The organism is Frondihabitans sucicola (genome assembly GCF_030296615.1).
GTDB lineage: Bacteria > Actinomycetota > Actinomycetes > Actinomycetales > Microbacteriaceae > Frondihabitans > Frondihabitans sucicola.
Map to the genome: position 1 here is coordinate 2,945,338 of NZ_AP027732.1, position 455,167 is coordinate 3,400,504.

The 455,167-nt window shown below is 69.1% G+C and carries 411 protein-coding genes, 2 tRNA genes, 1 other RNA gene and 66 pseudogenes (2 of these 480 running past the window's edge); 187 read left to right on the top strand and 293 right to left on the bottom strand.

Annotated features, from left to right (window positions below; translation table 11 throughout):
• Together dnaJ and hrcA are read right to left on the bottom strand one after the other, a co-directional pair.
• Positions 1 to 918 carry the 5' portion of a molecular chaperone DnaJ gene (dnaJ, locus tag QUE79_RS15180; protein WP_286343814.1) on the bottom strand. It extends 189 nt beyond the left edge of the window, so the window shows 918 of its 1,107 coding nt (coding positions 1-918); its start codon is at positions 916 to 918; the stop codon falls past the left edge of the window.
• Positions 919 to 1,007: 89 nt separating this feature from the next.
• A pseudogene (gene hrcA / locus QUE79_RS15185) lies at positions 1,008 to 2,029 on the bottom strand (heat-inducible transcriptional repressor HrcA).
• 200 nt (positions 2,030 to 2,229) lie between these two features.
• Between hrcA and QUE79_RS15190 the strand changes: the two are divergent.
• Positions 2,230 to 2,700 carry a DUF4870 domain-containing protein gene (locus QUE79_RS15190; protein ID WP_350271554.1) on the top strand — a complete coding sequence of 157 codons (471 nt, stop codon included), beginning with the start codon at positions 2,230 to 2,232 and terminating at the stop codon, positions 2,698 to 2,700.
• 135 nt (positions 2,701 to 2,835) lie between these two features.
• Here the strand turns inward: QUE79_RS15190 and hemW are convergent, their stop codons facing one another.
• From hemW to QUE79_RS15220, 6 genes are all read right to left on the bottom strand, one after another.
• Entirely contained in the window at positions 2,836 to 4,062 is a 1,227-nt protein-coding gene (gene hemW, locus QUE79_RS15195) for a radical SAM family heme chaperone HemW (protein WP_286343815.1), read from the bottom strand.
• Between the two features lie 3 nt (positions 4,063 to 4,065).
• Entirely contained in the window at positions 4,066 to 4,311 is a 246-nt protein-coding gene (locus QUE79_RS25645; RefSeq protein WP_350271555.1) for a DUF1990 domain-containing protein, read from the bottom strand.
• A complete protein-coding gene (locus QUE79_RS25650; protein ID WP_350271556.1) occupies positions 4,215 to 4,715 on the bottom strand; it encodes a DUF1990 family protein in 501 nt (166 codons plus the stop codon). The genes QUE79_RS25645 and QUE79_RS25650 overlap by 97 nt, the downstream gene beginning before the upstream one ends.
• Positions 4,716 to 4,759: 44 nt before the next feature.
• A complete protein-coding gene (locus tag QUE79_RS15210; RefSeq protein ID WP_286343817.1) occupies positions 4,760 to 4,918 on the bottom strand; it encodes a hypothetical protein in 159 nt (52 codons plus the stop codon).
• A gap of 51 nt (positions 4,919 to 4,969) precedes the next feature.
• A complete protein-coding gene (gene lepA, locus QUE79_RS15215) occupies positions 4,970 to 6,820 on the bottom strand; it encodes a translation elongation factor 4 (protein WP_286343818.1) in 1,851 nt (616 codons plus the stop codon).
• Between the two features lie 117 nt (positions 6,821 to 6,937).
• Positions 6,938 to 8,089 carry a pyridoxal phosphate-dependent aminotransferase gene (locus QUE79_RS15220; RefSeq protein ID WP_286343819.1) on the bottom strand — a complete coding sequence of 384 codons (1,152 nt, stop codon included), beginning with the start codon at positions 8,087 to 8,089 and terminating at the stop codon, positions 6,938 to 6,940.
• 242 nt (positions 8,090 to 8,331) lie between these two features.
• Between QUE79_RS15220 and rpsT the strand changes: the two genes are divergently transcribed.
• Positions 8,332 to 8,592, top strand: a complete 261-nt coding sequence (gene rpsT / locus QUE79_RS15225; RefSeq protein WP_286343820.1) for a 30S ribosomal protein S20 — start codon at positions 8,332 to 8,334, stop codon at positions 8,590 to 8,592.
• 214 nt (positions 8,593 to 8,806) lie between these two features.
• Here the strand turns inward: rpsT and holA are convergent, their stop codons facing one another.
• The 6 genes and pseudogenes from holA to QUE79_RS15260 all read right to left on the bottom strand — a co-directional run bounded on the left by holA (position 8,807) and on the right by QUE79_RS15260 (position 17,144).
• Entirely contained in the window at positions 8,807 to 9,835 is a 1,029-nt protein-coding gene (holA, locus tag QUE79_RS15230) for a DNA polymerase III subunit delta (protein ID WP_286343821.1), read from the bottom strand.
• 542 nt (positions 9,836 to 10,377) lie between these two features.
• Positions 10,378 to 11,514: pseudogene (locus tag QUE79_RS15235) on the bottom strand (ComEC/Rec2 family competence protein); the annotation flags it as partial.
• Positions 11,511 to 12,209 (bottom strand): hypothetical protein, encoded by a 699-nt coding sequence (locus QUE79_RS15240; protein WP_286343822.1) that lies wholly within the window; start codon positions 12,207 to 12,209, stop codon positions 11,511 to 11,513. The gene QUE79_RS15240 and the pseudogene QUE79_RS15235, both read right to left, overlap by 4 nt.
• Positions 12,206 to 12,910, bottom strand: coding sequence for an SLBB domain-containing protein (locus QUE79_RS26205; RefSeq protein WP_434011009.1), 705 nt, complete (start codon positions 12,908 to 12,910; stop codon positions 12,206 to 12,208). The genes QUE79_RS15240 and QUE79_RS26205 overlap by 4 nt, the downstream gene beginning before the upstream one ends.
• A gap of 91 nt (positions 12,911 to 13,001) precedes the next feature.
• Positions 13,002 to 15,583 (bottom strand): annotated as a pseudogene (leuS, locus tag QUE79_RS15255) (leucine--tRNA ligase).
• 76 nt (positions 15,584 to 15,659) lie between these two features.
• Entirely contained in the window at positions 15,660 to 17,144 is a 1,485-nt protein-coding gene (locus tag QUE79_RS15260; RefSeq protein WP_286343823.1) for an anthranilate synthase component I family protein, read from the bottom strand.
• Between the two features lie 586 nt (positions 17,145 to 17,730).
• Here QUE79_RS15260 and QUE79_RS15265 point away from each other — a divergent pair.
• Entirely contained in the window at positions 17,731 to 17,940 is a 210-nt protein-coding gene (locus QUE79_RS15265; RefSeq protein ID WP_286343824.1) for a hypothetical protein, read from the top strand.
• Positions 17,941 to 18,151: 211 nt separating this feature from the next.
• On the opposite strand, the pseudogene QUE79_RS25660 reads toward QUE79_RS15265, so the two are convergent.
• From QUE79_RS25660 to QUE79_RS15290, 6 genes and pseudogenes are all read right to left on the bottom strand, one after another.
• A pseudogene (locus QUE79_RS25660) lies at positions 18,152 to 18,238 on the bottom strand (hypothetical protein); the annotation flags it as partial.
• Between the two features lie 8 nt (positions 18,239 to 18,246).
• A pseudogene (cydC, locus tag QUE79_RS15270) lies at positions 18,247 to 19,656 on the bottom strand (thiol reductant ABC exporter subunit CydC); the annotation flags it as partial.
• Complete coding sequence (gene cydD, locus QUE79_RS15275; RefSeq protein ID WP_286343826.1) at positions 19,653 to 21,326, bottom strand: thiol reductant ABC exporter subunit CydD; 1,674 nt, start codon at positions 21,324 to 21,326, stop codon at positions 19,653 to 19,655. The pseudogene cydC and the gene cydD, both read right to left, overlap by 4 nt.
• Before the next feature lie 14 nt (positions 21,327 to 21,340).
• Positions 21,341 to 22,345: a cytochrome d ubiquinol oxidase subunit II gene (cydB, locus tag QUE79_RS15280; RefSeq protein WP_286343827.1), complete on the bottom strand. Its 1,005-nt coding sequence runs from the start codon at positions 22,343 to 22,345 to the stop codon at positions 21,341 to 21,343.
• Positions 22,345 to 23,756: pseudogene (locus tag QUE79_RS15285) on the bottom strand (cytochrome ubiquinol oxidase subunit I). Before QUE79_RS15285 ends, cydB begins: the two are co-directional and overlap by 1 nt.
• 265 nt (positions 23,757 to 24,021) lie before the next feature.
• Positions 24,022 to 24,948, bottom strand: a complete 927-nt coding sequence (locus tag QUE79_RS15290) for an ABC transporter substrate-binding protein (RefSeq protein ID WP_286346744.1) — start codon at positions 24,946 to 24,948, stop codon at positions 24,022 to 24,024.
• A 77-nt stretch (positions 24,949 to 25,025) separates the two neighbouring features.
• On the opposite strand from QUE79_RS15290, the gene QUE79_RS15295 reads away from it, so the two are divergent.
• Complete coding sequence (locus QUE79_RS15295; RefSeq protein ID WP_286346871.1) at positions 25,026 to 25,289, top strand: hypothetical protein; 264 nt, start codon at positions 25,026 to 25,028, stop codon at positions 25,287 to 25,289.
• 25 nt (positions 25,290 to 25,314) lie between these two features.
• Here the strand turns inward: QUE79_RS15295 and QUE79_RS15300 are convergent.
• The 4 genes and pseudogenes from QUE79_RS15300 to QUE79_RS15315 all read right to left on the bottom strand — a co-directional run.
• Positions 25,315 to 25,695, bottom strand: a pseudogene (locus QUE79_RS15300) (ABC transporter permease); the annotation flags it as partial.
• Positions 25,692 to 26,369, bottom strand: coding sequence for an ABC transporter permease (locus tag QUE79_RS15305; protein WP_286343828.1), 678 nt, complete (start codon positions 26,367 to 26,369; stop codon positions 25,692 to 25,694). The gene QUE79_RS15305 and the pseudogene QUE79_RS15300, both read right to left, overlap by 4 nt.
• A gap of 55 nt (positions 26,370 to 26,424) precedes the next feature.
• Complete coding sequence (locus QUE79_RS15310) at positions 26,425 to 27,228, bottom strand: ABC transporter ATP-binding protein (protein WP_286343829.1); 804 nt, start codon at positions 27,226 to 27,228, stop codon at positions 26,425 to 26,427.
• 127 nt (positions 27,229 to 27,355) lie between these two features.
• Positions 27,356 to 28,036, bottom strand: a complete 681-nt coding sequence (locus tag QUE79_RS15315) for a TetR/AcrR family transcriptional regulator (protein ID WP_286343830.1) — start codon at positions 28,034 to 28,036, stop codon at positions 27,356 to 27,358.
• Positions 28,037 to 28,102: 66 nt separating this feature from the next.
• Between QUE79_RS15315 and QUE79_RS15320 the strand changes: the two genes are divergently transcribed.
• The 5 genes from QUE79_RS15320 to QUE79_RS15340 all read left to right on the top strand — a co-directional run bounded on the left by QUE79_RS15320 (position 28,103) and on the right by QUE79_RS15340 (position 31,571).
• Positions 28,103 to 28,795: an SOS response-associated peptidase gene (locus QUE79_RS15320; protein ID WP_286343831.1), complete on the top strand. Its 693-nt coding sequence runs from the start codon at positions 28,103 to 28,105 to the stop codon at positions 28,793 to 28,795.
• Between the two features lie 311 nt (positions 28,796 to 29,106).
• Entirely contained in the window at positions 29,107 to 29,883 is a 777-nt protein-coding gene (locus tag QUE79_RS15325; RefSeq protein ID WP_350271557.1) for a phosphatase domain-containing protein, read from the top strand.
• Positions 29,884 to 30,025: 142 nt separating this feature from the next.
• Positions 30,026 to 30,286, top strand: a complete 261-nt coding sequence (locus QUE79_RS15330) for a helix-turn-helix transcriptional regulator (protein WP_286343832.1) — start codon at positions 30,026 to 30,028, stop codon at positions 30,284 to 30,286.
• Positions 30,286 to 31,374, top strand: coding sequence for a type II toxin-antitoxin system HipA family toxin (locus QUE79_RS15335; protein ID WP_286343833.1), 1,089 nt, complete (start codon positions 30,286 to 30,288; stop codon positions 31,372 to 31,374). The genes QUE79_RS15330 and QUE79_RS15335 overlap by 1 nt, the downstream gene beginning before the upstream one ends.
• Positions 31,374 to 31,571: a hypothetical protein gene (locus QUE79_RS15340; protein WP_286343834.1), complete on the top strand. Its 198-nt coding sequence runs from the start codon at positions 31,374 to 31,376 to the stop codon at positions 31,569 to 31,571. Before QUE79_RS15335 ends, QUE79_RS15340 begins: the two co-directional genes overlap by 1 nt.
• Before the next feature lie 61 nt (positions 31,572 to 31,632).
• Here QUE79_RS15340 and QUE79_RS15345 read toward each other — a convergent pair whose 3' ends face one another.
• Positions 31,633 to 32,388 (bottom strand): SDR family oxidoreductase, encoded by a 756-nt coding sequence (locus QUE79_RS15345; RefSeq protein ID WP_286343835.1) that lies wholly within the window; start codon positions 32,386 to 32,388, stop codon positions 31,633 to 31,635.
• Positions 32,389 to 32,629: 241 nt separating this feature from the next.
• On the opposite strand from QUE79_RS15345, the gene QUE79_RS15350 reads away from it, so the two are divergent.
• Together QUE79_RS15350 and QUE79_RS15355 are read left to right on the top strand one after the other, a co-directional pair.
• Positions 32,630 to 32,851, top strand: coding sequence for a hypothetical protein (locus QUE79_RS15350; protein WP_286343836.1), 222 nt, complete (start codon positions 32,630 to 32,632; stop codon positions 32,849 to 32,851).
• A 54-nt stretch (positions 32,852 to 32,905) separates the two neighbouring features.
• Positions 32,906 to 34,893, top strand: a pseudogene (locus tag QUE79_RS15355) (glycoside hydrolase family 15 protein).
• A gap of 99 nt (positions 34,894 to 34,992) precedes the next feature.
• Here the strand turns inward: QUE79_RS15355 and QUE79_RS15360 are convergent.
• Positions 34,993 to 36,369: a glucose-6-phosphate dehydrogenase gene (locus QUE79_RS15360; RefSeq protein ID WP_286343837.1), complete on the bottom strand. Its 1,377-nt coding sequence runs from the start codon at positions 36,367 to 36,369 to the stop codon at positions 34,993 to 34,995.
• A 136-nt stretch (positions 36,370 to 36,505) separates the two neighbouring features.
• On the bottom strand, positions 36,506 to 37,642 hold the full coding sequence (locus tag QUE79_RS15365; RefSeq protein WP_286343838.1) for an FUSC family protein: 1,137 nt from the start codon (positions 37,640 to 37,642) through the stop codon (positions 36,506 to 36,508).
• 98 nt (positions 37,643 to 37,740) lie between these two features.
• Here QUE79_RS15365 and QUE79_RS15370 point away from each other — a divergent pair, with 98 nt between their 5' ends.
• The 9 genes from QUE79_RS15370 to QUE79_RS15410 all read left to right on the top strand — a co-directional run bounded on the left by QUE79_RS15370 (position 37,741) and on the right by QUE79_RS15410 (position 48,080).
• Entirely contained in the window at positions 37,741 to 38,094 is a 354-nt protein-coding gene (locus QUE79_RS15370; RefSeq protein WP_286343839.1) for a PHP domain-containing protein, read from the top strand.
• Positions 38,091 to 41,165 carry a DNA polymerase III subunit alpha gene (dnaE, locus tag QUE79_RS15375; RefSeq protein ID WP_286343840.1) on the top strand — a complete coding sequence of 1,025 codons (3,075 nt, stop codon included), beginning with the start codon at positions 38,091 to 38,093 and terminating at the stop codon, positions 41,163 to 41,165. Before QUE79_RS15370 ends, dnaE begins: the two co-directional genes overlap by 4 nt.
• Before the next feature lie 39 nt (positions 41,166 to 41,204).
• Positions 41,205 to 42,248 (top strand): LacI family DNA-binding transcriptional regulator, encoded by a 1,044-nt coding sequence (locus tag QUE79_RS15380; RefSeq protein WP_286343841.1) that lies wholly within the window; start codon positions 41,205 to 41,207, stop codon positions 42,246 to 42,248.
• A gap of 136 nt (positions 42,249 to 42,384) precedes the next feature.
• Positions 42,385 to 43,704, top strand: a complete 1,320-nt coding sequence (locus tag QUE79_RS15385; protein WP_286343842.1) for an ABC transporter substrate-binding protein — start codon at positions 42,385 to 42,387, stop codon at positions 43,702 to 43,704.
• Positions 43,701 to 45,659 (top strand): GMC family oxidoreductase N-terminal domain-containing protein, encoded by a 1,959-nt coding sequence (locus QUE79_RS15390; RefSeq protein ID WP_286343843.1) that lies wholly within the window; start codon positions 43,701 to 43,703, stop codon positions 45,657 to 45,659. The genes QUE79_RS15385 and QUE79_RS15390 overlap by 4 nt, the downstream gene beginning before the upstream one ends.
• The gene (locus QUE79_RS15395) at positions 45,566 to 45,778 is read left to right on the top strand and encodes a GMC oxidoreductase (protein ID WP_286343844.1); all 213 of its coding nucleotides are present in this window, start codon (positions 45,566 to 45,568) and stop codon (positions 45,776 to 45,778) included. Before QUE79_RS15390 ends, QUE79_RS15395 begins: the two co-directional genes overlap by 94 nt.
• A gap of 20 nt (positions 45,779 to 45,798) precedes the next feature.
• Positions 45,799 to 46,566 carry a carbohydrate ABC transporter permease gene (locus QUE79_RS15400; protein WP_286343845.1) on the top strand — a complete coding sequence of 256 codons (768 nt, stop codon included), beginning with the start codon at positions 45,799 to 45,801 and terminating at the stop codon, positions 46,564 to 46,566.
• Between the two features lie 114 nt (positions 46,567 to 46,680).
• Entirely contained in the window at positions 46,681 to 47,718 is a 1,038-nt protein-coding gene (locus QUE79_RS15405; RefSeq protein ID WP_286343846.1) for a glutathione S-transferase family protein, read from the top strand.
• Entirely contained in the window at positions 47,715 to 48,080 is a 366-nt protein-coding gene (locus tag QUE79_RS15410) for a TraR/DksA family transcriptional regulator (protein ID WP_286343847.1), read from the top strand. Before QUE79_RS15405 ends, QUE79_RS15410 begins: the two co-directional genes overlap by 4 nt.
• Positions 48,081 to 48,084: 4 nt before the next feature.
• Here the strand turns inward: QUE79_RS15410 and QUE79_RS15415 are convergent, their stop codons facing one another.
• The 7 genes from QUE79_RS15415 to QUE79_RS15435 form a co-directional block, all read right to left on the bottom strand.
• Positions 48,085 to 48,498 (bottom strand): Dabb family protein, encoded by a 414-nt coding sequence (locus QUE79_RS15415; RefSeq protein ID WP_286343848.1) that lies wholly within the window; start codon positions 48,496 to 48,498, stop codon positions 48,085 to 48,087.
• Positions 48,499 to 48,611: 113 nt separating this feature from the next.
• Positions 48,612 to 48,734 (bottom strand): hypothetical protein, encoded by a 123-nt coding sequence (locus QUE79_RS25665; protein ID WP_350271558.1) that lies wholly within the window; start codon positions 48,732 to 48,734, stop codon positions 48,612 to 48,614.
• Positions 48,731 to 49,114, bottom strand: coding sequence for a DeoR/GlpR family DNA-binding transcription regulator (locus tag QUE79_RS25670; protein WP_350271559.1), 384 nt, complete (start codon positions 49,112 to 49,114; stop codon positions 48,731 to 48,733). The genes QUE79_RS25665 and QUE79_RS25670 overlap by 4 nt, the downstream gene beginning before the upstream one ends.
• Before the next feature lie 95 nt (positions 49,115 to 49,209).
• Positions 49,210 to 49,425 (bottom strand): DeoR family transcriptional regulator, encoded by a 216-nt coding sequence (locus QUE79_RS25675; RefSeq protein WP_350271560.1) that lies wholly within the window; start codon positions 49,423 to 49,425, stop codon positions 49,210 to 49,212.
• Positions 49,422 to 50,333, bottom strand: a complete 912-nt coding sequence (locus tag QUE79_RS15425) for a carbohydrate ABC transporter permease (protein ID WP_286343849.1) — start codon at positions 50,331 to 50,333, stop codon at positions 49,422 to 49,424. The genes QUE79_RS25675 and QUE79_RS15425 overlap by 4 nt, the downstream gene beginning before the upstream one ends.
• Positions 50,330 to 51,292 carry a carbohydrate ABC transporter permease gene (locus tag QUE79_RS15430; protein ID WP_286343850.1) on the bottom strand — a complete coding sequence of 321 codons (963 nt, stop codon included), beginning with the start codon at positions 51,290 to 51,292 and terminating at the stop codon, positions 50,330 to 50,332. The genes QUE79_RS15425 and QUE79_RS15430 overlap by 4 nt, the downstream gene beginning before the upstream one ends.
• A gap of 4 nt (positions 51,293 to 51,296) precedes the next feature.
• Entirely contained in the window at positions 51,297 to 52,610 is a 1,314-nt protein-coding gene (locus tag QUE79_RS15435; RefSeq protein ID WP_286343851.1) for an ABC transporter substrate-binding protein, read from the bottom strand.
• A 258-nt stretch (positions 52,611 to 52,868) separates the two neighbouring features.
• Here QUE79_RS15435 and QUE79_RS15440 point away from each other — a divergent pair, with 258 nt between their 5' ends.
• The 3 genes and pseudogenes from QUE79_RS15440 to QUE79_RS15450 all read left to right on the top strand — a co-directional run bounded on the left by QUE79_RS15440 (position 52,869) and on the right by QUE79_RS15450 (position 56,209).
• Positions 52,869 to 54,152 carry a GAF domain-containing protein gene (locus QUE79_RS15440; RefSeq protein WP_286343852.1) on the top strand — a complete coding sequence of 428 codons (1,284 nt, stop codon included), beginning with the start codon at positions 52,869 to 52,871 and terminating at the stop codon, positions 54,150 to 54,152.
• 106 nt (positions 54,153 to 54,258) lie between these two features.
• Positions 54,259 to 55,800 (top strand): acetaldehyde dehydrogenase ExaC, encoded by a 1,542-nt coding sequence (gene exaC, locus QUE79_RS15445; RefSeq protein ID WP_286343853.1) that lies wholly within the window; start codon positions 54,259 to 54,261, stop codon positions 55,798 to 55,800.
• Positions 55,800 to 56,209: pseudogene (locus QUE79_RS15450) on the top strand (DUF779 domain-containing protein). Before exaC ends, QUE79_RS15450 begins: the two are co-directional and overlap by 1 nt.
• A 72-nt stretch (positions 56,210 to 56,281) precedes the next feature.
• Here QUE79_RS15450 and QUE79_RS15455 read toward each other — a convergent pair.
• Complete coding sequence (locus QUE79_RS15455) at positions 56,282 to 56,455, bottom strand: type IV toxin-antitoxin system AbiEi family antitoxin domain-containing protein (RefSeq protein ID WP_286343854.1); 174 nt, start codon at positions 56,453 to 56,455, stop codon at positions 56,282 to 56,284.
• A 497-nt stretch (positions 56,456 to 56,952) separates the two neighbouring features.
• On the opposite strand from QUE79_RS15455, the gene rplU reads away from it, so the two are divergent.
• The 3 genes from rplU (at position 56,953) to QUE79_RS15470 (ending at position 58,797) form a co-directional block, all read left to right on the top strand.
• Positions 56,953 to 57,264 (top strand): 50S ribosomal protein L21, encoded by a 312-nt coding sequence (gene rplU, locus QUE79_RS15460; protein ID WP_286343154.1) that lies wholly within the window; start codon positions 56,953 to 56,955, stop codon positions 57,262 to 57,264.
• A 15-nt stretch (positions 57,265 to 57,279) separates the two neighbouring features.
• The gene (gene rpmA, locus QUE79_RS15465) at positions 57,280 to 57,537 is read left to right on the top strand and encodes a 50S ribosomal protein L27 (protein ID WP_286343155.1); all 258 of its coding nucleotides are present in this window, start codon (positions 57,280 to 57,282) and stop codon (positions 57,535 to 57,537) included.
• 291 nt (positions 57,538 to 57,828) lie between these two features.
• Complete coding sequence (locus tag QUE79_RS15470) at positions 57,829 to 58,797, top strand: phosphodiesterase (protein WP_286343855.1); 969 nt, start codon at positions 57,829 to 57,831, stop codon at positions 58,795 to 58,797.
• Positions 58,798 to 58,962: 165 nt separating this feature from the next.
• Here the strand turns inward: QUE79_RS15470 and QUE79_RS15475 are convergent, their stop codons facing one another.
• Positions 58,963 to 60,423: a stealth conserved region 3 domain-containing protein gene (locus QUE79_RS15475; RefSeq protein ID WP_350271561.1), complete on the bottom strand. Its 1,461-nt coding sequence runs from the start codon at positions 60,421 to 60,423 to the stop codon at positions 58,963 to 58,965.
• Between the two features lie 222 nt (positions 60,424 to 60,645).
• On the opposite strand from QUE79_RS15475, the gene mmuM reads away from it, so the two are divergent.
• Positions 60,646 to 61,527 carry a homocysteine S-methyltransferase gene (gene mmuM, locus QUE79_RS15480; RefSeq protein ID WP_286343856.1) on the top strand — a complete coding sequence of 294 codons (882 nt, stop codon included), beginning with the start codon at positions 60,646 to 60,648 and terminating at the stop codon, positions 61,525 to 61,527.
• A 23-nt stretch (positions 61,528 to 61,550) separates the two neighbouring features.
• On the opposite strand, the gene QUE79_RS15485 is transcribed toward mmuM, so the two are convergent.
• From QUE79_RS15485 to QUE79_RS15520, 8 genes are all read right to left on the bottom strand, one after another.
• Complete coding sequence (locus QUE79_RS15485) at positions 61,551 to 61,925, bottom strand: DUF6804 family protein (protein WP_286343857.1); 375 nt, start codon at positions 61,923 to 61,925, stop codon at positions 61,551 to 61,553.
• Between the two features lie 57 nt (positions 61,926 to 61,982).
• A complete protein-coding gene (locus QUE79_RS15490; RefSeq protein WP_286343858.1) occupies positions 61,983 to 62,456 on the bottom strand; it encodes a GDSL-type esterase/lipase family protein in 474 nt (157 codons plus the stop codon).
• An 82-nt stretch (positions 62,457 to 62,538) separates the two neighbouring features.
• Positions 62,539 to 64,020, bottom strand: coding sequence for an SDR family oxidoreductase (locus QUE79_RS15495; protein WP_286343859.1), 1,482 nt, complete (start codon positions 64,018 to 64,020; stop codon positions 62,539 to 62,541).
• A gap of 73 nt (positions 64,021 to 64,093) precedes the next feature.
• On the bottom strand, positions 64,094 to 65,035 hold the full coding sequence (locus QUE79_RS15500) for a bifunctional riboflavin kinase/FAD synthetase (RefSeq protein WP_286343860.1): 942 nt from the start codon (positions 65,033 to 65,035) through the stop codon (positions 64,094 to 64,096).
• Between the two features lie 5 nt (positions 65,036 to 65,040).
• Positions 65,041 to 65,565, bottom strand: a complete 525-nt coding sequence (locus tag QUE79_RS15505) for a hypothetical protein (RefSeq protein ID WP_286343861.1) — start codon at positions 65,563 to 65,565, stop codon at positions 65,041 to 65,043.
• 48 nt (positions 65,566 to 65,613) lie between these two features.
• Positions 65,614 to 65,982, bottom strand: coding sequence for a hypothetical protein (locus QUE79_RS15510; protein WP_286343862.1), 369 nt, complete (start codon positions 65,980 to 65,982; stop codon positions 65,614 to 65,616).
• On the bottom strand, positions 65,979 to 66,884 hold the full coding sequence (truB, locus tag QUE79_RS15515) for a tRNA pseudouridine(55) synthase TruB (protein ID WP_286346745.1): 906 nt from the start codon (positions 66,882 to 66,884) through the stop codon (positions 65,979 to 65,981). The genes QUE79_RS15510 and truB overlap by 4 nt, the downstream gene beginning before the upstream one ends.
• A 71-nt stretch (positions 66,885 to 66,955) precedes the next feature.
• Entirely contained in the window at positions 66,956 to 67,516 is a 561-nt protein-coding gene (locus tag QUE79_RS15520) for a nucleoside/nucleotide kinase family protein (protein ID WP_286343863.1), read from the bottom strand.
• Here QUE79_RS15520 and QUE79_RS15525 point away from each other — a divergent pair.
• Positions 67,515 to 68,408, top strand: coding sequence for an HhH-GPD family protein (locus tag QUE79_RS15525; RefSeq protein WP_286343864.1), 894 nt, complete (start codon positions 67,515 to 67,517; stop codon positions 68,406 to 68,408). The genes QUE79_RS15520 and QUE79_RS15525 overlap by 2 nt on opposite strands.
• 3 nt (positions 68,409 to 68,411) lie before the next feature.
• On the opposite strand, the gene rbfA is transcribed toward QUE79_RS15525, so the two are convergent.
• From rbfA to QUE79_RS15610, 17 genes and pseudogenes are all read right to left on the bottom strand, one after another.
• A complete protein-coding gene (gene rbfA / locus QUE79_RS15530) occupies positions 68,412 to 68,912 on the bottom strand; it encodes a 30S ribosome-binding factor RbfA (RefSeq protein ID WP_286343865.1) in 501 nt (166 codons plus the stop codon).
• 71 nt (positions 68,913 to 68,983) lie between these two features.
• Positions 68,984 to 71,772, bottom strand: a pseudogene (gene infB / locus QUE79_RS15535) (translation initiation factor IF-2).
• Between the two features lie 158 nt (positions 71,773 to 71,930).
• Positions 71,931 to 72,194, bottom strand: a complete 264-nt coding sequence (locus QUE79_RS15540) for a YlxR family protein (RefSeq protein WP_286343866.1) — start codon at positions 72,192 to 72,194, stop codon at positions 71,931 to 71,933.
• Between the two features lie 83 nt (positions 72,195 to 72,277).
• Positions 72,278 to 73,273 carry a transcription termination factor NusA gene (gene nusA, locus QUE79_RS15545; RefSeq protein ID WP_286343867.1) on the bottom strand — a complete coding sequence of 332 codons (996 nt, stop codon included), beginning with the start codon at positions 73,271 to 73,273 and terminating at the stop codon, positions 72,278 to 72,280.
• A 134-nt stretch (positions 73,274 to 73,407) separates the two neighbouring features.
• Positions 73,408 to 75,161, bottom strand: a pseudogene (locus QUE79_RS15550) (proline--tRNA ligase).
• A 35-nt stretch (positions 75,162 to 75,196) separates the two neighbouring features.
• Positions 75,197 to 76,120 carry a hypothetical protein gene (locus tag QUE79_RS15555; RefSeq protein ID WP_286343868.1) on the bottom strand — a complete coding sequence of 308 codons (924 nt, stop codon included), beginning with the start codon at positions 76,118 to 76,120 and terminating at the stop codon, positions 75,197 to 75,199.
• Complete coding sequence (locus tag QUE79_RS15560) at positions 76,117 to 77,166, bottom strand: vWA domain-containing protein (protein WP_286343869.1); 1,050 nt, start codon at positions 77,164 to 77,166, stop codon at positions 76,117 to 76,119. Before QUE79_RS15560 ends, QUE79_RS15555 begins: the two co-directional genes overlap by 4 nt.
• The gene (locus QUE79_RS15565; protein ID WP_286343870.1) at positions 77,163 to 78,164 is read right to left on the bottom strand and encodes a vWA domain-containing protein; all 1,002 of its coding nucleotides are present in this window, start codon (positions 78,162 to 78,164) and stop codon (positions 77,163 to 77,165) included. Before QUE79_RS15565 ends, QUE79_RS15560 begins: the two co-directional genes overlap by 4 nt.
• Positions 78,155 to 78,628 (bottom strand): hypothetical protein, encoded by a 474-nt coding sequence (locus tag QUE79_RS15570; protein WP_286343871.1) that lies wholly within the window; start codon positions 78,626 to 78,628, stop codon positions 78,155 to 78,157. Before QUE79_RS15570 ends, QUE79_RS15565 begins: the two co-directional genes overlap by 10 nt.
• Positions 78,615 to 79,469, bottom strand: coding sequence for a DUF58 domain-containing protein (locus QUE79_RS15575; RefSeq protein WP_286343872.1), 855 nt, complete (start codon positions 79,467 to 79,469; stop codon positions 78,615 to 78,617). The genes QUE79_RS15570 and QUE79_RS15575 overlap by 14 nt, the downstream gene beginning before the upstream one ends.
• Positions 79,470 to 79,507: 38 nt before the next feature.
• Positions 79,508 to 80,544 (bottom strand): annotated as a pseudogene (locus QUE79_RS15580) (AAA family ATPase).
• A gap of 55 nt (positions 80,545 to 80,599) precedes the next feature.
• Positions 80,600 to 81,748: a flavodoxin-dependent (E)-4-hydroxy-3-methylbut-2-enyl-diphosphate synthase gene (gene ispG, locus QUE79_RS15585; RefSeq protein WP_286343873.1), complete on the bottom strand. Its 1,149-nt coding sequence runs from the start codon at positions 81,746 to 81,748 to the stop codon at positions 80,600 to 80,602.
• Between the two features lie 127 nt (positions 81,749 to 81,875).
• Positions 81,876 to 83,227 (bottom strand): annotated as a pseudogene (locus tag QUE79_RS15590) (M50 family metallopeptidase).
• Between the two features lie 388 nt (positions 83,228 to 83,615).
• Positions 83,616 to 84,707 (bottom strand): 1-deoxy-D-xylulose-5-phosphate reductoisomerase, encoded by a 1,092-nt coding sequence (gene dxr / locus QUE79_RS15595; protein WP_286343874.1) that lies wholly within the window; start codon positions 84,705 to 84,707, stop codon positions 83,616 to 83,618.
• Between the two features lie 29 nt (positions 84,708 to 84,736).
• A complete protein-coding gene (locus QUE79_RS15600; RefSeq protein WP_286343875.1) occupies positions 84,737 to 85,114 on the bottom strand; it encodes an FKBP-type peptidyl-prolyl cis-trans isomerase in 378 nt (125 codons plus the stop codon).
• Entirely contained in the window at positions 85,111 to 85,716 is a 606-nt protein-coding gene (locus tag QUE79_RS15605) for an FKBP-type peptidyl-prolyl cis-trans isomerase (protein WP_286343876.1), read from the bottom strand. Before QUE79_RS15605 ends, QUE79_RS15600 begins: the two co-directional genes overlap by 4 nt.
• 105 nt (positions 85,717 to 85,821) lie before the next feature.
• The gene (locus QUE79_RS15610) at positions 85,822 to 86,310 is read right to left on the bottom strand and encodes an OsmC family protein (protein WP_286343877.1); all 489 of its coding nucleotides are present in this window, start codon (positions 86,308 to 86,310) and stop codon (positions 85,822 to 85,824) included.
• Positions 86,311 to 86,354: 44 nt separating this feature from the next.
• Here QUE79_RS15610 and QUE79_RS15615 point away from each other — a divergent pair, with 44 nt between their 5' ends.
• On the top strand, positions 86,355 to 87,371 hold the full coding sequence (locus QUE79_RS15615) for an asparaginase (RefSeq protein WP_434011010.1): 1,017 nt from the start codon (positions 86,355 to 86,357) through the stop codon (positions 87,369 to 87,371).
• 138 nt (positions 87,372 to 87,509) lie between these two features.
• Here QUE79_RS15615 and QUE79_RS15620 read toward each other — a convergent pair whose 3' ends face one another.
• The 16 genes from QUE79_RS15620 to QUE79_RS15705 all read right to left on the bottom strand — a co-directional run bounded on the left by QUE79_RS15620 (position 87,510) and on the right by QUE79_RS15705 (position 104,260).
• Entirely contained in the window at positions 87,510 to 88,331 is an 822-nt protein-coding gene (locus tag QUE79_RS15620; protein WP_286343878.1) for a hypothetical protein, read from the bottom strand.
• An 88-nt stretch (positions 88,332 to 88,419) separates the two neighbouring features.
• Positions 88,420 to 89,463: an FHA domain-containing protein gene (locus QUE79_RS15625; RefSeq protein ID WP_286343879.1), complete on the bottom strand. Its 1,044-nt coding sequence runs from the start codon at positions 89,461 to 89,463 to the stop codon at positions 88,420 to 88,422.
• A gap of 553 nt (positions 89,464 to 90,016) precedes the next feature.
• Entirely contained in the window at positions 90,017 to 90,568 is a 552-nt protein-coding gene (locus QUE79_RS15630) for a zinc ribbon domain-containing protein (protein WP_286343880.1), read from the bottom strand.
• Between the two features lie 16 nt (positions 90,569 to 90,584).
• The gene (locus QUE79_RS15635) at positions 90,585 to 92,225 is read right to left on the bottom strand and encodes a transglutaminase TgpA family protein (protein WP_286343881.1); all 1,641 of its coding nucleotides are present in this window, start codon (positions 92,223 to 92,225) and stop codon (positions 90,585 to 90,587) included.
• Positions 92,192 to 92,971, bottom strand: a complete 780-nt coding sequence (locus QUE79_RS15640) for a hypothetical protein (protein WP_286343882.1) — start codon at positions 92,969 to 92,971, stop codon at positions 92,192 to 92,194. The genes QUE79_RS15635 and QUE79_RS15640 overlap by 34 nt, the downstream gene beginning before the upstream one ends.
• Entirely contained in the window at positions 92,968 to 93,348 is a 381-nt protein-coding gene (locus tag QUE79_RS15645; RefSeq protein WP_286343883.1) for a hypothetical protein, read from the bottom strand. The genes QUE79_RS15640 and QUE79_RS15645 overlap by 4 nt, the downstream gene beginning before the upstream one ends.
• Before the next feature lie 295 nt (positions 93,349 to 93,643).
• The gene (locus QUE79_RS15660; RefSeq protein ID WP_286343884.1) at positions 93,644 to 94,528 is read right to left on the bottom strand and encodes a hypothetical protein; all 885 of its coding nucleotides are present in this window, start codon (positions 94,526 to 94,528) and stop codon (positions 93,644 to 93,646) included.
• 63 nt (positions 94,529 to 94,591) lie between these two features.
• The gene (locus tag QUE79_RS15665) at positions 94,592 to 95,563 is read right to left on the bottom strand and encodes an AAA family ATPase (protein ID WP_286343885.1); all 972 of its coding nucleotides are present in this window, start codon (positions 95,561 to 95,563) and stop codon (positions 94,592 to 94,594) included.
• A gap of 41 nt (positions 95,564 to 95,604) precedes the next feature.
• Positions 95,605 to 96,717 carry a fibronectin type III domain-containing protein gene (locus tag QUE79_RS15670; protein WP_286343886.1) on the bottom strand — a complete coding sequence of 371 codons (1,113 nt, stop codon included), beginning with the start codon at positions 96,715 to 96,717 and terminating at the stop codon, positions 95,605 to 95,607.
• Positions 96,714 to 98,510 (bottom strand): fibronectin type III domain-containing protein, encoded by a 1,797-nt coding sequence (locus tag QUE79_RS15675; protein ID WP_434011062.1) that lies wholly within the window; start codon positions 98,508 to 98,510, stop codon positions 96,714 to 96,716. The genes QUE79_RS15670 and QUE79_RS15675 overlap by 4 nt, the downstream gene beginning before the upstream one ends.
• Positions 98,453 to 99,595 (bottom strand): Ig-like domain-containing protein, encoded by a 1,143-nt coding sequence (locus tag QUE79_RS15680; RefSeq protein ID WP_286343888.1) that lies wholly within the window; start codon positions 99,593 to 99,595, stop codon positions 98,453 to 98,455. The genes QUE79_RS15675 and QUE79_RS15680 overlap by 58 nt, the downstream gene beginning before the upstream one ends.
• On the bottom strand, positions 99,592 to 101,463 hold the full coding sequence (locus QUE79_RS15685) for an Ig-like domain-containing protein (RefSeq protein ID WP_286343889.1): 1,872 nt from the start codon (positions 101,461 to 101,463) through the stop codon (positions 99,592 to 99,594). Before QUE79_RS15685 ends, QUE79_RS15680 begins: the two co-directional genes overlap by 4 nt.
• A complete protein-coding gene (locus QUE79_RS15690; RefSeq protein WP_286343890.1) occupies positions 101,460 to 101,774 on the bottom strand; it encodes a hypothetical protein in 315 nt (104 codons plus the stop codon). The genes QUE79_RS15685 and QUE79_RS15690 overlap by 4 nt, the downstream gene beginning before the upstream one ends.
• Entirely contained in the window at positions 101,702 to 102,892 is a 1,191-nt protein-coding gene (locus QUE79_RS15695) for a serine/threonine-protein kinase (protein ID WP_286343891.1), read from the bottom strand. Before QUE79_RS15695 ends, QUE79_RS15690 begins: the two co-directional genes overlap by 73 nt.
• A 154-nt stretch (positions 102,893 to 103,046) precedes the next feature.
• On the bottom strand, positions 103,047 to 103,877 hold the full coding sequence (locus QUE79_RS15700) for a PP2C family protein-serine/threonine phosphatase (protein WP_286343892.1): 831 nt from the start codon (positions 103,875 to 103,877) through the stop codon (positions 103,047 to 103,049).
• Positions 103,874 to 104,260: an FHA domain-containing protein gene (locus QUE79_RS15705; protein ID WP_286343893.1), complete on the bottom strand. Its 387-nt coding sequence runs from the start codon at positions 104,258 to 104,260 to the stop codon at positions 103,874 to 103,876. Before QUE79_RS15705 ends, QUE79_RS15700 begins: the two co-directional genes overlap by 4 nt.
• Before the next feature lie 160 nt (positions 104,261 to 104,420).
• On the opposite strand from QUE79_RS15705, the gene QUE79_RS15710 reads away from it, so the two are divergent.
• Entirely contained in the window at positions 104,421 to 104,972 is a 552-nt protein-coding gene (locus QUE79_RS15710) for a methylated-DNA--[protein]-cysteine S-methyltransferase (RefSeq protein ID WP_286343894.1), read from the top strand.
• Between the two features lie 101 nt (positions 104,973 to 105,073).
• Here QUE79_RS15710 and QUE79_RS15715 read toward each other — a convergent pair whose 3' ends face one another.
• The 21 genes and pseudogenes from QUE79_RS15715 to argS all read right to left on the bottom strand — a co-directional run bounded on the left by QUE79_RS15715 (position 105,074) and on the right by argS (position 127,447).
• Complete coding sequence (locus tag QUE79_RS15715; RefSeq protein WP_286343895.1) at positions 105,074 to 105,826, bottom strand: YaaA family protein; 753 nt, start codon at positions 105,824 to 105,826, stop codon at positions 105,074 to 105,076.
• Between the two features lie 90 nt (positions 105,827 to 105,916).
• Positions 105,917 to 106,177, bottom strand: a complete 261-nt coding sequence (locus QUE79_RS15720; RefSeq protein ID WP_286343896.1) for a F0F1 ATP synthase subunit epsilon — start codon at positions 106,175 to 106,177, stop codon at positions 105,917 to 105,919.
• A gap of 2 nt (positions 106,178 to 106,179) precedes the next feature.
• Complete coding sequence (atpD, locus tag QUE79_RS15725) at positions 106,180 to 107,640, bottom strand: F0F1 ATP synthase subunit beta (protein WP_286343897.1); 1,461 nt, start codon at positions 107,638 to 107,640, stop codon at positions 106,180 to 106,182.
• A gap of 20 nt (positions 107,641 to 107,660) precedes the next feature.
• Positions 107,661 to 108,561 (bottom strand): annotated as a pseudogene (locus QUE79_RS15730) (F0F1 ATP synthase subunit gamma).
• 44 nt (positions 108,562 to 108,605) lie between these two features.
• Positions 108,606 to 110,243: a F0F1 ATP synthase subunit alpha gene (gene atpA / locus QUE79_RS15735; protein WP_286343898.1), complete on the bottom strand. Its 1,638-nt coding sequence runs from the start codon at positions 110,241 to 110,243 to the stop codon at positions 108,606 to 108,608.
• Between the two features lie 89 nt (positions 110,244 to 110,332).
• A pseudogene (locus QUE79_RS15740) lies at positions 110,333 to 111,126 on the bottom strand (F0F1 ATP synthase subunit delta).
• 2 nt (positions 111,127 to 111,128) lie between these two features.
• Positions 111,129 to 111,686 carry a F0F1 ATP synthase subunit B gene (locus QUE79_RS15745; protein WP_286343900.1) on the bottom strand — a complete coding sequence of 186 codons (558 nt, stop codon included), beginning with the start codon at positions 111,684 to 111,686 and terminating at the stop codon, positions 111,129 to 111,131.
• Between the two features lie 9 nt (positions 111,687 to 111,695).
• The gene (atpE, locus tag QUE79_RS15750) at positions 111,696 to 111,935 is read right to left on the bottom strand and encodes an ATP synthase F0 subunit C (protein ID WP_286343901.1); all 240 of its coding nucleotides are present in this window, start codon (positions 111,933 to 111,935) and stop codon (positions 111,696 to 111,698) included.
• 48 nt (positions 111,936 to 111,983) lie between these two features.
• The gene (atpB, locus tag QUE79_RS15755) at positions 111,984 to 112,781 is read right to left on the bottom strand and encodes a F0F1 ATP synthase subunit A (RefSeq protein WP_434011011.1); all 798 of its coding nucleotides are present in this window, start codon (positions 112,779 to 112,781) and stop codon (positions 111,984 to 111,986) included.
• Positions 112,782 to 113,021: 240 nt separating this feature from the next.
• Positions 113,022 to 113,474 (bottom strand): Cg1360 family ATP-synthase-associated protein, encoded by a 453-nt coding sequence (locus QUE79_RS15760; protein ID WP_286343902.1) that lies wholly within the window; start codon positions 113,472 to 113,474, stop codon positions 113,022 to 113,024.
• A complete protein-coding gene (locus QUE79_RS15765; RefSeq protein WP_286343903.1) occupies positions 113,471 to 114,838 on the bottom strand; it encodes an MraY family glycosyltransferase in 1,368 nt (455 codons plus the stop codon). Before QUE79_RS15765 ends, QUE79_RS15760 begins: the two co-directional genes overlap by 4 nt.
• A gap of 28 nt (positions 114,839 to 114,866) precedes the next feature.
• The gene (locus QUE79_RS15770) at positions 114,867 to 115,538 is read right to left on the bottom strand and encodes an L-threonylcarbamoyladenylate synthase (RefSeq protein WP_286343904.1); all 672 of its coding nucleotides are present in this window, start codon (positions 115,536 to 115,538) and stop codon (positions 114,867 to 114,869) included.
• 75 nt (positions 115,539 to 115,613) lie between these two features.
• The gene (gene prmC / locus QUE79_RS15775; protein WP_286346748.1) at positions 115,614 to 116,450 is read right to left on the bottom strand and encodes a peptide chain release factor N(5)-glutamine methyltransferase; all 837 of its coding nucleotides are present in this window, start codon (positions 116,448 to 116,450) and stop codon (positions 115,614 to 115,616) included.
• 17 nt (positions 116,451 to 116,467) lie between these two features.
• On the bottom strand, positions 116,468 to 117,550 hold the full coding sequence (prfA, locus tag QUE79_RS15780) for a peptide chain release factor 1 (RefSeq protein WP_286343905.1): 1,083 nt from the start codon (positions 117,548 to 117,550) through the stop codon (positions 116,468 to 116,470).
• A gap of 2 nt (positions 117,551 to 117,552) precedes the next feature.
• Positions 117,553 to 119,946 carry a transcription termination factor Rho gene (rho, locus tag QUE79_RS15785; RefSeq protein WP_286343906.1) on the bottom strand — a complete coding sequence of 798 codons (2,394 nt, stop codon included), beginning with the start codon at positions 119,944 to 119,946 and terminating at the stop codon, positions 117,553 to 117,555.
• 166 nt (positions 119,947 to 120,112) lie between these two features.
• Positions 120,113 to 121,069, bottom strand: a complete 957-nt coding sequence (thrB, locus tag QUE79_RS15790; RefSeq protein ID WP_286343907.1) for a homoserine kinase — start codon at positions 121,067 to 121,069, stop codon at positions 120,113 to 120,115.
• Positions 121,066 to 122,146, bottom strand: a pseudogene (gene thrC / locus QUE79_RS15795) (threonine synthase). The gene thrB and the pseudogene thrC overlap by 4 nt, the downstream one beginning before the upstream one ends.
• Positions 122,146 to 123,482 (bottom strand): annotated as a pseudogene (locus QUE79_RS15800) (homoserine dehydrogenase). Before QUE79_RS15800 ends, thrC begins: the two co-directional pseudogenes overlap by 1 nt.
• Positions 123,483 to 123,538: 56 nt before the next feature.
• Positions 123,539 to 124,947, bottom strand: a pseudogene (gene lysA / locus QUE79_RS15805) (diaminopimelate decarboxylase).
• Positions 124,947 to 125,768: an LmeA family phospholipid-binding protein gene (locus QUE79_RS15810; protein ID WP_286343908.1), complete on the bottom strand. Its 822-nt coding sequence runs from the start codon at positions 125,766 to 125,768 to the stop codon at positions 124,947 to 124,949. The pseudogene lysA and the gene QUE79_RS15810 overlap by 1 nt, the downstream one beginning before the upstream one ends.
• 2 nt (positions 125,769 to 125,770) lie before the next feature.
• Positions 125,771 to 127,447 (bottom strand): arginine--tRNA ligase, encoded by a 1,677-nt coding sequence (gene argS, locus QUE79_RS15815; RefSeq protein ID WP_286343909.1) that lies wholly within the window; start codon positions 127,445 to 127,447, stop codon positions 125,771 to 125,773.
• Between the two features lie 66 nt (positions 127,448 to 127,513).
• On the opposite strand from argS, the gene QUE79_RS15820 reads away from it, so the two are divergent.
• Positions 127,514 to 128,161: a hypothetical protein gene (locus QUE79_RS15820; RefSeq protein ID WP_286343910.1), complete on the top strand. Its 648-nt coding sequence runs from the start codon at positions 127,514 to 127,516 to the stop codon at positions 128,159 to 128,161.
• Between the two features lie 16 nt (positions 128,162 to 128,177).
• Here QUE79_RS15820 and QUE79_RS15825 read toward each other — a convergent pair whose 3' ends face one another.
• A complete protein-coding gene (locus QUE79_RS15825; protein ID WP_286343911.1) occupies positions 128,178 to 128,921 on the bottom strand; it encodes a gamma-glutamyl-gamma-aminobutyrate hydrolase family protein in 744 nt (247 codons plus the stop codon).
• Positions 128,922 to 129,006: 85 nt separating this feature from the next.
• A complete protein-coding gene (locus tag QUE79_RS15830; protein WP_286343912.1) occupies positions 129,007 to 129,672 on the bottom strand; it encodes a pyridoxine/pyridoxamine 5'-phosphate oxidase in 666 nt (221 codons plus the stop codon).
• A 106-nt stretch (positions 129,673 to 129,778) separates the two neighbouring features.
• Here QUE79_RS15830 and QUE79_RS15835 point away from each other — a divergent pair.
• The 3 genes from QUE79_RS15835 to QUE79_RS15845 all read left to right on the top strand — a co-directional run bounded on the left by QUE79_RS15835 (position 129,779) and on the right by QUE79_RS15845 (position 131,785).
• Positions 129,779 to 129,853 (top strand) — tRNA-Arg (locus QUE79_RS15835).
• 85 nt (positions 129,854 to 129,938) lie between these two features.
• Positions 129,939 to 130,979, top strand: a complete 1,041-nt coding sequence (locus QUE79_RS15840; protein ID WP_286343913.1) for a hypothetical protein — start codon at positions 129,939 to 129,941, stop codon at positions 130,977 to 130,979.
• On the top strand, positions 130,979 to 131,785 hold the full coding sequence (locus QUE79_RS15845; RefSeq protein WP_286343914.1) for a glycoside hydrolase family 25 domain-containing protein: 807 nt from the start codon (positions 130,979 to 130,981) through the stop codon (positions 131,783 to 131,785). The genes QUE79_RS15840 and QUE79_RS15845 overlap by 1 nt, the downstream gene beginning before the upstream one ends.
• Positions 131,786 to 131,885: 100 nt before the next feature.
• Here the strand turns inward: QUE79_RS15845 and QUE79_RS15850 are convergent, their stop codons facing one another.
• Together QUE79_RS15850 and QUE79_RS15855 are read right to left on the bottom strand one after the other, a co-directional pair.
• The gene (locus tag QUE79_RS15850; protein WP_286343915.1) at positions 131,886 to 132,101 is read right to left on the bottom strand and encodes a hypothetical protein; all 216 of its coding nucleotides are present in this window, start codon (positions 132,099 to 132,101) and stop codon (positions 131,886 to 131,888) included.
• A gap of 163 nt (positions 132,102 to 132,264) precedes the next feature.
• Positions 132,265 to 133,032, bottom strand: a complete 768-nt coding sequence (locus tag QUE79_RS15855) for an EamA family transporter (RefSeq protein ID WP_286343916.1) — start codon at positions 133,030 to 133,032, stop codon at positions 132,265 to 132,267.
• 286 nt (positions 133,033 to 133,318) lie between these two features.
• Here QUE79_RS15855 and QUE79_RS15860 point away from each other — a divergent pair, with 286 nt between their 5' ends.
• From QUE79_RS15860 to QUE79_RS15880, 5 genes are all read left to right on the top strand, one after another.
• Positions 133,319 to 133,576: a TPM domain-containing protein gene (locus tag QUE79_RS15860; protein ID WP_286343917.1), complete on the top strand. Its 258-nt coding sequence runs from the start codon at positions 133,319 to 133,321 to the stop codon at positions 133,574 to 133,576.
• A complete protein-coding gene (locus tag QUE79_RS15865; RefSeq protein ID WP_286343918.1) occupies positions 133,552 to 135,291 on the top strand; it encodes a TPM domain-containing protein in 1,740 nt (579 codons plus the stop codon). The genes QUE79_RS15860 and QUE79_RS15865 overlap by 25 nt, the downstream gene beginning before the upstream one ends.
• 91 nt (positions 135,292 to 135,382) lie before the next feature.
• Positions 135,383 to 136,141, top strand: coding sequence for a PspA/IM30 family protein (locus QUE79_RS15870; RefSeq protein WP_286343919.1), 759 nt, complete (start codon positions 135,383 to 135,385; stop codon positions 136,139 to 136,141).
• A gap of 125 nt (positions 136,142 to 136,266) precedes the next feature.
• Positions 136,267 to 137,043, top strand: a complete 777-nt coding sequence (locus QUE79_RS15875) for an arginase family protein (protein WP_286343920.1) — start codon at positions 136,267 to 136,269, stop codon at positions 137,041 to 137,043.
• Positions 137,044 to 137,087: 44 nt separating this feature from the next.
• Positions 137,088 to 137,906: a crotonase/enoyl-CoA hydratase family protein gene (locus QUE79_RS15880; RefSeq protein WP_286343921.1), complete on the top strand. Its 819-nt coding sequence runs from the start codon at positions 137,088 to 137,090 to the stop codon at positions 137,904 to 137,906.
• A gap of 71 nt (positions 137,907 to 137,977) precedes the next feature.
• On the opposite strand, the gene QUE79_RS15885 is transcribed toward QUE79_RS15880, so the two are convergent.
• Entirely contained in the window at positions 137,978 to 138,151 is a 174-nt protein-coding gene (locus QUE79_RS15885) for a CsbD family protein (protein WP_286343922.1), read from the bottom strand.
• Between the two features lie 134 nt (positions 138,152 to 138,285).
• Here QUE79_RS15885 and QUE79_RS15890 point away from each other — a divergent pair, with 134 nt between their 5' ends.
• The 9 genes and pseudogenes from QUE79_RS15890 to QUE79_RS15930 all read left to right on the top strand — a co-directional run bounded on the left by QUE79_RS15890 (position 138,286) and on the right by QUE79_RS15930 (position 145,811).
• On the top strand, positions 138,286 to 139,686 hold the full coding sequence (locus QUE79_RS15890) for a dihydrolipoyl dehydrogenase family protein (RefSeq protein WP_286343923.1): 1,401 nt from the start codon (positions 138,286 to 138,288) through the stop codon (positions 139,684 to 139,686).
• Positions 139,683 to 140,038: pseudogene (locus tag QUE79_RS15895) on the top strand (Fe-S oxidoreductase). Before QUE79_RS15890 ends, QUE79_RS15895 begins: the two are co-directional and overlap by 4 nt.
• Positions 140,035 to 140,862 carry an SDR family NAD(P)-dependent oxidoreductase gene (locus QUE79_RS15900; protein WP_286343924.1) on the top strand — a complete coding sequence of 276 codons (828 nt, stop codon included), beginning with the start codon at positions 140,035 to 140,037 and terminating at the stop codon, positions 140,860 to 140,862. Before QUE79_RS15895 ends, QUE79_RS15900 begins: the two are co-directional and overlap by 4 nt.
• Positions 140,863 to 140,945: 83 nt before the next feature.
• A complete protein-coding gene (locus tag QUE79_RS15905) occupies positions 140,946 to 141,809 on the top strand; it encodes a siderophore-interacting protein (protein ID WP_286343925.1) in 864 nt (287 codons plus the stop codon).
• A 48-nt stretch (positions 141,810 to 141,857) separates the two neighbouring features.
• Positions 141,858 to 142,238, top strand: a complete 381-nt coding sequence (locus QUE79_RS15910) for a hypothetical protein (protein WP_286343926.1) — start codon at positions 141,858 to 141,860, stop codon at positions 142,236 to 142,238.
• Entirely contained in the window at positions 142,187 to 142,897 is a 711-nt protein-coding gene (locus QUE79_RS15915; protein ID WP_286343927.1) for an ABC transporter substrate-binding protein, read from the top strand. Before QUE79_RS15910 ends, QUE79_RS15915 begins: the two co-directional genes overlap by 52 nt.
• Positions 142,890 to 143,951 carry a FecCD family ABC transporter permease gene (locus QUE79_RS15920; RefSeq protein WP_286343928.1) on the top strand — a complete coding sequence of 354 codons (1,062 nt, stop codon included), beginning with the start codon at positions 142,890 to 142,892 and terminating at the stop codon, positions 143,949 to 143,951. The genes QUE79_RS15915 and QUE79_RS15920 overlap by 8 nt, the downstream gene beginning before the upstream one ends.
• Positions 143,948 to 145,027 (top strand): FecCD family ABC transporter permease, encoded by a 1,080-nt coding sequence (locus QUE79_RS15925; protein WP_286343929.1) that lies wholly within the window; start codon positions 143,948 to 143,950, stop codon positions 145,025 to 145,027. The genes QUE79_RS15920 and QUE79_RS15925 overlap by 4 nt, the downstream gene beginning before the upstream one ends.
• A pseudogene (locus QUE79_RS15930) lies at positions 145,027 to 145,811 on the top strand (ABC transporter ATP-binding protein). Before QUE79_RS15925 ends, QUE79_RS15930 begins: the two are co-directional and overlap by 1 nt.
• An 8-nt stretch (positions 145,812 to 145,819) precedes the next feature.
• Here QUE79_RS15930 and QUE79_RS15935 read toward each other — a convergent pair.
• On the bottom strand, positions 145,820 to 146,245 hold the full coding sequence (locus tag QUE79_RS15935) for an SIP domain-containing protein (protein ID WP_286343930.1): 426 nt from the start codon (positions 146,243 to 146,245) through the stop codon (positions 145,820 to 145,822).
• Positions 146,246 to 146,613: 368 nt separating this feature from the next.
• On the opposite strand from QUE79_RS15935, the gene QUE79_RS15940 reads away from it, so the two are divergent.
• The 5 genes from QUE79_RS15940 to QUE79_RS15960 are packed head-to-tail and all read left to right on the top strand — an operon-like array spanning position 146,614 to position 151,624.
• On the top strand, positions 146,614 to 148,089 hold the full coding sequence (locus QUE79_RS15940) for an ABC transporter substrate-binding protein (protein WP_286343931.1): 1,476 nt from the start codon (positions 146,614 to 146,616) through the stop codon (positions 148,087 to 148,089).
• Entirely contained in the window at positions 148,089 to 149,042 is a 954-nt protein-coding gene (locus QUE79_RS15945) for an ABC transporter permease (RefSeq protein ID WP_286343932.1), read from the top strand. Before QUE79_RS15940 ends, QUE79_RS15945 begins: the two co-directional genes overlap by 1 nt.
• A complete protein-coding gene (locus QUE79_RS15950) occupies positions 149,039 to 150,007 on the top strand; it encodes an ABC transporter permease (RefSeq protein ID WP_286343933.1) in 969 nt (322 codons plus the stop codon). The genes QUE79_RS15945 and QUE79_RS15950 overlap by 4 nt, the downstream gene beginning before the upstream one ends.
• Entirely contained in the window at positions 150,004 to 150,783 is a 780-nt protein-coding gene (locus QUE79_RS15955) for an ABC transporter ATP-binding protein (protein ID WP_286343934.1), read from the top strand. The genes QUE79_RS15950 and QUE79_RS15955 overlap by 4 nt, the downstream gene beginning before the upstream one ends.
• A 16-nt stretch (positions 150,784 to 150,799) precedes the next feature.
• The gene (locus QUE79_RS15960) at positions 150,800 to 151,624 is read left to right on the top strand and encodes an ATP-binding cassette domain-containing protein (protein ID WP_286343935.1); all 825 of its coding nucleotides are present in this window, start codon (positions 150,800 to 150,802) and stop codon (positions 151,622 to 151,624) included.
• Between the two features lie 112 nt (positions 151,625 to 151,736).
• Here the strand turns inward: QUE79_RS15960 and QUE79_RS15965 are convergent.
• A pseudogene (locus QUE79_RS15965) lies at positions 151,737 to 153,157 on the bottom strand (amidase).
• Between the two features lie 738 nt (positions 153,158 to 153,895).
• Between QUE79_RS15965 and QUE79_RS15970 the strand changes: the two are divergent.
• From QUE79_RS15970 to QUE79_RS15985, 4 genes are all read left to right on the top strand, one after another.
• On the top strand, positions 153,896 to 154,759 hold the full coding sequence (locus QUE79_RS15970; RefSeq protein WP_286343936.1) for a TrbL/VirB6 family protein: 864 nt from the start codon (positions 153,896 to 153,898) through the stop codon (positions 154,757 to 154,759).
• A 225-nt stretch (positions 154,760 to 154,984) separates the two neighbouring features.
• The gene (locus tag QUE79_RS15975) at positions 154,985 to 157,204 is read left to right on the top strand and encodes an LAVTG motif-containing sortase-dependent surface protein (protein ID WP_286343937.1); all 2,220 of its coding nucleotides are present in this window, start codon (positions 154,985 to 154,987) and stop codon (positions 157,202 to 157,204) included.
• Between the two features lie 118 nt (positions 157,205 to 157,322).
• Entirely contained in the window at positions 157,323 to 157,811 is a 489-nt protein-coding gene (locus QUE79_RS15980; protein ID WP_286343938.1) for a DinB family protein, read from the top strand.
• A gap of 5 nt (positions 157,812 to 157,816) precedes the next feature.
• Positions 157,817 to 158,155 (top strand): DMT family transporter, encoded by a 339-nt coding sequence (locus tag QUE79_RS15985; RefSeq protein ID WP_286343939.1) that lies wholly within the window; start codon positions 157,817 to 157,819, stop codon positions 158,153 to 158,155.
• Positions 158,156 to 158,223: 68 nt separating this feature from the next.
• Here QUE79_RS15985 and QUE79_RS15990 read toward each other — a convergent pair whose 3' ends face one another.
• The 7 genes and pseudogenes from QUE79_RS15990 to QUE79_RS25685 form a co-directional block, all read right to left on the bottom strand.
• Positions 158,224 to 158,823 (bottom strand): GNAT family N-acetyltransferase, encoded by a 600-nt coding sequence (locus tag QUE79_RS15990; RefSeq protein WP_286343940.1) that lies wholly within the window; start codon positions 158,821 to 158,823, stop codon positions 158,224 to 158,226.
• 86 nt (positions 158,824 to 158,909) lie between these two features.
• Complete coding sequence (locus QUE79_RS15995) at positions 158,910 to 159,629, bottom strand: uracil-DNA glycosylase (protein ID WP_286343941.1); 720 nt, start codon at positions 159,627 to 159,629, stop codon at positions 158,910 to 158,912.
• Entirely contained in the window at positions 159,626 to 160,372 is a 747-nt protein-coding gene (locus QUE79_RS16000; RefSeq protein WP_286343942.1) for a Type 1 glutamine amidotransferase-like domain-containing protein, read from the bottom strand. The genes QUE79_RS15995 and QUE79_RS16000 overlap by 4 nt, the downstream gene beginning before the upstream one ends.
• Complete coding sequence (locus tag QUE79_RS16005; protein WP_286343943.1) at positions 160,369 to 160,923, bottom strand: phosphoribosyltransferase; 555 nt, start codon at positions 160,921 to 160,923, stop codon at positions 160,369 to 160,371. Before QUE79_RS16005 ends, QUE79_RS16000 begins: the two co-directional genes overlap by 4 nt.
• A 72-nt stretch (positions 160,924 to 160,995) precedes the next feature.
• Positions 160,996 to 161,634, bottom strand: coding sequence for an alpha-ketoglutarate-dependent dioxygenase AlkB (locus tag QUE79_RS16010; RefSeq protein WP_286343944.1), 639 nt, complete (start codon positions 161,632 to 161,634; stop codon positions 160,996 to 160,998).
• A 47-nt stretch (positions 161,635 to 161,681) separates the two neighbouring features.
• A complete protein-coding gene (locus QUE79_RS16015; protein ID WP_350271712.1) occupies positions 161,682 to 162,491 on the bottom strand; it encodes a BBE domain-containing protein in 810 nt (269 codons plus the stop codon).
• Between the two features lie 135 nt (positions 162,492 to 162,626).
• Positions 162,627 to 162,975 (bottom strand): annotated as a pseudogene (locus QUE79_RS25685) (FAD-binding protein); the annotation flags it as partial.
• On the opposite strand from QUE79_RS25685, the gene QUE79_RS16020 reads away from it, so the two are divergent.
• The 3 genes from QUE79_RS16020 (at position 162,887) to QUE79_RS16030 (ending at position 165,704) form a co-directional block, all read left to right on the top strand.
• Positions 162,887 to 163,111 (top strand): hypothetical protein, encoded by a 225-nt coding sequence (locus tag QUE79_RS16020; protein ID WP_286343946.1) that lies wholly within the window; start codon positions 162,887 to 162,889, stop codon positions 163,109 to 163,111. The pseudogene QUE79_RS25685 and the gene QUE79_RS16020 sit on opposite strands and share 89 nt — an antisense overlap.
• A gap of 297 nt (positions 163,112 to 163,408) precedes the next feature.
• Entirely contained in the window at positions 163,409 to 164,917 is a 1,509-nt protein-coding gene (locus QUE79_RS16025) for an outer membrane protein assembly factor BamB family protein (protein ID WP_286343947.1), read from the top strand.
• 118 nt (positions 164,918 to 165,035) lie between these two features.
• On the top strand, positions 165,036 to 165,704 hold the full coding sequence (locus tag QUE79_RS16030; protein ID WP_286343948.1) for a transglutaminase-like domain-containing protein: 669 nt from the start codon (positions 165,036 to 165,038) through the stop codon (positions 165,702 to 165,704).
• 26 nt (positions 165,705 to 165,730) lie between these two features.
• Here the strand turns inward: QUE79_RS16030 and QUE79_RS16035 are convergent, their stop codons facing one another.
• Both QUE79_RS16035 and QUE79_RS16040 read right to left on the bottom strand, forming a co-directional pair.
• A complete protein-coding gene (locus QUE79_RS16035) occupies positions 165,731 to 166,498 on the bottom strand; it encodes an SDR family oxidoreductase (protein ID WP_286343949.1) in 768 nt (255 codons plus the stop codon).
• 82 nt (positions 166,499 to 166,580) lie between these two features.
• Positions 166,581 to 167,402: an aldo/keto reductase gene (locus QUE79_RS16040; RefSeq protein WP_286343950.1), complete on the bottom strand. Its 822-nt coding sequence runs from the start codon at positions 167,400 to 167,402 to the stop codon at positions 166,581 to 166,583.
• Positions 167,403 to 167,545: 143 nt separating this feature from the next.
• Between QUE79_RS16040 and QUE79_RS16045 the strand changes: the two genes are divergently transcribed.
• From QUE79_RS16045 to QUE79_RS16065, 5 genes and pseudogenes are all read left to right on the top strand, one after another.
• The gene (locus QUE79_RS16045) at positions 167,546 to 168,877 is read left to right on the top strand and encodes a bifunctional o-acetylhomoserine/o-acetylserine sulfhydrylase (RefSeq protein ID WP_286343951.1); all 1,332 of its coding nucleotides are present in this window, start codon (positions 167,546 to 167,548) and stop codon (positions 168,875 to 168,877) included.
• An 83-nt stretch (positions 168,878 to 168,960) separates the two neighbouring features.
• Positions 168,961 to 170,165 (top strand): annotated as a pseudogene (gene metX / locus QUE79_RS16050) (homoserine O-acetyltransferase MetX).
• A gap of 107 nt (positions 170,166 to 170,272) precedes the next feature.
• Positions 170,273 to 171,424 carry a sensor histidine kinase gene (locus QUE79_RS16055; protein WP_286343952.1) on the top strand — a complete coding sequence of 384 codons (1,152 nt, stop codon included), beginning with the start codon at positions 170,273 to 170,275 and terminating at the stop codon, positions 171,422 to 171,424.
• Positions 171,425 to 171,449: 25 nt separating this feature from the next.
• Complete coding sequence (locus QUE79_RS16060) at positions 171,450 to 172,880, top strand: hypothetical protein (RefSeq protein WP_286343953.1); 1,431 nt, start codon at positions 171,450 to 171,452, stop codon at positions 172,878 to 172,880.
• Complete coding sequence (locus tag QUE79_RS16065) at positions 172,790 to 173,416, top strand: response regulator transcription factor (RefSeq protein ID WP_286343954.1); 627 nt, start codon at positions 172,790 to 172,792, stop codon at positions 173,414 to 173,416. Before QUE79_RS16060 ends, QUE79_RS16065 begins: the two co-directional genes overlap by 91 nt.
• A gap of 115 nt (positions 173,417 to 173,531) precedes the next feature.
• On the opposite strand, the gene QUE79_RS16070 is transcribed toward QUE79_RS16065, so the two are convergent.
• The 3 genes from QUE79_RS16070 to QUE79_RS16080 form a co-directional block, all read right to left on the bottom strand.
• The gene (locus QUE79_RS16070) at positions 173,532 to 174,821 is read right to left on the bottom strand and encodes an MFS transporter (protein ID WP_286343955.1); all 1,290 of its coding nucleotides are present in this window, start codon (positions 174,819 to 174,821) and stop codon (positions 173,532 to 173,534) included.
• 150 nt (positions 174,822 to 174,971) lie between these two features.
• Complete coding sequence (locus tag QUE79_RS16075) at positions 174,972 to 175,286, bottom strand: thiamine-binding protein (RefSeq protein ID WP_286343956.1); 315 nt, start codon at positions 175,284 to 175,286, stop codon at positions 174,972 to 174,974.
• Positions 175,283 to 176,638: a glycosyltransferase 87 family protein gene (locus QUE79_RS16080; RefSeq protein ID WP_286343957.1), complete on the bottom strand. Its 1,356-nt coding sequence runs from the start codon at positions 176,636 to 176,638 to the stop codon at positions 175,283 to 175,285. The genes QUE79_RS16075 and QUE79_RS16080 overlap by 4 nt, the downstream gene beginning before the upstream one ends.
• A gap of 91 nt (positions 176,639 to 176,729) precedes the next feature.
• Here QUE79_RS16080 and QUE79_RS16085 point away from each other — a divergent pair, with 91 nt between their 5' ends.
• Entirely contained in the window at positions 176,730 to 177,419 is a 690-nt protein-coding gene (locus QUE79_RS16085) for a YceI family protein (RefSeq protein WP_286343958.1), read from the top strand.
• Positions 177,420 to 177,484: 65 nt separating this feature from the next.
• On the opposite strand, the gene QUE79_RS16090 is transcribed toward QUE79_RS16085, so the two are convergent.
• Entirely contained in the window at positions 177,485 to 178,276 is a 792-nt protein-coding gene (locus QUE79_RS16090) for an ADP-dependent NAD(P)H-hydrate dehydratase (protein WP_286343959.1), read from the bottom strand.
• 38 nt (positions 178,277 to 178,314) lie between these two features.
• Between QUE79_RS16090 and QUE79_RS16095 the strand changes: the two genes are divergently transcribed.
• Complete coding sequence (locus tag QUE79_RS16095; protein ID WP_286343960.1) at positions 178,315 to 178,935, top strand: HAD family hydrolase; 621 nt, start codon at positions 178,315 to 178,317, stop codon at positions 178,933 to 178,935.
• Positions 178,936 to 178,962: 27 nt separating this feature from the next.
• Positions 178,963 to 180,060 (top strand): NADH:flavin oxidoreductase/NADH oxidase, encoded by a 1,098-nt coding sequence (locus QUE79_RS16100; protein WP_286343961.1) that lies wholly within the window; start codon positions 178,963 to 178,965, stop codon positions 180,058 to 180,060.
• A gap of 101 nt (positions 180,061 to 180,161) precedes the next feature.
• On the opposite strand, the pseudogene QUE79_RS16105 reads toward QUE79_RS16100, so the two are convergent.
• The 3 genes and pseudogenes from QUE79_RS16105 to guaB1 all read right to left on the bottom strand — a co-directional run bounded on the left by QUE79_RS16105 (position 180,162) and on the right by guaB1 (position 184,168).
• Positions 180,162 to 181,198, bottom strand: a pseudogene (locus tag QUE79_RS16105) (hemolysin family protein).
• Positions 181,195 to 182,591: pseudogene (locus QUE79_RS16110) on the bottom strand (hemolysin family protein). The pseudogenes QUE79_RS16105 and QUE79_RS16110 overlap by 4 nt, the downstream one beginning before the upstream one ends.
• Before the next feature lie 137 nt (positions 182,592 to 182,728).
• The gene (guaB1, locus tag QUE79_RS16115) at positions 182,729 to 184,168 is read right to left on the bottom strand and encodes a GMP reductase (protein WP_286343962.1); all 1,440 of its coding nucleotides are present in this window, start codon (positions 184,166 to 184,168) and stop codon (positions 182,729 to 182,731) included.
• A 139-nt stretch (positions 184,169 to 184,307) separates the two neighbouring features.
• Between guaB1 and QUE79_RS16120 the strand changes: the two are divergent.
• A pseudogene (locus QUE79_RS16120) lies at positions 184,308 to 188,053 on the top strand (multifunctional oxoglutarate decarboxylase/oxoglutarate dehydrogenase thiamine pyrophosphate-binding subunit/dihydrolipoyllysine-residue succinyltransferase subunit).
• Between the two features lie 391 nt (positions 188,054 to 188,444).
• Here the strand turns inward: QUE79_RS16120 and QUE79_RS16125 are convergent.
• From QUE79_RS16125 to QUE79_RS16135, 3 genes are read right to left on the bottom strand one after another with little or no spacing between them, the layout of a single operon-like run.
• Entirely contained in the window at positions 188,445 to 188,885 is a 441-nt protein-coding gene (locus QUE79_RS16125; RefSeq protein ID WP_286343963.1) for a GNAT family N-acetyltransferase, read from the bottom strand.
• Positions 188,886 to 188,915: 30 nt separating this feature from the next.
• Positions 188,916 to 189,167, bottom strand: coding sequence for an anti-sigma factor family protein (locus QUE79_RS16130; RefSeq protein ID WP_286343964.1), 252 nt, complete (start codon positions 189,165 to 189,167; stop codon positions 188,916 to 188,918).
• The gene (locus QUE79_RS16135; RefSeq protein ID WP_286343965.1) at positions 189,164 to 189,823 is read right to left on the bottom strand and encodes a sigma-70 family RNA polymerase sigma factor; all 660 of its coding nucleotides are present in this window, start codon (positions 189,821 to 189,823) and stop codon (positions 189,164 to 189,166) included. The genes QUE79_RS16130 and QUE79_RS16135 overlap by 4 nt, the downstream gene beginning before the upstream one ends.
• 96 nt (positions 189,824 to 189,919) lie before the next feature.
• Between QUE79_RS16135 and aroA (QUE79_RS16140) the strand changes: the two genes are divergently transcribed.
• The 9 genes from aroA (QUE79_RS16140) (at position 189,920) to QUE79_RS16175 (ending at position 196,582) form a co-directional block, all read left to right on the top strand.
• Complete coding sequence (gene aroA / locus QUE79_RS16140; protein WP_286343966.1) at positions 189,920 to 191,335, top strand: 3-phosphoshikimate 1-carboxyvinyltransferase; 1,416 nt, start codon at positions 189,920 to 189,922, stop codon at positions 191,333 to 191,335.
• Between the two features lie 8 nt (positions 191,336 to 191,343).
• The gene (gene rsgA, locus QUE79_RS16145) at positions 191,344 to 192,420 is read left to right on the top strand and encodes a ribosome small subunit-dependent GTPase A (RefSeq protein WP_286343967.1); all 1,077 of its coding nucleotides are present in this window, start codon (positions 191,344 to 191,346) and stop codon (positions 192,418 to 192,420) included.
• A 120-nt stretch (positions 192,421 to 192,540) separates the two neighbouring features.
• On the top strand, positions 192,541 to 193,305 hold the full coding sequence (locus QUE79_RS16150; protein WP_286343968.1) for an inositol monophosphatase family protein: 765 nt from the start codon (positions 192,541 to 192,543) through the stop codon (positions 193,303 to 193,305).
• Positions 193,306 to 193,407: 102 nt separating this feature from the next.
• The gene (locus QUE79_RS16155; protein ID WP_286343969.1) at positions 193,408 to 194,121 is read left to right on the top strand and encodes a phosphatase PAP2 family protein; all 714 of its coding nucleotides are present in this window, start codon (positions 193,408 to 193,410) and stop codon (positions 194,119 to 194,121) included.
• Positions 194,122 to 194,130: 9 nt separating this feature from the next.
• A complete protein-coding gene (locus tag QUE79_RS16160; RefSeq protein ID WP_286343970.1) occupies positions 194,131 to 194,799 on the top strand; it encodes a response regulator transcription factor in 669 nt (222 codons plus the stop codon).
• Positions 194,796 to 195,068, top strand: a complete 273-nt coding sequence (locus QUE79_RS16165; protein ID WP_286343971.1) for a hypothetical protein — start codon at positions 194,796 to 194,798, stop codon at positions 195,066 to 195,068. Before QUE79_RS16160 ends, QUE79_RS16165 begins: the two co-directional genes overlap by 4 nt.
• The gene (locus QUE79_RS16170; RefSeq protein WP_286343972.1) at positions 195,065 to 195,604 is read left to right on the top strand and encodes a sensor histidine kinase; all 540 of its coding nucleotides are present in this window, start codon (positions 195,065 to 195,067) and stop codon (positions 195,602 to 195,604) included. The genes QUE79_RS16165 and QUE79_RS16170 overlap by 4 nt, the downstream gene beginning before the upstream one ends.
• On the top strand, positions 195,508 to 195,834 hold the full coding sequence (locus QUE79_RS25690; RefSeq protein WP_350271562.1) for a sensor histidine kinase: 327 nt from the start codon (positions 195,508 to 195,510) through the stop codon (positions 195,832 to 195,834). Before QUE79_RS16170 ends, QUE79_RS25690 begins: the two co-directional genes overlap by 97 nt.
• 1 nt (position 195,835) lies before the next feature.
• Complete coding sequence (locus QUE79_RS16175; protein ID WP_286343973.1) at positions 195,836 to 196,582, top strand: ABC transporter permease; 747 nt, start codon at positions 195,836 to 195,838, stop codon at positions 196,580 to 196,582.
• Positions 196,583 to 196,594: 12 nt separating this feature from the next.
• On the opposite strand, the gene QUE79_RS16180 is transcribed toward QUE79_RS16175, so the two are convergent.
• The 7 genes and pseudogenes from QUE79_RS16180 to QUE79_RS16210 all read right to left on the bottom strand — a co-directional run bounded on the left by QUE79_RS16180 (position 196,595) and on the right by QUE79_RS16210 (position 202,515).
• Positions 196,595 to 197,236, bottom strand: coding sequence for a DedA family protein (locus QUE79_RS16180; RefSeq protein WP_286343974.1), 642 nt, complete (start codon positions 197,234 to 197,236; stop codon positions 196,595 to 196,597).
• Positions 197,237 to 197,320: 84 nt separating this feature from the next.
• Positions 197,321 to 197,696: a transfer-messenger RNA gene (gene ssrA / locus QUE79_RS16185) on the bottom strand.
• A gap of 70 nt (positions 197,697 to 197,766) precedes the next feature.
• On the bottom strand, positions 197,767 to 198,243 hold the full coding sequence (gene smpB / locus QUE79_RS16190; protein ID WP_286343975.1) for an SsrA-binding protein SmpB: 477 nt from the start codon (positions 198,241 to 198,243) through the stop codon (positions 197,767 to 197,769).
• 79 nt (positions 198,244 to 198,322) lie between these two features.
• Positions 198,323 to 199,237: a permease-like cell division protein FtsX gene (gene ftsX, locus QUE79_RS16195; protein WP_286343976.1), complete on the bottom strand. Its 915-nt coding sequence runs from the start codon at positions 199,235 to 199,237 to the stop codon at positions 198,323 to 198,325.
• Positions 199,234 to 200,058 (bottom strand): cell division ATP-binding protein FtsE, encoded by an 825-nt coding sequence (gene ftsE / locus QUE79_RS16200; protein WP_286343977.1) that lies wholly within the window; start codon positions 200,056 to 200,058, stop codon positions 199,234 to 199,236. The genes ftsX and ftsE overlap by 4 nt, the downstream gene beginning before the upstream one ends.
• 116 nt (positions 200,059 to 200,174) lie before the next feature.
• A complete protein-coding gene (gene prfB, locus QUE79_RS16205; protein ID WP_286343978.1) occupies positions 200,175 to 201,284 on the bottom strand; it encodes a peptide chain release factor 2 in 1,110 nt (369 codons plus the stop codon).
• Between the two features lie 68 nt (positions 201,285 to 201,352).
• A pseudogene (locus QUE79_RS16210) lies at positions 201,353 to 202,515 on the bottom strand (cysteine desulfurase family protein).
• A 71-nt stretch (positions 202,516 to 202,586) separates the two neighbouring features.
• On the opposite strand from QUE79_RS16210, the gene QUE79_RS16215 reads away from it, so the two are divergent.
• The 6 genes and pseudogenes from QUE79_RS16215 to glgB all read left to right on the top strand — a co-directional run bounded on the left by QUE79_RS16215 (position 202,587) and on the right by glgB (position 210,157).
• The gene (locus QUE79_RS16215) at positions 202,587 to 203,468 is read left to right on the top strand and encodes an alpha-amylase family glycosyl hydrolase (RefSeq protein ID WP_286343979.1); all 882 of its coding nucleotides are present in this window, start codon (positions 202,587 to 202,589) and stop codon (positions 203,466 to 203,468) included.
• The gene (locus QUE79_RS16220) at positions 203,453 to 204,649 is read left to right on the top strand and encodes an alpha-amylase family protein (protein ID WP_286343980.1); all 1,197 of its coding nucleotides are present in this window, start codon (positions 203,453 to 203,455) and stop codon (positions 204,647 to 204,649) included. The genes QUE79_RS16215 and QUE79_RS16220 overlap by 16 nt, the downstream gene beginning before the upstream one ends.
• Positions 204,634 to 205,125: a Cys-tRNA(Pro) deacylase gene (gene ybaK / locus QUE79_RS16225; RefSeq protein WP_286343981.1), complete on the top strand. Its 492-nt coding sequence runs from the start codon at positions 204,634 to 204,636 to the stop codon at positions 205,123 to 205,125. Before QUE79_RS16220 ends, ybaK begins: the two co-directional genes overlap by 16 nt.
• Positions 205,126 to 205,200: 75 nt before the next feature.
• The gene (locus QUE79_RS16230) at positions 205,201 to 205,485 is read left to right on the top strand and encodes a DUF3072 domain-containing protein (RefSeq protein ID WP_286343982.1); all 285 of its coding nucleotides are present in this window, start codon (positions 205,201 to 205,203) and stop codon (positions 205,483 to 205,485) included.
• 526 nt (positions 205,486 to 206,011) lie between these two features.
• Positions 206,012 to 207,978 (top strand): annotated as a pseudogene (locus tag QUE79_RS16235) (alpha-1,4-glucan--maltose-1-phosphate maltosyltransferase).
• Between the two features lie 10 nt (positions 207,979 to 207,988).
• Positions 207,989 to 210,157 carry a 1,4-alpha-glucan branching protein GlgB gene (gene glgB, locus QUE79_RS16240; protein WP_286343983.1) on the top strand — a complete coding sequence of 723 codons (2,169 nt, stop codon included), beginning with the start codon at positions 207,989 to 207,991 and terminating at the stop codon, positions 210,155 to 210,157.
• A gap of 221 nt (positions 210,158 to 210,378) precedes the next feature.
• Here glgB and QUE79_RS16245 read toward each other — a convergent pair whose 3' ends face one another.
• Both QUE79_RS16245 and QUE79_RS16250 read right to left on the bottom strand, forming a co-directional pair.
• Positions 210,379 to 211,371, bottom strand: a complete 993-nt coding sequence (locus tag QUE79_RS16245; protein ID WP_286343984.1) for a tetratricopeptide repeat protein — start codon at positions 211,369 to 211,371, stop codon at positions 210,379 to 210,381.
• Entirely contained in the window at positions 211,368 to 213,143 is a 1,776-nt protein-coding gene (locus tag QUE79_RS16250) for a DUF8094 domain-containing protein (protein ID WP_286343985.1), read from the bottom strand. The genes QUE79_RS16245 and QUE79_RS16250 overlap by 4 nt, the downstream gene beginning before the upstream one ends.
• Before the next feature lie 221 nt (positions 213,144 to 213,364).
• On the opposite strand from QUE79_RS16250, the pseudogene QUE79_RS25695 reads away from it, so the two are divergent.
• From QUE79_RS25695 to QUE79_RS16265, 3 genes and pseudogenes are all read left to right on the top strand, one after another.
• Positions 213,365 to 213,700 (top strand): annotated as a pseudogene (locus tag QUE79_RS25695) (DivIVA domain-containing protein); the annotation flags it as partial.
• Positions 213,701 to 213,789: 89 nt separating this feature from the next.
• A complete protein-coding gene (locus QUE79_RS16260; protein WP_286343987.1) occupies positions 213,790 to 215,115 on the top strand; it encodes a coiled-coil domain-containing protein in 1,326 nt (441 codons plus the stop codon).
• Positions 215,112 to 216,170: an AI-2E family transporter gene (locus QUE79_RS16265; RefSeq protein WP_286343988.1), complete on the top strand. Its 1,059-nt coding sequence runs from the start codon at positions 215,112 to 215,114 to the stop codon at positions 216,168 to 216,170. The genes QUE79_RS16260 and QUE79_RS16265 overlap by 4 nt, the downstream gene beginning before the upstream one ends.
• Here QUE79_RS16265 and QUE79_RS16270 read toward each other — a convergent pair.
• The 10 genes and pseudogenes from QUE79_RS16270 to QUE79_RS16315 all read right to left on the bottom strand — a co-directional run bounded on the left by QUE79_RS16270 (position 216,167) and on the right by QUE79_RS16315 (position 224,921).
• A complete protein-coding gene (locus tag QUE79_RS16270) occupies positions 216,167 to 216,889 on the bottom strand; it encodes an alpha/beta hydrolase (protein WP_286346749.1) in 723 nt (240 codons plus the stop codon). The two genes, QUE79_RS16265 and QUE79_RS16270, sit on opposite strands and share 4 nt — an antisense overlap.
• A 47-nt stretch (positions 216,890 to 216,936) precedes the next feature.
• Positions 216,937 to 217,245, bottom strand: a complete 309-nt coding sequence (locus QUE79_RS16275; RefSeq protein ID WP_286343989.1) for an Rv1322 family protein — start codon at positions 217,243 to 217,245, stop codon at positions 216,937 to 216,939.
• Positions 217,246 to 217,349: 104 nt separating this feature from the next.
• Positions 217,350 to 217,976 carry an aggregation-promoting factor C-terminal-like domain-containing protein gene (locus tag QUE79_RS16280; protein ID WP_286343990.1) on the bottom strand — a complete coding sequence of 209 codons (627 nt, stop codon included), beginning with the start codon at positions 217,974 to 217,976 and terminating at the stop codon, positions 217,350 to 217,352.
• Positions 217,977 to 218,238: 262 nt separating this feature from the next.
• Positions 218,239 to 218,763: a DivIVA domain-containing protein gene (locus tag QUE79_RS16285; RefSeq protein ID WP_286343991.1), complete on the bottom strand. Its 525-nt coding sequence runs from the start codon at positions 218,761 to 218,763 to the stop codon at positions 218,239 to 218,241.
• A gap of 82 nt (positions 218,764 to 218,845) precedes the next feature.
• Positions 218,846 to 219,844, bottom strand: coding sequence for a phosphatidate cytidylyltransferase (locus QUE79_RS16290; RefSeq protein WP_434011012.1), 999 nt, complete (start codon positions 219,842 to 219,844; stop codon positions 218,846 to 218,848).
• On the bottom strand, positions 219,844 to 220,362 hold the full coding sequence (gene frr, locus QUE79_RS16295) for a ribosome recycling factor (RefSeq protein WP_286346751.1): 519 nt from the start codon (positions 220,360 to 220,362) through the stop codon (positions 219,844 to 219,846). The genes QUE79_RS16290 and frr overlap by 1 nt, the downstream gene beginning before the upstream one ends.
• A 111-nt stretch (positions 220,363 to 220,473) precedes the next feature.
• Positions 220,474 to 221,192: pseudogene (pyrH, locus tag QUE79_RS16300) on the bottom strand (UMP kinase).
• Between the two features lie 149 nt (positions 221,193 to 221,341).
• Complete coding sequence (gene tsf / locus QUE79_RS16305; protein ID WP_286343992.1) at positions 221,342 to 222,169, bottom strand: translation elongation factor Ts; 828 nt, start codon at positions 222,167 to 222,169, stop codon at positions 221,342 to 221,344.
• A 50-nt stretch (positions 222,170 to 222,219) separates the two neighbouring features.
• Positions 222,220 to 223,206, bottom strand: coding sequence for a 30S ribosomal protein S2 (gene rpsB, locus QUE79_RS16310; RefSeq protein ID WP_286343993.1), 987 nt, complete (start codon positions 223,204 to 223,206; stop codon positions 222,220 to 222,222).
• Between the two features lie 287 nt (positions 223,207 to 223,493).
• A complete protein-coding gene (locus QUE79_RS16315; protein WP_286343994.1) occupies positions 223,494 to 224,921 on the bottom strand; it encodes a sugar porter family MFS transporter in 1,428 nt (475 codons plus the stop codon).
• Between the two features lie 146 nt (positions 224,922 to 225,067).
• Here QUE79_RS16315 and QUE79_RS16320 point away from each other — a divergent pair, with 146 nt between their 5' ends.
• Positions 225,068 to 225,649, top strand: coding sequence for a M23 family metallopeptidase (locus tag QUE79_RS16320; protein WP_286343995.1), 582 nt, complete (start codon positions 225,068 to 225,070; stop codon positions 225,647 to 225,649).
• Positions 225,650 to 225,665: 16 nt separating this feature from the next.
• Here QUE79_RS16320 and QUE79_RS16325 read toward each other — a convergent pair whose 3' ends face one another.
• The 11 genes and pseudogenes from QUE79_RS16325 to QUE79_RS16375 form a co-directional block, all read right to left on the bottom strand.
• Positions 225,666 to 226,592, bottom strand: coding sequence for a tyrosine recombinase XerC (locus QUE79_RS16325; RefSeq protein ID WP_286343996.1), 927 nt, complete (start codon positions 226,590 to 226,592; stop codon positions 225,666 to 225,668).
• 2 nt (positions 226,593 to 226,594) lie between these two features.
• On the bottom strand, positions 226,595 to 227,518 hold the full coding sequence (locus tag QUE79_RS16330) for a metallophosphoesterase (protein ID WP_286343997.1): 924 nt from the start codon (positions 227,516 to 227,518) through the stop codon (positions 226,595 to 226,597).
• Between the two features lie 51 nt (positions 227,519 to 227,569).
• A complete protein-coding gene (gene dprA / locus QUE79_RS16335) occupies positions 227,570 to 228,553 on the bottom strand; it encodes a DNA-processing protein DprA (RefSeq protein WP_286343998.1) in 984 nt (327 codons plus the stop codon).
• Positions 228,550 to 228,789 carry a hypothetical protein gene (locus tag QUE79_RS16340; protein ID WP_286343999.1) on the bottom strand — a complete coding sequence of 80 codons (240 nt, stop codon included), beginning with the start codon at positions 228,787 to 228,789 and terminating at the stop codon, positions 228,550 to 228,552. The genes dprA and QUE79_RS16340 overlap by 4 nt, the downstream gene beginning before the upstream one ends.
• Positions 228,786 to 230,320: pseudogene (locus QUE79_RS16345) on the bottom strand (YifB family Mg chelatase-like AAA ATPase). The gene QUE79_RS16340 and the pseudogene QUE79_RS16345 overlap by 4 nt, the downstream one beginning before the upstream one ends.
• Positions 230,317 to 230,688, bottom strand: a complete 372-nt coding sequence (locus tag QUE79_RS16350; RefSeq protein ID WP_286344000.1) for a YraN family protein — start codon at positions 230,686 to 230,688, stop codon at positions 230,317 to 230,319. Before QUE79_RS16350 ends, QUE79_RS16345 begins: the two are co-directional and overlap by 4 nt.
• Positions 230,689 to 230,798: 110 nt before the next feature.
• Entirely contained in the window at positions 230,799 to 231,122 is a 324-nt protein-coding gene (locus tag QUE79_RS16355; RefSeq protein ID WP_286344001.1) for a DUF2469 domain-containing protein, read from the bottom strand.
• Positions 231,123 to 231,174: 52 nt separating this feature from the next.
• Positions 231,175 to 231,810 (bottom strand): ribonuclease HII, encoded by a 636-nt coding sequence (gene rnhB, locus QUE79_RS16360; RefSeq protein ID WP_286346752.1) that lies wholly within the window; start codon positions 231,808 to 231,810, stop codon positions 231,175 to 231,177.
• A gap of 22 nt (positions 231,811 to 231,832) precedes the next feature.
• Entirely contained in the window at positions 231,833 to 232,708 is an 876-nt protein-coding gene (lepB, locus tag QUE79_RS16365; RefSeq protein ID WP_350271564.1) for a signal peptidase I, read from the bottom strand.
• An 82-nt stretch (positions 232,709 to 232,790) separates the two neighbouring features.
• On the bottom strand, positions 232,791 to 233,141 hold the full coding sequence (gene rplS, locus QUE79_RS16370) for a 50S ribosomal protein L19 (protein WP_055958791.1): 351 nt from the start codon (positions 233,139 to 233,141) through the stop codon (positions 232,791 to 232,793).
• Positions 233,142 to 233,303: 162 nt separating this feature from the next.
• Complete coding sequence (locus QUE79_RS16375; protein WP_286344002.1) at positions 233,304 to 233,849, bottom strand: hypothetical protein; 546 nt, start codon at positions 233,847 to 233,849, stop codon at positions 233,304 to 233,306.
• A 38-nt stretch (positions 233,850 to 233,887) separates the two neighbouring features.
• On the opposite strand from QUE79_RS16375, the gene map (QUE79_RS16380) reads away from it, so the two are divergent.
• The gene (gene map, locus QUE79_RS16380; RefSeq protein WP_286344003.1) at positions 233,888 to 234,658 is read left to right on the top strand and encodes a type I methionyl aminopeptidase; all 771 of its coding nucleotides are present in this window, start codon (positions 233,888 to 233,890) and stop codon (positions 234,656 to 234,658) included.
• A 58-nt stretch (positions 234,659 to 234,716) separates the two neighbouring features.
• Here map (QUE79_RS16380) and trmD read toward each other — a convergent pair whose 3' ends face one another.
• From trmD to aroA (QUE79_RS16435), 12 genes and pseudogenes are all read right to left on the bottom strand, one after another.
• Positions 234,717 to 235,421, bottom strand: a complete 705-nt coding sequence (trmD, locus tag QUE79_RS16385; protein ID WP_286344004.1) for a tRNA (guanosine(37)-N1)-methyltransferase TrmD — start codon at positions 235,419 to 235,421, stop codon at positions 234,717 to 234,719.
• 10 nt (positions 235,422 to 235,431) lie between these two features.
• Positions 235,432 to 236,081: pseudogene (gene rimM / locus QUE79_RS16390) on the bottom strand (ribosome maturation factor RimM).
• A gap of 4 nt (positions 236,082 to 236,085) precedes the next feature.
• Positions 236,086 to 236,322, bottom strand: a complete 237-nt coding sequence (locus QUE79_RS16395) for an RNA-binding protein (RefSeq protein WP_286344005.1) — start codon at positions 236,320 to 236,322, stop codon at positions 236,086 to 236,088.
• A gap of 3 nt (positions 236,323 to 236,325) precedes the next feature.
• Positions 236,326 to 236,760 (bottom strand): 30S ribosomal protein S16, encoded by a 435-nt coding sequence (rpsP, locus tag QUE79_RS16400; RefSeq protein ID WP_286344006.1) that lies wholly within the window; start codon positions 236,758 to 236,760, stop codon positions 236,326 to 236,328.
• Positions 236,761 to 236,916: 156 nt separating this feature from the next.
• Positions 236,917 to 237,360: an ArsR/SmtB family transcription factor gene (locus QUE79_RS16405; protein ID WP_286344007.1), complete on the bottom strand. Its 444-nt coding sequence runs from the start codon at positions 237,358 to 237,360 to the stop codon at positions 236,917 to 236,919.
• Between the two features lie 566 nt (positions 237,361 to 237,926).
• Positions 237,927 to 239,717: an FAD-dependent oxidoreductase gene (locus tag QUE79_RS16410; RefSeq protein WP_286346754.1), complete on the bottom strand. Its 1,791-nt coding sequence runs from the start codon at positions 239,715 to 239,717 to the stop codon at positions 237,927 to 237,929.
• 17 nt (positions 239,718 to 239,734) lie between these two features.
• Positions 239,735 to 240,115: pseudogene (locus tag QUE79_RS25700) on the bottom strand (oxidoreductase); the annotation flags it as partial.
• Positions 240,027 to 240,827, bottom strand: coding sequence for an SDR family oxidoreductase (locus tag QUE79_RS16415; protein ID WP_350271713.1), 801 nt, complete (start codon positions 240,825 to 240,827; stop codon positions 240,027 to 240,029). The pseudogene QUE79_RS25700 and the gene QUE79_RS16415, both read right to left, overlap by 89 nt.
• 65 nt (positions 240,828 to 240,892) lie before the next feature.
• Positions 240,893 to 242,077: an acyl-CoA dehydrogenase family protein gene (locus QUE79_RS16420; RefSeq protein WP_286344008.1), complete on the bottom strand. Its 1,185-nt coding sequence runs from the start codon at positions 242,075 to 242,077 to the stop codon at positions 240,893 to 240,895.
• Positions 242,078 to 242,079: 2 nt separating this feature from the next.
• On the bottom strand, positions 242,080 to 242,556 hold the full coding sequence (locus QUE79_RS25705; protein ID WP_350271714.1) for an AMP-binding enzyme: 477 nt from the start codon (positions 242,554 to 242,556) through the stop codon (positions 242,080 to 242,082).
• A 42-nt stretch (positions 242,557 to 242,598) separates the two neighbouring features.
• Positions 242,599 to 243,767 (bottom strand): annotated as a pseudogene (locus QUE79_RS25710) (AMP-binding protein); the annotation flags it as partial.
• Complete coding sequence (gene aroA / locus QUE79_RS16435) at positions 243,761 to 245,212, bottom strand: 3-phosphoshikimate 1-carboxyvinyltransferase (protein ID WP_286344011.1); 1,452 nt, start codon at positions 245,210 to 245,212, stop codon at positions 243,761 to 243,763. The pseudogene QUE79_RS25710 and the gene aroA (QUE79_RS16435), both read right to left, overlap by 7 nt.
• Positions 245,213 to 245,450: 238 nt before the next feature.
• On the opposite strand from aroA (QUE79_RS16435), the pseudogene QUE79_RS16440 reads away from it, so the two are divergent.
• Positions 245,451 to 246,604: pseudogene (locus QUE79_RS16440) on the top strand (glutamate--cysteine ligase).
• A gap of 23 nt (positions 246,605 to 246,627) precedes the next feature.
• On the opposite strand, the pseudogene ffh reads toward QUE79_RS16440, so the two are convergent.
• Positions 246,628 to 248,186 (bottom strand): annotated as a pseudogene (gene ffh / locus QUE79_RS16445) (signal recognition particle protein).
• Positions 248,187 to 248,290: 104 nt separating this feature from the next.
• Here ffh and lipB point away from each other — a divergent pair.
• The 3 genes from lipB to lipA are packed head-to-tail and all read left to right on the top strand — an operon-like array spanning position 248,291 to position 249,935.
• The gene (gene lipB / locus QUE79_RS16450; RefSeq protein WP_350271565.1) at positions 248,291 to 248,725 is read left to right on the top strand and encodes a lipoyl(octanoyl) transferase LipB; all 435 of its coding nucleotides are present in this window, start codon (positions 248,291 to 248,293) and stop codon (positions 248,723 to 248,725) included.
• Positions 248,620 to 248,955: a lipoyl protein ligase domain-containing protein gene (locus tag QUE79_RS26210; protein ID WP_434011013.1), complete on the top strand. Its 336-nt coding sequence runs from the start codon at positions 248,620 to 248,622 to the stop codon at positions 248,953 to 248,955. Before lipB ends, QUE79_RS26210 begins: the two co-directional genes overlap by 106 nt.
• Entirely contained in the window at positions 248,952 to 249,935 is a 984-nt protein-coding gene (gene lipA, locus QUE79_RS16455; protein WP_286344012.1) for a lipoyl synthase, read from the top strand. Before QUE79_RS26210 ends, lipA begins: the two co-directional genes overlap by 4 nt.
• A gap of 50 nt (positions 249,936 to 249,985) precedes the next feature.
• Here lipA and QUE79_RS16460 read toward each other — a convergent pair whose 3' ends face one another.
• Both QUE79_RS16460 and ftsY read right to left on the bottom strand, forming a co-directional pair.
• The gene (locus tag QUE79_RS16460; protein ID WP_286344013.1) at positions 249,986 to 250,579 is read right to left on the bottom strand and encodes a DUF1349 domain-containing protein; all 594 of its coding nucleotides are present in this window, start codon (positions 250,577 to 250,579) and stop codon (positions 249,986 to 249,988) included.
• A 91-nt stretch (positions 250,580 to 250,670) separates the two neighbouring features.
• Positions 250,671 to 251,540: a signal recognition particle-docking protein FtsY gene (gene ftsY, locus QUE79_RS16465; RefSeq protein ID WP_286344014.1), complete on the bottom strand. Its 870-nt coding sequence runs from the start codon at positions 251,538 to 251,540 to the stop codon at positions 250,671 to 250,673.
• Positions 251,541 to 251,761: 221 nt separating this feature from the next.
• Here ftsY and QUE79_RS16470 point away from each other — a divergent pair, with 221 nt between their 5' ends.
• Positions 251,762 to 252,754: a TerC family protein gene (locus QUE79_RS16470; RefSeq protein ID WP_286344015.1), complete on the top strand. Its 993-nt coding sequence runs from the start codon at positions 251,762 to 251,764 to the stop codon at positions 252,752 to 252,754.
• A 108-nt stretch (positions 252,755 to 252,862) separates the two neighbouring features.
• A complete protein-coding gene (locus tag QUE79_RS16475) occupies positions 252,863 to 253,441 on the top strand; it encodes a histidine phosphatase family protein (protein WP_286344016.1) in 579 nt (192 codons plus the stop codon).
• Between the two features lie 79 nt (positions 253,442 to 253,520).
• Here the strand turns inward: QUE79_RS16475 and QUE79_RS16480 are convergent, their stop codons facing one another.
• The 11 genes and pseudogenes from QUE79_RS16480 to QUE79_RS16530 all read right to left on the bottom strand — a co-directional run bounded on the left by QUE79_RS16480 (position 253,521) and on the right by QUE79_RS16530 (position 268,482).
• Positions 253,521 to 254,720, bottom strand: coding sequence for a PrsW family glutamic-type intramembrane protease (locus QUE79_RS16480; protein WP_350271567.1), 1,200 nt, complete (start codon positions 254,718 to 254,720; stop codon positions 253,521 to 253,523).
• A gap of 133 nt (positions 254,721 to 254,853) precedes the next feature.
• A pseudogene (gene smc / locus QUE79_RS16485) lies at positions 254,854 to 258,371 on the bottom strand (chromosome segregation protein SMC).
• 197 nt (positions 258,372 to 258,568) lie between these two features.
• A pseudogene (mutM, locus tag QUE79_RS16490) lies at positions 258,569 to 259,533 on the bottom strand (bifunctional DNA-formamidopyrimidine glycosylase/DNA-(apurinic or apyrimidinic site) lyase).
• The gene (rnc, locus tag QUE79_RS16495; RefSeq protein ID WP_286344018.1) at positions 259,534 to 260,253 is read right to left on the bottom strand and encodes a ribonuclease III; all 720 of its coding nucleotides are present in this window, start codon (positions 260,251 to 260,253) and stop codon (positions 259,534 to 259,536) included. It lies immediately after the preceding pseudogene.
• A 14-nt stretch (positions 260,254 to 260,267) separates the two neighbouring features.
• Positions 260,268 to 260,471: a 50S ribosomal protein L32 gene (gene rpmF / locus QUE79_RS16500; RefSeq protein ID WP_286344019.1), complete on the bottom strand. Its 204-nt coding sequence runs from the start codon at positions 260,469 to 260,471 to the stop codon at positions 260,268 to 260,270.
• A gap of 57 nt (positions 260,472 to 260,528) precedes the next feature.
• The gene (locus tag QUE79_RS25720) at positions 260,529 to 260,843 is read right to left on the bottom strand and encodes a YceD family protein (RefSeq protein ID WP_350271715.1); all 315 of its coding nucleotides are present in this window, start codon (positions 260,841 to 260,843) and stop codon (positions 260,529 to 260,531) included.
• Positions 260,844 to 261,099: 256 nt separating this feature from the next.
• On the bottom strand, positions 261,100 to 263,334 hold the full coding sequence (locus QUE79_RS16510) for a transglutaminase TgpA family protein (protein WP_286344020.1): 2,235 nt from the start codon (positions 263,332 to 263,334) through the stop codon (positions 261,100 to 261,102).
• Between the two features lie 43 nt (positions 263,335 to 263,377).
• Positions 263,378 to 264,646, bottom strand: a complete 1,269-nt coding sequence (locus tag QUE79_RS16515) for a DUF58 domain-containing protein (protein WP_286344021.1) — start codon at positions 264,644 to 264,646, stop codon at positions 263,378 to 263,380.
• Positions 264,647 to 264,648: 2 nt separating this feature from the next.
• Entirely contained in the window at positions 264,649 to 265,650 is a 1,002-nt protein-coding gene (locus tag QUE79_RS16520; RefSeq protein WP_434011014.1) for an AAA family ATPase, read from the bottom strand.
• The gene (coaD, locus tag QUE79_RS16525) at positions 265,647 to 266,192 is read right to left on the bottom strand and encodes a pantetheine-phosphate adenylyltransferase (RefSeq protein WP_286344022.1); all 546 of its coding nucleotides are present in this window, start codon (positions 266,190 to 266,192) and stop codon (positions 265,647 to 265,649) included. Before coaD ends, QUE79_RS16520 begins: the two co-directional genes overlap by 4 nt.
• A 70-nt stretch (positions 266,193 to 266,262) precedes the next feature.
• The gene (locus QUE79_RS16530; protein WP_286344023.1) at positions 266,263 to 268,482 is read right to left on the bottom strand and encodes an ATP-dependent DNA helicase RecG; all 2,220 of its coding nucleotides are present in this window, start codon (positions 268,480 to 268,482) and stop codon (positions 266,263 to 266,265) included.
• A 70-nt stretch (positions 268,483 to 268,552) separates the two neighbouring features.
• On the opposite strand from QUE79_RS16530, the pseudogene QUE79_RS25725 reads away from it, so the two are divergent.
• Both QUE79_RS25725 and QUE79_RS25730 read left to right on the top strand, forming a co-directional pair.
• Positions 268,553 to 268,765 (top strand): annotated as a pseudogene (locus QUE79_RS25725) (RsmD family RNA methyltransferase); the annotation flags it as partial.
• A gap of 157 nt (positions 268,766 to 268,922) precedes the next feature.
• Positions 268,923 to 269,117 (top strand): RsmD family RNA methyltransferase, encoded by a 195-nt coding sequence (locus QUE79_RS25730; RefSeq protein ID WP_434011063.1) that lies wholly within the window; start codon positions 268,923 to 268,925, stop codon positions 269,115 to 269,117.
• A gap of 56 nt (positions 269,118 to 269,173) precedes the next feature.
• Here QUE79_RS25730 and thiL read toward each other — a convergent pair whose 3' ends face one another.
• Positions 269,174 to 270,166: a thiamine-phosphate kinase gene (gene thiL, locus QUE79_RS16540; RefSeq protein ID WP_286344024.1), complete on the bottom strand. Its 993-nt coding sequence runs from the start codon at positions 270,164 to 270,166 to the stop codon at positions 269,174 to 269,176.
• A gap of 382 nt (positions 270,167 to 270,548) precedes the next feature.
• Between thiL and QUE79_RS16545 the strand changes: the two genes are divergently transcribed.
• Positions 270,549 to 270,680, top strand: coding sequence for a hypothetical protein (locus QUE79_RS16545; RefSeq protein WP_286344025.1), 132 nt, complete (start codon positions 270,549 to 270,551; stop codon positions 270,678 to 270,680).
• 12 nt (positions 270,681 to 270,692) lie between these two features.
• Here the strand turns inward: QUE79_RS16545 and QUE79_RS25735 are convergent, their stop codons facing one another.
• From QUE79_RS25735 to leuC, 7 genes and pseudogenes are all read right to left on the bottom strand, one after another.
• Positions 270,693 to 271,040 carry a D-alanine--D-alanine ligase gene (locus QUE79_RS25735; RefSeq protein ID WP_350271717.1) on the bottom strand — a complete coding sequence of 116 codons (348 nt, stop codon included), beginning with the start codon at positions 271,038 to 271,040 and terminating at the stop codon, positions 270,693 to 270,695.
• Positions 271,041 to 271,090: 50 nt separating this feature from the next.
• Positions 271,091 to 271,672, bottom strand: a pseudogene (locus tag QUE79_RS25740) (D-alanine--D-alanine ligase); the annotation flags it as partial.
• 159 nt (positions 271,673 to 271,831) lie between these two features.
• Positions 271,832 to 272,815, bottom strand: a complete 984-nt coding sequence (locus QUE79_RS16555) for an NAD(P)H-dependent glycerol-3-phosphate dehydrogenase (RefSeq protein WP_434011064.1) — start codon at positions 272,813 to 272,815, stop codon at positions 271,832 to 271,834.
• 136 nt (positions 272,816 to 272,951) lie between these two features.
• Positions 272,952 to 273,731 (bottom strand): lysophospholipid acyltransferase family protein, encoded by a 780-nt coding sequence (locus QUE79_RS16560; RefSeq protein WP_350271568.1) that lies wholly within the window; start codon positions 273,729 to 273,731, stop codon positions 272,952 to 272,954.
• Positions 273,732 to 273,756: 25 nt separating this feature from the next.
• Positions 273,757 to 275,123 (bottom strand): annotated as a pseudogene (murA, locus tag QUE79_RS16565) (UDP-N-acetylglucosamine 1-carboxyvinyltransferase).
• A complete protein-coding gene (gene leuD / locus QUE79_RS16570; protein ID WP_286344026.1) occupies positions 275,123 to 275,734 on the bottom strand; it encodes a 3-isopropylmalate dehydratase small subunit in 612 nt (203 codons plus the stop codon). The pseudogene murA and the gene leuD overlap by 1 nt, the downstream one beginning before the upstream one ends.
• Positions 275,734 to 277,207: pseudogene (gene leuC, locus QUE79_RS16575) on the bottom strand (3-isopropylmalate dehydratase large subunit). Before leuC ends, leuD begins: the two are co-directional and overlap by 1 nt.
• Before the next feature lie 132 nt (positions 277,208 to 277,339).
• Between leuC and QUE79_RS16580 the strand changes: the two are divergent.
• The 4 genes from QUE79_RS16580 (at position 277,340) to QUE79_RS16595 (ending at position 281,168) form a co-directional block, all read left to right on the top strand.
• Positions 277,340 to 278,914 (top strand): outer membrane protein assembly factor BamB family protein, encoded by a 1,575-nt coding sequence (locus QUE79_RS16580; RefSeq protein WP_286344027.1) that lies wholly within the window; start codon positions 277,340 to 277,342, stop codon positions 278,912 to 278,914.
• A 179-nt stretch (positions 278,915 to 279,093) separates the two neighbouring features.
• A complete protein-coding gene (locus tag QUE79_RS16585; protein WP_286344028.1) occupies positions 279,094 to 280,230 on the top strand; it encodes a hypothetical protein in 1,137 nt (378 codons plus the stop codon).
• Positions 280,215 to 280,688, top strand: a complete 474-nt coding sequence (locus QUE79_RS16590) for an outer membrane protein assembly factor BamB family protein (RefSeq protein ID WP_286344029.1) — start codon at positions 280,215 to 280,217, stop codon at positions 280,686 to 280,688. Before QUE79_RS16585 ends, QUE79_RS16590 begins: the two co-directional genes overlap by 16 nt.
• Before the next feature lie 39 nt (positions 280,689 to 280,727).
• Entirely contained in the window at positions 280,728 to 281,168 is a 441-nt protein-coding gene (locus QUE79_RS16595; RefSeq protein WP_286344030.1) for a hypothetical protein, read from the top strand.
• A 13-nt stretch (positions 281,169 to 281,181) separates the two neighbouring features.
• Here the strand turns inward: QUE79_RS16595 and QUE79_RS16600 are convergent, their stop codons facing one another.
• From QUE79_RS16600 to QUE79_RS16610, 3 genes are all read right to left on the bottom strand, one after another.
• On the bottom strand, positions 281,182 to 282,300 hold the full coding sequence (locus QUE79_RS16600; RefSeq protein WP_286344031.1) for an AAA family ATPase: 1,119 nt from the start codon (positions 282,298 to 282,300) through the stop codon (positions 281,182 to 281,184).
• Positions 282,297 to 282,998 (bottom strand): nicotinamide riboside transporter PnuC, encoded by a 702-nt coding sequence (gene pnuC / locus QUE79_RS16605; RefSeq protein WP_286344032.1) that lies wholly within the window; start codon positions 282,996 to 282,998, stop codon positions 282,297 to 282,299. The genes QUE79_RS16600 and pnuC overlap by 4 nt, the downstream gene beginning before the upstream one ends.
• Before the next feature lie 151 nt (positions 282,999 to 283,149).
• A tRNA-Glu gene (locus tag QUE79_RS16610) sits at positions 283,150 to 283,222 on the bottom strand.
• A 120-nt stretch (positions 283,223 to 283,342) separates the two neighbouring features.
• Here QUE79_RS16610 and QUE79_RS16615 point away from each other — a divergent pair.
• On the top strand, positions 283,343 to 283,984 hold the full coding sequence (locus QUE79_RS16615; RefSeq protein WP_286344033.1) for an MBL fold metallo-hydrolase: 642 nt from the start codon (positions 283,343 to 283,345) through the stop codon (positions 283,982 to 283,984).
• A 64-nt stretch (positions 283,985 to 284,048) separates the two neighbouring features.
• Here QUE79_RS16615 and QUE79_RS16620 read toward each other — a convergent pair.
• From QUE79_RS16620 to QUE79_RS16670, 11 genes and pseudogenes are all read right to left on the bottom strand, one after another.
• Positions 284,049 to 285,153: pseudogene (locus QUE79_RS16620) on the bottom strand (branched-chain amino acid aminotransferase).
• 9 nt (positions 285,154 to 285,162) lie between these two features.
• Positions 285,163 to 286,251, bottom strand: a complete 1,089-nt coding sequence (locus QUE79_RS16625) for a 3-isopropylmalate dehydrogenase (protein WP_286344034.1) — start codon at positions 286,249 to 286,251, stop codon at positions 285,163 to 285,165.
• A gap of 76 nt (positions 286,252 to 286,327) precedes the next feature.
• A pseudogene (gene serA / locus QUE79_RS16630) lies at positions 286,328 to 287,916 on the bottom strand (phosphoglycerate dehydrogenase).
• A gap of 225 nt (positions 287,917 to 288,141) precedes the next feature.
• Positions 288,142 to 288,534 carry a hypothetical protein gene (locus tag QUE79_RS16635; RefSeq protein WP_286344035.1) on the bottom strand — a complete coding sequence of 131 codons (393 nt, stop codon included), beginning with the start codon at positions 288,532 to 288,534 and terminating at the stop codon, positions 288,142 to 288,144.
• The gene (locus tag QUE79_RS16640) at positions 288,531 to 289,001 is read right to left on the bottom strand and encodes a hypothetical protein (RefSeq protein WP_286344036.1); all 471 of its coding nucleotides are present in this window, start codon (positions 288,999 to 289,001) and stop codon (positions 288,531 to 288,533) included. Before QUE79_RS16640 ends, QUE79_RS16635 begins: the two co-directional genes overlap by 4 nt.
• Entirely contained in the window at positions 288,998 to 290,182 is a 1,185-nt protein-coding gene (locus QUE79_RS16645) for a mannitol-1-phosphate 5-dehydrogenase (protein ID WP_286344037.1), read from the bottom strand. Before QUE79_RS16645 ends, QUE79_RS16640 begins: the two co-directional genes overlap by 4 nt.
• A gap of 100 nt (positions 290,183 to 290,282) precedes the next feature.
• Complete coding sequence (ilvC, locus tag QUE79_RS16650; RefSeq protein WP_286344038.1) at positions 290,283 to 291,308, bottom strand: ketol-acid reductoisomerase; 1,026 nt, start codon at positions 291,306 to 291,308, stop codon at positions 290,283 to 290,285.
• Between the two features lie 49 nt (positions 291,309 to 291,357).
• Positions 291,358 to 291,864: an acetolactate synthase small subunit gene (ilvN, locus tag QUE79_RS16655; RefSeq protein ID WP_286344039.1), complete on the bottom strand. Its 507-nt coding sequence runs from the start codon at positions 291,862 to 291,864 to the stop codon at positions 291,358 to 291,360.
• A complete protein-coding gene (locus QUE79_RS16660; protein WP_434011015.1) occupies positions 291,861 to 293,645 on the bottom strand; it encodes an acetolactate synthase large subunit in 1,785 nt (594 codons plus the stop codon). The genes ilvN and QUE79_RS16660 overlap by 4 nt, the downstream gene beginning before the upstream one ends.
• A gap of 116 nt (positions 293,646 to 293,761) precedes the next feature.
• Positions 293,762 to 295,477: a dihydroxy-acid dehydratase gene (gene ilvD, locus QUE79_RS16665; protein WP_286344041.1), complete on the bottom strand. Its 1,716-nt coding sequence runs from the start codon at positions 295,475 to 295,477 to the stop codon at positions 293,762 to 293,764.
• 10 nt (positions 295,478 to 295,487) lie between these two features.
• Entirely contained in the window at positions 295,488 to 296,276 is a 789-nt protein-coding gene (locus QUE79_RS16670; protein WP_286344042.1) for a hypothetical protein, read from the bottom strand.
• Between the two features lie 114 nt (positions 296,277 to 296,390).
• On the opposite strand from QUE79_RS16670, the gene QUE79_RS16675 reads away from it, so the two are divergent.
• Complete coding sequence (locus QUE79_RS16675; RefSeq protein ID WP_286344043.1) at positions 296,391 to 296,975, top strand: DinB family protein; 585 nt, start codon at positions 296,391 to 296,393, stop codon at positions 296,973 to 296,975.
• 46 nt (positions 296,976 to 297,021) lie between these two features.
• Here QUE79_RS16675 and otsB read toward each other — a convergent pair whose 3' ends face one another.
• From otsB to QUE79_RS16690, 3 genes are all read right to left on the bottom strand, one after another.
• Positions 297,022 to 297,870, bottom strand: coding sequence for a trehalose-phosphatase (otsB, locus tag QUE79_RS16680; protein ID WP_286344044.1), 849 nt, complete (start codon positions 297,868 to 297,870; stop codon positions 297,022 to 297,024).
• Positions 297,867 to 299,423, bottom strand: a complete 1,557-nt coding sequence (locus QUE79_RS16685) for an alpha,alpha-trehalose-phosphate synthase (UDP-forming) (protein ID WP_286344045.1) — start codon at positions 299,421 to 299,423, stop codon at positions 297,867 to 297,869. Before QUE79_RS16685 ends, otsB begins: the two co-directional genes overlap by 4 nt.
• Positions 299,424 to 299,501: 78 nt before the next feature.
• Positions 299,502 to 300,248, bottom strand: a complete 747-nt coding sequence (locus QUE79_RS16690; RefSeq protein ID WP_350271718.1) for a fructosamine kinase family protein — start codon at positions 300,246 to 300,248, stop codon at positions 299,502 to 299,504.
• A gap of 68 nt (positions 300,249 to 300,316) precedes the next feature.
• On the opposite strand from QUE79_RS16690, the gene QUE79_RS16695 reads away from it, so the two are divergent.
• The 5 genes and pseudogenes from QUE79_RS16695 (at position 300,317) to QUE79_RS16715 (ending at position 302,977) form a co-directional block, all read left to right on the top strand.
• Positions 300,317 to 300,778 (top strand): CorA family divalent cation transporter, encoded by a 462-nt coding sequence (locus tag QUE79_RS16695; RefSeq protein ID WP_286344046.1) that lies wholly within the window; start codon positions 300,317 to 300,319, stop codon positions 300,776 to 300,778.
• On the top strand, positions 300,733 to 301,284 hold the full coding sequence (locus QUE79_RS16700) for a magnesium transporter CorA family protein (protein WP_286344047.1): 552 nt from the start codon (positions 300,733 to 300,735) through the stop codon (positions 301,282 to 301,284). The genes QUE79_RS16695 and QUE79_RS16700 overlap by 46 nt, the downstream gene beginning before the upstream one ends.
• Positions 301,285 to 301,513: 229 nt before the next feature.
• Positions 301,514 to 301,762, top strand: a pseudogene (locus QUE79_RS16705) (sugar phosphate isomerase/epimerase); the annotation flags it as partial.
• A 53-nt stretch (positions 301,763 to 301,815) separates the two neighbouring features.
• A complete protein-coding gene (locus QUE79_RS16710; RefSeq protein WP_286344048.1) occupies positions 301,816 to 302,241 on the top strand; it encodes a sugar phosphate isomerase/epimerase family protein in 426 nt (141 codons plus the stop codon).
• 28 nt (positions 302,242 to 302,269) lie between these two features.
• Positions 302,270 to 302,977, top strand: coding sequence for an alpha/beta fold hydrolase (locus tag QUE79_RS16715; protein ID WP_286344049.1), 708 nt, complete (start codon positions 302,270 to 302,272; stop codon positions 302,975 to 302,977).
• 45 nt (positions 302,978 to 303,022) lie between these two features.
• On the opposite strand, the pseudogene QUE79_RS16720 reads toward QUE79_RS16715, so the two are convergent.
• Positions 303,023 to 304,169, bottom strand: a pseudogene (locus tag QUE79_RS16720) (SLC13 family permease).
• Between the two features lie 112 nt (positions 304,170 to 304,281).
• Here QUE79_RS16720 and QUE79_RS16730 point away from each other — a divergent pair.
• Positions 304,282 to 304,464, top strand: coding sequence for a hypothetical protein (locus QUE79_RS16730; RefSeq protein ID WP_286344051.1), 183 nt, complete (start codon positions 304,282 to 304,284; stop codon positions 304,462 to 304,464).
• Positions 304,465 to 304,561: 97 nt separating this feature from the next.
• Here the strand turns inward: QUE79_RS16730 and QUE79_RS16735 are convergent, their stop codons facing one another.
• Positions 304,562 to 304,798, bottom strand: a complete 237-nt coding sequence (locus QUE79_RS16735; protein WP_286344052.1) for a hypothetical protein — start codon at positions 304,796 to 304,798, stop codon at positions 304,562 to 304,564.
• 248 nt (positions 304,799 to 305,046) lie between these two features.
• On the opposite strand from QUE79_RS16735, the gene QUE79_RS16740 reads away from it, so the two are divergent.
• Positions 305,047 to 306,489, top strand: a complete 1,443-nt coding sequence (locus QUE79_RS16740) for an amino acid permease (protein ID WP_286346760.1) — start codon at positions 305,047 to 305,049, stop codon at positions 306,487 to 306,489.
• 18 nt (positions 306,490 to 306,507) lie between these two features.
• On the opposite strand, the gene QUE79_RS16745 is transcribed toward QUE79_RS16740, so the two are convergent.
• Entirely contained in the window at positions 306,508 to 307,065 is a 558-nt protein-coding gene (locus tag QUE79_RS16745) for a gamma carbonic anhydrase family protein (RefSeq protein ID WP_286344053.1), read from the bottom strand.
• 65 nt (positions 307,066 to 307,130) lie between these two features.
• On the opposite strand from QUE79_RS16745, the pseudogene QUE79_RS16750 reads away from it, so the two are divergent.
• The 3 genes and pseudogenes from QUE79_RS16750 (at position 307,131) to QUE79_RS16760 (ending at position 310,383) form a co-directional block, all read left to right on the top strand.
• Positions 307,131 to 307,615 (top strand): annotated as a pseudogene (locus QUE79_RS16750) (glutathione peroxidase).
• A 241-nt stretch (positions 307,616 to 307,856) separates the two neighbouring features.
• Positions 307,857 to 308,882: pseudogene (locus QUE79_RS16755) on the top strand (M20/M25/M40 family metallo-hydrolase); the annotation flags it as partial.
• A 70-nt stretch (positions 308,883 to 308,952) separates the two neighbouring features.
• Complete coding sequence (locus tag QUE79_RS16760) at positions 308,953 to 310,383, top strand: MFS transporter (protein ID WP_286344054.1); 1,431 nt, start codon at positions 308,953 to 308,955, stop codon at positions 310,381 to 310,383.
• A gap of 64 nt (positions 310,384 to 310,447) precedes the next feature.
• Here the strand turns inward: QUE79_RS16760 and QUE79_RS16765 are convergent, their stop codons facing one another.
• The 3 genes and pseudogenes from QUE79_RS16765 to QUE79_RS16775 form a co-directional block, all read right to left on the bottom strand.
• A complete protein-coding gene (locus QUE79_RS16765) occupies positions 310,448 to 311,221 on the bottom strand; it encodes a hypothetical protein (RefSeq protein ID WP_286344055.1) in 774 nt (257 codons plus the stop codon).
• Positions 311,218 to 312,129, bottom strand: a complete 912-nt coding sequence (locus QUE79_RS16770) for an ABC transporter ATP-binding protein (protein ID WP_286344056.1) — start codon at positions 312,127 to 312,129, stop codon at positions 311,218 to 311,220. The genes QUE79_RS16765 and QUE79_RS16770 overlap by 4 nt, the downstream gene beginning before the upstream one ends.
• Positions 312,126 to 312,487: pseudogene (locus tag QUE79_RS16775) on the bottom strand (GntR family transcriptional regulator). The gene QUE79_RS16770 and the pseudogene QUE79_RS16775 overlap by 4 nt, the downstream one beginning before the upstream one ends.
• 87 nt (positions 312,488 to 312,574) lie before the next feature.
• On the opposite strand from QUE79_RS16775, the gene QUE79_RS16780 reads away from it, so the two are divergent.
• Positions 312,575 to 313,231: a 4a-hydroxytetrahydrobiopterin dehydratase gene (locus tag QUE79_RS16780; protein ID WP_286344057.1), complete on the top strand. Its 657-nt coding sequence runs from the start codon at positions 312,575 to 312,577 to the stop codon at positions 313,229 to 313,231.
• Between the two features lie 53 nt (positions 313,232 to 313,284).
• Here the strand turns inward: QUE79_RS16780 and nadE are convergent, their stop codons facing one another.
• The 3 genes from nadE to QUE79_RS16795 are packed head-to-tail and all read right to left on the bottom strand — an operon-like array spanning position 313,285 to position 315,609.
• Positions 313,285 to 314,115 (bottom strand): NAD(+) synthase, encoded by an 831-nt coding sequence (gene nadE, locus QUE79_RS16785; protein WP_286344058.1) that lies wholly within the window; start codon positions 314,113 to 314,115, stop codon positions 313,285 to 313,287.
• A gap of 10 nt (positions 314,116 to 314,125) precedes the next feature.
• Positions 314,126 to 314,728 (bottom strand): TMEM175 family protein, encoded by a 603-nt coding sequence (locus QUE79_RS16790; protein WP_286344059.1) that lies wholly within the window; start codon positions 314,726 to 314,728, stop codon positions 314,126 to 314,128.
• 29 nt (positions 314,729 to 314,757) lie between these two features.
• The gene (locus QUE79_RS16795) at positions 314,758 to 315,609 is read right to left on the bottom strand and encodes a methyltransferase domain-containing protein (protein ID WP_286344060.1); all 852 of its coding nucleotides are present in this window, start codon (positions 315,607 to 315,609) and stop codon (positions 314,758 to 314,760) included.
• 32 nt (positions 315,610 to 315,641) lie between these two features.
• Here QUE79_RS16795 and QUE79_RS16800 point away from each other — a divergent pair, with 32 nt between their 5' ends.
• Positions 315,642 to 315,836 (top strand): hypothetical protein, encoded by a 195-nt coding sequence (locus QUE79_RS16800; protein ID WP_286344061.1) that lies wholly within the window; start codon positions 315,642 to 315,644, stop codon positions 315,834 to 315,836.
• A 53-nt stretch (positions 315,837 to 315,889) separates the two neighbouring features.
• Here the strand turns inward: QUE79_RS16800 and QUE79_RS16805 are convergent.
• From QUE79_RS16805 to QUE79_RS16830, 6 genes and pseudogenes are all read right to left on the bottom strand, one after another.
• Positions 315,890 to 316,384, bottom strand: a pseudogene (locus QUE79_RS16805) (L-threonylcarbamoyladenylate synthase); the annotation flags it as partial.
• Complete coding sequence (locus QUE79_RS16810; protein WP_286344062.1) at positions 316,381 to 317,127, bottom strand: GntR family transcriptional regulator; 747 nt, start codon at positions 317,125 to 317,127, stop codon at positions 316,381 to 316,383. The gene QUE79_RS16810 and the pseudogene QUE79_RS16805, both read right to left, overlap by 4 nt.
• 47 nt (positions 317,128 to 317,174) lie before the next feature.
• A complete protein-coding gene (gene mtnN, locus QUE79_RS16815) occupies positions 317,175 to 317,822 on the bottom strand; it encodes a 5'-methylthioadenosine/S-adenosylhomocysteine nucleosidase (RefSeq protein WP_286344063.1) in 648 nt (215 codons plus the stop codon).
• A gap of 368 nt (positions 317,823 to 318,190) precedes the next feature.
• A complete protein-coding gene (locus QUE79_RS16820) occupies positions 318,191 to 320,767 on the bottom strand; it encodes an MMPL family transporter (protein WP_286344064.1) in 2,577 nt (858 codons plus the stop codon).
• Between the two features lie 91 nt (positions 320,768 to 320,858).
• Positions 320,859 to 321,515: a TetR/AcrR family transcriptional regulator gene (locus QUE79_RS16825; RefSeq protein WP_286344065.1), complete on the bottom strand. Its 657-nt coding sequence runs from the start codon at positions 321,513 to 321,515 to the stop codon at positions 320,859 to 320,861.
• Between the two features lie 57 nt (positions 321,516 to 321,572).
• The gene (locus QUE79_RS16830) at positions 321,573 to 322,550 is read right to left on the bottom strand and encodes an NAD-dependent epimerase/dehydratase family protein (protein WP_286344066.1); all 978 of its coding nucleotides are present in this window, start codon (positions 322,548 to 322,550) and stop codon (positions 321,573 to 321,575) included.
• Between the two features lie 143 nt (positions 322,551 to 322,693).
• On the opposite strand from QUE79_RS16830, the gene QUE79_RS16835 reads away from it, so the two are divergent.
• Both QUE79_RS16835 and QUE79_RS16840 read left to right on the top strand, forming a co-directional pair.
• On the top strand, positions 322,694 to 323,284 hold the full coding sequence (locus tag QUE79_RS16835) for a TetR family transcriptional regulator (RefSeq protein ID WP_286344067.1): 591 nt from the start codon (positions 322,694 to 322,696) through the stop codon (positions 323,282 to 323,284).
• A 94-nt stretch (positions 323,285 to 323,378) separates the two neighbouring features.
• Positions 323,379 to 324,179, top strand: coding sequence for an SDR family NAD(P)-dependent oxidoreductase (locus tag QUE79_RS16840; protein ID WP_286344068.1), 801 nt, complete (start codon positions 323,379 to 323,381; stop codon positions 324,177 to 324,179).
• Between the two features lie 13 nt (positions 324,180 to 324,192).
• On the opposite strand, the gene QUE79_RS16845 is transcribed toward QUE79_RS16840, so the two are convergent.
• Positions 324,193 to 325,047, bottom strand: coding sequence for an SMP-30/gluconolactonase/LRE family protein (locus QUE79_RS16845; RefSeq protein ID WP_286344069.1), 855 nt, complete (start codon positions 325,045 to 325,047; stop codon positions 324,193 to 324,195).
• A 39-nt stretch (positions 325,048 to 325,086) separates the two neighbouring features.
• Here QUE79_RS16845 and QUE79_RS25745 point away from each other — a divergent pair, with 39 nt between their 5' ends.
• The 3 genes from QUE79_RS25745 to QUE79_RS16855 all read left to right on the top strand — a co-directional run bounded on the left by QUE79_RS25745 (position 325,087) and on the right by QUE79_RS16855 (position 327,508).
• Positions 325,087 to 325,602: a trehalase-like domain-containing protein gene (locus QUE79_RS25745; RefSeq protein ID WP_350271570.1), complete on the top strand. Its 516-nt coding sequence runs from the start codon at positions 325,087 to 325,089 to the stop codon at positions 325,600 to 325,602.
• The gene (locus tag QUE79_RS16850) at positions 325,488 to 326,942 is read left to right on the top strand and encodes a glycoside hydrolase family 15 protein (protein ID WP_350271571.1); all 1,455 of its coding nucleotides are present in this window, start codon (positions 325,488 to 325,490) and stop codon (positions 326,940 to 326,942) included. The genes QUE79_RS25745 and QUE79_RS16850 overlap by 115 nt, the downstream gene beginning before the upstream one ends.
• A gap of 275 nt (positions 326,943 to 327,217) precedes the next feature.
• The gene (locus QUE79_RS16855; RefSeq protein WP_286344070.1) at positions 327,218 to 327,508 is read left to right on the top strand and encodes a DUF7218 family protein; all 291 of its coding nucleotides are present in this window, start codon (positions 327,218 to 327,220) and stop codon (positions 327,506 to 327,508) included.
• 7 nt (positions 327,509 to 327,515) lie between these two features.
• Here QUE79_RS16855 and ku read toward each other — a convergent pair whose 3' ends face one another.
• On the bottom strand, positions 327,516 to 328,367 hold the full coding sequence (gene ku, locus QUE79_RS16860; protein ID WP_286344071.1) for a non-homologous end joining protein Ku: 852 nt from the start codon (positions 328,365 to 328,367) through the stop codon (positions 327,516 to 327,518).
• 90 nt (positions 328,368 to 328,457) lie between these two features.
• Between ku and QUE79_RS16865 the strand changes: the two genes are divergently transcribed.
• The 8 genes from QUE79_RS16865 (at position 328,458) to QUE79_RS16900 (ending at position 339,381) form a co-directional block, all read left to right on the top strand.
• The gene (locus tag QUE79_RS16865) at positions 328,458 to 329,345 is read left to right on the top strand and encodes an SDR family oxidoreductase (protein ID WP_286344072.1); all 888 of its coding nucleotides are present in this window, start codon (positions 328,458 to 328,460) and stop codon (positions 329,343 to 329,345) included.
• A gap of 85 nt (positions 329,346 to 329,430) precedes the next feature.
• A complete protein-coding gene (locus QUE79_RS16870) occupies positions 329,431 to 331,890 on the top strand; it encodes an ATP-dependent DNA ligase (protein WP_286344073.1) in 2,460 nt (819 codons plus the stop codon).
• A 181-nt stretch (positions 331,891 to 332,071) separates the two neighbouring features.
• On the top strand, positions 332,072 to 334,861 hold the full coding sequence (locus QUE79_RS16875) for a hypothetical protein (protein WP_286344074.1): 2,790 nt from the start codon (positions 332,072 to 332,074) through the stop codon (positions 334,859 to 334,861).
• Entirely contained in the window at positions 334,816 to 335,067 is a 252-nt protein-coding gene (locus QUE79_RS16880; protein ID WP_286344075.1) for a hypothetical protein, read from the top strand. Before QUE79_RS16875 ends, QUE79_RS16880 begins: the two co-directional genes overlap by 46 nt.
• A gap of 363 nt (positions 335,068 to 335,430) precedes the next feature.
• The gene (locus QUE79_RS16885) at positions 335,431 to 336,522 is read left to right on the top strand and encodes a hypothetical protein (protein ID WP_286344076.1); all 1,092 of its coding nucleotides are present in this window, start codon (positions 335,431 to 335,433) and stop codon (positions 336,520 to 336,522) included.
• Positions 336,408 to 337,730 (top strand): FtsX-like permease family protein, encoded by a 1,323-nt coding sequence (locus QUE79_RS16890; protein ID WP_286344077.1) that lies wholly within the window; start codon positions 336,408 to 336,410, stop codon positions 337,728 to 337,730. Before QUE79_RS16885 ends, QUE79_RS16890 begins: the two co-directional genes overlap by 115 nt.
• Before the next feature lie 2 nt (positions 337,731 to 337,732).
• Positions 337,733 to 338,725 (top strand): ABC transporter ATP-binding protein, encoded by a 993-nt coding sequence (locus QUE79_RS16895; protein WP_286344078.1) that lies wholly within the window; start codon positions 337,733 to 337,735, stop codon positions 338,723 to 338,725.
• The gene (locus QUE79_RS16900) at positions 338,722 to 339,381 is read left to right on the top strand and encodes an ABC transporter ATP-binding protein (protein WP_350271572.1); all 660 of its coding nucleotides are present in this window, start codon (positions 338,722 to 338,724) and stop codon (positions 339,379 to 339,381) included. The genes QUE79_RS16895 and QUE79_RS16900 overlap by 4 nt, the downstream gene beginning before the upstream one ends.
• Here the strand turns inward: QUE79_RS16900 and helR are convergent.
• Positions 339,368 to 341,526, bottom strand: a pseudogene (gene helR / locus QUE79_RS26215) (RNA polymerase recycling motor ATPase HelR). The gene QUE79_RS16900 and the pseudogene helR overlap by 14 nt on opposite strands.
• 105 nt (positions 341,527 to 341,631) lie before the next feature.
• On the opposite strand from helR, the gene QUE79_RS25760 reads away from it, so the two are divergent.
• The gene (locus tag QUE79_RS25760; RefSeq protein ID WP_350271719.1) at positions 341,632 to 342,027 is read left to right on the top strand and encodes a DUF2185 domain-containing protein; all 396 of its coding nucleotides are present in this window, start codon (positions 341,632 to 341,634) and stop codon (positions 342,025 to 342,027) included.
• A gap of 780 nt (positions 342,028 to 342,807) precedes the next feature.
• Here QUE79_RS25760 and QUE79_RS25765 read toward each other — a convergent pair.
• Positions 342,808 to 343,209 (bottom strand): annotated as a pseudogene (locus QUE79_RS25765) (SDR family NAD(P)-dependent oxidoreductase); the annotation flags it as partial.
• 31 nt (positions 343,210 to 343,240) lie between these two features.
• Between QUE79_RS25765 and QUE79_RS16915 the strand changes: the two are divergent.
• Both QUE79_RS16915 and QUE79_RS16920 read left to right on the top strand, forming a co-directional pair.
• Positions 343,241 to 343,636, top strand: a pseudogene (locus tag QUE79_RS16915) (DUF2071 domain-containing protein); the annotation flags it as partial.
• Positions 343,637 to 343,734: 98 nt separating this feature from the next.
• On the top strand, positions 343,735 to 343,998 hold the full coding sequence (locus QUE79_RS16920) for a DUF2071 domain-containing protein (protein ID WP_286344080.1): 264 nt from the start codon (positions 343,735 to 343,737) through the stop codon (positions 343,996 to 343,998).
• A gap of 10 nt (positions 343,999 to 344,008) precedes the next feature.
• On the opposite strand, the gene QUE79_RS16925 is transcribed toward QUE79_RS16920, so the two are convergent.
• The 5 genes and pseudogenes from QUE79_RS16925 to QUE79_RS16945 form a co-directional block, all read right to left on the bottom strand.
• Positions 344,009 to 344,818 (bottom strand): family 1 encapsulin nanocompartment shell protein, encoded by an 810-nt coding sequence (locus tag QUE79_RS16925; RefSeq protein ID WP_286344081.1) that lies wholly within the window; start codon positions 344,816 to 344,818, stop codon positions 344,009 to 344,011.
• A gap of 196 nt (positions 344,819 to 345,014) precedes the next feature.
• Positions 345,015 to 345,901: pseudogene (locus QUE79_RS16930) on the bottom strand (Dyp-type peroxidase); the annotation flags it as partial.
• A 33-nt stretch (positions 345,902 to 345,934) separates the two neighbouring features.
• The gene (locus QUE79_RS16935; RefSeq protein WP_286344082.1) at positions 345,935 to 346,879 is read right to left on the bottom strand and encodes a carbohydrate ABC transporter permease; all 945 of its coding nucleotides are present in this window, start codon (positions 346,877 to 346,879) and stop codon (positions 345,935 to 345,937) included.
• On the bottom strand, positions 346,876 to 347,730 hold the full coding sequence (locus QUE79_RS16940) for a carbohydrate ABC transporter permease (protein ID WP_286346762.1): 855 nt from the start codon (positions 347,728 to 347,730) through the stop codon (positions 346,876 to 346,878). Before QUE79_RS16940 ends, QUE79_RS16935 begins: the two co-directional genes overlap by 4 nt.
• A 70-nt stretch (positions 347,731 to 347,800) precedes the next feature.
• Positions 347,801 to 349,140, bottom strand: a pseudogene (locus tag QUE79_RS16945) (extracellular solute-binding protein).
• Between the two features lie 108 nt (positions 349,141 to 349,248).
• Between QUE79_RS16945 and QUE79_RS16950 the strand changes: the two are divergent.
• Positions 349,249 to 349,860 (top strand): TetR/AcrR family transcriptional regulator, encoded by a 612-nt coding sequence (locus QUE79_RS16950; RefSeq protein WP_286344083.1) that lies wholly within the window; start codon positions 349,249 to 349,251, stop codon positions 349,858 to 349,860.
• A 10-nt stretch (positions 349,861 to 349,870) separates the two neighbouring features.
• Here the strand turns inward: QUE79_RS16950 and QUE79_RS16955 are convergent, their stop codons facing one another.
• From QUE79_RS16955 to QUE79_RS16995, 9 genes and pseudogenes are all read right to left on the bottom strand, one after another.
• On the bottom strand, positions 349,871 to 350,995 hold the full coding sequence (locus QUE79_RS16955; RefSeq protein WP_286344084.1) for a bifunctional 2-methylcitrate synthase/citrate synthase: 1,125 nt from the start codon (positions 350,993 to 350,995) through the stop codon (positions 349,871 to 349,873).
• A 39-nt stretch (positions 350,996 to 351,034) separates the two neighbouring features.
• On the bottom strand, positions 351,035 to 351,928 hold the full coding sequence (gene prpB, locus QUE79_RS16960) for a methylisocitrate lyase (protein WP_286344085.1): 894 nt from the start codon (positions 351,926 to 351,928) through the stop codon (positions 351,035 to 351,037).
• Positions 351,928 to 353,456, bottom strand: a pseudogene (locus QUE79_RS16965) (MmgE/PrpD family protein). The gene prpB and the pseudogene QUE79_RS16965 overlap by 1 nt, the downstream one beginning before the upstream one ends.
• Positions 353,453 to 354,184, bottom strand: a complete 732-nt coding sequence (locus tag QUE79_RS16970) for a GntR family transcriptional regulator (protein ID WP_286344086.1) — start codon at positions 354,182 to 354,184, stop codon at positions 353,453 to 353,455. The pseudogene QUE79_RS16965 and the gene QUE79_RS16970 overlap by 4 nt, the downstream one beginning before the upstream one ends.
• 189 nt (positions 354,185 to 354,373) lie before the next feature.
• Complete coding sequence (locus QUE79_RS16975) at positions 354,374 to 355,996, bottom strand: ABC transporter substrate-binding protein (RefSeq protein ID WP_286344087.1); 1,623 nt, start codon at positions 355,994 to 355,996, stop codon at positions 354,374 to 354,376.
• Between the two features lie 45 nt (positions 355,997 to 356,041).
• Positions 356,042 to 357,698, bottom strand: a pseudogene (locus QUE79_RS26220) (dipeptide ABC transporter ATP-binding protein).
• Entirely contained in the window at positions 357,695 to 358,648 is a 954-nt protein-coding gene (locus QUE79_RS16985) for an ABC transporter permease (RefSeq protein ID WP_286344088.1), read from the bottom strand. The pseudogene QUE79_RS26220 and the gene QUE79_RS16985 overlap by 4 nt, the downstream one beginning before the upstream one ends.
• Entirely contained in the window at positions 358,645 to 359,661 is a 1,017-nt protein-coding gene (locus QUE79_RS16990) for an ABC transporter permease (RefSeq protein WP_286344089.1), read from the bottom strand. Before QUE79_RS16990 ends, QUE79_RS16985 begins: the two co-directional genes overlap by 4 nt.
• Positions 359,658 to 359,852 carry a hypothetical protein gene (locus QUE79_RS16995; RefSeq protein WP_286344090.1) on the bottom strand — a complete coding sequence of 65 codons (195 nt, stop codon included), beginning with the start codon at positions 359,850 to 359,852 and terminating at the stop codon, positions 359,658 to 359,660. Before QUE79_RS16995 ends, QUE79_RS16990 begins: the two co-directional genes overlap by 4 nt.
• Before the next feature lie 184 nt (positions 359,853 to 360,036).
• Here QUE79_RS16995 and QUE79_RS17000 point away from each other — a divergent pair, with 184 nt between their 5' ends.
• From QUE79_RS17000 to QUE79_RS17010, 4 genes and pseudogenes are all read left to right on the top strand, one after another.
• The gene (locus tag QUE79_RS17000) at positions 360,037 to 360,621 is read left to right on the top strand and encodes a GNAT family N-acetyltransferase (protein WP_286344091.1); all 585 of its coding nucleotides are present in this window, start codon (positions 360,037 to 360,039) and stop codon (positions 360,619 to 360,621) included.
• Positions 360,618 to 360,728: pseudogene (locus QUE79_RS25780) on the top strand (hypothetical protein); the annotation flags it as partial. The gene QUE79_RS17000 and the pseudogene QUE79_RS25780, both read left to right, overlap by 4 nt.
• Positions 360,729 to 360,844: 116 nt before the next feature.
• Positions 360,845 to 362,008: a pyridoxal-phosphate dependent enzyme gene (locus tag QUE79_RS17005; RefSeq protein WP_434011065.1), complete on the top strand. Its 1,164-nt coding sequence runs from the start codon at positions 360,845 to 360,847 to the stop codon at positions 362,006 to 362,008.
• Between the two features lie 44 nt (positions 362,009 to 362,052).
• The gene (locus tag QUE79_RS17010) at positions 362,053 to 363,192 is read left to right on the top strand and encodes an LLM class flavin-dependent oxidoreductase (protein ID WP_286344092.1); all 1,140 of its coding nucleotides are present in this window, start codon (positions 362,053 to 362,055) and stop codon (positions 363,190 to 363,192) included.
• Between the two features lie 43 nt (positions 363,193 to 363,235).
• On the opposite strand, the gene QUE79_RS17015 is transcribed toward QUE79_RS17010, so the two are convergent.
• The 7 genes and pseudogenes from QUE79_RS17015 to QUE79_RS17045 form a co-directional block, all read right to left on the bottom strand.
• Positions 363,236 to 363,856 (bottom strand): alpha/beta hydrolase, encoded by a 621-nt coding sequence (locus QUE79_RS17015; protein ID WP_286344093.1) that lies wholly within the window; start codon positions 363,854 to 363,856, stop codon positions 363,236 to 363,238.
• Positions 363,857 to 364,077: 221 nt separating this feature from the next.
• Positions 364,078 to 365,259, bottom strand: coding sequence for an acyl-CoA dehydrogenase family protein (locus QUE79_RS17020; RefSeq protein WP_286344094.1), 1,182 nt, complete (start codon positions 365,257 to 365,259; stop codon positions 364,078 to 364,080).
• A 3-nt stretch (positions 365,260 to 365,262) separates the two neighbouring features.
• The gene (locus QUE79_RS17025) at positions 365,263 to 367,191 is read right to left on the bottom strand and encodes an FAD/NAD(P)-binding protein (RefSeq protein ID WP_286344095.1); all 1,929 of its coding nucleotides are present in this window, start codon (positions 367,189 to 367,191) and stop codon (positions 365,263 to 365,265) included.
• Positions 367,184 to 368,514: pseudogene (locus tag QUE79_RS17030) on the bottom strand (LLM class flavin-dependent oxidoreductase). Before QUE79_RS17030 ends, QUE79_RS17025 begins: the two are co-directional and overlap by 8 nt.
• Entirely contained in the window at positions 368,511 to 369,377 is an 867-nt protein-coding gene (locus tag QUE79_RS17035) for an LLM class flavin-dependent oxidoreductase (RefSeq protein ID WP_286344096.1), read from the bottom strand. The pseudogene QUE79_RS17030 and the gene QUE79_RS17035 overlap by 4 nt, the downstream one beginning before the upstream one ends.
• Positions 369,374 to 369,583 (bottom strand): hypothetical protein, encoded by a 210-nt coding sequence (locus QUE79_RS17040; protein WP_286344097.1) that lies wholly within the window; start codon positions 369,581 to 369,583, stop codon positions 369,374 to 369,376. The genes QUE79_RS17035 and QUE79_RS17040 overlap by 4 nt, the downstream gene beginning before the upstream one ends.
• Before the next feature lie 110 nt (positions 369,584 to 369,693).
• A complete protein-coding gene (locus tag QUE79_RS17045) occupies positions 369,694 to 370,521 on the bottom strand; it encodes a DUF427 domain-containing protein (protein WP_286344098.1) in 828 nt (275 codons plus the stop codon).
• Between the two features lie 200 nt (positions 370,522 to 370,721).
• On the opposite strand from QUE79_RS17045, the gene QUE79_RS17050 reads away from it, so the two are divergent.
• From QUE79_RS17050 to QUE79_RS17110, 13 genes and pseudogenes are all read left to right on the top strand, one after another.
• Entirely contained in the window at positions 370,722 to 371,750 is a 1,029-nt protein-coding gene (locus QUE79_RS17050; RefSeq protein WP_286344099.1) for an LLM class flavin-dependent oxidoreductase, read from the top strand.
• Positions 371,747 to 373,090, top strand: coding sequence for an LLM class flavin-dependent oxidoreductase (locus QUE79_RS17055; RefSeq protein ID WP_286344100.1), 1,344 nt, complete (start codon positions 371,747 to 371,749; stop codon positions 373,088 to 373,090). The genes QUE79_RS17050 and QUE79_RS17055 overlap by 4 nt, the downstream gene beginning before the upstream one ends.
• On the top strand, positions 373,087 to 374,406 hold the full coding sequence (locus QUE79_RS17060) for an NtaA/DmoA family FMN-dependent monooxygenase (protein WP_286344101.1): 1,320 nt from the start codon (positions 373,087 to 373,089) through the stop codon (positions 374,404 to 374,406). The genes QUE79_RS17055 and QUE79_RS17060 overlap by 4 nt, the downstream gene beginning before the upstream one ends.
• Before the next feature lie 48 nt (positions 374,407 to 374,454).
• On the top strand, positions 374,455 to 376,020 hold the full coding sequence (locus QUE79_RS17065; protein ID WP_286344102.1) for an ABC transporter substrate-binding protein: 1,566 nt from the start codon (positions 374,455 to 374,457) through the stop codon (positions 376,018 to 376,020).
• A 4-nt stretch (positions 376,021 to 376,024) separates the two neighbouring features.
• Positions 376,025 to 377,017 carry an ABC transporter permease gene (locus tag QUE79_RS17070; protein WP_286344103.1) on the top strand — a complete coding sequence of 331 codons (993 nt, stop codon included), beginning with the start codon at positions 376,025 to 376,027 and terminating at the stop codon, positions 377,015 to 377,017.
• Positions 377,014 to 377,898 carry an ABC transporter permease gene (locus QUE79_RS17075; protein ID WP_286344104.1) on the top strand — a complete coding sequence of 295 codons (885 nt, stop codon included), beginning with the start codon at positions 377,014 to 377,016 and terminating at the stop codon, positions 377,896 to 377,898. The genes QUE79_RS17070 and QUE79_RS17075 overlap by 4 nt, the downstream gene beginning before the upstream one ends.
• Entirely contained in the window at positions 377,895 to 379,457 is a 1,563-nt protein-coding gene (locus tag QUE79_RS17080) for an ATP-binding cassette domain-containing protein (protein WP_286344105.1), read from the top strand. The genes QUE79_RS17075 and QUE79_RS17080 overlap by 4 nt, the downstream gene beginning before the upstream one ends.
• A gap of 129 nt (positions 379,458 to 379,586) precedes the next feature.
• Positions 379,587 to 380,213, top strand: coding sequence for a M15 family metallopeptidase (locus QUE79_RS17085; protein ID WP_286344106.1), 627 nt, complete (start codon positions 379,587 to 379,589; stop codon positions 380,211 to 380,213).
• A pseudogene (gene alr, locus QUE79_RS17090) lies at positions 380,210 to 381,375 on the top strand (alanine racemase). Before QUE79_RS17085 ends, alr begins: the two are co-directional and overlap by 4 nt.
• Positions 381,372 to 382,361 carry a D-alanine--D-alanine ligase family protein gene (locus tag QUE79_RS17095; protein WP_286344107.1) on the top strand — a complete coding sequence of 330 codons (990 nt, stop codon included), beginning with the start codon at positions 381,372 to 381,374 and terminating at the stop codon, positions 382,359 to 382,361. The pseudogene alr and the gene QUE79_RS17095 overlap by 4 nt, the downstream one beginning before the upstream one ends.
• Positions 382,358 to 383,269: a DUF7134 domain-containing protein gene (locus QUE79_RS17100; protein WP_286344108.1), complete on the top strand. Its 912-nt coding sequence runs from the start codon at positions 382,358 to 382,360 to the stop codon at positions 383,267 to 383,269. Before QUE79_RS17095 ends, QUE79_RS17100 begins: the two co-directional genes overlap by 4 nt.
• A complete protein-coding gene (locus tag QUE79_RS17105) occupies positions 383,263 to 383,529 on the top strand; it encodes a sensor histidine kinase (protein ID WP_286344109.1) in 267 nt (88 codons plus the stop codon). The genes QUE79_RS17100 and QUE79_RS17105 overlap by 7 nt, the downstream gene beginning before the upstream one ends.
• Positions 383,526 to 384,182 (top strand): response regulator transcription factor, encoded by a 657-nt coding sequence (locus tag QUE79_RS17110; protein ID WP_286344110.1) that lies wholly within the window; start codon positions 383,526 to 383,528, stop codon positions 384,180 to 384,182. The genes QUE79_RS17105 and QUE79_RS17110 overlap by 4 nt, the downstream gene beginning before the upstream one ends.
• Positions 384,183 to 384,186: 4 nt before the next feature.
• Here the strand turns inward: QUE79_RS17110 and map (QUE79_RS17115) are convergent.
• Positions 384,187 to 384,971: pseudogene (gene map, locus QUE79_RS17115) on the bottom strand (type I methionyl aminopeptidase).
• A gap of 79 nt (positions 384,972 to 385,050) precedes the next feature.
• On the opposite strand from map (QUE79_RS17115), the gene QUE79_RS17120 reads away from it, so the two are divergent.
• A complete protein-coding gene (locus QUE79_RS17120) occupies positions 385,051 to 385,353 on the top strand; it encodes a helix-turn-helix domain-containing protein (protein ID WP_286344111.1) in 303 nt (100 codons plus the stop codon).
• A 24-nt stretch (positions 385,354 to 385,377) separates the two neighbouring features.
• Here QUE79_RS17120 and QUE79_RS17125 read toward each other — a convergent pair whose 3' ends face one another.
• The 9 genes from QUE79_RS17125 to QUE79_RS17165 are packed head-to-tail and all read right to left on the bottom strand — an operon-like array spanning position 385,378 to position 394,341.
• A complete protein-coding gene (locus QUE79_RS17125) occupies positions 385,378 to 386,874 on the bottom strand; it encodes a chlorohydrolase family protein (protein ID WP_286344112.1) in 1,497 nt (498 codons plus the stop codon).
• Positions 386,871 to 387,845, bottom strand: coding sequence for an apurinic/apyrimidinic endonuclease family protein (locus tag QUE79_RS17130; RefSeq protein WP_286344113.1), 975 nt, complete (start codon positions 387,843 to 387,845; stop codon positions 386,871 to 386,873). The genes QUE79_RS17125 and QUE79_RS17130 overlap by 4 nt, the downstream gene beginning before the upstream one ends.
• A gap of 23 nt (positions 387,846 to 387,868) precedes the next feature.
• A complete protein-coding gene (locus QUE79_RS17135) occupies positions 387,869 to 388,975 on the bottom strand; it encodes a sugar phosphate isomerase/epimerase family protein (RefSeq protein WP_286344114.1) in 1,107 nt (368 codons plus the stop codon).
• Positions 388,976 to 388,978: 3 nt separating this feature from the next.
• Positions 388,979 to 389,797, bottom strand: coding sequence for an ATP-binding cassette domain-containing protein (locus tag QUE79_RS17140; protein WP_286344115.1), 819 nt, complete (start codon positions 389,795 to 389,797; stop codon positions 388,979 to 388,981).
• Positions 389,794 to 390,807, bottom strand: coding sequence for an ABC transporter ATP-binding protein (locus QUE79_RS17145; RefSeq protein ID WP_350271720.1), 1,014 nt, complete (start codon positions 390,805 to 390,807; stop codon positions 389,794 to 389,796). The genes QUE79_RS17140 and QUE79_RS17145 overlap by 4 nt, the downstream gene beginning before the upstream one ends.
• On the bottom strand, positions 390,776 to 392,482 hold the full coding sequence (locus tag QUE79_RS17150) for an ABC transporter permease subunit (protein ID WP_286344116.1): 1,707 nt from the start codon (positions 392,480 to 392,482) through the stop codon (positions 390,776 to 390,778). Before QUE79_RS17150 ends, QUE79_RS17145 begins: the two co-directional genes overlap by 32 nt.
• A complete protein-coding gene (locus QUE79_RS17155) occupies positions 392,479 to 392,760 on the bottom strand; it encodes a hypothetical protein (RefSeq protein ID WP_286344117.1) in 282 nt (93 codons plus the stop codon). Before QUE79_RS17155 ends, QUE79_RS17150 begins: the two co-directional genes overlap by 4 nt.
• 22 nt (positions 392,761 to 392,782) lie before the next feature.
• Positions 392,783 to 393,547, bottom strand: a complete 765-nt coding sequence (locus QUE79_RS17160; protein WP_286344118.1) for an ABC transporter substrate-binding protein — start codon at positions 393,545 to 393,547, stop codon at positions 392,783 to 392,785.
• Complete coding sequence (locus tag QUE79_RS17165; protein WP_286344119.1) at positions 393,529 to 394,341, bottom strand: ABC transporter substrate-binding protein; 813 nt, start codon at positions 394,339 to 394,341, stop codon at positions 393,529 to 393,531. Before QUE79_RS17165 ends, QUE79_RS17160 begins: the two co-directional genes overlap by 19 nt.
• Before the next feature lie 540 nt (positions 394,342 to 394,881).
• On the opposite strand from QUE79_RS17165, the gene QUE79_RS17170 reads away from it, so the two are divergent.
• From QUE79_RS17170 to QUE79_RS17205, 8 genes are all read left to right on the top strand, one after another.
• The gene (locus tag QUE79_RS17170; RefSeq protein ID WP_286344120.1) at positions 394,882 to 395,346 is read left to right on the top strand and encodes an aspartate/glutamate racemase family protein; all 465 of its coding nucleotides are present in this window, start codon (positions 394,882 to 394,884) and stop codon (positions 395,344 to 395,346) included.
• On the top strand, positions 395,339 to 397,129 hold the full coding sequence (locus QUE79_RS17175; RefSeq protein WP_286344121.1) for a hydroxymethylglutaryl-CoA lyase-like TIM-barrel protein: 1,791 nt from the start codon (positions 395,339 to 395,341) through the stop codon (positions 397,127 to 397,129). Before QUE79_RS17170 ends, QUE79_RS17175 begins: the two co-directional genes overlap by 8 nt.
• Before the next feature lie 20 nt (positions 397,130 to 397,149).
• Entirely contained in the window at positions 397,150 to 397,842 is a 693-nt protein-coding gene (locus QUE79_RS17180) for a GntR family transcriptional regulator (protein WP_286344122.1), read from the top strand.
• 57 nt (positions 397,843 to 397,899) lie between these two features.
• The gene (locus tag QUE79_RS17185; protein WP_286344123.1) at positions 397,900 to 398,592 is read left to right on the top strand and encodes a FadR/GntR family transcriptional regulator; all 693 of its coding nucleotides are present in this window, start codon (positions 397,900 to 397,902) and stop codon (positions 398,590 to 398,592) included.
• Positions 398,593 to 398,594: 2 nt separating this feature from the next.
• Positions 398,595 to 399,839 (top strand): MFS transporter, encoded by a 1,245-nt coding sequence (locus tag QUE79_RS17190; protein ID WP_286344124.1) that lies wholly within the window; start codon positions 398,595 to 398,597, stop codon positions 399,837 to 399,839.
• A gap of 178 nt (positions 399,840 to 400,017) precedes the next feature.
• Positions 400,018 to 400,866 (top strand): heavy metal-binding domain-containing protein, encoded by an 849-nt coding sequence (locus QUE79_RS17195; protein ID WP_286344125.1) that lies wholly within the window; start codon positions 400,018 to 400,020, stop codon positions 400,864 to 400,866.
• A gap of 47 nt (positions 400,867 to 400,913) precedes the next feature.
• Complete coding sequence (locus QUE79_RS17200; protein ID WP_286344126.1) at positions 400,914 to 401,744, top strand: heavy metal-binding domain-containing protein; 831 nt, start codon at positions 400,914 to 400,916, stop codon at positions 401,742 to 401,744.
• Entirely contained in the window at positions 401,741 to 402,571 is an 831-nt protein-coding gene (locus QUE79_RS17205; RefSeq protein WP_286344127.1) for a hypothetical protein, read from the top strand. The genes QUE79_RS17200 and QUE79_RS17205 overlap by 4 nt, the downstream gene beginning before the upstream one ends.
• A gap of 24 nt (positions 402,572 to 402,595) precedes the next feature.
• Here QUE79_RS17205 and QUE79_RS17210 read toward each other — a convergent pair whose 3' ends face one another.
• Complete coding sequence (locus QUE79_RS17210) at positions 402,596 to 403,834, bottom strand: toxic anion resistance protein (RefSeq protein WP_286344128.1); 1,239 nt, start codon at positions 403,832 to 403,834, stop codon at positions 402,596 to 402,598.
• A 105-nt stretch (positions 403,835 to 403,939) separates the two neighbouring features.
• Here QUE79_RS17210 and QUE79_RS17215 point away from each other — a divergent pair, with 105 nt between their 5' ends.
• A complete protein-coding gene (locus QUE79_RS17215; RefSeq protein WP_286344129.1) occupies positions 403,940 to 404,965 on the top strand; it encodes an Rv3169 family protein in 1,026 nt (341 codons plus the stop codon).
• A 77-nt stretch (positions 404,966 to 405,042) separates the two neighbouring features.
• Here the strand turns inward: QUE79_RS17215 and QUE79_RS17220 are convergent, their stop codons facing one another.
• The 3 genes and pseudogenes from QUE79_RS17220 to QUE79_RS25785 form a co-directional block, all read right to left on the bottom strand.
• Positions 405,043 to 405,993, bottom strand: a complete 951-nt coding sequence (locus QUE79_RS17220; protein ID WP_286344130.1) for a phosphotransferase enzyme family protein — start codon at positions 405,991 to 405,993, stop codon at positions 405,043 to 405,045.
• 29 nt (positions 405,994 to 406,022) lie between these two features.
• Positions 406,023 to 406,187 carry a hypothetical protein gene (locus tag QUE79_RS17225; protein ID WP_286344131.1) on the bottom strand — a complete coding sequence of 55 codons (165 nt, stop codon included), beginning with the start codon at positions 406,185 to 406,187 and terminating at the stop codon, positions 406,023 to 406,025.
• Positions 406,188 to 406,441: 254 nt separating this feature from the next.
• A pseudogene (locus QUE79_RS25785) lies at positions 406,442 to 406,600 on the bottom strand (helix-turn-helix domain-containing protein); the annotation flags it as partial.
• Positions 406,601 to 406,687: 87 nt separating this feature from the next.
• On the opposite strand from QUE79_RS25785, the gene QUE79_RS17230 reads away from it, so the two are divergent.
• Positions 406,688 to 407,569, top strand: coding sequence for an SDR family oxidoreductase (locus QUE79_RS17230; protein WP_286344132.1), 882 nt, complete (start codon positions 406,688 to 406,690; stop codon positions 407,567 to 407,569).
• A gap of 122 nt (positions 407,570 to 407,691) precedes the next feature.
• Here QUE79_RS17230 and QUE79_RS17235 read toward each other — a convergent pair whose 3' ends face one another.
• Together QUE79_RS17235 and QUE79_RS17240 are read right to left on the bottom strand one after the other, a co-directional pair.
• Complete coding sequence (locus tag QUE79_RS17235; RefSeq protein WP_286344133.1) at positions 407,692 to 408,468, bottom strand: hypothetical protein; 777 nt, start codon at positions 408,466 to 408,468, stop codon at positions 407,692 to 407,694.
• 113 nt (positions 408,469 to 408,581) lie between these two features.
• Positions 408,582 to 409,694, bottom strand: a complete 1,113-nt coding sequence (locus tag QUE79_RS17240) for a hypothetical protein (RefSeq protein ID WP_286344134.1) — start codon at positions 409,692 to 409,694, stop codon at positions 408,582 to 408,584.
• 176 nt (positions 409,695 to 409,870) lie between these two features.
• On the opposite strand from QUE79_RS17240, the gene QUE79_RS17245 reads away from it, so the two are divergent.
• The 4 genes from QUE79_RS17245 (at position 409,871) to QUE79_RS17260 (ending at position 413,884) form a co-directional block, all read left to right on the top strand.
• On the top strand, positions 409,871 to 410,131 hold the full coding sequence (locus QUE79_RS17245; protein ID WP_286344135.1) for a hypothetical protein: 261 nt from the start codon (positions 409,871 to 409,873) through the stop codon (positions 410,129 to 410,131).
• Positions 410,128 to 410,817 carry a phosphotransferase gene (locus tag QUE79_RS17250; protein WP_286344136.1) on the top strand — a complete coding sequence of 230 codons (690 nt, stop codon included), beginning with the start codon at positions 410,128 to 410,130 and terminating at the stop codon, positions 410,815 to 410,817. The genes QUE79_RS17245 and QUE79_RS17250 overlap by 4 nt, the downstream gene beginning before the upstream one ends.
• A 135-nt stretch (positions 410,818 to 410,952) precedes the next feature.
• Complete coding sequence (locus QUE79_RS17255; RefSeq protein ID WP_286344137.1) at positions 410,953 to 411,414, top strand: MarR family winged helix-turn-helix transcriptional regulator; 462 nt, start codon at positions 410,953 to 410,955, stop codon at positions 411,412 to 411,414.
• A 109-nt stretch (positions 411,415 to 411,523) separates the two neighbouring features.
• The gene (locus QUE79_RS17260) at positions 411,524 to 413,884 is read left to right on the top strand and encodes an FUSC family protein (protein WP_286344138.1); all 2,361 of its coding nucleotides are present in this window, start codon (positions 411,524 to 411,526) and stop codon (positions 413,882 to 413,884) included.
• An 18-nt stretch (positions 413,885 to 413,902) separates the two neighbouring features.
• Here QUE79_RS17260 and QUE79_RS17265 read toward each other — a convergent pair.
• Positions 413,903 to 414,918 (bottom strand): annotated as a pseudogene (locus tag QUE79_RS17265) (aldo/keto reductase).
• A 29-nt stretch (positions 414,919 to 414,947) separates the two neighbouring features.
• A complete protein-coding gene (locus QUE79_RS17270) occupies positions 414,948 to 415,769 on the bottom strand; it encodes a response regulator transcription factor (RefSeq protein WP_286344139.1) in 822 nt (273 codons plus the stop codon).
• 122 nt (positions 415,770 to 415,891) lie between these two features.
• Between QUE79_RS17270 and QUE79_RS17275 the strand changes: the two genes are divergently transcribed.
• Positions 415,892 to 416,170: a GlsB/YeaQ/YmgE family stress response membrane protein gene (locus QUE79_RS17275; protein WP_286344140.1), complete on the top strand. Its 279-nt coding sequence runs from the start codon at positions 415,892 to 415,894 to the stop codon at positions 416,168 to 416,170.
• A gap of 46 nt (positions 416,171 to 416,216) precedes the next feature.
• Here QUE79_RS17275 and QUE79_RS17280 read toward each other — a convergent pair whose 3' ends face one another.
• The 3 genes from QUE79_RS17280 to QUE79_RS17290 form a co-directional block, all read right to left on the bottom strand.
• Positions 416,217 to 416,624: a hypothetical protein gene (locus tag QUE79_RS17280; protein WP_286344141.1), complete on the bottom strand. Its 408-nt coding sequence runs from the start codon at positions 416,622 to 416,624 to the stop codon at positions 416,217 to 416,219.
• 93 nt (positions 416,625 to 416,717) lie between these two features.
• Positions 416,718 to 416,888, bottom strand: coding sequence for a CsbD family protein (locus QUE79_RS17285; protein WP_286344142.1), 171 nt, complete (start codon positions 416,886 to 416,888; stop codon positions 416,718 to 416,720).
• A 54-nt stretch (positions 416,889 to 416,942) separates the two neighbouring features.
• Complete coding sequence (locus tag QUE79_RS17290; RefSeq protein WP_286344143.1) at positions 416,943 to 417,371, bottom strand: Asp23/Gls24 family envelope stress response protein; 429 nt, start codon at positions 417,369 to 417,371, stop codon at positions 416,943 to 416,945.
• A gap of 231 nt (positions 417,372 to 417,602) precedes the next feature.
• On the opposite strand from QUE79_RS17290, the gene QUE79_RS17295 reads away from it, so the two are divergent.
• Both QUE79_RS17295 and QUE79_RS17300 read left to right on the top strand, forming a co-directional pair.
• Positions 417,603 to 418,169 carry an RNA polymerase sigma factor gene (locus QUE79_RS17295; RefSeq protein WP_286344144.1) on the top strand — a complete coding sequence of 189 codons (567 nt, stop codon included), beginning with the start codon at positions 417,603 to 417,605 and terminating at the stop codon, positions 418,167 to 418,169.
• Positions 418,170 to 418,248: 79 nt separating this feature from the next.
• Positions 418,249 to 418,863, top strand: coding sequence for an Asp23/Gls24 family envelope stress response protein (locus QUE79_RS17300; protein ID WP_286344145.1), 615 nt, complete (start codon positions 418,249 to 418,251; stop codon positions 418,861 to 418,863).
• 1,030 nt (positions 418,864 to 419,893) lie between these two features.
• On the opposite strand, the gene QUE79_RS17305 is transcribed toward QUE79_RS17300, so the two are convergent.
• The 5 genes from QUE79_RS17305 to QUE79_RS17325 form a co-directional block, all read right to left on the bottom strand.
• Positions 419,894 to 420,481, bottom strand: coding sequence for a DUF6286 domain-containing protein (locus QUE79_RS17305; protein WP_286344146.1), 588 nt, complete (start codon positions 420,479 to 420,481; stop codon positions 419,894 to 419,896).
• Positions 420,478 to 420,867 carry a hypothetical protein gene (locus QUE79_RS17310; protein WP_286344147.1) on the bottom strand — a complete coding sequence of 130 codons (390 nt, stop codon included), beginning with the start codon at positions 420,865 to 420,867 and terminating at the stop codon, positions 420,478 to 420,480. The genes QUE79_RS17305 and QUE79_RS17310 overlap by 4 nt, the downstream gene beginning before the upstream one ends.
• Entirely contained in the window at positions 420,864 to 421,103 is a 240-nt protein-coding gene (locus QUE79_RS17315) for a hypothetical protein (protein ID WP_286344148.1), read from the bottom strand. Before QUE79_RS17315 ends, QUE79_RS17310 begins: the two co-directional genes overlap by 4 nt.
• Before the next feature lie 15 nt (positions 421,104 to 421,118).
• The gene (locus QUE79_RS17320; protein ID WP_350271576.1) at positions 421,119 to 421,748 is read right to left on the bottom strand and encodes an Asp23/Gls24 family envelope stress response protein; all 630 of its coding nucleotides are present in this window, start codon (positions 421,746 to 421,748) and stop codon (positions 421,119 to 421,121) included.
• 204 nt (positions 421,749 to 421,952) lie between these two features.
• The gene (locus QUE79_RS17325) at positions 421,953 to 423,080 is read right to left on the bottom strand and encodes a glycosyltransferase (RefSeq protein ID WP_286344149.1); all 1,128 of its coding nucleotides are present in this window, start codon (positions 423,078 to 423,080) and stop codon (positions 421,953 to 421,955) included.
• Positions 423,081 to 423,164: 84 nt separating this feature from the next.
• Here QUE79_RS17325 and QUE79_RS17330 point away from each other — a divergent pair, with 84 nt between their 5' ends.
• The 4 genes from QUE79_RS17330 to QUE79_RS17345 all read left to right on the top strand — a co-directional run bounded on the left by QUE79_RS17330 (position 423,165) and on the right by QUE79_RS17345 (position 426,113).
• The gene (locus QUE79_RS17330) at positions 423,165 to 423,755 is read left to right on the top strand and encodes a TetR-like C-terminal domain-containing protein (RefSeq protein WP_286344150.1); all 591 of its coding nucleotides are present in this window, start codon (positions 423,165 to 423,167) and stop codon (positions 423,753 to 423,755) included.
• 127 nt (positions 423,756 to 423,882) lie between these two features.
• On the top strand, positions 423,883 to 424,899 hold the full coding sequence (locus QUE79_RS17335) for an SGNH/GDSL hydrolase family protein (protein WP_286344151.1): 1,017 nt from the start codon (positions 423,883 to 423,885) through the stop codon (positions 424,897 to 424,899).
• Complete coding sequence (locus tag QUE79_RS17340; protein ID WP_286344152.1) at positions 424,896 to 425,177, top strand: LbetaH domain-containing protein; 282 nt, start codon at positions 424,896 to 424,898, stop codon at positions 425,175 to 425,177. The genes QUE79_RS17335 and QUE79_RS17340 overlap by 4 nt, the downstream gene beginning before the upstream one ends.
• Positions 425,178 to 425,186: 9 nt before the next feature.
• Complete coding sequence (locus QUE79_RS17345) at positions 425,187 to 426,113, top strand: NADP-dependent oxidoreductase (protein WP_286344153.1); 927 nt, start codon at positions 425,187 to 425,189, stop codon at positions 426,111 to 426,113.
• Positions 426,114 to 426,127: 14 nt separating this feature from the next.
• Here QUE79_RS17345 and QUE79_RS17350 read toward each other — a convergent pair whose 3' ends face one another.
• Positions 426,128 to 426,688: a hypothetical protein gene (locus QUE79_RS17350; protein WP_286344154.1), complete on the bottom strand. Its 561-nt coding sequence runs from the start codon at positions 426,686 to 426,688 to the stop codon at positions 426,128 to 426,130.
• Between the two features lie 94 nt (positions 426,689 to 426,782).
• Between QUE79_RS17350 and QUE79_RS17355 the strand changes: the two genes are divergently transcribed.
• Entirely contained in the window at positions 426,783 to 427,199 is a 417-nt protein-coding gene (locus QUE79_RS17355; protein WP_286344155.1) for a GNAT family N-acetyltransferase, read from the top strand.
• Between the two features lie 39 nt (positions 427,200 to 427,238).
• Here the strand turns inward: QUE79_RS17355 and QUE79_RS17360 are convergent, their stop codons facing one another.
• Entirely contained in the window at positions 427,239 to 427,439 is a 201-nt protein-coding gene (locus QUE79_RS17360) for a hypothetical protein (RefSeq protein WP_286344156.1), read from the bottom strand.
• Positions 427,440 to 427,780: 341 nt separating this feature from the next.
• Complete coding sequence (locus QUE79_RS17365) at positions 427,781 to 428,638, bottom strand: pentapeptide repeat-containing protein (RefSeq protein ID WP_286344157.1); 858 nt, start codon at positions 428,636 to 428,638, stop codon at positions 427,781 to 427,783.
• 177 nt (positions 428,639 to 428,815) lie between these two features.
• Between QUE79_RS17365 and QUE79_RS17370 the strand changes: the two genes are divergently transcribed.
• Positions 428,816 to 429,328: a hypothetical protein gene (locus QUE79_RS17370; RefSeq protein WP_286344158.1), complete on the top strand. Its 513-nt coding sequence runs from the start codon at positions 428,816 to 428,818 to the stop codon at positions 429,326 to 429,328.
• Complete coding sequence (locus QUE79_RS17375) at positions 429,325 to 430,266, top strand: zinc-binding dehydrogenase (RefSeq protein ID WP_286344159.1); 942 nt, start codon at positions 429,325 to 429,327, stop codon at positions 430,264 to 430,266. Before QUE79_RS17370 ends, QUE79_RS17375 begins: the two co-directional genes overlap by 4 nt.
• Positions 430,267 to 430,343: 77 nt before the next feature.
• Here the strand turns inward: QUE79_RS17375 and QUE79_RS17380 are convergent, their stop codons facing one another.
• Both QUE79_RS17380 and QUE79_RS17385 read right to left on the bottom strand, forming a co-directional pair.
• A complete protein-coding gene (locus QUE79_RS17380; RefSeq protein WP_286344160.1) occupies positions 430,344 to 430,808 on the bottom strand; it encodes a DUF2809 domain-containing protein in 465 nt (154 codons plus the stop codon).
• A gap of 198 nt (positions 430,809 to 431,006) precedes the next feature.
• The gene (locus tag QUE79_RS17385) at positions 431,007 to 431,930 is read right to left on the bottom strand and encodes an oxidoreductase (RefSeq protein ID WP_286344161.1); all 924 of its coding nucleotides are present in this window, start codon (positions 431,928 to 431,930) and stop codon (positions 431,007 to 431,009) included.
• Positions 431,931 to 432,061: 131 nt separating this feature from the next.
• Here QUE79_RS17385 and QUE79_RS17390 point away from each other — a divergent pair, with 131 nt between their 5' ends.
• From QUE79_RS17390 to QUE79_RS17400, 3 genes and pseudogenes are all read left to right on the top strand, one after another.
• The gene (locus tag QUE79_RS17390) at positions 432,062 to 432,928 is read left to right on the top strand and encodes an aminoglycoside phosphotransferase family protein (RefSeq protein WP_286344162.1); all 867 of its coding nucleotides are present in this window, start codon (positions 432,062 to 432,064) and stop codon (positions 432,926 to 432,928) included.
• Positions 432,929 to 433,306: 378 nt separating this feature from the next.
• A pseudogene (locus QUE79_RS17395) lies at positions 433,307 to 434,025 on the top strand (His/Gly/Thr/Pro-type tRNA ligase C-terminal domain-containing protein); the annotation flags it as partial.
• A 3-nt stretch (positions 434,026 to 434,028) separates the two neighbouring features.
• The gene (locus tag QUE79_RS17400; protein WP_286344164.1) at positions 434,029 to 434,364 is read left to right on the top strand and encodes a hypothetical protein; all 336 of its coding nucleotides are present in this window, start codon (positions 434,029 to 434,031) and stop codon (positions 434,362 to 434,364) included.
• Positions 434,365 to 434,415: 51 nt separating this feature from the next.
• On the opposite strand, the gene QUE79_RS17405 is transcribed toward QUE79_RS17400, so the two are convergent.
• The 9 genes and pseudogenes from QUE79_RS17405 to QUE79_RS17445 form a co-directional block, all read right to left on the bottom strand.
• The gene (locus QUE79_RS17405) at positions 434,416 to 435,348 is read right to left on the bottom strand and encodes a carbohydrate ABC transporter permease (protein WP_286344165.1); all 933 of its coding nucleotides are present in this window, start codon (positions 435,346 to 435,348) and stop codon (positions 434,416 to 434,418) included.
• Positions 435,338 to 436,297, bottom strand: a complete 960-nt coding sequence (locus QUE79_RS17410) for a carbohydrate ABC transporter permease (protein ID WP_286344166.1) — start codon at positions 436,295 to 436,297, stop codon at positions 435,338 to 435,340. Before QUE79_RS17410 ends, QUE79_RS17405 begins: the two co-directional genes overlap by 11 nt.
• A complete protein-coding gene (locus QUE79_RS17415; RefSeq protein WP_286344167.1) occupies positions 436,294 to 437,652 on the bottom strand; it encodes an ABC transporter substrate-binding protein in 1,359 nt (452 codons plus the stop codon). The genes QUE79_RS17410 and QUE79_RS17415 overlap by 4 nt, the downstream gene beginning before the upstream one ends.
• Positions 437,653 to 437,685: 33 nt before the next feature.
• Positions 437,686 to 439,320: a fucose isomerase gene (locus tag QUE79_RS17420; RefSeq protein WP_286344168.1), complete on the bottom strand. Its 1,635-nt coding sequence runs from the start codon at positions 439,318 to 439,320 to the stop codon at positions 437,686 to 437,688.
• Between the two features lie 15 nt (positions 439,321 to 439,335).
• Entirely contained in the window at positions 439,336 to 440,076 is a 741-nt protein-coding gene (locus tag QUE79_RS17425) for an FGGY-family carbohydrate kinase (protein ID WP_350271721.1), read from the bottom strand.
• A 108-nt stretch (positions 440,077 to 440,184) separates the two neighbouring features.
• Positions 440,185 to 440,852, bottom strand: a pseudogene (locus QUE79_RS17430) (FGGY family carbohydrate kinase); the annotation flags it as partial.
• Between the two features lie 91 nt (positions 440,853 to 440,943).
• Positions 440,944 to 441,405: a substrate-binding domain-containing protein gene (locus QUE79_RS17435; protein WP_434011066.1), complete on the bottom strand. Its 462-nt coding sequence runs from the start codon at positions 441,403 to 441,405 to the stop codon at positions 440,944 to 440,946.
• Positions 441,390 to 441,689: pseudogene (locus QUE79_RS26225) on the bottom strand (type 1 periplasmic-binding domain-containing protein); the annotation flags it as partial. The pseudogene QUE79_RS26225 and the gene QUE79_RS17435, both read right to left, overlap by 16 nt.
• A complete protein-coding gene (locus QUE79_RS17445) occupies positions 441,602 to 441,934 on the bottom strand; it encodes a LacI family DNA-binding transcriptional regulator (protein ID WP_286344170.1) in 333 nt (110 codons plus the stop codon). The pseudogene QUE79_RS26225 and the gene QUE79_RS17445, both read right to left, overlap by 88 nt.
• Before the next feature lie 131 nt (positions 441,935 to 442,065).
• On the opposite strand from QUE79_RS17445, the gene QUE79_RS17450 reads away from it, so the two are divergent.
• The 8 genes from QUE79_RS17450 (at position 442,066) to QUE79_RS17485 (ending at position 448,455) form a co-directional block, all read left to right on the top strand.
• Positions 442,066 to 443,199 (top strand): glycoside hydrolase family 172 protein, encoded by a 1,134-nt coding sequence (locus QUE79_RS17450; protein ID WP_286344171.1) that lies wholly within the window; start codon positions 442,066 to 442,068, stop codon positions 443,197 to 443,199.
• A gap of 4 nt (positions 443,200 to 443,203) precedes the next feature.
• On the top strand, positions 443,204 to 444,298 hold the full coding sequence (locus tag QUE79_RS17455; protein ID WP_286344172.1) for a DUF4185 domain-containing protein: 1,095 nt from the start codon (positions 443,204 to 443,206) through the stop codon (positions 444,296 to 444,298).
• 62 nt (positions 444,299 to 444,360) lie between these two features.
• A complete protein-coding gene (locus QUE79_RS17460; protein ID WP_286344173.1) occupies positions 444,361 to 444,978 on the top strand; it encodes a hypothetical protein in 618 nt (205 codons plus the stop codon).
• Between the two features lie 275 nt (positions 444,979 to 445,253).
• The gene (locus QUE79_RS17465; RefSeq protein ID WP_286344174.1) at positions 445,254 to 445,970 is read left to right on the top strand and encodes a GAF and ANTAR domain-containing protein; all 717 of its coding nucleotides are present in this window, start codon (positions 445,254 to 445,256) and stop codon (positions 445,968 to 445,970) included.
• Positions 445,967 to 446,698 (top strand): GAF and ANTAR domain-containing protein, encoded by a 732-nt coding sequence (locus QUE79_RS17470; protein WP_286344175.1) that lies wholly within the window; start codon positions 445,967 to 445,969, stop codon positions 446,696 to 446,698. Before QUE79_RS17465 ends, QUE79_RS17470 begins: the two co-directional genes overlap by 4 nt.
• A gap of 115 nt (positions 446,699 to 446,813) precedes the next feature.
• The gene (locus tag QUE79_RS17475; protein WP_286344176.1) at positions 446,814 to 447,029 is read left to right on the top strand and encodes a hypothetical protein; all 216 of its coding nucleotides are present in this window, start codon (positions 446,814 to 446,816) and stop codon (positions 447,027 to 447,029) included.
• Between the two features lie 158 nt (positions 447,030 to 447,187).
• Positions 447,188 to 447,778 (top strand): hypothetical protein, encoded by a 591-nt coding sequence (locus tag QUE79_RS17480; protein WP_286344177.1) that lies wholly within the window; start codon positions 447,188 to 447,190, stop codon positions 447,776 to 447,778.
• Positions 447,691 to 448,455 carry an MFS transporter gene (locus tag QUE79_RS17485; protein WP_286344178.1) on the top strand — a complete coding sequence of 255 codons (765 nt, stop codon included), beginning with the start codon at positions 447,691 to 447,693 and terminating at the stop codon, positions 448,453 to 448,455. The genes QUE79_RS17480 and QUE79_RS17485 overlap by 88 nt, the downstream gene beginning before the upstream one ends.
• 14 nt (positions 448,456 to 448,469) lie before the next feature.
• On the opposite strand, the gene QUE79_RS17490 is transcribed toward QUE79_RS17485, so the two are convergent.
• Positions 448,470 to 448,940: a DUF4395 domain-containing protein gene (locus QUE79_RS17490; RefSeq protein ID WP_286344179.1), complete on the bottom strand. Its 471-nt coding sequence runs from the start codon at positions 448,938 to 448,940 to the stop codon at positions 448,470 to 448,472.
• A complete protein-coding gene (locus tag QUE79_RS17495) occupies positions 448,927 to 449,376 on the bottom strand; it encodes a TlpA family protein disulfide reductase (RefSeq protein ID WP_286344180.1) in 450 nt (149 codons plus the stop codon). Before QUE79_RS17495 ends, QUE79_RS17490 begins: the two co-directional genes overlap by 14 nt.
• A gap of 76 nt (positions 449,377 to 449,452) precedes the next feature.
• Between QUE79_RS17495 and QUE79_RS17500 the strand changes: the two genes are divergently transcribed.
• Positions 449,453 to 449,869 (top strand): hypothetical protein, encoded by a 417-nt coding sequence (locus tag QUE79_RS17500; protein ID WP_286344181.1) that lies wholly within the window; start codon positions 449,453 to 449,455, stop codon positions 449,867 to 449,869.
• Positions 449,870 to 449,889: 20 nt separating this feature from the next.
• Here QUE79_RS17500 and QUE79_RS17505 read toward each other — a convergent pair whose 3' ends face one another.
• The 6 genes from QUE79_RS17505 to QUE79_RS17530 form a co-directional block, all read right to left on the bottom strand.
• On the bottom strand, positions 449,890 to 450,375 hold the full coding sequence (locus tag QUE79_RS17505) for a GNAT family N-acetyltransferase (protein ID WP_286344182.1): 486 nt from the start codon (positions 450,373 to 450,375) through the stop codon (positions 449,890 to 449,892).
• 35 nt (positions 450,376 to 450,410) lie between these two features.
• Positions 450,411 to 451,196 (bottom strand): SDR family NAD(P)-dependent oxidoreductase, encoded by a 786-nt coding sequence (locus QUE79_RS17510; protein WP_286344183.1) that lies wholly within the window; start codon positions 451,194 to 451,196, stop codon positions 450,411 to 450,413.
• A gap of 76 nt (positions 451,197 to 451,272) precedes the next feature.
• Positions 451,273 to 452,868 (bottom strand): ArnT family glycosyltransferase, encoded by a 1,596-nt coding sequence (locus tag QUE79_RS17515; protein WP_286344184.1) that lies wholly within the window; start codon positions 452,866 to 452,868, stop codon positions 451,273 to 451,275.
• On the bottom strand, positions 452,811 to 453,248 hold the full coding sequence (locus tag QUE79_RS17520) for a hypothetical protein (RefSeq protein ID WP_286344185.1): 438 nt from the start codon (positions 453,246 to 453,248) through the stop codon (positions 452,811 to 452,813). Before QUE79_RS17520 ends, QUE79_RS17515 begins: the two co-directional genes overlap by 58 nt.
• Before the next feature lie 76 nt (positions 453,249 to 453,324).
• Positions 453,325 to 454,656, bottom strand: a complete 1,332-nt coding sequence (locus QUE79_RS17525) for an NtaA/DmoA family FMN-dependent monooxygenase (RefSeq protein ID WP_286344186.1) — start codon at positions 454,654 to 454,656, stop codon at positions 453,325 to 453,327.
• A protein-coding gene (locus QUE79_RS17530) for an ABC transporter substrate-binding protein (RefSeq protein ID WP_350271723.1) crosses the window boundary here: on the bottom strand, positions 454,653 to 455,167 show its 3' portion. Its footprint extends 493 nt past the window's final position; the window shows 515 of its 1,008 coding nt (coding positions 494-1,008); the start codon falls outside the window, past its right edge; it ends in the stop codon at positions 454,653 to 454,655. The genes QUE79_RS17525 and QUE79_RS17530 overlap by 4 nt, the downstream gene beginning before the upstream one ends.

Genomic DNA, 455,167 nt, shown 5'->3' on the forward strand with positions numbered 1-455,167 from the left:
GGTGACACCGCGGTCTTTGATCGTGATGACGTCGGCGCTCTGAGTGCCCGGCTTCACCTCGACCTGGATGTCGCCGTCGAGCGCTGTGACCGTGGTCGACGTTCCGAGGATCGCATCCGCCATCTGCACCTCGAGCGTGGCGAGGAGGTCGTCGCCGTTGCGGCTGTAGACGTCGTGGTGCTTGACCTTGACCTCGAGGTAGAGGTCGCCGTTCGGACCACCGGCGGGGCCGACCTCGCCCTGGCCGGGCATCTGGAGCCGGATGCCGGTGTCGACGCCGGCGGGGATGTCGACGGGGATCGTGCGGCGTGCGCGGACCCGGCCCTGACCCTGGCAGGTCGGGCACGGGTTCGGGATGACGGTGCCGTAGCCGCGGCAGGTGCCGCAGGGGCTGGAGGTCATGACGTTGCCGAGCAGCGATCGGACGGTGCGCTGGATCTGACCCGAACCGCCGCAGATGTCGCACGTCTGGGGGCTGGTGCCCGGGGCGCAGCAGGAGCCGTGGCAGGTGTCGCACAGCACGGCCGTGTCGACCTCGATGTCGCGCTGGACGCCGAACACGATGTCGTCGAGCTCGACTTCGAGGCGGAGCAGGGCGTCTTGACCGCGCTCGCGCCTCGATCGCGGGCCCTGCCGCTGCTGCTGTCCGCCGCCGAAGAACGCGTCGAAGATGTCGCCGAAGCCACCTGCACCGCCACCACCGCCGAAGCCGGCCTGGGGACCGGCGTCGTAGCGCTGCCGCTGCTGCGGGTCGCTGAGGACGTCGTAGGCGTGCGTGACGTCTTTGAACCGCTCGGAGGCCTCCGGGCTCGGGTTGACGTCGGGGTGCAGCTCGCGCGCGAGCTTCCGGTACGCCTTCTTGATCTCTTCGGGCGTCGCCTGCCGGTCGACCCCGAGGACCTCGTAGTGATCTGCCACTTGTCTCCGTCGTGCTTCTTGTGGTGCTGGTGTCATGGATGGGCGCCGTGCGGTGCCCCGGTCTGAAGTTCTGTCTGGGGTGCGGCCCGTCAGTGCTCGCCGAGGAGCCCGGACAGGTAGCGGGCGACCGCGCGGACGGCCGCCATGTTGCTCGAGTAGTCCATCCGGGTGGGGCCCAGGACGCCGAGGCGGGCGATCTCGCCGCCGGACGCCGTGTACCGCGAGGCCAGCACCGAGGTCTGCGCCAGACCGAACGACTCGTTCTCTCGGCCGATGCTCGCGACGACGTCGACGTCGCCGGCCCGCATCTCGCCGAACAGGCGCAGGAGCGTGACCTGCTCCTCGATCGCCTCGAGGACGGGGAAGAGATTGCCCGAGAAGTCGTCCTCGGTGAGGACGAGGTTCGCTGCTCCCGCCATGACGAGCTTCTCCTGGCGGCCGGCCGTCGCTTCGTCGAGGAGGCTCTTGACCACCCCTCGACGAACGGCGTGCGCTCGGGACGGAACTGCGCCGGGAAGTCGACGAGCCTGGAAGCCGCCTCGGTCAGGGAGCGACCGCCGATGAGACCATTGAGCTTTGCGCGCAGCTCGCCGAGGAAGGCCTCGTCGATCTCGCGACCCGTGTCGAGGGTGCGCTGCTCGACGTGACCGGCGTCGGTGATGAGGACCGTCATCACGCGGGTGTCGCTGAGCCGGACCAGCTCGACGTGCCGGACGGCGGCGCTGGAGAAGGTGGGGTACTGGACGAGGGCGACCTGATTGGTGAGCTGCGAGAGCAGCCGGACCGTGCGCGAGAGAACCTCGTCGAGATCGGAGGAGTTGCCGAGGAACGTCTCGATGGCCGTGCGCTGCGCCTGGCTGAGAGGACGGAGATCGGCCATCTGATTGACGAAGAGCCGGTACCCCTTGTCTGTCGGCACGCGGCCGGACGAGGTGTGCGGGGCGGCGATGAGCTCTTCTTCTTCGAGGAGGGCCATGTCGTTGCGGATCGTCGCCGCGGAGACGCCGAACTGGTGACGCTCGACGATCGACTTGGAGCCGACCGGCTCCCGTGACTCGACGTAGTCGTGCACGATCACCCGGAGGACTTCGAGACCTCGCTCGCTGACCACAGCCACCTCCTGCCTCCGCACCACCTGCGCGACGGCGCCCTGCCAGGCGCTGGCACTCCGTCGATAAGACTGCTAATCCTACTCCACGCTCCTGCACACCTCTGGCCTCGGTGGCCCGCGTGCCGATATGCTCGGGGCCGTCCAGGCCTTCCCAGCGATCTCCGGGCGGGCGCAAAGGCGCAGACGATTGGTGAATCGAAATGACCGACACCCCGAATCCGGCCGGCGATCACGAACCGACTCCCCCGCCCGGCTCCTCCGGAAACCCCGGCGGCCAGCAGGGAGCCGCACCCGGTGGCGCGCCGGGTGGCGCGCCGTACGGCGGCAATTACACGCCGCAGCCGATGCGTCCGGAGGACGAGCGGCTGTGGGCGACGCTGATCCACATCGGCGGCATCCCGTTCGGCTTCCTTCCCTCGCTGATCGGCTACCTCGTGCTTCGAGACCGCGGCCCGTTCATCCGGGAGCACACGCGCGCCGCCCTCAACTTCCAGTTGACGATGCTGATCGGTTACGTGATCGGCGCGATCCTGACCATCGTGTTCATCGGCACGCTCATCATCTTCGCGGTCGGCATCGTGATCATCATCTTCTCGATCATCGCCGCGATCGCCGCCAACCGGGGCCAGTACTACAGGTACCCGATCTCGATCGAATTCATCAAGAACTGAGGCGGCCGCTCCCGCACCGCCCCTCGACCCGCTTCGGACACGGCGACGGTCGGCGGACGGGCGCTACTCGCACGCGACGAGGTCCGTGCCCGAGGGCAGTGCCCGAGGGCAGTGCCCCAGCGTCGTCGCCGAGGATCAGTCGCCGAGCAGACGACGCACGACGGCGTCGGCGAGGAGGCGGCCGCGCAGGGTGAGCCGCATCGTCCCGGCGAGGGCGGCTCGTCCGTCGACGAGCCCGTCGGCGATCAGACCCGCCACGGCGGCGCGGCCGGTGGCGTCGAGCTCCGCGGTCGACAGTTCGTCCCGAACCCGGACGGCGAGCAGGATCCGCTCGGTTCGGCGGGTCTCGGAGTCGAGGGTCTCGCGCCCGGCCGCCGGTGACACGCCGGCCAGGATGCGGTCGGCGTAGGCCGCGGGGTGCTTGACGTTCCACCAGCGGACACCACCGACGTGGCTGTGCGCGCCGGGACCCACTCCCCACCAGTCGTGCCCCTGCCAGTAGGCGAGGTTGTGTCTGCTCGCGTGGGCGTCGCCCTTCGCCCAGTTGCTGACCTCGTACCAGTCGTACCCGGCATCGGCGAGGCGCCGATCGGCCAGCTCGTACATGTCGGCGGCGGTGTCGTCGTCCGGCTGGGCGACTTCGCCGCGACGGATCTGACGCGCCAGCTTGGTGCCGTCCTCGACGATCAGCGAGTACGCCGAGAGGTGGTCGGGCTCCTGCAGGAGGGCGGCGTCGAGCGACTGCTCCCAGTCGCCCAGGGTCTCGCCCGGCGTGCCGTAGATGAGATCGAGGCTGACGTCGAGACCGGCGTCGCGCGCCCACCGGACGACGAGCGGAATGCGCGCCGGGTCGTGGGTGCGCTCGAGGGTGGCCAGCACCCGCGGAACGGCCGACTGCATGCCGAAGCTGACCCGTGTGAATCCGGCCGCCTTGAGCTCGCGGAGGTACGCGGCGTCGACGGAGTCGGGATTGGCCTCGGTGGTGACCTCGGCTCCAGCGGCGAGGCTCCAGGTGTCGCGGACCGCGTGCAGCATGGCAGCGAGATCGGTCGACGGCAGCATGGTCGGGGTGCCGCCGCCGAAGAAGACGGTTGCAGCCGGACGGTCGGGAAGATCGGCGTCGTGCAGGATCCTGCCCGCCTTCTCGACCTCGAGGATCGCCTGACCGGCGTAGTCGCTGCGCTTCGCCCCGCGGAGCTCGTCGCCCGTGTACGTGTTGAAGTCGCAGTAGCCGCAGCGCACCCGGCAGAACGGGACGTGCAGGTAGACGCCGAACGCACGGCGATCCGCCCCGTCGCGAACCGTCGGGGGCAGGAGGCCGTCGGCCGGCGCCGGATCAGCGATCGGGAGAGTGCTCGGCACCGGCTAGTCGCCCACCAGCACGCGGAGGTAGCGCTGCGTGAACTTGTTCTGCTGGGCGCGCAGGAACGGGCTCACGAGCCGCCACTTCCAATTCGCAGGACGCGAGAAGGCGCGCACGGTGAGCCAGACGGAACCGTCGTCGGTCTGGTCGATCACCCACGACTCTTCGCCGCTCTCGGGGTGACCCTCGAGGGTTCCGTAGGCGAAGCCCTTGCGGGTCGGCTCGTCGATGACGTAGACGACGCGCACGGGGGCGTGCGTGGTTCGGCCGTAGGCCCTGATCTCGAGCGTGGCCGTGGTGCCGGCGGTGAGGAACGGCTCACCCTCCGGAGAGAAGTGCGATTCGCCGTCGGGCGCGGCGTAGTCGGCAGGATCGAGGGGTTGCCCTCGTCGTCGAAGGTGACGGGCGTGTAAGCGCCCTCGTCGACCGCAGGAATCTCGTCGACCGTGACCTTGATGCCGCTGCGCTCCTGCACCTTCCAGGTCATGATCGCCGCCCACGCGGCCTCGAAGCGCGCGTCTCCGTGGCCGACGCGCGTGCGGTACTCGACCGGGCGGAAGCCGGCGGGCGGATACTGCATCAGGTCGGGGGCCTGCGTCGCCCCGACCTGCCCGTAGGTCGTCTGGGTCTCGGTGTGTGTGGCTCGGCGCATTCGGAAAGTCTAAAGGCCGGGACGGACGCGCGCTGGCAGCCGGATCAGGTGCGGTTGCGGACGCTTCGCAGGATCCAGCCGATCACACCGATGATGAACAGGATGATCCCGACGATGATGAGGAACTTCAGCGCAGCGACGAAGATGCCGAAGCCGAAGATGACGATCGCGGCGATGATGAGAATGATGAAGAGGACAGGCATCAGCCCAGCCAACTCGCTCTGCGGCCGCTGTGCCCGCCTCGTGGCTTCGCGCTATTTCTTGTCTTTCTTCTCCACGTCGCCGGAGAGCGCAGCAATGAAAGCCTCCTGAGGGACGTCCACGCGACCGATGGTCTTCATGCGCTTCTTGCCCTCCTTCTGCTTCTCGAGCAGTTTGCGCTTGCGGGTGATGTCGCCGCCGTAGCACTTGGCGAGCACGTCTTTTCGCATCGCCCGGATCGACTCGCGCGCGATGATCCTGGCGCCGATCGCGGCTTGGATGGGTACCTCGAACTGCTGACGAGGGATGAGCTCCCGGAGGCGGCCCGTCATCAGCACGCCGTAGGCGTACGCCTTGTCGCGGTGCACGATCGTCGAGAACGCGTCGACCTGCTCGCCCTGGAGGAGGATGTCGACCTTGACGAGGTCGGCCTCCTGCTCGCCGCTCGGCTCGTAGTCGAGCGACGCGTAGCCCTGCGTCTTGCTCTTGAGCTGGTCGAAGAAGTCGAAGACGATCTCGCCCAGCGGCATGTTGTAGCGGAGCTCCACCCGGTCTTCACCGAGGTACTCCATGCCCAGGAGGGTGCCGCGGCGCCCCTGGCAGAGCTCCATGATGACGCCCACGTAGTCTTTCGGCGCCAGGATCGCGGCCTTGACGACCGGCTCGGCGACGCTGGTGATCTTGCCGTCGGGGAACTCGGACGGGTTGGTGACCGTGACGGTCTTCTTGTCTTCGGTGGTGACCTCGTAGACCACACTCGGCGCCGTCGTGATCAGGTCGAGATTGAACTCGCGCTCGAGCCGCTCGGTGATGATCTCGAGGTGCAGGAGGCCGAGGAATCCGCAGCGGAAGCCGAAGCCGAGCGCCACCGACGTCTCGGGCTCGTAGACCAGGGCCGCGTCGGAGAGCTTGAGCTTGTCGAGCGCCTCGCGCAGGACGGGGTAGTCGCTGCCGTCGATCGGATACAGCCCGGAGAACACCATCGGCAGCGGCTCGGTGTAGCCGGCCAGAGCCTCGGTCGCCGGCTTGGCCGCGGTCGTGACGGTGTCGCCGACCTTCGACTGCCGCACGTCTTTCACGCCCGTGATGAGGTAGCCGACCTCGCCGACGCTGAGCCCCTTCGAGACGGTGGGCTCCGGCGACGAGACACCGATCTCGAGGATGTCGTGGATGGCCCTGGTCGACATCATCTGGATCTTCTCGCGAGGCGAGAGGGTGCCGTCGATCATTCTGACGTAGGTGATGACACCGCGGTAGCTGTCGTACACGGAGTCGAAGATCATCGCGCGCGCCGGGGCGTCTTTGACTCCCGTGGGCGCGGGGATGCGCTGGACCACGACGTCGAGCAGCTCTTCGACACCCATGCCGGTCTTGCCGCTCACGCGGAGGACGTCTTCTGGCTTGCCGCCGATGAGCTGCGCGAGCTCGGCCGCGTACTTGTCGGGGTCTGCCGCGGGAAGGTCGATCTTGTTGAGAACGGGGATGATCTCGAGGTCGTTCTCGAGCGCCAGGTAGAGGTTGGCGAGCGTCTGGGCCTCGATGCCCTGGGCCGCGTCGACGAGCAGGATCGCGCCCTCGCACGCGGCGAGGGACCTGGACACCTCGTAGCTGAAGTCGACGTGCCCGGGGGTGTCGATCATGTTGAGAGCGTAGGTGGTGCCGTCGACGGCCCACGGCATGCGCACGGCCTGGCTCTTGATCGTGATGCCGCGCTCGCGCTCGATGTCCATGCGATCGAGGTACTGGGCACGCATCGCGCGATCTTCGACGATGCCCGTGATGCCGAGCATTCGGTCGGCGAGCGTCGACTTGCCGTGGTCGATGTGGGCGATGATGCAGAAGTTGCGGATGACCTCGGGCGCGGTCGACGCCGGTTCGAGGGCGGTTGCTGCTTGGGGACTCACGCGTTCCTTCTGGCTGGTGGGGGACGGCGCCCGGCGGTGCCGCCCGGGACGTAGAGTCGATTCTCCCATGCCGGCGAGCGGCGTCGAGCCTGCGCGCCGAGCCCGACGGCAACTCGGTCAGGCGGCAGGTGACGGAGACGGGATCTTGCCGAGGCCCGTCACGAGGTCGTCCGCCGTCGAGGCGAGGCTGATGCGGATCCAGCCCTCTCCGCTGCGCCCGAAGGCGCTCCCCGGCGCCACGGCCACGCGCTCGGTCAAGAGGAAGGTCTCGGCCCAGGTGGCGACGTCGCCGCGAGACGCGTGCGAGACGTCGATCCAGAGGTAGAAGGCCCCGTGGGGCGTCAAATAGCGGAGGCCGCGCTCGTCGAGGATGCCCGTGGCGAGCTCGAGGTTCTCGCGATAGTGCTCGCGGGCATCGGCGACGGGCTGGTTGTCACCGGTGACCGCCGCCAGCGCTGCGAGCTGGTCGGGCTCGGCCACGCAGCTGATCTGAGCCTCCTGCACGGTGCGCATCGTCTCGGCGAGTCCCTTCGGGGTCACCAGATAACCCACGCGGACGCCGGTCATCGCGTACGTCTTGCTGAGCGAGAAGACGCTGAACACGCGGTCGTCGTCGTCGAGCGCGGCCAGGCTGACGTGGGTGGCACCGTAGGTGAAGTACTCGTAGACCTCGTCGCTGATGACCCAGAGATCGTGCCGCTTGGCGAAGGAGAGGAGCTCTCGCAGAACGGCCTCGTCGAAGACGATCCCGAGCGGGTTCGACGGCGAGTTGACGATGATGGCCCGGGTCTCGGCCGTCACGAGACGTTCCAGCTCGTCGAAGTCGGGCTGGAAGCCCTGCGCCGGCAGAAGTGAATACGGAACCGGACGCGCGTCGAACATGTGGGCGTTCATCGTGAACGTCGTGTAGCCGGGATCCGGAACCAGGATCTCGTCGCCGGCCGCCAGGAGGAGGCCCATCGCCTGGTGAAGTCCCTGGGTCGCACCCACGGTCACCCAGACCTGCTCGACGTCGACGACGACACCGTTCTCGCGCGCCAGTTTCGCCACGAGGGCTTCGCGCAGGGGCGTGATCCCGCCGTTGGGCGTGTAGCCGGTGCGGTCTTCGGCCCACGCGCGCCGCGCCGCATCGATGATGTGGTGGGCGACGGGGACGTCCGGCTCGCCCACGACGAGCATCGTCACGTCATCGAGTGTGAGAGCGATCTCGAAGACGCGCCGGATGCCGGAACCGGGCACCGAGGACATGTGCGGGGCGAGCGAGGGCATGCCTCGAGATTACCGGGCAGGATCATCGCGACTCGCGCGGACGCGTCCGTTGAGACCGCGGCCCCACCCTGGTAGTGTTGTGTGTTGGCTTCCGCTGCCGCTTCCCCGCTGCGCAGCGAATCGCAGCCGAGTTCGCTTCGGCGATCGGGTCCGCCCTCTACGGATCAGGTCGGCTGCGTACAAATCATCCGGATCGACGGGTATCCGCCAGGTCCACGTCCAGACAGAGAAGGTTCACCACAGTGGCAAACATCAAGTCGCAGATCAAGCGCATCGGCACCAACAAGAAGGCTCAGGAGCGCAACAAGGCGGTCAAGAGCGGCCTCAAGACCGCGATCCGCTCGACCCACGCCGCAATCGCCACGGGCGACAAGGCCGCCGCGACCGCCGCCCTCACCGTTGCTTCGAAGAAGCTCGACAAGGCCGTCAGCAAGGGCGTCATCCACCAGAACCAGGCCGCCAACCGCAAGTCGGCGATCGCCAAGCAGGTCAGCGCTCTCTGAGCATCTCTCTTCGCTCTCGTCGAAGGCCCCGCACCCCTCCGGGTGGCGGGGCCTTCGTCGTTCGCGGGCGCGACGCGCGGACCGGACTCCGCGTCGGCGCGGCTCCGCCGGAGTGCGGCGAGAGGGCCGAAAAGCCCGCCTCAGCACTCGCAGCCGTACATTTCGGCCCACTCGGCGCACGCGACCGGCGGCGGCCACGCCGGCGCGCGGCGGGTCAGCGCAGAGCGCCTCGGCGGCTGATGACGGTGACCATTCGCTCGAGCGCGTAGACCGGGTCGCGCTCGGCGCCTTTGACGGCCGCGTCGGTCGTGGCAAGGAGGTCGATCGCGTTGCCGAGCCCCTCGTCGCTCCACCCGCTGAGGTCGCGGCGCGCGCGATCGACCTGCCAGGGTGCGAGCCCGAACTGCGACGCCAGTTGACCCGAGCCGCCGCGACCGCCGCTGACCTTGGCCATGGTGCGAAGTTTCATGGCGAACGCCGCCACGATGGGCACCGGGTCGGCACCGGAGGCGAGGGCGTGACGGAGCAGGATCAGCGCCTCGCCCTGCCGACCGGCGATGGCGGAGTCGGCCACCTTGAACGCGTTGGTCTCGACGCGCCCCGAGTAGTACTTCTCGACTGTGGCCTCAGTGATCTCGGCACTGGCATCGGACAGCAGCTGCTGGCAGGCCGAGGCGAGTTCGGCCAGGTCGTCTTGGAACGCCTGGACCAGCGCGCGGAGCGCGCCCGCGGTGACTCGCCGGCCCTCGGCCGAGAATTCGGCGGCTGCGAAGTCGAGCTTCTCCGTGTCTTTCTTGAGCTCTGCGCAGACCACCTCGATCCCGGCGCCCAGGCCGCCCCGGAGCGCATCGAGGAGTTTCTTGCCCCGAACGCCGCCGCCGTGCCGCAGCACGAGGTAGGTGTCGTCGGCCGGCGCCTGGAGGTAGTCGAGCGTCTCGGTGAGGAAGGCGTCGGTGCACTTCTCGACGCTGGAAACCCGGATGAGCCGCGGCTCGGCGAACAGGGACGGGCTCGCCAGCGTGATGAGCTCGCCCGGCCCGTAGTGATCTGCCTCGAGGTCGTTGACTTCGAGACTCGGATCTTCGGCAGCCAACTGGTCTCGGAGCTGGCGGACGGCGCGGTCGGCGAGGAACTGCTCAGGCCCGGAAACCAGGATGACGGGAGCCGGCCGGATTCGATCCCAGGCGACCTGGTCGATCGAGACGGCGCTCTTGGTCGCCTTGCCCGTCGCACGCGCAGCCACGTTCCTCCTCCGGACGCGCGCTGGATATCGCGACCGGAGTCAAGCCTAGGTGAGGCCGCCGACAGTCGCGCCCCCTGCCGCCAGACCGTCACCCGGCCGTCGGAGCCCTGGGCCACCGCCACGCTTCCGTCGGTGTCCGTTCGCTCGATCTCGGCACCCGTCCGCCTCAGCAGGGCCAGGGTCTGCGGAGTCGGATGCCCGTAGCCGTTGTCGGCGCCGACGCCGATCAGCGCGACCTCGGGTGACAGGGCTTCGTAGAGGGTCGCGCTCTGGTCACGCGATCCGTGGTGCGACACCTTCACGACGTCGACCCGGTCCGGCCTCGCGCGGCCCTGGAGCCGAAGCTGCTCGTGCTCGCCCAGGTCGCCGAGGAGGATCGCGGAGAGACACGATCTCTCGCAGTCCTGGCCGGGTCTCACCGCCAGCACGACGCTTGCGCCGTTGCCCGCGACCGTCCGGTCGGGTGGCCACAGGACCTCGGCCGTGAGTTCTCCGAGCCTGAACGTGGTGCCGGGCACGGCCGTGATGACGCGGGATCCGGCGTTCTCCAGCGAGGCGAGCAGCCGACCGGCGGCCTCGTCGTCGACCGGACCGGCGAGGACGGCCGCGGCGCGGCCGGCGAGCGTGTCGGCCGCACCCACGTGGTCGCGGTCGAAGTGGGTCAGGACGAGCAGGTCGAGTCGATCGACGCCGAAGAGGCTCAGGCAGTCGCGCAGGAGGACGTCGTCTTCTCCGGTGTCGACGAGTGCGGTGACGCCCCGAGACCGGATCAGGAGGGCATCGCCCTGGCCGACGTCGCACTGCGCGAACTGCCAGTCGCGCGGAAGGGCCAGCCGGCGCCCGACCTCTCGCCCGGTCGCGAGCGTGCCGAGGGGCACCGCCACGGCCAGCAGGATCGCGACGGCGAGCCTCCTGCCGCGTCGGTGAGGCGTCGTGAGGACGACCGCCGCCGTGAGCACCACGATGCCGGCGGCTGCGACGATCGCTGCCGTGCCGGAGCCCCACGCCAGCCTGCCTCCCGGTGCGTCCGCGAAGAATCGCGCAACGGCTGCGATCCAGGCTGCCGGAGCCCAGGCGCCGACCGCGATGACGAAAGCGCCGGGCTCCCACAGCGGGGCCAGGAGGCAGGCCGCGAGGCCCAGGACCGTGGCGACCGGTGCCGCCGGCCCGGCGAGGAGGTTCGCGACCACGCTGAACACGGGGATGGCTGGATCGAGCGTGAGCAGGAGCGGCTGACAAGCCAGTTGCGCCGCCAGGGGCACGGCGAGCGTGACGGCGAGCGGCTCCGGGACCGCCCGAGTGAGCAGGGTCGTGATCGGCCGGGTCAGGACGACGAGGCCGGCCGTGGCCAGCACGGAGAGGGAGAACGCGTAGCTGCGGGCGAGCCAGGGATCGGCTACGAGGAGAATGACGACCGCGGTCGAGAGCAGCGGGAGCCCGCCGGTCGGGCGGCCGACGCCGTGCAGCAGGAGCGCGATCAGAGCCATGATCGCGGCGCGCAGGACACTCGGTTCGGGGGTCACGATCACCACGAACAGGACGAGTGTGCCGGCGGCGAGGACGAGCCGGAGCCACCTGCGCAGACCCACAGCTCCTCCGGCGAGGAGGACCAGGCCGACGACCACGGCGCAGTTCGCCCCGGACACGGCCGTGAGGTGACTCAGCCCGGTCGCCTTCATCGACGAATCGAGGCCGGAGTCGACGCGGCCCGTGTCGCCGATGCTGAGCCCGGGCAGGAGGGCTCCCCGTCGCCCGGGAGCCTCTGCGTGAGTGTCGCGAATCCCTCGCGGACCGCGCCTGCCCAGCTCTGCAGCCCCGGCTGCGCCCTGGAGACCTCGACCTCGCCCGTCGGGTGCAGGAGGAAGCTGACCTGGTCGCCCGGAGAGGAGTCGGCGAGGCGACCCGAGAGCGCGGCCGTGTCGCCGGCGCGAGGTACCTCGGAGCCGAACGTCGCGCGGACGACGAAGACCGGAAACCTCACGCGCACAGGCTCACGCCGGGTCAGGACCGCTGCGGTCATCCGAAGATGTCCTGTCGCGGGGTCGACCGCCGTCACGACTCCCCGTAGGTGGACCTCGGCCCCCTGGCGCACGGCCTCCACGGCCGCTGCCGGTCGTCTCTCAGCGTCGCGCAGGGCAGCGCTGGTCGTTGCCGCAGCGACGGCGATCAGCACGAGCGCCACCGCGGGCAGGATCGTGCCTCGGCGCCGACGCTGCCTCGAGGAGCGCGCGACCACGAGCCCGCCGGCCACCGCGCCGAGACCCGCTGCTGCCGACGCGGCGGCGATCTGCGGCAACGCCTCCGGAGCGGGGAGCGCGACGACGAGGGCGACCCACGCGGCCGCGGCCGGCACGGCCAGTCGGACGTCGATCACGAGTCGTCAGCCGACCGTGACGGAGTCGCGCATCGCAGCCAGCTTCTTCTCGCCGATGCCGGTGACGTCGAGGAGGTCTTCGACGCTCTCGAAGCGACCGTGTTCGTCCCGCCACGCGAGAATCGCCGCCGCCGTCGCCGGCCCCACACCCGACAGCGTCTCGAGGGTGGCCTGGTCGGCCGAATTGAGGTCGACGCCGCCGGACCCCGCGGCGGCACCGGCACCCGTCGGTCCGGGAGCCGCCGGTGGCGACGGCGGGTTCTCCCCACCCTCGGCACGACGATCTGCTCGCCGTCTGTCACCGGCCGGGCCAGGTTGAGCGCCGATTCATCGGCTTCTGCGGCGAACCCGCCCGCGGCCGTGACGACATCGACCGCACGCGAACCCGCCTCGACCTCGTAGAGGCCGGGGTGCGCGACACGGCCGAGGAGATGGACGAAGACGCTGCGACCAGCAGGAGTGGAGGTGTCGACGGAACCGGTCGCGAAGTCGACGACGCCGGAGGAGCCGCCCGAATCGGTCGTCGACATCGACTCGCGGGCAGACGCGACCGCCGACAGGACGACCCCGACACCGATCAGCACCAGGACGACGATGACCACCGCGCCGAGACCCACCCGCCAGCGAGGGGCCGAACCCGGCTCGCGGAAGTCGGGGGGACGAGATTCGGCGGGGGCTGAGGCGCGAACGGCGGGAGACATGCGTCGACCCTAGGAACGACGACACGGACCCGCCGACGACGAAGGCCGCCCTGTGGAGACGGGGCGGCCTTCGAGCGGATGTGGAGAAGAGCTACTTCACGGCGATGTTCACCAGGCGCGGGGCCCGGACGATCACGGTGACGATCTCTTTCTCTCCCACGGCGCGCTGGACGGCTGCGGAGGCCCTGGCCAGCGCTTCGAGCTCGTCGGAGGACACCTTCGGCGAGACCTCGATGCGGTCGCGCACCTTTCCGTTCACCTGGATCACGGCCGTGATGCTGGTCTCGACGAGAAGGGTCGGATCGGCCTTGCGCCAGCCGAAGGTGGCGACGTCGGAGGTGTAGCCGAGTCGTTCCCACATCTCGGAGGCCGTGTAGGGCGAGAACAGCGACAGCGCGAGCGTCACGGTCTCGGTCGCTTCGCGAACGGCCGGATCGGCAGGGCCGGCTCCGGAGTCGATCACCTTGCGAATGGTGTTGACCAGCTCCATGAGCCGAGCCACGACGACGTTGAACTTGAACGCCTCCGTCAGCCCGGGCGCCTCCGAGAGGAACCGGTGCGTCGCCCGACGAAGAGCCTGGTCGCCGTCCGCCCACACGGCGTCGGGCGCCGAGGTGACGTCGGTGGCGAGGCGGAACGCGCGCGCCAGGAACTTCGCTGCACCCGCGGGCGAGACGTCCTCCCAGTTGATGTCGTCCTCCGGCGGGCCGGCGAACGCCATGGTGAGGCGGATCGCGTCGACGCCGTGCTCGGCGAGCTCGTCTCCGAGGTTGACGCCGCCCTTGCTCTTCGACATCTTCGAGCCGCCGGAGAGCACCATGCCCTGGTTGAGGAGCGCGCTGAACGGCTCGGTGAAGTTCACGTAGCCGAGATCGAACAGCACCTTCGTGATGAAGCGCGCGTAGAGCAGGTGCAGGATGGCGTGCTCGACGCCGCCGACGTACTGATCGACGGGGGCCCACTTGTCGGCCTCCTTCGGATCGAACGCCTGGCTGTCGTCTCGCGGGTTGAGGTACCGGAGGTAGTACCAGGAGCTGTCGACGAAGGTGTCCATCGTGTCGGGGTCGCGGCGCGCGGGTGATCCGTCGCGGGGTCCTCGACGGTGACCCAGTCGGTGGCCGCGCCGAGGGGCGACTGCCCCTTCGGCTTGAGATCGAGCCCATCGGTCGACGGCAGCTCGACGGGGAGCTGATCGAAGGGAACGGGAATCTCGACGCCGTCGGCACCGTGGATGATCGGGATCGGCGTGCCCCAGAACCGCTGCCGGGAGATGAGCCAGTCACGCAGCCGGTAGGTCTTCGCGGCCTTGCCGTCGCCCGACTTCTCGAGCGCTTCGACGATCCGCTTGATGCCGTTCGACTTGCTCAGGCCGGTGAACGGGCCGGAGTTGAGCAGCCGCCCCTCCCCGGTCAGGGCGACGCCCGTCTCGAGGGGATCGACCGGATCGAGATCGTCGGGCAGGATCGCCACGCCGTTCTCGTCGAGTTCGAGCGCGGGGATCACGCCGGTGACGGGTGCGTTCACATCGACGACCACGCGAACGGGCAGGGAGAACTTGCGCGCGAAGTCGAGGTCGCGCTGGTCATGCGCCGGCACGGCCATGACGGCGCCGTGACCGTAGTCGGCAAGCACGTAGTCGGCCGCCCAGATGGGGAGGCGGTCGCCCGTCATCGGATTGACGGCGTAGCGGCCCAGGAACACGCCGGTCTTCGGGCGGTCGGTCGTCATCCGCTCGATCTCGGTCGACTTCTGCACCTCGGTCAGGTAGTCCTGGAACCGGGCGCGGATCACGTCGTCGTCCTGACCGGAGACGAGCTCTGCCGCCAGATCCGACTCGGGGGCGACCACGAGGAAGGTGGCGCCGAACAGCGTGTCGGGCCGTGTCGTGAAGACCGTGATCTTCTCGGAGCGGCCCTCCACGGGGAAGTTCACGTCGGCACCGGTCGAGCGACCGATCCAGTTGCGCTGCATGGCCAGCACCTTCGCCGGCCACGCCCCTTCGAGCTGGTTCAGGTCGTCGAGCAGGCGATCGGCGTAGTCGGTGATCTTGAAGTACCACTGCGTCAGCTTCTTCTTGACGACGACCGCACCCGAGCGGTCGGAGGTTCCGTCGGGGAGCACCTGCTCGTTCGCGAGGACGGTCTGGTCGACGGGATCCCAGTTGACCCAGCTGTCTTTGCGGTAGGCCAGGCCCTTCTCGTACATCTTGAGGAACAGCCACTGGTTCCATTTGTAGTACTCGGGGTCGGACGTGTGGATCTCACGTGTCCAGTCGACGGAGACGCCGTACGCCTTCATCGACTCGCGCTGCTGGTCGATGTTCGCATAGGTCCACTCGCGAGGGTCGGTGCCCCGCTTGATCGCCGCGTTCTCGGCGGGCAGGCCGAAGCTGTCCCAGCCGACCGGGTGCAGCACCTGGAAACCCTGCTGGCGCCAGTAGCGCGCGACGATGTCGCCGAATGCGAACGCCTCGGCGTGACCCATGTGCAGGTCGCCCGACGGGTACGAGAACATGTCCATGATGTACTTGCGCGGGCGTTTGTCGGCGGGGTCGTCGACGGTGAAGGGCTGGCGCTCCTCCCACAGGGCCAGCCACTTCGCCTGGATCGCCTCGAAGTCGTAGTCTCGCGGGCTCGACTCGGCCGTCAGGTTCTGCTCGTGCTCGTATGCCACGGATGATCTCAATTCAGGTCTGGAAGAGGAGCCAGAGGCGCACGCGTCGCTGGGACGGTGCTGGCGGCCCAAGGAACTAGATTAGCGACTCATCCCTCCGAGGATCGCACGGGCGGTCCAGCGAGCCCGAGCGCGGCGATCCCGCGCCGGAATCCGTGACCGGAAGCGGCGTCTCGAGGTCGGGAACGCGGGTATCGGCGCCGACGACGGCGAGGAGCGCGGCGGCCTTCGTGCGGGTCTCCGCGAGCTCCTCGAGGGGCACGGACGACGCGGTGATCCCGCCGCCGACGCCGATCGTGGCGGTCCCGGTCGAGACGTCGAGCACGATCGACCGGATCACGACCGAGAGGTCGACGCTGCCGTCGAGACCGAATCGGCCGACCGCCCCGGAATAGACGCCCCGCGGGGCCGTTTCCCAGGCGGAGAGCAGGCGGACGACACTGTGCTTCGGCGCACCCGTCATCGAACCGGGCGGGAAGGTCGCCCGGACCGCATCGACCCCCGTGAGACCGGGGCGCAGGCGACCGCTGAGGGTCGAGACGAGCTGGTGGACGTGCTCGTAGCTGTGGACCTCGAAGAGCGCGGTGACCTCGACGCCGCCCGGAACGCAGACCCGGCTCAGGTCGTTCCGCATCAGATCGACGATCATCAGGTTCTCGGCGCGCTCCTTGGGGTTGGTTCGGAGCTCCCCGACGCGGCCTGCGTCGACGCGCGGATCGGCGTCGCGCGGCCGGGTCCCCTTGATCGGCGCGCTGGTGACGACCCCCGAGGGGTCGACGGTGAGGAACGTCTCGGGCGAGGAGCCGAGGAGCGACACCCCGCCGAGCCGGAGGAAGCAGGCGCGAGGCGCGGGCGACGACCGGCGAAGCCGACCGTAGAGGACGAGGTCGTCCTCGTCGACGCCTCGGACGCTCACCGACGTGGTGAGGCACATCACGAACGCGTCGCCCTCGTGGATCGCCGCCTGGCAGTTCGCGATCAGGTCGAGATAGCGCTCGTCGCTGTCGGCCCACTCGGCGACGCGAGGCCGCGACGTCCCGGGCGCGGGAGGCATCCCCTCGGAATCGCTCGACCACCACGCGAGAAGCTCCGCCACCCACTCGGTGTGGTCGCCGTCGACGACGAGTTCGACGAGGCCGGCGTCGTGGTCGAAGACCAGCGCCCTGTCGACCGCGAGGAGGGCGAGATCGGGGTGCGCAGGATCACCGAGGGCTTGTGCCCAGGCGCTCTCCCCCGGCGCGAGGAGGTCGGCGCCGGCGCCGTAGCCGACCCAGCCCCACCAGCCGAGCGGCTCGTGATCCTGAGCCCTTTGAGCGGCGTCGTCGGAGACGCGTCGCCAGGCGGCCTCGAGGCTGCCGGGCTCTTTCGCGGAGGCGAGCAGGATCTCGTCGCCCCAGCCGAGGTAGGAGACACGCGGATGGCCGTCGCGCGGGGACGCGAGCCGTGCGTCGCCCTCGACGCCGGCGTCGAACCACACGACGTCGCCTCGATCTCCTAGCCGGGCGAGCACCGTCTCGGCGGGAATCCAGCGACCGAGCGTGACTCGCGTGACGTTCCGCATACCCTTGATGATATGGACGCCATCCGTGAATATCGCTGGGCGGAGGGCGCTCTCGTCGCTGCGTCGCACGAGTCGAGAGCCCCCGTGTCGGTCAGCGACTCCTGGCTCCTCGACGACGGGGCGGCTCTCGCCCTCGACGTCCACCGTTCCCGGTTCATCGCCTCCCTGAAGCTCGTCGCACCGGAGCGTGTCGACGAGGCGAACGCGTTCTGGGACGCGGCACTGCGCGCGCTGCCGCTCGAGGGCAGCTGGTTCCCTCGGCTGGACCTGGCAGCGCCGTCGCCTGGGCGCGAGTCCGCGTTCCGGCTTGCGATCCGCCCTGCCCCCGTCCGCAGATCGTCGCTCTCCCTCGCCACCGCGTCGCACGACCCTCGGCAGCTGCCGCGCGTGAAGGGCCCGACCTGGCCCGGCTCGATGACCTCAGGGCCGAGGCGAACGCTGCAGGATCCGACGAGGCCGTCATCCTGTCGCCCGCCGGTGACGTGGTCGAGGGCAACTACACGTCGCTGGTGTGGTGGCGCGGTGACGCCCTGTGCGTCGTCGACGACGACCTCCCCGCCTGCCGGGCGTCACAGAGCGGTCGCTGGTGACTCTCGCGACGGCGTTGGGCGTCGAGATCCTGCGCGATGTGACGGCTCCCGACGGGCTCGACGGGCTCGAGGTGTGGGCGCTCAACTCGCTGCACGGGGCTCGGATCGCCACGAGCTGGGCGGAGGGCCCCGCCCTGGCCGAGCAGCCCGGTCGACTCCGGCTCTGGCGCACGCGCCTCGACGCCCTTCGGCGGCCCGTGCGCTGACCCGGCCCGCCGGCGGCGGTCACGCGAACAGGATCGTGCGCGTCACGAGTGCGGTCGGCACCGGCACGTGCGAGATGAGCAGCACCGTCGTGCCGGTCTCGGCCGCCGTCAACAGCACGTCGTGAAGCAGTTCGTCTGCCAGGTCGGGGTCGACGCCGGCGGCGGGCTCATCGAGCACGAGCAGCGGGAAGCCGTGCAGGAGAGCCCGCGCCAGCGAGATACGCTGGGCCTGCCCTCCCGACACCAGTGCCCCCGCTCGCCCAGCCGCGCGTCGAGACCACCTCGTTCTCTCAGCCACTCGCCGAGGCCGACGCGCTCGAGGATCTCCTCCAGGTCGGCGTCGGTCGCCGTGTCTCGGGCGAAGAGGAGGTTCTGGCGGACGTTCTCGTCGAACAGGTAGGGCTGCTGCTCGAGGAGGCCGATGGTGGCGCGCACCGACTCCGGGTCGAGCGTGCGCGCCTCGTACCCGGCGACCTCGTAGCTTCCCGAGTAGTCGAGAAAGCGCACCAGGATCGATGCCAGCGTCGACTTGCCGACACCGCTCGGGCCCTGGAGGACGAGTCGCTCTCCGACGCGCAGGTCGAGGTCGACCGCCGAGAGGGCGGGATGCGCGGCCCCCGGCCAGCGCGCGCCGAGCCCGCGGAGTCTCACGGCCAGATCGCCGGGATGGCCGAACTCCAGCGGAGCCGCGGGTCGCCCGGCCGGACTCCCCTGCCGTTCGTCGTCGCGAACGTCCGACTCGTCATGCTCGTCGACCACGATCTCGGCGGCGAGCTCGGCGGGTACCGCGGCCTCGACTCGCGCTCCACTCGCGGCGACCCTGCGCCAGGCGAGGACCGCCACCGGAACCGACCCGACGACCTCGAAGACGGCCAGCGGCACCAGTGCCACCAGGGCGAACTCCGGGCCGGAGAGCCCGTGCCCGATCGCGCTGTGCCCCGCCCACACGGTGCCGATCACGGTGACGCCGGTGAGGAGCGAGACGAGACCCGCGACGAGCCCCGAAGTGGAAGCCCGGCGAAGGGATGCGCGGCGAAGGTCGTCATCGAGCGATCTCACCCTCGCCAGCTGCGCACCGATGGCGTCGAAGGCGACCAGGACGTCGAGATTCTGCAGCGTGTCGAGCACGGCGGCTCCGAGGGCGCCGCGCCTCTGGGCCAGGCTTCGCTCCGTCTGCGTGGCCAGCGCGTTCGCCACGAGGCTGGTGACGAGGAAGGCTACGACGAGCGACACGAGCAGGACGACACCGCCGCTCGGCGACACGATGAACACACCGGCGACCGCCAGGAGCGACGAGAGGGCCGAGATGACCAAGGGCTGCACGACGCGGAGCGGAAGGTCTTGGAGCGCGTCCACGTCGCTGACGACGCTCGTGAGGAGATCGCCTCGGGATGTGCGGGACAGGCCGGCAGGGGCGATCCGGACCAGGCGCCGGTAGAGCCGGGTGCGGACGACGGCGAGCTGGCGGAACGCGGCGTCGTGGCTGGTCAGCCGCTCCAGGTAGCGGAAGAAGGCGCGCGTCAGGGCGAACAGCCGCACCGAGACGATCGCGATGGACAGGTAGAGGATGGGCGGCTGCTCGGCCGCACGGGTGATCAGGTAGGCGCTGGTCGCCAACAGAGCGATGCCGCTCAGAGCACCGAGGGCGCCCGTGGCCAGGCCTCGCCACGAGCGCGACAGCGGTGGTTGCGCCGTACGCAGGATCGACTCGCTCACGCGGTCACCGCCTGTCGGGTCTCGATCGCGGCGGTGGGTTCGAGTCGGTACACGCGGTCGGTTCCCGCGAGCACACCCGGCCGATGCGTCACGACCACGACGGCGACTCCGCGCGCTGCGATCCGCCGCAGCCCCTCGACGAGTTCCTGTTCTGTGACGAGGTCGAGGGCGGAGGTGGGTTCGTCGACCAGGAGGAGTCGCACGGGGCGCCGCGCGAGACGGTAGAGGGCTCTCGCCAGGGCGACGCGCTGCGCCTGACCGCCAGACAACCCCGAGCCTCCTGCCCCCAGCTCGATCCCGGGGTCGAGGTCGCGGCCGCCCGCCGTCGTGAGTGCGTCGACCACCTGATCGAGATCGATGTCGTCTCCGAGCGCCACGTTGCTCGCGATCGTGCCGGAGAGAAGGCCTGGCACCTGCCCTGACCACGCCGTCTCGTCGTGCGACGGAGCCGCGGAGTCGGAGCGCCAGCGCAGGGTTCCGCCGGCCTCCACGGTGCCCAGGACGGCGCCGAGAAGGCTCGATTTGCCGACTCCCGACCTCCCCGCGACGGCGGTCAGGACCCCCGTCTCGAAGTCGAGGTCGACGGGACCGAACACGTGGTCGTCGCCGAAGGAGACGGACAGGTCGCGCAGCTGCAGGACGTCGTGCGCCGGGCGGTTGCGTGCGGCAGCCGGAGCTGGGACGGTCGAGGATCGAGAGACGGAGGTGTCGGCACCCTCCGCCTCGTCGGCCAGCACCTCGAAGACGTCGTCCGCCGCTGCGATGCCGTCGGCGGCCGCATGGTAGTTGGCGCCGACCTGCCGCAGCGGGAGGTACGCCTCCGGCGTCAGCAGCAGGAGGAAGAGGCCGACGGGCAGCTCGAGGGACCCACTGACGAGTCGGACGCCGATGGCGACCGCCACGAGTGCGACCGAAAGCGACGCCGCCATCTCGAGAGCGAAGCCGGAGAGGAAGGAGACCTGCAGCACCTTCATGGTGGAGCTGCGGTAATCGTCGGTGAGTGCACCGATCCTGCGGATCTGCCGTCGCTCCCGCCCGAACACCTTCAGCGTCGAGAGGCCGTTCACCGCGTCGAGGAAGCTCGACGCGAGCCGGGCGAGGCGCTCCCACTGCCGGGCCTGTGCCGAGCGCGTCGTCCAGCCGATCAGGATCATGAAGACCGGAATGAGAGGCAGCGTGACGACCACGATGACGCCCGACAGGACGTCTTGCGTGAAGAGCACGACGACGAGCAGCGGGGTCGCGAGAGCGGTCAGGATCAGCTGCGGGAGGTACTTCGCGAAGTACTCGTCGAGGGCATCGAGACCGGGGCCGATCAGAGTGGCGAGCCGCGCCGAGTTCCGGGTGGCGAGCCACGCGTGCCCTCGGCTCACGACCTTCTCGACGACCCGGCTGCGCAATTGGCTCTTCACTTTCACGGCCGTGCGTGCGGCCAGGGCCTCGAGCGCCCAGCCGAGAAGCGACCGGCACAGGATCGTGACGGCGAGGGCGACCAGATAGCCGGGCAGGCGCTGCGGTTCACGGTCGACGACCACGACCACCGCGCGCGAGACGAGGAAGGCGAAGGCCACCGTGAAGAAGGTCTGCACCGCCCCGAGAGCCGCGCCCGCCGCCAGGAACCCCCGGACGGCCGAGGCGTAGCGCAGCAGGCGCGGATCGAGTGGCTTCATCGTCTCGGCCCCGCTCAGTGGGCGCCGGCGGTGATGATCGCCCGAGTGACGCGCTTGCGGAAGATCCAGTAGGTGAAGCCCTGGTAGGCGAGGATCAGCGGGACGAAGATCAGCGAGATCCAGCTCATCACCTCGAGCGTGTAGTGGCCGCTGGAGGCGTTCGCGATGGTCATCGTGTTCGCCGGATCGTTCGTCGCCGGCAGGACGTTCGGGAACAGCGCCGCGAACAGGCTCGCCACGGCCAGCGCGATCGTCGCCGCCATGAAGCCGAAGGCGATCCCCTCCCGCCCTCGGACATTGGCGATGTACGACACGAGGATGGTCACGACCGCCGCAATCGACAGCACGATCGACAACGGCCTGCCGTGGGCGACGCAGGTCGCCAGGAGGAAGCCTCCGGCGATCACGATCGTGACGGCACCCGATCGCACGGCCAGCTTCCGCGCTCTCACGCGGATCTCGCCGTCGGTCTTGAGCGACACGAAGATCACCCCGTGCGTGAAGAACAGGAGCAGCGTCGCGAGGCCGCCGACGATCGAGTAGGCGTTGAAGAGGTCGGCGAACGAGCCGATGTAGTCGAAGTTCTTGTCGAGGGCCATGCCGCGGACCAGGTTCGCGAACACCAGTCCCCAGAGGAACGCCGGCACGACCGAGCCGATGAAGATCATGCGGTCGAAGGTGCGCTTCCAGCGGTGCTCGGGCCGCTGGTGGCGGTACTCGAACGACACGCCGCGAAGGATCAGGGCCAGCAGGATGAACAGCATCGGCAGGTAGAAACCGCTGAACACCGTCGCATACCACTCGGGGAATGCAGCGAAGAGTGCGGCGCCGGCGACGATCACCCAGGTCTCGTTGAGGTCCCAGACCGGACCGATGGTGTTGATCAGGACGCGGCGATCCGTGTCGTCCTTGGCGAGGAAGGGCAGTGACATGCCGACGCCGAAATCGAAGCCGTCGAGGACGAAGTAGCCGGTGAAGAACAGGCCGATGAGCAGGAACCAGAGGTCGGGAAGACTCATCAGTACACCGTCGCTTCGTGGAGCAGCTCGCCCGTGGTCGCGTCGATCTTGGTCGGCTCGTCCGGACCCTTCTGAGCGGCTTTGAGGATCAGCCGGAACTCGACGACCGCCAGGGTGGCGTAGATCGCCGTGAAGGCGATCAGGGAGATGAGGACTTCGACCCCCGTCGTTCCCGGCGAGACACCGTCGCTCGTCTTCAGCAAGCCGAACACGAGCCAGGGTTGCCGGCCCATCTCGGTGAAGACCCAGCCGATCACCATGGCGGCGAGCGGGAGCGGGAAGCTCCACGTCGCGGCGCGCCAGACCCACTTGTTCTTCGGCATGCGCCCCTTGCGCGTGACCCAGAGGCCGACCACGGAGATCAGGATCGCGATCATGCCGAGGCCCATCATCCAGCGGAACGACCAGTAGGTGATCCAGATGATCGGCGAGTAGTCGCCCGGTCCGTAGGCGGCGCGGTACTGCGCCTGCAGATTGTTGATGCCCTCGACCGTGCCGTCGAAGGTGTGGGTCGACAGGAAGGAGAGCAGGTACGGGACGCGGATGCTGAACAGCTCGTGCACGCCGTCGGGAGTTCCGAGCGTGAAGATCGAGAACGACGCGTTGAAGCCGGTGGACGTGTGATAGAGCGCCTCGGCCGAGGCCATCTTCATCGGCTGCGTCTCGACCATCGCGAGGCCCAGTTGGTCGCCGGAGAGGATCGTGAGAGCCCCGGCCGCGATCATCATCCAGAGACCGAATCGGAGTGCCGGACGCATGGTCTCGAGGTGCTGGTTGCGGTAGAGGTGCCAGGCCGCGACCGAGATGATCACGGCGGCCGACACCATGAAGCAGGCGAAGAGCGTGTGCGGGAACGCGGCGAGAGCGACCTTGTTCGTGAGCACGGCCCAGATGTCGGTGAGCTCGGCGCGGCCCTTGGCGTGGTTGATCACGTAGCCGACCGGATGCTGCATGAACGAATTCGCGCAGATGATGAAGTACGCGGAGGCGATGCTTCCGACGGTGGCGCCCCAGATCGCCGTCAGATGCAGCCCCTTGGGCACGCGATCCCAACCGAAGATCCAGACGCCGAGGAACGTGGCCTCGAGGAAGAACGCCAGGAGCCCCTCGAGGGCGAGTGGTGCTCGAAGACGTCGCCGACGAAGCGCGAGTACTCCGACCAGTTCATGCCGAACTGGAACTCCTGCACGATGCCGGTGACGACGCCCATCGCGAAGTTGATCAGGAAGATCTTGCCGAAGAACTTCGCGAGCTGCAGGTAGTGGGCCCGGCCCGTGCGGTACCAGGCGGTCTGGAAGACGGCGACGGTGAAGCCCATCCCGATGGTGAGCGGGACGAAGAGGAAGTGATAGACGGTGGTCAGCCCGAACTGCCACCTGGACAGGAGGAGAGGGCTCAGGATCTCGTTCATGGGGCGACTGCCGGGTGGTACAAGAGGTGCTTCTTCCTCGGGCGGATGAGGTGGTGGGTCTCGCCTTCGTGACTCCCAGGACAAGAAAAACTCTACGTCTGCGCCGGACGCAGAACGGGCCGTCAAAGCTGCGAAAACCCTGATCACACCGGGGATCGCTCGACCTCAAGATACCGCGCGATCGCGGCGAACGAAAGGGCGGTCGCCCGGGAGCCTCCGGCCCGGGCGACCGCCCTTCAGGGTGTCGCTACGCTACAGGTGTCGTTTACTTGACGATCCCGGCGTCCTTCAGGAACGCCTTCGCGATGACCGCGGCCGACGACTTGTCGTCGACGCTCTTCGTGTTGAGGTCGATGAGCTCCGACTGCGTCAGCTTCGCATTGACGGACTCGATCACCTTGGCGGCTTTCGCGTCCACCTTCTTGTCGACCACGGGGATGACCTGCTGCGGCAGGATCATGTTCTCCGGGTCCTTCAGGCTCACGAAGTCGTTCGCCTTGATGGCAGGACTCGCCGAATAGATGTCGGCCAGCTGCACCTGACCGTTCTTGAGCGCCGCGACGGTGTTGGCTCCGCCGGAGTCGCTGATCGTCTTGAGGGTCGCGGTCGTTCCGTAGACGCTCTTCAGACCTGTGATCCCGTAGGGCCTCGTCTGGAATTCGGCGTTCGCACCGACGACCAGGCTGCCCTTGTAGTCCTTCAGGTCAGCCAAGCTCGTGACGTTGTTCTTGTCGGAGAACTCCTTCGTCACCGTGTACGTGTCCTGGTCCGTCGCCGCGGCGGCCTTGAGGATGCGGAGCCCCGACGGGAGAGCATCCGGCAGGGCCGACTCGATGTCCGACTCCGACTTCGCCGTCGTCTTCGCGTCGTAGTACTGCAGAAGGCTTCCCGAGTAGTCGGGGATCACGTCGATGGTCCCCTTCTGCAGCTCGGGCAGGTAGACGCTGCGCTGACCGATGTTGAACTGGCGGTCGACCTTGAAGCCCGCGTTCTCGAGAGCCTGCGCGTATGCCTCCGCGATGATCTCGTTCGAGTAGTACTGCTGCGAGCCGATGGCGATGGTGTCGCCTGACGCCTTCGCCGTCGAGCCGGACTTGAGCGGGTCGCTCGACGAGCACCCTGCCAGGACGACCATCGCCCCGATCGCGACCGCGCCCATGACGGCGAGTCGGCCTCTCTTCGCTGTGAACATCACTTGTTTCCTTCCTGGAGTGGGGAACCCACCACCGCCCGGGAACGGGTTGCCCCGGTGCGGTCGTCTTCTGATCGTTGCCCGGCGCGGACACCCGCGGGGACGACGAGACGCTGGATGACCGAATAGACGATCTCGAGCGCTATGGCCAGAGCGATCACGAGAATCGCTCCGACGAGGATGGTGACGATGTCGTTGTTGCCGAGGCCGAGGAAGATGAAGATCCCCAGGCCGCCCGCACCGACGTAGTTCGCGAGGGTCGCGGTCGCGACGATCTGAAGCGTCGCGGAGCGCAGCCCGCCGATGATGAGGAAGCCCCAGCGGCATCTCGACCTGTGTGAGGATCTGCCACTCCGTCATGCCCTGTGCCCGGGCGGCGTCGATGACCTTCCTGTCGACCGATTCCAGACCCGAGTAGGCGCCCGCCAGGATCGACGGTATCGCCAGGATGACGAACGAGATCAGTGGAGCCCGCAGCCCGATGCCGAGAAGGACCGCGAGCAGCGTGATGACGCCGAGCGTCGGCAGCGCCCGTGCACCGCCGGAGATCAAGACGGCAGCACTCCGACCTCGACCGGTGTGGCCGATCGCCAGGCCGATGGGCAAAGCGATCACCGCGGCGATCACGAGCGAGAGAACGGTGTACCAGAGGTGCTCTCCGAGACGCTCGCCGATCGGGTTCGGGGCCGTGTGGGCCCAGTTCGCAGAATCGAAGATGAAGCTGAACGCGGAGCCGAAGAAGTTCATGCGGTGGCCAGCACCTTCCGGGCCTGGCGCCGCGACGGCGCCGCAGTGGCTCTGCTCCACGGCATGAGCGCCCGGCCGAGGAGCACGAGCAGCGCGTCGAGGACGAGGGCGAGAACGACGGTGAGGACGATCCCCGCGACGATCTCAGCGATGATGGCCCGCTGCAGCCCATCCGTGAAGAGAAGCCCCAGCCCGTTGATGCCGAGGACACCGCCGACCGTGACGAGGCTCACCGTGCTCACGACGACGACGCGCATCCCGGCGAGGAGCACGGGACCGGCCAGCGGGAAGTCCACCGCGAAGAAACGCCCCCAGGGGCCGTAGCCGATGGCTGTCGCGGACTGTCGGACGTCCGGCTCGACGGCCGCGAGGGCGTCGGCGGTCGAACGGACCATCAGAGCCATGCCGTACAGAGTCAGCGTGATGATGATGTTCGCGTCGCTTCGCAGGCTCCCGAGGAAGGTGCCCAGAACGAGCAGCAGTGGCAGCGACGGGATCGCGTACAGCAGCCCGGCGATGGTCAGCAGCGGACCCCGCACGGGCCGGAACCGGTTCGCCAGCCAGCCGAGCGGCACACTGAGCACGAACGACAGGACGATCGGCGGAATGCTCAACTGCAGATGCGCGAGTGTCGACTGCCCGAGGTAGGGCAGGTTCTGGAGGATCCAGTTCACGACGTGGGCCGCTCGCTCGCCACCTCGGCGGTGCTCTCGACAGGAACGCTGCCCGTCAGCGTGCCGGCGGGGCGCCCTCGTCGTCGACGAGGATCGAGCCGGTGGCTGTCTCCTCGATGTGGAGTGCCCGTTTTCCGCGGTTCGCCCCGACGAAGTTGGCGACGAAGTCGTCGGCGGGGTTCGAGAGGATCTCGCTCGGGGTGCCGACCTGGGCGATGTGACCGCCCTTCTGCAGGATGACGACCTGGTCGCCCAGGTAGAACGCCTCGTCGATGTCGTGGGTGACGAAGACGACGGTCTTGTCGAGATCGCGCTGCAGTCGGATGAGCTCCTCCTGCAGATCGGACCGGACCAGAGGGTCGACCGCGCCGAACGGCTCGTCCATCAGCAGGATGTTCGGGTCGACGGCCAGGCCTCGCGCGACGCCGACGCGCTGCTGCTGGCCACCGGAGAGCTGGCTCGGGTAGCGATCGGCGAAGGCGCGGTCGAGGCCGACCGTGTCCATCAGCTTCAGGGCCTGCTCGCGGGCGTCCTTCTTCTTGACACCTTTGAGCAGTGGCACCGTCGCGATGTTGTCGACGACCTTGCGGTGCGGCAGCAAGCCCGAGTTCTGCATGACGTAGCCGATGCTGCGTCGGAGCCCCACGGGTTCGATGGCGCCGATGTCGTCGCCGTCGATCTGGATGGAGCCGGAAGTCGGGTCGACCATCCGGTTGATCATCCGCAGGATCGTGGTCTTGCCGCAGCCGCTGGAGCCCACGAAAACCGTGGTCTTGCGGGAGGGGATGACGAGGCTGAAGTCTTCGACGGCCCGGGTGCCGTCGGGATATTGTTTGGTCACCGAGCGGAACTCGATCATTGGTGGCTCATTCCTCGTGGGCATCACGAATCGACACTTGCCAGGGGCGTCAACTGAACCACAGTTCGTTCCGACGCGTTACACCGACGCCACAGAGCGTCACAGAATCGTCGGAACCGCCTCCCGGTCAGGCCCGGGTGACGACGGCCCGGTCGAGGTAACCCGCCACCACGACGCGGCATTCCTCGATGAACCGGGGATCACCCTGCGGGTCGCGCGCGAAGGCCCGAGCGATCAAGGCGCTTCCGAGCTCGGTGGCGACGTCGATCGCGAACGTGAACTCGCTCGACGCGACGAGGCCGAATCTGTCGACCAGCAGGGCGGTGAACCGCTCGGCCAGCGAACGGCGGTTCTCGTCGGCCGTCTGCTTCGCGGAGTCGTCTTTGCCGCTTGGCACCTTGTCGGAGTTCTCGACGTCGCCGAAGCGGATCGCCCGGAATCCGGGCTCGGCGCGGTACATGGCGACCTCGGTGTCGATGGCGATCTCGATGGAGTCCCGCCACTCGGTCAGGCCACGCTCGATCACGGCGGCGTCGACGCGCTCGATGAGGCGCTGGACGCTGCGGACGGCAAGGGCTTCGACGACCGCGATGCGGTCGGGGAAGTACCGGTAGACGGTGCCGATCGAGGCCCCCGCGCGCTCGGCGACCATGGCCGTCGTCAGGCGCTCGAAGCCGATCTCGTCGATGATCGCCGCGGCTGCATCGAGGAGTCCTGTCAGCCGGGCCGAGCTCCGCGCCTGGACCGGCTCGTTCCTGAGCAGTGATGATCCCCCGGGCAGTGCTTCATTGACCTCGGTGACGAGCAATGGTTCTCCTTCAAAGCGAGTGGTGCGACGTCACGGAATGTCGGACGGCCCTGCTTGACTGGGACCATGTGTGGAAGATTCGTGATGTCGCGCGCCTCGAGCGACCTGGTGGCACTCTTCGACGTGGACGTGACGGGAGACACTCTTCCAGAGCCTTCCTGGAATATCGCTCCGACTGCTCCGGTGAGTCTGCTGGTCGACGCCGCCCCGCGCGGGGCCGACGCGGGCGGACCGCCCGTCCGGCGGCTCGCGTCGGCGCGCTGGGGTTTGATCCCCTCCTGGGCCGACGACCCGAAGGTCGGCGCGACGGCGTTCAACGCCCGCATCGAGACCGCTGCCGAGAAGCCGACCTTCCGCGATGCCGTCGTGTCGAGGCGCGCCGTCGTTCCGGCGTCCGGCTACTACGAGTGGGTCGTCGGTCCTGACGGCACCAAGGGTCCCGTCTACGTCCACCTTCCCGACGACGAGCTCATGCTCTTCGCGGCACTCTACGAATGGTGGCGTGATCCCCGGGTGGCACCGGACGATCCTGCGCGCTGGGTGCTCTCCACGAGCATCCTGACCAGGCCCTCCGCCGCCTCGCTCACCGCTGTGCACGAGCGCATGCCCGTCTTCGTCGGAGCCGAGCTGATGGAAGACTGGCTCGACCCCGAGACCGAAGGCGACGACGACCTGCTTCAGGGCGTCTCGGGCGAGTCCCTCCAGCACGCCGAGCGGGCCCTGTTCCGCCCGGTGGCCGAGGTCGGCGTGCCAGACTAGGCCAATGCTGGGCTCCCGAAAGTCGACCGCCGAGGGTGCTGTCTCGAACAACGCGGTCGCGAACAGCGTCGCCAACAGCGTCGAGCCGATGCTGCACCGCGCCGCTCGCATGGAGGACGCCCTGCACGCCTTCCGCGAGCGGAACGCGCGACGACGAGGTCTGATCCCGACGATCGTGCCCTACTCGGGCTACGGCGGTCAGGGCTGGATCCGCGTGCTCTGCCGCGTCCTCCTCACGAAGGAGGGCGAACGTCGCTCCACCGAGCACACGCACGTCCGCGGCTGGCGGAGCTTCACCAGCGTCCCGATCGATGCGGTGGTCGTCGAGGCGGTCGTCGACGGGCACACGCACCACGTCACGGCCGACCGGGGCGGAGTCGTCGACGCCCGGATCGAGGTCGACCTCGCGCCGGGCTGGCACACGGTGGTGCTGCGAACGGAGGGCTCCTCGACGCCGAGGCCCCGGTCTTCGTCATCGACCCCGCCGTGCGGTTCGGCATCATCTCCGACATCGACGACACCGTCATGGTCACGGCACTCCCCGTCCTCTGCTGGCGGCCTGGAACACGTTCGTCCTCGACGAGCACGCCAGGCGCCCCGTACCCGGCATGGCCGTCCTGTACGAGCGACTCCGGGCGACCCACCTCGGCTGCCCCGTGATCTACGTCTCGACCGGCGCCTGGAACGTCGCCCCGACGCTCTCGCGCTTTCTCACGCGCAACTTCTACCCACCCGGGCCGCTCCTGCTGACCGACTGGGGCCCCACGCACGACCGCTGGTTCCGGAGCGGCCGACTCCACAAAGAGCAGTCGCTCGGCCGGATCGCTGCCGAGTTCCCTCAGCTCAAGTGGCTGCTCGTCGGCGACGACGGTCAGCACGACGAGGAGCTGTACGGCGATTTCCTCCGCAATCACCCCGACAACGTCGCCGCCGTCGCCATTCGACAGCTCTCGTCGAGCGAGGCCGTGTTCGCCGGAGGCCGGTCCCGAGGGGAAGAACACGAGCGCACGACGAGGGTTCCCTGGCTCTACGCTCCCGACGGAGCGGGACTATGGGATCAACTCGTAGCCAAGGGGCTCGTCGAGTAGCTGGTCGTTAAAAGGTGGAATTCCGACTATTAGAAGGCTAAAGAGCTCTTATAGTTGAAATCATGGCTCTTAACGACCCGAAACTTTCCCCGAAAAACTCGGCGGCACGACCGACGACTGGGAGCGCCGCATCGGCGAACAGATGCGCGCCCTCCGACTCGACCGCGGCTACGACCAGGCCACCCTCGGCGATCTCGCCGATGTGAGCGTCACCTCGATCAAGAATCTCGAGAACGGCCGAGGAAGCTCTCTCCGCACCGTGATCAGGATCCTGCGAGCCCTCGAGGCGACGGCGTGGCTCGACACGCTGGCCCCGACGCCGACGGTGAGTCCGATCGACCTGCTGCGCAGCGCCGAAGCCACCCCGAGACGACGAGTCTCCCGACCGAGGAGCGACGACTGATGGCCTACACGCCCGTCGCAGCCGTCGAGGTCACCGCCTGGGGCCTGCGGGTCGGCGCCGTCGCCCCCGATCCGCGCCTCGGCGCCTACGTGTTCGAGTACTACCCCGACTGGATCGCCCGCGGAATCGAGCTCGCCCCGCTCGAGATGCCGCTGTCGCGGCAGCGCTACGTCTTCCCGGCCCTTCCCGAGAACACGTTCCACCGACTGCCCGCGATGCTGGCCGACGCTCTCCCCGACGACTTCGGAAACGCGATCATCGACGCGTGGCTCGCCAGGCAGGGCATCCGCCGCGGCGAGGTGACACCGCTCGACCGCCTGGCGTACATGTCGAACCGAGCGATGGGCGCCCTCGAGTTCCGGCCGTCGCGGGGGCCGCGGCAGCGGGTCACCAGCGCCGTCCAGATGAGCGACCTCGTCGAGGGTGCCCGCAGCGTGCTCGACGAGCGCTTCGCCGGCGATCGCGAGACCGAGGCGGCCATCCAGAGCCTCATCCAGGTCGGCACGTCCGCGGGCGGAGCGCGGGCCAAGGCGGTCATCGCCTGGAACCGCGAGACGGGCGAGATCCGCTCCGGCCAGCTCCCCGCCGCCGACGGCTTCGAGTTCTGGCTGATCAAGCTCGACGGTGTGGGTCGCGACGCCGAGCTCGGTTCGGGAGGCGAGTACGGCAGGGTCGAGTACGCCTACTCGCTGATGGCCGGTGCCGCCGGGCTCGACATGACCGAGTGCCGCCTCCTCGAAGAGAACGGTCGCGCCCACTTCATGACCAGGCGGTACGACCGAGGCGGACCGGACGGCAAGGTGCACGCGCTCACCCTCTGCGGCCTGACCCAGCTCGACTTCCGGCAGCGCCAGACCCACGACTACAGCCAGTACTTCGACGCGATCGAGCGCCTCGGGCTCGGCCCCGCCGCGAAGGAGCAGGCGTTCCGCCGCATGGTGTTCAACGTGCTCGCCGCCAACTGCGACGACCACTCGAAGAACGAGTCGTTCCTGCTGTCGGGGCCGACGGGATCCTGGGCCCTCTCCCCGCCTACGACGTCACCTTCGCCTACAACCCCACGGGTCAGTGGACCTACCAGCACCTGATGAGCGTCGACGGCCGCTTCCACGACATCGAGCGCGCCGACGTGATGGCCGTGGCCGACCGGCATCTGGTGCCCCGGGCGAGCGCCGTCGTCGACGAGGTGCGCGAGGCGGTGGCCGGCTGGCGGGGGTACGCCGACCGGGCCGGCCTCACGCGCGCGTCGGCCGACCGGATGGCAGAGGCGATGCCGCGCTGGTAGCGAGCCGCTAGGGGTGTCTCCCACGTGGCCGGAGGTCGTGCCGCGAAGTGAGAGACACGCCCTAGTGGCCGGCGCCGGCCAGCATCGCGAGGATCTCGTCGTAGGTGCCGTCGACCTCGGCGTAGCGGAGCATCTTGACGCGCTCGACCATGACCTGCTTCTCGTCCGGGCGGGTGCCGAGGATGCTCATGACCTCGTCGAGGTACTCGTCGACGGGCATGGCGTTGCCGCCCTCGTGCTGGTCCTGACCCATGAGGGTGGTGGCGACCGCCGGCGGGATCAGTTCGAGCACCTCGACGGAGGTGTCGGCGAGCTGCACGCGCAGCGCCTCGGTGAACCCGTGCACGGCCGACTTGGTCGCATCGTAGGTCGGCGTGGCCGCGAGGGGGACGAAGGCGAGTCCCGACGAGACGTTCATGATGACGGCTTCGTTCTTCGCCTGCAGGAACTCCGTGAAGGCGGCGACCATCCGGATGGTTCCGAGCAGGTTCGTCGTGACGGTGGCCTCGGCCGTCGCGAGGAAGCCGTCCGAGTGGAGGTCTTCGGGCTGCATGATGCCCGCCATGTTGATCAGCACGTCGACGTCGGGGAACCTCTCTTCGACGATCTCTCGAGCGCGCAGGATCGACGACGGGTCGGCCACGTCGAGAGCGATCGCCTCGATCCCGGGGTTGTCCCGGACGATCTGGTCGAGCAGATTCCGGCGTCGGCCGGCCACGATGACGCGGTTGCCCGCGGCCTGGAAGCGGAGGGCGAGCCCCAGACCGAGGCCCGAGGTGCCGCCGGTGATGAGGATGGTCTTGTCGGTGGTTTTCATGTGTCCAGCCTCGGTCGCGGAGGCTCGGCCGGGAAGGGAGCGTTCAGCCGGGGACCGGGAGTCCGTGGCTGAGCGCTCGGCCTGGCGGATGTCGGAGGGGTTCGTATGATTCGAACAGGTGTTCGAATGGAGACGACATGCGCATCGACGAGAAAGTACCGGTCGAGACGACCGACGACGGTTCCCCGCTTCGCTTCACGTGGCGACGGGTGGTCTACGGGGTGGTCAGTTCCCCCGAGCTGTGGATGACCAGGCAGTCGTGGTGGCGCTCGGCGACGAGGGCGCCTCGGGGCGAGGGGCAGTTCCTGCTCGAGATGCCGGTCTGGCGGGTCGACGCGCTCCCCTCACCGACGGCGCGCACCGGGTCGACGGCACCTTCGACCTCGCCCGCGATCCGGTCAGCCACGAATGGCTGCTGCTGGGCGTCTTCGACGACCAGATCGACCAGCAGCTGTTCGCGTGACGATTCGACCGAGGCGTTCGCAGAATCCACTGGCGTGTCTGATTTGATGGCCGCATGCCCCTCGCGATCGAAGACTACGCACTGATCGGCGACTGCCACACGGCCGCCCTCGTCGGAACCGACGGCAGTATCGACTGGTTGTGCCTCCCCGGTTCGACTCGGCCTCGATGTTCGCCGGCCTGCTCGGCGACGACGACAGCGGTCGCTGGCTCCTCGCACCGAAAGACGCCGCCGCGACCTCCACTCGCGCCTACGTCGACGACACCTTCGTGCTCGTGACGACGTGGACCACCGAGACCGGTGTCGTCGAGGTCACCGACCTCATGCCCTACGGCGATCGGCGTGCCGACGTGGTGCGCCGGGTCCGCGGCATCAGTGGCACGGTCACGATGACCGAAGACCTCCGCATCCGCTTCGGCTACACCACGGCGATCCCCTGGATCAGGCAGCTGAACGAAGACGGTACCCGCGACGGCGGCCCGGGCGGCAACGCCCCCGACGCCGCCCTCGACGCCGCCACGGCCGCCTCGGGTGAGCCGCACGTCGGCACGCTCATCGCGATCGCGGGGCCCGACGCCGTGATCGTACGGGGCCCGAGGCTCACCGCCGCCGACCACACGCACACCGCCACCTTCGACGTGGCCGCGGGCGAGACGGTCGACATGTCGCTGACCTGGTATCCCTCCCACCGCGTCCCCCCGGCTGCGATCGAAGTCGGCAAGCGCATCGACGAGACCGTCGACTGGTGGCGGGAATGGGCCTCCCACTCCGATGCCCCCAAGGTCTACGGGCCCGAGGTGCACCGTTCCCTCCTCCTGCTCCGCGCGCTCACGCACGAAGACACCAACGGCATCGTGGCGGCGGCCACCACGAGCCTGCCCGAACAGTTCGGCGGGGGCCGCAACTGGGACTACCGGTACGTCTGGCTGCGAGACGCCTCGATGACCCTGCAGTCGCTGATCCTGCACGGCTTCGCCGACGAGGCCACGGGCTGGCGGGACTGGCTGCTGCGGGCCATCGCCGGCGACCCGGCAGACGTGCAGATCATGTACGGCCTGAGCGGCGAACGCTACCTCGCCGAGACCACCATCGACGAGCTGCCCGGCTACCGGGGTGCGGCTCCGGTGCGCGTCGGCAACGGCGCCTACACGCAGTACCAGGGCGACGTCTTCGGCGAGGTGATGGTCGCCCTGCACGATGCCCGCGAGCTCGGCGTCGAAGAGGGGCCCGACTCGTGGGCGCTCCAGAGGGCGCTCATGCAGCACGTCGAGGAGAACTGGGACCGACCCGACAACGGCATCTGGGAGATCCGCGGTCCCGCCCAGCACTTCACCCACTCGCGGGTCATGATCTGGGCCGCCCTCGACCGTGCGGTGCGCGGCGTCCAGCAGTTCCACCTCGACGGTCCGGTCGACCGCTGGATGGCCCTGCGCGAGAAGGTGCGCGACGAGATCGAGACGCACGGCTACGACGCCGAACGGGGCTGCTACGTGCAGTACTACGGCTCGAAGGAGGTCGACGCGTCGCTGCTGCAGCTGGTGCAGGTCGGCTACGTCGACGCCCACGACCCGCGCATGCTCGGCACGGTCAAAGCCATCGAAGAAGACCTGCTGATCGACGGGCTCCTGGTGCGCTACCGCACCGAGTCCGGCGTCGACGGGCTGAGCGGCACCGAGAACCCGTTCCTCACCTGCTCGTTCTGGCTCGCCGAGCAGTACGCGCGAAGCGGCCGGATCGACGACGCCACCGCCCTGATGGACACCCTGGTCGGCTACCGGAACGACGTGGGCATGCTGAGCGAAGAGATCGAGGTCGCGACCGGCCACCACGTCGGCAACACACCGCAGGCCCTGTCGCACCTGGCGCTCGTCCGCGCGGCCGACGCCATCGATGCCGCGATCGACCACTCGCGCGGCAACCGCGGCCGCAGGCTGGCCAGCGCGCCGGGGCCGAAGCACGGCACCGAGCCGTTCGAGACGCCCCCGGCCGAACCCGATCGGTACCCCGACGACCTCGGCGCCGACCGCACCACGAGCGCCTAGGGCGTCTCTCCCACGTGGCCCGCGGTGAAGTGAGCGACACGCCCTGGCTGCGGAACGCCCCGCCCGCGAAAGCGGACGGGGCGTTCACACGCGACGGGGTCACGCCTCCTTGGAGGTCTCCCACTCGACGGGGCCGGACGAACCGGCCGGGTACGTCTCGAGCGGAACCATGTTGCTCTTCCACGCGTCGATGACCGGCTGCACGATGGCCCAGCAGCGCTCGGCCACGTCGCCGCGGATCGACAGCGTCGGGTCGTCGTGGAAGATGCCCGACAGCACCTCGCCGTAGGGCGTCAGCTCCGGCTTGCCGAGGTCGGTCTTGAAGACCGACTTCTCGAGCGAGAAGGGGTTGCCCTTGCCGTTGGTGGTGACGCCGAGCTCGAGGGTCTCGGGGCTGATCTCGATGCGGAGCGAGTCGGGGCTGGATGCCCCCTTCAGACCGGCCGGGAGCACCGGCACCGGCTTGAAGGTGATGAGCACCTCCTTGCGGATCTTGCTCATCCCCTTGCCGGAGCGCAGGACGAACGGCACGCCGGCCCACCGGCGCGTCTTGATCTCGAACTCGACCTCGGCCAGAGTCTCGGTCTGGCGCGCGTCGTCGACGCCGTCCTCGTCGGCGTACGCCGGGACCTCTTTGCCGGAGATGGTGCCCGCCGCGTACTGTCCGCGACGGCTGGCGGTGATCGGGTCGCCGTCCTTCACCCAGGTGGCACGAAGGACGCGGGCGATCTCGCTGCGGAGTTCGACGGCGTCGATGGAGGCCGGGGCGTCCATGGCGATGATCGCGAGGATCTGCAGCAGGTGGCTCTGGATCATGTCGATCAGGGCGCCGGCTTTGTCGTAGTACTGCGCGCGACCCTCGAGCCCGAGGATCTCGTCGTAGAAGATCTCGACCTTGGCGATGTTGTCGCTGTTCCAGACCGGCTCGAAGAGGCGGTTGGCGAAGCGGAGGCCGATGATGTCGAGCACCGTCGAGCGACCGAGGAAGTGGTCGGTGCGGTGGATCCGGTCTTCGGAGACGACCTTGAGCAATTCTTCGTTCAGGTCGCGCGCGCCGGCCTCGTCGCTGCCGAACGGCTTCTCGAGCGCGAGACGCAGGCCCTCGGGGAGCGTGATCTTCTCGAGGGCCTTGATGACCTTGACGGAGATGGCGGGCGGCAGGGCGAAGTACATGACCGGGTCGCCCTCGGACGCCTCGAACAGCTTCTCGAGGTGCGCGGGTGAGGTCGGGTCGCCCTGGATGTACTCGCTCGAGGCGAGGGTGCGCTTGGCCAGGTCGCTGCCGGCGTCGCCGTTGAAGGCCGTCTTGACGACGGCGTCCCACTCTTTCGGCGAGCGCTCGCTGCGGCCGGTGCCGATGAGCTTCACGTCGACGCCGCGATCGCTCTTGAGGAGGCTGGCGAGGCCGGGGAGGAGAAGGCGCTCGGTGAGGTCACCGGAGGCGCCGAGGATGATGAGGGTGCTCGTCTCCGTCATCAGACGGTCTGCTCGGGGCGAGTCGCGGTGTGGGTGTTCATGGACGTCCTTTCCGAAGTCGAACCTTGTGGGCCACCTGGGGTCAACGCGCCGGCGCGGGAACAATTCCCGGCGAGGGTGACCCTGGCAGAACCGGTCAGGTCGGGCAGGGGCGCGAAGAGGCCCCGGTGCCAACGTCAACCGTACTGCTCATGACCGTTGTCGGTGACGCGTCCGGCGACACGGCGGTGACGGCGCGGCCGAGCGACAGCGCGATCGACGACGCGGCGGCCGAGTCGCGGGCGGGCGCCCCCGTGTCGTCGATCTCCCGGAACACTTCGTCGACGAGACGGCGGCAGGATCGCGCCGCGTCCGCTTCGTCGGACGGCGCGGCCGCCAGCAGACTCGCCACGCCGTCGAGCAGGCGGCCGAGCGGTGGGGCCAGGCGCGCGTCGATCCTGCGCTCCTCCGGCTCCGAGTCGCGGCGGGCCAGCCGAGACGTCACCTCGGCGACCTCGCGGAGGTGGAAGGCGACCGTCTCGGAGACCGTCAGATGCCCTCGGTCGGATTCGACGTCGATCCTGCCCAGGGCTCGTCGGGGGTTGAGCCGGCGCGACTCCGCCGAGAGCTCGACCGCCGCACGGACCTTGGCGAGCGTTGTGGGAAGCGTCTCGACGCGCCGCTCCCACTCGGAGTCGTCGACCGGCCACGGGGTGCGGAACACTCCCGCCAGCTCGGCGGCCCGGGCCGAGAGCTCGCGCCGGAGACCGCGCAGCCGGTCGCGGGCCCTGGTCGTGTGCAGCGGCGGGACCACGACGAGGTTGACCACGACGCCGACCCCGATGCCGATGAGCATCTGCACGAGGTATCCCCACGAGTAGTCGGCGCTGTCGCGGCCTCCGATGAGGAGAACGAACAGGGCCACCATCGGCACCCAGTCGCGGCCCCCGCCGAGGAAGGGCAGGCCGGCCACGAGCACGCCGATGCCGATCACGACGGCGACGGTGATCACCGTCGGGTGGCCGAGCGCCACGACTCCGAGGGCGAGCACGATTCCGAGCACGAGCCCGAGGAGCGTCTGCAGGCCCTGGCGGACCGAGGCGTGGATCGTCGGGTACATGCTGACCACCGCGCCGAGCGGTGCGTAGTACGGAAAATCGGCGGCGGCGCCGGGGACGTGGGGCGCGATCCACCAGGCGAGTCCGGCTGCGACGGCCGCCTTGGCGGCGAGAAGGAGCCGGGGCCACGCGAGGACCGCTGCGGCGCGCGGAAGGGCTGTCCGGGAAGAGGGCATCGAGGCAGGATGCCAGATCGAACTGGGTGACCGCGGAGGTTCGCCGTGACCTACACTGTTCGAACACACGTTCGATTCGAGAGCGAGAGGCGGTCGATGTGAGCTTCACGCACCTCCACGTCGCCTCGTCGTTCAGCGCCCACTACGGCACGGCCACCCCGCTCGAGCTCGTCGGCCAGGCCGCTGCGAAAAGGGCCGATGCCGCGGCGATCACCGACCGCGACGGACTCTACGGCGCGATCCGGCACATCGGGGCCTGCCGGGCAGCGGGAATCGATCCGATCGTCGGCGTCGAGCTGGGCGTCGCCTCGACCCCGACGGCGGGCAAGGCGCCGACGGCCGCCGATGCCGACCGCGTCGTGGTCCTCGCGCACGGGCACGTGGGGGTTCCGGCTGGGCGTCCCTGTGCCGCCTCATCAGCGCCGCCCACGGCCGGGCCACGCGTCGGGTGAGCGGCAGCGCCAACAGCGTCGCCACCATCTCCCGCGCCCGCATCCGCGCTTTCCTGATGGGCGACGACGGGGCGACGGGCACCGTTCTGCTCGGTCCCGACTCCGACGTGGGGCGCGCCGTGACAGCGGGCGAACACGCACGGGCCGCGGCTCTCCTCGCCGACTGGAAGACCGAGCTGCCGGGCGGTGTCGTCATCGAAGTGGTCTGCCACTTCACCGAACCGGGCGAGAGCCGCAGTCTGCGTCACGCCGCGCGGATGCTCGAGTTGGCCGACGCTGCCGGGGTTCCCGCGATCCTGACCAATGCCGTTCGCTACCGCGATCCCGACGGCGCCGTCACGGCAGACGTCCTCGATGCCGCCGGGCACCTGGCCGCCCTCGGGTCGTTCGAGCCGCAGCCCAACGCGCAGGCCTGGCTCAAGCCGCCCGACGAGATGCGCGCGGTGGCGCACCGCATCGCGAGCGGCTCCTCGCTCGACCGCCGGGCCGCCGAAGAGATGCTGGCCGCCACCGAGGTCCTCGCCGACCGCTGCCGCCTCGACCCCGACACCGACCTCGGCTGGCGTACGGCAAAGGTGCCCGAGCTCAGCGCGATCGGCGTCGACGGCGACCCGAACCAGGTGCTGCAGCGCCGCGCCGAGGCCGGGGTCACCGAGCGGTTCGGCGACGTCTCGATGGCGCAGCGCGAGAAGATCGAGCGCCGGATGCGAGACGAGCTGCACACGATCACGGGCTTCGGTTTCGCGAGCTACTTCCTCACCGTGGCCGACGTGTCGCAGATGATGCGCGATCTCCGGGTGCGCAATGCCGCCAGGGGCTCCGGCGCCGGGAGCCTGATCACCTACCTGCTGCGCATCTCCAACGTCGACCCGCTCGAACACGACCTCCTGTTCGAGCGCTTCCTCGGCAACAAGCGCGAGACCCTGCCCGACATCGACATCGACGTCGAGTCGGCCCGCCGCCACGAGGTCTATCGGGCGATCTTCGACCGCTACGGCAGCAACCGGGTGACCCTGATGTCGATGCAGTCGACCTATCGGGCGCGCGGGGCCGTGCGAGACGCGGGGCTGGCGCTCGGGCTCGACGACGAGCAGATCGACCTCGTGGCCAACAACGTCTGGCGTTTCAACGCGCGCGACTTCCGGGGCGCCCTCGCCGAGAAGCCCGAGCTGCGCGAGATCGCCGAGCTGGTCCGTTCGAACGACCAGATCGATCTCCTGGTCGACCTCACCGAGCGGCTCGATCGACTCCCCCGTCACATCTCGATGCACCCGTGCGGCGTGATCCTGGGCGATTCCGACCTGCTGAGCATGACCCCCGTGCAACCGAGCGGCATGGGCCTGCCGATGAGCCAGTTCGACAAGCACGACATGAACGATGCGGGGCTGCTCAAACTCGACGTGCTGGGGGTGCGCATGCAGTCGTCGATGGCCTTCGCGCTCGATGAGATCCAGCGGGTCAACGGCACCCGCACCGCGGTCGCCGGCGCGCTCCCGGTCGACGTGCCCTACGTCAACCGGCAGGGGCGCGTCGAGCTCGACGCGATCCCGCACGACGACGAGCCCACCTACGAGGCGATCCGCACCACCCACACGCTCGGCATGTTCCAGATCGAGAGCCCGGGCCAGCGCGAGCTGATCGGCAAGATGCAGCCCGACCAGTACGAAGACCTCATCGCCGACATCTCGCTGTTCCGGCCGGGGCCGATGAAGGGCAACATGATCGCGCCCTTCCTCGACACCAAGCACGGGTTCCAGCAGCCCGACTACCTGCACCCGTCGTTCGCGCCGTTCCTGCAAGACAGCTACGGCGTCGTGATCTACCACGAGCACGTGCTACGCATCCTCAACGCCACCATGGGCGTGAGCCTCGCCGAGGCCGACGAGATCCGGCGCGCGATGGAGAAGCGCACCGACCTCGAAGAGCGCTTCCGGCGCGAGACGGCCGAGAATCGCGACGAGAAGGGTCGGCGGCGCTTCACCGACAAAGAGATCGACCGCATCTGGGGCGTGCTGAAGGGCTTCGGCTCGTTCGGCTTCTGCAAGGCGCACGGCGCGGCGTTCGCACTGCCGACCTACCAGAGCGCCTGGCTGAAGACCCACTACCCGGCCGAGTTCCTGGCCGGCATCCTCACCCACGACCCCGGCATGTACCCGAAGCGCCTGCTGCTGACCGAGGCCAAGCGCATGGGCATCCCGGTGCTGCCCCTCGACGTCAACGCGTCGAGCGAGGTCTACCACGTCGAGCGGATCAAGCCTCCGCGCACCCCGGTGGCGCGCACCTACCCGGGCGAGCTGGGCATCCGGCTGTCGCTCGTCGACGTCCAGGGCATCAACGAGCACGAGCTGACCCGCATCCTCGAGAACCGCCCGTACACGTCGATCGCCGACTTCTATCAGCGGGCGACACCGTCGAGGCGGCTGTTCGAGCGGCTCGGGCAGGTCGGCGCGCTCGATTCGCTCGGCGGCGAGGGGCGCACCCGCGGCGACGTGCTGGCGCGCATCCGGCAGCTCATCGGTCGCGCGTCACGCCCCAAGCCGACCGACGCCGCCAACCAGCTCGACTTCGACGTCGACGAGTCGTCGTCCGTTCCGCTCGGCACCCCCGACGTCTCGGCGCGCGAGCGGATCAGCGACGAGCTCGACATCCTCTCGATGGAGGTCAGCGAGCACGTCATCGAGAGCTACCGCCCGATGCTCGACGACCTCGGCGTGACGAGGGCCGCCGACCTGCTCGACAACTGGAACGGCACCACCGTGCTCGTCGCCGGCATCCGGATCGCCACGCAGACCCCGCCGATGAAGAGCGGCAAGCGGGTGGTGTTCATCAGCCTCGACGACGGTTCGGGATGCTCCGACGCCACCTTCTTCGAGGAGGCCCAGCAGCGTGCGGGCCCGCTTCTGTTCGGCACCAGGCTGATGCTGATCCAGGGGCGCACCCGCCGGACGGGTGAGCGGGGCATCTCGCTGGAGGCCGACAACGCCTGGGATCTCAAGCAGCTGTGGCGCGACTGGCAGGCGCAGCACGCCTCGGGTACGGGCGACGTCGCCGGCGAACTGATCAGCCCCTGAGCCGCTCTGCCCTACGATCGGAGGCGACCCGGAGAAGAGATGACCGTCGAGAAGATCCCAGCGCGCGTCACGATCGTCGACGTCGCGCGCCGCGCCGGAGTGAGCAAAGGGGCTGCCTCGCACGCCCTCAACGGTCGAGCCGGTGTCTCCGAGGAGACGCGCACTCGCGTCAAGTCCGCCGCAGCCGATCTCGGCTGGTCGCCCAACGGCACCGCGCGCGCCCTCTCCGGCGCCCGGGCCGGCGCCATCGGCTGGGCGATCCTGCGCACCCCGAAGTCCTCGACGATCGATCCCTACTTCACCGAGTTGTTCGCCGGCATCGAGCTCGAACTCGCGACGACCGAGCTCGCACTCGTCGTGAAGCTCGTCGCGGATCGGGCCGAAGAAGAGGCGCTCTATCGCCGCTGGGCTTCGGAGCGCCGAGTCGACGGGGTCCTGCTCACCGACATCGACACGCACGAGAAACGGTTCGCGCTCCTCGACGAGCTCCACCTGCCCGTCGCCTCGTTCCGCAGCCGGCAGACCGGCCCGCCGACGGCCGACGAGGTGCCCTCGGTCTGGATGTCCGAGAGCCCCGGCGCCGAGCGCCTTCTCGACGCCGCCTACGACCTGGGGCACCGCAGCATCGGCTGGATCAGCGGCAGCGCGTCGAAGTCGGCCGTCGTCGTCCGCGACCGTGCCGCATCTGCCTGGGGAGCTCGTCGCGGCGCCCGGGTCGTCACCCGCTTCACCGACTACAGCACCGGCGAAGGAACCGCGGCGGCCGCGTCGCTGCTCTCCGAGGCCGACCCGCCCACGTTCATCGTCTTCGACAACGACCTGATGGCCCTGGCGGGTCTCTCGACCTGTCACTCGCTCGGCCTCCAGGTTCCCGACGACGTCTCGATCGCTTCGTTCATCGACTCCGACCTCTGCTCGATCGCGGTTCCTCCGTTGACGGCGCTACGGCACTCGACCATCGAATTCGGGAGGATCCTGACGCGCCGGCTTCTCCAGGTCCTCGACGGCGGAGAGGTCGTCGACGTCGAACTGCCCGGGCTCGAGTTGGTGCTCCGCGGCAGCGTCGGCCCCGTTCGACACTGACACACGAGCACATCGTTGACGCGATCCTGCGGCGATGCTACCTTCTCGTCAGGTAAACCGGTTTATCTCACGTCGGTGGCGATCTGATCCTCGCCACCGGCGTTGCCCGGACCGGCTCAAACGAAGGAGTTTGACCATGAACGACTCATCGATCTTCCGTCGCCCCGTGTCGCGACGCAGCCTCATCGGCGGTGGCCTCGCGGCCGCCGCGACCCTGGGTCTCGCAGCCTGTGCACCCGCAGGCTCCAAAGGCGCCACCGCCGCCGGCGACATCAAATTCTGGGACATGGTCTGGGGTACCGGCAACACCTACACCGCCAAGGCGAAATCGATCGCGAACGGCTACACGCCCAGCGGCAAGAACCGCGGGGTCACCTACCAGTCGGTCCCGTGGGCCAACTGGTACCAGACCTTCACCTCCGCGGCAGCCTCGAAGACGACACCGGCCGTCAGCACCGGAGCGGCCTTCCTCCCGTTCGCGTTCCTCGAACAGGGTGCCGTCGCTCCCGCCGACGGCCTCGTCGACCTCCTCACGAAGAACGGGGCCAACGACTTCCTGCCGGGCCTTCTGCCCGCCATGAAGACGTCACACGGCTATGCCGCGGTCCCATGGTCGCTCGACCTGCGCGTGCTCTGGTACCGCGAATCGCTCCTGGAGAAGGCCGGCGCCGACGTCCCGACCGATTGGGACGGCTTCGTGGCCGCCGGGACCGCGCTCAAGAAGAAGAACATCATCGGGCTCGGCCTCGCCGGCGGCAGCACCACGACCGACGCTCAGCACACGGTCTCGGCGCTGATGATCAACAACGGTGGCGGCCTGTTCGCCGAGGACGAGACCCCGGACGCCGTCACCGACCGCAACATCGAGACGCTCGACTTCTTGAACGAGCTGGTTCGGAAGGGCATCATCGACCCCGGCTCGGCGAGCTACACCTCCACCAACCTCGCCACGAGCTGGACCAACGGAACCGTCGGGATGGGTTTCAACCAGACCGGACTCGACAAGACCTTCCCGAAAGACCAGCAGAAGGATCTCGTCGTCGCCAGCCCGCTGAAGGGGCCGCACGGCGACACGGGCACCGTCTACTACATCAACCCGCTCATGATGTTCAAGACGACGCCGTCGCAAGCCTCGTCGGAGGCCTTCGCGGCCTGGTACCTCGATCAGATCCACGGCTTCTGGACCTCGGGCGTCGAAACGGACCTCCCGGTGAAGAAGAGCATCACGAACCTGCCCGTCATCCAGAACAACCCCAACCTGGTGAAGTCGATCGACGAGTGGCAACCGATCGGCAAGACCATCGGCGCCAAGGCGCCATCCGCGTTCAGTGCCCTCAACGCGGTCGACGGGGGCAGCGCGAGCGCTACATTCGTTCAGCAGATCATTCAGGGCAAGCAGTCGTCGAAGACGATCCTCGAGACCCTGCAGTCCTCACTGGAGAAGACCATCAAATGACACCGCACGACTTCGTCGCCACTCACGCCGATGCACTCCGGCTCCTGCTCGACGAGGTCGTGCCGAGAGACGAGTTCCCGTCGGCCGTCGACAGCGGCGGGTTCGAGTACCTCCGGCGGATGCTCCGGGAACGCCCCGACTGGGAGACCAGGATCGAGAGTCTGATCGCGGATCCCGAGAACGCCGCCTCCCACGAAGACTGGCCCTGGTTCGCCGCCCTCGTCGCCGCCGGCTACTACGCCGACCCGGCCAACGGCGGAAACTCCGACGCCGCGTCGTGGTCGATGATCGGCTGGCGTCGCGCACCGGCGGGCGGCTGGCCCGTCGACGTGCCGGTGGCCGAGGCTCGCCGGACCGTGATCGGACCGGCCGAGCTGCACGACCGCTACGACGCCATCGTCATCGGGTCGGGCGCGGGAGGCGGCGTGGCGGCCTGCGGTCTCGCCGAGCAGGGCCGTCGCGTCCTGGTGGTCGAGTCCGGCCCCTGGCCGTCGATCGCGGAGCTCTCCGCCGACCACATCCGGAACCCCCGATCCGACTGGGGCGTCGCTCCGCTCTCCGGGCCGCCGGACGACGGCAATCCACGCGTCCTCGACGACGGCCGCGTGCGTGTCGAGCTCCGTCCCTCCGACTACCCGTGGAGCAACAACGCCATGACCGCCGGCGGCGGTACCCGCGTGTACGGAGCGCAGGCCTGGCGGTTCGCCCCGCTCGACTTCCGCATGGCCTCGACCTACGGCACTCCCGACGGATCCTCGCTGGCCGATTGGCCGATCTCGTACGACGACCTCGAGCACTACTACTCGCGCGCCGAACGCGAGATCGGAGTGAGCGGAGACAGCGACGGCTCCTGGTCGGGCGGGCGGAGCGAACCGTTCCCGATGCCGCCTCTCCCGTCGGGAACCCAGCGGGCCCGGCTCCAGGGCGCCGCCGACTCGCTAGGCATCTCGACGGTCCACGTGCCGCTGCTGATCAACTCGACGCCGTACCTCGGCCGGCACGCCTGCGCCCAGTGCTCCATGTGCGTCGGATTCGCCTGCCCGGTGGACGCGAAGAACGGCAGCCAGAACACGATGCTGACACGGGCCTTCGCGACCGGGCGCTGCGTGATCCTGCTCGAGTCCCGCGCCGTTCGTCTCCGGACGGACGCGACCGGCAGAGTCGTCGGCGTCACCGTCCGCGGAACCGGGGCCGGAGACTCCTGGGAGCGCGAGGTCGACGCCGCCGAGGTCGTGGTCGCCGCGGGCGCCGTCGAGTCGGCTCGGCTGCTGCTGGCCAGCACCAGCGACCGGGAGCCGAACGGTCTCGGCAACAACGCCGATCAGGTCGGCCGGCACCTGCAGGCGCACGTCTACGGGGGCGCAACGGCGCTGTTCGACGACGTCGTCGAGGAGTTCATCGGCCCGGGGCCGTCCATCGCCACCACCGACTTCCGCCACGGCAACGAGGGCCTCGTCGGAGGCGGCATGATCGCCAACGAGTTCGTGGCGCTGCCGGCCAACGTCTACGGCTACCTCGTCTCCGCAGGGCTCCTGCCGCTCGCCGGTCTCGAGAGCAAGCACGGCATGCGAGACCTCTCCCGGCGCATGCTGCGACTGATGGGGCCGATCCAGGAGGTGACCATGGCGGACTCGCGCGTGCGTGTCGATCCGGCGACCGTCGACGCCACGGGAATGCCCGTCGCCGTGCTGAGCGGGGAAAGCACCGCGAGGACTTCAAGAATCGGACCTTCCTCGCCCAGAAGAGCGCGGAGTGGCTGCGTGCCGCCGGCGCGAGCCGCGTCGTTGCGATGGGCGGTTCGGAGGCGGAGTTCGTGCGCAGCGGACCGAGCGGCGGGCAGCACCAGGCCGGCACCTGCCGGATGGGCGACGATCCGGCGACGAGCGTCGTCGACCCGTTCGGCCGCGTCTGGGGGCACGACAATCTGCGTGTCGCCGACGGTTCCGTTCACGTGACGAACGGAGGGGTCAACCCGGTGCTGACGATCTTCGCGACCGCCCTGCGCACCATCGAGGACATGGCCGGGGGCTGGTCGTCGCCGACCCGCACCGAGCTCGAGGCGGCGCCGGCCTGAGAGCGCCCTAGGCTGATCGCGTGACGGCGAAGCGGGGTGCCTGGGGCCGATTCGCGCTCCTCGTCGTCGTGACGGCCGTGATCCTGGTGCCGATCGGCCACGTCGTCGCGGGTGCCGTCGCCCCGGTCGGCCCGGGCGGTGTCGGGCCGCTCGCCCGCCTCGCCGCCGGCCCGGCACTCCCCTGGTTCCGCAACAGCCTCGCCGTCTCGCTCGCATCGGTGGTCGTGTGCGTGCTGGTCGCCGCGCCCGCGGGTTACGTGCTCGCGCGGGGGCGAGCCCGCGTGGTGAACGGATACGCCCTCGTCGTGTTCGTGCTGCAGGCCTTCCCCGTGGTGACGGCGGTCGTGCCGCTCTTCCTGCTGTTCGCGAAGGTCGGCCTCGTCGACTCGCTCCCCGGTGTCGCCGTCGTGTACATCGGCACGAGCCTGGCCGCGGCCGTGTGGATGATGAGCACGGCCATCGCAGCCGTGCCGGTCGAACTCGAAGAGGCGGCCTGGCTCGACGGGTGCTCCGTCGCCGGAGCCTTCTGGCGCGTGATCCTGCCCGGCGCCCTTCCCGGCATCCTCGCGACGGCGATCTTCACGTTCCTCCTGTCGTGGAACGACTATCTCGTCGCCCTGGTGTTCCTGCGTTCCCAGCAGAATTACACGCTGGCGATCGGCCTGGAGAGCTTCGGGCACTCCCCGCAGCTGGCCCTGCTCATGATGCTGCCGCCGGTGATCCTGTTCGCCGTCTTCCACCGCTCGTTCCGGACGGATGGTTTCAGCGGCTCCTTCTCCGGCCGCTGACCCGCCCTTCTCCTTCCCCGTGATCGTTCGCAACCTGCCGCTCACGTGTCCGATCGACGGTCTTTTGCGCACGACGACGGTGACGACATCAGGAAGAACTCCTAGGGTGGCGGCATGAGCGACGTCGAAGCAGAAGCGACCCCGGGCAGCTACGTGACCCCGGGCCAGGAGTACACGCGCGACACCAACTACATCGAAGACAGGATCACCCGCGACGCGGTCGACGGCTGGCCGGTCGAAGCGGGGCGGTACCGGCTCGTGGCGGCCCGCGCCTGCCCGTGGGCGAACCGCTCCGTCATCTCGAGGCGTCTGCTCGGCCTCGAAGACGCGATCTCGCTCGGGCTCCCGGGCCCGACCCACGACGCTCGCTCGTGGACCTTCGACCTCGACCCCGGCGGAGTCGACCCCGTGCTCGGCATCGAGCGCCTCCAGGAGGCCTTCTTCAAGCGCACCCCCGACTACCCGCGCGGCATCACCGTCCCCGCGATCGTCGACGTCCCGAGCGGGAAGGTCGTCACCAACAACTTCCCGCAGATCACTCTCGACTTCGCCACCGAGTGGGAGGAGTTCTTCCGCGACGGAGCCCCCGACCTCTACCCCGATGCTCTGCGCGACGAGATCGACGACGTCGCGGAGGTGATCTTCCGCGATGTCAACAACGGTGTCTACCGGGCCGGATTCGCAGGATCACAAGGCAGTTACGAACGTGCCTACACCCGCCTGTTCGACCGGCTCGACTGGCTCGAGGAGCGACTCGCCGACCAGCGCTACCTCGTCGGCGACACCATCACGGAAGCGGACATCCGCCTCTTCACGACGCTCGCCCGATTCGACGCCGTCTACCACGGTCACTTCAAGTGCAACCGCAACAAGCTCAGCGAGATGCCGGTGCTCTGGGCGTACGCGCGCGACCTGTTCCAGACCCCCGGCTTCGGCGACACCATCGACTTCGAGCAGATCAAGAAGCACTACTACATCGTGCACAGCGACATCAATCCGACCGGCATCGTCCCGGCAGGGCCCGACCCGCGCGGATGGCTTGCGCCGCACGACCGCGACGAACTCGGCGGCAGACCCTTCGGCGACGGCACCCCGCCCGGCGAGCCCCGCCCCGGCGAAGAGGTACCGTCCCTGACGGCCGCCCGGGTGTGACGACCAGCAGCGCGCGGCCGTCGCCCGACCGGACGATCCGCACCCGCCTGATCGCCATCCGCGACGATGCTCTCGAGCTCGCACGGCGGCTCCAGCTCGACATGACCGCCGTGGCGGAAGCCCGCGAGTCCTCCAACGTCGACGACGAACACGACCCCGAGGGTTCGACCATCGCGTTCGAGCGATCGCAGCTGGAGGCGATCCGCTCCTCGACCCTCGCGCGCGCCGCCGACGCGACCGCCGCGCTCGCGAGACTCGACGCCGGAACGTACGGTGTATGCGCGGACTGCGGCCGCCCGATCCCGTCCGCGAGGCTGGAGGCTCGACCGATGGCGGCGCTGTGCCTCGACTGCGCCTCGTGAGCCGTCAGTCGACGATGTCGTAGACGAGCACGTTCGCGATCAGCGGCCCCACGAACTCCTTGAATGCGGCGTGCGCGGGGTCGAAGAGAGCCGGGTCGGTCTGAACCGGAGCCCCCACGTAGTAGTTCCGGTCGCCCTCCGACGCGAACCGGACGACGAATCCGAGCTCGAAGCCGCCGCCTGCGCCTTCGCCACTGGCCTGCGTGCCTGCTTCGATCGACAGGATGTACGCGCCCCGTTCGGCGTCCGGCTCGCTCTGCAGCCGACGGAACCGATGCTCGACCTCGTCCTTGGCCCGCTGATCCACCTCCGGACGGAATCGGAACAGCACGACGTGCACGACGTTGCCCGGGGCGTACTCCGGTGCGGTGAACCGCGCCACTCCGACGCGGGCGAGTTCGGAGGCCAGATCGCTCATGCTGTCAGTCTGCACCGCCCGACGCCCCTTGCCCACGCTCGCGGCAGACGCCAGGCTGTCGCTGAGGCCGGACGGCGCAGAACACGGTCCGGACCGCGGAGAACACGGGTCGGTCAGGACGCCGAGGCGATGATCAGACGGCCGACACGATCGACCAGGACCGCCTGGGCCTCGCCTCTCAGCCCGGAGTCCGTCACGAGGACGTCGGCGGCAGAGAGCGGACCGATGGTGCTCATCCCGACGACCCCCACTTCGTGTGGTCGGCCAGGACGACGACGCGGTGGGCTGCTTCGACGAGGGCCTGGTCGACCTCGGACTCGCGCAGATTGGGCGTGGTGAACCCGGCTTTCTCGTGCATGCCGTGGACCCCGAGGAACAACAGATCGACGTGCAGCCCGCGGACCGTGGAGACGGCGATCGGCCCCACCAGAGCGCTCGAGAGAGTCGGCTCGCCGCCGGTGAGCAGAACCGTCTGCGAAGAACGCGGGTCGAGCCGCGACGGTTCGAACTGCTCCGCCACCGGAATCGAGTTCGTCACGATGGTCAGATCGGCGATCCGGCGAAGCTCGACCGGGAGGGCGACGGTGGTGGTCCCCGCCGAGATGGCGACCACCATGCCGGGTTCGACGAGCCCTGCGGCCGCTCGCGCGATCGCGCCCTTCTCGTTCGTCTGGCGCGTCCTCTTCGTCTCGAAGGCCGGTTCGTCTCGACTCAGCGTGCCGAGGAGCTGCGCTCCCCGTGCACCTTCTCGATGGCCCCCAGCGCGACGAGAGCCTCGATGTCGCGCCGGATCGTCACGTCGGAGACCCCGAGGGATCGCGCGAGTTCGCGCACCCGCACCGTTCCCTGACGACGGAGCCGGTCGATGATCTCCACCCGCCGTCCGGCGGCGAGCATGACCGGGCCCCCGTCGTCGACCGCGGTCATCCCTTGCTCGCTCCGAGGGTCAGACCGGCGACGAACTGACGCTGCAGGACGAAGTAGATGATCAGGGTCGGGATGACCGTGATCATCGCGCCCGCGGCGATCAGGTTGTAGTTGTTGACGAACTCGCCCTTGAGGTTGTTGATCGCGGTGGTGACCGGGAGCCGGTCGCCCGACTGCACGAGCAGGAGCGCCCAGAAGAAGTCGTTGTAGATCCAGATGACCTCGAGGGTCGCGAGGGCGCCGAGGGCCGGTCGGCACAGCGGCAGGATGATCGACCGGTACTGGCGCCAGACGCTGGCCCCGTCGACCCGGGCCGCCTCGCCCAGTTCGTCGGGCAGCGCCTTCATGTAGTTGCTCAGCACGAAGGTGCAGAAGCCGATCTGGAACGCCACGTTCATGATGATCACGCCGTAGTACGTGTTGAGCAGCGATCCGGAGTCGGAGACGCTCAACGGCAGCGGGATGTTCTTGAAGAGCTGGTAGATCGGCGTGGCCAGGATCTGAGGCGGCAGCAGGTTGCCGGCCGTGAACAGGATGAGGACCACCACGTTGAACCGCCAGGCGAACCGCGAGACGGCGAAGGCCACGCAGGATGCCAGGAAGAGCGTGATGACGACGGCCGGCACGGTGATGATGGCCGAGTTGATCAGGTAGGTGCCGAACCCGCTGTTCCACGCCGTCCCGAAGTTGGAGAACGTGAGCCCTCCGCCGACGGAGAAGTACCCGAGCTTCGTCGTGGCGGCGTTCGGACGCAGGGACGTGTAGAGGGTCCAGACGAGCGGGATCAGCCACAGCACGGCGACGGCGGTCAGGAAGACGTAGATCCACGGGCTGTTGCGTCGCTTGTTCGAGACGACGGTGTTCCGCGTCCCGAGGGGGACGGCCGAGGTGTCCAGGGTTGCGCTCACTCGACACGGTCCTTTCTGAAGGTCCTGCTGAGATAGATGACGATCGGGACCAGGGAGACCACCAGCAGGACCGTCGCGATCGCCGAGCCGACCCCGAGATCCTGCCCTTCGCCCTGAAGGTTCTGGACGACCAGCGAACTCAGCAGCTCGAGGCCGTTCGTCCCGGCGTTGATGATGTAGACGAGGTCGAAGGCCCGGAGAGCCTCGATGATTGTGATCACGATGACGACGGTGTTGATGGGTTTCATCACCGGGAACACGATCCGGGTGAAGGTCTGCCAGGCCGTCGCGCCGTCGAGCGCCGCGGCCTCCTTGAGCGAGGCGTCGACGCCCTTCAGCCCCGCCAGGTAGAGGATCATGACGTAGCCGGCGTGGCGCCAGGTCTGGGCGATCAGGGCGGCCCACAGGTTGATGCTCTTGTCGCCGAAGAAGTCGATCGACTGCGGCTTCCCCGCGATGCCCAGCAGGCTGTCGATCAAGCCGTTGTCACCGGAGTAGATCAGCTGCCAGATGATGCCGATCAGAGCCAGCGACAGCATGACGGGCAGGAAGAAGATGCTCTGGTAGATCCGGCTGAACCGGATCTTGCGGTCGAGGAGCACCGCCAGCAGCACCCCGAGCGGCGTCGCGATCACGGCGAGGAAGATCAGCCAGATCAGGTTGTGCAGCACGGCCGGCCAGAAGGCCGGGTAGTTGGTGAAGATGTAGGTGTAGTTGGCGACCCCGGCGCCCTTGATGTTGGTCGGGCTCCCGATGCCGTCCCACCGACCGAACGAGAGGCCGATCGAGGCCAGCGACGGCAGCCAGATGAGACACGCCTCGATGAGGGTGGGGATGCCGACCATGAGGCCGAGCACCACCTTGTCGGTGGTGCTCAGCGTCTTCAGGCGTCGACGGAGGGAGCGCTGCTGGCGCTGGGGCGGATCCTTCGTCTCGGTGTCCGCTTGGTGCACGGTCATCCGGTCAGTTGCTCGCGTACTTCTGCTTCGCCTGCGACTCCACGCTGGCCATGTCGAAGGTGCCCGAGCTGATGAACGACTGAAGGGCCGGCTCCATCACGTCGGAGGCGAAGGCCGGCAGGGAGTCGCGGTCGAGGAACTGGGAGAGGTCCTTGGCGTCGCCGATGAAGCTCTGCGCTTTCTTCTGCAGGGCCGTGTAGTTGGACGTGTCGGCGTTCTTCGCGGTGGCGATGTCCGCCTTGTTCACGCCGAGGTACGTCTGCTGCGCCTTCGCGGTGCCGAGGTATTCGAGGAACGCGGTGGCCACCTTGTCGTTCGCGCCCTTCTTCGACATCATGAAGCCGTCGATGGGAGCCTCGACCGCGGTCTGCCCGTAGTCGGGGTTGATCTCCGGGAAGGCGAAGAAGTCGAGGTCGTCGTACTGGGCACCGGTCAGCTGCACGCCGATCTGGTCGCTGCCGACGACCATCATGCCGGCCTTCTTCGTGCCGATGGCGTTCGCCGCGTCCTGCCAGATGCGTCCGAGGGCGCCGGTCTGGTGGAACGGCAGGATCTCGTTCCAGTGATCGAACACGTCCTTCACCTTGGCCTGGTTCCAGGACTCCTTGTGCGCCATCAGGTCGACGTGGAACTGATAGCCGTTGATGCGCATGTTGAGGTAGTCGAAAGTGCCGCACGCGGGCCAGAGGTCTTTGTCGGCGAAGGCGATGGGAATGAGCCCGTCCTTCTTCATCTGGGCGGCGAGAGACTTGAAGTCGTCCCATTTGACCGGCACTTCATAGCCCTTGTCGGCGAAGAGGCTCTTCGAGTAGAAGACCGCCCAGGGGTAGGTCACCCACGGCACCAGGTACTTCTTGCCGTCGTCGGCCGTGGAGGCCTTCGCGATCGAGTCGGAGAAGTTCGATCCGATCTTGGACCACACGTCGTCGAGCGGGAGAGTCAGGCCCGACTTGGCGTACGACTTCATGCGGAAGCCGGAGAACCAGGTGAACACGGCGTCGGGGCTGCCCTGGAGGTAGTTGTTGATGTTGTTCTGGAAGTCGTTGTGGCTGACGGTGTTGACCTTCAGCGTGTCGCCGGACGACTTGTCGAAGGCCTTCGTCACGGCGCCGAAAGCCGATTTCACGCCGGGGTCGGAGTAGTTGGATCCGACCGTGGTCGTCTTCGACGACGACGACCCGCCGCCGCCGCCCGAGGTCCCCGTGCAGGCCGCGAGGAGAGAAGCCGAGGCCAGGGCCAGGCCTCCCGCCCCCGCGAATCGGAAGACCTGCCGCCGGTCGTACTCGGCGCTGAACAATGAAGGTTTGGTCGTTGGCATTCCCTACCCCTTTGTAAAGATTTTCGATCAACTCTGAACGATGAATCGAGCATAAGCATTCGTTTCCGTTCGTCAAGCCCTTTCTGCACGGCGTGCAAGGAATCCGCGCATCGGATGCTTCTCGCGCACGACGCGGTCGCGCAGACTTCGCCGGCGGCGACGCTTCCCCGACAGCGACGCGCGCCGTACAGTGAACACATCACGGCGGTGAGCCCGATCATCGGGTGCACCGTCACAATCGACGACGATTGGTGTGGCATGGCACGACCCGACGACGAGCTGGCGGGCGTTCGCGCGCCGAGTCCTTGGCTGGCGATTCCTCGCGACGGCCGTGGCCCCTCGGTCCTGCCTCGGCGCATCGTCGCCGAGTCGTGGGAGCGCGCACGCGACCGCCGCCTCGACCCGGAACGTCTGCTTCCCGAGTTCGAGCTTCCCGAGAGCGACATCGACGACTACCGCCGGAAGCACCCGCTCTCGCTGCTGCTGCCCGTCGTCCGCAGCCTTCTCCTGAACGACATCCAGGGCTCGGGGCTGATCGTCGCGCTCGGAGACGAGAAGGGCCGTCTCCTCTGGGTCGAGGGGGACAGCTCGGCGAAACGCTCTGCGGAGGACATGCGTTTCGTCGAGGGGGCCGGCTGGGCCGAGAGCCGAGTGGGGACCTCGGCTCCCGGCACGGCCCTGGTGCTGGATCACGGCATCCAGATCCGCGGTGAAGAGCACTTCAACGTGATGGTGCAGAACTGGAGCTGCACCGCCGTCCCGATCCACGATCCCGTCACGCGCGCGATCCTGGGATTCCTCGACATCACGGGCGACGACCGCGCGGTCGGCCCGCACACTCTGCCACTGCTCGAGGCGACTGCCGCGGCCATGGAGGCCGAGCTCATGGTCTCCCGACTCCGGACCACTCCCCGCACGACTCCGGCCAGAAGCAGGATCGCGAAGACGACCGCGGCAGCGCCCGCCACACTCACCGTGCTCGGGCGCGACGTCGCGCTGCTCTCCGACGGTCGGCACATCGTGTCTCTCAGCGCGCGTCACAGCGAGTTGATGACCCTGCTGTCGTGGCATCCGCTCGGCCTCAGCGCCGAGGAGCTCGCGAGCCTCGTCTACGGCGACCAGGGAGCCGTTATCACGCTCCGCGCCGAAATGGTGCGTCTGCGTCACGCCCTGGAGGTCCTCGATCCGCGGCTTGCACCTCTGTCTCGGCCGTACCGCCTCCTCGGGCCCCTCGACTCCGACGTGTCGCGCGTCGTCGCCCTGCTCGACCGGGGAGCGCACCGTCGGGCCGTCGAGGCCTACAGCGGACCGGTCCTGCCGGGTTCGGTGGCGCCCGGGATCGAGGAGATCCGCGAGAACCTGTCCACGCGGGTCCGTGAGTCCCTGCTCGCGGACGCCTCCGTCGACGTCCTGCTGGACTACGCGGGTGCGGCCGGCGAAGACGACCGCAGCATCCTCATGGCCGCGCTGGGCATGCTTCCTCCGCGCTCCCCGAGGCGAGCTGGGATCGTCGCCCGCCTGGAGCTGCTCGACCGCGCCTGAGGGCCCGGCCGCCGCAACCATCTGCAACCTGCCCCGCCGTACCGTCGGGTGGGAGCACGAGTGAACCTCGCGCTCGCCAGACAACGACGTCGAAAGGGACAGGACAATGACCGTCACCACTCCTCCGAACACCTATGCGGCTCCGGGATCACCCGAAGCGAAGGTGCAGTTCAAGCCCCGCTACGACCACTACATCGGCGGCGAATACGTCGCTCCCGCCTCCGGCCAGTACTTCGACAACCCGTCTCCCGTGAACGGCAAGGTCTTCACCGAGGTGGCGCGCGGCAATGCGGCCGACATCGACAGGGCCGTCGAAGCCGCGTGGCGGGCGTTCGACTCGTGGAAGAAGACGACGATCACGCAGCGCGCGATCATCCTGAACAAGATCGCCGATCGCATGGAGGAGAACCTCGAAATGCTGGCGGTCGCCGAGACGTGGGACAACGGCAAGCCGATCCGCGAGGCACTGGCCGCCGACGTCCCTCTCGCCATCGACCACTTCCGCTACTTCGCAGGCGCGATCCGCGCCCAGGAGGGCTCGACAGGCGAGATCGACAACGACACGGTCGCCTACCACTTCCACGAGCCCCTCGGCGTGGTCGGCCAGATCATCCCGTGGAACTTCCCGCTCCTGATGGCCGTGTGGAAGCTGGCGCCCGCTCTGGCCGCCGGCAACTGCGTGGTCCTCAAGCCGGCGGAGCAGACCCCCGCGTCGATCCACGTCTTCATGGAGTTGATCCAGGATCTCCTTCCGGCCGGCGTCCTGAACATCGTCAACGGTTTCGGCGTGGAGGCCGGCGCTCCCCTGGCCTCGCACCCGAACATCCGCAAGATCGCGTTCACGGGCGAGACGACGACCGGTCGGCTGATCATGCAGATGGCCTCGGAGAACCTCATCCCGGTGACCCTCGAGCTCGGCGGCAAGAGCCCGAACGTCTTCTTCGCCGACGTCGCCGACGAGAAGGACGACTTCTACAGCAAAGCCCTCGAGGGGTTCACGTTCTTCAACCTCAACTCGGGCGAGGTGTGCACCTGTCCCTCTCGGGCTCTGGTCCAGAAGTCGATCTACGACGGTTTCGTGGCCGACGGGCTCGAACGCGTCAAGGCCGTCAAGCAGGGCAACCCGCTCTCGATGGACACCATGATCGGCGCCCAGGCCTCCAACGACCAGCTCGAGAAGATCCTGAGCTACATGGACATCGGCAAGCAGGAGGGCGCCAAGCTGCTGCTCGGCGGCGATCGCGCCGACCTGGGCGGCGACCTCACCGAGGGCTACTACGTCAACCCGACCGTCTTCGAGGGGCGCAACTCGATGCGCATCTTCCAGGAGGAGATCTTCGGGCCCGTCCTGTCGCTGACCAGCTTCAACGACTACGACGACGGCATCAAGATCGCGAACGACACGCTCTACGGTCTGGGCGCGGGCGTCTGGAGCCGCAACGGCGCGCAGCTGTACAAGGCGGGCCGCGACATCCAGGCCGGCCGCGTCTGGTCGAACACCTACCACCAGTACCCGGCGGGCGCTGCGTTCGGCGGCTACAAGCAGTCCGGCATCGGACGCGAGAACCACAAGATGATGCTCGACCACTACCAGCAGACCAAGAACCTGCTCGTCTCGTACGCGGACGGGCCCATGGGGTTCTTTTGATGCCTGACATGACCGTCGCCTCAGGCGACACCACGGCGCTGTCTCGGGTGGACGTCACGCCCGAGGCAGCCGCCTTCCTCGTCGAACTCACTCAGAAGCACGGCCCGCTGATGTTCCACCAGTCGGGCGGCTGCTGCGACGGCTCGTCGCCGATGTGCTATCCCGTGGGCTTCTTCCGTGTGGGTGCGGTCGACGTCCATCTCGGCGACCTCCGGATCGGGGGCTCGAACCGATCGAGGTGTACATGTCTCGAAGTCAATTCGAGTATTGGAAGTACACGCACCTGACGATCGACGTCGTACCCGGTCGCGGGGCGGGATTCAGCATCGAGAGCCCTGAGGGCCGTCGATTCCTGATCCGGTCCCGGATGCTGACCGACGATGAGCTGAAGGAGTTCGGCCTGGTCTGACCGGCCCCGGCCGGAAGGACGGTTTCGGGCCACCCCGCTTGTCGGGGTGGCCCGAAACGTGTGCGCACCGCGTCACTCGCCGGGAAGGGCGTAGACGCCGTGCCCCACGCGCAGGATCCTGCCCTCCCGAGCCAGCAGGGACAGCGTCGACAGCACGCTCGAGCGGCGATACGCGGGCAGGATCTCGACGATCTGCGTCGTCGACAGACGCCCGGCGGCCAACACCCCCGGAATCCGGTCGGCCAAGGAGCCTTCCTCTTCGGCGATGTCCTCCCCTCGGTCGGATCGTCGAGGGAGTACTCCTGCCGCGCCTGGTCGAGGGCCTCGGCGCTGACCCGGGTCGTGGCGCCCGAGGCTTTCGCGTACGGGGCGAGGGTGAGCGACTTCCCGACGCGGTTGTAGACGTTGGAACCGCTGGTGCCCTGGTGCTCGGCGATCTCGGGGTAGGACGCACCGCCGAGGAGCAGCACCGCCTCCCCTCGAGGCCGAGCCACTGGCCCAGGCTGGCGAGCTCCCAGCCTGCCGTCGTGACGGCCGAGCCCCACACCTCGATGTCGTCGCCGTTCTCGGCGAGCAGTCGTCCGAGGTCGTCGACCAGATCCGAGATCCGCTCCCGGGTCTCCTCGACGATGTCAGCCGTGAACTGCGGCGGGTGGCGAAGTTTGATTGGTCTCGACATTTATGAAAGACTAGTGAAGTTGCCCGGCGATCTGGGCAGATCCCCCAGTCTTTTGGAGTTACCCATGGCATTCGCAATCGTGCGCGCCGGTGGGCGTCAAGAGCGCGTCGAGGTCGGCACTGTCCTGACCGTCGATCGTCTCAAGGCGTCCGAGTCCGACACCGTTTCGTTCGTTCCCGTCCTGCACGTCGACGGCGACACGATCCTGTCCGGTGCCGACCTCGCCAAGGTCACCGTCGAGGGTGAGGTCCTGAACGACCTCCGCGGCCCGAAGATCGTGATCCAGAACTACAAGAACAAGACCGGGTACAAGCGTCGCATGGGGTTCCGTGCCGACCTGACCCGCGTCAAGATCACCTCGATCACGACCAAGTAAGAGAGCTGACGACTAATGGCACACAAGAAGGGCGCAAGCTCCACTCGTAACGGCCGCGACTCGAACGCGCAGCGCCTCGGCGTGAAGCGGTTCGGCGGTCAGGTCGTTCTCGCGGGCGAGATCCTCGTCCGCCAGCGCGGCACCCACTTCCACCCCGGCGTGAACGTCGGTCGTGGTGGCGACGACACCCTGTTCGCCCTCGCCGCGGGCGCGGTCGAGTTCGGTGCGAAAGGCGGCCGCAAGGTCGTCAACATCGTCTCCGCCGACGCGTAACCGAATCGGCTCGATCACGAAAGACAGGCGGTCCATACGGGCCGCCTGTCTTTTCGTCTTGAGTTATTACCTTTCTGAATAAGTGCCCAAAGACTCGAACGGGGGCCTCGCCTGCTCGGTCGCGCCCGACTAATGTCGTGCGGGTTCGTCTTTTGTTCTGTCATGGTTTGCCAGCCGTAGCGGTGTCGTTCACCACTTCTGCACCAAACGGGTGATGGACTGGGGTCCGAACAACGATTAAGAAGCGTGAGCGTCACTGTCGTTCACGTCGGCACATCGAATGTGAGAATCATGGATTCCCGGACGGCTGAACATCCTCGGCCGGATCACTTCATCCTGCACCTCAGCGACACCCACCTCATCGCCGCCGATGGCGACCTCTACGGGGACGTCGACAGCGAAAGCCGACTGCGCCAGATCCTGGGCGAACTCGAAGAGTCCGGGGCGCGTCCCGAAGCCATCGTGATCACCGGCGACCTGGCCGACAAGGGCGAACGCGGCGCCTACCGCAAGCTCCGCGCCCTGATCGAGCCGATCGCCTCCCGGCTCGGTGCCCAGATCATCTGGGCCATGGGCAACCACGACGAGCGCGGTGCCTTCCGCCAGGAACTGTTCGGGCAGATCCCGTCGCAGCGACCTGTCGATTTCGTCTACGACGTCGGAGGCCTGCGCATCATCACCCTCGACACGACGGTCCCGGGGCAGCACTACGGCGAGCTCACCGGCGACCAGCTCGACTGGCTGGCCGAAGAGCTGAGCGTCGATGCCCCCGACGGCACCATCCTGGCCATGCATCACCCGCCGGTGCCGAGCATCAAAGACCTGACCGTCCTCGTCGAGCTCCGCGACCAGCCGGCTCTCGCCGAGGTCATCGAGGGCAGCGACGTCCGATCCATCATCGCGGGCCACCTCCACTTCTCGACGAACGCCATGTTCGCCGGTGTCCCCGTCTCGGTGGCGTCGGCGACCTGCTACACGGCCGACCTCAACATCCCCGTCGACGCCACGCGCGGACAGGACGGCGGCCAGTCGTACAACCTCGTGCACGTCTACCCCGACACGGTCGTCAACTCGGTGGTGCCGATCGGCAGCTTCCGCACCGTCGGCGAATACGTCGGACCGGAGGCCGTGGCCGCCCGGCTCGCAGCGGCCGGCGTCGTGATCCCCGCTGCCGCACCGCGCCACCGGGCCGAGCCCGTCGCTCCGCTGCTGCCGCCGAACCGCGACCTGTCGCTGACGGGGCCCATCGGCACGCTGTAGCCGCAACCGCCTTTGCAGCTCCGGCTTCCCGTGGCGTTTTCAGGAAAAACCCGTGAATCTTCCTTCCAAACGAGGAAGATCGCGGGTTTTTCCTGGTTGCCGAACGGGACCGAGAGACGGGCGCCACGCTACCGATGCCGCGCCGCCGAGACACCTGCAGGCCGGCTACGCCTCCCAGGGGGCCTTGAACGGGAAATAGCGCTCGAGGAAGTCGGTGACGACGGCCGTGCGCTCCTCGTCGGTCACCTCGGGGAAGCTGCCGTCGTTGAGGCAGAAGAAGTCGTAGGAACGCTTCTTCAGCAACTCGGACAGGAATGCCAGGCCCGACACCATCGTCGTGTCGACGTAGCTGACCTTCGCGTTCTCCTGGACGATCGCCCGCCCGGTCATCAGCGCGTAGTAGTGGTAGAGGGAGTTAGTCACGGAGATGTTGGAGGCTGCCCTGAACGGCGAGGCGGCCGTGTCGCGGAACTCGTCGGCGAACTCGTGCTCCATCTCGGTGAGGACGCTCTTTCGCAGCGGCGCGGCGGTGTGCTCCAGGTGCCGGGTCGTGACGCGACCGAAGCGCTGCTGCAGGAGGCCGCGGTTGACCCGCGCCGCGTTCTCGAAGCCGGAGCGCTCGGAGTTGTTGAGGCCGAGGCCGATCCTGGTGTCGGCTTCGATGAACTTCGTGATCGACCCCGGCGAGAAGAACATTCCGGGCCCCACCGGGCGACCGAAGAACATGTCGTCGTTCGAATAGAGGAAATGCTCGCTGAGCCCCTCGATGTGGTGCAGCTGAGCCTCGACCGCCTGGGAGTTGTGCGTCGGCAGCACGGAGGGGTCGGCGAAGAACTCCTCGCTCCGGACGATGCGCACCCGCGGGTGGTCGGCCAACCAGGCGGGAGCGGGCGAATCGGTGGCGATGTAGATGTTGCGAACCCACGGGGCGAACATGTACACGGAGCGGAGGGCGTACTTCAGCTCGTCGATCTGGCGGAACCGGGCCACCGAGTCGTCGCCCTCGCCGACCGTATGCCGCTTGGCGCGGGCGGCTCGGGCGCGCTGGTACTCGACGGAGTTGCCGTCGACCCACGAGAAGACGATGTCGATGTCGAAGGTGATGTCGGTCGCGTGGTCTTCGAACATGTGCTCGAGGGTGACCCATTCGAGCCCGTAGCGTTCGATCGGCACTTCGATCGCCTCGCTGCGAGGAAGCTCACGGCGCATGAGAGCGTTCTCGACCGGCACCAGCACCTCGGTCTCGGTCGTGATCCAGAACTCCAGCTGCACGGCCAGGGAAGCTCCGTAGCGCAGGCGGCCGATCGGCTCGACCCGCGGGCGGTACACGCGCAGGACTCTCTCGGTGTCGGCCCCGAAACCCTCCTCGGCCACGAGCACGGCGCGCGCCTTGCCTGCTTTCGCGTAGAAGGGCTCGTTCTGACTCGCGGCGACGAAAGCCTGCTCGAAGCGCGAGCGCTGGGTCTGGTCGACGGCGATGACGGGCCGGTCTTCGTTGCCCCGGACGAGGAGGTGCGGGATGGACGCGTCGTCGAGCACGCGCTTGACGAAGACGAGGTCTTCGAGCATGGACTGCTGAGGGGTCAGGTGGCCGTTCACGAGCGTGAACTGACCTTTTCGCAGCACGATGTCGCCGCGATCGAGGCCGCCGGATGAAGGACGGGGGTCAGAAGGGGACTCTCCGCCGCGCCGACGATCTCCGTGCCCATTCAGACTCCTACTCTGCGCGGCCCGGGTGGCCGTAGACGCAATCAAGCGATTTTACTCCGAGGCGGTGGCAATCGACGACCGAGGCGCCGAGAACCGTCGCGATCCGACCCGAACCGGCCTGCGCGCTACAGTGATGCCATGTTCCGGTCCATCGGTCCGGTCGCCATCGACGGCGGCCTCGGCACGCTTCTCGAATCGCGCGGCCTCGACCTGACGGGCGGGCTCTGGTCGGCCAGGGTGCTCGACGAGCACCCCGAGCAGGTCTCGGCCGCGCACGAGTCGTTCTTCCACGCCGGAGCGAGTCTGGCGATCTCCGGCTCTTACCAGGTGTCGTACGAGGGCGTCGCCAAGGCCGGGCTCGACGCCGCAGACGCCGACCGGCTCCTCCGCCGCAGCGTGCAACTCGCCGTCCATGCCCGCGATGTCGCGCGGCCGGACGGCCTGGTGGCGGCATCGGTCGGACCGTACGGCGCGATGCTGGCCGACGGGAGCGAGTACCGAGGCGACTACGGCCTGACCGTCGCCGAGTTGCGCGCCTGGCATCGCCCACGACTCGAGGTGCTGGCCGATTCCGGAGCCGACCTCCTGGCCTTCGAGACGATCCCCTGCCTCGCCGAGGCCGAGGCCCTGGTCGCCGCAGTCGACGGGACCGGGATCCCGGCCTGGCTCTCGATCACCGCGTCGTTCGGGCGACTCCGCTCGGGCGAGCCGCTCGAAGAGGCGTTCGCGCTGACGCGGGGCGTCGACGAGATCGTCGCCGTCGGCATCAACTGCAGCCATCCGGGTGAGGTGGAGGCGGCCATAGCCGCAGCCGTGGCGACCACCGATCTGCCGATCGTCGTCTATCCGAACGGCGGCGAAGAATGGGACGCCAAGAACCACACCTGGATCGGCGAGCCGGGATTCCCGGCCGACCTCGTCACGTCGTGGGTGGAGGCGGGGGCGTCTCTCGTCGGCGGCTGCTGCCGGGTCGGCCCCGCGCAGATTCGGGAGATCGCGCGCCAGCTCGCGGCCGTCTGACCGAGGCGGCCGTGGGCCGGAAGTCAGCGTCGACGAGCCGTCGCCGCCCCGCGCGACGTCGGCGGAGCCTCCGGCGAGGGGACCTTCACGCGGATCGCGACGACGACGAAGACGAGCGCCGCGAGGAACTGCAGGATCTGCCAGGGCTGGCCTGCGATCGGGATGACGTAGACGGGATTCCAGAGCACCACGATGGCCGCGAGGAACGGCAGGTAGATCCAGCCGCGACCACGGAAGGCGAAGACGCACAGGATGGCGGCCAGGATCGCGACGACGTAGCGGAACCCGACGAAGATGGTCGAGTCGACCAGGGCGACACCGGCGACGAGCGCAATTGCTCCGAGCAAGCCCGGTGCCAACGCCGGTCGCAGGAAGGCGGCCTTCTGCGGTGTGGGCATGCTGGCCAGTCTACTGCCGCCGGTGCCGGCGAAGCGCCGCTTGATGCGGCGCAGAACTCAGCGGATGATGCTGATCGGCCGACTCATCGGAGGCTCGTCTCGGAGGCGCTCCAGGCCGGGACGCAGTTCGCCGAGCCACGCCTCGTAGCCGGCGGCGTTCAGGTGGAGGCCGTCGTCGCTGTAGTCGCCCTTCAGCTCGTCTCCGTCGGCGAGGGCCGGCCAGAGGTCGAGGTATTGAGCGCGAACCGTGGCGGCGAACTGGCGGAGGTGACGATTGGCATCCTGCACGCGATCACTGAACTCGGGTGTTCGCGGCGTGATCGACTGCAGGAGGAGCCGCACGCCGGGGAGAAGGCGGCGCAGGTCGACGAGGATGGTCTCGACCGCCCGGACGACCTGCTCGACCGATCGCTTCGAGGTGAAGTCGTTCGTACCGATGAGGAGCACGATCGAGTCGGGGTCGGCCTGCACGACGGCGTCGAGCCGCGCCTGCACGTCGGCCGTGGTGTCGCCTCCGACGCCGAGGTTCACGACGTCGTCGTCGGGAAACCAGCTCTGCCAGTCGCCCCTTCGGTGAGGCTGTCGCCGAGGAAGACGAGCTTTTCGCCCTGAGTCATCGCTGAGCTCCTTGAGTCGTCGGTTCGGTTTCGGCTGTCGCCGTGATCCTGTTCAGCATGCCGGAGAAGATGATTCCGTGGAAGGGCAGGATCGAGTACCAGTACAGTCTGCCGCTCAGCCCGGTCGGGAAGAACACGGCACGCTGACGGTAGTGCGACCCCTGCGGCCGCTCCTCCACCCACATCTCGAGCCACCCCTTTCCTGGAGCCTTGAACTCGGCCCTCAGTCGGAGGAAGCGCCCGCGGTCGATCTTCTCCACGCGCCACCAGTCGACGGCGTCGCCCGTGCCCAGTGTCGTGGCGCTCCGACGGCCGCGCTGGAGGCCCACTCCCCCGGCGAGACGATCCATCCAGCCGCGCGCCGCCCAGGCGAGGGGGAACGAGTACCAGCCGTTCTCGCCTCCGATCCCCTCGATGACCCGCCAGAGCTGCTCCGGCGAGGCCTTGGTGTCGATCTCGCGGTCGTCCGTGTACACGGTGTGCCCCGACCAGTCGGGGTCGCTGGGAAGCGGGTCGCTCGGGGCGCCGTACACGGAGGAGTCCTGCCAGCTCGTCTCGACCTCGCCGTCCCGCATCTTTCCCAAGGCGAGTCGGACGGCGCGACGATAGCCCGTCAGTCCCTCCTCGGGCGGTGGCACGACGTCGACGATGTCGTTCTCGCGCACGACGCAGTCGTACTGGAGCGACGCGATGATGGGCACCGCGAGGGCGCGGGGAATCGGAGTCACGAGGTTGACCCACTGTGAGGCCAGCCAGGGCGTGAGCACCGGGAGCGGTGCGATCGGCCTCTGTTTGAGGCCCGCTTCGAGGGCGTACCCGTTCATCATCTGCCCGTAGCGCAAGACGTCGGGGCCGCCGATGTCGAAGGTGCGGTTCACGCTCGGATCGACATCGGCCGAACCGATCAGGTAGTGCAGCACGTCGCGAACGGCGATGGGCTGGATGAAATTGCGGACCCACTTCGGGGCCGGCATGTACGGCAAAATGTCGGTGAGGTGGCGGATCATCTCGAACGACGCCGAGCCCGACCCGATGACGACGCCCGCTTGGAGAGCCACGGTCGGCACACCACTTCCCAGTAGGATCTCGCCCACCCTCTTCCGAGACTCGAGGTGTCGCGAGAGCTCCCCGTCGGGGTGCAGGCCGCCGAGGTACACGATGCGCGAGACGCCGGCCGCAGCCGCTTCCGCTGCCACGATCCGCGCGGCCTCCTGCTCGGCCTTCTCGAAGTCGCCGCGGCCGGCCATGGCGTGCGCCAGGTAGTAGACGACGTCGACCCCGCTCACGGCCCGACGGACGGCCTCGGCATCGGTCAGATCACCCTGGACGATCTCGACGTCACCCGCCCACGGCACGTCGTCGAGCTTCTCGGGCGTGCGCACGAAGGCACGGACGTCGAACCCCGCCGAGACCAATCGAGGGGCGAGGCGTCCGCCGATGTAGCCGGTGGCGCCGGTGACGAGAGCTTTTCGAGGCATCGGCCCACGGTACCCCGGAGCCGGGCGGCCCTCTCAGACGGCGAGCCCGCGCGAACGAGCCGGTGCGCGACGATCAGGCCGTGACGGCCAGGAGCTCGCGGATCTCGTCGACGTCGGCCCGCATCTGCGCGATCAGAGGCTCGAGGCCCTCGAACCGGAGGTTGCCGCGGATGTACCGGATGAACGACACCGTCACTTCCTGCCCGTAGAGGTCGACTGACACGTCGAGGAGGTGCGCCTCGACCTGCTTCTCGGGCACGCCGTCGAACGTGGGGTTGTTGCCCACCGACACGGCGGCATCGTAGACGCGCCCACCGACCGTGACCCGCGCGGCGTAGACGCCGTCTGCGGGTACGAAACCCTCGCTGCGGGGCTCGAGGTTGGCCGTGGGGAAGCCCAGTTCACGGCCGCGCATCTCGCCGTGGACGACGACGCCGCGCACGGACGGCTGCCTGCCGAGGAGCACGGCCGCCTCGTCGATCTTGCCCGCGTCGAGGAGCTCACGGATCCAGCTGGACGACACGCGGCGCGTTCCGTCGCCCGGGCGGACGTCGGGGATGAGGTCGACGTCGAAGCCACGCAACCGGCCGAGCTCGCGAAGCGTGTCGACGCTGCCGCTGCCGCCCACGCCGAACCGGAAATCGGTGCCGACCAGAACCACCTCGGCCTGCAGGCTCTCGACCAGGATGTGGTCGACGAACTCGTCGGGAGTGAGACGGCGCAACCGGTCGTCGAAGGTGAGCATCAGCGTCGCCTCGACACCGGTCTGGTCGAGCAGCTCGCGCTTCTGGCGGTTGCTGGTGAGCGACATGGGCACGGCGTCGGGGCGCAGGATCGCGAGGGGGTGACGGTCGAACGTGACCACCGCCGAGACGAGGTCGCGGGCGCGCGCCGCCTGCTCGAGCTCGGCGATGACGGCCCGGTGTCCGAGGTGCACGCCGTCGAACTTGCCGATCGTGACGGCCGACGGACCGAAGCCCTCCGGGACGGCGGCGGTGTCGGTGAAGAAGTCCATGGCGATCAGGCGCCCGCCGCGGACTCGTCCGCCAGCGGATCGACCGAGCCGTCGGCGGAAGCAGCCGAGCCGGACTCGTCGGACGCGGAGATCTCGGCTTCGACGGCCGGCCGGGTGTGGCGGAGCCACAGCATTCCGAGCACGGGGAGGACGAGGGGGACGAAGCCGTAGCCGATACCGAAGTAGGTCCAGACGGTGGAGTGATCCGAGTGGGCGTACTTGGCGCTCGGCACGAAGACGCTGGGATCGATGATCGACATCAGGCCCACGAAGAGCACGCCGACGAGCTCGAAGCTGATGGTGCCCCACGCGATGGCGTACCAGCGTCGACCTCTCATGATGAGCGCGACGGTGGCCATGATGTAGACGATGGCCGACAGCCCGCTCAGGGCGTACGCCAGCGGCGCCTGCTGGAACTGGGTGGCGATCTGGAACACGGACCGCCCCGTCGCCGCCAGGGCGAGGATCGCGTACACAGCGATGAGGACGCGGCCGATGCCGACCGCTCGTGTTGACTTCTTCTGAACCATCACGTCAAGGATATGGCCCCCGGGCGACCCGCGCCGACCCCGCCGGGGTCAGCTCACCGTGGCCGTCCAGATCTGCAGCATGCGCACGACCATGACGGCGACCGCGAAGGCCCCGGCTCCGAGCACGACGTTGCTCCAGCGGGTGCGGTCGACCAGGGCCCAGATCACCGACAGCGGCGGCAGCAGGAGCGCGACGACGAGGTAGATGTAGAACTCGAGGACATTGCCGGATGCGTGGTTGCCCGCGAACGGCGACACGATCGCGATCACCAGCTGAACAACCAGGAGCAGCTCGACGAGCGCCAGCGAGCCGACGGTGTAGTCGTTCGGGATGCGGCGGGCGATGCCGAGGACGATGCAGAAGAGCGCGGCTGCGAGGCCCACGCCGAACTGCACCCAGGTGAACCACTCGATCACGAAGAGACCTCATCCGTTGGGAAGTTGACGATGGGACGGACGATGCCTCGGGTGACCGACACGAGTCCGGCGAGCCGGCCGTCGGGAGTGATCGCGGCGATCGGCCCGGGGTCGTCCGAACGCACGACCGGGAGCTTCTTGCCGTGCCCCAGATCGATCGTCTGCTGCGCCGTCATCTCGAACACGTCGAACAGGCGACGAGCGACGCCGGAGGGCGGCAGCAGGTGCGCGGCCACGTCGACACCCTCGAGTTCGGCCGCGTCGGCCACGTCGAACGGACCGATCCGGGTGCGGCGGAGCGCCGTGAGGTGCCCGCCGACACCCAGTCCGCCGCCCAAATCGCGAGCGAGTGCGCGAACGTACGTTCCTGACGTGCAGTCGACGATCACGTCGAGGTCGACGACAGCGGAACCGTCGACCACGACGTCGCGGCGTGCCAGCAGCTCGAATCTCGTCACGGTCACCGGCCGGGCCGTGAGCTCGACCTCCACGCCCTCACGGGCGAGGGCGTAGGCGCGCTTGCCGTCGACCTTGATGGCGCTCACGGTCGTCGGCACCTGGAGGATGTCGCCCGTCAGAGCCTCGATGCCGCGCAGGAGGCTCGGCTCGTCGACCGAGGACGCGTCCGTCACCGTCACGACCTCGCCGTCGGCGTCGTCGCTCGCCGTCGAGACCCCGAGTCGGATCGTCGCCGCGTACGTCTTGTCGAGGCCGACCAGGAACGTGAGCAGGCGCGTCGACGAGTTGATCCCCGTCACCAGCAGCCCCGTCGCCATCGGGTCGAGTGTGCCGGCGTGGCCCACCTTGCGAGTCCCGGCCGCCTTGCGGACCCGGGAGACGACGTCGTGACTGGTGATGCCCTGCGGCTTGTCGACGAGAAGGATGCCGCTGTTCACGAGCACCCAGCCTAGTTCAGCCCCGGCGAGCCTGATGGCGGGTGCCGGGCGTCGGGTGCCGGTCACGCTCGCGACGTTCAGCAGGCGTCGTCGAACAGGCGGCGCGGGTGGTCGGGGTCGGTGTTGTCGATGACGGCTGCGGAGCGACCGCGCGCTTCGGGACTGCGGTCGGCCGTGTCGCCGCCTTCGACCCAGATGGCGTAGTTCCAGAGACCGGCCAGTTCGGCGCGCCCGATCAGGGCGCCGTCGACGATGAGGAGCGCGTCGGCCGGGCCCGTGACCCACGTGGACTCGAACGGGCGATCGGCCCGCGCGTCGAATGCCGCGGGCACCCACCCGGTGCTGCCGCCCATGCGGAACGGCTCGATCAGCACGCGACGGAAGGTCAACTCGTCGATCGCGTTCTCGCCCGCGATGGCACGCTGAGCGCGCGGCAGGAGAAAGTCGCCGACCGAGGCCCGAAAGGCGGCGTGCCCCTGCTCTTTCAGGGCGACGACGAGGTCATCGGCGAAAACGGCGTCGGCCCTCGCGTCCGGCCCGTCGACCGCGATGAAGGCGCGCCCGTGGCCGTAGTTGTGCAGGATCTCGACCGCCAGCGCCCTGACCGTGTCTTTCTTCTCCGGTGCCCATCGCGTCATGCCCGAAAGCCTAGGCTCTGGGGGTGACAATCTCCCCGCGATCGTTCCCTGGTTCCGCGAGAACAAACGCGACCTGCCGTGGCGTCGCGAGGGCTTCACACCGTGGGGCACTCTCGTCAGCGAATTCATGCTGCAGCAGACGCCCGTGGTGCGGGTGATCCCACGGCTGGCCGAGTGGCTGGAGCGCTGGCCGACACCCGCGTCGCTGGCCGCGAGTCCCGCCTCCGACGCGGTGCGGGCCTGGGACCGCCTCGGCTATCCGCGCCGCGCGCTGAACCTGCACGCCTGCGCCGTCGCCATCACCGAGCGGCACGGCGGCGTCGTCCCCTCCGACGTCTCCGAGCTCCTGGCGCTGCCGGGCATCGGCGACTACACCGCTCGAGCCATCGCCGCCTTCGCGTACGGCCGTCGAGTGCCGGTCGTCGACACGAACGTCCGGCGCGTCCTGGCCAGGGCCGTCGAGGGCCTGGCCGAGCCCTGGGCGCCCAACGCCAAACGGGACCTCCCGCTGATGGAGGGACAGCTGCCACCCGATCTCGACGACGCGCGAGACACCAACGCCGGCGCCATGGAGCTGGGCGCTCTCGTCTGCGTCGCCCGGACGCCTCGCTGCGACGTGTGCCCGCTGGCGGATCGGTGCGCGTGGCTGCTGGCCGGTCGGCCGGAGCACGCGGGGCCGAAGGCGCGCACCCAGAAGAAGTACGAGGGGTCGGATCGGCAGGTGCGCGGGCTGATCCTGCGGGAACTCCGCGCCAGCGACGTCCCGCTCACCGCAGCGGAGGTCGAGAGCGTCTGGGGTGAACCCGCACAACGCGACAGAGCCCTCGCCAGCCTTCTCCGTGACGGACTCGTCACGGGTTCGGCCGACGAGGGCTACTCGCTCCCGGAGTGACCCCTAGCGGGTACCGCCGTCGGGCTCGTCCGAGCCACCGGCGGGACCGTCGAGGCTGTAGTCGGCCTCGTCGTCATCGGCCACCTCGCGGGGCTTGACGTACGGGTCGGCATCGCCGGCATACTCGGCCGTCGACGCGAGCGAGGCACTCTCGGCGTCGCGCTGACGCGCCTCCTGCAGGAGCTTGTCGATGGCGGCCGCGTTCTCGGGGATGCCGTCGGCGATGAACTCGATCGACGGTGTCAGCCGAGCCGTGATGTTCTTGCCCACCTCGGTGCGCAGCATGCCCGTCGCCGACTTGAGGGCAGCGGCCGTGTCGGCCCGCTCCTCGTCGGTGCCGTACACCGTGTAGAAGATCGAGGCGTGCTGGATGTCTCCGGTCACCTTGACGTCGGTGATCGTGACGAAACCCAGACGAGGATCTTTGATGCCCTTCTCGAGGCGACGCGCGATGATCTGCTGAATTCTGTCCGCCATCTTGCGGGCCCGCTGGTCGTCGACCATTTTGGTGCTTCCTTTCGTGGGGAAAGCCCCGCAGGATCACGAGATCCTGCGGGGCCACGCAACTCACCTCGCTAGACGCGGGGCTTCTCGACCATTTCGATCGTCTCGATCTCGTCGCCGATCTGGATGTCGTTGAACTTGCCGAGACCGATACCGGCCTCGAAGTCCGTCCGGACCTCGGTGACGTCGTCTTTGAACCGACGCAGGGAGTCGATGGCGAGGTTGTCGCCGACCACCACGCCGTCGCGGATGACGCGCGCCCTGGCGTTGCGCGTGATCGTTCCCGATCGCACGATGACACCGGCGATGTTGCCGACCTTCGACGAGCGGAAGATCTCGCGGATCTCGGCCACACCCGACTGGACCTCTTCGAACTCCGGCTTGAGCATGCCCTTGAGCGAGTTCTCGATGTCTTCGATCGCCGCGTAGATGACCGAGTAGAAGCGCACGTCGACACCCTCACGAGCAGCACGCTCGCGAGCCTTGGTGTCGGGTCGCACGTTGAACCCGATGATGACCGCGTTGTCGACGGTCGCCAGGTTGACGTCGCTCTCGGTGACCGCACCCACACCGCGGTGGATGATGCGCAGCTGCACGCTGTCGTCGACCTCGATCTTGAGCAGGGACTCTTCGAGCGCCTCGACGGCACCCGAGACATCACCCTTGATGATGATGTTGAGCGCTTCGACCTTGCCCTCTTCGAGTGCACGGGTGAAGTCTTCGAGCGAAATGCGCTTGCGGGCCTTGGCCAGCTGAGCGTTGCGCTCGACGGCTTCGCGCTTCTCGGCGATCTGACGGGCCGTGCGGTCCTCCTCGGTGACGAGGAAGGTGTCGCCGGCTCGCGGAACGCTCGAGAGACCCTGCACCAGGACGGGACGCGAGGGGTAGGCCTCGTCGACCGCGTCGCCGTTCTCGTCGACCATCGCACGGACACGGCCATAAGCCGTTCCGGCGACGATGGCGTCTCCGACACGGAGCGTACCCGACTGGATGAGGACGGTCGCAACCGCGCCGCGCCCCTTGTCGAGACGAGCTTCGATCGCGATACCGCGGGCGTCCTTGTCAGGATTGGCGCGGAGGTCGAGACCGGCGTCGGCAGTCAGCAACACGGCCTCGAGCAGCTTGTCGATGTTCGTGTTGTTGCGAGCCGAGACGTCGACGAACATGACGTCCCCGCCGTACTCCTCCGCGACCAGACCGTACTCGGTGAGCTGCTGGCGCACCTTGGCCGGGTTCGCACCGTCTTTGTCGATCTTGTTGACCGCGACGACGATCGGCACTCCGGCCGCCTGGGCGTGGTTCAGGGCCTCCACCGTCTGCGGCATGATGCCGTCGTCGGCAGCGACCACGAGGATCGCGATGTCGGTGACCTGAGCACCACGAGCACGCATGGCGGTGAACGCCTCGTGGCCCGGGGTGTCGATGAAGGTGATGGCGCGTTCGACGCCCTCGTGAGGAGCCCAGACCTGGTAAGCGCCGATGTGCTGCGTGATGCCACCGGCCTCGCCGGCGACGACGTTCGCGTTGCGAATGGCGTCGAGGAGGCGCGTCTTACCGTGGTCGACGTGACCCATGACGGTCACGACGGGGGTCGGATCTCGAGGACCGACTCGTCTTCGTCTTCGAGCTCCTGGTCGAGGTCGATGTCGAAGCCCTCGAGGAGCTCCTTGTCTTCGTCTTCGGGGCTGACGACCTGGATCTTGTATCCCAGCTCTTCGCCGAGCACCTCGAAGGTGGCCTCGTCGAGCGACTCGGTCGCCGTGGCCATCTCACCGAGGTGGAACAGCACGGTCACGAGGTTGCCGGGGCTGGCGTCGATCTTGTCGGCGAAGTCGGAGATCGAGGCACCGCGACGCAGTCGGACGATGGTGTTGCCGTCGCCGCGCGGGACGCTGACGCCACCGAGAGAAGGCGCCTGCCGCATCTCGAATTCGGCCCTCTTCGTCCGCTTCGACTTGCGCGCCTTGCTCTTGCCGCCACCGCGACCGAACGCACCGGCGGTTCCTCCGCCAGGGCCGCGGCCACGACCGCCGCCACCCGCGGGACGCGGGCTGGTGAAGCCGGGACGGAAGCCGCCGGGAGCACCGGCACCGGCACCCGCGCCACCGGGACGCTGGAAGCCACCGCCACCGGGACGCCCGCCGGCGCCCGCAGGACGCTGGCCGAAGCCGCCCGGACGCGAAGGCCCACCGGGACGGGGAGCACCGGGACGCGGCGAACCGGGCCTCGGAGCCTGAGGACGGGGGCCGGCTGCTCCACCGGGGCGGGGCATGCCCGCCGCAGCAGCACCCGAGCCGCCGGGGCGCGGAGCCGTCGGACGGCCCATGCCCTGGTTGGAGCTGTAGGGGTTGTTGCCGGGGCGCGGAGCACCCGGGCGCGGGCCGCCAGGACGCGGAGCGCCCGTCGCGGCAGCCGGAGCGTCGCTCGACGCCTTCGGCGCGTTGCGCTGCGCCTCGGCCTGAGCCTGACGCTCGGCCACGGTCAGCGGGGCGGCCGGGGCCGGCACCGCTTCGGTGGACTCGGCCGCGGTGGATTCTGCAGCCGGTGCCGTGGCGGCGGCAGCAGCGGGCGCTGCCGGGGCGGGCGCGGGCGCCGGGGCGGGTGCCGCGGGACGCGGTGCACCCGGACGGGGCGCGCTGCTCGCGGGAGCCGGTGCCTTGGCCGTGGTCGCGGCCTTGGCGGGTGCGGGCGCGGACTTCGCCTGGTCGGCGAAGGCGGCCCGAAGCTTGCGGGCGACCGGGGGCTCGATGCTCGACGACGGGCCCTTGACGAACTCGCCCATCTCTTTGAGCTTCTCGAGCGCGATCTTCGATTCGATACCGAGCTCGCTGGCGATCTCGTGTACGCGTGGTTTAGCCACTGTTCTCCTGTCTCGGGCCTCCACCCGGAATCAGGAGGAAGCCATTAGTGCTGGACGCAACTCATTTCGAGGTGCTCATTAGTTGTCCATAAGCAATTCAGCCTTTGGGTTGAGCGGCGGAGCGGTGAGGCTCCGGCGCAGGGATCGTGACGCGTTCGTCACGGGAGGGGGTGTTCGAGCTCCTGCAGGTATCGAAGGAGTTCGCTGGTGTCGGGTTCGGAGTCGAGCCGAAGCGCTCTGCGGAAAGCTTTGCGCCGGACGGCCGATTCGTAGGCCTGCATCGTCGGGATCAACCAGGCGCCCCGCCCCGGGGAAGTCGCCGTGGTGTCGACCACGAGGCGACCATCGAGGGCCGTGACCCTCAGAAGTGAGGATCGTGGAGCGCGCGTTCGAGTGCCGATGCACGTTCTGACAGGAATCATCTTACTCCCTCGTCCGCTCGTGGCGACGACGCCACGGTCGAACCCGCGATCCTGCGAGCCGGCCGCGGGTCGAGAGACACGCCCTAGTCGTCTTCGAGGATGGAATCGGGCTGGATGTCGATGCGCGCGCCCGTCAGTTTCGCCGCGAGGCGGGCGTTCTGGCCCTCCTTGCCGATGGCCAGCGAGAGCTGGTAGTCGGGCACGAGGGCGCGCACCGCCTTGGTGGCGGCGTCGATCACGAAGGCGCTCGAGACCTTCGCGGGCGACAGAGCGCTGGCGACGAAGGTCGGCAGGTCGGGCGAGTAGTCGACGATGTCGATCTTCTCGTTGTTGAGCTCTGCCGTGACCGCGCGGACGCGCTGCCCGAGTTCGCCGATGCAGGCACCCTTGGCGTTCACCCCGGGCTCGGTCGCGCGAACGGCGATCTTCGTGCGGTGGCCGGCCTCACGGGCGAGCGACACGATCTCGACGACGCCGGACGCGATCTCCGGGACCTCGAGCGCGAACAGCTTGCGAACGAGGGACGGGTGCGTGCGCGAGACGGTCACGCTCGGGCCCTTGAGCCCCTTCGAGACGCTGGTCACATACACGCGGATCCGGGTGCCGTGCGCGTAGCTCTCGCCGGGGACCTGCTCTTCGGGAGGCAGGATCGCCTCGAACGAGCCCAGGTCGACGTGGACCATGCGCGGGTTCGGACCCTGCTGGATCACACCCGCGACGATCTCGCCCTCGCGGCCCTTGAACTGCCCGAGGACCTTGTCGTCGCCGATGTCGCGAAGTCGCTGGTTGATGACCTGCTTGGCCGCGAAAGCGGCGATCCGGCCGAAGTCGTCGGGCGTCTCGATGGCCTCGCCGACGACTTTGCCCTCGTCGTCTCGCTCGATCGAGTACACCGAGACGTGACCCGTCTTCCGGTCGAGCTCCACGCGGGCCGTCGGCTTCTCGCCGTGGGCCTCGGGCTGGTTCTCGTGCTTGAGGTAAGCGGTCAGGATGGCCTGCTCGATGATCTCCACGAGTTCGTCGAAGGGGATCTCGCGCTCGCGCTCCATGAGCCTCAGGACGCTCAGGTCAATTTCCACGGCGGTGGCCTCCATATTCAATTCGTTTCGTCGCTGCTTGGATGACGTCACAAGCAGCGCACATATTCTACCCGCTGCTGCGCCGTCGAGACGCACCTGCCAGCGGGGCCTGCGCAGTGGTGCTGCCCGCCCGCCTACCGGGGAGCGGTCAAGCTGGCGACGGCCTCGGCGATGGGGACGGGGATCCGTTCACCGCTCGCGCGATCCCAGAGCTCGACGACGCCCTCGGCTGCACTGCGGCCGACGATGACGATCTTCGGAACCCCCAGCAGCTCGGCATCGCCGAACTTGACGCCGGGCGACACCTTGGGGCGATCGTCGTAGAGCACGTCGAGTCGGGCGCCCTCCAGCGCCGACACGAGTTCTTCGGCCACCTCGTAGACCACCGCGTCTTTCCCGGTGGCGACGACGTGCACGTCGAACGGCGCGACGTTCGCCGGCCAGACCAGGCCCTTGTCGTCGTTGTTCGATTCGGCGATGACGGCCAGGATGCGGGTCACGCCGATTCCGTAGGAACCCATCGTGACGGTGACCTGCTTTCCGTTCTCGTCGAGCACCTTGAGCCCCAGGATCTCGGCGTACTTGCGCCCGAGCTGGAACACGTGCCCGATCTCCATCCCGCGGGCGGTCTCGATGGGGCCCGACCCGTCGGGAGCAGGATCGCCCTCGCGTACCTGGGCGACCTCGTACACGCCGTCCGCGGTGAAGTCGCGGCCCATGACCAAGCCCTTCACGTGGACGCCGTGGGCGTTGGACCCGGTGACCCATGAGGATCCTGAAACGATGCGAGGGTCGACGTAGTAGCGGATGCCGGTCTCGGACTCGGAGCCGAGGATCTGCGGCCCGATGTAGCCCTTGACCAGCAGCGGGTGCTTGGCGAAGTCGGCTTCGCCCGCGGCCTCGACCTCGGCAGGGTAGAACGCCACCTCGACTCGCTTCATGTCGACCTCTCGGTCGCCGGGCAGGCCGACGGCGACGACCTCGCGAGTGCCGTCGAGATGACGGAGCGCCAGCACGACGTTCTTGAGGGTGTCGGACGCGGCCCACTCCCCGCCTCGCGGGTCTGCGACTCGTTCAGGTACGTCACGAGCGTGTCGATCGTGGGCGTGTCGTGAGGCTCGAGCAGCTCGGCCTCGGGAAGCTCCGCGAGCGAAATCTCGTCGGGGACGATCGTCGTGAAGGCCTCGACGTTGGCTGCGTAGCCCCCGACGGAACGGACGAACGTGTCTTCTCCGGCCTCCATGGGGTGCAGGAACTCCTCGCTCTTCGACCCGCCCATCGCACCGGCATCGGCCTTGACTATGACGTACGAGAGGCCGAGGCGCGTGAAGATGCGCTCGTACGCGTCGCGCTGCAACTGATAGCTGGCATCGAGCCCGGCGTCGGAGGCGTCGAACGAATACGCGTCCTTCATGGTGAACTCGCGGCCGCGCAGCAGACCGGCGCGCGGGCGTGCCTCGTCGCGGTACTTGTCCTGGATCTGGAAGAGCGTCAGCGGAAGGTCTTTGTACGACGAGTAGAGGTCTTTCACGAGCAGCGTGAACGCCTCTTCGTGCGTGGGAGCGAGGAGGTAGTCGGCGCCCTTGCGGTCGTGCAGCCGGAACATGCCCTCGCCGTACTCGGTCCAGCGACCGGTGGCCTCATAGGGCTCGCGCGGCAGAAGCGCCGGGAAGTGGACCTCCTGGGCACCGGCCGCAGCCATCTCCTCGCGGATGATCGCCTCGATCTTCGCCTTGACACGCAGTCCCAGCGGCAGCCACGCGAACACGCCGGGGGCCTGCCGCCGGATGTAACCGGCGCGCACGAGGAGGCGGTGACTGGTCACCTCGGCGTCGGAGGGGTCTTCACGAAGGGTGCGGACGAAGAGCTGGGAAAGGCGAGTGGACACCCGGTTAGCCTATCGGCGCACCGGGGGCGGTCACGTCACCAGGGCTTGCCGTCGTACTGCTCGGGATTCTGACCGAAGTAGCGGTTGCGGTCGTTGTTCTGCTGCTGCTGCTTCTGGGCGTCGCCGTCTTTCTGCTGCAGCTTGTCGAGGGGATCCTGCGACGACGAACCACCCTGCCCACTCGAGCCGTCGCCCGACGACCCGCCGCCGTTCTGCCCGCCGTTGCTCTGGCCGCTGCCGTCGCTCGAACCGTCGCCGCCCGACGACCCCTGGCCGCCCTGGTCGGTACCGCCCTGCCCCTGGCTGCCGCCCGCCTGCTGCTCGGCCTGCTGCTGCTTCTGCTCGAGGCGGCTCTTCGCGTCGTCGAGCGGTTTCTTGGTCGGCGGGTCGTCGGTCGAGTTCGGCGTGTCGAAGCAGCCGGCCGGTGCGGCCGCGATGAGCGCCAGCGCGTGCTTGTAGAAGGCGGAGGCCTTGTCGAAGGTGCCGTCGAGCACTGCGCTGTCACCCTGCTGCTCGACGACGAGCGCGAGATCCGTCCGGACCATGCACGAGGCGTCGGTGTGGCTCGCGGGCACGAGCGAGAGGGCGCTCTCGAGCTCGTTCCGGGCATCGACGAGCACACCGATCTGCGCGAGGCCGGCGCCGCGGTCGAAGTGCCTGACCCAGGGTTCGAAGACGTTCACGACCCCCAGGCCGTCGGACATCGCGACGCTGCGGTCGTACTGCTTTGCTCCATAGGTCGCCTGGGACAGGGCGGCGAACGTGGGCATGCTCAGCAGCTTGAGGGCCACCAGGATCACGATCACGACCGGGAGCAGCGACCAGGCGAACATCCGACGGCGGAGCTTTCGACGGTACTCGACGATCTCCGGCGGGACGGGCGGGGAGGTCGGCACGCCCGCCTCCGGGTCGATCGGAGGAGGCGGTGGGGCCAGCGGAGGCTGCAGCAGCGTGCTCATCGACGCACCCCGCGGACGGTCGTCGTGACCCCTCGAGGTCGCCGAACCGGCCGAACGTCGCCGAGCGCACGGACGATCAGGGCAACGTCGACCAGCAGCAGAAGGAAGAACGGGATGGCTGCGATCCAGTAGAGGTCGACGATGCTCGCCGTGCTCCCCTGGGCCGTCTTCACGGTCCCGTGCTGCTCGGCGTTCACGACGGAGGCGAGCGAGCCTCCCGCCTCGCGGTGGAGATACGGCACGCCGAGCTGCGAGGCGATGGCGCGCAGGTTCGGCTCGTCGATGCGCGAGACGGCGTCCGGGGATCCGGACCGGGTCTTGTCTTTGATGTACCGGTTCGACGAGTACTGGTCGCCGTAGCCGTCGAACTCTTTCATGCGTCCGCCGGTCGAGGTGCCGTAGCCGAGCACGCCTCCTCCGGAGGTCTGGCTCTTCGACGAGGCGAAGGAGCCCGGCTTGCTGCCCGCGGTCTGCTCGCCGTCGCCGAGGTAGTAGACGACGTTCGCGCGCTGCGGGTCGGTCTTGTGGGCGGCCGCGAGACGGCTCGCGAGCAGCGAGTCGGCCTCGGAGATGCTACTGCCGTGCGAGTAGTAGGTGACCTCTTGGCGCATGACCGTCGCCGCGGAGACGACCGCCGACGCGTCGTCGGTGAGCGGTACCCGCTGAATCGCCGTCGAGTCGAACGAGAGGAGGGAGAAGCGAGCGCCGGCCAGATCGTCGGTGATCGCCTTGATGTCTGCGCGCATGCCGTCGAGCCGAGGCTGGTGACCGTTCCAGTCTTCGGCGGCGGCGCTGGAGGTGGTGTCGACGACGAAGAAGACATTCAGCTCGGCCACCGACGCCTTGGCCGTGCCACCGGGCAGCCCGGGACGCGCGACCATGACGAGAAGGAGCGCCACGATGGCGGCGCGACGAATCCAGGCGAAGAGGAGCGTGCGGCTGCTGCGCTCGGCGATGATCCGCCACAGGACGAATCCGCCCAAGAGGACCGCGACGAGGATGAAGACGGGGGCGGGCAGGATCGGCTGCCAGACGACGGCGCTCACAACCGCACCCGCCAGAGGAGACCGAACGACGCCATCAGCAGGAGCAGCCCAGCCACCACCAGGGGCCCGGGGTGGTCGCTGACGACCAGCCGCCGCGCGCCGGTGAACAGGCCCGCCTCCTGGTCGTCGATCTTCTGCACGATCGCCGGGACGGTATCGGTGCTCGAGAGTCCGTAGAAACCGCCGCCGGTCTTGTCGACGACGTCTTTCAGCTGGGTGGCCACCGTGTCGGGGGTGCCGTCGGCGCTGTAGTCGACGGGATCGATCGCATAGACCCGGACGTCGTGCTTGGTGGCGAGGTCTCCTGCCTGCTTGAGCGTGAAGATCGGAGAGCCGTTCACGTAGTTGTCCGTGGCCAGGACGATCGACTTCGGCCGCTTGCTCGAGCTGTCGCCGTCGAAGCCGAGGACACAGGACGAGAGGCCGTCGCCGATGAGTGAGGCGCCCTCGCCGAGGTCGGTTCCCGTCCAGTACCGGAGCCCGCTCTCGCCCTGCGACCGGAACGAATCGCGGTAGGTGGTGAGCTCGGTCTTGACGTAGTCATAGTCGTCGGTGAGCGGGAAGACCTGCACCGCCGAGCTGTCGAACACGGTCAGACCGACGCGCTCGCCGTGAAGGTTCTTGGCCAGCGAGGCGAAGGTGTCGACGATCTTGGCGTCGACGTCGGTCATCGAACCGGAGACGTCGAGGCAGAGCATGATGTCCCGCTTGTAGGACTGCGGCTGCACGACCTCGACGCTCGACACGCGCGACGCGAGGAGGACGCCGACCCCGCTCGCGACGACGACGATCGTCAGGACGCCGGCGAGGAGCGCGCGATAGCGTCGCAGGACACGCTGGTACTCCGGGAGCTCGGTCAGGCGTTCGCTGTGCGCGACCGGGACACCGTCACGCTGCAGCCGGGCCCGGCTGCGGCGGCGCCAGGCCAGGTAGAGCCAGACGCCGCCGCCGGCCACCGCGGCGGCCGCCAGCGGCATCCACCAGAAGATCAGCTCCACGAGCTCACCACCTCGCGCGCCGTGCGGACCGCCGCGGCGGGGTCACCGGGATGCTCGAGCTGGAACGCCGGCGGGTAGAACTGCTCGACGGCACCCGTCACGGAGGGCAGGGCCGAAGACCTCAGATCGCTGAGCGTCATCACCTGCGCATCGACGCCGGAGGCTTCGAAGGCGAAGAAGCGGAGGAGCAGACTCAGCCGCGAGTGGACGGCTCGTTCGCTCAGGTCTCCCGCGACCCAAGCGGCTTCGACCTCGTCGATCATCGCCGCGTACTTTCCACGGAGCGTGCCGAGATCGACTCGCGCTGCACCCGCAACGGCGGGTCGGGGCGACCTGGTGCGGGAGTACCGGATGACGAAGACGTAGCACGCGGCGACGAGGGCCAGGAGCAGGACACCGACGACGAGGTAGAGGACGAACCGCTCGTACTGCGCAGGACCGAAGAATCCTCTATCGCTCAGCACGGCGCTGCTTCTCGAGAAGGGCGAAGAGACCGGGTACGACGTCGGCCTGGCTGCCGATGCGGTGACTCGTGATGCCGAGGAGTCGCAGCTCGCGTTCGCTGTCGACGACCGTTTGGACGGCGGCCTCTTCGAAGAGGCCGCGGAGGGCGCGATTGGAGCGCACGTAGGCGGGAAGGGCGGCGACCTCCTGGACGTCGTAGACGGGGCCCCGACTGCCCTCCTGGCGCATGAGGTCGGCGTCGCCGATCGTCAGCCAGATGACCTCGTGACGGGCACGGAGCCGACGCAGCAGACGCATATGCTCATCGCCGAGGCGCACGTCGTCGGTGACGACCAGCAGGAGCGAGCGGATCGTGAGCTGCCGGGCGACGGTGTCGAGCAGGCCGAGGACGTCGCTCCGAGGGGCGTCCAGGCGAATGCGCTCGTCGACCACCCGCAGGAGACGCTCCAAGTGCTCGTCCTTCTGCCCCGACGGGTAGGAGCGGCTTCCGCCCTCGTCGCCGACGATCAGGGAGACGACGTCGCCGTGCTGGGTCGCGATCGAGGCGAGAGCTCCGGCCGCCATAATCGCGATGTCCTTCTTGCTCTCTCCGCTCTCAGCAGTGGCCGCCATGTTGCGGCCCGTGTCGACCAGCAGAGCCAGATTGTGGCGTCGCGACGCGATGTAGCGCTTGACGAGCGGCTCGCCGTGACGCGCAGTGGCCTTCCAGTCGATGTCTTTGACCTCGTCGCCCGGGACGTAGGCGCGAAGGTCGTCGAAGTCGTGGCTGCGGCCGCGATGGACGGACGCGTAGCCACCCTCGAGGAGGTCGAGGGTCTTTCGATGGGCGAAGATGCTCATCTTCGTCTTCACCCGGTAGAGGAGGCCTGCCACAGCGCTCAGGGCGTCTGCACGGCGCCGAAGATGGCGTCGATGATCGTCTCGGGCTTGACCTCGTCGGCCGCGGCCTCGTAGCCGAGGATGAGGCGGTGACGAAGGACGCCGTGGCGGAGGTGCTTGACGTCGTCGGGGATGACGTAGTCGCGGCCGTTCAGGATCGCCAGGGCGCGGGCGGCCTGCGTGAAGGCGATGCTCGCCCTCGGGCTGGCGCCGAACTGGATGTAGTCGGCGAGCGTGCCGGGGATGTACTGCTGCGGATGCCGGGTGACGTAGATCACCTGCACGATGTAGTTGACGATCGACTGGTCGATGTAGACGCGCTTGGCGAGGTCTTGGAGCAGCCTGACGTCGTCGAGGTGGACGCCGGTGTTCGGCTCGTGCTCGGCCTCGTCGTAGACGCCGGCCTCGATGCGGCGGATGATCTCCGCCTCCTCGGCGGGAGTCGGGTAGTCGAGGATCTCTTTCAGCAGGAACCGGTCGAGCTGCGCCTCGGGGAGCTGGTAGGTGCCCTCCTGCTCGATGGGATTCTGCGTGGCGAGCACGAGGAACGGCTGCGGGAGCTTGTAGACCGTGCCACCGATCGAGGTCTGGCGCTCCTGCATCGCCTCGAGCATGGCGCTCTGCGTCTTGGCGCTCGACCTGTTGATCTCGTCGAGGAGGACGAAGTTGGAGTGCACCGGGCCGAGCTGGGTCACGAACGTCGACGACTGGGCGTCGTAGATCTGCGTGCCGGTGATGTCGCTCGGCAGAAGGTCGGGCGTGCACTGGATCCGGCGGAAACTCGCGTCGACGGCCGAAGCCAGCGTCTGCGCGGCCGTGGTCTTGGCGAGCCCGGGCACGCTCTCGAGGAGGACGTGCCCCCGGTGACGAGGGCGACCAGTAGGGACTCGCGGAGGCCCGCCTGCCCGACGACTTTGGCCTGGAAGGCTGCCGACACCCGTGCGACGACCTCGCCCGCGCGACGGAGTTCGTCTGCCGTGATCGGCTCGGGGCCCGAGGCCTTCGGAGTCGGCGTGGTGGTGGTGGTGTCTGTCACCCGCACAGCCTAAACCAGGGGTCTGACTTCGACGGTCGGGTGACTGCCAGCCGCCCTACGCGGTCACGACTTCGGGCGAACCGACCGAGCCGGGAGGCATCTCGTCGGCGAGGCGGTTGGCCTCGCGGATGAGCGTCTCGACGATCTGCTCTTCGGGCACGGTCGCGATGACCTCGCCCTTGACGAAGATCTGGCCCTTGCCATTGCCCGAGGCCACGCCGAGGTCGGCGTCGCGTGCCTCGCCCGGACCGTTCACGACGCAGCCCATGACGGCCACGCGCAGCGGAACGGTCATTCCCTCGAGGCCGTCGGTGACGTCGTTCGCGAGCTTGTAGACGTCGACCTGAGCTCGGCCGCAGCTGGGGCAGCTCACGATCTCGAGCTTGCGCTCACGGAGGTTGAGGGACTGCAGGATCTGCAGGCCCACCTTGACCTCCTCGGCGGGCGGCGCGCTCAACGAGACGCGGATCGTGTCGCCGATGCCTTCGGAGAGCAGGATGCCGAAGGCCGTCGCGCTCTTGATCGTGCCCTGGAAAGCAGGGCCGGCCTCGGTGACGCCGAGGTGCAGCGGCCAGTCGCCCCTCTCGGCGAGCAGGCGGTACGCCTTGACCATGACGATCGGGTCGTTGTGCTTGACCGAGATCTTGAAGTCGTGGAAGTCGTGCTCTTCGAAGAGGCTCGCCTCCCAGACGGCGCTCTCGACGAGGGCCTCCGGGGTCGCCTTGCCGTACTTCTGCATGAGGCTCGGCTCGAGCGAACCGGCGTTGACGCCGATCCTGATCGAGACTCCTGCCGCCTTGGCGGCGGCGGCGATCTTGCCGACCTGGTCGTCGAACTTGCGGATGTTGCCGGGGTTGACCCGGACGGCCGCACAGCCGGCGTCGATAGCGGCGTAGACGTAGTTCGGCTGGAAGTGGATGTCGGCGATCACCGGGATGTTGCTCTTCTTGGCGATGATCGGAAGGGCTTCGGCGTCGTCGCGGCTCGGCACCGCGACGCGGACGATGTCGCACCCGGAGGCGGTGAGTTCGGCGATCTGCTGGAGCGTCGCGTTGATGTTGGTCGTGGGGGTGGTGCACATCGACTGGACGCTCACAGGGGCGTCACCGCCGACGAGCACTTTGCCGACCTTGATCTGGCGCGACTTACGGCGCGGAGCAAGGGTTTCGGGGATCTTGGGCATTCCGAGGTTGACTGCAGGCACGTTTCTCATCGTAAGCCTCGGGGCCTGAAAGGCGTGCGAACGATGCCTGGGCCTCAGGTGGTGTTCAGCCGAATGTCACCCGACCCCGCGCCGACTCACGTCGTCGGCCGGCTTCACCGCGAACGCGCTAGCCCAGCGAGATCGGCTTGAACAGGTCGGCGTAGATGAGCAGCAGGCTCATCCCACCGAGAATGACCGTCACGGCCAGGGTGAGCGGCAGGGCCTTCGCGATATCGATCGGACCCGGATCGCGACGCCCGAACAGCTTGGCGAAGAACCGGCGCACCCCTCGATGATCGCGCCGGCGACGTGCCCGCCGTCGAGGGGCATCAGCGGGACGAGATTGAAGACGAACAGGGCGATGTTCAGCGAGGCGAGGAGGCTCACGAGGTAGCTCACCCGGTCGACGATCGGAACCGAGTCGGTGCTCGCGATCTGCCCGGCCATGATGCCGACACCGACGACGCTCACCGGGCCGTTCGCTTCTCGCGTGCCGCCGCCGAACACGGCCTGGCCGACATTGACGAGGCGTTCCGGCAGGTGCACGATCAGGGTCGCGACTCCGGCGATGTTGCTCCCGACGGCAGGCAGCACGGCGCTGACCGGCTGCTGCACCCGCTCGTACGCGGAGCCGATGCCGACGAAGCCGACCTGCTCGGTCTCCTTCTTGCCGGCCGAGTCGGTCACGACGTTCCCGTTGGCGTCGGTGACATAGGGGAGGGTCTTGATGGGCGTCACGGCCAGGGTCGTCTTCTGGCCCCGGCGTTCGACGACGAACGAGAGGCTCTTGCCCGACGCCTTCTGGATGATCCTGGTGGACTGATTCCAACTCGTGATCCTGGTGCCGTCGATCGACAGGATCTTGTCGCCGGCGGTGAGGCCTGCGGCGGCACCCGGCGCCCTCGTCGCGCCGGCGGGGCAGGAGGTCGCCGTCGACGTCGCCGGGAGAACGCACTCCGACACGCTGCCGACGGTGGTGGAGAGCTGCTGGGTACCGAAGCCGCAGAGCACGACGCCGAACAGCACGATCGCGATGAGCAGGTTCATCACCGGGCCGCCGAGCATGATGACGATCCGCTTCGGCACCGCCAGGCGATAGAAGGTGCGCTCTTCTTCGCCGGCCGACACGGTCTCGGCGCTGGCCTCGCGGGCGTCCTGGGTCAGGGTTCCGAAGAGGCTGGTGGTGGACGTGCGCCCGCGGCTCTCGACGGCGTCGACGCCGACCTCGGCCGTCTTCTGCGGAGGGAACATGCCCGACATCGAGATGTAGCCGCCGAGCGGAATGGCCTTGAAGCCGTACTCGGTCTCGCCCTTGCGCCTCGACCAGATCGTCGGGCCGAACCCGATCATGTACTGCCCGACCTTCACGCCGAACCGCTTCGCCGGCACGAGGTGACCGATCTCGTGCAGGCCGATCGACAGCACCAGACCGACGACGACGACCAGGATGCCGACGATGAAGAGAAGAACGGTTTCCACGTCGTCACAGTACGGGACGAAATCAGTGAACGAGCCGGATGTCGGCTGCGAGGCTCGGTCGGTTCTGTCGGCCGCCGTCGCGTCCGTCCCGGCAGCCCCTCCCGCCCGTCCGCCCGTCCCCTCCCGCCCGTCCCCTCCCGCCCGTCCCCTCCAGAAATCGAAGGGGATTTTTGCGCAGGAGCCTCTCGATCTCCCTGAACTGCTGCGGGATGGGACAATCCCCTTCGATTTCTGGAGGAGGCGGCGGCGGGGAACGGGCTCGAGCGGGCGAGGCCGGGTGGGACGGGTGGGACGGGTGGGCGCTGTTGCGGGATGCGCGAACGGGGCGCGGGCGGGCCGGCGGGGCTCAGCCGGCGAGGCTCAGCCGGCGGGGCCCAGCCGGCGGGAGTCAGCCGGCGACGTGGGCGAGCTGGCGGTCGGCCTGCGCTCGCGCCCAGCGCTCCGCCTCGAGGACTCCGTCGAGGCTCAACGCATCGGCGCCGGGATCGTGAGCGTCGACGACGGCGCGAATGACGTCGAAGATGTCGAGATAGCCGATGCGTCCGCCGTGGAAGGCCAACACGGCCTGCTCGTTGGCCGCGTTGAACACGGCGGGGAAGGTCGATCCTGCTTTTCCGACCTCTTTCGCCAGTGCGACGGACGGGAAGGCGTCGCCGTCGAGAGGTTCGAAGGTCCAGGTGGACGCCGTCGTCCAGTCGAGTGGCACGCCGACACCCGGAACGCGGTCGGGCCAGGCGAGACCGAGCGAGATGGGAAGCCGCATGTCGGGAGGCGAAGCCTGCGCGAGGGTCGAGCCGTCGACGAACTCGACCATGGAGTGGACGATCGACTGCGGGTGGACGGTGACGTCGATGCGGTCGTAGTCGATGTCGAAGAGGAGGTGAGCCTCGATCACTTCGAGGCCCTTGTTCACGAGGGTGGACGAGTTGGTGGTGACGACGAGACCCATGTCCCAGGTCGGGTGCGCCAGAGCCTCACGCGGCGTGACGTCGCGGAGGGAATCACGGCTGCGACCCCGGAAGGGTCCGCCCGACGCGGTGAGGATCAGGCGGCGGACCTCGCTCGGGGCTCCGGACCGCAGGGCTTGGGCGATGGCGGAGTGTTCTGAGTCGACGGGCACGAGCTGGCCCGGCTCGGCGAGCTGCTTCACGAGGTCCCCGCCGACGATCAGACTCTCTTTGTTGGCGAGGGCGAGCGTCGCTCCCGACTCGAGCGCCGCCAGGGTGGGGCCGAGACCGACGGACCCTGTGATTCCGTTGAGGACCACGTCGGTGGGGACGTCGCGGACGAGCGCGATGGACTCCTCCGTGCCGAGACCCGTGTGCTCGACTCCGAACCGGGCCGCCTGCTCGCCGAGAAGGACGGAGTTCGACCCCGCGGAGAGGCCGACCAGCGTGAAGAGGTGCGGATTCGCCTCGATCACGTCGAGAGCCTGGACCCCGATGGAACCGGTGGAACCGAGAACGGTGATGCGTCGCATCGTGCCAGGCTACTGGCCCGCGGTGCGCGTCAGCTCTTGGCCAGGATGTCGATCACGAAGACGAGCGTGTCGGTCCCTTTGATGCCGGCCGTGTCGTTACCCGCCGTGCCGTACCCGTCGACGGGCGGGACGACCACGAGCACCTGCGAACCGACGGTTTGGCCGACGATGGCCTTCTGGAAGCCGGCGACGACCTTGTCGGTGGAGAAGGTTGCAGGGCCCGAGCCCCAGGACTGGTCGAAGACCTCGCCCGTGCGCCAGAGGGTGCCTTGATACTGCACGGTGACCGAGCCGCCCGAAGGCACCGTCGCGCCGGAGCCCTTCTTGAGCACCTCGAGTTGGAGAGTCTTCGGAGCGGCGGTCTTCGGGATCGTGACCTTCGGTTGACCGTCTGCCGCCAGCTTCACCGGGGGAACGCTGCTTTCGGAGCGACCGGTGTACCGGTGGCCTTCGTGGCCACGGGCGACAGCAGATCGAGCACGATCACGAGGTCGTCGTTGGCGGCGACGCCGAAGGACTCCGAGCCGTTCGACCCGAACATGTCGGTCGCATCGGCCACGGTCACTGTTCGTGACCCGACCGTGGCGCACTGCATCGCCTTGACGAGGCCGGGAAGGAACAGCTTGTCGCTGACGGTGAATTGTGCTGCCTCCATGCCTTTGTAGCCGGCGGTACTGACCTTCTTGCCCGAGGTCGCGTCGTAGATCGTGAACGCGACGTTGAGCAGGGTGTCGGGAACGGCCTTCTCGCCCGTGCCCGTGATGACGGTCGACCGCTGCGTCTTCTTCACCGAGAGTCCCTTCGCGAAGGAGACCTTCGGCTCGGCGTCGAGGGCACCGGAGACGGTGACGGCCTTCGACGCGGATCCGGCTGCCGGCGCGGAACACGAGCTTTTCGCGTCGTTGCTCGCCGTCGGGGTCGACGTCGAGGACCCGGAGGTGCATCCGGCCAGGGCCAGTGCCAGAACGGGTACGAGGGCGAGGGACGCGAGGCAGAGGGGTCGGCGCATCGAGGACTTTCGAGTCGGGAACGGAGTCGACCCAGTCTTGCCGACGTTTCAGGCCGCTTCCTGGGTGTGCGTCAAGGCCGCACCCTCGGCGTGACCCCGGAAGCGTCAGATCGCGGGACTCGCGACTCCGGCGACGACGACCTGAGGCTCGTGGAGGACGGGGAAATTCACGGACGACGCGATGAAGCACTTCGTCGAGGCTTCGTGGTGCAGCGCGAGGGCGCTCTCACGCATCGATTCGTCTGCGACCGTGACGGTGGGGCGCAGGATCACCTCGGTGAAGTGACCCCCGCCGTCTCCGGTCTGGACCATGGTGCCGACGGCCTGGTCGACGTAGCCCGTGACGACGACGCCGTTGGTGGCACAGACGTGCAGATAGCTCAGCAGGTGGCACTGGGACAGCGCTCCGAGAAGCATCTCCTCGGGATTCCAGCGATCGACGTCGCCTCGGAACGGACGGTCGGCGGAACCGAGGATGTCGCCCTTGCCCTCGACGGACATCACGTGGTCGCGACCGTAGGACCGGTAGTCGACGGTGCCGTGGCCGCGATCGCCCGTCCAGAGAGTGTGGACGGCGTAGTGGTGATCGAACATGCGGATGGGCCCCTTCTCGTCCCCCTATCGTTACACTCCCCCATGTGAACGACCAGGCCGAACGCAGCACACTCTCATCGACGCGCCACCCTCTGGAGGTCTCGGGATCGGTCGAATTGGCCGTCCTCGAACGTTCGGGCATGACGGAGAGCCGCCATATCGGCGCTGCAGCCGTCGTGTCGTCGGACGGAGCCCTTCTCCGCTCGGTGGGTGACGTCTCGGCCTCCGTGTACCCGCGCTCGTGTCTGAAGCCGTTCCAGGCTCTGACGGTCCTTCGGTCGGGCGTTCGGCTCGACGGAGTCCAGGCCGTTCTCGCGACGGCGAGCCACGCCGGCACCCCTGACCACCAGGCGGTCGTCACAGCGATGCTCGAGCGCATCGGAGCAACGGAGGACGACCTCCTCTGCCCGCCCGATTGGCCGTACGACCGCGAGACGGCCCGGACCGCTTCGACGAAGCGACGGATTTTCATGAATTGCAGTGGCAAGCACTCCTCCTTTCTGCTCGCGTGCGCCGAGAACGGCTGGGACGCCGCTCACTACGACGATCTCGACCACCCTCTGCAGGTCGCGGCCCGCGAGACGGTGGCCGACTACGTCGGGGAGACGATCGACCATGCCGGAGTCGATGGCTGCGGGGCCCCCGTCTTCGCCACGACGTTGGCCGGTCTCGCGCGCGGGGTCGCTCGCCTGACGCACTCGGCGACGACCGACGCCGACGCCGACGCCGGGCACCTCGTGCGAGCCGTCCTGGCCGACCCCTGGGCCCTCGACGGCCACGACCGGGCGAACACCGTCACGATCGAGGAGCTCGGCCTGCTGGCGAAGCTCGGCGCCGAAGGAGTCATGGTCATGGGCACGACCGATGGCGTGGCGGTCGCGGTGAAGGTGCTCGATGGCAATCTTCGCGCCGGCACTCTCACCGCTCTCCACCTGCTCGTGGCCGAGGGCGTCGTCCCTCAGGAGGATGCCGATCGCGTGCTGGCTCGAACGCTCGAGCGCGTCACAGGCGGCGGCGACCTGGTCGGCGGCATCCGGGCCGGCGCCGGATTGGCCGTCTGACCCGCGGGACGCGCAGCGCCCGCAGCCCCCGCCGCCCCGCGGGACGCGCAGCGGCTGCCGCCCTCGCGGCACCGGCGGCACCGGCAGCACCGGCAGCACCGGCAGCACCGGCAGCACCGGCAGCACCGGCAGCACCCATTACCACTTGTCACCGCCCGTCAGCACCGGCGAGCCGACACACGAGTCTGCGACCGACACCAGGCACGGCTCCAGCGGAACCCACGCATTGCCCGTTCGGCTCGGGGTACGCACGCACGCTGTTCCGTCGGGGCCGAGCCAGACCTCCGTCAGGAGTGCGCTGGGCTGAACCGGCACGGAGTCGGTCGTGAAAATCCAGTGGACTGCCCCGGAGCGGTGCTGCGCTGTGATCCTGCGCCCTCCGGCGAGTGACCGTTCGCCGATCTCGAGGACACCGGCCGTGCGGTGTCTCGTTCGGAGTTGGACCACGAGGGCATCGAGCACCGCGTCGGAGAGCCCGGGCGGCCCGAGCACGCGAATCACGCCCGGTGGTCGAACGACCAACGGGACTCTCTCGTGGACGAAGCGAGTCGGGTCGCCGGACACCCGGATCTCGCTGTCGACCGTTCCGTGGCCGACGATCACGCCCTCGGCCTGTCGGGCCGCATGCACGATCTCGCGCCGTTCACCCTCGAGAGCGGCACGCAGGTCGGACTCGAACACCATCGTGTCTCGACGATGCCGCCGCGTTGCCCGCAACCGCCGACCCGTCTCGAGGAGACCGCTCTCACACCAGGCCAGAACCAGGAGAGCCGCGACCAGTGCGATGGCCAGCGCGCACGCGGTGACGGGCCCAAGGCCGTCGACCGTTCTCGCAAGGTCTTCCGCCACGGCGCCGACGCCCAGAACCGCGGAGACACTCGCTGCCGTCACCGTGACGAAGGGGAACGGGCGGCGCCGTGAAAGGGACGGGTGGGGCGGTCGGTAGAGCGGGAAGTTCATACCTCCATCTCATCGGCACCGACCGATCTCGGGAGCCCCTCGACGAATCTGTGGAGAACTCAGCGCCGAGACCGAGTTGAGGAGAACGTCAGCTGACGATGAAGAACTGTTCGCCGATTTCCACCCGGGAACCCCGCGGCACACGGACCCGCTTCCCCGGCTCGACGCGTCGGGCCTGCTCGGACGGCGCCCTGACGACGGAGCCGTTACCCGACCAGCGATCCGACACCCAGAGGGTGCCGTCCTCCTGGCCGAACTCGAGGTGGGTCTTCGAGACGGAACGCCCCGGGTCCACGATGCGGACGAGCAGATCGATCGCCTCACCCGGCTGCGGCGTCGGCGCCCGCCCGACCAGTCCGGTGCCCTGGACCGTGAAACTCTCCCCCGTGCTGAACTGCAGGACGAAAGGCTCGCCGAGCGGCTGACGGCGGACGATGCGGGTCTTCTCGACGTCGTCAACGGGCGCCCCGAGGTTGATCGCCCACGAGGCCGCGGGTTTGTCGACCACGGGCGCGTCCGGGAGCGGTGCGAGGACAGGGTCTGCAGTCTGTTCTGGCGCGTCGATCGGAGTCGCGGCCAGCGGAGCCTGCACGGGCGAAGCCGGCTGCCCGTCGTCCACGGGCGCCGGAACCTGGTCGGCCCGGAGGGGCGGCGCAACCGGGTCGGGCTGCGGAGCGACCGGTTCGGGTGCGGGCGGCATCGCCGGGACGGACGTCGATGCCGCCTCCGGCTCCACCGCGGCAGGCGCGGATCCGCTCGTCGAGGCGGACCAGAGCTCCGGTGCGTCCTCGGCTCCGCGACGCCCGAACAGGCGTCGTTTCTTCGGCTTGGCCGGCTCGGGGACGAACGGGACCGGAGAGTCGGAGGCCACCGGCGTGGGCGCCAGTGGTGCCGGTCGAGGCGGGGTGGCAGGAGTCTGCTCCGAGGCGCCGGTGGCACGTTCGGGCTGAGCGCCGGACTCGGGGTTCTCGGCGGCTTCGTCGCTCTCGACCGGAGGGGCCGACCCCTCGCCGACGGGAACGACCCCCGTGAGGATCGGGGTGATCGGACCTGTGAACGACTGCGCCACGGACTGCACGACCGTGCCGCACTCGCCGCAGAAGATGTCCTCGTCCGTAAGGGGGCACCGCACACGGTGCAGTGCAGTCGTCCGTCGATGCGCTCGGGCCTCGGCGTGACGAGCGGCGCGATCACATTGGTGTCGCCCGGTCGCGGTGCGTCAGCGGGCTCTGCCGGCGTCGCGACCCCCTCCGGGGCGGGCTCTGCCGGCGTCGCCAGCCCCTCGGGGGCGGGCTCTGCCCGCGACGCGAGCCCCTCGGGGGCGGCCGACGAGGACGCCTCCCGCGCGCGGAGAGCACGATCAGCCGGCACGCGTTGCCGGCTCGTCTCCGGCGTCGCGCGTGCCTGTGCGGCTGCGGCATCGTCCGTCGGACGGGACCCCTCCGAGGTCGCCGCCGGTGCGGGAGGTTCGGCAGAGGCGTCGCGGGTGTCGGCGGACTCTTTCGCCGCCGGCGACCCGTTCGCCGCCGGCGACCCGCCCGCGGGCTCGCCGGCGGAACCAGCATCGGGCTCGTCCGGGACGGGGGTGAGCGAGGCCGTCCAGAGAGGGACGGAAGCCGGGCGACCGCTGCCGGTCGCGGAGCCGGGCGGACGGAGGGGCAGGGGCGGCGGGACGGCCAGAGGCGTCACCGAAGGTGCGGCGCCCGGCACGTCGGCGTCGTCCACGGCGTCGGCGTCGTCCACGGAGTCGGCGTCGGCGTCGGCGTCGGCCTCATCGGAGGCCGCTCCCCGGACATGCCATCGACGGCGTCGTTCGTTGCACGCGCGTCAGCGACTTCGGCCGCCGCTTCGCGGTCGAGCGAGGGCAGCGAGGGCAGCGACGCGATCGTCTCCTCATCGACGGCGCCCGTCTGGGAGTGAGTCGGAGCCTGAGCCGCCGCATCCGGGGCCTCCGCCGACCCGGCGTCGACGGATGACTCGGGAGTGCCGGACTCCGTCGAAGGACCCACCCACCACGGGGTTCCGGCCGGGACCGCAGCAGGCGGCGGCTCGCGCAACGACCAGGCGGCTCCGCCCGGTTCCGCTGGAGCGCCCGCGGAACGGGCAGCCTCAGCGGCGGCCGCTTCGTCTCGCGCCCGTCGGTAGGCCGTCCAGTCGGCAGTGGAAATAGCGCGCCCGCACTGCCCGCAGAACATGGCTCCGTCGGGAAGGGGACTCGAGCAGGTGGGGCAGTGCATGGGTGTGGATGATCCTCTAACGCTTGTGGGCCTTCCGGCCATGGTATCCACGCAGTGACCTCGTCGAGACGGCGGCCTTGAATCGCTGCCACCGTGTCAGGCCGCGGTCGAGCTGCGTGCGCATCTCTCCGACAGCCTTCCAGACGCGATCCGCATCGCCGGGATCCGAGCTCTCCGGCGCGAACACGGACCGGTCGACGACCCTCGCCAAAACGCCCGCTCGCGTACCTCCGACGGATGCGGCGACCTCGGAGCGGGTCGCGGACGTCGGCGTGGCGATGCCGTGGTCGACGACAGCGTCTTCGAACTCCTGCCATCCTGCGGTCATCCGTCGACGTGGATCTCTCGCCCGTCGTCGTCGCAGTCGCCTGCGCGCCTTCACGGCGACGATGGCGAGGAACGGAGCCATCAGGATCCCGGCGGCCAGAGCGACCCAGCCGGCGATCGTGGCGGCCGTCAGCAGGATGGCGATCCAGGCGGGCGCGTCGGCCGGGTTGTCCTGTTTGCTCTGCGGCTGCGACTGGTCGTTGCGCGGATCGGACTCCTGTGGCGGAGGCTGGATCACCGACTGCGGGCGCGAGACTTTATTCGGGTCTTCTTTGCTGATGTCGGGGATCTTTCGGGGAGTCGGGTTCGGATCGAGCGTCACCCAGCCGAATTGGGCGGTGTCGACCTCGATCATCGCCGTGATGTCGGAGCCGCGGAAGGTCGTCGTGCCACCGGTCGAGTCGGCCGCCGTGAAACCGAGGACGACGCGCGACGGGAACCCGAGCTGGTCGGCCATGAGGGCGGCAGCGGCCGCGTACTGCTCGGCGTCACCGATCATCTGCTTGTCGGTGAAGAGTTGCTCGAGACGGTCGGCTCCGTGACCGGACCGGCTCACCGGTTCGTCCTGCCCCACTCCGTGGCTCACGTAGCCCTGCGCCTTCATGCCCTTGAGCGCGGCCTGAAGACGTGCCCCCTGGCCGGTCACTCCGTCGACGTAGCCCTCCAGCGTCGTCTTCAAGGCGGCCGGCACCGCGGAGGGTGTCGGCACCGACGCGGTTCCCGGGGTGAGCCCGGCGAGTTCGCTCGTCGTGGGCTGCCTGGGCGACACCGCCGTGAGCCGATAGGAGGTGCCCTTGCCGATCCCGCCCACGACGGCGGCGGTGCCCGTGGTGTCGTTGTAGAAGAAGGCGTCGCGGTGGGCCGACGCCGACGAACCGGAGAAGTCGATCGACTCGAGCTTGCCGACGGTGGGCAGCCAGACGCCCGAGTAACCGTCGACACTCACGTCGATCGACGTCTGCGCGCCCCGAACCCTCGACTGGTCGTAGGAGGTCGGAACACGCGTGAAGGTGCCGGAGGCCTCGGAGGCGTGATCGCTGCCGACCGAGAAGTCGACGCCGTCGTACGTGTCGAGGGTGGCGATCCTGAGCAGATCGCCGGCCGGCAGGCCGGTGACGGTGAGTTGTGCCTGCGAGGAGGTCGGAGACTGCTCGTAGGCGCGGAATCCGCTCAGCGGACTCACGTAGTCGCGCGGATCGAACGGTTTCACGACGGCCTCGCGGGCCACCCACCGGTGCGCCGTCGGGGCCAGCGCGGTCGTGGCACCGGCAGACAGCGCCCCGGCGATGACGAGGGTCACGACGGTTCCGGCGACGGCGCGACCGGCCACCGCGCGGTTACCCGAGCGATGGGTGTCCTCCTCACCGCCTCGGAACCGCGAGTCGCCCTCGTGAGTTCGTCGATCGCGATCCTGCGCCGGCGGAGCCTCCACCACACGAGCCAGAGGATTCCCGCTGCGAGGAGGAGCAGCCCTGCGACGATCGGCAGGACCGCGTCGGTCGGGCCGAACACGATTCCTGCGACGAAGAGAACCGCGGGCGGGGCCAGAGCCAGCTCGGCCCGGCGGCTGCGGAGTGCGGTGCTCAGCCCGACGACCGTCCCGACCAGGACCAGCACGAGGGCCGGGACCAGGAGCGCCTGGTACGCCCCGACGGGCAGGGTGATGGTGAGCAGCTGTTTCCAGCCGAGCGCCACGCCCATCACGAGCTCTCGAAGGCCGTCGAGCGTCGGCAGCACGCCGTAGAGCGCCTGGCTGGGCACGGCGAGTGCGACTCCGAAGAGCGCGAAGGCGATGACCGTGAGAAGCAGGATCCAGAAGCTCGACAACCGCAGGAACAGCCCCGCGAGTGAGATGGCCGCCCCGAGCACGAGGCCGGCGGCCACCAGGATCACGAACGACGAGCTTCGGTACACCGGCCAGAACGTGACGGCTCCGAGACCCATGAGCACGAAGAACCCTGCCGTCTGGGCGAGCGCGAACGGCACCGAGAGCCTCGCTCGGGTCGACCTCGGACGGAGGCCCGACTGCCGGGGAGGAGTCAGCTGTGGTCGTTCGGCCTGTCCGAGCGCGCTCACGACGTCACCGCCCGGGCAAGGGACTTCTGCAGGTCTTCGAGGTAGCCCACGGTGAGGATCGTGAGGTCGGCGACTCGTCGCATGCCGGGGATGGTGTCGGGGTCGCAGACGATCGCTATGGCTTCGACCCCGGGTGGGAACGCCGAAGCGGCGGCACGCAGTTCGGTGATGCCCGTCGTCGATCCGACCACCAGGAACGCCACGGAGATGCCGGAGACCTGCTCGCCGGTCACGCGCGCCACATCGGTGATGCCGAGCGCCGATTCGTCGTAGGTGACGACGGCGAGCTCGTCGAGCAGTCGGGTGCGTGTCACGGTGCTGAGGGACTTGACGGCGAGCGTCTTGCGCTTCGCGAACGCGGGTGTGCTCTCGCTCACGACGACGGAGACCTCGCGCGCATCGCGAATCGCCCGGACTCCCAGCGATGCCGCCACGCTGACGGCGAGCTCGAACTCGTCTTCGGTGGCGAAATCGGCGTTGGCGAGGCTGAGAGCGATGACGAGGTGACTTCGCCGCGTCTCTTCGAACTGCCGGACGAGGTACTCCCCGCGCGTGCCGACGACTTCCAGTGGATGTGTCGACGTTCGTCGCCGGGGACGTACTGCCGCAGCGCGTGGAACGAGATGTCGCTCGACGACAGGTCTCGGGTCGGGTTGCCCTCGAGGTCGCGGATCAGGCCGGTGCTCGTCGAGGGGATCCCGATGGTTCGGGGTGGACGAAGAGCTCGATCATGCCGGTCCAGTCCAGCTCGCGCCGGACCAGACCGATGGGATCGCCGCGCACGGTTCGGACCGGCCCCACGGGAATCACTCCGCGGCGCTGGGTGGGGACGGAGAACTCGTCGTCGATCGAGTCGCCCGCCCGGAGACCGGGGAGGCTGATCTCGGCGAGACCCTGACCGATCGGGATCTCGACGGTGACGCCGAGCACGCGCCGCCTGGTCGGGTTCGACACGGTCACCCGCCCGATGGCCACGTCGCCGACGGCCACGCGCCGGTGGGGCAGGTCGAGTGCGATGGTGAACGAGCTGCGGCCGACCGCATACAGCGTCGCGAGGCAGAGCAGGACGAGGAGGGCGAAACCCACCGCCACGAGTTCGACCCACCCGAGCAGGTAGCCCGCCACGAGGCACACCGGTGTGAGCACGAGCACGACCCAGCCCACCGGCGTGACGACACCGGAGGCGATCCGCGCCCAGCCACTGACCGTCCGGGTGACCGACCTCCAGAGTCGCACGACGACGATGACCAGATCGGCCCGGAAGCCCGTTCGATCGCCGACGATGCGGGTGCGCGCGTTGGTCAGCCCCTGCGTGCTCGTGCCGTACAGCGTGTCGGAAGCAGCAGACCTGGCACGATCGCGGCCGCCGGGCCGAGCCGTGGCTCCGCGCGTCTGGATCCTGCCGGTCTCACGCGCTGCGCGGGCGCTCGGCCGTGTCTGCGTGCGGCCGGGCGCGACCGACGAGCCACCGCGGGAGCGGGAGCCCCGGGTGTCCTCGTCGTCTCGGGCGAGCCCGGGCGCAGGGCCCGGGTTTCCCGGAGGGGTCGGCACGCTCATGGACGAGTCAGCTCGTTCGTGGTCGCGAGGACGGCGGTCGGATGGGCAGGGGCGACGGCAGGATCACGCGGTCACCCGTTCCGCAGGAGGCGCGATCTCGATCAGGAGCTGGCTGACGACGCTCGACGGGGTGACACCGTCGAACTCCGCCTCCGGGTCGAGGACGATGCGGTGGGACAGCACCGGCTCGGCGAGCAGCTTGATGTCGTCGGGCGTCACGTAGTGCCGGCCCGTCGATGCGGCATACGTTTTGGCGACGCGGACGAGTGCGAGCGCACCTCGCACGCTCACCCCGAGGCGCACCTCGGGGGCGGTGCGTGTCGCTTCCACGATGCGGGCGACGTAGTCGGCGACGACGGGATCGACGTGCACGGTGCGGGCGAGCCGGGACATCTCGGTGATCACGCCGGACTCGACGATGGGCGTCAGGGTTCCTTCGTGCACTTTGGTGCCGGACCCCTCGAGAATGCGGAGCGTGGCGGCGTGGTCGGGGTAGCCGATCGAGGTCTTCATGAGGAAGCGGTCGAGCTGCGCCTCGGGAAGGCGGTAGGTGCCGGCCTGCTCGATCGGGTTCTGGGTCGCGATGACCATGAACGGCGCGCCGACGGGGTGGCTGATGCCGTCGACCGTCACGCGCGACTCCTCCATGACCTCGAGCAGGGCGGACTGCGTCTTCGGGCTGGCGCGGTTGATCTCGTCGGCGAGGACGATGTTGGCGAAGATCGGCCCGGGGTGGAACTCGAACTCGGCCGACTTCTGGTCGTAGATGCTCACCCCGGTGATGTCACCGGGCAGGAGGTCGGGGGTGAACTGGATCCGGCTGCTGGCACCCTGCACGGTCTGCGCGACGGCGCGGGCGAGCGAGGTCTTGCCGGTGCCCGGGAAGTCTTCGAGCAGGAGGTGCCCCTCGCTCAGCAGTGCGGTGAACGAGAGCTTGATGACGAAGGACTTTCCGAGCAGGACCTTGTCGACGTTTCCGACCAGGCGCGCGAAGATGTCGGCGAACCAGGTGGCCTGCTCAGGCGTCATGCTCATTGTCGTGGCGTCTCTTTCGTGAGGTGCGTGGAGGTGCTGCGTCAGTTGCCGAGAAGTGGCGCGGTATAAGTCTTGTCGTAAAAGTCGCCGCCGTTAGCAGTGACACGAATGAGCAACGTCGGCCCGTTGAGCGGATCGGCCCCGGTGCCAGAACAGGTGGAGCCTCCGTCGGACGTCACGTCACCTCCCTCGCACTGATAGGCGACGCCTTCGTAGCCGGATCCGGCCGGCAGAGTGAACGTCCAGTTGCCGGTGCGATTGAGGGTGCTGCCATCACCCGGTGAGTCTTGGTAGACAGCATTCCCCGTCACGTTTGCATTAACCGGAGTTTTCAGAACGGGGTCCGACACCGGCCCACACACCGATTGCGTCTGGAGCCGGCAGGCTCTGACCGCATATCTGTGCTGGGTGCCGTAGACGCTCGCGTCTGCCGAACTGGTCACCACTGCGCCTTCGCCGATGGACCTGTTCATGTCGACACCGTCGACGTAGAGCCAGTAGCTCTTCACGGTGCCCGACGCGGCGAGACCCGTGAGCGCCACGTCGAAGTAGCCCGTCCCTGCACCGCTCTCCGCGACCGTGGCCGTCGGCTTCTGCGCCTGACCGGGAGCTTTGTAGACCGGTACGGTGCTCGAATTCGACGTGGAGCAGAACAAGCCATTGTCGGCGTAGACGTAATAGGTGTAGGCCGAGCCCTCCGCTGCAGACGTATCCACGTAGCTGGTGGCCGTGAGGCCGGTCACGATCGACGAGGGCTTGCTGCTGCAGCCCGATGGCCCCGCCGAGCCCGAATCGAATCGAGCGACGCTGTAGGTCACCCCGGAGGCGCCCTGCGCTCCCACACCCGACCAGTTGAGCGTGACGTGCGCCGAGGACTGATCGTTCGACGCACTGAGATCACTGACCGATGCCGGCGTGCCGACCGCAGTGCCCGTCGCAGACCCGCTGCGCGCCCAGTCGGCGCTGGTCGAGACCTGCGCGTCGTTCTTCGCGTACACCTGAGCGGTGTACTGAGCCGCGGGCGTGAGACCGCCGACCGTGACGCTGGTACCGGAGACGGTCTGCGTGCCGGGCGCGCCGGATCCTGCCATCTCGACGACGTAGCCCGTGACCGGGGTACCGCGCGCGGGCTGCGGAACCGTGTTCCAGCTCACGACGAGCGTGTTCGGCGACGTGGTCGAGGGGTGAGCGTGACGCCCGTCGGAGCGGCGGGCACGAAGTCGGCGCTATAGGGGATGCTCTGGGGGCTGGCGGCGGAGGTGCCGATCGCATTGATCGCCTGGACGCTGAATCGGTACTGGGCGCCGGGGTCGAGATCGGTGAGGGTACAGAGGGTCGATGTGCCGCAGTTCTTCGAGTACGTGCCGCCGGCCGAGGTGCCGGTGAGCCGGTAGGACGTGATCGGCGAGTTGTTGGCCACCGGCGCCTGGTAGGCGAGCGTCAACTGCCCACCGACGAAGGTGCCGGAGCGGATCGGTGCCGCCGGAGCATCCGGGACGTCCTCGACGGAGATCGTCACGTCGCCCCACACGTATCGCGACGGGTCGTTCGTCACGTCGGCGAGCTGGTACTGGAGGTGCGTGTCGAGGGGCTTGGCGGACGCGGAGACGGCGACCGTGAGACGGCTCTTGTCGGTGCTGGGCGTGACCTTCACGCCGGCGGGGAGGGACGAGCCACCCAGCCCGCGGATGGCGACGACCTTCAGCGGCTGCCCGGGGAACGGGTTGGTGGCTTCGTCGTTCGCGAGGACGTCGACCGTCGTCGTCGAGCCCCGCTTGGTGATCGCCGAGTCGGAGGCGGCGATGGCCAACGGTCGGGTCGAACCGACGACCGCGAGCGTGATGCTGCCGGCTTGGGCTGCAGAGGCGGCGTCGCGCACCGTCAACCCGATCGTCGCCGTGGCGTTCTTCTTCGCCGATGAATCGGCGCGCACTGTCAGTCTCTGACCGGACAGGGACGCCGAGAAGCCGTTGGTGTCGGGAGTCGTGACGCTGTAGCGCAGCTGCCCGATGTCGCGCGGGTACTTGTAGGTCGTGAGCCGGGTGAGGTCGAGAGTGCGGGAATCGCCCGGTTCGAGATCGATGGTGGTTCCGTTGAAGACGGGCGGTTGATTGGCCCGGGCGGTGACCGTGATGGGCAGGACAAGGGTCGCGGTGTGCCCGTTCGGATCGGAGGCGGAAGTGCCGTCGGTGACCTGGAACGAGATCGACGCCTGGCCGAAGAACGCTGCGGCCGAGGTGTAGCGGAGCGTCGTGGAGTTCACCACCAGGTTCGATCCGTCGGCATGGGTCGCACGAACGGTGCTGCTGTCGGTCAGCCGCACTCCGTTCGCTCCGGTCGACACGACGTACTTGTTCAGGTCGATCGTCAGCGGCTTCTCGCTCGTCACCGTCAGCGCGGGGGCCGACTCCTTGATCTGCGGAAGGGCGTCGTCGAAGCCGGGCACCCGGATGAACGCGTACGCCTTGATCGACGGGTCGTCGGGGTGCGACACGTAGAACGGAATGATCTGGCTCTGGTTCGTGACGGTGACGCGGATCCGGTGCTTGCCCGTGACCACGGCGGTCTTCCCGTATCCCGGCTCGACACCGAGCCCGAGGGTCGAGACGTTGCCGTCGGCGAAGAAGACGTTCGCCAGCACGTTGACGTCGACGGTCTTCCGACCGAGGACGTCGCTCAAGGTCAGGGTGCTGTCGGACGCCTCGGGGTAGTTGAGCTCCGCCTTCGGATCGACCTTGACCGTGATGAAGTTCGACGACGCGCCGCCCACCGCGTTCGTGACCGTATAGACGAGGCCGTAGGTCTTCGCCTGCTTCGGCGGGGTGACCCGGACGACGCCGTTGGGCAGGATCGTCGCCTTCACGGTCTTGTCGTTGGGCTTGACGGCGGTCACGCGCAGGGCGCCGCCGTCGGGATCGGAGTCGTTCGCCAGGACCCGGACCAGGATGCTGCCCCCGGCCGCATCGTGACGGCATCGGCCACCGCGATCGGGTTACGCGCCCCCTGCGCCCGAGCAGCGATCCCGATGCGCACGGTTCCGGTGGCGCGTGCCCCGAGTCCGTCGACCACGGTGTAGGTGAACGTGTCGGTGCCCGCCGAGTAGCTGCCGGCCTCGTAGTCGAAGTAGTTCGTGCCGACGGTGGTGACGTTGCCCTTCTGGGGATTCGAGTCGACGCCGAGAAGCTGCACGGAGTCGCCGTCCGGGTCGATGTTGTCGAGAGGAACCTGAACTCGGACCGTCTGCCCGGCCACGACGCGCGCGGTGAGCGTTTGCGGAACCGGCGGGTTGTTGGTGGCGGAGTCGGCCTCGCGCACCGAGATGCCGACCTGTGCGGTGGCTCGCTGGCCGTCGGGACCCTCGATGGCGTACTCAGCGGTGAAGTTGCCCGGGGTCTTCGGGGCGAGGTAGCGCAACTGGGTGCCCGAGACGAAGAGGAGCCCGCCGCCCGACGAGACGTTCTTCACCAGCGCCGGATCGAGGGTGATGTCTTCGCCGTCGGGTTGCGAGTCGTTCGCAAGGACGTCGATGTCGACGGCGTCTCCGACCCGAGCGGTCACCTGGTCGTTCGTGGCGATGGGCGGCTGGAGCCTGGCGGGCCGCGGGATCTGGACGACGGTCACCGAGCCCTGGGCCGAGGCGAGGCCGTTCGTCACGGTGTAGGCGAACGACACCGGACCGTGATCGAGCGGCGCGGTGAGGGTGATCCTGAGATAGCGCTGTTCGATGGTCTGCACTTGCACGCCGCTGTTCACCGCGGGCCCGCTCGTCGCGGTCACCATGAGCACGTTGCCGGCAGGATCGTAGTCACTCGCGGTGATGTCGACCGTCTGGGTGCTCAGGCTCTGGACGAACACCGTCTTGGGGGTCGTGACGGGCGCCGTGTTCGGCTCGGGCGCCGCCTGGACGTCGACGCGCACCGTCGCGGTCGCCGTCTTGTCGCCGTCGGTCACCGTGTACTCGAGCAGGTGGGTTCCGAGGACATCGCTCTCGAAGGAGAACGTACCGGCGGCGTAGTTGGGGACGAGCTTCACGCCCTCCTTCGCCGGAACGCTGTTGAGCTTGAGTGGCCCCGTGCCCCCGAGGCGTACTGCAACGGCGAGATCGTCATGGCCTCGCCTTTGTACGCCTGGACGGGGAACGACTCCGCCGTGATCGGGACGTCGCCGCCCGCAGCGACCGTGATCTTCAGAATGCCGCGTCCGACAGCGGTGCCGTCGGACATCGTGAGCACGATCTCTTGCGTCGACGGTCCCTTCCCGCTGTCTTGGTACACGACCTCGCCCGTGGGCTTGTACGTGACGGTTCCGCCGTCGCCCCCGGACGCACCCGTGAGGTAGAACGGGTCGCCGTCGGGATCGACCCACGAGCCCAGCGTGTCGACCGTCACCCTGCCCGACGACGACACGACCGCGTGCTCGGCGCGCACCTGCTGCGGAGGACTGTTCTCGCCCGGTTGCCGGATCGAGACGGTGACTTTGGCCGTCGAGGTGCCGCCCCGGCCGTCCGAGATCGTGTAGTCGAAGCTGACGACGCCGGAGGCGCTGCCGGCGAGGGTGAGAAGGAGCTGCTGCCGATTCTGGATGACGTCGATGCGACCGACCGACTTCGGCACGTCGGTCGCCGACGTGACCACGATCGGGTCGCCGTTGGGGTCGTAGTCGTTGAGGAGCACGGGCAGGATCGTCGCGCGACCGGGCCGAGCGCCTAGCACGTCGTCGACGGCGACCGGCGGTTTCTGCTGCACCTCGAGCTTCTGCTGGTCGTCGGTGTTCTCGGTGGGCTTCTGCTGCTGGTCTTTCTCGTCGGTGATGAGGTCGCGCCAGTTGTCTATCAGTTGCCCGCGACGCTGCACCGCCCAACTCGACCCGCCGGACGTGTCGTTGAGCACCACGTGTGAGCCGTTGACACCGAACACCAGGTCGGCCGACCCCGGCATCGACGGCAGCTTCATGACCGTGCCCGTCGACGACGCGCAGTCGTTCCAGCCCGCACCGTCGGCCCAGGCCGCATAGCTGCACCCGCCGACCGTGACGGGGCGAGCGGCCGTCCCGTCGCGATCGGAGACACGGGTGGAGACGGCGCCGCGGAACGATACGGAGAGCAGGCCGGACGACGACGACACGAGCACGGAGGATCCGGAATCGGCGGACTGCTGCAGCGCGACGCGGCCCTGGACCCGCGTGGACAGGTCGACCCGGTGACCGTCGACGACGAGGAGGCCGGACTTCGTGTTGAGGACCGCCCAGTGGGACCCGACGGAAGCGACCTGATAGGTGCCCGACTTGGGCAGCTTCAACGTGTCCGTGGCGGAGACGCCGAACTGGGCGACGTCGTCGACCCTCGTGACCTCCCCGCTGTCGGCCGAGTAGGCGATCAACGTGCCGGACGGCGTGAGACCGGTCGACACCCCGGCACCGAGGCTCAACTCTGCCTGCGAGGTGGCGTCGAAGGCGTCGAGGCCGGAGACGGACGAGGTCCAGAACTCGCCCGTCTTGCCGGAGACGACCACGGCGGTGTTCCCGGCCAGAAGGACGTCGGGATCGTTCGGCGGGAGCGGGACCGTCTGGGCGATGCTCGCGGTCGCAGGATCGACGACGCCGACCGTCGCATCGCTGCGGTCGAGGAGGAGGACGTGCGAGGCGTCTTGCACGACCGAAAGATCGGCGCCCGTGCTTCTCACCGCCGAGTTCAGCTCGAGCACTCCGGGGTTCGCCCGCCCGATGGCCGTGAGGCTGTCGTTGGCGACCCACACGGTCCCGTCGTCGAGGCTGAGCCTCTGGGCCTGGTAGCCCGAGCTCGTCAGACCGATCGTCGTCGCGACGAGGCCGATCACGATCGCGCTGAGCCCCGTCGCTGCGAACGAGCGGTGACCGCGGACCCAGCGGAGGAAGCGGTTCACCCGTTGCCCTTCGCCGACGCGCATTTCTCAGCGCTCACCGGCCCCGTCTTACCCGAGCGGTTGACAGTTACCGTGATGCAGACCTGCTGACCCGTGCCGGTGGGGGCGAGGAAGCTCGTCGCCGTCTGCGTGCTGGAGTCGGTACCCGACGTCACGACATAGGTGTCGCCCGCTCGGAGCCCGGGGTCGTTCCAGCTGAACTCGATCGACGACCCCTTGGTGTCGGCCTGGATGTTGCTTACCCGGGGAATGTCGGTCGACGTCGCCCGCACGAGGAACAGGGTCGCGATGCCGCCGAGGGCGAGCACCACGACGGAGGCCGCGATGAGCGACCACGCCAGATACTGGACCTTCTTCGGCGTCCTGGCCTCGGGACGGGTGCCGGTGGAGCGCGGGATCGCGTTGCTGTTCCGGACCGAGGCGGCCAGCGGAGTGCTCGCGGAGGCGCCGACCGGGGAACGACGCCGGCGACGACGGTTGCCGCCGCCGGAGGGCACCCCTCGGCGCCGCGGACGCGCGTACGGTCTTCGAGGTCGGCGACGGTCGCCAACGCCCAGTCGTCGACGGCGACTTCGATGGGGGTCTGCGCGACGCCCAGCTCGGACTCTGCCTGCTGCAGTTCGCGGATGAGCTCGAGGACGCTCCCCTGGCGATTCTCCGGGCGATGCGACATGGCACGAGCGAGCGTCGCTTCGAGCCCTGGCGGGACATCGGTGCGGCCGATCGGCTGCAGTCTGCCCTTTTCGATCCTGGTCATGAGGTCGTGCGAGGTGTTCGGCCCACCGAGGACCTCGAACGGGCTGCGGCCGGCGAGCAGCGAGTAGACCGTGGCGCCGAGCGACCAGACTTCGGACGCGACCGTGCCGGAGGTGTCGTCACGAAGCACCTCGGGTGCCGACCACGGGATCGACAAGCCCACGACCTCGCTGGGCTCGCCTTCGCTGAGCGAGGCGGCGATGCCGAAGTCGGACAGAACGGGGTGGCCGTACGCCGTCATCAGGATGTTGGAGGGCTTGATGTCGCGGTGCAGGACCCCTTGGCGATGAGCCGTCTCGATGGCGCTGCCGATCTTCACCCCGATGCGCAGCACGTCGGCGACCGGGATGCGCTCGCGCCGGTAGCGCTCGCTCAGGGAGGCGGAGCACAGCTCCATCACGAGATAGGGGCGGCCGTCGGCCGAGACGCTGGCCTGGTAGACCGTCAGGATCGACGGGTGCGCACTGAGCTGCGCCATCAGGTTCGCTTCGGCCTGGAACATCTGCCGCACCTGGTCGTTGACGACCTCGCTGAGCATGACCTTGACCGCGACCTGCCGGCGGGGCATGTTCTGCTCGTACAGGAACACGTCGGCGAAGCCGCCCGAGCCCAGGACGTGCATATGGGAGAAGCCGGGCAGCACCGGAGGCTGCGACGGCAGACGCCGTGCCATGTCGCCCCCTCAGAAGCAGTGGTCGGGCGCGCGTTCGGAGCGCTCCGTCGATTTGCCGATCGCTGTCATTGTAAGCGGACACCCCCATCGCCCGAGGGCCGCGAGAGCCGAACTGGGGACAACTCGGAGTACCCCATTTCGGGGGCGTCGGAGCCTATTCGCGCGGCGTCTGGCCCGTCGGAACGGTCGCTTCGACGTCTCCGTGCTCGACTTCGCCGCGCACGTCGACCACGACGGCGGTCACGTTGTCGCGTCCGCCCGCCGCGACGGCGGCCGTCACGAGGGCCGTCGCTGCGGCCTGTGTACCGGGATTCGCGCCGAGCAGAGTGGCGATCGCCCGCGCGTTCACCTCCTTGGTGAGGCCGTCGGAGCAGACCAGGAGCCGGAGCCCGGGCCGGGCCGGCACACGCCAGTAGTCGGGGCTGGGGTCAGCACCGAATCCGATGGCTTTCGTGATCACGTTGCTGTCGGGGTGGCTCTCGGCGTCGTCCGGGTGCAGCATGCCCGCCTGGACCATCTCCTGGACCACGGAGTGATCGACGGTCACCTGGCGCAGCACGCCCGAGTCGAGCATGTAGACCCGCGAGTCGCCCACGTTGAAGATCGTGAAGTAGGGCGTCTCGCCGTCTTTGGTGAGGATCGCGCCGGTCACGGTGGTTCCGACACCGAGCTCGGTGCCGACCGCGGCGACCTCGATGTCGTCGGTCGCGGCTCGAAGGGCCTCTTCCAGGCCGTCCGTGTCGAAGAACTCCCCCGTCGCGGCTTCGTCGAGCCGTGTGACGACGGCGTCGCTGGCGACATCGCCGGCGCTGTGACCGCCCATGCCGTCGGCGACGACGAAGAGCGGCGACCGAGCGACGAAGCTGTCTTCGTTGTGGGCGCGACGGAGACCGACGTCGGTGACGCCCGCCCAGTCGAGGGTGACGACGGACCCGTCGCCGAGGGTGATGGTGTGCGCGGTCGTCGGGCGGCCGATCTGTGTCACGGGATGGGTTCTTCCTGGGGAATGATGCGCGTAAGGGGCAGGATCTCGAGACGGTTCCCGTCACCTATGTCAACTATCGTGCCAGCGAGCACGACGATCGAGTCGCCTTGCCGAAGAGCCACAGGTTGCCTGCCGGGAATGATCACCCGCGTCCCGTTCGTCGAGCGCAGATCCGTCACGACGACGGCGCTGCCCTCCTGCCGGATCTCGACGTGCGTCGCGGACACCTCGGCGCGGGGCGAGGCCACGACCGTGAGCCTCGGCGGAGGGCCGACGACGACGCGGGGTGCGGACGGTCGGCGGCCGATCACGAGAGGCACCTCGAGGCTCAGGATACTCGTGCCGATACCGACTCGGTGGAAGCGCTGTGAAAGCCCGGCCACTCCGATTCCTCCCTCGCGCCCATCACCCGTCGATGGCTGAGCACACGCTATCAACACCTCGCCCGCGACCTGTCCTCCCCAGGCCGATGTCGACGGCGAGTTCTCCACGGATCCGGTCCTCCCGCCCGACCGGCCGCGAGCAGCTCCCTACCGTCGAACCATGACCTCCACCATCGCTCCCCTCATCGCCCAGACCGACGAAGCGGATCGACGGCCGACGCTCTTTCCGGCGGCCGTCTCGCACTACGAGTCGCCCCTCGGCCGGATCGAGATCCGGACGCGCTTCGACTCCATCGTGAGACTCGACATCGAGAGCGACGGCCACCTGCCGTGCGACGACCTCGATGAGGCGCCGACGCCCGTCCACGACGAGGCTCGACGGCAACTCGACGCCTACTTCGCCGGTCGGCGCCGAACGTTCGATCTGCCGCTCGAGCAGCTCGGCACACCGTTCCAGGACGAGATCTGGGAGCGCTTGCGCGACGTCCCGTGGGGAACAGCCACGAGCTACGGCGAACTCGCCGTACTCGCCGACCGACCGACGGGAGCCCGAGCGGTCGGCGGCGCCATCCGCGCCAACCGGATAGCCCTGCTGGTGCCGTGCCACCGCGTGCTCGGCGCCGGAAGGAGGATCACCGGCTACAGCCCGGGGCGGGGTGTCGAGACCAAGCGCTGGCTCCTCGAGCACGAGGGGATCGACTTCGTGGAGTGAGGCCCCCGCGGGTGCGCCGGTCCCTTCGCTCGATGTCCCTCCAGGTGCGCGCATTGATTGGCGACGAGGAAGTGGATCGACGGCCGAGCAGAACGACGAGGCTAGTCGCGCAGGACGCTCTCCGACACGACGACCAGTTCACCCACGGACGGTTCGACGACGATGCCCTGTTCCCGAGCCCAGACGACGAAGTCGTCGACGCTGGAGAGGTCGGGGCGATCAGCGAGCAGTCGGGCGACCAGCGTGCCCTTCGTCTTCTTGTTGAAGTGGTTGAGCGCGCGGCGGCGATCTCCGTCGTCCGTGACGACACGCACGTAGACCGAGTCGCGAGGAGCCGGACCGAGTTCGGCGTACGCCTCGCTCCGGAGGTCGACGACGGGCGCAGCGAGCGACGCAAGGGCCCGCCGGATCGGGGTCGCCCACAGCGCCTTCAGCGATACGCCCGGAAGCCGCGAGTCGTGCGACAACCTGTACGCGGGAATGCGATCCGTCGCGCCCAGGAGTCCGAACAGCGCCGAGTGGATCGCCACGTGCGACGCCGCCCAGGAGGTCGCCTCCGCGTCGAGGTGCGACGCTCCGATCGGGTCGAAGGCGACGCCCGTGTACCTCTCGAGGGCCGGCAGTGTCGGCGATCGCTTCAGCAGACGGTTGCGGCTCACCTCGTCGCGCAGCCTCGGGCCGATCTTGAGCGCGGTCATCGACGCGTCGACATCGCGGCTCAGGCGCACAAGAGCAGCGGCGGCCGACCGGCGAGGCCGGTCGAGCGAGGCGAACGACAACGCGCCGAAGTCGAGCGTCGACTCCGAGGCGCCGCCGTCGCGTTTCGTCTCCGACGGGGGCAGCAAGAAGATCATGGAGGGAGTCTCTCTGAGGAGGGCAACACGAAAGGCGGGTTCGCACCACGACATTCCGTGGAGCGAACCCGCCTTACGTGATGCTGGGTGTCAGGCCAGGGCAGCGTTCCGCGACACGATCGTGACCGTGTCGTTCTCGACCGACAGGAAGCCGTCTTCGGCCGTGGCCTCGACGACGCTTCCGTTGCTCTGGCGCACGCGAACCTGACCGGAAGCGAGGATCGCCAGCACAGGCTCGTGACCCGGCAGGATTCCGATCTCGCCCTCGGTGGTGCGAGCCGTGACCTGCGCCGCCTCGCCCGACCAGACCTGCTTGTCGGCCGAGACGACGTTGACAGTGAGATCGGCCATGATCAGCCGTTCTCCTTCTGGATCTGAGCCCACTTCTCTTCGACGTCGGAGATGGAGCCGACGTTGAAGAACGCCTGCGTGGCGACGTGGTCGAACTCGCCGTCGGCGATCGCGGTGAACGACTCGATGGTGTCTTTCAGCGGCACGGTCGAGCCCTCGACACCGGTGAACTTCTTCGCCATGTAGGTGTTCTGCGACAGGAACTGCTGGATGCGACGAGCACGCGAGACGGTGATCTTGTCTTCTTCGGAGAGCTCGTCGACACCGAGGATCGCGATGATCTCCTGAAGCTCCTTGTTCTTCTGCAGGATCGCCTTGACGCGGATCGCCGTGTTGTAGTGGTCCTCGCCCAGGTAGCGCGGGTCGAGGATACGGCTGGTCGACGTCAGCGGGTCGACTGCGGGGTAGAGACCCTGCGAGGCGATCTCACGCGAGAGCTCGGTGGTGGCGTCGAGGTGCGCGAACGTCGTCGCGGGGGCCGGGTCGGTGTAGTCGTCGGCAGGCACGTAGATGGCCTGCAGGGACGTGATCGAGTGGCCGCGGGTCGACGTGATGCGCTCCTGGAGGACACCCATCTCGTCGGCGAGGTTCGGCTGGTAGCCCACCGCGGACGGCATGCGTCCGAGCAGCGTAGAGACCTCGGAGCCGGCCTGCGTGAAACGGAAGATGTTGTCGATGAAGAGCAGGACGTCCTGCTTCGCGACGTCGCGGAAGTACTCCGCCATCGTCAGCGCCGACAGGGCCACGCGGAGACGGGTCCCCGGCGGCTCGTCCATCTGGCCGAAGACGAGGGCGGTCTTGTCGAAGACGCCCGCCTCTTCCATTTCCATGATGAGGTCGTTTCCTTCGCGGGTGCGCTCACCGACACCGGCGAACACGGACACACCGCCGTGATCCTGAGCGACGCGCTGGATCATCTCCTGGATGAGGACGGTCTTGCCGACGCCCGCACCCCCGAACAGGCCGATCTTGCCACCCTGGACGTACGGGGTGAGGAGGTCGATGACCTTGATGCCGGTCTCGAAGAGCTGCGTCTTCGACTCGAGCTGGTCGAACGCCGGCGGCTGGCGGTGGATCGGCCAGCGCTCGGTGATCTCCACCTTCTCACCGGGCGTGCCGTTGAGGATGTCGCCCGTGACGTTGAAGACCTTGCCCTTGGTGACGTCGCCGACGGGCACCGAGATGGGTGCGCCGGTGTCGGTGACCTCCTGGCCGCGGACGAGGCCGTCGGTCGGCTTCAGGGCGATGGCGCGAACGAGGTCGTCGCCGAGGTGCTGGGCGACCTCGAGAACGAGGTCGACGACCTGGTCGCCGATGTGGATCGTCGTCTTGAGTGCGTTGTAGACGCCGGGGATTGCATCGTGCGGGAACTCGATGTCGACCACGGGGCCCGTGACGCGAGCAATGCGCCCGACGCCGGGTGCCGGCTCCACAGCGACTGGCGCGGTAGCGGTGTCAGTCATTGGCTTCTCTCTCTTTGTGCTTACTTCTTGGGCGAGCTGAGGGCGTCTGCGCCGCCCACGATCTCGGAAATCTGCTGAGTGATCTCGCTCTGGCGAGCGTTGTTCGCCAGTCGCGTGTAGTCCTTGATCAGGGTGTCGGCGTTGTCGCTGGCCGACTTCATGGCCTTCTGGCGAGCAGCGTGCTCGGACGCCGCGGACTGCAGCATCGCGTTGAACAGACGACTCTCGATGTAGACCGGCAGAAGCGCGTCGAGCACGTCTTCGGCCTCGGGCTCGAATTCGTAGAGAGGCAGGATCGCGTTCTCTTCTGGCTCGTCGACACCCTCGACGACTTCGAGGAAGCAGTCGCACCACCTCGGGCACCTGCGTGACCATGCTGACGAAGCGGTTGTAGACGACGTGGATCTCGTCGACACCGCCCTCTTTCGAGTCGGCGAGGAACTTCGAGACGACTGCATCGCCGATCTCTTTGGCCGTGTCGAACTCGGGCTGGTCGGTATTACCGGTCCAGATCTGCTCGGACTCGCGCTGACGGAAGGTGAAGTAGCTCGCAGCCTTCCGACCGACGAGGTAGTACACGACCTCTTTGCCCTGGCTGCGCAACAGCGTGGCCAGCTCTTCGCCCTGCTTCAAGACGTTCGACGAGAAGGCGCCGTTGAGGCCCCGGTCGGACGTGAAGAGGACGATCGCCGCGCGGTCGATCGACTCGGGCTCGGTCGTGAGGACGTGGTCGACGTTCGAGAACGTGGCGACCGCCGAGACGGCCCGCGTCACGGCCCGTGAATACGGACCGGACGCGGTCATCCTGGCCTGCGCCTTCTGAATGCGCGAAGCCGAGATGAGCTCCATGGCCCGGGTGACCTTCTTGGTCGTCTGGGCAGAGCGAATGCGCTGTCGGTAGACCCGAAGTTGCGCTCCCATGTGTCTCCTGTGGTTGTCTGTGCGGGCGAAGAACGGTCAGGCGGCTAGCGAGCCGACTTGACGATCTTCTCCTGGTTGACGTCTTCGGCGTCGGTGGCCGTGAACTCCTCGCGACCGACGGAAGCCAGCGGCTTGCCCTCGCCCGTCTGGAACTCCTTCTTGAACTCGTCGATCGAGGAGTCGAGCTCGGCCACGATGTCGTCACCCAGCACGTTCGTCTCGCGGAGCTTCGACAGGACCTCGCCGTTGCGACCGAGGTAGTCGAGCAGCTCGCGTTCGAAGCGCAGGATGTCGGGAACCGGAACCTCGTCGAGCTTGCCGTTCGTGCCCGCCCAGATCGAGACGACCTGGTCTTCGACGGGGTACGGCGAGTACTGAGGCTGCTTGAGCAGTTCGGTCAGTCGAGCGCCGCGAGCGAGCTGGCGGCGGCTGGCCTGGTCGAGGTCGGACGCGAACATCGCGAAGGCTTCGAGCGAGCGGTACTGGGCGAGCTCGAGCTTGAGCGTGCCGGAGACCTTCTTGATCGACTTGACCTGAGCGTCGCCGCCGACTCGCGAGACCGAGATTCCGACGTCGACCGCGGGACGCTGGTTGGCGTTGAAGAGATCGGACTGGAGGAAGATCTGGCCGTCGGTGATCGAGATCACATTGGTCGGGATGTACGCCGAGACGTCGTTGGCCTTGGTCTCGATGATCGGGAGCCCCGTCATCGAACCGGCACCCAGCTCGTCGGAGAGCTTCGCGCAACGCTCGAGCAGCCGCGAGTGCAGGTAGAACACGTCACCCGGGTAGGCCTCGCGGCCCGGCGGGCGGCGAAGCAGCAGCGACACGGCGCGGTAGGCCTCGGCCTGCTTCGAGAGGTCGTCGAAGATGATGAGGACGTGCTTGCCCTCGTACATCCAGTGCTGGCCGATGGCCGAGCCGGTGTAAGGAGCGAGGTACTTGAAGCCGGCGGGGTCGGATGCCGGGGACGCGACGATGGTCGTGTACTCCATGGCGCCGGCGTCTTCGAGGGCACCCTTCACCGAGGCGATGGTCGAGCCCTTCTGACCGATGGCCACGTAGATGCAGCGCACCTGCTTGTTGGTGTCGCCCGACTCCCAGTTGGCCTTCTGGTTGATGATCGTGTCGATCGCGATGGCCGTCTTGCCGGTCTGGCGGTCGCCGATGATGAGCTGACGCTGTCCGCGGCCGACGGGGATCATGGCGTCGATCGCCTTGATGCCGGTCTGCATCGGCTCGTGGACCGACTTCCGCTGCATGACGCCGGGGGCCTGGAGCTCGAGAGCACGGCGTCCGCTCGAGGCGACCTCGCCGAGGCCGTCGATCGGGTTTCCCAGCGGGTCCACCACGCGACCCAGGTAGCCGTCGCCGACGGGAACCGAGAGGACCTCGCCGGTGCGAGTGACCTCGAGGCCCTCGTCGATGCCGGAGAACTCACCGAGGACGATGACACCGATCTCGTCTTCGTCGAGGTTCTGGGCGAGGCCCAGGGTGCCGTCGGCGAAGCGGATGAGCTCGTTGGCCATGACGCCGGGGAGACCCTCGACGTGAGCGATGCCGTCGGCGGCGTCGATGACGTGCCCCACCTCGGTCGTGGACGTCTGCGAGGGCTCGTACGCCGAGACGAAGTCTTTGAGGGCGTTGCGAATCTCATCAGGGCTGATCTTGATGTCTGCCATTGTGATTCCTATTCGTATCGAGGCGTCTTACCTCGAGTCAGTGGGGGCGCCCGCGTGTGCGGCGAGCACGAGTTGTGAACGACTCTTCGTCAGCCAGCGAGCTGGAGGCGGAGGTCTGCGAGCCTGGTGGACACGGTACCGTCGATGACTTCGTCGCCGACCTGAACTCGGAGACCTCCGAGGATGGTCGGATCGATGACGAGGTTCACCCGGAGACTACGACCGAACTGCTTGGCGAGACCGCGCTCCAGGCGGGTCAGCTGCGCCGTGTCGATCGGCCCGGCGCTCGTCACGACGGCGACGAGCTCGTTCGCCTGATCGGCGACGATGGCGCTGGCGTTGCGGAGGAGTTCGCCGATGCGGCGGCCGCGAGGCTGCTGCACCAGCTGAGAGACGATCGAGACCGTCTGCTGCGACGCCTTGCCGGCGAGAAGCTTCTCGACGAGCGCCGACTTCGCCGGGCCGTCGCTGAGCTTCGTGCCGACAGCCAACTCGAGGTTCGCGTCGGAGGACACGATCTCACCGAAGGAGAAGAGTTCGCCCTCGATCGAGAGGTCGGCCGGAGCGCTCTTGGCGATGACCCGGATGCCGACCTCCTCGATCCCGGCGAGCATCTCTCGATGACTCGACCAGCGGCTGCCGACGATCGATGTCAGAAGGGCACGAGCGGGTTCGGTGAACGGAGCGAAGACCCGGTCGACGAAGCCCTTCTTGGCGGTCACGTCTTCGGAGGGGTCGGCCAGGAAAGCAAGCAGCTTGATCGACGAGCCGATCACTCGGCCGGCGTTGAGCAGCTGCTCCCCGTGGCCAGGTCGGCCGCGTCGCCCAGGTCGGCGAGCACGCCCCGCGAGGTCGCGAGTGCCTCTCTGGTCATTGATCCCATGGCTACTTGCCCGCCTTCGACTGTTCGTCGGCCTCGAGATCGGACAGGAAGCGGTCGACGATGGCCGATGCCTTCTTGTCGTTGGTGAGGCTCTCGCCGATGACACCCGACGCGAGGTCGATCGCCAGCGAACCCACTTCGCTGCGGAGCGAGACGAGCGCGCTCTGACGCTCGGCCTCGATCTGCACCTGGGCCTGAGCCGTGATGCGGTCGGCGTCGGCCTGAGCCTGGGCCGTGACCTCTTTGCCGATGCGAGTGGCGTCGGTGCGCGCCTGCTCGCGAATCTTGGCCGCCTCGGCGCGAGCGTCGGCGAGCTGCTTGTTGTACTCCTCGAGCGCGGCAGCGGCCTCGGCCTGTGCGTTCTCGGCCTTCTTGATGCCGCCCTCGATCACCTCGGCACGCTCATCGAGCATCTTCTGCATGCGAGGGAGGGCCACCCGCCAGAAGAGGAAGAGGATGACGAGGAAGCTGATGCCACCCCAGACGAGGTCAGGCGTCTCGGGGAGGATCGGGTTGTGTGCTTCACCCGCCGCCACCACGAGTGTTTGTGCGCTGAGCATGCGTCGGCCTTACTTGGCGGTGAAGATGAAGTAAGTCGCGATACCGATGAACGCCAGCGCCTCGGTGAAGGCGATACCGATGTACATCAGGACCGTGAGGCGACCCTGGAGCTCGGGCTGGCGGGCGACGGATTCGATGGTCTTGCCGACCACGATTCCCACGCCGATGGCCGGGCCGATCGCCGCGAGGCCGTAACCGACCGTCGCGATGTTTCCGTTGATTGCAGCGAGAACGGTTGTTGCGTCCACGTGTGTTTCCTTCCGTGATGGCGGCTCGGGCGGATGCCCAGGCCGTTGTTAGTGTTCGTCGTTCAGCGCGAGCTGGACGTAAACAGCAGTGAGCAGCGAGAAGACGTAGGCCTGAAGAACACCGACGAAGATCTCGAACAGGGTGAAGGCGAAGCCGAAGGCGACCGTGCCGATGCCGAACAGGGCAAAGAGATTGCCCGACTCGAAGAAGAAGAACGACGTGGCCGAGAAGAACAGCACGAGCAGCAGGTGCCCGACGATCATGTTCATGAGCAGTCGCAGGGTCAGCGTGATCGGCCGAAGGAGGAACGTCGAGACGAACTCGATGGGCGTGACGATGATGTAGAGGAACCACGGCACCCCGGGAGGCACGAGCGCATTGCGGAAGAAGGTGCCCGGGTGCTTCTTGACACCCGCGTAGATGAAGGACACGTACGCGACGACGGCCAGGATCAGCGGGACGCCGATGGTGGAGGTTCCGGCGATGTTGACGCCGATGATCACGCCGGTCAGGTTGAAGAACAGCACCATGAAGAACACGGTGGTGAGGATCGGGAGGAAGCGCCGGCCGTCTTTCTTGCCGAGGATGTCGTCACCGACGTTGCCGCGGACGAAACCGAGACCGAGTTCGACGACGCTCTGGAAGCGCCCCGGAACGAGCTTCATGCGTCGTGTTCCGAGCCAGAAGATCAGGATCAGAAGGACGATCGCGAGGAAACGCGCGAGCGTGATGCGGGTGATCTCGAAGGGCGTGCCCGCGAAGAGAAGGACCGACGGGAAGAACTCGTCGATGGATGGGCCCTGGAAACCTCCGCTGCTTCCGCTCGCAGCAGCGAGCGGGTGCAACAGGGTGATGGCGTTAGCTAACAGCGCTATCTCCTGATTCGGGACGCGGGCACGAGGCGACGGTCACAGTCTTGGTGCCACAACTCACGCTGTCGGCAACAACTCTGTGTCGGCACCGCGAGACGCGGCGATGATCTATGGGGAAGCGACCCTTCGGCAGTTGACAGGCCGGGGACACGAACACATTCAGCCTATCAAGAGAATTGACTCCAGACGAACCATTCCGGCCCGTCAGGGCGCTCATTTGTCGGAATTTGCGCGCTCTGCACCGGGCAGAGCGACGTCGATACCCACGCGCGAACGGGTGATGACCACGACGTCGACGACAAGACTGCCGACCACCCCGACGACGATGCTCAGGAACATCACGAGCGTGTTGACCCAGGGCTGGTCTTTGAGGAGGACCACGATCACCAGGAACACGATGAACTTCAGCAGCCACCCGCCGAGGACGATGCCGAAGAAGGCTCCGCTGAGGAGGCTTCCGCCGGAGGCCCTCAGGCCGATGAGGATGCTGGCGGCCGTCATCCCGGTGAACACGAGAGCGAGGGCCGTGCCCACCAGGGCGCTGGTGACGCCGGTGGCGCCGACGGTCAGACCCCCCACGAGGCATCCCACGACGGCGATGCCGAGCGCGAGCAGGCTGCCGAGCCGCAGGATCCTGGTGAAGATTCGGTTGTTCGCGGGGTTCATGCGCGCCTCTCGGTCTCGGTGAGAGGCTTCTGCTTCTCACTGGGCACGGCTTCGGAGCGCGTGACTGTTTCGGGAAGGACCGGCGCGGGGCCGGTGACGTTGCGGAGTGCGGTGACAGCGATGCGCTCGTCGTCGCGGCTGGGCTTCGGGGACGCCGAGGCGCGGCGTCCGGCCTGGTCGAGCGGGTCGTACTGCTCGACGCCCGCGGTCACGGCGGTGGCCGAGGGGGCGTTCTGCACGGCCATCTCGACGCGCTTTCGACGGCTGAGGGGTGCCAGGGTGATGGCGGCGCAGACGACGAGACCGGCGATGAGGAAGACCACCACCCAGCGCGGGGGCAGGAAGAAGAACAGCAGGCAGCCGACGGAGACGACGGCGGTCCAGCCATAGAAGATCAGGACGGCGTGGAAATGCGAGTGCCCCATGTCGAGCAGCCGGTGGTGCAGGTGCTTGCGGTCGGCGCTGAACGGCGATTTTCCGGCGCTGACGCGGCGCAGGACCGCCAGGCTGAAGTCGAGAAGAGGCACGATCAGGATCGCGAGGGGCAACAAAATCGGGATGAACACCGGGAGCAGGGTGGACTTGTCGGTCGCACCGGGGTTGATGGCCCCCGTCACCGAGACGGCGCTCGTGGCCATGAGGAGGCCGGTGAGGAGCGCCCCGGCGTCGCCCATGAACAGTCGCGCCGGATGCCAGTTCAACGGCAGGAACCCGACGGCTGCACCGATGAGGACGGCCGTGATGAGCGCGGCCAGGTTGAAGTACTCGAACTCGCTGCCGGAGGACGACGAGAGGATGAAGCTGTAGATGAAGAAGACGCCATTGGCGATGATCGTGACGCCGGCGACGAGACCGTCGAGACCGTCGATGAAGTTCACGGCGTTCATCACCAGGACCACGGCGAACACGGTCAGGATCAGCGACATGTAGCTCGAGCCGATCGTGATGCCGCCGATGGGCAGTGAGACCAGCTGGACTCCCTGCCAGGCGAGCAGCCCCGCCGCGATGATCTGGCCGGCGAGCTTGGTCATCCAGTCGAGATCCCAGAGGTCGTCGACGACCCCGATCACGACGATGATGAACGCGGCCCCCAGGATGGCCAGGATGTGGCCGGGCTCGGCGAAGACGAGCCGGAAGTAGTCGACGCCCGAGATGAGCGGGAACACGAACCAGGCCGCCAGGAGGGCGATCACGATGCCCGCGAACATGGCTACGCCGCCGAGGCGCGGCGTCGGATTGGTGTGGACGTCTCGCTCGCGGATCTTCGGGGCGAGGCGGTACTTCGTGCCGAGTCGCCAGGCGAGGACCGACAGCGCGAAACTGACGACGGCCGAGATGGCGGCCGCGAGAAGGTAATACCTCACGGCGCCCGCCTCATTCGATCGCGGGCTCTCATATGACGACGCCGTCCGCCGCCACTCGCCGGATCTCGTCGTCGGAGATCACACCGTGGCGCACGATGCGGAGAACGCCGTCGCCGGTCGCGTCGACGATCGTCGACCCCGTGTTGGCGCCGGGAGGCAGGACGTAGTCGCTGCCGGCTTCGCCGCCGTCGAGATAGATCTCGACCGACTCCCCGAGCATCTCCTGGGCCTCCTGGGCCGTGAGAGCCGCCGGCTGGCCGGTGAGGTTGGCGCTCGAGACCGCGAGCGGCCCGGTTTCTTCGAGCAGCTCGAGGACGAGCTTGTTGCTCGGCTGGCGGAGGGCGACGGTGCCCCGGGTCTCGCCGAGATCCCAGACCAGAGAAGCCTGGGCGCGCAGGATGACGGTCAGACCGCCGGGCCAGAACTCGTCGAGGAGCGGCTGCACCAGGTCGGGAACGCTCTCGGTGAGCGCTGCCAGCGTGTCCTGGCCTTTGACGAGGACCGGCGGCGGCGACTGCCGCGTCCGCCCCTTCGCGTCGAGAAGCCGCTGCACGGCCTCCGGATCGAACGCATCGGCAGCCAGGCCGTAGACGGTGTCGGTGGGCACCACGACGAGTTCGCCGCGCGCGATGGCGGCGCGAGCGAGACGCATTCCGGTGAGGAGTTCTGCGTCGACGGCGCAGTCGTAGAGGGAAGACATGACGCAACGATTGTAGTGCGCCCCGCCGTGGGTGCTCCTGACGGCTCGCCCAGCATCCGCCGGAGGACTCGTGGCTCAGCGCAGCGCTGTCGTCGCGCGGTCGCGGCGGGTCAGGTCGGGATGCGTCGCGGCGCCCCGCCAGCCGTCGGCCGTCAGCAGCTCGCGAATCGCGCGACCCTGCTCGTCACCGTGCTCGACGACGAGCGTGCCGCCCGGCACCAGGAGCGCGTGCGCACGCCGAGACAGCCTTCGTACGACGTCCAGTCCGTCGGCTCCCCCGTAGAGCGCCAGGGCCGGATCGTGCAGTCTGACCTCCGGATCGCGGGGAACCATGCCGACGGGAATGTAGGGCGGGTTCGAGACCACGACGGACACCGTCCCGTCGAGCTCGGGCAGGGCGTCACCGAGGTCGCCCTCGACGAGGCTGACCCGAGCGCCGGTCGATTCGATGTTCTGCCTCGTCCAGACGGCCGCCTCCGGCGAGAGTTCGACGGCGTAGACGCGGGACCGCGGCACCTCGGTGGCCAGTGCCAGCGCGAGAGCACCGCTGCCGGTGCCGAGGTCGACGGCGATGGGCTCTGCCTCGGCGCGCGCGGCGAGGGCGTCGATGGCGATCTGGGCCACGCCCTCGGTCTCGGGGCGCGGCACGAAGACACCGGGACCGACGTGCAGTTCGAGAGAGCGGAACGGCGCCAGGCCGGTCAGGTGCTGCAGTGGCTCTCGGCCGGCGCGGCGGACGACGAGGTCCTGGAACGACGAAGCGTCCGCTTCGGACACGGTGCCGCCGGTGATGGCCTTCACCGCGACCTCGCCGCGGCCGATGCGCAGCACGTGCGCCAGCAGAAGCTCGGCGTCGACCGCGGGAGTCGGAACGCCCGCGGCGTCGAGGATCCTGCGCCCTTCGGCGAGCATTCTCGAGACGTCGAGACTCACGCGGACTGGTCGCCGATGTCGGCCAGCTGCGCCTCTTCGTCGGCCGTGATGCACGACTGGATGACCGGCTCGAGAGCGCCGTCCATCACCGCGTCGAGGTTGTACGCCTTGTAGCCGGTGCGGTGATCCGCGATGCGGTTCTCCGGGAAGTTGTACGTTCGGATGCGCTCCGACCTGTCCATGCCGCGGATCTGGCTCTTGCGGGCGTCGGACGCGACCGCCGCCTGCTCCTCGGCCTGACGCGCCAGGATTCGCGCGCGGAGCACCCTCATACCGGCCTCGCGGTTCTGCAGCTGCGACTTCTCGTTCTGCATGGCCACGACGATGCCGGTCGGAAGGTGCGTGATCCGGACGGCGGAGTCCGTCGTGTTGACCGACTGCCCACCGGGACCCGACGAGCGGTACACGTCGATCTTCAGGTCGTTCTGGTTGATCTCGACCTCTTCGGGCTCGTCGACCTCGGGGAACACGAGTACGCCTGTGGTCGAGGTGTGGATGCGCCCCTGCGACTCCGTGGCCGGAACCCGCTGGACGCGGTGGACGCCGCCCTCGTACTTGAGGTGGGCCCAGACCCCCTGCGCCGGGTCGCTGGAGTTGCCCTTGATGGCCACCTGGACGTTCTTGTAGCCCCCGAGGTCGGACTCGTCGCGTTCGAGGAGCTCGGTCTTCCAGCCCTTCGACTCGGCGTAGTGCGTGTACATCCGCAGGAGATCTGCGGCGAAGAGGGCGCTCTCGGCGCCACCCTCACCGCCCTTGATCTCCATGATGACGTCACGACCGTCGTCCGGATCGCGCGGGATCAGAAGGCGACGGAGCTTCTCCTCGGCCTCGACCAGCGACGCCTCGAGAGCGGGAACCTCTTCGGCGAACGCCTCGTCGTCTTTCGCCAGCTCGCGAGCCGCCTCGAGATCGTCGACGTTCTGGGTCCAGGCCGCGTGCGCAGCGACGATCCGCGACAGTTCCGCGTAGCGGCGATTGATCTTCTTGGCCCTGGCCGCATCCGCGTGGACGGCAGGATCAGAGAGCTGAACCTGCAGATCCTCGTGCTCGGCCAGCAGCACTGCTACCGACTCGAACACGATCAGTCTTCTTTGTGACCGTTGGTCGCGGGAACCGACTTCTGGACCTGCACGAGGAACTCGACGTTGGACTGCGTCTCTTTGAGATTGCGGAGAACGATCTCGAGAGCCTGCTGCTGGTCGAGACCGGCGAGGGCACGGCGCAGACGCCAGGTGATCTTGACCTCGTCGGGACTGAGAAGCATCTCTTCGCGGCGGGTGCCGGACGCGTTCACGTCGACGGCCGGGAAGATGCGCTTGTCGGCCAGGTGGCGCGAGAGGCGGAGCTCCATGTTGCCGGTGCCCTTGAACTCCTCGAAGATCACTTCGTCCATCTTGGAGCCGGTCTCGACGAGCGCGGTGGCGAGGATGGTCAGCGAGCCGCCGTTCTCGATGTTGCGAGCGGCACCGAAGAAGCGCTTCGGCGGGTAGAGCGCCGACGAGTCGACGCCGCCCGAGAGGATGCGGCCCGACGCCGGCAGCGACAGGTTGTAGGCGCGGCCGAGGCGGGTGATGGAATCGAGGAGGACGACGACGTCGTGGCCCAGCTCGACCAGGCGCTTGGCGCGCTCGATGGCGAGCTCGGCGACCGTGGTGTGGTCTTCGGCAGGACGGTCGAACGTCGAGGCGATGACCTCGCCCTTGACCGTGCGCTGCATGTCGGTCACCTCTTCGGGGCGCTCGTCGACCAGGACGACCATGAGGTGGACCTCGGGGTTGTTGATCGCGATCGAGTTGGCGATGGCTTGCAGGATGAGCGTCTTGCCGGCCTTCGGCGGCGCGACGATGAGACCGCGCTGCCCCTTGCCGATCGGCGACACGAGATCGATGATGCGCGTCGACAGCTTCGACGGCTCGGTCTCGAGGCGCAGACGCTCCTGCGGGTAGAGCGGGGTCAGCTTGTTGAACTCGACTCGCTTGGACGCCTCGTCGATGGTCTGGCCGTTGATCGAGTCGATGCGCACGATCGCGTTGTACTTCTGGCGACCCTGCTGGTTGTCGCCCTCGCGGGGCTGACGGATGGCGCCGACCACGGCGTCGCCCTTGCGCAGGTGGTACTTCTTCACCTGGCCGAGGGAGACGTAGACGTCGCTCGCACCCGGCAGGTAGCCGGTGGTGCGGACGAAGGCGTAGTTGTCGAGCACGTCGAGGATGCCCGCGACGGGGATGAGGACGTCGTCCTCGCTGATCTCGGGCTCGAAGTCGTCGTTCTGGTTCGAACGGCCGCGCTTGCGGTCGCGCTGACGGTTGCGGCCGCGGCCGCCCTCGCTGTCTTCACGCTGCTGCTGCGCCTGGCCGCCCTGGCTCGCCTGATTGCCCTGGTTCGCCTGCTGGCGACGGTCGTCGTCGTCCTGCTGCGGCGCGCTCTGCGGCGCCTGTCCGTTGGAGTTCTGGGCGCCCTGGTTGTTCTGCGCCGGCTGGTTGCTCTGCTGGCCGCCGTTGTTCTGGCCGCCGTTCTGCTGGCCGCCGTTGTTCTGGCCGCCGTTGTTCTGGCCGTTCTGCTGACCACCGCGGTTGCGGTTGCGGTTGCGACGGCCGCCTCCCTGCTGCTGTGGCTGCTCGGAGCCGGCCGACTCGGTGCTCGTCTCGGTCGGGGTCTCCGCCTCGGCGGGAGTCTCGGTGGTCGATCCGGCGCCGGCGACAGCGGTCTCGGCAGCAGCCTCGGCCTCTTTCTGGGCGCGGAGACGCGCCTGCTCGGCACGAGTCCGGTCGGCACGCGACTGACGCGGCGGAAGGTCGATGGTGATCTCGGGCTTCGAGGAGGCGGCAGGCGCCTCGGCGGCGGGCTCGGCTGCCTGGGCACCCTGACCGTTGTCGCTGGCTCGACGCGAGCCCCGGCGACGGCGGCCACCTTCGGCGGGAGCCTTCTGCTCGGTGCCGGCTGCAGCATCGCCCTCGACGGGAGTGGCGGTGACATCGGTGTCGGTGCTCGCCGCGGCGGCTTCGACCTCGACCGAGACCGGGGTCTCGGCGGGGAGCTCGAGCACCCCGGACTCGCCCTGGTTGGCGTGGTCGGTGGCCGAGCGGGGCTCGGGAGCGCCGGCTGCGGACGTCGCGCGGCGCGGCGCGCGCTTGGCGCGGGCGGGGGCGGGGGCGGGGGCGGGGGCGACGATGTCGGCCGCGGGCGCCTCGGGTGCAGCGGCCTCGGAGATGACGACCTCCGGGGTCGTCCCCTCGGCTGCGGCGGTCTCCGCCGGGGCGTCGACAGTGGTGACGGGGTGGTCGATGGTGAGCTCGGGCTGAGCCGGAGCAGCGGCGGCGTCGGTGCCGCTCGCCTGCGCCGCGGTGATGGCGGCCACGAGGTCGCCCTTCCGCAGCTTGGAGATTCCGCTGATGCCCAGCGAGGAGGCCAGAGCCTGAAGCGCGGGAAGTCGCAGGGCGCTGAGGTCAGCGGCGTCGGTTGTCGTGTCGGTCACGGGAGATGGTTTCCTTTCGCTCCCCCGTGCGGATCGCCGGGGGTGAGCTGGCCAGGCCTTGAGCACTGGCCGCGCGCTGCTCCTCACGCCGGAAGCAGTACGGATGCACTACGACGGAGTGAGATGCGCGCTTGGGTGAGAGTTGCAGAAACGTGCAACCCGGGATTCACGAATCGGTAAGAGACGTGGTTTCTACCGGGTGCGGCACCACTGTAGCACCCTTGAGATCGACGGCCAGCATCAACGCGCGCCACGTGGTGACGGAGTGTTCCGCGACGAGTTGAGCGGCGAAGAGGCGCTGAGCAGGATCGCTCCCGAGCACGAGCAGCGACGGACCGGCCCCCGAGACGACCGCCGCGAGCCCCGCGTCCCGCAGCATCCTGATCAGGGTGTCTGTCTCGGGCATCGCCTTGGCGCGGTAGCTCTGGTGCAGGCGGTCCTCGGTCGCGGCGAGCAGGAGCTCGGGGCTCTGGATGAGCGCGGCGACCAGGAGGGCCGAGCGCGACACGTTGAACGTGGCGTCCTCGTGCGGGACGGAGGCCGGTTGGAGGCTCCGCGCCAGCTTCGTCGACAGGGTCGACTCGGGCACGAAGACCACCGGTGAGACTCCGCGGTGCACCAGCAGCCGCTTGTGCGACGGGCCGTCGGAGGTGGTCCACGCGATGGTGAGGCCGCCGAACAGCGCGGGCGCCACGTTGTCGGGGTGCCCCTCAAGCTCGGTCGCGATCCGCAGGAGGGTGGAGGAGTCGACCTCCGCGATGCCCTCGAGCAGGCCCTTCGCCGCCATGACGCCCGAGACGATGGCCGCGGCGGACGATCCGAGCCCCCGACCGTGCGGAATGGAGTTCTTCGCGTGCAGGATCAGCCCGGGTACGGGCTGACCCAGCGCCTCGAACGTGTAGACGATCGCGCGCACGACGAGGTTGGTCTCGTCGGTCGGCACATCGCCCTCGCCCACGCCGCTGACGTGCACGAGCGCGCCGGGCTCGCCCGTGGCCGTGACCGTCAGCTCGTCGTAGAGCGAGAGCGCGATGCCGAGGGTGTCGAACCCCGGGCCGAGGTTCGCCGAGGTGGCGGGCACCTTGACGAGAACGCGACGCCCGGCAACGGGCCCTCCGGTCATGCCGAGGCTCGCACCAGACCGAGGACGCTCGCGACCTCGGCGGTGTCGACCCCGACGACGGTCGGAGTGACCTCGCCGCCGTCGGCCGTCTTGAGGGCCCACTGCGGGTCTTTGAGGCCGTGACCCGTGACCGTCAGGACGATCGTCGATCCTGCCGGGACCTGCCCCGCCGCGTGGCGCTCGAGAAGGCCCGCGACGCTGATCGCCGAGGCGGGCTCGACGAAGACGCCCACCTCCTGCGACAGGATCTTCTGCGCCTCGAGGATCTTGTCGTCGGCGATGGCGCCGAAGTAGCCGTCGGTGAGCTCGCGCGCCTCGAGGGCGAACTGCCACGAGGCCGGGTTGCCGATCCGGATCGCGCTGGCGATCGTCTCCGGGTGCTTGACGACGGCACCGCTCACGATCGGAGCACTGCCCGCGGCCTGGAAGCCGAACATGCGGGGCAGCTTCGTGGTGCGGTTCGCGGCGAGGTCCTCGCGGTAGCCGCGCGTGTACGCGGTGTAGTTCCCGGCGTTGCCGACCGGGAGGTAGTGGAAGTCGGGCGCATCGCCCAGGACGTCGACGACCTCGAACGCGGCCGTCTTCTGGCCCTCGATGCGATCGTTGTTGACGGAGTTCACCAGATGCACCGGGTAGTTGGCGGCGAGGTCGCGAGCGATGTCGAGGCAGTCGTCGAAATTGCCCTGGATCTGCAGCAGCTGGCCGTTGTGGGCGACGGCCTGGCTCAGCTTGCCCATGGCGATCTTGCCCTCGGGCACCAGGACGGCCGCCGTGATGCCGGCGTGGGCGGCGTACGCGGCGGCCGAGGCCGACGTGTTGCCCGTGGACGCGCAGATGACGGCTTTCGCCCCGTGCTCGAGGGCCTTCGAGATGGCCATGGTCATGCCGCGGTCTTTGAAGGAGCCGGTCGGGTTGATGCCCTCGTACTTGACGTAGACCGTGGCGCCCGTGCGCTCGGACAGTGCGCGCGCGGGGATCAGCGGCGTTCCCCTCACCGAGGGTGACGATCGGGGTCGCCTCCGTGACGTCGAGACGGCCTTGGTATTCGCGCAGGACACCCTGCCACTGGTGGGCCATCAGGCTCCTTCGACTCTGAGCACGCTCGTGACGGAATTCACGACGGCTGCGGTGGTGAGGTCGGCGACCGTGGCAGCCAGCGACGATTCGCGGGCACGGTGCGTTCCGATGATCAGCGTAGCGGTGGCGGGACTCGGGCCCTCGCCTGTGACGCCCGACGACGCCGGCTGTGCGGCGGTCTGCTCGACGGTCTCGACGCTGACCCCGTGCTCGGCGAGGATCCCGGCCACCGTGGCGAGCACGCCCGGCTGGTCGGCGACGTCGAGACTGATCTGGTAGCTGGTCGACACGCTCCCCATCGGCAGCACGCGCAGCCCCGCGTGGTTCGACTCGGCGAGGCCCGGGCCGCCGATCACGTGGCGGCGAGCGGCCGACACGAGATCGCCGAGAACCGCGGACGCCGTCTCGACTCCCCGGCACCCGCGCCGTAGAACATGAGGTCGCCTGCGGCCTCGGCCTCGACGAAGACGGCGTTCTTCGCTCCGTGCACGGCTGCGAGGGGGTGACCCAGCGGAACGAGGGCCGGGTGAACGCGCGCTGCGACCCCGTCGGAAACCTCCTCGTCGAGGAGGCGCTCGCAGATCGCCAGCAGCTTGACCACGTAGCCGGCCTTGCGGGCCGCCACGACCTGCTCGTGGGTGACACCCGTGATGCCCTCGCGGTGGACGGCCACCAGCGGCACGCTCGTGTGGAACGCCAGGCTGGCCAGGATGGTGGCCTTCTGCGCGGCGTCGTACCCCTCGATGTCGGCGGTCGGATCGGCCTCGGCGTAACCGAGGGCCGTGGCCTGCTCCAGAGCGTCCTCGAGGGACTCCCCCAGCGTGTCCATCCGGTCGAGGATGAAGTTGGTGGTGCCGTTCACGATTCCCATGACGCGCAGGATCCGGTCGCCGGCCAGACTCTCGCGCAACGGCCGGATGATGGGGATGGCCCCGGCGACGGCCGCCTCGTAGTAGAGCTGGGCTCCGACCTGCTCGGCGGCCTCGAAGAGCTCCGGACCGTGGCTCGCGAGCAGCGCTTTGTTTCCGGTGATGACGTCGGCGCCGGAGCCGAGGGCCTGGAGGATGAGCGTGCGCGCCGGCTCGATGCCGCCGATGAGCTCGACCACGATGTCGGAGCCCAGGATGAGCGATTCCGCGTCGGTCGTGAACAGGTCGCGCGGGAGCTCGACGTCGCGCTGAGCGTCGAGGTCGCGCACCGCGATGCCGGTGAGTTCGAGACCGGCGCCGGCACGGCCGGCGAGCTCTTCGCCCTGCTCGAGGAGCAGCCGAGCCACCTGGCTGCCGACGGAGCCGGCGCCGAGGAGGGCGACCTTGACGTTGCGGTATTCGATCATGTGGTTCTCTCTGCTGGGGTCTGTCACGAGGCAGGGGCGGCGACGCCCCCGCCTTCTCAGGTCGGGTACGGGGTCGCCAGGAAGGCGTCGCGGGCGAGGAGCTCGGCCTCGGTCTCGCCGTGGACGATGACTCGAGCCCGACCCGCGGACACCGCCACCACGGGCGGACGACCGACGTGGTTGTAGTTGCTCGCGAGGCTCCAGCAGTACGCGCCGGTCACCGGGACGGCGACGAGATCACCGGGGGCCACATCGCCGGGCAGGTAGTCGGCGTGCACGACGAGATCGCCCGACTCACAGTGCTTTCCGGCGATTCGGACGAGTGCCGCCTCGGCGGTCGAGACGCGACTCGCGATCCTGACGCTGTAATCGGCCCGATAGAGCGCCGGCCGCACGTTGTCGCTCATTCCGCCGTCGACGCTGACGTAGCGGCGGACGGCCGTCTCCTCGTCGTCGAGACCGACGGTGACGTCTTTGATGGTGCCGACCGTGTACAGGGTGGTGCCCGCAGGCCCGGCGATGACGCGGCCGGGCTCGACGGCGATGACCGGAGTCGGGATCGCGAGGCGGCTGCACTCCGCCGCGACGACGTCGGCGATTCCGCGCGCGAGCTCCGAGATCGGCGCGGCGTCGTCGACGCTCAGGTAGTTGACTCCGAAACCGCCGCCGAGGTTCAGCTCGGGCAGGTCGCCGTCGGCGAGCAGCGACGCGTGCACCTCCAGCAGTCGCCGAGCCGCCTCCCGGAAGCCGTCCGTCGCGAAGATCTGCGAGCCGATGTGCGAGTGCAGCCCGAGCAGTCGGAGCCCCGCGTGGCTGCGGATCGCGGTGACGGCCGCCGGTGTGTCTCCGAGGGTGATGCCGAACTTCTGGTCTTCGCGAGCGGTGGCGAGGTACTCGTGAGTCGACGCGTGGACCCCCGTGTTGACCCGGAGGCGAACGTTCTGGACCACACCGTGGCGCTGCGCCGCCTCCGCGATGCGGTCGATCTCGATCACGCTGTCGATGACGATGGCGCCGACCCCGGCTGCGACGGCCCGATCGATCTCGGCGAGGGACTTGTTGTTGCCGTGGAAGCCGATCCTGCGCCCGTCGACGCCCGCCGCGAGAGCGACGGCGAGTTCGCCACCGGTGCAGACGTCGACGTTCAGCCCCGCCTCGGTCACCCACCGCACGACGGCGCCCGACAGGAACGCCTTGCCCGCGTAGTAGACCTTGGCCGACGTGCCGACCCGGGCCGTCTCCGTGTCGAAGGCCTGCTTGGCCGACGCGGCGCGAGCACGGAAATCCGACTCGTCGACGACGTAGAGGGGGTGCCGAAGCGGGCAGCGAGCTCGCTCGCGGACACGCCTCCCAGCTCGAGCACGCCGGAGTCGTCGCGCGTCGCCGTCGCGGACCACACGCCGGGCGCCAGGGCATTCGCGTCGGCGGGCACCTCGAGCCACCCGGGGGCAAGAGGATTGGCCATCAGCAGCTCCCGGTGGTGGTCAGGCCGGACTCGGAGAGCGGCAGGCCCTTCGAGTGGAGATCGAGGGTGACGAGGTTCGGGGCGACGGCGATCTTCTCGAGCGTCGCCCCCTTAGGCAGCGACTTCGCGACGCAGATCGAGATCGGGTTCGTCTTCAGGTAAGCCAAGAGAGACGAGACGTCGATCGACGAGTTCGACGACGTGATCGCCGCGTCCGTCGGCGTGAGCACGAGTTTGGTACCGGAGGGGTCGACGGCGGGCTTGGCCGTCAGCTTGTACTTCAGGGCGAGGCCCAGGATGTTGATCGAGCTGTCGTAGGCGAACGTGCCCTTGCCCAGCACGACCGAGCCGCTGACGTCTTTCAGGATCGGCGAGGCGTTGAGGGCCGCCTGGTCGATCTTCAGCCTGGCGTCGACGGGGCCGGTCGTGGCGCCGGCCTTGAGGGGGACGTCTGTGAGGTCGGCGCTGAACCTCAGCGGAACCTTGCCCACGACCAGGTCGTGCGATGTCAGGGTGAGGTCGTCGAGACTGCCGTTCAGAGCCTGCAGGATCACGGAGAAGCCGTGGATCTGCACGGCCACCTTGCCTGTGGTCCCGGCGGGCAGCGACGACTCGATCTCTTTCTCGGCCCGGCCCTCGGCGTAGTTGCGCGCGACGAGTTCGGCCACGACCGCGAGAACGGCCAGGAGGATGACGAGCCCGATGATCACGAACATGAACACGGTGAACCCGCGCCGCCGCTTGCCCGAGTGGTTCGGCTGGAAGAAGGCGTCGATGTCGTCGGAAGCGGAAGCGCCTGCCCCCTGCTGGTGGTCGCTCATGCCTACATCCTGTCAGGCGCGGACACGCCCAGAAGCCCGAGCCCGTTGCGGATCACCTGCCCAGCAGCATCGTTGAGCCACAGGCGGGTGCGGTGCACGTCGGTGACCTCCTCGTCGCCCAGCGGGGTGACGCGGCACGCGTCGTACCAGCGGTGATACGTGCCGGCGACCTCTTCGACGTACCGTGCGACCCGGTGCGGCTCGCGAAGTTCGGCGGCCTGCTGGACGACGCGCGGCAGTTCAGAGAGGGCGCCGAGAAGGGAAGCTTCTGTGGGGTGGGTGAGAAGCGACGCGTCGAAGACGCTGCGGTCGACTCCGGCCGAGGCGGCGTTGCGGCCGACAGCCGCGGTCCGGGCGTGGGCGTACTGCACGTAGAACACGGGGTTGTCGTTGCTGCGCCTGGTCAGCAGATCGAGATCGATGTCGATCATGGAGTCGGCGGAGTAGCGAACCAGCGCATAGCGGCCCGCGTCGACTCCGACGGCGTCGACGAGGTCTTCCATCGAGACCACCGTGCCGTTGCGCTTGGACATGCGGACGGGCTCGCCATCGCGAACGAGGTTGACCAGCTGGCCGATCAGGATCTCGAGGTTCACACCGGGTTCGTCACCGAACGCCGCCGTCATCGCCATCAGCCGGCCGACGTATCCGTGGTGGTCGGCGCCGAGCATGATGATGTTGCGCTCGAAGCCGCGCTCGCGCTTGTTCAGGTAGTAGGCGATGTCGCCGGCGATATAGGCGGCCTCGCCGTCGCTCTTGATGATCACGCGGTCGCGGTCGTCGCCGAATTGGGTCGTGCGTAGCCAGGTGGCGCCGTCGGCCTCGTAGATGTGACCGAGCTCGCTCAGACGCGCGATGGCGCGCTCGACGGCCTTCGACTCGTGGAGGCTGTTCTCGTGGAAGTAGACGTCGAAGTCGACGCCGAAGTCGTGGAGCGACTTCTTGATGTCGCCGAACATGAACTCGACGCCCACGGCGCGGAAGAGCTCTTGGGCCTCATCGCGAGGAAGGTCTGCGACGTCTCCGTCGTAGGTCTCGATGACGCGGGCGGCGATCTCGGAGATGTAGAGCCCGCCGTAACCGTCTTCGGGAGCGGGCTCACCGAAGGCGCTGGCCAGGAGGCTCCGGGCGAAACGATCGATCTGACTTCCGTGGTCGTTGAAGTAGTACTCGCGGGTGACGATGCCGCCGACCGCCTGGAAGATCCGGGCCAGGCTGTCGCCCACGGCGGCCCAGCGAACGCCTCCGATGTGGATGGGACCGGTCGGGTTCGCCGAGACGAACTCGAGGTCGATGGTGACCCCGTCGTAGTAGTGGCCACTGCCGTACGACGCGCCCGTTTCGACGATCGACTTGGCGAGGGCACCCGCCGCCGCCGCATCGAGGGTGATGTTGATGAAGCCCGGTCCGGCGATGTCGACACCGGCCACGCCATCGACCTCGGACAGCTCGCCGGCGATGTCGGTCGCCAGCTCGCGAGGGTTCGTGCCGAGGCGCTTGGCGAACTTCATGGCGACGTTCGAGGCCCAATCGCCGTGGTCGCGATTCTTCGGACGCTCGAGGACCACGTCGTCGAGGGTGACTTCGGGAACGTCTCCGGCACCGGAGGCGTCGATTCGTCGCTCGGCAACGCCCTGAACGATGGCGAGCAGGGACGCGGAGAGTTCGGCTGGAGTCACGGTCGACAATCCTACCGGGCGCGCTTCACACCGATTCGCGAGGAGAAACACGCAAAGATGGTCGGCATGACCGCGGCCCTCCGATCCTCGTCCGTTCGTGTCTCGATCCTGCGCCGCGTAGCCGTCGGCGCCCTCGTCGTCGCTGCCGCCACCGCCCTCGCGGGATGCACCACGACGCCGCCGTCGTCGGCGACATCGAAGGCAGGATCCGCCTCAGACGGCTCGGGCGGTGGGGCAGGCTCCGATTCGGGCGACTCGGAACCGTCCGCCACCCCCACCGGCGGCGCGGGCGTGCTCGACGCCTCGACCTTCACGATGCCGTGCGACACCCTGGTGCCCGCGGCGACGGTCGACGCCGCCTACGCCGGCATGAACCCGCTCGGCTCGCCCGATGCCCCGAAGAAGAGCGACGCGGCGGTCATCGGCTCCTACGACGGCACGGTGTGCTCGTGGAAGAACGCCTCCGGCACGACGATGACGCTTGCGGTCGGCAAATTCTCGCCGGCGAGCCTGACCCGGCTGAAGAACAGCCTGGTCGTGTCCAGCAACCCGGTGCCGACCTACGACGGCGAGGGTTATTTCACCCTCGACGGCGCAACCGGAACGGCGGAAGCGTTCACGAGCGACTACTGGGTCGTGGCCACGTCGGCCGACCCGACCTTCGGCGAGCCCGGCGGCGCCGAGCCCTCGTCGACGCCGCCATCGCGACGTTGAAGGCGAAGGTCTGAGCTCAGGCGGCCAGGCGCACCTGGTCGGCGAGGCCGTCGAGGAGGCGGAGGAGCTGGCCGGCCGGCGCTTTGCGGTCTTCCGGGTGCCACTGCACACCCGTGACGGGGGCGGTGGCGTGCTCCACGGCCTCGACGACGCCGTCCGATGCGCGACCCACGACACGCAGACCCGATCCGAGCAGGTCGATCGCCTGGTGGTGCGCGCTGCGGACGCCGACGCTGCCGCCCAGGATCGTCGCGATCCTGCTCTCGTCGTCCAGTGCGACGGCGTGCCCCTGCATGAGCTCGTCGATCGGAGCTCCGGCGTTTAGGTGCACGGTGTCGCCGTCGAGGTGCTGAACGAGAGTGCCGCCCAGGGCCACGTTGATGAGCTGGTGGCCGCGGCAGACGCCGAGCACCGGGGTTCCACGGTCGAGGGCGCGCTGCAGAACGGCGAGCTGGCCGGCGTCGGCCTCCTCGTAATGGCGCCCCTCGCGACGGTAGCCGGACGACCCGCCGTACCACTCGGGAGCGAGATCCTCACCGCCCATGAGGGCGATCGCGGAGGCGTCATCCGTCAGCTCGAGCAGCGAGGCCTCCCCCAGATCGGCCGCGGCGAATCGAGTCGCCTCCCACCCCGTGGCCTCGGCGAGTCCCTGCACGCGCGCATTCAGCGTGTCGACGTAGGCGTGGTACTCCGGCGCGTGGGGGCGGAAGCGCGTCACCTCGATCACGGCGAGGCGCCTCTGCGCGGCGGGGACGGTCATGCCGTCCATGCTCGCCGCTGACACCACCCGGCGCACGGACGTGTCGCCCTGTTACGCGCCGGCGCAGCGGCCCCGCGCTCCGCGCTCACGGCCAGAGGCGGGTGCGGGTCCAGCCGTCGGGCGCGCGGTCGTACCGAAGCCGCACCTGGTCGCGTCCGGTCGTTGCCTGCCAGAACTCGACCGACGTAGGTGCGACCCGGTAGGCGGTCCAGTCGTCGGGGGCGAACGAGTCGTCCTCCGCGATGCGTTCTTTGGCCTCGGCGAAGCGGACCGTGGCATCCTGCTCGCTCTCGATCGGGGCACTCTGCCGGAGCGCGATCGCCACGGCGCGCGAGTCCGGGTGCCTGGCCGTGAAGTCCCGGGCGCTGACGTCGCGCGGTCCGCGGCTCGCCTCACCGAGGATGCGCACCTGACGGCCCTGCTCCCGCCAGTACAGCGTCAACGCCACCCGCGGATTCCGATTGAGCTGCCGCCCCTTCGGACTCAGCGACGACGTGGCGAACCACAGCGCGTCGTCCACGTCTTTCAAGAGGAGCGTCCTGGCCGTCACGTCCCCGCCCGGCGAGGCCGTCGACAGCGTCATCGCGTGCGGCTGGACCACCCCGCCCTCGACGGCCGTCGTCAGCCAGGCGGTGAACAGCTCCAGCGGCGCCTCCGGCGTGTCGTCAGGATCGAAAGCGGGAATGTCGGGAGGGAACACCTTCGCCTTCCGCAGGACGTCGCGGATGCTCGGTGACTCGTTGCTGGTCATCCCCCGAGCTTGCACCCCTCGCTCGGGCGTCGCACCCTGCGGCCCGAGAGCCCGCCGGACCGTCCGCTCGGGCCGACGAACACTGCTAACGTTGTTCTCGCTCCTGGCCCCCATAGCTCAGGGGATAGAGCACTGCCCTCCGGAGGCAGGGGCGAAGGTTCGAATCCTTCTGGGGGCACCACGCCGAACGAATCGACGCCCGACGCAGCGGGCACGGGCGACACGCGCTCCACCGATCGAGGTAGACCGACCAGTACGCTGTGGCCATGCTGAAGTTGAGCCTGCCGCGCGTCACTCGCCTGTTCGTGCCCGTCCTCGCCCTGGCCCTCGTCGCCGTGGGGGTCGGCTGGATCGGACCCGTCTCGTCCGCATCCGCGGCAGCACCCTCGAGCGGCCGATTCACGCCGGTCAACACGACTCGGATCTTCAGCGGCACCGTCGGCACCAAGCCCGTCGTGGTCCCGATCACCGGGCACGGGGGCATCTCGTCCGCGGCGACGGCCGTCGTCGTGAACGTCGAGATCTCGACTCCGACTTCGACGGGCTATCTGCGCGTCACGGCCGCCGGGAGCGATCCTCGCGTGGCCACGCAGGAGTTCACCAAGGGCCAGACCATCTCCAACCTGGCCACCGTCAAACTCAGCGGCGGCAAGATCCAGGCGAAGCTCTCGGCAGGCTCCGCGAAGGTCTTCATGGACGTCTCCGGCTATTACTCCACCAGTTCGTCCGCCTCCACCTACTCGCCGGTCACGAATTTCCGTCTCTTCGGCAAGAAGGTCGGGACGACGCCGGTGCGGGTTCCCATCGCCGGCGTGGGCGCCGTTCCCAGCAGCGCAACCGCAGTCGCGGTGAACACCGAGGTATCGACTCCGACGGCGGCCGGCTACGTGCGGGTCACGCCTTACGGCCAGAACCCGACCGTCGCCGCCCAGGTCTTCACGAAGGGCCGCACGATCTCGAATCTCGTGATCTCGAAGCTCAGCGGCGGCGCCGTGCAGGTGAAGCTCTCTGCCGGATCCGCGACGGTCTTCATGGACGTCGCGGGCTACTACTCTCCTCGTCGTCCGGCTCCGTCTTCGTCCCGATCGACACGACGCGTGCCTACGCGGGTGCCGTGTCGACCGGCCCGAGGCAGATCAGCCTGGCCGGAACCTCCGGCGTACCCGGCACCGCCACCGGCGTCGTCGTCAACGCGGAGGTGGAGGCCCCCACCGCGGCCGGCTACGTCCGAATCACGCCGGGAGGAACAGACGCGACGGTCGCGGCTCAGGTCTTCACCGCTCGCCAGACCATCTCCAACCTGGTGATGGCGAAGGTCGCGAAAAAGGCGGTGCAGGCCAAGGTGTCCGCGGGGTCGGCCACCCTGTATCTCGATGTCTCGGGCTACTTCCTGTCCGGCGCGTCCGGCTCCGGCATCGGCAACGATGTCTCCTGGCCGCAGTGCGGCTCCGCCCTGCCGACGAACCAGGCCTTCGGCGTCGTCGGCGTGAACGACGGTCTGGCCAACAACACGAACCCGTGCCTCGCGACGCAGCTGGCCTGGGCGAAGGGCTCCGCCGGCGGAACCGGCCAGCCGACGACGGCCCTCTACGTTCTGGGCGCGAACCCCGGCACCGCGAGCAGCCTGTGGCCGAAATCCAACGTGTACCCGGCGGGCACGACCGTGAAGAATCCCTACGGCACCTGCACGGCGACCACGCCGACCTCGAACGCGTGCGCCTACATGTACGGCTACTCACGCGCCTACGACGACGTGACCTCGCGCGGGGTCCCGACGACGACGACCTACCGCTGGTGGCTCGACGTCGAGACCGGCAGCACCTGGTCGAAGACGAAGGCGTCGAACATCGCCGACCTGGAGGGGATGACGGCGTCCTTCACGCGCGCCGGGGCGTCGGTCGGGCTCTACTCGCAGACCTCGGACTGGTCGACGATCGCGGGCACGGTTCCGACGACGAGCAGCCTGAACACGCTGCCGAACTGGATTCCGATCGGCACGTCGACCCTCGCCGCCGCACAGGCCGCCTGCTCGGGCAAGCCGCTGCAGCACGGAAAGATCACGATGACGCAGTACGTCTCGGGCCGCTTCGACTACGACAACTCGTGCATCTGACGTCGTCCCGAGTGATCCTGGGGAGAACGGCGCGTGCTCGCCGAGCGGTTAAACACGAACGGCCCGACCTGGGGTCGAGCCGTGTGGTGCGACGAACCGATCAGCTGTAGGTCAGAGCGATCACCGCGACATCGAGGCTGCCGTAAGCGCCCTCAGCGCGCGTTGCGCTCCGCACGCGGCCGCGAAGCACCTCGAAGCGCCCGTCGTTCTCCTTGACGAACCCGATCACGCCCGCGGTGGGCGTCGAAACGCGACTGAAACCATCACCCAGCGGAACCACTTCGGCCTGTGATGTTCGCTCCAGAACAGCACCCATGGTGTTCCTCCCTCAACAACGTTGTCTGCCCCACCGACATCGGTGGGGCCGTGATTCGAACAGTACCCGGTGAAAGGGTACAAAGCATCCGGAACGCCCAGAGAAAACGCTGTGTAACGCCGGATTTCGGGTTACAACCATTCGCGGCGGGCGGACAACGATGTCACGAGGCGGTCGCTTCGGCCGCGCGCCCTCGCGCCACCGTGACGCCGACGCTGGCGACCGTGACGAGCACCAGGGCGATGACTTCGCGAAGATCGAGTCGCTGCCGGATCACGATCAGCCCGGCGAGGGCGGCGACCGCCGGGCCGAGACTCGAGAGCACGCCGAACACGCGCGTCGGAAGCGTCCTGAGAGCCGTGAGCTCGAGGGCGTACGGAAGCGCAGACGTCGCAACGGCCACGATCAGGAACACCCAGATGAGGCTCGGGTCTCGCCCGATCGCGCGCGCGGCGGGCGCGGACCCGAACGGCGCCACGACGACGGCTGCCACCACGATCGCCACGACGAGCCCGTCGATGCCCTCGATCACTCGCCCCACCCTCGAGCTCGCCACGATGTAGGCGGCCCAGAAGGCCGCCGCTCCGAAGGCCAGCAGCACTCCGGAGATCGCCACCCCCGACGTGGTGCCCGAACCGAGCAGGATCACGCCGGCGAAGGCCACGAGCGCCCACAGGGCGTCGCGAAGACGCCGGGTCTGCACCAGCGCGAGCACCAGCGGGCCCGTGAACTCGAGGGTCACCGCCACGCCGAGCGGGATGCGGGCCACCGCGAGGTAGATGAGCGAGTTCATCCCGGCCAGGGCCAATCCCAGCACGACGGCCGCAAGCCACTGACGGCGGCTCCACCGTCGGACCTTCGGTCGAACCACCACGAGCAGGATCACCGCTGCGAACACGAGGCGGAGCGTCGCCGCGCCCGTCGGCCCCACCTCGTCGAAGTGGGTGCGCGCGAACGCGCTGCCGAACTGGAGGAGAAGATGGCGCCGATCGCCAGGAGTGGAGCGGGAAAGCGGGGCACCTGTCGATTAACTCATACCGGCGACACTCGGCATCGCTAGACTCCCCAGCAGCGGCCTGGTTACGACGATGTGGCGGGTCTCGTACGACACGCAGCACGGAACGACAGAACTGGGGAGCGCGGAGTTGGGCAACAGCGAAATCGGCATCGAACACAGGCCGCGGTCTGCCAGAGCACACTCGATTCGGTTGGCCGTGGTGGGTGTTCTCGTCGCCGTTGCGGCCGCGCTCACGCTCGCACCGGCTCCTGCGGCGCACGCCACCGCCCCCGTCGACCTGCACGGCGCCTACGTCCTCGACGAGGCCGGCGTCCTGAGCGCCGCCGACAAGACGAAGATCAAGGCCTCTCTCGACACGCTGCAGACCGACACGGGGATCACCCTCCTCGTCGTCTACGTGCCGACCTTCACGAGCCCCTCCGATCGGGCGCAGTGGGGGCCAAGACCGCCGAGCTGAACAGCCTCGGCACGAACGACGTCCTGCTCTCGGTGGCCGTGACGGATCGTCTGTACGACATCTCGAAAGACTCCGACTCCACCCTGTCCAGTTCCGACCTCTCGAGCATCGAGACCAACGATCTGGTACCGCAACTCCGCGACAAGAACTGGGCGGAAGCAGCGGTCGCCCTCGCGAACGGAATCGACAAGGCGAACGGGCCGGCCGATCTGAGCTGGGTCCCCGTCACGATCCTGGTCGTCGTCGTCGTCATCGTCATCGTCGTGCTGATCGTGCTCGTGCTTCGCCGCCGTCGCAAGAAGGCGACCGACGCCCAGCAGCAGGCCAGCCAGGCCGAACTCGATCGAAGAGCCGGAGCCCTGCTGGTCGGCATCGACGATCAGATCACCCAGGCCTCGCAAGAGGTCGGGTTCGCCAGCGCGCAGTTCGGTGAATCGGCCGCCGCCCCGTTCGCGGAGGCGGTCGAGTCGGCCAAGAAGAAGGCACGCCAGGCCTTCGAGCTCCGCCAGAAGCTCGACGACGACATCCCCGACACCCCCGAGCAGAAGCGTTCCTGGACCGAGCAGATCATCGCGCTGTGCGAAGGCGCCCACGCCGACATCGAGGCGCAGTCCGAGGCCTACGACAAGCTCCGGGCCTCGGAGGCGACCGTCACGGAGGACACGGCTCGCCTTCGCAACGATTCCGCGGCGCTCAAGACGCGCGCGGAGTCGGCAGTCACGACCCTGACCGCACTCAGCAGCACCTACTCCGCCCGCGCCGTGTCGAGCATCGCCGGAAACCCCGACCAGGCCGACAAACTCCTCGAGTTCGCCGACGAGTCGGCCACGGAGGCCGAGTCGCAGATCCAGCAGGACAAAAAGGGCGAAGCGGTCGGTTCCGTCCAGAAGGGCAGACAGGCTCTCGTCCAGGTCGAGCAGTTGCTCGGTGCCATCGACAAGGCCGGCGCCTCCCTGTCCACCGCGCAGGCGAGCATCGACGCCGCGACCGCCGACCTCCGCTCCGACATCCAGTCGGCGCAGAAGGTTCCGGCCGGTGCGATCCCTCAGGGCTCCGATCTGTCCGGTGCCGTGTCCGATGTGCAGGCGGCCTTGGGCTACGCCGAATCCAATCGAGACGACCCGCTGACCGTTCTCGACCGCCTCACCGCGGCGAACACCCGAATCGACACGTCCATGGCCGCCGTCCGCGACGCCGAAGTGTCCCGGCAGCGCGCGCAGGCGGCTCTCGACCAGGCGCTGCTGACCGCGCGGAGCCAGATCAGTGGCGCACGCGACTTCATCGAGACGCGCCGCGGGGCCATCAGCGCGGGACCGCGCACGCGGCTCTCCGAAGCCGAGCGGCACCTCCAGTCGGCCGTCGCGCAGGCGACCTCCAATCCGCCCGCCGCCGTGGCGGAGGCCCAGCAGGCAGCGGCCATGGCGCAGCAAGCCGTGAACGACGCCGACGCCGAGGTGGGCAGCTATCAGCAGCAGGGCATGTTCGGCGGTGGCGCGGGCGGCCTGCTCGGTGGCGGCGGTCGAGGCCAGGGCGGAGCCAATCTCGGCGGCATCCTCACCGGCGTCATCATCGGCGGGCTCCTCAACGGTGGCGGCGGAGGCGGCGGAGGGTTCGGCGGCTTCGGCGGAGGCGGCGGCGGCTTCGGCGGAGGCGACTTCGGCGGAGGCGGTGGTGGCGGCGGAGGCGGCCGCGATTCGAGCGGCGGTCGCTTCTGATCCGTTCTCGCCCCTTCCCTCTCCCCTGACACGTCTTCACCTTCGACACAACCGACGTCCGGCAGCCGGACACCACGAAAGGAAAGCACCGATGGCAAAGCAGTCGATCTTCGGGCGCATCGCGCAACTCACGAAGGCCAACATCAACAACCTCATCGACCAGGCGGAAGACCCCAAGCTGATGCTCGACCAGCTCGTGCGGGACTACACGAACAGCATCGCCGATGCCAAGAGCGCCGTCGCCGAGACCATCGGCAACCTGCGCCTTCTCGAACAAGACCACAAAGAAGACGTCGATGCCGCAGCCGACTGGGGCAACAAGGCCCTGGCAGCGAGCAAGAAGGGCGACGAGCTGCGAACCTCCGGCAACACGACCGAAGCCGACAAGTTCGACGCTCTCGCCAAGGTGGCCATCGGACGTCAGCTGTCGAGCGAGAAGGAGGCCAAAGACGCGGAGCCGACCATCGCCCAGCAGACCGAGGTCGTGGACAAGCTCAAGAAGGGCCTGACCGGCATGGAGCAGAAGCTCCAGGATCTCAACAACAAACGCAACGAGCTCGTCGCACGCTCGAAGATGGCCGAGGCGCAGGGCAAGGTCAACGACGCCATCGGCAGCATCAACGTCCTCGACCCGACGAGCGACCTCGGTCGATTCGAAGACAAGATCCGGCGCGAAGAGGCAAAGGTCCTGGGCCAGCAGGAGCTCCAGTCGTCCAGCCTGGACGCGCAGTTCGAGAGCCTCGACGAACTCGACTCCCAGACCGAGGTCGAGGCCCGCCTCGCCCAGCTCAAACTGAGCGGTTCGTCGTCTCCCGTCGAGCACTGGGACTCGAAGCCGCTGGGCTCCTGATCCTGCTCACCCTCAACGACTCGCCCCGGCCGCCTCCTCGGCCGGGGCGAGTCTCTCGTGGAAGACTGTCGCTCGTGAGGTTCGTTGCAGTACCGCAGTGGCAGGGTTCTCCCTCGTCGCGAGCCATGAGACTGTCCGACGGTGCCAATGCCATCTTCGGTGACCTGCCGGCGAAGGCGAGCACGATGGTCGAGGTCCCGGTGGGGGCCGGCGACGCCCTCGGCACAACCATTCATCGCCTCTCAGCCGTGGGCGCTATCGCCGACGCCCTCTCGGCCGAACTGACCGGCTCGACCGAGCCCGCCCTCGTCGTCGGCGGCGACTGCGGCGTCGAGTTCGCCGCCGTCGCTCACGCCTACCGCGACGACACCTGCGTCGTGTGGTTCGACGCGCATCCCGACCTCCACTCTCCCGAGTCGAGCGAGAGCGGCGCCTTCAGCGGCATCGTCCTGGGTGCCCTCCTCGGGCGCGCCGACGCCGAGCTCCGCTCCAGCGGCATCGCCACCGCCTCCCCGGCGATCCCTCCGTCTCGTGTGGTGCTGGCCGGCACGCGCAGCTTCGACGACGCCGAAGACGCCTTCGTCGACGAGGCTGGTATCGCCACCGTGAGCGCGTTCGACCTCGACCCGCAGGAGGTCGTCGATGCGGTCGCCAGAACCGGAGCCTCGTCGATCTACATCCACATCGACCTCGACGTGCTCGACCCCTCGACCTTCGACGGTCTCCTCGACCCGCAGCCGTTCGGCCTCGAGCCGGCCGCACTCGTCGCCGTCATCCACGCGCTCCGAGAGCGGTTCGAGCTCACCGGCGCCGGCATCTGCTCGTTCGCCCCGGCGACGGCGGAGGCTGCCGCGGACGACCTGGGCACGATCCTGCGCCTCGTCGGCGCCCTCGCCCGCTGACTCGAGCCGCCGCGACGACGCCCGCGGCCCCGTACCATCGAGCCATGACTCCGCGTACCAAGACCCCGGACTACGACGACTCCCGGCCCCGTGTCAGCGTCGAGCGTGACGGCCACGTCCTGCTGATCGGGCTGGACCGCGAGGAGAAACGCAACGCCGCCGATCTCCGCATGCTGCGCGAACTCTCCCTCGCTTACGGCCTCCTCGAGAACGATCCCGATCTCTGGTGCGGGCTGCTCTTCGCCCGCGGCGAGCACTTCACGGCCGGGCTCGACCTCGCCGACGTCGCGGGCGCGGTCACGGCCGATGGTCTCGACATCGTCCCCGAGGGCGGTGTGCACCCGTGGCAGGTCGACGGAACACAGCTGTCGAAACCGGTCGTGATGGCCGTCCAGGGCACCTGCCTCACTCTCGGTGTCGAGCTGGCGCTGGTGAGCGACATCGTCATCTCGGCCAAGACGACGCGCTTCGGTCAGATGGAGGTGCGCCGGGGCATCCTGCCCTTCGGCGGAGCCACCACGCGATTCCCCGCGCGCGTGGGCTGGGGAAACGCGATGCGCTGGATGCTGACGGGCGAGACCTTCGACGCCCGGGAGGCCCTGCGAATCGGTCTGGTCCAGGAGGTCGTCTTCAACGATCAGGTCTACAACCGCGCCTACGACCTGGCGCACCGGATCGCCGACCAGGCGCCTCTGGCCGTTCAGGCCACTCTCGCCAACGCGAGGCTCGCTGTCCGCGAGGGCGAGCGGGCGGCGGAGCAGGCGCTCCAGCCGGCACTCGTGAGCCTGATGCAGACGGACGACTCCAGGCTGGGAATGCAGTCGTTCCAGGCCCGCGGAGACGCCACCTTCACCGGCAAGTAGACGCGACGAAGGCCCGCTCTCCGTGGAGGAACGGGCCTTCGGACGTGGTCGATCAGACGCAGCTCAGCACGTCAGGACTTGAAGACGTCTTTCACGTTCTCGCCGGCCTTCTTGGCCGAAGCCTTCGCCTGATCTCCGTGACCCTCTGCTTCGAGGCTCTCGTTGTCGGTGGCCTTGCCGACGGCTTCTTTAGCCTTGCCGGTGGCATCCTGCGCGGCGTTCTGGATCTTGTCGCTGAGTCCCATGCGAGCCTCCTTGAGTCGATTAGACGGGCGCGTTCGCACCGTCACCACGGACCGTACCCGCGAAGCGCTGCTCTGGTTCGCTGAATTCGCGACATTGCCAGGCAGCCGGGCCTGGCGGGCGATACGTTCGGTCCATGACGACTTATGACCTGATCGTGATCGGCGCCGGAGCAGTCGGCGAGAACGTGGCGGACTACGCCACCCGCGGTGGCTTGAAAGTGGCGCTCGTCGAAGCCGAACTCGTCGGCGGCGAATGCTCGTACTGGGCCTGCATGCCGTCGAAGGCCCTCTTGATGAGCAGCACCGTCCTCGACGGTGCGAAGGCCGTCGGCGGGGCCCGAGAAGCCGTCACCGGCGAACTCGACGTGCAGGCGGTCCTCAACCGTCGCGATTCGTTCACCAGCAACTGGGACGACTCGTCGCAGGCCGAGTGGGTCGCGGGCGCCGGCATCGACCTGCTCCGCGGGCACGCGACCATCACGGGGGTCCGCGAGGTGACGGTCGACGGTGAGGTCCACACGGCGACGTACGCCGTCGCGGCGGTGACCGGCAGCACCGCGCTCCTTCCCGACGTGCCCGGCCTCGCCGAGGCCGAGCCGTGGACGAGCCGTGAGGCCACCAGCGTCAAGGTGATCCCCCAAAGCCTCATGATCATCGGCGGCGGCGTGGTCGCCGCCGAGATGGCGACCGCCTACCAGCAGTTGGGCGCCACGGTGACGCTGGCCAGCCGGAGCGGTCTGTTGAGCGGACAGGAGCCCTTCGCCGGCGAGCTGGTCGCCGACTCCCTGAAAGAGCTCGGGGTCGACCTGCGTCTGTCCACGTCGCCGACATCGGTCCTCCGCACCGAGCACGGGCTCGTCGAGACGACCCTCTCCGACGGCACGGTCGTCGTGACCGACGAGATCCTGGTGGCCACCGGCCGGCTCCCGCGCACGGACGATCTCGGACTCGAGAACGTCGGGATCGAGCCGGGCGACTGGCTCCACGTCGACGACACCCTGCTCGTCCACGGCACCGACTGGCTCTACGGAGTCGGCGACGTCAACCACCGCGCCCTCCTCACCCACCAGGGCAAGTACCAGGCTCGCGCGGCCGGTGAGGTCATCGCTGCCAGGGCGCTCGGCAAGGAGCTCCACACGGAGCCCTGGGGTGCACACGTCGCCACAGCCGATCTCGCAGCAGTGCCCCAGGTGACCTTCACCACGCCCGAGGTCGCCAGCGTCGGGCTCACGGCCGACGCTGCGACCAAGCAGGGCGTCGACGTGAAAGTCGTCGACTACGACCTGGCCGCCGTGGCAGGATCCAGCCTCAAGTCGGACACCTACAAGGGGCAGGCGCGCCTCGTCGTCGACGAGGCGAAGAAGGTCATCGTCGGTGCGACCTTCGTCGGACCGGAGGTCTCCGACCTGCTTCACGCCGCGACCGTCGCGGTCGTCGCCGAGGTGCCGATCGACCGTCTCTGGCACGCCGTGCCGTCGTACCCGACGGTGAGCGAGATCTGGCTGCGACTGCTCGACACCTACGGTCGCCCGTGAAGAACCCGCTGCTCGACTCGCCGATCTCGCGGGCGGGCTGCTCCTTCGCGACGGGAGTCGCTCTCGTGATCGGCGTTCCGCTGAGCACGGGGCGCATCCGCTTCGTCGGCGACCTCATCGTCTGCTCCGGGCTCCCCGCTGGGTCTTCCGTCGCGGCGGCACCTGCGTCGGGCGGGTCTACCTGACCCGCGACAACGACGGCGACGACGTCCTCGAGCACGAGGCCGTGCACGTCGCCCAATGGAAGAAGTACGGCATGCTCATGCCTTTCCTCTACGCGATCGCCGGCCGCGACGCGCTCACCAATCGATTCGAGATCGAGGCCGGACTCGAGAAAGGCGGCTATCGATGACCACGCCGCGCACCATCGTCCTGACGGGAGCCTCGAGCGGCATCGGGCGCAAAGCCGCCGTCGCCCTGGCCAGCGGGGGCGCCACCGTCGCCGTCGTGGGCCGGAATCCCGAACGAACTCGAGCCGTCGCCGATGCGGTGGGCGGCGTGGCGCACGTCGCCGACTTCGACCGCCTCGACAATGTGAGGAGACTCGCCGACACCCTGCTCGACGCCCACGCGCGCATCGACGTCCTGGCCAACAACGCGGGCGGTCTCGTGAGTCGCCGCGAGGTCACGGCCGACGGATTCGAGCGCACGCTCCAGTCCAACCACCTCGCCCCGTTTCTGCTGACCAGACTTCTCCTCCCTCGCCTGATCGAGAGCGGCGGGCGAGTCGTGTCCACGTCCAGCACGGCCAACCTGTTGGGTCACGTTCGCCTGGACGACCTCAACTGGAAGAAGCGCGCCTGGGTCGGTGGTTGGCGCGCGTACGGGACGAGCAAGCTGCTCACCAACATGTTCGTCTCCCAGCTCGCCGCACGAACGAGTGTCGCCGCATTCGCCTTTCACCCGGGTTTCGTCTCGACCGGATTCGGAGGCGACTCCGCCTCGATGCGGATGGTGAATCTCCTCACTCACGGCAACTACGGGATCTCGGCGGACGCCGGCGCCGTGCCCCTGATCCAACTCGCCGGGCCGACGACGATCGGCGTTCCGAGCGGCACCTACTTCGACCAGCTGAAGCCCTTCGGTCGCCAGGCGCCGCAGGCGAAGAACGTCCAGCTGGCCGAGGCGGTCTGGGAGCGCAGCTCCGAATTGGTCGGTCTGGGCAGCGAAATTTAGGTAAGGCATGCCATAGTTAGGGTGTGCTAACTTCCACCCCGACCCGACCGGCGCACGGCATCTTCCCTGTGACGGTCTCGCGAGTGACGACACTCAGCCCCCACTTCACTCGAGTCACGTTCTCGGGCGACGAGCTGGCCCACTTCGGCGACACCGGCTTCGACCAGCGAATCAAGGTCGTCCTGCCGCACGCCGAACACGGCTACTCGCGCTTCCCGTCCGACACCGATTGGTGGACCGCCTGGCGAGCCCTCGGCAACGAGGAGCGCAACGTCTTCCGCACCTACACGGCACGGGCGATCCGGCCCGCCGAACGAGAGGTCGACGTCGACTTCGTCGCCCACGGCGACACAGGACCCGCGTCGGCGTGGGTGTCGAAAGCACGCGTGGGCGACGAGATGGTCCTGGTCGGTCCCGACGTTCGCGGCGCCGCTCTCGGCGGAGGCATCGAATGGAACCCGGCCGGTGCGAGCACCGTCCTGCTCGCCGGTGACGAGACCGCAGTACCGGCCATCTCCGCGATCCTGGCGCAGCTCGAGCCGGATGCCGCGGGCTGTGTCTTCCTCGAAGTCGCCTCCGACGACGACATCCTGACCCTCGAGGCCCCCGAAGGCATCGACGTGCACTGGCTTCCTCGCGCCTCGCAGGCGGCGACCTACGGCGCACCGCTCGTCGCCGCGGTGCGCGACTGGACCGCCCGCTTCGTGACGGCCAAGCATCACGGGGCGGCCCTCGATCCCGCCAGCCTGGCGGACGTCGACATCGACCACGACATCCTCTGGGAAGTGCCGGAAGGCGGCCGACTGACGGGCGACTTCTACGCCTGGCTGGCGGGCGAGGCCGGAGCCATCAAGACCCTCCGCCGTTTCCTCGTCAGCGAGATCGGCATCGACCGCCAGCAGGTGGCCTTCATGGGCTACTGGCGACTCGGCCGGGCCGAGAACTAGTCACCACCACCGGCCCCACACCGCGGGGCTTCAGAAAGGAACCCTCCCGTGATCACCCCTGTCCTGCGCCGCGTCGCGGCCGGAGTCGTGGCCCTCGGTCTCGCCCTCTCGCTCGCCGCCTGCAGCACGTCCTCCTCCGGAAGCCGCGCCGAGCGCTCCGCCTCGAGCGGGAGCGAAGCCGGCGCGTTCCCCGTGACCATCCCGTCCGCTCTCGGGAAAGCCACCATCACCGCCGCCCCGAAGCGCGTCGTCACCATCGGGTGGGGCTCGGCCGACACCCTCGTCGCCCTCGGAGTCGTACCGGTGGGTATCGAGAAGGTCACCTTCGGCGGCGACGAGCACGGCGACTCCCCTGGGTCACCGCCGCGATCCAGAAGATGGGCAAGAAGCTCCCGACGACCTTCGCCGTCGACCCGGACATCGACATGACGTCTCTCGCCGAGCTGAACCCCGACCTGATCGTAGCTCCGCAGTCGGGCATCACCCCCGCGCAGTACAAGACCCTCAGCGCGCTGGCGCCCACGGTCGCGTATCCGGGCGGCGCCTGGCAGACGACGTGGGACGACCAGATCTCGATCCTCGGGAAAGCCGTCGGCAAGCCGAAGAAGGCCGAGAGTCTGATCGCCGGCATCACGTCCGACCTCGCTGCCGTCAAGAAGGCCAACCCGGAGTTCTCGAAATACACCTTCGCCTACGTCTCCATCGGCAACCCGGGCACGCTCTCGGTCTACCTCAAGGGCGACCCGCGCGTGGCGCTCCTGAGCGCCATGGGTCTCACCGAGAGCAAGGAGCTCGTCGGGATCACGCCGCCCAAGGGCTCGTACATCGGCACCATCGGGCTCGAGAAGTCCAACCTCCTCGATTCGAGCGATCTCCTCTTCACCTGGTATTACGACGCGAAGAACCAGAAGCAGGTGAACTCTCAGCCGCTCGTGGCCTCGATCCCCGCCATCAAGCGGGGCTCCGTCGTGTCGTCCTACGACGAGCAATTCGTGATGGGCTCCACCTTCATCACGCCGCTCAGCGTGCCCTGGGTGATCGACCGCTACGTCCCGATGATCAAGAAGGCCGCCGAGAAGGTTGGCTGACGCACCTCTCCTCTCCGCAGCGAGGGCCGGACGCCCGGGCTCCGGCCCGCGCCGCGATGCGAAGTCGGGCGTGGCGCGACTCGCCCCCGGCCTCGCCCTCGCCGCCTTCGTCCTCGCGGTCGCCGCACTGCTCAGCATCGCCGTCGGCACGAGATTCGTCCCGCCGGAGACGGTGTGGAACGCCCTGATCGACCCGGGTTCCAGCTTCGACGACACCGTCGTGCAGTCGCGAATCCCTCGCACGGTGCTCGGCCTGCTCTGCGGGTCGGCCCTCGCGGTCTCCGGCGTCATCATGCAGGGGCTCACCCGGAATCCCCTCGGCGACCCCGGCCTCCTCGGCATCAACGTCGGAGCCGCCGCGACCATCGTCACCGGTCTCGCCTTCTTCGGCGTCGGAACCGGGCAGGAGCGCGTGTGGCTGGCCCTTCCCGGTGCTCTGGTGGCCGTCGTCGCCGTCTACGCCCTCGGCTCGGGCAGACGCGGGGCGACGCCCGTGAAGCTCGTCCTGGCCGGCGCCGTCATCACGGCGATCCTCAGCGCCTACATCCAAGCCGTCACCCTCACGCACCCCGACGCCTTCGAGAGCTACCGCTTCTGGGTGCTGGGGTCGCTGGCCGGCCGCGATCCCGCCCTCATCGGGCAGGTCCTCCCGTACCTCATCGCCGGATTCGTCCTGGCCCTGTTCCTCCCGGGATCGCTCAACGCCCTGGCCCTCGGCGACGACACCGCAACCGCACTCGGGGCCAAGGTCGGTCGAACGCGCGTCCTCGGTGCACTCGCGGCGGCGCTGCTGTGCGCGGGCAGCACGGCCGCGGTCGGGCCGATCGCCTTCATCGGGCTCGCCGTGCCGCACATCGTCCGGACCTTCACCGGAGACGACCACCGGTGGCTCCTGCCCTACAGCGCACTCCTCGGTCCCGCTCTCCTTCTCCTCGCGGACGTGCTCGGTCGGATCGTGGCCAGCCCGCAGGAACTCGAGGTGGGAGTCGTCACGGCGTTCCTCGGCGCGCCCGTCCTGCTGATGGCCGTCCGCCGCATGCGGGGTCGAGCGTGACGGCGGTCGAGAACCGCGCAGGATCGACGACGGTCGCCCCACCGCGCGCCCGCCCGGTCCTGCGAGCGGGCCACTGGCTCAGCATCCCCGTTCGCCGCAGGTCGCTCGTCATCGGCGCGTCGCTCGCCCTCGCGTTGCTGGTGCTGTCGGTGCTCACCCTCACACTGGGCTCGCTCGGCATCCCGCTGTGGCAGCTTCCGTCCGCCCTCGTCTCGCCACCCGACGCCCGCGCCTCGTTCGTGCTCACCATCCTGCGCGGGCCCCGCCTCGTCACTGCGCTGGGCACGGGAGCGGCGCTCGGCGTCGCCGGAGCCCTCTTCCAGACGGTCACGCGGAACCCGCTGGGGAGTCCGGACGTGATCGGACTCGGCTCCGGCGCGAGCGCGGGTGCGGCGGCTTTCACGCTGCTGCTCCCCGGGATCCTGCCCACGCCGGTCGGCGCCCTGATCGGAGCCCTCAGTGCGATGGCCCTGGTGTGGATCGGCACCGGGCGCGGATTCTCGTCGCCAGGTCGCATGATCCTGGTGGGAATCGGGGTGTCGGCGATGGCCGTCGCCTTCATCCAGTTCGTCATGACCCGGGTCGGGCAGCAGCAGGCGACCACCTTGGCGGCGTACATCAACGGGACCCTGGCCGACCGACAGTGGAGCGACGTCGCGACCGTCGGGATTCCCGTGCTCGTCCTGGTGCCCTGCGCCCTCGTGCTCGGCCGGCGCCTCGACCTGATCGAGATGGGCGACGAACTCGCCGACTCGCTCGGGGCACGCTCGAACCCGACGCGAACTCTCGTGATCCTGACGGCCATCGGGCTGGCGACGGCGTCGGTGGCCGCCGCCGGGCCGATCTCGTTCGTCGCACTCACGGCACCGCAGGTCGCCAGGAGACTCGCTCGGGCTCCGGGTGCGGGGATCCTGCTCTCCGGTCTGATGGGCGCCGTCATCATGACCTTCGCCGACCTGCTCGTGCAGCAGTCTCCCTTCGGCGTCCAGCTCCCGGTCGGCCTGCTCACCGCCGTCGTCGGCGGCGTCTATCTCGGTTACCTGCTCGTTCGCGAGTGGAAGAAAGGAACGGTCTGATGGCCTCCACCCTCGAGGCGCGAGGTCTCCGCCTCGCCTACGACGACCGGGTCGTCGCCGACGACCTCTCGTTCGACGTGCCCGACGGCGATCTCACGGTGATCATCGGGCCGAACGCGTGCGGCAAGTCGACCCTCCTCAAGGCGCTCGCCCGAACCCTGAAGCCCACGGCCGGCACGGTCGAGCTCGCGGGGAAACCGATCGGCAGCTACCGGTCGAAGGAGATCGCCAAGCGCCTCGGCATGCTGCCGCAGAGCCCCATCGCGCCCGAGTCGATCACGGTGCGGGACCTCGTCGGGCGCGGCCGCTTCCTCACCAGGGGCTGCTCCGGCAGTGGTCGACCACGGACGAACAGGCGGTCGACGCCGCCCTGACGGCGACCAGCATCACCGAGCTGGCCGATCGCCAGGTGGCCGAGCTCTCCGGCGGTCAGCGCCAACGCGCCTGGATCGCCATGGCGCTCGCCCAGCAGACCGAGCTGCTCCTCCTCGACGAGCCCACGACGTTCCTCGACATCGCCCACCAGTACGAGGTGCTCGAACTGTGCGCGCGGCTGCACCGAGAGGGCCGCACCCTCGTGGTCGTTCTGCACGACCTCAACCAGGCGGCCCGCTACGCCACGCACCTGGTCGTCATGAAAGACGGCAGGATCGTCGCGCAGGGCACGCCCGCGTCCGTCCTCACCGCCGACCTCGTCGAAGCGGTCTTCGGGCTCCCCTGCGAGATCATCGACGACCCGCAGTCTCACACGCCGCTGGTGGTCCCCCTGGCGCGCGTCGAGTGACGCGCGAGTCAGACGGCGGAGGGCTCGGCGTGGAAGATCTCGGCCAGATCGTGGCGGAGGTCGTAGGCGAAGCCCGCGGGGCCGCCGATCCAGAACACGTAGTCGCTCGAGGTGAGCGCATCGCGGTCGACGAAGAATTCGCCCAACCAGGCCCTCGTCGCGCGGTCGAGGGCGAAGCCGGGTGTGCAGCGTTCGCCCGTGCCGGGGCGGCCGGAGCGGCGCGAGCGGTCGAGCCAGCTCACCGTGACACGGCCCGGGGCCTCGACGGGCAGGATCTGACTCTGGTCGTCGACCTCGATGAAGACCTGGCCGCGCGCGCAGATGGGGAGAACCTCGAGCATCGTCTGAATGTCGTCGATCGCCGAGGCGTCGCCGGCGAAGAACACACGGATGGCGGAGGGCTGGAGCTCGGGCTCGCGACTTTCAAGGAACATGGTGTTCTCAATAGTAGGTAAGGCTTACCTATTGCGCCAGCGGCTCGGCGAACTCACGGTGTTTCGACATTCGCTTCCCGGGGCGTAACACGTGACCGCAACAGGGGGTGCGGCGTGGTAATTTCTCTCCTGGCCACGGGTTCAGCAGCGACCCGCGGTGGGGGCGATCCTTCGTTCACAAGCGACGAGGGGTTCCGCAGCGACATCCTGTTCACCAGCGACAGGGGTCTCCCAGCACTCCGTGATCGCCGATGACACGGTTTCCCTCCGTTCTGCGGCGTGCCTCGATCACGAATCGTGTCTGCCGCAGCGGCCCAGAAAGGTCCGCCCAGCCCATGCGTCCCGCCCGAATTCTTGCAGCTGCCTCCGTGGCGCTCGTCACCGCCCTGGTCGCGGCCGGGTGCTCCTCCTCCGGCACGACGACCACCCAGACCGGCAAGCCCGACACCTCTGCCACGGTCAACGTCGGTCTCGTCCTCGAACCCACCGATCTCGACATCCGCACCACGGCCGGCATCGCCCTCGATCAGGTGCTGATCGACAACGTCTACCAGGGGCTCGTCGGTCGTACCTCCACCAACAAGATCGTCGATGTGCTCGCCAAGAGCCACACGATCTCGTCCGATGCGCTCACCTACACGTTCACCCTCAACAGCGGTGTCCGGTTCGACGACGGCGCCGCGCTCAAGGCCTCCGACGTCGTGTGGTCGCTCGAGCAGGTCAAGAAGAACGCCTCGACCTACCAGAACGCGGCTGACCTGGCGAGCGTCTCGAGCATCACCGCGCCCGACGCCAAGACGATCACGATCACGCTGTCGAAGCCCGACTCGAACCTGCTCTGGGCCCTCAGTGGCCGCGCCGGCCTCGTCCTCGAGCAGGCCGCGACGAACGACCTCAAGACCACGGCCAACGGCACCGGGCCCTACACGCTCGCCAGCTGGAAGCAGGGCGACAACATCCGCCTCAGCCGCTTCTCCGACTACTGGGGCGTAAAGGCCAAGGTCAAAGGCATCGTCTTCAAGTACTACACGAGCCCCTCGGCCGCCATCAACGCCGTCATCTCGGGCGACGTCGACGTCCAGACCGCCGTCGACGGCACGCTCACCTCGCAACTCACCGGCGTCAGCGGCATCTCGCTGAAATCGGGCAAGACCACCGACAAGTACACGCTCGCCTTCAACAACGCCAAGGCGCCGTTCACCGACATCCGCGTGCGCAAGGCGATCCGCGAGGCGATCGACAACAAGGCCATCATCAAGGCCCTGGGCGGTGCCGGCGTCACGCAGGGCGGCCCCATCCCCGCGCTCGACCCCGGCTACCGAGATCTGTCGAGCGTCGACTCCTACGACCCGACCGACGCGAAGAAGTTGCTGAAGGCGGCGGGCAAGACCAACCTGACCCTCCACCTCACCTACGCGAACTTCTACCCGGCGTCGATCGGCGACCTGCTCACCTCGCAGCTCAAGAAGGTCGGCATCACCCTCGTCGTCAAGCAGACCGACTTCACCACCTGGATCAACAACGTCCTCGTCGGCAAGAACTACGACCTGAGCATCGTCGACCACGCCGAATCGCACGACTTCGGCAACTGGGCCAACCCCGCGTACTACTTCAACTACGACAACAAGAAGGTTCAGACCCTCTACGCCGAGTCGCTGGCGGCGACCGACCCGAAGGTGGTCGACCAGAAGCTCGCCGAGGCCGCCAAGCTCGTCGCGGAAGACGCGCCGGCCGATTGGCTCTACACCGCGACGACGCTCACCGCGGTGCACGACGACATCACGGGCTTCCCGACGTCGTCGACCTCCGCCCGCCTCGACCTGGCGAAGCTCGCGAAGTCGTAGTGGCCCGCTTCGTCCTGTCGCGCCTCGTCCTGCTCCTCCTCGGGCTTCTCGTGGCGAGTGCCCTGATCTTCTTCACTCTGCGCCTGCTCTCCGGTGACGTCGCGCAGGTGATTGCGGGCACGCAGGGCACCCCCGCCCAGATCGCGGCGATCCGTCAGAATCTCGGACTCGACCGGCCCCTGATCGTCCAGTACGGATCATGGCTGGGCGGGATCGCGCACGGCGACCTCGGAACGTCCCTCGTGACCGGCTCGTCGGTCACCTCGCAGCTCACGCAGAAGCTCACGGTGACACTCCCGCTGGCGGGTCTGTCGCTCGTCATCGGGCTGGTGCTCGGAATCCCCCTCGGGGTGCTGTCGGCGCTCAAGCGGCGCTCCTTCAGCGGCACCGCGATCTCCGTGGTCGCCCAGGCGTTCGCTGCGGTTCCGGCCGTCTGGGGCGGGATGATCCTGATCGCGGTCTTCGCTGTCGCGATCAGGATCTTCCCCACGCAGGGGTACCCGAGCGACGGTTGGGCCGAGCCCGGGCAGGCGCTCAAGAGCCTTCTCCTGCCCGCGCTGACCATCGGCGTGATCGAGGGCGCCGTGATCCTGCGCTTCACCCGCTCGGCCACTCTCGGAGCGGTGTCCGAAGACTACGTCCGGACCGCAGCGGCCAAGGGCATGACGCGCACGCGGGCCGTCATCACGCACGGGCTCCCGAACGTGATGCTCAGCGTCGTGTCGGTGCTCGGCGTCCAGCTCGCCGCCCTGCTCGTCGGAGCCGTGCTCGTCGAGCAGCTCTTCGCCCTTCCGGGCGTGGGCAGGATGCTGGTCTCCGACGTCGGAGTGCGTGACCTCACCAAGGTGCAGGGCGAGCTGCTCGCCCTCACCGGCCTCGTCCTGGTCCTCGGCTTCCTCGTCGACTCGATCCACCGGGCCGTCGACCCGCGGCTCCGGGAGCCGGGCGAATGAGTTCCTCGGCGAAGGCCGGGGCGCCCCGTCGACGCACCTGGTTCACGGAGCTGCTGCGACGGCCGGCGGGTGTCGCGGCCGCGTGCTGGATCCTGCTGCTCCTCGTCTCGGCGATCGTGTCGAGCTTCTGGACGCCTCTCGATCCGTTCGACACCGATCCTTACAGCGCGTGGAAGACCCCGTCGCTGCAGCACCTCTTCGGCACCGACGGCATCGGTCGCGACGTCTTCAGCTACGTGTTCGCCGCGACCCGCACGACCGTGATCGTGGCGATCCTGGCGGGGTTGCTCGCCTCCGCGGTGGGGATCGGGCTCTCAGCCCTCGGCTCCCTCACGGCGCGCTGGATCCGAGAGTCCACCGCCGTTCTCATCGACATTCTGATCGCGTTTCCCACCATCCTCATCGCCATGCTGCTGGCGTCCATCCTGGGCGGCTCGCTGGGCGTGGTGATCGCGGCGGTCGGCATAGGCTTCGGTGTCAACATCGCCCGGGTGTCGCGCAGCGAGATCCGCCGCGTCTCCCGCACCGACTACGTGCTCGCGGCCCGCGCCTCGGGCGTCGGCCCCGGCGGGGTCCTCGTCCGGCACCTGCTGCCGAACGTGGCGCCGACCTTCGTCGTGCAGCTGTCGCTGGCCATGGCGTCGTCCATCCTGGCCGAGGCCGGGCTGTCCTACCTCGGCTACGGAGCCTCCGCGTCGACGGCGTCCTGGGGGCGTCTGCTCAACGATCTGCAGGTGTACATCGCCATCCACCCGGGCAGTGTCCTCTGGCCGGGCCTCGCGATCACCCTCACCGTCCTGGCGTTCAACCTGCTCGGCGATGCCCTGCGGGAGGCGTCCGACCCGCGTCTGCGGTCGTCCGGCCCCAGCGACGCATCGGCCGTGCGCACATCACCGCCGGCAGCCACGGTGAGCGGCGAGTTGCGCGTGACGGACGACGTCTCGACGAGAGGAGAACCATCATGACCCTCGACGTGAACGGCCTCAGCGTCGACATCGGCGGGCGGCGCGTGGTCGACGACCTCAGTTTCTCGGTCGCCGGCGGCGACCGGCTGGGGCTGATCGGCGAGTCCGGGTCGGGCAAATCGCTGACGGTCCTCTCGGTGATCGGTCTCGCCCCGGACGAGGCCACGGTCACCGGCAGCATCCGGCTCGACGGACGCGAACTCGTCGGCCTCTCCGAGCGCGAGCTCGCCCGCGTGCGCGGCTCCCAGGTCGGCACGGTGTTCCAAGATCCGCTCTCGGCCCTCAACCCTCTCCACACCATCGGGCGCCAGATCGCCGAGCCGCTGCGTCTGCACGACAGGCTGTCCAAGCGCGAAGCCCGCGCCAGGGCCATCGCAGCGGCGCGCGAGGTGGGGCTCCCCGATCCTGCGACCATCGTCGACCTGTATCCGCACCAGCTCTCCGGCGGGCAGCGGCAGCGGGTGGGCATCGCCATCGCCCTGATCGCCGAGCCGGCGCTGATCCTCGCCGACGAACCCACGACCGCCCTCGACGTCACGACGCAGGCCGAGATCCTCGCGCTGTTCCGGCGCCTCGTCGAAGAGCGAGGGGCGACCCTCGTGTTCGTGACGCACGACCTGGCCGTGCTGGCTCAGATCACCGACGACGTCGTCGTCCTGGCGCAGGGGCGGGCCATCGAGCAGGGCACGGTGGGGCGGATCCTGCACGCGCCGGAACACCCCGTGACCCGCGGCCTCGTCGCCGCGGCCCGGGCGACGACCTGGAGCGCGTCGTGAGCCCCTGGAGCGTCTCGTGAGCGCGGGCGCCGACGTGCTCCTGGAAGCGCGCGGGGTCGGGCGCGACTTCGTACTGCCCCGGCAGTCGCTGTTCACGCCGGGTGTCGTCCGGCACGCGGTCGTCGACGCGTCGCTCACGGTCGGCGCGTCGGAGAGCGTCGGTCTGATCGGCGAATCCGGCTCCGGGAAGTCGACGCTCGTCAAGATCCTCCTCGCCCTCGACACGGCCACCCGCGGCTCCGTCGCCTTCGACGGCCGTCCGGTCGCGCCGGGCCGCGCCCGCGACCTGCGCTGGCTGCGGCGCGACACGGGAATCGTCCTGCAGGATCCCTACTCCTCCCTCGATCCCCGGATGCGCGTCCTCGACATCGTCGCGGAACCGCTGCGAGCCCTCGACGTCCCGGGCGACCACCGCGCGCTCGTCCTCGCGCAGCTCGATCGGGTCGGGCTCGCGGCCGGCGCCTTCGACTCGCTGCTCGACCGGTACCCGCACGAGTTCAGCGGGGGTCAGAGACAGCGGATCGCGATCGCCAGGGCTCTCGTGCACTCGCCCAAGCTGCTCGTGGGTGACGAGCCCCTGAGCGCCCTCGACGTCACCGTTCGGGCGCAGATCCTCTCGCTGCTGGCATCGCTCCGCGAGGAGCGCGGGCTCGCTCTGCTCATCGTGTCGCACGACCTCGGGCTGGTGAACCACCTTTCCGACCGGGTCGCGGTCATGAAGAGCGGGCGGATCGTCGAACAGGGCCCCACGCACGACGTCCTGCACGCACCGACGCACGAGTACACGAGGCGGTTGATCGCCGCCGTACCCACGCTCGACGTCGCTCCGCCCCGCGAGTAGTCGCCTCGCTGAGGCAGTGGTCGCGTCGGTGACGACAGCTCGCTCCGGTCGCTGGGGAGCGGTCCGCCGGGGCTGCTCGCCGGGGCCGCTACCAGCCGGGCGGGTGTCGCCGCTACCAGCCGGGCGGGTGTCGCCGCTGCCAGCGGAGGCGTCGCTCGAGCTGCGCGCCGATGGAGAGCAGCACGTCTTCTCGACCGGGGCGGCCGATGAGCTGCACGCCGACCGGGAGACCGTCGACCTCGGCCACCGGCAGCGAGATCGCCGGCAGGCCGCTGACGTTCACGAACGAGGTGAACGGGGCGTAGAGGCACTGCTGCTCGAAATTCCGCTCGGCGTCTTCCGCGTCGTACCAGCCGATCGGTCGCGGCGGCAGCGCCACCGTCGGCGTGAGGACGGCATCGTAGGGCTCGAACGCGGCGATCACGGTGCGCTCGAACGCGGTGAGCCCGGACAGGGCCTGGGCGAGGTCGCGGGCCGAGAGCGCTCGACCGTGCTCGACCAGCCAGCGCGTGATCGGCTCGAGGAGGTCGAGATCATTCCCTTCGGCGGGAATGGACGCGGCTCCGGCCTTCCACAGCACGGTGAACCAGCGCCCGTAGTCGGTCGCCGGCAGGGTCGCCTCGTCGATCTCGTGGCCGACGGCGGCGAGGTGCTCGAGGGTGACAGCCAGGGCCTCGTGGACGGAGGGGTCGAGCCGCACGTCGTAGGTGTCGTCCCAGGGGCTCTGCGTCGTGACCCCGATGCGGAATCGCCCCTCCCCGCGGACGGCCGAGCCGAGGAAGGAGCCGTCCGGGCTCTGCGGCGCCCTGAGTGCGTAGAGGTCGCGCGGCGGGTGACCGTCGGGCGACACGAGGGCATCGAGCAGCATGCCGGCGTCTGCCACCGTCCGGGCGAGTGGTCCGCCGACGGCGAGGCCACCGAGACTCGCGATCCCCGACTGGGAGGGCACGCGCCCGCGAGACGGCTTCAGGCCCACGAGGCCGGTCGCCGAAGCGGGAATACGGATCGATCCACCGCCGTCCGAACCCGGTGCGAACGGAAGCAGACCGGCTGCGACCGCCGCCGCCGCTCCCCGCTCGACCCGCCGGGGCCGAGCGCGAGGTCGTACGGATTGCGGGTCGGCGGTCCGATCAGCGACTCGGTGTACGACGTCAGCCCGAACTCCGGTGTCGCCGTCTTTCCGAGGCTGATGGCCCCCGCCGTGTCGACGGCCTCGACGATCCCTGCGTCGACGGTCGCCACGCGCCCGCGAGAGAGCCGCGATCCCGCCCCCGTCGCGACTCCCGCTCGGTCGTAGAGATCCTTGTCGGCAAGTGAGAGGCCCCAGAGGGGTGCTGCGCTCCGACCGCCCTCCGCGAGGGCATCCGCGCGTGCCCGAGCCGCATCGGCCGTCACCGTGACGAAGGCGCCGACGGCAGGATCGAGACGCCCCACCCGCTTGAGATAGTGGTCGACGAGTTCGCGGGGCGAGACCTCGCCGCGGCGAAGCCAGTCGTACTGTTCCTGGGCACTCAGATGATGGAGTTCGAACATCGGGCCGAGCCTATCGCGGGCCTCCCTCCCTGCGCTTTCGAGGGGCAATCAGCCCGTGCCGGGGTACAAGATGGCGCTCACTGGACAGAGTGCTGGACGTACGGGCAGACAGAGGGGTATGGTCCAGAGATCGGGCGGCCAACCACCGCCACTCGAGGTCTTACCAGCCTCGAGAACTTCAACGATCCATCACCGAGGTGACGCCGTGGATCAGACGGCCGCCGTGGCACACACGGCAGACAGCCCGCACAGGGTGCGGGCCTTTGCACGCCGTCTTCTCCTCGCCGGAGCCGTCTCCGGCGGGTTCGTGGTGCTGGGTCTCGCTCTCTCGTCGCAGTCGGCGTCGGCGGCCCCGGCGCCCGTGGCCTCACACTCCGTCAGCGCCGGCGTCGTCGCGCACGCGCAGCCCGCTCCCAAGCCGGTGGCACCGCGGTCCGAACCGGTCCGAGACCTCGTGCGCGCTGTCACGACACCGGTCGCTTCCGTGCTGCACGCCGTCACGTCGGCTCCGCACGCAGCACCCGCTCCGGTCCCCCATCCGGCGGCTCCCGCCGCGCCGGCAACTCACGTGGCCACCCCTCCTGCGGCGCCCGCTTCTCACCCCGCGGCGCCCGTGGCGCGCCCTGCGGCGCCTGCCGCCACGCCGGTCGCTCCCCCGCTTCGGCCACGGTCGCAGCGCCCCAGCAGACCCCGTCGAGCACCGGCCTCGCCCACCCCGTCGGCAAGGTCGTCACGGCCGTGACGACGCCCGCCACGCGGGTGACGACCGACGTCACGAAAGCTGCCGGGTCATCCGTCACCGGGGCCCTCGGCGTGGTTTCGAAGGCCACCGAGCCTGTTGCGCCCGTCCACCAGATCGTCGCCCAGGTCGCCCCGGCCGTCACCCAGGTGCTCGACACGGTGGCCGACGCCGACCTGGTGTCTCAGCTCGTCACTCCCGTGGCCACCACGGTCGACGGCGTGGTCGACTCGGTCCCCGGCCTGTCCACCATCACGGGCGACCACCTCGTCGCCACGATCACCGATCCGGTGGTCTCGACAGTCGACCAGACGGTCTCGGCTCTTGCCGACGGAGCCGCCTCGCCGAGCCTGCCCGGTGTGCCGCCGATCGTCGTGCCGCCGGTCGTCGTCGGACCGCCGTCGAGCGGCACAGCGCCGACGCAGCCCGGCACTTCCGGAGCGAGCGCGGGCGCCAGTGGCGTCCTTGCCCAGGCCAGCATCTCGGCAGGCGACAGCGCGACGACCGAAGACGCCTCGTCCGCGACCGCGAGCCGTAGCATCCTGCTCGCTTCTGATTCTTCCGGCGCCATGCCGAGCTGGCTCGCCGCGCTCGACTCGGCTGCCTCGCACTCCTCGACGCCTGCCGGTGGCTCCGCCCCGGCAGCGCCTTCCGGCCCCACGCCCGGCCCGGTTCCGGCGGCTCCCGCCGGCACCGTCTCGTCGGGCAGCCTCACCGGTGGCGCCGCAGGCTCTGCGGGTTCCGCAGGCATCCAGGGCGACTCGATCTTCTGGCCGATTCCGGCCGGGGCAACACAGGTGACCGGACAGCGCGTCGTCGCTGCAGCGGCTCCCACGTTCGACTCCGACACGACTCCCGACTAGTTCGCGGACCTGCTCCAAGCCGGCTTCGCCGGCGCGAGCACACCGGTCCTCAGGCCGCCTCGGCGGCCCGGCCGTTGACCGTCGCTCCTCGTGACGGCACCTGCCGACAGTCACTCTCCTCGCCCTGCGCGTCGCGGCTCCCGCTGCGGGCAGAAAGCACCGGACGCCTTCTGCGCCCCGTGCTTCCGGCGAACAGTCGAATCACTCGATTTCTGGAGTCACACCATGAACAAATACGTTTTCCGCGGGCTCATCGGAGCCTGCTTCGTCGGAGGCCTCTGGGCCGTCGGCGCCACAGCGGCCAATGCCGCTCCAGCCACGACGGCCGGTGACGGTGTGCTCTCGGGCACGCAGGTCGACGCCGTCGTCAGCACGCCCGTGAAGGTCGTCGGCTCGGCGATCTCCGGGGTCGGCAAGGCCGTCAGCACCGGCTCTCACGCCGCAGCTCCGGCCGCACCGGCCGCACCCGCCGCACCGGCCGCACCGGCCGCACCCGCCGCACCGGCCGCACCGGCCGCCTCGGCGCCCACCACGACCGGAACATCGGGGATCCTCTCGGGCACGCAGGGCATCGTCTCGGTGCACGTTCCCGTCACGGTCAGCGGCAACGCCGTCTCGGTGGCCGGTGACAGCACGAGTTCCTCGAGCTCGGCGTCGTCGACGGCACCCGCAACACCCGCGTCGTCCGCTCCGGCAGCCACCGCTCCGGCGGCTACGACGTCCGGTTCGCACGCTGTCGCCTCCGGCACGCAGGTGGTCCCGAAGGTCACGGCGCCCGTCACGGCATCCGGCAACGCCATCTCGGTGCTCGGCGACTCGAAGTCGACGGGCTCGTCGACCGCATCGCCGACCGCCGCTCCGGCGGCTGCCGACTCGTCCGCGGCTCCCAGCACGAGCGGCTCGAACAGCGCTCTCGGCGGCACGCAGGCCCTCATCGGCCTCAACGTCCCGATCACCGTGGCCGGCAACGGCATCTCGGTGCTCGGCGACTCGGACTCGAGCGGTTCGACGGCTTCTTCGTCGGGCGCAGGATCATCCGATCCCGCCTCCGCGACGACGACCGGCGGCTCCTCGATCGGTGGCGGGTCGCAGGCCCTCATCGGCTTGGACGTCCCGATCACCGTGGCCGGCAACGGCATCTCGGTGCTCGGCGACTCGAACTCGAGCGGTTCCGGTGTTGCAGTGACGCCGACGGCGTCCGGTTCGTCCGCAGAATCGGCTGCCCCGACCACGACCGGCTCGGACAGCATCGCCGGCGGGACGCAGATCGCCCCGACCGTCGGGCTCCCCGTGACGGTCTCGGGCAACGCGATCTCGGTCCTGGGCGACTCATCCACGGCGGGTTCGACGACCGGCACCCCGGCCACCGCGGGTACCGGCACGGGCACGAACAGCTCAACCGGCAGCACCACCACCGGCTCCGACGGCATCGCCAGCGGCACCCAGGTCACACCGACCGTCGGCGCACCCGTGACCGTCGGCGGCGACGCCATCTCCGTCCTCGGAGACAGCACCACCACCGGCTCCACCACCAACACCCCCGCAACCACGGGCACCGGCACGGGCACGAACAGCTCAACCGGCAGCACCACCACCGGCTCCGACGGCATCGCCAGCGGCACCCAGGTCACACCGACCGTCGGCGCACCCGTGACCGTCGGCGGCGACGCCATCTCCGTCCTCGGAGACAGCACCACCACCGGCTCCACCACCAACACCCCCGCAACCACGGGCACCGGCACGGGCACGAACAGCTCGACCGGCAGCACCACCACCGGCTCCGACGGCATCGCCAGCGGCACCCAGGTCACACCGACCGTCGGCATCCCCGTGACCGCGACGGGAACCGCCGTCTCCGTGATCGGAGACTCCACCTCGACCGGCTCCACCACCGGCGGCGCGACGGGCACCACTCCCGGCACGACGACCGGAACCGGCAGCACCACCACCGGTGACGGCGGGCTCCTCGGGGGCACCCAGATCGCTCCGATCGTCAGCCTTCCCGTGACCATCGGCGGCGACGCCGTGTCAGTGATCGGCGACAGCACGACGACCGGATCGACCACCGGAACCGACCCGACGGGCCCCACCGACCCGACCGGACCGACCGGCCCCACCGGACCGACCGACCCGACCGGACCGACCGGCCCCACCGGACCGACCGACCCGGGCACGCCGACCACGCCCGTCACCACGGGTCCGTCGACCACCGGCACCGTCCCCACGGGCGGCAACGGCAACGGCACCAGCGGTGTGATCACCACGGCCGCGACCGGCACGGGTGCCTCGAGCACCTCGGCGGGCCTCGCAGCCAGCACCGCTCTCGCCGCCGACGGCAGCCTCGCGTTCACGGGAAGCACCTCTCCGGTGGCTCCCCTGGCCGCGGCGATTCTGCTCATGCTCGCCGGTTTCGCTCTCCTGCTTCGCCGCCGCGCGCAGCGGTGATGCGTCTGAGCTGAACTCGGCAGCGCCGAATCGACCCGCCTCCCGGGGTGGGTCGATTCGGCGCGCCCGGACTGCCCCGACTCTGGGCGACGTCGGCGGCTGACGCTAGCGTGGTCGCATGCTTCTCCCCCGCACCGACGCTCCCTTCGCCGGCGACGAGCGCGCACTCCTCGACGGCTTCCTCGCCTTCCAGCGGTCGACCGTCGCCCTCAAGGCGACAGGCCTCACCGACGAGCTGGCCTCGCGGCGGCTGCTGCCATCGGTCACCACGGTCATCGGGCTCATCCAGCACCTGGGCGACGTCGAGCGCAGCTGGATCCTCGATGACCTGCTCGGCCTCCCCTTCGAGACCCGGTGGAGCGACGGCGATCCCGATGGCGAGTTCCGCATCGAACCCGGCACGACCCTCGCGGGTGCCCTCGCCGAGTACGAGGCGGCCTGCGCCGAGACCAGCCTCGCGATCGCGGGGCTGCCCCTCGACCTCCGCACGCGCGACGGGCGCTTCGAGCTGCGATGGGTGATCCTGCACCTGATCGAAGAGACGGCGCGGCACGCCGGCCACATCGACATCCTGCGCGAGCTGCTCGACGGCGAGACGGGCGAGTAGGCACCGTGGGCTACGTCTTTCTCGCCATCGCCATCGCCAGCGAAGTCGTCGCGACGACCTTCCTGCGCGTCGTCAGCGGCCCGAACGCCCCGTGGTGGCCGTACATCGTGGTCGTCGTCGGCTACGTCCTCTCGTTCGTCATGCTTTCGCAGGCCCTCCGGGCCGAGATCCCGTTAGGAGTCGCGTACGCCGTCTGGGCGGGAGCCGGCGTCGTCCTGGTCGCTCTGATCAGCTGGCTCGTGTTCCGTGAACCGCTCACCCTCGCCCAGATCGGCGGAATCGTGCTCGTCATCGCAGGGGTGGGTCTACTCGAGCTCGGCGGGCGCCACCCCGCCGACGCCTGAATCGCGGGTCGGGCCCGTCCACGCCGTGACGAAGCGCCGACCAATCGCCCCACGAATGCTGTCGCTCGCTAGGCCTTGGGCCGTCGCCTCTTCTTGAGTGACTTCTGCATCATGACCGTGCCGAGCCACCGATCGAACTTGAACCCGACCCGACCCATCCGGCCGGCCTCTTTGAAGCCGTAGGAGGCGTGCAGGCGGATGGACGCATCGGCTCCCTTGTCGGCGATGACGGCGATGATCTCGCGGATCCCCGCGTCGATGCAGGCCTCGATGAGCGCCCCGAGCAGCGCCTTGCCCAGCCCCTTCCCCGTGGAGGCCGGGCCGAGGTAGATGGAGTCCTCGACCGTGTACCGGTAGGCGGCCTTCGACTGCCACGGATACACCATCGTGTACCCGAGGAGTTGCCCGGAGGGCGATTCGGCGACCAGGATCGGCATCCCCAGCTGTTCGAGGCGGGCGTACTTGGCACGCCAGTCGCGGATCGTCATCGCCTTCTCGTCGAAGGTGACCGTCGAATTGGCGACGTAGTGGTTGTAGATGTCACGGATGGCCGGCAGATCTTCGGCCGAGGCCGGCCGGATCGTGTACGAAAAGGGCGCCTCGGGCACCGGCTTCGGGCGCAGGGCGCGGGGCAACTGTCGCCGCGGCTGGTATTCCTCTTCGAGCACGGTTCAGCCTGTCACGTCCGACGCGGAACCGCACGGCGACAGCCGGGGCGGAGCCGGGGAGGTCGCGCTTCGGTTCGACGGCTCGCTTACGAGCCGGTGGCCGGCGACGCGGTCGCCGGCGTCAGCGGCAGTCGCCAGTCGACGGGCTCGGCGCCTTGGGCCGCGAGCAACTCGTTCACCCGGCTGAACGGCCTCGAACCGAAGAATCCGCGCGAGGCCGAGAGCGGAGACGGGTGCGCCGACTCGACCGTCGGAATGCCGCCGAGGCGAGGCTTCAACGACAAAGCGTCGCGACCCCACAGGATCGCGACCAGGGGGCCACCTCGGGCGACGAGCGCTTCGATGGCCCGATCGGTGACCGCTTCCCATCCCCGGCCGCGGTGAGACGCGGCCTCACCCGGGCGTACCGTCAGCACGCGGTTGAGCAGCATGACGCCGTGCTCCGACCACGAGGTCAGGTCGCCGTGGGGCACCGGCGGCACGCCGAGGTCGTCGTGCAGCTCGCGATAGATGTTGCCCAGGCTTCGCGGCACCGGTCGCACGTGGGGATCGACGGCGAACGAGAGACCGATCGGATGGCCGGGCGTCGGGTACGGGTCTTGACCCACGATGAGCACGCGCACGGCATCGAACGGGTAGGTGAACGCTCGCAGCACCTTGTCGCCGCTCGGGAGGTACCCACGCCCTTCGGCGACCTCGGCTCGCAGGAAGTCTCCCATCGCCGCGACGTTCCCGGCGACCGGCTCGAGGGCTCGGGCCCAGCCCGGATCGACGAGGTCGGTCAGCGGATGAGGCGTCGTCGTCACGAGACCCCGATTGTCCCGACGGAGACGCCCACGATCTCACCCGATGCGTCGTCGATCTGCGGTTCGACGCGCCAGACGCTGCCGGATCCGATGACGGCGAGGGCTCCTTCGCCGACGACGAGGGAGGTGTTCTCGTCGATGGCGACGCCGCCGGTCACCAGGCCGGCCTCGGTCGCCGCGATGAGCCGGGTGAGGGTTCCCCACTGAGCGGCGTGGACGTCGACCGCCAGATCGACGAGACCGAGGCCCTGGGCGAGTGTCACCTCGTCGAGGTCTTCGGAGGAGTCCTGCGGGCAGACCTCGACGCCGCCGATCCGGTAACCGCCGAGGATCGCGGTGTCGGCGGCGATCATGGCCCCGGCAGAGAAGCCGAGGTAGGGCAGGCCGTCGGCGACGAGCAGACGGACCTGATCGACCAGAGGCACAATCGCCTCGAAGTAGGCGGGGGTCATCCCGCCGCCGACGAGGAGGCCGTCGATGTCGGACAGGACGGTGGTTTCGAAGACGTCGCTCGACACGACCTCGGTCACGAGCGGCTCGCAGGGACCGATCGCGGCCAGCAGGGCCGGGAACTCGGTGCGGTACTCGGCCGACGGGACGTCGTCCTCGACCACGATGAGCACCGCGACGCGGGGCACGGAGCGTCCTACGCGGGCGGCCCGGGTGGCCGCCTCGGCGACGAAGAGCTCGTAGACCTCGCTCGTGTCGTCCGACCAGCCTCCGCCGACGAGGTGGATGCTCACGTGCTCACCGTCACCGGGGGCAGGGCGCTCCACGGGAAGGTGATCCAGTCGGCGGTGTGACGCCACACGTGATCGGGTTCGAGGATGGTGCGGGGCTTCGCGTAGAGGCAGACCGTGTGCACGTCGGCTCCGTGCCCGCGCAGGATGTCGCGCACGAGTTCGAGGGTTCGACCCGAGTCGGAGACGTCGTCGGCCAGCAGGACGCGCTTGCCGGCGAGAGCCGGGGCGTCGAGCGCGGGCGGCAGGATCACGGGCTTGTCGAGCACCGAGTTCACGCCGGTATAGAACTCGACGTTGATCGAGCCGCACATCTTGGTGTCGAGGGCGTACGCGATGGAGCCGGCGAGCACCAGTCCGCCGCGGGCGATCGCGACGACCACGTCGGGACGGAAGCCGGAGGCGAGGACGTCTTGTGCCAGTTCGCGCGCCGCCTCACCGAACTCGAGCCACCCCAGGATCTCGCGTGAGCTGTCTCGTGACGGACTGTCGGCGGCCACCTCGACCGGTTCGTGCGGGCTGTCGCTGGTGGCGTCGTCGGGAAGGAGAACCATCCCACAACCGTAGTGGGATCGACACGATTCGTGCGACGGCGAGATGACGCTCAGGACGTCGCCGCGTGCGTGTCAGGCCGACCGCGACCAGACCGGACGGAACTGAATGCTGATCCGCGGCCCGACGGCGCGCTTGGTCTTGGCAATGGAGTGCTCGTGCGTGCGTTGGGCGCTTCCGCCCATGACGAGGAGATCGCCGTGCCCGAGCGGGAATCGCCTCACGTCACCGCCCGAGCGCGAGCGCACGGCCAGGACCCGTTCGGCTCCGACCGAGGCGATGGCCACCATCGTGTCGCGGTCGATGGCGTCTCCGACCTTGTCGCCGTGCCAGGCGATGCTGTCGTCGCCGGTGCGGTAGAAGCACAGGCCGGCCGTCTCGAACACCTGCTGCGGCGGACGCCCGTAGTGGTCGTTGAGAGCCGTCTGCGCGTCGGAGAGGACCGGATCGGGCAGATCGACGCCGGGCCCGAACCAGGAGACCAGGCGCGGGACGTCGACGACGCGGTCGTACATCTCGCGCCTGTCGGCCTTCCAGTCGACCCGATCGACCAGCCGCTCGAAGAGGGCGTCGGAGTTGCCCACCCAGCCGGGCCGGAGGTCGAGCCACGCGCCTTCGCCCAGGTCGATGTGCTCGACCCGCGGGCCGAGTTCACCGAGGACGGGCTCGGCACCGAGGTCGTCGAACAGCGAGGTCTGGAAGGAGAGGGACATGCTCCCAGGTTACACGTTCTTCGAACGTATGTTCTAGTCGAAGAGTCTCAGAGAAAGTGCGGCTGATCGAACACGGAGGCTGCGTCCGCCTTCTTCCGGATCGACTGGAGTCGCGCGAGATTGTCGCCGAAGTAGCTCGTGCCCGGCGAGGCGAGCGACGGATCGACGTAGTTGACGTAGGCGGCGTCGCCCCACTCCTGCGCCATCGCCTCGCGGAACGACCGCACATAGGTGTCGAAGGCCGAGGGGTCGGAGCCGTCTGCGAACGTGGCCGTGTACTGCACGCTCGCCAGGGCGTCGCGATGCACGAAGGCGGTGTCCGAGGCGGCGACTCGAGCGATGGCCCCGCCGAGCGCGTCGAGCGAGATGCCTCCTTCGGTGAGGCCCACGACGTCCTGCGCGGCCTCGACCCTGGCGAGCAGGGTCTGGATGCCGTCGGCGCTGAGGGCGACCGTGGGCAGGCTCGACGCGCCGGACTCGGAGACGCGTTTCAGGACGCCACCGGTGCCGGTGGTGCACGCGGACGCGGGCTGGCCGGCGCAGCCCGCGTAGCGAAGCATCGCGTCGACGTAGCTGTGCGACGTGGCGACGTCGGACGACGGCTTCGCGCCGACCGCCGCGAGGAACGGCGCCAGCTGATCTCCGACGGCCCCGTCTCCGGTCCAGGTGCCCGAGACGGTGACGACCGGACCCGCGGGATGCTGTTCGCCGCCGAGCAGCTTCGCGGTCGACCAGAGGGTGTCGTCGGCCTTCGGCGCCCAGTCCTGCCAGGCCTTCACCACGGCGGCCGCGGCCGACCACGGCCAGGTCAGCGCGAACATCGTGACCTCCGGCGCCGGCTTGGTGGCGAACGTCATCGAGGTGACGATTCCGACCGCCCCGCCTCCCCCGCCCCGGCAGGCCCAGAACAGGTCGGCGTCCTTCGAAGCGGTCGCGTGATGCACCACTCCGTCGGCGGTGACGATCTCGACGCCCGTCAGCTGGTCGCACGTGAGCCCGAACGAGCGGGAGAGCACGCCGAGGCCCCCGCCCAGGGTGAGACCGCCGATGGCGACGGTTCCGCAGGATCCTGCGCCGATCGCCCCCCCGCGCGCCGAGCGCCTCGTACACCTTCGCCAGCGGGGCTCCCGGTCCGATCGTCGCGGCGGAGCCGTCATTCGACAAGGTGACGCCGTCGAGGTCGGAGGTGTTCACGACGAGCGAGGCGGGGACGTCCGTGCCGCTCGCGCCACCGGCCGACCAGCCGGCGTAGTTGTGGCCGCCCGAGCGCACCGCGAGCGGCGTCTTGGAGTTGCGAGCGAAGGCGAGTCCGGCCGCTACGTCCGAGGCCGATGCGGCCATCAGGATCCCGAGGGGCGCGGCGTCGTCGAATCTCGGATTCTCGGTCAGCTTGGCCGTGCCGTACCCGACGCTCGACGGTCGCAGCAGGGTGCCGGTCACCGCGGCGGCGAGCGCCGACCACGTCCTGGGACCCTGAGACGGCGCCGGCGTGCTGCTGGTCGACGGCCGAGGCGCAGCGCTCGTGCATCCGGCGAGCGCGAGGACGCCGGCAGCGGCGGCACCCACGACGAAGGTTCGGCGGTCGAGGGCGGTGCGGTCGATCGGCACGAGATTCCTCACGGGGTTCGGGACGGGGTCGCATCGACCCTACGTCGCCGTCGAGGTGGCGGTCAGCGCACGCGCCGTCGGGCGACCTAGCATGGACCCACTCACGCGAGGGAGCGACATGGACGGTGCTGGGCCCGGCTGGGTTCCTCCACGTCCGGGTCGGCCGGTGGCGACGCAGGCCCTGTCTCCCTCGCGGTTCGAGGTCGAGGGCCAGCGGCTCCTTTCGCGGTCCCGGCCGGTCGGCGCAGCGAGGCGCCGGTCCCCGGCACTCCGCATAGCCCTCGCCTATCTCGCCGGTGCGGCCGTCACCGGCCTCGTGGTCGGTGCCGGCGCGGTGGTGCAGCCCGTGTACGGCTCCGAGCCTGCGTTCGGGGGCACTGCCTTCGCGGAGGTGCGGTCGACGCCGACGGCGGCGGGCTGGTCGCTGCCGCTGGCGTCGGAGTTCGCACCCGGCGTCCCGCCCGCCTGTGTCACGTTCCGGGCGGGCGCGGTGGACGAGCACCACGAGCTCTTGACGGCTGACCTTCCGTCGCCGAGTTCGACGGGGCAGAACGCGGAGTGCGAGGTGTCCAGCCCTGAGACGCGGGGACGCCTCGTGATGGTGGATCCCGCGACCGGCCGCGTGCAGTGGCGGCGGAGCCTCGAGCACGACCTGGGGACGACCGTCTTCTCGCTGGTCTGGCACGCCTCGGCGTCGGCCGGGGTCGTGGTCGTCGGTGTCGACGGGTCGAAGGGCGACGAGCTGCTGGCCCTGGACGTTCGCACGGGCCGGACCGTGAGCGAGGTGACGGTGGACGATCCTGACGCCGTCATCAACTTCGCCGTGTCGGGGCACCTCGTGGTGAGCGCGGTTCCCGGGACCGGCGGGACCGTCACCACGTACACGCTGCGGCGGACCACCGATCTCGACACCGACCTGTGGACCCGGTCGATCTCGTCGGTGCTGCTCCCGCAACTCCTGCCGGACCGGTTCGTCGTTCCGCTGCCCGAAGGGACCGTGTCGATCGACGGGTCGACGGGAGACCAGACGCCGTGGGGTTCCGATCTCCGCAATCTGGAGGGTGTCCGTGTCACGGGCGACCGGGTGGTTGCGCAGACGATCCCGCGCGGAGTCGGGCTGGCTGCGTCGGTGGTCATGCTCGATGCCCGCGGTCGCACCCTGTGGAGCCGCCCGTCGCCCGCGATCTCCGGGTTGTCGGTGGCTCGCCGCTGCGTCGTCGTGTCGACCGACGTGGTCAGGGTGACCTGTCTGGATCCTGCGTCGGGTGCCGAGCGGTGGTCGAGTGAGATCCCGGGTTCGGTGGTCGGCACTCCCGACGGCGCGACCACGGGAGACGTGGAGTCGATCGGGCCGGTCCGCGCGCGCGACAGGTCGCTGACGCTGTCGGAGCTCGACGGCGACACCGGGCACGTCCGGTTCCAGACGTCGATCCCGAGGGGCTCCGACGTCGTGGGCCAAGCTGCCGCGACGGGATACGCGCTCGGCACGCGCTCGTCGGACGGAGCGTCGGTCCTCACGGCGTTCGACCTCGATTCCGGGCGGACCCTCTGGACCCTGGGCCGCTCGGAGCTGGGGGTCTGGGGAGGCCACCTGGTCGAGATCACTCGGGCGGGGGTCGCCCGCGAACTGGTCGATGGGCGCTCCGGGACGCGTCATGACATGCTCGTCGGATGAAGCGCAGCGCATTCTCCCATCTGGTCGTGAACGCGCAGGCCGAGGCCGAGCTGGTCCTGTCCGTGGCCGCCTCCGAAGGGCAGCGCGTCGAGGAGGAGCTCTCCGTCGTGCAGGGGGCGTGCCGCTCGAGGCGGCCGAGGTCGTCGACGACCGGGGAACGCGTCTCCACGTCGTGTCGGTGGCACCCGGTCGCGTGGAGATCGACTACCGGGTCGATGTCGAGGGGCGGCAGGATCCCATCGCTCTCGGCGCGCTCGACAGCATCCAGTACCTGCGTCCGAGTCGCTACTGCGAATCCGACACCCTGTTCCCGACCGCGAAGAGCGAGTTCGCAGGCCTCGCGGGGCTCGACCTCGTGGCCTCGGTCGGCTCCTGGGTGGGGGCGCACCTGTCGTACGTCCCCGGCTCGAGCGCGCCGACGGACGGAGCCGTCCAGACGTACCTCGACCGTCGCGGCGTCTGCCGCGACTACGCGCACCTTGTCGTCGCGCTGCTGCGCGCCCGCGACGTGCCGGCCCGCCTGGTGTCGGTGTACGCCCCGGGGCTCTGGCCGATGGACTTCCACGCGGTCGCCGAGGCCCTGGTCGACGGCCGCTGGTACGCGATCGACGCCACCACCCTGGCGCCGCGGCAGAGTCTCATCAGGATCGCGACCGGCCGTGACGCGTCCGACACGGCGTTTCTGTCGTCGTCCGGGGGCTGGGTCCAGCTGCTCGAACTCGAGGTCGGGGCGACGGCCGACGTGCTTCCTCGCGACGACACCCGGGAGTTCGTGCAGATCGGGTAGTCGCTCCGGACGGTGGGCGAGGCCGACTACCGGGTGTGCAGCTCGCCGCGGGTCAGTTTGTAGGGCTGAGCCTGCGCCACCGGCTTGACGGTGACGAGGTCGACGTTGACGTGGGCCGGCAGCTCGACGGAGTGCACGATCGCCTCGGCGATGTCGTCGGCGGTCAGCGGCGCGACCACTCCTTCGTAGACGGCGTCGGCTCGTGCCTGGTCACCGTCGAAGCGCACGAGGGAGAAATCGGTCTTGACCATGCCGGGGGCGATCTCGATGACCCGCAGCGGCTCGCCGTTCAGTTCGAGGCGGAGAGCGGCGACGAGTGCGTGCTCGGCGAACTTGGCGGCGTTGTAGCCGCCGCCGTTCTCGTACGCGATGTGGCCGGCGATGGAGGTGACGGTGACGATGTCGCCGGATCCTGCCTCGTCCGCGCCTCGGCGCAGCGACGGGAGGAGCGCGCTGATCGCGCGCTTGGTGCCGAGCACGTTGACGTCGAACATCCGCTGCCAGTCGTCGATCGACGACTCTTCGACGGTGTCGAGGCCGAAGGCGCCGCCGGCGTTGTTGACGAGCGCGTGCAGCGGGGCGCCCGCCTCGACGTGGGCGCGCAAGGCCGCCATGTCGTCGTCACTTGTGACGTCGGCGCGGAACCACTCCGCCCCGGTCTTCTCGGCGAGCGCCCGCAGCCTGTCTTCGCGTCGCGCAACCGCCAGGACGTCCCAGCCCCGGTCGCGGAACAGGGTGACCGTGGCCTCTCCGATGCCCGAGCTCGCTCCCGTGACCAGTACCCGTTTCGCCATCCTGCGCAGTTCCTTCCGTCGGTGTCCCTCAACGCTAGCGGTGCGAGCGAGGAGGGACCGACGAGGTGACGCCGGGTGACCGCTACGCGGTGGTGTCGACCAGAGCGTCGAGGGTGGCCAGGTCGTCGTCGCCGATCGCGAAGTCGACGTCGGCGTTCTCGACGATGCGCGACGGGGTCGTCGTCTTGGGCAGCGGCAGGACATCTTTCTCGAGGAGGTACCTGATGCAGATCTGGGCGACCGAGCGGTCGTACTTCGACGCGATCCTGGCCAGGTCCGGGTTGTCGAGGATCGCTCCAGTGGCCAGCGGCGAGTAGCCCTCGACGAGGATGTCGTTCGCTTTGCAGTACGCGGTGGTCTCGTCCTGCGTGTTGCCGATGAACCAGCGGATCTGGTTGGCGTGCGGCACGACCGTCGTGGCCGAGATGAGCGACTCGAGGTCGGAGACGGTGAAGTTGGAGACGCCGATCGACCGGGACCGGCCGGCGTCGTAGAACTCCTCCATGGCCTTCCAGACGGCGATGTTGCCGTCGCGGTGGTCGGAGCCCATGTCGGACCAGGGCCAGGGGGCGTGGATCAGATAGAGGTCGACGCGCTCCAGCTCGAGGAGCGACAGCGTCGTCTCGAAGCTGGTCTTGGCCTGGTCGTAGTCCTTGATCTCTGCCGGGAGCTTGGTCGTGACGAAGATGTCGTCGCGCGGGATGCCGCTGTCGCGAATGGCGCGGCCGACGCTGGCCTCGTTGCCGTAGGCGCGCGCGGTGTCGATGTGCCGATAGCCGGCTTCGAGGGCGGCAGCGACGGAATCGTAGGCGGGAGCCCCGTCGGGGATCTGCCAGGTGCCGAACCCGATCTTCGGGATGTCGACGCCATTGGAGAGGGTGAACGTGTCGGTGAGAGAACTCATGTCGGCGACGCTACTCCCCGCCGGTTACGCCGCGTGTCGGGGCCATTGCAGCGGCAGTGGAGGCTCCCTAGGCTCGCCGCAGCAGCTCGTCACCGCCGACGCGCACGCACCACCCCCGAGACCACCCGAACGAGGAGAACACCATGGCCGACCAGAGCGCCGACTGGAAGTTCGAGACGCAGCAGATCCACGCCGGAGCCCAGCCCGACCCGACCACGCACGCCAGGGCGACACCGATCTACAAGACGACGTCGTACGTGTTCGAGAGCGCCGAGCAGGCGAAGAACCTCTTCGCCCTCGCCGAGTTCGGCAACATCTACTCGCGCATCATGAACCCGACGCACGACGTCGTCGAGCAGCGCATCGCCGCTCTCGAGGGCGGGACCGGCGCGCTCCTGGTCTCCTCGGGCCAGGCGGCCGAGACCCTCGCGGTGCTGAACATCGCTCGCGCCGGCGACCACATCGTGTCGTCGTCGTCGATCTACGGCGGCACCTACAACCTGTTCAAATACACCCTCGCCAAGCTCGGCATCGAGACGACCTTCGTCGAGAACCAGGACGACGCGGACGAGTGGCACCGCGCCGTCCGCCCCAACACCAAGCTGTTCTTCGCCGAGACCATCGGAAACCCGAAGATCAACATTCTCGACATCTCCCTCGTGTCGTCGATCGCCCATGAGAACGGCGTCCCGTTGATCGTCGACAACACGATCGCCACACCCTACCTGATCCGCCCGTTCGAGTTCGGTGCCGACATCGTCGTCCATTCGGCCACCAAGTTCCTCGGCGGTCACGGCACGGTGATCGGCGGACTGATCGTCGACGGCGGAAAGTTCGAGTGGTCGAAGAACGTCGAGAAGTTCCCCGAGCTGACCGAGCCCGACCCGTCGTATCACGGCGCCAGCTACACCGCCGCCGTCGGCGACCCTCTCGCCTACATCATCAAGGCCCGCGTGCAGCTGCTCCGCGACCTCGGCTCCTCGAACTCCGCCGACACCGCGTTCTCTCTCATCCAGGGAATCGAGACCCTGTCGCTCCGCATCGAGCGCCACGTCCAGAACGCCCAGGACGTCGCCGAGTGGCTCGACGCTCGCGACGACGTCGCCAACGTGTTCTACGCCGGCCTCCCGACCAGCCCGTGGTACGCCGCCGCCAACAAGTACGCCCCCAAGGGCGTCGGCGCGGTCCTGTCGTTCGAGCTCAAGGGCGGCGTCGACGCCGGCAAGGCACTCGTCGACAACCTCGACCTGTTCAGCCACCTGGCGAACATCGGCGACGTCCGCAGCCTCGTGATCCACCCGGCCTCCACGACGCACTCGCAGCTCACGCCCGAGCAGCAGCTGACCACCGGTGTCACGCCGGGCCTGGTGCGCCTGTCGATCGGACTCGAGAACATCGACGACCTGAAGACCGACCTGGCCGCCGGATTCGCAGCGGCCGCGACGGTCACGGCGGCGTCCCTGCGCGGCAACTGACCCGACTCGACACGCGTCGAGACAGCGGCCGCCAGACGTAACAGTCAGGCGGCCGCTGCTCTTTGTTGCCATGCTTGGAGCAAATGGACTGGCAGACGACACCCGAAGACACCGTTCCCTCGAGCGTCGTCACCGACAAGGCGCGCCAGACCCTGCTGGGCAAACCGCCCGTGACGGGAGCCTGGCGGGAGGGCGATCCGGTCGGTGACCGGCAGTTCGTGACGATCGACGATCTGCGGCTCGAGAGCGGCGAGATCCTGCCCCATCCCCGAATCGCGTACGAGACGTTCGGGGAGCGCGCGGCCGACGACTCGAACGTCGTCATCGTCCTCCACGCCCTCACGGGCGACAGCCACCTGACAGGGCCGGCCGGCGCCGGTCACACGACGGCCGGCTGGTGGCCGGGCATCGTCGGCCCCGGGCTCGCCGTCGACACCGATCGCTGGTTCGTCGTCGCCCCGAACATGCTCGGCGGCTGCCAGGGGACGACCGGGCCGGCCTCCTCGCGCCCGACGGCGTCGAGTGGGGATCGCGGTTTCCCCACCTCACCATCCGCGACCAGGTCGAAGCCCAGGCCCGGTTCGCCGACGCTCTCGGCATCGCCCGCTTCGCCGCCGTGATCGGCGGCTCGATGGGCGGCATGCACGCCCTCGAGTGGGCCGTGTCGCACCCCGCCAGGGTCGAGCGGCTCGCCGCGCTGTCGACGACGGCGTTCTCCAGCGCCGACCAGATCGCCCTCAACACCGTTCAGATCGAGGCGATCCACATGGATCCCGGTTTCACGGAGGGGCAGTACTACGACGCTGCCGACGGAGAGGGTCCGTACCGCGGCCTCGCGCTGGCGCGCCGCATGGCCCTGTTGAACTACCGCTCGCCCGACGAGCTCAACGCCCGCTTCGGGCGCACCTGGCAGTCGGAACTCTCCCCGCTGACCGGACGCGGGCGGTTCGCCGTGGCGAGCTACCTCGATTTCCACGGCAACAAGTTCACGCGGCGTTTCGATGCGAACAGCTACATCACGCTCGCGCGCGCCATGAACTCCCACGACATCGGTCGGGATCGCGGCGGAGTGTCGTCCGCTCTCCAGCGTGTCACGGCCCGCGCGCTCATCCTCGGAATCGACAGCGACCGCCTGTTCCCGCCCGACGACCAGCGCCTCATCGCCGACGGACTCCGCCCCTCGTCGGCGGAGGAGGCGGTCGTGATCGACAGCGAGTTCGGACATGACGGATTCCTGATCGAGAACGAGACCGTCGGGCGCCACCTCCAGGCCCTGCTCGAAAGCTGAAACTGCCTCGCTACCCGCGCGCCGCGCCCCTCGGACGGGGGCACTTTGTGGAACGATGGGTCTAGGCGCTTTGTCGAGCACCTTCTCCCGACCATCCTTGGACTCGCATGGACCTCTTCGCCCAGGAGCGTGATCGCCTCCTCCGGACGACGACACGTTTCCTCGGAATCGCGTGCACCGCGGTCTCCCTGGTCGCGCTGAGCTTCCCCGGCGTCACCGACCTTCCCCGCCAGGCGATCGTCGATGTCGTGAGCCTCGTCATGATCGCGATGCTCGTCATGATCGGGCGCAGCGGCAACCTGCTGTGGCTCGTGCTCGGGATGGCGGCCGGCATCGTCGCCGGCGGCGTCGCTCTGGTCCCCGGAGGCATCGACGGCCCGCTCGCGACCGCCGTCATCCCTCTGGTCGGCGGTGCCGTGGCGTCCTTCGCGCTCCTGCTGTCCTCGTCGGTCAAGCGGGTCGTCCTCGCCGCGGTGGCCGCCGCCCTCGTCCTCGCCGAGGTGGTGGTCGGCACCGGCACGATCCTGAACGTCCAGGTCGCCGCCGTCCTGCTCGGCTGGGTCCTGTGCTTCGTCGCCGGCTTCTGGATCGGCAACAGCGTTCCCCGCGCCGCCCGGCGCATCTACTCCATCGGCAACGCCCACCGCGCCGAGCGTCAGGCCTCCGAGACGGAGGCGCAGCGTCGGCAGGGTGCCCGGCTGCTCCACGACACCGTCCTCGCGACGCTCACCCTCCTGGCCCACTCCGGTTTCGGAGTCACACCGGACGCCCTCCGCGCCCAGGCCGCCGAAGACGCGCGCCTGCTGCGCCACCTCCGGCTCGGCTCGACCCCGCAGCCCCAGTCGTCCGGCGACTACAACCTCGACACGACCGAGGAGAGCCCGCTGGGCCAGACGCTCGAGTCGGTCAAGCAGCGCTTCGGCAGGATGGGTCTCGAGGTCAGCTGGCACGGCACCGGTCAGGTGCTGCTCCCGACCCACGTGCTCGACGCCTTCCTGCTCGCCCTGGCCGAGTGCCTCGAGAACGTCCGCCGTCATGCGGGGGTCACCGAGGCGCACGTCACGATCATCCACGACGAGAAGATGGTGCGGGCCATGGTCACGGACGCCGGCGTCGGCTTCGAACTCGACGGCATCTCCGAAGAGCGGCTCGGCTTCAAAGAGAGCGTCGTCAACCGCCTCCGCGAGGTCGGTGGCGGCGCGCGCCTGTTCTCGGCGCCGGGAGCCGGCACGACCGTCGTGCTGGAGGCACCGCGATGAGCGCAGCTAGCCGGAGGGTCACCGCATGAGCATCGACGAGAACACCCTCGGCGTCCCTCGACACCGCCGCGCCGCCCGGGGTCTCCCCACCTCCTCCACCGGCGCCCGATCCCTCCGCCAGGCTCAGCAGGCCGGAGCGACCCTCGGCACCGGCTACCTCGGGATGGGCGCGGCCGCCGTCGCCGCGGTCCAGGCGATCTACGGGTTGATCTTCTTCCTCGTGCACCTGTCGCAGTACCCGGTCGCCGCCCCCGCGATCGTCGCCTGGCTGATCTACCTGGCTGCCTTCATCGGCGTCGTGACGCTCGTCGCCATCCAGGGCGAGCGCCTCACCGGCGTCGTCATGATCGTGCTCTGCGCCGCCCTCGCGCTCGTCGTGGTCCTCGACTTCGTCGCGATCTGGCCGCTGCACAACATCGGCGCCTTCGCCACGGCGAGCGTGTCGGTCGGCTTCGGCCTGCTGCCGCTGGTGACGCTCCGGCCGGCCCGCGAGCTCGTCGTTGCCGCGGCGATCCTGCTCATCGTCTTCGTCGTGGCGGTGATCCTGACGACACCTCTCAATCGGGAGACCTTCCCCCAGCAGATGTCGGTCATCGCCATCGCGATCCTCCCCTCGGCCGTCGCCATCTACGCCGTGCAGCGCTTCCGGCACATGGTGCAGATCGAGCTCGACCGCGTGCTCGTCCAGTCGACGGTCACCCAGCCCCGCTTCGCCGTGGGCATGCTGGCCAGCGACGAGCTGGCCCGCCTCGACCTCGCAGCCGAGAAGCTGCTCGACGGCGTCGCGACCGGCGACGTCCCCTCCCCTCGAACCCGCCGTCGCCTCCACCGCGGCGTCGCTGGCCACCGAGCTGCGGCTGCACCTCATCGAGGGCCGCCGCGAGACCTGGCTGTATCACGCGGTCACCGAGTCCGAATACCTCGGCCGCGCCGTCAAACTGGCCGATCCGTCGTCGCTCGCCGGGCTCCTCACCCCCGAGCAGCGCGACGGCCTCCTGCAGGCCGTCTGGCTCCTGCTCGGCGACCGCCGCACGCGAGCGGCAGGCACGAGCATCACCCTGACCCTCGGTCCGATCGCCACGTCGAACTCGATCGCCTCGCTCGCCGGGCGCACCGTCGAGGTTCCCGTCGACGTGACTTCGACCGGTATCCGCCGCAACCGCGTGACCCCGGCCACCTGGAGCGCCCTCGGCCGCGTGGGCGAATTCCAGGCCTCCACGCAGCAGGGCAGTTTGCGGCTCGCCATCCGTTGTTCCGTCGACAACCCCGCCGACTCGTAGCATTAGCCAAATCCTCATCGAAAGAGAGACACCCGTGCCTGACTCCGAAGGACGCATTCGCCTCGCCCTCGTCGACGACCACAAGATGCTGCTCGGTGCCCTCAGCGAGTGGATCCGCGGCGCTGCCAGCGACATCTCCATGGTCGCAGCGGTCGCGTCGTGGCCCGAGTTGCTGACGCACCCCGAGTTCCCCGTCGACGTGGTCCTGCTCGACCTCGACCTCAAAGACAACCTGCCGATCTCGCTGAAGATCTCGACGCTCAAGACGGCCGGAGTGAAGACCGTGCTGATGAGCACGTACTCCGAGCCGAACGTGGTCCGCGAGGCCCTCGCGGCCGGAGCCCTGGGCTACCTGGTCAAGAGCGAGGACGCCGAGATGATCGTGGAGGCGATCCGCAGCGCCTCCAACGGCGAGTCGTACATCTCGGCCGAACTCGACCTGGCGCTCAATGCCGCCGAGGTCGGCGGCGTGCCGAAGCTCTCCGCGCAGGAGCGCCGCGTGATGGCGCTGTACGGCGGCGGCGAGCCGGTCAAGGCCGTCGCCTACCAGCTCGGCATCTCCGAAGAGACGGCGAAGTCGTACCTCAAGCGCATCCGCGAGAAGTACCGCGTCGCCGGCTACGACGTCGGCACGAAGGTGGCCTTGCGGAAGCGCGCCATCCAAGACGGCATCCTGCTGCAGACCGACGACGCCGGCCCCTCCGGCTTCTAGGCGTCGCCGCTGCCAGACCCCGCTTTCTGCCCGACCCCCGCATTCTGCACGTCGCTCTCGTCCGCGGACCGGTGCGAAGCACCGAAAGCGGGGGTTCCGGTCGTGGCGACGGCGACTACGCCGGGATGGTCCGGATCTCGCGGGTGTCCGACGGCACCGGCTCGCCGCGCGCCGCCTGCCGACGCTGCACCGCGTAACTCACGAAGGTCAGGATCACGCCGAAGACGGCCAGGATCACGCCCACCCACGCGGGAGCGGCGAACCCGAGCCCCGCGGCGATCACGGCGCCGCCGAGGTACGCGCCCAGGCTGTTGCCGAGGTTGAAGGCCGAGTGGTTGAGGGCTGCCGCGATGACGGTGCTGTCGCCGGCGACCTCCATGAGCCGGGTCTGGATCGCCGGGCTGATCATGGACGACGTCAGACCGAGCAGGAACGCGAAGAAGAAGATCCCGACGATGAGGTGCGCCGTGAGGCCGTAACCGGCCAACGCCAGGAGCAGGCCGGCGAAGCCGAACATCAGGGTGCGGCGGATGCTCTTGTCGGCACCCCAGCCGCCCAGGAGGTTGCCGATGGTCATCCCGATGCCGACCCCGACCAGCACGAAGGGCACCAGCGACTCGGAGTAGCCGGCTCCCTGCGTCACAGCCGTCGCCACGTAGCTGTACACGGCGAAGAACCCGCCGAAGCCGATCGCGCCGATCCCCATGACCAGCCACACCTGCGGCTTGGTGAACGCCTGCAGTTCACGCTTGATCGACGCGCCCTCCGCCGCCGCCTGGTGCGGTAGGGCCAGCCCCACGGCGAGGAAGGTCAACGCGAACAGGGCCGCGACGGCGACGTAGGCGACGCGCCAGCCCGCCACCTGGCCGAGGAACGTGATGAGGGGCACCCCGACGATATTGGCGATGGTGAGCCCGGCGAAGACGAACGCAACGCCCTTGCCCCGGTTTCCCGGCCCCATCAGCGAACCCGCGGCGATCGACGCGACGCCGAAGTAGGCGCCGTGGGGCAGCCCGGCCGCGAATCGCGCGAGCAGCACGAGCCCGAAGCTGGGCAGGATCGCAGACGCCAGCGTTCCGACGACGAAGGCCGCGAGCAGGATCAGCAGGAGCTTCTTGCGCGGAACCCTCGACGTGGTCGCCGCGATCGTCGGGGCTCCCACCACGACACCCAGCGCGTAGGCGCTGATCAGCATGCCCGCGTGCGCCGTCGCGCCGTCGGCCGACTGCGAGTACGCCGCCGGCAGGAGATCGCGAGCGATGTTGGGGAGCAGTCCCATCGCGACGAACTCGGTCGTGCCGATGGCGAAACCGCCGAGAGCGAGCGAGATCAGCGCGAGGCGCCGGCGGCGGGCGGAGAGGAGGGCACGGCGGGACCATTCGTCGGAGAGAGGATTACGGCTCACCGTCGAGTCGCGCGGGTCTGCTCCGCATCGCGGAACTCACGGTCAATCCTAGGTCTGATGCGGCGCCTCGTCGTGCCCGGGCACGCCCTGTCGGCGTTCCGGCTCACAGCCGCCGACGGGGGCCGGCACCGGCACGCAGGCAGCCGGCGACTACGCATCGCCGAGCGCCCGCTCGAGGCGCTCGATCTTTCCGTCGAGCTCGCCGGTGTGACCGGGGCGGATATCGGCCTTCAGCACGAGCGAGACCCGGCGGCCGAACGGTGCGACAGCCTCCGTGGCGGCCTTGACGACAGCCATCACGTCGTCCCACTCGCCCTCGATCTCCGTGAACATGGACGACGTGCGGTTGGGGAGCCCCGAGTCGCGCACGACCTTGACGGCTGCCGCGACGGCGGTGTGGACGGAATCGGGCTCGCTGCCGGCGGGCGGGCCACCGCTGGGAGAAACGCTGAAGGCGACGATCATGCGTCAATCCTTCCACCGCGGCGACGACCCTGCGCGCGAACGCCAGCGGAATGCGCCTCGGCGACGTCCGCTGTCGCCGCCTCGCCCGACTCCTCGCCCCGCGCGAGCCCGCGACCCCGTGGTCGCGCCTCGGCCGTGTCGGCGCCCGCCCGTCCGGCGGCGACGACTCGTACCAGGGCCACCACCAGGAGCGCGACGAGCAGCCCGTTCCGGACCGTGATCAGGACGACCATCCACCGGTCGGCCAACACGAGGGCGTCGTACCCCCACGGGTAGACGACCTGGGTCAGCGCGGCGATCACGGAGACCAGGATCGCGGGGGCCACGAACGCGCGGGCACCCCCGCGGGCGAGCACGAGGCCCAGGACCACCGGGACCGCCAGCCATCCCTCGTACTGCGGCGATCCCACCTTGTTCGTCACGATGAAGGCGGTCGTGAGCGCGAGGCCCAGCGGGGCGAGCAGGTGCGAAGCGGGAACTCCGCGACGCGAGGCCCAGACGCCGAGGAGGACGATGCCGAGGAAGACCACGGCCATGACAGCAGTCATCGCGTTCGCCGCGACGGAGACGCCCGGCCCCGAGACCTGGTACGTCAGGAGCGTCTGGTCGAACGCCGTCGACACTCCCGACACCCCGAGGGCTTCGAGCCACAGCCAGAACGTCGTCACGGGCGCCTCGATCTGGAGGCCTCGGCCCGTCTGCTGCCCGACGAATCCCGTGATCGCCGCCCAATTCCCTCCGACGAAGAACGCAACGAGCACCACCACGACACTCGTGCCGACAGCGCCGGCCGCGACGTCGATCCGGCGGCGTGCGGCGATCAGCAGAGCGAGCAGCAGGGCCGCCGGCCAGACCTTGATCCAGGTCGCGAGGGCGAGCAGGATCCCGGCCACCAGCGGTCGACGAGACACGACCAGCACCCCGGCCATGGCGATCGGAATCGTGATGCTGTCGATCCTGCCGACCGCGATCGGCCCGAGCAGCACGAGGAACGCCAGCCACCACCACCCGACGGCCCGGAAGCGCGTGCCGCCGCGGGTGAGAAGCGCGAGCGCTCCCGCGTCGAGCAGGGCGACGAGAAGCAGCCAGACCACCGAGTAGTGCACGAAACCGGCGACCGCGGCCAGCAGCATCGGCAGCAGCGCGACGGTCGGGTACACCCAGACCCGGTCGAGACCCACCCAGCCGAGCCCGTGGGCTCCGTCGAAGATCCAGTCGCGGTAGACGGTCGAGACGTCGTTGAGCGGTGTGTGCGGGCCGTGGAGCACGGCGACCGACAGCCAGAGGTGCACCACGACGAAGGCGAGCCACAGGGCGGCGGCCCGCACGACGGTCGAGCGGGCGAAGGGCATGCGCACCAGGGTAGCGGGCGCCACGGGATCCCCCGGCGCGGGCGAAGCCGCTCCCAGCCCCCGGCAAGGGTGACACGTCATCGTGGTGCTCGTGAAGAAGAAGACCGCCATCCTCCTCGGGGCCGGAATCGCCGTCGTCGTCCTCGGCACCACCGCGGCCGTCGCCGGGCCGATCTTCTACCGCGACGTCGTCGTCGGCACGCCCGACGCCGCTCCGACCGTCGCCGTCACACCCGGCACCTCGAGCCTCACCGGCACTCCGATCTCGGGGTCGTGGAGAGTCGCCTCGGGCAGCACGGCCGGCTACCGCGTCAAAGAGGTCCTGAACGGCACCGACGTCACCGTCGTCGGAAAGACCTCCAAGGTCTCCGGAACCGTGACCCTGGCCGACGACTCCATCACGGCGGCCGACATCACGGTCGCCGTGGCCGACATCGCAACCGACAGCGGCAGTCGAGACGAATACTTCCGCACGTCGGCGCTCGAGACGGACATCTACCCCGACGCCACGTTCCGGCTCTCCTCCCCCGTCGCGGCGACTCGCCTCAGCTCGGGCAAGGTCACGGCGTTCACGGCGACCGGCAACCTCACCCTTCACGGCGTCACGAAGAGGGTCACGGTGCCGATGAAGGCAGCGCTGTCCGGTGACGGAGCCGAGGTGAGCGGGTCGATCCCGGTGACGTTCTCCGACTACAAGGTCGCCGCACCGAGCCTCGGCTTCGTCACCGTGCAGAAGCAGGGCGCGGTCGAGTTCCTGGTCAAGGCCGCACCGGCCTCCTGATCGCGCGGCCCAGCCGCGTCACCCGTCGGCGAGCAGCGCGGCGATCGTCGGCGGCACGGCGTCGATCAGGCCGAGCACCGTGAGCGGGCCGCCCCCGATGCCCGGGCGGCGGCGAGGCCGTGCACGACGCTCGCCGTCGCGGCCAGCCGAGCCAGAGCATCCTGGTCGCCGTCGATCTCGTCGGTGTGCGTGGCGACGAGGGCCCCCAGGATCCCGCCCAGCGCGTCACCCGCCCCGGCCGTGGCGAGCCAGGACGGTGCGCTGGAGGCCACCAACCGCAACCCGCCGGGCGAGGCGACGTACGTGCGGTGTCCTTTCAGCAGGACCGTGACGCCCCACTCTTCCGCAGCACGCGCGGCGGCCGCAGCGGGATCGGCGGCGATGTCGTCCACCGACCGGCCGGACGCGCCGGCGAGTTCCCGGAAGTGCGGCGTCACGATGATCGGCGCATCCGTCTGCTCGCGGAGAGCCAGCGCACCGGCATCGAGAACAAGCGGCAGACCCGACTGCGCCGCCGAGCGGAAGCGGTCGGTCGTCACGCCGTCGAGGGTCGCCGGATCGATCCCGGAGCCGAGCAGCCAGGCCTGGACCCGCCCGGGACTCGTCACGGCTTCCGGCCGACGGTGCAGCACGAACGAGGCCGCTCGCTCGGGACCGAGGTAGCGGAGCATGCCGACGCCCGTGTGCAACGCGGCCTCGACGCCGAGGACTGCGGCACCCGGATACTGATCGGAGCCCGTGACCACGCCCAGAACGCCCCGACTGTACTTGTCGTCATCGTCGTCCGGGACGGCGATCCAGTCGGCCGCGTCCGCGGCGGCCCAGGGGACGTAGTTCAGCGGCACGGTGTCGGTCATGCGTTTCACGATAGGCGGCCACCGCTAGCGTGGGCTGCATGACTCTATCCCTCCCCGGCAGAACGGTCGTCTTCGATTACGGCGAGGTGATCAGCCAGTCGCCCGCAGCCGGCGTGCGCGAGCGGCTCGAGAAGCTGGCCGGCGTCGATCCTGCCGCGTTCTGGGCGAGCTACGGCGCTCACCGCGAGCCGCTCGACGGCGGCGACCTGTCCGTGGTCGAGTACTGGGAGGCCATCGCCGGAGACACCGGTACCGAGTGGTCCCTCTCCCGGATCCACGAGCTCTGGGCTGCCGACTTCCCCGGCTGGATCAGCCCGGAGGTCGGCACCATCGACATCATCGCCGAACTTCACGACGGCGGAACGCCGCTGGCGATCCTCTCGAACGCCGGCTTCGACTACTCCTCCACCCTGCGGTACTCCCCGGTCGGAACCCTGTTCGACCGTGTCTTCGTCAGCGCCGAGCTGCACGACCTCAAACCGAGCGCGACCATCTACCAGCACGTCCTCGACGAGCTCGGCATCGCCGCCTCCGAGATGGTCTTCATCGACAACAAGCGCAGCAACGTCGAAGGCGCCGAGGCTCTCGGCATCACGGGGCACGTCTTCACATCTCCCCGCGAACTGCGCGCGTTCCTCGTCTCGCTCGGCGCGGAATGATCCTGCGCATCGGGTGTTGTCGTTGACATGACTTCAGCGCTCTTCACGCCGATCACCCTCCGAACCACCACCTTCCGCAACCGCCTGTGGGTACCCGCCATGTGCCAGTACTCGGCCGAGAACTACGACGGGATGCCCGGCCCCTGGCATCTGGTCCACCTGGGCTCGTTCGCCCGCGGCGGTGCCGGCGCCATCGTCACCGAGGCGACAGCGGTCGTCCCGGAGGGCAGGATCTCGCCCCAAGACCTGGGCCTCTGGAACGACGCCCAGCGCGACGCGTTCCGCCCGATCATCGACTTCGTCCACACGCAGGGCGCCAAGATCGGCGTCCAGCTCGCGCACGCCGGCCGAAAGGCGTCGACGCCGCGCACCTGGGAGCCACAGAACGGCACCCTGTCAGAAGACGAGCACGGCTGGCCGATCGTGGGCCCGTCGGCGATCGCCTTCGACGGATACGACACCCCGCGCGCTCTGTCGACCGACGAGGTCGACGGTGTCGTCGAGGCGTTCGTCCGGGGCGCCGTCCGCTCGCAGCAGGCCGGCTTCGACTTCGTCGAGCTCCACGCCGCGCACGGCTACCTGATGCACCAGTTCCTCTCGCCGCTGAGCAACGAGCGCACAGACCGCTTCGGCGGGTCCCTCGAGAACCGTGCCCGGATCGTCCTCGACGCCGTCCGCGGGATCCGCGCGGCCACCGGACCCGACTTCCCGATCCTCGTGCGCTTCTCGGGCACCGACTGGGTCGAGGGCGGCTGGGACGAACACGAGACCGCGACCGTCGCCGCCTGGGCCGTGGAGGCCGGCGCCGACCTCTTCGACATCTCCTCCGGCGGGATCGCCGCATCGGCCGTCATCCCGGTGGGCCCCGGCTACCAGGTGCCGCTGGCGGCATCGGTCCGCAGCGACGCCGACGTGCCGACCGGGGCCGTCGGCCTCATCCTGACGCCGCAGCAGGCCGAGGAGATCGTCGAGTCGGGCCAGTCGGACGTGGTGTTCGTCGGACGCGAGTTCCTGCGCGATCCGCACTTCGCCCTCCGCGCGGCCTTCGAGCTGGGCGACGACCTCGACTACTACCCGCAGCAGTACCACCGGGCCCCGTTCCACGCTGCACCCGTCGCGCTCTGAGCGCGGCCTGCGTTTCGCTCTGAACGGCCCGAACCCCCGCTGCGCACGCGGTGCCCTCGTCCGCGGACGGGAGCGACGCCCGCCAAGCGGGGGTTCTGCCGTCAGCGGCGCCGCGTGGCGTCCTGCACTTCGCCGATGAGCTCCTCGATGATGTCCTCCAGGAACAGCACCCCGCGCGTCGTTCCCTGCTCGTCGAACGAGCGCGCCACGTGCACGCCGGCACGGCGCATCGTCGCCAGGGCGTCCTCGAGCTCGGTCCGTTCGAAGATCGAGATCAGCTGCCGGATCCGCTTCGGCGGCACCGGGTCGGAGAACTCGTCGGGCTCGAGGTCGATCACGTCTTTCAGGTGGAGGTAACCGGTCGGCTCGCCCTCGTCGTCGACGAGCACGTACCGCGAGAAGCCGTTCTGGGCCACGGCCCGTTCGACCTCGGCGGGCGTCGTCGCCTCGCTCAGCGTCACCAGGGAGTCCATCGTCACGGCGATGTCGCTGACCCGCTTCTCGGTGAACTCGAACGCCGCCCGCAGGGTTCCCGTCGTGTCGAGCAGGACCCCTCGCGCTGCGACTGGGCGACGATCGTCTGCACCTCTTCGACGGTGAACGCGCTGGTCGCCTCGTTCTTCGGCTCGACGCCGAACGCCTTGATGACGGCGTTGGTCAGCCAGTTCAGGCTGACGATGACGACGCGCAGGATCCGCGCGATGAAGACCAGAGGAGGCGCCAGCAGGAGCGCGGCCCGGTCGGGAAGCGAGAAGGAGAGGTTCTTCGGCACCATCTCGCCGAACACCACGTGCAGGAACGACACCAGAACCAGCGTGATGACGAACCCGACCGTCTCGACCAGGCCGTCGGTGAGGCCGGTGAGGTGCAACGGCCCTTCGAGCAGGTGGTGGATGGAGGGCTCGGACACGTTCAGGATCAGCAGGGAGCACACGGTGATGCCCAACTGACTCGTCGCGAGCATGAGCGTGGCGTGCTCCATCGCGAAGAGCGTCGTCTTGGCCGCGCGGTTGCCGGCTTCGGCCTTCGGCTCGATCGACGATCGGCGCGCCGAGATGACGGCGAACTCGGCGCCGACGAAGAAGGCGTTGCCGAGCAGCAGCACGACGAGCCAGATGATTCCCCACCAGTCGCTCATCGCGCGTTCTCGCTCTCGCGCCTGCGCCGGTTCGGCGACGTCGGCTCTGCGGCCTCGCGCGCGGCGACCGCCGCCGCGACGTCTTCGGCTGCGACGGAGTCGTCGACCGTCGGGGTGAATCGGATGCGGTCGATACGTCGCCCGTCGAGCCTCTCGACGCGGAACACGCCGGCCTCGGTCTCGACGACGTCGGCCACCGCGGGGAGGCGCCCGAGCTCGCTCATCAGCCAACCGCCGACCGTCTCGTACGGGCCGTCTTCGGGAACCTTCACACCCGCTCGCTCGAGCAGTTCGTCCGGGCGGAGAAGCCCGGGGAAGGTGAGCCAGTCGCGCGACCGGACGACGTCGACCCGCGAGCGGTCGTGCTCGTCGGACACCTCCCCCACCAGCTCTTCGATCAGGTCTTCGAGAGTGACGACTCCGGCGGTGCCCCCGTACTCGTCGACGACGACCGCCATCTGGTAGCCCTTGCCCCTGACCTCACTGAGCAGGCTGTCCAGTTTCATCGTCTCCGGCACGCGGATCGCCTCGGTCTGCAGCGCCGACACCGGCACCTCGGCCCGTTTCTCGCGCGGCACCGAGACCGCCTGCTTGACGTGGACCAGACCGACGATGTCGTCGATGTCGTCGTCGGTGACCGGGAACCGCGAGTAGCCGGTGCGCCGGGCACGCTCGAGAACCGTCTCGGCCGAGTCGGTGCGCGAGACGCTCGTGACCCGCGGCCTCGGCGTCATGACGTCGGAGGCCGTGTGGTCGCTGAAGACGAGCGTGCGCGCGAGCAGGGTGGCCGTATCGAGGTCGAGGCTCCTTCGAAGGCGGATCGACGCACCAGCGACGAGAGCTCTTCGGCGGTGCGCGCCCCGGAGAGCTCCTCCTTCGGCTCGATGCCGAGAGAGCGCAGGATCGCGTTCGCCGTGCCGTTCAGGACCGCCACCGCGGGTTTGAAGACGGCCGTGAAGCCCACCTGGAACGGCATCACGAGACGCGCCGTGGCCACGGGGAGGGCGAGGGCGAAGTTCTTCGGCACGAGTTCACCGATGATCATCGACAGCAGAGTGGCCAGCACGATCGACACGATGGGCGCCACCACGTCGACCACGGCGAGGTTCGCCCCGAGCTGACGGAAGGGGTCTTCGATCAGCGTGGAGATCGCGGGCTCCATGGTGTAACCGGTGAGGAGCGTCGTCAGCGTGATGCCGAGTTGCGCGCTCGAGAGGTGGGTCGAGGTGACCTTCAGCGCGCCGATGGTCGTGCCGAGGCGTTTCTCACCGCGACTCTGCCGGGCCTCGAGTTCGGCGCGGTCGAGATTGACGAGCGAGAACTCGCTCGCGACGAAGAGGCCGGTGCCGATGGTGAGCACGAGGCCGATACCGAGCAGGATCCACTCGTTCACGAGAGGAGCCTTCCGACGCGGGCGGGAAGTGTGGGCGAGAAGGGTCTATGAGGGGGTCGTCCATTGTCCGGACAGTTTACGGGACTCCAGGCCGATCGTTCCAGCGTCTCAGCCGGGAATCCGCCAGGAGACTCGGGTCACCAGGAGACCGGAAGAGCCTTGCCCTCCTCGTAGCCGGCGGCGGACTGCACGCCGACCAGGGCGCGCTCGGCGAACTCCGGAAGCGACCTGGCACCCGCGTAGGTGAAGGAGCTCCTCACCCCGGACGTGATCATGTCGAGCAGGTCCTCCAGCGACGGGCGGAGCGGGTCGAGATAGATGCGCGAGGACGAGATGCCCTCGGCGAACAGCGTCTTGCGGGCCAGTTCGTACGGGTCGAGTCGCTCGAAGCGCCCCTGCACGGCCTTCGTCGACGCCATCCCCCAACTCTCTTTGTAGACCCTGCCATCGGCATCCTGGTCGAGTTCGCCCGGGGCCTCGATGGTGCCGGCGAACCAGGAGCCGATCATGACGCTGGCGGCGCCCGCGGCGAGGGCGAGGGCGACGTCGCGTGGGTAGCGGACGCCGCCGTCGGCCCAGACGTGGGCGCCGAGGGCTCTGGCCGCCTCGGCGGTCTCGAGCACGGCGGAGAACTGCGGGCGGCCGACCGCCGTCATCATGCGCGTCGTGCACATGGCACCGGGACCCACCCCGACCTTGATGATGTCGGCGCCCGCGCCGACGAGTTGGCGGACCGCTTCGGACGTGACGACGTTGCCGGCGACGATCGGCAGTCCGAGGCCCAGACCGGAGACCACCTTGAGGGCTCGGAGCATCGAGTCCTGGTGACCGTGGGCCGTGTCGAGGACGAGGACGTCGACTCCCGCGGCGGCCAGAGCCCTGGCCTTCTCGGCGACGTCCCCGTTCACCCCGACGGCGGCGGCGACGCGAAGCCGGCCGGAACCGTCGACCGCAGGCTGGTAGAGGTTCGAGCGCAGGGCTCCCTTGCGGCTCAACGTTCCGACGACGTGCCCCTGGTGGAGGACGGGAGCGAAGTCGAGGTCGGCCGCGACCAGGAGATCGAACGCGGCGCGAGGACCGTCTATGTCGTCGGCGTCGATCGAGGTCAGCGAGCCGTGCAGGAGGTCACCGAGCACGGCATCGCTGGAGGCCTTCGCGAGCCGCGTGGCCGGGATGCAGCCCACGTAGCGGCCGTCGGCCTCGTGCAGCACGATGCCCTGGCCCTCGACGGCCGGGAGCGTGGTCAGAGCCGCCTCGACCGTGTCGCCGGGCGCCATCGCGTACGGCGTGTCGAAGGCGACCGGCTGAGCCTTGACCCAGCGGATCGCCGCGTCGAGATCCTGCAGGTGCATGTCTTGGGGCAGGACTCCGAGGCCACCGCGACGTGCCAGGGTCGCGGCCAGACGCGGGCCCGTCACGGAGTTCATGTTGGCCGAGACGATGGGGATCGTCGCGCCCGTCCCGTCGCCCGGCGCGAGCGACACGTCGAGCCGGCTCGACACGCCGGATCGGCTCGGGACGAGGAAGACGTCGGAGTACGTCAGGTCGTGGGTCGGGGTCGTCTCGTAGAACCGCATGACATTCAACCTATTCCCTGTGGATGGCTCCCACCGAGCCATGTCAGAACGATTAGGCTTGTAGCGATGTGGGCGAGGTTCCCGAGGGTGCCGTCGACCACTGACTGATCAACAATCAACGGAGAGTGGGCGATCGGCTGTGTCAAGCCACGTGACCGGAACGACTGACGAAGGGGCCGCAGAATTCGGCGCCAACGAGTGGCTCGTAGATGAGCTCTACGAGCAGTTCGTCGTCGACAAGAACTCTGTCGACAAGTCGTGGTGGCCCATTCTCGAGAGCTACAAGCAGACCGAGGGCCAGGCGTCGAGCACGCCGCCCGCAGGCCAGCAGCCGGCGACCCCACCGCCGGCGTCCGCCTCCCCGCGCCGGCCAGCGCGACCGCCAGCCCCGTCGTCGCCGCGCGGACCACCTCGGCGCCCCCGAAAGAGAAGCCGATTCCGGCGGAAGCCCCGACGCAGGCTGCTCCGAAGAAGTCCTCCGGAGGCGAAGAACCCCAGGCCGAGCCCGCCAACGTCACCCAGCCGCTTCGCGGCATGGCGAAGAGCCTCGCCACCAACATGGACGCCAGCCTCACCGTCCCCACGGCGACGAGCGTCCGCACGGTGCCCGCCACGCTGCTCATCGACAACCGCATCGTCATCAACAACAACCTGAAGAGGGCGCGAGGCGGCAAGGTCTCGTTCACGCACCTGATCGGCTGGGCGCTCGTGCAGGCCCTCAAGAAGTTCCCCAGCCAGAACGTCTACTACGACGTCGTCGACGGCAAGCCGTCTGTCGTGACGCCGGCCCACATCAACCTCGGTCTCGCGATCGACATCCCCAAGCCCGACGGCACTCGCGCGCTCCTGGTCCCCGGCATCAAGAAGTGCGAGACGATGACCTTCGCGGAATTCGTCGCGGCCTACGAGGCCATCGTCAAGCGGGCCCGCGCCAACAAGTTGACCGCAGACGACTTCTCGGGCAACACCATCTCCCTCACCAACCCGGGCGGCATCGGTACCGAGCACAGCGTTCCGCGCCTCATGAAGGGGGCCGGTTCGATCATCGGCGCCGGCGCTCTCGAGTATCCGGCCGAGTTCCAGGGCTCGTCCTCCAAGACGCTGGTCGAACTCGGCATCGGCAAGACGATCACCCTGACCTCGACCTACGACCACCGGGTCATCCAGGGAGCAGGCTCGGGCGAATTCCTGAAGATCGTGCACTCGCTGCTCATCGGCGAGGACAACTTCTACGAAGACGTCTTCAACGCCCTGCGCATCCCCTACGCGCCCATCTACTGGAACCCCGACATCAACGTCAACCTCGCCGAGCGCGTGGGCAAGACGGCGCGGGTCCAAGAGCTGATCAACAGCTATCGCGTCCGCGGCCACCTGATGGCCGACATCGACCCGCTCGAGTACCGCCAGCGCACGCACCCCGACCTCGAGATCGAACGCCACGGGCTGACCCTGTGGGATCTCGACCGCGAGTTCGTCACGGGCGGATTCGGCGGCAAGCCGGGCATGCTCCTGCGCGACATCCTCGGGGTCCTGCGCGACTCCTACTGCCGTCACATCGGCATCGAGTACATGCACATCCAAGACCCCGCGCAGCGCCGCTGGGTCCAGGAGCGCATCGAGGTGCCCTACACGAAGCCCACGCACGACGAGCAGATGCGGATCCTCGCCAAGCTCAACGAGGCGGAGGCCTTCGAGACGTTCCTCCAGACCAAGTACGTCGGGCAGAAGCGCTTCAGTCTCGAAGGGGGCGAGTCGGCCATCTCGCTGCTCGACACGATCATCCAGGACGCCGCCTCAGCCGGCCTCCAGGAGGTCGCCATCGGCATGGCCCACCGCGGCCGCCTCAACGTGCTGACCAACATCGCGGGAAAGACCTACGGTCAGATCTTCCGCGAGTTCGAGGGCACCCAAGACCCGAAGACGGTCCAGGGCTCGGGCGACGTGAAGTACCACCTGGGTACCGAGGGCGAATTCACGAGCGCCTCCGGCAAGACCATCCCCGTCTACATCGCGGCCAACCCCTCCCACCTCGAGGCGGGCGACGGGGTCCTCGAGGGCATCGTCCGCGCGAAGCAGGATCGCGGGGTTCCTCTGGCCTTCGCCGTCCTTCCGATCCTGGTGCACGGCGATGCGGCCATGGCCGGCCAGGGCATCGTGGTCGAGACCATGCAGATGTCGCAGCTGCGGGGCTACCGCGTCGGCGGCACCATCCACATCGTGATCAACAATCAGATCGGCTTCACCACCTCTCCGTCGGAGGGGCGCTCGTCGATCTACTCGACCGACGTGGCCAAGACGATCCAGGCGCCGATCTTCCACGTGAACGGCGACGACCCCGAGGCCGTCGCCCGGGTCGCAGAGCTCGCGTTCGCCTACCGCCAGGAGTTCAAGCGCGACGTCGTCATCGATCTCATCTGCTACCGCCGACGCGGTCACAACGAGGGCGACGACCCCTCGATGACCCAGCCCATGATGTACAGCCTCATCGAAGCGAAGCGCAGCGTCCGCACCCTCTACACCGAGGCGCTCGTGGGTCGCGGCGACATCACGCAGGAGGAGTACGAGGGCGCGCACCGCGACTTCCAGGACCAACTCGAGCAGGCCTTCGGCGAGACGCACGCGGCGCAGACCGGGTCGATCCCGATCATCACCAGCGACGGCGGCGCCGTGGCCGACCTCGAGCGCCCCGCGGCTCAGCAGAACGACGACGCCGTCACGCCCGACGGCTTCACGACCGCGGTCGACGTCAGCGTGATCAACTCGATCGGCGACGCCTTCGACAACCCGCCTGCCGGCTTCACGGTGCACCCGAAGCTGCAGCAGCTCCTCAAGAAGCGCTTCGAGATGAGCCGCAGCGGCCAGATCGACTGGGCGTTCGGTGAGCTTCTCGCCCTGGGGTCGGTCCTGACGGAAGGAACGCCGGTCCGCCTCGCCGGTCAAGACTCGCGCCGAGGCACGTTCGTCCAGCGTCACGCGGTCCTGCACGACCGAGAGAACGGCCAGGAGTGGATCCCGCTCCAGAACGTCACCGACAACCAGGCCCGGCTCTGGATCTACGACTCGCTGCTCAGCGAGTACGCGGCCATGGGCTTCGAGTACGGCTACTCGGTCGAACGGGCCGACGCGCTGGTGCTCTGGGAAGCCCAGTTCGGTGACTTCGCCAACGGCGCCCAGACCGTCATCGACGAGTTCGTCTCCAGCGCCGAGCAGAAGTGGGGCCAGCGCTCCAGCGTCGTCCTGCTCCTGCCCCACGGATACGAGGGCCAGGGCCCAGACCACTCGTCGGCCCGGATCGAGCGCTTCCTGCAGCTCTGCGCCGAGAACAACATGACCGTCGCTCGGCCGTCGACGCCGGCGTCCTACTTCCACCTGCTGCGTCGCCAGGCATACGCCCGCCCGCGTCGCCCCCTCGTCGTCTTCACCCCGAAGGCGATGCTGCGGCTGCGCGGCGCGACCAGCGACGTCGAGGAGTTCACGAGCGGCCGCTTCGAGCCGGTCCTCGACTGCACGCGGGTGGGAGATCCTGATGCTACGAAGCGGATCGTCCTGCACTCGGGCAAGATCCACTACGACCTCTCGGCCGAACTCGACAAGCGCGGCGTCGGCGACGACATCGCCCTCGTCCGACTCGAGCAGCTCTACCCGCTTCCCGTCGACGAGATCCGAGCCGTCCTCGACCGCTACCCGTCGGCCGACCTCGTCTGGGCCCAGGAAGAGCCCGAGAACCAGGGCGCCTGGCCGTTCGTGGCCCTCGAGCTGGCACCGAAGCTGGGGCGGCCGATCACGGTGGCTTCCCGCCCCGCGTCGGCCTCGCCGGCAGCGGGTTCGTCGAAGCGCAGTGCCGCCGAGCTGACCGCGCTACTCGACCAGGCGCTGTCGCTCTAGCCGACGGCTCTCACGCGGGCCGCCGTCCCTCGGGGCGGCGGCCTTTGCGCTGCCCGCGCCCGCGCCCGGCACCTCCGTCCCCTCCGCCTCCTCCCCCTCTCCCTCCCCCACCCCTCCCGAAATCGAAGGGGATTTTTGGCGCGCGGCCTCCCCCGCCGCATGAAGTGCCTCCGAACAGCAGGATCCCCTTCGATTTCTGCCGGGGGTCAGCGGGAGCTCTGCGAGAGGAGCGGGGGTCAGCGGGAACGCGGCGACGGGAGCCGGGGGTCAGTGGGAGGAGTGGTGCGGCAGGGCAGGGTGGTGCGGCAGGGCAAGGCGGCGGGGCGGGCAGGCGGGGGCAGGGGCAGGGGCAGGGGCAGGGGCAGGGGCAGGGGCAGGGGCAGGCAGGCCGTCAGCCGAGCTTCGTGTAGCGCGTGCCCGACTCGTGGTAGCCGCGCTTCTGGTAGAAGCGATGCGCGCTGTCGGTGGCGGCCGCGGAGACCGCGCTGAGGCTCGACGCTCCGTGCGAGTGCGCCCACGCCTCGAAGTGCTCGAGCAGCGTCGAGCCGACTCCGGCCCGACGGGCGTCCGGTCGGACGACCAGCAGCAGCAGTTGCGCCGTCGGGGAATCGGTGTTGTAGGCCCACATGACGTGGGCTCCGGCCACGGCCCGGATGCGGCCGGCGTCGTCGCGCACCACCCACGTCTCGTGACCGGCTTCGAGCGTCAGGCGCTCGAGTCGGACGGCGAGAGTCGCGTCGTCGAGGCTGTAGCCGAGAGAGCGGATGAGGAGGACGAGGTCGTCGAGGTCGTCGGTTGTCGCTGGACCCAGCGGCTCCACGAAGGCAGTCATGCCCCGAAGCTACCGCACGAAAGCGAGGTGTTACGCGCTCTCGTGAGTGGACTGCAGGTCGCGCAGCTTGGTCAGAACCTGCAGTCGCAGGTCTTCGGGAGCCGCCTCCTTGCAGGCGCGCTTCACGGTCTCCGTCATCACGACGTTGACGTGGAACTCGCTCGAGCAGTCGGCGCAGCCGGCCATGTGCTCACGAATGTCGCGCGCGTCGTCGCGAGCGAGTTCGTTGTGCAGATACTCTTCGAGTTCTGCTTTGGCTTTGTCGCAACCGCAGTCGGTCATTTCTTGCTGCCCTTCGATGTCGTCCTGCCGGCACCCGAAGGGGCCGGGACCGCGATACCACGCTCGCGGGCGTAGTCGCCCAGGAGTTCGCGGAGAAGTCGGCGCCCGCGGTGGAGTCGGCTCATCACCGTGCCCACGGGCGTTTTCATGATGTCGGCTATCTCCTGGTAGGAGAAGCCCTCGACGTCGGCCAGGTACACGGCCAGACGGAAGTCTTCGGGGACCTTCTGCAGCGCGTCTTTGACCGCGCTGTCGGGGAGGTGGTCGATCGCCTCCGCCTCGGCGGACCGCGACGTGGTCGAGAGCGTGGCCGAGGTGGCCCCGCCCATCTGCCAGTCTTCGAGTTCGTCGATCGTGCCCTGGTAGGGGTCGCGCTGTTTCTTGCGGTAGGTGTTGATGAAGGTGTTGGTCAGGATCCGGTACAACCACGCCTTGAGGTTCGTGCCCTGGGTGAACTGCGAGAACGCGGCGAACGCCTTCACGTAGGTCTCCTGGACGAGGTCGGAGGCGTCAGCGGGATTGCGCGTCATGCGCATTCCGGCGGCGTACAGCTGGTCCATGAACGGAAGCGCCTGCTCTTCGAAGAGGGCGCGGAGGTCGGGCTTCTCGACCGCATCGAGAGAAGGTACTGGGGAAACGCCGTCGGAGGTGCTCATCAGAGCCAATTCTAGTTCGGCGACGCTGGGGGCATCAGGGGTGCAGACAACTGCCACGGGTACTCCTCCTCCGGCTTGCATTACCCTTGACAACCGATGCAGGTATTCAGGTATTCCGGTCCGGAGTTCAACCCCTACGACAGCGATCGCGAGCCCGAGGTCGACGAGGGCTTCTGGGTCGCGCCCACGATCACCGGCCCGGTCACCGCGACGCTGTCGCTTCCCGGGTCCAAGTCGCTGACGAACCGCGAACTCGTGCTGTCGGCGCTCGCGACCGGGCCCTCGATCCTGCGCCTGCCCCTGCACTCCCGCGACACCGCCCTGATGATCGACGCCCTGAAGTCGCTCGGCACGTCCATCACCGAGGTCGAAGGCGACGAGCCCTTCGGGCCGGATCTCGAGATCGTCCCGGCCTCCTTCTCCGGCGGCACCTCGATCGACTGCGGCCTGGCCGGCACCGTCATGCGGTTCCTGCCTCCTCTCGCCGCGCTCGCGACCGGTCCGGTCACGTTCGACGGCGACGAGGCGGCACGCCACCGGCCCATGAAGACGACCATCGACTCCCTCAAGGCCCTCGGCGTCGACGTCAGCGACGACGGCCGGGGACTTCTGCCGTTCAGCCTGTACGGCACGGGCGAGGTCGCAGGAGGCGAGGTGGCGATCGACGCGTCGGCCTCGAGCCAGTTCGTCTCGGGCCTCCTGCTCTCGGCCCCGCGGTTCACGAACGGGCTGACCCTGCGCCACACGGGCGAGAAGCTGCCGAGCCTGCCCCACATCGAGATGACCATCGACGCGCTGGCCGCGCGCGGCGTCGCTGTCGAATCCCCGGAGCCCGGCGTCTGGACGGTCCCGGCAGACGACATCGCCGGCCGCGACGTGACGATCGAGCCCGACCTCTCCAACGCGGCGCCCTTCCTGATCGCGGCGATCGTGGTGGGCGGCACCGTCTCCATCAAGCACTGGCCAGCCACGACCACGCAGGTCGGGGCCGACCTCATCGAGCTCCTTCCGCTCTGGGGCGCGAAAATCACCCGAGACGGCGACACGCTGACCGTCGACGGCGGCGACGGTCTGGTCGGCGGAGGGTCCCTGCCCGGGGTCGACGTCGACCTCTCGCGCGGCGGCGAGCTGGCCCCGGCACTCGTGGCGCTCTCCGCTCTCGCGTCCGGCCCGAGCACCATCACCGGTATCGGCCATCTCCGTGGCCACGAAACCGACCGCCTCGCAGCCCTGGTCGCCGAGATCAACGGCCTCGGCGGCGCCGTGACCGAGCTCGACGACGGCCTGCACCTCGAGCCGTCGCCGCTCCACGCCGGCCAGTGGAAGACGTACGGCGACCACCGCATGGCTCACGCCGCCGCTATCATCGGCCTGGCCGTGCCGAACGTCGAGCTCGACGACGTGCGCGTCGTCTCGAAGACGCTTCCCCAATTCGTCGAGCTCTGGGATGCCCTTCTCGGCCGCACCGTGACGGTCAGCCCGGCCGACACGAGCCTTCTCGGGTTCCTCTAGAGGTCCGGGTGTCCTGGTGGAGTGACGGCGACGACGCCGACGGCGCGGACGACGAACGCGAGTACGGAGAGTACGACGAGAGTTCGGTGCGCGTCCGGCCGAATCCCAAGGGCAATCGGCCCCGCACCAAGCAGCGGCCCGCCTACTCGGAGGCTGTCGAGGGCGTCGTGTGGACCGTCGACCGCGGCCGCTACGGGGTCCTGCTCGACGCCGGCACGCCCGACGAACGCGAGATCACGACGGCCCGAGCGCGCGAGCTCGGCAAGAAGTCCGTGGTCACCGGAGACCGCGTCGACGTCGTCGGCGACACCTCCGGCGCGGAGGGGTCGCTCGCCCGGATCGTCAGAGTTCAGGATCGCACCACCCTCCTCCGACGGAGCGCCGACGACAGCGACGCTGTCGAGCGGGTCATCGTCGCCAACGCCGACCAGATGCTGATCGTCGTCGCTGCGGCGGACCCGGAGCCCCGGCCGCGCCTGGTGGACCGCTACATGGTGGCTGCGTTCGATGCCGGTGTGGAGCCGATCCTGGTCATCACGAAGACCGACCTGGCCGATCCTGCGCCCTTCGCCGAGCACTTCTCCTGCCTCGACCTGCGCATCCTCACCTCGACGTCGGATGCCTTCACCCTCTCCGACGGGGAGGAGTCGGCATCTCTCGTCGCCCTTCGGGAGGTCCTGGACGGCCACGTGACCGTGACGGTCGGGCACTCGGGCGTCGGCAAGTCGACCCTCGTCAACGCGCTGACCGGTTCGCAGCGGGCCGTCGGCGTCGTCAACACGGTCACCGGTCGAGGGCGTCACACCTCGTCGTCGACCGTCTCGTTCAAAGTGCCTTCCGGCGGCTGGATCATCGACACGCCCGGCGTGCGCTCGTTCGGGCTCGGGCATGTGAACCCCGAGAACATCCTGCAGTCGTTCGCGTCGCACGCCGTCTTCCCCGACGGGTACACGCCCCCCGACGGCATTCCGCTCGACCAGGCGCACGACTGGGAGATCGTCGACCGCGTGGAGGCCGGCGAGCTCGGCGACGTCGGACGCGAACGACTCGAGTCCCTGCAGGCGCTGCTCGTCAGCAAGGGCTGACCTCCCCCGCCGTCGCTCGGGCGGGTTCCTGTCGGCACGGGCGCGCCGACGGAGGCCCGTCGCCCCCGGACGAGCCCGCCCACCCGATGTCCGGCGCGGCCACCTCGCTACGCTGGAGTCGTGGCCTATGAAGACGATCTCGCCCTTGCCCTCCTTCTCGCCGACGCGGCCGACGCGCTCTCGCGCGAGCGATTCCACGCGGCCGACCTCGACGTCTCGCTGAAGGCCGACCACACCCACGTCACCGACGCGGACCGAGCCGTCGAACGGGCCATCCGCGACCGACTCGCCGTCGAGCGTCCGGCCGACTCCTTCTACGGCGAAGAGTCCGGTCGCGCGGGCGAGGGGAGTCGCGAGTGGATCGTCGATCCGATCGACGGCACTGCCAATTTCCTGCGAGGCGTGCCGATCTGGGCGACACTCATCGCGCTCGTCGTCGACGGGGTGCCCGTCGTCGGTGTCGTCAGCGCGCCGGCGCTGCACCGACGCTGGTGGGCGTCCGCCGGCGGTGGGGCCTTCTCGCTCGACGGGCCGCTGCACGTGTCGGAGGTCGACTCGCTCAGAGACGCGTCGCTCAGCTACAACGGGCTCCAGTACTGGATGGAGGCCGGCCGGGTCGAGCAGCTCCTCTCGCTCGCGGGCCAGGTCTGGCGGACGCGCGCCTACGGCGACTTCTGGTCGTACATGCTCGTGGCCGAGGGCGCAGTCGACATCTCGGGCGAGTTCGACCTCCAGCCGTACGACATGGCCGCGCTCTATCCGATCGTGACCGAGGCGGGCGGTCGCTTCGGCGGGATCGACGGGGGCGACGGCATCTGGGAGGGCAGCGCCCTCGCGACGAACGGGCTCCTGCACGACGCCGTGGTGGCTGCCGTCGCCGTCTGATCTCCCGGCGACGACGAGCGCCGTGGTGACGACGAGCGCCACGGCGGGGCGCTCGACGACCGTCTTGGCGGTTTCTGAGAGACCACGCGAGATGCTCCCGGCATGGCAACCGTAGAACGCGACCGCGCGGCAGTGCGCGACGACCGTGGGATCCTGCACCCGCTCAGCCGCCCTGGCGACGCCGTCAGGTTGGCCCTCGCCGGGCTCGTGATCGTCGTGGCGTTCGGGCTGGTGCTCGCCAAGACCACCGTCGTCACCCGCGGCGAGCTCGACGTCGACCGGGCTTTCAGTCTCGTGCACGCGGCTCCGCTGACCAGTGTCGCCCTCGCCATCAATTGGCTGTTCAGCCCGCTGCAGGCCGTGATCCTGACCATCGTGATCGCCGGAATCGTGGTCTGGCGAACAGTGCGCCTAGTGCCCGCCGCCGTGTTCGCCACAGTGGTCGCCCTCGGCTGGCTTTCGAGCGCCGTCCTGAAAGCCGTCGTGCACCGGGCACGACCCGACGTCCACGCGCTCGCACACCCGTTCCTGCCGACACCCCTCGATTTCTCGTATCCGAGCGGGCACACCGTGTTCGCCACGTCCCTGGCGGTGGGTCTGTTCCTCCTGGCCCGGGGGACGCACTGGCGACGCTGGGCCCTCGTGCTCGGCATCGCCTGTGCCGTCCTGGTGGCGCTGTCCCGCGTGTACCTCGGAGTGCACTACCCGAGCGACGTCCTGGCATCGCTGATCTGGGCGCCGTGCGTGGCCGCTCTGGTGATCGTGGTCATCCACAGGGCAGGATCGTGGAACCCACGGCTCGAGCGGGGTCGGTAGCCTCTTCGCATGGATCGTTCCGCGCGTCTCCGGCTGCTGCTGGTCGAGGACGACCCTGCCCTCGGGCCGCTCATCGAGGAAGTCCTCTCCGAGGTGTACGACGTCGTGCGTCACGACGACGGCCGCCGCGGCCTCATCGCGGCGCTCGACGGCGACTTCGACGTGCTCGTCGTCGACCGCCGGCTGCCCTCGCTCGACGGTCTCAGCATCGTCGAGGCGCTCCGACGCGGCCGCGTGACGGCCCCGGTCCTCATGCTCACGGCTCTCGGTGCGGTCGGCGACCGGGTCGACGGCCTCGACGCCGGCGCCGACGACTATCTGGTCAAGCCGTTCGAGTTCGACGAACTCCTCGCCCGGCTCCGAGCGCTCACGCGCTCGTTCGACGGCGTCGGGGTGACCCTGCCGATCGGCGAATGGCACTTCGCTCCCGACGAACGCGTCCTCTCGTCGCCCTACGGCGGCCGCGTCGTCCTGACCGATCGCGAAGCCGACCTCCTGCGCGTGCTGGCGCGTGAGCCCGAGCGCACGTTCTCGCGCGAGCACCTGCTGCGCGTCGCGTTCCCGGCCGGCGAGAAACCCGGCACGGTCGATACCTACGTGCACTATCTCCGGCGCAAGTCGGAACCCGAGATCGTTCTGACCGTCCGCGGTCGCGGCTACCGCCTGGGTGCGCTGTGAGCGGCGTGCGCGAACCTCGGTTCCGGCGCGGCTCGGGTCGTTCGTCGGCACCGGGTGCCGGCGACCTCGACGCGCGCGAGACCCGTCGGGCGGCGCTTGCGATCGGCTGGCAGATCATGCTGGCGTCCGCAGTCGTCGTGCTGGGCATCGTCGTCATCGCGATCGTCTTCATCCTTCACCAGGCGCTGCCCCGCGAGCAGATCGAGGCCGATCACTCCCCGGGCCGCACATCTACGTCGACTCCGGCGATGTCCTGCAGGCGCTGGTGATCCTGGGCATCGGCGCTGTCATCTTCGCCGGCGCGGTGAGCTGGGTCATCGCGCGAAGGGCCGTGCGTCCCCTCGGCGAGGCGCTCCGGCTCCAACGGCAGTTCGTCGCCGACGCGAGCCATGAGCTGCGCACCCCGCTGGCGGTCCTCGATGCACGACTCCAGGTGGTGCAGCGACGAGAGCAGAGCACCGGCGCCGTCTCCCCCGAGTCACTGGCCGAGCTGCGCGCCGACTCGAAGGCGCTGATCGACATCGTCGGCGATCTGCTGCTTGCGGCCGGCAGCGGCGAACAGAGTGCCGGTTCCCCGGTCGAAGCCGGGCCGATCGTCGACGAGGCCGCCGCCTCGCTCGCCATCCTCGCTGACGACCGGGGCGTCGCGCTGTCGGTCGAGCACAGCGGAACGTCTCGCGTGACGCTCTCCGCAACGAGCCTCCGCCGGTGCGTGGTCGCCCTCGTCGACAACGCCGTCGCGCACTCCCCGCGGGCAGTTCGGTCGTCGTCCGACTCGCGGCAGAAGGATCGAAAGTCGTTCTGACGGTCACCGACGCCGGAACGGGAATCGTCGGCGTCGAACCGCAGCGCGTCTTCGACCGATTCACGCACGCCGACGCCCCACCAGACCCCTCGGGCCAGAGTCGTCCGGGCTTCGGGCTGGGCCTCGCCCTGGTCCGGGACATCGCCACCAGGCAGGGCGGCACCGTTCGGGTCGTCTCCACGTCGCCCGCCGGGACCACGTTCCGACTCGAGCTGCCGGCGGCGCGCTGACGTGACGATCCTGCCCACCCTTGTGGCCGTCGTCGCACTCGTCGCGGTCACGACCGCCATCGTCCTAGGGCTCCGGCTCGAACACCCGTGGCTGCAGCCCTGGGCGATCCTCCGGGCCGTCATCCAGCTCGGGCTCCTGAGCGTCATCCTGCTCGGCGTCATCTCGAATCCGGTATGGGTCGGCCTGTTCCTGGCCGCTATGGTGCTGGCGGCCGCCTGGACGGTCTCCACGCGGCTCAGGGTGGCACGGCGAACTCTGCCGTTCCTCGTCCTGACGGTGGCGGTCGCGTCGGCCGTGCCCGTCGTGATCGTCTTCGCCGTCGGCGCGGTCGACTTCACGCCCCGGTACGTCCTCGCGGTCGGGGGCATCGTCGTGGGCAACGTGATGACCGTCTCGACGCTGCTCGGTCGCCTCCTGGCGGCGCAGCTCGTCACGGAACGCGACCAGGTCGAAGGGTGGCTGGCCCTCGGCGCGACGCCGCGTCAGGCGGCGAGGAGCCTCACCCGCTCGGCTGCGTCTTCTGCGATCATCCCGTCGACCGATCAGACGCGCACCACCGGGATCGTCACGCTGCCCGGAGCGTTCGTGGGCGCCGTCTTCGGAGGCGCATCGCCGCTTGCGGCGGCGCAGTTCCAGATCGTCGTGCTCGCCTCGATCCTGGCGGCGGGTTCGGTGACCATCGCTCTGATGACATGGCGATTCGGAGCACCGCGCGTGGTGCCGACCGAGCCGGCTCCGCTCGCCTGAGCTGCGACGGAGTCAGCTCGGCCGAACGGCGTCGCTCCGCACGGCTGCAGCAGCACGGCGCTTCGCTTTGGACCGCTCGACGAGGGCGTGGATGAGGATCGGCACCACCGAGATCAGGACGATGACGACCGCCAGCACGTCGATGTGCTCCGTGATGAACGGGAAGCCGCTGAGCAGCGACCCCACGATCGTGAGCCCGCCCGCCCAGAGCGCTGCGCCGGTCACGTTCCAGAGCAGGAACGTGCGGTAGTGGTACCCGCTCGCCCCCGCCGCGAGCGGCACGTAGGTTCGGACGATGGGGACGAAGCGCCCCAGGATGAGCGCCGGACCGCCGTACCGGGCGTAGAAGGCCTCGGCTCGCTCGAGATACTCGGTCTTGAGCACGCGCGCATCGGGCTTGAACAGCCTGCGACCGAAGCGATGCCCGAGGAAATAGCCGGCACTGTCGCCCAGGACGGCGGCGACGAACGCGCAGATCGCGATGAGTGCGACGGAGAGGCCGAGGTGCTCGTGGAGCAGACCGGCCGTCACGAGGAGGGAATCGCCCGGCAGGAAGGGGAAGAGCACGCCGGACTCGATGAAGATCATCAGCGACAGCCCGCCGAGCGCCCAGGGCCCCAGGCCGTTGAGGAGGGTTTCGGGATCGAGGAGCATGCCGACAAGCGTGACAGGTGACGCTCAGAGAACTCCCAGAAGCTGCAGACAGCGCAAAAAGCACAGCAGCACGACAGAGGCCGATGGTGGAGATGGGGGAATTGAACCCCCGTCCATCGCTGAGATTGTACGCATTCTACGGGCGTAGCCGGATGAGTCGTTCTCCTCGGCTCCCACCTTTGCTACCGGCTTCTAGGTGGACGAGCCCAGTCAGAGTAAGAGTCCCGTGTGACCCTCTGGCGTAGTCACACAGCAAGCCCTCTAGATGACGCCAGGGTCCGGATAGAAGACAGTCTCCGGTCTGACGGACTTATGTGGCTCTACTGCTTACGCAGCGAGAGCGAAGTCAGTGCGCGATTTATTGGCACTTATTGTTTTCCAGAGATCGTTTACGAGATAACCCTGGATCCTCGGCCCGCTTCTCGTTCGCAAACAGGCGATGTCGAAACCGATCATCCCCTCGAGTGGGCCTCTGTCGTGCTCTGTGGAATTGTCAACCGCCGCGGCGAACCGCAGCCCTCAATGCTACCTCAGTCGCCGAGGTTCCTGCGAGCGGAGATGGCGCGGTCCGCCTCGCGCTTGTCGGTGCGCTCCCGGAGGGTCTGACGCTTGTCGTACTCTTTCTTGCCCTTGGCCACGGCGAGCTCGACCTTGGCGCGGCCGTCCGAGAAGTAGATCCGCATCGGAACGAGCGTGTAGCCGCCCTCTTTGGTCTTGTGGCTGATCTTGATGATCTGCTCCTTGTGGAGGAGGAGCTTTCGCTTGCGCCGCGGCGAGTGGTTGTTCCAGGTGCCCTGCGTGTACTCGGGGATGTGCACCGCGTCGAGCCAGATCTCGCCGCCCTCGACGAAGCCGTAGCCGTCGACCAGCGACGCCCGGCCCTGCCGGAGCGCCTTGACCTCGGTACCCGTCAGGACGATGCCGGCCTCATAGGTGTCGTCGATGAGGTAGTCGAAGCGCGCGCGACGATTCGTCGCGACGATCTTCTCGCCTTTTTCTTTGGGCATGACTGTCTCCTCGAGTCGGTACCGGAAGGACCGCCCTCAACCGGGCAGCCTTCAAGTATAAGACACGGCAGGAGGCTGTCTAGACCTTGAGGTAGCGCCGGATCGCGACGTTGGCCGAGAGAGCCGCCAGGACCGCACCGATCACGATCAGGAGAGGAACGACGATGACGGTATCGCTCAGCCCGACGAACGGCGTGCTCGCGAACGACCTCGCGAGATAGTCGCGCACGAAGAACTTGACGATCAGGAAGATCGCTCCGCCGGCCAGAACCGATCCCGCGAGCGCGGCGATCACACCCTCGAGGATGAACGGCGTCTGGATGAACCGGTTCGACGCGCCCACGAGTCTCATGATGCCCAGCTCACGTCTTCGACTGAATGCCGAGAGCCGGATCGTCGTCGCGATCAGCAGCACCGCGGCGATCAACATGAGGACGGCTATGCCGATGGCTGTGTACGACGCCGCGTTGAGGACCGCGAAGATCGGTTCGAGGTAGCCGCGCTGGTCGACCACGCTCTGGACTCCCGCCTGGTTCGACAGGCTCTCGCGGAGGACATCCGACTGCGACGGGTCTTTCAGGTTCACCCAGAACGTCTCGTTGAGGTACGAGGGCTGGACGAATTCGGTGGCGGGGCTGTCGGCGAACTGCTTCTTGAAGCGGTCGTAGGCCTGCTTCTGCGTCTCGAAGTACGACTTCTGGATGTAGGGCGCGAGCGTGGTCGACTTGAGCTGCGACTCGATCTGGTTCTTCTGATCGGTGGTCGCCTGGGCCCCCGTGCAGTTGCCGGTGGTGTCGGTGTCGGTGCACAGGTAGACGGCGACCTGCGCCTTGTCGTACCAGTACCCCTTCATCTGGTTGATCTGCATCTGCATGAGAACGGCGACCCCGACGAAGGTCAGCGAGATGAAGGTCACCAGCACGACGGAGATCACCATCGAGACGTTGCGCTTGAGGCCGGAGCCGACCTCGCCGAGGACGAGCCCGAGCCTCATTTGTCGGCTCCCCAGCTGGGAACGGACTGTCTCTCGACGGACTCGGGGTCGAGGCGCGGACCCGGCATGGTCTGCGTCTGGACGCTCTGCGTGCGCGGCTGCGCGGCATCCTGCCCGATCTGCTGGATCGGGACCGCCTGCGTCTGGTAGCCGCCGGACCGCTCGTCGCGGACGATGGTGCCGCCCGAGAGCTCGATGACCCGGCGCTGCATCTGGTCGACGATGCCGGCGTCGTGCGTGGCCATCAGCACCGTGGTGCCGGAGGCGTTGATCCGGTCGAGCAGGGTCATGATGCCGGCGCTGGTCGAGGGGTCGAGGTTACCGGTCGGTTCGTCGGCGAGCAGGATCGCGGGCCGGTTGACGATCGCCCGCGCGATCGCGACGCGCTGCTGCTCGCCACCGGACAGCTCGTGCGGCAGGCGTGCCGACTTGCCGGCGAGGCCCACCATCTTCAGCACGTCGGGGACGGCTTCGGAGATGTACCCCTTGCTCTTCCCGATGACCTGCAGGGTGAAGGCGACGTTGTCGAAGACCGACTTCTGCGGAAGGAGACGGAAGTCTTGGAAGACGACGCCGAGATTGCGGCGGAAATACGGGACCTTGCGGCTGGAGAGCGTGCCGAGGCGTTGGCCCAGGACGTGGATCTGCCCCTTGGAGGGCTTCTCCTCCTTCAGCACGAGGCGCAGGAAGCTCGACTTGCCGGACCCGGAGGCGCCGACGAGGAAGACGAACTCACCCTTGAGGATTTCAAGGGTGATCCCGTTGAGCGCCGGACGCGGATTGCCGGCATAGAACTTGGAGACCTCATCAAAGCGAATCATGACGGGGCAAGACTAGGCGCGAAACGCCGGAATCGACAGCAGGCGCGCCTCCCGATCAAGGACACGTCAGCGACTCAATGAGCCGCCTGAACGCAGGGTGAAAGCGGACCGCGCGCCTACTCGTCGTCGGCGCGCTTGCGCCAGCGGATCCCGGCCGAGATGAAGCCGTCGAGATCGCCGTCGAACACGTTCGACGGGTTGTTGACCTCGTACTCGCTGCGGAGGTCTTTGACCATCTGGTACGGCGCGAGAACGTACGACCGGATCTGGTCGCCCCAACTGGCCGTGATGGTGCCGGCGAGCTCCTTCTTCTTCGCGTTCTCCGCCTCTTTCTGGAGGAGCAGAAGACGCGACTGCAGGACGCGCATCGCCGCCGCCCGGTTCTGGATCTGGCTCTTCTCGTTCTGCATCGAGACGACAGTGCCGGTCGGGAGGTGGGTGATCCGGACGGCAGAGTCGGTCGTGTTCACCGACTGCCCTCCCGGCCCGGACGACCGGAAGACATCGACCCGGATGTCGTTCTCGGGGATGTCGATCGACTCGGTCTCTTCCATCAGCGGAATGACCTCGACCGCCGCGAAGCTGGTCTGGCGCTTGCCGGCAGCACCGAAAGGCGACATGCGCACGAGACGGTGGGTGCCGGCCTCGACGCTGAGCGTGCCGAAGGCGTAGGGCGCGTCGACCTCGAAAGTGGCCGACTTGATGCCTGCTTCTTCGGCGTAGCTGGTGTCCATCACGGTCACCTTGTACTTGTGCTGCTCCGCGTAGCGGAGATACATCCGCAGCAGCATGTCGGCGAAGTCGGCGGCGTCGACCCCGCCCGCACCGGCGCGGATGGTGATGACGGCAGGGCGCGGGTCGTATTCGCCGTCGAGCAGGGTCTGGATCTCGAGGGCGTCCATCATCTTCTGGATCGCGGCCAGCTCGACCGCGGCCTCGTCGGCGCTCTCCTGGTCGTCGCCGTCGTTCGCCATCTCGATCAGCACCTCAAGGTCGTCGAGCCGCTGCCCGGTGCCGGTGATGGTCTCGAGCTCGGACTTGCGGTGACTCAGATCGCTCGTGACGCGCTGGGCGTTCTCGGTGTCGTTCCAGAGCTCGGGGTCGGACGCCTCCTGCTCGAGCTCGGCGATCTCCTTCTCGAGGCGCTCGACGCCGATGACGGCGGAGATGTCGGAGAAGGTGGATCGCAGGGCAGCGATCTTGTCGGTGTAGTCGAGCTCGATCATGATGCTCAAGCCTACCGTTCGGGCCCGTCGCGCCCCGCGAGGGCGTCCCGTCGCGCCCCGCGAGGGCGTCAGCGGCCGAGCTGCGGCGCGCGGTCGGCGTAGCCGGCGCGCGTCGCGCGCGACACGGCGTCCGGCAGCGCCGCGAGGAAGGCGTCCACATCGGCTGCCGTGGTCGTGTGCCCGACCGTGATCCGGAGGGCACCGCGCGCCTCGTCATCGGTCAGCCCCATCGCGAGGAGGACGTGCGAGGCCTCGGGGATCCCGGCCTGACACGCCGACCCCGTCGAGACGCTGATGCCGGCCGCGTCGAGAAGGAAGAGCAGGAGTCGCCTTCGCAGCCGGGGAACGTGAAGTGCGCGTTGCCCGGGAGACGGTCGGCAGGATCACCGCGCAGCACCGCCGAGGGCACCGCGCGACGGACACCCTCGATGACGCGATCGCGGAGAGGTTCGTACGACGGGTGCGGTGAGGCCGCCGCGACCGCGAAGGCGACCGCCGCCGGGGCGTCCTGGGTCCCGGAGCGGACCTGCCGCTGTTGTCCGCCTCCGTGGATGAGTGGGACCACCGTCGCCGTCCGCGACAGCACCAGCGCACCGATCCCGATCGGCCCGCCGATCTTGTGGGCCGAGACGCTCAGGGCGTCGAGGCCGGTGGAGCGGAAGTCGATGGGCACCTGCCCGTAGGCGGCGACGGCGTCGGAGTGCACCGGGACGCCGTGGGCCGCCGCGAGCGCGACGATCTCGTCGACGGGCTGGAGGGTTCCGACCTCGTTGTTCGCCCAGAGGAAGCTCACCAGCCCGATGTCGTCGAACGACTCGAGGGCGAGCTGCAGGGCATCGATACGGATGCGCCCGCGGGAGTCGAGCGGGATCCATTCGAGCACTGCCCCCTCGTACCGTTCCAGCCACTCGACCGTGTCGACCGTCGCGTGATGCTCACCGCCCGGGACGAGGATCCGCGGCCTCGGGCGATCGGCCTGCCGCGCCCACCACAGGCCCTTGACGGCGAGGTTCACCGCTTCGGTGCCGCCGGACGTGAAGACCACCTCGATCGGATCGCAGCCGAGCGAGAGCGCGACCGTCTCGCGCGCCTCCTCGAGCACGCGCTTGGCGTTCTGCCCGGCGGTGTGGATCGACGACGGATTCCCGACCGTCCGCAGCGCCCGGGTGTAGGCGTCGATCGCCGCGGGGAGCATCGGCGTCGTCGCCGCGTGGTCGAGGTAGACCGCCATGGGGCTCTCCGTTCTCTCGCGCCGCGAATATGTGTCCGTATGAATACCGTCCGTTCATTACTCTAGAACGCGTGTCTGACGTCGACCTCCTCCGTGATGATCCGGTGATCGCCGACCCGCTGCACGACCTGGGGCTCACGGAAGGGCCCGACGGGCCCGTCCTCCGCGTCTGGGCGGGAGCCGCCAGCGGGGTCGACCTCGTGATCGACGACGCGCCGACCGAACGGGTGGTCCCGATGACCCGCGACGCGAACGGCGTCTGGAGCGGGAGCGACCCGCGGCTCCAGCCCGGGCGCCGGTACTGGCTGCGGGCCGACGGGGAGCCGGTGAGCCCGGAGAACGTCACGACCCCCTTCGACCCGACGGTCGATCTGCTCGATCCCTACGCCCGCGGCCTCGGCCGAACCGGCCGCGGCGCCTGGCGGGGCGTCGTCGTCGACGAGTCGTTCGAGTGGGGCGGCGTCGAGAAGCCGGGTACCCCGCTCGATCACACGGTCGTCTACGAGGCGCACGTCCGCGGCTTCACGCGGCTGTCACCGCACGTGCCGGAGGATCTGCGAGGCACCTACGCGGGTCTCGCCCACGAGAACACGATCGCCTACCTGAAGGAGCTCGGGATCACGGCGGTCCAACTGCTCCCCGTCCATCAGCACGTCGACGAGGAGCGACTCGTCGCTCAGGGCTTCGAGAACTACTGGGGCTACAACACGCTGTCCTATTTCGCTCCGCACGCCGCGTACGCCTCGCGCGACGCGCAGTTGGCCGGCCCCTCCGCGATCCTGCGCGAGTTCAAGGGGATGGTGCGCCTGCTGCACGCGGCGGGCATCGAGGTGTGGCTCGACGTCGTCTTCAACCACACCGCCGAAGAGGGCGAGGACGGACCGGTCATCGGTCTGCGCGGCCTCGACAACAGCTACTACCGGCACGACCCGCAGGGGTGCCCATCGACGTGACCGGCTGTGGCAACACCCTCGACACGAGCTCGCCGGCGGCCTCCCGCCTCGTGCTCGACTCCCTCCGCTACTGGGCGAACGACCTGCAGATCGACGGGTTCCGCTTCGACCTCGCGGCCACCCTCGGCCGCGGCCGCGACGCCGTCTTCTCCCCCGACGATCCGTTGCTCGCCGCCATCCGCGACGATCCGGCCCTGGCCGGCGTCAAGCTCGTCGCCGAGCCCTGGGACGTCGGCCTCGGCGGGTGGCAGACCGGAAACTTCCCCGCCGGGTGGAGCGAGTGGAACGACCGCTTCCGCAACCGCGCGCGCGACTTCTGGCTGCGCGACGTCGCGGACGCCCGCAGCGGCGGGGTGGCTGCCAACGGCCTGGGGAGCTTCGCGTCGAAGCTCAGCGGGTCCAGCAACATCTACGCGCACGACCGCGGGCCGCTGGCCGGCGTCAACTTCATCACCGCCCACGACGGCTTCACGCTCGCCGACCTGGTGTCGTACGACCACAAGCACAACCTCCGCAACGGCGAGGACAACCGCGACGGCACCGACGACAACCGCTCGTTCAACCACGGGGCCGAGGGACCGACCGACAATCCCTGGATCCTGGATGCCCGCCGCCGGGCGTCACGCAACCTGCTGGCCACGCTGTTCCTCTCGGCGGGCATCCCCATGCTGACGGCCGGGGACGAGATCGGCCGGACCCAGCGCGGCAACAACAACGGCTACTGCTCGGACGACGAGATCTCGTGGGTCGACTGGCAACTCGACGACGAGAAGGTCGCGCTGCTCGCCGACGCCAAAGCCCTCATCCGTCACCGCCGGGAGAATCCGGCCCTGCGCCCGACGCGCTTCGGAGCGACGGGCAGGATCACGCTCTCGGCCACGGACATGAGCTGGTTCGGCTCCGACGGCGAGCCGATGGCCCACGACGGCTGGAACGATCCGCACCGGCGCACGCTGCAGTATCTCGCAGCGTCGACGCCCGAAGTGGAGGCGTTCAACCGGGTCCTGGTCGTCGTCCACGGGACGGAGAGTGCGATCACGGTCACCCTCCCGGAGCACCAGGGCGTCTCGGCGTACGAAGTGCTCTGGACCAGTGGCGACGCCTTCGACCCCACACCGCGAAAGCCCGGAGACCGCTACGACGTCCTCGGACCGACCGTGACGCTGTGGCGAGTGTCGTGAGGCCGGGCGGCACTCCCGCAACGGTGGCGCTCGAGGCCAAGGGTGTCGCATTCACGCCGCACGCCTACGAGCATCAGGACACCGCGACGAACTTCGGCGAGGAGGCGGCCGCCGCCCTGGGGCTCGACGAAAACCGAGTCTTCAAGACCCTGATCGTGCAGGCCGACGCCGAGCTCGTGGTCGCCGTGGTGCCGGTCTCCGGAAAGCTCGACGTCAAGGCTCTCGCAACGCTCGTCGGGGCGAAGAAGGCCACCCTGGCCGATCCTGCGCTCGCGGCTCGACGCACCGGCTACATCGTCGGGGGGATCAGCCCCATCGGCCAGAAGACGGCGCTCACCACGATCGTCGACGAGTCAGCCGAGCTCTACGACACGGTCTTCGTCAGCGGAGGGCGGCGCGGCTTCGACATCGAGCTGGCCCCTCGCGACCTCGCCGAACTGACCGGTGCGAGGTTCGCGGCGATCGCCCGAGCCTGAGCGTCTTCCCCCGATTCCCTGGTCGCCCCGGCCGACGGGGTACAGCTTCGGAGGGGCCGGGGTACGGTGGCGCGCATGAGTGACACGACAGCAGACCGGCCCGACCCGACGCGCGACACCCCCGCCGAGGAGCACGCAGGCGGTGAGACCCTCGGCGGCGTGCATCCCGACCCCGCGAACGACGCCTCGAAAGACCCTGAGGAGTGGGTCACCGGCGACGAGCCCATCACGGGACCCCAGCGCAGCTACCTCGACACACTGGCACGTGAGGCGGGCGAGGAGATCTCGGCCGACCTCACCAAGGCGCAGGCCAGCGAAGAAATAGATCGCCTGCAGAAGAAGACCGGCCGCGGCGCCTGACCGCGGGCACGGCAAGACGCATCGCCCCGGATCGGGTATCCGGGGCGATGCGTCGTTCTCCCGTCTCGCGATTCGGGCGCGAGGCGGCGTCGAGGTCAGGCCTCCGCGCGTTCGGGCGCGCTGAGGACAGGACGATCACACCTGCGACAAGACCCATTCGGGTGAAGTCTTGGTGCAGTTGGTTCGGTGCTGATTCGGGCAACACCTGGCCGTTTCGGGCGGCTTCTGTGCGGTCGACGTCGACGTTGTTCTCGGGTTCCGCCGGGAGGGTTTGGCTCTCGGCGTGATGACGACATTACTGGTCCCCCATAGTGCGGACAAGGATCTCGAACGGTCGGTCTGCACCCAGAACGGGGGTATTTTCGTATCCCCCGCATTGAGGACACGATTCTGTACCCCGATTGGTGCTCCAGCACGTCGGCTGGACGTACCCCACGAGACCCGGACGTCGGGCGGAGCCGCAACCGGGTACGGTCGAGGCGTGGCGACACGATCAGAATCCAGAGCCGGAACCCGAGTCGGGCGAATCCCCATCCAGGGGTTGCGTCCGCGCACACCGGACGACCTCTTCGACACCAAGGCGTTCCACGGAGAGGTGGTCCCCTTCCAGGCCACCGTGTTCCGGGAGGGGCACGACGTCGTCGACGCGGCACTGGTCGTGGCCGACCCCTCGGGCGGGATCTCCCGAGCGCGGATGACCCCGGGTATCCCGGGTACCGACCTGTGGAGCAGCGATCACCTGTTCGAGGCCGAAGGCGTCCACACCTGGTGGGTCGAGGCCTGGACCGACGACTGGGCCACCTGGCTTCACGCCGCCGAGATCAAGGTGCCGCTGGGGCAGGATCTCGACAACGTCTTCGCGACCGGCCGCGACCTCCTCGAGAAAGCGGCACGACGCGATCCTGCGACCGCCCTGTTCCGCGACGGCGCCAAAGCGCTCGGCAACGCGGGGCTGAGTCCCGCGGCCCGACTCCGGGTCGCGACCGACGGCCGCCTCGCCACCGCTCTGGGCGCTCAGCCCCTCGCCAGCCTCGTGACCGCGAGCCCGAAGAAAAGGGTGCGCGTCGAGCGCGCGCGCGCCGGCGTCGGGAGCTGGTACGAGTTCTTCCCCCGCAGCGAGGGCGCCAAGAAGCTCCCCGACGGCTCCTGGCAGTCGGGCACCTTCCGGACCGCGGCGCGACGGCTCCCCGCGATCTCGCGGATGGGGTTCGACGTGGTGTACATCCCTCCCGTCCACCCGATCGGCACGACGTTCCGCAAGGGCCCCAACAACAGCCTGGAGGCCGGACCGAACGATCCGGGCTCCCCTACGCGATCGGCTCGAAAGACGGCGGCCACGACGCCGTCCATCCCGAGCTCGGCACGGTCGCCGATTTCGAGTGGTTCGTCGGTGCCGCCAAGAGCGTCGGCCTCGAGCTCGCTCTCGACCTCGCCCTCCAGTGCTCCCCCGACCACCCCTGGGTGCAGGAGCACCCGGAGTGGTTCACGACCCTGCCCGACGGCACCATCGCCTACGCGGAGAACCCTCCGAAGAAGTACCAGGACATCTATCCGCTCAACTTCGACAACGACTACGAGGGCATCAGCCGCGAGATCCTGCGCATCGTCCGCCTCTGGATCGACCGCGGCGTGACGATCTTCCGGGTCGACAACCCCCACACGAAACCCGTCCACTTCTGGGAGTGGCTCCTCGAAGACGTTCGACAGGACCACCCCGAAGTGGTCTTCCTGGCAGAAGCGTTCACGAAGCCGGCGATGATGCAATCGCTGGCCCAGGTCGGTTTCCAGCAGTCGTACACCTACTTCACCTGGCGGAACGAGAAGTGGGAGCTCGAGGAGTACCTCCGGGAGGTCTCCGACGAGACCAGCGCGTGGTTCCGACCGAACTTCTTCGTCAACACTCACGACATCCTGACGCCCTATCTGCAGTACGGCGGGGTGCCCGCCTACAAGGTGCGCGCAGCGATCGCCGCGACGGCGTCACCGACCTGGGGCGTCTATTCGGGGTACGAACTGATCGAGAACGTCGCTCGCCCCGGCTCGGAAGAGAACATCAACAACGAGAAGTACGAGTTCAAACCTCGGGACTGGGCCGCCGAAGAGGCGGCAGGCGCCTCGATCGCCCCCTACCTGACCCAGCTGAACCGGATCCGATCGCAGCACCCGGCCCTGCGCCAGCTGCGGAACCTCCGCGTCCACGGCAGCGACGACGACGCGATCCTGGTGTTCTCGAAGTACCTCGACGGCCGCCACACGCGCTCCGGCCGCTCCGACGCTCTCATCGTCGTGGCGAACACCGACCCGCACTCCGCCCGCGAGACGACGGTGCACCTCGACCTGACCGCCCTCGGACTTCCTCCGGGCAGCCGGTTCCTCGTCCGTGACCTGATCACCCAGGCGACCTGGACCTGGACCGATGACAACTACGTGCGTCTCGACGCCTTCGTCGAACCGGCCCACATCCTCAGCGTCGACTTCAATCGCACCCCCTAGGAGGAGCAGCATGAGCCACGACACCCTGGTGATCCCCGCTCTCGACCGGCACGAGGCCCACCTCGTCGCCGTCGGGAGCCACCCTCACCCCCACACCGTCCTCGGGCCGCACCACATCGACTCCGGAGTTCTCGTCCGGGTGCTGCGCCCGCTGGCCGAATCCGTCTCCCTGATCCTGGAGACGGGCGCGCGCCTGTCGATGGCGCACGTCGCTGAAGGCATCTGGGAGGCGCTGGCGATCATCGAGCCCGGCGCGTACCGCATCGAGGCCGGCTACGAGGGCTCCCCGCCCTGGATCGCCGACGACCCGTACCGGTTCTGGCCGACGGTCGGCGAGGTCGACCTGTACCTGTTCGGCGAGGGCCGCCACGAGAACCTGTGGCAGGTGTTCGGCTCACACGTCAGGACACACCAGGACACTCTTGGGACCGCGTTCTCGGTCTGGGCTCCGCACGCTCAGGCCGTGCGGGTCAAAGGAGACTTCAACGGCTGGTACGGCATCGCGCACGCGATGCGACGACTCGACGGCAACGGAATCTGGGAGCTCTTCGTGCCTGGCCTCACGCAGGGCACCTACAAGTACGAGATCCTGAGCGCCGACGGCCGCTGGGTCGAGCGGGCCGATCCCATGGCACGCCAGGCCGAGGTCCCGCCGTCCACGGCCTCCGTGATCACCTCGTCGACCCACGAGTGGGCGGACGCCGACTGGATGACCGCCCGCGGCCGGACGGAGCCGACGACCAGGCCGCTCAGCGTGTACGAGCTCCACGTCGGATCCTGGAGGCCCGGTCTCTCGTACCGTGAGCTCGCCGACCACCTGATCGCCTACGTGGGCGACCTCGGCTTCACGCATGTCGAGTTCATGCCCCTCGCCGAGCACCCCTTCGGCGGCTCGTGGGGTTATCAGGTCTCCGGCTACTACGCGCCCACCTCCCGCTTCGGCACACCCGACGATCTCAAGTACCTCATCGACCGGCTGCACCAGGCCGGCATCGGCGTCATCATGGACTGGGTGCCCGGCCACTTCCCGAAAGACGAGTGGGCCTTGGCGAAGTTCGACGGCCAGGCCCTCTACGAGCACAGCGACCCCCGGCTCGGCGAGCAACCCGACTGGGGAACCCTCGTGTTCAACTTCGGCGACTCCCACGTCCGGAACTTCCTGGTCGCCAACGCCCTCTACTGGCTCGAAGAGTTCCACATCGACGGGCTGCGCGTCGACGCCGTCGCCTCGATGCTGTACCTCGACTACAGCAGGAACGACGGGGAGTGGGTGCCGAACAAGTTCGGCGGCCGAGAGAATCTCGAAGCGATCGGCTTCCTGCAGGAGGCGAACGCCACGGCCTACAAGCGCAACCCGGGCATCATGATGATCGCCGAGGAGTCGACCTCGTGGCCGGGCGTCACCCGCCCCACGAGCGAGGGCGGCCTCGGCTTCGGCCTCAAGTGGAACATGGGCTGGATGCACGACAGCCTCGAGTACGTCTCGCGCGACCCCATGTACCGCAGCTACCACCACAACGAGATCACCTTCTCGTTCGTCTACGCGTTCAGCGAGAACTTCCTCCTCCCGATCAGCCACGACGAGGTCGTGCACGGCAAGGGCTCCCTGCTCACCAAGATGCCGGGCGACGAGTGGCAGAAACTCGCCAACGTCCGCGCCTACCTCGCTTTCATGTGGGGTCACCCCGGCAAGCAGTTGCTCTTCATGGGGTCCGAGTTCGGCCAGCCGTCGGAGTGGAGCGAGCAGCGCGGACTCGACTGGTGGGTGCTCGACCAGCCGACGCACCAGGGCCTGCACTCGCTCGTCCGCCGGCTCAACCTCGTGTACCGCGAGGAGGAAGCGCTCTGGGAGCGCGATTTCGACAACGACGGGTTCGAGTGGATCGACGGCGGTGCCGCCCAGGACAGCGTGGTGGCCTTCCTCCGCAAGTCGTCGGACGGCGACAAGATCGCCGTGTTCGCCAACTTCTCCGGCCAGCCGGTGCGGATGCGTCTCGGGCTTCCCGAGGCGGGCGTGTGGCACGAGATCCTGAACACCGATGCCGGTGAGTACGGCGGCTCGGGCGTCGGGAACTTCGGCAGCGTGACCGCAACGGACGACCCGTGGGCAGGCCGCCCGTCGTCGGCGGAGGTGCAGTTGCCGCCGCTCGGTGTCATCTGGCTCAAGCTCGCGCGCTGATCCTGCGCTGCCCTGCGGCTCCCGCCTCTCCCGCCGCTCCTGCTTCTCCCGCCGCTCTTGCTTCTCCCGAAATCGAAGGGGATCTGCCCCGACTCGGCGACTTCATGCCGATGTCGGGGGCGAAGACCGAGAATCCCCTTCGATTTCGGGAGGGGCGGGGCGAGGCGGGGGCGAGGCGGGGCGGGTCGAGGGCGGCGCGGCCCGGCGGGCGGAACGAGCGCTCAGTAGAGCAGCATCGTCAGCCGACGGCGCGCGGCCACGACCGAGGGGGCGTCCGTGCCGACGATCTCGAAGTACTCGAGCAGTCGCGTGCGGGCGACGTCTTTAGCCGCAGGATCGAGAGTCGGAAACACGGTCAGGACGCGGTCGAAGGCGTCGTCGACGTGGCCGCCGCTGACATCGAGGTCGGCCACCGCCAGCTGCGCCTCCAGGTCGTTCGGCGCGGCCGCGGCAGCACTGCGGACATCGGCCATCGTGACGCCCTGCAGACGGGCCAGCAACGAGACCTGGGCCAGCCCGGCGACCGCCAGCTGATCGCGCGGGTCCTGAGCGATCGCGGTGCGGTAGGCCGCCTGAGCCGCGGCGTAGTCGCCCTTCTCGATAGCGTCGTAGGCGTCTTGGTGGTGCGGAGGCAGGGGCTCCGGCTCGGGCTCGGCGGCCGGGCCGCTCTCGTCGGGGGTCGCGCCGCCCTCGACCGCTACGCGCCCGGTGACGCCGTTCTGCTCGGCGAGCTGAAGCACCTGCTCGAAGACGTCGCGCACCTGCGCCTCCGGGAGCGCGCCCACGAAGAGCGAGACGGGGCGCCCGCCGATGACGGCGGCAACGGTCGGGATCGACTGCGCCTGGAACGCCTGTGTGAGCTGGGGGTTCGTGTCGGCGTCGACCTTCGCCAGGACGAACCGGCCGTCGTACTCGACGACGAGCTTCTCCAGGATCGGAGACAGCTGCTTGCAGGGGCCGCACCACTCCGCCCAGATGTCGACGATGACCGGGACGGTGTTGCTCAGGTCGAGGACCGCCGAGAAGGTGGCGTCGGTGACGTCGATGACCAGGGACGGCAGAGAGCCGACCGGGGCGTCAGCCCCGGCGTCCGGCCCCGGCCCGCCGTCGACGGAGGCGCCGGGACCCGCTGTCGGGGCCTGCGCCCGATTCACCAGGGAGGAGAGATCGACTGCACCGCGGAGGCTCGCGGCGCTCGGGGGAACGTTGCTCATGACACTTCTTTCGCTGAGATCAGACCTTGACTGAAACCGAGCAGAACGATCTTGTCGCTCGAACCGACCGGGGGAACGGAGAAGAGCAGTTGGACGCCGTAGGTGGCGACGAGGCCCTTCGTCGACTTCGAGACGCCGCTGAGCGACTTGACCTCGCCCTCGGTGTTGACCTCCGCGCCGGGCTTCGTCGGTTTGACCGTCTCGATCTCGTTGAGGGACACCGAGACGATGGCGCCCGCGTTGATCGTCGCGAAGGCGACGCTCGGGTCGGTGGCGGTCTCGCTCGAGTAGGCGATCGAGGCCGTCGCCGGCAATTTCGCCGACTTGGCGTCTTTGTACGGCTTGCCGATCTTGTCGCGGAGGGTGTCGCCGTCCTTCTGGAAGTACTTCGCATCGGAACTCGCGTCGGAGTTCTTGAGGATGTCGGCGTAGGCCCCGGCCAGCTTGTCCGGCTCCATCGTGAGGAGCTTGACATCGGGTGCGAGTCGAGCCGATCCGATGCTCGCGGGAGCGACTCGCGGGATCTGCGCGCCGGCCTCGAGGCCCACCAGATAGTCGACCTTGTAGGGATCGCGAGCGGTCTGCTGGAGCAGCATCACACCGACGGGTGAGACCTTCGTGTCGGCCGTGGCGTCCTGCACCACGGCGAACACCGTTCGCGGCCACGAGTCGACCTGCTGCGGCAGGGTCAACGTGATCTTGCCCGACGGGATGGTGACCGGCGCGGCAGCGGTCTTGTCCGCCTTGCGGATCGTGTAGTTGGCCGTGCGTTGAGCGAGGGCGGGCCCGGTGAAGCGGGTGCCGGCAAGGGTTGCGTCCAGGTTCTTGTCGGCCTGCGTCTGGACCGCGGTGATGCGCTGGATGATCCTGGTGGCCTGCGACACCGTCACGGCCGGCGGCTGGAGGTCGCTCGCCTGCGGCACCGCGGTCGACGAGGCGGTGGGCGTCGGAGCGGCCGTGGAGTCACCCGACTGGATCTGCGGCCAGTAGTCGGACGAGCAACCGGCCAGGCCGAGCGACGCGACGAGCACGACGGGAACCACGGCCACCATGCGTCGACCGCGGCTTCCGCGCCCCGCACCACTGCCGAGCGCGGCCCGACGCGTGGAGCGCACGGAGCCGCGACGCTCCGAGCGAGGAAGCCTCGTACGACCGCCGCCCGAGTTGCGGCGCGGGCCCCGCGTGCGACGGTGATGACGAATGGCCCAGACGAAGAGGAGGATGCCGATGATGAAGACGAGCAGACCGGCCGAGAGGAGCGGGCCGACCAGCGGGGTCGCCGTCGAGAGCGGCCAGGTGACCGAGACCGTCTTCGGCGCCGGGTCGCTTCCGTCCGAGGCCACGATCAGCGAGATGTCGTCGGGTGCGTCGAGGGAGAAGTTGAGTTCGGGCCCGGTGTACTGCTCGTACCAGAGATCGGAATCGGCAGGATCGGGGGTCGTCGAGCTGCCGGGGACGGTCTTGGTCACGAGTTTCTGCGTGGCCTTGTCGAACGACACCTGGTTGTAGCTCGCGTCGCCCACCCACCCCTTGATGTCGGTCGAGCGGGCGTACGCCGCGAACGCCTTCGAGCCGCCCGCGATGTGGATGCTCTCGCGCCCGGGGATCCCCTTGAGGGCCTTCGCCGGGATGACGGTGATCGGGGCGTCCGACTTCATCGAGATCGACGACGTGACCGAATCGGGTGGAGCGAAGACCGTTCGTTGCGCGAGACCGAGCAGGACGAGCAGAGCCGCCACCACCAGGGTCACGACGGCAAAGACGAAGCGCACAGTGATTCTCCCTTCGTGCCACCATCCGGGAACTGGCGGCAGCGAATTTAAGACGTTTCAGGATAGCCGACGTCTCTGGGAGCAACCTAGCCAGCGCGGCGAGCGGCCCGATCCCGCTAAAATACGAAGGTTCGCCTTCGACCGGTGAGCCGTCCACTCGTTCATCGTCAACGTGCCTTGCCGTATCCAGGGCTCGCCCCAACCACCCACAGGGAGACATCGTGGCCACTGATGAGGCTGAATTCGGAACAGAACTTCGCGGCTACAAGAAAGAAGAGGTCGAGAAGGCTCTTCAAGACCTTCGCCGCGAGCTGATCAAGGCGAACAACGACCGCGCGGAGCAGTCCAACGAGACCAAGCAGCTCGCGCAGCGCGTCGACGAGCTCGAGCAGGAGCTCGAGGAGGTCGGCGAGCCGAGCTACAAGGGCCTCGGCGCGAAGCTGGAGAACACCCTCCGCCTCGCCGAAGAGCAGTCCAACGACCTCATCGCGAAGACCGAGCGCGAGGCCTCCTCCCTTCGCACCTCGACCGCGGACGAAGCCCAGCGCGTCACCGAAGAGGCCAGCGAACGAGCCGCCGACATCCTCGACGACGCCAGGGACGCGCTGCGGCACAGATCGAGGAGTCGACCGGCGAGGCCGACCGTTTGGTCGCGCGCGCGAAGGCCGACGCCGAAACGACGATCACCGAGGCCGAGCGCGACGCCGCGGCCATCCGCACCACCGCCTCGACGGAGGCCGCTGAAGCCCTCGCGACGGCGCGACGCGAAGCGGCCGCCCTCCGCGCCGAGGCCGAACGCGAAGTCACCGACCTCCGCGCCGCTGTCGCCGCCGAGGTCGCCGAAGCCCGCGACGGCGCGGCCGACCTCGCTCGCCAGACGGAAGAGTCGCGAGCCCGCTTCGTCAGCGACACCGAGCGCCAGCGCGCCGACCTCGAACTCGAGGGAGTCACGATCCGCGACGACCTCGCACGACTCGACGAGTCGACCCGCGCCGAGCTCGACCGCGAGGTCGCCGCCCGCCGCGACGCCCTCGACCGCGAAGTCCTCGGCACGCGCGCCGAACTCGACGACGACGCCGCCAATCAGCGCGCCGACCTCGACCGCGAGATCACCGCCGCACGTGCCGCCCTGGAGAACGACGCCGCCACGACCCGTCAGGCGCTCGAGCGCGAAGCCGAGACCACCAGAGCCGACCTCGACCGCGAGGTCGAAGAGGCCCACGCCGACATCGAGGCCGCGCGCGAGGCGAGCCGCGAAGAGATCGAGCGGACGACGACTCAGACGCGAGAGCAGCTCGAGCGCGACGTCGCCCAGACGAAAGAGCGCCTCGAGCGCGAGACCGCCGAGCAGGCGGCGCGCCTTGCCGCAGAGGCGGAACGCGCGCAGGCGGACCTCGCCGCCGACCTGGCGGAGACGCGCGCCCGACTCGCTCACGACGACGAAGAGCAGCGCGCTCGTCTCCTCAACGAGCGAGAGACCCTCGATGCCGAGATCCGCGCCGAACGCGAGCGCGTCCGGGCCGTCCTCGAACGCGAGGCGGAGGACGCCAGGAGCGCCCTCGCGGTCGAACTGGCGACGCGTCGGGACGAGGCCGAGAGCGATTTCGTCGACCGTCACCACGCGGCCGTCGCAGAGACGCAGCAGTTCCTCGACGAGGCCAACGCACAGCTGGCCGATGTCACGGCGCGCGCCGAAGCCAAGCGCCGCGAATCACGCACGGCTGAGGAGAACGCCTACTCTCAGGCGCGGAAGACTCGCTCCGACTCCGAGCGGGTCGCCGCCGAGACGCTGAGCAACGCGCAGTCCCGCGCCGAGTTCATCGTGTCCGACGCCGAACGGCAGGCCCGCGACCTCCTCGGTGACGCCGAAGAGCGCCTCGCAGCCATCAATCACGAGCGCGACTCCGTGGCCACCTACTTCGAGAACCTCCGTGGCATGGTGACCCAGATCGACCAGGTCTCACCGGAGTGAGAATCGTCAACCCCTACCGATTGGGTCTCTTCGGAGGCCTGGGGGTTCTCACGGCAGTCGTCATCGGGACGGCCATCGGCGAGCTCTCGACGATCCTCACCTACGTCGGCGTAGCCCTGTTCCTCGCGCTCGGTCTGGATCCGGTCGTGCAGTGGTTCGAGACGCGCCGCGTGCCGAGGCCGCTCGCGATCACCATCGTCATGGTCGCGGTCCTGCTGGCCTTCGTCGGCGTGGTGTTCGCCATCGTGCCCACCATCGTCAGCCAGACCACCGACCTGGTCAACAACCTCGCCAGCTACCTGCAGAGCGTCACGGCCAAGCAGTTCGTCGACAACCTGCAGTCGCTCGTGCCCAAGAACGTCTTCAACGTCCAGAGCGGCCTCAACACGGTGGTCGACTTCCTGACCGACCCGAAGAACATCGTCACGATCGGCGGTGGTGTCCTCGCCGTCGGTGTCGCGATCTCGAACGGTCTCGCCGGAACCCTCATCGTGCTGATCCTGACCCTTTACTTCATGGCATCGCTGAACAGCATGAAACACGGTCTCTACCAGCTCGTCCAGAAGTCGAGCCGCACGGAGTTCGCCCGGATCGCCGACGCCATCAGCGCCTCGGTGGGCCGGTACGTGATCGGTCAGGTGGCCCTCGCCCTGTTGAACGGCATCCTGAGCTTCATCGTGCTCTCGATCGCGCACGCCCAGCTTCCGGCCTTCTTCGCGTTCATCGCCTTCATCGGGGCGCTGATCCCCCTGGTCGGCACGGTGAGCGCCGCAGCGGTCATCGTGCTGGCTCAGGTCGCCCTGCTGCCGCTCTCGCCGGCGACCTGGATCGCTCTGGCCATCTGGTACCTCGTCTACATGCAGGTCGAGGCGTACGTCCTCGCGCCACGCGTGATGCGACGAGCTGTGAAGGTTCCCGGCGTCCTCGTCATCATCGCCGCCCTGGTCGGCGGCACGCTGCTCGGAGTGCTCGGCGCTTTGATCGCGGTCCCCGTCGCGGCGGCGATCCTCCTCATCGTGCGAGAAGTCATCATCCCGCGTCAGAACGAACGCTAGGGGCCCGGCTCAGGACCGCCACACCTCGGGGAGGGGAGTGCGTCCGGGTTGACGACACGCACGATCTCGTCGAGGACGCGGCGCGTCTGCGACTCCCCCACCCACAGGTGCTTGCCGCCCTCGACTTCGACGAGCGTCGCCTCGGGCACAGCGGCGAACTTCTCACGCGCTTCGGCCGGTCGGAGGAAATCGTCGAACTCGGGCACGACGGCAACGAACGGATGCGGGGTTCCGGCCCAGCGGGCCAGCTCGTCGTCGCTGGTTCGGCGCAGAGGCGGGGAGAGCAGGATCAGCCCGGCGACCTCGTGCTGTCGGCCGTGCTTCAGCGCCACCTCGGTGCCGAACGACCAACCGACCAGCCACGGAGTGGGAAGCCCCTGTGCAGCGACGAACGCCACTGCAGCGGCCAGGTCGAACTGCTCCGTCTCACCGTCGCCGAATTCTCCCTCGCTGCGCCCGCGAGGCGACGAGGCGCTCCGGAAATTGAAACGCAGGACCGCGAGATGGGCCAGCGCCGGCAGGCGGGCCGCGGCCTTGCGGATGATGTGGGAGTCCATGAACCCGCCGGCCGTCGGCAGCGGGTGCAGGGTGAGGAGCGTCGCCACGGGCGCGCGGTCTTTCGGCACGGCGAGTTCGCCGACCAGCGTCAGGCCGTCTTCGGTGTGGAGCTCGATGTCGGTGCGCGTGGCGGGCAATTCGACGCCGCCCCGGATCTCGATCTCCGCGTGAGCCGTCCGGCTCGTGTCGCTCGTGTCGCTCGTGTCGCTCAGAAGATCCTCCAGCAGTGCGTGTGCCAGTGCCGCCGCGCGGCCAGGTCGGCCTCCTCACCGAAGAGTCCGTCGGCCCTCCAGATCACCATGTGCGGCGTACCCGGCTCGATGCTCAACGAACACGATGGGCACACGTACGGCTTGGACGACGAGGTGCCGGCGATCGCCTGCACCGTGTACTCGCGACCGTGCCTCACTTCGGTGTGCTGACCGCCATAGAGGATCCGAGAGAGATCTGACCTCGCCTCGGCGACCGACTCGTCACGCGGCCCGGAGGGGCGACGGGGTCGGTTGCTGCGGGGCATGCCATCCAGCCTATTAGGACACCGACTGCTTGTCGGGCACGAAGGAGCGGTCGGTCGCCGTGCCGAAGCCGTCGGCCCCGCTCACCAGCGAGCGGCGATACCGATCAATACCAGTTGAACGACTGCGAGTGAGCCCACGCACCACAGGGAGTGCCGTAGCGACCCTGAATGTAGTTCAGGCCCCACGTGATCTGCGTCGCTGCGCTGGTCTGCCAGTCGGCGCCGACGGAAGCCATCTTGCTGCCGGGGAGCGCCTGCGGGATGCCATAGGCACCCGAAGGGTTGGAGGCGTAGACGTTCCACCCGGACTCGCGGTTCCAGAGGGAGACGAGGCAGTTGTACTGGTCGGTGCCCCAGCCACGAGCGGCGACAAGCTGGGCGCCGACGGCCTGGGCGCTGCCCGGAGTTGCGGCCGCAGCGACGGGCGCAGTCGGCGTCGTCGCCGCCGCGGCACCCGACGACGTGGTCGACGCCTTGACCGTGGCGGCCACCTTCGGCTTGGCGACCACGGGGGCCGTGTACTCGACCGTGTAGGCGTCGCGGCTGGTCGAGACCTCTCCGCCGGACGCGGCGGTGTAGCTCTGGCCTTGGACGGCGTAGCCGGCGCCCGTGGCGGTCGGAACCGCAGTCGACGGAGCGCTCGTCGACGCGTAGGCGCCCGAAAGAGGATTGACCAGCGAACCGGACACGAAGGCGAACGTCGCAGCAAAACCGATGAGGGGCAGGATCACGCGCTTACGAACGCGCGGAGGACGCTGGAACGACGCCGACACGGTAGTCGCCGGAGAGACACGTCTGACCGGCCGGTACACGCTGACCGGCCGATGCGCCTGCGCCACGTGGGGTCTCGGAACGGCCGACCGGCTGGAGCGCCCTTCGGACGTCGCATCGTGGATGCGAGGTGAACGAGCCTTACCGGATACGTGAACTGCCGCGTGCCTACCCATAAGTTCGATAACTATAACGGACAGATCACGAGGAGCAAAGGGCGACTCACCGAACGGCTAGCATCACATCGACGACGGAGTCGAGGACGAGATCGACCTGGGCCTCGCGGTAGCCGCCCCGTTTCGGCCGGAAGACACTGGTCCGGACCTCTTCGATACTGAGGGCCTTGCCCTCGGAGAAGTACCCCTTGAGGCGCGTGACGAGGCGATCGACGTCTTTGGGGTGGTAGCCGGTCGACAGGAACGACACGCGATCGAACCGGTGCCCCTCGGGGCGTTCGAGACGGCTCACCAAGGCTTCGGCCGTGGCCCGCGCCTCGGAGAACCACGTGTCGTCACCCGTGTCGCGGAGCACGCGCTCCCGCTCGCGCGTCGCGAAGGCGTCCTCCAGCCGCTCGAGGGCCGAGTCGACGTGCTCGGGCGAGTAACCGCCCTTGACCATGCCGAACGCCATCCGACGGATGCTCTCGGCGCTCACGGTGCCGGACTCGCCGCCCGAATACGTCTCGCGCGCCTCGAGCAGGAAGTCTTCGACCTGCTTGACGTCGTATCCGCGCTTTGACCCGGTCACTTTCGGAAATGTCGAACTCACGCGCCCATTGTGCCGTACAAAGCCTCCGAGCCGGACGAGGACCGCCTGGTAGCGCGGCGCGTCAGGTGACGATGAGGAAGATCGCGTAGGCGACGACCGCCGACGGCAGTGTGCTGTCGAGGCGGTCGAGGAACCCGCCGTGGCCGGGGAGCCAGGTCGAGATGTCTTTGATGCCGAGGTCGCGCTTGATGAGCGACTCGGTCAGGTCGCCCACGGTGGCCGTCAGGGTCAGGACGGCGCCGAGCACGATTCCCAGCCACCACGGCTCGTGGATCATGAAGAGCGAGATCAGGACGCCCGCGATCATGGCGGCCGCGAGGGATCCTGCGAAGCCCTCCCACGTCTTCTTGGGGCTGATGCGCGGCGCCATCGGGTGCTTGCCGAAGTTGAGGCCCGTCGCGTAGGCCCCGGTGTCGACCGCGATGACGATGATGAGCGCCCCGAGGGCCCACCACTGGCCGCCCTTCTGAGCGGTCAGGAGGACCAGGAAGGACCCGAGGAACGTCGTGTAGATCTGGACGAACGCACCCGTTCCCAGATCACGCCAGAGGTCGACGGCGCTGGACCGGTGCCCCGGCGCCAGCGCGGAGCCGAGACGCCAGAGGGAAATGAAGACGATGCCTCCGAGCAGCGTGAGCCACTGCCCCTCGGCACCCCAGAAGAAGGCGGCCGGGACGACGGCGACGCCCGCGATGGCACTGGGGACCCGCGGGACGTTGCGACCTGCGAAGCGCAGAGCGCTCGTGAGCTCGATCACCATGAAGAAGATCAGGACCGCCGCGACGATCATGAAGAGCGACTTGATGAGGATCAGGCTGACCAGGACGGAACCGCCCAGCCCGATGCCGATGCCGATCGCGGCGGGGAGATTGCGCCCGGTTCGCGCCGTCAGTTTCTCATTGCCCGCTTCGATCCGTGCGCGCTGGGCGCGCAACTGGGCCTCGAGGTCGTGGCGTGCGCCCTGGGCGCGCGCATCGAACTCGGCGCGTCGAGACGCGGGATGTTCCGGCCCGTGGCCGTCGTCGGACGAGCGATCGGGTTCTGAGGGCACGGTGTCCATCAGACTTCGAGCAGCTCCGCTTCTTTCTTCTTGAGGGCTTCGTCGATGGAGTCGACGTGGCTCTTCGTGATCGCCTCGAGCTCTTTCTCGGCGCGAGCGACCTCGTCGTCTCCGACCTCGGTCTTCTGCGCGTCGAGGTCGTCTTTCGCGCGGCGGCGAATGTTGCGGATCGCGACCTTGGCGTCTTCGCCCTTGCCCTTGACGATCTTGACGAACTCTTTGCGGCGATCCTGAGTGAGCTCGGGGATCGTCACTCGGACGATCGTGCCGTCGTTCGTCGGGCTGGCACCGAGGTTCGGGAACGTCGCGATGGCGCGCTCGATCTCTTTCAGAGCCGTCTTGTCGTACGGAGTGACGATGAGGGTGCGCGCCTCGGGTGCCTGCAGCGACGCCAGCTGCGCGAGGGGCGTCGGGGTGCCGTAGTAGTCGACCGGGATCTTCTGGAACAGGGCCGGGTTGATCCGGCCGGTACGAACCGTGTTGAAGTCGTCTTTAGCGACCTCGACGGCCTTGCCCATCTTGTCTCTGGTCTCGGTGAGTACGTCAGTGATCGCCACAATGCTCCTTATGTCTCCGTCAGCTTACCCGGGTGGACGAGGCCGGTCGTCGACCGCTTCGCCGCGCGCCGGTCAGTTGCTGACGAGAGTTCCGATGCGTTCGCCGCGGATCGCGCGAGCCACGTTGCCGTCGCCCTCCATGCCGAAGACGTGCATCGGCATGCCGTTGTCCATGCAGAGGCTGAACGCGGTGGAGTCGACGACTTTGAGGCCCTGCACGAGCGCCTCCTGGTACGTGAGCTTGTCGAGCTTCTTGGCCGAGGGATCTTTGCGAGGGTCGGCCGAGTAGACGCCGTCCACGCCGTTCTTGGCCACCAGGACCTCGTCGGCACCGATCTCGAGAGCGCGCTGGGCCGAGACCGTGTCGGTCGAGAAGTACGGAAGACCCGCCCCCGCACCGAAGATGACGATGCGGCCCTTCTCGAGGTGGCGACCGGCTCGGCGGGGAATGTACGGCTCTGCGACCTGGGTCATCGAGATGGCCGACTGGACGCGGGTCGCGGCTCCCGCCTGCTCGAGGAAGTCTTGAAGGGCGAGGGCGTTCATGACGGTTCCCAGCATCCCCATGTAGTCGGCACGGCCACGATCCATGCCGCGCTGGCTGAGTTCGGCGCCGCGGAAGAAATTGCCGCCGCCGACGACGATGGCGACCTCGACCTCGGCCGACGCCTCGGCGATCTCCTGAGCGAGGGCGCTGACCACGTCGGGATTGACGCCGAGAGAGCCGCCGCCGAAGGCCTCCCCGAGAGTTTGAGGAGGACGCGCCTGCGGTTGGTCTTGGGTGTCTTCATGGGTGGGTCGTCTCCCTCGTGATGGCTTGTGTCAGGCTATCCAGTTTTGGGGGCGGAGAACTGGCGCTCCGTCGTTCGTCACGGCCGATTTTCGGCAGAGAAATGGGGCCCCCGACGATTTCTCGTCGTGGGCCCCAGTCACCACTGTGTTACGCGCCGACCTTGACTCGGGCGAAGCCCGTGATGGTCATGCCCGCCTCGGTGAGCACCTTCTGCACCGACTGCTTCGAGTCTTTGGCGTACGGCTGGTCGAGGAGGGCGATCTCCTTGAAGAAACCGGTGAGGCGTCCTTCGATGATCTTCGGCAGGGCGGCCTCGGGCTTGCCCTCGTTCTTCGCGGTCTCCTCGACGATGGCGCGCTCACGGGCGACCTCGTCGGCCGGGACCTCGTCGCGGCTCAGGAACTTCGGAGCGGCGAAGGCGATGTGCTGAGCGATCGAGCGAGCGGTCTCGGCGTCGCCACCGGTGTACCCCACGACCACGCCGACCTGCGGAGGCAGGTCTTTGGAGGTCTTGTGGAGGTAGATCGCGAACTCGTCGCCCTTCACGGAGGCGACCGTGCGGAGCTCGATCTTCTCGCCGAGGAGGGCGGCTTCGTCGTTGACGAGCTCGCCGACGGTCTGGCTGCCGGCCGAAGCCGCGTTGCCGGCCTCGGCGCTGTCGGCGCCTGCGGCGGCGACGGCGTCGAGAACGGTCTCGGCCAGAGCGACGAACTTGTCGTTCTTCGCGACGAAGTCGGTCTCGCTCGCGAGCTCGATCAAGGTCGCCGAACCGGTGCCCGCCTTGGCTGTGACGAGGCCCGCGGTCGTGATGCGACCTTCGCGCTTCGCGACACCCTTGAGGCCCTTGACGCGAAGGATCTCGATCGCCTTCTCGAGGTCGCCGTCGGCCTCGACGAGCGCGTTCTTGCTGTCGAGCATGCCGGCGCCGAGGCGGTCGCGCAGCTCTTTGACATCTGCCAGGGAGTAGTTGGCCATAGATGTGCCCACCTTTCGTGGATCAGGCTTACTGGGAGGAAAAGGGTGTGTTACTTGGCGTCCGCAGCGGCGTCGATGGCAGCGGCCTCGGGGTCGACGGCGTTCGCGACCTCAGGATCGGCTTCTGCGACCGGCTCGGCGACGGGCTCCCCGATCGCCTTGTCGGCGACCTGCGCGTCGGCGTCGTTCTCGGCGGTGGGCTCGGGAGCGTCGGTGGTGGCACCCACGGAGCGCACGGCCTCGCGGAGCTCGACGGCCTCCTTGTCGTCGGCCTCGGTCGTCTGGGCGAGAAGCTCGGCTTCCCACTCGGCGAGGGGCTCGACGGGGGCGCCTTCGGCCTCGGGCTTCTGGTGACGCTGGATGAGACCCTCGGCGGCGGCGTCGGCGACGATGCGCGTCAGCAGACCGACGGAGCGGATCGCGTCGTCGTTGCCCGGGATCGGGAACTGGATCTCGTCGGGGTCGCAGTTGGTGTCGAGGATGCCGATGACCGGGATGCCCAGCTTCTTGGCCTCGTCGATCGCGAGGTGCTCTTTCTTCGTGTCGACGACCCAGAGGGCGGACGGCGTCTTGGTGAGGTTGCGGATACCACCGAGCGTCTTGTGCAGCTTGTCGAGCTCACGCTTCTTGATCAGGAGCTCTTTCTTGGTGAAGCCCTGGGTGGTGTCGTCGAAGTCGATCTCTTCGAGCTCTTTCATGCGGGCGAGGCGCTTCGAGACCGTCTGGAAGTTGGTCAGGAGCCCACCGAGCCAGCGCTGATTGACGAACGGCTGACCGACGCGGATGGCCTGCTCGGAGATGGACCCCTGAGCCTGCTTCTTGGTGCCGACGAAGAGGATGGTGCCGCCGTGGGCGACCGTCTCCTTGACGAAGTCGTACGCCTTGTCGATGTAGCCGAGCGACTGCTGGAGGTCGATGATGTGGATGCCGGAGCGCTCGGCGAGGATGAAGCGCTTGACCTTCGGGTTCCAGCGACGGGTCTGGTGTCCGAAGTGGACGCCGCTGTCGAGCAGCTGGCGAATGGTGACGACGGCCATGGCCGTTCTCCTGTTCTACGCACGCGGACGCGCACGTCTTTTCGGTTGAATGGACGACCGGTCGGTCGCCTCTGCCTGGTGCCCGGGCACGCATCCGCCTTGTGAAAGGACCGAGTGGATGTGGAGGCCGGTGCGCGACTCGGAGAGTCGCTGGGCACGCGAAGTCAGCCTGCTGAGCAGACTGCACAGTAATAGTAGCACCACGAACGCCCCGTCCCTCTGCGGAGAACGGGGCGTTCGCGGGGATCGCGAGGCGGTGGGATCCTGGGGTCGTCCTGGCGTGTCTTCTAAGCGGATGCCGGAACGGCGTCGGCACCCATCTCTTCGAGCGACCTCCCCTTGGTCTCCTTGATCTTGAAGTACACGAAGATCAGGGAGAGGAAGGCGAACAGGGCGAAGATCCCGTAGGACAGCGACAGGCTGACGGCGGCCAGCGCCGGGAAGGCGACTGTGACGACGAAGTTGGCGATCCAGTTGGCGCTGGAGCCGATGCCGAGGGCGGCAGCGCGAATGGTCGGCGGGAACATCTCGCCGAGGAGGACCCACATCAGCGGACCCCACGTGGCACCGAACGAGATGACGAAGATGTTCGCCGCGACCAGCGCGATCGGCCCCCAGGCTCCGGGCAGCTGCGGAGAGCCGTTGACCATGTGCGACTGGCTGAACGAGATCGCCATGAAGGCCAGGCTGATCGTCATGCCGATCGACCCGGCGAGGAGCATCGGTCGACGCCCGACCCTGTCGACCAGGGCGATGGCCACGAACGTCACGGCGACGTTCACGACGGATGTGATCGTCGAGATCAGGAACGACTGGGACTCCTTGAAGCCGACGGCCTGCCAGAGCGTCGTCGAGTAGTAGAAGATGACGTTGATCCCGACGAACTGCTGGAAGATGGCCAGGATGATGCCGACCCAGACGATCGGCTGCAGGCCGAAGCGGGGCCCGCGGATGCTCGACTTCTTGGTGAGGGCCGCCTCTTTCTTGATGGCGTCTTCGATGTCGTGGAGGTTCGTCTCGACGGTCTCCGTCGGAACGATCTGCTTGAGGACGTCTCGAGCCTCGTCGCGGCGCCCTTCACCGGCCAGGTAACGAGGCGACTCGGGAAGCCGCAGCGCGAGGATGCCGTAGACCACCGAGGGGATGACGCCGACGAGGAACATCCAGCGCCAGGCGGGGAAGGGGCCGATCATGCCGTCGGCCGACCCGCCGATGACGGCGAACAGCTGGTCGGAGCCGAGGGCGGCGAAGATGCCCAGCGTGATGGCGAGCTGCTGGAACGAGCCGAGACGACCGCGGATGCCCTTGGGAGAGACCTCGGAGATGTAGGCGGGAGCGATGACCGAGGCGATGCCGATGCCGAGGCCGCCGACGAGACGCCAGATGATGAAGTCCCACGTGGCGAAGGCGAGACCCGCGAGGATCGAGCTCGCCAGGAACAGGATCGCGGCGATGACCATCACGCGGATACGGCCCCAGCGATCGGCGAAGCGGCCGCCGAGGTAAGCGCCCACCGCACAGCCGATCAGAGCGGACGCGACGACGATGCCGGAGGCGGCGTCGGGGATATCGAACTCTTTCCCGATCGAATTCACCGCGCCGTTGATGACGGACGAGTCGAAGCCGAACAGGAAGCCACCGATGGCCGCGACGACGGCGAGGGCCGTCACCCGCCGATTCAATTTCTTCTCGCTGGCCGGTGTATCGCTGCTCACAGCTTCGGACACTTTGTTCTACTTTCTCTCGCGAGAAGCAGCGACTCGTGATCGCCGCTCCCCCACAGATCGGCATGCACGAATCGTTGTGCACAGATGCACAGTACGCGCTTCGAACACTCCCGCGGACGTCGCAGGCTTTCCCCATGAAGGTCTCGTTCGATTGTGCTCCTCCCCGCGGGCGCATGCCCGGCGCGCTTGCCCCAGGGCTGTTCGCCGCGTTCGCCGTGCTCCTCGTGGTGGTGATCGGGCCCTCCTCGTCCAGCACGGCTGCCGTCGGCGAGCACGGCACCGGTTCCCGCGCCCACGACCCGACCCCGCGCTGGTCGTGGCCGGTCCCGCTCCCCCACGACGTCGTCCGCGACTTCGAGGCTCCGGCCGAGAAGTGGTCGCCCGGCCACCGCGGCATCGATGTGTCGGCCGGGCCGGCCGCCGTCGTCCTCGCACCGGACTCGGGGGTGGTCCACTTCGCCGGGGTGGTGGTCGACCGGCCGGTGCTGTCGCTGGCGCACGACGGCGGCGTTCTCTCCAGCTTCGAACCGGTCGTCGCGACCGTGGCGCGAGGCGACCCGATCCAGCGCGGGCAGCCGATCGGCGTTCTTCAGCCGGGGCACTGTTCGGCCGACACCTGCCTCCATCTCGGCGCACGGATCGACGGCGAGTACGTCTCGCCGCTGCTCCTCCTCGGCGACGTGCGACGGGCCGTGCTGCTGCCCACCCGGCGCTGACGTCGGCCTCGAGCGGTCAGGCCCGCGGGTGCGCCGACCGGTAGCTCTCGCGCAGGCGCTCGGTGGAGACGTGCGTGTAGATCTGCGTCGTGCCGAGACTGGCGTGGCCGAGGAGCTCCTGGACGGCCCGCAGATCCGCGCCGCCGTCGAGAAGGTGCGTCGCAGCCGTGTGACGCAGGGAGTGCGGGCCGGCCGGCCCGGAGCCGGGGAGAGGCTCGAGCAGCCGCGCGACGAGGGTGTAGACGGCGCGAGAGCCGAGTCGTCGCCCCGATCGCCCGAGGAAGAACGCCACCGCGTCGGCTCCGGCGTGAGCGGCGAATACCGGCCGTGCGCCTTCGAGGTAGCGGCCGAGTGCCGCCGCGGCCGGCACGCCGAAGGGCACGACGCGCTGCTTCGCGCCCTTGCCGAGCACCCGCACGGTGAGGCGCTCCAGGTCGACGTCGCCCTGATCGGCGCCGACGAGCTCTCCGACGCGCAGGCCGGAACCGTAGAGCAGCTCGACGACCGCGAGATCGCGCAGGGCGCCGGGCTCGCCGGAGGCGGCCGCCGCCGACAGACTCTGGAGGATCCCGTCGATCTGGGGTCGCGTGAGCACCCGGGGCAGACGGCTCTCGGCTTTGGGAGCGCGCAGACGGACGCCGACGTCGGCCGGGATCCTGCCGCTCTCGTGCAACCACCGCGTGAAGCCCCGGACCGACGCCGAGCGCCGGGCGATCGTGGCGCGAGCGAGGTGCTGCTCGGTGCCCTGCCACAACCAGTCGCGCAGGGTGTCGAGGTCGAGGCCGGCGGTCGAGGGGTCCCCGTCGACTCGCGCCTCGATGAAGGCCAGCAGCGAGTCGAGGTCGTTCCGGTAGCCGCGGATGCTGTTCTCGCTCAGAGCCCGCCCGTGCCGGAGGTGCTCCAGGAACAACTCGAGGTCGTGTTGCAGCAGCGCGGCGGCCACGATCAGTCGGCCTCGGGCGACGGTCGTTTGCGCGAGAAGGCTTCGAGTTGTTCATCGGGCGGCATGGCCTCGAGGCGGGCCAGCACGTCGGCATCGAATCCGCCGAGCGGTGCGTACTCGTCGACCGGGACGGTCGAGTGCGTGATCCCGTCGGGATAGACGTGCACGAGGGAGAACGAGCGCAGGGCGTCGATCTGCCGCAGTTCGTCGCGCGGGGCCCCGAGGTCCATCGTCGTGCACGTCGCAGAGGCGACCGAGACCGGGACGCCGGCGAACAGACCGAAGGTCGAGTAGTGGAAATGCCCGGCCAGGATGGCTCGGACATCCGTCCCCTCGACCACCCGGGCCAGCTCGGCCTGATGCTGGAGCTGAAGGATGTTCATCAGTTCGAGCGGTGTCGCCAGGGGCGGGTGGTGCAGCGCGAGCAGCGTGCCGTGGGGCGCAGGATCGGCGAGCACTCCGGCCAGCCACTCGAGCTGGCGCGGGCTGATGTCACCGTGGTGGTAGCCGGGAACGGTGCTGTCGAAGGCCACGATGCGGAGGCCCCCGACGTCGTACACGCGATCCTGCGGATGGTCTTCTGCGGGCCCGGCGAGGTCGAGATCGAAGAGCTCGCGGGAGTACACCTCGCGCTCGTCGTGGTTACCCATCACCCAGACCACCTGCGCGCCGAGCTCCGCGGCGACCGGCTCGACGAGCGCGCGGAGGCGCGCGTACGCGTCGGGTTCGCCCAGGTCGGTCAGGTCGCCCGTGACGACGATGGCGTCGGGTCGACGGCCGGACCGCTCCAGCTGGCGCAGCGCGCTGACGACCTGCGCATCGGTGTCGATCACACCGCCCCACCGGGCCGCGTCGGCCAGGAAGTGCGTGTCGCTGAGGTGTGCGACCGTGAAGTCGGGAATCGGCGCAAGCCCTGCTGAAGTCACGTGCCCACCCTAGCCACGCCCACCCGAAGTGTCGGGCGAGTGCAGGGCGCGTCACCGGGCTGCGATCCACCCGTGCTCGCGCTCCTGTGCCAGGCCCGACAGTTCGAGCACGGCGAGGGTCGAGCGCACCTCGGCCTCCGCCAAGCCGGCTTCGACCGCCAGCCGGCCGACGTGCTTCGCTCGGCGCCCGAGACCGTCGAGAACGCGGAGTTCGGCCGGGCTCCGGCGATCGAGCCCGGTCGGGCGATCATGCCTGCCGGCCGTCGCAGGTATCAGCCCCGGCTCGAGCAACTGCAGGACGTCGGCGGCGCCCGTGATGCAGGTGACCTCGGGCTCGAGAAGCAGCCGATGGCATCCTGCCGACGACGGCGACGTGATGGGACCGGGAACGGCGCCGAGGGGGCGGTCGAGAGCTCTTGCGTGCCCTGCGGTGTTGAGCGCCCCGGACCGATGCCCGGCCTCGACCACGACGGTGGCACCGGTCATGGCCGCGAGGAGGCGGTTCCGCTGAAGAAAACGCCAGCGGCTCGGACTTGTACCGCACGCCGCTTCGGAGAGGACCGCCCCGTGCTCGGCCACCCGGGTCAGCAGTTCGTGGTGCCCGGACGGATAGTAGCGGTCGACGCCGCCCGCCATCACGGCAACGGTCGAGCCGTCGGCTGCGATGGCGGCGCGGTGAGCCATCCCGTCGATCCCGTAGGCCCCGCCGGAATGCACTCCGATACCGTGCGACACCAGTGAGTCGGCGAGTTCGCCCGCCACCTGTTCGCCGTAGGCCGTGGCGGCGCGCGACCCGACGAGAGCGACGCTCGGGCCCGCGGAGAGGTGTGAGGCGTCGCCCCGGACCCAGAGGGCGGCCGGCGCGTGCAGCCCGAGGTCGTCGAGCCCCACGGGCCACTCGACGTCGCCCGGAACGACGAGTCGCACGCCGAGCGTCGCCGCGCAGCGGAGCGCCGTGCGGTAGCGGACCGCGGTGTTGCGTGGTGCCCATCGCTCCCGGGCGGCCGAGAGGTCGAACCGCTCGGCGTCGCTCACCCCGGCTTCGGTGAGGGCGCGACGAAGATCGTCATCACCGAGGCGGAGTGCGGACAGCGCCGACGCCGGGCCGAAGGCCGATCGGAGGACTCCCCGACGGCGTCGCCCGGCTCGACGAGGCACGACCAGAGTGCCGAGGCGAAAGCGTCGTCGCTCGGATCGTCGCGGCCGAGAAGTCGCAGGGCACGAGTGATGTCGGACTGGTCGAACAGGTCGAAGACGCGGCCCCGGATCACAGCGACCTCCGGAGAGCGAGCGCACTCGCCACGTGCTCTGCCGTCGGGCGAGGCGCCGCGGCGAGATCCGCGAGGGTCCACGCCAGGCGCAGCACGCGATCGTAGCCGCGCATCGTCAGCCGACCGCCCTCCAGTGCTCCGTCGATGACCCGGGTCTCGTGCGGCGTGAGGCGGCGTGAACCCGAACGCAACCACTGCCCGGGAACCTCGGCGTTGAGCCGCCAGGGTGTGCCGATCAGACGTTCGGCGGCCCGCGCGCGCGCCGCGGCGACCCGGCTCCGCGCTTCGGCCGTGCTGACGGTCGAGGCGACCCCGTCGGCGGCGAGGCGAAACTGCGATGAGCTGATCCGATTCACGCGGAGCTGCAGATCGATGCGGTCGACCAGAGGGCCGGAGAGTCGCCCCAGGTACCGTCGCCGCTGGAACGGGGAGCAGCTGCAGGCGACGTCGCGGGAGCCGTAGTGGCCGCACGGGCAGGGGTTGGCGGCCATCACCAGTTGGAACCGGGCCGGGAACTCGGCCTTCCACCGCGACCGCTGGATCACCACCCGACCCGATTCGAGCGGTTGGCGAAGGCAGTCCAGCACCGACATCGGGAACTCGGGAGCCTCGTCGAGGAAGAGCACCCCGCGCGTCGCCCGGGAGGCGGCACCGGGGCGGAGCACGGCGCTGCCGCCGCCGATGAGTGCAGCCGCGCTGCACGAGTGGTGCGGGTCTTCGAACGGGGGCCTCGTCTCGAGTCGACCGTCGACCGGGAGTCCGGCAAGGGATCGGACCGAGGACACCTCGAGCGCAGCATCGACGTCGAGGTCGGGCAGGAGTGCCGGGAGCCGGGCGGCGAGCATGCTCTTGCCCGCGCCGGGTGGCCCGACCATCAGGAGGTGGTGCCCCCGGAGGCCGCGGCGATGAGGGCCTCGACGGCCTCCGTGTTGCCGATGACGTCGGCCAGCTCCAGCTCGGGCGCACTCTGCGGCGCAGCGGCCGAGGACAGGACCGGATCGACGTCGATGGACGTGAAATCGCCCCCGTGCCAGATGGCCGCCTCCCGAAGCGATGCAACACCCACGACGCGCACGCCGGGCACGAGGGAGGCCTCCTCGGCGTTGGCCGCAGGCACCATCACGACCTCGGCGCCGGCGCGCGCGGCACCCAGCACGGACGGCAGGATGCCTTGGACCGGGCGGAGCCTCCCGTCGAGACCCAGCTCACCGAGGTGGACGACCTCGGAGATCGAGCGGTGCGACACGAGATCGGCCGCCGCCAGGGCGGCGACGGCGATGCCGAGGTCGAACGACGAACCGTGCTTCGGCAGGGACGCCGGCGACAGGTTGATGGTGAGCTTCTTCGGCGGCAGCACGCAGCCGGAGTTCGCCGCCGCCGCCCGCACCCGATCGCGGGCCTCCCCGAGGGACGCGTCGGGCAGGCCGATGAGGAGGAACCCCGGCAGGCCGTCGCTGAGGTCGGCTTCGACCTCGACGACGGAGCCGTTCAAACCCATCAGGGTGATCACGCGCGTGCGGGCGACGCTCATGCGTCGACCCCGCGGAGGTGCTCGACCGTCTCGCCGTCTTCGCATCCCGAGGCGCCGCCCACGGTCACGCCGACCACGTCGATCCGGAGTCGATGCCCTTCGAGCGGGTGCTCGTGCGCCCAGCCCAGGGCCAGCCGCCGAAGCCGCACGACCTTCGCGGGCGTCACCGCTTCGAACGGATGGCCTGCCCCGTGCCCCGTGCGGGTCTTGACTTCGACGACGACGACCTCGTCGTCGATGGCCGCCACGATGTCGATCTCGCCGTCGCGGCACCGCCAGTTGCGCTCGATGATCCGGTAGCCGGCGCCCTCGAGGTACTCGGCGGCGAGCTGTTCGCCGCGGATCCCCAGTTCTCTGTTTGTCGTCATGTCGACCTCCTCTCTCGAGGATCTCGAGAAAGAAGCGGCCGGATCAGCCGGAGGCGAGAACCGTGGACAACTCGCCGCGCGACGAGGCCTGTGGAGAAGAGGCGGCGGGCCTACTCGTCGAGGGCGAGCTCTTTCGGCAGCTCGAGGTCGCGCGTGGTCAGCTCTTCGACGTTGACGTCTTTGAAGGTGAGCACTCGGACCGACTTGACGAAGCGATCCGATCGATAGACGTCCCACACCCAGACGTCGTTCATCGTCAGCTCGAAGTAGAAGTCGTGCTCGGTGTCGCGCCGCACGAGGTCGACCTCGTTGGCGAGGTAGAAGCGGCGCTCCGTCTCGATGACGTAGCGGAACTGCGACACCACGTCGCGGTATTCGCGATACAGAGCCAGTTCGACCTCTCGGTCGTAGTCTTCGAAATCGTCTTCGTCCATCGAGCGTCCATCCTACGCACCGCGAATGGCACCTGACGCCACGCGAAGGGCGTCAGTGCAGCCAGGTGAGGCGGTGCAGCGGGGACGGGCCGAGTTCGCCCAGGGCGGTGAAATGCGCTGCGGAGCCGTACCCCTTGTTTCCGGCCCAGCCGTAGCCGGGATAGACCTCGTCGTACGAGATCATCATGCGGTCGCGGTGGACCTTGGCGATCACCGAGGCGGCCGCAACGGACGCGCAATCGCGGTCGGCCTTGATGCGCGTGACGACTTTCGGAGCCGCTGTCATGGCCGGAGTCAGCCAGTCGTGACTGCCGTCGAGCAGGATCACGGAGTCGAGGATGCGGACTCCGGCTTCGTGCAGGTGCACAAGGGCCCGCCGGCCGGCGAGCCCGAGAGCCGCCACGATGCCCAACCGGTCGACCTCCTCCGCCTCGGCCAGCCCGACGGCCGACGCGTGCGCCCACGCCTGCGCCAGCGGGTACAGGGTCTCGCGTCGCTTCTCGCTCAGCATCTTGCTGTCGCGAAGGCCGTCGGGGTGCGGGTCGCAGCGGGCCAGCACGGCGCTCACGCCGACGGCCACCGGGCCGGCGATCGCTCCGCGGCCGACCTCGTCGCAGCCGACGACCCAGTGCGCGCCGGATTCGTGCAGCTCACGCTCGAATTCGAGCGTGGGATCGACGACGGCCATCATGACGCCGCTCCGCCCGCGGTCACTGCGCCGCCTTGTCGGTGCCGCGGAAGACCGAGGGGTAGTCGTCGAGCCAGGACCAGCGACTGGCCGGCCAGGTGATCACGAAGGCTCGGCCGACGACATCGGATTCCGGCACGAATCCTTTGCTCGGGGTGTTGGTCTGCAGCCGGCTGTCGGCCGAGTTGTAGCGGTTGTCGCCCTCGACCCAGAGCGAACCGGCGGGGACGGTGACCGAGAAGTCGTTCTGGGACTCTCGCGTCACCCCGTCGGGGAGCTTCGTGTACGGCTCGTCGAGCGGCACGCCGTTGACGGTCATCTGGCCGAAGTCGTTGCAGCAGGCGACCTTGTCGCCCGGCAGGCCGATGACGCGCTTGATCAGGTGGTCGTCGCTGTCCTGTGTGCCGAGGCCGACCTGCGTGAGGAACCACTGGACGCCGTCGACGACCGGGTTCCCCGTCGTGCTGGACGCCTGCTGCTCACCGGTCAACCAGCCTCCGGGATCTTTGAAGACCACGACGTCGCCGCGCTTGATCGGGGTGACCTTGGGGACGAGCTCGTTGACGATGATCCGGTCGTTGATCTGAAGGGTGTTCTCCATCGAGGCCGAGGGGATGTAGAACGAGCGCACCAAAAACGTCTTGATCAGGAACGAGATGAGCAGTGCGGCCAGGAAGATGATGACGAGGTCGCGGAGAAAGCGGCCGACGCTGTTCTTCTTGCGGGGCCGTCGGCCGTTGCGAGGCCGACGATCGCCGGACTCGGCATCGGACGAGTCGGACGAGGCCGAGCCCTCGGATGCGGGCCCACCGGCGGTCGAGCCGCCCGAGGAGGCGCCGATGGACGGCAGTTGCAACCCCCGCCGCAACCTGCCCATGAACGTGCTGTTATCTGTCATTTAACCACCAGAGCTCCCCGCCAAATCGTACTGGACGGGGAGCTCTGTTTCGGTGAAAGGGCTGAACGTGTCAGCGCAGCGACTAGTTGTCGCGCTTCTCCTTGATCTTGGCCTTCTTGCCGCGCAGCTCGCGGAGGTAGTACAGCTTGGCGCGACGAACGTCGCCGCGGCTGACCAGCTCGATGTGGTCGATGACCGGCGAGTGCACCGGGAAGGTGCGCTCGACGCCGACCTGGAAGCTCACCTTGCGGACGGTGAACGTCTCGCGGACGCTGTCGCCCTGACGGCCGATCACGACGCCCTGGAACACCTGGACACGCGAGCGCGTGCCTTCGATGATGTTCACGTGGACCTTGACGGTGTCGCCGGCGCGGAAGTCGGGGACATCGCTGCGAAGCGACGCTGCATCCAGACTGTCGAGGATGTGGCTCATAATGTTTCGCTCTCTGCAACCGCCACAGGTCGACCGCGGTTCGGAGTCCTCCTGGAGGAGGACACTACAAAAGGAATTCGTGCCTCGTGAAGGCCGACTCCCCTGTGGCAGAGTCGTGCGCGGGCACAAACAACCATTGTGCCATAGCGGAGGGCGTCGGCGCTATGCGCGAGGCGTGATGCGGATCGTGTGCTCGCTGTCGTCGGCCCAGCCGGGTGCTGCACCCGCCGAGTCGAAGCCGCCGACGGCGCGCGCGAACGACGCCTTCGCGTCTCTCACCGCCTGCCAGACGGCCAGCCCGAGCAGTGCGGTGCCCGCCACGATGGTGAGGCCGATGCCAGCCGCCGACAGCGCAGTCGAGAGGTCGAGCGCTGACGATCCGACCAGAGCGGTAAAGGCCGAGGCCGCAGGACGCGAAGACGCGGAGTCGACGAGGAAGAAACCGATCGCCAGCTGGCCGAGCCAGGAGAGGGCAAGGACGCCGACGTCGATCCAGGAGACGGCGCGGTCACGACGGACCGACGGGCGGAGGAACACCACCAGCGTGGCCACGAGCTGCGCCACGAACAGCAGCGGCACCAGGACGACCTGCGCCAGGAACTGGTAACCGAGGGGCGCGCCGAAGAAGGCCCGCCCCAGGAAGACCCACAGCGGCAGCACGAAAACGGCTACCCAGAGAGCCCGATACCAAGCGCGTCGCAGCCACATGTCATCGAGCGTACGGACGAACGGTGAACAATGGCTGCATGATCGATCTACGCACGCCCGGAGAACTCGACGCCATGCGACCGGCCGGACGCTTCGTCGCTTCCGTTCTCGAGGCCACCCGCGCCGCTTCCGTCCCGGGAGCGAACCTGCTCGAGATCGATGCCCTGGCTCACCGGATGATCACGGCCGCGCGCGCCGAGAGCTGCTACATCGACTACCACCCGTCGTTCGGGGCCAGCCCCTTCGGCAAGGTGATCTGCACGTCGGTCAACGACGCGGTCCTGCACGGACTTCCCCACGACTACCGCCTCGCCAAGGGCGACCTGCTGAGCCTCGACTTCGCGGCGAAGGTCGACGGCTGGGTCTCCGACAGCGCAGTCAGCTTCGTGGTCGGTGGCGACGAGAGCCCGCAGGATCACGCTCTGATCGCCACGGTCGAGGAGGCTCTGGCTCGCGGCATCGCGGCAGCCCAGCCCGGCGGCCGCCTCGGCGACATCTCGGCGGCCATCGGAGAAGTCGCCCACGCCGCCGGCTACTCGGTCAATCTGCAGTTCGGCGGACACGGGGTCGGCACCGAGATGCACGGCGACCCGCACGTGCCGAACGACGGGCGAGCGGGGCGCGGATTCCCGCTTCGGCCCGGTCTCGTGATCGCCATCGAGCCCTGGCTGATGGTCGGCACCGACGAGATCTACACGGACGACGACGGCTGGACACTCCGGAGCGCGGACGGCTCGCGCACGGCCCACGTCGAACACACCGTGGCCATCACGCCTGACGGCCCCCTGGTCCTGACCGCGCGCGGCTGATCCGACGCGGCGGGCCTTCCGGCCTTCCGGCCGGTGGGCCCTGCTGGCCGCCTGGAGGTCAGGCCGGGTCGTCGGGCAGTAGATCGGGCCTGACCCTGCGGGTTCGTTCGAGCTGCTGGTCGTGACGCCACGAGTCGATCGCGCCGTGGTTGCCGGAGAGCAGGATCGCGGGAACCTCGAGTTCACGCCAGACGCTCGGCTTCGTATAGCTCGGGTATTCGAGAAGCCCGTCCTCGTGGCTCTCTTCGGTCAGGCTCTCGGGGTTGCCGACGACGCCGGGCACCAGACGACCGACAGCCTCGATCATGGCCATCGCGGCCACCTCGCCGCCGTTCAACACGTAGTCGCCGAGGCTGATCTCGCGGACTTCCACGCCCGGACGAGTCGCCGCGTGGTCGATGACGCGCTGGTCGATGCCTTCGTAGCGGCCGCAGGTGAAGACGAGACGCGGTGCGAAGGCGAGCTCACGCGCCTCCTTCTGCGTGAACGGTCGCCCTGCGGGCGACGGAACCACCATGACGGTCCCGTCGGGTGTGCCGCCCAGGACGGCGTCGAGTGCTTCGCCCCACGGCTCGGGCTTCATGACCATGCCGGCACCACCGCCGTAGGGGGTGTCGTCGACGGTCCGGTGCCGATCGTGGGTGAAGTCGCGCAGATCGTGGACGGTGACGTCGAGGAGCTTCTGCTGCCGGGCCTTGCCGAGCAGGGAGACGTCGAGGACCGAGAAGAACTCGGGGAAGATGGTGACGATGTCGATGCGCATCGCGGGTGACTCAGTCTTCGGGGGCAGGATCCGCGGGATCCTGCGCTTCGCCCTCGGCCCCTGCTTGCGCCGAGGTCTTCTCGTCTGCGAGCTCGTCGTCGGGGACCTCTTCGAACAGACCGATCGGAGGCGTGACGGTGATCACTCCGGCGGCGAGATCGACAGAAGGCACGATGGCGCTGACGAACGGAACCAGGACTTCGCCGGACGGGCTGTCGACGGCGAGGAGATCTTGCGCGGGGAGATGGTCGACGCGAGACACCGTGCCGACTTCGACGCCCTCGCGGACCACGGACAGCCCGACGAGCTGGTGGTCGAACCAGGCATCGGGTTCGTCGCTGACTTCGATTCCTTCGTGCTCGACCCAGAGGATCGCCTTGACGAGGGTCTCGGCAGCGGTGCGATCGTCGATGCCCTTGAAGAAGCCGACCGGGTGCGAGTTGTACCAGCGGAGTTCGGCGAGTTCGATGGTCTTGTCGTGCCAGGGCGATTCTTTCGGCACCTGGAGCGAGAAGGTCGCGCCGGGAACGAAGCGTTTCTCCGGGGCGTCGGTGAAGAGTTCGAGCTTGAGGGCCCCTTCAGACCGTGCGCCTTCGTGAGGCGCCCGACCCGGAGGCGAGTTCGACCGTCGTCTTGCGTGGGCACTGCGTCAGAAGCCACCGAATCAGAAATCGGTGTCGACGACGTCGACGCGCACGCGCTTGCCGTCAGCGAGAGCGGTGACGAGTGTGCGGAGCGCTTTGGCGGTGCGCCCGGCGCGACCGATGACGCGGCCGAGGTCTTCGGGGTGGACACGAACCTCGAGCACGTCGCCGCGCGGGGAGGTCTTCGCGACCACCTGCACCTCGTCCGGGTGATCGACGATCCCCCGGACGAGGTGGGTGAGTGCAGGTGCGAGCACTGACTACGCCTCGGTGCTGTCGGCGGACTCGTCGGTCGCGGCGTCCGTAGGAGCCTCGGTCGGAGCCTCGGCCTTGGGGGCAGCCTTCTCGGTCTTGGGGACCAGGACCGGCTTCTTCTTCTCGTCGGCGACGAAGGCTTCTTTGTCGGCCTTGGTCTTGACGGTGCTCACGGCGTTCTTGTCACCCTTGAAGGTGCCCCAGTCGCCGGTGAGCTTGAGGATCGCAGCGACCTGCTCGGTCGGCTGGGCGCCGACGCCGAGCCAGTACTGCGCACGCTCGGAGTCGACCTGGATGAAGGACGGCTCTTCTGTGGGGTGGTACTGACCGATCTCTTCGATGACACGACCATCGCGCTTGGTGCGCGCGTCGGCGACGACGATGCGGTAGTACGGGGCGCGAATCTTACCGAGACGCTTAAGACGGATCTTGACAGCCACAATTCTCCTGTAGGCATTTATTTGGGGCGAGTTGCTAGCCGTGAGCGTGGGGTGCACACTCGGCTCGAAAGCTCTAAGGGGTCTGGCGGTGCTGAATCAGCACCTCGGCCACCTGATTAGAGGGTCGGGTGGCCGCAGACTCGACCTCTCATTGTGTCAGACCCGAGCCGATAGGTCGAATCCCTCCTCCCCCGTGTCCCGTTCGGGTCGGGGCCCGGGCCAGCGCGCCTCCTCCTGCAGCGCGGGCACGTGATACCCGTCGCCGCGTCGGTCGTCGAATGCGCGTCTCAGGTCGGCCACCCGATCTTCGAGTCGCTTGATGGCCGCGTCGTCGAGTCGGTAGTAACGAGTCGACCACTCCTGGCGCACCCGCACGAAGCCCGCATAGTGCAGGACGCGCAGATGTTTCGTGACGGTCGGCCACCCCACCCCCAGGTGATGCTGCACCATCTCGGCGATCTCGCCCGTGGGTGCCTCGTACACGGCCAACAACTCGACCAAGTACCGGCGCACGGGCTGTGCCATCGCTTCGAACGGGTCCATGACCGGGTCGAGCCACGGGGTGTCGGTGTCTGGTGTGCGTCTGAGCCGAGGTGTCATGGCTCGATTCTCGCCAGCTCGCGCCGTCGCCGCCTCCGTTCTCCACAGGCGAGGGCTGCCTGCACCCCGTGTCGCGATCCGGGGAGGAGTCGACGCCCGGTTGCCTGCGCCGCCCGGCGAGACGCCCTTCTCTCTTCCGCCCTCGCGGAGAGGCTCCCCTCCCCAGGCGTCTTTTCCTTCCGGGTGAATTCATCCCAAAGGAAAACCAGCCGCATTCGCCGCGCTCACTTTCCCCGCCGGTGAATTCACCCACGGGCAAACCGAGGACGATCGACGTGACTCGTTTTCCCAGGCGGTGAATTCACTCGCTCTGCAAACCACTGCCCGCACGCGAGAGTCGTTTTCCGTCCCGGTGAATTCACTCGCTCTGCAAACCACTGCCCGCACGCGAGAGTCGTTTTCCGTCCCGGTGAATTCACGCCGGAGGAAAACGGTGCGCGGGTCGTGTGGTGGTTTTCCCTTCCGGTGAATTCACCCGGAGGGAAAGCTCAGTGGGAGAGACGACACCTTCCCGGAGGAGGAGCGGATGGGAAACGAGGAGCGGGGGCGGGACGCTCGGGGCCCGCTCAGGGCGAGACGCGACGGGAGGACTCGAGGCCCTCGGTCGTCGCCCTGACGGCGTCCACCGCTCGGGCGTCGAGCGCTCCGCCGATGACCTCGTGAGGGATGCCGGCGGCCGCCAGAGACGCGGCAAGCAGGTTCACGGGCTCCTGACCGGCGCAGACGATGACGGTGTCGGCCGGCACCGCGATGATCTCGCCGGAGGTGGTCGAGACCTCCAGGACGCCGGGCAGGATCTGCTCGTACGCCACGTGGTCGAGGAAGTTCACGCCCGCGTCTCGGAGGCGACCGACGGCGACCCACCGCGAGGTGGGGCCGATACCGCTGCCGAACTTGCCGGAGCGGCTGAGGATCGTGACCTCGGAGCCGGGGCGGACGGGGTGAGGGCGCGTCGCGTCGCGCCGCTGCGGCCGGGAGGAGGCCGACACGGCGTCGACAGGCAGGCCGTTGGCGTGCACGAATGCGGCGGCCCGCACCGCCTCGTGCCCCGACTCGACGAGGTAGGCCGCCGTGTCGACGCCGATGCCACCGGAGCCGATGATCGCCACGGTTCCGGCAGGGACTCCGTCGCGCAGAGCCCGCTCGTAGGTGAGGACGTGCGGGAGGTCGATGCCGGGCAGATCGAGGCGGCGCGGTTCGACGCCGGTCGCGACGATCACGCGGTCGTAGCCCACGAGATCCTGCGCCCCCACGGCGGTGCCGGTGACGATCCGGGCGCCGAGGAGGTCGAGTTCGGCGCGGATCGAGCGGACGGGGCCCGCGTAATCCTCCTTCCCCGGGATCGACGCGGCGAGGTCGAATTGGCCGCCGAGCGAGGAACGCGCCTCGAAGACAGTGACGTCGTTGTTCCGCCTGGCTAGGTCGAGGGCCGCGGCAAGACCCGCGGGGCCCGCGCCGACGACGGCCACACGGCGTACGGCACCGGAGGGGAGGAGCGGGAACTCGAGTTCGCGGGCTGCGCGCGGGTTGACCAGGCACGACACGGCCTTGCCGAAGAGCGACCGGTCGATGCAGGCCTGATTGCAGCCGATGCAGGTGGTGACGAGATCGAACCGGCCCGAGGTGCTCTTGGCGACGATCGCAGGATCGGCGAGGAAAGGTCTCGCCAGGGCCACCGCGTCGACTTTGCCACGGGCGAGGACGTCTTCGGCGTCACGCAGGTCGGTGAGCCGATTGCTCGCGATGACGGCGACCTGAGGTCGGGAAGAGGAACGGACCACGCCCGCGATGCGCTCGGCCAAAGGCACCCAGACGGCGTGCGGCACGGCGGCCTGCACCGTCGGCACGCGCGACTCGTGCCAGCCGACTCCGACGCTGATGCCGTCGACGCCGGCCTCGACCAGGGCCAGGACGAGGGCGTCGACGTCGTCCGGGGTCGACGAGCCGGGCATGAGGTCGTCACCGGACACGCGCACGCTCACCGGGAATCCCGGTGACACCGCCGCGCGGACCGCATCGACCACCGCGACGGCGAAACGGCGACGGCGAGCGGGCGAGCCGCCCCACTCGTCATCGCGCAGGTTGGTGATCGGTGAACAGAACTGGTTGATCAGGTAGCCCTCGGACGCCATGATCTCGACGGCGTCGAAGCCGATCACCTCGGCAGCCCGCGCCGCCCGAGCGTAGTCGGCGAGGGTCTTCTCCACGCCGTCCGGGGAGAGCGCGAGCGGAACGGCACCGCGCGCGCCCCGCCATGCCACGGCCGAGGGCGCCACGGCCTGAACGGGCTTCCCGACGTCGTCGACGAGGCCGTCGGCCAGCGCGTAGCGTCCGGCGTGGAACAACTGCGCGGCGATCGCTCCCCGGCCTCGTGCACGGCAGCCACGGCTCGTTCGAACCGTGCGTCGGAGGCCGCGGTGCCGAGCACCGAGTAGTCGGCACCGCCGCGCGCCTCCGAACTGACGGCCAGGCCACCCGTGATGACGAGATCGGCGCCGCCCTCGACCCGCTCCTGGTAGAACCGGGCCAGGGCCTGACCACCGTCGTCACGGACCTCGAGGCCCGTGTGCATGCTGCCCACGACCACCCGATGCGACAACTTCAGGGAGCCGAGCGCCCACGGGGTCTGCGTCAGCGGGAGGACCGGCTCGGTACCGGTTGCGAGGTCAGGAGGCGTCGGAGCCACCGAGGACCGCCTCGCGCAGCGGGCTGGTCGTGTCGGCCCAGAACGGAGGGGCGACGACCGTGAGGCCACCGTCGACCGACAGGGTCTGGCCCGTGATGTAGCCCGCCTTCTCGGAGAGCAGGAAGTCGACCGCGTCGGCGACGTCGTCCGCCGTGCCCTTGCGCTGCAGGGGGATCTTGTCGATCACGGTCTGCATGGGAGCCATCCCGGGAACGGAGTCGTAGAAGTAGTCGAGCGAATCGGTGTCGATGAGGCCGCCGTTCACCGCGTTGACCGTAATGCCACGCGGACCGAACTCGGTCGCCATGAACTTGACGTAGGCCTCGTTGGCGGCCTTCGCCGCGCCGAGCGAGGCGTAGGTCGGGAACGCCCGCAGAGAGCCGTAGCTGGTGATCGCCACGATCCTGCCACCGTTCGGCATGATCGCCTCGGCGGCCTGAGCACCCAGCACGAACGAGCGAATGTTGGTCGCATAGTTGCGGTCGAGGTGGTGCAGCTTGAGCTGCGAGACCGGCTTGAACGCCGAGGCGGCCGCACTCGCCACGAACATGTCGAGCTTGCCGTAGCTGGCCTTGACCGTCGCGAACAGCTCTTCGATCGACTCGGGCTGCTCGACGTCGAGCTGGGCGGTGATCCCGTCGGCTCCGAGGGCGCGGATCTCGGCGAGGGTCGCCTCAGCCATCTCGGCGTTCTTCTTGAACGTGACGACGACATCGACGCCGCGCTTCGCGAGCTTGAGGGCGAGCACCTTGCCGATGCCGCGGGAGGCACCCGTGATCAGCGCGAGCGGGCGGGGGTGGTTTCGGAAGCCAAGTCAGGCCTTTCGTCAGAGGGAGTGGAGAGGGATCAGTACGAGACGGCGCCGGTGACGACGGCACGCCCGACGACCAGCTTCTGGATCTCGTTCGTGCCTTCCTCGAAGCGCTGCGCGCGAGCGTCGCGGTAGACGCGCTCGATCTTGTTGCGCTTCCAGTAGCCCTGACCGCCGTGGACCTGCAGAGCCTTGTCGGTGACGCGAGCGAGCATGTCGACGGCGACCATCTTCGACGCGCTCGACAGGACGCCGGCATCCGCCCGATCCTCCTCGTAGGCCTTGGCGGCCTCGATCACGAGCGCGCGCGCCGCGGCGATGTCGGCGTAGTTCTCGGCGAGGTAGAACTGGATCGCCTGGCGGCTGGACAGCTTCTTGCCGAACGTCTCGCGCGTGTTGGCGTATTCGACGGCGAGCTGCTGCGCGCGCTCGGCCAGGCCGACGGCGCTCATGGCGACCGACACACGACTCGGGAGCAGGAAGCCGCCCAGGGCGACCTTGAGGCCGTCGCCCTGCTCGCCGAGAAGGGCGGAGGCGGGAACGGGCGTCTCGGTGAAGCGCAGGATCGCGTGGTCGGTGCCCCGGACGCCCATGGTCTCGGAGTCGTCGATCACCTCGGCACCCGGCAGCCCGCTGTTCGGCATCAGGAAAGCAACGAAGCCGTCTTTGGCCGTCGAACCCTCGATGCGCGCGGCGATCAACCAGTAGTCGCACTTCACACCGAACGTGATGAGGTGCTTCTCGCCGTTGAGGTACCAGGTGTCGCCTTCGAGGCGCGCCGTGGTGCGGAGATCCTGCCCTGTTCCGGCCGTCGCCTCGGTCAGCGTGAACGCGACCAGCTTGGTGCCGGCGATGGACGGCTTCACGACCTCGTCGAGCTGTTCTGGAGTCGCGAACGGGACCATGGCGCGCCAGGTGCCGTTGATCACGTGCACGAGCATGCGGATGGAGGCATGCGACCGCGAGACGATCTCCATCAGCTCCAGATAGCGCGAGAACGGGATGCCTCGGCCACCGAGCTCGACCGGCGCGGCGAGGCTCAGGTAGCCGCGGTCGCGCAACTCGGGGAGCAGACGGCCGGGCACCTGGCCGGTCGCCTCGATCTCGTCGGCGTAGTCTTCGCCCGGGCCCTCGACCCAGGCGGTGATGTCGGCCTTGATCGCCTGGAACTCGGCTTCGTCGAACGTGGCCGCCTGAGCGGCGGCGGTCGTGGTGGTCATGATCATTTCTCCTTGACGGCGGTGTTCGAGGCGGCGACGAGTGCGGCGGCGCGGTCGCGAAGCAGATTCTTCTGGACCTTGCCGACGACGTTGCGCGGGATCTCGTCGATGAACTCCAGCCGCTCGGGCCAGTAGTACTTCGACACGCCGGCGTCGCCGAGGTATTTCTGCATGGTGGCGAAGTCGAGGTGGGCCCCGTCTTTCGCCGCGACGACGAACGCGCAGGCGCGCTCGCCGAGACGCGGGTCGGGCATGGCGACGATCGCGGCGTCCGAGACCATCGGGTGCTGGTACAGGAGGTTCTCGATCTCGACGACCGGGATCTTCTCGCCGCCGCGGTTGATGACGTCTTTGATTCGACCCGTGATGTGGAGGAAGCCCTTGGCGTCGATCTTGGCCAGGTCGCCTGTGCGGTACCAGCCGTCCGCCGTGAAGACGTCGTCGGTCAGGTCGGGGCGATCGAGGTATCCGCCGAACATCGTCGGCGAATGGAGTTCGTAGTTGCCCTCGCTGCCCCGGGGAAGCTCCACGCCCTCGTCGTCGACGATCCGCAGGCGGATGCCCGGCAGCGGCTTGCCGTCGCTCCCCCAGGCGTCCTCCGGAGCATCGCCGGGAGTCGAGAGCGCGCCGAGGCAGGTCTCGGAGGTGCCGAACGCCCCGAGGACGCTCGTCTGCAGGACGGTCGTCGCCTTCTGCGCCAGCGCGCGAGGCACCGCGGCGCCGGTCGCAACGAAGATCCGCAGGCTCTCGGGAACGGTCAGGCCTGCCTCGACCTGGTCGACGAGGTCGGTCAGGAACGGCGTCGCGCACTGGACGAACGAGGCCTTGGACGCCTCGAAGGCCTGGGTGAGCGCCACCTTGGGATCCCACACCGGCTGGATCACGCTGGCCACACCGAGGCGCCACGAGAGCAGCATCCCGTAGAGGAAACCGGTCTGGTGGGCAAGGGGCGAGGGGATGTAGATGCGGTCGGCGTCGGTCAAGCCGAGGTGCGCGACCTCCATGGCCGTGGCGAGCCCCAGAGTGCGGTGGGGGTGCTGCACACCCTTGGGTTCCCCGTCGTGCCCGAGGTGAACAGCAGCTGGCAGATGTCGTCGGCCGAAGGCGACAGCTGCATGATGCGCTCCCGGTCGGGCGTGACGGCGGCCAGCGCGATGTCGTAGTAGCGCCAGTTCCACTCGGAGGCCTCGACGGCCTTGGCCGCGTCGGCCGGGATCGGCGTGACGTCGCTGTGAGCACCCGAGTCTCCGCGGCTCTCGGAGCGCAGGACCACGACGTGCTCCAGAGACAGGCGACGCTTCTGAGCGCGCGCCTCGTCGATCACCTCGAGCAGCTCGATCGCCGGGCGGCGGCGGCGGAAGAGGTTCGGCAGGAAGACGACTCTGGCGCGAGAGCGAGCCAGGGTCATCGTGGTCTCGCGCGGACCGAATACGGGCATGATCGGCGTCGCCACCGCTCCGATCTGGACCGTGCCGAGCGTGATCGCCACGAACTCCTTCCAGTTCGGCAGCTGCATGGCGACCGACTCGCCCTTCTGGACGCCGAGCTCGATCAAGAGCTGGGAGACCTTGTCGGCTTCGTCCTGGAGTTCACGCCAGGTCGTCGTGACCGGCTCGACGCCGCCGACCTCGATCACGGCGGGATCGTCCGGGTGCGACTCGCTGAGGGCACGCACCTTGTCGCTCAACACCAGCGGATCGGCGTCGACGCCCTGCAACTCGAGAGGGCCTGCTGCATGGCGGCGTCCTCCGTCAGATCGTCGCGCTCGAAGTCGACGTTCTCGGCCGACTCGAGGTTCTTCGGATCGCCCATGTCGAGGTCGAGGCCGATGGAGGTCATCGCCTCGAGGAAGGTCGGGTAGGAGATGCGGTAGGCGCGCGGATACGTCAGGGTCGTCGGGCCGGCCGCGCGGGTCGCAGCGATGGCGAGCGACATGAGCACGCGGTGGTCGTTGAACGACGACAGCGGAGCTCCGGTCAGCGGGCCGGCGGCACCGGTCACGTGCAGCTCGTCCTGCGTCTGGTCGGCGGTGCCGCCGAGATTGTTGAGCTGGAGCATCGCGGAGACGCGGTCGCTCTCTTTCAGGCGGATGTGCCCGACATTGCGGAAGCTCGACGTGCCCTCCGCGAAGGTCGCCATCGTCGCCAGGATCGGCAGGAGATCGGGGATCGGCTGACAGTCGATGTCGATCGCCTTCAGGCGCCCGCCGGGATTCACGATGCGCACGTAGCCGGTCTCCTCGTCGAGGGAGAAGGGGACGCCCATCTCGCTGGCGAGGTCGAGGAACTCCGACTCGGGGTGGTCGGTCTCGCTCGTCTTGAACGTCGACAGGCCCCGGAACAGGACGTTCGAGGGGTGGATGGCGGCCGCGGCGATGCCGAAGGCGGCCGAGCCGATGTCGGCCGGGATGACGTAGTCGTGCGGGGTGGCCGTCTGGTTGCCGGGGATCCGGAAGGTCAGCCAGTCGTCGTCGTGCTCGACGGTGAGGCCCCAGAGACGCATCATGCGGATCGTCAGGTCGACGTAGGGCTGCTCGTTGAGCGTGCCGCCGGTGACGTGGATGACCGTGTCGTTCTCGGCGAACGGGGCGACGAGCAGGAGACCGGAGATCCACTGGCTCAGCGTGCCGGCGATGGAGACCTCGCCACCCCGGGGCCGGACGGGCTGAACGTGGACGGGAGGGCGGTCCTCGTCGGCATCGAGCTGCACACCCATCTGCTTGAGGGAGTCGAGCAGCGCCTTGATCGGCCGACGACGGAAGTACTTCATGCCGGTGAGCGTCATCGGTTGATCGGCCAGCGAGGCGAGCCCCACCATGAAATAGAGGGTGGTGCCGGACGACCCCATGTTGAGGAGGCCTTCGGCTCCCTTGGAACCGTGGTCGACGACATCGGTCGCCTTGTACGGGCCGCCCTCGACGACGTAGGTGTTGCCGACGACCGTGATCTTGGTGCCGAGGGCGCGAAGGGTGCCCACGGTCCACTCGACCTGCCGTGTCGTCGACACGCCCGTGATGACGCTGCGGCCGGGTGCCAACGACGCGAGGACCAGCGCGCGGTGGGCGTGGTACTTCGACACCGGGATGTCGAGCTCGCCTTCGAGATGGGTGGTTGTTCCTCGCACGACCAACTGCATCGTTTCTTCTCCTCCTGTTGCCGGCAACGGGGCACGGCTCTGTGAGGGAGTAAACCCACCCAGCGTCGGTCCCGTCGAGCAACGTTAGCCCACGACGGGGGCCACGGAAGGTCCCGGCACCGTGTCGCCTGCCAGGAGGGACAAGTCGGTGCACACCCTGCAAAGATGAGGACTCTTCTTCGGAGGATGTCGACTTGCCTCGGCCCCGAGGAGCGTTGGTGCTGGCAGGATGTGCCCCATGACGACACCCGCGCCGATCCCGTTCGCCACGTCGAAGCGCTCGACGCTCGGCCTCGAGTGGGAACTCGCGCTCGTCGACCGGTCGAGCGGGGAGCTGGCCCCGTACGCCCCCAGCATCCTGCCCGCACTCCGCCATCTCAACGACGACGGCGACCGGGTCACCAAAGAACTGCTGACCAATACGATCGAGGTCGTGACCGGCGTCCACACGCGCGTGGCCGACGCCGTCGCCGACCTGTCGTCGACCATCGACCTCGTGCGTGACGAGGCCGAGATCCTGGGCGCCGACCTGATGTGCGCCGGAACGCACCCGTTCAGCCAGTGGTTCCAGCAGGAGGTCACCTCCGGGAGCGAGCGCTACGAGACGCTCATCGACCGGACGAGGTGGTGGGGCCGCCAGATGATGATCTGGGGCGTCCACGCGCACGTCGGGATCGACGACAAGCGCAAGGTCCTGCCGATCCTGAACGCTCTGCTCACCTACCTGCCGCACTTCCAAGTGCTGACGGCGTCGAGCCCGTTCTGGGTCGGCGAGTCGACCGGGTACGCCTCGAACAGGGCGATGATGTTCCAGCAGCTGCCGACGGCGGGGCTGCCGCCGCAGTTCGACTCGTACGCCGAGTACGAGGCCATGGTGCACGACATGACCCACACCGGCGTGATCGACGACTTCTCGGAGCTGCGCTGGGATCTCAGGCCGTCACCGAAGTGGGGCACGCTCGAGGTGCGGGTCTTCGACGGGATCTCGAGCGTCGCCGAGGTGGCGTCGATGGCCGCCCTCGTGCAGTGCCTGGTCGACGACTTCTCCGAGCGCCTCGACCGCGGCGAGGAGCTCCCCGCATGCAGCCCTGGTTCGTCCGTGAGAACAAGTGGCGTGCGGCGCGCTACGGCATGGAGGCGATCATCATCCAGAACGCGGCCGGCGATGAGCGGTTGGTGACGGACGACACGCAGGATCTCCTCGCCCGGCTCGAACCCGTGGCAGACCGTCTGGGTTGCCTCCCCGAGCTGTTCGGGGTGCAGACGATCATCAGCGGTGGTGCCAGCTACCAGCGCCAACTCGCCGTCGCCGCTCGTAACGATGGCAGCCTCAAGGCCGTGGTCGCGTCGCTCGTCGCCGAGCTGCGCGACGGTGTGGCTCCGCCGGCCTGACCGCGCGACGGCCGACGGACGGGCTAGCGACCGAGGAACTTCTGCAGGCTCGCCAGCTCTTCTTCGGTCGGCGGGGCCTGGCCCTTGCGGCCGCCCAGACCGAAACCGCCGCCGGTCGGCGCAGCCGGAGCCTTCTCGCCACTGGCGATCCGTGCGTTCTCAGCTGCCCGCTTGGCCGGGTTGCCCGCCTTCGAGCCCTTCTTCTTCGCGACCTGTTTGCGGCCGCCTCCGAAGCCGGCGCCCGGGATCGGACCCATACCCGGTACCTGAGGGACGCCCCCTTCGCGACCGTCTTCATCATCTTCGCCGCCTGCTCGAAGCGGTTGACGAGCTGGTTGACGTCGGTCACGGTCATGCCCGAGCCGCGTGCGATGCGGAGGCGCCGAGAGCCGTTGAGGAGCTTGGAGTTGGCCCGCTCGGCCTTGGTCATCGACTGGATGATCGCCTCGGTGCGGACGATCTCTTTCTCGTCGAAGTTGTCGAGCTGCTCGCGCATGCCCTTGGCGCCCGGGAGCATGCCGAGCATGCCCTTGATCGAGCCCATGTTTCGCAGCTGCTGCATCTGCTTGAGGAAGTCGTCGAGCGTGAAGCTGTCGGTCGCGAACTTCTCCGCGATCTTCAGGGCTTCCTCTTCGTCGAAGGCTCCCTGCGCCTGCTCGATCAGGGTGAGGATGTCGCCGAGATCGAGGATTCGGCTCGCCATGCGGTCGGGGTGGAACGGCTCGAAGTCGTCGAGTCCCTCACCGGTCGACGCGAACATGATCGGGCGGCCGGTCATCTGGGCGACGCTGAGTGCGGCACCGCCGCGGGCGTCGCCGTCGAGCTTGGTCAGGACGACGCCGGTGAAGTCGACACCCTCTTGGAAGGCCTTGGCGGTCGCGACGGCGTCTTGGCCGATCATCGCGTCGATGACGAACAGCACCTCGTCGGGATCGACGGCCTTGCGGATGTTCGCGGCCTGCTTCATCAGGTCGGCGTCGACGCCCAGTCGACCGGCGGTGTCGACGATGACGGTGTCGTACAGCTTGTCGGCGGCGAACTTCACGCCGTTCTTGGCGACCTTGACGGGGTCGCCGACGCCGTTGCCCGGCTCGGGAGCGAAGACGGGAACCCCCGCCTGCTCTCCGACGACCTGCAACTGCGTCACGGCATTGGGGCGCTGGAGGTCGGAAGCGACCAGGACAGGCGTGTGGCCCTCCTTCTTCAGCCACTTGGCGAGCTTGCCCGCGAGCGTGGTCTTACCGGCGCCCTGCAGGCCGGCGAGCATGATGACGGTCGGCGGCTTCTTCGCGAACTCGAGTCGGCGCTGTTGACCTCCGAGGATCTGCACGAGCTCTTCGTTGACGATCTGCACGACCTGCTGCGCGGGATTCAGCGCCTTGTTGACCTCGTCGCCGAGGGCGCGCTCGCGCACGGCGGCCGTGAACGACTTGACGACGTCGAGTGCGACGTCGGCGTCGAGCAGGGCGCGGCGAATCTCGCGAACGGTGCCGTCGACGTCGGCGGGGCTGAGCTTGCCCTTGCCGCGGAGGTTCTTGAGGGTTTCCGCGAGGCGGTCGGAGAGGGATCCAAAAGTTGCCATGGTTCGACCATCTTAACGGCTCACCGCCCCGTTGCCCGACGTTCTCCAGCGGCGAACCCCGCCCTATTTATATACTGCGTCTATTAATCGGTTACGCTTCCGGCATGGCGACGACGCGACTCGGGATCACCGGACCACCCCTCGACTACGACGAGGGCTACGACCTCCAGCGGCGGCTGCACCGGCAAGTGGTCGCCGGTGAGCTGGACGGCGCTCTCGTCGTGTGCCAGCACGCCTCCGTCTACACGGCGGGAAGGCGCACGCAACCGGAGGATCTCCCCCTCGATGGAAGCCGCGTGGTCGAGACGGATCGGGGTGGGCGGATCACCTGGCACGGGCCGGGTCAGCTCGTCGCCTACCCGATCGTCCGCCTCCCCGAGCCCGTGGACGTCGTGGCCCACGTCCGCGCGCTCGAACAGGTGCTGATCGACACGTGCGCCGCCTTCGGCGTGGAAGCACGCAGGATCGAGGGCGCAGCGGCGCCTGGGTCCGTGACGGTCTCGGCGACGCCAAGGTCGGCGCAATCGGCATCCGGGTAGCCAACGGGGTATCGATGCACGGCATCTCGCTCAACTGCGACAACTCCCTCGACCCGTACGCGACGATCGTCGCCTGCGGAATCGCCGACGCCGGGGTGACCACGCTGACGAACGTCTCGGGCCGACACCTCGGTGTCTCCGACGTCGTCGACGAGCTCGAGACACGCCTCGCGCACTATCTCGCCCGCCTCGCCCCGGCCGCACGGGTCGCCGCCGAGGTCTCCGCGTGACCGCGGCGCCCGAGGGCCGCAGGCTTCTCCGCCTGGAGGCACGCAACGCCGCGACCCCGATCGAGAAGAAGCCCTCCTGGATCCGCACGACCGCAAAACAGGGCCCGGAATTCCAGGCCCTCACCGCGCTGGTCAGCGACAACAAGCTGCACACCGTGTGCCAGGAGGCCGGCTGCCCCAACATCTACGAGTGCTGGGAGGACCGCGAGGCGACTTTCCTCATCGGCGGCTCCCAGTGCACGCGGCGCTGCGACTTCTGCCAGATCGACACGGGAAAGCCCTCGCCCCTCGACCTGCGCGAGCCTCTGTCGGTGGCCGAGTCCGTCCGCGAGATGGGACTTCGCTACGCCACCGTCACGGGTGTCGCGCGCGACGACCTCGCCGACGAGGGCGTCTGGCTCTACGCCGAGACGATCCGGAAGATCCACGAGCTGAATCCGACCACGGGCGTCGAGATCCTGGTGCCCGACTTCTCCGGGCGCCCGGAGCTCCTCGCAAAAGTCTTCGAGGCCTCGCCCGAGGTCTTCGCCCACAACGTCGAGACGGTGCCGCGGATCTTCCGCCGGATCCGTCCGGCCTTCACGTTCGAACGCTCCCTCGACGTCCTGAGGCAGGGCCACGACGCCGGGCTCGTCACCAAGTCGAACCTCATTCTCGGCATGGGCGAGGAACGCGACGAGGTCATCGACGCGCTGGAGCGGCTCCGCGACGCTCACACCGACATCATCACGCTGACGCAGTACCTCCGGCCGTCGCCGCGCCACCTGCCCGTCGCGCGGTGGGTGACGCCGGCGGAGTTCGTCGACTTCCGCGAGATCGCCGAGGACATGGGCTTCTCGGGTGTCCTCGCGGGGCCCCTGGTGCGTTCGTCGTACCGGGCGGGACGCCTCTGGGCACGCACGATGGAGGCACGGGGGCGCGTCGTGCCCGAGCCGCTCCAGCACCTGCTGCTGGCCGGGGAGGGTCGCCAGGCGGTCTAGCGTCGCCGCCGCGGGTCGGTCGTGTGGAGCACCGATGCCGGTGCCGTCGCCTAGCTGCCGTCGCGAAGGTCGGTCGGCGGAGTCGAGGTGAGCCGGATCGCGTCGAAGCGCGACACGCAGCGGTCACCGAGAGGAGCCTGGGAGAGGAAGCCGACGCGGAACGGGCCGGGCGCGTCGAGCCGGAAGACGCGGACGAAGTCCCAGGAGGACCCGTCGCGAGACGAGTGGAAGGCCCAGCCGCCAGCGATCCTGCTGATCCGCAAGAAGACGTGCGGGTCGTCGACGGGGACGGAATTGCAGTCGTCGGAGAACCCCGCGGCCGTCACGACGGAGACGACCATTGGTTGCCCCTGAGGCGAGAACTCGAAGCAGATCTTGGCCCAGTGGTCGCCGTCGGCCCAGATCGCCAGCGCCCCCGCATCGAAGGTCGAGCGTGGCGCATCGACCCGGACCCGGGCCGACAGCGAGAATTCGTCGGGCGCCTCGAAGGCGAGTGCCGTGGCGCGCTGCTGCGGCTCTCCGCCGAGTGCGGCGTTGGTCCAGTCGACGCCGGCCGCGGCTGTCAGCGTCAGCACTCCGTCTGCCTCGCCAGCTTTGCCCTCGACGCCCGTCCAGGTCAGGTCAGGGAGTTGTGCGATGTCCATGCGTCAGGCTACCAACCGATCCACGGGGTGATCGGCAGCCGAAGCGGCGAACGGACGAGGCCCGCCCGAGACCCGGCGCCTCGGCTGCCGATCAACCAATGAGGTTCTGCACGAAGACGTGAGGGGTGAAACCGGTCAGATCGCCGATGCCCTCGCCCTGGCCGACGAGCTTGATCGGGATGCCGGTCTGCTCCTGAACGGCCAGCACGAAGCCACCGCGGGCGCTCCCGTCGAGCTTCGTGAGCACGAGGCCGGTGACGCCCGCGTGCTGGATGAAGGCCTCGGCCTGCGCCAGGCCGTTCTGGCCGGTCGTCGCGTCGAGCACCAGCAGGACCTCGGCGATCTCGGTCTGCTTCTCGACGACGCGCTTGATCTTGCCGAGCTCGTCCATGAGCCCCGCTTTCGTCTGCAGGCGCCCGGCGGTGTCGATGATGACGATCTCGATGCCCTCGCGCATGGCCTTCTCGACGGTCTGGAAGGCGACCGAGGCGGGATCCTGCCCCTGCGTCTGCGGCTTGACGATCTGGACGCCGGCGCGCTCTGCCCAGGTGCCGAGCTGCTCGACCGCCGCGGCGCGGAACGTGTCGGCGGCACCCACGACGACGGACCGGTCGAAGTTGCGGAGGAACTTGGCGAACTTGCCGATCGTCGTCGTCTTGCCGACCCCGTTCACCCCGACGACGAGCACGACGGCGGGGCGGTTCGACAGGGTGAGGGTCGGGTCGAGCTTCGAGAGGCGCTCCTCGAGGGTCTCGCGGAGCATGCGCTTGAGGTCGGCGGGATCGGTCGTGTTGTACCTGGCCACCTTCGCGCGGAGATCGTCGGTGATCTGCTCGGTGACGTCGGGGCCGAAGTCCGCGCCGATCAGCGCTGTCTCGAGGTCGTCCCACGTCGTGTCGTCGATGGTCTTGCGACCGAACATGCCGCGGAGTGCGCCCGAAAGGGACCAAGGATTTGCCATGGGTGCAACTTTACGCAGACGGGGGCGCGGGCCGTCGCCACCCTGTACCCTTGACACGTTGAAGGGGAGTATTCCTCTCGCGGTGTCGCCGTCAATACGGAGCAGATCGATCTGCCCCCGGTGCATCGGCCTCCCGGTTCGAACCCACGCGGTTCGATCGCGGCGGCGGAAGAGACCTTCAGTACTTCCGCATTCTCCAATGCCGTACTGAAAGAGCCTCCATGGAAACCCCGTTCCTCATCTGGATCCTGACGATCGTCTTCATCCTGGGCCTCCTGGTCTTCGACTTCTACAGCCACGTGCGTAAGCCGCACGAGCCGACCATCCGCGAGTCGGCCACCTGGTCGATCGTCTACATCGGGATCGCGATCCTGTTCGGCGTCGGAGTCGGCGTCTCCAGCGGTTGGACGCTCGGCGGCGAGTACTTCGCCGGGTGGATCACCGAGAAGGCGCTCAGCGTCGACAACCTCTTCGTCTTCTTGATCATCATGACGTCGTTCGCCGTGCCCCGGATCTACCAGCAGAAGGTGCTGCTGGTCGGCATCGCCATCGCGCTCGTCTCCCGCGGCCTCTTCATCGCGCTCGGCGTCACGATCATCGAGAACTTCTCCTGGGTCTTCTACCTGTTCGGGCTGCTGCTCTTCTGGCTCGCCTACAGCCAGATCAAGGGCGGGCACGACGAAGGCGATCAGGGCGACAGCAGGCTGATCCGGATCCTGCGGAAGATCATCCCGACCAGCGACGACTACGACAAAGATCGATTGACCACCAAGATCAACGGCAAGCGCCTGTTCACGCCGCTCCTCCTGGTCATGGTCGCCATCGGTCTCACCGACGTCCTGTTCGCGCTCGACTCGATCCCGGCGATCTTCGGCCTCACGCAGGACGCCTACATCGTCTTCACCGCCAACGCCTTCTCGCTGCTCGGACTCCGCCAGCTCTACTTCCTGATCTCGGGCCTGCTCGAGCGCTTGGTCTATCTCGCTCAGGGCCTCGCCGTGATCCTGGCCTTCATCGGAGTAAAACTCGCCTTCCACGCGTTGCACGTCAACGAAGTACCCTTTATCAATGGCGGTCGGTCAGTCGACTGGATCCCGGAGATCCCCATCTGGTTCTCCCTCGGGTTCATCGTGCTCACGATCCTCGTCGCCACCGTGCTGAGTCTCCGCAAGTCGAGAAACGATGCCAGGCGTGACGAGCTCGCCGCGTCGTAGAACGTCCACACGCGTGCCGGCCCCACATCCACTGACGGATCCGAGGGCCGTGAGGCTCTCCTCCCTTGCGCGCCCGGCGCGCGAGACACGACACGAAACACGGAGAACATGCGCCTCGAAATGATCCGCCACGGACAGACCGACTGGAACCTTCACGATCAACTCCAGGGGTCGTCCGACATCCCGCTCAACGACCACGGTCGAGAGCAGGCTCACGCGGCGGCGCTCCTCCTGGCCCCGTACGAGTGGAGCGCGATCGTCTCGTCGCCCCTTCTCCGCGCCCGAGAGACCGCTGAGATCATCGCGGCCCAACTCGGGATCGAGCTCGGTGCCGCGTATCCCGAGTTGATCGAGCGGGACTACGCCTCCCGCGAGGGCACCGTGGCGACGACCAAGATCCCCGACGAGCCGGGCGCCGACTTCCCCGACATCGAACCACGCGAAGCCGTCGTGGCGCGGGGCCTCGAAGCCCTCGAAGACATTCGCGACACGCGCCTGCCCCTCGACGGGCCCGACGCCAACATCGTCGTGGTCTGCCACGGCACGATCATCCGCTTCGTCCTCGCCGCGCTCCTCGGTCGCGAGGTGGGGCACATCCACAACGCGGCGGCCAACACCGTCGAGTGGACGGACGGCGAGTGGCGCGTGCTCAGCATCAACGGCGAGCCGGTGGCCGCTGCGGCGTAGGGCGTCAAGGCCTGCTGCCCTGCGCGTGCGGCTTCGGGCGTGCGGCTCGGCCGCCGGTTCCGGTTGCGCGCGGCGGCGCTCAGGCGCGCGTGTGCGCGGCCGGCGGCGGCCAGGTGGTCACCTGCGCCGCCTCGGGCTCCTCGGCACCGGGGGCGGAGTGCCGCCCCGAGGGCACGGCGACCGGAGGCGACTGCAGTGTGCCGCCGTCCTGCGCAGCGCCCGAATCGGGCGCAGCGGCCGAACCGGGCGCAACCGAGCCCGACGCGGGCGGCGGCCACGACGTGCCCGGCAGCGGTGCCACGGGCACCGCGGGCGGCGCAACGGGTGAGGGAACCGGGGGCAGCGCGAGACCCGGACCGCCGGGTGCGGCCGGACCGCCACCGGGCGGCGGCGCGAGCCACCAGAGCACCCTGGTGTGGAACTGGAAGCGTGCGCGGCGAGCGACCTTGATCCAGATCAGCCCCGTGCCGACGATCACCCCCGGGTACACGACGAAGACGACGACGGGCGCCAGCGCGAGCTGCAGGACGCCGGTGACGTGCTGCAGAGCACCGGCGCCACCGTCCCAGAGGCCGTGCGCCAGAGAGACGCCGAGGTAGGCCAGGACGACGCGCCAGGTGATCCTGAACTTCCCGTTCTTGGAGGAAGCGAACAGGGCTGCGGCGAAAAGGGCCGTGTAGAGCGGGTGCAGGAAGGGCGTGAGCAGCGCGCGTGTCGGCACGAGGACGAGCGCTGCCGCGAGATGGGTGAGGTGGAGCTGCGCCGGCGGGTTCTCGTAGAAGTTGACCGCATAAGCGAGGTCTTCGAGCGCCGCGAATCCGAGCCCGACCGCTCCCCCAGGAAGAGCCCGTTGCGCATGCTCTTGTCGGCGAGGCCCCGGGCGACCAGGACCACCGCCAGGATCTTCGCCAGCTCTTCGGAGATTCCCGCGAGCGACAGGACCACGAGGCTCGGCGTCGTTCCCGCGCCGGGAGCCGCCGTCGACAGCAGGGAGTCGAAGGTCGACCCGACCGTGACGGCGACGAGGCCGCCCAGGCCGAACGCAATCAGCAGCCTCGGCAGACCGAGGGTGTCTCGGGGTCCGATCCGGTACGCCATCGTGTAGATGAACGCGCCGGCCACCGTGACGGACCCGACGAGCAGACCGACGGTGATCGACGCCCCGTTGTGCAGGAGCTGCCCGCCGACGAGGAGCAGGAACAGGAAGAAGGCCGCGCCACCGGCGGAGATCCACAGGGCACCGTAACGGCCGATCCACTTGTGCGCGGGCTTCTCCCACGCCAACCAGATCGGCGGGGGCCAGTTCGCACGCATCTTGTCAGGCTACCGACGGCCCCTGGCAAGCGCCCGTCCCCGTTCGGGAGCATCGAGCGCGCGCCGATCGCTCTCGTCGGGGCAGTCGGCCCGCAGGATCAAGCGGATGCCTGCTCCGCCTTCGTGACCACCCGCTGGCCGACGACGGCCGACACCCCGTCTTGGCGCATCGAGACGCCGTAGAGGGCGTCCGCGATCTCCATCGTGCGCTTCTGGTGGGTGATCACGATCAGTTGGGACGATTCGCGAAGGTCTTGGAAGATCGTCAGCAGGCGACCGAGGTTGGCATCGTCGAGAGCCGCCTCGACCTCGTCCATGATGTAGAACGGCGAGGGCCGCGCCTTGAAGATCGCGATCAGGAGTGCCACTGCCGCCAGCGAACGTTCTCCACCGGACAGCAGCGAGAGCCGCTCGATCTTCTTGCCCGCCGGCTTGACGGTCACCTCGATGCCCGTCTCGAGCAGGTGCTCGGGGTCGGTGAGATGGATGCTGCCGCTTCCGCCGGGGAACAGGATCGGGAACACCTGGTTGAACGCGTCGCGCGTGTCGTCGAAGGCTCCCTTGAAGATGCTCTGCATCTTCTCGTCGATCTCGTCGATGATCGTGAGGAGGTCTTTGCGAGTGGACGTGAGGTCGGTCAGCTGATCGGTGAGGAACTTGTGTCGCTGCTCGAGCGCGGAGAACTCCTCGAGGGCGAGCGGGTTGACCCGGCCGAGTTGGGCGAGGGTGCGCTCGGCGGCCGCCAGGCGCTTCTTCTGCTCGTCGCGGACGAAGACCTCGGGTTCGGCGTCTTCTGTGGCACCCGGGATGGGAACCTCCGGGCCGAATTCGTCGACCAGCACGGATTCGACGAGACCCAGCTCTGATCCTGCGCGCTCCAGAAGGCTCGAGAGGTGCAGCTTCTTCTCGTAGATCTCCATCTCGAGACCGTGGACGTTCTCCGTGACGGTGTGGAGGCGTTCGCGAAGCTCGCGTTCGTCGCGACGAAGGGCAGCGAGTTCGGCGTTCTGTTCGGAGCGGGCCGCTTCCCGCGCGGTGAGCTCGGCTCGCGCTTCGGCGACGGATCGATCGACCGCGTCGAGAACGGAGGAAGCGCCTCGAGCACGGACGTCGTGGCGGTCATCTGTCGCTGCCGGATCACGGTCTGTCGGGCGTGCTCTTCGGCAGCGACCCGTTGCTCGTCGAGCTGACGCTGCAGGTCTTTGGCACGCGAGACCTCGGCCCGCACCCGCTCGCGAATCGTCTCGAGCTGGATGCGTTTCTCGATCTCGACGCCGCGAGCGTTCTCGAGTTCGGCGAGTACGCCGTCTCGCGCGGAGACGTCGAGGATCGGGCGCGGCCTGGACGAGTACTCCTCGTGCGCAGAGACGGCCTGTGCCACGACCCGTTCGGCCTGGTGCACGGTGTCGGCCGAAGCGGCCAGAGCGACCGACAGCCGCTCGGCTTCGGCCTCGGCGGCCTCGAGCTGGGCCTTGAGACGCCCAGCGCGCTGACCGTGGGCCGCGAGGCGAGATTCGTGCTCGCGCGCGGCAGCCGCGGCCTCTTTCGCCTGCGTCCTGGCTTCGGAGAGCTGTGCTCGAGCTGCTTCGAGGTCGGAGGCCACCCGCTCGATCTCGACGCTCACGCCGGTCAGCGACTCAGCGGCGGCATCTCGATCGGCGATGAGCTCGAGCCGCGAGCGGCCGCCGGTCGAGCCGCCCCGCACCGAGAAGTCGGTGAGCACCTCGCCCGCGCGGGTGATCACGGTCACCGGCTGCGCAGCGCTGTCGAGCACGCGACGCGCCACGTCGAGGTCGTCGGCGATGACCGTCGAGGAGAGGACGCCCAGGATCCCGTCGGGTGCCGTCACGACGCCGGCGGCGGCCACTGCGCCGGACGGGAGCCGTGCCACGAGCGGCTCGACCGCCCTCCGCGGAGAGGCCACGACGACCTCGACGCGACCGAGTTCTTCGGCGGTGACGTGCGCGACGGCGTCGAAAGCGGCGTCGGATCCGTCGGCCAGCACGGCGTCCGCCACGGATCCCAGAGCGGCGGCGATCGCGACCTCGAAGCCGGGTTCGACCTGGACGTGCTCGGCCACGAGCCCTCTGACCCCGGGGAGGCCGGCGGCGACGAGAGCGCTGGAGGCATCGTTCTGATCGAGGGCGAGCGACAGGGCGCTGGTCCGTGCGGCGAGAGCATCGCGTTCGCGCTCCAGAGCGTGAAGACGCTCTCGGAGACCGTCGGCGGCCGTTTGAGCCGTCGCGACGAGGTCGTCGGCCTGCTGCTGGAGGGACGCGTGGTCGACGCCGTCTGCGTCGTCGGACGCCGGCGCCTCCTTCTCGAGGGCGGCGAACTCGGCGCGGCTCGCCTCGCGGCGGGTGTCGGCGGCCTCCAGGGCGTTGGACTGACGGAGTTGCTCGCCCGTGACGGCGGCGAGCTTGGAACGAGCCACTTCGACCGCGCTCCCGAGGCGGGCGACCTCGAGGTCGTGCTCGGAGACGAGCGCGCTCTGCGCCGAGATCTCGTCGTCGAGGGAGTCGAGCGACGCCCGAGTCGTCGCGACCTCGGACGCGGCCTGCGCCACTGCCAGCTCGGCCTCGGCGACGCCTTCCTGGAGACGCTCGGCCTCGTCACGGGCATCGGCCACCATTCCGGACGACACACTGGTCGCGACTCCGGGCGAGTCGGCCTGCTGGGCGAGCAGCGTCAGCTTCTGGTTCGCGAGGCTCGAGAGGCTGCGCAGCCGCTCCTGGACCGACTCGAGCCCGAAGGCCACGCGTCGCGCGTCGTCGACGGCGTCTCCGACCATCGCCTGCTCGAGCCGCTGTTCGCGAAGCTTGTTCTGGTCGAGCTGTTCTTGGAGCACGATCCGTTCGCTCTTGCGCTCGTTCTCGCTCTTCGCCTGGTCGGTGAGCACGCTTCGCAGGGCGACGACCTCGTCGGCCAGGAGTCGCGCTCGCGCGTCGCGGACGACGGCCGCGATGCCCTGCGCCTCGCGGGCGATCTCGGCCTGACGCCCGAGCGGCTTGAGCTGGCGCCGGATCTCACCGGCGAGGTCGCTGAGCCGGGTCAGGTTCGTCTGCATCGCGTCGAGCTTGCGGAGCGTCTTCTCCTTGCGCCGGCGGTGCTTCAGGATGCCTGCGGCCTCTTCGATGAAGCCGCGGCGCTCCTCCGGTGTCGCGCGAAGGACGGCGTCGAGCTGCCCCTGCCCCACGATGACGTGCATCTCGCGCCCGAGACCCGAGTCGCTCAGAAGTTCTTGGACGTCGAGGAGGCGGCAGTTGTCGCCGTTGATCGCGTACTCGCTGCCCCCGTTGCGGAAGAGCGTTCGGCTGATCGTCACCTCGGAGTAGTCGATCGGCAGCGCACCATCGGCATTGTCGATGGTCAGGATCACCTGGGCGCGGCCCAGGGGCCCTCTCGTCGAGGTGCCGGCGAAGATGACGTCTTCCATCTTGCCGCCGCGGAGCGTCTTGACGCCCTGCTCCCCCATCACCCACGCGAGCGCGTCGACGACGTTGCTCTTCCCGGATCCGTTCGGCCCGACGACGCAGGTGACGCCGGTCTCGAAGGCGAAGGTGGTCGGCTGCGCGAACGACTTGAAGCCTTTGAGGGTCAGGCTCTTCAAGTACATGAGCACCCGCCTCCCTCGCACGGCTCCCGCCGCGGCCCTGCGCCGCGTCTCGCCTAGGATACCGGCGTGTCGCGCCAAGCCCGGCGCGCCTCGACCGCGGCACGCCGCGGCATCTCTTTCGCGACCTCGACCAGGAGCCCGCACACGGCGCGACGCGGTCCACGGCCAACGGTTACAGCCGCACGACTAGCACGACCTCAGCCGCGAAGGCGCTGGCAGCGCGGGCAGAAGTGGCTGCCGCGGTTCATGAAGCTGACCCGGCGGATGGGCGTGCCGCAGCGCGGGCAGGGTCTGCCCTGCTGGCCGTAGGCGTTGAGGCTGTGCGCGAAGTAGCCCGACTGGCCGTTGACGTTGACGTACTGCTGGTCGAAACTGGTGCCGCCCTCGGCCAGGGCTTTGAAGAGCACCGCCCGGATCTCGACCAGCAGCAGTGCCGCCCGCCGTCGCGAGAGCGACGCCGTCGGCTGGTCGAAGTGGATCTTCGCCGCCCAGAGCGATTCGTCGGCATAGATGTTCCCGATGCCCGAGACGAGCTCCTGGTCGAGGAGGGCGCGCTTGATGCCCGTGCGCCGCGCCGCGAGCCGCGCGAAGAACAACGGCTCGTCGAAGGCGGGATCGAGGGGTCGCGCGCGATGTGCGCGACCTGGTGCGGAATCTCGAGAGCCCAGGGGGCAGGATCCTGCCCGCGCGTCTCCTCGGAAGCCGAGTGCCCCAGGAGCGCGGCCCCGGAGAATCCGGCCGCGCGGCCGTCCGGCGTCGGCGAGGTCTCGTCGAGGGCCATCGAGCCGAAGATGCGCTGGTCGACGAAGGCCAGTCGAACGTCGCCGTGGCGCGGGTGGGCGAGGTCGAGTCGGATCCGGAGCAGACGGTCGTCGGCCTGCTCGCGGTCGCGCAGGAGCACCTGGCCGCTCATGCCCAGGTGGGTCACCAGCGCGAGCGACGGGCCACCGGCCTGCGGGGCGAACGGGAACCAGAGGAACTTTCCTCGGCGGACGGCCGAGAGCAGCGTCGCGCCCGTCAGACGATCGACGAAGTCTTCGGTCGGGCCGTCGTGGCGGCGGAGCGAGCGGGGTTCGAGAACGTCGACACGAGTGACGACGGCGCCGGTGACTCGGGGGTGGAGGCCGGCGCGGACGACCTCGACCTCGGGAAGCTCCGGCACCTAGGAGGCGTCGGGCGCGCCGGCGCTCAGCTTGGTCCAGGCCTGGAGGGCCGCCGCCATCTCGGCCATCTTCTTGCTGCTGCCGACCCCCTCGGCGATCTCGTCTTTGCCGAGTCGGACGATGGCGTGGAACCGCTTGTCGTGGTCGGGGCCGGAGTCGCTGATGACGTAGTTGGGCATTCCACGCCCCTGCGCGCTGGACAGCTCTTGGAGACTGGTCTTCGGATCCATTGCAGCACCGAAGCGGTCGGGGTCGGCCAGGAGCGGGGCGATCAGGCGCATGACGAGGCCGGTCGCCGCGACCGGCCCGGCGTCGAGGTAGGTCGCGCCGATGATGGCCTCGACGGTGTCGGCGAGGATCGAGTGCTTGTCGCGGCCGCCGGTGAGCTCTTCGCCTCGTCCCAGCCGGATGTACTGGCCGAGGCCGATGTGGCGGGCGATCTCGGCGAGAGCGACCGTGCTGACGAGACTGGCGCGACGCTTGGCCAGATCGCCCTCGTCGAGATCGGGGTTCTCGCGGTACAGCATCACCGTGACGGCCTGCCCGAGGATGGAGTCGCCGAGGAACTCGAGGCGTTCGTTGTTGCTGATGCCGCCGTGCTCGTAGGCGAAGGAACGGTGCGTGAGAGCGAGCTCGAGCAGCTCGGGAGTGACCGAGACGTCGAGGAATGAAACGAGGTCAGCCCGGTCAGAAACGGGTTCTGACGCGGGCTGACTCATGTGCTGGAGCCTACTCAGATGTCGGCGACCTTGCGGCCCTTGTACTCGAGGTACAGGGCGGTGCCGGCGGAATCTTCGACGACCTTGGCACGGTGCGGAAGGCTGTAGACGGTCTTGCCACCCTCGATGCTCTTGACGAGCGTGACGGGCGTGGCCTTCCACTGCGAACGGCGAGCGTGCGTGTTGGAGCGCGACTGCTTCCTCTTGGGAACGGCCATGACTATCTCTTCTCTATCTGTCTGGATCGTGTAGCTGCACAGGCCGGGTGGCCGTGCTCAATCGTTGGGCTTGGAGTCCTCGTGAGTCGCGGCTGGCTCCGTCTCAGCGACCAGCTGGGAAAGGGCCGACCAGCGCAGATCGATCACTTCACGAGGGTGGTAGTCGACCAGATCTTCGATGCGCTCGCCCGTTTCGGGGTCGAGACCAGGGCAATCTGGCCGGCAAACCGGTTGGAAGGGCAGCGACAAAACCACTGCATCTCTGACCACTGGTTCAAGATCCACGTGATCGTCTTGAACCTGGTAGTCGAAAGCTTCGTCAGTAGAGTACGCGAAAACCTCGGCGAAATCGACTTCGACACTCTGAGCGATGGGTTTGAGGCAGCGGCTGCACTCCCCGTCGCCTCCGCGGACACGTGCGCCGAGACCAGGAGGCCGTCGTGCAGGCTCTCGATCCGGAGGTCGATGTCGACCGGTGCACCCTCCTGCACGGCGATGAGCCCCTCGCCCAGTTTGGACGGGGCCGCGACGTCGAGTTCGCTCTCGCGCATCTCGCCCGGACGGTGCATCAGGTCGAACACCGGAACGGTATAGGGCGTCTTTTCGAAGTGAGGCACGAGCGAAGAGTTTACGCCCCTTGGGCGGTTTGCGGGCGAGCCTCCACGAAGAGACTCCTCGGCACCAACGCGGCGACGCATCGCGCCACCGGACCCGCTCCCTGCCGGAGGCTGCGAATCACCGTCCGCGCGTCGTCCTGCACGATCGCACCTGCCGGAAGGTCGCCGAAGCGTTCGCGCTGGGTACCCGCGAGGAGTCGCTCCAGCGCGGATGCGCCGGGTGCGTCCAGGCGCTCCCGCACGAGGGCGGCGGTCGCCTGCGGCGTAGCCGCGGGGTCGACGGAAACGCCCAGGTCACGAGCCGTGTCGACGACCTCGCGCCAGGCCCAGAGAGCCGTGTCGGGAGGATCCTGCCCCAGCCGCCTTCTGCGACGCGACGTCCGGAGCCACCACGGCAGAAGAGCGACCAGCACCAGGATCGCGGCTCCCACCACGGCGAACGGTGCGCCGCCGACGCTTCGGCCCGACGTACCGGTCGCCGCGCTGGCGGAGGTGGTGACCTGAGCCGTGGTCGGCGCCGCGGTCGTCGAGGTGGTCGCCTGCGCCGTCGCCGAGTCGGACGCCGATGCGGAGGATGTCGCCGAGGAGCTCGGCGTCGCCTCCGTGCCGGTCTGCTGCAGGTAGCTCGACGTCGTGCCCTGGCCCACGGTCGGCTCGAAGGGGATCCAGCCGAGACCCTGGAAGTAGAGTTCCGGCCACGTGTGGAGGTCGTTGCTGGTCACGGTCCAGTTCTCGCTCGAGCCTTCCTGCGTGCCGGGCAGGAAGCCGACGGCGATTCGCGACGGGATGCCGAGGGTGCGTGCCATGACCGCCATGGCCGAGGCGAAGTGGACACAGTAGCCGCTCTTGCGCTTGAGGAAGGTCTCGACCATGTCGAGCCCCGATCCGTCGTAGCCCTCGCGGACAGGGGTGTCTTCGGAGTAGGTGAACTCGCCGTTCCGGAAGTAGTCCTGCAACTGGACGGCGGCGTCGAACGGGTTGGCGGCGCCCGACGTGACCTTCTTCGCCAGGCGGGTGATCGACGCCGGGACGCCCGCGACGCTCTCGTAGGCGCTGAGGCCGGCGGGGGCCTTGTCGAGCGAGCGGACGATCTGCGAGCGAGTCGGGTCGACGGGGCGGGAGGTGACCTTGTAGTCGAGGCCCTGGGATCCCTCCGAGGTGCTGCGGACGGTGACGCCGGACGCGTCGACGTACTTCCACTTGGAGTCGACACCCGTGATCGCGGTGGCGGGCACGGGAATCGGCAGGTAGGGGCTGCGCAGGAGGTTGACCGAGACGTCGGTGGTGACCGTGTCGCGCCGCGTCGACTTGGCGATTCCCGGCGCCTGCGGGAGTTTCTCGACGGTGTTCTTCCCGTCGAGCCGCACGGAGGCGGGGCTCCACCTGGTCCCGGAGAAGTCGACCAGGTCGACGAGCTTGAGATAGTCGCCCTGAGCGGACGACGACGTGTAGCTGAGCACGTCGACCGCCGTGCCGCGGCGCAGATCTTTGCCGAGGTTGATCACGGGGTTCACGCCCGTGGAGATGCCGGTGCCGGTGCCGAGGTTGCTCAGCGGTGACGCGAGCGACACGGGCAGGAGGCTCGTGACCACGCCCGCGACGACGACCGCGGCGACGGCCGTGACGATGCTCGTGCGCGACGGCCGTCTCCCGGTCGAGACGACGAGGACCGCGACGTAGCCGAGGACGGTCAGGACCACCCACACCCAGCTCGGGTCGACGTCGGGGATGAACGACGGCACGACCAGGACGATCGCGAACACGACGCCGGTGAGCCCTGGCATCCTGCTCACGCGCGAGAGCAGGTCGACGAGGAGGGCGCCCGCTGCGACGGTGACGACGATCACACCGAGCATGGCGTCGCCCACGACGATCGGGGCCTCGTCGCTGACGATGGCGTCTCGGGCCTGTTCGGTGAGAACGCGGATCCGGTCGATGGTCTCGGCGGTCGGGATGATGCCGAGCAGCGCCGTGCCGCCGGACACGAACGCCGTGGATCCGAGGACGCCGACGATCAGCCCCGCAGCGGAAGCGACGACGGACGGCCAGTGGGCGGCGCGCGCCGCACCGGCCGCACCGAGGACGAGGGCCGAGACCACCGCGGCGGCGAACCACCAGCCGCTGCCCTGGAACAGCGGGTGAAGGCTTCCGACCGCCATCATCAGCGTCAGCCAGAGCAGAGCGGTGAGCGGCCAGCGGGCGTTGCCCGGTGCGAAACGGTCGCCCGGCTCGCGAGACAGCGGCACTTCGCGGGTGGATGGCGGGCGCACGTCGGCCGGGGGACGGAGGTCAACCACCGAGGACCCCGTTCGACGACAGGATGCGAGCGCGATCGGCGGAGGCGTCGGCGTCGACGACGTGCCACCCGGAGTCTCGCAGCGCCGCGGCGGCGGCCCGCGGCGAGTCGGCCGCGCTGTCGTCGGGCGTGAGCGGGTCGGTGTCGAGGTGGACGACGATGGCGACTCCGGCGACTCCCGGCCCGCGTGAGTGGGAGAGGCGTTCGACCTCGGCGGACGTGAGGCTCGACACGACCGCGATCACCGGCTCGCGCGGCGTGGGCTCGGGACTCCGCTCGTCGACCACGTCGTCGAGGCCGATGTCGGCCATCATCTCGAGGAACAGCGGGGTGGTCGAGGGATCGTGAAGCGCCACGGTCTCGCCGTCGAGGGTCGTGACACGCGTCTGGGAGCCGGCCAGGCCGTACTCGACGGCGATCGAGGCCGCCACGGACACGGCCCACTCGAAGCCGTTGCTGACCGGGAGACCCGATCCGTCGGCGGGATGCGCGTCGCGCCAGTTCGCACTGGTCACCGGCAGCACCACGCGCGCGCTCGGCAGGCCGTGCTGCTCCTCCTGCCGCACCATCAGCTCGCCCTGCCTGGCAGTCGCGCGCCAGTGAACGCGTCTCATGGGATCGCCACGGCGGTACTCGCGAGTGATCGGGTCGTCCTGCCCGCCGGCGAGGCTGTGCTCACGGCGCTGGCGCGATCCCTCACCGAGCGATCGCGACTCCCGGCCCTGCCCCACGGCGATGACCTCGGGGAACACGACGAGCTCGGAGCGGCCGTCGACGACGACCCGACGGCGAGCCAGCCCGAACGACTCCACGACGTCGATGCGCGCGGGGCCGATGCGCTGACGCCCGCGCGGGAGATCCTCGTGATCGAAGACCACCCGGGCGCTTCCGCCCGGCCCGATCGTCGCGATCACCGCCTCGTCCTGCGACATGACTCTCCAGGCGACCGTCTCGCGCACCCGCACGGTCACCGGGCTCGACGACGCGGGCGACGTGAGCACGAGGGATTCGACGACGGACCAGCCCGCCACCGCGCGATCGGGCGCGAACCGCCGGGAGACCGAGATGAGGGGCACCCGCACGGCGACGCCGACGAGGGCTGCGATGACGAGGGCCACCAGCACCACGCCGGCGAAGACGAGCGGCAGTGACGTGAGGAGGTACCCCGTCACGGCCACGACGACGCCGGCGACGGCCGCCGCGATTCCTCGGCGGGTGGGGCGCGGCCAACGCTGGAGCGCCTGTCTGAGCGCGGGGCGCACGGTCAGTGCGACGATTCGTCGAGGGGGACGGGAGTCGCCGCGACGACGGACTCGACGATGTCGTAGGCGGCGGACACGGCGCCCGCGCCAGAGCGCCCGGCGAGGATCAGGCGGTGCCCCAGGACGGGGCCGCTCAGCGCGTCGACGTCGTCGGGGATCACGAAGCGGCGGCCGTTGAGAGCCGCCCAGGACTTCGCGGCCCGCATGAGCTGCAGTGTCGCGCGCGGGCTCGCACCGAGTCGCAGGTCGGGATGGACACGGGTGGCCTGCACGATGTCGACCGCGTAACGCTCGACGACCGACGCCACGTAGACGCTGCGGACGGTGGCGATCATGCGGCGCAGATCGGCCACCGAGACCAGGGGCTCGAGTCGGTCGAGAGGACTCTGCGTCTCGCGCTGCCGGAGCATGCGGAGCTCGCTCTCGGCGTCGGGGTAGCCGAGCGAGATACGCGCCATGAAGCGGTCGCGCTGCGCCTCGGGCAGAGAGTAGGTGCCCTCCATCTCGACCGGATTCTGCGTCGCGACGACGAGGAACGGATCGGGCAGCGGATGCGAGAAGCCGTCGACGGTGACCTGACGCTCTTCGAGACTCTCGAGGAGGGCGGACTGCGTCTTGGGCGAGGCGCGATTGATCTCGTCGCCGATCACGATGTTGGCGAAGACGGGCCCGGGCTTGAACTCGAACTCGTTCGACTGGCGATCGAAGATCGACACACCGGTGATGTCGCTCGGGAGGAGGTCGGGGGTGAACTGGATCCGGCTGACGGACGCGCCGAAAGCCTTGGCCAGAGCGCGAGCCAGCTGGGTCTTGCCGACCCCGGGGACGTCTTCGATGAGCAGGTGGCCCTCGGCCAGCAGCACGGTGAGCGCCGTCGAGATGGCGCCCGCCTTGCCGTCGATGACGGTGGCGACGGCCTCGAGGATCCGCCTTGCGTGGTGCTGGACCTCGTCGAGCTCCATCTTCGCGGTGCCCGTGCTGGGTGAATCGGTCGTGGTCGTCATCGTGTCTCGTTCTTCGACGCCGAGGACGCGCCGGCTTGGTCGTCTCGGGAGGCCCTCAGGTAGTCGGCGACCGCCCTCGGGACGTACGGGTCGACGTCACCCCCGAGCGAGGCGACCTGACGCACCAGCGAGCTGGAGACGAGCGCGTGCGCAGGATCGGGAAGCAGGAAGATCGTCTCGACGCCGGCAAGGCTTCGGTTCATGATCGCCATCGGGGTCTCGTACGCCACGTCGACCTGCGACCGGATGCCCTTGACCAGCACCTTCGCGCCGACCCGGGTGCAGTAGTCGACCAGCAAGCCCTCGCTCCAGCTGGTCACGAGGACGTTCTCCAGCGGGCTGACCTCGTCGACGCCGGCAGCGTCGACGGCCTCGCGGATGAAGTCGACGCGTTGCTCGACCGGGATCAAGGCGGACTTGCCGGGGTTGTGGACCACCAGCACGTGCAGTTCGTCGAAGAGGCCGGCGGCTCGGACGATGACGTCGAGATGCCCGAGGGTCACGGGGTCGAACGACCCGGGAACGACGGCGATCGTGCTCATTTTCTCACCCTAGCTGTCAACGATGGCCGGTGGCTGAACGAACATGACGCGTCCTCGAAGGTCGATCTGTTCAGTTCTTCGCCAAGAAGGTCCGGCTCGATTCGTCGAGACGCCGTTCGAGCGCCGCGGCGAGAGCAGGATGCCCGGAGAGGGTCGGATCGTCGGCGATCACCTCGGCCGCGTGCTCACGCGCGAGAGCGATCACCTCGCCGTCGTGGGCCACGCGCAGCAGCCGCAGCGACGAGCGCCCGCCCGACTGGAGATTGCCGAGCACGTCGCCCTCGCGCCGCAGATCGAGGTCGATCTGGGCCAGTTCGAACCCGTCGGTGGTCGACGCCACTGCCTCTACCCGCTGTCGAGCGACGGAGCCCTCTTCGGCGTTGGTGACGAGGAGGCAGAGACCGGGATGCCCACCCCGGCCCACCCGACCGCGGAGCTGATGCAGCTGCGACACCCCGAAACGCTCGGCGTCGAGGACCACCATGGTCGACGCGTTGGGGACGTCCACTCCCACCTCGATGACCGTCGTGGCGACGAGGACGTCGATCTCGCCTCGCGCGAACGCCTGCATGGCAGCATCTTTCTCGCCCGAGGACATCCGGCCGTGAAGGGGCTCGATCCTGCGGCCCGTGAGAGCCGGCGCGACGCGGAGTGCCGCGAGCACGTCTTCGACGCTGGCGATCGTCGGCGCCGACGAGGTGTTCTCGTCCGGCCCCGCGTCCGGCCCTCCGTCGCCCGCTTCGGCTTCGAGAGCATCGGCCGTCTCTTCGGTGGAGGTGTCGATCGCGGGGCACACGACGAAGACTTGACGGCCCCTCGCGATCTCTTCGGCGCTGCGTTCCCACACCCGGGAGATCCACCCGGGGCGATCGACCAGCGGCACGACGAACGACTCGATCGGCTGACGCCCCGCGGGCAGTTCGGCGATGGTCGAGATGTCGAGGTCGCCGAACACGGTCATCGCCACGGTCCGTGGGATGGGGGTGGCCGTGAGCACCAGGACGTGCGGTGGCGTGGGGCCCTTGCGACGCAGGGCCTCGCGTTGATCGACGCCGAAGCGGTGCTGCTCGTCGACGACGACCAGCCCGAGGTCGTAGAACTCGACGTTGTCGCTGATGAGCGCGTGGGTGCCCACGACGAGGTGCGCCTGGCCGCTGACGATTGCGAGGGTCGCCTTCCGGCGCTCGGCGAGAGGCATCTGCCCGGTGAGCAGGACCGGACGGAGGCGGGCTGAGAGATCGGGGCCGAGGGTCGCGACGATGGAGCGGAGATGCTGACTCGCCAGTACCTCGGTGGGGGCCAGCAATGCCGACTGACCGCCGCTCTCGGCGACGGCGAGCATCGCCCGCAGAGCGACGAGGGTCTTGCCCGAGCCGACCTCGCCCTGGACGAGGCGGTTCATCGGGACGTCGGCAGCGAGGTCTCGCGCGATCTCGTCGCCGACGAGCGCCTGGTCGCCCGTGAGGCTGAAGGGAAGCGCTCGGTCGAACGTCTCGAGGAGACCGCCCGCGGTGGCGACGCGCTTCGTGGCCGAGGAGTGCCGGAGGGCCGCTCGCTGCTGGAGGAGGGCTGCCTGCAGAACCAAGGCCTCGTCGAATTTGAGGGTCTCGCGCGCCTGGAGGTAGTCGCGATCGCGCTCGGGGCGATGGATCTTCTCGAACGCCTCGCGGAGCGGCATGAGCTGGAGCTCTCGCCGCACGGTCTCGGGGACGGAGTCGGGCAGAGGCGGCAGGGTGTCGAGCGCCACCTCGATCGACTTGGCCACCTGCCAGGACGCCACGCTGGCGCTGGCCGGATAGATCGGGATGGGCTGCTTGGCCCACTTCTGCGCGGTCGCGTCGCCGGCCTCCGCCGAGCGCTCGTCGCCCGCCTCGAACAGCTCGTAGTCGGGATGGGCGAGCTGACGGTTGCCCCGATAGTCGCCCACCTTGCCGGCGAAGATGCCTCGGACACCCTGGACGAGGTCTTTCGAACGCCAAGCCTGATTGAAGAACGTGAGGGTCAGGATGCCTTGGCCGTCGCTGATCCGGACCTCGAGGATGGAGCCGCGCCTGGCTCGCATCGTGCGTTCGCGCACGTCGAGCACCTCGGCCACGATCGTGACGCTCTCGCCGATCTCCAGCTCGTTCAGGGCCGTCAGCTCACCGCGCCGGGCGTATCGCCGGGGGTAGTGCGTGAGGAGGTCGCCGACCGTCTCCATGCCGAAGGCGCGCTTCAAAGCCTGCGCCGTGCGCCCGCCGAGCGCATTCGTCAGCGTGGTGTCGAGAGGGGACGTGACGGAGGTGACCACGCTGCAACGCTACCCGTCGCCCCCGACAGTGCTGCTCCGCGCGCGCGCCCCGGCCTGACAGGATGGAGTCGTGACTCGCATCATCGCCGGCTTCGCCGGTTCCACCGCCCTCGGCGCGCCGAAGACCGGAACGCGACCCACCAGCGACCGTGTCCGCGAGGCGCTGTTCTCGGCGCTCGAGGCGCGCGACGAGGTCCGAGGTCTGCGCGTCGCCGACCTCTACGCCGGAACCGGGGCGCTCGGGCTCGAGGCCGCCTCGAGAGGAGCCGCGCGAGTCACCCTGGTGGAGCTGGGTCACCAGGCGGCGCGGCTGTGCCGCAGCAACGCCGCCCTCGTCACGGCGCGCGCCGCACGGCCAGGCGCCGGCCATCGACGTCGTTACGGGCTCGGTCCGCTCGTACCTGCAGCACCAGGCGACGCGGTCGCTCGACCTCGTCTTCATCGACCCGCCCTACGAGCTCGGCGCCGACGACCTGGAGCTCGACCTCGCCGCGCTGTCACCGGCGCTCGACACCGATGGGCTCGTCGTCGTCGAGAGACGCGCCCGCAGCGGCCAACCGGCGTGGCCCGAGGGGCTCCGACTCGAGACGAAGAAGGCCTACGGCGACACCGTCCTGTGGTGGGCGCGGGCCTGACGGAGCGTCCTAGGGTGTGTCTCCCACACGACCCGCGGCGAAGTGAGAGACACGCCCTAGCCTGCGGCGCCACTCCAGCGCGCGTAGGGATCCCAACCCGTCGCCTCGATCAGGTCGCGCCCGTCGAGCGTGACTCGGTAGGTGGCATCGCGCGCGCTGTTCACGACGCCGACGGCTCGGAACCCGCCGGGAAGCGCCGCTCCCTGCGGGAAGGTCGCGAACAGCGAGTGGTCCTCCCCGCCGGCAAGGGCCGCCCGGGGATCGCTCCCGAGAGTCGCCGAGTCGAGGTCGACGACGACCCGGGACGCCCGGGCCACCCGCCCGGCGTCGAGGGCGAGTCCGTCCGAGAGGTCGAGCATGCTCGTGGCCCCGGCCACCGCGGCCAGAACGCCGTCGGCCACGGGTGGCGTGGGGGCGACGTGCCAGCCCACGTCGGCGTCGCGTTCACGGAGGTCGCGGGCGAGGGAGGCGTCGGGAACGCCGTCGCGGTCGACGCCCAGGGCGAAGAGGAGGTCGAGCCCGCGCCCCGACCGGCCGAGGGCACCCGACACGGCCACGACGTCACCAGGCCGGGCACCGTCGCGCCGAATCGGAGCGCGGCCCTCGAGGTCGCCGAACGCCGTGATCGCGATCGTCATCGTCGACGACACCGACATGTCGCCGCCGACGACGCCGCAGCCGGGAGCCATTTCGGCGCAGCCCTCGCGAAGTCCGTCCGCGAAGGACTCGAGGAAGTCGACGGCCGTCTCGCCGGGCACCGCCAGGGCGACGACCAGCGCGGTCGGTCGGGCACCCATCGCGGCGACGTCGGACAGATTCGACGCAGCGGCCTTCCAGCCCAGGTCGTACGGAGTCGACCAGGCGAGGCGGAAGTCGGGGCCGTGCACCATGAGATCGGTCGTCACGACGAAACGCCCGTCCGGGGCGGCCACCACGGCAGCGTCGTCACCCGGACCGAGAAGCGTCGAGGCGCCCTCGGGCAGGCGCGGCAGGATGCGGGCCAGGGTGCCCAGCTCGCCGAGCCCTTCGACCGTGTCAGACTCGCTCATGGCTCTCACGGTAGCGTGATCGCGATGTCTCCCTCGTTCCGCCGCCGCACGGGCGTCGCTCTGGCTCTCGTGATCCTCGCACCGCTGCTCGCCGCGTGCACCTCCACCGTGGCCCTGTCTCCGGCGCCGCAGGCGAACACGGTCGGCTGCGCCGACGTCACCGTGCACCTGCCCAGCACCCTCGAAGCCCAGTCGATGCACGACACGAACGCCCAGGCGACGGCCGCGTGGGGGCTCCCGCCGCGATCCTGCTCACCTGCGGGATCACGACGCCGACCGTCTCCGACCTCACCTGCTATCCCGTCGAGGGGTCGACTGGCTCGTCGAGTACAAGGGCAAGGACGCGATCTACACCACGTACGGGCGCACTCCCGGCGTCCAGGTGGTCGTCGACACCAAGGCGGTGCAGGCGCCGAGCAACGTCCTCTTCGATCTGGCGTCGGCCGTGGGTACGCTTCCGGCGAACCGGAAATGCCAGGGCGTCTCGGACGCCACCGGCACGCCGACGCCGTAGCGGCCCGACGCTCTAGCGCTCGGTCTCGAGGCCGAGCGCGATCAGCTCGTCGAGCAGCGCGGGATAGCTGAGCCCCGACGCCAACCAGCAGGCCGGGAACATCGAGATGGGCGTGAAGCCCGGCATCGTGTTGAGCTCGTTGACGACGAACCCTTCGCTCGTGAGGAACACGTCGACCCGTGCCAGGCCCGCCCCGCCGATGGCGTCGAACGCGCACGCGGCGAGGTCTTGGAACTCGGCCAGCTCGGCGTCGGAGAGGTCGGCCGGGCAGACCAGGTCGGCGCCGGGGGCGCCCAGGTACTTCGATTCGAAGTCGTAGAATTTGCCCGAACCGAGCACGATCTCTCCGGCGACCGACACGCGGGGGCACCGCCCGAGCGGCCGCCCAGGACCGCCGCTTCGAGCTCACGGCCGACGACCGCGGCCTCGATCAGCACTTTGGTGTCTTCGGCCAGCGCGACCTCCATGGCGGCGGCGAGCTCGGCCAGCGACGAGGCCTTCGAGACGCCGACGCTCGACCCGGCGCGCGCCGGCTTGACGAAGACGGGCCAGCCCAGCTCTTCGGCGTGCTCCTCGACCACGGCACGGCGATCGGCCCACTCGCGGGCCCGCACGGTGACCCAGGGGGCCACGTCGATGCCGGCGTGCTGGAGGACGGTCTTCGAGAAGTGCTTGTCCATTCCGACGGCCGAGCCGAGGATTCCGGCACCGACGTAGGGCAGCCCGACCAGCTCGAGCAGCCCCTGAACGCTGCCGTCTTCACCCCACGGACCGTGCAGGATCGGGAACACCACGTCGATCTCGCCGAGCGACGTCACCTCACCGCTCTCGGACTCCACGGTCATCTCGCGGGTCGACGCCGACTCCGGCCACCGGACTCGCGTGCCGTTGTCGACGACCTCGGGAAGCTTCTCGGGGTCGAGCGCGAAGTGTTCCGCATCGTCGGGCTGGAGGGTGAATGCACCGTCGCGCGTGATGCCGACCGGCACCACGTCGTACTTGTCACGGTCGAGCGCGGCCAGGACTCCCCCGCCGTGGCGCAACTGATCGAGTGCTCGCTGGAGCGGCCGCCGAAGAGCAGGACGACGCGGAGCCGCGAGGAGTGGAAGTGTCGGTCACGAGCGGGCGCCTTTCGGAACGAAGGTCGAGATCTACTCGCCCTGCGGCTCGTCGGTCTCGGTGAGATGCGGCGCGATGTTGCGCGGATCCAGAGTACCGGCGAGCACCTCGGCGACCTGTGTGACGATGGGCATGTCGACACCCCGCGACTGCGCCAGCTCGAGAATCGGCGCGACCGAGGCCAGCCCTTCGGCCGTCTGGTTCATCTGGCGCACGACGTCGTCGAATCGATAACCCTGCCCGAGAAGTCGCCCGGCGGTGTTGTTGCGCGACAGTGGTGACTGGCAGGTCGCGATGAGGTCGCCCAGCCCGGCGAGCCCGGCGAGTGTCTCGGGCTTGGCCCCGAACGACACGGCGAAGCTGGTCATCTCGGCGAGACCGCGCGTGATGATCGACGCCTTCGTGTTCTCGCCGTAACCGACGCCGTCGACGATTCCGATGGCGACGGCGATGAGGTTCTTGAGGACGCCGCCGAACTCGGTGCCGATCACGTCGGTGTTGACGAACGAACGGAAGTAGGGGTTGGTCGCGGTGGCCGCGACGAGCGTCGCCGTCTCGAGACTCTCGGACGACACCACGGCCGCGGTCGGCTGGCGCTTCGCGATCTCGAGGGCGAGGTTCGGCCCGGAGGCGACCGCCACCAGCGCGGGATCGATCCCCAGCTCCTGGACGATCACCTCGCTCATGCGCAGCCCGGTGCCCTTCTCGACGCCTTTCATGAGGCTGACGACGGGAACGTCGGCCGGCAGGATCGCGCGCAGATCGGCCAGGTTCTGTCGCAGCGTCTGGCTCGGAACCGAGATGTAGATCTGCTCGGCGCCGCTCAGGACCGCCGAGATGCTCGACGACGCCGTCAGGGAGATCGGCAGGTTGATGCCGGGCAGGTAATCGGTGTTGCGATGCGTCTCGGTGATCTCCCGGGCGATCTCCGGGCGGCGGGCCCAGAGCTGCACCTCGGCGCCCCCTTCGGCGAGGACCTTGGCGAAGGTCGTGCCCCAGCTGCCCGCACCGAGCACGGCCACGCGGCGCTCGAGCGCTGCGGCCTGGACGATGGTGATCGCCTCGGTGGTGACGAAGCCCTGGCTGAGACGATCGAGCGATCCTGCGAGGGCACTCTTCGGGGCTTCGGCTTCGGCCTCGGCCCGCTTGCGACTACTTCTCTTGCTCAAAACGCCCGATCTCGGTCTGGTTGTGCTGCGCGGGGTCGTACCGGACGGTCGGCGGCGTGCCACCCCGCAGGGTCTGGACGAGCTCGGTGATCCTCGTCATGACGAGTTCGGTCGCTTCGGCGACCTCGTGCGCGTCGAGGTGCCTGCCTCGGTAGGCCGACAGGTCGACCGGGTCGCCGATCGCGACCGAGATATGGGTCCGCGGGAAGAAGCGGACGCCCTTCGAGTACCGTCCCATGATCTTGTCGGCACCCCAGTGCGCCATGGGGATCAACGGGACGCCGGCCTCGAGGGCGAGCCGGACGGCGCCGCTCTTGCCGCGCATCGGCCAGAGATCGGGCTCGCGCGTGAGGCTGCCCTCCGGGTAGACGATGATGCCCTCGCCGCGCTGCGCGGCGATCCGTCCTGCCGCGACCGGGTCGGAGTTGCGCGTGCGACCGGTGCGATCGACCGGGACCTGCCCCGTGGAACGCATGACCCAACCGAGAAAGGGGACCTTCCAGAGCGACGCCTTCGCCAGGAACCTCGGCACCCGGCCGAGCCGCCAGATGGTCAGCCCGACGACCAGCGGATCGTAATTGCTGAAATGGTTCGGCGTGATGACGTAGCCGCCGCGCGCGGGGAGCTTCTCTTTGCCGTGGACCTCATAGCTCGCCTGGAGCATGAGCAACGGGAACACGAGGCGCCCGAAGAATCCGAAGGTGTTGTTTCTCTCGCGGATGCGTGTGAGTGAGGGTGGGAGGGGAGCGTCGGGGTTGGTCATCTGGTCACCGACGGGACGGCTTCGCTCAGCCCTTGAAGTCGAAGTCGGCGCCCAGCTTGCGCAGCTTCGCCACGAAGTGCTCGTACCCGCGGGCGATGATGCCGACGTTCGTGATCTTCGACTCCCCTCGGCCGTGAGCGCAGCGATGAGGTGACTGAAGCCGCCGCGGAGGTCGGGGACGCGGATGTCGGCGCCGTGGAGCGCCGTCGGACCGGTGATGACGGCCGCCTGCTCGAAGTCGCGGCGAGCGACGCGGCGCTCGACGTTCTTCAGGCCGTCTTTGTGGACGACGATCTTCGCCCCCATGTCGTTGAGCGCCTCCGTGAACTGGAAGCGGTTCTCGTAGACGGTCTCGTGCACGATCGACACGCCGTGCGCCTGGGTCAGCGCCACGACGAGCGGCTGCTGCCAGTCGGTCATGAAGCCGGGGTGCACGTCGGTCTCGATGACGACCGGCTTGAGGTCGCCTCCCGGGTGGTAGAAGCGGATGCCGTCTTCGTGGACGTCGAACTCTCCGCCGACCTTGCGGAACACGTTCAAGAAGGTCATCAGGTCTTGCTGCTTGGCGCCCTCGACGAAGATGTCGCCCTTGGTGGCCAGCGCTGCCGCGGCCCAGGAGGCGGCCTCGTTGCGGTCGTTGATGGCGCGGTGCGTGTAGCCGCGGAGCGACGTGACGCCCTCGATGAAGATGACGCGGTTGGGTTCGACGTTGACGATCGCGCCCATTTTCTGCAGGATCGCGATGAGGTCCATGATCTCGGGCTCGATCGCGGCGTTGCGCAGCTCGGTGACGCCCTCTGCCAGGACCGCCGTCAGAAGCACCTGCTCGGTGGCGCCCACGCTCGGGTAGGGCAGCTCGATGTTGGCGCCCTTGAGGCCGTTGGGGGCCGTGAGGTGGATGCCGTTGTACGACTTGTCGACGACCGCGCCGAACGCACGAAGGGCGTCCATGTGGAAGTCGATGGGGCGGTCGCCGATGCGGCAGCCGCCGAGGTCGGGGATAAACGCCTCGCCGAGGCGGTGCAGGAGCGGGCCGCAGAACAGGATCGGAATGCGGCTGGAGCCGGCGTGCGCGTCGATCTCGGCGAAGTGCGCGCTTTCGACATTGGACGGGTCGAGGATCATCTCGCCCCGGGCCGGGTCGGTGATGCGCACCCCGTGGATGGACAGGAGACCCCGGACGACGTTGACATCGCTGATGTCGGGAACGTCTTTCAGGATGCTCGGGGTGTCGCCGAGGAGGGAGGCGACCATGGCCTTGGTGGCGAGGTTCTTGGCCCCGCGCACCTCGATGCGACCGATCAGCGGTTTGCCGCCGCGGATGACGATCTCGTCGGACTTGAGGCCCACGCGGGCACCCGCTGCTGCTGCATCCTGAACAAGAGAGTTCACTACTTCACCGGCAATGTCTTGGGCCGCCAGGTGGCGCGGCGCGATTCGAATTCTGTGATTGCGGCCTCGTCGCGGAGGGTCAGGGCGATGTCGTCCAGGCCTTCGAGGAGACGCCACTTAGTGTAAGCATCGACTTCGAACGAAACCGTGAGGCTGCCGACCGTGGCGGTTTGTTCGGGAAGGTCAACCGTGATCTCGGGTGCGCCCTTCCCGTTCGCCACGGATTCGTCGATCAGCGCCCAGATCTTCTCGATGTCGGGTTCGGCCACGACGGCTGCCAGCAGCCCCTGCTTGCCCGAGTTGCCCCGGAAGATGTCGCCGAAGCGAGGGCTCAGGACGACGTCGAAGCCGAAGTCGCGAAGCGCCCAGACGGCGTGCTCGCGACTCGAGCCCGTGCCGAAGTCGGGGCCGGCCACGAGGACCTTGGCGCCCTGGTACTCGGGCTTATTGAGGACGAAGTCGGGATCTTGGCGCCAGGCGTAGAACAGGGCGTCTTCGAAACCGGTCTTGGTGACCCGCTTGAGGAACACGGCCGGGATGATCTGGTCGGTGTCGACGTTCGACCGCTTCAGGGGCGCGGCAGGGCCCGTGACGATGGTGGTCTTGTGCATTACAGGGCCCCTTCGAGGGTCGACTCGGACGAGGTCTGCGACGCCTCGATGTCCCACGGGCTGGACAGCGTGCCGCGAATGGCGGTCGCCGCTGCGACGAGGGGAGAGACCAGATGCGTGCGGCCGCCCTTGCCCTGGCGGCCCTCGAAGTTGCGGTTCGAGGTCGATGCGCAGCGCTCCCCGGAGCCAGTTGATCGGGGTTCATGCCGAGACACATCGAGCACCCCGCGAAACGCCACTCGGCGCCGAAGTCGGTGAAGACCTTGTCGAGCCCCTCGGCTTCGGCCTCGATGCGCACGCGCGCCGAACCCGGAACGACCATGACGCGGACGCCGTCGGCTTTCTTCTGGCCGCGGACGATCGAGGCGAAGGCGCGCAGGTCTTCGATGCGGCTGTTGGTGCACGAGCCCATGAAGACCGCGTCGACCGGAATCTCTTTCATCGGGGTGCCGGCGACAAGGTCCATGTAGGTCAGGGCCCGCTCGGCGGCTGCGCGCTCGTTCGGGTCGGCGACGGCTGAAGGATCGGGAACGGTCTCGGAGAGCGAGACGCCCTGGCCGGGGTTCGTGCCCCACGTGACGAACGGCTCGAGCTCGTTCGCGTCGAGGTACACCTCGGCGTCGAACACCGCGTCGTCATCTGTCGGCAGCGTGTTCCAGTAGGCGACGGCTTCGTCCCACTCGGTGCCCTGGGGCGCGTGCGGCTTGCCCTCGAGGTAGTCGTAGGTGGTCTGATCGGGGGCGACCATGCCGGCGCGGGCGCCGGCTTCGATCGACATGTTGCAGATGGTCATGCGGCCCTCCATGGAGAGGGCGCGGATCGCGCTGCCGCGGTACTCGAGCACGTAACCCTGACCACCGCCGGTGCCGATCTTGGCGATGACGGCGAGGATGATGTCTTTGGCGGTGACGCCGGGGCGCAACTCGCCCTCGACCGTGATGGCCATGGTCTTGAACGGCTTGAGCGGCAGCGTCTGCGTGGCGAGGACGTGCTCGACCTCGCTGGTGCCGATCCCGAAGGCCATGGCGCCGAAGGCGCCGTGGGTCGAGGTGTGGGAGTCGCCGCAGACGACCGTGATGCCCGGCATGGTGAGGCCGAGCTGCGGACCGACGACGTGAACGATGCCCTGCTCGGCGTCGCCGAGGAGTGCAGACGGACGCCGAACTCGGCCGCGTTGTTGCGCAGGGTGTCGATCTGGGTACGGCTCGTGAGATCGGCGATCGGCCGGTCGATCGCAAGGGTCGGGGTGTTGTGGTCTTCTGTCGCGATCGTGAGGTCGAGGCGGCGGACCGGGCGGTCGGCCTGACGAAGACCGTCGAACGCCTGGGGGCTGGTCACCTCGTGGACGAGGTGGAGGTCGATGTAGAGGAGGTCGGGAGCACCGTCGGCGCCCTTGACGACCACGTGGTCGTCCCACACTTTTTCGGCCAGCGTTCGGCCCCTCAAGGATTCAGCCACAGGCCTTCCCTCCATCGATGATCAGCGGATCGAACGAGTCTACCGCCGTGTTACGGCATTGTTTCCCGGCGGGCCTCCGGCGGGTCGACCGGCCCGGAATAGCATGGGCAGGGCCCGATCGCCGGGTCGTCGAGGGCGAGGTGCGACATGGCCGACTGGTCACCGCCCCGACCCGAGCGAGCCGTTCCCGGCCTCCGCGACGCACCTCCGCTCGTGCCGCGCAGACCCGCCGGCGAGGAGGGTGAGCCGGGTCGCCGGGATCCTGCGCGCTCCCAACCATCAAGACCGGCTCCGCGGCGACGGACGCCGGCCTGGCGACGCTCCCCGCGGCGAGCTGTCGCGGCCGCGTTCGTCGTGCTCGCCGCCGGGACGGCCGTCATCACGGGTCTCGGCGCCTCGCTGACGCCCGTGTACGGAAACCTGTCGCCCTACCGGGAGAGCGGAGTGGTCGACGTGCGATCGGCCCCGCACTCAACGGGATGGACGACGGACCTCGCGCGGAGCATCCTGCCGGGTGTTCCCGTCCGATGCGTCTCGTTCACGTCGTCGCAGTCGACCGACTCGCTGGTCCTTCTGACCGGGGCGTCTCAGCCGCTCGGATCGAGCACGGGCTGCTCCACGCTGACGTCCAGTCAGGTGAGGTCGACCATCGCGCTGTTCGATGCGGCGACCGGACGCGTGCTGTGGACGAAGAACCTCGGCACCCTGTTCTCGGCGGACGCGGGCACCGTCACCCTGCAGCAGAGCGCGATCGTCTCGGCGGCCGGACGTGTCGTCCTCCAGGCGACGGTCGGCGGCCGGTACAGCGTCGCGACGCTGGCGATCCCCACCGGACGGGAGACCGGCTCGGTGGTGCAGCCACCCGACCAGGTCGGCCAGTCCCCCGTGATCGCCGGAACCCTGCTGCTCTACTCGGGGAGCACCTCCCGAGAGGGATCGACCGAGTGGACACTGGTCGACGTGCGGCGTCTCGGGCGGCCGCTGTGGACCGCGGTCCTGCCCGACTCCGATTCGCCCTGGCTCACCCGACGCGCCGCCTTCGCGACGATCGACGGCCGGTCGATGCGGATCGACGGACGCTCGGGCAGGATGACGGAATTCGGCGGCGGCTCCGTCGACCTGTCGAACACCCTCCAGGACGTCGACGGCCTCTACACGACGCACGTGGTGCAGGCAGGCACGATCGTGACCGCCTGGGATGCCGACGGCAGGCGCCTCTGGTCACGGAGCGGCTTCGGCGACCTGACCGGAGTCTCCCGCGACTGCGTGGTGGTGGCACTGCCGGGGACGACCAAGCTGACCTGCCTCGACCACGGTGACGGGCGGTCCAGGTGGACGACCGACGTCGGTTCCCTGGCGTACGCGACCTTCTTGCCAGGGCAGACCAGCCGGGACGTGCCGGTCTACCGGAGCCTGGGCAACCGTACCGAGATCGTGATGATCGACGGCGACACCGGCAAGCGGGAGTACGTCCTGCGGCTCGAACCGCAGACGCAGGTGATCGCGGTGTCTCGCACGACGGGCTATCTCCGCACGTCGAGCGAGACGGGGACGGCCACGCAGCTCACCGCCTTCGACGTCCACTCCGGACGAACGCTCTGGACCAGGGCGACCGGCGCGGACGGCGACACCGAGTTCTGGGGCGGGCACCTCGTGAGCGTCGATGCAGGGCAGGTGGCACGGGAACTCGGCACCCGTCCACCGACGATCCTCGGAGACTAGGATTCGACCCACCGGCGGCTGCCGGCGAACGGTTCTGTCGCGCGAGGAGGCTCGATGGCCGAGAGCTCTGGCGACGCTGGACTGCGCGAAGCGGCCGGGCTCGAGGTCGCCCCGAGCACCGCTCGGTCGACGGAGGCACAGGCGCCGGCACAGACGCCGGCGCCGACGAGCGGCGACACGTGGACACCGCCTCGTCCCCCGCCGACACCTCCGTCTGGGCGGCCGGAGACGCGTCTTTTCGTCGGGCTACGCTCCCCGCCCGAGAGCCGCTGCCAGTCCTCGGCGACCACGCCGCCGCCGAAGTACCGACCTTCGTCGGTCCGTCGCGCGGCCGTCGGCGGCGCGGTTCGCAGCGGGGCAGGATCGCGAGGTTCTGGGCCCGGATCGGCGTGGGGCGTCGGATCCTGCTCTCGTACGCCGGTCTCGCCGGCCTCATCGTCGTGGTGACCGCGGTCGGAGCCGCTCTGCAACCGACCTACGGCTCACTGACCCCGTGGCAGGGCATCCGGGTCGACGATCTCCGCAGCTCCCCCGCCGAGAGCTCCTGGGCGGTCGACCTCGCGTCGACCCTTGCACCCGGGTCCCCGCCGGAGTGCCTCCGCTTCACCGCCGTGGACGTGGGGCAGGATCTCGCCGCGGTGCGCGCCGACTCCGCGTGGACGTACGGCTTCTCGGAGGACTCGCTCTGCTCCGTGGTGCCCGAGGGGTTCCGCTCGCGCGTCGCCCTTCTGGACACGGCTACGGGCGCGGTGCGCTGGGTGCACGACTTCAGCACCGACATCGAGACGACCAGCGGGGTGTCGGTCTCGTGGATGTCGACCGTCGACCACGCTTCGCGCCTCCTGGTGCGGGCTGGGACGTCGTCGCAGTCGATCGTCGAGAGCCTCTCGCTGGGTACCGGCCAGGTGCTCGAGTCGACCGGGAGCCAGCACTGGTCGCAGGACGACCGCTTCACCGCCGAAGGCAACGTCGTCGCGACGGGGGTGCTCAGCGCCGACAATCTCACCTACGTCTACGAGCTCCGCGACGCCGACGACCTCGGAACGATCGTCTGGCGCGGCACCGGCAATGAGACGGCCACGATGATCGCCCTGCACGACCGACTGCTGCTCGGCGACCGCGGAACACTGCAGATTCCGCTGGCGACGGGGGCGGCCAGCCCGTGGGGCGGTCCGGTCGACACCTCGCTCGGCTACGCGGTGCACGGCGACACGGTCTTCGCACCGCACACCTCGGGCGTCGGCGTCACGGCCACGCCGGCCACCGGGTTCTCCGCGGTCGACCGCACGGGTCACGTGCTGTGGACCTCGCCCTGAACCTCCGGGGCAGCTACTCGCTGACGAGATCCTGCCTGGCCGTGACCAACCACGACGGCAATCGCCTGACCTGCCTCGACTACCGCACCGGCGAGGCGCTGTGGACGCAGGACATCGGCACCTTCTCGTACGCCGGGAGCGCGCTCGGACAGCAGAGCGACGACATCTACACGGTCTCGACCACCGATAAGGCACGAGTCGTCGCCATCGACGGGAAGACCGGCCGACAGCGATTCAGCGCCGACGTGCCCGCCGGCTCGTACGTGGTCGCCGCCGGGCACACCGTCGCCTACGCGCTCGCCTACGGGATCTCCGGATCCCGCTCCAGCGTGATCGCTCTCGACGTCTCGAGCGGCAAGCGTCTCTGGACGCACTCGTCCCAGTTGCAGCTGTCGCTCTGGGGCGGTCACCTCATCGACGTCGGGATGGACGGACTCGCGCGGCGCCTCGACCGCTGAGACCGGCCGCGCCGCCCCGGGCGGCGTAGGTTCACGAACATGAGCGACGCACCCGACCCAGACCATGTCCGGCCCGACGGCGTCGACGACGCCACGGTCGAGGCCCTCGGGAAAGTGAGCGAGGCGTTCGAGGTGATCGAGAACGCCCGCGGCTTTCTGTACGGATTCCACCGCATGACGGGCCAGGCCGATCTCGCGCTCGGCGAAGCGGTCGACCTGCTCCGCGAGGCCGGCCACACGGCCATCGCGGATCGCTTCGAACGCGACATCGTCGGCCGAAACGTGATCGAGGGCCGCTGGACGTTCCAGATCGTCGAAGACTTCGACGCGAGCTACTACGAGCCGTTCCGCGAGGCCGAGCGCGCCGCGCGCGACGAACTCCTCGGCGGACGCCGCCACGTCTTCGAATCGGAGATGAAAGAAGCCAGACGAACACACGGGGCGAGGCACCACGAGTCGCGACCGGCGCCGGGGGTCTGAGCGGCGGCTCCGCTCAGAGCAGGATCGTGCGGTCCGCCCACTCCGGTGACCGCCACCCGGTCCGCTGAGCGACGAGGGCGTCGATCACCTGGACCGCGTAGGCCAACCGGGCCTGGGGCTGGCCTCGGAGGAGCACCCAGGGGAGATCCTGCGCTGTGAGGCCGTCCACGAACCACCCGGTCATCGTGGCGCGGATGTGCTCGCCGTCTCGCCAGCCGTCCTGCTCGAAGGGCACGCCGACATGATCCGTGACCAGGTAGAGGTCACGCCGAGGAAGGTCGACGGTGGCGGCTCGCGTTGCCTCGCGGCTGGCTTCCCCGACGTAGCGGCGCTCCCACAGCGACGTCGCGAAGGCGTCGGTGTCGGCGACGACCAGGGGCGCCGCCTGCGCTGCAGCCTCCTCGCGGATGGTCTGCTCGCGGGCGATCTGGCCGAAGTGGCTGCCCTCCCAGACGAGGTCGTCCAGGGCGGGCACCGGCGCACCCATCTCACGAGCGGCGGCGGCGGCTCTCTCGAAGAGTTCGTAGGTGAATTCGCGGCCGTATTCCGCAACGGGCCTGATCGCCGGGAAGCGCTCTCGGTAGTGCTCGACGAGCTGGTCGGCGAGTGTCGTCGTTCCCGTCGACTCCGCCCCGACCACGATGATCCTCGTCGCCAGGTCGCGACGCACCGGACCGGGGAGAAAATGCCAGGTGGCGGCGGGATCCTGGCGCACGGCCGTTCCGCTCACGCGGACCGCCTCGCGGCTGGGGTCGTCGGTGACCGCCGTGGCCCCCAGCCGCTCCGCGAGTTCTGCGCCGTACGGCTCGGAGGAGAACACCGTGTCGGGACGCGGTCGCCCGGCGTTCCGGAGGGCCGCGAGCAGGACCTCGACGTGCGCCGTCCAGGCGATCTCGCTGACGTAGTTGACGGGTGCATCGTCCATCACTCCGATGACGCGGACGCCCGGCAGGTCATCGGTCGACTCGGAGACCCACCCGACGCGGATCGCGAGGGACAGCGACTCGAGCTGCGTCGCCATCACGACGACCGTGAGGTCGTCACACGCGGCGGCGGCCCTCCGGATCAGCCCGACGTGCCCGAGATGGAGCGGGTAGAACTTGCCGATCACCAGGCCGTGTCGACTCGTCACGCGTCGACCAGGGATTGCGTGCGAACATCGGGTTCGTCGGCTTGACGGGCGAGCTGCCGCCGCCACGTCACGACCCCGGAGATGCACAGCGCGAGGAACCCCGTGTAGAGCAGGGCCGTGAGTGACAGCCCCTTGACCGCGTAGAGCGGGACGGACACCAGGTCGACGACGATCCACACCCACCACTGCTCGAAGATCTTCTTCGCCTGACCCCAGGTGGCGAGCAGGCTGGCGGCCAGGATGAACGCGTCGGGCCACGGTACGACCGAGTTGGTCTCGTTCGCCAGCAGGAGAGCGACGACGACGGTAGCGGCGGCCGTGGCCAGCACGCCGACGAGGATCTCGAGGCGGGTGGCGTGCCGCACGGGCAGCTCGCGCCGGATCGTGCCCTCGGCCCCTCGGCCTCGGGGTCGTCCGCTCCCGCGTCTGCGCCCCCGTGCCCAGACGACCCAGCCGTAGACGCCGACCAGGCCGAAGACCACCTGCAAGGCCGTGTCGGCGTAGAGTCCGGCCCCGAGGAAGAGCACGATGAAGGCGATGTTGTTCAGGATGCCGACGGGCCAGTTCCAGAGGTACTGGCGCGTCACCGCCCAGACGCAGAGTGCGCCCGTCACGAAGCCGATCAGCTCGACGACGGAGATCGTCTCGCCGAGCACGGTGAAGACCGTCGAATTCAGCCAGTCGAGCAGGATGTTCATGGTGTCGCCTTCCCCCGGATCACGACCCCCGCGGTCGCCTTTCAGGTAACCCTACTCTCTTTTTCTCGCCATGAGAAGTAGTGGGTGCACGAGCGCGAGGTGGGTCAGAAATGCGAAATGGCCCTCCCGGGAGGGAGAGCCATTTGCGTCGTGACCCCAACCGGATTCGAACCGGTGTTACCGCCGTGAGAGGGCAGCGTACTAGGCCGCTATACGATGGGGCCGTTTTTGCGACTCGTCGAGTATGCCACACGGGGCGAGGCGCTACAAATTGAGCCGTTCTCGCGTTATCGGAGGCCGCGAACGAGCGTCATCCGGACGTCGTTCACGCGTATTCTCAGCGTATGCGAGTCACGAAATACGAGCACGCCGCCCTCGTCGTCGAGGAAGCCGGACACACCCTGGTCGTCGACCCCGGGAGCTTCACGCGCCCGCTCGGCGACACCGCGCACGTCGACGCGGTCGTCGTCACGCACGCGCACCCCGATCACTGGACACCGGTCCAGCTGGCCGCCCTTCGCGCGGCGAACCCCGACGTGCCCATTTTCGGCCCGGCCGGCGTCGTCGAGGCCCTCGCCGGCGAGAACATCACCGCGACGACGATCACCGACGGCGAGACCGTCGAGGTCGGGGCGTTCACCCTGCTCTTCGCCGGGACGACTCACGCGGTCATCCACGCGAGCATCCCCGTCATCGACAACACCGGCGTCCTCGTCAACGGCACTCTCTTCTACCCCGGCGACGCATTCACCGTGCCGGCGTTCCCGGTCGCCGTGCTCGCTGCGCCCGTCGGCGCGCCGTGGCTCAAGATCAGCGAGGCCATGGACTACATCACCGCGGTGAAGCCCGGTACGAGCTTCCCGGTGCACGATCAGACACTCTCGGCCGCCGGGTTCGCCATGCACGCCGACCGGCTCAAGGCCGCGACCGAAGCGGTCGGCGGCACGGCCGTGGTGCTGCAGCCCGGCGACTCACTCGACGCCTGAGCCGGCGCACCGGGTGGGCACCCGGGTACGTCGGCCCTGCCTTCGGAGTGCTCGGGCGACCGCCTCAGGCGTCGAGGCGCGTGAGCCAGTTGTGCGGGTCGGGTCGACGACCGTACTGGATGTCGGTCAGCTCGGCGCGAAGCGACAGGGTCAGCGAGTCGGGGCCGGCCACCGGCGAGACGATCGAGAGCCCGTCGCCCTTGAGTTCGGCGATCGGTACGACCACGGCGGCGGTGCCGCACGCGAACACCTCGACGATGTCGCCGGAGGCCACGCCGTCGCGCCACTCGTCGAGACTCACGCGACGACGCTCGACCGTGTGGCCGCGATCTTCTGCGAGCTGCAGGATGGAGTCGCGGGTGATGCCCTCGAGAATGCTGTCTGACTCGGGCGTGACGATGGTGCCGTCTTTCTTGACGAAGACGACGTTCATGCCGCCGAGCTCTTCGATGTACGTCGTGTCGACCGAGTCGAGGAACAGCACCTGCGAGCAACCGTGCTGGTACGCCTCCTCCTGCGGAAGCAGGGACGCGGCGTAGTTGCCGCCGGTCTTGGCAGCGCCCGTGCCGCCCTTGCCGGCGCGCGAGTAGGTGGTCGACAGCCAGATCGACACGGGCTCGACGCCGCCCGTGAAGTAGGCCCCCGCCGGGCTCGCGATGACGAAGTATCCGACCCGGTGCGCGGCCCGGACACCGAGGAAGCTCTCGGTGGCGATCATGAACGGCCGCAGATAGAGGCTGGTCTCGGGCGCCGACGGTACCCAGTGCTGGTCGACGCGCACGATCTGCTTGAGCGATTCGACGAAATCGTCGACGGCCAGCTCGGGCAGCGCGAGGCGAGCGGCGGAGCGCTGGAGGCGTCGGCCGTTGGCATCGGGCCGGAAGGTCCAGATCGAGCCGTCGGCGTGGCGGTAGGCCTTGACGCCCTCGAAGATCTCTTGCGCGTAGTGGAAGACCGAGGCGGCAGGATCGAGGACGATCGGGCCGTACGGCACGACGGACGCGTCGTGCCACCCCTCGTCGGAGGTCCATTCGATGGACACCATGTGGTCGGTGAAGTACTTGCCGAAGCCGGGATCGGCCAGCATGGCCTCGCGCTCGGCGTCGGCGCGAGCCGCCTCGGAGGGTGAGCTCGAAGTGGAGCGGGTACGTGTCTTGGGTCGTGGTCATGACGGCGTCCTATCGGGAGGAAGAAGCGGTGATGCTCGAGACGGCCGCGGCGATCGCGTCGCCGATCTCGGACGTCGAGCGGTGGCCGGAAGTCGAAGCGGAGGCACGGCCCTCGATGTCGGCCTCGACGGCCCGAGTCACGCGGATCGACTCTTCTGGGAGACCGAGGTGGTCGAGGAGGAGAGCCGTCGAGAGGATCGCCGCCGTGGGATCGGCCTTCTGCTGGCCGGCGATGTCGGGGGCGGAACCGTGCACCGGCTCGAACATGCTGGGGAAGGCCCCGTCGGGGTTGATGTTGCCCGAGGCTGCCAAGCCGATGCCGCCGCTGATCGCGCCGGCCAGATCGGTGAGGATGTCGCCGAAGAGGTTGTCCGTGACGATGACGTCAAACCTAGCAGGGTCGGCCACCAGGTGGATCGTCGCCGCGTCGACGTGCTGGTAGTCGACCGCCACCTCGGGGTACTCGGCCGCAACGGCATCGACCGTGCGCTGCCAGAGCGAACCCGAGAAGACGAGAACGTTCGTCTTGTGCACGAGAGTGAGCCGGTGGGCCGGGCGCTTCCGGGCGAGGTCGAAGGCGTATCGGACGACGCGCTCGACGCCGTAGGCCGTGTTGACGCTCACCTCGTTGGCGATCTCGTGCGGCGTGCCCGTGCGGAGCGACCCGCCGTTGCCGACGTAGGGGCCCTCCGTCCCTTCGCGCACGACGACGAAGTCGACAGCGCCCGGGTCGGACAGGGGCGACGGCACACCCGGGTAGACCTTGGTCGGCCGCAGGTTGACGTAGTGGTCGAGTGCGAAACGCAGCTTGAGCAGAAGGCCGCGCTCGATGATGCCGCCGCGAAGCGCCGGATCGCGCGGGTCGCCGCCCACTGCCCCGAGCAGGATCGCGTCGTGCCCCGAAATCGCCTCGAGGTCGGCATCGGTCAGGATGTCGCCGGTCGCCGTGAAACGCCCCGCGCCGAGCGAGAACTCGGTGACGTCGAAGACCGTGTCACCGCCCTCGGTGACGGCCTGAAGCACCTTGAGAGCCTCGGAGACGACCTCGGGGCCGATCCCGTCACCGGGAATGCTGGCCAGTCTGATCGTGCGGCTCATGAGTGCTCCTTCGAGGTTGCGTGTGAGGACAAGCCTAGCCGCGTCGTCCTGCCCTCAAGGAGTTCTGCACGGTCGACTAGAGCGTGACGTCGATCTCTTGCATGACGTCGGCATCGATGGCCCTGCGCACCTTCTCGAGCAGGCCTTCGGGGGCCGGGCTGTCGATCGTCAGGACGCTCAGCGCAGACCCGCCGGCGGTCGTGCGCGCGATCTGCATGCCGGCGATGTTGATTCCGGCCTCGCCGAACTCCTTGCCGTAGACCGCGACGATGCCCGGCCGGTCGGTGTACAGCATGACGATGTGGTGCTTCGCCAGCGGCACCTCGACGTCGTAGCCGTTGATCTCGGTGATCTTCTCGACCTGCTTCGGGCCGGTCAGGGTGCCGGAGACGGAGATCTGCCGGCCGTCGGCGAGAGCTCCCGGATCGTGATGATGTTGCGGTACTCGTCCGAGACCGCATCGGTCAGCAGACGCACCGTCACACCGCGCTGCTCGGCGAGCAGGGGTGCGTTGACGTAGCTCACCGTCTCTTGGACGGCGTCGGAGAAGACGCCCTTGAGCGCTGCGAGCTTGTAGACGCTGACGTCGTACTCGGCCAGGTCGCCGTGGATCTCGACGTCGATCGTGGTGAGCGGGCTGTCGGCCAGCCCCGCGAACACCTGCCCGAGCTTCTCGACCAGCGGGATGCCGGGGCGGACGTACTCGTCGATGACTCCCCCGGCGACATTCACGGCGTCGGGAACGAGCTCGCCGCCGAGGGCCAGTCGGACCGACCTGGCGACCGAGACGCCGGCCTTCTCCTGGGCCTCGTCGGTCGACGCACCGAGGTGCGGCGTCACGATCACGTTGTCGAGGGCGAGGAGCTCGAGGTTCGAGGGCGGCTCGGAGACGAAGACGTCGAGGCCGGCGCCGGCGATGACGTCGTTCTTCAGTGCCTCGTAGAGGGCGTCCTCGTCGATGAGGCCGCCACGCGCCACGTTGACGACGAACGCCGTCGGCTTCATCAGGGCGAGCTGCTCCGTCGAGAGCATGCCCGTGGTCTCCGGGGTCTTCGGCATGTGGATGGTGACGAAGTCGGCCGTCTCGAGCAGCTCGGGCAGCGACAAGAGCGTGACGCCGAGCTGCTGCGCGCGCGCCGGGGTGACGTAGGGATCGTAGGCGACGATGTTCATGCCGAACGCCTGCAGGCGGGCCGTGATCAGCGCACCGATGCGGCCGAGTCCGATGATGCCGACGGTCTTCTCGTAGAGCTCGACGCCGGTGTACTTCGAGCGCTTCCACTGACCCTGTGCCAGTGCGTTGTGCGCCGCGGGGATGTGACGGGCGAGGCTCAGGATGTGACCGACGGTCAGTTCGGCGGCCGAGATGATGTTCGACGTCGGGGCGTTGACGACCATGACGCCCGCATTCGTGGCTGCCTTGATGTCGACGTTGTCGAGCCCCACGCCCGCGCGTGCGACCACCTGCAGGTTCGGCGCGGCCGCGATGGCTTCGGCGTCGACCTTGGTCGCGGATCGCACCAGGATCGCGTTCGCCTCCGCGAGGGCGGAGAGCAGCGCCCCTCGATCGGTCCCGTCGACGTTCCGCACGTCGAAGTCGGGCCCGAGGGCGTCGACGGTTGCGGGTGAGAGTTCTTCGGCGATCAACACGATCGGCTTAGCCACGAAACGGGTCCTAACGCTGGGTTCGGTCTGCGACGCGACCCGTCTCGAAGGCCCGGGTCGCACGAATCACCCTAGCCGCGGGGATCCTGCGATCCGGGGCCACCGGCCCCGTCCGACCCGCGAACCTGAGAATCCGCAGTGCATGCCCAGCCGAGGCGGACCATATTACCGAGCGGCTTCCACGGCCCCGCGCGGGCGTCGCCGCGGGGAAGTCGGCCGCACCGATCAGAGGGACGACACCTGGAACACGTAGGCCGTCAGGCTCACCGTCAGGGCGCTGACGCCGCCCCAGGCGATGACGAAGACGATGACGCGCTGCAGGAGACCACGCCGGCGACCGACGCGCCACGCCGCGAGCCAGCCGAGCACCGGAACGACGAGGGCGGCGATGAGGGCCGGCCACGGCACGTCCTTCGCGAGCTCGGGCGCGCCGCCCTTGGTGACGAAGTCGCGGTACGCCTCGAACTGACCGGGCACCTGGATGAGGTTGCCCACGGCGGCGTAGACGCTCCACGCGAAGAGCAGACCGAAGACGACCCAGACGACCAGGGCAGCGCCGAACCGCGGGACGACCTCGACGCGGTCGGCCGAATCGACCTCGGGTGCGCCGGCGCTCACGAGAGGGCCCCGATCACGAAGGGCCAGGGCAGCAGGATCACGACGCCCACGATGAACGAGACCACTCGCGTGCGGGACCGACTCGTCGGAAGCAGCAGGATCGTGCCGACGAACCAGATCGCCGGGCCCGCCACCGCGAGGTACGTGCCGATCCGCCACATGGCCGCCGCGAGGCTCGAGTCGAAGGACGGCTGGACGTTGCCCACCGACCGCAGCCACGCCACCGTGAAGAGCAGGAAGATCGCGCCGAAGACACCGTGCACGACGAGCATGGTGGAGCTCATCACGCCGTCGGGCAGCTCGTCTTCGTCGTCTTCGTCGTCTTCGTCAGTGTGCGCGACGGGGACGTCGTCGACCGGGGTCTCGAGGTAGCTGGTATCGGCAGAGGTCGGGCCCCAGCTCAGGGCCTCGTCGTCTTCGTCGCGCGTGACTACGGGCGCGTCGTCTCGTCCGGCGTCGGTGGTCATGCGGCCACTCGGCAGGAACGGACCTTGTCGCCGATCACGGCGACGAGCGCCGGGAAGAGAGGGTGCCCGGGAAAGACGCCGGTGAGCGTCTCGGTGAGAAGTTCGTCGCCGGCGCCCGCGCGCAGCAGCGACTGGAGCTCCCGGCTCTCGACGTCGTCGGGCACATTGAAGTCGAGGGCGGCGCGGACGGCGCGGACCAGGGCGTCGGCGGGCAGCCCGCGCTCGGCGAGCTGCGCGGCGGGCCCGACCAGCCGCTCGTGGCGGCTGAGCTTGCTGAGGGGGTTGCGGCCGACTCGGCCCGTGGTGTCGGGAAGGTGCGGGTTCGAGATGCGCTGGAGGTTCTTCTCGATGTACGCCTGCTGCTCGTCGGGGTCGACGCCGTATTTGGCGACGAGGAGGGCCTTCGTCTCGGCGAGCACCGCGAGGACCTCCGCGTGGACGGCAGGCTCGGCCAGGGCGTCGCGAACGCTGCCGATGCCCCGCGCCCAGCCGTAATAGGCGGCGGTCGCGTGGGCGGTGTTGACGGTGAACAGCTTGCGGTCGATGAACGGCGCCAGGTCGTCGACCCAGGTGACTCCTGCGATCTCGGGAGCCGCCGCCCGGCCGCTGAACGGCCCCGTCTCGATGATCCACTCGGCGAAGGACTCGATGGTGACGTCGAGCCCCGGCGACTGCTCCGGGACGATGCGGTCGATCTCGCAGTTCGCGAAGACCGCGCGGGAGAACGCGTCGTCGTCGTCGACGACCTGGCGGACGAACCCCGCGAGGGTACCGGAGGCGTTGATGGCCGTCTCGCAGGCGACGATGACCACGGGAGGACGGTCGGCGGCGCGCTCTGCGAGACCGCGGCCGATGGTGGCGGCAAGAGACGGCAGGATGCGGGGGCCGACGGACGTGGTGACGACGTCGGCCGTGGCGAGTTCGCGGACCACGTCGTCGACTTCGAGACGGTTGTCGACGGAGCGGTAGCCGCTGACGGTCGTCACGTGGTCGGTCGCAGTGCCCCGCTGGCCGCTGACCTCGTGGACCTCGTAGGAGGACTGGCGGCGAAGAGCCTGGACGACGTCGGGGTCGACGTCGGCGAAGACCACCTCGTAGCCGCTCGCGTGGAGGAACTGGCCGACGAAGCCTCGGCCGATGTTTCCGGCGCCGAAATGGACCGCCTTCTTGCTCAAAGCCATCCTTCGATCATGCCAGACATGGGGTGCGCCCCTCGACGCCCGGATGGGCCCCACCCGAAAGTGAGGCCCATCTGTGACGTTCTGGTGTTCGACGAAGCGATCAGCGGGCTGCCGAACCGTCCACGTAATCGGCGTCCTGCTGCTTCCAGGCGAACAGCGCACGCAGTTCGTGCCCGGTGGCCTCGATCGGGTGCTGCTCGGCGCGGGCGCGGAGTGCCTTGAACTCGGGCGCACCGGCGTCCTGGTCGTCGATGAAGCGCTTCGCGAATGCTCCGGACTGGATGTCGGCGAGAACGGCCTTCATGTTCTCCTTGACGTCGGGGGTGATGACGCGCGGGCCGGAGACGTAGTCACCGTACTCGGCCGTGTCGGAGACCGACCAACGCTGCTTGGCGAGGCCGCCCTCCCAGATCAGGTCGACGATCAGCTTGAGCTCGTGGAGGACCTCGAAGTAGGCGATCTCCGGCTGGTAGCCGGCCTCGGTCAGGGTCTCGAAGCCGTACTGGATCAGCTGCGAGGTGCCACCGCAGAGGACGGCCTGCTCACCGAACAGGTCGGTCTCGGTCTCTTCCGTGAAGGTCGTCTTGATGCCGCCGGCGCGGAGGCCGCCGATCCCCTTGGAGTACGACCAGGCGAGGTCCCACGCCGAGCCCGTGCCGTCGACCTCGACGGCCACGGTGACCGGAACGCCGCGGCCGGCCTCGAACTCGCGACGCACGGTGTGGCCGGGGCCCTTCGGAGCGACCAGGATCACGTCGACGCCGGTGGGGGCCTCGATGTAGCCGAAACGGATGTTGAAGCCGTGCCCGAAGACGAGCGCGTTGCCGGCCTGGAGATTGGGGGCGATGTCGTCACGGTAGACGATGCGCTGCACCTGGTCGGGTGCGAGGATGACGACGACGTCTGCCCACGCGGAGGCGTCGGCCGGCGTGTGCACGGTGAAGCCGGCCTCCTCGGCCTTGGCGCGGCTCTTCGAGTCGGGCTTGAGACCGATGACGACCTCGACACCGGAGTCGCGAAGGTTCAGCGCGTGCGCGTGGCCCTGCGAGCCGTAGCCGATGACCGCCACCTTCTTGCTCTGGATGATCGACAGGTCGGCGTCTTTGTCGTAGGCGATTTCAGTCACGTTCGTGGTTCTCCTTGTTGATTGGTGAAGGCGTTGGTTCGTGTAACCGTTAGTTCTTGAAGACGCGGTCGGTGATCGACTTCGCGCCGCGGCCGATCGCAAGGAGCCCGGATTGCGAGATCTCCTTGATGCCGTAGGGCTCGAGCACACGGAGGAGGGCGGTGGTCTTGCCCGTGTCTCCGGTCACCTCGATGACGAGGGCGTCGGTCGACACGTCGACGACGCTGGCCCGGAAGAGCGTGACGGCCTCGAGCACCTGCGAACGCGACACGTTGTCGACGCGCACCTTGATCAGCAGGTGTTCGCGCTGCACCGACTGCGAGTAGTCGAGCTCGACGATCTTGATCACGTTGATCAGCTTGTTGAGCTGCTTCGTGACCTGCTCGAGCGGCAGTTCTTCGACGTCGACGACGACCGTGATCCGGCTGAGACCGGCGATCTCGCTCTTGCCGACCGCGAGCGACTCGATGTTGAAGCCGCGACGGGCGAACAGGCCTGCCACGCGCGTCAGCAGACCGGGCTTGTCCTCGACGAGGAGGGAGAGGACGTGGCTCATGCTGCGCCTCCCTGCTGCCTCGAGGCGTCGGGCGCGGGCGGCGCCTCGTCGTCCCATTCGGGAGACAGCTCTTTGGCGTACTGGATGAGGGAGTTGGAGACGCCCTGCGCCACCATCGGCCACACCATCGCGTCGCGGCTGACGACGAAGTCGATGACGACCGGGCGGTCGTTCGTCTCGAGGGCGAGCAGGATCGCGGGGTCGATCTCGTCTTCGGTGCGGACGCGGATGCCGAGGGCGCCGTAGGCGTCGGCCAGCTTGACGAAGTCGGGCACCATGCGGGTCTCGTGACCGGTGTTCAGGTCGGTGAACGAGTGGCGGCCCTCGTAGAACAGGGTCTGCCACTGGCGCACCATGCCGAGCGACGAGTTGTTGATGATCGCGACCTTGATCGGGATGTTGTTGATGACACAGGTGGCCAGTTCTTGGTTGGTCATCTGGAAGCAGCCGTCGCCGTCGATGGCCCACACGACGCGGTCGGGCTGGGACACCTTGGCGCCCATCGCGGCCGGCACCGAGTAGCCCATGGTGCCCGCGCCGCCGGAGTTCAGCCAGGAGTGCGGACGCTCGTAGCCGATGAACTGCGCGGCCCACATCTGGTGCTGCCCGACGCCGGCGGCGTAGACGGCCTCCGGGCCGGTGAGCTGGCCGATGCGCTGGATGACCTTCTGCGGCGAGAGCAGACCGTCTTCGGGCTCGGAGAACCCGAGCGGGAACTCGGCGCGAAGGGCTTCGAGGCGTTCCCACCAGGCCGCCAGGTCGGGCTTCTGACCGGAGGTCACCTCGGCGAACGCCGACGTGAGGTCGATGACGACCTCGCGGGCGTCGCCCACGATCGGGACGTCGGCGATCCGGATCTTGGAGATCTCGGCGGGGTCGATGTCGACGTGCACGACCTTCGCGTCGGGCGCGAAGAGTTCGGCCTTGCCGGTGACGCGATCGTCGAAGCGGGCGCCGAGGGCGATGATGAGGTCGCTCTCTTGCAGGCCGAGGACCGCCGGGACCGTGCCGTGCATGCCGGGCATGCCCAGGTGCTGCGGGTGCGAGTCCGGGAAGGCGCCACGGGCCATCAGGGTCGTCACGACGGGCGCCCCGGTCGCCTCGGCGAGACGGAGCAGCTCGGCGGACGCACCCGCGCGGATGACGCCGCCGCCGACGTAGAACACGGGACGCTTCGACTCGGCCAGCAGCTGCGCCGCGGCGGTGATCTGTTTGCCGTGCGCCTTCGTGATGGGGCGGTAGCCGGGAAGCTCGACCGTCTCGGGCCAGACGAACGGGGCCGAGTTCTGCTGGGCGTCTTTGGTGATGTCGACCAGGACGGGGCCAGGGCGCCCCGTCGAGGCGATCTGGTACGCCGCGGCGAGCGTCTCCGGGATGTCTTCCGGCCTGGTGACGAGGAACGAGTGCTTGGTGATCGGCATCGTGATGCCGACGATGTCGGCCTCCTGGAAAGCGTCGGTCCCCATCAGGGTCGAGAACACCTGACCCGTGATCGCGAGCAGCGGAACGGAGTCCATGTACGCGTCGGCGATCGCCGTGACGAGGTTCGTCGCGCCGGGGCCGGACGTCGCGATCGCGACGCCGACCCGGCCCGACGCTGCCGCGTAGCCCTCGGCCGCGTGGCCGGCGCCCTGCTCGTGGCGGACGAGGATGTGGCGGATCGCGGTCGAAGCCATCAGCTCGTCGTAGAACGGGATGATGGCGCCACCGGGGAGGCCGAAGACGTCGGTGACGCCGAGCTTCTCGAGGGAGCGCAGGATCGCGCCGGATCCGGTGAGCATCTCGGGTGTCGTCGAGCGGGCGCGCGCTGGCGCCGTGGGCAGGGGGCTTGCTTCTGGAGGCATCGGTGCCGATTCCCTTGTTGCTGGTGGTGAACGGGTGGAACGCCCGCGGGGCCTTAGTACGTGACCGCGCCCTCTGCTGCGGAACGAACCTGCCTGGCGTACTTCGCGAGAACTCCACGGGTGTACACAGGCGGCAGAGGAGCCCAGCCGTCACGGCGAGCGTCTAGCTCAGCTGCGTCGACGAGTAGGTCGAGCGAGCGAGCGGCGATATCGACCCGAATCAGATCACCATCGCGCACGAAGGCGATCGGACCTGCGTCGACCGCTTCGGGTGCTATGTGGCCGATGCACAGGCCGGTTGTGCCGCCTGAGAATCGTCCGTCTGTCAAGAGTAGTACATCTTTGCCGAGCCCCGCGCCCTTGATCGCCGCGGTGATCGCGAGCATCTCGCGCATGCCGGGACCGCCCTTGGGTCCTTCGTAGCGGATGATCACCACGTCGCCCTTGGCGATCCTGCCGTCGGTGAGGGCGTCCATTGCGGCGCGCTCGCGCTCGAAGACGCGGGCGGGCCCCTCGAAGATGTCGGCGTCGAAGCCGGCCGTCTTGACGACCGCGCCCTCGGGCGCGAACGAGCCGCTGAGAACGGTCAGGCCGCCGGTCGGGTGGATCGGGTTGTCGAGGGTGCGCAGCACCTCGCCGTCGAGCGCCTTCGGCTTGATCTCGGCGAGGTTCTCGGCGACGGTCTTGCCGGTGACGGTCAGGCAGTCGCCGTGCAGCAGACCCGCGTCGAGCAGCGCCTTCATGACGACCGGCACGCCGCCGTGGCGGTCGACGTCGTTCATCACGTATTTGCCGAAGGGCTTGAGGTCGCCGATGTGCGGGACCTTGTCGCCGATGCGGTTGAAGTCGTCGATGGTCAGATCGACCTCGGCCTCGTACGCGATGGCGAGGAGGTGGAGCACGACGTTGGTCGAGCCGCCGAAGGCCATCGCGACGGCGATGGCGTTCTCGAACGCCTCCTTGGTCAGGATGTCGCGCGCCGTGATGCCGCGCTCGAGCATGGCCACGACGGCTTCGCCCGAGCGGTGGGCGAAGTAGTCGCGACGGCGGTCGGCGGAGGGCGGCGAAGCCGAGCCGGGCAGGCTCATGCCGAGCGCCTCGGCGACGGACGCCATGGTGTTCGCCGTGTACATGCCGCCGCAGGCTCCCTCGCCCGGGGCGATCGCGCACTCGATGGCGTGCAGGTCTTCGTCGGAGATGGTGCCCGCCTTGGCCGCGCCCACCGCCTCGAAGGAGTCGATGATCGTGACGTCTTTCTCGGTGCCGTCGCTGAGCTTGACCCAGCCGGGCGCGATCGATCCGGCGTAGAGGAACACGCTGGCGAGATCGAGCCGCGCGGCGGCCATGAGCATGCCCGGAAGCGACTTGTCGCAGCCGGCCAGCATGACGGACCCGTCGAGACGCTCGGCCATCATGACGGTCTCGACGCTGTCGGCGATGACCTCGCGCGACACGAGAGAGAAGTGCATGCCCTCGTGGCCCATGGCGATGCCGTCGGACACGGAGACGGTGCCGAACTGCAGCGGGTAGCCGCCGCCCGAGTGCACGCCTTCTTTGGCTCCCTGGGCGAGACGGTTGAGGGACAGGTTGCACGGCGTGATCTCGTTCCACGACGACGCGATACCGATCTGGGGCTTCTCCCAGTCGGCATCCCCCATGCCGACGGCGCGGAGCATGCCCCGCGAGGTGGTGGCTTCGACACCGTCTGTGACGTCGCGACTCCGCGGCTTCCAGTCGACGCCGTACTCATTGAGTTTTTCAGCAGGCATGCACGTCAGTTTAGGGCGTCGGTGCGGCGCTTCCCGACCGTGTGACGCGCGCACCCGCCGGGAAGGGCGAGAGCTCCAGCAGACCGGCCGCGAGATTCCAGGTGGCCGAGATCGAGCCGCCGCCCGCCGTCACGAGGTCGAGGCGCACTCCGGTCGCGGCCGCGTCTTTCAGGGGCGTGCACGAACTGGCTCCGCGCGTCGAGCCGACGCTCATGATGAGGCAGAACGACTGATCCTTGCCGCGCGCCACCCAGACGCCCGCCTCGCCGTCCTGCTGCCCCCACTGGGCCAGCACGCGCCGCGTCGTCGACGGGTCGATGCCGGGCAGGACCACGTCCGGCCGATCCCCCGCGGACTGCGCCTGGTCGAAGTACTCGGCACCCAGCGATTCGGCCACGGCACCGGACTGCAGGCCGGTGGCGGGCGACGAGGCGCCCCGCGTGGCGGTGACCTCGGCATCGTCGGCCGGCGCCCTCGAACCTGCGACGCTCGTCGAGATGCCGGCGCCGACCAGGCCGGCCAGGACGACCGCCACGGCCCCGGCCGCGAGCCAGGTGCGCGCGGGGCGGGCGCGCACCGGGCGCGAGGGCCGCTCGGACGCCGGATGGCCGGAGCCGTCGTCGGTCGCCGGCTCGGCTGAGGGATGCTTTTCAGCGGACTGCCCGGCCAGCGCACGGAGCTCGGACATCTCGTCGGGAGTGAGAGCCTCTCCCCCGTAGAGCCGCGTCTCGAGGGCGCGCCGACGCTCGTCCCGCGACGTGCCACCCCGCGGACCGTTCGCTGCACCGCGGCCGACCATGGCAGAAGCCTAGGCCTGTCTCCCCCTTCGCCGAAGGTCGTGTGTGGTCTGGTCTCCCGAGCTGCACGCCCAGCTTCCGGTGACAACGTCGGTGGCACGGGGCAGAGTCGAGTCATGGACGACAAAGAGACGCTGTACGACTACTTGCGCATTCGACGCGCCGACCTGCTCGCCAAGCTCGACGGGCTCAGTGAATACGACGCCAGGCGGCCGATGACCCCCACGGGCACGAATCTGGCGGGTCTCGTCAAACACGTGGCGAGCGTGCAGCTCGGCTACCTGGGCGAGGTGTTCGGGCGCCCGGCTGAGCGGCGGGTCGCCTGGGAGCTCCCCGACGGCGCCGAGGACGACGACATGTGGGTCACTCCAGGTGAGACCGTCGCCGACGTCGTCGAGTTCCACCACTACTCGGCCGCGCACGCCGATGCGACCGTGGAGGCGCTCGCGTCGGACGCGGCCGGGGTGGTCGGCTGGTGGCCCGAGGAGCGCCGCCACGTCACGCTGCAGCGGATCCTGGTGCACCTTCTCTCGGAGACTGCGCGGCACGCCGGCCACGCGGACATCCTGCGAGAGACCATCGACGGCTCGATCGGCAACGGTGCGTCCGACCCCAATCTGCCCGGCCGGAGCCCCGACGAATGGGAGGCGTTCCGGGCGAAGATCGAGTCGGCCGCTCACGCCGCAGCGTCGACCGAGTGATCCCGCCCGAACCGTGGTCGGGAGTCGGAGTCCGGCGGCCGGGAGGCTAGGAGCGACCGAGGTGGGCGCGCAGCTCGGCGAGGTCGTCGAGCACGTGCGCGACCTCCGGCGGACCGGCGACGCGATACGCGGCCGCGGTGTCGCCGTGGCCGCTCTTCAGACCGAAGTCACCCGCGGCGAGAGCCCGGAAGCCGTCTTCGTCGGTGACGTCGTCGCCCGCGAAGAACACGGCTGACGCTCCGGTGATCTCGCGGAGGCGCGCGATGGCGTCGCCCTTGGAGGCCGACCGGACGGCGAACTCGAGGACGTTCTTGCCGACCCGCTCGGTCGCGGCCGGAGCCTCGGCGGCCACCCGGCGACGAGCCTCCGCCAGGACGAGATCGGTGACCGACTCGTCGGCGAGACGCGTGTGGAGGGCGAAGCCCGCCGGCTTCTCCTCGACGTGGACGTCGTCGTAGGGCGCCGCGGTCTCGGTCAGGATCGTCTCGAGGGCTCCGCGCAACTTCTGCTCTTCAGGGCTCAGCGAGACCTCTGCCTCGCCGTCGACCCGGTATTCGACTCCGTGCGAGCCCACGAGAAGGACGGTGTTCGGCGCCTCGGCGACCTCGATGAGGCTGTCGAGCGCGCGACCCGAGACGAGGGCCACAGACGTGTCGGGCAGGGCCACCAGGCGCAGGATGGCGTCCTGGGCTTCCGGTAGGGCCCGAGCCGCCCGCGGGGCGTCGACCTCGGGCGCCAGGGTCCCGTCGAAGTCGAGAGCGACCAGGAGGTGCCCGGCCGTCGCGATCCTGCCCAGCGCATCCGCCATGGCGGTCTCGGCCGCGCCGGCGGGTGTCGCCCCGGCAGGTGTCGCCCCGGCGGGTGCCGCCCCGGTGGGTGTCGTGTCGGCGCTCATGCGGCGGGCTCGGTCGACACGGCGGGCGCCGCCCCCTGCGACTCGGCAGCGGTCGGATCGGCGACCGTCTTGGGCGGTGCCGCGATGCGGTGCCCGGGGCGGACCTCGGCCAGGGCCTCCAAGAACTTCGCCGACCACTTGGCCACATCGTTGTCGAGCACGCGTCGCCGGAGGGCTCGCATACGGGTGACCCGGTCTCGGCGCGGCATCTCGATGGCGCGCATGATCGTGTTCTTGAGGCCGCCGATGTCGTGCGGATTCACCAGCAGAGCGCTGCGCAACTCGTCGGCGGCACCGGCGAACTCACTGAGGATCAACACGCCGTCGTTGTCGTGACGGACCGCGACGTACTCTTTCGCGACGAGGTTCATACCGTCGCGAAGGGCCGTGACGAGCATGATGTCGGCGGCGAGGTAGAGGGCGACCATCTCTTCGCGCGGATAGCCGTGGTGGTGATAGCTGATCGCCGTGTGGCTCATGGTGGCGTAGTCGCCGTTGATGCGACCGACGGTCAACTCGATCTCGTCGCGGAGATCCATGTAGGCCTCGACCCGCTCGCGACTGGGCGAGGCGACCTGCACCAGCGTGGCGTCCTCGACGCTCAGGCGGCCGTCCGAGAGGAGTTCGCCGAACGCCTTCATCCGGTGCCGGATGCCCTTCGTGTAGTCGAGACGGTCGACGCCGAGGATGACGGTCTTGGGATTGCCGAGTCCCTCGCGGATCTCGCGGGCGCGGGCCTGGATGTCGGGGCGCCTGGAGAGCGCCTCGAAGCCGGCCGAGTCGATCGAGATGGGGAACTGCTTCGCCAGGACGCGGCGCACCTTGCGGCCGCGGCGCGACAAAGGCGCGGACTCGTCGTCGACGGGCACGTCGATGAAGGGGCGGGTGGTGGCGTAGCCGAGCAGGTGACGCACGGACCGCGAGAAGTTGGAGGCGTCGTCGGCCCTCTGGAAGCCGATCACGTCGGCGCCGAGGAGCCCTTCGAGGATCTTCTCGCGCCACGGCAGCTGCGAGAAGATGCCGAGGGGCGGGAAGGGGATGTGGTTGAAGAAGCCGATCGTGAGGTCGGGGCGCAGCTCGCGGAGGTACTGCGGAACGAGCTGCAGCTGGTAGTCCTGGACCCAGACGACGCCGCCCTCTTCGGTGATCTCGGCGGCCTTCTCGGCGAAGCGACGGTTGACGCGCACGTACGACTCCCACCAGACGCGGTGATACGTCGGCGCCGAGATGACGTCGTGGTACAGCGGCCAGAGGGTGTCGTTGCTGAAGCCCTCGTAGTAGCGCTCGACCTCCTCGTCGCTGAGGGGCACGGGAACGATGTTGATGCCGTCGTTCTCGAAGGGCTCGAACTCGAGATCGGGCTTGCCCGCCCAGCCGATCCAGGCGCCGTCGTTGACGCGCATGACCGGTTCGAGCGCGGTGACGAGACCGCCCGGCGAGTGCTCCCAGCTCACCTGCCCGTCTTCGCCGACCGTGTGGTCGACGGGGAGACGGTTGGAGACGACGACGAAGCCGTACGTCTCGTGGGAGGGTTTCTCGGGCTGGTCTGACATGTCTGGGGGCAACTCCGCTCGATCGCCCGAGGAGCGCTCCCCGGGCTTCCGAGACTATCAGCGCTCGGGCGGACCCCTTCAGGATCCCAGGGCCAGCGTCTCCTCCGCCGCGCGCGCCAGCGCCACCCCGTAGCTCCGGCCGTGCCCGGCCGCGTGCACGGCGAGCGGGTGGAGCTGATGCAGGGGCACGCGATCCCGCCACCCGTTCCGGAGCGGGTGCGCAGCGTCGTAGCCGGCCAGCACGTCGTCGAGGTAGGGACAGCCGAACAGGGCCAGCATGGCGAGATCGGTCTCGCGGTGGCCGCCGTGGGCGGCGGGGTCGATCAGGATCACGCCCGATGCCGCGAAGAGGACGTTGCCGTTCCAGAGATCACCGTGGAGACGCGACGGGACGTCCCCGTCGTCGAACGCGCCGTCCTCGATCAGCGCGCAGGCACGCAGGATCACATCGTGCTCGCTCTCGGAGACGCTCCCGGCCTCGCGCGCGACGGCCGCATACGGCGCCACCCTCTGCGCGGCGTAGAAGGCGCCCCGGGTGTCCTTCGGCCGCGTCGACAGCGGGCGCTCGCCGATGAAGGAGGGACCCGTCCAACCGTCGGGCGGGGCGCCGAACGCCGTGGCGCGGGCGTCGTGCGTCGCGGCGAGCGCCGCCCCGAACTCCCTGGCCGCGGCCGATGTGGGGCGCGTTTCGCGGATTTCCTCGAGCGTGATGCTGCCGGGTCCGACTCCTCGACGCCGACGACGCGTGCCCCGCCGGACGCCGTCGCCTCGGCCAGCCAGGCCAGCCCGGCAGCCTCGGCCTCGAAGAATCCCGGGGTGCGTCAGGTCGCACCTTCTCGAACGTGCTCACGCCCTCCATCCTGCGCCCTGGTGACGCGGATACGATCAGCCCCATGCATCGCACCCGCGCCTACAAGGACGGCTCTCTCGTCGGCGAAGACTTCCCGCTCGACGACGTCAGCGACTACCTCGAAGGAGGCGACTGCATGATCTGGGTCGACTTCGTGTCGCCGACGCAGGCCGACATGGACAAGGTCGGCGACGAGATGGGGCTTCACGAGCTCGCCATCGAGGACGCCCTCGAGAAGGGGCAGCGCCCGAAGCTCGACCGGTACGAGAACTTCCTCTTCGCCGTGATGTACGACACCGGATTCGACGAGACCTCCGGCGAGCTGTCGGCCCGGGAGGTGAAGGCGTTCATCACCCGGCGGGCCCTGGTGACGATCCACGACGACGACTTCGACGTCGATCTGCTCCGGAAGACCTGGGACGACAACAAAGACCTGGCGTCCAAGGGGTCGCCTTCCTGGTGTGGGGGCTCCTCGACCGGATCGTCGACAACCACTACGACGTGACCGACCGGCTGGACGACGCCATCGACGGGCTCGAGGAGGGCCTGTTCGACGTGCGGCAGCAGACGATGGAGATCCAGAAGCGCTCGTTCACGCTGCGGAAGAGCCTCGTGACGCTGCGCCGCCTGGTGAACCCGATGCGCGAGATCCTGAACACGCTGCTCCGACGGGACGACTCGAAGTTCGCGCCCGACATGGGGCCGTACTTCCAGGACGTCTACGACCACGTGCTGCGCGTGATCGAGCAGACGGACAGCCTGCGCGACCTCGTGTCGACGATCCTCGACACCAATCTCAGCATCCAGAGCAATCGCATGAACCTCGTGATGAAGAAGGTGACCAGTTGGGCGGCCATCATCGCGGTGCCGACGGCGATCACCGGGTTCTTCGGGCAGAACATCCCGTTCCCGGGTTACGGGGCGGGTTGGGGTTTCGCGGTCTCCTGCGCGGCCATCGTCGTCGGCGGGCTCATCCTGTACGTAAGCTTCAAGAGACGAGACTGGCTGTGACACCGCGCCCGCGCAGCGCACCGAGAGGCGTTCGATCGCCGATGGAGAGCGGGCGACCGTAACCGAACGGGCCTCGAGCCGTCGCGACGCGTTCACGGCTGAGCAACCCTCGACGTCTAGCCTCGGCGCCATGATCAGCGTCGGCATGAGCACTTCCTGCGCCTTTCCGCTGGGCCTCGACCCGGCCTTCCGATTGGCGGCCGAGGTAGGCTTCGACGGCGTCGAGGTGATGGTGACCAACGATTCGTCCACCCATCGCGCCGCTCGGCTGACCGAGCTGTCGTCGACGTACGGCCAGCCGATCCTCTCGATCCACGCTCCGGTCCTCCTCCTCACGCACTTCGTCTGGGGGCGGGATCCGCGCGTCAAGCTCGAGCGGTCCGCCGAGCTCGCGGTCGCTACCGGAGCTCGCACCGTGGTGGCCCATCCGCCGTTCCGCTGGCAGTCCGGCTACGCCGACCAGTTCCTCGACATCGTTCGCGCGGTCAGCGAGCGGTACGGCGTCGACATCGCCATCGAGAACATGTTCCCGTGGAAGATCGCCGGACGGTCCATGAAGATGTACTCCCCGGCTGGGATCCCTCCTCGCTCGACTGCGACGCGGCCACCCTCGACTTCTCGCACGCCTCCCTCTCGGGGCGTGACTCGCTCGAACTCGCGAGGGCCCTCGACGGCCGGCTGCGGCACGTGCATCTCTGCGACGGTTCCCGGGTCTCCGACGACGGAGGCATCTTCGACGAGCATCTCGTGCCGGGACACGGCGCCGAGCCGGTGCGGGCCGTGCTCCGCGAGCTCGCCGCGCGCGAGTGGTCGGGGTCCGTCGTCGCCGAGGTGAACACCAAGAAGGCGGGATCGCCGGAGGCGCGACTCGACATGCTGCGCGAGACGCTCTCCTTCGCCCGGGAGGCGCTGTCCGTGCCGCCCGTGCGTCGGCTCCGGGCCCACCGCCCGGGGTGACCGGGGACACATCCTTTAGGGTCGGCGCATGGACATCGTGATGGTTCCCGGGTTCTGGCTCGACGGGTCGTCGTGGGCCGAGGTCACGCCACCGCTGGTCGCGGCCGGGCACCGCGTGCATCCGGTGACGCTTCCCGGGCTCGAATCGGCCGGCGCGGATCGCAGCTCCATCTCGCTCCGCGACCACGTCGACGCCGTGACAGCGCTGGTCGACTCGCTTCGGGTCGGCGTCGTGCTGGTCGGTCACTCGGGCGGCGGTGCGACGATTCACGGCGTCGTCGACGCGCGTCCGGATCGCGTCCGCCGGGCCGTCTACGTCGACTGCGGTCCGACCGGGGACGGAGACTGCGTCAACGACGAGCTTCCGGTCATCGGCGGAGAGATCCCGTTGCCGCCCTGGTCGTCGTTCGACGTGGCGGACCTCGCCGATCTCGACGAGGTCCTGCGCGCCGAGTTCCGCGCTCGGGCGATCCCGGAGCCGCGCGGCCCGGCCCATGACGCCCAGGTGCTCCACGACGCCCGGCGGTACGACGTGCCGGCGACGGTGGTGGCCTGCGAGTTCCCGTCGTCGCTGCTCCGTGAGTGGATCGCCTCCGGGCACGCCTTCACGGCCGAGCTCGGGCGCATCCACGACGTCGAGTTCGTCGATCTGCCAACCGGCCACTGGCCCCAGTTCACTCGTCCGACCGATCTCGCCGACGTCATCCTGCACGCCGTCGACCGGCCGGGCGTCTGACGCGCGGCGCCCTCGCACGACCGGTGGAGCCCGCCGCCGAGACGCCTACCGGACGAGCGCGAGGACGGCCAGCGGCAGCGCCACGACGGCGATGGCGAGACCGGCGAGGGCGAATCTCGCCCAGGGCACCTCGACGCCCAGCCCGGAGAGCCGGCCGTGCCACAGGAGCGTCGCCAGCGAGGCCCACGGCGTGACGATGCAGCCGACATTGACCCCGACGAGGATGGCGACGAGCCGCAGCGGAGACCCGCCGACCGGTTCGAGCGCGAGGTAGGCCGGCAGGTTGTTCGCGACGTTGGCCGACAGCGCGGCGCCGCCCGAGAGCCGCAGCAGATCGCCGAACGAGTCGCCGGTGCCGACGACGTCCCCCAGCAGGCGGGCGAGCCCCAGCGCCTGTGCGGCGGCCACCACGAGGAACAGTCCCGACGCGAACAGGAGGGTTCCCCACGGTACGAGCGTGAGCCGCAGCGCTCCCGGGCGCCGCACCGAGAAGGCGACGACCAGGATCAGCGCCGCGCCGGCCGCCGGAATCCACACGGCTATGCCGGACACGAGCGCCGGGACGAGCAGGATCACGACCACCGCGGCCACCCGGAACAGCAGCCGGTCGGCGGCGGCATCGACGGGGACCGGGGTGAAGGTGGCCGCGAGCTCTCGCCGATAGCGCACGGCGATGCCGACCAGAGGCACGATGACGGCGACGGCGGCCGCCGGAAGCACCAGCGCCGCGAAGTCGAGGGGATGCGGCGACCCCAGCGCGTGGACGGCGAGCAGGTTGGTCAGGTTCGAGACGGGCAGCAGCATCGATCCGCAGTTCGCCAGCCAGACGGTCGTGAAGGCGAAGGGAAGGGGAGGCGCCGACCCGTCTGGCGACGAGGACCACGACGGGTGTGAGCAGGACCGCGGTGGTGTCGAGCGAGAGGAAGATCGTACACAGGAGGGCCAGGATCACGACCAGCAGCCACAGGACCCAGACGCGTCCGAGGGAGAACCGGGCGGCGACTCCGGCCAGCCAGGCGAACAGGCCCGCCTCGGCGGCGAGGTCCGCGACGATGGTGAGGCCGATGACGAAGCCCAGGACGGGCGCGACGCGGTCGAGAAGCTCGAGGAGCGCTTGCGGGGAGAGGACGCCCACGAGGGCGGCCACGACGCCGACGACCGCGAGGCCCGCGCCGATGAGGGCTGTTTTCACGTTCTCATAGTGGACTACGCCACGGCCCTGTCGTGTCCGCGGCCCGGGTCATCCGGTGAACGCGGAGGGGAAAGTCCCGTAAATTGGTCGGAACGACGTCAAGGAGTCCCCCGTGCGCAAGTTCCTCTTCAACGGTGCCATCATCAGTGCAGCCTTCAGCGGCATCAGCGCTTTCCGGGCCACCAAGGCCGGCCCGCGCGACTGGCGCCTCGCCCTGCTCTGGTTGGCCTGGGCGGCTTCGACGGCCATCGCCGTCGGAAACGTCAAAGACGCCGCCAGTCACGCCGACGACTGAGCACCCGTCGCGCCGGTCCCGAGGCCTGCGCTCCCGAGAGCGCACCGGCCGTCCCGGTCGATCGGCGGCGGACTGCTCGGCGGCGGATCGATCCGCGTCAGATGGTGCGGGGCCGCTGCCGGAGGGCCTCGAGAGCGAGGCCGTGCGTGGCGTAGCAGCCCACCTCCTGCGCGCTGGCGAGATGCGTGCCGCGGAGGGCGGCGTAGCCGTTCCACTGGGTGCGGACGAAGCCGAGAACGCGATCGGCGTTCGACACCTGCGTGAGGTTGTCGGTCAGGGCCCGGGTGGTGATCTCCGCGGTGCGACGGAGGGGTTCGAATCGTGCGAGTGTCACGACGACCAAACTATTCGTCTCGCCCTGCGGAAGCCCTGTTGTTTGCTGTCGATTCGCTCAACGCGCAACCGCGACGCCACGACCTGGCACGCGCCGCCGCAGAAATGCCGACTGGCGGCGAGCGGCCCAGACCGCTAGCGTGCCGCAATGACGACCCCCACAAAGGGGGCCCGAGCGCCCCCGACGATGCACCCGAAGGCTACGTCGCGCAAGATTTCTCGCATGAGCAGGAGGGCTACCACCAGGGCCTGAAGCCCCGGCAGCTGCAGATGATCGCCATCGGCGGCGCAATCGGCACCGGGCTCTTCCTGGGTGCGGGCGGCCGCCTGAACACCGCGGGGCCCGCCCTCGCCATCGTCTTCGCGATCTGCGGCCTGTTCGCGTTCTTCATCCTGCGTGCCCTGGGCGAGCTGGTCCTGCACCGCCCCTCGTCGGGATCGTTCATCTCGTACGCCCGCGAGTTCTTCGGCGAGAAGTTCGCCTACGCGGCCGGCTGGATGTACTTCCTCAACTGGGCGATGACGGCGATCGTCGACACGACCGCGGTGGCGCTCTACCTGAAGTACTGGCAGGCGTTCACGGCGGCCCCGCAGTGGCTGCTCGCCCTGATCGCCCTCGCCGTGGTGTTGTCGCTCAACCTCGTCGCCGTCAAGGTGTTCGGCGAGATGGAGTTCTGGTTCGCCCTGATCAAGGTCACGGCCCTCGTCGTCTTCCTGATCATCGGCATCGTCTGGCTGGCGGCGGCGTTCCCCGTCCACCACGGCGGCGACACGATCCAGACCGGCATCCACGTGCTTCAGAACAACGGCGGGATCCTGCCCAAGGGCCTGCTGCCCGCCGTCCTGATCGTCCAGGGCGTCGTCTTCGCCTACGCGGCCATCGAACTCGTGGGCACCGCCTCGGGCGAGACACAGAATCCCGAGAAGGTCGTGCCCCGCGCGATCAACACCGTCATCATCCGCATCGCCGTCTTCTACGTCGGCTCGCTGGTGCTGCTGTCGCTGCTGCTCCCGTACACCGCCTACAAGGCGGGTCAGAGCCCGTTCGTCACCTTCTTCTCGAGCATCGGCAACCCGGAGGTCGGTGAGATCGCCGGCACACTCATGAACTTCGTCGTGCTCACCGCGGCGCTCTCGAGCCTCAACGCGGGCCTGTACTCGACGGGCCGCGTCCTGCACTCGATGGGCATGAACGGCTCCGCTCCCAAATTCACGACGGTGATGTCGAAGGGCGGTGTCCCCTTCGGTGGGATCCTGCTCACTGCGGCGATCACCCTGCTGGGCGTCGGGCTCAACGCGGTCGTGCCCGATCAGGCGTTCGAGATCGTGCTGAACGTCTCGGCCCTCGGCATCGTCACGGCCTGGGCGACCATCATCCTGTGCCAGATGAAGTTCCGGCAGTTCGTCAAGCAGGGCAAGGCCAAGGCCCCGACCTTCAAGATGCCCGGTGCGCCCGTCACGAGTTGGGTGACCCTGGCGTTCTTGCTCGCGGTGCTCGTGCTGATGGCGATCGACTGGCCCATCGGCAGCATCACGGTGGCCTCGCTCGTCATCATCATCCCGCTGCTGATCCTGGGCTGGTTCCTGCAGCGCGACCGCATCCTGCAGATCGCCCGGATCCGCGAGGGCGTCACCGGGCCGTTCCCGATCACCGGTCGCGACGCCTCCAACCAGGTGCCGCGCGACGAGTAGAGCCCTGCGGCTGCCGTCCTAGTCGGTTGTCGGCTCGTCGGCCGGGAGAGCCGCCCAGGCGGCCAGGTGCTCGGCGGACAGCGCCACGTACAGCTCGGCGTTGGCCCGCAGTTTCGCGATCTCGTCGTCGCCGAGCGCCCGTCGCACCTTCGCGGGAACCCCGGCGACGAGCGATCGAGGCGGCACGACGGTGCCCTCGAGCACCACGGCTCCGGCGGCGACGAGCGACTCGCGCCCGATGACGGCGTTGTTGAGCACCGTCGCGGACATGCCGACGAGCACGTCGTCTTCGATGGTGCAGCCGTGGATGACGGCGCCGTGCCCGACGCTCACGCCCGCGCCGATCGCGGTGGGCTTGCCGAAGTCGCAGTGCACCGACACGTTGTCCTGAAGGTTGCTGCCCTCGCCGAGCGAGATCGTGTCGACGTCGGCGCGGAGCACTGCGCCGTAGAACACGCTCGACCCGGGTGCCAGAGTCACCGCTCCGATCAGCGTCGCCCCGGGCGCGACGAACGCCGTGGGATCGATGGTCGGGGTGCTTCCCCGGAAGGGCAGGACGAAGGAGTCGGCAGTCATGGTCTCAGCCTGTCACTTTCCCGAGAGCAGGAGTCGGTGACACCTCACCGTCTTAGGCTTCTGGCATGACACTCGACGACATCGCGTTGACCACCCTCCGCGGCGAAGACACCACCTTCGGGGCGTTCTCCGACAAGGTCGTGCTGGTCGTGAACGTGGCTTCCCGCTGCGGGCTCGCCCCCAGTACGAGAAGCTCGAAGCCCTTCAGAAGACCTACGGCGACCGTGGTTTCACCGTGATCGGGTTCCCCAGCAATCAGTTTTTGCAAGAGCTGGGCACCGCCGACAAGATCGAGGAGTACTGCTCGGCTACCTGGGGTGTCACGTTCCCGATGATGGAGAAGATCAAGGTCAACGGTCGCACCGAGCACCCGCTCTACACGGCCCTCAAGAAGACGCCGGACGCCGCCGGAAAAGCGGGCCGGGTGAGCTGGAACTTCGAGAAGTTCCTCGTGACGCCCGACGGTCAGGTGAAGCGCTTCCGCCCGAAGACCGAGCCGGATGCTCCCGAGATCGTCTCCGCCATCGAGTCGGCGCTGGTCTCCGCCTGAAGCTTCGCTAGCATGCGGGAATGGACCCGCGCGCCGTCGCCAAACTCCAAGCCCTGATCAGGATCCCCACGGTCGCCGATCGCGACCCGGGCCTGATCGATCGACGCCTGTTCGACGAGTTCCTGGCCGAGCTCGCACGTCAGTTCCCCCGGTTGCACGCCGAGCTCGACGTGAGCAGGATCCACGAGCACGCCCTCCTTTTCCACTGGCGCGGCGCGTCCCCGAGCCTCCCCTGGTGCTCATGGCGCATCTCGACGTCGTCCCGGTCGCGGACGGCGACCCGTGGAGCCACCCGGCCTTCGGAGGGGATGTCGTCGACGGTCGGATCTGGGGTCGCGGCACGCTCGACGACAAAGGCGCCCTCACCGCGATCTGCGAGGCCGTCGAGATCCTGCTCGAGGAGGGATTCGTCCCCGACCGCGACGTCTGGCTGTCGTTCGGCAGCAACGAGGAGGTCGACGGGACATCCGCCCGCGCCGCCGTGGCGGAGCTCACGCGTCGCGGAGTCCGGCCCTGGTTCGTGCTCGACGAGGGCGGGGCCATCGCCCACGACGCGTTCCCCGGCGTCCGCGCACCGGTGGCCGTCATCGGCGTGGCGGAGAAGGGCACGACATCGATCCAGCTGCGCGCTTCCGGCCGAGGCGGCCACGCGTCGACGCCGGCTCGGCGCGGCCCGACCGCACGCGTCGCCCGCGCACTGGCCAACCTCGACTCGTCGCCCATGCCGGCTCGGCTGGTCGACACGACGGTCGAGATGCTCGGCCGGATGGCGCCGCACGTGTCCCGCCCCCTGCGGCGGCTCTTCAGCGGTGCCGGCCGGATGCGCCCCGTCGTCGCCCGCGCTCTCGTCGCCGCCGGTCCCGAGGCCGCGGCGATGACGCGCACCACCTTCGCCCTCACGACGCTCTCCGGCTCCCCCGCCCACAACGTCATCGCGTCGAGCGTCACCGCCGGCGTCAACATCCGCGTCATGATCGGCGACACGGTCGAGGACGCCCTGACGCACGTGCGCCAGTCGATCGCCGACCGCACGATCGAGATCGAGGTCGTGGAGCGCAACGAGCCGAGCCCCGTGTCACCGCTCGACGAGGCGTTCGAGCTGATCGAGGCGACGGTGCGCGAGGTGTTCCCCGACGCGATCCCGTCGCCCTACGTGATGATGGCGGCGACCGACTCGCGCTTCTTCACGGCGATCTGCGACCGCGTCTACCGTTTCGCGCCGTTCCGGATGACCAGGGAGCAGCGTGAAGCGATCCACTCGTACGACGAGCGCCTCGGGGTCGACGACTTCCTCCGCGGGATCGACTGGTATCGCCGTCTGATCGAAGGGCTCCCCGGTGACCGCACCGACCCGCACCCTGAAACCCGCGACCGGGCTCGTCGCCGTCGTCGGCTTCCTCGTCTGCGTCGAGCTCGCCAGCGGCGTCCTGCAGGGCTTCTACACTCCCCTGTGGAACGACGTCGCTTCGAACCTCGGCGTGCACGTCTCCGACGTCAACTGGTTCGAAGCCGCGCAGCTGATCCTCTCGGCACTCGCGGTGCCGTTCCTGGCCCGGCTGGGTGACACCATCGGACACCGCAACGTCCTGCTCCTGGCGACCGCGCTCACGGCGGCAGGATCCTGGGCGATCGCCTTCGCACCGTCGTTCTCCACGTTCCTCGTCGGCTACGCCCTGCAGGGGGCCTACGTCGTCTGGCTCCCGCTCGAGATCGCGATCGTCCACCGCCGCGCCGCCGAGACCGGGAGGCAGGCGCTCCTGACCAGGCGGGCCGCGGCGGTCCTGGTCGGGGCCCTGGAGGCGGCGGTCATCGCGGCCGCCCTGACCTCGGGTGCCCTCGTCGGGACGATCCCGCTCACCGTCGTCCTGGCGATCCCCGCCATCGTGGTCACTCTCTGCCTGATCGTCGTGTGGTTCGGCATCGAGAATCGCCCCGGCACGTCGACGCAGCGCTTCGACGCCGTGGGGCTGGGGCTGATGACCGTCGTGCTCGGACTCGTCATGGCCGGGCTCGTCGTGCTGCGGGTTCTCGGGCCCGCCAGCCCGGCGCCCTGGATCCTGCTCGTTTTCGGTCTGGCCTCCGTCGTGCCGTTCGCGCGCTACGAGCGCCGTCTCGACGAACCCCTCGTCGACGTGCGGCTCCTCACGCGGACGAGCCAGTGGCCCGTCCAGCTCACGGCCTTCCTGATCGGCATGTCGGTACTCGGGGCGCAGATCCCGCTGTCGACGTTCGCCCGAACCGACCCGTCCGAGGCCGGCTACGGTCTGGGGGCGTCCGCCGGCTTCGTCTCGATCCTGATCGGCGTCTACGTGATCTTCCTCGCCGTCGGAGCGCTGCTGTTCCCGGTGAGCACGCGCCTGCTCGGGGAACGTGGCGCGCTGATCGCCGGGGCGCTCGTGGTCGCGATCGGCTACGCGCTGTGGCTGCCCTTCCACGACAGCACGCTCCAGGCGCTCGTGAACATGGCGGTGGTCGGCTGCGGCACGGGAACTCTCCTGCCGGCGCTTCCGGCGGCTGCGGCTGCGGCCGCGCCACCGAACCGGACCGGATTCGCGACCGGCATGACGAATGCGACGAAGACGATCGGCGGTGCGATCGCCTCGGCCGTGTTCGCCATCGCGCTGGCGGCGACGGGATCGATCGCCGATCCGTCGAGCGGGCACGCGCCGCTCTCCGGCTACCTGACCGTGTGGAGCGTGTGCGCGGCGGCCGCGCTGGCCGCCGCCGTGGCCCTGCTGGCCCTGCCGCGACGCTCCCCGAACCCGTGAGACGCCGGTGGGCCGGAACCGCGCTCGCGCGCGTTCCGACCCACCGGCCACCCGGCGTAGGGCGTCACGACTTGGGCGTCGCTCGCCGCAGCACGGTGAATCCCGCGATCGAGCAGACGGCGATCGGCACCAGCAACCAGGTGGCGATCCCGAGCGGCCCGGCGGCGAGCAGCGAGCGGCCGACGGCGCCCCAGGAATCGCTGAACGAGACCGCAGCGAGAGCGCCGAGGACGACCACGGCGAGGGCCGCGCCTCCGAGCATCACGCCGGTCGCCCTCCAGCGCATGAAGAGGGTTCCGCCCATGGCCCCGACGAAGAAGCAGAACAGCAGCCCGAAGAAGACGACGAGGAGGCGCTGCCCGACGTTCGCCCCGAAGTAGAGGGAGGTGAACAGGTGACCGCCGAGGAACCAGCCACCCGTCGCCCGCTCGACGAGGGACAGGGCGGCGAAGGCGATCGAGTACACCGCGGCGAGGAGGACGAACGTCAGCCCCGAACCGAGCGCGAAGTCACGCCTGGTGGCGCTCAGACCGAGTGCGAACGGGAACGTCGCCGTCACCACCTGCACGCCGATGACCAGCATGAACACGAAGATGTAGAAGCTGCCGCCGCTGTACTGCGTGCCGGTCATGGCGTCGACCCGATCGGTGCCGGACGTGGTCGCCGTGATGATGTACCAGATGGCCGCGTTGACGAGCAGGATCGACCCCATCACGATCGCGGGGACGACGAAGACCGTCCGCGTGTTGACGAGGTTGAGCCTGACCACCCGCCAGACGCGGTGGCCGGCGCTGACCGGGTGGGCGCCCAGGGTCGCCCCGTGCGTGATGGCGCTCATGCGCTCTGCTCCAGTTCTCGTGTGGTGGTGCTTGCGGTCTTCTGAACGATGAGTTGCTGCAGCGAGACGCTCGACACCTCGAGGCCGGCTGCTGCGGCTGCGGCGCGATCGGCCGCGGTGAGGGTCTCGAGGGTGGCGCTCGCGAGGCCGCCGAGCCCGTCGCGATGAAGGACGGTTCGTCCTTCGGCGAAGTGGTCGACGGCCGCCCGCGTCCCGGAGACCGTGCCGGCCGCCCCGCGGAGGGCCTCGGCCTCGGCGTCCATGATCACGCGCCCGTCGTCGATCACGATGACGTGGTCGAGGACGTTGGCCACCTCGTCGATCAGGTGGGTCGACAGGATCACGGTGCGCGGGTTCTCGGAGAAGTCCGCGAGGAGGCGGTCGTAGAAGACCTGCCTGGCCACGGCGTCGAGACCCAGGTACGGCTCGTCGAAGAAGGTCAGCGGTGCGCGGGAGGCGAGGCCGATGACGACGCCGACCGCGGACAGCTGGCCTCGCGAGAGTTTCTTGATCCGGCGCGACATCGGGAGCCGGAAGTCGGCGATGAGCCGCTCGGCGAAGGCAGCGTCCCAGTTGCCGAAGAACCACGGCGCGCTCCGGAAGACGTGTGCCACGGTGAAGTCTTCGGGGTAGCGCTGGCTCTCTTTGATGAAGCAGACGTTGCGGAGGACGTCGGCGTTCTCGACCGGGCTCTCGCCGAAGATCGAGATGCTGCCGGACGTCGCGAAGTCCTGTCCGGTGAGGAGCTGCATGATGGTGGTCTTGCCGGCGCCGTTGCGACCGAGGAGACCGTAGATGTGGTTGCCGGAGACGTCGAAGCTGACGTCGTCGACGGCGGTGAACGAACCGAATCGACGGGTGAGGCCGTCGACCGTGACCGCGGGTGCGATCGAGCTCAGAGTGGTCATGCGCGGATGCCTTCCGTGAGGATCATGTGGGAGATCTGGTCGGGGGCGATGCCGAGTTTCTCGGCTTCGCGGAGAAGCGGGGTGACGAATTCGTCTCGGAACGACTGCCGGCGTCGCTCCATCAGGCGTTCGCGGGCGTCTGCCGTGACGAACATGCCGATCCCCTCTTCTTGTAGAGGAGCCCGTCGTCGACGAGGCGATTGACGCCTTTGCCCGCGGTGGCCGGATTGATCCGGTAGAAAGCCGCGAACTCGTTGGTCGACGGGACCTGCGTCTCGGGAGGGTAGACGCCGCCGATGATGTCGTTCTCGACCTGCTCGGCGATCTGGACGAAGATCGGCTTGCCTTCTTCGATCATGAGCCCTCCTTTCTTGTTCATTGGTTCGTTAGTGGTGTAACTAACCAATCAGGTGCGGATCGATCTGTCAAGGGGCATACTCGCGTCATGGTCGACGAAATCAGCCCCGAGGCGTTTCACGCCTCCCCGGGAACCGACGACTGGCGCGTGCTCTTCGAGGGCGCCGTCACCCGGTTCTCGACCGGCTCGTTCGCCTCGGGCGTGCGACTGGTCGACGCGATCGGCGCCCTCGCGGACGCAGCGGATCACCACCCGGACGTCGATCTGCGCTACTCCGGCGTGACCGTCCGGCTCCTCACGCACGAGGTGGGTGGCCTGACCGCGAAGGACGCCGAACTGGCCGGCGCCATCTCAGCGGCCGCCCGCGAACTCGGCGTCGTAGCGGATCCCACCGCCGTCGAGACGGTTCAGGTCACCATCGATGCGCTCGACCGCGACGCGGTCATGCCGTTCTGGGCCGCCCTGCTCGGCTACGAACCCGAAGGGGACTCCGACCTGGTCGATCCCGCCGGCCGCGCGCCGGGCATCTGGTTCCAGACGATGGAGGAGCCTCGGAGCGAGCGCAATCGTCTCCACATCGACGTCTCCGTTCCGCCGGATCAGGCGGCGTCGCGGATCGCCGCGGCGATCGGCGCCGGCGGTCGGCTCGTCACCGACGCCCATGCTCCGGCGTGGTGGGTGCTGTCGGACCCGGAGGGCAACGAGGCCTGCGTCGCGACCTGGCAGGGCCGCGGAGAGGCTTAGGGCGTGTCTCTCACGTCACGGTTCGCGGAGGGGCCGCCGCACCGGGACCCTGTTCAGCCCGTCTGGCGCCACCAGGCGTCGAAGGGAGAGACGGGAAGCTCCCGCTTGTGCCGCGTCGAGAGGTACCTCGCCTCGAGGGCCTCCGCGGCAGCCTCGTCGACATCGCGCCCCTCGAGGTAGTCGTCGATGACCGTGTAGCTGAGACCGAGGTTGTCTTCGTCGGTCTGTCCCGGGTTGTCGTCGAGGAGATCGGCCGTCGGCGCCTTGAGGTAGAGACGTTCGGGGGCCTCGAGATGCTGGAGCAGCTGCTTGCCCTGCCGCTTCGACAGCCCCGTCAGCGGCAGGACGTCGGCGCCGCCGTCGCCGAACTTGGTGAAGAAGCCCGTGATGGCCTCCGCCGCGTGATCGGTGCCGACAACGAGCAACCCGTTCTGCCCGGCCACGGCGTACTGCGCGATCATCCGCGACCGTGCCTTGACATTGCCCTTGTTGAAGTCGGTGATGGGCTCGCCGGTGGCTCGGACGTACTCGTCCTGGAATCCGTCGACGGCCTGCTTGATGTCGAAGGTCACCACCTGCTCCGGCCGGATGAACGACAGAGCGAGCACGGCGTCCTCTTCGTCGGACTGCACGGCGTAGGGCAGCCGGACGGCGACGAATCGCGCGGCGCCGCCCGCGGAGACCACGCGCTCGACGGCCAGCTGGCAGAGCCGCCCGGCGAGCGACGAGTCCTGTCCGCCGCTGATCCCCAGGACGAGCCCCGACGCGCCCGTCGCCCGGAGGTAGTCGACCAGGAAGCCGACCCGGCGTTCGATCTCGGCACCCGGGTCGATCGAGGGGCTGACGTGGAGCTCTTCGACGATGTGCGCTTGCAGTGGCCTCATGCTGTCAACGCTAGTGCCGGGAGTCCCACTGCGACTGGATCGGTCCGGCGAGCAGCAGCAGGAGGAGCGCGTAGAGGTTGACCCGCGGGATCAGGACGGCGACGAGAAGGGCGCTCGCCATCAGGATGGCCGAGATCACCGCGGGCGACAGGTGGAGGTCGGCTCGCGACTCCTCGCGGGTCAGCTCCGAGTCGTGGAGGAGGATCCAGTCGATGCAGCCGGCTGCGATCGTCGCGACGAGCATCGTCCCGATGTAGAGCGCGGAGATGCCAGGCGGGCCCGATTCGCGCGACAGGACGTTCGCGGCGAACGGCAGGAAGACGATGCTCAGCAGCCACACGAAGTTGACCGCGATGAGCGGTCGGCTGTACGACTCGACGTACTCGAAGATCCGGTGGTGCACGACCCAGAAACGACTGATGACGAGGAAGGTGATGACGAAGCTGAGCACCAAGCCGAGATTCTCGTGCAGGAGCTTGCCGATGGGCTCGTGCGCGATGTCGGTGGCGACGTCGACGAGCGGCAGGATCAGCAGTGTGATCGCGATCGCGACGGAGGCGTCCGTGAAATTGACCAGCCGGTCGAGACCTCGGGATGTGCGCGGGGCGGCCATGCGTCGAGGCTAGTGCCTCCGCCGAGCGCTCAGCGCGCGGCGGGCTTGTGTCCGACGGCGAACACGCGCCGGAAGGGGTAGACCGTTCCGAATCGGGTCGCGGGGTACGCCTCGCGAAGCCGGGACGCGTACTGCGCCTCGAACGCCGCCGAGTCGTCGGTCGACAGAGCTGCGAGGACCGGGCGCAGCGCCGTCCCGCGCACCCATTCCAGCACCGGATCGGCACCCGGTAAGAGCTGCTGGTACGTGGTCTCCCAGGCCTGGGCCTCGAGTCCGGCCTCGAGCATGTCGACGAGGTAGTCGCCGGCGTCCGCGACGGTCTCGGCGGGCCTCAGCACGTCGGAGAGGAGAGGGGCCCAGGCGGCGGACAGCGCGAGCTCGCGCAGGATCACGTGAGACGGCAGCACGGCGGATCCCGGCACCTGCATCGCGAACCAGCCGCCGTCGGGGAGGGCGTCGAACCAACCGGGCAGCAGGGCCCGGTGCTCCGGCACCCACTGGAGGGCCGCGTTGGTGACCACGACGTCGTCCGTGGGCGACGGCGACCAGCCGACGATGTCGCCGAGTTCGAACCGGAGCCGACCCGCGGGATCCTGCCCCACGTCGCTCCGGTCTGCGTCGGGCTGCCCCGCGTCGCGCTGCCCCGCGTCGGGCCGTGCCGCCTCGCGTCGGGCGGCCTCGATCATGTCGGCCGACGAGTCGATGCCGACCACCTCGGCCACAGGCCAGCGCTCCGCCAGAGTCGCCGTCAGCGACCCGGGCCCGCAGCCGAGATCGACCACCCGGCGCGGGGAGTCGGCCTGCACCCGGGAGACGAGGTCGAAGAACGGCGTCGCCCGGTGGGAGGCGAACAGGTCGTACTGAGAGGGGCTCCAGCGCATCAGTAGTACTCCCCTGGCGGAAGTCCCAGCTCGTGAACGTCGCCGCCAGAAGCGTCATGATCGTGTCGACGGCCAGGCCCTTTCGGATGACGGTGGGTGCGGGCCGGATCGAACGCCGCCCGTTCTGCTCGGGCACGAGGGATCCTGCGTCGTCGACCATGGAGACCATCACGCCCTGCTCGTACCGCGTGTCGAGCGATTTGTCGGGCTGGATCGAGGCGACGTAGTCGTCCGCCTCGATGACGAGATCGGCGCGTTCGCGGATGCGGTCGCCGATCCCCGCGACGAGACCGCGGTTGCCCTGGCCGGACGGGTTGGCCGAGGAGGCGAAGGCGAAGCGCCCGCGGTTCCACAGCTCGCGGGCGATCAGCTCGCCCGGTGTTCCGAAGCGGATCACGAAGCAGCTGGTTCCGCGCCGGTCCATCATGAGGTCGCGCGTGCCGTCGTCGGGCAGCAGATCGAGCCCCTCCTGCTTCCAGGGAAGGATGCAGCCGAGCAGGACGTCGTCGCTCCAGCACCGCTCGTAGAGGGCTTCGATCTCGGGCGTGAGCTGGGCCAGGGCGCGCAGTTCGGCGAGCGACCCGCACAGGACGACGCCGGGTTTGGTGCGCGGCCGCTGTTTGGCCTCGAACTTGCGCTCGAGACCCCTGCCGTCGGAGGTCATGATGATGTAGCCGACCTTGGTCGGCGAGACGACGAGCCCGGAGTCGGCCACGAGGAGGTCGACGGCCTCCTGCTGCACGGCTCCGTTCCAGCTCAGCGTGGTCGTGGTCATCGCTCTGCTTTCGTCGGGAGGAACGGATCGGCCGGGGTGGGCACGTCGCCGACGATGGCGAGACCGTTGCCGCGGAATCGACGTCGCTCGGCGGTCAGCGCCGTGATGAGGCGCTCGTTGGTGCCGTGGATGTGGCTCGCGACGAGATCGGCGGCACCGTCGGCGTCGCGGCGGGCGATGGCGTCCAGGATGGCGAGGTGGTCTCTCCACGCGGTCGCCCGGGCCTCGGGGGTACGCACTTCGAGCCAGCGCGTGCGTTCGAGGCGGATCAGCGAGTCGTGCACCGACTGCGCCATCACGGCGTTGCCGGAGAGCCTGGTCAGCTCGGCGTGGAAGCTGGTGCCGGCCCGCACGCCGAGCTCTTCCGTCCGGTGGCCGGTCTCGTCGTCGCGAGGCCGATCCGCTTCCAGCAGTTCGCGAAGCGCCTCGATGTCGTCCGAGCCCGCGCGTGCCACGGCGTAGCGGACGGCGGCGGACTCGACGGCCGCTCTCATCTCGGAGATCGCGTGGATCTCGGCGAGGTCGATCGGTGTGACGATCCAGCCGCGCCCCTCACGCCTCACGAGACCCTCGGACTCGAGACGCATCAGTGCAGCCCGAGCCGGCGTGCGCGACGCCCCGTAGGTCGTCTCGAGGCCGCGTTCGCTCAGGCGCTCTCCCGGCGCGACGTCGAGGCTCAGGATCGCGGCGCGGAGACTCTCGTAGACCTGATGCGTCTGCGAGCGGCTGGTGTCAAGAGGCATGCCGTAATGGTATACCAGTTCGGCGTACCGTCAAGAACACGGAGTCGTCACTCGGTCGCCGTCTGTCCGCCGGCCAGGACCGCGAGCACGACCTCGGCGGATCGCTCAGCGGCCGCGGGCGCGTTCGAGTCGAAATCGGTCGCCCCGGTGGGTCCGGCCAGGTCGGAGATCCCGCGGATCGACACGAACGGCACCCGGTGGACGTGGCAGGTCTGAGCGATCGCGATCGACTCCATGTCGGTCGCCGTGATTCCCGGGAAGTCGTGCTCGATCCGCGCGAACTTCTCCGGCGTCATGAAGGAGTCGCTCGATGCGAACAGGCCGGAGTGCACCGACCACGTGGCACCCGGGCGGGTGACGCTTCCGAGCGCCCGAGCGTGCAACTGCGCGTCGCCGGCGTACGAAGCGGGCATGCCGGGCACCTGGCCGAGTCGGTACCCGAAGACCCGCGCGTCGGCGTCGAGATTGACGTACTCCGCACCGACGGCGACGTCACCGACCCGGAGGCCCGGCCCCAGGCCGCCCGCGGTGCCGGCGCTGATCACCGCGCCGACCCGGTTGCCGATCAACTCGGCCCGCAGGATCGCCGACGTCGAAGCCCCCGCGGCGTTGACGAAGCCGATCCCGCTCTGCACAAGCAGCAGCGCCGTGCCGTCCACCACCAGGTCGCGGTGCACCGATCCGCCGACCAGCACGGCCTCCCCACGTCCGTCGCCCGCTCGAGGAAAGGAGCCGCCTCCTCTTCCATGGCGACCAACACGATTCGTTTCATACCCCCAGCCTGCCCGTTCGGGCGCGGGAGGGTGCGCTCCAGGCGCACACGGTGCGATCATGGGCCATTCGACGAGAGGAATGACGACGTGGTTGTTGCCCTGTGGGTCTTTATCGGCATCATCGCCCTGGTGGGCCTGGTGCTCGCCGTTGCAGCGTTCGTGGCGCTGGCCAAGCAGTAGCGGCGAGGGCCGGGCAGCCCGGTCGGCCGGCATCGCTCAAAACGAGTTGGCACCGCTGAAACGGGTTGGCACCGCGCGAGAGCGCGGTGCCAACCCGTTTCAGCGGTGCGTCAGGCGCTGTGCGCCGGGTGCTCGTGATGCGTGGCGACGTGCGCCCCGTGGGCGCCGTGCTTCGCGGCCGACGGGTCACCGGCGACGGGGTGCGAGCGCTCCAGCTTGGCGCCCTCCACGTCGACGTCCGGCAGGATCCGGTCGAGCCACTTCGGGAACCACCAGGCCGTCTTGCCGAGCAGGTGCATCGCCGCCGGGATCAGCAGCATGCGCACCACGAAGGCGTCGACCAGGACACCGAAGGCGAGCCCGAAACCGATCGGCCGGATCGTCGACGAGTCGGAGAAGATGAACCCGGCGAACACGCTCATCATGATGATGGCTGCCGCCGTGACGACCGGTCGTCCGGCGTGGAGGCCGCGCTGCACCGCGATCTTCGCCGGGGCGCCGTGGGCGAAGGCTTCGCGCATCCCCGAGACGAGGAACAGCTGGTAGTCCATCGCCAGGCCGAACAGCACGCCCACCTCGATGACCGGGAGGAAGCTCAGCAGCGGCGCCGGATCGTGGACCCCGAAGATCGCGCTCAGCCAGCCGAACTGGAAGATCGCCGTCAGGCCACCGAACGCCGCGAGGAGCGACAGCACGAAGCCGAGCGTGGCAGTCAGCGGGACCAGGATCGACCGGAACACGATGATCAGGATGATCAGCGAGAGACCGACGACGACGACCAGGTAGATCGGCAGCGCCTGAGCCAGTTTCTCGGACACGTCGATCTGCGCGCTGGCGTTCCCGGCGACGCCGAGGGTCACCTTTCCGTCGGCCGTCGACACCGGCGACAGGTCGCGCAGGTTGTGGATGAGATCCTCGGTGGAGACGCTCGAGGGGCCACCGGTCGGGATCACCTGGAAGGCGACGACCGTCCCGTCGGTGGAGGCGCCGATCGGAGCGACGGCCGAGACGTGGTCCTGCTCGGCGATCTTCTTCCCGAGAGCGACCTCCTGCCGGAGCAGGTCGTCGCCCGTGGCCTTCTTCGTGAGATCGGCGACGACGAGGATCGGGCCGTTCTGCCCGGCGCCGAACTTGTTCTCGGCAGTCTTGAAGGCCTGGTACTGGCTCGAGTCGGTCGCTTCGGACGAGCCGTCGGGCAGACCGAGACGCATCTGCATGGCGGGCAGCGCGATGGTGCCGAGCACGGCGATGCCGAGAACGACGGTGACGATGGCCCGAACCGTCGACATGGGCTTGTTGGGCACCCGGGTCGACGCGGTGTTGCCGATGGCGGCGCGCTCTTTCTTGCGCAGGATCTTCATGCCGACGATCGACATCATGGCCGGCGTGAAACTGATGGCCACCAGGATCGCGACGGCCACGGCGACAGCACCGACGGTGCCCATGAGACCGAGGAACGGGATGCCGGTGATGTTGAGCGCCAGCAGGGCCACGATGACGGTCGCGCCGGCGAAGACCACCGCGTTGCCGGAGGTGCCGTTGGCGAGCCCGATCGACTCGTGCAGGCCGACACCCTGCTTCAGCTGACTTCGATGCCGGTTCAGGATGAACAGGGAGTAGTCGATTCCGACCGCCAAGCCGAGCATGATGCCGAGGACCGTGGTGACGGAGTTGAACTGCACGATGCCGGAGAACGCCATCGCCCCGAGGACGGACGCGCCGAGGCCGACGATCGCGCCGAGGAGCGGGAGGCCGGCGCCGATGATCGTGCCGAGCATGACGAGCAGGACGATCGCGGCGACGATGACACCGACGACCTCACCCGGGCCGACGATGCTCGGCACGCCCTGGGCGATGTCGTTCGAGACCTCGACCTTGACGCCCTGGATCGTCGCATCGTCCGAGGCGTCGACGATCTTCTGCTTCAGGGTCGGAGGAACGGAGAACGAGTCTTTGTCGAACGAGACGCTGCCGATCGCGGCCGAGCCGTCTTTCGAGACGAAGCGGATGTTCTTCGACAGGTCGAGCAGGTCGGCGCCGAGGTTCAGCTTGGTCGTCTGCGTCGCCAGGTCTTTCGTGCCGCTGTCGATCTTGGCCTGACCGGCGTCGAGCGTCTTCTTCTGAGCGTCGATCTGCGCCTGCTGCTGCGCGAGCTGCGCCTGGACGGCTGCGAGCTGACCGGCCGCGGTGGCCTGCGCTTTGGCGGCGTCCACCTGCTTCTGCGCTGCCTGGAGCTGGCTGGTGCCGGTATCGATCTGCTTCTGGGAATCGGCGAGCTGGGTCTTCGCGGTGGCGATCTTGTCGCGGCCCGTCGTGACCTGATCACGCTGCTTGGTGAGTGAATCCTGCGTCGTGAAGGGGTTCGTCGTCGACTTGACGCCGGAGTAGCCGTCGAACTTCTTCAGCAGGTCGGCGACCCCGGTCTTCTGATCGGCCGTGAACGCCTTGCCGGAGGTGGTCGCGAAGACGATGCTGCCCGAGCCGCCGCTCGCCTTCGGGAACTTCGCGGCGAGTTCGTCCGTGACCTTGCTGGTCGCCGTGCCGGGGATCGTGATCGCCGACGAGACGGTTCCCTTGAACAGGGAGAACCCGACGCCGGCGAGGGCGATGATCACCACCCAGGCGATGATGACGGTCCAATGGCGGCGTGCCGCGAATCGTCCGAGTCGATAGAGGAGACCGGCCATGAGCTGTGCCCCGTTCCTTTCGTGATGCCAGGGTGGCGGTTGGGCTGGGGTGCGCCGGTGGACCCCGAAGTGGTTGTGGGAGGTGTGCGGGTCAGGTGGCCGGGGCGTACCCGGCGCGAACGCTGTCGATGAGCCGCGTGAGCAATTCTTGCCAGTCTGCTCGCCCGGTCTCGTCGAGGCGCACGCCCGTGCAGAGGATCCAGTGCTTCGCGATGACGATGACGCCGTTCATCAGCGAGCCGACCAGGAAGCCGATCTCGAGCGGGTCGGAATTCGGGTTGCGGTGTCCGACCTCCGTCACGAGGCGCTCGGCTGCGCGGGCGAAGGCTTCGTCGCTGAGAGCGCGGCCGCGGGGGTCGTCGGGGTCGTCCGGCTTGCCGAGGATCTTGCCGACCATCTCGATCGCACCGGGGAGATCGGCCGAGCGCAGCGACTGGGCGATCTCGTCGAACATCGAGCTGCGGCTGCCGTCGCCGACCGGCGCCGCGGCAACGGCGTCGACGAAGTCGTCGATGATCACCTCGAGCGCATTGGCGCAGAGGGTGAGGAGCACCTCGTCGATGGAGGCGAAGTGGTTGAAGACGGTGCGGCGGGCGACGTCGGCGCGCTCCGCGAGTTCGTCGACGCTGAAGCCCGGACCGTCGCGCTCTTCGACGAGCTGCCTGGCGGCTTCGAGGATTGCGGAGCGGTGCCGCGCCTTGAGTGCCGCGCGCCGATCGGTGGCAGTCGGGGCGGCGGAGGCGATCACGCATTCACACTAGGTGCATCGATGCACTAGGTGCAAAGACTTCGGGCTGATCCTCAGCTACCCGACAGGTCCGCGAAACGGCCCGGACACCGAAGCGTCCGGGCCGTTCGAGGCCGCGCCGGAATCAGCTGGCAGCGCCCGCGTTCTCGAGGTACGCACCCGCATCGAGATCCTCGACGAGGGTCGGCCCGGAGGGGTCCAGCCGAGGAACTCGCGCGTGGCAGCGCTCGACGCCGCGAGGTCCATCGAGAAGAACGTGCCCAGGAATCCGAAGTGGTCGACGGCATCGGCCGGATCGATCGATGCGGTCGGCAGACCCAGGCTCCGCCCGATGCCCTCGGCGATCTGACGCGTGGAGACACTTTCTTCGGCGACGGCGTGCAGGATCCTGCCCGGTTCGGCCCTGTCGAGACCGAGTCGGATCAGGCGGCCGGCATCGGAGCGGTGGACCGCGGCCCAGCCGTTCGACCCGTCACCGACGTAGCCGGCCACGCCCGTCCGGCGCGCGGCGTCGACCAGGACCGAAATGAAGCCGTGGTCGCCCGCGCCGTGAACCGTGGGGGCGAATCGCAGGCTCACGGTCGTGACCCCCTGGTCGACGAACTCGAGCGCGCGGTTCTCACTGCCACCCCGAGGCGATTCGAGGCCGTGGAACGGGGAGAGGTCGGCCTCGGTGGACGCCCGCCCCTGGACGAGGCCCGCGATGCCCGACGCCAGCAGGAAAGGGCGACCGGAGCCGGCGAGTGCCGCGCCGATCGTCTCGACCGCCTGGCGCTCGGCCAGATTGGAAGCTGCCGGGTCGGCCCAGTCGTGCTTGTTGGCCAGGTGCAGCACGGCGTCGGCCGCCTCGGCGCCGGCCCGGATCCCGTCGAGGTCGTCGAGGTCGCCTCGGCGGACGAGCGCACCTTTGGCCGCGAGCGCAGCGGCGGACGCGTCGGAGCGAGCCAGGCCGGTGACCTCGTGGCCCGCAGCGAGGAGTTCGTCGACGGCGGCGGAGCCGATCCAGCCGGAAGCGCCGGTGATGAAAACGCGCATGGAATGTTCTCCTTCGTGTGTTCGCGCCGGGCCGGAGCCGGCTCGGAACAAGTGATGTCAGTCACTGATGTCAGCGACTGCTGTCACTGTACACCTCACGGCAGCGACTGTCATCACTGCGCGATTCTCACTAGACTGCTCGCATGGTGCGCTGGGAACCCGGAACGCGCGACCGCCTTCAGGAGGCGGCGCTCGAGCTGTACGACAGCCGCGGCTTCGAAGAGACGACCGCGGCCGACATCGCGCGCGCCGTCGGGCTCACAGAGCGCACCTTCTTCCGGCATTTCGCCGACAAGCGCGAGGTCCTGTTCGACGGGCAGGAGTTCTTCCAGGCGGCTTTCGTCAGCGGCGTGGAGAAGGCCCCGAGCGGCGCCGCAGCGATCGAGATCGTCACGTCGGCGCTCGAGTCGGCCGCGGCGTTCTTCCCGGCCGAGCGGCGCGACTACTCCCGCCTGCGGCAGCGCATCATCGTCGCCAATCCGGCTCTCCAAGAGCGCGAACTCCTCAAGATGGCCGGCCTCGCGCGGACCCTGGCAGCCGCGATCCGCGGCCGGGGCGTTCCCGATCCACAGGCCACTCTCGCCGCCGAGACCGGCGTGACGGTGTTCGGCGTGGCGTTCCTGGCCTGGTTGGAGCCGGGCGAGGAGCGCCCCTTCTTCGCCATCGAGACCGCCGTCCTCGACGAGCTCACCGCTCTGACCGGCGGTCCTTCCGCGGCGGCCCCGCGCGCCTGACCGGGGCGGGGTACACCGGCCGAGTCGCCACCGAGGGCCGACGGCGTACCGTCCACAGGATCAGTCCACGCGACCGCGCTTCGAAAGGAACCCGTTGGATCTCGGAATCTCAGGCAAGAAAGCTCTCATCACCGGCGCCGACTCGGGCATCGGCTGGCACACCGCCCGCCTGCTCCTCGCCGAGGGGGTCACCGTGGTCATCAGCGACCAAGACCAGGAGTCGCTCGACAAGGCGGCGGCCGACCTCGACGCGAAGTCCGGCAAGCTGTTCGCCTTCGCCGCCGACATCACGAACGTCGACGACCTCTCCGCCATGCACGCCAAGGTGAAAGACGCGATCGGCGAGATCGACATCCTCGTCCAGTCGGCCGGCGTCACCGGCGCCCAGGGCCTCTTCCACGAGATCGACGACAAGGGCTGGACGAGTACCCTCGAGATCGATCTCATGGGGCCGGTGCGGCTGGTCAAGGAGTTCCTCCCCGACCTGCGGTCCGGAGGCTGGGGTCGACTCGTCCTCGTCGCGTCCGAGGACGCCCTGCAGCCCTACGACGACGAGCTCCCCTACTGCGCCGCGAAGGCCGGCATCATGTCGTTCGCAAAGGGGCTGTCGCGTTCGTACGCGACCGAGGGGCTCCTCGTCAACACGGTGGGCCCGGCCTTCATCCACACGCCGATGACCGACGCCATGATGGAGAAGCGGTCGAAAGAGGTCGACCAGCCGTTCGACAAAGCCATCGAGACCTTCCTCGACGACAAGCGCCCCTACATGGAGCTCAAGCGTCGCGGAGAGCCCGACGAGGTCGCCAACGTGATCGCGTTCCTCTGCTCCGAGGCCGCGAGCTTCGTCAACGGCAGCAACTACCGCGTCGACTCCGGCTCGGTCGCCACCATCTGAGCTGAGCGAAGCCCTAGCCGAAGAACCGGGCCGGCAGGCCCGCGCGGTCGAGGTCGTAGGCGAACACGCCACCGGAGAGCGGAAAGTCTTCCAGCTGCTCTTCGGTGGCGTTCTCGCGTGCCGACCCGACGAAGAGCGTCGTGCGATCGGGCCCACCGATCGTCACCCCGGTGAGGTTCGGCGCCGGGAACGCGATCCGTTCCACCTCGTCGCCCTCGGCAGACAGGTGCACGACGACCCCGCCGCCGTAGATGGCACCCCAGAACTCACCTCGTGCGTCCTGGACCAGGCCGTCGTGCATGCCGGAGACCGACCACGGTCGGAGGTCGCCCAGTTCGCCCTGCGCGTTCCAGCTGCCCTGGAAGATCGTCTGCACGGCGGTGTCGGTGACCCACATCGTGCTTCCGTCGGGGGCGAACTCGATGCCGTTGGCGGTGCCGAAACCGCCGCGCAGCAGCGTCACCTCGCCGGCGGGTGTGACGCGGTAGAGCCCGGCGTCGGGATCCTGCGACACGAAGTCCATGCCGCCGACGACGAAGTTCCCGAACGGGTCGCACTTGCCCTCGTTGAACCGGATGCCCGGGTTGGCATGCTCGATCATGGCCAGGTCGCGCAGGATCCGACCCTCGTCGTCCGTCTCCACGATCCGGTCGCCGAGGGCTGCCACCAGCCCGCCGTTCCGCCGCAGTTGGAACGAGGCGAGCGGCGGGGGCAGACGCGTCTGGCGATCCTGCGTCCCGTCGGCAGAGGTTCGATGCAGCAGCCCGGCGGTGATGTCGCACCAGAGGAGTTCCTGGGCCACCTCGTCCCAGACGGGGCTCTCGACCAGGATCGCGCGGGCGTCGACGAACAATCGGGGTTCAGGCATGTACTCCTTCTATCAGGTGCTGAGGAGCACGGTAGACGGGTGACGACTTCTCTCGACTCGACGACCGAGCGCACCTTCCGCGCACCACTCCCCCGCGTCGACGGCTACGTGCCGCTGCGGTCGTACGCGGCCATCGGCGACGGTCGCACCATCGCGCTCATCGCCGACGACGGCCAGATCGACTGGCTGCCGATGCCGGAGATGGACACGGAGCCGGTGATCGCGGGCCTCGTCGACGCAGGATCCGGCGGCCGGTTCGAGCTGCGCCCCGTCGCCGACTTCGAGGTCGACCGGTCCTACCTCGAGGGCACCAACGTCCTCACCACGCGGTTCCGCACCGCCTCCGGCACGGTGGAGATCACCGACGCCCTCGTCACGGGCGTCGCCGGCCGGCTTCCTGGTCGGAGCTCGTGCGCAGGATCGAGGGCGTCGACGGAACCGTGGATCTCGTCTGGTCGGTCGTCCCCGGCAGCGCGTTCGGGACGGAGCCGGTGCAGCGGATCGACACGGTGCACGGGCCGCTGCTGCGAGCGGGAGACGTCAACCTGGTGCTGATCGGTTCCGACCACGGCAGGAACGACCCGACCGAGCCCGGCGACGGAGTCGCGGACGGACCCCTGGAGTTCCGCGGTGCTTTCACGACGACGCCGGGATCGAGGCACATCCTCTGCCTCTGCGGAACGGACGACGAGCCGATCCACCTCCCGAACGCGGAGGTCGTCGATCACGGCGTCGACCGCACGATCGACAACTGGGCTCTCTGGTCGGACAACTTCTCGTGGGACGGACCCTGGTCGGAGTCGGTCACTCGCTCGACCCTGGCACTGAAGCTCCTGTTGTACAGCCCCACGGGTGCGATCGCCGCGGCGGCGACGGCCGGCCTGCCGGAGAACCTGAACGGAAGGAAGAACTGGGACTACCGGTTCGCCTGGGTGCGGGATCTCGCCTACACGGTGGGCGCCCTCCTCGATTTCGGTCTGCGCGAGGAGCCGCACGCCGCCGTGTCGTGGATCCTCGGCTGCCTCAAGGCGCACGGGCGCGAAATGCACATCTTCTTCGGTCTCGACGGCGGTCTGCCCGACGGGACGACGAAGACCACGGCCGAGGGCTGGCGTGGGATCGGCCCGGTGTACTCGGGCAACCCGGCCTCCGGACAACTGCAGCTCGGCGTCTACGCCGACATCCTCGCGATCCTGAGCCGCTATGCGTCCGGCGGCAACATCCTGGACCGCTCGACCGACGAGCTGCTCTGCTCCTTCGCGGACGACGCCTGCCAGCGCTGGCAGGAGAAGGACTCCGGCATGTGGGAGCTTGCGGAGTTGCAGCACTACACCTCGAGCAAGATGGGCTGTTGGCAGGCGATCGACGCCGCGTGCCACCTCGCCGACATCGGGCAGCTCCACCCCGATCCCGACGACCTTGAGCACTGGGTGAAGAACAAGGCGGAGATCGAGAAGTGGGTCGCGGAGAACGCCTGGTCCGAGGAGCGCGGCGCCTACCTCATGTACCCCGGAAGCGACGCGCTCGACGCGTCCGTCCTCCTGCACGCCCCGACCGGCTTCGACCGGGGCGAGCGGATGTCCAAGACCATCGACGCCCTCCGGAACGACCTGTCGGTCGGCCCGTTGCTCTACCGCTACAGCGGCATGGCCGACGAGGAGAGCACCTTCACGGCGTGCGGGTTCTGGTGCGCAGCCGCCCTGGCGTGCGTGGGCAGGATCGACGAGGCGACAGCTCTGATGGACCAGCTCGTGGAGCAGGTCAACGACGTCGGCATGCTCTCGGAGATGATCTCGGAGAACGGCGAGTTCATCGGAAACCTACCTCAGGGCCTCAGTCACCTCGCGCTGGTCACCGCAGCCATCACGATCGACGAGCTCTCGAAGTCTCGCTGACCCTGCCGGTCGCTGACCCGGCCGGTCAGACGCGCGTCAGCGCCGCGAACACGACCAAGCCGATCAGCTCGGACACGCTCGTGTCGCCCCGAGCCCCGCCCTCCTCCCGAAATCGAAGGGGATTCGCGATCCTGCGCCCCGTTCCCGGGCCTGGACGGGGGCGAGTGCAGAAATCCCCTTCGATTTCGGGAGGGGAAGGGGAGAGCCCAGGGAGGGGAAGGGGAGAGCCCAGGGAGGGAGGGCGGCACGACCGCGAGCGGCGTACGGTCGGCCGCATGGCAGCGAAAGCGACGAAGGCAGAGAAGAAGAATCCGGCCCTGAAAGACCCCGACCTCTACGCAGAGCTCAGGTCCGAGGGCAACTCGGAGGAGAAGGCGGCCAGGATCTCGAACGCGGCGGCCCAGAAGGGCAACAGCCGCTCCAAGGTCGGGGCGAAGGGCGGCGAGAGCGGGTCGTACGCCGACTGGACGGTACCCGAACTCAAGAAGCGCGCCAAAGAACTGGGCCTGAGCGGCTACTCCGGCAAGAGGAAGTCGGAGCTCGTCGCGGAGCTCCGCAACCACTGACGGGTCGCTAGCCGGCCTTCTTCTTCCGCGCGGCGGGCTTCTTCTGCGCGGGCTTCGCGGGCTTCGCCCGACCGGCGCGATTCTTGTCGACGCTGGCCCGCAGCGCGGCCATGAGGTCGATCACTTCCCCACCGTCGTCGTCCGTGGGCTTCTCGCCGAACGTCGCGTCGGTGTCGAGCGCGTCGCCCTCCTTCAGCTTCGCGTCGATGAGCTGCTGGAGCTCCTTCTGGTAGTCGTCGCTGAAGTCGGCCGGCTCGAAGTCGTCCGCCAGGCTGTCGACGAGGTTCGCCGACAGGTCGAGTTCTTTGTCGGTGATCCTGATGCCCTTCCGAAGGGCCGGGAAGTCGGCCTCGCGCACCTCGTCGTCCCAGAGGAGCGACTGGAGCATCAAGACCTTGCCCCGCACCCGCAGGGCGCCGAGGCGCGTCTTCTGCCGCAGCGAGAAGTGGACGATCGCGGTGCGGTCGGTCTCTTCGAGCGTTCGCCGCAGGAGCACGTACGCCTTGGCGGACGCCCCGTCGGGCTCGAGGAAGTACGAGCGGTCGAACATGATCGGGTCGAGCTGGTCGCTCGGAACGAACTCGAGGACGTCGATCTCGCGGCTGCGCTCCTCTGGCAGTGACGAGAGATCGTCGTCGGTGAGCACCACCGTGCGGTCACCGTCGTCGAAGGCCTTGTCGATGTGCTCGTAGTCGACGATCTTGCCGCACACCTCGCAGCGGCGCTGGTAGCGGATCCTTCCGCCGTCTTTGTCGTGGACCTGGTGCAGCGAGATGTCGTGGTCCTCCGTCGCGGAGTAGACCTTGACGGGCACGTTGACGAGGCCGAAGGTGATGGCGCCTTTCCAGATCGATCGCATGCGGACATTGTTCTCCGCAGGGGATGGCGCGGCCCGTTGTCGGGGTACAAAACTCACCCGGGACACCGTGCGCGCGCGTTGAGTGGGGGCATGAGCCAGTACGAGAAGAAGGACCCGATCGGCCTCTACCCGGCACCGCCGTTCCCGAAACAGGACCAGTCGCTCCCGGGTCGGGCGTCGAAGATGGACCCGAAGCCGGATCACGGCGAGACGAGTTACGTCGGCCGAGAGCGCCTCACGGGCTTCCGCGGAATCGTGACGGGCGCCGACTCCGGGATCGGCCGCGCCGCCGCGATCGCCCTCTCGCGCGAGGGCGCCGACCTCGTTCTCAGCTATCTCCCCGACGAGCAGGAGGACGCCGAGGAGGTCCGCGATCTCCTCGAGGGCGAGGGACGGCGAGCGATCCTCAAGCCGGGCGATCTGTCGGACGAGGCGTTCTGCTTCGAACTCGTCGCTGCGGCGGTCGAGGAACTCGGCGGCCTCGACACCCTCGTCATGGTGGCCGGCCACCAGGAGAGTCACGACGACATCCTCGAGATGACGACCGAGGGGATCGACAACACCTTCAAGACGAACATCTACTCGTTGTTCTGGCTGAGCCAGGCCGCGATCCCACACCTCGAGCCCGGGTCGTCCATTGTGACGACGGGGTCGATCCAGGGCAATACGCCCTCGCCCGACAAGCTCGACTACGCGGTGTCCAAGGGTGCCATCGGGACGTTCACCGCGGCTTTGGCGCAGCAGCTCGCCCCGAAGGGGATCCGCGTCAACTCGGTCGCCCCGGGCCCCATCTGGACTCCGCTCCAGCCGGCCTCCGGCGACCCGGAGACCGTCTCCCACTTCGGCGAGGGCTCACCGTACGGTCGTCCGGGCCAGCCCGCCGAGCTGGGCGCCGCGTACGTGCACCTGGTCAGCCCCGAGTCGAGTTACACCAGCGGGACGACGATCACGATCGCCGGCGCGACGCCGAACTACTGAGTCGTGAGACGGGAACGCCCGCTTTCGGACTCGGGGCCGGTCCGCGGCCGCGAGCGGTGCGCGACCAGGAGGGTTGAGTAGGGCTATGGCGAAAGCAGAACGAGTGACGGTCGGTGGACACGTCCTGTCGCTGACCAACCTCGACAAGGTCCTCTACCCCGCGACCGGGACGACCAAGCGCGACGTGCTCGCCTACTACGCCGCCGTGGCCGAGTGGATGATCCCGCACACGGAAGGCCGTCCGGCCACGCGCAAGCGGTGGGTGAACGGCGTGGACGGCGAGGTGTTCTTCGAGAAGAACCTGCCCGATTCCGCGCCGTCGTGGGTCGCCCGGCACTCGATCGAGCACAAGGACCACGAGAACGTCTATCCGCTCGTCGACGACCTGGCGACGCTGACCTGGCTCGGCCAGGTCGCGGCGCTCGAGATCCACGTCCCGCAGTGGCGTTTCGGACCCCGGGGCGCGGAACGCAATCCCGACCGGATCGTGCTCGACCTCGACCCGGGCGAGGGGGTCGGGCTCGCGGAGTGCGTATTCGTGGCGCAGGAGATGCGCGGGATCCTGCGCGACATGGGTCTCGACCCCGTTCCCGTCACGAGTGGGAGCAAAGGGATCCACGTGTACGCCGCCCTCGACGGGAAGCAGACGACCGACCAGGTGAGCGAGGTGGCGCACGAGCTGGCGAGGGCTCTGGAGGCGGATCACCCCGACCTCGTCCTGTCGACGATGGGCAAGCAGGATCGGCGCGGCAAGGTCTTCGTGGATTGGTCGCAGAACAACGGCAACAAGACGACGATCGCGCCGTACTCGCTCCGCGGCCGGGAGCACCCGACCGTCGCGACCCCGCGGACCTGGCGCGAACTCGCCTCGAAGTCGCTTCACCACCTCGAGTACCCGGAAGTCCTGAGGCTCCTCAAGCGCCGAGGCGACCCGATGGCCGGGCTCTCGTCAGGAACCCCGGTGCCGCCGGGCGAACTCGGCGACGACCACCGGAACACGGAGCATCCGGTACCCGTCGACTCCGCGGGCGACGGCCGCCCGGATCGCCTCGCGAAGTACCGGTCGATGCGTGACCCCGCCAAGACCCGCGAGCCGGTCCCCTCCGACGCGCCGCCCGCGAGCGACGGGCAGTCGTTCGTCGTCCAGGAGCATCACGCCCGGCGCCTGCACTGGGACTTCCGGCTGGAGCACGACGGCGTGCTGGTCAGCTGGGCGCTGCCGAAGGGCGAGCCACAGGACACGACGCAGAATCACCTGGCGGTGCAGACGGAGGACCACCCGCTCGAATACGGCACGTTCGAGGGCACCATCGCGAAGGGCGAGTACGGCGCCGGAGAAGTCACGATCTGGGACTCCGGCTCGTACGAGCTCGAGAAGTGGCGCGACGGCAAAGAGGTGATCGTCGTCCTTCACGGCGAGCAGCGCGGCAGCAGGCGCATCGCCCTGATCCACACCGGCCACGGCGGAGGCAAAGCCGACAGCAACTGGCTCATCCACCGGATGAAGGACGACGACGCCCAGGATCCTGCGCCCTCTCGCCCTTCGGCACGATCCCGCACGCACTCGCCGAAGACGACCGCGCTGAAGAGCACCGACCCCATGCTCGCCAGCCCCGGTGCCGAATCGGACGTCGGGGATCCCGACGAGTGGGCCGTCGAGCTGAAGTGGGACGGCGTGCGGGCGATCGTGACCGTGCACGACGGCTCGGTGACGCTGACGAGTCGCAACGGCCACGACATGACGCCGTCGTACCCGGAGTTCGCCTCGCTCGGCGAGCGGCTGGGGGACGTCGCCGACGCCGTCCTCGACGGCGAGATCGTCGCGGTGGACAAGCAGGGCCGTCCGGACTTCGGGCTGCTGCAGACCCGCATGAAGCTCACCAGGGCGCGAGACGTGGAGCGCGTGCGCGCGACGGCACCGGTGCGGCTGCTGCTGTTCGACGTGCTGTCGCTCGGTGGCACTCCCCTGGTCGGCGAGAGCTATGACGACCGGAGAGCGGCACTCGTCGACGCCGTCGACGCCGACCCGGTGATCGACGTCCCGCCGGCGTTCGAGGGCGACCTCGCCTCGGCGATGGAGTTCTCGAAGAAGCTCAGGCTCGAGGGCGTCGTCGCGAAACGGCGCGACAGCACGTACTCGATCGGGCGTCGAAGCCGCGCCTGGATCAAGATCAAGCACCACGCGACGCAGGAGGTCGTGATCGCAGGCTGGCGGCCCGGTGCAGGGCGGCGCGCGGACGGCGTCGGCTCGCTCCTGATGGGCATCCCGAGTGACGACGGCCTGCGCTACGTGGGCCGCGTGGGAACCGGCTTCAGCGATCGCGACCTCGACGACCTGCTCACCGCCTTCCGCTCGTCCGCCCGGAAGACGTCTCCCCTCGTCGGCGTCCCCCGAGCGGACGCCCGCGACGCGCACTGGATCACGCCGTCCCGGGTCGGCGAGGTCGAGTTCGCCGAGTGGACCTCGACCGACCGCCTCCGCCAGCCGACCTGGCGCGGCTGGCGCCCCGACAAGGATCCGGCCGACGTGGTCCGGGAGTCCTGACCGCCGATCCACGGAATCCGAGAATCCCCTCCTGCACCCGGATCGACGTCGAATCCGTGGGTCGACTCCGGACGGGGTCGAAATCCGGAAAGATGGCTGTCGTGCACGAATCGGCAGAACTCTGAAGGCGACGACGCCGACCCTCCTGCGTCGCCGCTCGGGGCACGCGCGGGGGCTGCTCGTGACGATCGCTCTCGTCGCGGCGGTCGGCGCGGCGCTGCTGCACGTTCTGCCGACCGTCGCGACGAGCGAGTCCGATCGCGGCGCCGAGCAGCTGCTCAGCTCGACCGACACCCTGGCGCGATCGGTCCGCGTCGTGTCGCCGCTCGACCCGGACGCCCTGTCGAAGGCGCCGGCGATCCGCGAGAGGCTCGAGCGCCTCTTTCCGTCGGGCGCGGTCGACGTCGCCAGCAGCGGACGCGCCTCCACTCTCGGCGGCACCAGCGCAGGATCCCCCGGGGTCGTCCTCGAGACCCGCCCCGACCTCGCCGGCATCACCGTCGTCGACGGCTCCTGGACGACGTCCGAGGCCCGCAACGCGTCGGGCGGCGCCGTGCCCGAGGTCGCCGTGAACGTCGACGCGGCGCGCACGCTCGGGGTGGCGGTCGGGGACGACCTGGTCGCGACGGCGCCCGGCAGGCGGCTGACCTTCCGAGTGGCGGCGACCTGGCGCGCGTCGGATCCCGCCGCTCCCCGGTGGTCCGGCGACACCCTGGCGGGGTCGGGCACCGACTCGGGCGCCAGCGGGCCGGTGCTCATCGGCCCGGGCGATCTCGCGGCGCTTCCCGTGAGCACGACGTGGACCTGGACGATCACGGCGACGCCCGGCGCCCTCGCCCATCGAGCGGCGGTGACGGCGGCCCTCGGCTCGGTCGGCCAGGTCGTGCACGCCGGCGGCGTTCCGAAGACGCAGCAGGTGACCACCGACGGCGGTCTCGCCTCGACCCTCGACGAGCTGTCGTCGGCGGCCGCCGCCGCACGGCTCCTCATCTCGATCGCCCTCGCGCTGGTGGCGGCGCTCGTCCTGCTCTTCACCGCGCAGCTCGGCAGTCTCCTGGTGCTCTCGCGCGCCACCGAGACCGCCCTGCTGCGGGCGCGGGGCGCGCAGGCCACGCAGTTCCTCGCCCTGTCGGTCGTCGAGACCCTCGTCGTGGTCCTGCCGTCGGCGCTGATCGCCACGGTCCTCAGCGACATCGTCCTGCGCCTCGTCCGCCCCGGCGATCCGGCCGGTACGGCGACCTCGCTCCTGACGGCCGCCGTGGTGACGGTCGGCACCGTCGTCGTCCTCGCCGGCGCGACCTGGCGGAGCATCCGCCCCGCGGCTCGCACCGGCTCGCGTCGCTCCGTCGTCACGACGGCCGTGCTCGCCGCGGCCGCCGTGCTCGCCGCGGGGCTGTCCCTGTGGCGTCTCGCCTCGGTCGGCGAACCTCTCGTCTCCACCGGCGGTCCCGACACCGTCGATCCCCTGGCCGCCCTGTCCCCGCTCCTGGCCGTCGTCGCGGGCTCGCTCCTCGGTGCCCTGCTCCTCGCGCCCCTCGCGTCGTCGGCCGCTCGCCTCGGCGCCCGACGGCGAGGCCTCCAGCCGGCTCTCGCGGCGCGCGAGGTGAGCCGACGCCACGGGGTCTTCGCCGGTCCCGTGTTCGCCGTGGCCGTCGTCGTCGCCGCGACCGGCTTCGTGTCAGCCCTGACTCCGACCTGGCTCCGCGTCGACGACCTCGCCGGGCGGGTCGAGGTCGGCCCTTCCGCCAGGCTCGTCTCGGACGGCGACTCCGCCGTGTTCGTCGACGGCTTCCCGCTCACGTCGACCGCGGCCGGCTCGGCCCGAGGCGTCCGAGCGGCGACGACCGTCCTGTCGGACACGGCGCAGTCCGGCCAGTCGACGATCTCCGTGATCGGCGTTGCCTCCGACCGCGTCGTGCCCGTCCTGGGGAACGAGAGCGATTCGGCGGTCCTCGCCCGGACGCTCGCCCCGGCTCGTCTGCCGGGGCTGGCGCTTCCGGCAGGATCACGCTCGATCCGGTTCCAGGAGCGCGTCGGGTCGAGCGCCTCTCCCGGAGAGGTCACCACGCTGCTCTGGGTGAGTGATGATCAGGGCGCCGTCGCGCAACTCTCCACGACGGCACCGTCGGGGGCGACGTCCCTCGCGACGGGGAACACCTCGATCCTGAGCGCGACGCTTCCCGACACGAACGGCCCGTGGCGGATCCTCGCCGCCGTGTCGCGGCTCTCCATCGACCAGGCGGACGCCTCCGGCATCGGGCAAACCGACAGCGCCCAGGTCTCGCTGTCGCAGCTCACGGCGACGAGTCGCGCGGATGCCGACAGGTCGGTGCCCTTGGACGAGCGCTACTCCGCCCCCGAGTCGACCGCGGGAGTCGTGCACGCCATCGGCGTCCGCTCCCCGGAGGTCGTCCCGGCGACGGTCACTCCGCAGTTCGCCGCCAGCCTCGGCGTCGGGATCGGTGACCGGGTCGATCTGACGCTGGCGTCCACCGACCAGGCCGTTCCCGCCCGCATCGCGGGAATCGTCGAGCACGTGCCGGGGTCGGGGTCGGACCTCGCGGTCGCCGTCGACCTCCGGATGTTGGTCGCCTCCGCCGTCGAGGCGGGCGAGGGGGTCCCCAACCCGAACGAGGTGTGGGTGGACGCCGCCGACTCGCCGGTCCTGGCCGCCGACCTCGCGAGGTCGTCGGCCGTGTCGAGCTCGATCACCACGCGTTCCTCCGCGTCGCTGGTGCCCGTGGTCCGCCCGGCGATCTCGGCGTTCTGGGTCGCCGTGCTGGCCGCCGCAGTCCTCGCCGTCCTCGCCGTGGGAGCCGCGGGCGTGTCACTGCTGCTCGCCCGCGCGCGGGAGAGCGGCGCGCTGCGATCCCTCGGGGTGGGGGAGCCGCGCAGGCCCGGGGCCGCGCCGGCGAACTGGGTGGCGTGGTCCTGCTGGGAATCGTCTCGGGTGTCGTCGTCGGCATCGTGACCGCGCTCCTCACCGCCGCCCCGTTCGGCTTCGCAGCCGTTCCCGACCTGCCGATCGTCCTGACCATCAGCCCCACCGTCGCGGTCGCGGTCTGGCTGACCGCTGTCCTGGCCCTGCTGGTCGCCTGCGCCGCCGTCGTGGTCGGCATCGGCCTGGCCGTCGCGCGCCGCGCCCGCAGGGCCCGAGTCGAGGACGAATCACGATGACGCGCCGACGCAGGACTGCGCGAACCACCCTGTTCGCGCGCGCGGTCGGGCGCAACTCCCGCTCTGTTGCGGCGACCGCGTTCCTGACGCTGCTCTTCAGCGTGGTCGTCGCGATCCTGCCTCAGGTCGTCTCGACCCTGCTGACGAACGGAGTCCGCTACGACGTCGAGCAGTCGACCTTCCTCGAACGCGACCTCAGCGCCCGAATCCCCGAGTCGGTCACCACCGGGCCCGCGACCTCGGGGCGCACGAACCTCACCGGCGACGTCGCGCAGCAGTGGGGCGGTTTCGACAGCGCCGTGAACGGGATCCGAGACGGGCTCCTCCCCGCTCCGCAGCGCGACGGGCGCGCCGGAGTACAACGTGTCGACCGAAGAGGTGCCGATGGTCGTGCCGCCGGGCTCGACCCCCAAGCTCGTCCAGCTCACCACCGACCCCCGGATCTTCGACCGCATCACGATCACCGCCGGACGACGACCCGCCCCGGTGACGGGCGACGGCACGGTCGTCGAGGTCGTGCTGACGGCCGGCAACGCCGAGCGGATGCGCTGGAAGGTCGGGCAGGTGCGCTCGTTCACGCTGCAGAGTGGCTCGGAGTTCGAGGTGCGGCTGTCGGGCACGTTCCGAGTCGACGACCCGTCGAACCCGTACTGGCGGCAGACGTACAACGTGAACGCGCTCACCATCCCCGTGGCCTCGGCCGGGAAGGTGCTCGCGACGGGATTCGTCGACCCCCGCTCGCTGTCGCAGCTCACCTCGTTCGGCTTCGACCTGCAGACGCGGATCTGGTATCCGACGCGCCTCGATGCGCTGTCGCTCGCCACGGCCGGCGGCGTCGCCGAGCAGTCACGCCGCTTCACCTCGCTCGGTCACACGATCGACGGCGCAGGAACGGGTCAGGTCGCCTTCTCGACCCAGCTCGCGTCGCTGCTCGACGCCGCCGCGACCCGGACCACCACCACCCTGTCGGTCGTGGCCGCGATCTTCGCCGGACCCCTCGGCGCAGCTCTCGCGCTGGTCGTGCTCGTCACGCGCCTCGCGCTCCTCCAGGCCCGGAGCGCCCTGATCCTGCTCGCCGGTCGCGGAGCCTCCCGGTCACGCCTGCGCGCCACCGTCGCGCTCGTCACCGCGCTCGCCTCGATCCCCTCGGCCGCCGTCGGCCTGCTCGTCGGCTCGCTGCTGACGGGTGTCCTTCCGCACGGCCAGGGCCTGCTCGCCGCCGCGATCACGGCCGCGGTGCCCATCGTCGTGGCCGCCGTGCTGCTTCCTCGACCTCGCCGAGGCGCACGCTTCGGCCTCTGCGACCGTTCGTCGAGGCGATCGTCGTCCTGGCGACACTCGTGGCCGCAGGCCTCACCGTCCGGCAGATCGTCGTGGCCGACGCGGCCCCGACGCGGGTCGACGCGACAGCGGTCGCCCTTCCGCTGCTCCTCGCCCTCACGGGCTGCGTCGTGACCGCCCGCATCGTGCCCGTCGTCCTGGGCGCGATCCTGCCTCGTCTTCGGAAGCGCCCCGGCGTCGCCCTCTTCACCGGTGCCGCGATCGTGGCGCGCGGGCCCGGCGGAACCGCCGTGACACTCCTGGCCGCCCTGATCGCCGTCGCGGTCGCACTCTTCGGCAGCGTGCTCGGGACGACTCTCGCCTCCGGCCTGGAGGCGGCGGGCCGCGCGTCGGTCGGAAGCTCGATCGCCGTCGCGGCCGACACCCTCGACGACGACGTCATCACGGGCCTCGGCCGCCTGCCGGGCGTGGCCTCGTCGGTCGAGATCGCCAACGAGGACGACGTCACCGTGGCGAACCGCGGCGTGCAGCTCCCGGCGACCGTGGTCATCGCCGACACGGCGCGGCTCGCCACGGTCCAACGCGGCGTCCCCGGCACCTTCCCGATCCCGGGCGGTCTGCGAAAGACGACGAACGGGATCCCGGTCGTGATCTCGCAGGCCCTGGCCGACCGGCTCGGCGGCAAGTCCTCCCAGATCGCGGGCACGCGCCTCGACGTCGTCGCGGTCGAACCCTCGCAGACGGCGCTCACCAAGAGCAGCGAGTGGATCCTCGTCGACGCCGATCAGGCGGAAGCGATCGGTGAGAGCTTCGGCTCGGCCAACCTCGCGCTGCTCCGGCTCGAGCCCGGAGCCGACCCTCGGGCCGTCGCCGGCGCCGCCGTGCGCGCGACAGGTGACGCCTCGCTCGTCGACACCGCGCAGGAGGCCATCGATCGCCTCTCGGAGAACCCGCTCGTCCCCGGGATGCGCGCTCTGAGCCTCGTCGCCAGCGCTCTCGCCGGGGCCGTCGGGATCCTGGCCCTGCTGCTCGCCACGCTCCAGGAGACACCCGCGCGCCGCGCCCGGATCGCCCTCCTGTCCATGCTCGGCCTCGATCGCCGGCAGGCGCGGCGGATCCTCGCGGTCGAGTCGCTTCCCATCGGGCTGGCCGCTCTGGTCGGCGGTGCCGCGGTGGCCGTGGCGATCGTCGCCCTCGTGCTGCCCGCGATCGACCTCCGCTCGTTCACGGGCAGCGCCGAGCGACCGCCGCTCGCCGTCGACCCGCTCGTCGTCGTCTCGATCCTCGTCGGCGGGCTCGTCGCCGTCGCCGCCGTGACGCTCGTCACCATCCGCACCACCTCGATCCGCGGCGTCGATCGCCGTCTCGCACCGGAGGAGTGATCATGACCACCAGCACACGATCCGTACCACTCGCAGCGTCGGCCCTGCCCGCCCTGCCCGACATCCTCTGCACCGACCTCGTGCGCATCTACCGCTCCCGCGAGGTCGAGGTCCAGGCGCTGCAGGGGCTCAACCTGCGCGTCGAGAGCGGTGAGCTCGTGGCGGTGGTCGGCGCCTCGGGCAGCGGGAAGTCGACCCTCCTTGGGATCCTGTCCGGCCACGACGAGCCGTCCGCAGGCCAGGCCAGCGTCGCCGGCCACGATCTCACCCACCTGACCTCCCGCGAACGGACGCGGTTCCACCGGACGAGCGTCGGGTTCGTGTGGCAGCAGACCGCCCGCAACCTGCTGCCGTACCTGACCGCCGCCCAGAACATCGCCTGCGTCCTGGCCGTCGCCGGCGCCCTCCGTCGCCGCGACCAGTCCGAGCGCATCGACGAGGTCATCGAACTCCTGGGCCTCGGCGACCTCCGCGACCGCCTCCCCTCCGAGCTGTCGGGCGGGCAGCAGCAGCGCGTGGCTCTCGGGGTCGCCATCGCGAACCGGCCCGCCGTGCTGCTCGCCGACGAACCGACCGGCGCTCTCGACGAACGCACCAGCGAAGAGGTCCTCGAGGCGATGCGAATGCTCAACGAGCACAGCGGAGTCACGACGCTCATCGTCACGCACGACGCGTCCGTCTCGGATCACGTCCGGCGCACGATCCAGATCCGAGACGGCCGCACCTCGACCGAGGTGATCCGCCGCTCGCGCGCGGACGGTCGTGGCATCGAGGACGGCTCGGCGGAGGAGTTCTCCGTCATCGACCGGGTCGGCCGACTGCAGCTTCCCGAGTCGTTCCAGCGCCGGCTCGACCTGCACGATCGCGTGCGGCTGTCGCTCGAACCCGACCACGTCCAGGTGAGGCCCGGGCACGACGGGGCCGAGCAGGATCAAGAGATCCCCGACCCACCCCGCCGCGGTCGCCACAGTCGGATCGACGGAGACGCCTCGTGACCCGGGCGCTCCTCCGCGCGGAGGCGGTCACGCGCGAGTTCACCTCCCGAGCCGGCACCGTGCGGGCCCTGGGCGCCACCGACCTCGCCGTGCGCCCCGGCGAGCTCGTGGTCCTGCGCGGGCCGTCGGGATCGGGGAAGTCCACTCTGCTCAGCCTGCTGGCCGGACTCGATCGACCGACCTCCGGCCGGATCCACCTCGATGACGAACGGATCGACGACGCGCCGGAATCGCGACTCGTCGAGTACCGACGCGACCACCTCGGCATCGTGTTCCAGTCGTTCGGACTCCTACCCGTCCTCACCGCGACCGAGAACGTGGAGGTTCCTCTGCGCATCGCCGGCGTGCCTCCCGCCGAACGGACCGATCGCGTGGCCGAGGCCCTCGACCTCGTCGGTCTGGCGCAGCACGGCGGGCAGCTGCCGGAGGAGCTCTCCGGCGGGCAGCAGCAGCGCGTCGGCATCGCCCGGGCCCTGGTCTCGCGCCCGAGGATCCTGCTCGCCGACGAGCCGACCGCTCAGCTCGACAGCGCCAATGCGGCGGCGATCATGGACCTCCTGGCGAGCCTCGTGGCGTCGCAAGGAGTCGCCGCCGTCGTGTCGACGCACGACGACAGCATGTCCGACCGGGCGACCCACGTGATCACTCTGGGGTGAGGATCACGAGCCGGCGCGTCGTGCGGGTCATCGCCACGTAGCGGTCGACGGCCCCCTCGATGCCGTCGCCGAGCGACTCCGGATCGACCAGCACGACGAGATCGAACTCGAGCCCCTTGGCGAGTTCGGGCGTCAGCACCCGCACTCGATCCGTCGACACACGGAACGACGCGACGTCGGGCCCGCCGACGATACACGCCGTGCCGTCGTCGTCCGTCTCCAGCCAGCTGCCGACGATCCCGTCGAGCTCCGACACCGAACCGCGTTCGACGGGGACCCCCGACGACCGGATCGAGCTGGGCACGTTGGCGTCGGGGATCGCAGCGCGGATGACCGGCTCGGCGACGGCCATGACCTCCGCCGGAGTGCGGTAGTTCACCGTGAGCGACGCCACCTCGACTCGGTCCAGTCCGATCCGCCCGAGACGCTCCTGCCACGGCTCGGCGAAGCCCCGCCTGGCCTGCGCCCGGTCGCCGACGACGGTGAAGCTCTTCGACGGACAGCGCCGCAGGAGCATCTGCCACTCGGCACCGGTCAGCTCCTGCGCCTCGTCGACCACGACGTGGGCGAACGGGCCCTCGAGGGGGTCGATCGCGGCCTCCGGAGCGCTGGTGTCGTCGATGAGGGAGTTCTGGGCGTCCTGCTCGCGCAGCATCGACATGAGCTTGAGGTCGCTGTCGTCGGCGGCGATCAGGTCGTCCACCACGCGGCTCATCCGCTCGCGATCGGAAGCGAGAGCGGCTGCTCGACGGCGCTCCCGCCCGACGGCCTCCGGGTCGCCGATCCGGTGCCGGGCGGCGTCGAGCAGCGGGAGGTCGGACACCGTCCACGCTCGGCCGTCGGCGCGCTGCAGGAGCCGCACCTGCTCAGCGTCGAGCCACGGGGCGCTGGCCCGCAGGAAGTCGGGGTTCGTCCAGAGGTCGGCGACGAGACCGGCAGGATCCAGCAGCGGCCAAGCGCGCTGGAAGGCCGACCGCAGCCGCTCGTTGTCCCGCAGGGAGCGACGCACGAGCGCCTCGGGCACCTCCGGGTCGTGCTGATCGAGCGCGATCGCGACGAGCTGCTCCCAGATCTGCTCCCGGGCATCGTCGTGCCGGGTGCCGGGCTCCACCGACTCGAAGGCCTCGGCCCAGTCCGTCGGACCCAGCCAGACTTCCGCCCACTCGGTCTCGATCAGGACGCCCTCGGCCGGAGGCTGCTCGTAGCGCCCGACGGCGCCGTCGATCACGGCGGCGAAACCGGTGGACTCCTTCAGGCGCGCCGCCTCGGCGTTCGACTCGGCACCGGCCGTGGATCCCTCGGCGACCAGGTCGCGGAGCGTGCAGATCCGCACCCCTCTTCACCCAGGCTGGGCAGGACGTCGTCGACGTATGCGAGGTAGCCGGTGCTCGGGCCGATGAACAGCACTCCACCGTGCCGCTGCGACAGCCGAGGGTCGGAGTACAGGAGGTAGGCGGAGCGGTGCAGCGCCACCACCGTCTTCCCGGTCCCGGGACCGCCGTCGACGACGAGGGCGCCCCGCGATCCTGCTCGGATGATGGCGTCCTGATCGGCCTGGATCGTCCCGAGGACGTCGCGCATCCTCGGCGAACGGCTCGCGCTCAGGCTCTGGATGAACGCGGACTCGTCGTCGAAGGCCGCCGTGGCATCGAGAGCGCCCTCGACGAAGACCTCGTCCCAGTAGTCGCCGATTTTGCCTCGCGCCCATCGGTAGCGCCGACGACTCGCCAAGCCCTGCGGATTCGCCCGGGTCGCCCCGAAGAACGGCTCCGCCTGCGGCGACCGCCAGTCGATCAGCAACCGGCGCCCGGCGGAGTCGGTCACGCCGAGACGCCCGACGTAGACCGGCGCCGCGCCGTCCGCGAAGGTCATGCGCCCGAGGCAGAGGTCGAGGCCGAACCGGCCCAGGATCCGGAGGCGGGCACTGAGCCGCCGGATCTCCAGGTCGCGGTCCATGGCCTCCTGGCCGATCCCGCCGGTCTCCCGTCGAGCGTCGTCGAGTCGCGCGGCGACCTCGGCCGTCGCCGCCCGGAGGCTTCCGGCGATGGCTGCGAAGTGCCGTTCGTCGTCGCGGATGAGGGCCTCGTCGCGTTTGGACGCGAGGCGGTCGGGCAGGTCGAAAGCGCTTGTCGAGGTCGTCACGATGGACGAGTCTGGGGCCTGAGGGGGTCTTGCGGCAAGCCCCCGCTCCCCGATACTTTAAGAAGGGCAGGGGGACATGCCGGAGTTCCTGCGCGGACCGGAGAAACGATGCTCGAGCGCTTCCGCCGCAAGAAGGTCGATTCCACGGCCGGGCAGCCCAAGCGCTTCTCGCTCAGCGGCGCCGACCTGGTCGACCTCGGAGTGCCCGACGTCGCCTGTCTCGCCACCGATCGGATCACGTGCGACGGAGCCCCCGTCGCCTTCGCCCAGCGCGACACCGAGCAGCTCGGCCCGGAAGACTCCGGCTGGCGTTTCTTCGCCGGCGACGAAGACCAGGCGTACATGGACGACCCGAAGAACCACGGCGTGTACTCGCTCAACACGATCGCCAACTACGACCGCATCATCATCCCCATCCTCGACGAGCCGCCGGGCACCGCCTGGGTGCGCGACGGCGACGTCCTGATCCCCGATCCGCTCGGTTACCCGGAGCCGCTCGACTGACGCGGGTGCTCCGGTCCCTCCTGCGCCCGTCCCTCCTGCGCCTCCCCGTCCGGCCTGCGCCTCCCCGTCCCGCCTGCGCCGCCCCTCCTCCTCCGCCGCCGCCTCGCCTTGACGCCTCCCGAAATCGAAGGGGATTTTTCGCCGGCGGGGCCCCGATCGGCGCAGACCAGCCGCTGACGCGAAAATCCCCTTCGATTTCGGGCAGGGCAGGGTCGGTCGGGCAGGGCGGGGCAGGGCGGGCAGGTCGGGCGGGTCGGGCGGGGCGGGCTGGCAGGGCGAGTCAGGCGGGGAGGCCCACCCCGGTCTGAGCCGCAGCGACCGACCAGACGCGCTCCGCCAACTCGCGTCGGCGACCGCTGCGCGGAATGCTCGCGCGGTGGGTCGGCCCGACCAGCGCGAACCTGCTCGGCCCGTAGTACGCCCCTGCGCCGCGGCCGGGTCGACCGCGGCGAACAGGAGCGGTTCGGCGCCCTGCTCGACTCCCTGCGACGGGAGGATCGTTCGCTCGATCGGGGGCAGCGCCTCGTCGCGCCCGAGGTTGCGTCCGGCCGTCTGCAGGTTGGTGCGCGTGTAGCCCGGGTGGGCGAGAGTGCTCAGCAGCGGCCAGCCCCGCCCGAGGGCGACGGCCCCGAGTTGGCGTCCCATCAGCAGGTCGGCGAGCTTGGACTGCGCGTAGGCGGCGCCGGGCCGGTAGCGCTTCTCGGACTGCAGGTCGTCGAACCGGATCCGGCCGAAGTTCGCCGTGCCGCTCGTCATCGTGGCGACCCGCGGGGCCTCGCTTCGGAGGAGAACCGGCAGGATCAGCGCGGTGAGGGCGAACGGGCCGAGGAAGTTCGTCCCCCACTGCAGTTCGAAGCCGTCCGCGGTCGTGAGGCGCTGCGGCGGGATCATCACACCGGCGTTGTTGACGAGGACGTCGAGCCGTCCGTCTGCCTGGATCGTGTCGGCGAAGGCCCGGACGCTCTCCAGGTCGGCGAGGTCGAGCCGGCGGACCTCCAGGTCGGCATCGGGCACCCCGGCCCGGATCTCCGCCTCGGCGGCGTGGCCCTTCTCGAGGTTCCTGACGGCCAGCACGACCGAGGCTCCGGCCGCGGCCAGTCGCTTTCCGGTCTCGAGACCGGTGCCGCTGTTGGCTCCGGTGACGACGAATCGGCGGCCGTTCTGACGCGGGACGTTGTACATGGGGGAACCCTATTCCCTCTAGGGTCGGAGCATGAGCCCGAGCGACCCTCGATCGACCCCGCTCGCGGAGGCCGTCAGCCGGGTCGCGCCGCTGCTGCCGCGCCGCGGCATCATCTCGCAGCACTGGAGTGACCTCGCGTTCCTGCACTGGCGCGTGGATCCTGCTCTCGTCGCCCCGCATCTGCCGAGCGGCGTGGTGCCTGACGTGTTCGACGGGTCGAGCTGGGTGGGGCTGATCCCCTTCGAGCTGTCGCGCTCGGCGTTCGGGCCGTTCGCGCCGGTGCCGTACTTCGGCCGCTTCGCCGAGACGAACGTGCGGCTCTACGGCGTCGGCCCGGACGGCCGAAGGAGCGTCGTCTTCCGGACCCTCGAGGCGTCGAAACTCGTTCCCGTGCTGGCCGCGCGCCTGGGCATCGGCCTGCCGTACACCTGGGCGGACATGACGATCGTCCGCGGCGGCGGAACCCTGACCTACGACAGTCGCAGGCGATGGCCTGCCACGCGGGGCACGCTCCCCGCAGTCACGTGCGCCTTCGCCCCGGTACCGATCGGGTCGAGCACGATCCCCTGGCCGATTTCCTCACCGCGCGCTGGGGGATGCACGTCGCACGGCACCGCCACACCGCCTTCTGGCCGAACGCGCACGCGACCTGGGAGCTCGTCACGGCCGAGCTGCTCGAGCTCGACGACGAGTTGCTCGCCGCGACCGGCTTCCCGGGCCTCGCCGACCGCGCACCCGACTCCGTGCTCTACTCGCGCGGCGTGTCGACGCGTTTCGCTCGACCCTGATCGGCTCCGCTCAGGCGCGCACCGCGCCCGACGACGCGGCCAGCAGGCGGACCGCGGCCTCCGGTGTGTTGACCCGGAACGCGAGAGTCTCTTCGACGTAGAGGCCGACCTCGGCGATGTCGTGATCCGAGTAGCCGAGCGACAGGTCTTCGCCGACCGTGAGCTCGTAGTCGCCGCCGCGTGTGCTGAGCACGACCGAGCCGGTGATCCCCGGCGTCCACTCGAGGGAACCGCCCAGGATGCCCTCGAGCTGGGTTCGCAGCGGATAGCCGTCGTCGTCGGTCTCGACGATCGTGGTCCAGTCGGACGGGCTCGCCGCCAGCGAGTACGGCCCGCCGACGCCGGCGCTCCGGAGGGCCGCGACCGCTCCGCCCACCGCCGCCCGGAACGAATCGGGAGACCCATCGTGGTAGCCGACCGGATGCGGCGAGACCTCGCCGAGCCCCGACGCATCACGCGGGCCGCCGAAGACGAGCTCGTTCTCGAACGCCGCAAGCGAGAGGGCCGCCGTGTCGAGCGGGCCCAGGTCGACGTCGGTCGCTCCACGCGAGGAGTCGACGAGTTCTTCGCGTCGCAGGCGGAAGTCGGCCCGCGCCTCGAGAAGCGGCAGGATCCGGCGCCGTTTCACGCGGATGCTCTCGTGGGCGACGTCGTCGGTGCGGCCGAGGTCGACCGCTGAGTGCGTCCAGCCTTTGGGGCCGGCGAAGTCGACGAGTCTGCGGGCGGCGAGCGCGACCGTGAGGCGCGTCGTCGCCTCGTCGTCGAGCAACGCCCAGACGTCGCTGCCGAAGGGTGCCAGCTCTCTCAGGAGGTGGTTCATGATGCCGATCCTTTCGTGGCTCGCAGGGAGCCGATGCCGAGCGATCCGTCGGTGGGGAGGGGGATCCTGCCGGTTCTTCCAGCTCGCCTTCGTCGACCGCGGGCTCGGCGCCCGCGTCTTCGAGCGCCGCGAGCTGGTCGCGGGAGGGAGCGAAGAAGACGTTGCCGGTGACGGCCGTGGAGAAGTCGAGGATCAGGTCGTAGGTGCCGACGGGGTCGCCGATGAACATCCGCTCGAGCATCCGCTCGGTCACCCAGAGGTCTCTCGCGTAGCCGATGAAGAAGGTGCCGAACTCCCCTGCCCCGGCCGGCCGAAGGGCATGTTGTCGCGCAGGATGTCGTGCTCGACACCGTCGTCGTCCGTGATGGTGGTGAGGGTCTTGTGCGACGGGCGCGCCTCGGTGTCGCTGTCGCGCTCGATGTTGTCGATCTTCGAGCGGCCGATGACGGCCTCCTGCTGCTCCGTCGTCAGGGCGGCCCAGGCGTCGAGGTCGTGCAGGTATTTCTGAGTCACGACGTAGCTGCCGCCCGCCCAGTCGGGATCGGAGTCTCCGACGAGGGCGGCTTCGGCAATGTCCTGGGCGACGGGGTTCGCGGTCCCGTCGACGAAGCCGAGGAGATCCCGCTCGTCGAAGTAGCGGAACGCCGAGACCTCGTCGACGACGCGAACGTGGTCGCCCAGCGAGGCGAGCAGGATCCGCTCGAACTCGAAGCAGAGATCGGCTCGCTCCGCGCGGATGTGGAACAGCAGGTCGCCCGGTGTCGAGGGCGCCGTGTGCGGGTCGCCCCGGACCGCCCGGAACGGGTGGAGCTGCGCCGGCGCCTTCGACGGCGAAAGACGCTTCCAGGCGGCCGCGCCGATTCCGACGACGCAGGAGAGCCGCCCCGAGAGGTCGCGGAAGCCGACGGTCTTGATCAGGTCTTCCACGCCGACGAGGGCGTCGCGCGCGGCCTCGAGGTCGTCGACGCCCTCGCCGACGGACAGCGTGAGGAACACGGCCGCCTTCGACAGCGGAGCATCCACACTCTGCGCATCGAGCGGGACTCGGTCTCCGGCGGCGTTCATCTCTTCATGATGGTCCATTCGGGTACCGATCCGCTCCCCGCCAGGGTTCTGCTACTTCACCGAGCCCTCGGTCAGACCGCCGCGCCAGAAGCGCTGAAGCACGATCATGGCGATGCCGAGCGGAATGATCGACAGGAGGACCCCTCCGGTCGTCAGCTGGTAGAACTCGGGCAGCCGGTCGACCTGGCTGAGCCAGTTGTTCAGACCGAGCGTCACGGGGAACTTGTTCGGGTCGGACAGCATGACCAGCGGGAGGAAGTAGTTGTTCCAGATGCCGACGAGCTGGAACAGGAACACCGTGACCAGGGCGGGCGCCATGATCCGGAGGCCCAGGGTGTGGAAGATCCGGAGCTCGCTGGCGCCGTCGAGACGCGCGGCCTCCATCAGCGAGGTCTCGACGGTGGCCTGCGCGTAGATCCGGCAGAGGAACAGGCCGAACGGCGAGACGATCGACGGGATCAGCACGCTCCAGTACGTGTTGGCGAGGTGCAGCTGGCTGAACAGCAGGAAGAGCGGGAGCGCGGTGGCGGTTCCGGGCACCAGGACTCCGCCGAGGATCGTCCCGAACACGAGGTTGCGGCCCTTGAACTCGTACTTGGCCAGCGCGTAGCCGCCGGCTGCCGCGAGGTAGGTGGCGATGATGCCGCCGAGGCCCGCGTAGATCGCCGAGTTGCCGAGCCAGCGCAGGAAGATGCCGCCGTCGTAGGTGAGGACGTCGTGCAGGTTCGACCAGAGGACGAAGTGGGGCGAGAACCAGAAGCCGAACGTTCCGAAGAGATCCTGCGAGGTCTTGGTCGCGGCGACGATGACCCAGTAGACGGGCACCAGGAAGTAGATCGCGACGACGACCAGGATCCCGGTCACGATGATGGTCGAGGTGCGCCGGCGCCCGGCGGAGCGATCGACGCCCGCGGACTTGGCGGCCCTGGTCACGCTCTTCGCGACGGCGCGCCCTTCACGGGTCGGCCGCTCGACGGCCACGGTGGTCCTGGTCATGATTGCTTCCTGTTCGTCACCTTGAGGAACACGACGCTCAGGGCGAACGCCACCAGGGCGATCAGCACGGCCTGGGCGGCGGCCACGTTGTAGTCGTTGTAGGCGAATGCCGTCGTGTAGGCCGAGAGGTTCGGCGTGTACTGGCTGTCGACGGCGGGCGCCACTTTCTGCAGCACCTGCGCCTCCGCGAAGAGTTGAAGGGTGCCGATGATCGAGAAGACGGCGGTCAGCAGGAGGGCCGGACGGATCAGCGGCAGCTGGATGCTCGTGGCGACGCGCAGCGGTGAAGCGCCGTCGACCTTCGCGGCCTCGTAGATCTCGACCGGGATCGACTTGAGCTGCGCGACGATGATCAGCATGTTGTAGCCGGTGTAGCTCCAGGTCACGATGTTCGCGATCGACCAGAGCACCGAGCCCGAGCCGAGGAAGTCGGGCGTGAAGCCGACGACCTTCGCCACGTCGAAGAGCGGGCTGAGACCGGGGACGTAGAGGAACGACCACAGGATCGTCGCGATCACGCCGGGCACCCCGTAGGGCAGGAAGTACGCCGCCCGGAAGAAGCCCGGCCACTTGGCCGACGCCGACTCGAGCAGCAGCGCGAGCACCGTGCAGAAGATCAGCATGACGGGAACCTGCACGATGCCGAACAGGAACATCCGGCCGATCGAGGCGATGAAGTTCGCGTCGCCGAGCGCCGCCGCGTAGTTCGAGAATCCGGCGAACGACGTCGTGACGCCCTTCTCCCCGAAGAGACCCGACCGCGTCACTTTGGTGAAGCTCGACCCGATGGCGATGAAGATCGGCAGCAGGAACGTGAGGACGAAGAAGATCAGGAACGGGGCGAGCAGGATCCAGGGGCCCTCTTCATCGCACCGCTGCGCTTGGTCGTCGACCCCGTGCGCGCTTTCACTCCGGTGGCGCTCATGCGCTGGCCTTCCGGATGCTCAGGCCCTTGCCGCGGAACACGGCCATGATCTGCTTCTCCGCGGTGGCCACCGAGTCGACGAGCGTCGTGCCGGAGCCCTTCTTGCGGAATCCGTCGCTCAGGATGTTGAACGACTGCTGCGTGACCGGCCACCACGACCAGTCCGGGTTCTGCTCCTTCGCAGCGGGCACGAAGACCTCCTCGTTGTAGTTCTGGCCGGCGAAGAATTTGCTCGGCTTCTCGCGGGCGCTCCCGATGAAGTCGCGGGCGGGCGACCAGCCGATGCCGCAGTACTCGATGAGGGCGTCGATGCCCTCCTTCGTCGTGGTCATCCAGACGCAGAAGTCGAGCGCCTCCTTCGGGTGCGGGCTGTTGGCCAGCACTGCCGCGGTCGAACCGCCCTGGTAGCTCGAGCCGAAGCCCTCCTTGCCCCAGACGGGCATCGGTGCGGCCTTCCACTTGCCCGAGGCGTTGGCGACCCCTCGATCAAGGCGTCACCCCAGCTGGCGGTCGTGACGGAAGCGAGCGAACCGTTGGCCGCGGCGGCGAACCACGCGGGCTGGTACGCGCCGTAGGCGGTCGTCACCAGATCGTCGTCGATCGCCTTGTCGAAGAAGCGCGCGACCTGCATCGTCGCGTCGTCGGTCATGTTGATGACCCAGCCGTTCTTCTCGGGCGTCAGCCACTGGGCGCCCGCCTGCGTGGCGAACGCCGCGAAGCCGGACGAGTCGGCCAGCGCGAAGCAGTCGAGATAGACCTTCTTCTTGCGGAACTCGGCAGCGGTGGTCGCCCAGTCGTCCCAGGTCGCGGGCGGCGTGGCGCCGATGCCCTGGAACAGGTCGGGTCGGTAGAAGGTGGCCATGGGGCCGGAGTCCTGAGGAATTCCGTAGACGCCGCCGGTGTAGCTGACCTGGCTCCAGAGCGTCTTGTCGTAGAGGTGCGCGACATCGTCCGCACCGTAGCGCCGCAGGTCGACGAGGCCGTTCACGAGCATGAACTCGGGCACCGAGCGCATCTCGATCTGAGCGATGTCGGGGCCGGCGCCGGCCGCGAGTGCCGAGTACATCTTCTGGTAGCCGCCGGCGTTGCCACCCGGAATGAAGATGGCGTCGACCTGGACGTCGGAGTGCGATTTGTTGTAGATCGCGCAGACCTTGTCGAGGCCCTTGAGCCAGGCCCAGTAGGTCAGCCTGACCGTGCCGCCCGACTTCGCGGCGGGGATGGGCGACTGCGTGTTGACGCTGGTCGTGCCCGGGGTGGCGCACGCGGCGAGCAGAGCGGCTGCGCTCAGCCCGGCGCCGGAGGCCAGGAGTGTTCGTCGTGTCAGCGGTGACATCGGTACTCACTTCTTCGTGGATGACGGTGACTCGACCGTAGCACCAAAATCGAGTGCTCACTCGACTTTCGCTCGTGTCAGCGCTCACATCCGCGTAGAGTGCCGCGTGTGACCACTGAAGAGCTGGGGCAACGACGCCCACGCGGCCCGTACGCGAAGTCCGCCGAGCGCAGGGAGACCATCGTGGCGGCGGCCTCGCAGGTATTCGCCTCGCACGGCTATCGCGGAGGCTCGTTCCAGGACGTCGCGAACGTCGTCGGGATGAGCCAGACGAGTCTGCTGCACTACTTCCCCACGAAGCGTGACCTGCTGCTGGCCGTGCTCGAGTACCGCGACACGAAGCTGGTGAACGAATCCGGCGTTCCTCTCGACGAGGGGATCGTGTGCGAGGTCCTGGCGCAGTCCGAGTACAACGTCGGGGTGCCCGGCCTGATCGAGCTCTACACGGTCCTCGCCAGCGAGTCGATCTCGCCCGACCACCCGGGGCACGCGTACTTCGTTGCGCGCTTCGGCAACCTTCGAGCTGGGTACGCGGAGGGATTCCGCGCGCTCGCCTCGGAGGGACGCCTCCGTCCTGGCGTCGATCCGGACGTCGCCGCGGCATCGCTGGTCGCCCTGTGGGACGGCCTCCAGCTGCAGTGGCTGATGGCGCCAGGCGAGGTGGACGTCCCTGCGGCGCTTCGCGCCTACTTCGACCAGGTCCTGACGCCCACCCCGTAGCGACCTCTCGTCAGAGCGATCGAACGGGAAGGTGCCGTTCGGCGGGACCGTCGTACTCGCTCAGCGGTCGGATCAGCGAGTTCGAGGCGAGCTGCTCCATGATGTGCGCGGTCCAGCCGGTCACCCGGCTCGCGACGAAGAGCGGTGTGAACATCTCCGTGTCGTAGCCGATCAGGCGGTAGGCGGGACCCGACGGGTAGTCGAGGTTGGGTTTGATCGGCTTGCGCGCCTCCATGGCGGTCTCGAGCGCGTCGTAGAGGGCGAGGAGATCCTGCGCGTCGAACTCCTCGACGAGTGTGTCGAGCGCCGCCTTCATGGTGGGAACGCGCGAGTCGCCGTTCTTGTAGACGCGGTGGCCGAAGCCCATGATCTTGCGCTTCTCGGTCAGCGCCTCGTCGAGCCAGGCGTCGGCGGCATCGGCCGTTCCGATCTCGTCGAAGACGTGCATGACCGCCTCGTTCGCGCCGCCGTGGAGCGGGCCCTTCAGGGCTCCGATCCCCGCGACCACGGCCGAGTAGAGGTCGCTCAGGGTGCTCGTGACGACCCGCGCGGTGAAGGTCGAGGCGTTGAAGGAGTGCTCGGCGTACAGGATCATCGACACGTCGAACGCCTTGACGACCACGTCGGACGGGACCTCGCCGAAGGTCATGTTCAGGAAGTTCGCCGAGTAGCCGAGGTCGTCCCTCGGCGCGACGAGGTCCTGGCCGCGGCGGCGGCGCTGGTCGTACGCGACGATCGCCGGAATCTTCGCCAGCAGCCGGATCGACTTGGAGAGGTTCGACTCGGGTGTCGCGACGGACGCGTCGGGATCGTTGGCCCCGATGATGCTCACCGCTGTCCGCAGGACGTCCATCGGGTGCGCCGCCAACGGCAGGTCGTCGATCGCACGGCGGACGTTGGCGTCCAGGCCGCGCTGCGACCGCTCGAGCTCGTGGAAGGCGGCGAGCTGGGCAGCATCCGGGAGATCGCCGTGCCACAGCAGGTAAGCGACCTCTTCGAACGTGCAATTCGCGGCGAGCTCCTGCACCGGGTATCCGCGGTAGAGCAGCGAGTTGGTCTCGGGGTTGACCTTGGAGACGGCGGTGTAGTCGACGACGACGCCGGCGAGGCCCTTGTGGATCTCGGTGTCGGACATGGGGCACTCCTTCGTGCAGGGGACCAGCTGGTCAGAGGGTCAGAGGGTGAAGTTGTAGAGAGTTGTGTCGAAGGCGTTGTACGCCTCGTAGTCGAGAAGTTCGTACAGGCGCGCTCGGGTCTGCATGCCGGCGACCTCGCTTTGCAGCGAGCCCTCCTCCCGCAGGGTGTCGAGGCCGCGCTCGGCCGCGCCCATGGCGAGGCGCAGGAGGCTGACGGGGTGGATCACGATGTTGATGCCGACGCTCTCGAGCTGCGTTGCTGTGAACAACTCGCTCTTGCCGAACTCGGTCATGTTCGCCAGGACGGGGACGTCGACGGCGGCGCGCACCGCCTCGAACTCCTCCAGGGTGGCCATCGCCTCGGGGAAGATCGCATCTGCGCCGGCGTCGACCAGCCGCTTCGCCCGGTCGACGGCAGCGTCGAGACCGTCGATGGCGCGGACGTCCGTCCGGGCCATGATCAGCAGATTCGGGTCGCGCCGCGCGTCGGTGGCGGCGCGGATCCGCTTCAGGGCCGTGTCGGTGTCGACGACGGCCTTCCCGTCGAGGTGCCCGCAGCGCTTGGGGTTCACCTGGTCTTCGATGTGCAGCCCGGCGACCCCGGCGTCTTCGAGCGTCTGGACGGTCCGCGCGACGTTCATCGGCTCCCCGAACCCGGTGTCGGCGTCCACGAGACTCGGGAGGTCGGTCATGCGACTGATCTGCTGCGCTCGCGAGGCGACTTCGGTGAGCGTCGTGAGGCCGATGTCGGGCAGCCCGAGGTCGGCCGCGATGACCGCGCCCGAGATGTAGACCCCGTCGAAGCCCTTGTCGTCGATGAGCTTGGCGGAGAGCGGGTTGAAGGCGCCGGGGAAGTGCAGGAGGCGCCCGCTGGCGATGTCTTTTCGGAAGGCGGCTCGTTTGTCGGCCGGCGAAGTCGTCGAGTACAGCATCAGAAGAGCCCCTCCGGTGCGACGGGAAGTCTCCCGGCGCGAGCGGTGATCGTCAGCCCGGCGAGGTCGTCGGGACCAAGGTCTGGAAGCCGCTGGGCGAGGGTGAGGAATCGTTCGATCTCGGCCGGTTCGAGGACGGGAGCGGCCAGCGAACGGAACTTCTCGATGTACTGCTCCCGGGCGAAGGGGCGGGCTCCGAGCGGGTGCGCGTCGGCCACCGCGATCTCGTCGACCACGGTGCTGCCGTCGGGCAGCTCGAACTCGACCCGACCTCCGAACGCCTTCTCGCTCGGATCGAGGGAGTGGTAGCGCCTGGTCCACTCGGGATCTTCGGTGGTCGTGGTCTTCTGCCACAGCTCGACCGTGTCCGGGCGAGCGGCCCGCTCCGGTGCGTACGACGCCACGTGATCCCAGGAGCCGTCCTGCAGCGCGATCGTGAAGATGTACGGGATCGAGTGATCGAGGGTCTCGCGGCTCGCCTCGGGGTCGTACTTCTGAGGGTCGTTCGCGCCCGAGCCGATCACGACGTGCGTGTGATGGGAGGTGTGGATGACGATCCGCCGGACGTTGGCCGGGTCGCGCAGGTCGGGCCTGGCCCGGCCGAGCCGTCGGGCCAGATCGATCCACGCCTGCGCCTGGTACTCGGCCGAGTGCTCCTTCGTGTAGCTGTCGAGGATCGCGCGCTTCGCCTCCCCCGCTTCGGGGAGCGACACCTCGTAGCCGGCAGCGGGCCCGTCGAGCAGCCAGGCGATGACGCCGTCCTCCCCTCGTAGATGGGAGTCGGGCTGGTCTGCCCGCGCATCGCCCGGTCGACGGCCTCGACCGCCACCTTGCCGGCGAGCGCCGGGGCGTACGCCTTCCAGCTCGAGATCTCGCCCTTGCGCGACTGCCGCGTCGCCGTGGTCGTGTGCAGGGCCTGGCCGATCGCCTGGAAGACGGTCGACGTAGGAAGCCCGAGCAGGGCGCCGATCCCGGCGGCGGCACTCGGCCCGAGGTGGGCCACGTGGTCGATCTTGTGGGCGTGGAGGCTGATGGCCTTCACGAGGTCGATCTGGACCTCGTACCCGGTCGCGATCCCGCGGACGAGGGCGTCGCCGGTGCTGCCGACGTGCTGCGCCACCGCGAGGATCGGCGGGATGTTGTCGCCCGGGTGGGAGTACTCCGCAGCCAGGAACGTGTCGTGGAAGTCGAGCTCGCGGACGGCCACACCGTTGGCCCAGGCCGCCCACTCCGGTGAGAAGCGGCTCTCGATCCCGAAGACGGTCGAACCGTGTCGGATGGCCGAGGACTCGGGTCGCGCGTGGAAGGCGTGGGCTTCGGCCTGGCCTCGGGCCGCGACCGCGCTGTCGCGCGTGAGCGAGGCGGCCGCGACGGCGGCGTTGTCGATGACGCGATTGATCACCATCTCGGTCACGTCGGAGGTGACTTCGACCGGGTCGGCTGCGACCTCGGCGAGCCTCCAGGCGAGCTGCTCCTGGCGCGGCAGGACGTCGCCGCTCGAGTGGACGCGGACTTCGTGGAGCTTCATGCGGCACCGTTCTTCGTGGGGCGAGTGCCCGCGGCGGCGCGGGCGAGCTCAGGAGGGGAGGCGGACCCTGCGGCGGCTGCCTCGGGGTGGTCGGAGCGAAGGGACGCCTGGACCCAGTGAAGGCTCCGAGTGAGGTGCACGCTGGTGGCGTCGGCGGCGAGCTGCGCATCGCCGTCGATGATCGCATCGACGATGAGAAGGTGTTCGTGAGCGGCGTCGAGCAGGCGCTGCGGATCGTCGTGGGACAGGCGGCGAATGCGGGCCGCGTGTGTCCGCGCGCTCTCGAGTGCGGCCACGAGGTAGGCGTTCTCGACGGAGAGGTCGATGGCGGCATCGAAACGCGCGACGGTCTCGTCGTACTCGGCCATGCCGGGCGCGCCGAGCGCGAGCAGCTGCGGTGCGCGTCGGAGGGCCTCGCGGATCTCGAGGAAGACGGCGACGTCACGACGGCGGGCGGCGAGCTGAGCGGCCTGGCGCTCCAGCGCGCTGCGGACTTCGAAGACGTCGACGACGTCGGAGCCGGAGAAGGGGCTGACGACGAGCCCGCGGCCGCCGACCGGCTCCGCGAGCCCGTCGGTGATCAACCGGGCGAGGGCTTCCCGGACGGGAGTGCGGGAGATTCCCAGTCGGAGCGAGAGCTCGACCTCGGCGAGCGGCGTGCCGGGCTCGAGCGACCAGTCGAGGATCTCGCTGCGCAGCACCTCGTAGGCGCGTTCGCTGGCTCGCACGTCGACACCTCCTCGGGCCCTGATTGTGCCGCATCTGTATGCACAGGCCCGTCACGACGGAGCAGAAAGCGGTCAGGACGAAACCTGTGCATACACTAGCGGCAGAACGGCCGGCAGTCGAGGCTGATGCCCGCGTTCAGCGCTCCGAGTGGCTCGCGGTGCGGGCCACGGGGCCGCCGATCATCACGGTCACTTCGCCGTCGTCGAGGCGCCGGTGAGCTGGTCGAGGCGGCTGTCGGCGCCGAGGGTGACTCCCGTGACGCCCTTCGCGGTCGCCAGGATCGTCGTCAGCTCGTGGACCGGAATCTCGTGGTACTGGCTGGCGAGGCGCGTCTGGATGTCACCGATCACCGCCTCACGCTCCTTCACGTCCGGAGTCGCCTGCTGTTTCTGCAGGAGCGCTTCCAGGGTCGGGTCGTCGAGGTGGGAATAGTTGGTGGCCGCCGTCGAGAACGACGTGCGCAGGATGTCGCCGTCGGCGCGCGAGTTGTTGCCGAACTGGAGGTCGTAGTTGCCCGAGGTCAGCGTCTTGAGGAAGTCGGGGACCGTGCTGCTCTGCAGCGTGATCGCGATCCCGGCCTTCTTCAGCTCCTGCTGAGCGAGCTCCAGGGTCGTCTGGTTGGGGCTGAAGTTGGTGATCCAGGCCACCTTGAGCGAGAGCTTCGTGCCGTCCTTGACGCGGATGCCGTCCGCGCCGACCTTCCAGCCGTCGTCCGTGAGGAGCTTCTTCGCCGACGCGAGGTCGTACTCGAAGAAGCTGCTCTCGTTCTTGTACCCGGGCGTCGTCGAGGCCAGCGCGCTGGTGCCGACCGGGAACAGGGAGTTGAGCGAGGTGTCGCGGATCGTCTTCGAGTCGAGTGCGTGGGCGATCGCCTCGCGCACCTTCTCGTCCTTCACGATGGGACGCGCCTCGTTGAAGGAGAAGCCGAACGCCAGACCGGGGTTCGTGCGCGTGACCAGCGGGTAGCCGCCTCCCTTGAGGGTGTCGACGTCGGTCGGCTGGACGGAGCCGATCACATCGACCTGCCCGGACGACAGGCTCCCGGATCGCACGCTCGCCTCGGGGACGACCTGGAAGGTGACCGACGCCAGATGGGCCGCTCCGGTGTTCGAACGGTCGGCGGGGCCCCAGTCGTAGTCCTTCCGCTTCGTCAGGACGGTCTTGACGTTCGGCGAGTAGCTCTTCAGCGTGAACGGTCCGGTGCCGACGACGCCCTTGCCGGTGGAGCGGTCGTCGTAGGGGATCTTGGTGGTGCCGACGGACACGATGCCGAGGCCCACGGACGAGGTGGCCTGCGGGAACGCGGCGTTGGGCTTCGAGAAATCGACCTCGACGGTCGACGGGTCGACGACTGTCGACCCGGTGTAGCCGACCAGGGAGCTCACGGCCGTGCTCTTCGCCCCGGCGGCGACGATGTCGTCGAAAGTGGCCTTGACGGCCGAGGCGTCGAATTTCGTGCCGTCCGAGAAGGTCACGCCCGAGCGCAGCGTGAACGTGAACTTCGTCGCATCCGAGTTGACGGTGTACGAGCTCGCGAGCCACGGCTTCAGGTCACCGGTCTTGGGGTCCTGGTAGAGCAGCGAGTCGACGAGCTGGCGCGTCACGTAGAGCGTGTCGTTTCCGGATCCCGTCCCGGACGGGTTGAGCGAGATCGGGTCGTTCGCGATGGCGAAGGTGAGGTTCCCGCCGTTCGTCACCGAGCCCGAGGAGCCGGCGGTGTCCGACGAGCCGCCCGAGGAGCAGCCGGTCAGGGCTAGGGCGACGGTGGCTGCTGCGGCGAGGCCGATGGCGGCCCGGGTTCTGATTCTCATGGTTCTCCTGGGGGAAGGGGTGCTGTGCTGGACGAAATCGTGGGATCAGGTGCGAACGGCTCGCCCGGGGATGGCGTCGAGGAGGAGCCTCGTGTACTCGTCGCGAGGCCGGTCGAAGACGTCGGCGGCCGCGGCCAGTTCGACCAGCCGCCCCTGGTGCATGACTCCGACCCGGTGCGCGATCTGCCGGACGACGGCGAGATCGTGCGAGATGAAGAGGTAGCTCACACCGAGACCGGCCTGCAGCTCGCCGAGGAGGTCGAGGATCTGCGCCTGGACGGAGACGTCCAGCGCCGAGACCGGCTCGTCGAGGACGATCAGTTCGGGCCGGAGGGCGAGTGCCCTGGCGATCGCCACCCGTTGCCGCTGCCCGCCGGACAGTTCGGCGGGCCGCCTGGCGAGGACGGAGGCCGGCAGCTTGACGAGGTCGACGAGTTCGGCGGCGCGACGTCGGCGCTCGGATCGCGACCCCTCCCCGAAGGCGGCCAGCGGATCGGCGATGATCGAGCCGATGCCGAGGCGCGGGTTGAGCGCCGCGTACGGGTTCTGGTGGACCAGTTGCGCGCGCTTCCGGTAGGCGCGCAGTGCCGCCCCTCTGACCCCGGTGATCTCCTCGCCGTCGAAGCTGACCGTGCCGGAGTCGGCGTCCGTCAGGCGCAGGGCGAGGCGGGCCGTCGTGGACTTCCCCGACCCGGACTCGCCGACGAGCGCGAGGGTGCGTCCGCGCGGGATCCCGAACGACACGCCGTCGACGGCGAGGGACGAGCCGTGACCGCTCCCCGCGGCGCGGCGAACGACTTACTGAGCGAATCGGCGACCAACACGTCGTCGACGGCCGGGAGGGCCTCCTCAGGCGGCTCCTGGCGCGCCGTCGCCTCGAGCGCGTGCAGGCTGGGGGCTGCTGCGATGAGCGCTCGCGTGTACGGGTGCCGGGGGCCAGCAGCACCTCGGCCGGGGTGCCTTCCTCGACGACGCGGCCCTCGGACAGCACCACGATGCGGTCGGCGCGATCGGCGGCCACGCCGAGGTCGTGCGTGATGAAGAGGACGCTCGTCCCGGTGTCGGCCACGAGGGCGTCGAGGTGGTCGAGGATCTGCCGCTGCACGGTGACGTCGAGCGCACTCGTCGGCTCGTCCGCGATCAGGAGGTCCGGCCTCGCGATGAGCGCCAGGGCGATCAGCACGCGCTGGCGCATGCCGCCGGAGAGTTCGTGCGGATACTGTTGCGCGCGCACCTCGGGCTGCGGGAGTCCGGCCTGCCGGAGGGCCTCGATCGCCAAGCGGGCGGCATCGACCTTCGAGGCGAGCTTGTGGACGAGCAGCACCTCGGCCACCTGCGCACCGACCCGCGTCACGGGGTTCAGCGAGACGGTGGGATCCTGCGGCACCAGTCCGATCCGTCGGCCGCGGATGCCCCGGAGATCCTTTGCGCCGGCTCGCACGAGATCGATTCCGTCGAACCTGATGGAGCCGGACGTGACGGTCGCGCTGGCCGCGAGAAGCTGAATGACGGCGTGCGCGGTCGTCGACTTGCCCGACCCGCTCTCGCCGACGACCGCGACCTTCTCCCCGCGCCGAATGCGCAGCGAGACGTCGCGAACCGCTTTGACCTCGGAGCGCCCCGACCGGTAGTCGACCGCGAGCGAATCGATTTCGAGCAGGATCTCGCGCGCTCGGTCGTCGAGTGGCGTGCTGTCGGTCATCGCGACCGCCTTCCTTCGGTGTCGAGGGCTCGGGAGACCCGGTTGGCGGACAGCACGGTCAGCGCGATCACGACGCCCGGAGCCGTCGTCAGCCACCACGCGTTGCGGAGGAAGTCCCGGCCCGTCGACACGAGCGAGCCCCACTCCGGCGTCGGGGGCTGTGCGCCGTATCCCAGGAAGCTGAGGCTGGAGACGGCGAGGATCGCCGTGCCGAACTCGAGGGCGGCGAGCACCAGCACGGGGCCGCCGCTGTTGGGAAGCACGTGCACGAGCAGGACCCGCCACCATCGGTTGCCCGAGGCCGCGGCGGCTTCCACGTAGACCGAGCTGCGGACCCTGACCACCTCGGAGCGCATGATGCGCGACACCGTGGCGATGCTCGCCAGGCCGACCGCGATCGCGACGTGCACGGTTCCGAAGCCGAGCACCGTGATCAGCGCGAGCGAGAGCAGGAGGCTCGGGATCGCGAGCAGGACGTCCGCGATCCGCATCACCACGGTGTCCACCCACGATCCGACGAATCCCGCGAGGAGTCCCAGGATCGAGCCGACGACCAGGCCGATGACCACGGCGAGGAGTGCGGCGCCGAGGGTGAGCGCCGTTCCGTGCAGCACACGGGCGAAGAGGTCTCGGCCGAGCTGGTCGGTGCCGAACCAGTGGGCTGCGCTCGGACCCTGGAGCTTGTCGATCGGGTCGCCCCCGAGAGGATCCTGCGTGTGGAAGAGCCCTGGCGCGACGGCCGCCACCAGGACCACCAGGATCCACAGCGCCGCGAGGAGGAGGAACGGACGGTGGACCAGGAACGCGATGATCCTGGCCGGCCGCGAGCGGCCTCGGACCTCGCCGCGCCGGGACGCGACGGCGTCGTCGAAGCGATCCGCCGCAGTCGCGCCGAAGACGTCGCCCTCCGGCCCGGCGGACGGCGGTGCGAGTCGGGTGGTCTCGCTCATCGGAGGGCTCCTTCGGGGACGGTCTCTGGGGCGGCCTCGGGCTCGATGCCGGTCTCGAGTCGGCGGCGGAGACGGCGCCGACTGCCCACGATGACGATTCGCGGGTCCAGCAGCGGATAGATGACGTCGACGATCAGGTTGACGACGACGAAGACGGCCGCCGCGAAGAGGACCACGCCCTGCACGACCGGGATGTCCTGCTGCTGGACGGCGGTCGCCGTCACGCGGCCGAGCCCCGGCCGGGAGAAGATCGTCTCCGTGACGACCGTCCCGGAGAGCAGCTGGCCGACGATCAGACCCGTCACCGTGAGGGCCGGCAGCGCCGCGTTGCGGAGGGCGTGCCGCAGGTGGATCCTCCCGCCGGAGGCGCCCTTCGCCCAGGCGGTGTCGATGTACGGCTCGCGCAGGGTCGACACCAGGCTCTTCGAGAGCAGCTGCGCGATCGTCGCCCCGGTCGGCAGGGCGAGCGTGATCGCCGGCAGCACGAGGGACGAGGCTCCCTGATCGCCGATGGCGGGGAAGATCGGGAGGCCGAAGGAGAACCACTGGATGAGCAGCAGCGCGAACCAGAAGCCGGGAATCGAGACGCCCAGGGGTGGAAGCCCGAGGAGTAACTGGCCGAGCCAGCGGAAGCGTGTCACGGTCGCCAGGAGAGCGACACCGCCGCCGAACACGACCGCCAGGACGAGCCCGGCCGCAGCGATCTGGACGGTGGGTCCGACGGCTTCGCCGACCACGTCGATGACCGGGCGGCCGGTGCCGATCGACACGCCGAAGTTCCCCTGGAGCAGGTGCCCGAGCTGGTGGACGTACTGCACGATGAGCGGCTGGTCGAGGCCGAGTTGGTGCCGCAGCTTCGCCAGTTGGGCGGGACTCACGTCGGAGGCGTCCGGACCGATCAGGATCTTGACCGGGTCGCCGGGGAGGACGTACAGGATGAGGAAGGAGACGGTCCAGGCCGCCCAGAGGACACCGACCGCCTGAAGGAGGCGGAAGCCCAGGTAGCGCGTCACGAGATCAGCGCCGATCCCACGCCGTGCTCCAGGTGCCGCTGCCGGATCCAGGCGCCATCGAAGCCGAGGCGCTCTCCGAGCTCGAACAGGTCGAGGGTGTCCTCGAGCCCGGCCGTCGGCGCGTCGTCGTCGAAGTCGCCCGGCGTGAGGAGCGCGATGCTCCTGACGCCTCGCAGATCCTGCTCGCTCATCCGGTTCCCTTCGTCCTCGCGGGAGTGGTCGCTGTCCACCCCGGCGGATCCCGTCACGGTAGGACGTCCGGCGGGCCTCCTGCGAATGCGGCGTCACACGGCTGTCACGTCCTGAAAGAACTCGTCATGTGGGAGCCGCCCCGACGGGTTGTCGCTAGAGTCCTCCCGAAACGAAGGGAGACCCGTGACCGGATTCGACACCGACCAGGTCCACGACGCGGTCGTCTCGTCAGCGCCGGGTCTCGTCGTCCGAGTCGCAGAGGCCACCGAGTGGGCGACCGTCGGAGACGTCACCTACCGGGGCTTCACTCACGGGAGCCCCGGACGAGCCGAGCCGACCGAGGCGCGTCTCCGCCTCCTCCGCGATGCCGAAGGGCGCGCAGCGAGTGGCGATCTGCTCGTCGCGGTCGACGAGACCGAGGGCACGATCATCGGCACGGCCAGCCTGCTCCGCGCCGACACCGACCTCACCCGACAGTCGCAGAACGGTGAGGCGGAGCTGCGGCTCCTCGCGGTCGTGCCCGAGGCGCGGCGACGCGGCGTCGCACGCGCCCTGATGCTGGAAGCCATCCGGCGCGCTCGCGCCTGGGGCGCGCCCGCGCTGGTGCTCGACACCGGCCCGGCAAACACCGCCTCGCAGGCGCTCTACGCCTCGCTCGGCTTCGACCGAGTCACCGAGCGCGAGACGCAGCCGTCCTCCAGCGGCGGCCTGCTCGCCGTGTTCCGCTACGCGCTGACCGGATCCGACGACGAAAGAGGCGTGAAATGACCCGCTACGAGTCCCTGGCGGACGCCGTCGGAAACACGCCCCTCATCCGACTGACCCACGCTGCGCAGACCTACGCCCCCGCCATCTACGTCAAGGTCGAGGCGGGCAATCCCGCCGGCAGCGTGAAAGACCGCGCGGCGCTCTCGATGATCCGCGCCGCCGAGGCCGACGGGAGCCTGCTCCCGGGGGCACGATCGTCGAGACGACATCGGGCAACACCGGTATCGGCCTCGCCGCCTACGCGGCACACCTGGGATACCGCAGCGTCGTCTTTACCAGCTCGGCGACGTCACGCGAGAAGCGCTCGCTGCTCACCGCCTACGGTGCCGAACTGCGGCTGGTCGACACCTTCGTGCCCAAGTCACACCCCGACAGCATGCGGGCCGTGGCCGAGCGATTCGTCGACGCGACCCCCGGCGCGTGGCTCGCCGGCCAATACGACAACCCCGCCAACCCGGAGGCGCACTGGCTGACGACAGGACCGGAGCTCTGGGACGAGACCGAGGGCAGGATCACCCACCTCGTGGCGACCGTGGGAACGGGCGGCACGATCTCGGGTACCGGCGGTCATCTCAAGAAGGTCAGCGGCGGCCGGGTGCAGGTGGTCGGTGCCGATCCGATCACCTCGACGTACTCGGGAGGAGACGGCAGCGCCAAGTACATCGAGGGCGCCGGGCACTTCGTCCACCCCGACGCCGATGTCGACCCGTGGCCGGAGAGTCTCGACACGAGCGTGATCGACCGCTACCTCGCCGTCGACGACCGCACCGCCATCGAGACCATCCGCGAGCTGGCCCGCACCGAGGGCATCCTCGCCGGCGGGTCGTCCGGGGTCGCCCTGGCCGCAGCCTTCCGCCTCGCCGAAGAGCTCACCGCGGACGACACGGTCGTCGTCATCCTGCCCGACTCCGGCCGCGCCTATCTCTCGACCTATTTCGACGACGGCTGGCTCCGCGAGACCGGGTTCTCCGACGATTCCGACGTCCGGACCGTCCGCGACGTCGTGACGAGCGAGGGCGACTTCGACCCGATCACGATCGACCGCACGAGCACGGTCCACGACGCGCGGAACGAACTCCGCTCCAAAGAGGTCGAGCCCGACTCGCCGGTGCTCGTCGTCTACGAGCGGAGTCGTGCTCAGCCGCTCCACCCGGGAGAGGTCTCCGGATGGACGACGGTTCGACGACTCGCCGAGGTGGAGGCGGCCGAGGGCGGCGACTCGAGCGTGGGCCGGATCGCCTGGCCCGCGCCCCCGAGGATCCCGATCGGGCTCCCGGCGTCCGAAGCGATCGCCCGGCTCGACGCGGAGGATCCGAGGTGGGCGGCGGCCCTCGTCCTCGAGGACGGCCGCGTCGGCGGTGTCCTCAGCCCACGTGACACTCCGTGACGCCGCACGCGCCGACCCGACCCACCGCGAACTGAGGAGACAGCATGGTCAAATTCGTCGGACTCGATCTCATCGCCAACGCCCCGGACGGGAGCGGGCGAACGACGAGCACCACCGATCGCCTCACGGAGGTGATCGACAACGCGGTGCTGTTCGAGGAGCTCGGCTTCGACGGCTTCGCGGTCGGCGAGCGGCATCACGCGCCGTTCCTGTCGAGCGCCCCGCCGGTCGTCCTGAGCCACATCGCGGCCGTCACCTCGCGGATCCGGCTGTTCACCGGCGTCACCCTCCTGTCGGTCCTCGACCCGGTGAGGGTCGCGGAGGACTATGCGACGCTCGACCACCTCTCCGGCGGCCGACTCGAACTGATCATCGGAAAGGGCAACGGGCCCGAGCAGGCGGAGCTGTTCGGCATCGGGCGGCTCGAGGCATGGGACACGATCCGCGAGAACTATCTGCTGCTGCGACGGCTCTGGAGCGATGAGAAGGTGACCTGGGAGCCGCCCGCCGGCGTGCCCAGCATCCGTCACACGCCGCTGCACGAGGCCCAGGTGTTCCCACGCCCGCTCCAGGACACGATCCGGATCTGGCACGGTTCGGCCTCCTCCGAGCGATCCGTCGAGCTGGCGGCCGAGGCCGGCGACCCCGTGTTCTCCGCCAATGGATTCAACCCCGTGGGCAAATACTCGGCCCTCACCGATCACTACCGCGCGAAGTGGGCCGAACACGGACGCGATCCCGAGCAGGCGCTCGTCGGCGCCGGTCACATCGCTCTCGTGGTCGCGCGCAACTCGCAGGACGCCATCGAGGCCTACCGGCCGACCTACGAGCGTCTCGCGGAACGGCTCCGGCAGGATGCCCACGGGCAGCTCCCCGGCAGCTTCACCCTCTACGACGACTACGACGACTATCTGGCGCGCGGCTCAGCCCTCATCGGCAGCCCGCAGCAGGTGATCGACAAGGTGCTGCGCTACAACGAGGCCTTCGGCAACACACTGATCAACGTCTCGGGCCAGCGCGGCGATCTCGACCAGAGCGCCTTCGTCCATAGCCTCGAGCTGTTCCAGTCCGATGTCGCGCCGACCCTGCGCCGCGCGATTCCCAGCCCGCCGTGGCCCGATCCGGTCGTCCCGATCGAACGGCGTCACGCCACCGCCCCGACGGCTCGGGCCGCAGCCGTCTGACCGGTCGTGACGGGCGGTCGCGGCGACGAGGCGGCCCGCGGCTTCAGCGACCGAAGGTGTCGGCGAGGATCGCCTCGCCGTGCTCGTGCCGCTCGACGAAGAGCAGGATCGACGCGGCGACGGTCCGCCGACTCGCGTTCGACAGGAGTGTGTGGTCGCCGTTGCGCACGATCCGCAGCGCTCCGAACGGCAGTTCCGTCGCCCAGGCCGCGATGTCCGCGACGTCGGTGACCTCGTCCGAATCGCCGTGGAAGACCAGGGTGGGCAGCGGAACACGTCTGGCAGCCGGCAGGAACAGCCCCGGCGGCAGGCGGGTGTCGGAGGTGGCGATGTTGGCGAGGATCAACGCTCCCACTTCGCCCGGCCGATCGATGGCCAGCTCGGCGGCGACGACCGCACCGACGTCCGAGCCGATGACGGCGAGCAGGCCCGACCCGCCGTACTCGCGGAGGACCTGCTCCGCCCCGACGCGAGCGGCCTCGGCGTCGAACGAGACGTCGTCGAAGACGACGGTCCGGTACCCGGCGCTTCGCAGGATGTCGAGCAGGAAGACGTAGTCGGCCGACCGCTCGCGGATTCCACCCAGCACGACCACGACGCCCCGCTCGGTGCCCTCCGGCACCACGACCAGGTCGGGGAGGGCGCCGGCCTGCAGGCCGCTCACGGTCGCTCTCCCGTGCTCTCGGCTCCGGAGCAAGGCTGCGCGGCGGCTCCTGTTCCGGCCGGTGATCCTGTCATCGCTGCTGTCCCCTCGGAGTGCGTTTTCCTCACTCTCCACGGTATTGACCGCACGGTGCGGACGGGCGTTCGTGAGTGTTCGTGACATCCGATTGCGCCGTGTGACAGCGCGTGTGACGCCGTGCGTCCGGCCGACGTCGACGGGGGTCAGTGGGCCGTCGGATCCGCGTCGTTGACGAGCGCGTCGCCCGCCAGCCGCAGCTTGAAGATCCGCGGATTGTGCGAGCTGAGCGTCCTCGCGTTGCGCCAGTGCCGGTCGAGTGCGATCGTCTCGCTCGTCCCGGACGCCCCCAGCGCATCGAAGACGATGGTCGCCGACTCCAGAACGGCATCCGTGATGATCGACTGAGCCTGCGCCACGGCGAGCCAGGAGGCCTGTCGGTCGGCGTCCGATCCCGAGTCGACGTAGCGGTCGACCTGCAGCGCGCTCTGCGCGAGAGCGCTCTCGGCGGCGAACGACAGGGCCGAGACCCGTCCGATCACTTCCAGGATCTGAGGATCGGCCGACGCCTCCGCTCGCGTCCCGTTGTCGTGGGATCGACGCCGCGCGCGCAGGGCCGCGACGCCGTCACGCAGGAGCGCCCGCCCGATCCCGACCAGGAGCGAGTGGAGCACGCTCTGGTAGTACTGCGACTGATAGGTGTAGCGGCTCTCGTAGGGGATCGCGTCGTCGAGCGCGACACGCGCCGCCCGGTAGGTCACGCTGCCGCTCCCGGTCAGCTTCTGCCCGAAGCCGTCCCAGTCGTCGCCGATCTCGACCCCGGGCTGGTCTGCCCGGACGAGCGCGATCACCTTGGTGCCCTCGGGGTCGACGGCGAGCACGGTGAACCACGTCGCGTAGACGCTCCCCGTGGAGTAGTACTTGACGCCGTCCACCGACCATCCGCCGTCGACGGGCGTGATCGTCGTCTCGATCGTGCTCTGCGTGAGGGCCCCGCTCTCGCTCCAGCCGCCGCCGATGATCTCTCCTCGGCCCAGACGTTCGAGCCAGACGGCCGAGCGGGGGTCGTCTCCCGCGTGCACGCGATCCTCGACGAACGAGAAGTGATTCCGCCAGATGTGCGCGAGATTCACGTCGACGGTCGCCAGCTCGGCGAGCAGCAGGAAGAGGTCGGAGAGGCGGGCTCCGAAGCCGCCCAGCGCGACCGGCGTGCGCAGCCGTGCGAAGCCGGCGTCGGTGAGCCAGCGGAGCTGTTCCCGCCCGAGCACGCCGTCGCGCTCGCGTCGAAGCGCGTCCTCGCCGATCCGGGCGAAGATCGGTCGGAAGAGGGCCGCGAGCTCGTGGTAGCGCGCGTCACCGGGAAGACCGGTCTCGAAGGGGACGGGCATCGACTACCGCGCCGCCGAATCCGAAGCGGGCACCTGGGCCGTGACGAGCGACGCCAGCACGGCGCGCGCCACGGCGTCGTTCTCGCGGAAGGACAACGCGTTCGTGCGCGGCCGGGAGAACGCACCGACGAAGGGAGCCGTCGTGAAGGGGCCGATCGCGAAGCGTCGCGGGTGGGGGCTTCCGTCCGCCAGGGTGATCCTGGCGTCGGCGCGGAAGACCGTCACCTTGCCGGTGCGCGTCGTGTGCTCGGCGTCGGCGTGGACCTGCTCGACGCCGCCCCCGCCGCCCACGAGCGATCGGAGCACCGGGTTGTCGCTCGCGGTTGCACGCTCCTCGGGCAGCCAGGCGTCGATGAGCGCGCGGGCGGTGACCACCTCGTCGGTGCTGGTCCCCGTCGCCCGGAAGACGCGCTCCGCCTCGTCCGGGACGACGTCCATTCCCGCGCCGAAGAAAGTGAGGATCCCGGCCTCGGAGAGCGCCAGGATCTCCTCGAGCCGGGGGCCGGGCGGGCCGCTCGCGACGTAGCTGAAGTAGCGCAGCCAACCACCGCCCAGGTCCCGCTCGCGAGAGAGCGCTGTCCAGTTCGGGGAGTCGGTGATGGCGAAGAAGGCTCCGAACGCCTGCAGGAGCGACAGGAAGAGGCCGAGCGTCGCGCTGTGCTCGGGTAGCGTCCGCCTCGCGAGGTCGTCGCGGATGTAGCTCCGGACGATCTCCTGGAGGTCGGCGGACGTGCGACCGCGGACGTCGGCCAGGGGACGGTCGAACCGGGCGAGGTCGAGCCTGTCTCCCGGGTCGACGACGGTCTCCGAGACGAGGCGGCGGTAGTCGTCGCCGAAGGGGTCGACGGCGTCGAATCGCTCGACGAACTCGTCCCAGCCGGCCAGGACGCGTTCCGCGTGACCGGTGAACAGCTCGGCGTAGTAGCCGTGCAGCATCTCTTTGGCGATGGCCGGCCAGACGTGCTGCACGAAGTCGAGGCGCGGGTGCGACGCGGCGATGCCGCCGGCGATCTCCGCTGTGAAGTACCGCGGCTCCGGGCGGACGCCGACGAGGCTCGACGTGATCTTGGCGTGGTAGGGAACGCCGCGCCGCGATCCGACGACGAGGTGCGGCTCGCGCCCGGAGGCAACGTAGCGCAGGCGGTCGCCGATCCGCACGAACCGGCCGCCCCTGCCCTCCCCGAGGAGGACGATCAGGTCGACCGCCGCCAGGCCGAAGCCGCGCACGAGGACCGTCTCGCCCGCGGCCACGGCATCGAGATCGGCGTCCGCGGTGAACGACGGCGGAAGATAGAACAGGCCGTTCCGCGAGGCGAATGCGTCGAGGGCCGCGTGCTCGGGCGCGGCGTCGCTGCCCGAATGCCCCAGGGCGTAGACGACGGCGTCGGCGGTGAGGGCGCCACCCCCGTCCAGCAGGACCCGCTGGCCGCCGTCGCGGAGGTCTTCGACGTCGACGGCGCGCACGCGGTGATGGATCACGCTGATGCTCTCCGGAAGCCCTTCGAGGGTCCGGCGGTGAAACCAGTCGAGGTACAGGCTCTGCAGTCGCCGGGTGGGGAAGCTCTTCGCGTGGAGGCCCCTCAGCTCGTCGGCCAGGAGGGGATCCGTGGCCACCACCCCCGTGATCGTGCCGTCGCGGACACCCGCCGCCCAGTCGGCCAGGGACGGACCGGGAGACACCGGTCCGTCGATGACGCTCGACTCGTCGGTGAACATGGTGACGTCCTCGGCCAGCGAGTTGAGCTTCAGGAGGGCCGACTGCTCGTTCCGCCAGATCCGGCCAGGGCCGGGAGGAAAGGGGTCGACGATGTGCACGGTGACGTCGGGGGCTCCGAGCGCCGAGTGGTTGCGGGCGAATCGCTCCAGCCAGCCGACGCCACGCGGGCCCGCACCGATCAGGACGATCGACCGAGCCGACTGCGACTCAGACACCGGCGGCGGTGGTCTGTCGCCGTTCGGCCGTCGTCCCGGCTCCGCGGCGGGTCAGCGGCGCACGCAGCCCGAGATTCTCGCGCAGCGTGTCCGCCGGATACTCGGTCCAGTAGATGCCGCGCTCCTGCAGGGCGGGAACGAGCTTGTTCACGATGTCGTCGAGGCCGGTCGGGACGAGCCACGGGCTGATGTTGAAGCCGTCGACCACGTGCTGCTCGGAGAACGGGATCAGCTCGTCGGCGATGCTGTCGGCGGTTCCCGCGAAGCCGCGCCTGGTGCCGATCTCGATGACCAGCTCCCGGATCGAGTAGCCCTTCTCGCGACTGAGCGCGCGCCAGGCCGCGGCGGTCTCGATCGCCTTCGCCGCTCGGAAGCCGGCGCCCCGGGTCTCGCCCGTCTCCGTCTGGACCGGATCGAATTCGGGGAGCGGACCGTCAGGGTCGTAGTTCGACAGATCGGTGCCCCAGAGCTGCTCGACGAAGGCGAGGGCGGTCGCGGGCGTGACCTGGTTCTCCCGCACCCAGCGGACCTTGTCGTCGACCTCGGAGGCGCGGTCGGCGATGATGAACTCCTGACCGGGGAAGATCTTGAGGTCGTCGGCCGGGCGTCCGGCTGCCACCGTCCTGGCCCGGATGTCGGCGGCGAAGGTCTTCGCCGCCTCGAACGTGCCGTGCGCGGAGAAGATGACCTCGGCGTTGTGCGCGGCGAAGTCGCGGCCGTCGGCCGAATCTCCCGCCTGGAAGAGGACAGGGTGCTGCTGGGGGCTTCGCGGGAGCGACCCTCGGCGTCGACGGAGTAGTACGCGGTGTCGTAGTGGAACGGCGCGTCCTGTCCGACGGAGTCCCAGATCCTGCGGGCGATCGCGATGACGTCGGCGGCGTGGGTGTATCGGTCGGCGTGGTCGAGGTAGCCGCCGCGACGGAAGTTCGCGCCCGTCCAGGCGTTGTCGGTCGTCACGACGTTCCAGGCGGCGCGGCCTCCGGAGAGGACGTCCAGGCTCTGCAGGCGGTGGGCGAGGTCGACGGGATCGTTGTAGGTCGTGTTCTGCGTCGCCACGAGACCGATCCGGCTGGTGACGGCCGCGAGCGCCGCGAGCTGCGTGAAGGCGTCCGGCCGGCCGGCGACGTCGAGGGCGTGCAGCTTGCCGAGGTGTTCGCGCAGGCGCAGGCCTTCACCGAGGAAGAACGCCGTGAAGAGGCCGCGCTCGGCGGTCTGGATCATGCGCCGGAAGCTCTCGAATTCGGTCTGGGAGCCGCTGTCGGGTGCCGACCAGACGGTGGAGAAGTTGACGCCCTGGAAGAAGATGCCGAACTGGATGCTCATCGGGTGACCTTTGCGAATCGGTTGGCGGGGTGGGAGAGCCCGAGGGTCTCGCGGAGAGTGGCGCCGGCGACCGGCGAGCGGAACACGCCGAGGGCGCGGAGGACCGGCAGGACGGCGCGACCGATTTCGTCGAGGTCGGAGTCGAGGACGGCGGGCCGGATCCGGACGCCGTCGACCACTCGGGACAGTTCGACGAGGAGTTCGCCGAGGCCCGCGGCGGTCCCGACGTAGCGGGCGTGCCCGCTGCCGGGCCACGGCGAGTGGGCGTCGAGTTCGTCGAGGCGCTGCTGGCCGGTGCGGCCGGCGCGGTCGAGGACGACGTCGAGCTGGAGGACGAGGCGCACGTCGTCGCCGTAGCGGGCGCGGGCCGTCTCGGCTGCGTCGCGACCTTCGGCGAGGTCCGCGTCGAGGAGGACGACGTCGACCTCCGCCGCGGTGCCCTCTGCGGCGAACACCACCGACTGCCCCTGCGGGGAACGAGGCAGGATCGAGGGTCCCTTCACGGAGAAACGCTTGCCTTCGAAGTCCGCGTAGTGGAGTCGGTCGCGGTCGAGGTAGCGTCCGGTCGCCACGTCGCGGATCACCGCGTCGTCCTCCCAGGAGTCCCAGAGCCGGCGGACCACCTCGACGACGTCGGCGATCTCGTCTCCGACGTCGCCCGCTGCGAGCGGCGTGCGGCCGTGACGGGCGGCGATCGCGGGGTCCGGGTCCGCCCCGACGATCCACCCGGCGCGCCCGAGCGAGGCGGTGTCGAGGCTCGCCACCTGCGTGGCGACGTGGAACGGCTCGTTGTAGAGCGAGTGGACGACCGGCACGAGGCCGATCGCGCCGGTGAGTGGGGCGCTGAACGAGGCGCGGATCACGGCGTCGGTCCGCGGTGCCGCCGTCGGAAGGGGTGGTCGTCGAAGACGACGGCCGTGAAGCCCGCGCGTTCGGCGGCCTGGACGGAACGCGTCACGGAGCGGGCGGAGAGCAGCTCCGTCGCCGTGGCCGCGGTGACGGACCCGGCCGCGGGGTGGGATCCTGCCCCGTCGACGTCGATCAGGACGGAGAATTCGGATGCGCTCATCTTCAGCACCCTAGGCAGTCCGGCCGGCGCGTGTTGGACGGTCAGCAATGAACGGTAACGCAGCGGTCGTCGCGCGGTCACTCGGCCCCGGCCCGGAGCGCCCGCTCGGGTCAGGGTTGGACGACACCGTCCACGGCGATCTGCACCTTCTCGTTGTAGAACGCCACGTGATCGCGGATCGCTGAGACGGCCGGCTTCGGGTCGGGATACGACCAGGCGATGTCCGTCACCCGGCCGTCCGCCGACGACCAGTAGTCGGTGGCGTACCCCTTGTACGGGCATTCGCTCCAGCCGTCCGACGGGCGAAGAGTTTCGAAGCGCACGTCCTTCCGCGGGACGTACCAGCGCGTGGGCAGCCCGGTCTCGTAGACGACGACGGGCTCCGTGGTCTCCGCCAGGACCGAACCGCCTCGCGAGACGACGACCCGGCGGCTGCTCGGCAGCGCGTCGACCCGATTGTGCGGGTCGCGGGGGTGGGTCATGACGAGTTCGTCCTCCTCGTACCAGGCGTCGAGCACGCCGCGCGACCAGGTGACGGCGAGGTACTCCTCGAGTCCTGGCACATTCCAGCGCCAGGCGGCGTGCTCGATCACCCGGGAGTCGCCGAGGTGCAGGTCGAACCACTGCTCGTCTCCTCCTCTCGGGCGATAGAAGCGCCCGCGCGGAGGTGCTGCGACAGCGGGCGTCAAGAGGTCGGTGCGCACGTGCTCCGCGGGGAAGCCGTACTCGGGCACCTTGTGGCCGGGTTCCCAGACCAGCAGCTGGTGACGGCTGTCGACCACGGCGATGCCGTCGACGACGCCGCGCACCCAGCGATCGCTCGGCTCGAAGCTGAAGTGATCGGGATACGAGGGGAAGCGACGTCTCAGCGACGGCGACTCCTCGGGGCTCCGCCGCAGGGTGGTGAGATCGGGTGTTTCGAAACGGGGAATGGACATCCTGCGGCTCCCGGGAAGTGGGCGGAACACGAACCGGGAAAACTACTCCCCCATCGGCTCGCGCGCTCCTCCGTGACGGTTTGTGAAACCCCGTGACGATCCGCCGCTCGAAGATTACGGCAGTGTTCGCCGCGTTACGACGCCCCTGTTCCGCGCCCCCGTGCCGTGGTTACCGTTCAGGTCGACCCGAGGGGCAGACCATGACAATCCCGACCACCGCACCCAGCCTCGCCGTGTTCTCCCACGTGACGGAGGCACCGCCGGCCCGCGACAGCTACCGCTCGACCCTCGACCTCTTCGCCGCCGCCGAGAGCCTCGGCTACGAGGACACCTGGATTCGGCAGTTCCACCTCCGCAGCGACGACGATCCCTCGCGCGGCGGCCTTCCGTCGCCGTTCGTCTTCCTCGCCGCCGTCGCAGAGCACACCTCGACCATTCGCCTCGGCACGGGCGTCGTGGTGCTGCCGCTCGAGAGTCCGGTCCGCGTCGCCGAAGACGCCGCCGTCCTCGACGCGCTGAGCGGGGGCCGCCTCCAGCTCGGCCTGGCCAACGGGGGTGGCGCCCCTGGGCTCACCGACCTGTTCGCCCCGAAGCGGTCGAACGACGACGTGCAGGATCGCAAGACCGCCTACCTCGACGACGTCCGTCACCTGAAGGACGCTCTCGACGGTCACGAGCTCCTGCCGGACGGTCAGCGACTCAACCCGGCGGCTCCCGGCCTGACGGACCGCATCTGGGAGGCGACGCTGAGCGAGCAGAGCGGCTTCGACGCGGCCACTCGGGGCCACGGAGTCCTGCTCGGCACGACGCAGACGATCCCGGCGGAGGTCACCGCTGCCGCCTACTACCGGGGGCTCCCCGCCGGCGTCGCCCCTCGCGTGGGGATCGCCACGGCGATCTATCCCGCCAAGGATCGCGAGACGGCGCTCCGCGAGGCCCGCGACGGCATCGAGGCGAAGTACGCCTGGGGCGAGAGCTTCCTGCCGAAGGCCACCACGCTCGCCGAGAAGGCCGCTTCGCTCAACCTCCACTACGGCACGGCCGACGACATAGCCGAGTCCATCCTGTCCAAGCCCTACTCCCGCTTCGCCACCCAGCTGCTCGTCCAAGTCGAGCACGGCTACGCCGACTTCGGTCTCCGGCGCGAAGCGCTGGCGCTGTTCGCGAGCGACGTCGCTCCGCAGCTCGGTTGGCACGCCCCCGCCCGCACGCAAGGAGTCCCCGCATGAGCCACGACAGGAACCTCGTCCTGGGCGCGATGCTGTTCTACCCGGGCGGGGAGCACATCACCAGCTGGCGACTCCCCGGCTCCGAGCCGGCCGACTACCTCGACATCGACTACTACAAGCGCTTCGCGCAGACCGCGGAGCGCGGCGGCTTCGCGACGATCTTCATCGCCGACGAGCTGTACGTGTGGGACCGCTTCCCGTCCGGGATCGATCACGCCGTCAACATCCGCACCGAGCCGTTCACCCTCCTCGGCGCCCTGTCGCAGGTCACCGAGAAGATCGGACTCGCCGCCACCGTCTCGACGACCTACAACGAGCCCTACCACGTGGCGCGCAAGCTGGCCTCGCTGGACTACCTGAGCGAGGGACGGGCCGCCTGGAACCTCGTGACGAGCGCGAGCGACGAGGAGGCCTGGAACTTCGGCCGCGACGCCAACCTGGACCACTCCGTGCGGTACCGCCGCGGCGCCGAGTTCGTCGACGTCGTGAAGGGCCTCTGGGACTCCTGGGACGACGACGCCTTCCTCTATGACAGGGAGTCGGGCTCCTTCGCCCGCCGCGACGGGCTGCACGTGCTCGACCACCACGGCGAGTTCTTCGACGTCCGCGGGCCGCTCAACATCGCCCGCCCACCGCAGGGCCACCCTGTCCTGTTCCAGGCCGGCGCCTCGGAGGCCGGTCGCGAACTCGCCGGGGCCACCGCCGAGGGCGTGTTCACGCTCAGCCCCGACGCCCTCGGCGACGCCCAGGACCTCTACGCCGACTACAAGCGACGGGCCACGGCTCACGGTCGCGACCCGGAGGGGATCAAGATTTTGCCCGCCGTCTCACCCGTCATCGGCGAGACCGAACAGGATGCCCTGGCCCGGCTCGACGAGATCGAGGCGCTCACACCCGACCGCATCTCGCTCGATCTGCTGTCGCACTACCTGCAGACCGACCTGAGCGATCGGCCCCTCGACAAGACCTTCGACTTCGAGTTCGACGAGACGAGCGGCAACCAGTCGAAATCGTTCTACGACTCCGTCCGCAGGCTCGTCGGCGAACGCTCGTTCACGCTCCGCGACCTCTACCGGACGATCCTCCGCCGCCGTTTCCTCCCGGGGACTCCCGAGACGATCGCCGACTGGTTGCAGGAGCGGTTCGAGAACGGCGCCGCGGACGGGTTCATGATCGCCTTCTCGTCGGTGCCCCGTGGCGTCGACCAGTTCGTCGACGAGATCGTCCCCGAGCTGGTGCGCCGCGGCATCTATCGAACCGACTACCGCGGCGACACGCTGCGCGACAACCTCGGTCTCCCGCGGCCGGAGTCGTCGCTGCGGACGGGGGTGACGGCATGAGCCGCAGGATGCTCCTCGGGGCGTTCGTCTTCCACCCGGGCGGCGCCCACGTGACGGGCTGGCGCCAGCCGACGTCGCGTCCCGCAGAGCATCTCTCCATCAAGCACTTCCGCCACTTCGCGCAGACCGCGGAGCGCGGAGTGTTCGACACGATCTTCCTCGCCGACGGCCTCTACTTCTGGGACCGCTACCCGTCGGGCGTCGACCACTACGGCGCTCTTCGCCCCGAGCCCTTCACCCTGCTGAGCGCGCTGTCGCAGGTGACCGAGCACATCGGCCTCGCCGCCACGGTCTCGACGACGTACAACGAGCCTTACCACGTCGCCCGGACGCTCGCGTCGCTCGACCACCTGAGCCGGGGGCGGGCCGCGTGGAACCTCGTCACGTCGCGGTACGACGAGGAGGCGAAGAACTTCGGCGGCGACAGCCACCTGGACCACACGCGCCGGTACGAGCGCGGGCGCGAGTTCGTCGACGTGGTCAACGGGCTCCTCGACAGCTGGGACGACGACGCGATCGTCGCGGACGCGGAGAGCGGGATCTTCGCCGACCGCGAGAAACTCCACACGCTGAACCACCGGGGCGAGTTCTTCGACGTCCGCGGGCCCCTCAACATCGCACGCCCGCCGCAGGGTCACCCGGTGCTGTTCCAGGCCGGCGGCTCGGAGTCCGGCCTCGAGCTCGCCGCCGCGACCGCGGACGCCGTGTTCGCCCGCGGTGGCAGCCTGGCGGACTCGCAGGCGTTCTACGCGGACCTCAAGGCACGAACCGAGCGCGCCGGCCGCGATCGCGACCGGCTCTCGATCCTGCCCAGCGTCATGCCGGTCGTCGGCGAGACGCGCGAGGCCGCCCGAGCCGAGGCGGAGGCGATCCTCGCCCTGACTCCGGACGCGCTCATCCTCGAGGCGGTCTCCCACACGATCGGGCAGGATCTCGCGGGTCGGTCCGCTGACGAGCGCTTCGACTACGCCCGCGACTTCGACACGTCGAACGAGACGCGCTCCCGGAGCGCGGTGCTCGACCGCCTGATCGCCGAGGGCTCGGCAACCGCGCGCGAGGTCTACGCCTGGTCCTTCGCCCAGAACACCCTGACCGGAACCGCCGCCGACATCGCGGACCACCTCGAGGAGCGCTTCGAGAACGGCGCCGCCGACGGTTTCGTCGTTCAGTTCCCCCACCTGCCCGGCGGCATCGACGCCTTCGTCGACGACGTGATCCCCGAACTGCAGCGCCGCGGCCTCACCCGCACCTCCTACGAGGAGGCAACGCTCCGCGAGCGGTTCGGCCTCGAGCGGCCCGCCCGCATCACCGCCTGACGCTCTCCCCCGCACAGCTCACCCCGAGCCCGAACGAATCGACACCCGATGATCACCTCCCGCACCCGCCCCCGCCGGGCGACCAGGATCGCCCTCGCGGCGTCCGTCGCCGCGCTGTCCGTGCTGCTGGCCGCCTGCTCCTCCGGCGGCGGCAGCTCGTCGGGGTCGTCCAGCTCCGCTTCGGGCGGCAGCTACACCCTGGGCCTCGCCGAGCCGACCAGCACGATCGACCCCGAGACGACCGGCGACTACAACGCCATGTACGTGGTCGGGCTCGCCTCGGAGGGGCTCATCAGCCAGAACAGCAAGGGCGTCCTGCAGCCGCGGCTCGCGAGCTCGTGGAAGGCCGCGAGCGACGGCCTCTCCTGGACGGTCACCCTCCGGAAGAACGTGAAGTTCAGCAACGGCAAGGCGCTCGGCGCGAAGGACGTCGTCGCGACGTTCGACTCGATCGCCGGCAAGGACAGCCAGTCGCCCGGCGCCTCGAGCTTCCAGGGGATCCTGAAGTCGGTCGCGCCGGGTTCGACGGCCGACACCGTCGTGTTCAGCCTCGACCGCCCGTTCTCCGACTTCCCGTACCTGCTGACCGGGTCGAACACGACGATCCTGCCCGCCTCCTACAAGGCGGGGACGAACTGGATCAAGGATCCCGTCGGCGCCGGTCAGTTCATCCTGGAGAAGTACACCCCGGGCCAGTCGGTGACGTACAAGAAGAACCCCGACTACTGGGACGCCAAACACGTCAAACTGTCGGCCGTCACGATCAACTTCTACGCCGATGCTCAGGCGCAGCTCCTCGCCTTCCAGAGCGGCGAGATCGATCAGGTCGCGTACAGCCCGACGGTCGCGAGCACCCTGAAGGTGGCCGACTACCGCCAGACGACACCCGCCTACAACAAGTTCGACGGCATCTTCCTCAACGTGAAGCAGGCGCCGCTCGACGACGTCGCGGTGCGTCAGGCCATCGCCCTCGCCATCGACCGCAAGGCGATCGTCAAGTCGGTCTACGCCGGGCAGGCCACGGTCGCGGACGACTACCTGTACTTCCCCAACTACGCGGTCCAACCCGACGGTGTGCCTCAGCGCGAGCAGGACCTCGCCAAGGTCAAGCAGCTCCTCGGCGGGAAGAAGGTCAGGTTCACGATCACGACTCTGACCGACGAGAAGACGCTCGCAGAAGTCGTCCAGCAGCAGCTGAATGCGGTGCCCGGCTTCGACGTGAGCATCAAGATCCTCACCAGCGCGCAGTACTACGCCGACGGCGCGAGCACGCCGTGGCTGAACGCTCCCGTGACCATCACGAACTGGGCTCAGCGTCTTCCGTCGCAGTACGTGAACCTGCTCTACAAGACCGGCGCCGCGTGGAACGCCTCGAAGTACTCGAACCCCGCCCTCGAGAAGCTGTCGAACCAGTACGACGAGGCGAAGACGACCGCCGAGAAGCAGACCCTGGCCGACCGGATCGCGACGATCGAGAACACCGACACGGCCGTGATCGTGCCCGCGTTCGCAACCGGATCGTACGTGCTGCAGAAGACCGTCAAGGGCACGTTCTCCGGCCCCCAGGACTTCCCGGGCGGCTTCGACTTCCGCGGTATCTCGAACAGCAAGTAGGACCATGACGACGACCAGCGTGGAACGACGGACGGTCCTGCTCGGCCTGCTCGGCAGACGGATCGTGCAGATTCCCGTCGTTCTGCTGGTCGTGTCGATCTTGACCTTCTGGCTGCTGCAGGTCGTACCGGGCAACCCCGGGCGCAACGCTCTCGGCCAGTACGCGACGGTGGCACAGGTCAGGGCCTGGAACCACACGAACGGCCTCGACGGCTCGCTGGTCGGCCGATACCTCCACTGGATCGGCGGCTTCTTCGCCGGTGACTGGGGGCAGAGCCTGGTGTACTCGACGGCGGTCAAGGAGCTCGTGATCGGGAGGCTCGGCAACTCCCTCCTGCTCGGTCTCTACGCGTTCGTCATCATGGTCCCCGTCGCGATCGCGCTCGGCTCCGCCCAGGCCTATCGCGAGGGCAGGAGGAGCGACCGGGCGATCACCGTCGGCCTCCTGTCGTTGTCGGCGGTCCCCGAATTCGTCGTCGGCGTGGTCCTGCTGCTGGTCTTCGCCGTGTGGCTGCGAGTCGTCCCGGTGCAGTCCGCGGCGGACGCGTCCGGAGACTTCCTGGATCGGCTGCGCGTGATGACGCTCCCGGCTGTGGTGCTCGCACTCGGCTATCTCGCCGTCCTGACCCGGATGGTGCGGAGCGGCACCAGCGAGGCGATCACGTCGCAGTTCCACCGGACCGCCGTGTTGAAGGGGCTCTCGCCGGCCGCCGTCGTCCGGCGGCACGTCATCCGTAACGCGCTCGTGCCGACCCTCTCGGTCCTCGGCATCTACCTCGGCACGCTCCTCGGCGGAAGCGTCATCGTCGAGACCCTGTTCGGCTACCCCGGGCTGGGTGCGCTCCTCGTGACCGCCGCCGAGAGGAAGGACGTCCTCCTCCTCGAGGGCGGCGTCATGATCACCGGCGCGGTGTCGCTCCTCGCGCTGCTGCTCACCGACATCTGCTTCGTCCTCATGGATCCCCGGATCCGCTTCGACGCCCGGGAGTCCCGATGACCGCGACGATTCCCGGATCCGCCGCGCCCGCCGTCGACTCGCTCCAAGCGGACGCCTCGGAGGCCGCTCCCGGCGGCAGCCGGTTCCGCAGCCTGCTCCGACGCCCGTCGTTCATCGTGAGCGTCCTCATCGTCGTGTGGTGGGTGGTCGCGGCGATCGGCTGGCACCTGGTCGGTCTGCAGCCGTACGCCAAGACCGGCGAACTCCTCGCGAGTCCGACCTGGGCGCACCCGTTCGGCACCGACAACCTCGGCCGCGACATGTTCGCGCGCGTCGTGGCGGGAGCCGGGCCCGCGCTCCTCATCGGCCCGTTCGGCGCCCTGCTGGCCACGATCATCGGCGGGGCGCTCGGGCTCGTCGCCGGGTACTACCGGGGTGTCGTCGACACGCTCATGATGCGGTTCTTCGACGTCCTCCTCGCCCTTCCGAGCCTCATCTTCCTCGTCGTCCTGGTCGGCGCCTTCGGCATCGGCCCCGGCGCCCTCATCCTGATCGTCGGCATCCTGTTCGCGCCCGGGATCGCGCGCATCATCCGGGCGGCGACGCTCGTCGAGATGGGCAAGAGCTACGTGACGGCGGCCAAGCTTCAGGGCGAGAGAGACGTCCGCATCCTGTTCCGCGAGCTCCTCCCGAATGTCTTGCCGAACCTCGTCATCCAGGCCACCCTGAGCCTCGCGGCGGCCGTCTTCATCACCGCCTCGCTGTCGTTCCTCGGTCTCGGATCCCAACCGCCGTCGGCCGACTGGGGGCTTGCCATCAACGAGAATCGCGTCTACCTGCAGACGGCGTGGTGGACGGTCGTGTTCCCCGCCGTCGGCGTCGCCTCGCTCGTCGTCGCCGCCAATCTCATCGCCGACAACATCCGCGAGGTCTCCCGATGACCGCCGCCGCCGTCCAGGTCGACGACCTCCACGTCTCGTACTCGACCTCCCGCTCGTCCACCGAGGTCGTGTGCGGCGTCTCGTTCTCCATTGCACCGGGTGAGGCCTACGGTCTCGTCGGGGAATCGGGTTCGGGGAAGAGCACCATCGCCATGGCCTTGACGGGCTACCGCGTCGCCGGCGCGACGGTGACCGCCGCCGGGCTGACGGTCGCCGGCCTCGACGTCCTCAGCCTGTCCGCGCCCGAGCTCCGAGCGTTCCGAGCGCGCAGGATCGGCGTGGTCTACCAGGAGCCGGCCCGCGCTCTCAACCCGACGATGGCCGTCGGGGCGCAGGTCGCAGAGGTCTTCCGCCTGCGCGGAGACGATCGCAGGATCGCCAGACGCGAGACCATCGCGGCGCTGACCCGGGTCGGGCTCCCGGATCCTGCGGCCCTCTCCTCGAGGTACCCGCACGAGCTCTCCGGCGGCCAGCAGCAACGCGTCGTCATCGCGATGGCTCTGGCGGTGTCGCCCGAGCTGTTGATCCTCGACGAGCCGACGACCGGTCTCGACGCGCGTGTCGAGACCGAGGTCATGGCGCTGATCGACCGGCTGCGCGCCGAACTCGGCTTCGCCACCCTCCTCATCAGCCACAACCTGCCCCTGGTCGCGGCTCACTGCCAGAGGATAGGAGTCCTGGAGCGGGGTGTCCTGGTCGAACACGGGGCCGCCGCCGACGTGCTGCTGAACCCCGAGCACGCGTACTCGAAGAAGCTGGTGGCCGCGCTGCCGGATCTGGCGTTCACGACTCCCCGCAGGGCCGAGAGCCCGGTCAGGGGCGCGACACCTCTCGTCACCGTGACCGGCCTGGCCAAGTCGTACGGCGGCAAGCGCGCCCTCGACGACGTGTCGCTGACGATCGGCCGCAACGAGATCCTCGGGATCGTCGGCGAGTCCGGCAGCGGCAAGTCGACCTTCGGGCGCGCACTGGCCGGACTTCTCCGGCACGAGGGCCAGGTGGAGTTCACCGACTCGTTCGAGCGTCGGCGTCCTGCCCGCCCGCTGGTGCAGATGGTCTTCCAGAGTCCGGACGCCTCGCTGAACCCCCGGCGAACGGTTCGGCAGGTCTTCAGCCGGTCGATCGAGCTCCTCGGGGGCACCGGGACGGCCGAGTCGCTCGCGGAGTCGACGGGTCTCGATCCGGCGCTTCTCGAGCTGCTTCCGCACGAGCTCTCGGGTGGCCAGAAGCAGCGCGTGGCGATCGCGCGCGCTTTCGCCGGACCGGTGCCCCTGGTCGTCTGCGACGAGCCGACGAGCGCGCTCGACGTCTCGGTGCAGGCGCGGATCCTCGACCTGCTTCAGGAACTCCAGGAGCGCACCGGCGTCTCGTATGTCTTCATCTCGCACGACCTGGCCGTCGTGCGCCGCCTGTCCGATCGCATCGGCGTTCTGCACGAGGGTCGGCTTGTCGACCTCGCACCGGCCGAGGATCTCTTCACCGGGCGGGTGGATCCGTACACCGAGTCGCTGATCGCCTCGGCGGTCGACCTGCGGGCCCGAGCCGCGGCGGGATCCTGAGAGAGCGGGCCTACGCGTCCGTCACGTCACCCGTCTCCCCCGCGAGGACGAGGCCACTCCGTCGCAAGGACCGCCGCGCGCGACTTCGGACCGAAGCGACCGGGCACAGCCGACTCATAGCGTCGAAGCATGATCGTTCTGCTCTCCGACCCCCGAGTCCACGCCGTCCCCGTGCGAGAGAGCGGCGAGCCTCTCGTCCGCCTCGGCGAGGAGTTCGGCTCGGCCCGCGCACTCGTCAGACGCTCGCTGGCCGATCGTCTCCGCGCCGCACGGGCCGACCTCCCCCGAGGAATCGGAATCCGTGTCCAGGAGGGGCACCGCTCTCCGCTCGACCAGGCCGGCATCATCCGCGACTACTCGGCCCGGCTGCGACGGATCCACCCCGCCATCGACGCCGACCGTCTCCGCACCCTGACGAGTCGGTTCGTCTCTCCTCTCGAGGTCGCGCCCCACGTCGCCGGCGCAGCCGTCGACCTCACCCTGGTCGACGCCGACGGTCTCGACCTCGACCTCGGGACGCCGATCGACGCCACCCCGGAGCAGAGCGACGGCGGCTGCTACTTCGCGGCAACAGGAATCGGCGACGTCGCCGTCCGGAACCGCGCGCTCCTCGGGAACGCCCTCGCCCCGGCCGGGTTCGTCAACTATCCGACCGAGTGGTGGCACTGGAGCTACGGCGATCGGTACTGGGCGCTGATGACCTCCGCGCCCGCAGCCGTCTTCGGCCCGGTCGACGCGCTCGAGGTCGTCGCGTGAGCGGCCCGCACCGCCCGGAGTCGCTCCGACGCCCGGTACGCCTCGAGATCGATTCCGACGCCATCGCCGCCAACACGCGCCTGATCGACGCGGCCACGAACGCCGACCTGCTGGCCGTCGTCAAAGGGGACGGCTATGGTCACGGTGCCGAGACCGTCGCCCGCGCGGCCGTCCGAGGCGGCGCCAGGTGGCTCGGGGTCACCGGCGTCGACGAGGGGCTGCGCCTGCGCGAGGCAGGCCTCGCGGTTCCGATCCTGAGCTGGCTCCACGCCGGCCGGCTCGACGTCGCCACGGCTCAGGCCGAGTGCATCGACGTGGCGATCGGCTCGTTCGAGGACCTCGCCGACGCTGTGCGCACGGCGCGCGGTCTGCGCGTGCACGTGCTGGTCGACACCGGCCTGGCCCGCGAAGGATTCGCCGAGTCCGACTGGCCGCGCGCGGCCGAGCTCCTGGCCGCCGCCGAGAGACGGCGCAGGATCCGAGTGGTCGGCCTCATGAGCCACCTCGCCCTGGCGGAGCATCCGGGAGACCCGGCGAACGCCCGGCAGAGGGCGGCGTTCGGGCGCGCGCAGGCGCTGATGCGGTCGGCGGGCCTGGCACCCTCGATCCTGCACCTGGCGGCCACCGCAGCGACCCTCACCGCGAAGGAGACGCCGGGCACCCTCGCCCGAGTCGGGGCGGGCCTGGTCGGGATCGACCTCAGCGGTACGCACCTCCTGGACCCCGCCATGACCTTGACGGCGCCGCTCCTCGACGTCCGCGACGTCGCCGCGGGCACGGCGAGCGGCTACGGGCACCTCTGGCGCGCCGACCGCGACACCCGGCTCGGCCTGGTGCCGGTCGGCTACGCGGACGGACTCCCCGCGCCGCTGCACCTCGAGCGGAGGTGCTCGTGCGCGGCCGTCGCGTGCCCGTGGTCGGGGCGATGTCCATGAACGCGCTCGTCGTCGACCTCGGCCCCGTCGGCCCCGGCGACCCGGGCGAAGAGGTCACCGTCTTCGGCGGGTCGACTGCGGTCGCGCCGACCGTGGGCGACTGGGCCGCCTGGGCCGGAACCCTTCCGCAGGACGTCGTGACCGCCGTCGGCCGCGCGCTGCCTCGCCACGTGGTGGGAGCTTCATCCGTGCGTGACGGTCGCGCCGCCGAGCGGAGGTCGGCGTGAACGCCCGCCGGCGGATCGCCGTGCTCGGCGGGGGCCGCAGCAGCGAGCACGACGTCTCCCTGACCTCCGCCCGGTCGGTCGCGGAGGCGCTCGATCCCGAACGGTACGTCGCTGTTCCGTTGACGCTGGAACGCTCGAACCTTTGGACCGACGGCATCGGGCGCGAACGGAACCTGTCGGAAGCGGTCGAGGTGCTCGCGTCCTGCGATGTCGCCGTCCCGATGTTCCACGGGATCGGCGGCGAGGACGGCACGATCGCCGCCCTCTGCGACCTCGTCGGCCTCCCCTACGTCGGCTCCGGCGTCCTGGCCGGCGCCGCGGGAATGGACAAGTGGATCACGAAGCTGGTCGCCCAGGCGCTCGGGATCGTGACGGCTCCCGGGATCCTGCTCACGCGCTCCTCGGCGCGCGAGTTCGCGTGGTCCGGGCCCGTGGTCGTCAAGCCGGTGACCGGGGGCTCCAGCCACGGTGTCGTCCTGGTCCGCGAACCGACGGAGCTCGACGCCGCCCTGGCCGCGGCGTTCGCCCTCGACGAGCGCGTCCTGGTCGAGTCCGTGCTGAGCGGCCGGGAGATCGACATCCCCGTTCTCGGCGGCGCGAACGGTCCGCGCACCGGGCCGGCGGTCGAGATCGTCGTCGACGGCCTGTTCGACTTCGACACGAAGTACGGCGGGGCTGCCGACCTCCGGATCCCGGCGCCACTCTCCGCGGAAGCGCTCGTGGCGCTCGAGACGGCAGCGGTGACCATGTACGAAGGGCTCGGCTGCCGAGGGGTCGCCCGGATCGACTTCTTCCTGACCGACGAGGGGCCCGTCCTCAACGAGGTGAACACGGCGCCCGGCTTCACCTCCGAGTCGCAGGTGCCGCGCAGCTTCGCGGCCGCCGGGCTGGGCTACCGGGAGCTGCTCACCGAACTCATCGAGGTGGCTGTCGCCGGGGCGGACGACGCTAGGGTAACCGTCGAGGGAGGACGATCGAAGCGATGAAGCACGACTGGGCGCGCACGTTCTCCTCGCGCGTGTTCCGCGTCGACCTGATCACCGGTCTCGTCCTCGCCGTCCTGGGCCTGGTGCCCGGATGGCTCGACCTCACCCAGCCGCACCTGAGCACCGTCGTGCTGGCCGTGGTCGCCACAGCCCTGCGTCGGTCCACGCCGGGCATCGCCCTCGGCGTGACCTGGGTCATGGCCGTCTCCCAGATCTGGCTCGGCGAACGACCGAGCCTCATCGCGGTGACCTACATCCTCGTGCTGTACGCCGTCGCCCGCGTCGGCAACCGGTGGGAGGGCTTCGCCGGCGGAGTCTCCGTCGTCTTCGGCGGCATCATCGCCTCGTTCTACCTCTATCGCACCGGCGCGCGCTTCACCGAGTTCGCCTACGGATCGCCCGCGCAGACCATCGTCGTGCTGCTCGCTCCGCCGGCCGTCCTCGGCTTCGCCTGGCTGGCCGGGCTCACCGTCCGATTCTTCCGCTCTCGGGGCGACGAGTCCGAGCTGCGCATCGTCGCCGAGACGGAGGCCCACCGGGCCCTCGACCTCGCCGCCGAGGAGCGCGCCCGCACCACGATGGCGCGCGACGTCCACGACATCGTCGGGCACTCCTCGCCGTCATCATCGCCCAGGCCGACTCGGTGGAGTTCCTGGACGACACCGACCGCATCCGAAAAGTCAACGCCACCATCGCCGAGACCGCGAGGCGGTCGCTGCGCGAGGTCCGCGACGTCCTCAGCGGCACGTCGGCGAGCGCGTCCGAAGGCGAGCCCCAGGATCTCACGGCACTGGTCGAGCAGGTCAGGGCGGCGGGCGTCGTCGTCGAGCACCAACAGAGGGGCGAACGGCGGGTTCTCGATCCCTCTCGTTCGGTGGTCGTGCGCCGGGTCGTCCAGGAGATGCTGACCAACGCGCTCCGCCACGGCGTACCGGGTGCTGCGATCGAGTTCCGCGAGGCGTGGCGATCCGGCGACGTCGTGCTCGAGGTCGAGAACCAGGTCGTCGCGACGCCGACGTCGGGCGGCGGCCTCGGCGTCGAGGGGATGCGGTCGAGGGTTGCGGCGGTCGGGGGATTCCTCGAGGCCGAGGCGCTCGACGGCGTGTTCACCGCGCGGGCGAGGATCCCGCTGCCGGCAGCCAACGATGTTCTCACGGAGGACGCATGATCACGATCGTGCTGGTCGACGACCAGGAACTCTTCCGGGGAGGCGTCCGCGTCGCCCTCGACGCCCAACCCGACATGACCGTGGTCGGCGAGGCCTCGGACGGGCTGGAGGGCCTCGCGATGATCGCTCGCACGAAGCCCGACATCGTGCTGCTCGATATGCGCATGCCGGTGCTCGACGGCCTGGAGACGGTCCGCACCCTGTACGGCCCCGAGGGGCCGCAGGATCCGCCGCGCGTCATCGTCCTCACCACCTTCGCGCTCGACGCCGCGGCGGCCACGGCCATCCGCGCGGGAGCCAGCGGTTTCGTGCTGAAGGACGCCACCCCCGCCTTCCTCGCCGCCGCCGTCCGAGCCGTCCACGCCGGGAGCGCCGTGCTGGCCCCGGACGAACTCGGGCAGCTCTTCGGGCTCGACGTCGAGAAGGCCCCCGCGCCACCGCCTCCCCCGGCGTTCCGCACGCTGACCGCTCGTGAACGCAACGTCTTCGACCTCGCAGCGCGCGGGTTCTCCAACACCGAGATCGCCACTCGGGAGTTCGTGAGCGAGTCGACCGTCAAGACGCACATCTCGAACGTCCTGGCCAAGCTCGAGTTGCGCAACCGCGTGCAGCTCGTCGTCTACGCGCACGACAACCGGTTGCTGGGTCGCTGACGGCTCAGCCGACGGCGGCCCGCGTCGGCCGGGTGAGGATCTCGGCTCCTCCGTCGGTGATGGCGATGGTGTGCTCGCTGTGCGCCGTCCGGCAGCCGGTCGCGCTCCGGAGCGTCCACCCGTCGGCATCGGTGACGAGCTCGTCGGTGTCGAGCATGACCCAGGGTTCGAGTGCCAGCAGGAGTCCCGGTCGGAGCCGGTAGCCGCGGCCGGGGCGCCCGGTGTTCGACACGTGGGGATCCTGATGCATCGTCGATCCGATGCCGTGCCCGCCGAACTCGACGTTGATCGAGTACCCCGCCTGCTCGAGGACGGTGCCGATGGCGTGCGACAGATCGCCGATGCGCGCCCCGGGACTGCGGCCTCGACACCCGCGGCCAGCGCGCGTTCGGTCGCGGTGATCATCGCGACGCTCTGGGCGGGTCGCGCATCGCCCACGACGAAGCTGATGGCGGAGTCGGCGGCGACCCCGTTCAGCGAAACGGCCAGGTCGAGGGTCAGCAGGTCGCCGTCGGCGAGCGCTTGGTCGCGGGGAAGCCCGTGGAGGACGGCGTCGTTCACCGCCGTGCAGATGGAGTGCCCGAACGGACCGCGTCCGAACGACGGCGCATAGTCGACGTAGCAGGACGCCGCCCCCGCCTCGACGATCATGGCCCGGGCCCACTCGTCGATCTCGAGCAGGTTCGTTCCCACCGTGGTGCGGTGCCGGAGCGTCTGCAGGATGTCGGCGACCAGAGCGCCGGTCTCTCGGGCTCGGGCGAGTTCGGTCGGATTCAGGATCTCGATCATGGCTGTCTTCCTCGTGTGACCAATAACTATCCCGGTCATGTTATCCCGGGATTGCTATCCCGGTACTAGAGTCGTGGTCATGGTCAGGTTGCCGCTCACCCCCTCGGACGTCGATCGTGGGCGCCGTCTCGGCGCACTGCTCCGCCGGGCCCGCGGAGACCGCTCGATGCTCGAGACGGCCCTCGACGCCGGCATCTCCCCCGAGACGCTCCGCAAGATCGAGACGGGCCGCGTCGCGACCCCCGCCTTCCCGACCATCGCCGTGATCGCCGACGTCCTCGGGCTCTCACTCGATTCGGTGTGGGCCGAGATCCGCCCGGCCGCCGGGGCCGACGAGCCGGGCCGGGCGAGAGGCGTCGATCCCGAGCGCTTGGCCTCCTGACAGCGGAGCGTCGCGCAAGCGGGCTCAGGGGAAGGTGGCCGGAAACAGCTCCTCCGGCGTCCTGTGCCAGGCGTCACGCCCCGAGTACGCGGTGCGCAGGCGGGCGAAGAGCCGTTGCGCTTCCTCGCGGAGCGCGGCCAGATCGACTCCGGGAAGAGCGCCGTCGCGCATGACCGTCCGTCCGGCCACCATCGAGAACCGGGCACCGCGCGCCGTGCCGTTCATCACGAGGGTGCGGACCGGATCGTCGAGCACTCCGTCCCGGAAGTCGTCGAAGCCGAACGCCACGAGATCCGCCTGCGCTCCGGCGGCCACGCGACCGAGATCGCTCCGCCCGAGGGCGTCCGCTCCCCGGAGAGTGGCCGCGCGGAGGTAGTCGTCGATGCCTGCGGCGTCGAGACGGCCGTCGACGAGCTTGGCCACGTTGTGACCGACGTCGATGCCACGCACGAGGTCGGGCGGGAAGGAGTCCGTGCCCAGCGCGATCCTGATCCCGGCGTCCCGGAATCGCGCGAACGATTCCAGGGCGACCCCGTAGCGGAGCGAGGTCAACGGGCAGTGCACGATCGACACCCCGTTCTCGGCCAGGAGGCGCAGCCCGACCTCGGGCTCTCCGATCGGGACGACGCCGTTCGCCCGGTCACGGGCGTCGACATCCGGCCGCCCGTCCAGGTAGATGGCGTGGGGGATCAAAAGGTTGGGACCGAGGACGTCGAGTCGATCCATCATCTGGAGAGGGGTCTCGGACGACCGCTCCGCGAGGCGGTCGCGCTCCTCCAGACCCTGGAGAGCGTGGAGTCGCACGACCACGCCGAGGTCCCGCCCGGCCTGGGCGGTGTCGCGGAGGAGGGCGTCGTCGAGCGTCTCGATCCGGCAGGGCACGAGCGCACCGGAGATCAGGCCGGACTGCCGTGCGTCCACCCAGTTCAGGAAGCGAAGGGCTCCGTCGAACCCCGAGCGACCTCGGTCCGGCCGCCAGTTCACGCTGCGCCGACCCTGCGAGTCGACGACTCCCACGCCCGAGCGGTAGCTCGGACCTGCGACGAGGCGGATCCCGAGCACCTCGGCCTCCTCCGCCAACGCCACCAGGTCGTCGAACGACTCGGCCCAGTCGCTGTGGACCTCGCTGGCGATGGGCAGACAGGTGGTGATGCCGTGGCAGAGCAGCTGAGCCAGGGCGAAGCGGCGGATGGTCCGTCGCTCCTCGGCTGTGAAGACGGCGCGCGGGCCCGACTCGGCGTAGTCGGCCGACCAGCTGAAGCCACGAGAGTGCTCGGCTGACGACCACGAGTCGAGCAGGGCGTGATCGATGTCGGCGACCGCGTCCAGGTCGATGAGCCCCGGCAGGAGGAGCGCGTTGCCCAGGTCGACGACCTCGTCGCCGGTCGCTTCGCTGCCCACCGGCCCGACGGCGGTGATGAGGGAGCCGTCGACGACGACCTCCGCTCGGCCGAGCAGACGATGGTCGCCCGTCGCCTCGTCGAATCCCAGCACGTGATCCGCGCGGATCCTGGTGGTCACGACTCCGGCTCGCCTGTGTCGACGGCGAGGACGCCGCGTTCCCCGGGCGTCTGATCCTGTACCGGACGGCCGCCGAGAGCGGCTGCGCCACGAGCGAATCGCTCCCGCGGGGACGCGTCGGTCTGCGGCGCGGAGGGCACCGCGACGCGACTCAGCGCGAGGAGTTCCGGCACGCTGGCGTGTGGCTCGTACGACAGCCACCCGTCGTCGAGGAACGGCACGTCGAACGCCGCGCGGTGCAGGTCGAGCGTGATCGCGCACGATGCCGTGACGAGACCGAGGATGGTCTTCCAGTCGACGACGCCGGTGCCGACGGGGACCAGGTGCCGGGCGAATCCCCGGTCCGTGCGTTCCAGAGCCGCGTCGTCGACGAACAGGGTGTGAGTGACGTTCAGCACGCGGCGGGCGGCCACCACCGGATCCTCCAGGCCGACGAGGAGGTTGACCGGACTGAAACCGAGCAGCAGTCCGGGGGCGACGTCGGTGAGGGCGACGGCCTCGTGGCTCGACATCTCCTCGTGCGTCTTCAGAACGAGACGGACGCCGGACTCCGCAGCGACCGTCACCGCCTCGGCGAGGAAGCGCCCGGCGGAGGCGAGCTGCTCGCCGAACGGCACCTCGGTGTCCGTCCGGTCGTCGAGGGCACCGACCGTGATGTGAAGCGCGTCGATCCCGGCCAGCCGTGCAGCTCGGGCGACGCGGCCGACGCCCGAGAGGAGGCTCCCCTCCCCGAGTTCGGCGAGCGCGGCCGAACGCTCGGGGCGCCGCGGATTGACCACGCCCAGTGTCGCCGTCAGCTCGACGCCCGCGGTGGCCGCGTCGGCGCCGGCCCGAATCAGCTCGCCGGGGTCGAGCGCTTCTGACAACCAGGTCAGCGACGGCACCTGCAGCCGCGACGCTCCCGCCCGGGTCGTCGCGGAGAGCGCGTCCGCGAGGTCGCGGTTCTCCCCGGGCAGGTCGCGCAGGATCACGCCGAACGGTCTCTCCGACAGGATCACGAAACGGGTGCGGCGGCCGGCACGCCGTCGAGGACGATGCCCGCCCGAGCGGCGGCGGCGCGAACGTTCGCGACGCTCGTGCGGAGGTAGTCGACGGCGGCGGCGTAGTCGAACGGGGTGTTCGCGTACTCGTCGTAGCTCGGAAGCCCTTCCTCCCGTGCGCGCTTCTCGTACTGGCGCACGAGGCCCAGGTAGGCCACGAGCTCGGTCACGTTCAGATCGGGGTGTCCCGCGAGCCATTCGGGGTCGTAGAGCGACACCTCCAGCCGGCGGGGAGACGGGTTCGCCCCCACCGGCAGCACGTCGTTCTCCTGCTTGAGTTCGAGCGACAGGTGCAGGTCGGGATGTGCTTCGTACAGAAGCGGCAGGATCGCGTCGAGGTCGACGACGCCTTCGCCGTTGGGACGCATCTGATACAGGATTCCGTCGTCTCCGGTGAACAGCGCGGTGTCCTTCAGGTGCATCTGACGGACGTACGGGGCCACCCGCCGTGCCGACAGCGTGGGGTGCTCGGCCCGCTGGACGACGTTCGCGGTGTCGAACGTGATCCCGACCGTGTCCGGCCCGACGGCCTCGACCAGGCGGACCAGCTCGAACGACGTGATCTCCTCGTGCGTCTCGAGGTTCATGTGAATGCCGTTGTCGCGGGCGATGGGCGAGAGGAGCCGCAGGAACTTCTCGATGGCGACGAGTTGATCGGACCAGGTCACGTCGGTGCGGAAGCGGTCGTACGCGAAGCGCCCGGAGTAGGTCTTGATGTTCGCCGTCGACACCCACAGCTCGCTGATGCCGATCTGCGCGGCCGCCTCCATCATCCGGCGGAACCCCAGGACGGTGTCGCCGTCGCCGAGGGCTCTGACCTCCGGCGTCTCCGGGAGGCCATAGGGGTTCACCTTGCCGAGTCCGGACTCGAGGTACATGCCGTGTTCGTCGACGTGCGCCCGGACCTCGCGGAGGTAGCCCGGGTCGAGTGTGGGACTCATGGTCAGCATGGTGCGATAGAACACGCCCGCCAGGCCTTCGCCCGCGGCCGATTCCACGATCTCGATGGGCGTCATCGAGGCGCCGCCGGGGTATTTGAGTGCGTCGGTTCCCAATCGCATGGGTCAGACCTCCAATGTCTTCTGTGGTGGGAGTACGTAGTCGTGAGCGGGCCGCAGCGCCTCATTCTCGGGGACAGCTGCGACGAGCTTTTGGGTGTAGCCGTGCTGCGGATCGGTGAAGATCTCCTCGCGCGAGGCGTGTTCGACGATCACTCCGGAGCGGAGCACGTAGACGTCGGGGCAGAGGTAGCGCACCACGGCGAGGTCGTGGGCGACGAAGAGGAGGGAGAGCCCGAGCTCTTGTCTCATGTCGCCCAAGAGGTTGAGCACCTGCGCCTGGACCGACACGTCGAGGGCGGAGACGGGTTCGTCGCACACGAGGACGCGCGGCTCGACGGCGAGTGCTCTGGCGATGGCGATGCGCTGGCGCTGACCGCCCGAGAACGAAGCCGGGCGCCGTGTCGCGTGGCGGGCGTCGAGGCCGACGAGCTCGAGGAGCTCGGCGACGCGGCGCCCGCGGCTGCGCCCGTCGGGCTGGAGCCGGTGCACGAGCATGCCTTCGGCGATGATGTCGCCGACCGTCATCCTGGGGTTCAAAGAGGCGAGGGGATCCTGGAACACCATCTGCACCGTCCGGCGGAACGCGGCGAGGGGGCGACCTCTCAGGTGCGTGACGTCGTCGCCGTCGAGCTCGATCGTGCCGGCGTCGGCACTCTCGAGCCCCATGAGCGTGCGCAGGAGCGTCGATTTGCCCGATCCGGACTCGCCGACGAGCCCGACCGCCGCACCGTCGGGAACCGCCAGGTCGACGTGATCGAGGGCGACGACGGGAGAGCGGCCGACGCGATGGTACGACTTGCTCAGGCCGGAGACCGAGATCACGCGATCACCTCCAGCGGGACGACCCCGGGGGCGTAGTGGCACGCGACGAGCGCGCCGTCCACGTCGGTCGGGTGCAGAGGGGGCCGCTCGGCGCGGCACAGCTCCGTCGCGAACGGGCAGCGGGCGGCGAAGGCGCAGCCCGGCCCCCGATCGGTCGGTGCCGGCGGGGCGCCGGTGAGCGCGACCAGTCGGTCGTCGCCCGTCAGACGTGGTACCGCCGCCAGCAGGCCGCGCGTGTACGGGTGCGCCGGACGGCGGAAGAAGTCGCCGACGGCGGTCTGCTCGACGGTGCGCCCCGAGTACATGACGACGACACGATCAGCGAGCTCGCCGACGACCCCGACGTCGTGCGTGATGAACAGGACCCCCAGATCACGCGAGGCGGCGACCTCGGACAGGAGAGCCATCACCTGTGCCTGGATCCGGACGTCGAGGGCCGTGGTGGGCTCGTCGGCGACGAGCAGCTCCGGCTCGCTGACGAGCGCCATCGCGAGCACCACGCGCTGGCGCATGCCGCCGGAGAACTCGTGCGGGTAGGCGCCGAGGCGCGCGGCCGCGTCGTCCACACCCAGCTCCTCCAGGGTGCGACGAACCTTGTCGCGAGCGGCGCGGCGGGACAGCCCGCTGCCTCGGAGCGGCTCGGCGATCTGATCTCCGATGCGCATCAGCGGGTTGAGGGCACTCAGCGGATCCTGGAAGACCATGCCGATGCCGCGACCGCGGATCCGGCGGAGCTCGCGCTGACGGAGGCCGACGAGCTCGCGGTCGCCGAAGCGGATGCTGCCCGTCACGGTCATCTCGGGGTCGAGCCCGAGCAACGCCCGTGCAGTGACCGATTTCCCGGATCCCGACTCGCCGACGAGCGCGACCCGTTCTCCGCGGGCGAGGGTCAGGTCGACGTTCTCGACAAGGGGGATCTCGCGGCCGTCGGCGGACGTGGCGCGGATCGAGAGGTCGTGGACGCGCAGGAGGGGGCGGTCATCGTCGTCCTTTCGCGTGGAGCGTGGGATCGCTGCGGAGGTGCAGCATGTCGCCCAGCAGCCCGAAGGCGCCCGTGGTCACGACGATGGCGATGCCGGGGAAGAACGCCGCCCACCACGCGTTGGAGACGATGGCCTGAGCGGAACTGACCATCGCTCCCCACTCGGCCGACGGAGGCTGGGCGCCGGCGCCGACGAACGAGAGGGCTCCCAGGACGAGCACGGTGTTGCCGATGTCGCCGGCCCATTTGACCCACAGGGCGGGGAGGGCGTTGGGCAGGACGTGGCGGGTCATCAGGCGCCAGCGCGACACTCCGAGGACGCGGGCGCCTTCGACGAACGGCATCGCCATCGTCTCCTTCATGATGCCCTGAAGCAGACGGGCGGTGGTCGGCCAGCCGGTCACGATCAGAGCGAAACAGGCTGTCTGCAGGCTGGGACCCAGGGCTGCTGCCACGCCGAGCGCGAAGACCAGCGAGGGGAACGCCAGCCCGAGATCGATGAACCGCGTGAGGAGTTCACCGATCCACCTGGGGCTCATGACGGCGAGCGTGGCGATCACGACACCGACGATCGAGTAGCCGATCACCGTCACGATCGACGCGGTGAGCGAGAACCGGGCGCCCACGACGACTCGCCAGAAGATGTCCCGACCCTGCTGATCGGTGCCGAACCAGTGCGCGGCCGAGGGCGATTGGAGTGACGACAGCACGTGCGACTGGTACACGTTCGGCGCGACGAACGGGCCGACGACGGCGACCAGGACGATCAGGCCGGCGACGACGACGGTCGCGGCATCCAGCGCACCGGATCGCCTGCGTCGCCGCGGCCGTGGGATCCGCCACCACTGTCGCGGCGCGAACGCGAGTGCGCTCGCCGTCGGCGGGTCCGGCATCGCCTCGACCACCGGGGCGGGGGCGGTGTCGACGAGAGGCGACTTGGTCATGCTGCGGCTCCGATCTGCGTTGCGCGGACCCGGGGGTCGCGGATCACCTGGATCGTGTCGACCACGAGCGAGGTCACCACGACGATCACGCCGACGACGAGGACTCCCCGAGCACGGACGCGGTGTCCTTCTGCGACACGGCGTTCGTGATGAACGAGCCGAAGCCGTCCCTTCCGAAGACGGACTCGACCAGGATCGCGCCGGCGAACATCCCCCGAACTCGACGCCGATGATCAGCAGCGCCGGGTTGGCCACCTGCGGTAGGGCGTGCTTCCAGAGGATGCGCCCGCCGGACACTCCCGACGCCCGGATCACCGAGATGTGCTCGCGCTGCAGCACGCGGAGGAGCTCGGCGCGCAGCACCCGGTAGAGCTGCCCGATGAACGGGACGGAGAGCACGAAGGCCGGCAGGATCAGGTGCGCCAGCGCGTCCCCGAAGGCGATCGGCGACCCCTCGAGAAGCGAGTCGACGAGGCGGAAGCCCGTGACCGAGGGCACTTGGACGCCGACCGAGCCGATTCCGGAGATGGGCAGGATCCTCCAGTCGGACGAGATGAGGTTCTGCAGCATGATCCCCAACCAGAACGTCGGCATCCCGGCCGCCAGGATCACGAGAACCCGGCGCAAGGTGTCTCCGGCACCCGTCGTCCGCACGGCCGACCAGACGGCGAGCGGGACCGCCACGGTGACCGTGATGAGCAGGGCCACGACCACGAGCTCGGTCGTGGGCGGCAGGACGGAGAGGATCGCGTGACTCACCGGCCCCTGGCTTGAGCTCGACGTGCCGAGATCGCCGTGGACGAGGCGCCCCAGGTACGCGAGGTACTGCTGCGGGAGAGACCCGGACAGGCCGAGGCGGCGGCGAACCGCCTCGACCTGATCGGGTGTCGCCGAGACCCCGCCGCCGCGCGAGCCTCGTCCCCGGGCGTCAGCTTCGTCAGGAGGAAGACGATCGTCGCGAGGAAGAACAGCGTCAGGATCGCGGCGACGAGTTTCCTGCCGACGTACGCGGCGATCGGAACGGCATGGCTTCGCACGGCGGGTGTCCTCTCTGCGGGACTACTCGGACAGGCGGAGCGACGCGACGGCGAGGCTGCCGTTGGGGGCACGGAGGCCGGCGCCCTGGACGCCATTGCTGTAGGCCGTCAGCGAGTCGACGGTGTACAGCGGCATGACGCCGTGGTCCTTCGTCACCAGCGTCTGGACCTGCTTGTAGAGGCCGCACCGCTCAGCCGCGTCGGGCTCGCTCGTCGCCTTGGCGAGCAGCGAGTCGACCTGGGGGTCGGAGTAGGCGTCCTTGTTCGTGCCGACCGCCTTCGACGAGAACTCCTGCGACACCATCACCCCGGCGTCCGGATAGGGCGCCGCGTCGGTGGCCAGCATGAGCTGGGGGACGGTCGAGAACTTCCCGAGCAGCGTCAAGTAGTCGGCGAAGGCGATGGGCTGGAGCTTCACGGTGATGCCGATCTGCTTCAGGTTCGACTGGAGCAGCGTCGCCTCCTGCGCCTGCTCCGAGAAGGCGGGCTGAAAGCGCATCGTCAGCGTGAGGTTCGCCAGGCCCGCGTCGGCGAGCACCTTCTTCGCCTTCGTCAGGTCCTGCTTGACGGTCGGCAGGGTGGGGCGGCACGACATCGAGGCCGGCAGCGGGCCGTCGGCGAGGGATCCTGCGCCCCCACGGAACTTCGCCAGTCCTCCGGAGTAGTCGTAGGCCAGCGTGATCGCCTCGCGGACGGCCGGGTTCGCGGTCGGCCCCGACGAGTCGTTGAAGTAGACGTACGCGGCCGACGTCGCCGACGACGCGACCTTCAGCCCCGCCGAGACCACGGACTTCTTGTCCGTCGCGGCGATCCCCCGACGTCGACGTTGCCGGCCACGATCTCCTGCTTCGTCGTCGAGGTGTCGTCGATTCGGCGCAGCGTGAGCGTCTTCGGGCGCGCCGAGTCGAACGTCCAGTAGTCGGAGAACCGCGGCAGCGTGTAGGTGCCGCTCGAGACGGAGCCGAGCGTGTACGGCCCGGATCCGGCGTCGTGCGACAGCAACCAGCTCTGTCCCTGGTCGGTCCCTTCGTGCTTGGCGACGAGTGCGGAGTTCAGGATGTAGATGCGGCTCAGGGCGCCCAGGAAGAGCGCGTCGGGTTTGCTGAGGTGGATCGTCACCTGGTGCGCGTTGACGACGTCGGTCGACGCGTACGACGGGATCTGCCCGTCGATGCCGACCCCGAGCGCTTTGTACCGGTCGAGGCTGGCCTTGACGTCGGTGGCGGTCAGTGCGGATCCGTCGTGGAACCTGACGCCCGACTTGAGGGTCACCGAGATGGCGTCCACCGACGAGTTGTAACGGAACTTCGTCGCGAGCGATGAGACGAGCGTGCCCGATGCGTCGTAGGTGACGAGCGTGTCGTAGAGCGCCTGGTCGACGGTGTCGGTCTGAACGTAGTCGGCGCGCGCCGGGTCGATGGTGGTCACTTCGTTGCGGTACGCGACGACAAGCTTGGTCGAGGCGGCCGATCCCGCGTTCGGGTCGGAGCCGGAGCAACCGGCCAGGAGGATGGCGAGTGCGACGCCGGCGCCGGTGGCGGCGGTCAGGCGGGCGCGGTGGCGAAAGAGGTGGATCGACATCGGGGCAACGGCTCCTTGAGGGGGTTGACGAGGCGGAACGCTCTCGTTGGGAAGGTGAAGGAACGGGGCAACGGTATCCCGAATGCTGTTTCGAACAAGCTACGTCATGTTTCAAATGCGTTAAATATGGACAATTGCGGGGATCCACTGTTCCCGTCGATTCGCTTTGGGATACCAAAGCCCTACTATCGCCCTAGCTGCACACCACCATCAGGACCGGCATCGAGCCGGGAGGAGTCCCATGCGAATACTCGTCGTCAACTGCAACACGTCCTCGTCGATGACCGATGACATCACCGCGATCGCGCGTTCGACGGCGGCCGTCGGCACCGAGATCATCGGTGCTCAGCCGGTCTGGGGCGTCGAATCCGCCGAAGGGTTCTACGAGAGCTTCATCTCCGCCGCATCCGTGCTCGACCTGCTGTCCACCTGGTCCGACCCGTTCGACGCCGTGATCATGGCCGGCTTCGGGGAGCACGGCAGGGAGGAGCTCGCCAGCTGCTCGATGTCCCCGTCGTCGACATCACCGAAGCGGCCGCGATGCTGGCGATCCTCGTCGGGCACCGCTTCGGGGTCGTCACGACGATGCCGAGCGCCGTCGCCCCGATCGAGCACAGTCTCGCCGCAGCCGGGCTCGACTCCCGCTCGGTCGGAGTGCGCGCCGCGCAGATACCGGTTCTCGACGCGGCGACCGATCTCGTGGCCACCGCCGAGGCCCTCGCCGTCCACGGGCGAGAGCTCGTGGCCGCCGGCGCCGACGTCCTCGTGCTCGGCTGCGCCGGGTTCGCCGGGCTCGACCTCCTCGTCGAGAACCTCACCGGAGTACCCGCGATCGATGGTGTGGCGGCGGCCGTCACCCTGTGCGAGGCCCTCGTGTCGCTCGGCAAGACCACCAGCAAGGCGGGACCGTATGCCACGCCGTCAGCCACGAAGAGGCGCCCGGGGTGGCCGATCAGCGTCGCCTCGGCCCGCGTCGATGCCACGGAAGGAGCGCAGCATGCCTGACTCGACCTACGCGTACCGCGTCCCCGGGAGCCACAACGTCAGCGCATTCAACGCCGACCCCGAGGTGCGCGATCACCTCGACTTCCCCGAACCGCTCCGACTCATCGACAGCACGCTCCGCAAGTCCCTCTTCACAGCGGGTGCCACGACGACGACCGCCGGATTCCTCCGGATGGCCTCGGCCCTCGGCGAGCTCGGCGTCCGGGACGAGAGCGTCAACGTCAACTGGGCCGGCTCGACGAACCCCTCACCGCAGGAGCTCGCCCTCGTGCGGGCGATCGCGTCCCGCGACTTCGGGTTCGCCCTCAACGTGTACGCGGACACCCTCATCGGCAACGGGCGGGATCCGAAGCCGGTGACGACGCGACAGACGGTCGACGTCCTCGTGGAAGCGGGCGTCGGGATCCTGGGACCGGGAATCGTCGAGGCACCGGACGACGACGCCCAGCTCCGTCAGAAGGACGAGCTCGCCGCCTACTTCGAATACGCGAGAAGTGTCGGGGTGACGACGACGATCACCCTCGCCCAGGTGGGCCTGCGCGACTTCGGGCGCCTCGTCGAGATGTCGCGGTACGCGGTCTCGCTGGGTGCGACTCGACTCGACCTGATGGACTCGACGAGCAGCCTGTCCGTGGATGCCATGACCGTGTTCGTCCGCCGGTTCCGCGACCTCGTGGGGCGTGAGGTGCCGATCACCATGCACATGCACGACGAGTTCGGCCTGGCGACGGCGGGTGCCGTCGCGGCCGCGACCGTCGGAGCCTCACCCGACGTGTCGATGAACGGCGTCTCCTACCGCTCCGGCTTCGCGCCGCTCGAAGAGGTCGTGCTCGCTCTGGAGACCCTCTACGGCGTCGACACGGGCATCGAGCTGAATCGCATCGAGAGCGTCTCGCGGCTCGTCGCCCGCGAGACCGGCATTCCCGTGCCGCCGCTCAAACCGTTGACCGGCGGCTACGCGTTCCTCAAGCACATGCCAGGAGACGCCGCAGCCGCGATTCCCGGCGACCAGTCGGTCTTCCCGCCCGTGAGCCACGGTCTCGTGCCGTCCCGCATGGGGCAGGAGATGACCTGGGTCTGGGGCGGTCTGAGCTCCGACGGTATGACGCGCGCACTAGGACACCGCGCCGGAGAAGAGCTGTCGCCCGCCGAGGTCTCGGCCGTGCGGCGAGTCCTCGATGCCGAGGTCGGAGCGATCGACCGTTATCCTCGCTGGCTCGCGCCCGACGACGCGATCGCCTCTCTGACGGAGGCCGTAGCGATCCTGCGGGCGGGGATCGGCGCTGACGAGCGCGCCGACATCATTCGCACCGCGCTCCCCAGCGCCCCGCTGGCCGATCGCGCCGTGACGGCGACCCTGCCTCTCGACGCCGCGGCGGTGCCTCGCGCCGTCGGCGATCTCCTCCTCGGTACGACGGACGACGACCTCCTCGCCCTTCTGGCGGGCTTTCAACGGCTCGGGAGCACAGCTGGCGAGCCGTCGACTCGAGCGGCCCTCTCCGCGGCGGAAGAGCGCGGGATCGATGCCGCCTCCGCCGCCCTCGCGGAGGCGATCCGGCTCCTGGCGGACGACTACGAGGCGCGATTCGGATTCCGCTTCGTCGTCGCGGCCGACGGCCTGGGGTCGGAGGAGATCCTGCAGGAGCTGGCGACCCGATTGGGGTCGGACCGCGACAGGGAGATCGCGACGACTCGCCGTGCCGCCGCGACCATCGTCACCGGGCGGATCCGCCGGATGCTGGTGGCTCGCAGCCGTGACAACTCGCGCGCGGCTCAGCGATAATGCCACGGGAGGCAGTAACCATGACCGTGATCGACAGGGAGACCGCGAGCACGCCGGGCGTCGACGCGTCGCTCTCGGTGCAGGTCGGAGAGACCATCCGCGAGCGGATCATCCGCGGGCACTACCCGCAGGGAGGCCGCCTCATCGAGGCCAAGCTGGCGGCAGAGCTCGAGGTGTCCAGGATCCCCCTCCGCTCGGCGATCCCGCAACTGGAGGTCGACGGCTTCATCCGCACCCTTCCGAGGCGAGGCGCCGTCGTCTTCCACTGGACCGAGCAGGCCGTCAACGACCTCTTCGACGTCCGACTCGCACTGGAGGTCGCCGCCACCGGCCACGCCGCCCTCGCCGTCGAGCAGGGCAGGAGCCTCGCGCCGCTGCTGGCCGCGATCGACGAATCGCACCGCGCCCTCGACTCGGGCGACGCCTTTCGCGTGGCCGGCGCCAGCACGCTGATCCACCAGAGTGTCGTCGAACTCGCCGGCAACGACCTCCTCACGTCGCTCATGCGCGCGGTCAGCGGCAGGATCACGTGGCTCTTCTACCTGACGTCGCAGCGTGACGCCGACCTCGCCTGCGAGCAGCACCACGCGCTGAGCGACGTCATCGCCACCGGCAACAAGGCCCTCGCGGAGGCCACCGCGTTTGCGCACATAGAACTCGGGCGCAAGCCGTCGCTCGAGGCGATGGCCTCGATCATCTCCGAGCGAATCTGAGGTCGGCATCGGTTCGAACGCCTGGTGCCATTCCTGCAAATGTCATACAGTTGCGGGATGGTCGATCTCGAGCCGTCCCAGCGGCGCATCCCTCTTTCGGTCCAGATCAGCGACCAGCTCCGGGCCCACATCGTCAACGGTGACTGGGCGGTCGGTGACAGGATCCCCGGCGAGCACGAACTCGTCGAGGCTCTCGGCGCGAGCAGGAGCACGGTGCGGGAGGCCCTCCGAGCGCTGGCCCACTCCGGTCTCCTCGAGGCCCGCCCGGGAGACGGCACCTACGTCAGCGCCTCGAGCGAACTCGACCTCGTCCTGCGCCGCCGAGCGCGCGCGGAGTCGTCCATCGCCGTCTTCGAGGTCCGGGAAGCCCTCGAACTGCAGGCGGCCAAGCTCGCGTGCCTTCGAGCCACGCCCGCGCAGGTCGCCTCCCTGAGCGAGCTCCTCGACCGGAGGGATGCCGCCGTGTCTCCGGTGGAGCACCTCGCCTTCGACCAGGCGTTCCACCTCGAGCTCGTCGCCGTCGCCGGCAACGCCCTCCTCGCTGAGATGTACCGGAACCTGGACCGCGCCGCGACGTATCCGATCGACGACCGGCATCGCGTGGCGTCGAACGAAAGGTGGCCGGCCGCCGACCCCCACCGCGAACTCGTCGACGCCCTCCGCGAGCGCGACGCGGCCCGCGCGAGCAGCGCGGCCGAGTCGCTCATCACCCTGGCCCGCGAGGTCTTCGTCGCCGCTGGAGAGGAGTGACCGTGGCACCCTCACGCGAGCCGATCGCCACAATCGCCACGACCACCACGACCGCCTGGCGAAACGCCGTCATGGGGCTGTTCGCGCTGGGCGGGGTCGCCGTGTCGACGTGGGGCCCACGCCTTCCCGCCATCCGTGAGTCGCTCCACCTGGGCGACGGCGTCGTCGGCCTCGCCCTGGCGGGAGTGGCCGTCGGATCGGTCCTCGGCCTCGTCGCCTCGTCCCCGCTCCAGGGAAGGCTCGGGCCACGCCGCGCCATCGCAGGAGCGCTCCTCCTGATCGCGTGCGGCATCGCCGTCGTCGCCATCGGAGCAGGAATCGCGGCATCGCTCCCCGTGACTCTGGTCGGGTTCGTCGCCGCCGGATTCGGGATCGGCGCCCTCGACGTCATGATCAACGTCCAGGGGTCGGCGATCGAGAAGACCACCGAAAAGACCGTCATGCCGATGCTGCACGCGGCCTGGTCGGCCGGAGCCATCCTCGGCTCGGGAATCGGCGCGGGCGCCGCGGCCCTCCGAATCGACTTCCCCTGGCAGTTCCTCGGTGAGGCCCTCGGCATCGCCGTCCTCGGAGTGGTGTGCGTCCAATTCCTTCCCGCCGGTCCGGTCGATCCTGAACCGGTCGTCAGGAGGCCGGTCGGCGTCCGGCTGCGTGAGTGGGCCGGCGGCTGGAGCGATTGGCGGCTCCTCATGATCGGGCTGGTCATGCTCGGCGTCGAACTCGGTGAGGGCACGTCGAACAGCTGGCTCACCCTCGCCGTCCGCGACGGACACCACCAGACGGACGCCGTCGCCGCGCTCTTCTTCACGGCCTTCGCCATCGGCGAGACCGGAGCACGCGTCCTCGGCGGTCCGCTCGTGGACAGGATCGGCCGCGTGAAGACGGTGCGCTTCACCACGGCCATCGGCGTCGCCGGGCTCCTCCTCTTCATCCTCGGTGGGCCGGCCTGGGTGGTCCTCGTCGGCACCGTTCTCTGGGCGGTCGGCGTCTCGATGGGCTTCCCGCTGGGCATGTCAGCCGCGGCCGACAGCGGCCCGAACCCCGCCGCCCGGGTGAGCGTCGTGGCCTCCATCGGCTACCTGGCCAACCTCGGCGGGCCGCCGGTCATCGGTGCGCTCTCCGAGGCGGTCGGACTCCTGAACGCCCTGTGGCTCGTCGTGGCGCTGCTGGCCATCGGTTTCCTCGCAGCCGGCGCCCTCCGGGCTCGGCAGGTCGGCCGCGTCGGTCAGGGCCCTTCGGCCCGGTGAGGCCGACTGTCTGGTCACACAAGGGTCCGGGTGCTTTGATGAGCACGTGGACCAATGGACGGGCGGACTGCCCCCGGCAGCGCATGAGCGCATAGCGCGACAGCACGCCAGCGGCACGACCGGGTCTCTCTTCTCGGCGCCGGCCGCGGCAGCGGCGAAAAGCGCAGGGCTCGCCCCGGTGGGCGAGGTGTTCGGCTCGATCGCGATGAACCTCGGCTGGTCGGGCACGGGCTGCAACTTCTACGGGATGCGGTCGGGCGGTCTGGGCGGCATGGGCGGCATGGGCGGCGGCCTCTTCGGCGGAAACGCCTTCGGGTACCAGACACCTGTGACGACCTCCGGCGACCACGGTGGTTACGCCGGCTTCGCCCCCTACGTGAAGGCCTTCCAGTACGGCTGGCACGAGGCCGTCAACCGCATGCTGGCCGAAGCGCGGATGCTCGGAGCCGAGGGGATCGTGGGGGTCAAAGTCAGCCGCGTGCGCATCGATGCGTCCGCGTACGAGTTCACGGCCATCGGCACCGCGGTGCGGAGTGTCGACACGGCGCTCGTGGCTCGGCCGACCGTGCCGGGCGAGATCTGGTACGCCGACCTCTCGGCCGAGGACTGCGCCAGCGCGATCCACTCCGGCTTCCAGCCGCGCGAGATGGCTCTCGGCCTGTCGGTGTCGACGAAACACGAAGACTATCTCCTGAAGCAGCAGCGCTCCGCCTGGGCCGGCAACCAAGAGATCGAAGGACTCACCCTCCTCGTGAACGCCGCCCGGCACGATGCCCGCAACCAGCTCGTCGCCCGGGCGAAGCGAGACGGAGGCGCCGACCTCGTGATCACCCACCAGAGCATCACCGAGTTCGACACCGCCTGCGGCGAGGAGGTCGACCTGCACGCCGAGGCCGTCTTCATCGGCACGATCCTGGTGCCCGGCCCGATGCGAGACTTCCGCACCCGGAGACGACCAGGATCCGCCCGGGTGACGACCGTCCTGCCCCTCACCGACCCCGGGGTCCGCACCCGGCGAAACCACTGATCAGTGCCCGCCGGCGCACCTGCCCTCGACCGATAGAAGGAACACCGATGTCCGACTCCCCCGACCTGTCCGCCGTCTCGCTGCCCGCCGATGCCAGGGCGCGCCTCGCCGACGGCAAGGCGCGTCTGTTCACCTCCGACCTCTCGGTGAACGAGTTCCTCCTGGTGCGGCAGGCCGGATTCAAGCCCGTGGGGCTCGTGCTCGGCTCGAGCGTCTATCACGTCGGGATCCAGGTCGGCAGGTGGTCCAAGAACATGGAGATGGACAAGCTCAGCCAGGCGATGTACCACGCCCGCGAGCTGGCCATGACTCGGATGGAGGCCGAGGCCGACGCGCTCGGCGCGGACGGGATCGTGGGAGTCCGCCTCGAGATCGAGTTCAAGGAGTACGGCAACGACCTGGCCGAGTTCATCGCGATCGGCACCGCGGTGATCGCCGACGAGGCGCCGCCCGTGGGCACCTGGCGCAACAACAAGAACCTGCCGTTCACCTCCGACCTGTCGGGGCAGGACTTCTGGACCCTGATCCAGTCCGGCTACGCGCCTCAGGGCCTCGTCATGGGCACCTGCGTCTATCACATCGCCCACCGCGGCATGATGGCGTCGATGGGCACGATGGGTCAGAACGTCGAGATCCCGCAGTACACCGAGGCCCTCTACGACGCGCGCGAACTGGCCATGGGCCGCATGCAGGCCGAGGCGGAGGCACTCTCGGCCGAGGGCGTGGTCGGCGTACAGCTCCTCTCGCTGCCGCACCGCTGGGGCGGCCACACGACGGAGTTCTTCGCGATCGGCACGGCCGTCCGGCCGCTGCGCGAAGACCACGTCATCGCTGTGCCGAGTCTGGTCCTGCCGCTCACCGACGGGCCGTACCGGTGAGCGTGACCCCTCTCTTCAGCCCGACGCCCGACGATCCGCAGTCGCTTCTGGCGAGCCTCGTCGAGGGCGCCACCCGCGCCCTGCCCGCGGGAGTGGCCGATGGCGTGCTCGACGTCGAGCGCGCTCGGAGTGTGAAAGACCGACTGTCGGGCGGCGCCGGGCAGATCACCCAGCTCAAATTGACCGGCCCGAAGGACGCCCTCACACTGCGGTTCGAGGGCAAACGACTCGTCGGCGAGTCGGCCTACGTCTCGGGCGGCGTGATCATCTCGCGCAAGACGCTGCCGCTCGGCGACTGGCTGACCGCTTTCGCCGGCGAGATCGCCGCCATCGCGGCAGATGCCGCGGGCGACGCCGCGTCCGCCGCCCGAGCCCTGCAGGTGCTGGGCGTGCAGCCGGCGGGCTCCGACGTCACGGTCGACGAGGCCGACGTCGACGGCGGCCTCCGGCTGCTGCCCGCTCGCCTCGACGGGCGCATCCCGCCGGCTGCCGGCGAGATCGTCGCGCGCATCGCGAGTGCGCTGCGCGACACCCTGCCGCGCGTCCTCGGGGGTGGTGACACCGAGATCCTGGTCCGCCGGACGGCGACCGCCTACCTTCCCGACACGATCAAGGCCTACGTGGCCCTGCCAGCCGACTGGGCCCGGTCGCACCGCTTCACGGACGGCTCGACGGCCGCCGACATCCTGGTCGCGCAGCTCGTGACGCTCGACGAGGCGGTGGGCAGGATGCGAGACGCGGCGATCGAGCGGGACGCCTCGGCTCTGCTGGTCAACGGCAGGTTCCTCTCCGACCGCTTCGCCACGTCGAGCCTCGACCTTCCGTAGCCCCGGCGTCACTGCCCGATCGCGTCACTGCCCGATCGCGCCGCGGCCCTGGTCGCGCTGCTGCTCTGCGCGCGACCGCTCGAGGTGGCTCTTCGACCGCTGGATCTGCCCCTCCAGGGCTGTCACGGTGGTCGCCATGCCCTCGACGGCCTTCGCCCGGTAGCTGTCGATGTCGTCCATCGTCTGGAACACGTTGTCGAACGCGTGCTGCAGCGTCTCCACGCTGACTCCGGAGTTCGTGGCCTGCTCGTGGATCATGCCGGTCTGCTGCTTCAGGAGTTCGCTGGTCCGGCCGATCATGGTGTTGGTCGTCTCGTTCAGGGCGCCGATCTGATCGAGCACGAGCCGCTGGTTCGCCAGGGCCTGAGCGACGACGACCGCTGTGCGGAGAGCCGCCACCGTCGTGGTCCGGGCACGCTCGACCCCCTTGATCAGCTCGAGGTTGTTCTTGCGGATCATGTCGAGCGCCAGATACCCCTGAACCGACACGGCGATCTGCGTCGTGAGGTCCTGTCGGCGTTGACGGACCGGGAACAGGGCGTCGGCGAGCAGCGAGTCGGCGGCTTTCGGGTCGGTCGGCCGGAGTTCGTCCGCCCTGCGACTGATCGCCTCGTCGAGAGCGCCCGCCAGGGAGGCGTACTCGCCCAGCTTGCCCATCGTGGTCCACAGGCTCCGGCGCTCCTGCTCGATCGAGGCGTTGTCTTTGCGCAGGCCGTCCTGACCGGAGACGAGCGCGTTGACGATGGCGTCGATCTGCTTCTGCGCCGACTCGTAGCGCTGGAAGTAGTGGGTCAGTTTTCGATTGCCGGGGATCCTGCCCAGGATCTTCCGCACACCGGTCAGTTCGGCCCGAGCGGGGTCGAGATCGGTGATCGTGGAGCGGAGGTCGGTGAGGCTCTTGGCCACCTTGGCTTGCGGCGCCGCGGCGTCACCGCGCCCTTTCGCTGCGGCGAGCGACGACGACGGGCGGTCGAGCATGCGATTGGAGACCTGCGAACTCGCCGCGATCTCGTGCTCCCCCATGCGGACGATGTCGTCGATCTTCTTCGAGAAGGCGGGGCTTCCCGGCTCCTCGGAGGCGAGGTCCGCCACGAACGCGGCCGCCTTGTCCTGCAGCTCGGACCGCTTGTCGGCCGGGACCGCGACCATGCCGACGGCCTGCTCGCCCTCCAGTTCGGGCACCGCAGCGGGCGGGGTCAACTCGACGCCCTGCGCGGGCTCCTCCGGCGGCGTCAGCGGCTGGCTCAGATCGAGGTCGGACATCGGCGCTCCCACTCCCTGCGCCGTCGCAGGCGCGTCAGTGCCCAGCGTAGGACTCGGCGCCGTGCGGTTCGCAGGGAATGTTCGATCGAAGTAGCCTTCTAGGTCATGAGCATCGAGACGTTCCGCGATGCGCTCGTCGCTCCGGGCGAGGCACACCTGCCCGATCGCTTCTTCGACCGGCTCATGTTCAACCTGCACCCCGTCGACGCGACCACCCCGTCGATCATCCTCGGGGCCGGCGTCTATCCCGGAGCGAACACCATCGACGGCTTCCTCGTCGTGACCGGCGCGGAACAGCAGGAGAACCTCCGATTCTCCAGCGAGCTGGCGGCCACGGACGGAACGAGCGTCGGTCCCCTCCGGTGGACGATCGAGGAGCCCCTCGCTCGCTGGCGACTCCGGATCGAGCCCAACCGCACGGGGCTCGAAGGCGAAGTGGTCTGGACGGCCCGGACGACACCGTGGATCGGCAGCGTCAGAGTCGACAACACCGCCGAGCCCGCGACGACCTTCGACCACCTCTTCCAGTCCGGAACGTACGCGGGCACCCTCCGTCTCGCCGGGCGTCCTCTCTCGGTCGACGGCTGGTTCGGCCAGCGCGATCGGTCCCGCGGGGTCCGCACCATGACGGGCGGACAAGGCCTCCACCTGTGGTTCCAGGGGCAGTTCGACGACCGCTCGATCGGCTTCCTGCTGGTCGAGGGACGCGACGGTTCTCGGCTCCTGCTGGAAGGGGCCGTGATGCCGACCGACGGACCCCTCGACGACGTCGTCGACGTGAAGCACGACCTCGACTTCGACCGGGACCTCGACCTGCGAACGGGGCGGCTCCGGGTGACGACGTCGGGCGGCTTCGACTACGACCTGACGATCGACGCGTCCGCGCGCGGGGCCTACATGGCCGGCGCCGGTTACGGCGGACATCACGGTCGACCGGTCGGCGTCGACCACGAGGAGTACGACGTGTATCCGCTCGACGGCTCGACGACTCCTCTCACCCTCGACACCGCGCTCACCGACCGGTTGTCGCACCTCCGGTGGGGAGATCGGCGCGGCATCGGCATCGTCGAATTCGCTCACTCTCGCAGCAGGTCGTACCACTACCGGCCCTCGTTGCGTCCGCGCGTCTGATCGGCGTCACGGGGTGACCGTCGTCGCAGAGCGCCCGAGCCCGCTGTCGCGCTGCCGGTCGAGGCCTCCCGATCGCGTCACCGATCCTGCTCGCCGACGAGGGGCCACCCGGCGAGAATGCTGTACCAGCTGGTGAGGAAGCCGAACCACTCGCGCTCGGGGCCGGTCAACGCCCGCACGGACTCGTACCCCTCGAGGAGGATCTGTCGCGCCGCCGCCGAGGTCGGCCCCCACTCGCGAAACAGCGTTCCGAGGTAGACGCCGGCGTGAGCCAGATCGCTGACGGGGTGGTCCCAGGCGACCTCGTCGAAGTCGAGGATGGCGACGACCTGCGAGTCGCGGGTCACCAGATTGGCGGACCGGTAGTCGTTGTGGACCGCCTGCGGGCCGACGTCGAGGGCCGGCAGGGCCGAGAGGTCTCGCAGCAGCCGCCCGTCGGAGTCCGGCGGTCGGCTCGATCCCGCCATCCAGTCGAGCACTCGCGTGCGGAGGTCGACGTGCGGAGCGCGGTGAGCCAATTCGGCGGAGGCGGTCGGCAGCTCGGCCATCGCCTGATGAAGCCGGGCCAGGTGGGCCCCGGCACGGCGAACGGCCGCGTCGTCGGCGACATCCAACGGCGCGCCCTCCACGACGGGCTGCACCGACACCGAGAACGGACGGGACGGGCCGGCGATCACCTCTCGGCCCTGCCCCGACCGGCTGAGGATCGGCGCGGCAACGGGAACGCCGCGCTCGGCCAGGGCCGAGATGAGGTCGGTCGTCGCGGCCAGCTTCGCGAAGCGCGCCTCAGCCCCCGACCACTTGCAGATCAGCGTCTGCCCGCCCTCCTCGACCTCGACCCAGGCGATGGCGTTCTGATCGCTGATCACGATTCGCTCGCAGTGCAGGACCGTCAGGGCCCACCGGTCGCGCAGTGTCGACGTCAGCCACGAGGACCCCTGGTCGAATCCGGTGAACCCGAAGCGACTCCGGAACGCCTCCGTCGCATCGATCGACTCCCACAGCATCGACACTCCGGACGGGAACACCGGCCGCTCCTTTCTCGTCGAGTCGACGGTCAGCCGAGCGTGGTGGTGGCCGCACGGAGTTCGTCGAGGGCCGCCAGGGCGTAGTGCGCCAGATCGTTCTCAGACTGGCGGTCGCCCTCCGACCATTCGGCGAAGCCCCGACTGAACGCGAGGACCCCCAGCTCGGCAGCGACCCGGGCGGGCCACTCGGACACCCCCGCGAGACGAGTGCCGTCGAGATGGCGGTGGCGAGGCCGACGCTCTTGATGAGATGACGTTCGCGGAGTTCGGCGCTGGCGGCGACCGCCGCCTTCAGGCGCGGGCCGAGTTCGCGGTTCAGGGGACCCATCTCGCCCGACACTCGCCGAAGTCCTGCCGCGACGGCCTCGAGCGGGGTCGACTCGGGCGGCGCTTCGGTGATCCCGTCTGCCAGGAGGTGGCTCAGAGTCTCTTGCCCAGCGACCAGGATGTCGCGCTTGTCCGGGAAGTACCGGAAGAAGGTGCTTCTCGTGACCCCCGCGCGCCCGGCGATCTCGGCGACCGTCGTCGCGTCGTAGCCCTGCTCCGTGAACAGGTCGACGGCTGCGAGCACGAGTCGACCGCGCGCATCGGGTTCCCACCTGGCCATGTGTTCATCCTATCCATGAGACACATGTCTCATCACCCTGCTACAGTGATGAAACCATCGTCTCATCACTTATCTCGGGAGATCTTCATGCACGTCTTCGTCACAGGTGGCAGCGGCCGGATCGGTTCGGCCGTGGTCGCCGAACTCCTCGCCAACGGTCACACCGTCTTAGCCCTCGCCCGCTCCGATGCCTCCGCCCGCAGCCTCGCATCGGCCGGCGCGACCACCCTTCGCGGCGACCTCGCCGACCTCGCCGCCCTGCGCGATGGAGCATCCCAGGCCGACGGCGTGATCCAGATCGCCTTCGGCAACGACTTCAGCAGCCCCGAAGCGCTCGTTCGGGCGGTGACCGAAGAGGGCGCGGCCCTCGCTGCGCTGGGTGAGGAGGTCGCCGGCAGCGACCGCCCCCTGGTGACCGTGTCGGGCACGCCGGCCGCCGCGGGGCGGCCCTCCACCGAGGACGACCCGCTGCCGACGGGCGGCCCCGTCGGCGGTCGCAGTGTCTCGGTGCTGGCCACTCTCCAGCTGGCGTCGCGCGGCGTTCGCAGCGTCGCGATCCGCCTCCCGCGCACGGTCCACAGCGACGGCGACGGCGGGTTCGCCGGCATGCTGACGATGATCGCGCGGCAGAGCGGCGTCTCCGGGTATCCCGGCGACGGCTCCCAGCGCTGGCCGGCCGTGCACGCGCTCGACGCGGCCGTCCTCTTCCGACTCGCTCTCGAGAACGCTCCGGCCGGGTCTGCCTGGCACGCCGTCGCCGACGAGGGCGACGCCGTCCGCGACATCGCCGCAGTCATCGGGCGTCGTCTCGGCGTTCCGGTGCAGTCCGTGGCGCAGGAGACCTACGGCGCTCTCGGCCCGGTGTTCGCGGCCGACCAGCCGGCGTCGAGCGCCTTCACGCGCGCGACCCTCGGGTGGCAGCCCACGCACCTGAGCCTCCTCGACGACCTCGAGAACATCCAGCCCTGACGCCCGGCGGGCTCAGTCGCGACGGAGCACGACCTCCGCTGCGTCGATGCCGTCGTCGCCGCGAGCGCCGAGATCGCGGTCGAAGACGCGCCGCACCGAATTGCCGGCGAAGTCCTCCAGCCTCACGTCGACGTGCACCTCGTGCAGGGCCTCCCCGAATCCGGCGTAAACGACCACAGCGTCGCCGCAGGATCGAGAGCGGCGCGGCCGGGCACCGGAACCCCGTGTCCGTCCGTCACCCGCAGGTAGCGCCGCACGAGCGTGCTGTCGAGCCCGCGGTCGAATCGCAGGACAAGCGGTTCTCCGGCTGCCGTGGGCCAGCGAACCTCCCAGAGGGCCGGATCGACACGGGATCGTACGGGCGGCCCGACGCGATACGTCCGTCGCGCGGCGCTCGAGAGCGGAGCACCTGTGGCGTCCCGCAGCTCGGCATCGACGACGAGCGTCACCCGGCCGCCGGCGCGGATCGGGGCTCCCGCTCGAACGTGAGGCTGAAGGCCTCTCTTGATGCGGCCTGGCTCCAGCAGGACGGTGAGCCGACGACGGTTCCGATCCCAGAGCTCCGGCGGCATCTCCAGGAGGCTCCCGGCCGACTCGTGGCCCGTCTCGTCGAGCAGATGCACGTGCCCGGCGGCCGATCCTTCCTCCATCGGGGCGGAGAAGGTCACCGAGAAGCGCAACAGGTTCGCGGGGACCTCGCCGCTCCCCGGCTCGATCGCCTCGACGACGGTGCTGGAGCGTCGTTCTGCTCGGGGAGCCTCGGTGCGCGCCAGCTCTCGCCAGTCGCGCCCGGGCCCCTCCGGGCGGCCGAGGACGACGTATCCGGTCCCGGGCACGGCGGCGAAACGCGGCGTGAAGCAGGCGGCGTCGTCGTCCCGATCCCACGTCCCGGCCGTCACGACGACGTCCGGACCGAGCGCGAGCGCCCCGACCGGGACGACCGCCAGGTCGTCGGGAAGACCGGCGCCACGAACGACGAGGACGCCGAGACGCCAGCCCGCGCGGACCTCGGTCAGAGCTCTGCTGCGCCGAGGGTGCGCAGGCGGGTGTCGCCGCCGTCGTCTTGAATCACGACCACGCGGCCGCGGTCGAGCGACGCCATCCACGTGACACCGGGGTGATCGAGGTTCTCCCGCGGGATACCGAGCGAGGAGTCGGCATCCGAGAGCGGTTTGTCGAGTGCCTCTTGACCGGCGATGGACGAGGCCGGGATCTTCAGCAGGGGGTGGCGGGTGTTGGAGACCAGCAGGAACTCCTCCCCGTCGCGGTCGTACGACACGATGCTGAACGGCTGGTTCATCGGCCCGAGCTCGGCTACCGTGCGCCCGCGGACGAGACCCTCGCCCCGAAGCTGATCGACCGAGAAGTGGACGACGGGTGTGCACGTGTACGTGGCGAGGATGCTCGAACCGCCGTCGAAGGACGTGAGCGCGCGAATCGGCGACTGCGTCTCGTACTTGCCGTGGTCGACGTGGAAGATCTCCACCGATGTCTCGGTGGCCGCGGAGTCGAAGGGGTAGCGGATCTGGCGAAGCCGCGACGTGAACTCCTCGTTGCTGAGGCCTGCCACGAAGAGGGTGCCGTCGACCCAGGCGAGGTCGGTGATCGTCGAGCGGTGAAGCGGGACCTGGGCGATGTTCAGGGTCACACCGTGGATCTCTCTCGGCGTCGACGACGGTTCGGTCCCGTCGAGCCAGACGTCCGTGCGCTCGTCGTCGGCGGTCGGGGCGTCGTCGAGGGCGAAGGACGTGACGGGCAGGTCATCGAGTTCGACGACGGTCAGCTCTCCGTCCGTTCCGGCCCGCACGATCGCGGGGCCGGCTTCCGGGCCGCGGCCGCGGGCGATCGAGAGGTACACGGCGTGCGAGGCGGGGTGCACGGTGATCCCTCGAAGGAGCGCGTCCTCGCGTTCGACCCCGAGAAGCGACGCGACCTTCGTCCCCAGCTGGTCGACGCGCACCTCGGCCGCCTCCGCAGCGTCTTCTTCCGGAGGGAGCTCGAACGCGAAGATCGTCGCCCGAGCGACGTCGGCCGCGAAGAGGATCGACGTGCCGTCGGGCGACACCTCCGGAGCGAAGAGAAGGGATCCTGCCGAAAGCAGTGTCGATGGTGCCGTGAGCGTCACAGTGTTCTCCCGCCTCGAGGCGGACCGCGCTCACGGAGAGCGCACCGCCGAGTTCCGACGAGAGCCGGGCGACCCGCGTCGATCGGTTGAAGGGTACGCCTCGGAGATGGCCGACGCCTCGGCGGGCGGTCGCGACGGGAGACCGACCGGACGACCTCGTCCGTTACGGTGGACCGATGGGGACCACGAATCCGTCGCGCACCGCTTGGCCGGATCTTCCGGACGCCGTCCGCCGTCACGTCGAGGAGACCCTCGGAGGCCCCGTGACACGGGCGACCTCGCAGGTCGACGGTTTCTCGCCCGGAAGCGCCGACCGCGTGGAGACGGCGGACGGCCGGCGGGCTTTCGTCAAGGCCGTCGAACGACAGCAGAATCCGGGTGCCTTCGATCTGCACCGGCGAGAGATCTGCGTCATGGCGGCTCTCCCCCGAGCGTGAGTGCGCCCACGCTCCTCTCGTCCTACGACCGCGACGAGTGGGTGGCGCTCGTCCTCGACGACATCGACGGACGTCATCCCGGCGGCGCGCTGGACGGCTCGGACGTCGGCGCCGTCCTCGACGCCTTCGCGACCTTCCCGCGGGTCGAACGGCCGGACCAGGGCGGATTGCCTCGAGTCTCCGACGAGATCACCGACGAGGCCTCCGGCTGGCGCGAGGTGCTCGACGACGGTGCCGCGGCAGACCTGCCGGAGTGGGTCCGGCAGTCGATCGATTCGCTGGAGAGCGCCGCGGCGGAGGCGAGCACCGCCCTCTCCGGCGATTTCCTCCAGCATCTCGACTCCCGGGCCGACAACGTGCTCCTCGATCAGGCGGGCAGGGCCTGGATCATCGACTGGCCGTGGGCCGGAGTCGGTGCGAGGTGGGTGGACGGCCTGATGTACCTGTTCGATTGCCGGGTCCGCGGAGAATCGGTCGACACGGAAGGCGTCCTTCGATCCCATCCGCTGTTCGACGGGGTGCCCGAGTCGAGCGTCGACGCCGTGCTCTCGGCCATGAGCGGGGGCTTCTTCGCCAAATCCCGGCGGCCGGCACCACCGAACATGCCGACACTGCGCGCGTTCCAGAAGACCGAAGCCTTGGCGGGGATCGACTGGCTCCGCGAACGGTGGCAAGCGAAGGGGTGAGGCGTTCGTCGTTCGGCTCGGCGGTCACGGCTTTCGCCCCGCCCGTCCTGATCGTCCCGGCCCGCCGTCAAGCCCCGAAAGAAGGGCTTCTGCGGCGAGCTCGCGTCGGCCATGATGGCGGAATGCGAGATTCGCGTGTCTGACGCCGGAACCACGAACGGTTCCTTCGATCCTGCGACCGTCGAGCTCCTGATCGCCTGGCAGAAGCTCGAGGTCTCGAGCCGGCAGGTGCGGGAGGAGTTCGCCGACCGCGCGGGGCTGTCCCTCAACGACTTCCAGACGCTCGTGTTCCTGTCCGCGAAACAGGACAGCACACCGAAGGCCGTGGGTCTGGCGCTCGGCCTGACGACCGGTGCCACGACCGCGCTGATCGATCGCCTCGAGAACGGAGGCTACGTCACGCGCGAACCTCACCCCACCGACCGTCGCAGCACACGACTCGTTCTCACGGACACGGGGCTCACCGCAGCGACCCGGACGGGTGCCAGGTACTTCGAGGTGGTCAGGTCCACCGTTCCCCCGGAGGACCTCGCGAGCGTGACGTCTCTCTTCTCCCGTCTGGCCGACGCGCTCGACGCGACCCTCGGCAGCGGGTGACCGCGGCCTCGGCATCCCGCGGCAGGCCGGCGGGGCGCGCGAGGATGGGTGTCGCCCCAGCCGGAGGCTCGTACGCTGGCGGGGAGGCATCGGGCATCGGGAGGCAGGCATGGCGGTCGACACGTCGACGACAGCGATACCTGTCGGCGAGACCTCCTTCGCGCGGGTGCGGCGCACCGTCACGAGACCGATCCGGCGCGCCATTCGCTTCGTCGCGACGTCCGACCCGGATCTCTCCCGGTTGCGGAGCGCGAGCACGACCATCACGTGCCTCGTCGTGGTGGCCGTCATCCTCTTCGGGCTGGCCGCGATCACCGGCCTGTCCGCTGCCGGCGCGATCCCCGGCCTGATCCTCACGATGCTCGCCTGCAACGCGATCCGCGAGCCGCGCGCGAAGCCGAGGGCGGTCTCGATCCTGCTGCTCGTCCCGTCGTCGATCGCGGCCGTGACGATCGCGTCGCTGACGCACGACGTGCCGCTCGTGGCCGACGTCGTCTTCGTGGCGATAGCGATGGCGGCCGTGTTCGTGCGCGTGATCGGACAGCGCGGCGTGTCGATCGGGATGGTCGGCTTCATGTCGTACTTCATCGCCATCTTCACCAAGGTCGACGTGGCCGAGCTGCCCGTCGTCGCCTGCGCCGTCACCATCGCCGCCCTCGTGGTGATCACGCTGCGCTACCTGCTCCGCCCGAGACATCCCGATCGCGACCTGCGACGCCTCCTGCGCGCTCTCGGCGTCCGAGCCGGACGCGTCCTCGACGTGATCGACGACGGCGTCCGCGCGGGCGGGATCGACGAGAAGCTGCACCGGTCGGTGACGTCGCGTCTCGCCGCCAGCAGTTCGACGGCCGCGGGCGCGGAACAGGTCCTCGACACCGCCGACCACCCTCTCGTCGGCGGAATCTCGAACGACGAGCTGAGCGTGCGGATCTTCGACTTCCAGTTGATGCTCGAGCGGTTGCACAGCATCGTCCGCCGGGTACTGCTGGACCACAGCATGACGGACGACCAGCGGTCGCAGCTGTCGACGCGACTCCGGGAGCTGCGTCGGGCGGTGCACTCCCCGGTGCGGCTGACCCGTTCCGTCGACGAGGTCCGTCCGTCCTCCGGCCCTGCGGCGCCCCTCACGTCGGCGGTGCCGATCGCTTCCGGCCACGGAGCGCACGTGTCCGTCGGCGGAGTGTCCGACAGCGACGAGCGTCTCGAAGCCCTGGCCCGCGTGATCCGGTTCGGCTTCTCCTCGTGGCAGGGCATCGTCGCTCGCGGGCCGGACGGCGACTCGTCGCAGGCGGCCGAGACCGTCGACGACCTCGACGATCTCGAGCGCTCCGACCCCGCCGAGAACGACGACGCTCGGGGCGACGGCTCGGAGCCTCCGAGCAGGCTCGCCGCCCTTCCGCAACTCGCACGGACCGCCGTGCAGGTGGGCCTGGCCGCCGCCCTGGCGATCGCCGCCGGCACCGCGCTCTCCTCGACCCGGTGGTTCTGGGCCGTCATCGCGGCCTTCGTGGTCTACGTCGGCACCTCCACGCGCGGCGAGATCCTGTCGAAGGGGTGGCTCCGCGTCGTCGGGACCCTCGGTGGCGTCGTGCTCGGGGTCCTGATCGCCGGGGTGGTCGGCGGCAACCTCGTCGTCTCGATCGCCCTCATCGTCGTCTGCCTGTTCCTCGGGTTCTACTTCATGCAGGTGTCGTCGATGTGGATGATCTTCGGCGTCACGACGATGCTCGCGCTGCTGTACGGCCTGCTCGGCGAGTTCAGCATCGGCCTCCTGCTGACCCGGCTGGAGGAGACAGCCGCGGGCGCGGGAATCGGCATCCTCGTCTCCTACGTCGTCTTCCCGAACAGCACGCGCGATGCCATGCGGACCCGGACTCGCGCCTTCCTCGACGCGCTGTCGTCCTCGCTCGAGACGGCGGTGCAGCGACTCACCCTGCCGACGCCGCGCGCCGAGGCAGTCGTCGCAGCGCCCGACGACGCCCGGGCCCTCCGCGACACCTTCCTGGCCCTGACGACCACGAGCAAGCCCGTGACCCAGGGCTGGGCCGGCGTCTCGAACCGGTCGGGCACGCGGCGGACGCTGGTCATCCTCGGCGCCTGCGAGTACCACGGCCGCGCCCTCACCAGGCTGGCCGACGGCGCCGTCGGGGCGGCGGACACGGTGAGCCTGCAGGATGCCCTTGCGCGGGCAGTCGATGCGGTGCAAGCCGACATCGACGCGTTCGTGAGCGCGCTCGAGTCGAAGATGACCGAGGTCACGTTCCATCCGGCCGGCGACGTCATCGACCTGCTGGAGGACCACGCCGACCTCGACGGGTCACGCTCCCACCGCTCGCTCGTCGGATTCGCCCGGCACCTCCACGCCATCGACCAGGCCCTCTGCGGTCGCGGAGCCGAGCTCGGCGCGACGCTCGAGCCGCTGCAGGCGGCCGAGCAGGATCCCGCGGCTGCCGAGGCAGCGTCCGACTGAGCGGGTGGTCCCGCCGCTTCAGCGGCGCCGAGCAGCCGAAGTCAGCGAGACCGCTCCGTAGCTGTTGTCGTCGGGGTTCAGCGTGACGCCGGGCGCAACCAGTTCGTCGATCCGGTCGAGCACCTCGGCCGACAGAGTGACGTCGACGCCGGTGATCTGGGATTCGAGCTGCTCCATCGTGCGAGGCCCGACGATCGCGCTGGTCACCCCGGGGTGCGTGATCGCGAAGGCGACCGCCAGTTCGATCAGCGTGATGCCGTTCGCCTCGGCGAGAAGAGCGAGTCCCTCGACCGCCTCGAGTTTGCGCTGGTTGGCCGGAGACGACATGTCGAAGCGAGCCGGCGGCCGGTTCTTCGAGACCGGGGCTCCCGGAGCGTCCTTGCGCCACCGGCCGGTGAGCCAGCCGCCCGACAGCGGGCTGTAGACGAGAGTGCCCATGCCATAGCGCTGCGTCGTCGGCAGGATGTCCTCTTCGATCCCGCGGACCAGGATCGAATAGGGCGGCTGCTCGGTCACGAACCGCTCCAGATGACGGTCGCGGGCGGCGACCTGCGCTTCGACGATCTGTGCGCCCGAGTAGGAGGACGACCCGATCGATCGGACCTTGCCCTGGTGCACCAGGTCTGACAGCGCCCCGAGCGTCTCCTCGACATCGGTCGTAGCGCTGGGACGATGCACCTGGTACAGGTCGATGTGGTCCGTCTGCAGGCGGCGGAGGAGTTCTCGACCGCTGAGATGATGTACCGGCGAGAGCCACCCGACGAATTCGGACCGGGGCCGGTCGGCATGAAGAACTTGGTCGCCAGCACGACGTCGTCGCGCCTGCCTTTGAGGGCCTTGCCCACGATCTCCTCCGACTCGCCGTCCGAGTAGACGTCGGCCGTGTCGACGAAGTTGATCCCGGCGTCGAGCGCGCGATGGATGATCCGGATCGAGTCGTCGTGATCCTGGTTACCCCAGGCCCCGAACATCATCGTGCCGAGGCACAGCGGGCTCACCTCGATGCCGGTTCGGCCGAGCGGGCGGTAGTCCATGCTGGTTCCTTTCGTCGCGTGATTCGACGCTACGACGAGTTCGGACGGCCCCGGGAGGTACCAGCGGGGCTCCCTTCACAGGACCCCTCTTCCGCGCGCGTCACGATGTGACCGCCGGACCCCTCGATCCTGGTCGAAGCAGACCAGCGACGACGTGATGTGCGCGTCCGATCGTGACGGTCACGGCCCTCCGAGCCAGTGATCGATCCGGTGGTGGTCCGGGCTGAAACCGTTCGCGACCCCCAGAGAACGGCCTGGGTTCGGCTGTCGGCGCCGATCTTGCGGTAGACGGATCGGATGTACGACTTGACGGTGTTCGGGCTGAGGTAGGTCAGGGTCGCCACCTCGGCGTTGCTCTTGCCCTGCGTGATGAGCGCCAGGATCTCGGACTCCCGATCGGTGATGCCTTCGCGCCTCCCGGGCCAGTCCAGGCCGGCTGCGCTCGGTGCGCGTCGTCGGGGCTCGCTGACCACGATCTCGCCGGCCGCGACGGCTTCGAGAGCGAGCACGAGTTCTTTGGCAGCGAGGGTCTTCGAAAGGTAGCCGTGGACTCCCTGCTCGAGAGCGGTCGCCACGAGTTCCGGCTGGAAATTCCAGGTGTACACCACGACGTGACGTGCCCGCGGGTTCGCGACGAGCTCGGCGATCTCGTGGTGGTCCGATTCCGGTTGGGCGAAGGAGTCGTAGAGGACGAGGTCGATCGTGTCGTCGAGCGTCGCGTTCGCATCGATCTCGGACACCAGGATCCGGTCGCGATAGCTGTCGAACATGTGCGCCAAGCCGGTCAGTACCACGTCGTAGTCGTCGACCAGCGTGACGGTCAGCGGTCGGGTGGCAGTCGTGGTCGGCATGGTTCGAGCATTCCACCCCCAGGGGTGTATTGGCACACCCCGAGGGGTGGTTGAGTCAGGAAGTCGCCGACTCCGGTGACACCACCGCATGCCACGGCATGCCGACAGAAAAGAGTCCCACCATGATCGGTCTCATCATCAGCCTCATCATCGTCGGCCTCATCGCCGGCTTCATCGCTCGTGCCGTGATCCCCGGACAGCAGAGCATGGGGGTCTTCAAGACGATCATCCTCGGAATCATCGGGTCGTTCGTCGGAGGCTTCCTGGGCTTCCTGATCTTCCAGCACGACCCGATGGACGGCTTCTTCCAGCCTGCCGGCATCATCGGCTCGATCGTCGGAGCCATCATCGTGCTGTTCGTCTACACGCGCTTCGCCGGACGCTCCAGCGTCAACCGCTGATCGGACCGCACTTCGAGGGCGCGGTCGTGAGCTGTGACCGCGCCCCTCAGCGGTTGAAGACGGCAGAGCCCCTGCGGACCCAGTCGCTGATGAACGGGATGACCTCACCGCCCGTGTGGACGGCGGTCAGGGCCACCGCGAGAGCCGGCGAGACGGAGATCACGAGAGTGCAGATGACGGCGGCCACGGCGAAGAACCAGGCGACGGGACCGTGCCGCCTTCGCGCCGTCCAGACCAGGAGGCCCAGAGCGAGCAGGTAGCCGGCCACGAGGGTCACCGCAATGCGGGCGAGCGGGATGTGCACGACCGGGGCCGCCGCGAGACTTGCGCCGACCAGCCCGAGCAGCGGGAGCAGGACTCCGAACGCGATCACGAGGCTGAGGACGGAGCCGGTACCGAACGCGAACCAGACACTGCGGGGGCGATGGCGCCGATCGAATGCGGACGTGCGCACGAGAGGACCTTTCGACGAGGGGAAATACTCAGGGCGCGGCCCCGGTCGACGCGGACGTCGACACGGGGCCGCGAGGAGTGCGGTCGGAACCGCCTACTTGAAGACGTCCTTGACGTCTTCGCCGGTCTTCTTCGCGCCGGCCTTGACCTGGTCGGCCTTGCCCTCGGCTTCGAGCTTGTCGTTGTCGGTGACACGGCCGACGGTCTCCTTCGCCTTGCCGGTCAGGTCTTCTGCTGCGTTCTTGAACTTGTCTGCGGCGCTCATGGCTCGCTCCTTCTTGGGTTGGGGTGTGATTTTCGGGAGGGGGTGTTGCGGGTGTTACTGGACGCGGGACTCCTTGGTCTCGTCGTCGTCGTCGTCCTCGATGTGGACGTCGTTGATGGTCACGTTGATCTCCGCGACCTCCATCCCGACGATGGTCTCGATGGCCTGGGCCACGGAGGCGCGAACGCCGTCCGCGACGTCCTGCAGAGGCGCCGGGTACTCGGCGACGATCGTGATGTCCGCGGCGACCTGGGTATCGCCGACCTCGACCGAGACACCCTGCGTGAGGTCCTTGCTGTTCACGACGTTGCGGAGGGCGCCGATGGCACGCGCCGCGCCGCCGCCGAGCCCGTGGACTCCGGTGACCTCGCGGGCCGCGATTCCAGCGACCTTGGCCACGACCGTCTCGTCGATCGTGGTCTTGCCCTTGTCCGAGGCGTCGTCGGTGCGGCGAGCCACAGCGGCCGGGGTGGTGGTGCTCATGATGTGTTCCTCCTGTCGGGCCCATCGGGTGAGCCGTACGGTGCGGCTGTTCGTCAGCCACTCCTAGGACGAGACCTCGACGGGATTCGTCACACACGATCCGATTCTTTTTCGTCCCGGCTGCCGTCGGGAGCGACTCGGGGAAGTGTGGGATAGTCGCTTCTGGGACGAGCCCAGACCCCGACTCGTCACACGAACGACCCGCCCGTCAGGGCGAGAGAAGGAGCGTCGGTGCGCGAAGCGCAACAGAATACGCTCCTGCTGGAGGCGTCGGACGGCATCCTCGCCGCTCGAGCGGCCGACGGCGATGTCGACGCGTTCGAGGTGCTCGCACGCCGCTACGGGCCACTGATGCGCGTGTTCGCGGCCAAGCTGCTGGGCTCGGACGTCGAGTCGGACGACGTCGTCCAGGAGGCCTTCCTGACGGCGTGGCGCCAACTGGATCGCCTCGCGGAACCCCGGGCGGTCAAGTCGTGGCTCATGCGAATGGTCACGAACAAGGCCATCGATCGGATGCGGGTCCGCAAGCAGCACGACGACATCGACGACTACGAGCCACCGGCGCGCAGCTCCGACAACCCTGAGCGGATCATCGAAATGCGGATGCAGCTGCAAGCGCTTTCGACGGCGCTGACGAATCTCCCGGACGAACAGCGCCAGGCGTGGGTTCTGAAAGAATTGGGCGGATCCAGTTACGGGGAGATCGCCGAGACACTGGGCCTTCCCGCTTCGACGGTGAGAGGACTCCTCGTCCGAGCCAGGAAGACCTTGATGCACGAGATGGAGGAATGGCGATGAGCGACTCCCACGACTCCGACGAGCCGACACCCGCCGAGACGCCCCCGCAGCGTCCGAGACGCCCGGAGCCGATCGCCTGGTGGTCGACGGCGTCCTGGTGGAATCCATCGAGGAGCCCGACGACCTCGACGGATTCACGCTCGACGAGCTGAGCGAGTACCTCGACGAGGGCCGCACGCCGATCAACCCGGCGATCGAGGCGTCGCCCGGGTGTCAGATGGCGCTCAGCGCGCTGGAGCGCCTGAAGAACGTGTCCTGGTCGATGCTGGAGGCCGAGGCGCACGAGGCGCCCGAACGCGACAACGTCTGGATCACCGGCCTGCTCGACAACATCCGCCGCGAGATCCGGGCCGGGCGGGACATCCCCCTGACCAGCCCCGATCCGGATGTGCGGATGATCCTGACCGAGGGCAGCGTCCGCGGCCTCATCCGGGCGGCCTGCGACCAGGTCGACGGCGTGCTCATCGGCCGCTGCGTGCTGGCCGGTGACGTGACGATCCCCGGCGAGCCCATCGATGTCGACGTCACGGCCAGTGTGGCCTGGGGCGAGAACCTGCATCAGCTCGCGCGGGAGTTGCGGTCCATCATCCGGACCGCGCTCGCTCTGCACACCGAGCTCAACGTCGCCGCGGTGAACGTGACGATCGAAGACATCCACACCCACAACGACGGCAAGGCGAAGGAGCACTCATGACGGACGACCGCGAGCTCTCCCGCCGATTGACGACCCTGGTCCGCGAGATCCCGGGCGTCGTCGAGATCTACTCCACGGTGCCGCTGATCGCCTCTGCCGTCCAGGGCGTCGTCTCGCTGTTCACCGACAGAGAGGAGGCGCTGGTCGGGATCGGGCACGACGGGGCGCTGACGACCGTGTCGATCCACATCGCCCTCCAGGAGGACCGGCCCGGCCCGGAGACGCTGCGCGCCGTGACGACCGCGATCCGCGAGCACCTCTCCGAGCTGGGCCTCGAAGCGTCGATCGAACTCAAAGTGGTTCGCTTCGCCGACAAGCACGGGACGAGCACCGCGCCCGAGTCCCCGACGGCGGGCAGCGACGGGCCGCTGGCCGAGGTCGGCTGAGCCCGATCGGTCAGGCGACGTCGCCGGCGACGCGGCTCGCCCTACCTGCCCGGGCGAGGAGTCCGGGGTGATCTGGATCACGACGGGGACGTCCTGCCCGAGAGCGCTGTCCCATGCGGCGACGATCCCGTCGATGTGTCGACGAACGTCGGTGGGCGAGACGCCGCGTCGGGTGTTCGCGGTGATCTTGAGGGTGGTGGTGCCCTTGACGTCGTAGGTCGTCACCGACGAGGACGCGAGGTTGGCGTACTCCTTGAGCGCGGCGCCGATGGACTGCTCGGCCACCGACGCATCGACGAACACGGCACCGCCCGTGGGAGTGTCGCGGTGCTTCGTGTCACCGCCGACCCGGACGAGTCGGTTGGTGTGACCGTGGCCCTGCCGGAAGACGAACAGGAGCAGCAGGACGATCGCGACGACGGCCGCCGCGACAGCGACGACCAGCAGCCACGAGTGCCCGGTGTCGCCGAGAGGCGTGCCGGTGACGGTGTCGGAGACGTTCTGCCGCACGGTCGACGCCCCCTTCTTCCAGCCGGCCAAGGTGTCGGGAACGGCGGCGGCCACCGCAACGGCGGCTCCGACGAGGAGGAGGATCAGCCCGAGGAGGAACAGCAGGGTGCGGTTGAGACCGCGGTTGGTGTCGTTCATTTGCCGACGACGCCTTTCTTGTCGATGTCGATTCGGGTCTTCAGCGACGGAGACAGCTCGTACCGCTCGACCTCGTCGGTGACGGCCTCGACGATGGCCTCCCTGTCGACCGGCAGGCCGGACGACGGACGCACGTGCACGTCGGCGGTTCTCTTGCCGATGGTCACGATCACCTGATCCGGGTCGAGGTCCGCGGCATGAGCCGCGGTGCGGGCGAGCGAGGACGCGATCGCGCGATCGTCGACGACGAGCGCGGTGCGGTCGGTGGGGCCGGTGTGCCGTCCTCTGCGGCCGGGCTTGAGAGAGACCACGATGACGAGTACTCCGACGACGGCCACCACGACGCCGGCGGCGACGAGGAACGCGACGGGCACGGCATCGGACACGGTCAGGGCGCTGCCGAGCATGTCGCCGGGCGCGACCAGGAGGGCCGGTCGGCCGATGAGCTCGAGCACGCTTTCGGTTCCGAGCCAGGCCGCCACGAGGATCAGGACGACGGCGACGGTGATCGCGAGCCCGGAACGCGGCGAGTGCGTCTCGCGGCGGAGGACCCGCCGGTAGACGCTTGCGGTGGAAGTGCTCATCGAACTCTTCCTTCTTCCTGGATGTGGGCGCTGGTCAGCCGGAGGTTGACCTCGGCGATGCTGGATCCGGTGATCGTCTTCACGCGATCGCGGATGGTGTTCTGGGCGGTCGCGGCCCGGTCGAGGATCGTCGGCAGCGGCGCCCGGAGGTTCTGCTGGCCCGGCGTGAGCGACGGGACCCGAACGGCGGCTGTGGCAGAGACGGCGAGGTCTCCGTCGCGGTCGCTGAGGTCGACGCCGATCTGGTGGGCCTTCACCCCGAGGGCTTCCGCGGCCACCGCGGAGACGACGCGCCGAAGCGCTTTCGGAGTGATCCGGTTCCGGCCGTGGACGTCACCGGACTGCGGCTGCGTCGCAACGGGTGCAGCGGGTGCGGTGATGGTCATGAGGAGGAACGCTTCCCCCGGATCACGTCGGTGATGGCGCCGAGGTCGAGGCGGCCGTCCAGGACCCGTGCGACGAGGGATCCGATGACGATGGCGACGGCGACGAGCACGAAGGCCCAGAAGCCGAGGACGATCCAGGTCAGAGCGAGGACCGTGCCGATCGCCATGGCGACGATGGTGAGCGTGGAGACGCCGCGTCCGGTTCGGACGGGGCTGGTGTCGGTGGTGTTGGTCATGAGCGCTTGGTGTCCTTAGATCTGGTCCGCGGCGTCGGCAACGGACGTCTTGGCGTCGTCGACCTTGTCGGCCACGACGGTCTTCGCCTCGTCGAGCTTGTCGGTGGCGGTCGCCTTGGCGTCCTCGAGGGACGAGTCGACTGCGGCTTTTGCTCCGTCGACTTTGGCCGCGACCTGACCGGTGGCGGTCGGTGCCTCGTCGTCGTCGGAAGGGATGTGGACGTCGCTGACGGTGACGTCCACTTCGACGACGTCCATGCCGGCGAGCTCGGTGATGGCGGCGATGACGGCTCCGCGCACCTCGGCCGCGACCCGGTGGATCCTCGTCGGGTAGAGGACGACGATCGTCAACTCCGCTCGAACGCTGTTCTCGCCGACCTCGACGGTGACGCCCTGGGTGAGGTCGGTGTTGTTGGTCGCGTCCCGAAGGACGCCGAACGCGCGGGCGACGCCGCCGCCGAGGGCGTAGACGCCGGCGACCTCACGCGCTGCGATGCCGGCGATCTTCGCGATCACGTTCTCCTGGATGACGGTCTTGCCGTCGTCCACGTTCGCCGTCGCGGCGCCGAGCGAGGCGACCGGGGCAGAGGTGTCGCCGACCGGGTGGTCGGGGTGGGGCGTGGTGTTGGGGGTGATGTTCGCCATGGGGAGCTCCTCGTGCGAGAGGGCGCCAGTGTCGGCGCCCGAAGACGAACGGTGTCGTGAACCGTTCACTCCTAGGACGAGGCGCCGGCGGCTTTCGTCACACCGATCGCCCAACTTTCTTGGCGGACTCTGCGCGGGCCCTCGTGGCGACGACGCGGGACGTCGTGGCGACGAGGCGCGCCGGCGTGGCGACGAGGCCGGCCGTCACTGGATGCCGACCGGGATCAGGGAGTCCACCACGGCGACCGGGTCGGGCATGGCGGCGATCTCCGACGCCACGCGCTGCGCCGCGGCGCGGAACCGCCGGTCGTGTCGGAGGCGTTCGACGGCGGGGCCGACGGCGGACGGGTCGTGGACGACCAGCGCGGCGCCGGTCGCCTCGGCTCGAGCGGCGTTGAGCGGTTGGTCGGCTCCCTGCGGAAGGAGCACCAGCGGCAGTCCGTTCGCGAGCGCCGCCAGGACCGTGCCGGCGCCTCCCGCCGAGACCACGACGTCGGCGTCCGCCAGGAGTTCGGACAGGGGGACGAACGTGACGTAGCGCACCGCATCGGTGTCGGCGGGCGGCGTCACCCCCGGTAGAACACCCAGGGTCGCGACGACGGACACGGAATCGAGGTCGAAGCCGGCGATGATCGCCTCGAGAAGATCGGGCTGTGAGAAGACCGTTCCGAGCGTGACGACGATGCGATCCGTGTCGTCACGAGCATCGAATCCGGCGGTGGGGCCTCGCGAGGATCCGCCCCGGTACGCCTCCGGCCGGATCGCGACACGGCTCGCAGGCGGCAGCCACTCAGGAATCTGCAGCGACGGCGGGCAGGGGTCGAGATAGCTCAGAGGCGCCGCCGGTGTCAGGCCTCGAGCGGCGTAGCGCGACGCCACGACCTCCCTCATCGGCGTCGTGACCTCGTCCGGCATGGCCGGACCGAAGGCCAGGAGGTGCCACGGAACGCCCAGCGAGGCGGCGACCAGCGGCCCGACGAAATCGCAGGCGTCCGCCACGATGACGTCGGGACGCCATGCCCGAGCTGCCGCGAGCGCCTCGTCGACGGTCAGGTCGACCCGGATTCCGGCGAAGAACTCGGCGACGGCAGAGGGATCCTCGCCTGCGAGGGCATCCTTTCCCGTGCGCCGAGACACCTCCGCGAACACCACGTCGGGCATCGGACCCGCCGGGAGCAGCTCGATCCCCGGAAGCTCGTGCTCCAGGGTCGCGCGGAGTCCGGCGCTGGTCAGGATCGCCACGTCGTGGCCCCGAGAGAGCGCCGCACGAGCCAGCGGCGCGAGGGGAAGGACGTGGCCGTGCGCGGGGACGGCGCTGAGGAGGAGACGCATGAGGATCCGTTCATCGAGGTGAAGAGAAGTGATGCCGTTCGACTAACGCTACTTGCATAAAACTAAAGGTGTTAGTCTCCTTCCATGCCTCGGGTCCCCCTCTCCTCCGCCGGGATCATCGCCGCGGCCGCGGATCTCGCCGACCACGACGGTTTCGACACGGTCGTGCTGTCCGATGTGGCACGCGCGCTCGGCGTGCAGACCGCCAGCCTCTACAACCATGTCCACGATCGCGCCGCCGTCCTCGACGGCATACACGAGTTGGCCCTCGGCGAGCTCGCCGAGGCGATCGCCGCCTCGGTGGCAGGCCGTTCCCGAGCCGACGCACTGATCGGCCTCGGTGAGGCCCAGCGCGACTACGCCAGACGCTTTCCCGGCCGCTGGGCAGCGCTCCAGCGCGTCGCCTCCCCCACCACCGTCAAGTCGGAGCCGGCCCGACGACTCGCAACGCTCACGCTCGCCGTCCTTCGCGGATACGAGCTGCCCGAAGCCAGGCTCGTCCACGCGGTGCGAATGCTCGGCGCCATGGTGAACGGATTCGTCGCCCTGGAGCGGACCGGTGGTTTCGACCATCGCGATCCCGAGTCGGAGGTGTCGTGGGGCTTTGCTCTCGACGCCCTCGACACCGTCTTCACCGCCTGGGGATCCCTCGAGAAGAAAGCAGGTCGACCGTGATCGACTCCTCCATCGTGCCCGCCCTGGTCCGAGGAGGCGCCGATTTCGAGCGCACCGATCGGGGGTTCGACTGCACCGGCTTCCCGCCTGGGTGCGGCAGCAGTTCCCGGACGGACAGCTCCTCGCGATGGAGTCCCAGCCCTCCGGAGTCCGACTCAGCTTCCAGACGACGGCCGACGTGATCGAGCTGACCACGCACCCCACGCGAATCGCCTACCGCGGCGCCGACCGCGCGCGCGGCGTCGTCGACACCCTCGTGAACGGGAGCCTCTTCGACCGGGACACCCTGACCGGCGGCGACGTCTTCGAGCTCGACCTCCGCTCGGGCGAGAGCGCCTTCGCCTCCGGGCCGCCGCACACCACGGTGATCTCGGAGCTGCCGCCCGGCGAGAACCTCGTCGAGCTCTGGTTGCCCCACAACGAGTCCGTCGAGCTGGTCTCGCTGAGCGCCGATGCCGCCATCGTTCCCGATACGGAGAGGCGCCCGGTCTGGGTGCACCACGGAAGCTCCATCAGCCACGGCTCGAATGCGGCGGCACCCACCGAGATCTGGCCGGTCGTGGCCGCACGGCAGGCGGGTGTCGAGCTGCACAACCTCGGCTTCGGTGGTAGCGCCCTGGTCGACCCGTTCATGGCTCGCGTGATCCGTGACACCCCCGCCGACGTCATCAGCCTCAAACTCGGCATCAACGTCGTCAATCTCGACTCCATGCGGCTGAGAGCGTTCGTGCCCGCCGTGCACGGATTTCTCGACACGATCCGCGATGGCCACCCCGCCACGCCGATCGTCCTCGTCTCGCCGATCTTCTGCGGCATCCACGAGTCGACACCGGGGCCCGGCTCGGTCGACGTCGCAACCCTCGGCACCGACCACGTCCGCTTCATCGCGACGGGCGACCCCGCCGAGGTCGAGCGCGGCAAGCTGACGCTGCAGACGATCCGTCGAGAGCTGGAGTCCCTCGTCGCCGCGCGCGATGATGATCCCCACCTCCGCTACCTGGATGGCACGGATCTCTACGGTCCCGTGGACGCAGCCCGGCTTCCGCTGCCCGACGGGCTCCACCCGGGCCCGGAGGCCCACCGGCTCATCGGCGAGCGCTTCGCCGCCCTCGGCTTCCCCGCTCGCGCCACGATCGACGGATGACGCAAGGACGATTCCTTCCGATCCACGAACCCGAACGCGTGTCCATCGATCAGGGCTGCACGGTCCTCGACGACGGCGGCATCCGCCTGGCCGCGGAGGCCATGGTCGGGCCGAAAGCGACCTCCATCACGGTGGGGCATCCGGTCGATCCCGACCGGAGCCCGATCGACGTTGCCGAGAACGTGTGGATCGGGGCCGGCGCGACGGCCCCGCCGGCACCCGCAGGTCGCGCTCGGACGCTACGGGCACGGAGCCGGAGGTCAGCCTTCTGCGGTTGACTCGGAGTCATGCGTGTGATCGGTGTTGAAGAGTTCGGTGGTCCTGAGAAGCTGAAGACGTTCGAGAAGCCGGAGCCGCATGCCGGGCCGGGAGAAGTGCGTCTCGCCGTGAAGGCCATCGCCGTGAGCCCGACCGACACGCTCATCCGCGCCGGGCTCGGGCGCCCGAACGCCGAGCCGCCGTTCGTGCCGGGCATGGATGCCGCCGGGGTGGTCGACGAGGTCGGCGAGGGGGTGCCGTTCTCCCTGGGCGACGAGGTCATGGCCTTCACCATCCCGGCCGGCGAGCACGGGGGTGCGTACTCCGAATACGTGGTGGGGCCCTGGCAGTCGATGGCTCGAATCCCCGCCGGAACCAGCTTCGCCGAGGCCTCGACGCTGCCGATGAACGGCCTGACGGCCGTCCAGACCCTCGAGAAGCTCGCTCTCGCTCGGGGCGCGACCATCGCGGTGACGGGCGCCGCAGGAACCCTCGGCTCGTACGTCGTTCAACTGGCCGAGGAGGCCGGTCTCACCGTGATCGCGGACTCCTCCGAGAAAGACCGGGCGCTCGTGGAGAGCCTCGGCCCCGATTCCGTCGTCGCCCGCGGCGACGACGTGGCGAAGCGGATTCTCGAGATCGCGCCCGACGGCGTGGACGCGGTAGTCGACACGGCCATGCAGAAGGAGCAGGTCACGTCGGCGGTCAAGCCGGGAGGCGCCTTCGCGTCGTTCCGCGGGTGGACCGGCGACGGCACCGAGGGCGTCCGATTCGAAGTCGTTTCCGTCGGCGACGAATATCTGTCGCACGAGAAGCTCGATCGCCTTCGCACCGCCGTCGAGCGCGGCTCCGTGACCCTGCGGGTCGCCGGCGTGCTCCCCTCCGACCAGGCGGGCGAAGCGCACCGCCGTCTCGAGGCCGGCGGAACACGTGGTCGATTCGTTCTGACCTTCTGAGTCCGCCGCTCGACTCAGTCGGGCTTCGCGGATCCTGGGATCGCCGGACGTGCCGTGGCGCGGGCGTAGTACGCCCACGGAATCCACATGCTTCCGATCCTCTGCCACCCGTCGGCCTCGAGGGACTGCCGCGACGCGAAGACGCTCACGCGCCGGTGCTCCCACTGCTGGTTCGACGGCACGAGATCGTGGTACAGCGTGCCGAAGGCGACGGAGTGCCAGCCGTGCCTGCCTGCCTCGTTGAGCCTTTCCATCTCATCGAACGCGGTGACCGGGGTCATGCGCCACACCTCCTCCTCCGGCGCCGCCGACGGCGTCTGGCCGAAACGCTGCTGTGCGGCCTGGCGCGAGATGTGGAGGACGTCACCGATCTGCTCCCAGCTCACGCCGGCGGCGCGCGCCGAGGAGGTCGCGTTCCTCACCGTCTCGCCCGCCTCGCTGTCGATCTCGGCCGCAATGGCGATCAGCTGCAGGAAGGCGCTTCGGTCGGTCGCCAGCCGCCGGTCGATGTCCGGGTCGACGGTCTTGACGATCTCGGCTATGCCGTCTCGAATGGATGCTCGCGTGTCGGTCATCCTGTCAAGTTATCGTTGACACCGCCTCGCGTCAAGAAAATATTGACGCGTGAGGCGTCGATGATCGATCGACGTCGTAGGAGAGGCTGAAGGCATGACGGACGACGAGTGCACCTACCTGTGGCGCGGCGACGTCGACGACGACGAGCTGTCGATCCTGCACGCGGCGGCCTTCGCCGGCGCGGTGACCGTCGAACCCTGGAGGGAGCGTCTCGAGAGGCACTCTCTGGGCTGGGTCACGGCGCGCCGCGGTGGCAGGCTCGTCGGATTCGTCAACGTGGTCGGAGACGGCGGTCGGCACGCCTTCCTCGTCGACACGACCGTCTGGCCGAACGAGCAGGGTCGAGGCATCGGCAGCACACTTGTGCGGCGAGCCATCGCCGAATGCATCGGAACGACGGCCGAGTGGGTCCACGTGGACTTCGAGCCCGGCATGGAGTCGTTCTACCTGCGGCCCGACGCGTTCCGCCCGACGCCGGCGGGGCTCCTCCGCGTCGTCGGCAGCGACTAGGGCCGGCGCGCGAACGCCGCGGACAACGCGCAGAGGAGGTCAGCCGACGGGAAGCCGGGCGAGGAGAGCGTTGGCGAGGGCAGCCCGCTGCTCGGGGTTGTCGACGGTGATGGCGATGGAGCGGCCGCTTCGACGAGAAATGACGATCCCGGGCCCGCGACGTGCGACATAGGCGATGCCGGAGCCGGAAATGCGGAAGCCCCAGCCGCCCCACCGACTCGGCTCGATGGTGCCCGCCACGACGGAGTCAATGCTCGACAGTTCGACCCGGATCAACGGAATCCGGAGCACGACGGAGGTCAGTCGGATCCCCCGGCGATCCACCGTCAGCCGGACGGGAACGAGAACCAGGGTGGCCAGCGACGCGACCAGGAAGACGACGGCCGCGAACCCGGCGGAGCCGGACCTCGTGACCAGCGCCGCGACGAGGGTGCCGACGAAGGCCGCGACGAGCAGGACGACGACGCCTCGAAGGGGGCGCCCGCCGATGCCCCCGGCCCGCGAGGCGCGCTCTCCGGCAGCAGCGCTTCCGTGTTGCGGGCGAATTGAAGCGCGGTCACGTGTCTCGCTGGGGTGAGCCGCTAACGCGACGTCCAGTGCGAGGGCCGACTGAAACCCGCGGGCAGGACGGTCGCCCCGTCACCCTGAGCGCTGTTGACCTGCATCTGGGTCAGGTAGATCGCGCCGTCGAGGTCGGCGCCGCACAGGTCGGCGTCTCGCAGGTCGGCGCCCAGGAGATCGCAGCGGCCAAGGCGGGCGGATCGGAGATTCGCGCGGATCAAGATCGAACCGCGAAGCGTGTACCCGCGGAGGTCCGCGCCGGCCAGGTCGGCGGCCGCCAGGTCGCTCCCCGGACCGAGATCGCGCACACGCCGAGATCCTCCTCGAGGATCGGCGGCCGAGGCGCGAGCCCGCTCACTGGCATCGAGCAACAAGGGTCGAGCCTGATCGAATTCCGCATCGATGTCGAGGCCCGCCAGGGATTCGGGATCCTGGTCACTCAAGCTCTTCACTCGGTCGAACTCGCTCAGCAGGACGCCCGCACTCCCGGTGCTTTCGACGAGGGCGACGGCCTGATCGAGGTACCACAGCAGCTCCTGCAACCGGCGAACCCGAGGGAACGCAGCGAACATGGCGTCTCGAGTGCCCGGATCGTCTCGCCAGGATCGCCCCGCAAACAGCTGCTGCGACACCTTCTGGCCCGCGCCGAAGCAGTCGAAGACGGTGCACCCCGCGAAGCCTCGGGGACGCAGCTGCGAGTGAACTCGGCAGGCGTGTCGCTCGTCAAGGTTCTCGCAGGGATCGCCGGCCGCCTTGTCGAACGGGAAGTCGGCCGACTTGGCGAATGCCAGCGCCACGCAGCACAGCCCGAAGCACTTCTCGCAATCGGCGCCGAGATCTTCGCGTCGGCCGAGTTCCACTCGCGTGCGTTCACCCATCGGGTCGATCGTACTTCCCGCTCGTCCGACCTGGGGCGGTTCGGCGGGTTGGTGCGGGTGTGGGCGGGTGCGCGCGCACCCGCCCATTACCGCACCAACCCGCCCACGCGGCGCGATCAGCCGCCGGTGCGACCGGAATCGTCCGTCGGCGGGCGACGCGGGCCGAACCGACGCCAGATGCGTCCGAAGAGAAGGCCGATCGCGCCGGCCAGCGCCGCCATGACGACGGAGTCCGTGATCCGGCTGGCGTCGATCACGCCGGCGACGACGACACGCCGATCGCGGATCCTGCCCGTCTTCGCGGTGGGGAGCATCCCGCTCGCGGGGTGGGCCGCGGCCGATGTCGCAGGCGGCGCTCGGCCGACGTGGGCGACGGTCGGCCTGCTGGCGGGCCTCGGCATCGTGATCTACGTTCCCGCCTCCGTGCTGCAGCACCGCATCCTGCTCGCGCGAGGGCCCTCGTACTCGGCCCTCCTCGGACTCGCGGTTCCGCCCGTCGTCGGCGCGAGCAGCGTGGCGCTCCATCTCTCCGGCCCGCCCTCTCCCGCGGAGGTCGCCGGGACGATTGCCACGATTCTCGGTATGACTTTCGTCGTGCGGCAGGGGCACAGGTTTTTGGTACCTCGTACCGGTAATATGGACCCCGCCGACGAAGAGGTCGCCGACTGCACGAAAGGAACAACATCATGAAGGCATGGCAGTTCACCGAGATCGGCAAGCCGCTCTCCCTCACCGAGGTCGAGACCCCGACGCCTGCGGCGGACGAGATCGTCGTCCACGTCAGGGCGGCCGGGCTCTGCCACAGCGACGTCGGCTTCCTCGACGGAACTCTGACCCCTCTGCTGCCGTTCCGGCCGATCACTCTCGGCCACGAGATCGCCGGCACCGTCTCGGCCGTCGGATCGGACGTGACCGAGTTCGCCCTCGGTCAGAGGGTCGGCATCCCCGCCACCATCGAGGACGGCCCTGGGACGGAGAAGAACGGCGGATTCGCCCACGAGGTCGCCGTGCTCGCAAAGCTCGTGGTTCCGCTGCCGGATCACGTCCCGTTCGATCAGGCCGCCGCGGCGACCGACGCGGGACTCACCTCGTACCACGCGGTCCACGTCCAGGGCCGCGTCACCGAAGGCACGAAAGTCGGCATCATCGGGCTGGGCGGTCTCGGCTCGCTGGGCGCCCAAGCCGCTCTCGCCGCCGGGGCCACGGTCTATGTCGCCGAGAAGAACGAGAAGGTGCACGAGTTCGCGCGATCGCTCGGTGTGGAGGCGGTCTCGACCGACATCCAGGACTTCAAGGACGCCCAGCTGGACGTCATCGTCGACTTCGCCGGCTTCGGCACGACGACCGACGGGGCCATCAAGACTCTTCGCCGCGGCGGTCGCATCGTGCAGGTGGGACTCGCGCGGGCCACGGCCGAACTCGACCTGCAGACCCTGACGCTCAACGAGATCGAGCTGGTCGGATCGCAGGCGGGCACGAAGCAGGACCTCATCGAGGTGCTCGAGCTCATCGAGCAGGGCAAGCTCACCTCGCGCGTCACCGCGATCGGCTTCGACGAGATCGGCGACGGCATCGGGAAGCTCGAGCGCGGCGAGGTCATCGGCCGGCTCGTAGCCGTCTTCGGCTAGCGAAAAGACAGCGCCGTCTTCGGCTAGCAAAAAGGCAACGCCGTCTTCGGCTAGCGAAAAGACAGCGCCGCCGCCGGCTAGCGACCGACGCGGCGGCGCCTCCGACCGACCGCACGATCCACGGCGAACGCCGCGACGGCCCCGGCGGCGTACCCGACGAGGTCGGTGGCCACGAAGGTGGTTCCCAGCACCCACTCGGAGAGCGGGACGACCTCGACGACGTCGCGAGGGATGCTGCTGAGCTGCAGGAGCTCGACGAGGCTCGAGATCGCGAAGGCGACGAGCGCGAGCACGGCTCCGGGTGCGCGTGGGGCGACGAAGGCGGCGAGGACGACGAGGAGGGCCGTGTAGCAGCCGGATCCGAGAAGGTCACCGAACAGACCGGGGACGGCGACCTTCGAGACGATCCCCATCGCCACGACGAGGCACCCCGCCAGGACGAGGAGCGGTCGACTGCGTCGCGCCCGGAGGTCGACTGCGGCGCGGGCAGCGTGTTCGGCCGGCTCGTCGACGGACGGGTGCGGCGATTCCCAACGAGTCATGGTCCCATCGTCGCCGCCGAACCGGTGCGGCGGCGTCCATCGCCGGGTGCAACCCGGACGCCGATCGGATGACGTCTTCGGCCGGCGAGCGCGTGGTCGGGGGTTTCGACGGCGACCGGTGGATCGTCACGGCGACGGTGACGTGCGACCCGCCGGGCTTTCGGCGACACCTCCGCTGAACCAGCAGGGCCGGCCCAATCAGCCCGGTCCGTCGCTCGCCGACGCGAGCAGCGGCACGACGATGCTGCTGATGGGCATCGGGAGGCCGTGAGCTCGGCCGCGCCGGAGGACGACGCCGTTGCGCGTGTCCCATTCGAGCGGACGGCCCGCTTCGCGATCGGCGAGGATGGACGTTCCCAGATCGGCCGGAGACGCCTGAAAGGTCTCGATGATCTCGCGGGGCACCTCGTCGCCCAGGACGGCGCCCTCGGCGCGCGCGACCTCCAGGCACTCGCGCAGGTACTCCAGCGAGACCCGGGCGATGTCGGGTCGGCCGAACATTCCGGACCGACGTCCGCTGAGGACCATCAGCCCGGCCACGGCGTTCTGCAGCAGCTTGCGCCATGCCACGGAGGCGAAGTCGGCGGCCGTCTCGACCGAGCAGCGAGTGTCGCGGAGCGCCTCGAGCACGATGCGGGCTGCCGGCACGTCCGGAAGGGTCAAGCGCGCTTCCCCGCGTAGCCACACCGAACCGTCGGGCTGCCCCTGCGCCGGGAACCACACCACGGAGGGCACCACCGGCGAGCCGGGCACCAGCGGCGCCACGGTCGCCTCCTGTTCGACTCCGTTCTGCAGCACGCAGACGGCCGTGCCCGGATGGCACAGCGCTCCCAGCCACGGTGCCGCCGCGTCGACCTGCGTCGCTTTGACGGCGAGGAAGACGAGATCGACCGGCTCGTCGATCTGTTCAGGATCGGTCCGCACCGGTCCCGGCACGATCACGGAACCCGTGGCATCCTGCAGTTCCAGTCGCTCTCGGGGCGTACGACCACAGAGGATCGGCGTGCGGCCGACCTCGTGCAGCGCCGCCGCGACGGTGGTGCCGATCGCACCCGGCCCGACGATCGCGATGGTCGGTTCCGCGGACGCGTTCGGCAGATCAGGAGAGTCGGTTCGGGCCATGACGGCCAGCGTAGGCCGCTCGCTCGCCGGAGCGACGAATCGAACGACGAGTCGCCTCGCCCCGACGCGGCGCTGCCGTGCCAAGCTTCTGTCATGCGCGGAGTCGTCGAGTGACCTCCTCACGTTTTCTCGTGGACGAGGTGGTTCGAGAGCTGAACGCCCGCCGCGAGATCCCGTGGGCGCTCGGCGAGCGGCTCGACGGCGGATCCCAGTCGGGCGCCTGGGACCTGACCTCGGCCGACGGGTCGCAGGGCGTCCTCAAGGTCGCGACCACCACCGACTGGTCGCGGCAGGTGATCCGCGCCGTTCCCGTGGTCGCGGCCGTCCGGCGTGCCGGCTATCCGACGCCGGCCTGGCTGGCGAGCGGCACGACGGTTTCCGGCACCGGCTACCAGGTGCAACAACGAGTCCCGGGCGCTTCGATCGACAGCATCGATCTGAACCGCGCGCACGCGCTGATCGACGTTCTGGAACAGCAGCAGGGCCTCGATCCCGACCCGGACCGCTGCTGGAGCGACTTCCTGATCGCGGAGCGCACCGCCGGCAAGCACTCACTCCGCGTGGCGGCTCAGGCCACCGGTCACGACGGACGACGCCTGCTCGGTCTCTGCGAGCGGCTGACCCGGGACGCCGACCGGATCGACTGGCCGCGCACCGACCTGGTCCACGGCGACTTCCGCCCGGCCAACGTCCTGTTCGATCGGGGACTGATCAGCGGAGTGATCGACATCGAAGCCATCGGCAGTGGGCCACGGGCATTCGACTACGCCACCCTGCTCAGTCACCTGTCCATCGAATCCGATGCCCTCGCCCTCCTCGTGGCGGCCGGGTGCGCCTCGTCTCGGCCTGCCGTCCTCCGGGCGTGCGTCGGTCACGTCTTCCTCGACCTCGTCCGGTTCATGTCGCGAAACCCTGAGATCGGCGCCCGCGAACGCGCCGAGCGTGCTCGCGCCCTCGGCGACCGCGCAGAGATCATCGACGGTCTGACCGCCGACTAGGTAGCGTGGCCTGATGGCAGCGAACACACGCGCGAGTGTCCTCACATCGCAGGAGGACGATTTCCCCGCTGGTACCAGGACGTCCTGGAGAAGGCCGAGCTGGCCGAGAACGGGCCGGTGCGCGGCACCATGGTCATCCGACCGTATGCCTACGGGCTGTGGGAGCGGATGCAGGCCGAAGTCGACTCGCGCATCAAGGCGACGGGCGCCGAGAACGTGTACCTGCCGCTGTTCATCCCGCAGCCGTACCTCGAGCGCGAGGCGGAACACGTCGAGGGATTCAGCCCCGAGCTGGCCGTGGTCACCCATGCCGGCGGCAAGGAGCTGGCCGAACCGGTCGTCGTCCGCCCCACCAGCGAGACCCTGTTCGGCGAGCTGATGGCGAAGTGGATCCAGTCGCATCGCGACCTGCCGCTGCTGCTGAACCAGTGGGCGAAAGTCGTGCGGTGGGAGATGCGGCCGCGGCTGTTCCTACGGACGTCCGAGTTCCTCTGGCAGGAGGGCCACACCGCGCACGCCAGCCGCGAGGACGCGGCCGCCTACGCCCTGCGGATCCACCTCGACGTCTACCGCGACTTCTTGCAGAACGTCCTGGCGATCCCCGTCCTGGTCGGCGTCAAGTCGCGGCGCGAACGGTTCGCGGGCGCCATCAACACGATGACCTGCGAAGCGATGATGGGCGACGGCAAGGCGCTTCAGATGGCGACGAGCCACGAGCTCGGCCAGAACTTCGCGAAGGCCTTCGACATCACCTACACGGGCACGAGCGGTCAGGTCGAGACGTGCTGGACGACGTCGTGGGGTTCCAGCACGCGCATGGTCGGCGGTCTGATCATGGCTCACGGGGACGACCGGGGTATCCGGATCCCGCCGCGCGTCGCCCCGGTGCAGGTCGTCGTGATCGCCGTGAAAGACAACGACCGGACGAGAGCCGCCGCCACGGCGCTGGTCGGCGAGCTGACAGCGACCGGCGTCCGAACCCGGCTCGACGACCGCACGACCCAGGGCTTCGGCCGCCGAGCGACGGAGTGGGAGCTCAAGGGGTTCCCGTCCGCATCGAGATCGGTCCTCGCGACCTCGACGCGGGCCAGGCGACGCTCGTGCGACGCGACAGCGGCGAGAAGACGGCGCTGGCGCTCGGTGCGGTCGCGACCACCGTTCCGATCCTGCTCGAGACCATGCACGCCGAGCTGATCGAAGCGGCCCGGACGCGACTGAACGACCGGACGGTCGACGTCGCCACGGTCGCCGAGGCCCTTGAGGCCGCGAAGACCGGTTTCGCTCGCATCCCGTCGAGCGCGCTCGGCGAAGAGGGCGAGGACGCGCTCAACCGCGAGGCGGTCAGCGTGCGGTGCCTGCAGACCCGCGAGGGGACGGTACCGGGAGGAGCGGCGGCCGATGACGACCTCGTGGCGATCGTCGGTCGGAGCTACTGACGCGGTGGCGCCCCGGCAGGCGAGAACCTGTCGGGGCGCCGTCGCCCGTCCCTATTTAAATCCCGAGGTCTTGATCGACTCGGTGATCTGCTTCTGGAAGAAGAAGAACAGGAGCAGGGTCGGGATGGCCGCCACCGTCGACGCGGCGATGATGTAGCTCTCGCTCGAGGCGTACTGCTGGTGGAAGGTCGAGATGCCGACCTGCACGACGCGGAGGTTCGGGTTCGACGTGATCGTCAGGGGCCAGACGAACGAGTTCCAGTTCGCGAGGAAGAAGAACACGGCGAGCGCCGCCATGATCGGGCGTGACAGCGGCAGGACGATGCTCCAGTAGATCCGCCAATAGCTCGCGCCGTCGACGAGAGCGGCCTCCTCCAGTTCGTCGGGCAGACCCTGGTAGAACTGCCGCAGCAGGAAGATCCCGAACGCGCTGAAGATCGAGGGGACGATCAATCCGCCGTAGCTGTCGAGCAGCCCCAGAAGGCGGACGATCTCGAACTCCGGGATCAGGACGACCGGCAGGCTGACGAGCAGGGTCGAGAAGATGATCAGGAAGATCGTCTCGCGTCCTTTGAACCTCAGGCGGGCGAGCGCGTAGGCGGCCATCGAGTGGAAGAACAGGGCCACCACGGTGATGATCGCCGAGATGAGGAAGCTGTTCAGCATGTAGCGCGCGAAGGGGACCTCGGTGAAGACGTAGACGAAGTTCTTGAAGGTCCACGTCTTCGGCAGGACCGACGTCCCGTAGACGTCGGCCGGGGTCTTGAACGAGCTCAGCAGCATGTAGGCCAGCGGGAAGATCGTCAGGAGGGCGATCACGACCCCGACGATGAACAGGATCGTGTTCTTCCTGGTCCAGCGTCGTTCGCGCCCCGTCCGCGGACGCCTGCCGCGGCGTCCGCTCGTCGCCCCCGCCGACGACGCACCGAGGCCCTTCATCGTTCTCGTCGTCATCGTCTCGCTCGACACGGATTCATTCGTCATCGACTCGACCGCCCTTCGTTGCCCGGAACAGGAACGCCGACCAGATCAGGAGGACGAGGACGAGGACCGACCCGATGGCCGCCGCGTACCCGTACTCGCCGAACAGGAACGCCTGTTGGTAGATGTAGAAAATGAGGAGTGACGTCGAGCCGGCCGGCCCTCCGCCCGTCAGGATGTAGATCAGGTCGAAGCCGCCGGTGATGACCGCGATCGTGACCGTGATCAGCACGAACAGCGACGTGGGCCGCAGGAGCGGCCACGTGATGTTGGCGAAGCGCTGCCAGGCTCCGGCCCCGTCGATGCGGGCGGCCTCGTAGAGCTCGGCCGGGATGTCCTGGAGTCCCGACAGGAAGATGATCATGTAGTAGCCCATCTGGAACCAGATGCTGATCACGACGACGGTGCCCAGGGTGTACTTCGGGTCGCCGAGCCACGAGATCCCGGTGATGCCGACGTGGGACAGGAACTGGTTGACGACGCCGACCTTGTCGGCCAGCAGGAACTGCCACATGAGCCCCACGACGACGAGGCTGACCACGTACGGCGCGAACAGGGCCGTGCGGATCGCGCCGACGAACGGGATCCGCTGCTGGACGAGGAGCGCCAGCAGCAGCGCGACGACGAAGACGGCGGGAACCAGGATCACGAGGTAGACGGCGGTGACGCCCGCACTCTGCAGGAACTGCGGGTCGTGCACCATCCGCACGTAGTTGGCGACCCCGATGAACGAGAGGTTGCCGAAGCCGTCGAGCCGGAAGAATCCCAGAGCGATCGACATCAGCATGGGGATGAAGACGAAGATCAGGAGGCCGAGGGAGTCCGGGAGGAGGAACAGGAAGGCCGCTCTGCCTTCGCGGCGCGCCCGCGCCTTCCCCATGTTGGAGCGCGGCGGGGTCGCCCCGGCCGTGGCGGGCGGTGTAGTCGCTCCGCGCGCGTTGACTGCGGTCATAGGAGCGTGCCTCCCTTGTAGGTCTGCATGAATGCCTCGATGGCGTCGTTGCCCGTCCTGGCCTGAGCGGCTGCGTCGCCGCCTGCGGTCTGGACCTGCTGGATGGCGTTGGAGATCGCCTTGTAGACGACCGGTGGGTAGCGGGGTTCTCCACGGCCGGTCGGCAGGATCGTGTCGTGGAAGTACTTGAGGGTCGGGTCGTCGAAGGCCCCCTTGGCTTTCATCCGCGCGTCGACCGACTTCCGCGGCGGCATGTCCGACTTGGCTACGCTGCACCAGTCGACGATCCGCTGGACGCTCGCCTCGCTCATGCTCCCCACCGTCTCGACGACGAACCTCGCCGCCGCTTCCGGGTTTCGCCCGCGGGCGTTGACGCACCAGGCCCACCCGCCGAGCACCGTCCTCGGGATCCCGCCCGGGGGTGTGGGCAGCGGGAAGACGCCGTACTCGAACTTCGGTTGAGAGCCTCGGAACCCGGCGACCTGCCAGATACCCGACTGCCACATCGCCGCGTAGCCCTGGGCGAAGGCGCCCGGGAGGTCACCCGCGGCAGGATCCGTGCGGGGTGCGACTCCGGTCCGGACCGACCGCCCGAACAGGTCGAGGGCTTGCGTCACGGCCTTGCTGTCGAAGGAGGGGTTCTGGTGGGCGTCGACGACGTCGCCGCGGCCCTGCCACATCCACGGGTACCAGGTGAAGTTCTGGAAGTAGCCGGGCACGGTCTCGAAGACGAGACCCGATCGACTCGGCGTCGTGAGCTTCTTCGCCACGTCGAGCATCTCGTCCCACGTCTTCGGGATGTCTCCCTCGCTGAGGTGCGCCTTCTCCCAGGCCGGCTTGCTGTAGAACATCGCCAACGGCTCGACCTCCATCGGAAGTCCGTAGACACCGTTCCCGACCTGCCTCGTTGCCAGGATGTCCGGGTTGAAGTCGGCGATCGCCTCCTTCGTCATGTAGGGGGCCAGGTCGAGAAGGGCTCCGCCGTTGTAGTAGCGGAGGAAGTCGCCCGGGCTGATGAGGAAGATGTCCGGGCCGTCTCCGGAAGCGAACGCCGTGGCGAGCCGGGTGTTCGACGGGTCGGTGAAGTTCGGGATGAAGACGTTCTCGACCTTCTGGCGGTGAGCCGCGTTCCAGTCGCCGACCGCCTTCTGGAACCAGTCGTTCTGCGCCTTGAGGTCGGGCGCCGTTTGCGTCTGCGGAGCGTAGAACTGCCAGAATTGCAAGGGGCGGCCCGCGGCGGAGCCTTTCGTCGAACACCCCGACAGGGTGAATGCGGTGGCGGTGGCGGCGACGGCCGCCGATCCCAGGAGGAATCCGCGACGTGTCACCTGCCCGCCCGGTGTGAGTTCGGCCATGCTTTTCTCCTTTGAACAGCGGATCGGGCCGGATCAGATGGTGACGTCGCCGACGAGGTGCACGGCGACTCCGAGAGCCTGGAATGCCGACGCCTTGGCGATCAGCGCCTTGTCGGCGGTTGCGGCGTCGGGGGCGTAGACGACGTTCATGTGGTTCGCCTTGTGCCGGGCCATGAGCTGATCGCGGCTGACGCCGTGGGTGATCAGGTGCATCATCGGCCACTCGGGGTTGGTGGCGTTCCAGCGGCGTTCGGTCTCCGCTTCCGGCAGACGGACCGCCGTTCCCCGGCCGATGTCGAGGTGCAGCGAGCCTTCGGCGATGTAGACGCGCGACCACACGATCTCCCCGGGCCGGGACACCGCGCGGATGGTGGCTCCCCCGAGCGGGAAGTACACGGGATCCTGCCGCCACCCCTCGGCGCCGGCGTAGCCGCCGTCGACGTGCGACGGCGGGATCGAGCCCGAGATCTCGAGGACCCAGACGAAGTCGCCGTCGAACTCCTCGCCCCAGCGGATGTCGTGGAGCGTCGTCGCGGGATCGAGGCCCATGGCGGTCCAGACCCGGTTCGTCACGAGCGCGTCGACGGCGACACCCTCGTCCGCTTCGTTGAAGTGAGGGAGGGCGAGGCCCTCGCGCAGGATCCGGGAGCCGTCCCGACTCGTGACCGGCGGACGATCCTGGTCGTTGAGGAGTCCCTCCGCGAAGTCGGACGCGGGGCAGATGTCTTTCAGTCCCTGCTGGTACTGGATGCCCACGGCGTCGAGCCCGAAGTCGTCGGCGATGCGCAGAGCGGCGATGTACATCTTGCACTGCCAGCGCACCTGCGCGGGAGTGAGGTCGCTGCTCTCCTCGTCGCCGAAGCGGAAGACGAACCCGCGCTCCTCGACGAAACGCCGGACGGCGTCCGCCTCGTCGTCCGGGACGCGCTGCATCTCTGCCCAGAGGGCGCTCTGCGACAGGCGCTCCTTGTAGATCCCGAGCGGGTTCACGAGTTCGTCGTCGAAGACGGCGTTGTACATTCCCATGCAGCCCTCGTCGAAGACGCCGATGATCGCCTTGTCGGTTCGCAGGGTCCTGGCGACGGCCGAGCCGAGGTCGGTCTCCGGGGAGTCGGGCAGGTCTGGGAGGTCGCGCACGTGGTCGGCGTCGTGTCGGATCACGCCGGTGTCGAGCCACGACCGCAGACCGTCGAAGAACCAGTCGTCGGTGAAGTCGACGCTCCAGAGCGTCGAGTAGTCCTTGCCCATCTTGGTGAGGCCGGCGTTGAGCCCCAGCAGCCCCACGAGTCCCGGCCAGTCTCCGACGAAGTTCGCCACGGTCAGGATCGGCCCGCGATGGTCGCGAAGACCGGCGAGCACGTGATGGCTGTACTGCCAGACGGCCTCGGCGACGACGAGCGGCGCCTCCGTCGGGATCCGCGTGAAGACGTCGAGCCCCATGCGCTGGCTCGACACGAAACCGTGTCCGCGCTCGGGGTCGACCGGGTTCGCCCGCACGACGCGCCTGCCGAGCCGCTCGAACGCGGCGACGACACTGGCCTCCATCGCCGCCTGCGTGGGCCAGGCGGCGACGTTCGCAGCCTCGCGGAGATCACCGCTCGCGATCAGGTAGACGGCGTCCGGTTCGGCCGTCGGACGGACGGCCGGCTCGGGAAGGACGTATGACATGGAATCTCCTCGTTCCTAGGGGTGGGTGGGGGCGAGCCGCTGGGACGCGGCGAGTTCGTGGACGACGGGCGCGGTGGCCTCGTACAGCTCGCGGTAGCGGCGGTAGCCCTCGTCGTAGAGGTCGCGGTGCGCAGGATCTCGGCGGATCACGACCCGGGCCGGGTTCCACCTCGTGACGATGGCCTCCGTTCGATCGGGGTCGGCACCGCACGACGCGGCCAGCCGGGCCATGCCGTAGGAGGCGCCGATGGTGATCTCGGGGATCTCCTGATCGAGGCCGGTCACATCCGACACGATCCGGGTCCAGAGCCCGCCGCGCGTTCCGCCGCCGACAGCGACGATGCGGTCGATCCGGGCGCCCGCCTCCCGCATGGTCTCGATGTTGTGGCGGACGCCGTAGGCCGTCGCTTCGAGAGCCGCCCGGTAGAGGTCGCCGCGGGTGTGCGTCAGGGTGACCCCGGCCAGGACACCGCGAGCGTCGGGATCCTGAAGCGGTGTCCTTTCGCCCGCGAAGTACGGGAGAAGCAGGAGGCCGCGTGCCCCGGGGCCGGATGCGCCGGCCTCGTCGAGGAGCTCGGCGAAGTCGACCGACCCGCCACCGACCAGATCGCGGATCCAGTTCGTGATCGCACCCGACGTCGCCATACCCCCGGCCAGGCAGGTCACTCCCGGGCGGAGACCGAGCGTCGTCCACATCGACGGCGTCTGCACCGCGGCATCGGCCGTCGCGATGAGGAACATCGTGGTGCCGTACATGAGCAGGAGGTCGCCGGGTCGGTCCGCTCCGGCGCTGGCCGCCTCGGCCCAGGCGTCGATGGTGCCCGTGACGATCGGCGTGCCCCGGTCCAGTCCCGTGAGACGCGCGGCGTCCGCGGTCACCGAGCCGGCGACCTCACCGGCCCAGGCGAGCCGAGGCAGTTCCAGACCATCGGCGATCCGGTCGGACCAGTCGCGGTGCCAGTCGAGCGAGTGGAGGTCGTAGAGCGGCGTGGCCTGGCTGGCCGAATGGTGGTCGAGCACGTACTCCCCGTGAGGTGCCGCACGGTCCACGACGCGGGCATGAAGAGCCGGCGCGCTCGCCCGTAGGCCGCCGGCTCGTTCTCGGCCACCCAGGCGATCTTCGGCCCGACGGCCTGGCTCGTGAGGGTGGAGCCGCCGAGGGATCGGATGGCGTCGCCGCCGAGCTCGGCCGTGAGCCGGTCGATCTGCTCGCCGGCCCGGCTGTCGACCCCGTACAGGATCGCCGCGCGCACCGGGACGTCGTCCTGGTCGGCCAGGAGAACGCAGGGACCCATCCCGCTGACGCCCACGGCGATCACGACGGCGTCGGGGACCGCCGCGAGGAGTTCCGCGGTGATGCCGCAGAACTCGTCCCACCAGAGTCGGGCGTCCATCTCGACCCAGCCCGGGTTCGGACGGTCGGGTTCGTGCACGCGCTGGGCACTCGCGAGGACGGCGCCCTCGGAGTCCACCAGGACGCCCTTGGTGCTCGATGTGCCGATGTCCACACCGAGCGTGCACGTGATTCGCATTCGATCCTCCTCGACCGGAGGCCATCTTGCACGAAATCGATTTCATTTTCAAGAGTGAAACGAGCACCAGTGGATCAGGGCGACCCGGTGGTCAGCCGGCGAGGTTCGAGTCGCTCGCCGGTTCCAGGACATGCCGGAGCACGATCGTCCGTGCGGGCTGATCATCGCCGTCGATCCGTTCGAGGAGCATTTTGGCGGCCGTCATCCCCATCTGGCGCGCCGGCAGGCGAACCACGGTGACGTCGCGCGGCGCCATGGTCGTGAACGGAAGCCGACCGACGACGGCCACCCCGACGGCCGGCGGCGCGAGGCGGTGCTCGTTCAAGACCTGGAGGGCGCCGACGCCCATGAGATTGTTCGTCGCGACGACGGCGTCGGGAGGTTCGGGGAGAGCGAGCAGTTCGGACAGGGTCGAGCGTCCTCCTCGACCCGGAAGGTGGAGTGCCGGAGCAGTTCGTCGCTCGGGTCGACTCCGGTCGCCGCGCGGAGAGCGTCGCGCCAGCCGCCCGCTCGCTCGGCCGCGGTCTCGACGTCGGCGGGACCGGTGATGCAGGCGATTCGCCGGTACCCCTGCGTGACCAGGTGTTCTGTTGCGATCCGGCCCGCCTCGCGGTTGTTCATGGTGACGCCGTCGACGTCGAAATGTGACACCCGGTCGACCGCGACGACGGCTCTGCCGCCCCGCGCCATGGGTTCGAGATCGGAGTGCTCGGAGGCCGGCGCGATGATGACGCCGGCCATGTTCTCGCTCACGGCGATGTCGAGGAACCGCGCTTCTCGGGCGACGTCCTCGTCGGTGCTGCAGAGCACGACCGAGTATCCGGCCTCCTGAGCCACGTCGCCGACCCCCGGGCGAGCTCGGTGTAATACGGGTTCTCGATGTCCGGGATGATCAGGGCGATCACCTCGGAGTTCTTCCGGCGGAGGGTGCGGGCGGTGCGGTTGGGCGTGAACTTCAGTCGCGCAGCGGCGTCGCGAACGAGCTTCGTCTTCTGCTCGGAGACCGCCGTGCCGTTGAAGACGCGAGAGACGGTGGCGGGCGAAACCCCTGCCGCTTCGGCTACGTCGTAGATGGTAGCCACAGTCGCCGCCTCTCTCGGATCGAGCCCGGCTCGTCCGTTGACATCGTTCCAACAGAACCTTACAGTGCTGAAATCGATTGCATCATTCGTGGTTCAATCGAGCAGAGCAACGACGCTGAAAGGGAACTCGAGTGAGCAATCCGGACCTCCACGACATCGCCCGTATCCGCGACCGACGGACGCGATCCATCAGTCCCGAGAATCCCGACGGCCGGGTGGGCGGCGGCGGCCGCGCAACCGAGGGAACCGGCGCCGCGAGCGCGCGCGATCTCGGACCCGGCTGGAAGATCTCGCCGAGCGTGGACGTCGCGCCCGGCGAGACGCTGGATCTCGCGAACATCGAAGGCGCCGGCAGGATCACCCACATCTGGATCACGACCCACACGGACAACTGGCGCACGCTGATCCTGCGCGCCTACTGGGACGGCAGCGACGATCCCGCGGTCGAGGTGCCCTACGGCGACTTCTTCTGCTCGGGGTGGGGCGTGTTCTCGCAGGTGACCTCGCAGGCGATCGCCGCGAACCCGCACGGCGGGTTCAACTCGTACTGGCCGATGCCCTTCCGGACGGCGGCGCGGCTGACCCTCGAGAACACGTCGGACGTCGATGTGCGCGTCTACTTCCAGATCACCTACGAGCTCGGCGAGGAATCGGGAGAGGACGGCTACTTCCACGCCCAGTGGCGGAGGAGCAACCCGCTCGCCGATCGATCGACCCACGTCCTCCTGGAGGGCGTCGAAGGACGCGGACACTACGCGGGCACCTACATCGCCTGGGGGTCGAACTCCGACGGCTGGTGGGGCGAGGGCGAGATCAAGTTCTATCTCGACGGCGACACCGACTACCCGACGATCTGCGGCACCGGAACGGAGGACTACTTCGGCGGAGCCTGGAACTTCGACGTTCCGGGCACCGGCTACACGGAGTTCTCCACGCCGTACCTCGGCATGCCCCAGGTGCTCCGCCCGGACGGCCTCTACGCGAGTCAGCAGCGATTCGGCCTCTACCGCTGGCACCTGCTCGATCCCATCCATTTCGCCGAGGGGATCGGACGCGTCGACATTCAAGCTCTCGGGTGGCGCAGCGGCTGGCGCTACCTGCCGCTGCACGACGACATCGCCTCGACGGCGATCTTCTACCTCGACCGCCCGGCGACGAACCGTCCGCCGGCACCGGACGCCGACACGATGGAGGTGCACCTGGGATCCGGCGCCGTTCCCGACGTCGGGGCCACGCCTCCGCGCGCCCCGCGGTCGGAGGCCTGAGGCCATGGACGTCTCCCGACGCATCCTCCTCAGCGGCGGGGCGCTGGCCGGAGCCGCCGCCGTCGTGACTCGCGGCAGCACCGCCGCGGACGCCTCGACGCCGACCGGTGCCGGTCACGGCGACGCACCCGCGGAGCATCCGGACGCCTTCCTCCAGGTCCCTCCCGGGGAGTTGCCGCAGGAGACGAGCACGTTCTTCTCGACCGTCTTCGTCGAACACGCCGGAACGTACGCGGCACCCGGCAGCGACGGCGACCTGTGGCCGACCTGCTGGGCGGACGACGACGAGGTCTACACCGCAAACGGCGATGGCCGCGGCTTCAGCGAGGAACCGTTCAAGGACGTCGTCGTCAGCCGTATCTCGGGCCGCCCGGAGACGGGGTTGCACGGCGTGAAGCTCGCCGAGTCCGAACAGGTGGCCAAGGTCTGGGGCGATCCTGCCCACTACAATCGCAAGCCGACCGGCATCGTCTGCGTGGGCGGCGTCCTCTATCTCGCGGTGCAGGACCTCCGGTACGGCGATTCGGCATTCGACGACGCGCCGAATGCCAGCATCTCCCGCTCGACGGATCACGGGCGAACCTGGACGACGACGGACCGCCCGATGTTCACCGATCACCGCTTCACGACGATCTTCTTCGTCGACTTCGGGAAGGACTCCTCCGAGGCGACGCGGGCCCTCGGCGCGCACGACGGATCGTACGTCTACGCCTACGGCATGGACTGGAACTGGCGTACGTCGAACACCGGCACGGTGCCGGATCCGGTCGACCTCTACCTCGGTCGGGTCCCGGCATCGAGCGTCCAGGAGCGCGACCGGTGGGAGTTCTTCACCGGCACCGGCGCGGACGGACGACCCACGTGGAGCATCGACATCCGCGACAAGACCGCCGTCCTGCACGACCCGCTCCGCCGCTACGAGGATCCGCAGCCGACGAAAGCCGGATCGTTGACCGTCGTGTCGCAGGGGGCGTGCTCTACCACCCCGTCTTCAAGCGTTACCTGTACTCGTCGTGGACCGATCCCAGCTTCGAGTTCTACGAGTCGCCGACCCCCTGGGGGCCCTGGAAGAGATATCACTATCACAACGCGGGTCTGACCCCGTGGTATCGCTCGAACGACACGACGCACACCCCGAAGAACGCCGGCTACGGAACCACGATGCCCTCCAAGTACGTGAGCGCCGACGGCCGCGACCTCTGGCTTCAGAGCAACTGGTGGGAGGCGCCGGCTCCGACCCCCGCCGACAACTACAACTTCAATCTCCGCAAGGTGCGACTGACGCCGTATCGCTCCTCCCGCCCCTCGAACCGCCCGAGCGCGTCGATCAATCTCGCGAGATCCGGATCCGACGTGACCGCGGTCCAGATCAGCGCCGACCACGCGAACTGGACGTACTACAACGACGGCGACCGCACGAAGAGCGAGGACAGCTTCGACGGGACGAACAAACTCGTCGATTTCTGGGGCTACACGTTCTCCCGGAGCTACTGGATGAATCGCGTCGTCTACACGACGGGAGCCATGGCGGACGACGGCGGCTGGTTCAGCGGCTTCGCCGGCGGGCTCCGGGTCCAGGTCCGCCGCGGCTTCACCTGGGAGGACGTCGAGCGATCCCGGATCGCGCCCGCCTACCCCTACAGCGCGAGCGCGGGCGCCTTCACGACCTACACGCTGACTTTCGACGAGACCTGGGGCGACGGGATCCGGATCATCGGCGAGCCCGGTGGCTCGGCGCACTACACGTCGATTGCGGAGCTGGAGGTCTTTTTCGTGTGATCGGAGCGGTGCCGGTAGCGTGGCCCCTCGCGAGCGCGGCTCGCCGAATGCTCTGGAGGCGACCGTGGCGACACCACTCGACGACGAACTGGACAGCATCTTCGCGGCAACGCCGACTACCTGACCTCCCTCGACGCGCCGGGGGTTGCGCCGAGGACGTAACCTTGATGTGCGGTTGGCACCAGGACCCAGCGCTCCGTGACCTCTTTCCGGACGCAACGCAGGAGCCCTCGTGTCGAAACCCGCCTCATCCACGCCGATCCTGGCCGCTCGCCATGGCTGATCCGTCGCCCTTCACCACGGCCCTGGCCGAGCTGTCGCGGGCGACCGCGCCCGACGCCGACCTCTGCACGCCCTTCATCGCAGCTCTCGCCGTCACGGGGGCGGCCGTGTCGACGCTCGGCGACCCTCTGGGAACCCAGACCGTCTGCGCCAGCGACGAGACCGCGGCCGAACTCGACGAGATCCAGATCGACCTCGGCGAAGGGCCCTGCTGGGACGCCCTGCGAACGGCACGGCCCGTCCTCGAGCCGGATGTGCAGGAGACCTCTGCGGCCACCTGGCCGGTCGCCTTGATCGCCCTGCGGAAAACCGGTCTGGGCGCCGTCTTCGCATTTCCCCTGATCGTGGCGACCATCCGAGTCGGGGCCGTCGACCTCTACTCGGCAACGCCTCGCATCCTGTCGGCGCAGCAGCTCGACGACGCGCGAGTCCTGGCCGGAGTCGTCGCCAGACACGTCCTGCGGCGCGCGCTCCTGGCCTCGGAGGAGGCTCGCGCGGGCGAGACCGAGGGCACCTATTCTCGGCGCGAAGTGCACCAGGCGACCGGAATGGTGATCGCGCAGATGCGAGTCGGCCCGGACGAGGCGATGATGGTCATACGCGGACACGCCTTCGCGTCGGGCAGGAGTGTCCGAGACGTCGCCGCGGACATCGTTCTGAGACGCCTCGACTTCAGCACCGACCTCGACAACGAACGGACCCAGGAATGACCGACACTCGTGAAACCGAACTCGTCCGAACCTTCGTCACTCTGGCGGACTCCTTGGTCGCGGGCTACGACACGATCGGACTCCTCCAGACGCTCGTCGACCACTCCACGAACCTGTTCGACGCCGTCGCCGCCGGCATCCTCCTCGGCACGGACGACACGCACCTCGAAGTCGTCGCGTCCACGAGCGAGGAGAGCCGACTCGTCGGGCTCATGCAGCTGCACGCAAGCGAGGGCCCGTGCGTGGAGGCCGTCACGACGGGTCGCGTGGTATCGGTGGAGAGCCGTCGGGAGATGCTCTCACGCTGGCCCGTCTTCGCGTACGCGGCCGGCGACTCGGGGTTCCTGTCGGTGCACGCGATCCCGCTCCGCCTCCGGAACACCACGATCGGATCGCTCAACCTCTTCCGCGACCACGAGGGCGCGCTGAACGAAACCGACGCCATCGCCGCTCAGGCGCTGGCGGACGTGGCGACGATCACCGTCCTGCACGAGCGAATCGTTCAAGACTCCGCGCTGGTCCAGGAGCAGCTCCAGCGCGCTCTCGACAGCCGCGTCGTCATCGAGCAGGCCAAGGGGGTCGTCTCGCACACGCACCACCTCGACATGGACGCCGCCTACCGACTGATCCGGCACCACGCACGGTCGACGCAGACTCCCCTGCCCGAGATCGCCTCGGCCATCGTCGACGGCTCGCTGGCCCTCGAGAAGTCAGCGCCGTCACGATGAATCGGCGCACGGCCCTTGAAATCGCCCGGTCCGACTCGTAGGTTGAAAGTGGCCGCCCCAGCCCCAGGTCGCCAGCGTCGCACCAATCAGCGTCCGGACGAAAATGGGGTTTTCGATGGCGATCAGTCTGTATCTCAGCGCACCGGGCGTCGATCCGGTACGGATCCAGCACCTTCCACACCGCGCCCGTCACTGGCGTCCCTCCCCGTTCCCCCTCCTCCCGGACTCACGGTCCGGTCCCGGACCGCGCTATCAGGACTTCCTCCGCGACGGCGCCGTCCGAGACTCCTGGGAAGACGCCCGCGACCTTCCCGTCGACGCCACGGGCTGAACGGGCCTCGGTTGATCGCAAACGGCCGCGCGCCGTCCGACTCGTCCTAAGCTCGAACCGCACGCAGTGCATGACTCTGCGGCGGCTTCCTGCGATCGTCGAAGTTCAGGCCGACTTGTCTGCCGATGATCCGGTGCCGCCGTGCGGAGGCGTCGACCATGAGCGACGTGACGCGCCTGGCGCGGAATCTGATCAGTCGATCGCGATCATCGAAGGATCGCTATCGCAGTCTCCTCGGCGGCCCCGGCGCCCGGGGCTTCTTCTTCTCGGCGGCAATCGCGCGGCTCGGTGTCGCCATGACCGGGCTCGGTCTCCTCTGGACGGTGCGAGGCCTCACCCACTCGTTCGCCCTGGCGGGAGCTGCCACGGCCGTTTTCGCGTGTGCGGAGGCGATCGTGGGCCCCCAGAACGCCCGGCTCGTCGATCGATACGGTCAGTCGCGACTCCTCCCGCCGCTCCTCGCAGTCCATGTCGCCGGGATCTCGCTATCGGTCGTCGGCTCGTTCGATTCCGAGACCACCCTGATTCTCGGCGGTGCCCTCGTGGCAGGCGGAGCCATTCCGCAGCCCGGTGCCCTGTCCGCAGCGCGATGGACGCACGTGCTCCGATCAGGAGACCGTCTCCGAACGGCCTTCTCCTCGAAGCCGTCGTCAACGACGTCGTGTTCCTCACCGGTCCACCGATCGTCACCCTGGTCAGTGGCCTCGCCTTCTCCGCCCTGGGCACGGTCCTGGCCGCCGCACTGCTGATCGCGGGCGGCGCGGCTCTCGCGGCTCAGACGCGAACGGCTCCCCCACGGCAGACGCGTGTCCGGCGCATCGACCGCGCCACGCGATCGCGGCTTCTCGGTCGCAGCTTCCTCTCCACGGTCGCCGTCGCCATCGGACTCGGGTTCTTCTTCGGAGCGATGCCGGTCATCGTGACCGCGTTCGCGACCGAACACGGCTACGGGCCTGCCGCGGGATTCCTCCTCGCCCTCACGAGCGTCGCCAGCCTGGCGGCAGGCTTGGCCTACGGAGCAACCGAAGAGCGATGGCGGCCACACTCGGTGCAGCTGGGCGCATCGATCCTGCTCTTCATCGCGCTGGCCGTGACCGCGGTCCGGCCGTCCCTCGCCACGCTCCTGATCGGGTTGATCCTCGCCGGGGCGACCATCGCCCCCATCAACGTGTCTTCCGCGCAGATCGTCGAGAGGACCGTGCCGCGTCGGTCCCTCACTCAGGGGTTCACCTGGATCAACACCGCGTCCGCGGCGGGCATCGCGCTCGGCGGAGCAGTCTCCGGAATCGTGGTCCAGGCCGACGGCGTCCACCTCGCCCTCGCGGTCGGTTGCGCTCTCGTGCTCGTGGCGCCTCTCGGTGCCGTCAGCGGCGCCCGGGTCGCCGGGACGGAATCGGGCGGAGACGCGACGCGGGCAGCTTCTTAGTCACGATGCGCGCGCTACGTCCGCTGAGCTCGGCCCAGCAGACCGGCCCGGACCCCGAAGAGGTACAGCCGACAGCCGAGGCAATAGCCGAACACGGAGTTGAGGAACGCCGCCACGAACGCCAACGCAGCGAAGAGCGGCACGGCCCAGGCCAGGCCGACGAGGCCCAGCACGACGCCGATGCCGGTGATGACGAGCCCCACGGCCTGCGCGAACGTCGGAGGCCGCGGGTCCTCGAGCTCGGTCGGGGGCGCGAGTCGCGGCCGCAGGAGACGTCGGTACACGGCACCGTAAGGATGACGGCGGATGCCGGCGAAAGCACCCCAGCCGAAGAGAAGGGCGACAACGAGCAGGATCACGACGGCCGCGACGGACGCGCCGATCAGGCCCAGATACACGGTGACGAGGAGCAGCACCGCCGTGATCCCGGCACCGAATCGCGGGGAACGAGGGTCGATCCCCCGGCTTGCCTCAGGCGTGGACATGGTCTTCTCCTAGCAGTCGGGCGAGTTCCGATTCAAGCGCGCGCGGATTCGGCGGACCGCCGATCCGGGCGCGGACGGCTCCGCGGTGATCCAGAACAAGGGTCGTCGGCGTCTGAAGGACAGCGAACCGCCTCGCCACCTCGGGCAGACGGGTGAGGTCGACGTCGACGTGGACCACGCCGTCCCGCTGCCGGGCAAGGCTCGTCAGGAGCCGCCTCGTCGCGGGGCAGAACGTACAGAACTCGGTCGAGAACTGGAGCAGCGTGGCGCGCTCTCCGAACGCCCGGGTCGTCTCGACGTCGACCGGCCGGACGACGGTGACCGCATCGTCGCTCCGAACGCGGACACGACCCGTCGTCTTCAGCCAGACGAGGCCCGCGAGGGTCGCGACGGCGACCAGCGCGAGGAGAGCCGCGAGAGCGAGGCCGGGGGTCATCGTCTGAAACTAGGTCCATCGCGCGTCTGCGCACCGAAATGACGGAATATGACGGGAGCGACAATAGGCTTGCGACATGAGCCGGCTGCCAATCGTTCTCACCCCTGCGCCCTCGTCGACCTCGGCACCGGGTCCGGCAGCGAAGACGTGCCCCTTCGGCTCGAACTGCGCGTGCGTCTTCTCGCGCTCCGCCGCCGCCCCGCCCTCGACAGGACCGAAATCGACCGTCGAGGCTGCAGAAGACATCGATGCCGAGGTCACGAAGTGGACCGACCTGGGCTACCGCGTCACCGAGACCGCTCCCGACGAGGTGCTGCTCGAACGCCGGCTCGGTCTGCCCTTCTGCGTCAACGTCCTCCTCTGCCTCGTCACGGGATTCCTCTGGCTCCTCTACTGCATCCCCCGCAGCCGTCACCCCAAGGTCGACACGCGGCGCCTGACCAGAGCGCTCGACGGATCGATCTCGACCACGCGAGTCGTCGTTCGACGCTGAGTCGAGCCGTCGGATCGGCCTCAGCGGAGGGCGAGCGTGAACTTGAGGGTCGCGTCGTCGTCGATCGGAATGTGCTCGGCGTAGCCGACGGGCTGCTCGTCGTACATGATCCCGCGGCCATCGGGGACGTACCCGCGGCGGACGTAGATTCGTTGCGCCGGACCATAGTCGGCGAGAAGCCCGACGCCGAGGCCGACGACATCGGATCGAGTCCCGGCGAGCGCTTCAGCGGCGTCCAGCAAGGCATTACCGAGGCCGTGGCGGCGAAACCCTGGAAGAACGTTGAGGTCCGACACCTCGGGGATCCCCGCGGCCGCGAACGGCTCGTACCGTGAAGTCCACACGAGTGTGACGTAGCCGGCGAAGGCGCCTTCGACGTCGACGACCAACACGTGCCGTTCGCCCGATCGATACTCCTCCAGGTACGTGTCGAACTGCGAACGAGGCTTGTTCCACCCGAGTTCGAAGAAGGCTGCCGCCATCGCGCCGGGGCCCGTCGGGGTCATGTCCCGAACCCGTGGGCTCGCGGAGGCCGGGACGATCATCGGGGGATGGGAGTGACCGCGCGGAGCAGGCCGCCGTCGACCGGGAGGACATGGCCCGTGATCCAGGCGGCGTCGGACGACGCCAGGAACGCGACCGCCGCGGCGATGTCCTCCGGTTCGCCCACGCGCCCGAGCGGATAGAGAGCGCGGAGCCGGTCCGCTCCTCCCGGCTGGCCGTCCCAGACCCTGGTCCGGATCGTTCCGGGCGACACCGTGTTCACCCGGATGCCGAAGGGGGCGAGGGAGCCGGCCAAGTTCTGCATGAGCGACACCAGGCCCGCCTTGGCGGCGGAATACGCTTCTCCGCCCAGCGCCATCTGAGCGTTGACGGAGCTGACGCTGACGATGGCCGGGCTGAGGGAACTCTGCTTGAGATGGGCGATCGCCACCCGGCAGCATCGCATCGCTCCGAGGAGGTTGAGGTCGATCGTCCGTTCCCAGTCGGGATCGTCCGTGTCTTCGAAGGGCGGATGGGGCACGTCCCCGCCGGCGACATTGATCAGCGCGTCGAGCTGCCCGAAGTGGGCGGCGGCTCGCGAGAACGCGTCCTGGACGGATCGGGTGTCGGTCACGTCGAGGAGCAGCGGCAGGTGCGCTTCGGGCTGGGCGAGGCCCGCCACCGTCGTCGTGGCAGCATCGAGGTCGAGGTCGGCCGCGACGACGCGGGCGCCCTCGCTGGCCAAGCGCATCGCACAGGCCCGGCCGATCCCGTTCCCGGCCCCCGTCACGAAAACGACACGCCCCTTCACTCGAGAACCCACCGATTCGACCAACGTCTCCATCGCGCAATCGTGCCACGTTCGCGCGCTCGTGTCCCGCCGATGGCGCGCCGGTCGACGACGCCGTCGCGCACGGCGTTCAGGTGCCCCGGGTACAGGCCCAGAGCGACTGGCCGGGAAGGGTCGTCGCCCCCTCGTAGACGTCGTCGGGGACGTAGCTGCAGCGACCGGTGACCCACGCGACGATCCGCTGGGACTCCGTGTCGGGGATCCTGCCCGTCGGGGATCTCGCAGGAAAGAGGAAGTACGACGTGGCCTGTTGCCGGACCCCGCGCCGAATGCTCGCGAGGGTCGGCGACGGGACAGCGCCCGAGTAGCCACCGAGGGCTCTGACGTTGAGGCCTCCCGCCAGGATGTAGGGTTCTGCGTCCTGCCACGTACTCGTCGTGAACAGCGGTGCGCCGTCGTGTCCGGGAGATCGTCGGACGAAGTCCGCGAGGTTCCGCTGCTCGTCGGTGAGCTGCGGACCCGGCTGCGACAAGTCGGGCGGGAGCAGGGCGAATCGGCTGAACGACCGGCGTTCGGACTCGGGCGCATCCGTCTGGAAGAAGTAGGGGACGGTCCCGACGCGCGGTCCGGCGTAGGCGTCGTTCGCCGTGCCCGCGAGGGCCGGGTCCACGGTCGAGACGGTCCACACCCCCGGCGCCGCGAGCATCGCCAGCCCCGCGGCGACCGAGGCGAGCGTCGACGGGCCGGCTCGCGTCGATCCCGCCAGAACGAGGGCCGCTGCGCCGCAAACGGAGACGAAGGCGAGAAGCCAGGCGGGGCTCAGCCCGGTCCCGACGAGGATCCCGACCGTCCACAGGGTCTCCGCGGCGATCACGACGAGGAGGGACGCTGGTCGCCCCCGCCGCGCCGCCATGACGGCGTCGCCCACGGCGATGGCCGCGAGGAGACTGACCGGAACGGTCACGGCCGCCAGGTACGCCGTGTGGGGCACGGGAGCGACCGTGAGGACTGCGGCGGCGGTCACGAGCCACCCGCCGAGACCGATCACGAGCGGTGCCGACGCCGCTTCGGTGTCGACCGCCCGAAGGGAAGGTGGTGCCGCGCCGGACCGGAGTCGCACCGCCGCCGTGACGAGGCCCAGGAGCGCGAGCGGGTAGAACCAGCCGACCTGCGTCGTGAACGCGGGAAGCAGGAGCTTGAAGGGACTCCGCCCGTCGGCTCCCGGCGCGATCACGGAGGCGGAGAACGCGGGGGCGGCACCCGGCACGATTCCCGGAACGAAGCGATCGAGTCCGTTGTAACCGAAGACCGACGCGAACACGTCGTTCGAGACGCTGCCGTCGAAGAAAGGGCGATCGGCCGCCGGGACGAATTGCACGATCCCCATCCACGACAGGGAGGCCGCAACCGTGACAGCACCGAGCAGGAACGCGCGCAGAAGCCGTACCCGGGGCGGCGCCGTCGTCACGACGATGGCGATGACGAGCGCCGGCACGATGAACCACGCCTGCAGCATCTTCGCCTGGAAGCCGACGGCGATCCAGAGCCCGGCGAACACGAACGGCAGCGTTCGCCCCGTCACGACGCCCTTCTGGAACGAGGCGAACGCCAGAGCGAGACTCATCGTGAGAAGGCCGTCTTCCATCGTGTGCCCGAACATCGACACCATCAGAGGAGTGACGGCGAAGGCGAGCGCCGCGAGCAGGCCAGTGCTCCTCCCCGCCACCGGGTGCCGATCACGAACACGACGACGACCGTCACGAGGCCTTCGACGACCTGGGGAAGCGCCAGAGACCACGCGTGGAAGCCGAAGAGCCGGGCGGACAGCGCCTGCGGGACGAGGAATCCCGACAGCTTGTCGAGCGTGATGGAGGCCGCCGGGTCGAACGCGCCGAACCAGAAGGCCCTCCAACTCACGCTCATGCTTCGGGCGGCGGTCGAGGAGAAGCCCGAGAAGCCCGCGTTGCCGAAGTTCCACGCCGCCACCACGGAGAAACCGACGAGGATGCCGACGAGCAGGATCACGGCGCGGCGACGCGACACGCCCACGACCGCGCTCGGCAGAGATCGATGGCCGTCGGTGGCCTCCGCCGTGCTCCTTCGCATGCGTCCATGATGGAGCAGCGAGTGCGGCTTTGCTGCCTTCCCTCGCGGCCGCGCGCCGGAGACCGGCTCCCGTCGTCTACCCCAGGGCGGGGCGCCGGATTCCGAGGTGCTCGCGCAGGGTCGTCCCCTCGTACTCGCGCCGGAACAGCCGGCGATCCTTCAGGAGGGGAACCACCGCCTCGAAGAACAGCCGGAACGTCTCCGGGTACGCCCCCGGGATGAAGACGTTGCCGTCGTCCGCCTCGGTGAGGAAACGATGCGCGATGGCGTCGGCGACCTGCTCGGGCGAGCCGACGATCCGCCAGTGGCCGGCGCCCGTGAGGACGTGGTCGCGGATGACGGTCCGGAGGGTCAGCCCCTCGTCGACGAACAGGGCACGGAATCGCTCGGCGTGCGTCTGCGACGTGCGGAGACTGCCGACCGCGGGGAGGAACTCCGCCGGCACCCGATCGTCGAGCCCGAGTCCGCGGAAGTCGATCCCGAACGTGCGCTCGAGCCGCTCGTACCCGTCGACGATGTCGTCGTCGGCTCGGATCTCGCGGTAGAGGGCCTGCGCCTGGGCGTCCGTGTCGGCGATGTAGAGGTGCGCGCCGGGCAGGACGGCGAGCGACCCCACCGGGCGGCCGGCCGCGGTCGCTCGGGCGTGGAGGTCGCTCGTCAGCTCTCGTGCGACGGACTCGTCGGCCGTCGCCGCGAAGACGGCGTCGGCGTGGGTGCCCGCAAAGGCACGCCCACGCTCGGAAGCGCCGGCCTGGAAGAGCACGGGAGCACCCTGCGCACTCGTCGGGATGTTCAACGGCCCCTCGACGTCGAAGAAGCGCCCGTGGTGATCGATCGGCCGGATCCGCGAGGTGTCGGCGTACCGCCCGTTCTCGCGATCGATCAGGATCGACTCCCGTGGCCAGCTTCCCCAGAGCTCGCGCACGGTGTCGACGAACTCCTCGGCGCGCGCGTAGCGCTCCTCGTGGTCGGCGACCTCCTCCTGCCCGTAGTTCCGTTCGCCGACCTGCGACGTGACGATGTTCCAGCCGGCCCGACCCTCGCTGACGAGATCGAGCGTGCCGAATGCCCGAGCCAGGTTGTAGGGCTCGTCGAACGACGTGGAAGCGGTTCCGACGAGTCCGATCCTCGACGTCGTCGCGGCGATGGCGGCGAGGATCGGCACCGGATCGAGGAGGCCGCCCGGATGGCGGTCGAGCCGCTCGCGGTCGAGGTGGAGTCCGTCGGCTCGGAAGACGAAGTCCAGCCCGGCGCGCTCGGCGTCCTGCGCGATCTGGATGAACAGGGGCGCCCCGTTCAGGTCTTCGACGCGGCTGTCGGGCCGCCTCCAGGCGGTTCCGCCCGTCCAAGCGGACGAGACGGAGATCCCGAGGTGGAGTCGGCGCTCGGAGCGCTCGACGCCGCTCACTTCTCGATCCAAGCGGCGCCGAAGATCGCCCACCACGGTGCCGTGAACCGGACGCCGTGGACGGTCTTCTTGGTGGCGATGACGCTGGTGGCCTCCTCGATCGGGAACCCGAGGCCATCGGAGACGATCAGCTTCTGAATCTTCTTCGAGTCGGCGGACCGCTCAGCGCTGTCGGCTTCGGCCGACTGGTCGTCGATCAGTTTCACGAGGGCCGGGTCGACGTCCTTGGTGATGAAGTTCGAGTACGTAGCCGTGAAGGACGAGAGGAAGACGTCGGGATCCGGTCGGGTCAGGTTCCCGTAGGTCAGCCCCCAGTTGCCGGAAGCCTGGTTCGCCGTCACCTGGGCGGCGGTCAGTTGCTTGAGCGTCAGCTCGATCCCGTTGGCCTTGAGCTGCTGCTGAATGAGTTCGAAGAGCTGCTCGTAGTTCGGCGAGCTGTACTGCAGGTCGACCGAGAGGCGCGTGCCGTCCTTCGCCCAGATGCCGTCGGATCCTTTGGCCCACCCCGCCT

Bases quoted from the DNA above. Each gene is read 5' to 3' on its own strand.
- QUE79_RS15715 (WP_286343895.1), bottom strand. From the start codon at position 105,826: ATGATCTTCTTGCTGCCCCCGTCGGAGACGAAACGCGACGGCGGCGCC.
- QUE79_RS17175 (WP_286344121.1), top strand. From the start codon at position 395,339: ATGCCTGACTCGACCTACGCGTACCGCGTCCCCGGGAGCCACAACGTC.
- QUE79_RS15540 (WP_286343866.1), bottom strand. From the start codon at position 72,194: ATGATTCCTGTCAGAACGTGCATCGGCACTCGAACGCGCGCTCCACGA.
- QUE79_RS17510 (WP_286344183.1), bottom strand. From the start codon at position 451,196: ATGGAGACGTTGGTCGAATCGGTGGGTTCTCGAGTGAAGGGGCGTGTC.
- QUE79_RS15380 (WP_286343841.1), top strand. From the start codon at position 41,205: ATGACCGTCGAGAAGATCCCAGCGCGCGTCACGATCGTCGACGTCGCG.
- QUE79_RS17110 (WP_286344110.1), top strand. From the start codon at position 383,526: ATGATCACGATCGTGCTGGTCGACGACCAGGAACTCTTCCGGGGAGGC.
- QUE79_RS15710 (WP_286343894.1), top strand. From the start codon at position 104,421: ATGACCTCCACCATCGCTCCCCTCATCGCCCAGACCGACGAAGCGGAT.
- QUE79_RS15345 (WP_286343835.1), bottom strand. From the start codon at position 32,388: ATGAAAACCACCGACAAGACCATCCTCATCACCGGCGGCACCTCGGGC.
- QUE79_RS15470 (WP_286343855.1), top strand. From the start codon at position 57,829: ATGGATTCCCGGACGGCTGAACATCCTCGGCCGGATCACTTCATCCTG.
- QUE79_RS15770 (WP_286343904.1), bottom strand. From the start codon at position 115,538: ATGTCTTCCCTCTACGACTGCGCCGTCGACGCAGAACTCCTCACCGGA.
- QUE79_RS15915 (WP_286343927.1), top strand. From the start codon at position 142,187: ATGGGCAAGAAGCTCCCGACGACCTTCGCCGTCGACCCGGACATCGAC.
- QUE79_RS15810 (WP_286343908.1), bottom strand. From the start codon at position 125,768: ATGAGCGACCACCAGCAGGGGGCAGGCGCTTCCGCTTCCGACGACATC.
- QUE79_RS16075 (WP_286343956.1), bottom strand. From the start codon at position 175,286: ATGATCGTCGCCTTCAGCGTTTCTCCCAGCGGTGGCCCGCCCGCCGGC.
- QUE79_RS16770 (WP_286344056.1), bottom strand. From the start codon at position 312,129: ATGACCACTCTGAGCTCGATCGCACCCGCGGTCACGGTCGACGGCCTC.
- QUE79_RS15520 (WP_286343863.1), bottom strand. From the start codon at position 67,516: ATGACGCGATGGGCACCGGAGAAGAAAGACACGGTCAGGGCGCTGGCG.
- QUE79_RS16095 (WP_286343960.1), top strand. From the start codon at position 178,315: ATGACTCTATCCCTCCCCGGCAGAACGGTCGTCTTCGATTACGGCGAG.
- QUE79_RS17040 (WP_286344097.1), bottom strand. From the start codon at position 369,583: ATGAGCGCATCCGAATTCTCCGTCCTGATCGACGTCGACGGGGCAGGA.
- QUE79_RS17330 (WP_286344150.1), top strand. From the start codon at position 423,165: ATGCCTCGGGTCCCCCTCTCCTCCGCCGGGATCATCGCCGCGGCCGCG.
- QUE79_RS15890 (WP_286343923.1), top strand. From the start codon at position 138,286: ATGACGACTTATGACCTGATCGTGATCGGCGCCGGAGCAGTCGGCGAG.
- cydD (WP_286343826.1), bottom strand. From the start codon at position 21,326: ATGAAGCCACTCGATCCGCGCCTGCTGCGCTACGCCTCGGCCGTCCGG.
- QUE79_RS17470 (WP_286344175.1), top strand. From the start codon at position 445,967: ATGACCGACACTCGTGAAACCGAACTCGTCCGAACCTTCGTCACTCTG.
- rnc (WP_286344018.1), bottom strand. From the start codon at position 260,253: ATGAGTCAGCCCGCGTCAGAACCCGTTTCTGACCGGGCTGACCTCGTT.
- QUE79_RS16080 (WP_286343957.1), bottom strand. From the start codon at position 176,638: ATGCCCTTCGCCCGCTCGACCGTCGTGCGGGCCGCCGCCCTGTGGCTC.
- QUE79_RS15575 (WP_286343872.1), bottom strand. From the start codon at position 79,469: ATGAGCATCTTCGCCCATCGAAAGACCCTCGACCTCCTCGAGGGTGGC.
- QUE79_RS17285 (WP_286344142.1), bottom strand. From the start codon at position 416,888: ATGAGCGCCGCAGACAAGTTCAAGAACGCAGCAGAAGACCTGACCGGC.
- QUE79_RS17010 (WP_286344092.1), top strand. From the start codon at position 362,053: ATGGTCAAATTCGTCGGACTCGATCTCATCGCCAACGCCCCGGACGGG.
- QUE79_RS25670 (WP_350271559.1), bottom strand. From the start codon at position 49,114: ATGGTGGTCGCCATCTCGGCGGGGACCACCACCGTCGCCCTCCCGGTC.
- QUE79_RS16685 (WP_286344045.1), bottom strand. From the start codon at position 299,423: ATGTCAGACCAGCCCGAGAAACCCTCCCACGAGACGTACGGCTTCGTC.
- QUE79_RS17320 (WP_350271576.1), bottom strand. From the start codon at position 421,748: ATGGCGAACATCACCCCCAACACCACGCCCCACCCCGACCACCCGGTC.
- QUE79_RS16845 (WP_286344069.1), bottom strand. From the start codon at position 325,047: ATGCCTGAACCCCGATTGTTCGTCGACGCCCGCGCGATCCTGGTCGAG.
- QUE79_RS16275 (WP_286343989.1), bottom strand. From the start codon at position 217,245: ATGCCCCGCAGCAACCGACCCCGTCGCCCCTCCGGGCCGCGTGACGAG.
- QUE79_RS16955 (WP_286344084.1), bottom strand. From the start codon at position 350,995: ATGTCCGACACCGAGATCCACAAGGGCCTCGCCGGCGTCGTCGTCGAC.
- QUE79_RS17475 (WP_286344176.1), top strand. From the start codon at position 446,814: ATGGCGATCAGTCTGTATCTCAGCGCACCGGGCGTCGATCCGGTACGG.
- QUE79_RS15845 (WP_286343914.1), top strand. From the start codon at position 130,979: ATGGCGAAGGTCGCGAAAAAGGCGGTGCAGGCCAAGGTGTCCGCGGGG.
- QUE79_RS17425 (WP_350271721.1), bottom strand. From the start codon at position 440,076: ATGTACGGCACCACGATGTTCCTCATCGCGACGGCCGATGCCGCGGTG.
- QUE79_RS16790 (WP_286344059.1), bottom strand. From the start codon at position 314,728: ATGGCCGCCCCGCGCACATCCCGAGGTCTCGACCGGCTGGTCAATTTC.
- QUE79_RS17460 (WP_286344173.1), top strand. From the start codon at position 444,361: ATGCCCTCCAAGTACGTGAGCGCCGACGGCCGCGACCTCTGGCTTCAG.
- QUE79_RS15555 (WP_286343868.1), bottom strand. From the start codon at position 76,120: ATGAGCACGCTGCTGCAGCCTCCGCTGGCCCCACCGCCTCCTCCGATC.
- QUE79_RS16375 (WP_286344002.1), bottom strand. From the start codon at position 233,849: ATGTGGCTGCGACGCGCTTGGTATCGGGCTCTCTGGGTAGCCGTTTTC.
- QUE79_RS15605 (WP_286343876.1), bottom strand. From the start codon at position 85,716: ATGCGCCGACCCCTCTGCCTCGCGTCCCTCGCCCTCGTACCCGTTCTG.
- QUE79_RS17495 (WP_286344180.1), bottom strand. From the start codon at position 449,376: ATGACCCCCGGCCTCGCTCTCGCGGCTCTCCTCGCGCTGGTCGCCGTC.
- QUE79_RS16810 (WP_286344062.1), bottom strand. From the start codon at position 317,127: ATGCCTCTTGACACCAGCCGCTCGCAGACGCATCAGGTCTACGAGAGT.
- atpD (WP_286343897.1), bottom strand. From the start codon at position 107,640: ATGACTGACACCGCTACCGCGCCAGTCGCTGTGGAGCCGGCACCCGGC.
- QUE79_RS17520 (WP_286344185.1), bottom strand. From the start codon at position 453,248: ATGCGAAGGAGCACGGCGGAGGCCACCGACGGCCATCGATCTCTGCCG.
- QUE79_RS17105 (WP_286344109.1), top strand. From the start codon at position 383,263: ATGCTGACCAACGCGCTCCGCCACGGCGTACCGGGTGCTGCGATCGAG.
- rpmA (WP_286343155.1), top strand. From the start codon at position 57,280: ATGGCACACAAGAAGGGCGCAAGCTCCACTCGTAACGGCCGCGACTCG.
- QUE79_RS25705 (WP_350271714.1), bottom strand. From the start codon at position 242,556: ATGTTCGGCGGATACCTCGATCGCCCCGACCTGACCGACGACGTCTTC.
- QUE79_RS16520 (WP_434011014.1), bottom strand. From the start codon at position 265,650: ATGACGACCACGACCGATTCACCCAGCACGGGCACCGCGAAGATGGAG.
- QUE79_RS17410 (WP_286344166.1), bottom strand. From the start codon at position 436,297: ATGACCGCAGTCAACGCGCGCGGAGCGACTACACCGCCCGCCACGGCC.
- QUE79_RS17505 (WP_286344182.1), bottom strand. From the start codon at position 450,375: ATGACCCCGACGGGCCCCGGCGCGATGGCGGCAGCCTTCTTCGAACTC.
- QUE79_RS16180 (WP_286343974.1), bottom strand. From the start codon at position 197,236: ATGCTCCTCGATCCCGAAACCCTCCTCAACGGCCTGGGGCCCTGGGCG.
- QUE79_RS17060 (WP_286344101.1), top strand. From the start codon at position 373,087: ATGAGCCGCAGGATGCTCCTCGGGGCGTTCGTCTTCCACCCGGGCGGC.
- QUE79_RS15665 (WP_286343885.1), bottom strand. From the start codon at position 95,563: ATGAGCATGACGCCTGAGCAGGCCACCTGGTTCGCCGACATCTTCGCG.
- QUE79_RS17185 (WP_286344123.1), top strand. From the start codon at position 397,900: ATGGTCGATCTCGAGCCGTCCCAGCGGCGCATCCCTCTTTCGGTCCAG.
- mmuM (WP_286343856.1), top strand. From the start codon at position 60,646: ATGTTCCGGTCCATCGGTCCGGTCGCCATCGACGGCGGCCTCGGCACG.
- QUE79_RS15210 (WP_286343817.1), bottom strand. From the start codon at position 4,918: ATGCCTGTCCTCTTCATCATTCTCATCATCGCCGCGATCGTCATCTTC.
- QUE79_RS15360 (WP_286343837.1), bottom strand. From the start codon at position 36,369: ATGACGGAGACGAGCACCCTCATCATCCTCGGCGCCTCCGGTGACCTC.
- QUE79_RS15405 (WP_286343846.1), top strand. From the start codon at position 46,681: ATGAGCGACGTCGAAGCAGAAGCGACCCCGGGCAGCTACGTGACCCCG.
- QUE79_RS15500 (WP_286343860.1), bottom strand. From the start codon at position 65,035: ATGGACTTCTTCACCGACACCGCCGCCGTCCCGGAGGGCTTCGGTCCG.
- QUE79_RS15950 (WP_286343933.1), top strand. From the start codon at position 149,039: ATGAGTTCCTCGGCGAAGGCCGGGGCGCCCCGTCGACGCACCTGGTTC.
- QUE79_RS16640 (WP_286344036.1), bottom strand. From the start codon at position 289,001: ATGACCACCGACGCCGGACGAGACGACGCGCCCGTAGTCACGCGCGAC.
- QUE79_RS17070 (WP_286344103.1), top strand. From the start codon at position 376,025: ATGACGACGACCAGCGTGGAACGACGGACGGTCCTGCTCGGCCTGCTC.
- QUE79_RS16355 (WP_286344001.1), bottom strand. From the start codon at position 231,122: ATGGACGAAGACGATTTCGAAGACTACGACCGAGAGGTCGAACTGGCT.
- QUE79_RS15320 (WP_286343831.1), top strand. From the start codon at position 28,103: ATGTGTGGAAGATTCGTGATGTCGCGCGCCTCGAGCGACCTGGTGGCA.
- QUE79_RS16560 (WP_350271568.1), bottom strand. From the start codon at position 273,731: ATGACCAACCCCGACGCTCCCCTCCCACCCTCACTCACACGCATCCGC.
- QUE79_RS15660 (WP_286343884.1), bottom strand. From the start codon at position 94,528: ATGAGCGTGCCGACCCCTCCGGGAAACCCGGGCCCTGCGCCCGGGCTC.
- QUE79_RS15900 (WP_286343924.1), top strand. From the start codon at position 140,035: ATGACCACGCCGCGCACCATCGTCCTGACGGGAGCCTCGAGCGGCATC.
- QUE79_RS17375 (WP_286344159.1), top strand. From the start codon at position 429,325: ATGAAGGCATGGCAGTTCACCGAGATCGGCAAGCCGCTCTCCCTCACC.
- QUE79_RS16045 (WP_286343951.1), top strand. From the start codon at position 167,546: ATGGCCGACCAGAGCGCCGACTGGAAGTTCGAGACGCAGCAGATCCAC.
- QUE79_RS15385 (WP_286343842.1), top strand. From the start codon at position 42,385: ATGAACGACTCATCGATCTTCCGTCGCCCCGTGTCGCGACGCAGCCTC.
- QUE79_RS15610 (WP_286343877.1), bottom strand. From the start codon at position 86,310: ATGTTCGATCACCACTACGCCGTCCACACTCTCTGGACGGGCGATCGC.
- QUE79_RS16820 (WP_286344064.1), bottom strand. From the start codon at position 320,767: ATGGCCGGTCTCCTCTATCGACTCGGACGATTCGCGGCACGCCGCCAT.
- QUE79_RS16035 (WP_286343949.1), bottom strand. From the start codon at position 166,498: ATGGCGAAACGGGTACTGGTCACGGGAGCGAGCTCGGGCATCGGAGAG.
- QUE79_RS17345 (WP_286344153.1), top strand. From the start codon at position 425,187: ATGCGTGTGATCGGTGTTGAAGAGTTCGGTGGTCCTGAGAAGCTGAAG.
- QUE79_RS16015 (WP_350271712.1), bottom strand. From the start codon at position 162,491: ATGACGTTCGCCACCAAGCCGGCGCCGGAGGTCACGATGTTCGCGCTG.
- QUE79_RS15485 (WP_286343857.1), bottom strand. From the start codon at position 61,925: ATGCCCACACCGCAGAAGGCCGCCTTCCTGCGACCGGCGTTGGCACCG.
- ftsY (WP_286344014.1), bottom strand. From the start codon at position 251,540: ATGGCAAATCCTTGGTCCCTTTCGGGCGCACTCCGCGGCATGTTCGGT.
- QUE79_RS15365 (WP_286343838.1), bottom strand. From the start codon at position 37,642: ATGCCCTCTTCCCGGACAGCCCTTCCGCGCGCCGCAGCGGTCCTCGCG.
- QUE79_RS25760 (WP_350271719.1), top strand. From the start codon at position 341,632: ATGCTCGAGCGCTTCCGCCGCAAGAAGGTCGATTCCACGGCCGGGCAG.
- ilvN (WP_286344039.1), bottom strand. From the start codon at position 291,864: ATGAGCCACGTCCTCTCCCTCCTCGTCGAGGACAAGCCCGGTCTGCTG.
- QUE79_RS16475 (WP_286344016.1), top strand. From the start codon at position 252,863: ATGCGCCTCGAAATGATCCGCCACGGACAGACCGACTGGAACCTTCAC.
- QUE79_RS16595 (WP_286344030.1), top strand. From the start codon at position 280,728: ATGAGCGACGCACCCGACCCAGACCATGTCCGGCCCGACGGCGTCGAC.
- QUE79_RS16615 (WP_286344033.1), top strand. From the start codon at position 283,343: ATGCGAGTCACGAAATACGAGCACGCCGCCCTCGTCGTCGAGGAAGCC.
- QUE79_RS15935 (WP_286343930.1), bottom strand. From the start codon at position 146,245: ATGTTCCTTGAAAGTCGCGAGCCCGAGCTCCAGCCCTCCGCCATCCGT.
- QUE79_RS17325 (WP_286344149.1), bottom strand. From the start codon at position 423,080: ATGCGTCTCCTCCTCAGCGCCGTCCCCGCGCACGGCCACGTCCTTCCC.
- otsB (WP_286344044.1), bottom strand. From the start codon at position 297,870: ATGAGCGCCGACACGACACCCACCGGGGCGGCACCCGCCGGGGCGACA.
- QUE79_RS15435 (WP_286343851.1), bottom strand. From the start codon at position 52,610: ATGCCAACGACCAAACCTTCATTGTTCAGCGCCGAGTACGACCGGCGG.
- QUE79_RS17465 (WP_286344174.1), top strand. From the start codon at position 445,254: ATGGCTGATCCGTCGCCCTTCACCACGGCCCTGGCCGAGCTGTCGCGG.
- QUE79_RS16405 (WP_286344007.1), bottom strand. From the start codon at position 237,360: ATGACACCTCGGCTCAGACGCACACCAGACACCGACACCCCGTGGCTC.
- QUE79_RS17080 (WP_286344105.1), top strand. From the start codon at position 377,895: ATGACCGCCGCCGCCGTCCAGGTCGACGACCTCCACGTCTCGTACTCG.
- rbfA (WP_286343865.1), bottom strand. From the start codon at position 68,912: ATGGTCGACGACCAGCGGGCCCGCAAGATGGCGGACAGAATTCAGCAG.
- cydB (WP_286343827.1), bottom strand. From the start codon at position 22,345: ATGAGTCTTCCCGACCTCTGGTTCCTGCTCATCGGCCTGTTCTTCACC.
- QUE79_RS15290 (WP_286346744.1), bottom strand. From the start codon at position 24,948: ATGTTCACAGCGAAGAGAGGCCGACTCGCCGTCATGGGCGCGGTCGCG.
- QUE79_RS16125 (WP_286343963.1), bottom strand. From the start codon at position 188,885: ATGACTGCCTTCGTGGAGCCGCTGGGTCCAGCGACAACCGACGACCTC.
- ilvD (WP_286344041.1), bottom strand. From the start codon at position 295,477: ATGCCTGCTGAAAAACTCAATGAGTACGGCGTCGACTGGAAGCCGCGG.
- QUE79_RS17120 (WP_286344111.1), top strand. From the start codon at position 385,051: ATGGTCAGGTTGCCGCTCACCCCCTCGGACGTCGATCGTGGGCGCCGT.
- QUE79_RS15830 (WP_286343912.1), bottom strand. From the start codon at position 129,672: ATGACCAGCAACGAGTCACCGAGCATCCGCGACGTCCTGCGGAAGGCG.
- rpsB (WP_286343993.1), bottom strand. From the start codon at position 223,206: ATGGCCGTCGTCACCATTCGCCAGCTGCTCGACAGCGGCGTCCACTTC.
- QUE79_RS15880 (WP_286343921.1), top strand. From the start codon at position 137,088: ATGACTCCGCGTACCAAGACCCCGGACTACGACGACTCCCGGCCCCGT.
- QUE79_RS16420 (WP_286344008.1), bottom strand. From the start codon at position 242,077: ATGACCACCACGACCGCCGCCGCTCAGGCGGCCACGTTCGACGAAGCC.
- ku (WP_286344071.1), bottom strand. From the start codon at position 328,367: ATGCGATCGATCTGGAAAGGCGCCATCACCTTCGGCCTCGTCAACGTG.
- QUE79_RS16925 (WP_286344081.1), bottom strand. From the start codon at position 344,818: ATGAACCACCTCCTGAGAGAGCTGGCACCCTTCGGCAGCGACGTCTGG.
- QUE79_RS17415 (WP_286344167.1), bottom strand. From the start codon at position 437,652: ATGGCCGAACTCACACCGGGCGGGCAGGTGACACGTCGCGGATTCCTC.
- QUE79_RS16160 (WP_286343970.1), top strand. From the start codon at position 194,131: ATGGATCGTTCCGCGCGTCTCCGGCTGCTGCTGGTCGAGGACGACCCT.
- QUE79_RS15390 (WP_286343843.1), top strand. From the start codon at position 43,701: ATGACACCGCACGACTTCGTCGCCACTCACGCCGATGCACTCCGGCTC.
- rnhB (WP_286346752.1), bottom strand. From the start codon at position 231,810: ATGGCCGTCGTCGATCCCACGCTCGAATTCGAGCGTGAGCTGCACGAA.
- QUE79_RS15310 (WP_286343829.1), bottom strand. From the start codon at position 27,228: ATGATCGAGTTCCGCTCGGTGACCAAACAATATCCCGACGGCACCCGG.
- QUE79_RS16010 (WP_286343944.1), bottom strand. From the start codon at position 161,634: ATGTCCCTCTCCTTCCAGACCTCGCTGTTCGACGACCTCGGTGCCGAG.
- QUE79_RS17275 (WP_286344140.1), top strand. From the start codon at position 415,892: ATGATCGGTCTCATCATCAGCCTCATCATCGTCGGCCTCATCGCCGGC.
- QUE79_RS17085 (WP_286344106.1), top strand. From the start codon at position 379,587: ATGATCGTTCTGCTCTCCGACCCCCGAGTCCACGCCGTCCCCGTGCGA.
- QUE79_RS17355 (WP_286344155.1), top strand. From the start codon at position 426,783: ATGACGGACGACGAGTGCACCTACCTGTGGCGCGGCGACGTCGACGAC.
- thrB (WP_286343907.1), bottom strand. From the start codon at position 121,069: ATGACCGGAGGGCCCGTTGCCGGGCGTCGCGTTCTCGTCAAGGTGCCC.
- prfB (WP_286343978.1), bottom strand. From the start codon at position 201,284: ATGATCGAGCTCGACTACACCGACAAGATCGCTGCCCTGCGATCCACC.
- QUE79_RS16065 (WP_286343954.1), top strand. From the start codon at position 172,790: ATGCTGCTCGGTGCCCTCAGCGAGTGGATCCGCGGCGCTGCCAGCGAC.
- QUE79_RS17270 (WP_286344139.1), bottom strand. From the start codon at position 415,769: ATGCCGACCACGACTGCCACCCGACCGCTGACCGTCACGCTGGTCGAC.
- QUE79_RS17420 (WP_286344168.1), bottom strand. From the start codon at position 439,320: ATGTCATACGTCCTTCCCGAGCCGGCCGTCCGTCCGACGGCCGAACCG.
- QUE79_RS16660 (WP_434011015.1), bottom strand. From the start codon at position 293,645: ATGCTCACCGGATCCGGCGCGATCCTGCGCTCCCTCGAGAAGCTCGGC.
- QUE79_RS15415 (WP_286343848.1), bottom strand. From the start codon at position 48,498: ATGAGCGATCTGGCCTCCGAACTCGCCCGCGTCGGAGTGGCGCGGTTC.
- QUE79_RS15620 (WP_286343878.1), bottom strand. From the start codon at position 88,331: ATGAACTTCCCGCTCTACCGACCGCCCCACCCGTCCCTTTCACGGCGC.
- QUE79_RS17335 (WP_286344151.1), top strand. From the start codon at position 423,883: ATGGAGTCCCAGCCCTCCGGAGTCCGACTCAGCTTCCAGACGACGGCC.
- QUE79_RS17340 (WP_286344152.1), top strand. From the start codon at position 424,896: ATGACGCAAGGACGATTCCTTCCGATCCACGAACCCGAACGCGTGTCC.
- QUE79_RS17385 (WP_286344161.1), bottom strand. From the start codon at position 431,930: ATGGCCCGAACCGACTCTCCTGATCTGCCGAACGCGTCCGCGGAACCG.
- QUE79_RS16460 (WP_286344013.1), bottom strand. From the start codon at position 250,579: ATGGACATCGCACAACTCCCTGACCTGACCTGGACGGGCGTCGAGGGC.
- QUE79_RS17020 (WP_286344094.1), bottom strand. From the start codon at position 365,259: ATGCCCGTCCCCTTCGAGACCGGTCTTCCCGGTGACGCGCGCTACCAC.
- QUE79_RS17170 (WP_286344120.1), top strand. From the start codon at position 394,882: ATGCTGGCGATCCTCGTCGGGCACCGCTTCGGGGTCGTCACGACGATG.
- QUE79_RS15840 (WP_286343913.1), top strand. From the start codon at position 129,939: ATGCTGAAGTTGAGCCTGCCGCGCGTCACTCGCCTGTTCGTGCCCGTC.
- QUE79_RS17075 (WP_286344104.1), top strand. From the start codon at position 377,014: ATGACCGCGACGATTCCCGGATCCGCCGCGCCCGCCGTCGACTCGCTC.
- QUE79_RS15220 (WP_286343819.1), bottom strand. From the start codon at position 8,089: ATGCCCTCGCTCGCCCCGCACATGTCCTCGGTGCCCGGTTCCGGCATC.
- QUE79_RS16835 (WP_286344067.1), top strand. From the start codon at position 322,694: ATGGTGCGCTGGGAACCCGGAACGCGCGACCGCCTTCAGGAGGCGGCG.
- QUE79_RS17200 (WP_286344126.1), top strand. From the start codon at position 400,914: ATGTCCGACTCCCCCGACCTGTCCGCCGTCTCGCTGCCCGCCGATGCC.
- prmC (WP_286346748.1), bottom strand. From the start codon at position 116,450: ATGCTCGCCGAAGGGCGCAGGATCCTCGACGCCGCGGGCGTTCCGACT.
- QUE79_RS15885 (WP_286343922.1), bottom strand. From the start codon at position 138,151: ATGGGACTCAGCGACAAGATCCAGAACGCCGCGCAGGATGCCACCGGC.
- QUE79_RS15335 (WP_286343833.1), top strand. From the start codon at position 30,286: ATGGCCTACACGCCCGTCGCAGCCGTCGAGGTCACCGCCTGGGGCCTG.
- rplS (WP_055958791.1), bottom strand. From the start codon at position 233,141: ATGAGCCACATCCTCGACAGTCTGGATGCAGCGTCGCTTCGCAGCGAT.
- QUE79_RS17045 (WP_286344098.1), bottom strand. From the start codon at position 370,521: ATGTCCATTCCCCGTTTCGAAACACCCGATCTCACCACCCTGCGGCGG.
- nadE (WP_286344058.1), bottom strand. From the start codon at position 314,115: ATGAGGCCACTGCAAGCGCACATCGTCGAAGAGCTCCACGTCAGCCCC.
- QUE79_RS16230 (WP_286343982.1), top strand. From the start codon at position 205,201: ATGAGTGACACGACAGCAGACCGGCCCGACCCGACGCGCGACACCCCC.
- QUE79_RS15870 (WP_286343919.1), top strand. From the start codon at position 135,383: ATGGCAAAGCAGTCGATCTTCGGGCGCATCGCGCAACTCACGAAGGCC.
- QUE79_RS17055 (WP_286344100.1), top strand. From the start codon at position 371,747: ATGAGCCACGACAGGAACCTCGTCCTGGGCGCGATGCTGTTCTACCCG.
- QUE79_RS16580 (WP_286344027.1), top strand. From the start codon at position 277,340: ATGGCCGACTGGTCACCGCCCCGACCCGAGCGAGCCGTTCCCGGCCTC.
- smpB (WP_286343975.1), bottom strand. From the start codon at position 198,243: ATGCCCAAAGAAAAAGGCGAGAAGATCGTCGCGACGAATCGTCGCGCG.
- QUE79_RS16895 (WP_286344078.1), top strand. From the start codon at position 337,733: ATGACCACCAGCACACGATCCGTACCACTCGCAGCGTCGGCCCTGCCC.
- QUE79_RS16350 (WP_286344000.1), bottom strand. From the start codon at position 230,688: ATGACGACAAACAGAGAACTGGGGATCCGCGGCGAACAGCTCGCCGCC.
- QUE79_RS25650 (WP_350271556.1), bottom strand. From the start codon at position 4,715: ATGCGCCGAGCCACACACACCGAGACCCAGACGACCTACGGGCAGGTC.
- QUE79_RS17365 (WP_286344157.1), bottom strand. From the start codon at position 428,638: ATGGGTGAACGCACGCGAGTGGAACTCGGCCGACGCGAAGATCTCGGC.
- QUE79_RS15820 (WP_286343910.1), top strand. From the start codon at position 127,514: ATGACCGCGGCCCTCCGATCCTCGTCCGTTCGTGTCTCGATCCTGCGC.
- QUE79_RS17310 (WP_286344147.1), bottom strand. From the start codon at position 420,867: ATGACCATCACCGCACCCGCTGCACCCGTTGCGACGCAGCCGCAGTCC.
- QUE79_RS17180 (WP_286344122.1), top strand. From the start codon at position 397,150: ATGACCGTGATCGACAGGGAGACCGCGAGCACGCCGGGCGTCGACGCG.
- QUE79_RS16290 (WP_434011012.1), bottom strand. From the start codon at position 219,844: ATGGACACCGTGCCCTCAGAACCCGATCGCTCGTCCGACGACGGCCAC.
- leuD (WP_286344026.1), bottom strand. From the start codon at position 275,734: ATGCACAAGACCACCATCGTCACGGGCCCTGCCGCGCCCCTGAAGCGG.
- QUE79_RS17380 (WP_286344160.1), bottom strand. From the start codon at position 430,808: ATGACTCGTTGGGAATCGCCGCACCCGTCCGTCGACGAGCCGGCCGAA.
- QUE79_RS16765 (WP_286344055.1), bottom strand. From the start codon at position 311,221: ATGAGCGCCATCACGCACGGGGCGACCCTGGGCGCCCACCCGGTCAGC.
- QUE79_RS26205 (WP_434011009.1), bottom strand. From the start codon at position 12,910: ATGTCTCCCGCCGTTCGCGCCTCAGCCCCCGCCGAATCTCGTCCCCCC.
- QUE79_RS16645 (WP_286344037.1), bottom strand. From the start codon at position 290,182: ATGGCTTTGAGCAAGAAGGCGGTCCATTTCGGCGCCGGAAACATCGGC.
- rpmF (WP_286344019.1), bottom strand. From the start codon at position 260,471: ATGGCCGTTCCCAAGAGGAAGCAGTCGCGCTCCAACACGCACGCTCGC.
- atpA (WP_286343898.1), bottom strand. From the start codon at position 110,243: ATGGCAGACATCAAGATCAGCCCTGATGAGATTCGCAACGCCCTCAAA.
- QUE79_RS16320 (WP_286343995.1), top strand. From the start codon at position 225,068: ATGAAGGTCTCGTTCGATTGTGCTCCTCCCCGCGGGCGCATGCCCGGC.
- exaC (WP_286343853.1), top strand. From the start codon at position 54,259: ATGACCGTCACCACTCCTCCGAACACCTATGCGGCTCCGGGATCACCC.
- lepB (WP_350271564.1), bottom strand. From the start codon at position 232,708: ATGACAGATAACAGCACGTTCATGGGCAGGTTGCGGCGGGGGTTGCAA.
- QUE79_RS16870 (WP_286344073.1), top strand. From the start codon at position 329,431: ATGGCGAAAGCAGAACGAGTGACGGTCGGTGGACACGTCCTGTCGCTG.
- QUE79_RS17290 (WP_286344143.1), bottom strand. From the start codon at position 417,371: ATGAGCACCACCACCCCGGCCGCTGTGGCTCGCCGCACCGACGACGCC.
- QUE79_RS15850 (WP_286343915.1), bottom strand. From the start codon at position 132,101: ATGGGTGCTGTTCTGGAGCGAACATCACAGGCCGAAGTGGTTCCGCTG.
- QUE79_RS15745 (WP_286343900.1), bottom strand. From the start codon at position 111,686: ATGCTCAGCGCACAAACACTCGTGGTGGCGGCGGGTGAAGCACACAAC.
- QUE79_RS16935 (WP_286344082.1), bottom strand. From the start codon at position 346,879: ATGACCAGGACCACCGTGGCCGTCGAGCGGCCGACCCGTGAAGGGCGC.
- coaD (WP_286344022.1), bottom strand. From the start codon at position 266,192: ATGAGCACGATCGCCGTCGTTCCCGGGTCGTTCGACCCCGTGACCCTC.
- QUE79_RS15190 (WP_350271554.1), top strand. From the start codon at position 2,230: ATGACCGACACCCCGAATCCGGCCGGCGATCACGAACCGACTCCCCCG.
- QUE79_RS16830 (WP_286344066.1), bottom strand. From the start codon at position 322,550: ATGCGCGTTTTCATCACCGGCGCTTCCGGCTGGATCGGCTCCGCCGCC.
- ftsE (WP_286343977.1), bottom strand. From the start codon at position 200,058: ATGATTCGCTTTGATGAGGTCTCCAAGTTCTATGCCGGCAATCCGCGT.
- QUE79_RS17315 (WP_286344148.1), bottom strand. From the start codon at position 421,103: ATGACCAACACCACCGACACCAGCCCCGTCCGAACCGGACGCGGCGTC.
- QUE79_RS15395 (WP_286343844.1), top strand. From the start codon at position 45,566: ATGGGCGACGATCCGGCGACGAGCGTCGTCGACCCGTTCGGCCGCGTC.
- dxr (WP_286343874.1), bottom strand. From the start codon at position 84,707: ATGCGACGCATCACCGTTCTCGGTTCCACCGGTTCCATCGGGGTCCAG.
- QUE79_RS15330 (WP_286343832.1), top strand. From the start codon at position 30,026: ATGCGCGCCCTCCGACTCGACCGCGGCTACGACCAGGCCACCCTCGGC.
- QUE79_RS17165 (WP_286344119.1), bottom strand. From the start codon at position 394,341: ATGTCGATCCACCTCTTTCGCCACCGCGCCCGCCTGACCGCCGCCACC.
- lipB (WP_350271565.1), top strand. From the start codon at position 248,291: ATGGCGACGACGCGACTCGGGATCACCGGACCACCCCTCGACTACGAC.
- QUE79_RS17500 (WP_286344181.1), top strand. From the start codon at position 449,453: ATGAGCCGGCTGCCAATCGTTCTCACCCCTGCGCCCTCGTCGACCTCG.
- QUE79_RS15630 (WP_286343880.1), bottom strand. From the start codon at position 90,568: ATGCACTGCCCCACCTGCTCGAGTCCCCTTCCCGACGGAGCCATGTTC.
- QUE79_RS16985 (WP_286344088.1), bottom strand. From the start codon at position 358,648: ATGAGCGAGACCACCCGACTCGCACCGCCGTCCGCCGGGCCGGAGGGC.
- QUE79_RS15720 (WP_286343896.1), bottom strand. From the start codon at position 106,177: ATGGCCGATCTCACTGTCAACGTCGTCTCGGCCGACAAGCAGGTCTGG.
- QUE79_RS15495 (WP_286343859.1), bottom strand. From the start codon at position 64,020: ATGCCTCGAAAAGCTCTCGTCACCGGCGCCACCGGCTACATCGGCGGA.
- QUE79_RS15430 (WP_286343850.1), bottom strand. From the start codon at position 51,292: ATGACCGTGCACCAAGCGGACACCGAGACGAAGGATCCGCCCCAGCGC.
- QUE79_RS16695 (WP_286344046.1), top strand. From the start codon at position 300,317: ATGCATCGCACCCGCGCCTACAAGGACGGCTCTCTCGTCGGCGAAGAC.
- QUE79_RS16745 (WP_286344053.1), bottom strand. From the start codon at position 307,065: ATGACTGCCGACTCCTTCGTCCTGCCCTTCCGGGGAAGCACCCCGACC.
- thiL (WP_286344024.1), bottom strand. From the start codon at position 270,166: ATGAGCGAGTCTGACACGGTCGAAGGGCTCGGCGAGCTGGGCACCCTG.
- QUE79_RS16670 (WP_286344042.1), bottom strand. From the start codon at position 296,276: ATGGTCGGCCGCGGTGCAGCGAACGGTCCGCGGGGTGGCACGTCGCGG.
- QUE79_RS15980 (WP_286343938.1), top strand. From the start codon at position 157,323: ATGCTTCTCCCCCGCACCGACGCTCCCTTCGCCGGCGACGAGCGCGCA.
- QUE79_RS16135 (WP_286343965.1), bottom strand. From the start codon at position 189,823: ATGAGCACCTCCGACGGCGTTTCCCCAGTACCTTCTCTCGATGCGGTC.
- aroA (WP_286343966.1), top strand. From the start codon at position 189,920: ATGCAGGTATTCAGGTATTCCGGTCCGGAGTTCAACCCCTACGACAGC.
- QUE79_RS16780 (WP_286344057.1), top strand. From the start codon at position 312,575: ATGGTCGACGAAATCAGCCCCGAGGCGTTTCACGCCTCCCCGGGAACC.
- QUE79_RS16975 (WP_286344087.1), bottom strand. From the start codon at position 355,996: ATGAGAATCAGAACCCGGGCCGCCATCGGCCTCGCCGCAGCAGCCACC.
- QUE79_RS16865 (WP_286344072.1), top strand. From the start codon at position 328,458: ATGAGCCAGTACGAGAAGAAGGACCCGATCGGCCTCTACCCGGCACCG.
- frr (WP_286346751.1), bottom strand. From the start codon at position 220,362: ATGGGCAAGGCCGTCGAGGTCGCTAAAGACGACTTCAACACGGTTCGT.
- QUE79_RS15760 (WP_286343902.1), bottom strand. From the start codon at position 113,474: ATGAACCCCGCGAACAACCGAATCTTCACCAGGATCCTGCGGCTCGGC.
- QUE79_RS16100 (WP_286343961.1), top strand. From the start codon at position 178,963: ATGACTTCAGCGCTCTTCACGCCGATCACCCTCCGAACCACCACCTTC.
- prpB (WP_286344085.1), bottom strand. From the start codon at position 351,928: ATGCTGTACTCGACGACTTCGCCGGCCGACAAACGAGCCGCCTTCCGA.
- QUE79_RS15325 (WP_350271557.1), top strand. From the start codon at position 29,107: ATGCGGTGGTCGTCGAGGCGGTCGTCGACGGGCACACGCACCACGTCA.
- QUE79_RS15340 (WP_286343834.1), top strand. From the start codon at position 31,374: ATGAGCGTCGACGGCCGCTTCCACGACATCGAGCGCGCCGACGTGATG.
- QUE79_RS15825 (WP_286343911.1), bottom strand. From the start codon at position 128,921: ATGACCGTCCCCGCCGCGCAGAGGCGCCTCGCCGTGATCGAGGTGACG.
- tsf (WP_286343992.1), bottom strand. From the start codon at position 222,169: ATGGCCAACTACTCCCTGGCAGATGTCAAAGAGCTGCGCGACCGCCTC.
- QUE79_RS15440 (WP_286343852.1), top strand. From the start codon at position 52,869: ATGGCACGACCCGACGACGAGCTGGCGGGCGTTCGCGCGCCGAGTCCT.
- QUE79_RS15525 (WP_286343864.1), top strand. From the start codon at position 67,515: ATGCCCGAAAGCCTAGGCTCTGGGGGTGACAATCTCCCCGCGATCGTT.
- QUE79_RS16155 (WP_286343969.1), top strand. From the start codon at position 193,408: ATGGCAACCGTAGAACGCGACCGCGCGGCAGTGCGCGACGACCGTGGG.
- QUE79_RS16470 (WP_286344015.1), top strand. From the start codon at position 251,762: ATGGAAACCCCGTTCCTCATCTGGATCCTGACGATCGTCTTCATCCTG.
- trmD (WP_286344004.1), bottom strand. From the start codon at position 235,421: ATGCGCATCGACATCGTCACCATCTTCCCCGAGTTCTTCTCGGTCCTC.
- QUE79_RS16715 (WP_286344049.1), top strand. From the start codon at position 302,270: ATGGACATCGTGATGGTTCCCGGGTTCTGGCTCGACGGGTCGTCGTGG.
- QUE79_RS16060 (WP_286343953.1), top strand. From the start codon at position 171,450: ATGAGCATCGACGAGAACACCCTCGGCGTCCCTCGACACCGCCGCGCC.
- QUE79_RS17065 (WP_286344102.1), top strand. From the start codon at position 374,455: ATGATCACCTCCCGCACCCGCCCCCGCCGGGCGACCAGGATCGCCCTC.
- QUE79_RS17370 (WP_286344158.1), top strand. From the start codon at position 428,816: ATGCGTCCGAAGAGAAGGCCGATCGCGCCGGCCAGCGCCGCCATGACG.
- QUE79_RS16795 (WP_286344060.1), bottom strand. From the start codon at position 315,609: ATGCGCTGGAGCCCCTCTCAGTACGACCTGTTCGCCTCCCACCGGGCG.
- QUE79_RS16995 (WP_286344090.1), bottom strand. From the start codon at position 359,852: ATGAGCGAGCAGGATCTGCGAGGCGTCAGGAGCATCGCGCTCCTCACG.
- QUE79_RS17210 (WP_286344128.1), bottom strand. From the start codon at position 403,834: ATGTCCGACCTCGATCTGAGCCAGCCGCTGACGCCGCCGGAGGAGCCC.
- aroA (WP_286344011.1), bottom strand. From the start codon at position 245,212: ATGCAGTTGGTCGTGCGAGGAACAACCACCCATCTCGAAGGCGAGCTC.
- QUE79_RS25675 (WP_350271560.1), bottom strand. From the start codon at position 49,425: ATGACCGCGGTCGACGACGGGGGCCCGGTCATGCTCGCCGCCGGACGG.
- QUE79_RS15975 (WP_286343937.1), top strand. From the start codon at position 154,985: ATGAACAAATACGTTTTCCGCGGGCTCATCGGAGCCTGCTTCGTCGGA.
- QUE79_RS15505 (WP_286343861.1), bottom strand. From the start codon at position 65,565: ATGGTTCAGAAGAAGTCAACACGAGCGGTCGGCATCGGCCGCGTCCTC.
- QUE79_RS17230 (WP_286344132.1), top strand. From the start codon at position 406,688: ATGCACGTCTTCGTCACAGGTGGCAGCGGCCGGATCGGTTCGGCCGTG.
- QUE79_RS17490 (WP_286344179.1), bottom strand. From the start codon at position 448,940: ATGTCCACGCCTGAGGCAAGCCGGGGGATCGACCCTCGTTCCCCGCGA.
- guaB1 (WP_286343962.1), bottom strand. From the start codon at position 184,168: ATGCGGTTCTACGAGACGACCCCGACCCACGACCTGACGTACTCCGAC.
- QUE79_RS17305 (WP_286344146.1), bottom strand. From the start codon at position 420,481: ATGAGCACTTCCACCGCAAGCGTCTACCGGCGGGTCCTCCGCCGCGAG.
- QUE79_RS16005 (WP_286343943.1), bottom strand. From the start codon at position 160,923: ATGGTTCTCCTTCCCGACGACGCCACCAGCGACAGCCCGCACGAACCG.
- QUE79_RS17455 (WP_286344172.1), top strand. From the start codon at position 443,204: ATGGACGTCTCCCGACGCATCCTCCTCAGCGGCGGGGCGCTGGCCGGA.
- QUE79_RS16040 (WP_286343950.1), bottom strand. From the start codon at position 167,402: ATGAGTTCTCTCACCGACACGTTCACCCTCTCCAATGGCGTCGACATC.
- QUE79_RS16130 (WP_286343964.1), bottom strand. From the start codon at position 189,167: ATGACCGACTGCGGTTGCGACAAAGCCAAAGCAGAACTCGAAGAGTAT.
- QUE79_RS16055 (WP_286343952.1), top strand. From the start codon at position 170,273: ATGGACCTCTTCGCCCAGGAGCGTGATCGCCTCCTCCGGACGACGACA.
- QUE79_RS15955 (WP_286343934.1), top strand. From the start codon at position 150,004: ATGACCCTCGACGTGAACGGCCTCAGCGTCGACATCGGCGGGCGGCGC.
- QUE79_RS17405 (WP_286344165.1), bottom strand. From the start codon at position 435,348: ATGACGAATGAATCCGTGTCGAGCGAGACGATGACGACGAGAACGATG.
- glgB (WP_286343983.1), top strand. From the start codon at position 207,989: ATGAGCCACGACACCCTGGTGATCCCCGCTCTCGACCGGCACGAGGCC.
- QUE79_RS15695 (WP_286343891.1), bottom strand. From the start codon at position 102,892: ATGGCACGGCGTCTGCCGTCGCAGCCTCCGGTGCTGCCCGGCTTCTCC.
- QUE79_RS17050 (WP_286344099.1), top strand. From the start codon at position 370,722: ATGACAATCCCGACCACCGCACCCAGCCTCGCCGTGTTCTCCCACGTG.
- QUE79_RS17350 (WP_286344154.1), bottom strand. From the start codon at position 426,688: ATGACCGACACGCGAGCATCCATTCGAGACGGCATAGCCGAGATCGTC.
- QUE79_RS17480 (WP_286344177.1), top strand. From the start codon at position 447,188: ATGAGCGACGTGACGCGCCTGGCGCGGAATCTGATCAGTCGATCGCGA.
- QUE79_RS17260 (WP_286344138.1), top strand. From the start codon at position 411,524: ATGGCGGTCGACACGTCGACGACAGCGATACCTGTCGGCGAGACCTCC.
- QUE79_RS16675 (WP_286344043.1), top strand. From the start codon at position 296,391: ATGGACGACAAAGAGACGCTGTACGACTACTTGCGCATTCGACGCGCC.
- QUE79_RS15260 (WP_286343823.1), bottom strand. From the start codon at position 17,144: ATGCGGAACGTCACGCGAGTCACGCTCGGTCGCTGGATTCCCGCCGAG.
- QUE79_RS17245 (WP_286344135.1), top strand. From the start codon at position 409,871: ATGGGGACCACGAATCCGTCGCGCACCGCTTGGCCGGATCTTCCGGAC.
- QUE79_RS17100 (WP_286344108.1), top strand. From the start codon at position 382,358: ATGAAGCACGACTGGGCGCGCACGTTCTCCTCGCGCGTGTTCCGCGTC.
- QUE79_RS15875 (WP_286343920.1), top strand. From the start codon at position 136,267: ATGAGACTGTCCGACGGTGCCAATGCCATCTTCGGTGACCTGCCGGCG.
- map (WP_286344003.1), top strand. From the start codon at position 233,888: ATGATCGATCTACGCACGCCCGGAGAACTCGACGCCATGCGACCGGCC.
- QUE79_RS16090 (WP_286343959.1), bottom strand. From the start codon at position 178,276: ATGACCGACACCGTGCCGCTGAACTACGTCCCCTGGGCCGCCGCGGAC.
- QUE79_RS17135 (WP_286344114.1), bottom strand. From the start codon at position 388,975: ATGCGATTGGGAACCGACGCACTCAAATACCCCGGCGGCGCCTCGATG.
- QUE79_RS25665 (WP_350271558.1), bottom strand. From the start codon at position 48,734: ATGAGCACCATCGGTCCGCTCTCTGCCGCCGACGTCCTCGTGACGGAC.
- QUE79_RS17215 (WP_286344129.1), top strand. From the start codon at position 403,940: ATGAGCATCGAGACGTTCCGCGATGCGCTCGTCGCTCCGGGCGAGGCA.
- pnuC (WP_286344032.1), bottom strand. From the start codon at position 282,998: ATGAACATCCTGCTCGACTGGCTGAATTCGACGGTCTTCACCGTGCTC.
- rplU (WP_286343154.1), top strand. From the start codon at position 56,953: ATGGCATTCGCAATCGTGCGCGCCGGTGGGCGTCAAGAGCGCGTCGAG.
- ftsX (WP_286343976.1), bottom strand. From the start codon at position 199,237: ATGAGGCTCGGGCTCGTCCTCGGCGAGGTCGGCTCCGGCCTCAAGCGC.
- QUE79_RS16245 (WP_286343984.1), bottom strand. From the start codon at position 211,371: ATGAGCAACGTTCCCCCGAGCGCCGCGAGCCTCCGCGGTGCAGTCGAT.
- QUE79_RS16625 (WP_286344034.1), bottom strand. From the start codon at position 286,251: ATGAGCCGCACGATCAGACTGGCCAGCATTCCCGGTGACGGGATCGGC.
- QUE79_RS16855 (WP_286344070.1), top strand. From the start codon at position 327,218: ATGGCAGCGAAAGCGACGAAGGCAGAGAAGAAGAATCCGGCCCTGAAA.